General features: G+C 63.6%; 368 protein-coding genes, 3 tRNA genes and 6 pseudogenes (1 of these 377 cut by a window edge). 245 read left to right on the top strand and 132 right to left on the bottom strand.

The features are described from left to right. Positions 1-60 precede the first annotated feature (60 nt). From CXY74_RS17185 to CXY74_RS17145, 9 genes are all read left to right on the top strand, one after another. Entirely contained in the window at positions 61-291 is a 231-nt protein-coding gene (locus tag CXY74_RS17185; protein ID WP_104201524.1) for a hypothetical protein, read from the top strand. Positions 292-648: 357 nt separating this feature from the next. Beyond that, positions 649-1,125 carry an MSMEG_3727 family PQQ-associated protein gene (locus tag CXY74_RS17180; protein WP_104201523.1) on the top strand — a complete coding sequence of 159 codons (477 nt, stop codon included), beginning with the start codon at positions 649-651 and terminating at the stop codon, positions 1,123-1,125. A gap of 16 nt (positions 1,126-1,141) precedes the next feature. After that, positions 1,142-2,827, top strand: a complete 1,686-nt coding sequence (locus CXY74_RS17175) for a PQQ-dependent dehydrogenase, methanol/ethanol family (RefSeq protein WP_104196087.1) — start codon at positions 1,142-1,144, stop codon at positions 2,825-2,827. A gap of 50 nt (positions 2,828-2,877) precedes the next feature. Next, entirely contained in the window at positions 2,878-2,979 is a 102-nt protein-coding gene (gene pqqA / locus CXY74_RS18480) for a pyrroloquinoline quinone precursor peptide PqqA (protein ID WP_104134078.1), read from the top strand. A gap of 72 nt (positions 2,980-3,051) precedes the next feature. Further along, entirely contained in the window at positions 3,052-3,945 is an 894-nt protein-coding gene (gene pqqB, locus CXY74_RS17165; protein WP_104201522.1) for a pyrroloquinoline quinone biosynthesis protein PqqB, read from the top strand. Between the two features lie 9 nt (positions 3,946-3,954). Further along, on the top strand, positions 3,955-4,671 hold the full coding sequence (pqqC, locus tag CXY74_RS17160) for a pyrroloquinoline-quinone synthase PqqC (protein WP_104196085.1): 717 nt from the start codon (positions 3,955-3,957) through the stop codon (positions 4,669-4,671). Further along, positions 4,658-4,957 carry a pyrroloquinoline quinone biosynthesis peptide chaperone PqqD gene (gene pqqD, locus CXY74_RS17155; RefSeq protein WP_104196084.1) on the top strand — a complete coding sequence of 100 codons (300 nt, stop codon included), beginning with the start codon at positions 4,658-4,660 and terminating at the stop codon, positions 4,955-4,957. Before pqqC ends, pqqD begins: the two co-directional genes overlap by 14 nt. Then, positions 4,929-6,113, top strand: a complete 1,185-nt coding sequence (gene pqqE / locus CXY74_RS17150) for a pyrroloquinoline quinone biosynthesis protein PqqE (protein ID WP_104201521.1) — start codon at positions 4,929-4,931, stop codon at positions 6,111-6,113. The genes pqqD and pqqE overlap by 29 nt, the downstream gene beginning before the upstream one ends. Continuing rightward, entirely contained in the window at positions 6,110-6,655 is a 546-nt protein-coding gene (locus CXY74_RS17145; RefSeq protein ID WP_104201520.1) for a manganese efflux pump, read from the top strand. The genes pqqE and CXY74_RS17145 overlap by 4 nt, the downstream gene beginning before the upstream one ends. 238 nt (positions 6,656-6,893) lie before the next feature. Here CXY74_RS17145 and CXY74_RS17135 read toward each other — a convergent pair whose 3' ends face one another. After that, entirely contained in the window at positions 6,894-8,177 is a 1,284-nt protein-coding gene (locus tag CXY74_RS17135; RefSeq protein WP_199183275.1) for a DNA-binding protein, read from the bottom strand. Between the two features lie 452 nt (positions 8,178-8,629). Here CXY74_RS17135 and CXY74_RS17130 point away from each other — a divergent pair, with 452 nt between their 5' ends. Both CXY74_RS17130 and CXY74_RS17125 read left to right on the top strand, forming a co-directional pair. Next, entirely contained in the window at positions 8,630-10,114 is a 1,485-nt protein-coding gene (locus CXY74_RS17130; protein WP_104201517.1) for a glyceraldehyde-3-phosphate dehydrogenase, read from the top strand. 3 nt (positions 10,115-10,117) lie between these two features. Then, positions 10,118-10,354 (top strand): annotated as a pseudogene (locus CXY74_RS17125) (6-phosphofructokinase); the annotation flags it as partial. A gap of 18 nt (positions 10,355-10,372) precedes the next feature. Here the strand turns inward: CXY74_RS17125 and CXY74_RS17120 are convergent. From CXY74_RS17120 to tkt, 4 genes are all read right to left on the bottom strand, one after another. Further along, on the bottom strand, positions 10,373-10,855 hold the full coding sequence (locus CXY74_RS17120) for a ribose-5-phosphate isomerase (protein ID WP_104201516.1): 483 nt from the start codon (positions 10,853-10,855) through the stop codon (positions 10,373-10,375). A gap of 25 nt (positions 10,856-10,880) precedes the next feature. Next, entirely contained in the window at positions 10,881-11,582 is a 702-nt protein-coding gene (rpe, locus tag CXY74_RS17115) for a ribulose-phosphate 3-epimerase (protein WP_104196077.1), read from the bottom strand. 76 nt (positions 11,583-11,658) lie between these two features. Beyond that, positions 11,659-12,789: a transaldolase gene (tal, locus tag CXY74_RS17110; RefSeq protein ID WP_104201515.1), complete on the bottom strand. Its 1,131-nt coding sequence runs from the start codon at positions 12,787-12,789 to the stop codon at positions 11,659-11,661. A gap of 30 nt (positions 12,790-12,819) precedes the next feature. After that, entirely contained in the window at positions 12,820-14,967 is a 2,148-nt protein-coding gene (tkt, locus tag CXY74_RS17105) for a transketolase (protein ID WP_199183274.1), read from the bottom strand. 166 nt (positions 14,968-15,133) lie between these two features. Between tkt and CXY74_RS17100 the strand changes: the two genes are divergently transcribed. Next, a complete protein-coding gene (locus CXY74_RS17100; RefSeq protein WP_104201581.1) occupies positions 15,134-16,432 on the top strand; it encodes a LuxR C-terminal-related transcriptional regulator in 1,299 nt (432 codons plus the stop codon). 23 nt (positions 16,433-16,455) lie between these two features. On the opposite strand, the gene CXY74_RS17095 is transcribed toward CXY74_RS17100, so the two are convergent. The 4 genes from CXY74_RS17095 to CXY74_RS17080 form a co-directional block, all read right to left on the bottom strand. Then, complete coding sequence (locus CXY74_RS17095; protein ID WP_104201514.1) at positions 16,456-16,671, bottom strand: hypothetical protein; 216 nt, start codon at positions 16,669-16,671, stop codon at positions 16,456-16,458. A 148-nt stretch (positions 16,672-16,819) separates the two neighbouring features. Next, complete coding sequence (gene hxlA / locus CXY74_RS17090) at positions 16,820-17,443, bottom strand: 3-hexulose-6-phosphate synthase (protein WP_104201513.1); 624 nt, start codon at positions 17,441-17,443, stop codon at positions 16,820-16,822. Positions 17,444-17,498: 55 nt separating this feature from the next. Continuing rightward, entirely contained in the window at positions 17,499-17,795 is a 297-nt protein-coding gene (locus CXY74_RS17085) for a hypothetical protein (protein WP_233193583.1), read from the bottom strand. Positions 17,796-18,594: 799 nt separating this feature from the next. Then, a complete protein-coding gene (locus CXY74_RS17080; RefSeq protein WP_104201512.1) occupies positions 18,595-19,308 on the bottom strand; it encodes a hypothetical protein in 714 nt (237 codons plus the stop codon). Positions 19,309-19,416: 108 nt separating this feature from the next. On the opposite strand from CXY74_RS17080, the gene CXY74_RS17075 reads away from it, so the two are divergent. Continuing rightward, positions 19,417-20,280, top strand: coding sequence for a DUF3387 domain-containing protein (locus CXY74_RS17075; protein ID WP_104201511.1), 864 nt, complete (start codon positions 19,417-19,419; stop codon positions 20,278-20,280). A 1,059-nt stretch (positions 20,281-21,339) separates the two neighbouring features. Here the strand turns inward: CXY74_RS17075 and CXY74_RS17070 are convergent. After that, a complete protein-coding gene (locus tag CXY74_RS17070; RefSeq protein WP_233193579.1) occupies positions 21,340-22,230 on the bottom strand; it encodes an IclR family transcriptional regulator in 891 nt (296 codons plus the stop codon). A 159-nt stretch (positions 22,231-22,389) separates the two neighbouring features. On the opposite strand from CXY74_RS17070, the gene CXY74_RS17065 reads away from it, so the two are divergent. The 13 genes from CXY74_RS17065 (at position 22,390) to CXY74_RS18135 (ending at position 34,076) form a co-directional block, all read left to right on the top strand. Then, the gene (locus CXY74_RS17065) at positions 22,390-23,031 is read left to right on the top strand and encodes an ABC transporter permease (protein ID WP_233193652.1); all 642 of its coding nucleotides are present in this window, start codon (positions 22,390-22,392) and stop codon (positions 23,029-23,031) included. After that, positions 23,024-24,064, top strand: coding sequence for an ABC transporter ATP-binding protein (locus CXY74_RS17060; RefSeq protein WP_370446171.1), 1,041 nt, complete (start codon positions 23,024-23,026; stop codon positions 24,062-24,064). Before CXY74_RS17065 ends, CXY74_RS17060 begins: the two co-directional genes overlap by 8 nt. A gap of 2 nt (positions 24,065-24,066) precedes the next feature. Beyond that, positions 24,067-24,855 (top strand): ABC transporter permease, encoded by a 789-nt coding sequence (locus CXY74_RS17055; RefSeq protein ID WP_104201510.1) that lies wholly within the window; start codon positions 24,067-24,069, stop codon positions 24,853-24,855. A gap of 84 nt (positions 24,856-24,939) precedes the next feature. Next, positions 24,940-25,878 (top strand): glycine betaine ABC transporter substrate-binding protein, encoded by a 939-nt coding sequence (locus CXY74_RS17050; protein ID WP_104201509.1) that lies wholly within the window; start codon positions 24,940-24,942, stop codon positions 25,876-25,878. Next, positions 25,878-26,456: a formaldehyde-activating enzyme gene (gene fae / locus CXY74_RS17045; protein WP_104201508.1), complete on the top strand. Its 579-nt coding sequence runs from the start codon at positions 25,878-25,880 to the stop codon at positions 26,454-26,456. The genes CXY74_RS17050 and fae overlap by 1 nt, the downstream gene beginning before the upstream one ends. Further along, positions 26,453-27,556, top strand: coding sequence for a mandelate racemase/muconate lactonizing enzyme family protein (locus CXY74_RS17040; protein WP_104201507.1), 1,104 nt, complete (start codon positions 26,453-26,455; stop codon positions 27,554-27,556). The genes fae and CXY74_RS17040 overlap by 4 nt, the downstream gene beginning before the upstream one ends. After that, positions 27,553-29,076 carry an aldehyde dehydrogenase gene (locus tag CXY74_RS17035; RefSeq protein WP_104201506.1) on the top strand — a complete coding sequence of 508 codons (1,524 nt, stop codon included), beginning with the start codon at positions 27,553-27,555 and terminating at the stop codon, positions 29,074-29,076. Before CXY74_RS17040 ends, CXY74_RS17035 begins: the two co-directional genes overlap by 4 nt. Positions 29,077-29,110: 34 nt before the next feature. Further along, positions 29,111-30,184, top strand: coding sequence for an NAD(P)-dependent oxidoreductase (locus CXY74_RS17030; RefSeq protein ID WP_104201505.1), 1,074 nt, complete (start codon positions 29,111-29,113; stop codon positions 30,182-30,184). After that, positions 30,181-31,410 (top strand): iron-containing alcohol dehydrogenase family protein, encoded by a 1,230-nt coding sequence (locus CXY74_RS17025; protein ID WP_233193578.1) that lies wholly within the window; start codon positions 30,181-30,183, stop codon positions 31,408-31,410. Before CXY74_RS17030 ends, CXY74_RS17025 begins: the two co-directional genes overlap by 4 nt. A 35-nt stretch (positions 31,411-31,445) precedes the next feature. Beyond that, positions 31,446-32,954, top strand: coding sequence for an NAD-dependent succinate-semialdehyde dehydrogenase (locus CXY74_RS17020; RefSeq protein WP_104201576.1), 1,509 nt, complete (start codon positions 31,446-31,448; stop codon positions 32,952-32,954). A 90-nt stretch (positions 32,955-33,044) separates the two neighbouring features. Beyond that, positions 33,045-33,290 (top strand): hypothetical protein, encoded by a 246-nt coding sequence (locus CXY74_RS17015; RefSeq protein ID WP_158252389.1) that lies wholly within the window; start codon positions 33,045-33,047, stop codon positions 33,288-33,290. A gap of 63 nt (positions 33,291-33,353) precedes the next feature. Continuing rightward, positions 33,354-33,632: a cupin domain-containing protein gene (locus CXY74_RS17010; RefSeq protein WP_104201503.1), complete on the top strand. Its 279-nt coding sequence runs from the start codon at positions 33,354-33,356 to the stop codon at positions 33,630-33,632. Positions 33,633-33,761: 129 nt separating this feature from the next. Beyond that, entirely contained in the window at positions 33,762-34,076 is a 315-nt protein-coding gene (locus CXY74_RS18135; RefSeq protein WP_233193576.1) for a hypothetical protein, read from the top strand. Positions 34,077-34,132: 56 nt separating this feature from the next. Here CXY74_RS18135 and CXY74_RS17000 read toward each other — a convergent pair whose 3' ends face one another. Beyond that, positions 34,133-35,881, bottom strand: a complete 1,749-nt coding sequence (locus CXY74_RS17000) for a PucR family transcriptional regulator (protein WP_233193647.1) — start codon at positions 35,879-35,881, stop codon at positions 34,133-34,135. On the opposite strand from CXY74_RS17000, the gene CXY74_RS16995 reads away from it, so the two are divergent. From CXY74_RS16995 to CXY74_RS16975, 5 genes are all read left to right on the top strand, one after another. Further along, complete coding sequence (locus tag CXY74_RS16995) at positions 35,762-36,436, top strand: LamB/YcsF family protein (RefSeq protein WP_233193640.1); 675 nt, start codon at positions 35,762-35,764, stop codon at positions 36,434-36,436. The two genes, CXY74_RS17000 and CXY74_RS16995, sit on opposite strands and share 120 nt — an antisense overlap. Before the next feature lie 76 nt (positions 36,437-36,512). Beyond that, entirely contained in the window at positions 36,513-36,749 is a 237-nt protein-coding gene (locus CXY74_RS16990; RefSeq protein WP_104201500.1) for an acetyl-CoA carboxylase, read from the top strand. Between the two features lie 68 nt (positions 36,750-36,817). Further along, the gene (locus CXY74_RS16985; protein ID WP_104201499.1) at positions 36,818-38,173 is read left to right on the top strand and encodes an acetyl/propionyl/methylcrotonyl-CoA carboxylase subunit alpha; all 1,356 of its coding nucleotides are present in this window, start codon (positions 36,818-36,820) and stop codon (positions 38,171-38,173) included. Beyond that, on the top strand, positions 38,170-39,063 hold the full coding sequence (locus tag CXY74_RS16980) for an allophanate hydrolase subunit 1 (protein ID WP_370446170.1): 894 nt from the start codon (positions 38,170-38,172) through the stop codon (positions 39,061-39,063). Before CXY74_RS16985 ends, CXY74_RS16980 begins: the two co-directional genes overlap by 4 nt. Next, entirely contained in the window at positions 39,053-40,018 is a 966-nt protein-coding gene (locus tag CXY74_RS16975) for a biotin-dependent carboxyltransferase family protein (RefSeq protein ID WP_104201498.1), read from the top strand. Before CXY74_RS16980 ends, CXY74_RS16975 begins: the two co-directional genes overlap by 11 nt. A 79-nt stretch (positions 40,019-40,097) precedes the next feature. Here the strand turns inward: CXY74_RS16975 and CXY74_RS16965 are convergent, their stop codons facing one another. Together CXY74_RS16965 and CXY74_RS16960 are read right to left on the bottom strand one after the other, a co-directional pair. Next, positions 40,098-41,411: a tyrosine-type recombinase/integrase gene (locus CXY74_RS16965; RefSeq protein WP_233193574.1), complete on the bottom strand. Its 1,314-nt coding sequence runs from the start codon at positions 41,409-41,411 to the stop codon at positions 40,098-40,100. A 6-nt stretch (positions 41,412-41,417) separates the two neighbouring features. Further along, on the bottom strand, positions 41,418-41,657 hold the full coding sequence (locus tag CXY74_RS16960; protein WP_233193567.1) for a helix-turn-helix domain-containing protein: 240 nt from the start codon (positions 41,655-41,657) through the stop codon (positions 41,418-41,420). Positions 41,658-42,223: 566 nt separating this feature from the next. Between CXY74_RS16960 and CXY74_RS16955 the strand changes: the two genes are divergently transcribed. Continuing rightward, positions 42,224-44,125, top strand: a complete 1,902-nt coding sequence (locus tag CXY74_RS16955) for an ABC transporter ATP-binding protein (protein WP_104201496.1) — start codon at positions 42,224-42,226, stop codon at positions 44,123-44,125. A gap of 110 nt (positions 44,126-44,235) precedes the next feature. On the opposite strand, the gene CXY74_RS16950 is transcribed toward CXY74_RS16955, so the two are convergent. From CXY74_RS16950 to CXY74_RS16895, 13 genes are all read right to left on the bottom strand, one after another. Continuing rightward, complete coding sequence (locus tag CXY74_RS16950) at positions 44,236-44,703, bottom strand: SRPBCC family protein (protein ID WP_104201495.1); 468 nt, start codon at positions 44,701-44,703, stop codon at positions 44,236-44,238. Between the two features lie 100 nt (positions 44,704-44,803). Continuing rightward, entirely contained in the window at positions 44,804-45,328 is a 525-nt protein-coding gene (locus CXY74_RS16945; protein ID WP_104201494.1) for a hypothetical protein, read from the bottom strand. Between the two features lie 350 nt (positions 45,329-45,678). Then, on the bottom strand, positions 45,679-46,689 hold the full coding sequence (locus CXY74_RS16940; protein WP_146070184.1) for a hypothetical protein: 1,011 nt from the start codon (positions 46,687-46,689) through the stop codon (positions 45,679-45,681). 138 nt (positions 46,690-46,827) lie between these two features. Next, entirely contained in the window at positions 46,828-46,986 is a 159-nt protein-coding gene (locus tag CXY74_RS17395) for a helix-turn-helix domain-containing protein (protein ID WP_158252388.1), read from the bottom strand. A gap of 624 nt (positions 46,987-47,610) precedes the next feature. Then, entirely contained in the window at positions 47,611-48,261 is a 651-nt protein-coding gene (locus CXY74_RS16935; protein WP_104201492.1) for a DUF5134 domain-containing protein, read from the bottom strand. A gap of 208 nt (positions 48,262-48,469) precedes the next feature. After that, complete coding sequence (locus CXY74_RS16930) at positions 48,470-50,410, bottom strand: primary-amine oxidase (protein WP_104201491.1); 1,941 nt, start codon at positions 50,408-50,410, stop codon at positions 48,470-48,472. A 62-nt stretch (positions 50,411-50,472) separates the two neighbouring features. Beyond that, positions 50,473-51,474: a DUF3445 domain-containing protein gene (locus CXY74_RS16925; RefSeq protein ID WP_199183273.1), complete on the bottom strand. Its 1,002-nt coding sequence runs from the start codon at positions 51,472-51,474 to the stop codon at positions 50,473-50,475. Continuing rightward, positions 51,471-52,448 (bottom strand): PDR/VanB family oxidoreductase, encoded by a 978-nt coding sequence (locus tag CXY74_RS18325; protein ID WP_104201490.1) that lies wholly within the window; start codon positions 52,446-52,448, stop codon positions 51,471-51,473. Before CXY74_RS18325 ends, CXY74_RS16925 begins: the two co-directional genes overlap by 4 nt. After that, positions 52,445-52,813 carry a dimethylamine monooxygenase subunit DmmA family protein gene (locus CXY74_RS16915; RefSeq protein WP_233193564.1) on the bottom strand — a complete coding sequence of 123 codons (369 nt, stop codon included), beginning with the start codon at positions 52,811-52,813 and terminating at the stop codon, positions 52,445-52,447. Before CXY74_RS16915 ends, CXY74_RS18325 begins: the two co-directional genes overlap by 4 nt. Positions 52,814-52,937: 124 nt before the next feature. Further along, positions 52,938-53,315, bottom strand: a complete 378-nt coding sequence (locus tag CXY74_RS16910; protein WP_104201480.1) for a cupin domain-containing protein — start codon at positions 53,313-53,315, stop codon at positions 52,938-52,940. Between the two features lie 376 nt (positions 53,316-53,691). Beyond that, entirely contained in the window at positions 53,692-55,188 is a 1,497-nt protein-coding gene (locus CXY74_RS16905; protein WP_104201487.1) for an APC family permease, read from the bottom strand. 457 nt (positions 55,189-55,645) lie between these two features. Further along, entirely contained in the window at positions 55,646-56,359 is a 714-nt protein-coding gene (locus CXY74_RS16900) for a cache domain-containing protein (RefSeq protein WP_104201486.1), read from the bottom strand. Beyond that, on the bottom strand, positions 56,343-57,110 hold the full coding sequence (locus CXY74_RS16895) for a FadR/GntR family transcriptional regulator (protein ID WP_233193552.1): 768 nt from the start codon (positions 57,108-57,110) through the stop codon (positions 56,343-56,345). Before CXY74_RS16895 ends, CXY74_RS16900 begins: the two co-directional genes overlap by 17 nt. A gap of 287 nt (positions 57,111-57,397) precedes the next feature. Between CXY74_RS16895 and hxlB the strand changes: the two genes are divergently transcribed. From hxlB to CXY74_RS16875, 4 genes and pseudogenes are all read left to right on the top strand, one after another. Beyond that, positions 57,398-57,997 (top strand): 6-phospho-3-hexuloisomerase, encoded by a 600-nt coding sequence (gene hxlB, locus CXY74_RS16890; RefSeq protein ID WP_104201484.1) that lies wholly within the window; start codon positions 57,398-57,400, stop codon positions 57,995-57,997. 57 nt (positions 57,998-58,054) lie between these two features. After that, positions 58,055-58,699: a 3-hexulose-6-phosphate synthase gene (gene hxlA / locus CXY74_RS16885; protein WP_104201483.1), complete on the top strand. Its 645-nt coding sequence runs from the start codon at positions 58,055-58,057 to the stop codon at positions 58,697-58,699. Positions 58,700-58,930: 231 nt separating this feature from the next. Then, positions 58,931-59,140 carry a hypothetical protein gene (locus CXY74_RS16880; RefSeq protein ID WP_104201482.1) on the top strand — a complete coding sequence of 70 codons (210 nt, stop codon included), beginning with the start codon at positions 58,931-58,933 and terminating at the stop codon, positions 59,138-59,140. Positions 59,141-59,185: 45 nt separating this feature from the next. Next, positions 59,186-60,316, top strand: a pseudogene (locus CXY74_RS16875) (glucose-6-phosphate dehydrogenase); the annotation flags it as partial. 182 nt (positions 60,317-60,498) lie between these two features. Here the strand turns inward: CXY74_RS16875 and CXY74_RS16865 are convergent. The 3 genes from CXY74_RS16865 to CXY74_RS16855 all read right to left on the bottom strand — a co-directional run bounded on the left by CXY74_RS16865 (position 60,499) and on the right by CXY74_RS16855 (position 63,483). Then, positions 60,499-61,899, bottom strand: a complete 1,401-nt coding sequence (locus CXY74_RS16865) for an NAD(P)-binding domain-containing protein (RefSeq protein WP_104201481.1) — start codon at positions 61,897-61,899, stop codon at positions 60,499-60,501. Positions 61,900-62,221: 322 nt separating this feature from the next. Then, positions 62,222-62,599 (bottom strand): cupin domain-containing protein, encoded by a 378-nt coding sequence (locus CXY74_RS16860; protein WP_104201480.1) that lies wholly within the window; start codon positions 62,597-62,599, stop codon positions 62,222-62,224. A gap of 296 nt (positions 62,600-62,895) precedes the next feature. Continuing rightward, on the bottom strand, positions 62,896-63,483 hold the full coding sequence (locus CXY74_RS16855; RefSeq protein ID WP_104201479.1) for a TetR/AcrR family transcriptional regulator: 588 nt from the start codon (positions 63,481-63,483) through the stop codon (positions 62,896-62,898). 265 nt (positions 63,484-63,748) lie between these two features. Between CXY74_RS16855 and CXY74_RS16850 the strand changes: the two genes are divergently transcribed. The 3 genes and pseudogenes from CXY74_RS16850 to CXY74_RS16840 all read left to right on the top strand — a co-directional run. Further along, the gene (locus tag CXY74_RS16850) at positions 63,749-64,123 is read left to right on the top strand and encodes a cupin domain-containing protein (RefSeq protein ID WP_233193545.1); all 375 of its coding nucleotides are present in this window, start codon (positions 63,749-63,751) and stop codon (positions 64,121-64,123) included. A 133-nt stretch (positions 64,124-64,256) separates the two neighbouring features. Then, complete coding sequence (locus tag CXY74_RS16845) at positions 64,257-65,744, top strand: APC family permease (protein ID WP_104201478.1); 1,488 nt, start codon at positions 64,257-64,259, stop codon at positions 65,742-65,744. 176 nt (positions 65,745-65,920) lie between these two features. After that, a pseudogene (locus tag CXY74_RS16840) lies at positions 65,921-66,352 on the top strand (hypothetical protein); the annotation flags it as partial. Here the strand turns inward: CXY74_RS16840 and CXY74_RS16835 are convergent. Then, positions 66,306-67,490, bottom strand: a pseudogene (locus CXY74_RS16835) (IS3 family transposase). The pseudogenes CXY74_RS16840 and CXY74_RS16835 overlap by 47 nt on opposite strands. A 131-nt stretch (positions 67,491-67,621) precedes the next feature. Between CXY74_RS16835 and CXY74_RS17390 the strand changes: the two are divergent. After that, on the top strand, positions 67,622-67,900 hold the full coding sequence (locus CXY74_RS17390; RefSeq protein ID WP_146070182.1) for a hypothetical protein: 279 nt from the start codon (positions 67,622-67,624) through the stop codon (positions 67,898-67,900). A 341-nt stretch (positions 67,901-68,241) separates the two neighbouring features. Here the strand turns inward: CXY74_RS17390 and CXY74_RS16825 are convergent, their stop codons facing one another. Beyond that, positions 68,242-69,144, bottom strand: a complete 903-nt coding sequence (locus CXY74_RS16825; protein ID WP_104201476.1) for a LysR family transcriptional regulator — start codon at positions 69,142-69,144, stop codon at positions 68,242-68,244. Positions 69,145-69,377: 233 nt separating this feature from the next. On the opposite strand from CXY74_RS16825, the gene CXY74_RS16820 reads away from it, so the two are divergent. Both CXY74_RS16820 and CXY74_RS16815 read left to right on the top strand, forming a co-directional pair. Continuing rightward, positions 69,378-70,778: a M20 family metallopeptidase gene (locus CXY74_RS16820; RefSeq protein WP_104201475.1), complete on the top strand. Its 1,401-nt coding sequence runs from the start codon at positions 69,378-69,380 to the stop codon at positions 70,776-70,778. Positions 70,779-70,821: 43 nt separating this feature from the next. Continuing rightward, the gene (locus tag CXY74_RS16815) at positions 70,822-72,114 is read left to right on the top strand and encodes an MFS transporter (protein ID WP_104201474.1); all 1,293 of its coding nucleotides are present in this window, start codon (positions 70,822-70,824) and stop codon (positions 72,112-72,114) included. Between the two features lie 1,082 nt (positions 72,115-73,196). Here CXY74_RS16815 and CXY74_RS18475 read toward each other — a convergent pair. From CXY74_RS18475 to CXY74_RS16795, 4 genes and pseudogenes are all read right to left on the bottom strand, one after another. Next, a pseudogene (locus tag CXY74_RS18475) lies at positions 73,197-73,592 on the bottom strand (transposase); the annotation flags it as partial. A gap of 174 nt (positions 73,593-73,766) precedes the next feature. Continuing rightward, complete coding sequence (locus tag CXY74_RS16805; protein WP_104201472.1) at positions 73,767-75,050, bottom strand: ArgE/DapE family deacylase; 1,284 nt, start codon at positions 75,048-75,050, stop codon at positions 73,767-73,769. After that, positions 75,047-76,351: a M20 family metallo-hydrolase gene (locus CXY74_RS16800; RefSeq protein WP_104201471.1), complete on the bottom strand. Its 1,305-nt coding sequence runs from the start codon at positions 76,349-76,351 to the stop codon at positions 75,047-75,049. Before CXY74_RS16800 ends, CXY74_RS16805 begins: the two co-directional genes overlap by 4 nt. 134 nt (positions 76,352-76,485) lie before the next feature. Next, positions 76,486-77,664 (bottom strand): CdaR family transcriptional regulator, encoded by a 1,179-nt coding sequence (locus tag CXY74_RS16795; RefSeq protein WP_104201470.1) that lies wholly within the window; start codon positions 77,662-77,664, stop codon positions 76,486-76,488. Between the two features lie 99 nt (positions 77,665-77,763). On the opposite strand from CXY74_RS16795, the gene CXY74_RS16790 reads away from it, so the two are divergent. Both CXY74_RS16790 and CXY74_RS16785 read left to right on the top strand, forming a co-directional pair. After that, entirely contained in the window at positions 77,764-79,422 is a 1,659-nt protein-coding gene (locus CXY74_RS16790; RefSeq protein WP_233193543.1) for an amidohydrolase, read from the top strand. An 82-nt stretch (positions 79,423-79,504) separates the two neighbouring features. Further along, positions 79,505-80,839, top strand: a complete 1,335-nt coding sequence (locus tag CXY74_RS16785; RefSeq protein ID WP_104201469.1) for an MFS transporter — start codon at positions 79,505-79,507, stop codon at positions 80,837-80,839. Positions 80,840-81,536: 697 nt separating this feature from the next. On the opposite strand, the gene CXY74_RS16780 is transcribed toward CXY74_RS16785, so the two are convergent. Further along, complete coding sequence (locus CXY74_RS16780) at positions 81,537-82,907, bottom strand: NAD(P)H-dependent oxidoreductase (RefSeq protein ID WP_104201468.1); 1,371 nt, start codon at positions 82,905-82,907, stop codon at positions 81,537-81,539. A 200-nt stretch (positions 82,908-83,107) separates the two neighbouring features. On the opposite strand from CXY74_RS16780, the gene CXY74_RS16775 reads away from it, so the two are divergent. The 4 genes from CXY74_RS16775 (at position 83,108) to CXY74_RS16760 (ending at position 86,390) form a co-directional block, all read left to right on the top strand. Next, entirely contained in the window at positions 83,108-83,515 is a 408-nt protein-coding gene (locus CXY74_RS16775; protein WP_104201467.1) for an NIPSNAP family protein, read from the top strand. Positions 83,516-83,697: 182 nt separating this feature from the next. Continuing rightward, entirely contained in the window at positions 83,698-84,780 is a 1,083-nt protein-coding gene (locus CXY74_RS16770; RefSeq protein ID WP_104201466.1) for a 2-keto-3-deoxygluconate permease, read from the top strand. 17 nt (positions 84,781-84,797) lie between these two features. After that, positions 84,798-85,577, top strand: a complete 780-nt coding sequence (locus CXY74_RS16765; protein WP_104201465.1) for an HpcH/HpaI aldolase/citrate lyase family protein — start codon at positions 84,798-84,800, stop codon at positions 85,575-85,577. A gap of 60 nt (positions 85,578-85,637) precedes the next feature. Next, a complete protein-coding gene (locus CXY74_RS16760; RefSeq protein ID WP_104201464.1) occupies positions 85,638-86,390 on the top strand; it encodes a FadR/GntR family transcriptional regulator in 753 nt (250 codons plus the stop codon). 399 nt (positions 86,391-86,789) lie between these two features. Here CXY74_RS16760 and CXY74_RS16755 read toward each other — a convergent pair whose 3' ends face one another. Both CXY74_RS16755 and CXY74_RS16750 read right to left on the bottom strand, forming a co-directional pair. Next, on the bottom strand, positions 86,790-87,356 hold the full coding sequence (locus CXY74_RS16755) for a hypothetical protein (protein WP_104201463.1): 567 nt from the start codon (positions 87,354-87,356) through the stop codon (positions 86,790-86,792). 8 nt (positions 87,357-87,364) lie between these two features. Next, positions 87,365-87,823: a single-stranded DNA-binding protein gene (locus tag CXY74_RS16750; RefSeq protein WP_104201462.1), complete on the bottom strand. Its 459-nt coding sequence runs from the start codon at positions 87,821-87,823 to the stop codon at positions 87,365-87,367. A 220-nt stretch (positions 87,824-88,043) separates the two neighbouring features. Between CXY74_RS16750 and CXY74_RS16745 the strand changes: the two genes are divergently transcribed. Beyond that, on the top strand, positions 88,044-88,778 hold the full coding sequence (locus CXY74_RS16745) for a VOC family protein (RefSeq protein WP_104201461.1): 735 nt from the start codon (positions 88,044-88,046) through the stop codon (positions 88,776-88,778). Between the two features lie 94 nt (positions 88,779-88,872). On the opposite strand, the gene CXY74_RS16740 is transcribed toward CXY74_RS16745, so the two are convergent. The 7 genes and pseudogenes from CXY74_RS16740 to CXY74_RS16710 all read right to left on the bottom strand — a co-directional run bounded on the left by CXY74_RS16740 (position 88,873) and on the right by CXY74_RS16710 (position 95,804). Continuing rightward, entirely contained in the window at positions 88,873-90,678 is a 1,806-nt protein-coding gene (locus CXY74_RS16740) for a type IV secretory system conjugative DNA transfer family protein (RefSeq protein ID WP_104201460.1), read from the bottom strand. A gap of 4 nt (positions 90,679-90,682) precedes the next feature. Beyond that, positions 90,683-91,642 (bottom strand): DNA-processing protein DprA, encoded by a 960-nt coding sequence (gene dprA / locus CXY74_RS16735; RefSeq protein ID WP_233193541.1) that lies wholly within the window; start codon positions 91,640-91,642, stop codon positions 90,683-90,685. 60 nt (positions 91,643-91,702) lie between these two features. Then, positions 91,703-93,166: an ATP-binding protein gene (locus tag CXY74_RS16730; RefSeq protein ID WP_104201571.1), complete on the bottom strand. Its 1,464-nt coding sequence runs from the start codon at positions 93,164-93,166 to the stop codon at positions 91,703-91,705. A gap of 23 nt (positions 93,167-93,189) precedes the next feature. After that, positions 93,190-93,621: a hypothetical protein gene (locus tag CXY74_RS16725; RefSeq protein WP_146070181.1), complete on the bottom strand. Its 432-nt coding sequence runs from the start codon at positions 93,619-93,621 to the stop codon at positions 93,190-93,192. A gap of 43 nt (positions 93,622-93,664) precedes the next feature. Further along, positions 93,665-94,881 (bottom strand): annotated as a pseudogene (locus tag CXY74_RS16720) (SCO6880 family protein). Positions 94,882-95,307: 426 nt separating this feature from the next. Beyond that, positions 95,308-95,499: a helix-turn-helix domain-containing protein gene (locus tag CXY74_RS16715; protein ID WP_104201457.1), complete on the bottom strand. Its 192-nt coding sequence runs from the start codon at positions 95,497-95,499 to the stop codon at positions 95,308-95,310. Positions 95,500-95,727: 228 nt separating this feature from the next. Further along, positions 95,728-95,804, bottom strand: a tRNA-Pro gene (locus CXY74_RS16710). 145 nt (positions 95,805-95,949) lie between these two features. Here CXY74_RS16710 and CXY74_RS18120 point away from each other — a divergent pair. Continuing rightward, the gene (locus tag CXY74_RS18120; RefSeq protein ID WP_233193532.1) at positions 95,950-96,384 is read left to right on the top strand and encodes a DUF6328 family protein; all 435 of its coding nucleotides are present in this window, start codon (positions 95,950-95,952) and stop codon (positions 96,382-96,384) included. Here the strand turns inward: CXY74_RS18120 and CXY74_RS18115 are convergent. Both CXY74_RS18115 and CXY74_RS16700 read right to left on the bottom strand, forming a co-directional pair. Then, positions 96,281-96,901 carry a class F sortase gene (locus CXY74_RS18115; protein WP_255409555.1) on the bottom strand — a complete coding sequence of 207 codons (621 nt, stop codon included), beginning with the start codon at positions 96,899-96,901 and terminating at the stop codon, positions 96,281-96,283. The two genes, CXY74_RS18120 and CXY74_RS18115, sit on opposite strands and share 104 nt — an antisense overlap. A 61-nt stretch (positions 96,902-96,962) precedes the next feature. After that, positions 96,963-97,895 (bottom strand): hypothetical protein, encoded by a 933-nt coding sequence (locus CXY74_RS16700; protein WP_104201455.1) that lies wholly within the window; start codon positions 97,893-97,895, stop codon positions 96,963-96,965. A 381-nt stretch (positions 97,896-98,276) separates the two neighbouring features. On the opposite strand from CXY74_RS16700, the gene CXY74_RS16695 reads away from it, so the two are divergent. Next, a complete protein-coding gene (locus CXY74_RS16695; RefSeq protein ID WP_104201454.1) occupies positions 98,277-99,005 on the top strand; it encodes a hypothetical protein in 729 nt (242 codons plus the stop codon). Positions 99,006-99,012: 7 nt separating this feature from the next. Here CXY74_RS16695 and CXY74_RS16690 read toward each other — a convergent pair whose 3' ends face one another. Further along, entirely contained in the window at positions 99,013-100,020 is a 1,008-nt protein-coding gene (locus CXY74_RS16690; protein ID WP_104201453.1) for an NYN domain-containing protein, read from the bottom strand. Between the two features lie 199 nt (positions 100,021-100,219). Between CXY74_RS16690 and CXY74_RS16685 the strand changes: the two genes are divergently transcribed. Together CXY74_RS16685 and CXY74_RS16680 are read left to right on the top strand one after the other, a co-directional pair. Continuing rightward, on the top strand, positions 100,220-100,918 hold the full coding sequence (locus CXY74_RS16685; protein WP_104201452.1) for a bifunctional 2-polyprenyl-6-hydroxyphenol methylase/3-demethylubiquinol 3-O-methyltransferase UbiG: 699 nt from the start codon (positions 100,220-100,222) through the stop codon (positions 100,916-100,918). A gap of 119 nt (positions 100,919-101,037) precedes the next feature. Beyond that, the gene (locus CXY74_RS16680) at positions 101,038-101,799 is read left to right on the top strand and encodes an MOSC domain-containing protein (RefSeq protein ID WP_104201570.1); all 762 of its coding nucleotides are present in this window, start codon (positions 101,038-101,040) and stop codon (positions 101,797-101,799) included. Between the two features lie 62 nt (positions 101,800-101,861). On the opposite strand, the gene CXY74_RS16675 is transcribed toward CXY74_RS16680, so the two are convergent. Beyond that, the gene (locus CXY74_RS16675; protein WP_233193512.1) at positions 101,862-102,587 is read right to left on the bottom strand and encodes an SDR family oxidoreductase; all 726 of its coding nucleotides are present in this window, start codon (positions 102,585-102,587) and stop codon (positions 101,862-101,864) included. Between the two features lie 269 nt (positions 102,588-102,856). On the opposite strand from CXY74_RS16675, the gene CXY74_RS16670 reads away from it, so the two are divergent. Further along, the gene (locus CXY74_RS16670; protein ID WP_104201450.1) at positions 102,857-103,735 is read left to right on the top strand and encodes a helix-turn-helix transcriptional regulator; all 879 of its coding nucleotides are present in this window, start codon (positions 102,857-102,859) and stop codon (positions 103,733-103,735) included. A gap of 4 nt (positions 103,736-103,739) precedes the next feature. Here CXY74_RS16670 and CXY74_RS16665 read toward each other — a convergent pair whose 3' ends face one another. After that, positions 103,740-104,717 carry an aldo/keto reductase gene (locus CXY74_RS16665; protein WP_104201449.1) on the bottom strand — a complete coding sequence of 326 codons (978 nt, stop codon included), beginning with the start codon at positions 104,715-104,717 and terminating at the stop codon, positions 103,740-103,742. 112 nt (positions 104,718-104,829) lie between these two features. Further along, positions 104,830-105,897 carry an NAD(P)-dependent alcohol dehydrogenase gene (locus CXY74_RS16660; RefSeq protein WP_104201448.1) on the bottom strand — a complete coding sequence of 356 codons (1,068 nt, stop codon included), beginning with the start codon at positions 105,895-105,897 and terminating at the stop codon, positions 104,830-104,832. Positions 105,898-106,177: 280 nt separating this feature from the next. Here CXY74_RS16660 and CXY74_RS16655 point away from each other — a divergent pair, with 280 nt between their 5' ends. The 6 genes from CXY74_RS16655 (at position 106,178) to arfB (ending at position 111,735) form a co-directional block, all read left to right on the top strand. Continuing rightward, on the top strand, positions 106,178-107,866 hold the full coding sequence (locus CXY74_RS16655; RefSeq protein WP_104201447.1) for a long-chain-fatty-acid--CoA ligase: 1,689 nt from the start codon (positions 106,178-106,180) through the stop codon (positions 107,864-107,866). Between the two features lie 70 nt (positions 107,867-107,936). Then, the gene (locus CXY74_RS16650; protein WP_104201446.1) at positions 107,937-108,602 is read left to right on the top strand and encodes an SDR family NAD(P)-dependent oxidoreductase; all 666 of its coding nucleotides are present in this window, start codon (positions 107,937-107,939) and stop codon (positions 108,600-108,602) included. A gap of 308 nt (positions 108,603-108,910) precedes the next feature. Further along, positions 108,911-109,738 carry a pseudouridine synthase gene (locus CXY74_RS16645; protein WP_233193510.1) on the top strand — a complete coding sequence of 276 codons (828 nt, stop codon included), beginning with the start codon at positions 108,911-108,913 and terminating at the stop codon, positions 109,736-109,738. Between the two features lie 132 nt (positions 109,739-109,870). After that, a complete protein-coding gene (locus CXY74_RS16640; protein ID WP_104201444.1) occupies positions 109,871-110,410 on the top strand; it encodes a DUF3090 domain-containing protein in 540 nt (179 codons plus the stop codon). Next, positions 110,410-111,177: an SCO1664 family protein gene (locus tag CXY74_RS16635; protein ID WP_104201443.1), complete on the top strand. Its 768-nt coding sequence runs from the start codon at positions 110,410-110,412 to the stop codon at positions 111,175-111,177. The genes CXY74_RS16640 and CXY74_RS16635 overlap by 1 nt, the downstream gene beginning before the upstream one ends. A 135-nt stretch (positions 111,178-111,312) precedes the next feature. Continuing rightward, positions 111,313-111,735 carry an alternative ribosome rescue aminoacyl-tRNA hydrolase ArfB gene (arfB, locus tag CXY74_RS16630; protein ID WP_104201442.1) on the top strand — a complete coding sequence of 141 codons (423 nt, stop codon included), beginning with the start codon at positions 111,313-111,315 and terminating at the stop codon, positions 111,733-111,735. A 33-nt stretch (positions 111,736-111,768) separates the two neighbouring features. On the opposite strand, the gene CXY74_RS16625 is transcribed toward arfB, so the two are convergent. Continuing rightward, complete coding sequence (locus CXY74_RS16625; protein ID WP_104201441.1) at positions 111,769-113,640, bottom strand: FAD-binding monooxygenase; 1,872 nt, start codon at positions 113,638-113,640, stop codon at positions 111,769-111,771. A gap of 238 nt (positions 113,641-113,878) precedes the next feature. Next, positions 113,879-114,766, bottom strand: coding sequence for a 1,4-dihydroxy-2-naphthoyl-CoA synthase (locus tag CXY74_RS16620; protein ID WP_104201440.1), 888 nt, complete (start codon positions 114,764-114,766; stop codon positions 113,879-113,881). A gap of 93 nt (positions 114,767-114,859) precedes the next feature. Between CXY74_RS16620 and CXY74_RS16615 the strand changes: the two genes are divergently transcribed. Beyond that, positions 114,860-115,840: an NAD(P)-dependent alcohol dehydrogenase gene (locus CXY74_RS16615; protein ID WP_104201569.1), complete on the top strand. Its 981-nt coding sequence runs from the start codon at positions 114,860-114,862 to the stop codon at positions 115,838-115,840. Here CXY74_RS16615 and CXY74_RS16610 read toward each other — a convergent pair. After that, on the bottom strand, positions 115,806-116,390 hold the full coding sequence (locus CXY74_RS16610; RefSeq protein ID WP_104201439.1) for a CGNR zinc finger domain-containing protein: 585 nt from the start codon (positions 116,388-116,390) through the stop codon (positions 115,806-115,808). The genes CXY74_RS16615 and CXY74_RS16610 overlap by 35 nt on opposite strands. An 84-nt stretch (positions 116,391-116,474) precedes the next feature. Here CXY74_RS16610 and CXY74_RS16605 point away from each other — a divergent pair, with 84 nt between their 5' ends. Beyond that, positions 116,475-117,671 carry a DMT family transporter gene (locus CXY74_RS16605; protein WP_199183272.1) on the top strand — a complete coding sequence of 399 codons (1,197 nt, stop codon included), beginning with the start codon at positions 116,475-116,477 and terminating at the stop codon, positions 117,669-117,671. Here CXY74_RS16605 and CXY74_RS16600 read toward each other — a convergent pair. Then, the gene (locus CXY74_RS16600; protein WP_146070180.1) at positions 117,575-118,009 is read right to left on the bottom strand and encodes a hypothetical protein; all 435 of its coding nucleotides are present in this window, start codon (positions 118,007-118,009) and stop codon (positions 117,575-117,577) included. The genes CXY74_RS16605 and CXY74_RS16600 overlap by 97 nt on opposite strands. Between CXY74_RS16600 and CXY74_RS16595 the strand changes: the two genes are divergently transcribed. Together CXY74_RS16595 and CXY74_RS16590 are read left to right on the top strand one after the other, a co-directional pair. After that, positions 118,008-118,640 (top strand): DUF1992 domain-containing protein, encoded by a 633-nt coding sequence (locus CXY74_RS16595; RefSeq protein ID WP_104201437.1) that lies wholly within the window; start codon positions 118,008-118,010, stop codon positions 118,638-118,640. The genes CXY74_RS16600 and CXY74_RS16595 overlap by 2 nt on opposite strands. A gap of 379 nt (positions 118,641-119,019) precedes the next feature. Then, positions 119,020-120,051 (top strand): NADPH:quinone reductase, encoded by a 1,032-nt coding sequence (locus CXY74_RS16590; RefSeq protein WP_104201436.1) that lies wholly within the window; start codon positions 119,020-119,022, stop codon positions 120,049-120,051. Between the two features lie 531 nt (positions 120,052-120,582). On the opposite strand, the gene CXY74_RS16585 is transcribed toward CXY74_RS16590, so the two are convergent. Further along, on the bottom strand, positions 120,583-122,475 hold the full coding sequence (locus tag CXY74_RS16585; protein ID WP_104201435.1) for a DEAD/DEAH box helicase: 1,893 nt from the start codon (positions 122,473-122,475) through the stop codon (positions 120,583-120,585). A gap of 271 nt (positions 122,476-122,746) precedes the next feature. Then, the gene (locus CXY74_RS16575; RefSeq protein ID WP_104201434.1) at positions 122,747-123,523 is read right to left on the bottom strand and encodes an alpha/beta fold hydrolase; all 777 of its coding nucleotides are present in this window, start codon (positions 123,521-123,523) and stop codon (positions 122,747-122,749) included. A 160-nt stretch (positions 123,524-123,683) separates the two neighbouring features. Here CXY74_RS16575 and CXY74_RS18275 point away from each other — a divergent pair, with 160 nt between their 5' ends. The 3 genes from CXY74_RS18275 to CXY74_RS16560 all read left to right on the top strand — a co-directional run bounded on the left by CXY74_RS18275 (position 123,684) and on the right by CXY74_RS16560 (position 125,572). Continuing rightward, a complete protein-coding gene (locus CXY74_RS18275) occupies positions 123,684-123,815 on the top strand; it encodes a hypothetical protein (protein ID WP_255409553.1) in 132 nt (43 codons plus the stop codon). Between the two features lie 140 nt (positions 123,816-123,955). Next, the gene (locus CXY74_RS16565; RefSeq protein ID WP_233193502.1) at positions 123,956-124,951 is read left to right on the top strand and encodes a hypothetical protein; all 996 of its coding nucleotides are present in this window, start codon (positions 123,956-123,958) and stop codon (positions 124,949-124,951) included. 207 nt (positions 124,952-125,158) lie between these two features. Further along, the gene (locus CXY74_RS16560) at positions 125,159-125,572 is read left to right on the top strand and encodes an ankyrin repeat domain-containing protein (RefSeq protein ID WP_199183271.1); all 414 of its coding nucleotides are present in this window, start codon (positions 125,159-125,161) and stop codon (positions 125,570-125,572) included. Positions 125,573-125,626: 54 nt separating this feature from the next. Here CXY74_RS16560 and CXY74_RS16555 read toward each other — a convergent pair whose 3' ends face one another. From CXY74_RS16555 to CXY74_RS16545, 3 genes are all read right to left on the bottom strand, one after another. Continuing rightward, a complete protein-coding gene (locus tag CXY74_RS16555) occupies positions 125,627-126,184 on the bottom strand; it encodes a hypothetical protein (RefSeq protein ID WP_104201433.1) in 558 nt (185 codons plus the stop codon). A gap of 244 nt (positions 126,185-126,428) precedes the next feature. Beyond that, on the bottom strand, positions 126,429-127,289 hold the full coding sequence (locus tag CXY74_RS16550) for a 3-methyladenine DNA glycosylase (protein WP_233193495.1): 861 nt from the start codon (positions 127,287-127,289) through the stop codon (positions 126,429-126,431). A gap of 66 nt (positions 127,290-127,355) precedes the next feature. Beyond that, positions 127,356-127,550, bottom strand: coding sequence for a hypothetical protein (locus CXY74_RS16545; RefSeq protein WP_104201432.1), 195 nt, complete (start codon positions 127,548-127,550; stop codon positions 127,356-127,358). A 287-nt stretch (positions 127,551-127,837) separates the two neighbouring features. On the opposite strand from CXY74_RS16545, the gene CXY74_RS16540 reads away from it, so the two are divergent. The 3 genes from CXY74_RS16540 to CXY74_RS16530 all read left to right on the top strand — a co-directional run bounded on the left by CXY74_RS16540 (position 127,838) and on the right by CXY74_RS16530 (position 129,781). Beyond that, positions 127,838-128,308, top strand: coding sequence for an isoprenylcysteine carboxylmethyltransferase family protein (locus CXY74_RS16540; RefSeq protein WP_158252387.1), 471 nt, complete (start codon positions 127,838-127,840; stop codon positions 128,306-128,308). A 101-nt stretch (positions 128,309-128,409) separates the two neighbouring features. After that, positions 128,410-129,408 (top strand): LLM class flavin-dependent oxidoreductase, encoded by a 999-nt coding sequence (locus CXY74_RS16535; protein WP_104201430.1) that lies wholly within the window; start codon positions 128,410-128,412, stop codon positions 129,406-129,408. A 22-nt stretch (positions 129,409-129,430) separates the two neighbouring features. Beyond that, on the top strand, positions 129,431-129,781 hold the full coding sequence (locus tag CXY74_RS16530; RefSeq protein WP_104201429.1) for an MmcQ/YjbR family DNA-binding protein: 351 nt from the start codon (positions 129,431-129,433) through the stop codon (positions 129,779-129,781). 65 nt (positions 129,782-129,846) lie between these two features. On the opposite strand, the gene CXY74_RS16525 is transcribed toward CXY74_RS16530, so the two are convergent. Both CXY74_RS16525 and CXY74_RS16520 read right to left on the bottom strand, forming a co-directional pair. Continuing rightward, positions 129,847-130,509 carry a histidine phosphatase family protein gene (locus CXY74_RS16525; RefSeq protein ID WP_104201428.1) on the bottom strand — a complete coding sequence of 221 codons (663 nt, stop codon included), beginning with the start codon at positions 130,507-130,509 and terminating at the stop codon, positions 129,847-129,849. A 95-nt stretch (positions 130,510-130,604) separates the two neighbouring features. Continuing rightward, positions 130,605-130,898, bottom strand: a complete 294-nt coding sequence (locus tag CXY74_RS16520) for a putative quinol monooxygenase (protein WP_104201427.1) — start codon at positions 130,896-130,898, stop codon at positions 130,605-130,607. A gap of 253 nt (positions 130,899-131,151) precedes the next feature. Between CXY74_RS16520 and CXY74_RS16515 the strand changes: the two genes are divergently transcribed. Further along, on the top strand, positions 131,152-131,478 hold the full coding sequence (locus tag CXY74_RS16515; protein WP_104201426.1) for an antibiotic biosynthesis monooxygenase: 327 nt from the start codon (positions 131,152-131,154) through the stop codon (positions 131,476-131,478). Positions 131,479-131,504: 26 nt separating this feature from the next. On the opposite strand, the gene CXY74_RS16510 is transcribed toward CXY74_RS16515, so the two are convergent. The 4 genes from CXY74_RS16510 to CXY74_RS16495 all read right to left on the bottom strand — a co-directional run bounded on the left by CXY74_RS16510 (position 131,505) and on the right by CXY74_RS16495 (position 134,316). Then, positions 131,505-132,281 carry an oxygenase MpaB family protein gene (locus CXY74_RS16510; protein WP_158252386.1) on the bottom strand — a complete coding sequence of 259 codons (777 nt, stop codon included), beginning with the start codon at positions 132,279-132,281 and terminating at the stop codon, positions 131,505-131,507. Between the two features lie 67 nt (positions 132,282-132,348). Then, positions 132,349-132,843, bottom strand: coding sequence for a hypothetical protein (locus CXY74_RS16505; protein ID WP_233193493.1), 495 nt, complete (start codon positions 132,841-132,843; stop codon positions 132,349-132,351). Continuing rightward, a complete protein-coding gene (locus CXY74_RS16500; protein ID WP_104201424.1) occupies positions 132,836-133,855 on the bottom strand; it encodes a DUF6545 domain-containing protein in 1,020 nt (339 codons plus the stop codon). Before CXY74_RS16500 ends, CXY74_RS16505 begins: the two co-directional genes overlap by 8 nt. Beyond that, positions 133,855-134,316, bottom strand: coding sequence for a hypothetical protein (locus CXY74_RS16495; protein ID WP_104201423.1), 462 nt, complete (start codon positions 134,314-134,316; stop codon positions 133,855-133,857). The genes CXY74_RS16500 and CXY74_RS16495 overlap by 1 nt, the downstream gene beginning before the upstream one ends. Before the next feature lie 351 nt (positions 134,317-134,667). Here CXY74_RS16495 and CXY74_RS16490 point away from each other — a divergent pair, with 351 nt between their 5' ends. Both CXY74_RS16490 and metH read left to right on the top strand, forming a co-directional pair. After that, positions 134,668-135,117: a hypothetical protein gene (locus tag CXY74_RS16490; protein ID WP_104201422.1), complete on the top strand. Its 450-nt coding sequence runs from the start codon at positions 134,668-134,670 to the stop codon at positions 135,115-135,117. Between the two features lie 90 nt (positions 135,118-135,207). After that, entirely contained in the window at positions 135,208-138,843 is a 3,636-nt protein-coding gene (gene metH / locus CXY74_RS16485; RefSeq protein WP_233193487.1) for a methionine synthase, read from the top strand. A 160-nt stretch (positions 138,844-139,003) separates the two neighbouring features. Here the strand turns inward: metH and CXY74_RS16480 are convergent, their stop codons facing one another. The 8 genes from CXY74_RS16480 to CXY74_RS16445 form a co-directional block, all read right to left on the bottom strand. Then, entirely contained in the window at positions 139,004-141,868 is a 2,865-nt protein-coding gene (locus CXY74_RS16480) for an FtsX-like permease family protein (protein ID WP_104201420.1), read from the bottom strand. A gap of 65 nt (positions 141,869-141,933) precedes the next feature. Beyond that, entirely contained in the window at positions 141,934-142,659 is a 726-nt protein-coding gene (locus tag CXY74_RS16475) for an ABC transporter ATP-binding protein (protein ID WP_104201564.1), read from the bottom strand. A gap of 35 nt (positions 142,660-142,694) precedes the next feature. After that, positions 142,695-143,324: a PadR family transcriptional regulator gene (locus tag CXY74_RS16470; RefSeq protein WP_104201419.1), complete on the bottom strand. Its 630-nt coding sequence runs from the start codon at positions 143,322-143,324 to the stop codon at positions 142,695-142,697. Between the two features lie 266 nt (positions 143,325-143,590). Then, positions 143,591-144,478: an ECF transporter S component gene (locus CXY74_RS16465; protein WP_104201418.1), complete on the bottom strand. Its 888-nt coding sequence runs from the start codon at positions 144,476-144,478 to the stop codon at positions 143,591-143,593. Then, positions 144,475-146,562 (bottom strand): ATP-binding cassette domain-containing protein, encoded by a 2,088-nt coding sequence (locus CXY74_RS16460; protein ID WP_104201417.1) that lies wholly within the window; start codon positions 146,560-146,562, stop codon positions 144,475-144,477. The genes CXY74_RS16465 and CXY74_RS16460 overlap by 4 nt, the downstream gene beginning before the upstream one ends. Beyond that, positions 146,562-147,125, bottom strand: coding sequence for a hypothetical protein (locus tag CXY74_RS16455; RefSeq protein WP_104201416.1), 564 nt, complete (start codon positions 147,123-147,125; stop codon positions 146,562-146,564). The genes CXY74_RS16460 and CXY74_RS16455 overlap by 1 nt, the downstream gene beginning before the upstream one ends. A 20-nt stretch (positions 147,126-147,145) precedes the next feature. Then, on the bottom strand, positions 147,146-148,510 hold the full coding sequence (locus tag CXY74_RS16450) for an O-acetylhomoserine aminocarboxypropyltransferase/cysteine synthase family protein (RefSeq protein ID WP_104201415.1): 1,365 nt from the start codon (positions 148,508-148,510) through the stop codon (positions 147,146-147,148). A gap of 50 nt (positions 148,511-148,560) precedes the next feature. Beyond that, entirely contained in the window at positions 148,561-149,757 is a 1,197-nt protein-coding gene (locus CXY74_RS16445) for a MalY/PatB family protein (protein ID WP_104201563.1), read from the bottom strand. 188 nt (positions 149,758-149,945) lie between these two features. Here CXY74_RS16445 and CXY74_RS16440 point away from each other — a divergent pair, with 188 nt between their 5' ends. The 8 genes from CXY74_RS16440 (at position 149,946) to CXY74_RS16405 (ending at position 162,605) form a co-directional block, all read left to right on the top strand. Further along, the gene (locus CXY74_RS16440) at positions 149,946-152,171 is read left to right on the top strand and encodes a UvrD-helicase domain-containing protein (RefSeq protein ID WP_199183270.1); all 2,226 of its coding nucleotides are present in this window, start codon (positions 149,946-149,948) and stop codon (positions 152,169-152,171) included. 205 nt (positions 152,172-152,376) lie between these two features. Continuing rightward, the gene (locus CXY74_RS16435; protein ID WP_104201413.1) at positions 152,377-153,483 is read left to right on the top strand and encodes a DUF222 domain-containing protein; all 1,107 of its coding nucleotides are present in this window, start codon (positions 152,377-152,379) and stop codon (positions 153,481-153,483) included. After that, complete coding sequence (locus tag CXY74_RS16430) at positions 153,456-153,983, top strand: HNH endonuclease signature motif containing protein (protein WP_146070178.1); 528 nt, start codon at positions 153,456-153,458, stop codon at positions 153,981-153,983. The genes CXY74_RS16435 and CXY74_RS16430 overlap by 28 nt, the downstream gene beginning before the upstream one ends. Before the next feature lie 56 nt (positions 153,984-154,039). Beyond that, positions 154,040-156,214 carry a prolyl oligopeptidase family serine peptidase gene (locus CXY74_RS16425; RefSeq protein ID WP_104201411.1) on the top strand — a complete coding sequence of 725 codons (2,175 nt, stop codon included), beginning with the start codon at positions 154,040-154,042 and terminating at the stop codon, positions 156,212-156,214. Between the two features lie 59 nt (positions 156,215-156,273). Further along, on the top strand, positions 156,274-157,821 hold the full coding sequence (locus tag CXY74_RS16420) for a DUF3375 family protein (RefSeq protein WP_158252385.1): 1,548 nt from the start codon (positions 156,274-156,276) through the stop codon (positions 157,819-157,821). Then, the gene (locus CXY74_RS16415) at positions 157,814-158,497 is read left to right on the top strand and encodes a DUF4194 domain-containing protein (RefSeq protein WP_104201409.1); all 684 of its coding nucleotides are present in this window, start codon (positions 157,814-157,816) and stop codon (positions 158,495-158,497) included. Before CXY74_RS16420 ends, CXY74_RS16415 begins: the two co-directional genes overlap by 8 nt. Next, a complete protein-coding gene (locus CXY74_RS16410; RefSeq protein ID WP_104201408.1) occupies positions 158,494-161,865 on the top strand; it encodes an ATP-binding protein in 3,372 nt (1,123 codons plus the stop codon). The genes CXY74_RS16415 and CXY74_RS16410 overlap by 4 nt, the downstream gene beginning before the upstream one ends. A gap of 200 nt (positions 161,866-162,065) precedes the next feature. Further along, a complete protein-coding gene (locus CXY74_RS16405; RefSeq protein WP_104201407.1) occupies positions 162,066-162,605 on the top strand; it encodes a hypothetical protein in 540 nt (179 codons plus the stop codon). Positions 162,606-162,632: 27 nt separating this feature from the next. Here CXY74_RS16405 and CXY74_RS16400 read toward each other — a convergent pair whose 3' ends face one another. From CXY74_RS16400 to CXY74_RS17780, 3 genes are all read right to left on the bottom strand, one after another. Further along, the gene (locus tag CXY74_RS16400; RefSeq protein ID WP_104201406.1) at positions 162,633-163,166 is read right to left on the bottom strand and encodes a GNAT family N-acetyltransferase; all 534 of its coding nucleotides are present in this window, start codon (positions 163,164-163,166) and stop codon (positions 162,633-162,635) included. Between the two features lie 34 nt (positions 163,167-163,200). Beyond that, positions 163,201-163,686 carry a hypothetical protein gene (locus tag CXY74_RS16395; protein WP_104201405.1) on the bottom strand — a complete coding sequence of 162 codons (486 nt, stop codon included), beginning with the start codon at positions 163,684-163,686 and terminating at the stop codon, positions 163,201-163,203. 133 nt (positions 163,687-163,819) lie between these two features. Beyond that, positions 163,820-163,984, bottom strand: coding sequence for a hypothetical protein (locus CXY74_RS17780; protein ID WP_199183269.1), 165 nt, complete (start codon positions 163,982-163,984; stop codon positions 163,820-163,822). Between the two features lie 158 nt (positions 163,985-164,142). On the opposite strand from CXY74_RS17780, the gene CXY74_RS16390 reads away from it, so the two are divergent. Continuing rightward, the gene (locus tag CXY74_RS16390) at positions 164,143-166,434 is read left to right on the top strand and encodes an FdhF/YdeP family oxidoreductase (protein ID WP_104201404.1); all 2,292 of its coding nucleotides are present in this window, start codon (positions 164,143-164,145) and stop codon (positions 166,432-166,434) included. A gap of 9 nt (positions 166,435-166,443) precedes the next feature. On the opposite strand, the gene CXY74_RS16385 is transcribed toward CXY74_RS16390, so the two are convergent. Together CXY74_RS16385 and CXY74_RS16380 are read right to left on the bottom strand one after the other, a co-directional pair. Next, positions 166,444-166,761, bottom strand: a complete 318-nt coding sequence (locus CXY74_RS16385) for a DUF6457 domain-containing protein (RefSeq protein ID WP_104201403.1) — start codon at positions 166,759-166,761, stop codon at positions 166,444-166,446. A gap of 98 nt (positions 166,762-166,859) precedes the next feature. Continuing rightward, a complete protein-coding gene (locus CXY74_RS16380) occupies positions 166,860-167,348 on the bottom strand; it encodes a DUF427 domain-containing protein (protein WP_104201402.1) in 489 nt (162 codons plus the stop codon). 338 nt (positions 167,349-167,686) lie between these two features. Between CXY74_RS16380 and CXY74_RS16375 the strand changes: the two genes are divergently transcribed. After that, positions 167,687-168,520: an aldo/keto reductase gene (locus CXY74_RS16375; protein WP_104201401.1), complete on the top strand. Its 834-nt coding sequence runs from the start codon at positions 167,687-167,689 to the stop codon at positions 168,518-168,520. Between the two features lie 198 nt (positions 168,521-168,718). On the opposite strand, the gene CXY74_RS16370 is transcribed toward CXY74_RS16375, so the two are convergent. Together CXY74_RS16370 and CXY74_RS16365 are read right to left on the bottom strand one after the other, a co-directional pair. Continuing rightward, complete coding sequence (locus CXY74_RS16370) at positions 168,719-169,720, bottom strand: glutathione S-transferase family protein (protein WP_104201400.1); 1,002 nt, start codon at positions 169,718-169,720, stop codon at positions 168,719-168,721. 42 nt (positions 169,721-169,762) lie between these two features. Next, a complete protein-coding gene (locus tag CXY74_RS16365; protein WP_146070177.1) occupies positions 169,763-170,077 on the bottom strand; it encodes a hypothetical protein in 315 nt (104 codons plus the stop codon). Between the two features lie 187 nt (positions 170,078-170,264). On the opposite strand from CXY74_RS16365, the gene CXY74_RS16360 reads away from it, so the two are divergent. Both CXY74_RS16360 and CXY74_RS16355 read left to right on the top strand, forming a co-directional pair. Then, positions 170,265-170,492, top strand: a complete 228-nt coding sequence (locus CXY74_RS16360) for a hypothetical protein (RefSeq protein WP_370446169.1) — start codon at positions 170,265-170,267, stop codon at positions 170,490-170,492. Positions 170,493-170,638: 146 nt separating this feature from the next. Continuing rightward, positions 170,639-171,442 (top strand): DUF1206 domain-containing protein, encoded by an 804-nt coding sequence (locus tag CXY74_RS16355; RefSeq protein WP_104201398.1) that lies wholly within the window; start codon positions 170,639-170,641, stop codon positions 171,440-171,442. Here CXY74_RS16355 and CXY74_RS16350 read toward each other — a convergent pair. The 3 genes from CXY74_RS16350 to CXY74_RS16340 are packed head-to-tail and all read right to left on the bottom strand — an operon-like array spanning position 171,374 to position 175,426. Continuing rightward, complete coding sequence (locus tag CXY74_RS16350) at positions 171,374-172,162, bottom strand: phosphatase PAP2 family protein (RefSeq protein ID WP_104201397.1); 789 nt, start codon at positions 172,160-172,162, stop codon at positions 171,374-171,376. The two genes, CXY74_RS16355 and CXY74_RS16350, sit on opposite strands and share 69 nt — an antisense overlap. 50 nt (positions 172,163-172,212) lie before the next feature. Then, positions 172,213-172,908 carry a phosphatase PAP2 family protein gene (locus CXY74_RS16345; RefSeq protein WP_233193479.1) on the bottom strand — a complete coding sequence of 232 codons (696 nt, stop codon included), beginning with the start codon at positions 172,906-172,908 and terminating at the stop codon, positions 172,213-172,215. 25 nt (positions 172,909-172,933) lie between these two features. After that, a complete protein-coding gene (locus CXY74_RS16340) occupies positions 172,934-175,426 on the bottom strand; it encodes an ATP-dependent DNA ligase (RefSeq protein WP_104201396.1) in 2,493 nt (830 codons plus the stop codon). 71 nt (positions 175,427-175,497) lie between these two features. Here CXY74_RS16340 and CXY74_RS16335 point away from each other — a divergent pair, with 71 nt between their 5' ends. Next, on the top strand, positions 175,498-176,337 hold the full coding sequence (locus tag CXY74_RS16335; protein ID WP_104201395.1) for a Ku protein: 840 nt from the start codon (positions 175,498-175,500) through the stop codon (positions 176,335-176,337). Between the two features lie 99 nt (positions 176,338-176,436). Here CXY74_RS16335 and CXY74_RS16330 read toward each other — a convergent pair whose 3' ends face one another. Both CXY74_RS16330 and CXY74_RS16320 read right to left on the bottom strand, forming a co-directional pair. Next, positions 176,437-177,978: an aminoglycoside phosphotransferase gene (locus tag CXY74_RS16330; RefSeq protein ID WP_104201394.1), complete on the bottom strand. Its 1,542-nt coding sequence runs from the start codon at positions 177,976-177,978 to the stop codon at positions 176,437-176,439. 719 nt (positions 177,979-178,697) lie between these two features. Next, positions 178,698-179,198, bottom strand: a complete 501-nt coding sequence (locus CXY74_RS16320; RefSeq protein ID WP_104201392.1) for a GNAT family N-acetyltransferase — start codon at positions 179,196-179,198, stop codon at positions 178,698-178,700. A 234-nt stretch (positions 179,199-179,432) separates the two neighbouring features. Here CXY74_RS16320 and CXY74_RS16315 point away from each other — a divergent pair, with 234 nt between their 5' ends. Continuing rightward, a complete protein-coding gene (locus CXY74_RS16315) occupies positions 179,433-181,136 on the top strand; it encodes an AMP-binding protein (protein ID WP_104201391.1) in 1,704 nt (567 codons plus the stop codon). A gap of 104 nt (positions 181,137-181,240) precedes the next feature. Here CXY74_RS16315 and CXY74_RS16310 read toward each other — a convergent pair whose 3' ends face one another. After that, complete coding sequence (locus CXY74_RS16310; RefSeq protein ID WP_233193477.1) at positions 181,241-182,095, bottom strand: TIGR00645 family protein; 855 nt, start codon at positions 182,093-182,095, stop codon at positions 181,241-181,243. A gap of 206 nt (positions 182,096-182,301) precedes the next feature. On the opposite strand from CXY74_RS16310, the gene CXY74_RS16305 reads away from it, so the two are divergent. Both CXY74_RS16305 and CXY74_RS16300 read left to right on the top strand, forming a co-directional pair. Next, positions 182,302-183,888: a flotillin family protein gene (locus tag CXY74_RS16305; RefSeq protein WP_104201389.1), complete on the top strand. Its 1,587-nt coding sequence runs from the start codon at positions 182,302-182,304 to the stop codon at positions 183,886-183,888. Positions 183,889-184,108: 220 nt separating this feature from the next. Continuing rightward, positions 184,109-186,475: a transglycosylase domain-containing protein gene (locus CXY74_RS16300; RefSeq protein ID WP_104201388.1), complete on the top strand. Its 2,367-nt coding sequence runs from the start codon at positions 184,109-184,111 to the stop codon at positions 186,473-186,475. A 62-nt stretch (positions 186,476-186,537) separates the two neighbouring features. On the opposite strand, the gene dnaE (CXY74_RS16295) is transcribed toward CXY74_RS16300, so the two are convergent. After that, on the bottom strand, positions 186,538-189,969 hold the full coding sequence (dnaE, locus tag CXY74_RS16295; RefSeq protein WP_104201387.1) for a DNA polymerase III subunit alpha: 3,432 nt from the start codon (positions 189,967-189,969) through the stop codon (positions 186,538-186,540). Then, positions 189,966-190,238, bottom strand: a complete 273-nt coding sequence (locus CXY74_RS16290) for a hypothetical protein (RefSeq protein ID WP_104128500.1) — start codon at positions 190,236-190,238, stop codon at positions 189,966-189,968. Before CXY74_RS16290 ends, dnaE (CXY74_RS16295) begins: the two co-directional genes overlap by 4 nt. A 208-nt stretch (positions 190,239-190,446) precedes the next feature. Between CXY74_RS16290 and CXY74_RS16285 the strand changes: the two genes are divergently transcribed. The 7 genes from CXY74_RS16285 to fdhD all read left to right on the top strand — a co-directional run bounded on the left by CXY74_RS16285 (position 190,447) and on the right by fdhD (position 200,079). Continuing rightward, positions 190,447-191,634, top strand: coding sequence for a sugar diacid recognition domain-containing protein (locus CXY74_RS16285; RefSeq protein ID WP_158252384.1), 1,188 nt, complete (start codon positions 190,447-190,449; stop codon positions 191,632-191,634). 75 nt (positions 191,635-191,709) lie between these two features. Next, positions 191,710-192,882: a glycerate kinase gene (locus CXY74_RS16280; protein WP_104201385.1), complete on the top strand. Its 1,173-nt coding sequence runs from the start codon at positions 191,710-191,712 to the stop codon at positions 192,880-192,882. A gap of 35 nt (positions 192,883-192,917) precedes the next feature. Continuing rightward, positions 192,918-194,276: a GntP family permease gene (locus CXY74_RS16275; protein ID WP_104201384.1), complete on the top strand. Its 1,359-nt coding sequence runs from the start codon at positions 192,918-192,920 to the stop codon at positions 194,274-194,276. A 149-nt stretch (positions 194,277-194,425) separates the two neighbouring features. Continuing rightward, complete coding sequence (locus tag CXY74_RS16270; RefSeq protein ID WP_104201383.1) at positions 194,426-196,531, top strand: PhoX family phosphatase; 2,106 nt, start codon at positions 194,426-194,428, stop codon at positions 196,529-196,531. Positions 196,532-196,712: 181 nt separating this feature from the next. Continuing rightward, on the top strand, positions 196,713-197,930 hold the full coding sequence (fdhA, locus tag CXY74_RS16265) for a formaldehyde dehydrogenase, glutathione-independent (RefSeq protein WP_104201382.1): 1,218 nt from the start codon (positions 196,713-196,715) through the stop codon (positions 197,928-197,930). Between the two features lie 232 nt (positions 197,931-198,162). After that, complete coding sequence (gene moaA / locus CXY74_RS16260) at positions 198,163-199,179, top strand: GTP 3',8-cyclase MoaA (protein ID WP_233193637.1); 1,017 nt, start codon at positions 198,163-198,165, stop codon at positions 199,177-199,179. 48 nt (positions 199,180-199,227) lie between these two features. After that, on the top strand, positions 199,228-200,079 hold the full coding sequence (gene fdhD, locus CXY74_RS16255) for a formate dehydrogenase accessory sulfurtransferase FdhD (protein ID WP_104201380.1): 852 nt from the start codon (positions 199,228-199,230) through the stop codon (positions 200,077-200,079). Positions 200,080-200,210: 131 nt separating this feature from the next. On the opposite strand, the gene CXY74_RS16250 is transcribed toward fdhD, so the two are convergent. Then, positions 200,211-202,511 (bottom strand): FdhF/YdeP family oxidoreductase, encoded by a 2,301-nt coding sequence (locus CXY74_RS16250; protein ID WP_104201379.1) that lies wholly within the window; start codon positions 202,509-202,511, stop codon positions 200,211-200,213. A 208-nt stretch (positions 202,512-202,719) separates the two neighbouring features. Here CXY74_RS16250 and CXY74_RS16245 point away from each other — a divergent pair, with 208 nt between their 5' ends. The 3 genes from CXY74_RS16245 (at position 202,720) to CXY74_RS16235 (ending at position 208,197) form a co-directional block, all read left to right on the top strand. Then, positions 202,720-204,114: an OFA family MFS transporter gene (locus CXY74_RS16245; RefSeq protein ID WP_104201561.1), complete on the top strand. Its 1,395-nt coding sequence runs from the start codon at positions 202,720-202,722 to the stop codon at positions 204,112-204,114. Between the two features lie 400 nt (positions 204,115-204,514). Next, positions 204,515-206,863, top strand: a complete 2,349-nt coding sequence (locus CXY74_RS16240) for a glycosyltransferase (protein WP_104201378.1) — start codon at positions 204,515-204,517, stop codon at positions 206,861-206,863. Beyond that, positions 206,860-208,197 (top strand): nucleotide disphospho-sugar-binding domain-containing protein, encoded by a 1,338-nt coding sequence (locus CXY74_RS16235; protein WP_104201377.1) that lies wholly within the window; start codon positions 206,860-206,862, stop codon positions 208,195-208,197. The genes CXY74_RS16240 and CXY74_RS16235 overlap by 4 nt, the downstream gene beginning before the upstream one ends. Before the next feature lie 12 nt (positions 208,198-208,209). Here the strand turns inward: CXY74_RS16235 and CXY74_RS16230 are convergent, their stop codons facing one another. The 4 genes from CXY74_RS16230 to CXY74_RS16215 form a co-directional block, all read right to left on the bottom strand. Beyond that, the gene (locus CXY74_RS16230) at positions 208,210-208,878 is read right to left on the bottom strand and encodes an NTP transferase domain-containing protein (protein WP_104201560.1); all 669 of its coding nucleotides are present in this window, start codon (positions 208,876-208,878) and stop codon (positions 208,210-208,212) included. 48 nt (positions 208,879-208,926) lie between these two features. Beyond that, a complete protein-coding gene (locus CXY74_RS16225; protein ID WP_104201376.1) occupies positions 208,927-210,339 on the bottom strand; it encodes an amidohydrolase family protein in 1,413 nt (470 codons plus the stop codon). A gap of 101 nt (positions 210,340-210,440) precedes the next feature. Next, positions 210,441-213,257: a molybdopterin cofactor-binding domain-containing protein gene (locus tag CXY74_RS16220; protein ID WP_104201559.1), complete on the bottom strand. Its 2,817-nt coding sequence runs from the start codon at positions 213,255-213,257 to the stop codon at positions 210,441-210,443. Between the two features lie 35 nt (positions 213,258-213,292). Continuing rightward, complete coding sequence (locus CXY74_RS16215; RefSeq protein ID WP_104201375.1) at positions 213,293-214,114, bottom strand: FAD binding domain-containing protein; 822 nt, start codon at positions 214,112-214,114, stop codon at positions 213,293-213,295. A gap of 264 nt (positions 214,115-214,378) precedes the next feature. Here CXY74_RS16215 and CXY74_RS16210 point away from each other — a divergent pair, with 264 nt between their 5' ends. Then, on the top strand, positions 214,379-215,872 hold the full coding sequence (locus tag CXY74_RS16210) for an NAD(P)/FAD-dependent oxidoreductase (RefSeq protein WP_233193475.1): 1,494 nt from the start codon (positions 214,379-214,381) through the stop codon (positions 215,870-215,872). Here CXY74_RS16210 and CXY74_RS16205 read toward each other — a convergent pair. Together CXY74_RS16205 and clpS are read right to left on the bottom strand one after the other, a co-directional pair. Beyond that, positions 215,854-216,390: a DUF2017 family protein gene (locus CXY74_RS16205; protein WP_104201374.1), complete on the bottom strand. Its 537-nt coding sequence runs from the start codon at positions 216,388-216,390 to the stop codon at positions 215,854-215,856. The two genes, CXY74_RS16210 and CXY74_RS16205, sit on opposite strands and share 19 nt — an antisense overlap. After that, positions 216,387-216,644 (bottom strand): ATP-dependent Clp protease adapter ClpS, encoded by a 258-nt coding sequence (gene clpS / locus CXY74_RS16200; protein WP_370446172.1) that lies wholly within the window; start codon positions 216,642-216,644, stop codon positions 216,387-216,389. The genes CXY74_RS16205 and clpS overlap by 4 nt, the downstream gene beginning before the upstream one ends. Before the next feature lie 123 nt (positions 216,645-216,767). Here clpS and CXY74_RS16195 point away from each other — a divergent pair, with 123 nt between their 5' ends. Then, positions 216,768-218,108 carry an aminotransferase class V-fold PLP-dependent enzyme gene (locus CXY74_RS16195; RefSeq protein ID WP_104201373.1) on the top strand — a complete coding sequence of 447 codons (1,341 nt, stop codon included), beginning with the start codon at positions 216,768-216,770 and terminating at the stop codon, positions 218,106-218,108. Further along, entirely contained in the window at positions 218,105-218,584 is a 480-nt protein-coding gene (gene sufU / locus CXY74_RS16190) for a Fe-S cluster assembly sulfur transfer protein SufU (protein ID WP_104201372.1), read from the top strand. Before CXY74_RS16195 ends, sufU begins: the two co-directional genes overlap by 4 nt. Positions 218,585-218,639: 55 nt before the next feature. Here sufU and CXY74_RS16185 read toward each other — a convergent pair whose 3' ends face one another. From CXY74_RS16185 to CXY74_RS16170, 4 genes are read right to left on the bottom strand one after another with little or no spacing between them, the layout of a single operon-like run. Further along, positions 218,640-219,083, bottom strand: a complete 444-nt coding sequence (locus CXY74_RS16185; protein ID WP_104201371.1) for a flagellar assembly protein FliW — start codon at positions 219,081-219,083, stop codon at positions 218,640-218,642. Next, positions 219,080-219,976, bottom strand: a complete 897-nt coding sequence (gene flgL, locus CXY74_RS16180; protein ID WP_104201370.1) for a flagellar hook-associated protein FlgL — start codon at positions 219,974-219,976, stop codon at positions 219,080-219,082. Before flgL ends, CXY74_RS16185 begins: the two co-directional genes overlap by 4 nt. 3 nt (positions 219,977-219,979) lie before the next feature. Continuing rightward, positions 219,980-221,422, bottom strand: coding sequence for a flagellar hook-associated protein FlgK (gene flgK / locus CXY74_RS16175; protein ID WP_104201369.1), 1,443 nt, complete (start codon positions 221,420-221,422; stop codon positions 219,980-219,982). A 10-nt stretch (positions 221,423-221,432) separates the two neighbouring features. Beyond that, on the bottom strand, positions 221,433-221,918 hold the full coding sequence (locus tag CXY74_RS16170) for a flagellar protein FlgN (RefSeq protein WP_104201368.1): 486 nt from the start codon (positions 221,916-221,918) through the stop codon (positions 221,433-221,435). 353 nt (positions 221,919-222,271) lie between these two features. Between CXY74_RS16170 and CXY74_RS16165 the strand changes: the two genes are divergently transcribed. From CXY74_RS16165 to csrA, 34 genes are all read left to right on the top strand, one after another. Continuing rightward, positions 222,272-223,108: a sigma-70 family RNA polymerase sigma factor gene (locus CXY74_RS16165; RefSeq protein ID WP_104201367.1), complete on the top strand. Its 837-nt coding sequence runs from the start codon at positions 222,272-222,274 to the stop codon at positions 223,106-223,108. An 86-nt stretch (positions 223,109-223,194) separates the two neighbouring features. Further along, positions 223,195-223,536 carry a flagellin gene (locus CXY74_RS16160; protein WP_104201366.1) on the top strand — a complete coding sequence of 114 codons (342 nt, stop codon included), beginning with the start codon at positions 223,195-223,197 and terminating at the stop codon, positions 223,534-223,536. A gap of 245 nt (positions 223,537-223,781) precedes the next feature. Beyond that, positions 223,782-224,954 carry a flagellin gene (locus tag CXY74_RS16155; protein WP_104201365.1) on the top strand — a complete coding sequence of 391 codons (1,173 nt, stop codon included), beginning with the start codon at positions 223,782-223,784 and terminating at the stop codon, positions 224,952-224,954. 973 nt (positions 224,955-225,927) lie between these two features. Next, positions 225,928-226,407 (top strand): nucleotidyltransferase domain-containing protein, encoded by a 480-nt coding sequence (locus CXY74_RS16150; protein ID WP_158252383.1) that lies wholly within the window; start codon positions 225,928-225,930, stop codon positions 226,405-226,407. A gap of 3 nt (positions 226,408-226,410) precedes the next feature. Next, a complete protein-coding gene (locus CXY74_RS16145) occupies positions 226,411-226,821 on the top strand; it encodes a hypothetical protein (RefSeq protein ID WP_104201363.1) in 411 nt (136 codons plus the stop codon). Positions 226,822-226,941: 120 nt separating this feature from the next. Then, positions 226,942-227,256: a GIY-YIG nuclease family protein gene (locus tag CXY74_RS16140; protein ID WP_104201362.1), complete on the top strand. Its 315-nt coding sequence runs from the start codon at positions 226,942-226,944 to the stop codon at positions 227,254-227,256. 604 nt (positions 227,257-227,860) lie between these two features. Next, positions 227,861-229,216, top strand: a complete 1,356-nt coding sequence (fliD, locus tag CXY74_RS16135) for a flagellar filament capping protein FliD (RefSeq protein WP_104201361.1) — start codon at positions 227,861-227,863, stop codon at positions 229,214-229,216. 5 nt (positions 229,217-229,221) lie between these two features. Then, positions 229,222-229,656, top strand: a complete 435-nt coding sequence (gene fliS, locus CXY74_RS16130) for a flagellar export chaperone FliS (RefSeq protein ID WP_370446168.1) — start codon at positions 229,222-229,224, stop codon at positions 229,654-229,656. Next, the gene (locus CXY74_RS17385; RefSeq protein ID WP_146070176.1) at positions 229,649-230,026 is read left to right on the top strand and encodes a hypothetical protein; all 378 of its coding nucleotides are present in this window, start codon (positions 229,649-229,651) and stop codon (positions 230,024-230,026) included. Before fliS ends, CXY74_RS17385 begins: the two co-directional genes overlap by 8 nt. Before the next feature lie 290 nt (positions 230,027-230,316). After that, the gene (flgB, locus tag CXY74_RS16125) at positions 230,317-230,661 is read left to right on the top strand and encodes a flagellar basal body rod protein FlgB (protein ID WP_104201359.1); all 345 of its coding nucleotides are present in this window, start codon (positions 230,317-230,319) and stop codon (positions 230,659-230,661) included. Further along, complete coding sequence (locus tag CXY74_RS16120) at positions 230,658-231,047, top strand: flagellar basal body rod protein FlgC (protein WP_104201358.1); 390 nt, start codon at positions 230,658-230,660, stop codon at positions 231,045-231,047. Before flgB ends, CXY74_RS16120 begins: the two co-directional genes overlap by 4 nt. Beyond that, on the top strand, positions 231,047-231,361 hold the full coding sequence (locus CXY74_RS16115; protein ID WP_104201357.1) for a flagellar hook-basal body complex protein FliE: 315 nt from the start codon (positions 231,047-231,049) through the stop codon (positions 231,359-231,361). The genes CXY74_RS16120 and CXY74_RS16115 overlap by 1 nt, the downstream gene beginning before the upstream one ends. Further along, on the top strand, positions 231,361-233,010 hold the full coding sequence (gene fliF / locus CXY74_RS16110) for a flagellar basal-body MS-ring/collar protein FliF (protein ID WP_104201356.1): 1,650 nt from the start codon (positions 231,361-231,363) through the stop codon (positions 233,008-233,010). Before CXY74_RS16115 ends, fliF begins: the two co-directional genes overlap by 1 nt. After that, entirely contained in the window at positions 233,007-234,050 is a 1,044-nt protein-coding gene (gene fliG, locus CXY74_RS16105; RefSeq protein WP_104201355.1) for a flagellar motor switch protein FliG, read from the top strand. The genes fliF and fliG overlap by 4 nt, the downstream gene beginning before the upstream one ends. Further along, positions 234,040-234,666, top strand: a complete 627-nt coding sequence (locus CXY74_RS16100; protein WP_158252382.1) for a FliH/SctL family protein — start codon at positions 234,040-234,042, stop codon at positions 234,664-234,666. The genes fliG and CXY74_RS16100 overlap by 11 nt, the downstream gene beginning before the upstream one ends. Continuing rightward, on the top strand, positions 234,663-235,994 hold the full coding sequence (locus CXY74_RS16095; RefSeq protein ID WP_104201353.1) for a FliI/YscN family ATPase: 1,332 nt from the start codon (positions 234,663-234,665) through the stop codon (positions 235,992-235,994). Before CXY74_RS16100 ends, CXY74_RS16095 begins: the two co-directional genes overlap by 4 nt. Beyond that, complete coding sequence (locus CXY74_RS16090; protein WP_104201352.1) at positions 235,991-236,449, top strand: flagellar export protein FliJ; 459 nt, start codon at positions 235,991-235,993, stop codon at positions 236,447-236,449. The genes CXY74_RS16095 and CXY74_RS16090 overlap by 4 nt, the downstream gene beginning before the upstream one ends. Further along, the gene (locus tag CXY74_RS16085) at positions 236,446-237,144 is read left to right on the top strand and encodes a C40 family peptidase (protein WP_104201351.1); all 699 of its coding nucleotides are present in this window, start codon (positions 236,446-236,448) and stop codon (positions 237,142-237,144) included. Before CXY74_RS16090 ends, CXY74_RS16085 begins: the two co-directional genes overlap by 4 nt. Further along, complete coding sequence (locus tag CXY74_RS18270; protein ID WP_104201350.1) at positions 237,141-238,679, top strand: flagellar hook-length control protein FliK; 1,539 nt, start codon at positions 237,141-237,143, stop codon at positions 238,677-238,679. Before CXY74_RS16085 ends, CXY74_RS18270 begins: the two co-directional genes overlap by 4 nt. Positions 238,680-238,694: 15 nt before the next feature. Then, positions 238,695-239,120 (top strand): flagellar hook assembly protein FlgD, encoded by a 426-nt coding sequence (locus CXY74_RS16075; RefSeq protein WP_104201349.1) that lies wholly within the window; start codon positions 238,695-238,697, stop codon positions 239,118-239,120. Between the two features lie 66 nt (positions 239,121-239,186). After that, positions 239,187-240,383: a flagellar hook protein FlgE gene (locus tag CXY74_RS16070; RefSeq protein WP_104201348.1), complete on the top strand. Its 1,197-nt coding sequence runs from the start codon at positions 239,187-239,189 to the stop codon at positions 240,381-240,383. Between the two features lie 389 nt (positions 240,384-240,772). Beyond that, positions 240,773-241,006 carry a flagellar FlbD family protein gene (locus CXY74_RS16065; RefSeq protein ID WP_104201347.1) on the top strand — a complete coding sequence of 78 codons (234 nt, stop codon included), beginning with the start codon at positions 240,773-240,775 and terminating at the stop codon, positions 241,004-241,006. Next, positions 241,006-241,878 carry a motility protein A gene (locus CXY74_RS16060; protein ID WP_104201346.1) on the top strand — a complete coding sequence of 291 codons (873 nt, stop codon included), beginning with the start codon at positions 241,006-241,008 and terminating at the stop codon, positions 241,876-241,878. Before CXY74_RS16065 ends, CXY74_RS16060 begins: the two co-directional genes overlap by 1 nt. Next, complete coding sequence (locus CXY74_RS16055) at positions 241,875-242,711, top strand: flagellar motor protein MotB (protein WP_104201345.1); 837 nt, start codon at positions 241,875-241,877, stop codon at positions 242,709-242,711. The genes CXY74_RS16060 and CXY74_RS16055 overlap by 4 nt, the downstream gene beginning before the upstream one ends. Positions 242,712-242,769: 58 nt before the next feature. Beyond that, on the top strand, positions 242,770-243,681 hold the full coding sequence (locus CXY74_RS16050; RefSeq protein ID WP_255409551.1) for a flagellar motor switch protein FliM: 912 nt from the start codon (positions 242,770-242,772) through the stop codon (positions 243,679-243,681). After that, positions 243,678-244,382 carry a flagellar motor switch protein FliN gene (fliN, locus tag CXY74_RS16045; RefSeq protein WP_104201344.1) on the top strand — a complete coding sequence of 235 codons (705 nt, stop codon included), beginning with the start codon at positions 243,678-243,680 and terminating at the stop codon, positions 244,380-244,382. The genes CXY74_RS16050 and fliN overlap by 4 nt, the downstream gene beginning before the upstream one ends. Before the next feature lie 3 nt (positions 244,383-244,385). Beyond that, positions 244,386-244,895: a flagellar biosynthetic protein FliO gene (locus CXY74_RS16040; RefSeq protein ID WP_104201343.1), complete on the top strand. Its 510-nt coding sequence runs from the start codon at positions 244,386-244,388 to the stop codon at positions 244,893-244,895. Positions 244,896-244,948: 53 nt separating this feature from the next. After that, positions 244,949-245,764, top strand: coding sequence for a flagellar type III secretion system pore protein FliP (gene fliP / locus CXY74_RS16035; RefSeq protein WP_104201555.1), 816 nt, complete (start codon positions 244,949-244,951; stop codon positions 245,762-245,764). After that, the gene (gene fliQ, locus CXY74_RS16030; RefSeq protein ID WP_104201342.1) at positions 245,761-246,036 is read left to right on the top strand and encodes a flagellar biosynthesis protein FliQ; all 276 of its coding nucleotides are present in this window, start codon (positions 245,761-245,763) and stop codon (positions 246,034-246,036) included. Before fliP ends, fliQ begins: the two co-directional genes overlap by 4 nt. Further along, a complete protein-coding gene (locus CXY74_RS16025) occupies positions 246,037-246,804 on the top strand; it encodes a flagellar biosynthetic protein FliR (protein WP_370446167.1) in 768 nt (255 codons plus the stop codon). Continuing rightward, positions 246,797-247,954 carry a flagellar biosynthesis protein FlhB gene (locus tag CXY74_RS16020; protein WP_104201341.1) on the top strand — a complete coding sequence of 386 codons (1,158 nt, stop codon included), beginning with the start codon at positions 246,797-246,799 and terminating at the stop codon, positions 247,952-247,954. Before CXY74_RS16025 ends, CXY74_RS16020 begins: the two co-directional genes overlap by 8 nt. A 1-nt stretch (position 247,955) precedes the next feature. Beyond that, positions 247,956-250,007, top strand: a complete 2,052-nt coding sequence (locus CXY74_RS16015) for a flagellar biosynthesis protein FlhA (RefSeq protein WP_104201340.1) — start codon at positions 247,956-247,958, stop codon at positions 250,005-250,007. A gap of 10 nt (positions 250,008-250,017) precedes the next feature. Beyond that, positions 250,018-250,935, top strand: coding sequence for a hypothetical protein (locus CXY74_RS16010; RefSeq protein ID WP_104201339.1), 918 nt, complete (start codon positions 250,018-250,020; stop codon positions 250,933-250,935). 22 nt (positions 250,936-250,957) lie between these two features. Then, positions 250,958-251,311, top strand: coding sequence for a carbon storage regulator CsrA (csrA, locus tag CXY74_RS18470; protein WP_104201338.1), 354 nt, complete (start codon positions 250,958-250,960; stop codon positions 251,309-251,311). A 23-nt stretch (positions 251,312-251,334) separates the two neighbouring features. Here csrA and CXY74_RS16000 read toward each other — a convergent pair whose 3' ends face one another. Genes CXY74_RS16000 through idi form a run of 8 tightly spaced genes read right to left on the bottom strand, consistent with a single transcriptional unit; the run spans position 251,335 to position 257,380 of the window. Then, positions 251,335-251,712, bottom strand: a complete 378-nt coding sequence (locus CXY74_RS16000) for an RNA-binding S4 domain-containing protein (protein WP_104201337.1) — start codon at positions 251,710-251,712, stop codon at positions 251,335-251,337. Positions 251,713-251,748: 36 nt separating this feature from the next. Further along, a complete protein-coding gene (locus CXY74_RS15995; protein ID WP_233193463.1) occupies positions 251,749-252,648 on the bottom strand; it encodes a prenyltransferase in 900 nt (299 codons plus the stop codon). Beyond that, positions 252,641-252,961 (bottom strand): lycopene cyclase domain-containing protein, encoded by a 321-nt coding sequence (locus tag CXY74_RS15990; RefSeq protein ID WP_104201336.1) that lies wholly within the window; start codon positions 252,959-252,961, stop codon positions 252,641-252,643. Before CXY74_RS15990 ends, CXY74_RS15995 begins: the two co-directional genes overlap by 8 nt. Beyond that, positions 252,958-253,281 carry a lycopene cyclase domain-containing protein gene (locus CXY74_RS15985; RefSeq protein ID WP_104201335.1) on the bottom strand — a complete coding sequence of 108 codons (324 nt, stop codon included), beginning with the start codon at positions 253,279-253,281 and terminating at the stop codon, positions 252,958-252,960. Before CXY74_RS15985 ends, CXY74_RS15990 begins: the two co-directional genes overlap by 4 nt. Further along, entirely contained in the window at positions 253,278-254,885 is a 1,608-nt protein-coding gene (crtI, locus tag CXY74_RS15980) for a phytoene desaturase family protein (protein ID WP_104201334.1), read from the bottom strand. The genes CXY74_RS15985 and crtI overlap by 4 nt, the downstream gene beginning before the upstream one ends. Further along, complete coding sequence (locus tag CXY74_RS15975; protein ID WP_233193462.1) at positions 254,882-255,802, bottom strand: squalene/phytoene synthase family protein; 921 nt, start codon at positions 255,800-255,802, stop codon at positions 254,882-254,884. Before CXY74_RS15975 ends, crtI begins: the two co-directional genes overlap by 4 nt. Then, positions 255,802-256,848: a polyprenyl synthetase family protein gene (locus tag CXY74_RS15970; RefSeq protein WP_158252381.1), complete on the bottom strand. Its 1,047-nt coding sequence runs from the start codon at positions 256,846-256,848 to the stop codon at positions 255,802-255,804. Before CXY74_RS15970 ends, CXY74_RS15975 begins: the two co-directional genes overlap by 1 nt. After that, a complete protein-coding gene (gene idi, locus CXY74_RS15965; protein ID WP_233193461.1) occupies positions 256,841-257,380 on the bottom strand; it encodes an isopentenyl-diphosphate Delta-isomerase in 540 nt (179 codons plus the stop codon). Before idi ends, CXY74_RS15970 begins: the two co-directional genes overlap by 8 nt. 117 nt (positions 257,381-257,497) lie before the next feature. Between idi and CXY74_RS15960 the strand changes: the two genes are divergently transcribed. From CXY74_RS15960 to CXY74_RS15930, 7 genes are all read left to right on the top strand, one after another. Beyond that, positions 257,498-258,004, top strand: coding sequence for a MarR family winged helix-turn-helix transcriptional regulator (locus CXY74_RS15960; protein ID WP_104201331.1), 507 nt, complete (start codon positions 257,498-257,500; stop codon positions 258,002-258,004). 43 nt (positions 258,005-258,047) lie between these two features. After that, positions 258,048-258,602 (top strand): adenine phosphoribosyltransferase, encoded by a 555-nt coding sequence (locus CXY74_RS15955; RefSeq protein WP_104201330.1) that lies wholly within the window; start codon positions 258,048-258,050, stop codon positions 258,600-258,602. Positions 258,603-258,657: 55 nt separating this feature from the next. Beyond that, positions 258,658-259,173 carry an NUDIX domain-containing protein gene (locus CXY74_RS15950; RefSeq protein WP_104201329.1) on the top strand — a complete coding sequence of 172 codons (516 nt, stop codon included), beginning with the start codon at positions 258,658-258,660 and terminating at the stop codon, positions 259,171-259,173. Positions 259,174-259,200: 27 nt separating this feature from the next. Further along, positions 259,201-259,818 carry a CDP-alcohol phosphatidyltransferase family protein gene (locus CXY74_RS15945; protein WP_233193460.1) on the top strand — a complete coding sequence of 206 codons (618 nt, stop codon included), beginning with the start codon at positions 259,201-259,203 and terminating at the stop codon, positions 259,816-259,818. Positions 259,819-260,008: 190 nt separating this feature from the next. Beyond that, on the top strand, positions 260,009-260,443 hold the full coding sequence (locus CXY74_RS15940) for an FHA domain-containing protein (RefSeq protein WP_104201550.1): 435 nt from the start codon (positions 260,009-260,011) through the stop codon (positions 260,441-260,443). Positions 260,444-260,478: 35 nt separating this feature from the next. Next, on the top strand, positions 260,479-261,177 hold the full coding sequence (locus CXY74_RS15935) for a MerR family transcriptional regulator (protein ID WP_104201549.1): 699 nt from the start codon (positions 260,479-260,481) through the stop codon (positions 261,175-261,177). Positions 261,178-261,478: 301 nt separating this feature from the next. Beyond that, complete coding sequence (locus tag CXY74_RS15930; RefSeq protein WP_104201328.1) at positions 261,479-262,030, top strand: MerR family transcriptional regulator; 552 nt, start codon at positions 261,479-261,481, stop codon at positions 262,028-262,030. A 290-nt stretch (positions 262,031-262,320) separates the two neighbouring features. Here CXY74_RS15930 and CXY74_RS15925 read toward each other — a convergent pair whose 3' ends face one another. Then, the gene (locus tag CXY74_RS15925) at positions 262,321-263,133 is read right to left on the bottom strand and encodes a ParA family protein (protein ID WP_104201327.1); all 813 of its coding nucleotides are present in this window, start codon (positions 263,131-263,133) and stop codon (positions 262,321-262,323) included. Positions 263,134-263,211: 78 nt separating this feature from the next. Here CXY74_RS15925 and CXY74_RS15920 point away from each other — a divergent pair, with 78 nt between their 5' ends. From CXY74_RS15920 to def (CXY74_RS15910), 3 genes are read left to right on the top strand one after another with little or no spacing between them, the layout of a single operon-like run. After that, positions 263,212-266,616 carry a pyruvate carboxylase gene (locus tag CXY74_RS15920; RefSeq protein WP_104201326.1) on the top strand — a complete coding sequence of 1,135 codons (3,405 nt, stop codon included), beginning with the start codon at positions 263,212-263,214 and terminating at the stop codon, positions 266,614-266,616. A 35-nt stretch (positions 266,617-266,651) separates the two neighbouring features. Continuing rightward, positions 266,652-268,013 (top strand): MinD/ParA family protein, encoded by a 1,362-nt coding sequence (locus tag CXY74_RS15915; RefSeq protein WP_233193459.1) that lies wholly within the window; start codon positions 266,652-266,654, stop codon positions 268,011-268,013. Between the two features lie 53 nt (positions 268,014-268,066). After that, positions 268,067-268,558 (top strand): peptide deformylase, encoded by a 492-nt coding sequence (def, locus tag CXY74_RS15910; RefSeq protein ID WP_104201325.1) that lies wholly within the window; start codon positions 268,067-268,069, stop codon positions 268,556-268,558. 77 nt (positions 268,559-268,635) lie between these two features. Here def (CXY74_RS15910) and CXY74_RS15905 read toward each other — a convergent pair whose 3' ends face one another. After that, entirely contained in the window at positions 268,636-270,468 is a 1,833-nt protein-coding gene (locus tag CXY74_RS15905; protein WP_104201324.1) for a long-chain fatty acid--CoA ligase, read from the bottom strand. Between the two features lie 175 nt (positions 270,469-270,643). Between CXY74_RS15905 and CXY74_RS15900 the strand changes: the two genes are divergently transcribed. The 3 genes from CXY74_RS15900 (at position 270,644) to CXY74_RS15890 (ending at position 273,835) form a co-directional block, all read left to right on the top strand. Further along, positions 270,644-271,588, top strand: coding sequence for an ROK family glucokinase (locus CXY74_RS15900; RefSeq protein WP_104201323.1), 945 nt, complete (start codon positions 270,644-270,646; stop codon positions 271,586-271,588). Between the two features lie 86 nt (positions 271,589-271,674). Beyond that, positions 271,675-272,364: a 1-acyl-sn-glycerol-3-phosphate acyltransferase gene (locus CXY74_RS15895; protein ID WP_104196186.1), complete on the top strand. Its 690-nt coding sequence runs from the start codon at positions 271,675-271,677 to the stop codon at positions 272,362-272,364. Positions 272,365-272,464: 100 nt separating this feature from the next. Continuing rightward, positions 272,465-273,835 carry a class II 3-deoxy-7-phosphoheptulonate synthase gene (locus CXY74_RS15890; RefSeq protein WP_233193458.1) on the top strand — a complete coding sequence of 457 codons (1,371 nt, stop codon included), beginning with the start codon at positions 272,465-272,467 and terminating at the stop codon, positions 273,833-273,835. A gap of 80 nt (positions 273,836-273,915) precedes the next feature. Here the strand turns inward: CXY74_RS15890 and pknB are convergent, their stop codons facing one another. Together pknB and CXY74_RS15880 are read right to left on the bottom strand one after the other, a co-directional pair. After that, positions 273,916-275,898, bottom strand: coding sequence for a Stk1 family PASTA domain-containing Ser/Thr kinase (pknB, locus tag CXY74_RS15885; protein WP_104201322.1), 1,983 nt, complete (start codon positions 275,896-275,898; stop codon positions 273,916-273,918). Positions 275,899-275,989: 91 nt separating this feature from the next. Next, complete coding sequence (locus CXY74_RS15880) at positions 275,990-277,324, bottom strand: LysM peptidoglycan-binding domain-containing protein (RefSeq protein ID WP_233193457.1); 1,335 nt, start codon at positions 277,322-277,324, stop codon at positions 275,990-275,992. Positions 277,325-277,528: 204 nt separating this feature from the next. Here CXY74_RS15880 and CXY74_RS17775 point away from each other — a divergent pair, with 204 nt between their 5' ends. Beyond that, complete coding sequence (locus tag CXY74_RS17775; RefSeq protein ID WP_369827365.1) at positions 277,529-277,861, top strand: Rv2175c family DNA-binding protein; 333 nt, start codon at positions 277,529-277,531, stop codon at positions 277,859-277,861. A 36-nt stretch (positions 277,862-277,897) separates the two neighbouring features. On the opposite strand, the gene CXY74_RS15870 is transcribed toward CXY74_RS17775, so the two are convergent. After that, positions 277,898-278,971, bottom strand: a complete 1,074-nt coding sequence (locus tag CXY74_RS15870) for a polyprenyl synthetase family protein (protein ID WP_233193624.1) — start codon at positions 278,969-278,971, stop codon at positions 277,898-277,900. A gap of 162 nt (positions 278,972-279,133) precedes the next feature. Here CXY74_RS15870 and CXY74_RS15865 point away from each other — a divergent pair, with 162 nt between their 5' ends. The 22 genes from CXY74_RS15865 to CXY74_RS15755 all read left to right on the top strand — a co-directional run bounded on the left by CXY74_RS15865 (position 279,134) and on the right by CXY74_RS15755 (position 304,210). Then, the gene (locus CXY74_RS15865) at positions 279,134-279,511 is read left to right on the top strand and encodes a DUF3040 domain-containing protein (protein ID WP_104201318.1); all 378 of its coding nucleotides are present in this window, start codon (positions 279,134-279,136) and stop codon (positions 279,509-279,511) included. A gap of 278 nt (positions 279,512-279,789) precedes the next feature. Then, positions 279,790-280,221, top strand: coding sequence for a division/cell wall cluster transcriptional repressor MraZ (mraZ, locus tag CXY74_RS15860; RefSeq protein WP_092110083.1), 432 nt, complete (start codon positions 279,790-279,792; stop codon positions 280,219-280,221). A 99-nt stretch (positions 280,222-280,320) separates the two neighbouring features. Continuing rightward, positions 280,321-281,277 carry a 16S rRNA (cytosine(1402)-N(4))-methyltransferase RsmH gene (gene rsmH, locus CXY74_RS15855; RefSeq protein WP_104201317.1) on the top strand — a complete coding sequence of 319 codons (957 nt, stop codon included), beginning with the start codon at positions 280,321-280,323 and terminating at the stop codon, positions 281,275-281,277. Then, a complete protein-coding gene (locus CXY74_RS15850) occupies positions 281,274-281,834 on the top strand; it encodes a hypothetical protein (protein ID WP_104201316.1) in 561 nt (186 codons plus the stop codon). Before rsmH ends, CXY74_RS15850 begins: the two co-directional genes overlap by 4 nt. A gap of 27 nt (positions 281,835-281,861) precedes the next feature. Continuing rightward, on the top strand, positions 281,862-283,685 hold the full coding sequence (locus CXY74_RS15845; protein ID WP_104201315.1) for a penicillin-binding protein 2: 1,824 nt from the start codon (positions 281,862-281,864) through the stop codon (positions 283,683-283,685). 15 nt (positions 283,686-283,700) lie between these two features. Then, entirely contained in the window at positions 283,701-285,245 is a 1,545-nt protein-coding gene (locus tag CXY74_RS15840; protein ID WP_104201314.1) for a Mur ligase family protein, read from the top strand. Beyond that, positions 285,246-286,655, top strand: coding sequence for a UDP-N-acetylmuramoyl-tripeptide--D-alanyl-D-alanine ligase (gene murF, locus CXY74_RS15835; protein ID WP_104201313.1), 1,410 nt, complete (start codon positions 285,246-285,248; stop codon positions 286,653-286,655). Further along, the gene (gene mraY, locus CXY74_RS15830) at positions 286,652-287,743 is read left to right on the top strand and encodes a phospho-N-acetylmuramoyl-pentapeptide-transferase (protein WP_104201312.1); all 1,092 of its coding nucleotides are present in this window, start codon (positions 286,652-286,654) and stop codon (positions 287,741-287,743) included. The genes murF and mraY overlap by 4 nt, the downstream gene beginning before the upstream one ends. After that, positions 287,743-289,257 carry a UDP-N-acetylmuramoyl-L-alanine--D-glutamate ligase gene (murD, locus tag CXY74_RS15825; protein ID WP_104201311.1) on the top strand — a complete coding sequence of 505 codons (1,515 nt, stop codon included), beginning with the start codon at positions 287,743-287,745 and terminating at the stop codon, positions 289,255-289,257. The genes mraY and murD overlap by 1 nt, the downstream gene beginning before the upstream one ends. A 5-nt stretch (positions 289,258-289,262) precedes the next feature. Next, positions 289,263-290,585, top strand: a complete 1,323-nt coding sequence (gene ftsW / locus CXY74_RS15820) for a putative lipid II flippase FtsW (protein WP_104201310.1) — start codon at positions 289,263-289,265, stop codon at positions 290,583-290,585. Continuing rightward, positions 290,582-291,655: a glycosyltransferase gene (locus CXY74_RS15815; RefSeq protein ID WP_104201309.1), complete on the top strand. Its 1,074-nt coding sequence runs from the start codon at positions 290,582-290,584 to the stop codon at positions 291,653-291,655. Before ftsW ends, CXY74_RS15815 begins: the two co-directional genes overlap by 4 nt. Positions 291,656-291,729: 74 nt before the next feature. Further along, complete coding sequence (gene murC / locus CXY74_RS15810) at positions 291,730-293,151, top strand: UDP-N-acetylmuramate--L-alanine ligase (RefSeq protein WP_104201308.1); 1,422 nt, start codon at positions 291,730-291,732, stop codon at positions 293,149-293,151. Positions 293,152-293,293: 142 nt separating this feature from the next. Then, positions 293,294-294,328 (top strand): FtsQ-type POTRA domain-containing protein, encoded by a 1,035-nt coding sequence (locus tag CXY74_RS15800; protein ID WP_146070173.1) that lies wholly within the window; start codon positions 293,294-293,296, stop codon positions 294,326-294,328. Between the two features lie 150 nt (positions 294,329-294,478). After that, positions 294,479-295,690: a cell division protein FtsZ gene (gene ftsZ / locus CXY74_RS15795; protein ID WP_104201305.1), complete on the top strand. Its 1,212-nt coding sequence runs from the start codon at positions 294,479-294,481 to the stop codon at positions 295,688-295,690. Between the two features lie 111 nt (positions 295,691-295,801). After that, positions 295,802-296,530, top strand: coding sequence for a YggS family pyridoxal phosphate-dependent enzyme (locus tag CXY74_RS15790; RefSeq protein ID WP_104201304.1), 729 nt, complete (start codon positions 295,802-295,804; stop codon positions 296,528-296,530). A gap of 32 nt (positions 296,531-296,562) precedes the next feature. Then, positions 296,563-297,096 carry a cell division protein SepF gene (locus CXY74_RS15785; protein WP_104201303.1) on the top strand — a complete coding sequence of 178 codons (534 nt, stop codon included), beginning with the start codon at positions 296,563-296,565 and terminating at the stop codon, positions 297,094-297,096. 8 nt (positions 297,097-297,104) lie between these two features. After that, the gene (locus tag CXY74_RS15780) at positions 297,105-297,407 is read left to right on the top strand and encodes a YggT family protein (RefSeq protein ID WP_233193456.1); all 303 of its coding nucleotides are present in this window, start codon (positions 297,105-297,107) and stop codon (positions 297,405-297,407) included. Between the two features lie 148 nt (positions 297,408-297,555). After that, entirely contained in the window at positions 297,556-298,194 is a 639-nt protein-coding gene (locus tag CXY74_RS15775; RefSeq protein WP_104201302.1) for a DivIVA domain-containing protein, read from the top strand. Further along, entirely contained in the window at positions 298,184-298,831 is a 648-nt protein-coding gene (gene lspA, locus CXY74_RS15770; RefSeq protein ID WP_104201301.1) for a signal peptidase II, read from the top strand. Before CXY74_RS15775 ends, lspA begins: the two co-directional genes overlap by 11 nt. Then, a complete protein-coding gene (locus CXY74_RS15765) occupies positions 298,828-299,778 on the top strand; it encodes an RluA family pseudouridine synthase (protein ID WP_104201300.1) in 951 nt (316 codons plus the stop codon). Before lspA ends, CXY74_RS15765 begins: the two co-directional genes overlap by 4 nt. 109 nt (positions 299,779-299,887) lie before the next feature. Further along, the gene (gene dnaE, locus CXY74_RS15760; RefSeq protein WP_104201546.1) at positions 299,888-303,355 is read left to right on the top strand and encodes a DNA polymerase III subunit alpha; all 3,468 of its coding nucleotides are present in this window, start codon (positions 299,888-299,890) and stop codon (positions 303,353-303,355) included. Positions 303,356-303,409: 54 nt separating this feature from the next. After that, positions 303,410-304,210, top strand: a complete 801-nt coding sequence (locus CXY74_RS15755; RefSeq protein ID WP_104201299.1) for a 1-acyl-sn-glycerol-3-phosphate acyltransferase — start codon at positions 303,410-303,412, stop codon at positions 304,208-304,210. Here the strand turns inward: CXY74_RS15755 and CXY74_RS15750 are convergent. Then, positions 304,207-304,758, bottom strand: a complete 552-nt coding sequence (locus CXY74_RS15750; RefSeq protein ID WP_104201298.1) for a flavin reductase family protein — start codon at positions 304,756-304,758, stop codon at positions 304,207-304,209. The genes CXY74_RS15755 and CXY74_RS15750 overlap by 4 nt on opposite strands. A gap of 81 nt (positions 304,759-304,839) precedes the next feature. Here CXY74_RS15750 and hisD point away from each other — a divergent pair, with 81 nt between their 5' ends. From hisD to CXY74_RS15715, 7 genes are all read left to right on the top strand, one after another. Further along, positions 304,840-306,153, top strand: coding sequence for a histidinol dehydrogenase (hisD, locus tag CXY74_RS15745; protein ID WP_104201297.1), 1,314 nt, complete (start codon positions 304,840-304,842; stop codon positions 306,151-306,153). A 12-nt stretch (positions 306,154-306,165) separates the two neighbouring features. Next, on the top strand, positions 306,166-306,687 hold the full coding sequence (gene nrdR / locus CXY74_RS15740; RefSeq protein WP_104201296.1) for a transcriptional regulator NrdR: 522 nt from the start codon (positions 306,166-306,168) through the stop codon (positions 306,685-306,687). Between the two features lie 6 nt (positions 306,688-306,693). Continuing rightward, positions 306,694-307,734, top strand: a complete 1,041-nt coding sequence (locus CXY74_RS15735; RefSeq protein WP_104201295.1) for a quinone-dependent dihydroorotate dehydrogenase — start codon at positions 306,694-306,696, stop codon at positions 307,732-307,734. 225 nt (positions 307,735-307,959) lie between these two features. After that, positions 307,960-309,045: an ABC transporter substrate-binding protein gene (locus CXY74_RS15730; RefSeq protein ID WP_104201294.1), complete on the top strand. Its 1,086-nt coding sequence runs from the start codon at positions 307,960-307,962 to the stop codon at positions 309,043-309,045. A 119-nt stretch (positions 309,046-309,164) separates the two neighbouring features. Then, entirely contained in the window at positions 309,165-310,010 is an 846-nt protein-coding gene (locus tag CXY74_RS15725; protein WP_370446166.1) for an ABC transporter ATP-binding protein, read from the top strand. Beyond that, the gene (locus CXY74_RS15720; protein ID WP_233193455.1) at positions 310,007-310,819 is read left to right on the top strand and encodes an ABC transporter permease; all 813 of its coding nucleotides are present in this window, start codon (positions 310,007-310,009) and stop codon (positions 310,817-310,819) included. Before CXY74_RS15725 ends, CXY74_RS15720 begins: the two co-directional genes overlap by 4 nt. Further along, positions 310,816-311,610: an ABC transporter permease gene (locus CXY74_RS15715; protein ID WP_104201293.1), complete on the top strand. Its 795-nt coding sequence runs from the start codon at positions 310,816-310,818 to the stop codon at positions 311,608-311,610. The genes CXY74_RS15720 and CXY74_RS15715 overlap by 4 nt, the downstream gene beginning before the upstream one ends. 54 nt (positions 311,611-311,664) lie before the next feature. Here CXY74_RS15715 and CXY74_RS15710 read toward each other — a convergent pair whose 3' ends face one another. After that, entirely contained in the window at positions 311,665-312,687 is a 1,023-nt protein-coding gene (locus CXY74_RS15710) for an App1 family protein (protein WP_104201543.1), read from the bottom strand. 148 nt (positions 312,688-312,835) lie between these two features. On the opposite strand from CXY74_RS15710, the gene CXY74_RS15705 reads away from it, so the two are divergent. The 5 genes from CXY74_RS15705 (at position 312,836) to CXY74_RS15685 (ending at position 316,968) form a co-directional block, all read left to right on the top strand. Next, positions 312,836-313,513, top strand: coding sequence for a TetR/AcrR family transcriptional regulator (locus tag CXY74_RS15705; RefSeq protein WP_104201292.1), 678 nt, complete (start codon positions 312,836-312,838; stop codon positions 313,511-313,513). Positions 313,514-313,692: 179 nt separating this feature from the next. Continuing rightward, complete coding sequence (locus tag CXY74_RS15700; RefSeq protein ID WP_104201291.1) at positions 313,693-314,625, top strand: ABC transporter ATP-binding protein; 933 nt, start codon at positions 313,693-313,695, stop codon at positions 314,623-314,625. Next, complete coding sequence (locus CXY74_RS15695; RefSeq protein ID WP_104201290.1) at positions 314,622-315,308, top strand: ABC transporter permease; 687 nt, start codon at positions 314,622-314,624, stop codon at positions 315,306-315,308. The genes CXY74_RS15700 and CXY74_RS15695 overlap by 4 nt, the downstream gene beginning before the upstream one ends. Then, positions 315,305-316,012, top strand: a complete 708-nt coding sequence (locus CXY74_RS15690; RefSeq protein WP_104201289.1) for an ABC transporter permease — start codon at positions 315,305-315,307, stop codon at positions 316,010-316,012. The genes CXY74_RS15695 and CXY74_RS15690 overlap by 4 nt, the downstream gene beginning before the upstream one ends. A 29-nt stretch (positions 316,013-316,041) precedes the next feature. Beyond that, complete coding sequence (locus CXY74_RS15685; RefSeq protein WP_104201542.1) at positions 316,042-316,968, top strand: ABC transporter substrate-binding protein; 927 nt, start codon at positions 316,042-316,044, stop codon at positions 316,966-316,968. A 64-nt stretch (positions 316,969-317,032) separates the two neighbouring features. On the opposite strand, the gene CXY74_RS15680 is transcribed toward CXY74_RS15685, so the two are convergent. After that, positions 317,033-317,983: a M56 family metallopeptidase gene (locus tag CXY74_RS15680; RefSeq protein WP_233193454.1), complete on the bottom strand. Its 951-nt coding sequence runs from the start codon at positions 317,981-317,983 to the stop codon at positions 317,033-317,035. A gap of 27 nt (positions 317,984-318,010) precedes the next feature. Further along, a complete protein-coding gene (locus tag CXY74_RS15675; protein ID WP_104201540.1) occupies positions 318,011-318,397 on the bottom strand; it encodes a BlaI/MecI/CopY family transcriptional regulator in 387 nt (128 codons plus the stop codon). 144 nt (positions 318,398-318,541) lie between these two features. Between CXY74_RS15675 and CXY74_RS15670 the strand changes: the two genes are divergently transcribed. The 4 genes from CXY74_RS15670 to cydC are packed head-to-tail and all read left to right on the top strand — an operon-like array spanning position 318,542 to position 324,353. Continuing rightward, a complete protein-coding gene (locus CXY74_RS15670) occupies positions 318,542-319,954 on the top strand; it encodes a cytochrome ubiquinol oxidase subunit I (protein WP_104201288.1) in 1,413 nt (470 codons plus the stop codon). Positions 319,955-319,977: 23 nt separating this feature from the next. After that, positions 319,978-320,982 (top strand): cytochrome d ubiquinol oxidase subunit II, encoded by a 1,005-nt coding sequence (gene cydB / locus CXY74_RS15665; RefSeq protein WP_104201287.1) that lies wholly within the window; start codon positions 319,978-319,980, stop codon positions 320,980-320,982. A 4-nt stretch (positions 320,983-320,986) separates the two neighbouring features. Beyond that, a complete protein-coding gene (gene cydD, locus CXY74_RS15660; protein WP_233193453.1) occupies positions 320,987-322,642 on the top strand; it encodes a thiol reductant ABC exporter subunit CydD in 1,656 nt (551 codons plus the stop codon). Then, positions 322,635-324,353 (top strand): thiol reductant ABC exporter subunit CydC, encoded by a 1,719-nt coding sequence (cydC, locus tag CXY74_RS15655; protein WP_104201285.1) that lies wholly within the window; start codon positions 322,635-322,637, stop codon positions 324,351-324,353. The genes cydD and cydC overlap by 8 nt, the downstream gene beginning before the upstream one ends. 2 nt (positions 324,354-324,355) lie before the next feature. Here cydC and CXY74_RS15650 read toward each other — a convergent pair whose 3' ends face one another. Further along, positions 324,356-324,991: a DedA family protein gene (locus tag CXY74_RS15650; protein ID WP_104201284.1), complete on the bottom strand. Its 636-nt coding sequence runs from the start codon at positions 324,989-324,991 to the stop codon at positions 324,356-324,358. A gap of 78 nt (positions 324,992-325,069) precedes the next feature. Here CXY74_RS15650 and CXY74_RS15645 point away from each other — a divergent pair, with 78 nt between their 5' ends. From CXY74_RS15645 to holA, 5 genes are all read left to right on the top strand, one after another. Next, positions 325,070-326,512, top strand: coding sequence for an anthranilate synthase component I family protein (locus tag CXY74_RS15645; RefSeq protein WP_104201539.1), 1,443 nt, complete (start codon positions 325,070-325,072; stop codon positions 326,510-326,512). Positions 326,513-326,666: 154 nt separating this feature from the next. Next, complete coding sequence (gene leuS, locus CXY74_RS15640) at positions 326,667-329,195, top strand: leucine--tRNA ligase (protein ID WP_233193620.1); 2,529 nt, start codon at positions 326,667-326,669, stop codon at positions 329,193-329,195. A 137-nt stretch (positions 329,196-329,332) separates the two neighbouring features. After that, entirely contained in the window at positions 329,333-330,076 is a 744-nt protein-coding gene (locus tag CXY74_RS15635; protein ID WP_104201282.1) for a helix-hairpin-helix domain-containing protein, read from the top strand. Next, complete coding sequence (locus CXY74_RS15630) at positions 330,073-332,571, top strand: ComEC/Rec2 family competence protein (protein ID WP_104201281.1); 2,499 nt, start codon at positions 330,073-330,075, stop codon at positions 332,569-332,571. Before CXY74_RS15635 ends, CXY74_RS15630 begins: the two co-directional genes overlap by 4 nt. A gap of 38 nt (positions 332,572-332,609) precedes the next feature. Then, positions 332,610-333,665: a DNA polymerase III subunit delta gene (gene holA, locus CXY74_RS15625; protein ID WP_104201280.1), complete on the top strand. Its 1,056-nt coding sequence runs from the start codon at positions 332,610-332,612 to the stop codon at positions 333,663-333,665. A 29-nt stretch (positions 333,666-333,694) separates the two neighbouring features. On the opposite strand, the gene CXY74_RS15620 is transcribed toward holA, so the two are convergent. The 3 genes from CXY74_RS15620 to CXY74_RS15610 all read right to left on the bottom strand — a co-directional run bounded on the left by CXY74_RS15620 (position 333,695) and on the right by CXY74_RS15610 (position 335,736). Next, entirely contained in the window at positions 333,695-334,321 is a 627-nt protein-coding gene (locus tag CXY74_RS15620) for a hypothetical protein (protein ID WP_104201279.1), read from the bottom strand. Positions 334,322-334,490: 169 nt separating this feature from the next. Further along, positions 334,491-334,754: a 30S ribosomal protein S20 gene (gene rpsT / locus CXY74_RS15615; RefSeq protein ID WP_092339797.1), complete on the bottom strand. Its 264-nt coding sequence runs from the start codon at positions 334,752-334,754 to the stop codon at positions 334,491-334,493. A 244-nt stretch (positions 334,755-334,998) separates the two neighbouring features. Further along, entirely contained in the window at positions 334,999-335,736 is a 738-nt protein-coding gene (locus CXY74_RS15610) for an alpha/beta fold hydrolase (protein WP_104201278.1), read from the bottom strand. Positions 335,737-335,971: 235 nt separating this feature from the next. On the opposite strand from CXY74_RS15610, the gene lepA reads away from it, so the two are divergent. Genes lepA through hemW form a run of 3 tightly spaced genes read left to right on the top strand, consistent with a single transcriptional unit; the run spans position 335,972 to position 339,738 of the window. Further along, on the top strand, positions 335,972-337,822 hold the full coding sequence (gene lepA / locus CXY74_RS15605) for a translation elongation factor 4 (RefSeq protein ID WP_104201277.1): 1,851 nt from the start codon (positions 335,972-335,974) through the stop codon (positions 337,820-337,822). 5 nt (positions 337,823-337,827) lie between these two features. After that, positions 337,828-338,478 (top strand): DUF1990 family protein, encoded by a 651-nt coding sequence (locus CXY74_RS15600; protein ID WP_104201276.1) that lies wholly within the window; start codon positions 337,828-337,830, stop codon positions 338,476-338,478. A gap of 36 nt (positions 338,479-338,514) precedes the next feature. After that, on the top strand, positions 338,515-339,738 hold the full coding sequence (hemW, locus tag CXY74_RS15595; protein ID WP_104201275.1) for a radical SAM family heme chaperone HemW: 1,224 nt from the start codon (positions 338,515-338,517) through the stop codon (positions 339,736-339,738). Here the strand turns inward: hemW and CXY74_RS15590 are convergent. Then, positions 339,735-340,142 carry a DUF4870 domain-containing protein gene (locus CXY74_RS15590; RefSeq protein WP_233193452.1) on the bottom strand — a complete coding sequence of 136 codons (408 nt, stop codon included), beginning with the start codon at positions 340,140-340,142 and terminating at the stop codon, positions 339,735-339,737. The two genes, hemW and CXY74_RS15590, sit on opposite strands and share 4 nt — an antisense overlap. A gap of 463 nt (positions 340,143-340,605) precedes the next feature. On the opposite strand from CXY74_RS15590, the gene hrcA reads away from it, so the two are divergent. The 9 genes from hrcA to CXY74_RS15545 all read left to right on the top strand — a co-directional run bounded on the left by hrcA (position 340,606) and on the right by CXY74_RS15545 (position 349,063). Continuing rightward, positions 340,606-341,625, top strand: a complete 1,020-nt coding sequence (gene hrcA, locus CXY74_RS15585; RefSeq protein WP_104201274.1) for a heat-inducible transcriptional repressor HrcA — start codon at positions 340,606-340,608, stop codon at positions 341,623-341,625. A 79-nt stretch (positions 341,626-341,704) separates the two neighbouring features. Beyond that, complete coding sequence (gene dnaJ, locus CXY74_RS15580) at positions 341,705-342,811, top strand: molecular chaperone DnaJ (RefSeq protein WP_104201273.1); 1,107 nt, start codon at positions 341,705-341,707, stop codon at positions 342,809-342,811. A 1-nt stretch (position 342,812) separates the two neighbouring features. Next, the gene (locus CXY74_RS15575; protein ID WP_104201272.1) at positions 342,813-343,553 is read left to right on the top strand and encodes a 16S rRNA (uracil(1498)-N(3))-methyltransferase; all 741 of its coding nucleotides are present in this window, start codon (positions 342,813-342,815) and stop codon (positions 343,551-343,553) included. A gap of 19 nt (positions 343,554-343,572) precedes the next feature. After that, a complete protein-coding gene (locus CXY74_RS15570; protein WP_104201271.1) occupies positions 343,573-343,950 on the top strand; it encodes an HIT domain-containing protein in 378 nt (125 codons plus the stop codon). Positions 343,951-344,026: 76 nt separating this feature from the next. Continuing rightward, on the top strand, positions 344,027-345,040 hold the full coding sequence (locus CXY74_RS15565) for a PhoH family protein (RefSeq protein WP_104201537.1): 1,014 nt from the start codon (positions 344,027-344,029) through the stop codon (positions 345,038-345,040). Continuing rightward, positions 345,037-345,501 carry an rRNA maturation RNase YbeY gene (ybeY, locus tag CXY74_RS15560; protein ID WP_104201270.1) on the top strand — a complete coding sequence of 155 codons (465 nt, stop codon included), beginning with the start codon at positions 345,037-345,039 and terminating at the stop codon, positions 345,499-345,501. Before CXY74_RS15565 ends, ybeY begins: the two co-directional genes overlap by 4 nt. Beyond that, the gene (locus tag CXY74_RS15555) at positions 345,501-346,832 is read left to right on the top strand and encodes a hemolysin family protein (RefSeq protein ID WP_199183266.1); all 1,332 of its coding nucleotides are present in this window, start codon (positions 345,501-345,503) and stop codon (positions 346,830-346,832) included. Before ybeY ends, CXY74_RS15555 begins: the two co-directional genes overlap by 1 nt. Next, on the top strand, positions 346,829-347,746 hold the full coding sequence (gene era, locus CXY74_RS15550) for a GTPase Era (protein WP_104201268.1): 918 nt from the start codon (positions 346,829-346,831) through the stop codon (positions 347,744-347,746). Before CXY74_RS15555 ends, era begins: the two co-directional genes overlap by 4 nt. Positions 347,747-348,172: 426 nt before the next feature. Further along, on the top strand, positions 348,173-349,063 hold the full coding sequence (locus CXY74_RS15545; protein ID WP_104201267.1) for a universal stress protein: 891 nt from the start codon (positions 348,173-348,175) through the stop codon (positions 349,061-349,063). A gap of 34 nt (positions 349,064-349,097) precedes the next feature. On the opposite strand, the gene CXY74_RS15540 is transcribed toward CXY74_RS15545, so the two are convergent. Together CXY74_RS15540 and CXY74_RS15535 are read right to left on the bottom strand one after the other, a co-directional pair. Further along, entirely contained in the window at positions 349,098-350,138 is a 1,041-nt protein-coding gene (locus CXY74_RS15540; RefSeq protein ID WP_104201266.1) for a hemolysin family protein, read from the bottom strand. Beyond that, entirely contained in the window at positions 350,131-351,498 is a 1,368-nt protein-coding gene (locus tag CXY74_RS15535) for a hemolysin family protein (protein WP_104201536.1), read from the bottom strand. Before CXY74_RS15535 ends, CXY74_RS15540 begins: the two co-directional genes overlap by 8 nt. Positions 351,499-352,574: 1,076 nt before the next feature. Here CXY74_RS15535 and CXY74_RS15530 point away from each other — a divergent pair. From CXY74_RS15530 to CXY74_RS15520, 3 genes are all read left to right on the top strand, one after another. Next, positions 352,575-353,321, top strand: a complete 747-nt coding sequence (locus CXY74_RS15530; protein WP_146070172.1) for a hypothetical protein — start codon at positions 352,575-352,577, stop codon at positions 353,319-353,321. Next, entirely contained in the window at positions 353,318-353,716 is a 399-nt protein-coding gene (locus tag CXY74_RS15525; protein WP_104201264.1) for a GntR family transcriptional regulator, read from the top strand. Before CXY74_RS15530 ends, CXY74_RS15525 begins: the two co-directional genes overlap by 4 nt. 176 nt (positions 353,717-353,892) lie before the next feature. After that, positions 353,893-355,113, top strand: coding sequence for a calcium:proton antiporter (locus CXY74_RS15520; protein WP_104201263.1), 1,221 nt, complete (start codon positions 353,893-353,895; stop codon positions 355,111-355,113). 183 nt (positions 355,114-355,296) lie between these two features. Here the strand turns inward: CXY74_RS15520 and CXY74_RS15515 are convergent, their stop codons facing one another. After that, positions 355,297-355,794 carry a hypothetical protein gene (locus tag CXY74_RS15515; RefSeq protein ID WP_104201262.1) on the bottom strand — a complete coding sequence of 166 codons (498 nt, stop codon included), beginning with the start codon at positions 355,792-355,794 and terminating at the stop codon, positions 355,297-355,299. Positions 355,795-356,000: 206 nt separating this feature from the next. On the opposite strand from CXY74_RS15515, the gene CXY74_RS15510 reads away from it, so the two are divergent. From CXY74_RS15510 to leuA, 3 genes are all read left to right on the top strand, one after another. Beyond that, complete coding sequence (locus CXY74_RS15510) at positions 356,001-356,660, top strand: esterase family protein (RefSeq protein ID WP_104201261.1); 660 nt, start codon at positions 356,001-356,003, stop codon at positions 356,658-356,660. Beyond that, positions 356,657-359,206, top strand: a complete 2,550-nt coding sequence (locus tag CXY74_RS15505; protein WP_233193451.1) for a DUF2156 domain-containing protein — start codon at positions 356,657-356,659, stop codon at positions 359,204-359,206. Before CXY74_RS15510 ends, CXY74_RS15505 begins: the two co-directional genes overlap by 4 nt. 173 nt (positions 359,207-359,379) lie before the next feature. Next, complete coding sequence (gene leuA, locus CXY74_RS15500; protein WP_104201260.1) at positions 359,380-361,146, top strand: 2-isopropylmalate synthase; 1,767 nt, start codon at positions 359,380-359,382, stop codon at positions 361,144-361,146. Positions 361,147-361,254: 108 nt separating this feature from the next. On the opposite strand, the gene CXY74_RS15495 is transcribed toward leuA, so the two are convergent. Beyond that, positions 361,255-361,932 (bottom strand): hypothetical protein, encoded by a 678-nt coding sequence (locus CXY74_RS15495; RefSeq protein WP_199183265.1) that lies wholly within the window; start codon positions 361,930-361,932, stop codon positions 361,255-361,257. A gap of 520 nt (positions 361,933-362,452) precedes the next feature. Between CXY74_RS15495 and CXY74_RS15490 the strand changes: the two genes are divergently transcribed. Genes CXY74_RS15490 through CXY74_RS15480 form a run of 3 tightly spaced genes read left to right on the top strand, consistent with a single transcriptional unit; the run spans position 362,453 to position 367,537 of the window. Further along, positions 362,453-363,430, top strand: a complete 978-nt coding sequence (locus tag CXY74_RS15490; protein ID WP_104201259.1) for a beta-1,6-N-acetylglucosaminyltransferase — start codon at positions 362,453-362,455, stop codon at positions 363,428-363,430. Then, positions 363,427-366,363, top strand: coding sequence for an oligosaccharide flippase family protein (locus CXY74_RS15485; protein ID WP_104201258.1), 2,937 nt, complete (start codon positions 363,427-363,429; stop codon positions 366,361-366,363). The genes CXY74_RS15490 and CXY74_RS15485 overlap by 4 nt, the downstream gene beginning before the upstream one ends. 1 nt (position 366,364) lies before the next feature. Next, positions 366,365-367,537, top strand: a complete 1,173-nt coding sequence (locus tag CXY74_RS15480; protein ID WP_104201257.1) for a glycosyltransferase family 4 protein — start codon at positions 366,365-366,367, stop codon at positions 367,535-367,537. A gap of 1 nt (position 367,538) precedes the next feature. Here the strand turns inward: CXY74_RS15480 and CXY74_RS15475 are convergent, their stop codons facing one another. Beyond that, entirely contained in the window at positions 367,539-368,630 is a 1,092-nt protein-coding gene (locus CXY74_RS15475; protein WP_158252380.1) for a glycoside hydrolase family 16 protein, read from the bottom strand. Positions 368,631-368,977: 347 nt separating this feature from the next. Between CXY74_RS15475 and CXY74_RS15470 the strand changes: the two genes are divergently transcribed. The 18 genes from CXY74_RS15470 (at position 368,978) to CXY74_RS15390 (ending at position 390,002) form a co-directional block, all read left to right on the top strand. Continuing rightward, positions 368,978-371,266: a hypothetical protein gene (locus CXY74_RS15470; protein WP_104201255.1), complete on the top strand. Its 2,289-nt coding sequence runs from the start codon at positions 368,978-368,980 to the stop codon at positions 371,264-371,266. Positions 371,267-371,704: 438 nt separating this feature from the next. After that, entirely contained in the window at positions 371,705-372,556 is an 852-nt protein-coding gene (locus CXY74_RS15465) for a glycosyltransferase family 2 protein (RefSeq protein ID WP_104201254.1), read from the top strand. Then, on the top strand, positions 372,553-373,599 hold the full coding sequence (locus CXY74_RS15460) for a glycosyltransferase family 2 protein (protein ID WP_104201253.1): 1,047 nt from the start codon (positions 372,553-372,555) through the stop codon (positions 373,597-373,599). Before CXY74_RS15465 ends, CXY74_RS15460 begins: the two co-directional genes overlap by 4 nt. Further along, positions 373,596-374,915: a glycosyltransferase family 2 protein gene (locus CXY74_RS15455; RefSeq protein ID WP_104201252.1), complete on the top strand. Its 1,320-nt coding sequence runs from the start codon at positions 373,596-373,598 to the stop codon at positions 374,913-374,915. The genes CXY74_RS15460 and CXY74_RS15455 overlap by 4 nt, the downstream gene beginning before the upstream one ends. 6 nt (positions 374,916-374,921) lie before the next feature. Next, positions 374,922-375,662 carry a DNA repair protein RecO gene (gene recO / locus CXY74_RS15450; protein ID WP_104201533.1) on the top strand — a complete coding sequence of 247 codons (741 nt, stop codon included), beginning with the start codon at positions 374,922-374,924 and terminating at the stop codon, positions 375,660-375,662. Continuing rightward, positions 375,659-376,492, top strand: a complete 834-nt coding sequence (locus CXY74_RS15445; protein ID WP_233193450.1) for an isoprenyl transferase — start codon at positions 375,659-375,661, stop codon at positions 376,490-376,492. The genes recO and CXY74_RS15445 overlap by 4 nt, the downstream gene beginning before the upstream one ends. A gap of 76 nt (positions 376,493-376,568) precedes the next feature. Further along, the gene (locus CXY74_RS15440; protein ID WP_104201251.1) at positions 376,569-377,267 is read left to right on the top strand and encodes a DsbA family protein; all 699 of its coding nucleotides are present in this window, start codon (positions 376,569-376,571) and stop codon (positions 377,265-377,267) included. Continuing rightward, positions 377,264-377,404, top strand: a complete 141-nt coding sequence (locus CXY74_RS17620) for a hypothetical protein (RefSeq protein WP_158252379.1) — start codon at positions 377,264-377,266, stop codon at positions 377,402-377,404. The genes CXY74_RS15440 and CXY74_RS17620 overlap by 4 nt, the downstream gene beginning before the upstream one ends. A gap of 132 nt (positions 377,405-377,536) precedes the next feature. Beyond that, complete coding sequence (gene dusB / locus CXY74_RS15435) at positions 377,537-378,715, top strand: tRNA dihydrouridine synthase DusB (RefSeq protein ID WP_104201250.1); 1,179 nt, start codon at positions 377,537-377,539, stop codon at positions 378,713-378,715. Beyond that, positions 378,708-379,958: a deoxyguanosinetriphosphate triphosphohydrolase gene (locus CXY74_RS15430; RefSeq protein ID WP_104201249.1), complete on the top strand. Its 1,251-nt coding sequence runs from the start codon at positions 378,708-378,710 to the stop codon at positions 379,956-379,958. The genes dusB and CXY74_RS15430 overlap by 8 nt, the downstream gene beginning before the upstream one ends. Positions 379,959-380,113: 155 nt before the next feature. Continuing rightward, positions 380,114-381,979 (top strand): DNA primase, encoded by a 1,866-nt coding sequence (dnaG, locus tag CXY74_RS15425; protein WP_104201248.1) that lies wholly within the window; start codon positions 380,114-380,116, stop codon positions 381,977-381,979. A 220-nt stretch (positions 381,980-382,199) separates the two neighbouring features. Next, positions 382,200-383,828 carry an ABC transporter substrate-binding protein gene (locus tag CXY74_RS15420; protein ID WP_104201247.1) on the top strand — a complete coding sequence of 543 codons (1,629 nt, stop codon included), beginning with the start codon at positions 382,200-382,202 and terminating at the stop codon, positions 383,826-383,828. Positions 383,829-383,924: 96 nt separating this feature from the next. Beyond that, the gene (locus CXY74_RS15415; protein ID WP_104201246.1) at positions 383,925-385,016 is read left to right on the top strand and encodes an ABC transporter permease; all 1,092 of its coding nucleotides are present in this window, start codon (positions 383,925-383,927) and stop codon (positions 385,014-385,016) included. A gap of 2 nt (positions 385,017-385,018) precedes the next feature. Then, the gene (locus tag CXY74_RS15410) at positions 385,019-386,095 is read left to right on the top strand and encodes an ABC transporter permease (RefSeq protein ID WP_104201245.1); all 1,077 of its coding nucleotides are present in this window, start codon (positions 385,019-385,021) and stop codon (positions 386,093-386,095) included. Further along, a complete protein-coding gene (locus tag CXY74_RS15405) occupies positions 386,095-387,792 on the top strand; it encodes an ABC transporter ATP-binding protein (protein ID WP_199183264.1) in 1,698 nt (565 codons plus the stop codon). Before CXY74_RS15410 ends, CXY74_RS15405 begins: the two co-directional genes overlap by 1 nt. A 5-nt stretch (positions 387,793-387,797) precedes the next feature. Continuing rightward, positions 387,798-388,700, top strand: coding sequence for an ATP-binding cassette domain-containing protein (locus CXY74_RS15400; RefSeq protein ID WP_104201244.1), 903 nt, complete (start codon positions 387,798-387,800; stop codon positions 388,698-388,700). A gap of 230 nt (positions 388,701-388,930) precedes the next feature. Continuing rightward, a tRNA-Asn gene (locus CXY74_RS15395) sits at positions 388,931-389,003 on the top strand. Positions 389,004-389,126: 123 nt separating this feature from the next. Then, complete coding sequence (locus tag CXY74_RS15390) at positions 389,127-390,002, top strand: sensor histidine kinase (protein ID WP_104201243.1); 876 nt, start codon at positions 389,127-389,129, stop codon at positions 390,000-390,002. A gap of 41 nt (positions 390,003-390,043) precedes the next feature. On the opposite strand, the gene def (CXY74_RS15385) is transcribed toward CXY74_RS15390, so the two are convergent. Continuing rightward, positions 390,044-390,616 (bottom strand): peptide deformylase, encoded by a 573-nt coding sequence (def, locus tag CXY74_RS15385; protein ID WP_104201242.1) that lies wholly within the window; start codon positions 390,614-390,616, stop codon positions 390,044-390,046. Positions 390,617-390,656: 40 nt separating this feature from the next. On the opposite strand from def (CXY74_RS15385), the gene CXY74_RS15380 reads away from it, so the two are divergent. The 8 genes from CXY74_RS15380 to CXY74_RS17375 all read left to right on the top strand — a co-directional run bounded on the left by CXY74_RS15380 (position 390,657) and on the right by CXY74_RS17375 (position 397,734). Beyond that, positions 390,657-391,571, top strand: coding sequence for a DMT family transporter (locus CXY74_RS15380; protein ID WP_104201241.1), 915 nt, complete (start codon positions 390,657-390,659; stop codon positions 391,569-391,571). 155 nt (positions 391,572-391,726) lie between these two features. Beyond that, the gene (locus CXY74_RS15375; protein ID WP_370446165.1) at positions 391,727-393,007 is read left to right on the top strand and encodes a glycosyltransferase; all 1,281 of its coding nucleotides are present in this window, start codon (positions 391,727-391,729) and stop codon (positions 393,005-393,007) included. Positions 393,008-393,046: 39 nt separating this feature from the next. After that, a tRNA-Ile gene (locus CXY74_RS15370) sits at positions 393,047-393,120 on the top strand. A 171-nt stretch (positions 393,121-393,291) separates the two neighbouring features. Further along, entirely contained in the window at positions 393,292-393,528 is a 237-nt protein-coding gene (locus tag CXY74_RS15365; protein ID WP_104201240.1) for an AlpA family transcriptional regulator, read from the top strand. Further along, the gene (locus CXY74_RS15360) at positions 393,528-394,715 is read left to right on the top strand and encodes a site-specific integrase (protein ID WP_104201239.1); all 1,188 of its coding nucleotides are present in this window, start codon (positions 393,528-393,530) and stop codon (positions 394,713-394,715) included. The genes CXY74_RS15365 and CXY74_RS15360 overlap by 1 nt, the downstream gene beginning before the upstream one ends. 364 nt (positions 394,716-395,079) lie before the next feature. Further along, complete coding sequence (locus tag CXY74_RS15355; RefSeq protein ID WP_104201238.1) at positions 395,080-395,907, top strand: GIY-YIG nuclease family protein; 828 nt, start codon at positions 395,080-395,082, stop codon at positions 395,905-395,907. A gap of 418 nt (positions 395,908-396,325) precedes the next feature. Then, complete coding sequence (locus CXY74_RS15350) at positions 396,326-397,393, top strand: PD-(D/E)XK nuclease family protein (protein ID WP_146070171.1); 1,068 nt, start codon at positions 396,326-396,328, stop codon at positions 397,391-397,393. Then, on the top strand, positions 397,351-397,734 hold the full coding sequence (locus CXY74_RS17375; protein WP_146070170.1) for a hypothetical protein: 384 nt from the start codon (positions 397,351-397,353) through the stop codon (positions 397,732-397,734). The genes CXY74_RS15350 and CXY74_RS17375 overlap by 43 nt, the downstream gene beginning before the upstream one ends. Before the next feature lie 175 nt (positions 397,735-397,909). Here the strand turns inward: CXY74_RS17375 and CXY74_RS15340 are convergent, their stop codons facing one another. Together CXY74_RS15340 and CXY74_RS15335 are read right to left on the bottom strand one after the other, a co-directional pair. Beyond that, positions 397,910-398,110 carry a hypothetical protein gene (locus CXY74_RS15340; protein WP_104201235.1) on the bottom strand — a complete coding sequence of 67 codons (201 nt, stop codon included), beginning with the start codon at positions 398,108-398,110 and terminating at the stop codon, positions 397,910-397,912. Between the two features lie 360 nt (positions 398,111-398,470). Next, on the bottom strand, positions 398,471-399,112 hold the full coding sequence (locus CXY74_RS15335) for a hypothetical protein (RefSeq protein WP_146070169.1): 642 nt from the start codon (positions 399,110-399,112) through the stop codon (positions 398,471-398,473). 652 nt (positions 399,113-399,764) lie between these two features. Here CXY74_RS15335 and CXY74_RS15330 point away from each other — a divergent pair. Continuing rightward, a complete protein-coding gene (locus tag CXY74_RS15330; RefSeq protein WP_104201233.1) occupies positions 399,765-400,226 on the top strand; it encodes a hypothetical protein in 462 nt (153 codons plus the stop codon). Between the two features lie 495 nt (positions 400,227-400,721). Here the strand turns inward: CXY74_RS15330 and CXY74_RS15325 are convergent, their stop codons facing one another. After that, positions 400,722-401,528 carry a hypothetical protein gene (locus CXY74_RS15325; protein ID WP_104201232.1) on the bottom strand — a complete coding sequence of 269 codons (807 nt, stop codon included), beginning with the start codon at positions 401,526-401,528 and terminating at the stop codon, positions 400,722-400,724. A 295-nt stretch (positions 401,529-401,823) separates the two neighbouring features. On the opposite strand from CXY74_RS15325, the gene CXY74_RS15320 reads away from it, so the two are divergent. Then, entirely contained in the window at positions 401,824-402,339 is a 516-nt protein-coding gene (locus CXY74_RS15320; RefSeq protein ID WP_104201231.1) for a hypothetical protein, read from the top strand. A gap of 1,117 nt (positions 402,340-403,456) precedes the next feature. On the opposite strand, the gene CXY74_RS15310 is transcribed toward CXY74_RS15320, so the two are convergent. Further along, a complete protein-coding gene (locus tag CXY74_RS15310; protein ID WP_104201529.1) occupies positions 403,457-403,981 on the bottom strand; it encodes a GNAT family N-acetyltransferase in 525 nt (174 codons plus the stop codon). Between the two features lie 211 nt (positions 403,982-404,192). Here CXY74_RS15310 and CXY74_RS15305 point away from each other — a divergent pair, with 211 nt between their 5' ends. From CXY74_RS15305 to CXY74_RS15295, 3 genes are all read left to right on the top strand, one after another. Further along, positions 404,193-405,164, top strand: a complete 972-nt coding sequence (locus CXY74_RS15305) for a DMT family transporter (RefSeq protein WP_104201229.1) — start codon at positions 404,193-404,195, stop codon at positions 405,162-405,164. A gap of 172 nt (positions 405,165-405,336) precedes the next feature. Continuing rightward, complete coding sequence (locus CXY74_RS15300) at positions 405,337-405,921, top strand: recombinase family protein (protein ID WP_104201228.1); 585 nt, start codon at positions 405,337-405,339, stop codon at positions 405,919-405,921. 295 nt (positions 405,922-406,216) lie between these two features. Next, positions 406,217-406,641 carry the 5' end (the start) of a hypothetical protein gene (locus tag CXY74_RS15295; protein ID WP_146070168.1) on the top strand. Its footprint extends 742 nt past the window's final position, so 425 of the gene's 1,167 nt are visible here — the first part of the coding sequence; it begins with the start codon at positions 406,217-406,219; its stop codon lies beyond the right edge, outside the window.

Raw genomic sequence — 406,641 nt, 5'->3', positions numbered from 1 at the left:
TACGGTTATCAACAGCCAGCATTGGCAGCGTAGAAGAAACCACTAATTCCGCTGTCCGAAATGCCCGCGGCAGGTCAGACCCAGTACACGGCGACCCAGTACACGCTGATTCGGTACACGCCGACCCAGTACACGCCGATTCGGTTCACCGAGTCGGCGGCCCTGGAAAGACTCGTGGCCTTGATCGTGAGCATCAGTGATGCTTACGTCAATGCCGTTGCGGAGGCCGTGATGGGCGCCTACCTAGACGAGTCGGTCGCGAAGAACTCACCCTGCGCGGGGGCCCGCTGAGGACTCTGGCTGACGTCGATGCTCTCGCCTTTGACGGGGCCGATTGGTGCCACAAGGCGCGTCACGGCGTTTGTGGGCACGTCCCGCCCGAGGGATACGAGATGAAACTACCCGCTTCGAGACGAAGCCGTTGACAAAACGGCGGCATGCAAACTGGGACAGTTTTTGACGAGCGGCACGTTGAGGCGGCTGAGCGGCATGGTGTGTCGGTCCGGCGGTTGTCTCTGTTAGTCGCGGTTCGGGTGGGCATACGGTTACGTGTCAACTGGCTCGGACGAGCGAGCGGACTCTGAATGTGCCTGCTGGGCAAGGAGTCCGGTAAACGCGAATGTGATTTCAATGAAGAGGTGATGTCCCGTGACGATTGTTGAAGAACCTGTAACTGAAGAACGCTCTGCTCTACTGGCCAGGCTTGGCCTGGACGGTCAGAATAAGGCGTCCATGGGTCGAGTGTTGGCGACCGGCTCCATCGCTGAGGCGACCGAGCGTGCTGACGGCACAATGGAAGCTACTATCCGCATCTCAGAGGACGAGATTTGCTGGGAACCAGCCATCCTGGTTCTGCCTCACGGTGGTGTTCTTGAACTGACCGTCATTAACGATGACAAGAACACACACGCCTGCCTCCTACCGAGCAATGGCGACCAGAAATTTCTCTGGTTGGTCAATCACTCCAAAGGACGGGCGACGATCAATCTGGATGGCCCGGGTTACTACTGGTACAGCTCGCCCGGAGGTAACGACGAGGGACGCGGTCTGACCGCCGCAATCGTTGTCCAGGGTGAAGTGCCCCCAGAAGCCCGACTTGATCGACCCGAACAACCCCGACCATAGATAAGGGATTGAACTGATGACAATAGAATATGTGGACGCTGGCGAGGCCATCAACCACTCTGCGCTGAGCGCCATGCCGGGAATCGCCCCTGCGGTGACCGACAACATCGATTATGAGCGGCTCTTGAAAGCGCGTTCGGAATCGCAGAACTGGCTCACCTACTACGGTGCCTATGACGGACAGCGGTACAGCCTGCTGGACCAGATCAACTCGGAGAACGTGAGCAAGATCGCTCCCGCCTGGATTTTCCAGGCTGGCCAAGCCGGTCAGATCGCGGGTGCGTCGACCTACGCATTCGAGACCTGCCCCTTGATCGTGGACGGCGTCATGTTCGTGACTGGCTGGGACGGCTGGTTCTGGGCCCTCGACGCGGCGTCGGGCCGGGAACTCTGGCGCTACAAGCATGCCGTGCCCTTCGATGTTTCGCTCTGTTGCGGCAACGTCAACCGGGGTTGCGCAGTGGCCAACGGCAAAGTCTACTTCGTGACTCCCAACGCCCAGCTGGTTGCACTGGATGCAACTAACGGTGACGTGGTGTGGCAGAAGACCATCGGCGACGTGCGCGCTGGTGAGAGCGCCTCGATCGCTCCGACGGTTATCAAGGACCTGCTCATCACGGGCAGTGCTGGCGGCGAGTTCGGGGTACGGGGTCACATCGACGCCTGGGACCTGGAGACCGGCGAGCAGCGCTGGCGCACGTACACCGTGCCGAAGCCGGGCGAACCGGGCTCCGAGACCTGGCCCGCTGACGGTGAGGCTTGGCAGCGCGGTGGCGGAAACCACTGGGTCACTGGTTCGTATGACCCGGAGACAAACCTGTACTACGCGGGCACCGGCAACCCGGCACCCGACTTCGACGGCGAGGTTCGCGAGGGCGACAACCTCTACACCGACAGCCTTGTCGCGCTGGACGTCGACACAGGTGAGATCAAGTGGCACTACCAGTTCACTCCGCACGACCTGTGGGACTACGACTCCACAATGGAAATGACGCTGTTCGAGCGGGATGGCAAGAAGTTGCTGGGCCACTTTGATAAGAACGGCTACTTCTTCGTGCTGGACCGCACCAACGGTGAGTTGCAACACGTGACTCCCTTCGTGGATCGGATCGACTGGGGTGTCATTACCCGAGACGGTAAGGTCACTCCCCGGAAGTACCCGGAGAAAGAGGGCGAACCGGTGCACTTCTACCCCGGCCCGGCTGGTGCGAAAGAATGGACGCACGCGGCGTACAGCCCGAAGACCGAGATGTTCTACGTGCCTGTGGCCGACGTTGGTGCGACCGCCACCCGCCGGCGGCGCGAGTTCAAGGAGAGCATGCCCTACTGGGGCGCTGGTGTCGCTGTGGACATTGACGACATGGCCGGGTCGGTCAGTGCGTTCGACACTCATGGTGAAGAGAAGTGGCGCTGGCGTCTCGATTACCCCATGGCCGCATCCGTGCTTGCCACGGCCGGCGATCTGGTGTTCGCTGGCACCCCGACCGGTGAGTTCGTCGCACTGGACGCCCGAACCGGTGAGAAGTTGTGGGAGTTCCAGTGTGGCAGCGGCCATCACGGTAGCTCCTCGACCTATAGCGTCGACGGCAAGCAGTACGTCGTCGTCCCAGTGGGTTGGGGTGGATGGCTTGAAGGCATCATTCCCGGAATGCTCGGCGCGGGCCACGGCAGCGCGTTGATCGCCTTCGCCCTGCCTGGGTGATTGCCATCCCAATACCCAACCCATCCGGAGACTGAAAGGAGAAAACGAACATGATCGTAGACAACAATCTGCCGAAGTGGGAATCGCCCACGCTCGCAGAAATCCGCGTGTCAGCTGAGGTAACCGCTTACGCGGGCACCCTGGATATGTAAGCCATCCGGTGTGGTGCCGGGCCGAGTTGGCCCGGCACCCCACCGGATTCACAACGAAAGGATGCGGCGGGGATGTGGGCACGCGTGCTGGGATCGGCAGCCGGGGGAGGGTTCCCGCAGTGGAACTGTGCATGCCCTCAGTGCCGCGCGGTACGAAGCGGCTCGCGACCCTGCGTTCCACGCTCCCAGTCGTCCATTGCGGTCAGCGCTGACCGGCAGCAATGGTTTCTGTTCAACGCCTCACCGGACATCCAGTCACACATAGAATCCTTTCCCGCCCTGCACACCGACGACGGTAGAGTGACGCGGCTACAAGCTGTTCTGCTCACCGACGCTGAACTCGACCACACGCTCGGCCTGCTTCTGATACGGGAGGGCCGCGGACTCGAGGTGCACGCGACGGAGTCGGTGTACGAGACCCTCAGTACCGGAACCGGGATACTGCGAACGCTCAAAGAGTATTGTCCGGTCACGTGGCGACCGGTGGTCCCCGGCACCGAGGTGCTTCTAGGCGGAGGGCTGTCGTACCGCGCTTTCGACGTCCCCACCACGAAGCGGATGCGCTTCGTCGGGGCCGCGGAGAAAGGCAGGGTCGTGGGTTACCGCATCACTGACACCACCAGCCGTCAGAGTCTGGTCTACCTCCCGTGCGTGCAGCAGCTCACGCGCGACATTCTGGAGGAGTTGACGGACTGCTCCACCTTGCTGATCGATGGCACCTGCTGGAGTGATGACGAGATGCCCAGCCTCGGCCTGGCTAGCAAGACCTCGCGTGACATGGGACATGTTCCAATTGATGGGCCGAGCGGCAGCCTTGAGCTGCTGTCACCGCTGCTCATCGATCGCAAGATCTACATCCATATCAACAATACCAATCCGATATTGCTCGACGATTCGCCAGAACGGCTGCTTCTTGCCCGGCATGGCATGGAAGTCGCCGTGGACGGGCTTGAACTTGAGATCTAAGGAGCAACGATGACGTTACTACTCACATCCGAAGAAACGGTACTACTCACACCCGACGAACTAGAAGCGACGCTCCGCGCGCACGCTAAGCAGTACCACAGCGAGCATCCGTTCCATCGCCGTATGAACGAAGGACAGTCCAGCCCCGAGGAAATCCGCGGGTGGGTGGCCAATCGCTTCTACTACCAGTTGAACATTCCCCGGAAGGATGGGGCGATCCTCAGCAACTGCCCAGACCGTGAGGTACGACGCCGCTGGGTGCATCGGATCACTGACCACGACGGCACCACGGAGGGAACCGGCGGCATCGAGTCGTGGCTGCGTCTCAGCGAGGCCGTTGGCCTGACTCGTGAAGAGGTAGAGAACTCACAGCACCTGCTACCCAGTGTGCGATTCGCCGTCGACGCCTATGTCACCTTCACGCGAACCCGTCCATGGGTGGAGGCGGTGGCATCGTCGCTCACCGAGCTGTTCGCACCCGACCTGATGGCAAAGCGACTCGCGGCATTCGAACGCCACTACACCTGGATCGACCCAGAGGGTCTCGCCTACTTCAGGACTCGGATTACCCAAGCGCCCCTCGACTCAGAGCACGGTCTCGCGATCGTGAGGGAGCACTGCGTCACTCCAGAGACGCAGGCAGCCGCTGTGGCGGCGCTGTCGTTCAAGTGCGATGTGCTGTGGAGCATGCTCGATGCGATTGACCAAGGCTATGGAACTCACTGACGAGGACGCCCGGCCGCGGTTGGCGCCGCACGTGCGGCTGACCTACAGCGCCGCGCGCAAGGAATATGCGCTGCTCTCACCGGAGACGATTTGGGTCATTAACGCCACCGGAGCCGCGATCGTGGAGCTGTGCGACGCCCAGCGAACTATCGCGGAGATCAGTGCCGAACTGCGCGACCGATACGACCAGGTCGCTGAAAGCGACGTCCGAAGCTTCGTGGCTAATCTCGTCACCAAGCATGGCATGGAGGTAAATCATGGAAAAGCCCTACGGACTGCTCGCTGAGCTCACATACGCCTGTCCGCTGCAATGCGCCTACTGCTCTAATCCGCTCGAGCTCGACGCCTATCGCGATGAGCTGAGTACCGAGGACTGGCAACGAGTATTTGCCGAGGCGGCGGAACTGGGTGTACTTCAGCTGCACCTCTCGGGCGGCGAGCCATTGCAGCGCCACGACATCGTCGAATTGGTGCAGTGCGCTACCGACCTGGGCTTGTACACCAACCTGATCACCAGCGGGCTCGGTCTGTCCACTCGTCGCGCCGAGCAACTCCTCGCCGCAGGCCTCGACCACATACAGCTCAGTATCCAGGCCGATGAGGCGGCCCTGAACGACCAGATCGCGGGGACTACTTCGTTCGAGCGTAAGCAGGTGGCCGCACAGCTCGTCAAGCAGCTGGGCTGGCCACTTACCCTCAACGTTGTGCTGCACCGGCAGAACATCGACCGGATCGGCGGAATTCTCGATATGGCGGTGGCGATGGACGCGGACCGTGTAGAGCTGGCAAACACACAGTACGCCGGCTGGGCAGGGCATAACCGCGATGAGTTGCTGCCGACCCGGGACCAGCTGGAGCGCGCTGAGGCGGTGGTGCGGGCGGCACGAGAGCGGCTCGGCGACACAATGGAGATCATCTACGTCATCCCTGACTACTACAGCAAGTACCCCAAGCCCTGCATGGATGGTTGGGCCAGTCGCCAGTTCACGGTTGTACCCAACGGCGAGGCGCTGCCGTGTCCGGCGGCCCATGAGTTGGGCCGCGCCCTTGACCTACCCCCGGCCAACGTGCGCGAGCATTCCCTGGAGTGGATCTGGGAGTCGGCGCCACTGTTCCAGCAGTACCGCGGCGACGCGTGGATGCCAGACCCCTGCCGCAGCTGTGACCGCAAGGAAATAGACTTCGGCGGCTGTCGTTGTCAGGCCTTTGCACTCACCGGCGACGCTGCCCGAACTGACCCGGTCTGTCATCTCTCGCCCGACCACGGGATCGTTGAGGATGCCGTGGCGGCAGCTAATGACCCGCTGCGTCCGCAGGAGAGCTCGCTGACTCCCCGCTCGAAACTGATCCGCACCAAGAAACGGACGACCGCCAGTACGCGGGGGATGTCCGCGACAACGCTCGTCCAGTTCTCCGAAACCATATTGAAAGGCAGGCAATGATAGGCGTAATAGCGCTCGGATTCGTCCTCGGTATGGACAACTTTCGCACATCGATCGTGCTCGGACTACTCAAACCAACCTGGCGCGAGTCACTGAAAACGTCCCTATACTTCGGCGTCTGGGATGGCGTGGCACCGCTCGTCGGGATGCTTGTCGGCGTATTCATGAGCACCAAGATCTCTGACACGGCCGAGATGATCGGTGCGGCGGTCCTGGCCGGGTACGGCCTCTATCTCGTTATTAAATCGATCCGGTCACCCGAGCGTGTGGACCCGGACATGAAGGTCGCTCGACGCTGGCTGCCCGTGCCGTTGAGCCTCGACAATGTGGCCGGGGGCGCGGCCCTCGGCCTCGTAGGCGGAACGATATGGATCGCGCCTTTGCTGTTCGGAGTCACCACCGCGATCCTGTCGTTCGCCGGACACGCGATCGGTAAAACGGCCGTCAACCTCGTTCCCTTCAGCGTTCGTCCAGACCTGCTGACCGGAATCGGCGTTCTGCTGATGTCGGGCCTGATGTTCACGGGCGTAGGCGACTTCTGATGTCGAACATCGACGCGCGTAACAGGGGAGAAGCCAGTGCGCGGCCGCTGTGCTATCACTGCCTAGAGTCCTATGCGTCGGCGGAAGCTGACCGGCACACGGTGCCAGTCAGCTGCGAGGCTGTCTGTCCGCGCTGCAAGATGATGCCGGCGTGCTATACGTGTCGAAACATGTATTGCGCCTGCGAAGTGCACCAACACTGAGGGGCTCGGCGTGACGATTGAACTGGCGTGCGTCCCTAAATGTTCAGTGCACGGCGTACCGCGCTCACGTTTCGCCGGGACACCGGCACCCTGGTGTTCTCGCGATTGTCCATGACCAGGACCAATTCGCCCTTGTCTCTGCGTTCCACCTCCCGAATTCGGCTGAGATTGACAAGGTACTGACGGTGCACTCGCAAGAAAACGCCAGTATCGGCTAGATCGTTGTCGAGTTTGTCCAAGCCGGACAGAGCAGCGCGCAGCTTGCCTTCATTCGTGAGAAGCCACACGTCGCTGCCGTCTGATTCGGCCACGGCAACCTCTGACGTCCCGAGCAGCACCATGCGATTCTCCTCGCGAAGGGCCACTATTCGACGGGACTGTCCCAGCAAGATCCCGCCTGTTTGTGCCTGTCGAAACTGCTCTCCAGCGAAGCCACCGAACGAGATCAGGTGTCCAATCACAGTGCGGTGCAGGAAGACGGGGCGAATTCCGATCGATAACAATTCGTCTGCCCGAGTGGTGAGGATCTGCGTCGAGCCGGTCCATCCCGGGTCTGCGCTCGCCCGCTTAGTGGCATAGCGGGCAGCGTGGATAAATGACGGGAGCTGCGGAGTCCAGCGCACAGCAGGGTTGACCGCGGGGGTGTTGCCGGGTACGCCGAGAATGATGCTCGCCGCATCGTCGGCGATCACCACCCCACCTGCCGTGTCGACGGCGACGAGTGACTCGTTCGGCCGTCCCCCGGCGTGGGAGAAAGCGGCGAGCATCTCACTGCCGCTGTCGTGGGCGCGCTTGCGCAAACTGTTCTGGGCATGGGTGGCAGCGGTCTCCAGCCATCTGCGCGAGGATGGTGGCAGTTCAGTGCGCCAACACGAGATGTTCAGGACGGCGAGTGGCTCCCCGCCCACCACGTCCCGCACCGCGATACCTCCGCAGGACCATTCGTGGAAGGCCTGGGCCCAATGCTCCGATTGCCTGATCAGAACCGCGTGCTTGGTTTCGAGTGCTGTACCCATGCTATTCGTGCCCACCGCGCCCTCTGACCAGCAAAACCATGGCGCGAGGCCACCCTCAGTGGCGATTGAGCGGGTGTTCTTGTCGCCCCAGGCGGCGAGAATTCTGCCGCTGGCGTCGGCAACGGTGATAACGCCTCCGGTGTCGGCTAGCTCGTTTGCCATGGCAGCGGCACGAAAACCCAGCTCTGCAAAGACGACATCTTGATCGAGGGAGTGCGTGACCTGTGAGACCGCGTTAGGGGCCTCGGACAGAAACGGGTCGATGTGGTACTTATCCCTGGATCGCTGCCACGAGATCGCCACTTCTGGCCTCACGCCGTAGACATCGTCCTCTCCCTGAACAAATCGTTGCCACGCGCCATGGATGTCGGTCGCGGTCGAGTCGCGGGATGTCGGCTGGGGTCGCTGGTCATTTGAAATAGTGCACTGCCTTAGGGCTACTCATCAAATCGCACGGTCTACCACGAGGTCCAAAACACCAACCTCGAGCGGGCATCGCGGGTACGGACTGCTCCTGGCCCGATTTATGAGCCAGCCAGTGCAGTGAGTGCTCCCACGGTGCATCCACCGAACGCGATTCGCTCCACTATTACATTCGCTGGTGTAATAGGAAACCATAAGGCGCGGCAGCCCTATTCGCAAATCCCAGATTTACCTACCTAAACAGGTGGTTCGAACCGTCTGAATGAGCGTTTCCCCTACCCGCAATTGATAGAAGGATGGGATGATCGCTTCTTCTCCGGAAAGGCAGTCCGATGCGACAAACTTCAGCTTCTTGTCTCGATGCGTGGATGGGCCGGGAGGCCTTCGCCGAGGCCATGATCCCGGTGATAGGCCGCCTGTACCGCGAAAACAACGTGCTCATCAGTATTCACGGCCGGAGTTTGATCAACAACTCCACAATGGACATCCTCAAGGCGCACCGCTTCTCGCGCCGGGTCGGCAAAAACGAATTGCTCCTGGAGGAGACTTTTCCGTTACTGAACACTCTGGCGAAATTGCAGCTCGGTTCGGCCGCGATCGACATTGCCAGCCTGAACCAGAAGTTCACAGAAGATGGCAGCGGTGCCACCTTGGAGGAGTTCCTTCGCGCCGAGCTCGCCGGGATCGTGGGCAAGTACGGTGACGAGTACGGTACCAGCACCGACGTCGTGCTCTACGGCTTCGGCCGGATCGGCCGACTCTTGGCCCGCTTGCTGATTGAAAAGGTGGGTGGCGGTCATGGCCTTCGCCTGCGTGCCATTGTCGTGCGCCGCGGGGCTGACAACGACCTTTCCAAGCGTGCCAGCCTGCTGCGCCGTGACTCGGTTCACGGTCCCTTTGACGGCACCATTCGGATCGACGAGGATGCCAACACGATAACGGCCAATGGGGTGCAGGTGCAGGTCATCTACTCGAACAACCCTGCCACCGTTGACTACGCAGCCTACGGCATCACGAACGCCCTGGTGGTGGACAACACCGGTCGTTGGCGTGGCGCCACAGGGCTGTCCCAGCACCTGCAGAGCACGGGTGTTGCACGGGTACTGCTAACCGCTCCGGGGGACGGTTCGCTGAAGGACATCGTCCACGGCATCAATCACGACACCATCACTGATGCTGACCGGATCGTGTCGGCGGCGTCCTGCACTACGAACGCCATCACTCCGGTGCTCAAGGCCATAAATGACAGGTTCGGGGTAATCCACGGCCACGTGGAAACCGTCCACTCGTTTACCAATGACCAGAACTTGGTCGACAACTTTCACGAAGGTGCCCGGCGCGGCCGTTCCGCTGCACTGAACATGGTGATCACCGAGACGGGGGCCGCGAAGGCAGTGGCCAAGGCGCTGCCCGAACTGCTGGACAAGCTCACGGGCAGCGCCATCCGGGTCCCCACGCCGAACGTCTCCCTCGCCATCTTGAACCTCAGCCTCGAGACCGCAACGACCAGGGACGAGGTGAATGATTACCTTCGTGAGATGTCGCTGCATTCTGACCTGCGCGAGCAGATCGACTACAGTGACTCACCCGAGGTAGTCTCCACCGACTTCGTCGGTTCCCGTCGTACCGGCATTGTGGACGGATTCGCCACCGTCTCAACGGACAAGACCCTAATTCTCTACGTCTGGTACGACAACGAGTTCGGTTACAGCTGCCAGGTGATCCGCGTCATGGACGAGATGGCTGGCGTGCACCGCCCCTTCTTCCCCGCGACTGATGTCGTTCGGGAGGCCTTGTCCGTGCTTTCCGCCGTGTGAGCCGTGACACGAAAATTGGAATTTTCACCGGCGGTGGCGATTGGCGGGGCGGGAACCCGTGCTGCGGCCGAGCGGCTCACGGACGCAGAACTAAAAATCGTGGATGTTCCGCAGGCTGTGGACAACGACCATGATGCGACCGACTACAGCTTCGGTTTCGATACCGCCGTGCCCATCGCGACGGAAGCCTTCGACAGGCAAAGGAATACCGCAAAATCCCATCACCGGTGCATGATCGCACGTCGTTCCGCAGGAGCGCTACGACGAGGCCGCGGTCTTGTTCGGCTGAGCCTCGTACGCGGTGATCTGGCCGATGCGTCGCACGTGGCGCTCGGCATTGCGGAAGGGCTCGGCCAAGAAGGCCTCGATCAGTTCGGTGGCCTCCTCAACGGTGTGCTGGCGACCCCCTACGGCCACCACGTTCGCATCATTGTGTTCGCGAGCCAATTTTGCCGTCTCGATGTTCCAGGCCAGGGCCGCGCGCACGCCTATGACCTTGTTTGCAGAGATCTGCTCACCGTTGCCCGAGCCGCCCAACACTATCCCGAGAGCGTCCACGCCCGCGGCTTGGTCGGCCACGACGGCGGACGCGGCAGTGATGCAGAATGCCGGATAGTCGTCCTCGGCGTCATAAGCCGTGGGGCCGTGGTCCACCATCTCGTAGCCTTTGGCTGTCAGTGCCGTGATTAGGTGGGAACTGAGCTCCATGCCGGCATGGTCGGTTGCGATGTGAACGCGCATGAGTGCTCCTTCAGACTCGTCGGGGTTACGTGTGGCTGGAGTGGAGTGCTGCTGTGAAGGCACGCTGGCCTGCGTCGCGCAGTGACGCAATGGCATCCGCAGGCGAGGACTTGCCGTAGACGGCCGATCCGGCGACGAAGACGTTGGCTCCCGCTTCCGCGGCCCGCGTGATGGTTTCTTCGGTAATGCCGCCGTCGACCTGAATGGCTACGTCAACCCCTGAACCCTCGATAGCTTCCCGGGCACGGCGGATCTTGGGTAGCACAACATCTAGGAACGACTGCCCGCCAAAACCGGGCTCCACCGTCATGATCAGCAACATGTCCAGCTCTGAGAGCATGTGCAGATACGGTTCAACGCTCGTGGCCGGGCGAAGCGCCATGCCTGCCTTGGCTCCCCTGGCACGCAGCTCGCGGGCCAGTTTGATGGGTGCGTCCGACGCCTCCACATGGAAGGTCACCGAGGCCACCCCGGCATCGGCGTAGGACGGCGCCCAGCGGTCGACATCGGAAATCATCAGGTGCACGTCCAACGGCACTGGGCTGACCTTCTGCAGCCGTTCCACCACCGGCAATCCAATGGTGAGGTTCGGCACGAAGTGGTTATCCATGACGTCGACGTGAACGGCGTCGGCGTTGCCGATGCGGGCCAATTCGGCTTCGAGATTGACGAAGTCGGCCGAAAGGATGCTGGGGTTGATGCAGCACTGCAAGGGTGAAATGGACATGGTGTCTGCCTTTCGGTAGCGGTTTAGAGCGTGCGGATCGGGCCCGGATTAGGCCGGCAGCGTCGTAGCTGAGAGATCAGCGGATCAGGGCGCGTTCCCGGGCCGTGACGAGGGCGCCTTCCACGTCGGCCAGAAGTTCCTTCCAACTGGCTACGAACTTGTCCAGTCCTTCGGATTCCAGGAGGGCGACGACCTCGGTGTAGGAGATGCCGAGGCCTTCGAGGTCCGTGAGCACGCCGGCTGCTTCCTCGTAGGTGCCGGTGATGGTGTCACCGGTGACTACGCCGTGGTCGAAGGTCGCGTCGAGTGTCTTTTCCGGCATGGTGTTCACGACGCCGGCAGCAGCCAGGCCGATGACATACAGGGTGTCGGGGTAGGCGGGGTCTTTGACGCCGGTGGAGGCCCACAGGGGACGCTGAGGCAGTGCGCCGGTCTCGGCCAGGACTGCCCATCGCTTAGTGGAGAACAGCTCTTCGTAGACCTGATAGGCAAGACGGGCATTGGCCACACCTGCCTTGCCCTTGAGCGCTTTGGCCTCGTCGGTGCCGATGGCATCGAGGCGCTTGTCAATCTCGGTGTCCACTCGAGAGACGAAAAACGATGCCACCGAGTGGACCTTGGAGAGGTCATGGCCGTTTTCCATGGCCAATTTCAGACCGGACTGGAATGCCTCGATAACCGCGCGGTAGCGCTCCAGGGAAAAGATCAGAGTGACGTTGACGCTGATGCCTTCGGCCAGGGTAGCCGTGATGGCCGGAAGGCCTTCGAGTGTCGCTGGAATTTTGATGAGGACGTTGTCCTTACCGACCTTCTTGTAGAGCTGCTTGGCCTCGGCGATCGTCCCGTTGGTATCCCAGGCGAGGCGGGGATCGACTTCGATCGAGACACGGCCGTCGACGCCCTTGGTAGCGGCGGCAACCGGGGCGAAGAGATCGCAAGCGTCGGCGACGTCGGTGGTGGTGATCTCGAAGATCGTCTCATCGAGGCTGCTGCCCCTGGCCGCAAGCTCGGCGATCTTGGCGTCATAGTCCGTGCCGGACGTTATCGCTGCCTGGAAAATGGACGGGTTAGTGGTGACGCCCACGACGTTTTTTTCGTCGATAAGCTTCTGCAGGCTGCCGCTGGAGAGCCGTTCGCGGGAGAGATCGTCTAACCAGATGGACACGCCGGCGTCGGAAAGCTGTGCGGTGGGAGTTGACTGTGTCATGACTCGATCTTCTTTCTTCGAAAACAGTGGTTAGTTGAGTGCCGCGGCGCGGGAAGCCTTGGCGGCGGCGACGACTGCCGGCACCGTAATGCCGAACTCCTGGAATAGGCGCTGATAGTCGGCCGAGGCACCGAAGTGCTCAAGGCTGACGGAACGGCCGGCATCGCCGACGAATTCCTTCCAGCCCAAAGCTAGACCCGCCTCAACGGATACGCGGGCCGTGACGGCGGCTGGCAGGACGGACTCGCGGTAGGCGGCGTCCTGTTTGTTGAACCACTCGACGCACGGCATGGAGACCACGCGGGCGGCGATACCCTCGGTGGCGAGTGCTTCGCGGGCTTCAACGGCGAGTTGGAGCTCCGAACCGGTCGCGATCAAGATGACCTGAGCGGTGGTGATGGAGCCGACAGCGACGGCTTCAGCCAGCACGTAGCCGCCCTTGGCCACTCCGTCGGCTGAACCAAATTCAGTGGAGGTGGCTACGCCCGTGCCCCGGGCGTAGGTGGGAATGTTCTGACGGGTGAGCACAATACCGGCAGGGTTCTCCGTGGTTTCCAGGATCTTCTTCCAGGACGCGGAAACCTCGTTCGCATCGCCGGGGCGAACCACGTCCAGTCCCGGGATGGCGCGCAGGGTAGCGAGCTGCTCCACCGGCTGGTGGGTGGGGCCGTCCTCGCCGAGGCCGATCGAGTCGTGCGACCATACGTAAATAGACGGGATCCCCATCAACGCGCTCAGGCGTATGGCAGGGCGCTGGTAGTCGCTGAAAATCAAGAAAGTACCCGAGAAAGCCCTGGTCGGACCGCCCAGGTGAATGCCGTTGACGATGGAGGCGGCTGCGTGTTCGCGAATCCCAAAGTGTAGTACCCGGCCATAGGGGTTGCCGGACCACGTGTCGGTCTGCTTGGATGCCGGCACGAAAGACCCATATCCCTCGATGGTCGTGTTGTTGGAGCCGGCAAGGTCGCACGAGCCGCCCCAGAGTTCGGGAAGCACCGCGCCGATGCCGTTGAGGACTTTACCGGACGCTGCGCGGGTGGAGATGTCCTTGCCAGGTTCAAAGGTAGGAAGGTTTGCTTCCCAGCCGGCCGGAAGCTCTTTCTTTTCGATGCGCTCGAGCAGGGCAGCGTTTTTCGGGTTGACGGACTTCCACGCGTTGAAATCGGTGGTCCATTTGGCATGGGCTTCCGCTCCGCGGTCGATGACCTTGCGGGCGTGGGCCAGGATTGCCGGGTCGACGTCAAAGTTTTTATCCACGTCGAATCCGAGTTCAGCCTTCAGTGCTGCCACTTCGGGGGCACCCAGAGCGGACCCGTGGATGGCACCCGTGTTCTGCTTCTTGGGCGAGGGGTAGCCGATGATAGTGCGCAGGGAGATGATGGACGGTTTGGAGGTCTCGGCCTTCGCGGCCAGCAGTGCTGAGTGGAGGGCTTCTACGTCTTCAACGTACTCGCCCGTCTCGGTCCAATCCACGCGCTGGGTGTGCCAGCCGTAGGACTCGTAGCGTTTGAGAACGTCTTCGGTGAAGGCGACGTCGGTGTCGTCCTCGATGGAGATATGGTTTTCGTCATAGATGACCACGAGGTTGCCCAGTTCCTGATGCCCGGCCAGGGACGACGCCTCGGACGTGACACCTTCCTGCATGTCGCCGTCGGAAGCAATAACCCAGATGGTGTGGTCGAACGGGCTGGTGCCGGGGGCAGCATCGGGATCCATGAGCCCGCGCATCCGGCGCTGCGAGTAGGCGAAACCCACTGACGAGGCCAAGCCCTGGCCGAGTGGGCCGGTGGTGATTTCCACACCCTTGGTGTGCTTATATTCCGGGTGTCCGGGCGTCAGGGAACCCCAGGTGCGCAAGGCTTCCAGGTCGCCGAGCTCCAGGCCGCAGCCCGACAGGAACAGCTGGATGTACAGAGTCAGTGAGCTATGCCCAGGGGATAGGATGAAACGGTCGCGACCTATCCAGTCGAGGTCCTTCGGGTCGTGTCGCATCAGCTTCTGGAAAAGAAGGTAGGCGGCCGGGGCAAGACTCATGGCGGTGCCGGGGTGGCCGTTGCCGACCTTCTCAACGGCGTCCGCGGCCAAAACCCGGATTGTGTCCACGGCGCGCCGGTCCTCGGACGTCCAGGTCAGTATCTCTGAATCTGTTGTGCTGGAATAGGTAGCTCTCGGATTCACGATTAATCCCCTTTGATTCGATCATCGGCCTGTAGCGGTCGAACGGATGCTTCTGCGTGATATCCACGATCTCTAAACAAACGCGTAGGGGTAATACTGTTTTCTGACGGTTCTAACTACACTTTGGGATAGGTTGGGAGTCTTTTCAACCCGGTAGTGTATGCACATGAACGCCTCCGCCGATCAGCGCCGCAAGGTAGTCCCCGTGCCTCTTTCGGAACTGCCGTGGCCACTTTTGCAAGCTGTGGCGGAACTGGCCGACGCCCCCTTGACCCAGATAGCAAAAGGACTGCGTGACGCCATACTTCCCTACCTGGGAAGCAGTGCGCTGATCATTTTCACCGAAGACTGCACGGGGCGGCCGCAGAAGAAGGCGGGCGATGAAGACATCATCTCAAAGGTCTCTATCGTCGAACTTGGCGCGCTTCGCGCTGCCCTTCCCGATGAGGCTCCCTGGTTCGGAGAAGCTGAGCTCGCCGGGCGACACCGCCCCGTACTCGCCCTGAAACACGCCTCCAGCAATGCGCTCCTCGTCCTGACGGACCCGCAGTCGAACGATCCGCAGCACGCCGACGAGGACGATTTGGTGATGTATCTGTGGCGCATTGCTGCCCGGCGGATTCGTGAGAAAGTGACCGATGCGCCGCCGTCGTACCTGCTGGAATCCCGGGCGGCCTCGGCTGAACGTATTCGCGTGACGGCGGAACTCACGGATCTGCACTCCACAACCCTGGAGATCCTCCTGGCAGCGCTGCGCTCGGATGATACGTCAGCCCACTCGGCCGTCATTGACCTCACCGCCAAAGCTCTGGTGGAGCTGCGCACCCTCAGCGACCGCACGAATGACCTGGTCAAAGAACCCGTCGCCACAGCCTTCGAGCGCCTTCGGCAGGACCTGCGACCGCTCACACGCTTCGGTGGCCTTGAGGTCGAGTTCATCGAGCCACCGCTCAATGGAAGGGACTTGCCCGGTGAAGTCGCGCACGCGGCGCGGGCCATCGTTCGCGGACTCCTTCTGGTCATGATGGAACAACCCGACGTCAGCAGGGTCCGGACGCAGTGGGACTGCGATGGGGAGAACTTGCTCATCAACGTAAGAGACAACGGCCGCGGTGCGCTCGCCGCGGATGCGCCAAGCATCATTCGCCTGGACCGTCGGGTGCAGGCACTCAACGGAAATTTGCAGATCGACGTCATGTCGGGATGGGGTGCAGATATCTTCGTGACGCTCCCTCTGGACCCGCCCGCCCGCCCGGCCAGGGATATCACTGCCTGGAACCTCGCGCCCCGGGAGCTTGAAGTTCTCCAGCACCTCGTTGCCGGAGAACGCAACCGCACCATCGCTTCGACATTGGCCATCAGTGAGAATACAGTCAAATTCCATGTGCGGAACCTCTTCAAGAAGCTCGACGTTGCCTCCCGCACCGAGGCCATCGCCCTGGCGCACAGCACCGGACTCCGCTGAGGATGCACGGCAGCCTGCCGAAATCAGGAGAGTGTCTGCTCCCAAGTCTCCCCAAAAGGAACCGTGTTGCTGAGTTCAAGAGTGTAACGGCCTGCATTGTGGCGGGTCGCCAGGATGCCGGCGCACCGTTGGGCCATCGCTGTTTGCCGAAGCTCGGCCTCTGCATCGTTGAGAATTTCGTGAAGTCGACCAGGCTCGGTGACGAGGACTTCCAAACGCTCGGTGGCGTGGCTGCGCATAATAGGAGCTACTTTCCAGGAAATCCATATGGGATGGCCTATGGCGCCAGAGGTAAAAAATCCCGGGAATGCGGGCCAGGAAATACTGGTACCGCACCCCGGGGGTGGCGTCCCGCAGCTTTGTGAGACGCCTCCATTAATGGACGGGCTAGCGGATGGCGTCGCGGAGATTCTTCGCTGCCAGGGCGGGGTCGGCTGCGCCGTAGATGGCACCACCGGCGACGGCGACATCGGCACCGGCGCGCTGGACCGCCTCGATCGTGGAGAGGTTCACGCCGCCCGCCACGGAGAATGGAACGCGGGCTTCTTCTCCGGAGCGAAGCAGCCCGCTCAGGTCATAACCGGGCTTGGCCTGCTCGTCCAGGCCTGCGTGCATTTCGACGAACTTCGCACCCAGCGCGCGGACTTCCCTGGCGCGGGTGACCTTGTCTGCCACGCCGATGAGGTCGACGACGATTCCCTTGTTGTGAGCCTTGGCTGCCTTGACGGCGCCGGCAATGGTCGAGTCGTCGGCGGCTCCGAGGATGGTGACCAGGTCAGCGCCGGCCTTGAAGGCGATATCGGCCTCAAGTTCTCCGGCGTCCATGGTCTTCATGTCAGCGAAGACGATCTTGTCCGGGTGCGCCGCCTTGACGGCAGTAACAGCGGAGAGACCAGCGGCCTTGATCAGGGGGGTACCCAGCTCAATGATGTCGACGTATTCGGCGACCTTGCCGGCGAGTTCGAGGGCATCTTCGACCGTGAGGAGGTCCATAGCTACTTGGAGTTTCATGATGTTGCTTCTTTCTGTAGGGGAACACGGTGAATGCGGAAAGTGGAGGCCTCGGTTATTTGAGGTTGGCGTGCCTGAGCCAGAGTTGTTCGGTCGGTTCATCGGTGCTGTGCACGGTCAGGCTCAGGTGCATCAGCCTCATGGCGGCCATTCGCAAGACAAGGCCGCTCCGCCCCGCTCCGGCGACGAACAACCGGCCTGTCTGGCCAAGGTGGGCCGCCAGGGTGGCGACCTCCTGTTCGTCAATTTTGGCCGCAGTGTTCGCGATCTCGTCCCTGACGAGGGACAGATTACGAGCAATGTCAACTGCGGTACCGTGCACGGTACGAATCGCAGGTGCTGTCGGATTCACGATTTGTACCCCTTCGATTCAGTCATCGGCCTGTAATGGACGAACGGATGCTTTCCGCTTGATGATCATCCTCGCGAAGCAAACGAGCAGGGGTAATACTGTTTTCTGACGGTTCTCACTACCCTTTCGGATAGGGTGCCCGTTCTCCTCGGTGGACTCTCCGGATGAGGGCAGCATCGGGGTCTCACCTCGGCGGTCGCGGTCAGCCACTCCGAGTTGGCGGAGTGGTTCCCTGACGAGCGTCGGAGTAGTTCGTGTCGAACCATTCGAGGAAGTTGATCACGCACCCACCCGTATCATCCGGCAGATGGATCATTACCGACCGAAGCGGTCAAGATTCATGACCGTGTGCCACGCGGATGCGAAGGCGCTTATGAACTTCTTTATAGCGTGCTGGCTCGCATAGACCTCCGACAGCGCACGCAGCTCGCAGTTGGTCGGAAATATCAGGTCAGTGCGACGAGCTCAAGAGGGTGCACGCCTCGATGCCGGCCCACCAACACCAGATCGGCGTCGTCGAGGAAACACGCGGTCCAGGTCTGCCTGCGTCAACGTCACCGCGTACCGGCCGAAGGTCGCGACCTCGTCATCTGTCAGGAACTTTACCGACATTGGAACAGCCAATGGCGGTAGATGGACGCAACCCATCCGCTTAACGCCACTGACCGTTCCGTTGTTGCTCACGCCCCGAAACCGGATCAGAAATCAAACCAGCGTGTTCATCATCTGCAGTCCCGAAGCCCGGAGGCCCTCACCTTTCACGAGCCCGAACTGTCACCAATGTCCTTGCCGAGTACAACTACCCCTTCGAAGAGGCGAAAAAGTTGACGCAGTCACCCTGATTCTTGAAGACGGGACTCGTGCTAGTTTCCCACCCGCCGTTTTTGCAGTTGTCCTTGCCCGCGAGCACAGTCTGAGTTCCGAACGTGTATTCAGTGCCAGCGAAGTTGATCGCGTTGAGGACGCCCTCGCCTTTGACTCCCGAACCGAGGGAGAAGCCGAACGCGGTGACGACAGCGTTTGGAAAGGCGGTCCGCCACTGGTCGAGGGTGCCGTGGTTGTCGCTGCCGAATCCGCCGCTGTGGGACGGTGCTCCGTCCTTGACGAACAGGTCTGCGGAGTTACTCAACCACCAGTCGTCGCCATAGGTGGCAGGCTCTCCGATGAGGATCCCATCGGCAGTGCCGTCAGCATCGAAGTCGACGATGAGCTGGGCGCCGGGGATACCCCCGGCTGTGTTCGTGTACTCAAGGGTTGGTTCGCCGGCTGCGGCGAGCAGGGTGTTCGTGTCGACGTACTCAGCGACCTTGTCTGTGCTGGTGGTCGAGTCGGTATACATGCGGAGACCGGTAGCGACCACTTCGTAGTGCCCTGTCGCCCTCGTGTCAGAAAGTGCGGAGTTGAAGCTGTCCGGTACGTAGAGGACGCTACTGGCGGCGTTCGCGGGTACTGCAATGGCGAGACTGACGGCTGCGGCGACGATGCCGACCAAGCCGAGCGAGATTTTTCTCATGCGGGGATTCCGTTCTTCCACCACGGCGAACCATGAGCGCGGGAGTGCGTCACAGCTGTGAGGATTATGCACACACTGTACAGGGGGACCGCTCACGAGACGGAATAAATAACACGGCGAGAATGGACGGCTCGAACTCGCCGCCTGAACTCCCACTGGCCTCATGACTGGAAAGCTAGGTTAAACCAGGGCGGGGCGAAGGCGTATCTGAATGCGGTGACCGGCGCCGTGAACTATCTGCGTGCACCGGGCACGCCCGGCAACCAGATCGTCGAGGGTGAAGAGACACTCGGGGTGAAGTACCGCCGGTATTCCGGGCAGTTGTCGCGTGCCTGGGCGCTCTGTTCGGGATCGGACAATCTTGCAGAGTTGCGCCCCGAGGTGAAGTTCTACGAAGAAGTTCGCGTGTGGATGGCCAAGTGGGATGCCAATGACCGGCAGTCCCGCGGCGAACCGATCCCCGAGGAGATTCAGCGTCTGCTGAGGGAGCTGATCGCGTCCGCCACGTCGTCGGGTGATGTGCTAGACATCTACGAAGCGGCCGGAATGCCGAAGCCGTCGCTGAGTGATCTGACTCCGGAGTTCGTGGCGAAGACGCAGCAGGCGCGCAACCCGCATTTGGCAATTGAAGCGTTGCGCAAGCTGCTGACCGAGGAGGCTGTTGCATCCACTCGCAACAACATGGTGCGGCAGCGGGCGTTCTATGACGCGGTGGCGCAGAACGAGTCTGCCGTGGATCTGCAGGGCGAGGGCAAACTGGCCGACATCGCGCGCGGGCTGGTGCAGGTGATGCGCCGTGACGTGCGCACCGACTGGACCGTGCGCGACGACGTGCGCGCAAAACTGCGCTCGTCGATCAAGCGGCTGCTCGTGGTGAACGGCTACCCGCCCGACCAGCAGCCCGACGCGATCAAATTGGTGATGGAGCAAATGGAGTCGATGGCGCTGCGCTTTGCGGAAGATCGCGCGTAATCGGCCTTCACCAGTCACAGGAAGTCGGTCACGGTTTCGGCCAGGCGACGTGCCTCTAGTGCTGGATGACGAGGTCTGGACCGAGGCCGTAACCAACGCATTCGGCACCTGGCTTAATCGACTGATTTACGCAAAAGAGGCCAGCCCCGCGAAGTACGGAACTGGCCTCTGACCTGCGCTTTTTCTTGGTGGGCTGTTTACGAAAGCCAGCACGGCGCGGATCTAGCGCGATTGCGTGCTCCAATTTCCTCCGCTGGTCACCCATTTTTCCTCTAGTTCCTCCAGTCGCTCGCTACGGCCGGTGCCAGAGAACGAAATTAGGCGCGATAAACATGCACAACTTCGAGAGGTGTCGATGTGCACTGCGACCGGGATCCGCGAGGCAAACAATCCGCAGAAGCATATTGTGAATTAACGTACGTAGCCATCCTGGCGGCGAACGTCTCGAAACTACCGTTGCACGCATAGCTGGCCGATCGATTCAAGAGGCGACGAATCTCGGAACGGAAAGCCATGAAATCGCGAATTATTGGCCCAAAAGTTTCGATGAACCAATGCTCATTTGGACTCTATAGATTTGGCGAGCTGACGGGATTTTAAACTGCGACCCCCTGAAAGCTCGGGCCAAATCTGGTCCTCGCCAGATGGCTCGGGACTCGCGGGTTTCCTTGCAGGGAGCCGGGCCGTTCGCTGTCAACGACAGTACGCGGCAGCGGTAGTGTCGCGGGATAACGGAGCGGGTCGGTCTCGCCGGGCGCCGCGGGGGTCGTCCGCGCAGAAACTCGCCGCCGCCCGTGCTCATTCAGCATTTGGGAAAGCGCAACGGCTGGTCGGCAACAACACCTACGATGCGTCCAGACCTGTCGTCATACTTGGACCAACGCGGCAACTAGCCAGACCATGAGCTACGTCTCGAAATGATCAGTCGAGGCGGACGCCTACTGTCGGTTTGGCAGAGGCGTCCCTGGATGGTGATCTCGGTGACGCCTTCCAACCAACTCCGATTCGGCAACTTGGACAAGAAGTTCCGGGACCTCCTTGTAGCAGTCGTTCCCCTGTCTACGTGTGGGCCGGCGCCCCGAGCTGAATTGAGAGCTCCGCAGCGACTCGCGCCGCCAGCAGGCCTGCTTCGTTGAGATGGGTTCCCAACCTGGTCTTGGGCGCGCTGACGTTAATGGCCGCAATGATGTTGCGTCGAAAATCAAAGACCGGAGCGGAGACCCCCACGACGCCCTTCTCGAATTCCTCGTCGACCGTGGCGTAGCCACGCTGACGGATGTGCGCGACTTCGCGCATCAGGCTCTCAAAGTCGGTGACGAGGGGTACCCCCTGTGAGTCGCGCGAGGTCGCGTCGGCCGTGTCGCTGCGTATGAGAAGCGGAGTAAGCGGACCCAGCACGGGCTCGTCATGACCGTGGGCCTCGTACCAGCGCCTGAGATCGTCCTCGGCCCAGTCGCTGACGAGCACCCGCCCTGATGATGTGCGCCATGCGGCGGTGCTGACACCCTCCCAACCGAGCCCGCGGAAGGCATACTCACTCAATTCGCTCGCGAGCGTCAGCACGCTTCCTCCGCGCAAGACGCAGAGGTGTGTGGTCTCGTGAGTGGCCGTGACCATTCGTCGAAGGTACGGCACGGATGCTCGCACCAGACGTGATTCCAGCGTGCGCGCTGCAAGGGCGTAGAGCTGGTACCCCAAGCGATAGTTTTGTGTGGCGTCGTCGCGGGAGACTAGACCGACCTCGGCAAGTGTCGCCAAGGTGCGTGATACGAGCCCCTTATCGCGTCTGGCCAGTTGCGCCACGCGCAAGACACCAAGCCCACCAGCGGAGTCAGCTTCGGGCGATCCGAGTATCTCTAGAAGCTCTAGATCCCGGCGTAGGCCAGCGGAGTTTCGCCGTGGCGCGGCTTTGGCCGCTCCGGTATCCGAGCCGCTGAGCGAGGTCATCATGAATGAAGAATACTTCAGAGTTGCCATATACACAACTGCGGTTGTGCAAAAAGACACGATCTCGTAGTCTCGCTGTATTCCACCGCTGATTGATCTGAATCGCGGTTCACGCAGAGTTGAGTGAAGGAGGGCGCGCCCGTGACCTTAGACCTGAACGGACTGTTGGCGTTCTGGGCCCGCCGATGGGACGACATCCTGGAACTGCTCGGCGAGCACCTCACCGTTGTAGTCGTCGCGCTGGCGATCGCAATGGTTATCGGTGTCGGAGTGGGGATGTTGGTGTGGGACAAGCCCCTTCCTCGGTCCGCCGTCATCGCCGCTGCGGGCGTGGCACTCACCATCCCGTCGCTCGCGCTGCTCGCCCTGCTGATTCCTGCAGTCGGCCTGGGGTGGACGCCCACCGTGATCGCCCTGGTGATGTACTCGCTGCTGCCGATCGTGCGTAACACCATCGTGGGCCTTCGCGAGGTTTCTCCAGCAATCATGGAATCCGCCCTCGGCATGGGCATGACGCCGCTGACGGTGCTGCTCCGCGTTCAGCTTCCGATGGCGTGGCCGATCATCCTCACCGGGGTGCGCGTGGCCGCCCAACTCACGATCGGCGTCGCTGCCATCGCAGCCTACGTCGCCGGCCCGGGCCTGGGCCAGTTCATCTTTCAGGGCCTCAGCTCGCTCGGTTCTAAGAACGCCCTCAACTTCGCACTCACCGGAACGCTCGGTGTCGTGCTTCTCGCTCTCGTCGTCGACGCCGCCTTCGTGGGCGTCACCCGTTCAACCACCTCAAGGGGACTCCGTGCCTAAGCAACTGAACACCGCCCTGCTGCAGATTGCCGGCAAGACCAGTGGTGCGCTCATCGAGCTCAACAACGTCACCAAGCAGTACCCGAACCAGCCTGTCGCCGCGGTGCAGAACTTCTCGATGACCGTGCAGCCCGGCGAGCTGATCATGTTTGTTGGGCCGAGCGGCTGCGGTAAAACCACCACCATGAAGATGATCAACCGCATCATCGAACCCACGAGCGGATCGATCTCGATCGACGGGCGCGACGTACTCTCCCTCGACCCGAGTGAATTGCGTCGCCACATCGGCTACGTCATCCAGCAGATTGGGCTGTTCCCGCACATGACCATTGCTGAGAACATCGGTGTGGTGCCTAAACTCCTGAACTGGAGTAAGGATAAGACCGCCGACCGGGTGCACGAACTGCTCACCACGGTGGGCCTCGAACCCGGTGACTTCGCGCACCGCTACCCCAAGCAGCTCTCCGGCGGACAGCAGCAGCGAGTGGGCGTGGCACGTGCCTTGGCCGCAGACCCACCCGTGATGCTTATGGACGAACCATTCGGCGCCACGGACCCGATCACCCGCGAGAAGCTTCAGGCCGAGTTTCTGCGCTTGCAAGCCTCGATCGGCAAGACCATCATCTTCGTCACCCACGACTTCGACGAGGCCGTGCGGCTGGGCGACCGAATCGCCGTGCTCAGTAATCGTAGCCAGATCGAGCAATTCGACACCCCTGCGAACATTCTCGCTAACCCCGCCAACGACTATGTCTCGTCTTTCATCGGTTTGGGCACTGCCATCAAACGCCTCGTCCTCATTCCCGTGACCGCGGCTCGACTCGGCCCCGCGAGCGCCGCGTCGAAGGGAGGAACCACCGTCCGCACCACCGATTCCCTGCGAGACGCACTTGATTCTCTCGTGCTTACCGGACTCCCGGCGCTGGCCGTTGTTGATGAGTTGAACAAGGCAGTTGGGTCGATCAGCGTTGATCAGATCTCCGCCGTGCTCGGTGCCGAGGTGCCCATTCTCACCCCCACTGCGGAGGCGTGACCATGGTCTTCCCGACCGCAACCAGCGCGACCCCGGTAGTGCGGAGCCGCACCGCCCGGCGCAGCGACGAAATTTGGTCAATCAAGCGGTTCATGACCCCCGCCGTGGTGCTGCTCGTACTCGTCGCCCTCTTTGTTGGGCTCTCGAACATGACGCTCGACTCCATCGAATCCCGCACCCTCAACGCGGACTACATCATCGCCCGCGTGCGCGAACACCTCGGACTCACGGTGGTCGCGTCGGCGCTCGTGGCCGTGCTCGCGATCCCGACCGGAATTTTGCTCAGCCGCACCCGATCCCGCACGCTCAAGGCAATCGTGCTCGGCATCGCCAACGTGGGCCAGGCTACACCGGCGGTCGGCGTCATCATTTTGCTGGCCATCCTCTGGCAGACCGGCTACTTCACCGCACTCGTCGGGCTCGTCGTGTACTCGTTCCTGCCGGTGCTGCGCAACACCATGATCGGCCTGCAGCAAGTCGACGAAAATGTGCGCGAATCAGCATTTGGCATGGGCATGACCCAGAACCAGGTGCTTTTTCGCATCGAGCTACCCCTCGCCGTACCGGTGATCCTCGCCGGGCTGCGCACTTCGCTGGTCTTCTGCGTGGGAGTGGCGACAATCGCCACCTTCATCAACGCCGGCGGCCTCGGCGACATGATCGTGAACGGCCTCAAACTGCAGCGCTACCCGGTGCTCGTGACCGGCGCCGTGCTCGTGGCGTGCATTGCGCTTCTCATCGACTGGGTCGCCGCCACCGCCGAAGACGTGATGCGCCCTCGCGGCACCTAAATTCTCGAATTTTCCCCTTCACAGTCACCACACGCATCCACGATCCCATCCCGCATCCCCACGCACCCCACAAGAGGAGTCACCATGAAGAAACCCACCGTCCTGTCGATCCTGGCCATCACAGCAGTCGGCGCCCTCGCACTCACCGGCTGTTCCTCGGGAGGAGTGACCGAAGCCGGCGGACAAGGTGACGAAGTCGCCGGACTCACCGGTTCCGTGGGAGCCAAGGACTTCTCGGAGCAGTACATCCTCGCCCACCTCACGAGTGCGCTGCTCAACGCTCACGGCGCCGACACGGAAGCCAACACGCAGGTCGTTGGCTCTGCCAACGTTCGCGCCGCCCTCGAAAGCGACGACTTCATGGGCTATTGGGAGTACACCGGCACCTCCTGGATCACCTACAACAACAACACCACCCCGGTGAAGGGCGAGGAAGCCCAGTTCGACGCCACCAAAGAGGCCGACGCGGCCAACGGAATCGCGTGGCTCGACCCGGCACCGCTCAACAACACGTACGCTCTCGCCATTCGCGCCGACAAAGCCGACGAACTTGGGGTCAAGACCCTCAGCGACATCGCCGACCTGCCCGCGGATGAGCAGACCTTCTGCATCGAAAGCGAATTCTCTACCCGCGACGACGGCTGGCCCGGTCTTAAGAGCGCATACGGTCTCGAAGTGCCCGACGCCAATGTGGCTCTGCTCGACACCGGCGTCATCTACACGGCCACCGAAAAAGGCGACGACTGCAACTTCGGCGAGGTGTTCCAGACCGACGGCCGCATCACCGCCCTCGATCTGGTGGTTCTCGAAGACGACCTCGAATTCTTCCCAGTCTACCAAGGAGCATTCACCCTCAAGCAGAGCACCCTCGACGAGTATCCCGGCATCGCCCCGGTCATGGCCTTGATGAGCGACAAGCTCACCACCGAAGAGATGCAGAAACTCAATGCGCTGGCCGACGTTGACGGCGAGGACCCCGAAGACATCGCCAACGACTGGCTGACCGAGCAAGGGCTGATCTAATGACACAGGCCCTGCAGATCGGCGAGAGCTTCATCGGCGACGGCGTGAACGCCGCCCACGTCAATACGGTTTTCGGGCACCGTGACGGTCCGGCAGGAGTCGCCTGGGCGACAGCCCTTGCCACCCCGAGCGCGGGGCACGTTCCTTTCGTCACCGTGCTGCGCCCCTCGCTGCCGGTGAAACCACTCACCCTCTTCGTAACCAAGGCCGCTCCAGCAACGGATGCCCACGGCTTGCTCATCTGGGGACCGGCACAGGCCGGCATCGCGGCCGGAGTCGCCGAAGCGCTGGCTGACGGCACCATCTCGCGGGAACAGGCCGACAGTCATGTCATCATCGCCGCTGTGTGGGTCAATCCCGGAGCGGATGACGCCGAAGCCGTCTACGCCCACAACCGGCTGTCTGTGCACACCGCCCTCGTCAACGGGGCGATGTCGCTGCCGAGCACCGACGCCGTGATCGCGGCCCGCGACAGCCCGTCCAACCCGTTCTTCACCTCGGTGAGCACACCCACAAACATGTCGGCGAGTAGCTCATCGTCCGCCTCGTCCCGCGTCTCATTCGGAGTGTCCACATGAAGATCACGGCGATCCGTCTCATCCGCTTGAACCTGCCGCTCGACACACCGTTTTCGGCGGCCTGGGACCCTGTTCCCCGCCGCAACTTTCCGGCCACCCTGGTGCGCGTCGAAACGGATGCCGGCCTCGTCGGAGTTGGTTCCGGCGACACGATGGACGGTTTCGAAGCTTACGAAGACCTCTTCCTCGGCACCGATCCGCTGCAGATCCTCAATCAGGTGCGCCGTATCGAGACGATCAACTTTCACGGCGGCCGGTACTGGCCGCTCGAAGCGGCGCTCTGGGACATCATCGGGCAGGTCGCCGGCCTGCCGGTCAGCGTGCTCTTCGGCGGCGCGCGCGACCGCCTCACCGCCTACGCCTCCTGCGGTGAGCTAAAACCGGCCCCCATTCGGGCCGAGTCGGCCCTCGCGGCCCGGGAACGCGGTTTCAAGGCCATGAAGATCCGCATCGCCCGCGACCAGATCGACCAGGGCATCGCGGCCGTGCGCGCCACCCGCGAAGCGGTCGGCGCCGACTTCGACATCATGGTCGACCTCAACCAGATGTGGCGCATGAGTGGAGACATCGAGGCAGCCCTGCCGCTGGCACGGGTGCGCCGTGTCGCCGCGGAGCTGCAAGAGCTCGGTGTGCTCTGGCTCGAGGAACCCCTGCCGCAGGCCGATGTTGTCGGCGCCCAACGCATCCGCTCGGAGACCGGTATTCAAGTCGCCGCGGGCGAAATGGTACGCAGCATGGGCGAAATGAGCGCCCTCATCGAAGCGGATGCCTACGACATCTACCAGCCCGACGTCGCCCTCTCGGTGGGCATGTACCGCGCCCGCCAGGTCGCGGAATCAGCGAACCTACGGCACCGGCTCTTCACTCCGCACACCTGGAGCAACGGGCTCGGACTGCTCGCCAACCTGCACGTTGCCGCGGGGGTGGACGCCGGGCCGTATCTCGAGTTTCCCTACGATCCACCCGGCTGGACACCCGAACGCCGTGACTTCTTTCTCACCCCGCTCGACATCAACGCATCCGGTGAACTGGTTGTGCCTTCCCTGCCCGGGCTCGGCGCGCAGATCGACTGGACCGCAGTGAAGAGGTACACCGTATGAGCACTGTGCTCGACACACCCGACTGGATAGCTCGGGCCGACACTCTCGCCCCCGAAACCCGGCTCTTCATCGACGGAACATTTCGACCGGCCCGTGACGGCGCCACCTTCGATAGTTTCTCGCCGCGTGACGGCCACCTGCTCTGCACGGTCAGCGCTGCCGGAGAAACAGATGTCGACGACGCCGTTCGCGCCGCGGTCCGTGCTTTTGAGCACGGGCTCTGGTCCCGTACCGACCGCCGGGAACGTGCTCGGGTGCTCACCCGGCTCAGCGACCTAATGCTTGAGAACCTCGATGAACTCGCCCTACTGGAATCGATCGACTCTGGGCATCCAATCGGTGATGCCCGTCGGGTTGACGTGCCGCAGGCCGCCCGCACCGTGCGCTGGTACGCGGAGGCCATCGACAAGATCTACGACGAGGTGGCGCCCACGCCCCAATCGGCGCTCGCCCTCATCACTCGCGAACCACTCGGCGTGGTCGGCGCGGTGGTACCGTGGAACTACCCGCTCATCATCACCGCGTGGAAGATCGCCCCAGCGCTCGCAGCGGGCAACTCCGTCGTGCTGAAACCGGCCGAACTCACGAGCCTGTCGGCGCTGAAGCTTGCCGAGTTGGCGGCCGAAGCCGGAATCCCCGCAGGGGTCTTCAATGTAGTTCCCGGACTCGGGCCAGTGGCCGGGCAGGCACTGGGGCGGCATCCGCTCGTGGACAAGATCACCTTCACCGGTTCACCCGCTGTGGGGCGGGGCTTCCTGACCTACTCGGGCGAGTCCAACGGCAAACAGGTCGCCCTCGAACTCGGCGGCAAGTCCGCGCAGGTCGTGCTTGCCGATACCGAAGACCTCGCCGCGTGCGCGGAATCCGTGGCCTGGGGGATTTTCTACAACGCCGGGCAGACCTGTCACGGCGGCAGCCGCCTCATCGTCGACGAGCGCGTACACGACGAACTCGTCGACCGAGTGCTTGCTGTGGGGCGGTCGCTCGTGCTCGGGGATCCCCTTGCCGAGGCCACCCAGATCGGAACCATCGCGAGCGAGAAGCAGCTCGACCGGGTGCTTGGGTACACCGACATCGCACGCGCCGAGGGCATAAACGTTCACGGTGGTGGTCGGGTGCGCCCCGAGGGGCTCACCGACGGCTACTACGTCGAGCCCACGGTTTACGATGGCGTCAACAACATGGGGAGAATCGGGCAGGAAGAAATATTCGGCCCGGCACTTGCCGTAACCACTGTACGCGGCGCAGCCGAGGCCGTACGCGTGGCCAACGACAGTCCCTACGGCCTCGCTGCGAGTGTCTGGACCAGCAACATCACTACCGCCCACGCCGCTGCCCGGGAACTTCGCGCCGGCACCGTATGGGTCAACACCTTCGACGCCTCCGACATCATCACCCCCTTCGGCGGCTTCAAGAACTCGGGCAGCGGCCGCGACCGGTCGCTGCACGCCTTTGACGCCTATACCGCGCTGAAAACCACCTGGATCAACCTGGGTGCTTCCAACCTTCCCACCGACTAAGTCGACCACCACAGACTGAATTGAGAGAACTGCTATGACCGCTACTCCGTCGACGCGAGTCGGCTTTATTGGCCTCGGCAACATGGGCTCCGGCATGACCCGCAACCTGCAGAAGGCCGGCTACGCGCTGGTGGTGAACGACATCCGTCGTGAATCGGCCGCCGCACTCCTCGCCAACGGCGCCGTCTGGGCCGACACCCCGGCCGACGTCGCAGCGCAGACCGACGTCGTCATCACAATGCTGCCCACGCCGCGGCACGTCGACACCGTTATCAACGGCAAGCACGGAATTCTCGCCGGAATAGCGGATGGCGGCTGCTGGATTGACATGTCCACCTCCGTTCCCGACGTGGCCAACGGAGTGCGATTCGAACACGCCAACCGCGGACTGCGCATTTTAGACGCCCCAGTCAGCGGTATGTCGGTCGGCGCAGCCTCGGGCATGCTGCAGATCTTCGTTGGAGGCTCTTCTGACGACTTCGACGAGCTGCGACCAATCTTCGAGGCGATGGGAGACCCGGAGCGAATTTTGCACGTCGGTGCCGCCGGAACCGGCTACGCCGTGAAACTCATGATCAACCAGCTGTGGTTCTCGCACCTCGTCGCCACGGCAGAGGTGCTGAGCATCGGAGTGAAGGCCGGAGTCGACCTCAGCGTATTGCGGGCCTCGCTCATTGCGAGCCCCGCCAACAGCAACTTCGTGCAGCACGACGTGCTGTCGATTCTCGGCGAGGGCGACTACGACGAGGGTTTCTCCATCGCCCTCGCCTGCAAAGACCTTGGGCTGTCCATTGACCTGGCCCGGACGGTGGGAGTCCCCGCCGAACTCAGCGGCCTGGTAGAACAAATCTACCGCCGCGCCCGCGCCCAATACGGTGACGGCGCCGGTGAGATGAGCCCGGTGCGCCTCTACGAAGATCTCAGCGGCATCAACCTGCGCCTGAACGATTCCACGCCGACAAGCCCCGCTGATGTCGTCGCGGCCGTCGCCGCGGCCGAAGAAGCCGCCGAAGTCTCCACTGCGGCGTCCATCGCGGCGTCCGTCGCGGCGTCCGCCGCGGCCGTGGCCGTGGCATCGTCTGTCAACGCCGACCTGGCCTCCGTATGAGTGCGATCGAAACCGCGCACGCCGCGCCACAAACTACGGCGACCGGGCTCGCGCCGCTGCCCCGGCCGCTCAGCGAGATGGCGCTCGTGCTCGACCCAAAACCGGTCGCGCACTTCGGTCGCGGCACCGTCACTGAGGTTGGCAGGATCACTGCGGCGAGCGGTGTCACGCACGCGTTGGTAGTGACCGATCCGTTCCTCGCCACGAGCCCGGTTGTCGCCGCTGTACGAGAGGCCCTCGAAGGCGAAGGGCTCGCCGTGACCATCTTCGGCGGGGTCACCCCAAACCCCACGACCACATGCGTTGACGAAGGCAGCGATCTCGCGGCATCGGTCGGCGCGGATGGCATTGTTGCCGTGGGCGGCGGGTCGTCAATGGATGCTGCGAAAGGCATCGCCCTCGGCTCCGTGAACCCGCAGCGCGGCATCGACCTCGACTATCGCAGCACTTTCGAACACCCGGCGCTGCCGATCGTGACCGTACCCACGACTGCGGGCACCGGCGCGGAGGTGAACGCCTTCGGCGTGATCACCGATGTCGTCAGTCACCGAAAGTTCTACGTGGGTCATGACAGCGCGCTCGCCCGGGCGGCGGTGCTCGACCCCGACCTCACCGTCGGCCTGCCGGCCGGAGCGACCGCGGCCACCGGCATGGACGCCCTCACTCACGCACTCGAGTCCTATCTATCGGTGCGAGCGAACCCGTATAGCGACGGCATCGCCCTGCAAGTCATCGCGACCGTCGCCGAGTTTCTGCCGCGCGCGGTCGACAACGGCGCGGACATCGAGGCCCGGTCCGAACTGTTGCTCGCAAGCCACGTGGCCGGAGTCGGTTTCTCACACACCGGACTTGGCCTCGTGCACGGCATCGCGCATCCACTCGGGGGCCAGTTCAATATTCCGCACGGACTCGCGCTGTGCATCGTGATCGAGGGTGTGCTCCGGTTCAACCTCGCCGCCCGCGCGGCCCGCATCGCCCGGGTGGCCTTCGCCCTCGGCGTCGGGCGTACCGACCTGCCGGAGTCCGAGAACGCGCAGCGCGCCATCGAGGCCATCGCCGCGCTTGCCGTAAGGGTCGGTATGACCGGCCCACTCTCGAACTTCGGCGTGACCGAGGGTGACTTGGCGTCGCTCGCCGCCGACACGCTCGCCGATACCGTCACCGTCAACAATCCGATCCAGCCCACCGTCGACGACGTGGTGCGCATTCTGAAGGAGTCCCTGTGACTATCACCCCCGCGACCGACCTGCCCGCGACGAACATGACCGAAGCACGCCAGCCTGCAGGCGTCACCCGCGCCGACGAACTGGCTCTACTCGCGAGCTTGCCCACGGGCCTGTTCATCGGGGGTGAGTGGCGAGCTGCGAGCGATGGAGGAATTTTCGACGTCTGCGACCCCTCGACCGGAAACGTTCTGATTCAGGTAGCGGATGCGACGCCGCAAGACGGCCTGGCGGCGCTGGCGGCGGCATCCGCTGCCCAAGAGCAATGGGCGAAGACCCCGCCGCGAGTGCGCGCCGAAATCTTGCGGGCGGCGTTCGAAGCAGTCACTGCGCGCACCGACGACTTCGCGCTGCTGATGACTCTCGAAATGGGCAAGCCGCTCGCCGAGGCCCGCGGCGAGGTAGCCTACGGCGCCGAATTTTTGCGCTGGTTCTCGGAGGAGGCCGCCCGTATCTCGGGACGGTTTGCGGTCGCGCCCGACGGCCGAAGCCGCCTGATGGTGACCAGGCGCGCGGTCGGGCCGTGCCTGTTCATCACGCCGTGGAATTTTCCGCTCGCGATGGCCACGCGCAAAATCGCCCCGGCCATCGCAGCGGGCTGCACAATGGTGCTGAAGCCCGCGGCGCTCACCCCGCTCAGCGCGCTGCTCTTTGCCCAGGTGCTGCAAGAATGCGGACTGCCAGCCGGAGTACTCAACGTGGTGCAGACCACGAGCGCCGGCGCCGTAACGGGACCGCTGATCACGGACCCCCGGCTTCGTAAGCTGTCATTCACCGGATCGACCCCGGTGGGCATCAACCTGTTGAAAAGTGCGGCGGATCAAGTGCTTCGGGTGTCCATGGAGCTCGGCGGCAACGCTCCGCTCATTGTTTTCGAAGATGCCGATCTTGACGCGGCCGTCGATGGTGCCATGGTCGCGAAGCTGCGCAACGGCGGCGAGGCCTGCACCGCGGCAAATCGCCTGCTGGTGCACGAATCCATCGCGGGGGAGTTCACCAAACGTTTGGTAAAGCGCATGCGCGCCCACACCGTCGGCCGCGGCACCGAGCCCGGATCGTTGCTCGGCCCGCTCGTCGATGAAGCCACCCGGGCCAAGGTGCACGAGCTCGTGACCGACGCACAGACGGCGGGCGCGCACCTCGCCCTCGGCGGGGCGTACATCGACGGCGCGGGATACTTTTACGAGCCGACCGTGCTGACGGATGTCCCCGCCTCCGCCCGCATCATGCACGAAGAAGTCTTCGGTCCCGTCGCGCCGATCATCACCTTCGTGACCGAAGAGGAAGCGATCGCGTTGGCTAATGACACCGAATTCGGTCTCGTTGGGTACGTCTTTACCCTCGATCTCAACCGTGCGCTGCGACTGTCCGAGGAGCTCGAGGTGGGCATGCTCGGAGTGAATACGGGCATCGTCTCGAACCCGGCAGCACCGTTTGGTGGAGTCAAGCAGTCTGGGCTTGGCCGGGAGGGCGGCTTCGAGGGCATCGACGAATACGTGGAGACACGCTATGTGGGCATCGCCGACCCCTTTGCCGCCGTGAACTAGACCTCCGGACGCGTCGACCACCTTGACGTGCCCCCGGGCCATGCCTTGCAGCCCGCCCACCAACTCGAGCAGAAATGACGGCCGTCACTCGTGGCGATGCCGGCCTGCACCCACGCCACCGTGACGGTCGCGGCAAACCGACGGGTAGGCTGCTCGCTATTCGGCAGTCTCGTTGGGGTCTTCATCCAGCCGGCTCTCGGTCGCGCTGCCGACCTGCAGGGCTTCGGCGCCTCCCTCGTGATCGGCGCTGCCGTCGAACTCATCGGGTACCCAGTCTGGAAGCACCCCGGCGACAGCAGCACCATGCCAGTGGATGTCGCTGCTCCCGCCGCATAGACCGAATCGCTCTCATCCCGCCCTGAGTAAGCTCGCTACTATCTCCAACGAGCAAGGGAACTCATGGCCACCGGTGAGACGCAGATCGACAATGGTATTTTTCGCGTGACCAAGTGGACGATTGAACCGGGAGGTGCCATTCCGATGCATGTTCATAAATTCGAGTATGCGGTCGTGCCCCTCGTCAACGAAACCATGCACGTGATCAACTCCGACGGCTCAGAGATCGTCGCGGAAATTCGTACTGGCCAGAGCTACACCCGGCCGTCTGGAGCCGAACACACCGTCGAGAATCGTGGGTCGCGAGCGATCGAATTCGTGGAAGTTGAAAAACTCGTCTGACGACTCACCTACTGGGCCTGGTATTCACTCTGGTCCTGCAAGGCCAGCACCTGGCTCACCCAGCAGCCCGAATCCGGACTCGCCGTCGTCACAAGTGGCCCGGGGTGGCTCGCCACATTCGCTGCGTACATGGGCGTGTGGATCATGATGATGTTCACCATGGACTACGCCGCACTCGGAAAGCGCAAGGACACCAAATTCCACCAGCGGTGGAGCTTTGGCTGGGTGTTCTACATTCTCGCTTACGGTTTCAGCGCCTCAGTGGGCATCTTCCTCACCTTCACCATCCCGGGACCCGACGCTTCTGAAACTGGCCTCGCCGGTGTGGGCGCGACCTGGGGCCCCAATCTCGCCGCTGTCGTCGCCTCCGCCGTTAACGGTGGGCTGTGGAAGACCACTGCGGGTAGCACGGCTCTGGTCACGGCGCTTGCCGGTACCAAGTAACAGGATTGCCCTGTTGCTGCGGCGTGGGAGTGCCTTCGGGCATTCCCACGCCGTTGCTATTTGTCGTCAAGGTCGACCAGACGCAATGCAAACAGGCAAGTGGCCTGACCTTCCACGGAGCTGAGGTTCAAGCGCAACAGCGATTCGATCTTGCGCAGTCGATAATTGAGCGAGTTGCGATGAATGAACAACGCGCTGCAGGTCTTCGACGGCTGTGCGTCATTGCGCAGGTACGCGCGCAGCGTCTCCACCAATGGGCCGGTGCGCTTCGAGTCGTGTTCCCAGAGCGGGGCCAGAAATTTGCGTGCTGACTCCTTTGACCCCCGTCCGGCGGTGGCCGTGACGACGGCGCTGAGTCCGAAGTCCGGGGCAAGCTGGGGCCGATCGATCCTTTGCACCATTTGAAGAGCGTGCACCACCGACAATCGAAGCTCGAACAGGCTGAGCGTGGGACGTTTCAGAACTAGTGGCTGCCAATCATGGATGTGCAGCAGGCGCTCGACGACGATATCGAAGTCAACGCGAGGGTTTTGCGCCAGCGCGACCATGCGGTCGCCGAACTCGGCAACCCGAACAGTCTGAAACTTCTCGTGCAGGGCAACCCGCAATTGCCAGGATGTCGAGGCGAACTCGCCGCTCATATCCGCGACCAGAACGGTCGTCTCCTCACTCGTATCCAGGCCGATGTCCTGAAAGGTCCGCCTCACGTCGAGATGCGTCGCTTCCTCCCAAGACTGGCAGGCGATCACAAAATTCTTGATCTCGTGCTGACGGCTGGCATCAACAATCACCGATCGGTTGAGTTGCAGCGCAATGATGGACGCGACCGGTCCCAGCAGGGAGGCGAGTGGGCTGTCACTGTCCTTGTCTCGGATGGCCAGGCGGCAGGGATTATTGAGTCCCATCGGCAGGGGAATATTCAACACTCCCACCTCCGGCTTTGTTCTGATTCCCTCCGTCCACGACGCGATTGCCGGGTATTGCGCAATCACCGTGCCATAGGCGTCGTAAACGGCCAGGGGAGACTGGATCGTGTTGAAGATGGTGGCAAGCAGGGTCACCACCTCGGCATCCTGGTTGGCAAGCCGAGCGCATTCATCGGCAAGCGTCCAGCCCTGGTTGACCACAGCCAGCCGTTCGGCGTGCATAACGCTTTCAATGAAGCGATTCACCTGCAATGGGGGAACCGCTGCAGGCACTTCCAACAGGGGGATATCCCGCTTAGTGCAGGCGGCGACCAAGCCGGGAGGAAGGACGCGATGGGCCATCCCCGTCGCGAAGACTATGGCGCAGACGGGTACCTCGGCGAGGCGCTCAACGAAAGCGTCCCAGGTACGCTCATCGGAGAAATTCATTCCGATACCGCTGGTGAGTAGCAACGCATGCGGATCAAGAAACGGCGTGGGATCCATCAGTTCGGTGGGAGCGCATCCGCTGAGTTCGGTCGCCAGACGCGCCTCCGATGAGGGCGTTTGCAGCAACAACTGCAGGGACCGTTCCAGAATCAGGTCGACAACGCGCATCGGAACGTCCAGTCTAAACGGCAGTTTGCACAAAGTTTTCCGCAAGCTTAGTGCAGATGCCCACTGGGCCGTGCCGCCTGCGCACCGTAGCGTGGGGGGATGGTAGATGTGAACAGCAGGTCGAACATCAGCGTGAACTCCGATATGGGGGAAGCCCTCGGCATTCACAGTTTCGGAAATGACGAAGCCCTTATGAAACTGGTCGACGTGGCGAACGTTGCCTGCGGCTTTCATTCCGGAGATCCCGATGCAATGGACACCACCGTTGCGCTCGCTCGACAGCACGGGGTGCTCGTCGGAGCGCATCCGGGGCTGCCCGACTTGGTCGGGTTCGGTCGCCGCGAAATGAAGCTGATGCCCTCCGAGGTGGAATCGATTATTCGGTACCAGGTGGGCGCACTCGTTGCATTTCTGCACAAGTACGACATGCCACTCAACCACATCAAGCCGCACGGTTCCCTGTTTGGAATGCTGTCCCGTGATGAGTCGCTCATGCAGGCGGCAGCGAAGGTTGCCAAGTCGTATGGTGTGCCGATTTTCGGTCTAGCCGGCACCGCGCACGAGACGGTTACCGAGCGCGAAGGCGTGGAATTCGTGTCGGAACTCTACGTGGACTTGAACTACAACGCTGAGGGTGGCCTGATAATTCTCCGTCGCCCGGAGAACACTGACCCGGCTCAGGCTGCGACCCGGGTGCGCCGGGCACTCGCGGACGGTACGGTGCTGGCCAACGACGGTACCGAACTCCAGATCCCCTTCGGCAGCGTGTGCGTGCACTCTGACACCTCGAACTCTCCAGCCGTCGCCGTTGCCGTGCGTGAGGCGCTCGGCCGATGATTCACCACGCCCGATGGGTGCCCCGAGCGGCTTCCGCGTGCGTTTCCACTCCCAACCGCTCGATGAAAGTGAACTTATGAGCCGCCAGATCATCTCCCCGCTTCCCGGAATTTTCTATCGCAAGCCCGGCCCGGGCAAAGACCCCTACATCAACGAGGGCGATACCGTCTCGGCAGGGCAGACCATCGGCCTCGTGGAGATTATGAAGCAATTCAGCGAAGTGCGCGCCGAATTCGACGGTGTGCTCGAAAAATTTGAGGTCGACGACTTCGGCGTCGTCAACCCCGGTGACGTGATCGCCCTCACCTCCTGAACGTCGTCTGCAGAGATCAGCGCTGCCCCGCCATCGATCACGTTTCACTCGACTCACTGGAAGACTCAATGAAAAAACTCCTCGTAGCCAATCGCGGCGAAATCGCCGTTCGAATCATCCGTACCGCTCGCGAAATGGGGCTCGTGACCGTCGCGGTCGCGAGCGAAGCCGACAAAGCCTCTCTCGCCGCAGACCTGGCCGATGAGGTCATCGTGGTGGGGCCGGCCCCGGCGGGGCTCAGTTATCTCAACCACGATGCCGTGTTGAAGGCCGCCCTCGACAGCGGCGTGGATGCCGTTCATCCCGGTTACGGTTTTCTGTCCGAGAATGCCGAGTTCGCTCGCAAAGTACTTGCCGCCGGTCTTATCTGGGTGGGGCCCTCCCCGGAGTCGATCGAACTCATGGGAGACAAGTCCCGTGCTCGACGGGCGGCGCTTGACGCCGGTGTTCCGACTCTCCCCGGTACCGAAACGGCAGTGCAGGACGACGATGATCTCGAAGCCATTGCGGCACGCATCGGATACCCCCTGGTGGTCAAGGCTTCTGCAGGGGGTGGGGGGCGCGGCATCCGTCTGGTGGAGGACCCGGCACAGTTGCGCGCGACGGTCGAGATAGCGCAGGCGGAAGCCCTCGGTGCCTTCAACTCTTCCGATGTGTACTTCGAGAAGTTCGTGACGCAGGCCCGCCACGTTGAGGTGCAGATTCTGGGAGACGGTGAGACGTACGTGCACCTCGGGGACCGAGACTGCTCCATGCAGCGCCGGCAGCAGAAAATTCTGGAGGAAGCCCCGGCGCCCAGCCTGCCGGACGCCGTACGGGAACGGATGCGCGACTCATCGGTGGAGCTGGCGCGCAAGGCGAACTATGTCGGCGTGGGTACCATCGAGTTTCTCTACGATCCGGCCAGCCATGAGGTCGCTTTCATTGAAATGAACACGCGTATTCAGGTAGAACACACCATCACCGAGGCCATCACCGGAATGGACCTGGTGCGTGAGCAGTTGCGGATCGCCGCCGGTCAGAAGCTCGACATCACGCAGAATGACGTTCACTTCGTCGGCCACGCGCTGGAATTTCGCATCAATGCGGAAGATCCCGACAACAACTTCATGCCGAGCCCCGGCCTGATCAAGGCCATGACCCTGCCCGGAGGCGCGGGCGTGCGTTCGGATTTCGGTTTCACCGCGGGCAAAACCGTGGCCCCGTTTTACGATTCGCTGCTCGGCAAGATCATCGTCTGGGCACCGACACGGGAGCTGGCCATCGCCCGGTCGCAACGGGCCCTTGACGAAGCGCACATCGACGGAGTCAAAACCACCATCGGGCTGCTCCGCTCACTGGTTGCCCTGGATGACTTCGCCGAGGTCAACCACCACACCAAATACATCGAGACCGTCTTGAGCCCGTTGGGAGACGCCGCATGATGCAGCAGACCATGGCCCGATACACCTGGGGTGGCGACGAATTTCTCTTTGTCGAAATCACTGAAGGCATGTCACTCGAAGCCAACTTCATCTCCAACAGCATCGCGAATGCCTTGGAATTGCAGCAACTCGCGGGCATCGTGGATATCTGCCCGGCCAACGCGTCACTCCTGGTGCGGTTCGACCCGGACATCCTGGACTGGCAACAACTCGAACGAGCAGTGCGCCGACTGGAGCAGGAGGTGCGAGCGGCCACCGACAAGGTTCTCCGAACGCGCATCATCGAGATCCCCGTTTGGTATAACGACCCGTACACGAACGAAACCGGTGCCCGGTTTCGTGAGGGCTACCATCAGCGGCCCGAAGGCAACGACCTGGACTACGCCGCGGAGGTGAATGGGCTGGCCGATGCCGAGGAATTCATCAAACGGCACCATGAAACTCCGTGGCTGGTTTCCATGGTGGGCTTTGTGGCCGGTCTGCCCTTTCTCTACCAGCTGGTCGAGCGTGAGCAGCAACTCCAGGTTCCCAAGTACCTGAGCCCCCGCACGGATACCCCGGCGCTGACGGTCGGCTACGGAGGCTGCTTCAGCTGCATCTACTCGGTGCGCGGTGCCGGTGGGTATCAGATGTTCGGCGTGGCGGCCGCCCCGATCTTCGATCCGGCCCAGCGACTGGACGACTTCTCGGACTTCATGATTTTCTTCAAGCCGGGTGACATTGTGAAGTTCAAGCCGATTGACGAGGCAGAATATCGGCGCATCCAGACAGAGGTCGATGCCGGAACCTTTCGGTACCGACAAACACCCATTGATTTCGATTTGAGTGCGGCCCTGGCCGACCCCAATAAGTACACCTTGTCGCTTCTGGAGGCACTCAATGGCATTTGACGTTCTCGAGCCCGGCTTGTCCACAACAGCGCAAGACCAGGGACGTATCGGTTACTACAAATTTGGCCTTCCGCAGGGCGGATCGATGGACCAGTATTCGGCCACTCTCGCCAACCGTCTAGTCGGTAACACGGTGTCTGATGCGGTGCTGGAGTGCACCTATATCGGTCCCAAACTCGTGTCCACAACCAACGCGGTCATTGCCGTAACGGGAGCTCCGGTCGATGTGTTCGTCAACGGCCAGCTCGTACCCGAATACGAACGGATCGAGCTTTTGGCTGGAGACGAGCTGAAATTCGGTGTGATCAAGGGCGGCACCAAGTACTTTATCGCCGTGCACGGTGGAATCGATGTACCGGAGGTTCTCGGTTCGCGCTCGACCTATCCCATCGGAGCCATCGGGGGAGTGGACGGGCGTGCGCTCGTTGCCGGAGACGTTGTTCCGGTTGGTGTCGGCTCAGATAACGGCCTCCCGGTGGTCACGTCCATCGCCGTTGACGATCGTCCCGTCTTTTCCAAGGAGGTGAAGGTGCGCGTCATGCTCGGGCTGTACGATCACAATCTTTCTGCCAAAGGATTAGACAGCCTGTTGAACAGCGAATGGACGCTAACTCCTGTCGCTGACCGGATGGGACTACGGTACAGCGGACCCGGAGTTGAGTGGAAAGACCGCGAGCAGCCCTTCGGAGCCGGGCAGGATCCTTCGAATATCGTCGACGCCGGATACGCTGTCGGTTCCATTCAGATTCCCGGCGGTACCCAGCCCATCATCCTGCACCGCGACGCTGTCTCCGGCGGTGGGTACGCTATGGTCGCCACGGTCATCTCCGCGGATATGGACCTGGTCGCGCGTTGCGCGCCGGGTACGAAGACCCGATTCGTCGCTGTGAACATGGAGGAAGCGCTGGCTGCGCGCCAGGAAAACAACGCACGAGCCGCCCGAATCTGGTCTTAATCGGGCGTCGGTCGCTCGCGATTAGTCCGGCTGTCTGAGCAACACCGACCGCGATCCTAACGAAACGCTGAGTTAGTCGTCACAGAGCGCCGCGGTCGGGAACAAATCGTGCACGGGAGCCCCGAAACGATTCGCAAGGCCTCAGTGCTGCTGCTGCATTCCGAAGAACTCTGGCGGTCTCGCGCCCAGCGCTCAGTTCTTGTCTCTCGCAAATGCCTTGTCGAGAAGCTTCGCCGTTGCCGGGTTCACTACTGCTAACAACTACCTCGCTGCGCCGGATGTAGTGCTGCACGGTGGTCTTCGTGTCCGTGTGACCGAGCAGTTCCGCGGCCAGCTCGACGTTGGCGTTTTCGTTGACCGCGGTGGCCACCGTGCGGCGGAGCAGGTGCGGCGTCACCCCGGCGATTCCGGCATTACCAAGAACGCTGCGTAATTGTCGGCGCACGTTCGCGGTGGTCAGCGGGGTCCCATCCCGTGATTGGAAGAGCAGGGCATCCGGGTCGCGGTCGCGGGACATTGCGAGACGTCGACGCATCGCGTCGGATGTGAAGGTTGGCAGCGCCACCACGCGCCTCGATTTAGCTGTCTTGGGATGATCCTGCCGAAGGGTCAGCTCGCCCTTGCGGCTCACGATCGTGCCGGCCAGGCGAATGGACGGGACGGCGCTGGTGACGTCGACGTCCAGGCGGCGGATTGCCAGCACTTCTCCGATGCGTGCTGAGGTGCCGAGCATCACCTCGACGATTGAGCTGAGCTGCCCGTCTGTCCGGGGACCGGAGACGTATCCGACGCCCGCCTCCCAGGCGGCGATCGCGGAGCGGATCTTGTTCACCTCGACCGCGGTGAGCGCGTCGGGGATGTGCGGCTCGCGGTGCAGACGGGCCACGTGGTCCATGGGATTGGTCGGGACGATCTCGTGCCGCACCGCCAGCTCGAGTGCCAGGCGCAGCACGACCCGCGATTGTTTGGCGCGAATGTAGGGGAGCTTGGCCATCTGCTTGATGAACTGGTCGCAGCGAACCACGCCGATCTCGCGCAGCGCGAGATATTGAAACACCCGCAGTACGAGCGTGCGCATGTTGCGCTCATACAGATTGCGGGTGGTCTTGGAGATTCGATTCTCCGCGTCGATGTCGTCCAGCCAGTACTTCACCAGGTCAGGGAACGGGCTGTCTGGAGGCAGATAGCCGTTCGTCGGCTGCAGCTGGTTTCGGTCGGCGAGATTGCCCTTCAATGCGCGCTCGGCGGCCTTGGCCGTGGCGCCAGTCGCCTGCACTTGGCGGGACTGGCCGTCCCAGTCGCGATACATGGCGCGAGCCATGAACTGGCCCGACGGCATGATCCGCACGGTGATGTCACCGAACGTGCCGATTGTTAGGCGCGGCCGCGACATCTCAGTTCACCGCCGGTCGGGCGGCCCAGACGGTTCGCGCTGCTGTGCCATCCAGGAGCGCACGTCGGAGATCGTGAATTTCAGATGCTTGCCGAACCGGTACGCAACAGGGCCTTTGCCATGCACGCGCCAGTCGTAGACGGTCGAGACCGGGATGCCGAGGTAGGTCGCCAGCTCGGTGACGTCCATCAGGGGCTCCAACGCCTCGGGGGAGACGGTGGCTGGAGATGCTTCGTTTGTGTTCATATTCCGTAGGTGCGACCGGCGTACCTAAGCAATGAAAGACGACCGAGTATGACGTGGTCGCCTCGCACTGCTGAGTCGCCAGAAGGCGTTCTCGGAGGGGTTTTTGATGGGGTGATCAATTGTCTAACCTAAAAAGTCCCGGAAACCCTTGAGTTTCCGGGACTTTTGGTCGGGCTGACAGGATTCAAACCTGCGACCCCTTGTAGGTTTTTGCCTACATTATGTCGTTACCGAATGTCTCCGAAAACCCGCGGATTCCCTTGTTTTTACAGGGAACCGGGCGGTTCGCTGCCTCCAATCGTACGTCATCGATTTGGGTCATTTGGCGATGAATGTGATGGGTAAATGATGACCATTTGGCCCGCTTTTCGCGGGCGTATGTCATTGCCGACGCTGACCGGCGCACCGCGCGTCACCTCGGCAGCCGCGTTGCAAACACCGCCCACAGGTTCGTTGCCGGGCGAGCCGTTTCATGAAAAAACCCCGGCTCGTTGCCGCTGGGGAGAACCCCGAGCTCGGGCAACTCGCCATCTAAACTTGGTCTGGTACCCACGGAAGGAACCATCATGAGCATGGAAGGCGCGGCCTGGAGCTCGCTGAACAAGATCTCGAGCGCTAGGGACAGCAAGCACGGCTTCTCCCGTGAGTCCGTGCGGCGGATCATGACGTTCGCGGTGCCCTACCGGTCCAAGCTGCTGATCTTCATCACCCTCTCCACCGTGGGAGCTTTCCTCGCGGTCGCGACGCCGGTACTCGCCGGCCAGGTGGTCGACGTCATCGTCGCCCAGGGCGCGGTCACCACAATCGTGTGGCTCGCCGTCGTCATCGCCCTCGTGGCTGTGGCCGACGCCGCCGTGTCACTCGTGACGCGCTGGTATTCGGCGCGGATCGGCGAAGGCGTGATCCTCGACCTCCGTACCGCCGTCTTCAACCACGTGCAGAAGATGCCGATCGCGTTCTTCACCCGCACACGGACGGGCGCCCTCGTGAGCCGCCTCAACAACGATGTGATCGGCGCTCAGCAGGCCTTCAGCGGCACGCTGTCCGGCGTGGTCACGAACCTGGTGGCGCTGATCCTCACCCTGATCGTCATGCTCAGCACGTCCTGGCTCGTGACGGTTCTCGCCGTGATCATGCTCCCCATCTTCCTGATACCCGCCCGCCGCATGGGCAGCCGCCTCGCTGCGCTGCGCCGCGAGGCCGCCGATCACAATTCCGCCATGAGCACGCAGATGACCGAGCGCTTCTCGGCGCCCGGCGCCACCCTCGTGAAGCTGTTCGGCCGGCCCGACGAAGAGGCTGAAGAGTTCCGCGTCCGCGCCGCCCGTGTCCGCGACATCGGGGTGCGCACCGCGATGCTGCAGTTCGTCTTCTTCACCGCCCTGATGCTCGTCTCCGCTCTCGCCCTCGCGCTCGTGTACGGGCTCGGCGGCGCCCTCGCACTAGCCGACCAGCTGAATACCGGCGACGTGGTCACCCTGGCGCTTCTCCTCACCCGCCTCTACGCGCCGCTCACCAGCCTGGCAAACGCACGGGTGGAGATCATGAGCGCGGTGGTCAGCTTCGAGCGCGTCTTCGAGGTGCTCGACCTTGACCCGCTCATCAAGGAGAAGCCCGACGCCGTCGCCGTTCCCGAAGGCCCGGTGGCCGTCGAGTTCGACAACGTGCGCTTCGCCTACCCGTCCGCAGACAAGGTGTCCCTCGCCTCTCTCGAGGAGGTTGCCACGCTCGACACCCGCGGCGGCGAGGAGGTGCTGCACGGTGTGTCCTTCAGGATCGAGCCGGGGCAGACCGTTGCCCTCGTTGGTTCGTCCGGTGCCGGCAAATCCACGATTGCGCAGCTCCTCTCGCGCCTGTACGACGTCGACAGCGGCGCCGTGCGCCTCGCGGGGGCGGATGTCCGCGATGTCACGTTCGCCTCCATGCGGCACAGCCTGGGCATGGTAACGCAAGACGGCCACCTGTTCCACGAGACCATCCTCTCCAATCTGCGCCTCGCGAGGCCGGAGGCGTCCGACGACGAGGTGTGGGACGCCGTCCGCCGTGCGCGGCTCGAGCCGCTCATCCGGTCCCTGCCCGACCAGCTGGACACCATGGTGGGCGAACGTGGCTACCGATTGTCCGGGGGTGAGCGCCAGCGGATGACCATCGCGAGGCTCCTGCTCGCCCAGCCGCGCGTCGTCATCCTCGACGAGGCGACGGCGGCGCTGGACTCGACGTCTGAGGCCGCCGTGCAGGCGGCGCTCAGCGAGGCGCTCAAGGGACGGACAGCGATGGTGATCGCACACCGCCTCTCCACCATCCGCAGCGCGGACCTGATCCTCGTGGTTGAGGACGGCTCGATCGTGGAGCGCGGTACGCACGAGGAACTGCTGGCTGTGGGTGGGCGGTACGAGGAATTGCACCGGACCCAGTTCGCCGTGCAGAAAAATGTTGCGGCGGATGCGGAAGCGCTAAGCGGGATCTAGTCACTGAGCACTTCGCCACCATGCGGTCCGGCGCCTGAGCCGGACGACCGACGAGTCGGTGGCGCTGGTCATCACGGCCGCGTAACCGACTCCGGCCCGGTGGCCTCACGTCAAGCGCGGGCGGAGCGCGACGTGAGTTGGCGAAGGGTGGCTTCGATGCCGGCGGCGTTCTGCCGAGGAAAGCCGAGCAGCTCGTAGACCTTTCCCTGAACGGCTGGGACGGTGCTGTAGTCAAACGTCTCAGTAACGCGCGTAGACGTGGGCGTGAGCGGCGTGAGTTCCCAGCGCCACCGGTGTCCCGCGGGGTGACGCCATTCTACAAGCCGACCGTCTTCGATGCGCGTCACCGTGCTGGTGATGCGATACGGGATGCCGAACTGCTTCATCGCTACCGAGAATTTTGCGCCCTGGGTGAGCCGCCGCGGCCCCGACACCGTACCGCCGACGGTGCCCGAGCCGTCCAGCTCACCGTGACGGTGCGGATCAGCCACCAACGCGAAGACGTCTTCGGCCGAAGCCGGCACCTCAACAGTGCGCGCGACTTGGCGAGGCCCTTGCTCAACCTGTTCGACCGTCATACTGCTCAGCTTAGGTGGGGGCTGTCTCTTAGACGGTGTTTCCGGCCTGACGCGCTGCACGTGGGTCTTTCGGGAGCGGCGTCGATGCAACGAATTGCCGCTACGCGGGGTCGACAAAGGCGCCGTCATCCTCGTCGCCCCAAGACTCAACAAGCGTGATTCGCCCGCGCGAATCGCGAATCGAAAGCACGAGCGCAATGATCGCGGTCGCGATTCCGATAACGCCCAGGGGGTTCGCGATACCAATAGCGATATCCAACGCAGGCTGTGTGGGTCCGCTGATGATTGTCTGCAAACCGCGAGGTGTTGAATCTGGAAGCGTGAGTCCCAACAAGAGTCCGCTAACGCCTGATGCAAGGAAAAACGCGTATGTTATCGCGCGAGTTTCGAACCCTCGACGTGCCGTGCGTCGTACCGCGAGCCCCGTGAACACCAGCAAGGCGGCAAAAATCACACCCAGCGTCGCCGCGTAGATGATGGTGAGGTCGCCACCGATCCCGAAGAGGTGGCGACCGAAAGAGACCCACGCGGCCACCGCGATACCAGCAACCACGACCACGCCACCCATGTGCCCTGAGCGCGAGGCACCAGGCGTCGCGCGAACTCGAATTACGCTGTACGTCATCACGCGCTCTCAATCACTGTGCTCGTTACAACCGTAGCCATGGAAGTGCTTGCGCGTGCGCACCTCCACAGATGGACAAGCCCGCGAACCGCGAAAAACGCGACACTATCCGACAACTCACCCCTACGCCACTTGGGACTGCGGCCAATTCGATCGACTCATCTAGCCATATTGTTCGCCGGATGATGTCTCCCGCGACGGGGAATGCGGTCAGCAGCAAGCTGGCCGTGTGGCCGCCGACGACACGGACATCCTCGAGGTGCTCGGTGATACGGGACACGTCTTCCAACGCCCGGTAGGCGGCGTGTCGGCATTGGAGGTCGCAACCGTCTCCACCGAGCGTCGAACCATCAAGATCCTCCTCGTGCAAGCACCAAATGACGGATCCGTTGAACAGCCTCATCCGCGTCCGGACCACCCGTCCGCCTGACATCCCACGCCGCGATGACCGGATCGACGGTCGGCGTGGTGGTTCGTTGCGAACACGAGGCTGCGGTTGCCCAAATCGTTTGGTCGGCCGGAACAGTACACGTGAGCGTGGCAGGCGCATCAGTGGTCTGCGCGAAGCCAAGCTTGCTCAGGGCGATCCCCGACGTGGCGTAGATGACCGCACGCGCAGGCACCCGCCACGGCGCCAACTGGTCAGCTGCGGAATCTCCAGAGACCAAAACCTGAACTCCAGCGGATGCGCCGGCGGCCACAACCGCATTCGACTGGTCAGTGACAGCATCCAGCCCGTACCAGTGTGTTGTGATCCCGCCCGGGCCCGCGTACTCAGCCATGAACATCTCCCAGAGCGCTAAGCGATCTGTCGCCCTCCAACCAGAAGCTGATCTGACAATAAGGCCGCCGAGCGCGCTGTTTGACTTGGACACCGCAGACTGCGTCACGCCGGTTTCCTTCGCCAGCTCGACTTGGGATCGAGGCTCCCCGTCGAGGAGGTACGCACGCATGATTGCCCAGCGACCCCACGGGTTGCGTCGACGGCCAGGCACAGCCTCTGACGTATGCGCCGCCACGATCGCGTCTGGCGAGTGAATCTCCTCGCAGTCCCAGACAAGGAGTCGATCCCTGAGCGATACAACGCCCAACCGCCGATCGTGCTTCGCGGCGTCGATGAGGCCGCGGCTTGCGACGGGCATGACGACTAAGACACGCTCGTGGGCATTCTCAAGCAGATGCAGGGCGTCCCATTCGTAGATCGTCTTTTGCCGCACCTTCACTTGCACTGCAGCGGTTTCGCCGTCGCGGCTCACAAGAAGGCCAACGCCCCGACGCTGGTCGGAACGCACGGACACGTCGAAACCGGCCGCGATGAGCACGTCAACTGCGTCAGATTCAGAAATCGCCGAAGCCGGCACTGTGATCCTTATATTCCTTTTAGCGAAATATTTCACTATAACTAGTAGCGGTCATTTTCTTTAGACGGAATCTATCAGGATGCCGCGCGCCTGACTTTTGATCCTTTCTACGGTCGCGGTGGAGGTGGGAGACGTAGTTCATTGGGTTGCGGGGGAGCACCTCGTGCCGCACCGCCAGTCGTAGACCGTGGAGATGGGGATGCCCAGGTAGGCCGCCAGCTCGGCAACATCCATCAGAGGCTCGAGCCCCCAACCGTCGGTGGGAGTCGAGGTTGGCTCGTCGTCGTGGATACTCATGCCCAAGAGGTGTGCACGACGATCCCGGACGATCGGGAGGTACCGAAACCGACGTCGGTGCCTCGGACGACAGGGCCGAATCACCGGCTCTGGAACGCTGAAAGTGATGACGCATTGATGGCTTAATCAACTGTTTAACCTAAAAAGTCCCGGAAACTCGTGAGTTTCCGGGACTTTTGGTCGGGCTGACAGGATTCGAACCTGCGACCCCTTGCAGAATCGGGGTGATTCTAGTTGGGACCGAATGTCACGGGAATTCGCGGATTCCCTTGATCTTGCGGGGAACCGGGCGGTTCACTGCTTCCGAGTGTACGCGATCCCGTTCGGACGTTCACGGTTGATTCAGGTGGGTAGTTGATGGGTGTCGGCAGGTACGCAAATTCGAAACGAGACGAGGGGGCCTCTCGTCGCAGATGTCGCTTCGACCCCGAACCCATTGGGACATTTCAATCTGCAAGGGAAAATGTGGACTTCTAGGAAGTCACAGTCGGGTCGGCAGGATGATGGAGGAGTGCAAAAGAGTCGGTGCAAAGTGTGGCACGACTGCGGAACCGAAATTTACTAAGAGCGACGCCGCCCACTACGTGAAAAAACCCAAGCCACCGTTTTAACTTATTTACGCGGCTATGACATGGAGGCAAGCATCAAAGTCATGACAGCCGCGCCAAGAGCTTCCACCCCGTGTTCTGCACGGGCAGCGCTTCTCAAAGCCGTCGAGCGGGGAATGGCCTTCGCTACCTGGAAACGCAGCAGAAGGACAAGAAAGACTACCGCTGCAACGCCGAAGAATGGGGTCAGGAAAATTGCCAGATCGGGTGAGGGCCCGAGCGTCGCTGCGGCTGCGGTCGGGACTGGCATCGCGTGGTGAGATATTGCCACAGCGCCAGCAGGAAGGGGGCTTTGGCCAGCGGTATCATGACCCATCATCATTGCGACCATGATCGCAGCGCCGACCATGGTGAAGCTGTGGTAGATGCATTTAATACGGCCCTGGCGATCAGTGCAGAGTGCTTTGAGCTCTGGTCGGGCGACCGCCTGAAGAAAAAACCAGAGTGCCGCGCCGGTGAGGACAACGATCTGCGCCAATATTGTCGAGGCCCCGAGACTCCAGAGCATGGACGCCATCAGTATGTTCATGAGGGCATGAAGGCTATTGTTGACCCGGTCCGTGAGTTGATGAGACCTTGTTGCCTGCACGAGGTAATAACTGCCACTTAGCAGCAGTACGGTAGTGAGGGTCCAGGTAACTGCGGGGAGATCGAACACGCGGATCACGCTTTCTATTTGTCTGGGCTGGGTACGGAGCCGGTCCCCGGTGCGGCTGCAACCGCACCGGGGACCGGCTGTTTAGTGCTGTTCCTTCTCCAAGCCCAGGGCATCACCCAGATCCAGATCAAGCTTTCGTACCCTAATGAGTTCGAAGAGAAATTGGCGGCACTGTGACTGCGGTGACCTTTGATTTTCTCCAGGAAAATTGGTCGGTTTAGTGATCGGTTCCGTTGCAGCACTGTTTGGCGGCGGCGGCGGCGACCGTGTCCGACTCGGGCAGGTTGAGGGTGGGATTTTCGTCGAAGAAGCCGTGGGGTTCGAGCATGAAGCCGATGTTCTGGCGGGGCATGACGGGCCAGTCTTCGAGGCGCACAACGTGGTGCATCCCGAAGGTGTACCAGACCACGAGATCCTGATCGACGATGTTCCGGTCCGCGAGGGTCCACGCGGGCAGGCCATCGCCACCGGTGCTCTGATTCGGAAACTCGCCAGCCGGAAAACGCTCGGCCCGGTCGTAGGCGGTGACCCACAGGTTGTTCCGAGCAAACTGTGCGCGCTGACTCACGTTCGACCGTTCGTCGGCTGCCAAGGTAATGGCATTTGTGGGGATCAGACGGTAGGCCACCGGCTCGTCCACCAGGTTCTTGCTGTCGCGGTTGGCGACCTTCCAGAAGCGGTGCTTCGAACTGTCGGCCTTGCGGATGGCCGCCTGCTCGGTTTCCAGCAGGCGATCAACCGCCCGGAAGGCGGTGTAGGTGGGGTTGTCGGCTGGAATCTCGGTGTCAACCTCGAAGACGGAGTTCAGTGGGCCGTCGATCTCAAAGTCCATCCGCACGTTGAAGAGGTGCTGGTGGATGGGGCCGTAGAGTCCGTCGTTGTTTAGCGCCTGACCATACGTGGTCTTCTCGCCCGGGTTCTGGGCGGCCGTGGACAGAATGCCGGTGGCTTTGACCAGGAACTCGATGCTGCCGTCAAGAAAGAGGTGCCAGTAGAACGCGTACTCGTAATTGGCGACAGTGGCGATGAAGGAGATTACGAGCTTGCGGCTGCGTCGCACTTCGGCGGTGCCCTCGCGGAAGTCGAAGTGCTTCCACATGATGCTGTCGTCTTCTTCGTGCATGCAGATGGCGTTCTCGATGGTCATCGGGTTGCCGTGGCTGTCGGTGGTGATGCCATCGAAGTACTTGATCTCACCCAGGCAGTCGCAGCCGAGCTTGAGCGAGTTGGCCATGTTGCCGATGTTGTATTCGCCGGAATCGAAGGCGTTCTTCTTGGCCTGTACGGGAGCGGGGTCACCGTAGGGAACGACCATCTCCGCCAGTGACGCTCGGTTGATGACGGATCGGTTGGTGCCCTTGTTGCGGAATTTGAGCTGGTGGAGCACTAGGCCTTCGCGGGGCGTGAAACCGACGCGGAAGGACCAGTCGGCCCACTGCACGTGGTTACCCGTCACCTCGAAGGACGCACCTTCGGGCTGGGTGATCGAAATGGGCTTGAGGTCGGTGCGGGCCGGCCCGACGTACTTGGGCAGGTAATTGCCCCCGGCTGACGGGACTGGGATGGCCTCGGCGTCCTCAACCTTGGCGACTGTGCCGGAGCTGAGGTCGTAGATGACGACGAAGTTCTCGATCGGGTGCGCATAGGGGCTGTCGTCCGGATCCTGCCGAACGAAGACGAGCGCGCGCATTAGGCGTCGTCCCTGAGCGTCTTCTCCGAACCAGCCAACTGACCACGGCTCAAAGCAGACGAGGTCCAGATTGGTCAGGCCGCGGGCAGCAAGTGCCTCCACGACGCGCGGGTCTTTCTTACAGTTGATCTCGCACTCGGCGAACTCGTCCAGCATGAAGGGCGGCTGCACGCCGGAAGCCAACTGCGTCCACGTCGAGACGATGCCGGCATCAAGGTTGACAACGGCTTCGTACGCATTTCCGGTGCCACGGTCGATGAGTACCGAGTCGGCTTCGCGCTCCGTTTCAGTGCCGGCTCGGAGGGCGTGCTTGGACGGTTCGCGCAGCTCAACGCTGATGAAGCGGAACGTCTCGGCCGCCGCTTGCCCGTTCTTGAGGATTGCGACCGCCCGGGAAATCTCGGCGCGGGAAAGCGGGTCGAGCGGGTGTGCCCCGACAACGGTCTGAGTTTCGATGCTGATCGTCATGCTTTTCTCCTTGGTTTGTTCTTCAGGTTCGGGAAGGCAGTAAAAAAAGGGGGGAGGGGGGACTAGTTGGCCAGCAACCAATCGGACGCCGCCTTGGCATAATGGATGATGCCCTTGTATTCGGCCATATCGTCGGGGAGTTCGGCCAGCACGCGGCCCATATTCTCTCGCCAGACCGGTACCCGGGCAATGTCACTGAGCGGCAACAGATAGCTCCGGACCATGAACAGCACGGCCCCGGAGTGTGGGAGACGAATCATGTGCTGAACTTCTACCCGCAGGTGGAGCCGGTCCGGCAGGGCCGGATCGTCGGCAATGGTTATGCGGTCATGGGCCCAGTCCGGGTAGGTTTCGGTGGAGGTGTCCAGACGCCGGTCGATGGTCAGGGTCCAGTTGGTTCGGCGGTACTGTTCCCCCGGCTGGAGCCGCATCAAGAACTGCTCGGCCCGGCTAGCGATCTTCTCTTCCTTCACCCGGGGAACGGGGTGATGGACTTCCATGAATTTCATGCCGACGTCGAATCCGACGGACCAGTCGGCGGCGAAGGTGACCACGCCTGCATCGAGCCACAACGCATCCTGGCGGTGGTCGAGAAAGACCAGGTCGTCCTGGATCTGGCTGCCCAGAAAACGCAAGGGACCCATCGGAAGCGAAGTGTCGTCGCCGATCGTGAACTCCACGTCGAGGTCTTGCAGGGAGTTCCGCCAGCGGCAGCTGTTTCCTTCACGGGCGAAGGATAAGGTGTCCGGGTATTCCTCGACCAGGGCGGGCAGCAGGGTGGAGATGGCATCCCACACGGCGGGTCGCATGTGGGGGAGCACCTGGAGCCGGGAGGGATCCCGCTCCAGCACCTCGTCACGATCCTTGAGCTCTGCCAGATAGTGTTCGTCGATGTGGACCAGCCGGCCGCCCCAGGCGCCGGCTTCAGTCGTGATTATTTTGCGGGACGGTTCGACATTGGCGCTGTAGCGGTAGATGTCACCGGAGAACGGAAAGGGAAAGTGCTTGATCCGTTCGGGAAGCACGTCGGTGTCACGGACGGTGTCATTGAGGACGGTATTCACAGGTCCAGCTCCAATTCTGGGTCCAGGCTGCGTGACACGCAGCACATCATCGTGGTGTTGTCAGCTTTTTCCTGGTCGGTCAGGTAGAGATCCCGATGCTGCGGTACCCCACGAAGCACGGGCACGGCACATTCGCCACAGATGCCTTTGCGGCACATATTCGGAATGCTCAGTCCGGCATTTTCGAGGGTTTCCAACAACGAAACACCGGCCGGAACTTCCACCGTGATCCCGCTGCGAGCCAGGTTCACCGCGAACGGTTGGCCATCGTCCAGCGCCGCCGCGGAGAACGCTTCGGAATGCAGCAGACCCTTGGGCCAGCCGAGATCCCGGGCCTGCTCGAGCACACTGTCCATGAAGTCAGCCGGCCCGCAGACGTAGAGGTGGGTTCCGAGTCTCTGGGTCGTGAGCTTTCTGGTGAGAACCTCCTGAAAACTGCCGCGATCTGTACATTCCGTCAGGCCAGATCCCAACAGATCCCGCGCATCCTGGACGTGTGCCCCCGTCCCAGGACGGTGCACGTAGATCAGCGAAGCGGATGCGCCCCATTCGGCAGCGTACCGAGCGTGCGACAGCACCGGCGTGATGCCGATTCCCGCCGCGATGAGCAGATGATGCTTCGCTGTTGCCGCCGGAGCGAAGGCGCTGCGGGGACGCGAAACCTGAACCCGGTCGCCCACGGAGAGCGCGTGCATGGCCAGAGATCCGCCGGCACCGTCTTCAACGCGCAGAACGGAAATGGCGTATTCCCTGGGGGCGTTACCTGCACCGGTGAGCGAATAGGCATTGGCACCAGTTCCGTACTGCACGACGAGGTGGCTCCCCGGGACATAACTCGGCAGCAGTTCCCCAAGCGGATCACCAAACGTGATGCTCGTGATCGAATCCGTCTGAGCGCTGACGTTTGTCACCTCCAGCTGGAGGGTTCCTTCCAGGACCGGGTGGAATTTGGTCTGGAGAGCAGTGGCGGTCATGCTGCCTCCTCGGCATGGGCTGAGAATCCCAGGTACCCGCCAACACGGCGGGAGAAGTGGTCAGTGAACGTCAGGGTGGTGGCACATCCTCGACAGTCCACATCGGTGCCGATCGGGTGATCGGTTGTGGTCGACGCATGGCAGTGTCCGCAGAAAATTACCCGGGGTCCGACCTCGTCGCACAGGAGGGTGATCTCCTCGTCCACCAAGCCACATTCCGCGACCGCGGATGCTGCTGCATGCACGTCGGCCGGTGGGCCGGCGAGTACAAGACGGACCCCGACGCACGAACGCTCGAGCACAGACCTCAGGTTTGCGAGGGCTTCCGGGTTTGCGGAAGCGAAGCGGAAATCCTGCCGGGGCATGCCACCGGCGTCGTGATCCGCGAGAGTATTTGCTGCGCCGAATGACACACAGATGACCCCGCGGAAACCTGGTTCGCAGCCGGTGACTGTCGCCGGTGACTGAGATGCGGCACGCATGGTGGGTTTAGGGTGCGAAGGTGCGGTCGCCGGCGAAGAAGCCGAGGGCGTAGTCGGGGGTTTCGAACTTGACGGTGGTGCCCTTGGGGAAGAAGAGTACGTCGCGCTCGGTGGCTCGGGTCACTTCGCCGGTGGTCTGGTCGGTGAGGATGAATTCGCCTTTAATGACCACCTTCATTTCGTCGTAGGTGTAGGTGTAGACCAGGGGTTCGGAGGCCTTGAGCTCGAAGAAGCCGGCACTCATGACCGATCCTTCGGGGTTGGAGAGGGAGTCGCCGATGGCGGCGTCGGTGCCGGGTTCGTTCATCGTCGGCAGGTCGAGGTAACCGCCTTCGACCTTGTAGATCGCGCCGGCCTTGCTGAGGGTGCCCAATACGGTTTCCATGATCTCTCCTATGAGTTGTGAAAGGTGTGTCAGATCTGTTCAACTGTGTGACTTTGCGAGTGCGATTCTTTGATTTTCAGACGGCTAACCGGAACACTGCTCCGAGCCTCATTGGTGAAAATGCACGTCATGCGTTCGCCTGGTTGATAAGCTACGGCACATAATTCATATAGTCCAGCTATTTTTATAAATATCCATAAGGATAATAAAGTTTTCATTACGCGCCAAGAATCGATTGGGAAATATCCAGAAAACGCAATTCGGGACCGCATGCTGTCACGGCTCGAAGAACCAGGGAAACCGCAGCCAGGCGCTCCGCAGTCCGGTGAATACTGGTGAGGGGCAGGCCGTGACTGAGCCGGCCTGCCCGTCAGCCTTAGGTGGTTACTTCCACAGAGGGGGTAAGACGACCGTCATCGTCGGCATCGAGATCTGAGGAATGAGCACCGGCTGCCTTGGTCTTTGAGCGCCGCGACTCATGTTGAGAATAGAACCAGATCGGTATGTATAGCGCCAAGACGATGAAGCCGACCCAGGTGGAGGCCCAGCCGATTTCCAGGCTGTTCAGATACACCACGCCCACCAGGCCCAGGGGCACATTGAACAGGCCAAAGAGCATGGCAACAGTTTTCCAGTTCTTCGGGGCTTTGAAAGGTCGTTCCAGATCGGCGAAGCTCGGGTGTGTCCTGGCTTTGACATAGGCGAACAGGCTGATGCCGTTGGCCAGGGTATAGCCGATCGCCGAGGCCGCGAGGATTGCTGCAGCGTTACCCATAGAAATCAGTACCAGGTTGAAGATGCCGATGACCAACATGGCCACAAACGGGGTTCCGTGGCGATTGGTTTTGCCGAGGACCTTGGGAAGGTTGCCTTCCGTCGCCATGGAGTGCATGGCGCGGGACGACCCCAGATACGCCGTTTGAATGATCAGGATCATAGCGAAAATCAACATGATGATGGTGATCAGTGCACCGGCTTCGCCGAAGACAGCCTGGGCGACGGGAATAAGGGGCGAGACCGGCTCGGCCAACACTCCGTCAACGCCCAGCACACCGATCACGGCAGTTTGCACCAGTACATAAGAGAGGAAGCAGATCAGGCCAACGGCCAGTAATGCCTTGGGGACGTCCTTGGACGGGTTCTTGTACTCCGGGCCATAAATTGCGGCCGTCTCCCAAGCACAGGCACTCCATTGCGCGATCGCGAAGATGCCGAGGAGAATCAAGATGTGGTGCAGATCCCAGGCCCAGTCGGCCGGCAACCAGTTACCGGTGATGTTAGCCAGGTCAACGTGTCCGGTAGCAAAGGGCGCCACGGTTAGGATAACCAGCGGGATCAGGGCAAGAGCCGCCAGGATGTAGCCCAGGATGGCGCCGTCCTTGAGGCCGAACCAGTTCACCACGAACACTCCGGTGAAAATCACCAGGCCCGAGATCAACGCGAGCTGATACTCGGTGAAAATCTCGCCCAGCACCGGAAATAGCCCGTGCAGGTAGCCGCCAACCAGAATGGCGAAGATCGCCAGGATCGGGCTCCAACCAAACCAGTAGCTCCACGCGGTGAAGCCGCCGACCAGTTTTCCCTTGTCGTATTTGCCTTTGTAGTTTTCGGTGCGGAAGATGTGCTGTGCAAAACCTGGCAGACCCGAAGCCTTAGGAAAAGTGGTGGCCATTTCGGCGTAGGCGGCGTTCTGCATAAAGCCCTGAATGACCGACAACCCCCAGATCACGATTGCCGCGGCAGACATGTACAGCGGAAGATAGCCCAGGGAGGGCAGAATCAGCAAGGGCACCCCCAGGGCGATGGCCATCCCCTGCTTCCAGTCGATCGACCTTTTCAGATGACCGACTTCTTCCAAACGATTTTCACTCATTACAATCTCCCTTAACTGCACTGTTGAAGGTTCATGGGTCGTCCTGATTGGCGTACCCCAAGGGGAGACGCCTTAATCAGGCGGTAGAAATGTGGTGCCTGTTGAGTACTCAGTTCTGTTTAGGAATACGCTGATCGGTTTGAACTAGCGGGCACGGAATGGGACGACGGGGTGTGTCGCATCGGCGAAGTGCTCCTTCAAAATCGAGGGTGATGAAGAACTTTCGACCATTTCGGGATATTCGGTAAAACAGATCATTGCAGAGGCTACATGCTTAAAGATAAATTCTGGTAGTTTTTATTTTTTTCTGCTGGTCTCGGTGCCAGGAAGAACTGCGCACGGGCATCGAAGAATTCTCTGGCACGCTGACCGGGTCTCGTCGATCACAGTGCCTCTGACGCACCAGATCACCGAGCGGCAGCAGAGTCCTCGGTGATCGATTTCCTGCTTCCAAACCCTATGGCTGGGTGGTGAAGATCAGTGAGAGCCCCAGGTGGGGAACGTCCAGGGCCAGTCGATGTTGGCGTGGAGATTCGGACTTGATTCGCTCGCCAACCAGGTACATGCCTGAGTTGCCGAGAATGACGCGGTCGCTGGCGTTGATGAGGGCGGCGTTGGTTCGGATGAGACGCAGGTGGGGCATGATAAGCGGTTCCAGATCCCTGTGTCGGATGTCGCATCCCGCCACGCCCATGAAGTTTCCGCGGAGGGAAAACGGCGCAGTGAAGGTCAGAACGTACTCCTCGGCGCCGAGATAGTCGATATATGGCCCCCAGACGGTCTGCTCTCCTGTGGAAGCGGCGGTCGAAAAGAACGGAAGCTTCTGATAGTCGTAATAACGATCACTGCCTGGGGTCAGGTCGAATTTGAGTCTGCCGATGGCACCGGATGAATTGCGGGACCACCATTCCAGAGGCCGGCCGCCCTCCTCAACTGAATCCGCGGCGAAGAACGTGCCGGCGCCGACAGCAAAAGAGTTCTTCGTCAGGAACTCCCGCGAGAGTTCGTCCAATCCGACCATGGCAGCCGTGTTGACCTTGGACTTGCCGACGAGACTGCGTTCCAGGAGTGCTGCAACGTTTTTGGAGAGTTCCCTGATCTCCGTGGCGACGCCATTGAACCACGGGGTGAGCGCATTTGCGGCCTGGACGATTTCATTCTCGGGGTTCATTGGCATCCTGCTTTGATCGGGCGTAACCGAGGGTGAGCTTCGTATCAATCAGGTGAAAGATGTTTCGCCTGATGTGTTCAAGAACCAGGTGTCCGGCCTTGGCTGGCTGGTCCTGGGCAACAGCCCGAACGAGCTCCAAGTGTTCAGCAGTTGCCGGCTCAGGGTCGAATACTATGGCGAGGGGGGTCCACAGCTGCTGGACAGTTTCTTCCTGAAGCCGTATTTCGGCATTGGCCAGCCTCGGTGATTGCGCGGATACTGCCAACTCAATGTGGAATCGGCTGTCAGCCACAGCACGCACTTCGGGGCTCGTGGCCAGGACCAACGCCCGCGCCAGTTCGTGAAGGCGTTCGATATCGTGTGCTTCCGCACGCTCACAGGCCAGACGGATGATCGCGGCGGCTACGGCGGCATGTTCGTCTCCGATGTCGCGTATCTCCGAAATGGAGGTCGAGAGAAACCAGTCTCGGATGGTGTCGGTCTGGTGCCGAGGTTGAGTGACCACGAAAGTTCCCCCGCTCCGGCCGCGGCGGGTCTCGACAACGCCCTGCTCGCGTAGTTCCGCCAGGGCTTCGCGCAGGGTCGCGCCGCCGACCCCGAACATTTCGGAGAGGGCAGCTTCGGGGGGCAGGCGTTCCCCTACTTTCAGGAGTCCGAGGGTGATGGCCTTGGTGATTCTGTCGACTATCGCATCGGCCCTCTCGATTTCCGGCAGGGACCGATAGATCTGCGACTGGAAGGGGGTCGACATGGCTAGAGGTCTGCGCTTTCGAAATGGCATACGGATGGGGTGTATCACGCAGTCCAACCAGGACGGGCGGACTGTGATCCTTAGTCAGAGTCTATGCAATAAAACATTCAGAATCATGGCTTTGCAGCGCACCCGCCGCCGCATTGTAAACGGCCCCATCCGAAGGTGTAGGTAGAACCGTCAGAAAACAGTATTACTCCCGCTCTCTTGCTTGGCAAGTATGAGTGACAACACGAGGGCAAGTGCGGCGGCTCCCGGCCGAGTGACCGAATCGAAGGGGACAAATCGTGAATCCGACGGCAAATTCAACAGGAGCCGGATGCAGCACCGCAGGTGACATTAAGCGCAACCTGACTCTTGTCAGGGACGAGATTGCTGACACAGCGGCGAAGATCGACGAACAGCAGGTGGCCGACCTGGCCAGCCTCCTCAGCCAGCCGGGTCGCATCTTCGTCGCCGGTGCGGGGCGAAGCGGCCTGGTCTTGCGCATGGCCGCCATGAGACTGATGCACCTGGGCCTGACCGTCCACATCGCCGGTGACACCACCACGCCGGCCATCGGCTCCGGCGACCTGCTTTTGGTCGCGTCCGGATCCGGAACGACCTCGGGAGTGGTCAAGGCGGCAGAAACAGCGGCGAAGGCTGGAGCGCAAATTGCCGCGTTCACTACCAATGAGGACTCACCGCTCGCTGCACTAGCTGATGCCCTGGTGATTATTCCCGCCGCGCAGAAGACCGATCACGGCTCCAATGTTTCTCGCCAGTACTCCGGGTCGCTGTTCGAACAGGTGCTTTTCCTCGCTACGGAGGCTGTCTTCCAGTCCCTGTGGGACCACGCTGATGAGCCGGCCGAACAGCTCTGGCTTAGGCACGCCAACCTCGAATAATCGAGACCTCAAATTTTTCCACCCCACCGCAATTTTCAACGGAAAGTAGACATCATCATGAAGCTCCAAGTTGCAATGGACTTGCTCACCATCGAAGACGCCCTCAAGCTGGCCGACCAGGTCGCCGAGTACGTCGACATCATTGAGCTTGGCACCCCGCTAATCAAGGCGGCCGGTCTTGCCGTCGTTACGGCCGTCAAGAACGCTCATCCGGACAAGCTGGTCTTCGCTGACATGAAGACTATGGACGCTGGAGAGCTCGAGGCCGACATCGCCTTCAAGGCCGGCGCTGACCTCGTTTCCGTGCTCGGAACCGCCGATGACTCCACCATCGCCGGCGCCGTCAAGGCCGCCAAGGCTCACAACAAGGGCATCGTCGTCGACCTCATCGGTGTGGAAGACAAGGTCACCCGCGCCAAAGAAGCGCGCACACTCGGCGCGAAGTTCGTCGAGATGCACGCTGGCCTCGACGAGCAGGCCAAGCCCGGCTACGACCTGACCGGTTTGCTCCGCGCCGGCGAGGAAGCCCGCGTTCCGTTCTCCGTTGCTGGCGGCGTGAACCTCCGCACCATTGGGGCCGTCCAGCGTGCCGGCGCCGAAGTTGCCGTCGTAGGCGGCTCCATCTACAGCGCAGCCGACCCGGCCGAAGCCGCCAAGGACCTCCGCGACGCCATCGTCGGCTCCCTCACAGCCATCGGCTAGTCATCCGATACGGGTGGCGACCCGGAGCCCCACGGCAACGGGACACCACCGGGTGCAGCCCCCGCAATTCCGGGGCCAGCAGACGTACACATTCTCTACCCGTACTGCCCGCGGAGAAACCAACCGTGGGCAGTACAAAAATTACGGGAACAATCCAAGACACAGCACGCCCTCAAGGATGAGGGGTTGACCTATTAGAGTCCCTCGTCGCAGGGAAGGAAGCTGTTCATCATGCAAGGTCAGACCACCGAGAATTTGGAAGTCTTCGTTACTGCCCCCGGCCAACTGGACGAGATGCTCGACCGTGCAGAGGCCGTGCTCCGTCAGATACCGCAACGGTGTGCTGGCATCTTGGTTACCCGCCACGACTTTTTTCGGTACACGCTCGCGCTCAGCGATACCGTGCCCTTCGGGGAGACCCGCGAGCAGATACTTTCGTGACCGTCGGTCGCGACCATACTGTCATGTTGAAAGTTTGAAACTACGATGTCTGCTACTCCCGTTGAAACGCCTGTGAGGTCTGGATCTAATCCGCTCCGGGAGCCACGCGACCGCCGTCTGTCCCGGGTGGCGGCCCTTCATGTCTGGTGCTCTTCGGTGGCACCGGGGACTTGTCCCGCAAGAAGCTGATGCCCGCCATGTACGACTTGGCGAACCGTAGGACTCCTGCCGCCGAGTTTCGTGTTGGTGGGTTTCGACCGCCGGGAGTGGAGCCACACGGATTTTGTCGCCGAGGTCAAGGACACCGACACCGTTAAGGTCTACGCCCGCACGCCGTTCGATGAGACGGTGTGGAATCAGTTCGCCGCGGGTATCCGCTTTGTGGAGGGCGAGTTCGACGATGACGAGGCGTTCCAGCGGCTGGGTGAAACCATCGATGGACTTGATGAGTTGCGGGGAACGCGAGGCAATCACGCGTTCTACCTGTCCATCCCGCCGGAGGTCTTTGAGCAGGTCTGCCGTCAGCTGTCCAGGCACGGTTTGGCGCAGGCCGAAGGGGATCAATAGCGGCGTATGGCGATCAAGAAGCCGTTCGGGCATAACCTGGAGTCAGCTCGGCGGCTCAACGACATTGTAGAGTCCATCTTCCCGCCGAATGCGGTATTCCGGATCGACCACTACCTCGGTAAGGAAACGGTGCAGAACATCCTGGCGCTCCGCTTTGCAAACCAGTTATTTGAACCGCTGTGGAACGCCAACTATGCGGACCATGTGCAGATCACCATGGCCGTGGACATCGGCACGGTCGGCCGCGCTGGGTACTACGACGGCGTGGGCGCGGCACGGGATGTCATCCAGAACTACCTGTTGCAACTGCTGGCCCTGACCGCTACGGAGGAACCCATCTCGTTCAACGCCGATGACCTGCGCGCGGAGAAAGAAAAGGTCCTTGCAGCGTTGAAACTTCCGGAGGACCTGTCCACCCACTCGGCGCGCGGGCAGTTCGCCGGCGGCTGGGACGCCGTCTAACCGAAATCGCGGTCGTTTTCAAGCGCGCCCCCCAACCTGTTGTTCCGCGATTACGGTGAGGACGGCTTCTGCCAGAACGCCGCGGTGATCCGGGTGCAGCCCGATGAGGGTGCAACGATCCGGTTCGGTTCGAAAGTTCCCGGAACGCCTTCAAGACGCTGCCGACCGCCACGGTGGTGCGCACAGGCCACGGCGACACGATCACCATCGGGGCCGAAAACGACACGTTCGCGAAGATTTCCCAGTCGGGTATCGGCGGCACAGTCAGCCACGGCGGAGAGCGTGCTCGTGGTATTGGTATTGGTATTCGTATGGGGGAGTGCTGAAGGTTACCTCGCGGCCAGGATGTCGTCAACAGCGTCCGCCGCGCTGGTGTCCACTTCCTGGGACGGGCCGTTCAAGTACCGCTCCATGGAGTCATCCATAGCGTTGAGCCAGCGAGTGTGGTGCTTGGTGGCCATGGTACCGGTGACGACAGATCGGTGCAGCATGTCCCGGTATCCCAGGATGTCCGTTTTCTTGTGGTGCATCCAGTCCTTGAACAGCTGGGACACAGCGTCCAGGTCGAAGGGCGGGTAGTCCGTGGCGGCGATGAGCTCCCGCAGGTAGTCCGTTTGAAAGTCGGCCTCAGCATTGTGATCCGGCAGCGCGGCCAGGCGCTCAATCCAGAGCTGGATATTCGCCCGACGCTCCGCCAAGGGCGGCAGGGCGATCGTTCCCGTCATGACGTCGCGGGCGTACCACGCCTGCGCGTCAAACATGTTGAAGGTGTAATACTGATCCTGTGCGCCCAGATAGAACAGGTTGGTGTTCTGTTGCCACACCACTCCTTTATATAAGTTGGCCGGGTACAGCACGTTGGCCGACTTGAGCGAAAGCTCGCTGGGCAGGTACGGGTACTTGTGCTGGTATCCGGTGCACAGCACGACGGCGTCGAAGTCACCCTGGGTGCCGTCGCTGAAGTATGCGGTACGGCCATCGAAGTGGGTGACGAGTGGGCGCTCCAGACAGTTTTCCGGCCACTCGTAGCCCATCGGCGTCGTGCGGTAGCTGAACGTGATGGACGCGGCGCCCATCTTGTGGGCCTGCATGCCGATATCCTCAGCGGAATAGCTGCTGCCGATCATGAGCAGGTTCTTGCCGTAGAACCGTTCGGCTCCGCGAAAGTCGTGGGCGTGCAACACTTCGCCGGGGAAGGACTTGATGCCCTTGAACTCGGGAACGGTCGGTACGGAGAAGTGGCCGGTGGCGACCACGAGCTTGTCGAAGACGTGGGTCTCGGTGAAGTTGGTCTTGAGGTTCTCGACCGTCAGGGTGAATTCCTGGGTGTCCTCGTTGTAGCTGGTGTGGCGGGCAACGGTGTTGAACCGCACGTACTTGCGCACGTCGGACTTTTCGACGCGGCCCTTGATGTAGTCGAACAGCACCTCGCGGGACGGGAAGGATGAAATGGCACGGCCGAAGTGCTCGTCAAAGGAATAGTCCGAGAATTCGAGGCATTCCTTGGGCCCGTTCGACCATAGGTGGCGATACATGCTTGAGTGCACCGGCTCGCCATGACCATCCAGGCCGATCCGCCAGCTGCTGTTCCACTGCCCGCCCCAGTCGTCCTGCTTCTCAAAGCACATGATCTCGGGAATCGCGGCGCCCTTCTGGCGGGCTGATTCAAATGCTCGTAGTTGCGCCATCCCGCTGGGGCCCGCACCAATGATTCCAACTCGAAGTGTCATGCTGTTCTCCTAATCCGGTGGATAGCTGGGTCGCTGGTGTGCGACGCCTGAGTGACGCTACGTCTGACGCAAACGACCAATCGGGATGTCGCACGGCGGCAGCGGGGGGTGCTGTGCGTACGTATACATACATGTCGCTTGTTCGACCCGTGCCCGGTGCAGAAAATGGGTCAGCGTCTGGCCGGGCAGCAGTGCCCGGCCAGAAAAGCGGATGCGCCGAAAGCCCGGCTGCGTCTTTGTGACGCAACGGGGTCAAAAAACCTGATCCAGTGCGGGGCGCATCCTGGTCGATGACGGCCTGAATGCGCCCCGCATGGTGGGTTTAGGGTGCGAAGGTGCGGTCGCCGGCGAAGAAGCCGAGGGCGTAGTCGGGGGTTTCGAACTTGACGGTGGTGCCCTTGGGGAAGAAGAGTACGTCGCGCTCGGTGGCTCGGGTCACTTCGCCGGTGGTCTGGTCGGTGAGGATGAATTCGCCTTTAATGACGACCTTCATTTCGTCGTAGGTGTAGGTGTAGACCAGGGGTTCGGAGGCCTTGAGCTCGAAGAAGCCGGCACTCATGACCGATCCTTCGGGGTTGGAGAGGGAGTCGCCGATGGCGGCGTCGGTGCCGGGTTCGTTCATCGTCGGCAGGTCGAGGTAACCGCCTTCGACCTTGTAGATCGCGCCGGCCTTGCTGAGGGTGCCCAAAACTGTTTCCATGGTGTCTCCTGTGACTAGTGTTCTGAAGATGGGTCAGATTTGGCCATCTTTTTGGGACTATGACACTGCGCTCGAGATCGAGTCCGAAACCCCGGCTGGAAGCGCCGGGAGGAACAGCTGGCAACCTGACATTCCCTAATCTCTGGGGGTCCGGTAGAGCTCTGCTCCGAGCTCTACCGGTGAAGTGAGCGTCGCCAATCTTCGCTGCACAAACTTTCACATGAACAACTGTTCAAGTCAATGGTTCAAGTTGAAATTGCACAAAAATGAACGCATGGTCCGCAGAACGCCAGGGGCTAGAGACCGGCTTTGATCAACAGAGCGTCCACCATCATGAAAAATAGGCTGCGATGATCGGTGGACTTGGGATCGGTCAGGTATTGCAGCACCGCTCCGTCGTAGATCATGAGAAAACACCTGACCAGGGCGGGGATGCTCATGAGGCACTGATCATCGCTGCTTTCGGTTACCGACTCCAGCACGTCTCCCAGCTCGACTTCGTAGGCAGGATAGATTTTCGCGGCCAGCGGGCTGGACTCGGCATTGCGGGTTGCCCACATGATGAGTTCGATCTCAGCGACCAAGCTGGCTGGTTCTTCTTCGAGTGAGCGCCAGTAGCCTTCTGCAATTTGTTCCACTGCCTTGCGAAGGCCCAAATGCACCGGAACATCGCTGGAAAAACGATTCAAGTTCTTCAACCAGGCCTCGGCGGCCGCGTCCATGAGCTCGTCCTTATTGCTGAAGCAATAGTGCGCGGCGGCCAGAGGAGCATTGGCCTCCCTGGCAATGGCGCGCATCGTCACCGATTGAACACCTTCACGTCGCATGAGTTCCACGGTCGCTGCAATGAGCTGAATTTTTCGTTCTTCTGCGGGTATCCGCACGGGCACGCTCCAGCTTCTACCGACCTCAATTCGAGAGAGACGGTGGGGAAAGACTATTCGTTTGGACACTCGAAATGAGCTACTTCTACATCTTGGACCATTGACTTGAACATCTGTCCATGACAATGTCTTGACAACAAAGTGGCCCGCGACGCGATGCGGCCATGCTGCGCAGATGCCCTACAGCATGCTCCACGCAGATTTTCACTGACGAAAAGGGTTACAGACAATGGCGCCAACTACCCCTCGGCCCCCGACGCTTTCGATGCTGGACGTAATCGACTACTGGCCGACGAAGCTCATGAAGCCGATGAAAGACGAATGGCCCCGCCTGCGTTGCCGGTTCATCAATGCCGACCCGGTGGGCGCCTGGGACGACGTCATCCTCTCGGAGTGGGAGCTGGACGCCTGCGGATGGGAAGACTTTCACCCGCACACCGAGACGAACTTTCTCATGGAGGGCGAACTCCACATCGAGACCGATGGCAAGACGGTCATCCTGAAGCCCGGTGACTCAGCACGCGTCAATCCCGGACGAACCGGTCGATACTGGGCACCGGTCTACGCCCGCATGTTCACCATTTACGGCCCCAACCCCAAGGGTCTGGAGTCCCACTCGTTCAGGTACTTCGAACTCTGAGTTCGCTTCACCACGTCCACCGCTCGGCTGACCACTGGCCAGAGCGCTGCATTTTCACTGCCATTTTTAGATATTCCAGAAGTACCTACGTCGCTAAAAAACAGGGACCTACAGATATTTAAGGGAGATTGTCATGAGTGAACATCGTACGGATGAAGTCGATCGTCTCAAAAGATCGATCGACTGGAAGCAGGGGATGGCCATCGCCCTGGGGGTGCCCCTGTTGATTCTGCCGTCCCTGGGTTACCTGCCGCTGTGGACATCCGCTGCCGCAATCGTTATCTGGGGGCTCTCGGTCATCCAGGGTTTCATGCAGAACGCCGCCTACGCCGAAATGGCCACCACCTTTCCCAAGGCCTCCGGTCTTCCCGGTTTTGCGCAGCATATCTTTCGCACCGAGAACTTCACCGGCAAGTACGACAAGGGAAAGCTGATCGGCGGTTTCAGCGCCTGGAGCTACTGGTTCGCCTGGAACCCGGTGCTGGCGATCTTCGCCATTTTGATCGGCGGCTACCTGCACGGACTGTTTCCGATCCTGGGCGAGACTTTCACTGAGTATCAGCTTTCGTTGCTGTCCGGCCTGGTGATCTTCACCGGATTGTCCGTGGTGAACTGGTTCGGCCTCAAGGACGGCGCCATTCTGGGGTACATCCTGGGGGTCCTGTCCCTGATCCCGCTGATCGTTCTGACCGTGGCGCCATTCGCTACCGGCCACGTGGATCTGGCCAACATCACCGGCAATTGGTTGCCGGCTGACTGGACCTGGGACATGAACCACATCCTGATCCTGCTCGGCATCTTTGCCATCGCGCAGTGGAGCGCGTGCGGCTGGGAGACGGCCGCCATCTACGGCCCGGAATACAAGAACCCGTCCAAGGATGTTCCGAAGGCTCTGCTGGCCGTCGGCCTGATCTGCTTCCTCTCGTATGTGCTGGTGCAGGCTGCCGTGATCGGTGTGCTCGGTGTTGACGGTGTCATTGCCGAGCCGGTGTCGCCACTGATTCCCGTCGCCCAGGCGATCTTCGGTGAATCCGGTTCCCTGCTCACCATCATCATGTTGATCGTCGCCATGATCCTGATCATTCAGACGGCTTACCTGGGTTCGTCCCGCGCCATGCACTCCATGGCGACGGAAGGCAACCTTCCTAAGTTCTTCGGCAAGACCAATCGCCACGGAACCCCGTTTGTTGCGTTGCTCGTCACCGCGGCGTTCAACATGGTGCTGATTTCCGTCGGATCCATGGCGGCCATCCTGGCGGCTGCTGCCATCGGGTACACCTTTGCCAACGGAATCAGTCTGTTCGCCTACGTCAAGGCGAAGAAGCACCCGTCTTTTGCCAACCTGGAACGCCCCTTCAAGGCACCCAAGGGCTGGAAACATGTTGCCATGCTCTTCGGCCTGTTCAACCTGCCCCTGTGCCTGGTGGGTGTGGTCTACCTGAACAGCTTGGAAATCGGCTGGGGTGCAACCTGGGTCGGCTTCATCGTGTTGTCGCTCTACATTCCCATCTGGTACTACTCCCAGCACGAATCGAGTAAACACCACAAGGCAGCAGACGACGCTCACGCTTTAGATCTCGATGAATCAGACCCGGAGTTGGTTCCGGACCCGATTCGGTGATCGAGTCGTTAGCTCGAAGGGAGTGTCTGGGAAGAACTTTTTCCGAGGCACTCCTTTCGTGGTTTCACTTTGATGCTCCGGCAGGCGGCATCCGTTATCGGAGACCGTGGCTGTGTGCCAGGGCGACGGAATTTGACGCTCCTATAGTTGTCAACCTGCAATAGCTGGGATGACATCGAGCCAGTATTGCAACGGCTCTCGTTGTGCGGCCCAAGTTGATCGTCGCTGACGAACCTGTCTCGGCTCTCGATGTTTCGGTGCAGGCCCAAATCCTCGAGCTGTTTGCGGAGGTGCGCCACACCACATCGGTGTCGGTGCTCTTCATCTCCCACGATCTCGGGGTGGTGCGCGAAGTCAGCGACCGCGTTGCCGTCATGCGTCACGGACGCATTGTCGAGACGGGACCCATCGATCAGGTATTCGACCACCCCATCCACGGCTACACCGCGGCACTGCTTTCCGCGATCCCACCACCCGATCCGCGGCTGCCATTCCACCCAATCAGCTCCACCGACTGTGACCTGCCGCGGGCATTTCGGACAGCGGAATTAGTGGATTCTTCTACGCTGCCAATGTTGGCTGTTGATAACCATAATGGACTTCATTAGGCCGGCGATAACCGAGTGCGGAGTGCCGGCGTCGACTGTTGTAAAAGCCTTCGATATAGCGAATGACATCGCTGCGAGCTTGTGATTTGGTGGCGTATGCGGTGCGGTAAACGCGTTCGTTCTTGAGCATCGAGAAGAAACTTTCGGCCATGCTGTTTGTCCCAACACACGCCGGTGCGGCCCATCGAGGAACGCATCCCCAGGCCGGTCACCAGCGCCCGAAACTCGGCCGACGTATAAACGCTGCCGCGGTCGGAGTGCCAAATCGCGTCAGGCTCCACAAGCGTCGTCGCCGCCGCGTTGCGGAGAGCGTCGGCGACGAGTTCGGTGCGCATGTGGTCGGCGATGGACCAGCCGACAACCTTCTTCGAATAGCAGTCGATGACGGTAGCCAGGTAGATGAAGCCTTGCCAGGTATGGATGTAGGTAATGTCGCCGACGAACTTCACTCCGGGGCGCTCGGCAGTGAAGTCGCGTTTGACGAGGTCGGGCATGCTCGCGGCTGCCGCGGCATCGGCTTCGGTCGTGATGCGAAAGGGCCGCGGTTGGCAGGCTACGAGGCCGATCTGGCGCATGAGTTGCCGCACCAGCTCGGGCGAGCACTCGGTCTGCTCGGCGCCCAGGTCGGCGTGGATTCGGCGGTATCCGTAGGTGCCGTCGGACTCTTCAAAGAAGTGCTGAATCCGGGCGATCAGTGCCTCTCGGCGGGCCGAGGTCGCGGACTGTGGCCGGATTGTCCAGTGGTAGAAACCGGACGTGGAGACGGCCAGCCAGAGGCACATCTTCACCACCGAATCCCGGTTGGTGGGGTCAGATTTTTGGGAGTCGATGTATTCGTACTTGCTCACTACCGCTGCTCCCGCGCGAAGTAAGCGCTGGCTTTTTTCAAGAACGCGGTCTCCGCCCGCAGCTCGTGAACTTCCCGCTCAAGTTCCTTCAGACGGGCCCGTTCCGACACGGTCAGGTCGGCTTCGGTTCCGCCGTTGGCCTCGCGGTATTTGCCCAACCATTTGCGGAGCGTCTCGGGGCCGACACCGTATGCGGTGGCGACGTCCTTGATCGGTTTGGAGGTGTTGATCACCTCGCGGCACAACTCGTCTTTGAACTCCTGGGTGAAACGCCTACGTGCTGCGGTCATGCTGATCTCTACTCTCAGTGAACCCTCATTTTAAGAGGGCCCACCGTCCGACATATCCGCGGCAGGTCACTGATAGGTCATTGAGTACGAGGAGCGTGGGTCAGTAGCAGTTATCCGCGTTGGTTTAGCCTTTGACCATTACTTTTAGTGTTGGGGGTGGCATCCCTCGGGTAGGGGTCTTGCTCCTGAGGCTGCGATATCCGGAGGGGTGGAATCTCTGGCGCAAGACCGATCCGGCGTGGGCGATGTGTGGCATCCCCGACATCCAGCTCGTCGACCACGGGTCCGACTTCACCAACCACCACCTCGAACGCACCGCGATTCTGCGATCCGCAGACGTTCCTCTTGGCCCCAGTCGCGCCCCGAAGACGCAACGGCCGGAACACGTATTCGCCCGCCAGCGGCTGTGATCCACCGATATCCCTGTCTGCGATTCACTCCCAAAGATTGGCACGCGGCTGCCACCGACATCCCTCTGTTAACGCCGACTGAAAATAGGGCCATAAACGCGGTGGGTTCTCGGTATTCGCCGCCGTCGCGGAGCATGGTCCAGAGGACGTTGTTGCGGCGACGAGCCAGCGCCGGGACTGTTTCTTAAACGGTGTGTCCGGCCTAACGCGCTGGACTTAGGTCTGGCGAGGACGGTGCCGTGATGACGACAGTTGATGCTGCGGGGAAACAATAATGGCCAAGGCCGTAGTGGGCACAGGCGTGCACGTGTTGGCCCTCTTTTAAGAAAATTTCCGCTTGTCTAGACCATAGTGGTTGCAAGGGCGGCACTAAGGAAACTGACAAAATTTGCGAGTGCCACAGGAAGTTCCCTTCCCGCTTTTGTTTGTATTTGCAGATTGCGTTGGCGGAGCTCCTTTTCTTTAAGTGGAATCGCTACCACGTCGCCGTTCGCGATATCCCGGGAAATCGTAATCTGACCGAGTAGCGTAACGGCGTTGCTTGCTCTGAGGAAGCTTAGTAAAGCGTCGGGGTTGTCGCACACGAAGACAGGCTCAACGGCGCGATACCCAGTAGCGCTGACAAGGTCAAACAAATGTCGGTTTGTCGTGTTGGGAGCTAAAAGAGCAAGCGGATAGGAGTGCAGGTCCTGCACAGAAACGATCGGTACAGCTACCAATGGGTGTCCGTTGCGCACAACAGCCACAAGTGGTGCAGGACGCGAGTTGATGATCTTGATCCCGGGATCAATCGCGAGATTGAAAGTCATGGCGAGGTCGACTACACCATCACGAACCATCTGAGTTGCGGTTGCCGGTTCGGTCAGGTTGAGCACAAACCGAGTGCCCGTATGTATTGTCCGATACTCGGCAGTTATCCGAGGGATGAAGTTATGGCCGACGCCGTTCGACGCCGCGATGGATATCAGCGAATCCGCGTCGTGACGTTCATGGATCTCATCGACGACATGCCCCGCGTCCTGAATCGCGCGCCGGGCGAAGCCAGCGAACGAGTTGGCCGCTTGGGTCGCTACTACTCCGGACGGCAATCGTTCGAACAGAGGAACGCCGATTTCCTTCTCCAACCGGCTAATCTGCCGGCTCACGGCAGACCCAGCTATAAACAGTTGCCGAGCAGCTGCGTTAATGGACCCGGTTTCAAAAACTGCAAGGAAGTAGCGCAACGCGGGATCGTAGAGAGACATCTGCCCAACATATAGGTGCGTTGCCGTCTCGGCAATGATAGTGCAAACAAAATGCTGCTAGCAGATGGGCTACAGCTCTTGAACGCAGTGCACGTTACATGTCACTATGACGAGGATTCGTCCCAAGGGAATCAAATCAGTTGGCCCTCCGCCAATCGGATGGAACAACAAAGAATAAATCACTTACCCCGACTCTTCACTTCGTACTTTTTTCATTTTCCGGAGGTTTCCTAATGAGTCGCAGTTCTGCGATCAATTTTGCATCTGACCACTTCGACTCGGGGAAGTTTAAAGCCGAGCTTGAGCGGAGGGTCGCTTATCGAACAGAAAGCCAAGATCCTCGAAGCGGACCCATCATGGGTGCCTACCTTACCGAGGAGATTATTCCGCAACTCGAACGGCTAGGTTTTACCGCCCGGGTGGTGGACAATCCCGTTTCCAGCCGTCACCCATTCTTGGTCGCCCGTCGAAATGAGGATTCGGCGTACCCAACCGTGCTTACTTACGGGCATGGCGATGTTCAACTCGCTCATGCCGACGATTGGCGCTCAGGTTTGAATCCATGGGAGATCGTCGTAGAGGGCGATCGTTGGTACGGACGTGGCACCGCGGATAACAAAGGCCAGCACACCGTAAATCTCGCAGCACTCGAACAGGTAATACGCGCGCGCGGGGGCCATTTAGGATTCAACACAGTGTTCTTGCTGGACATGGGCGAGGAGTTTGGATCCCCTGGCCTCAATGAAATTTGTGATCAGTTGCGGGACGAGCTGTCTGCAGATCTTTTAATCGCTTCTGACGGACCCCGGCTTTCAGCAGAACAACCCACAATTTTCTTGGGAGCAAGGGGTGCTGTCAATTTTACGCTTACCGTGAATGCGCGCGAGGAAAGCCATCACTCCGGCAATTGGGGCGGAGTCCTCAGCAACCCCGCCACCATGCTGGTGAACGCCTTATCAAGTTTGATCGATGGGCAGGGGAAACTGCTGGTTCCGGGGTTAGCGCCTCCTCCGATACCCGCTTCAATCCGTGCAGCGCTGGCCAACATCTCTGTGGATACATCGCCTGGAAGCCCTTCCATAGATGAAAATTGGGGAGAACCAGGTTTGTCGCCGAGCGAACGCCTCTTCGGCTGGAACGCTTTAGAAATTCTTGCAATGACGGCGGGAAACCCCGACGGAGCAGTCAACGCTATCCCCGCCAACGCTCGTGCACATTGCCAGTTGCGCTTCGTCGTGGGAACAGATTGGGAGGCAACAGCGGCAATACTGCGGGACCACCTCGACCAACATGGCTTTTCAATGGTCAACGTGAAAGTGGAATTCGGCATGGCCGCTACGAGGCTCGATCCGGCGAACAAGTGGGTGCGTTGGGCGCTCGATTCGTTGGAAAAAACCACAGGGAAGAAACCTGCCTTACTTCCCAACCTGGGCGGATCACTACCGAACGGTGCCTTTGCAGACGTCCTTGGCCTCCCAACTATCTGGCTTCCACATTCCTACCCCGGTTGCGCCCAGCATGCACCGAATGAACATCTCCTATCTCCATTAATGAGAGAGGCACTGCAAATCATGGCGGGCCTTTTTTGGGATCTGGGCGAGGTGACCCCGGAATGGTTAGTCGACGCAGACTAACCGTGGCTATCCGAAATGCGCAAATCTTGCGAAGGAGCACGTCATGACGAGCAGTACTACGGGCAAATTGACCGCGGCCAGAAAGCCAGCGAGTCCTTTTCGAATCATCGCCGCAGCTTGTGTCGGCAATGCCTTGGAATGGTACGACATCGCGATATATAGCTTTTTTGCGGTCTACATCGCGCGGGTATTTTTCCCTACGCAGGACCCTGCCCTGTCACTCATCCTCGCGTTGGGCACCTTTGCGGTATCTTTCCTGATCCGTCCACTCGGTGCGCTTGTGTTGGGATCGTACGCCGATCGTGCTGGACGAAAACCGGCATTGACGCTCTCACTTGGCCTGATGGTGGTCGGCACATTACTCATTTGCATCATGCCCTCATACGCTGCCATTGGGGTCCTAGCCCCGATTGGCATTTTGGTAGCCAGGCTTGTTCAAGGGTTTGCGGCCGGCGGCGAATTTGGCAGCGCGACGGCCATGATGGTCGAACACCTCCCCGGACGCCGCGGGTTTGCTGCCAGTTGGCAGTTTACGAGTCAAGCCATGGCCTCCTTATTGGCCGCATCAATCGGGACGTTGCTGACCACGACGTTGAGCCCCGAACAGATTGAGTCATGGGCATTCCGTATCCCATTCCTATTCGGTCTCCTCGTCGGGCCGGCAGGAATCTTTATCCGACGACACGTACCTGAAACGCCGGAAGCGGAAGCACGGTTGAAAAGCAACATCCCCAACACGCCAGTACGAACCATCATGCGCAAACAAAAGATGCTCGTGCTGTTGACGATCGGTTTGCTGGCGGTCACCACATGCCTGAACTATATGATCACGTACATCCCCACCTATGCGATACAGACGCTCAAACTCCCCGATTCAAGCGGATTCATAGCGACGCTGGTGGGGGGCCTCGTGTTACTTCTTGTCACACCGTTTGCTGGGCACTTCTCCGATAAGGTCGGACAGTTAAGAATTATGATTCCCGCCGCCGGTCTCATTCTGGTTCTTATCTATCCAATGTTCGCAGTTATGGTCACGTTTCCTACCCTCGGCGTACTGCTGCTTGTAGTGTTTTTCATGGCCCTGTTCAAAGCCTGCTACTACGGCCCAATGGGTGCGGCTATGGCTGCGGTTTTTCCGGCAGAAACACGAGCTACGGGAATGGCGGTAGGTTACAACATCGGTGTAACCATCTTTGGAGGCTTCACGCCTCTGATCGCCACCGTGCTAATTAACAGCACAGGAAATGACATGGCTCCCAGCTTTTGGGTCATATTTGCCGCCCTCGTCAGCATGGTCTCCATGATTGTGGTCTGGAAAAGGCTTGGCCTCCGCTAAACCGAAGTTACGGGATCGGCACGGCGGATTCAACTGGTCGTCGCATGCCTCGATTTTTGTGAGGTGTTGTACGTGTGGCGTCGTTCAACGCTCTGAGACGACGGTAGGTGAGCGTGAGGGCGGCGTGATGGACGGGATTATCTATCGTGACGGGGTGGTGGTGCATTACGCGGCACTGGATCCCTGATATTCAGGTGTTGGGACGTGACCGGCGTGCCAAGCGCAATGAGGCAAGACGTGCGGCTTCACGACGGTACCCCGGCCGGCGACCGTTCGTCTATCATTCATGACGATCGTTTCGGGTACCGGCACGCGCCGCGTCTCGCAACCGTAATTTTCTGGCGAAGGGCAGCAGCCAGGCGATTCAGCGTGTCAGCTTTCGGATCGGCGACGACGAGGTGACGCTCAGTATTACGTCACTCCCGAGGAAATGGGCAAGTCAACCGGCAAATCAAATGGGCACGCCAAAGTCCCGGTAAATCTTGCGATCTACCGGGACTTTTTCGTTAGGTCGGGCTGACAGGATTCGAACCTGCGACCCCTTGCAGAATCAGGGTGATTCTGGACGTGACCGAATGTCGCGGGAAACTCGCGGATTCCTTTGATTTTGCAGGGAACCGGGTGGTTCACTGCATCCGAGTGTACGCGTCCAGCGTGGGTCGGTCACGGTTGATTGAGGTGAGTAAATGGTGGGACCCACTCACTCGGCCCAGCGAGGAATGCTGCCTCCATACTCCCGAAAGGGTCTCACTTACCGGCAGAGGCCTTAAGTTGCGGGGCGGCGAACGCCAACGGGAAGTCAACGTTACTAAGTTCCGGCCGGGAGCACGCACGCCGCTTGACGCTTCGTCGGCTGCGGCCGGAACGAGACTCGCACATAGGCGATAAGTTTCGCCTCGGTATACAAAATGTCGCATGAGTGAAATTCTGCGGCCTAGGTTGAGTGCTGCATCTCGAAGTTTACGGGTGTGACTTGCCCGGTCGAGGAGTGGCGGCGGTTGTAGCGGTCCTCGATCCACACCGCTGCGTCTCGGATCGCTCGGGCCCCGGTGGGCCAGGTCCTGCGGTAGTAGTACTCTTTTTCAAGGTCGCGAAGAAGCTCTCAGCCATGGCGTTGATGCCTCTATGTTGTCAATTCGGGCTGTGCCTGGTTTTTGTGTTGGTCGGGAAGTGCTTTCAGGCAGGATGGTGCAGATTTCGCGTGCGAGGTACCGTTTGAGGCAGCGGACGACGTCTCGATTGCTTGTTCCTTTATCGGTGCGGTTCTGTAGGTAATTCTGGGTGGTTTCATCCCACCAAAGTCGTGTCAGTAGGTTTCGACACAGGGCCGCGTTGGCTTGACGGTTCCCACCTCGATTGGGGCGCCGCTTCGTCGTTTGCCCTGACGAGAACTCGACCGGACTGACGCCGCAGAGCACTGCGAAGGCGGCTTCGTTCTTCATTCTTACGGGATTGTCAGCAATGGCGATGAGTCGCGCCGCGGAATCAGGGTCGGTTCAGACTCAGAGGGCAGACACCTCATCGCCGGGAATAGATGAACCCACTCCGGCTCCCCGCGACTTCTGTTCCCCAAGTAATCTAGTAACCGGTACAAAGTCCGAGTAAGGGAGTGTGCTGGGCACAAACTATTTTCTCGTGGAGCAGCGGGCGAATTAGACAGGCTCAACCCCACACCACGCGGCGATGAACAGGGCGATAGCCGTGGTCACCTGCCGCACCGATTCGACATACACCCGCTCGTCAAAGGCATGGATGTTTTCCGAGATCGGTCCATAGACAAGTGCTGGAATGCCGCCATAGAGGGAAAACACGCGGCCGTCGAGGTAGCCGGGAGTTACAAAGGACTTCAGCTCTGACCCGAAGGCTTGTTCGTGGGCCGTGGCGAGGGTGGCTTCGGCAGAGCTGCCCTCCGCGAGCACGTACCCCTCGGCGAAGAAGCCGGTGCGCTGCACGAGGTACGTTACGCCGCGGCGCGACGCTTCGCTCTGCTGCAGACACTGCTGCAGTTCGGTCCACGCATCCTCTGCCGAGATTCCGGGGTAGAAGCCTGCGCGCACCTGTACCTCACACCACGAGGGTACGCTCGAGGGCCAGTCGCCGCCGTGAATCTGCCCGAAATTGAAGTTGATCGGGTTGTGCACGCCTTCAAAGTAGGGATGCTCGCCCTGCTTCGCGTTCCATTCACCCTCCAGTACCCGGAGGTTGGACATCAGTGCGGTGACCTCGTCGATTGCGTTGACGCCGGTGTCCATCTCGCGTGGATGTCCCGGGCGCCCTTCCACGCGCACCTGAAACCAGATCACACCGACGTTGGCGCGCACGAGCATGTTCTCTTCGGGCTCTGGAATGATGACGGCGTCGGCGGTGTAGCCGCGCAGCAATGCCGACAGTGAGCCGTTGCCCGTGCACTCCTCCTCGACGACGGACTGTAAGTAAATCGGCGCTGTTGGGGCGAACCCCGCGGCTCGGATCGCGTCGAAAGCGAACAAGTTGGCTACCAGGCCGGCCTTCATGTCGCCGCTACCGCGGCCGTACATCCAGCCGTCTATGATCTGGGCATCCCAGGGGGAGCGCGCCCAGTTGTCCTCCGGGCCGGTCGGGACGACGTCGACGTGTCCGTTCAGGATGAGTGACTGTCCGGTGTGTGTCGCCGGCTCGTACGTTCCCACCACGTTCGTGACGTCGTCGTAGCTGATCGCGATTGGGCTGCCGCCCTTGTGGCTGTCGATCTGGGCCGGGTCGATCTGCCAGCGGTCCATCGAGAGGCCGCGCTCGCCCATCGCTGTGTAGAGCAGGTCCTGGGCGCTCTGTTCTTTGGCGCGCACTGAGGGCTGCGCCACTAGATCGGCGGTAAATTGCAGCTGTTGGTCGAACCCCGCGTTCACTGCGGCGACGATTCGAGCTGCGACGGCTGGGTCGAGTGTTCTAGCGGTCATCGCTGGGCGACCTGCGCCGGAGCGGCGTGCTGCAGGACCGCGTCTTGTAGTGCGCCCTGGCACATCCGGGCGAGCACTTCGGTGAGCATGTCGACCCCGGCGCGGGCGTCATCGTCGTGGGTCAGCTCGCCCTCGTTGTGCGAGATACCGTCTACGCTCGGCACGAACAGCATAACCGTGGGCACGACGTCCTTGAGGTTGGTGGAGTCGTGACCGGCGAGGGTCATCATGGTCTGCGACGACAGGCCGAGCTCTCCCGCGACCGCGCGCGCGAGGTCGATGCCTTCCGGCTGGTAGCTCTGCACCCCCCAGAAGTGCGCCTGGGTTAGCTCGATGTGCACGCCGTCACGCTTTTCAATGACGGCGACGTGCTCGTGCAGGCGGGCATCCGCTTCGGCGAGCACCTCAGCGTCGGCTGAGCGCAGGTCGAGAACCATGCGCACCTCGGAGGCGACGACCACGGGGGAGTTCGGTAAGGCAAAGAGCTGGCCGACGGATGTGTGCAGGGCGGAGTCCGCAAACGTGTCGGCAAGGTCCCGCAGCGCGACTACGAGGCGGGAGGCCCCGACGAGGGCATCCCGTCGGTCGGCCATGACGGTGGACCCGGTGTGGGACTGCTCGCCACGCACCACGGCCGAGTACTTGTGGGCAGCCCAGGTCGCATCGACGAGGCCGATGCTCACGCCGTCTTTCTCGAGGTGCCGACCCTGCTCAATGTGGATCTCGGCGTACGCGGCGGTTTCGGGCGCCGCATCCGTGCCTCGGTAGCCGAGGGCGGTGAGGGCCTGCTCCACCGATACCCCGTCGGGGTCTGTGATCGCGAGCACGTGTTCGGCGCTGAGCTTGCCGGTGAACACGGAACTGCCCATCATGCTGGGCTGGAAGCGGGCGCCTTCCTCGTTGAACCAGTTGACGACGGCGAGGTTGAAGGGTGGCGTTTGCCCCGTGGCCGTGACGTTCCGGCGCACCCGAACGGCCGCGTGCGCTGCGGCCAGTACGCCGTAGGCGCCGTCGAAACGGCCGGCCATCGGCTGACTGTCGAGGTGTGACCCCACGAGCACGTACGGTGCGTTCGGCGTCCACTCGATGAGGCCGAACATGTTGCCCACAGCATCGATGGTGACGGTGAAATCACGCGACTCCAGCCAGTTGCGAAGCCAGGCTCGCAGCTGGCCATCTTCGACGGTGCCTGCCAACCGGTGCACGCCGCCGCCGGGGGTCGCACCGATGCGGGAGAGTGAGGTGAAGTCGGCGATGAAGTCTTCGCCGGCTCGGTCTGTGTTGATGGTGGGGTCGATCATGACGGCGAAGGCCTCCGGCTCTGTCTCGCGGGCGAGAATGCCCGTACTTTCAGGCTCACAGTGCTGAAATCACAATGCAATGACGATTCGCTACCACTTTGACGCTCGTGAGGGGGCAAATGCACAATTCGCCGCTAGTCGGCATCGCCGAGCGCCTCATGGTGCAAGGCCGTCATGATCACGGCGGCGTGAACCGGGCGGGTGGGGTCAAGCTCGGTGAGCGCTTTGAATCGGGTCAGCCGATTGAGTACCGTGTTGCGGTGGCAGAACAGTTCGCGCACCGTGGCCGACACCGAACCGCTCTCGAAGTAGGCGTTGACGGTTTCGATCAGGCGCGCGCGTTCGTGTTCCGAGATGCCAGCGAGCCCGCTCAGTACGGAATCGGCGAGCACATCACCGAACTCCCCAAGCCGGCGTGCTGCCACGCCGCCCCAGTCCCGACGCACCGTGGCCATTCCGGTGGCATCGGCGCGTCGCGCCGCGATGAGGTCTTCGGCGATGCGCACCATGCGCGGCACCTCGGCCAGGCTGGCGGCGACCGGGGCGACCGCGCCGGGCAGTTCGGCGAGCCAGTCGGGCACGAGTCCAAGCGTGTGCGGCTGTTGCTCGAGAAGCAGTACGAGAGCCCCATCACGTTCGTGTAGGGACTTCTTGGCGCGGTTCAGGGCAGCCGCCCGGTGGAATTCCTTGTGGGCGTCCTTGGCGGCCAGGGCTACTAAAAACGGGCTGGCAGGCTCGACGCCGAGGGCCCGGGCTGTCTGTGCGATGAGCGGGGCATCCGTGCCGTCGGATGCGAGTAGCCGCCCGAGCAGGATCGCCTGCTGTTGCTCATGCTCGTGCGCAAGCGACGCGAGCTCGGCGAGGTAGCCCGCGTGCACCCGAATGGTGTGGAACTCCACGGCCTCCCACACCGCGATCGCCCCGCGGGTGAACGCCGGCAGCTGTTCCGCAGGCACGCGGGGCAGCATGGCCGACCACAGCAGCCGAAAGTCGAGGCGCACGGCTTGCAGCAACGACTCGAGGGCGACGCCCTGGCGAGCACGGCGATGCCCGAGTTCCTCCGACAGATTGAGTAGTCGGTCGGTGAGGGGCAAATTGCCGATCAGGCGCAAGAGCAGTTCCATGGACGCCACGGCGGTGTCGCGCAGATCTTCCCGGGGTACAGCGGATGCCGCATACCCCTCCACCTTGGCCAAGCCCACGAGGTAGGTCTCCACGATCTCGTCGATGTCGACCATGCAGGCGCGCACGACGTCGCCGATGACCTCGTCCACCAGAGGAGACTCGGCGCCGGATCCGACTGAATTGTGCATCTGCCCAGACTAAGTCCTCAGACGGGTGTGGTTGCCCATTGCGGCACCGCGCGACTTGGCCAAAGATTGGGGGAACCCGGCGTCTCCCCATCAACGCCAATGATCGGGGACACCGTGCTCGACCTGAAACTGACCAACGCGCGCATCGCGACTCTTGATGAGAGCCATCCAACAGCCCACACCCTCGGCGTGCTGCATGGGCGGATCGTGGGGCTCGACGATGACGTCGCGCACCTGGAGGCCCGCGCCACACTGGACTGCGGCGGGCGGGTCGTCGTACCGGGGTTCGGTGACGCGCACAATCACATGGCGTGGTTCGGGCAGACCTTCTCCGAGCTCGATTTGAGCACCTGCACAACGGTGCAGGAGGTCTACGCGGCCGTCACCCGCCACGCGGAGGGGCTCGCTCCATCCGCGTGGGTCGTTGCCTCCGGCTACGATGACACCGTGATGGGCGAACACCCGCATCGCCTCGGGCTGGATGCCGCCGCCGGCGAGCACCCGGTGTGGCTCAAACACCGGTCGGGCCACATGTGTGTCGTCAACACCTGGGTGCTCGAGCACGCCGGGATTTTGGACGGGACGGCGCAGGTGCCCGCCGGTGGCATGATCGTTCTCGACGCTGGCGGATGCCCTACCGGCCTGCTTCAAGAGCAGGCGCAGACACTGGTGAGTGCACTTCTGCTTCCCTACTCAATCGATGACCTCGCCGAGGCGATCGCCCAGGCCAGTGCCGTCTACGCTGCGGAAGGCTTGACACATGTCACCGAGGCCGGCATCGGCGCCGGGTGGATCGGCCGCAGTCCGGTGGAACTTGCCGCGTATGTCGCCGCGAAGCAGGCTGGCATGCTAAAGACGCGAGTGCAGTTGATGGTGTCGAGCGATGCACTGCATCCGCTGGCCGCTCACACCGACGATCATGCGACGTTCGGTCTCGACCTTGGTCTCGTGACCGGATTCGGTGACGACCACATCCGACTCGGAGCCATGAAAATATTCATCGACGGGTCACTGATTGGTCGAACCGCCGCAGTGACACAGCCGTTCTGTGACCACGGCCACACGACGGGCAGTTACCAGCTGTCGGTATCGGAACTCACCGCGCGAATAAGAGATGCACACGCCGCTGGCTGGACCGTAGCCGCCCACGCAATCGGCGATGAGGCGATCGATGTGGCCCTTGACGCCTTCGAGAGCGCGCAGCGCGAGCATCCGCGACCGCGCGTGCGGCATCGCATTGAACACGCCGGAATCGTGCGGCCCGACCAGGTGGCGCGGTTCGCGCACCTCGGCGTGACCCCGGTGCCGCAACCACGATTTCTCTTCGAGGTCGGCGACACGATCGTAAATGCTGTGGGTCCAGACCGCATGGACTGGGTTTACCGTCATCGAACCTTTCTTGAGAGCGGCGTGCGTGTACCGGGAAGCTCGGACCGCCCGATCGCTGCCGGATCACCGCTCGCCGGGATGCAGTCAATGGTGCAGCGGCGCACCTCGAACGGGACTGTTCTGGGGCCGCACGAAACGGTCACCGCGGCGCAGGCATTGCGCGCTTACACGGTCGATGCCGCGTGGGTGGCCGGCGACGACGACCATCGCGGGAGCCTGGCCCCCGGTAAGCTCGCGGACTTTGTTTTCTTGTCCGACCATCCCGGGGAAGTCATGACCGACGACATCGGCGACATCGCGGTTTTGGCCACATTTGTGCACGGACGCTGTGTGCATGGCGCCGACCTCATCGCGACTCTAGGGCTGTAATCGGTCCCTTGCCTGCTCAGCCGTGCACGACTCGAGACGACTCGGCACGGTCACCATTTACCAACAGTTGGGAAGAATGATCATGACCACCACAGCAGACACCGCGGCATCCGTCGCTGGACCCGGCGATCCGCCCACCGTCAGCGGCAAAGACGCCGGCCGCATCGCACGCGCCGCTTTTGTTGGTACCGCGCTGGAATGGTACGACTACTTCTTGTTCGGCACGGCGGCCGCGCTCGTGTTCAACCGGTTGTATTTCACCACCCTGGATCCGACCGCGGCTACGCTCGCAGCACTCGCCACGTTTGGGGTGGGCTTTGCCGCACGCCCTATCGGGGCCATCCTCTTCGGCTATATCGGTGACCGGGTGGGTCGCAAGCCGGCCCTACTGATCACGATCGTGATGATCGGCCTGGCCACCGGCACAATAGGCCTGCTTCCGGACTTTGGATCGATCGGCCTGGCCGCACCGGTGATGCTCGCCGTCCTGCGCCTCGTGCAGGGTCTCGCTGTTGGCGGCGAATGGGGCGGCGCCATGACGCTCGCCGTGGAGCACGCGCCAATCCAGAAGCGCGGACGTTTCGCGGCCCTCGTGCAGGTCGGCTCGCCGGTCGGCACACTCATGTCTGCCGGTGCTTTCGCCCTGGTGCTGCTGCTGCCGTCGGAAGAATTCGACGCCTGGGGATGGCGGTTGCCGTTCCTCGCAGCGTTCCCGTTACTGATTATTGCCGTAATTATTCGTTTGAAGGTGGAAGAGTCGCCCATTTTCAAGGAGCTTGTGAAGCTCGAAGAGCGCGCCAAAATTCCGGCAGTCGACGTGTTCAAGCTGGCGTGGGGTCGGCTTCTTGTGGCCATCGCGGCCGCGTTCCTCGGCGTAGGCGGTTTCTACATGATGACGACCTTCGTGATCAGCTACGGTACCGGCACATTGAACCTCGACCGTGGGCTGATGGTCAATGCGACCCTCGTCGCGGCCGTCGTGCAAATCGGTGTGGTTCTGCTGATGGGCCGGATTGCCGAGCGGTTCGGACCGGGACGCGTCACGGTCTGGGGCGGTGTGGCTACCGCAGTCGGTGCCTTCCCGATCTTCTGGCTCATAAATACCGGCAACGCCGCAGCGGTGATCTTCGCGGTCACACTCGGAATTGCCCTCATCTCCACCGCCTACGCCGTGTCCGGCGCGTTGCTCACCGAGCTGTTCCCGCCGCACCTGCGATACAGCGGCGTGGCACTTGGATACAACATCGCTGGCGCCCTGAGCGGGTTCCTTCCGTTCCTAGCCCTGTGGCTCCTCGGGATCACCGGTGGAGCGTTCTGGCCGGCAGCGGTCATCCTTGCCGGGGTTGCCCTGATTACTGCTGTGGGTGGCCATTACGGTGCGCGGTTGCGGGTGCAGGACAAGGCAATCGTCGAGTAGGTCATTCGGATCACGCATATGACGGATGCCTCGGCCTGAGGCATCCGTCACATGGGGTCAGAGCAGGTCGACGGGGCACAAGGCTTGAAGTCCCAGTACATCAGCGCGCTCTCACCACGACTCGAAACCAGCATGACGATCAGCGGTAGCGCGCCACCAGAGGCGGGCAAGATTCCGTTGACCTGTGAACGCGGCCGGTGCGCGTACCGGACCTGGAACCTCGGTGGAGCATCCAGCCTTCGTTCAAGCTGCCACTCGTGGGGGCAACAGAGGATTGCTCCCTGACGGAGCCGGCTTAAATCCCGGCGCCAGATTAAAGTCCAAGACCGCCATATGCGTCCCTGAGTCCCTGGGCCGCATACGCGTCAGAACTCGACCCGGTCGCGGCTCGCTGATACTTCGGCAGCAGGTCCGACTTCAACGCCAGATCAACAGTCCCTTGCAAGATGCCGACGTGTCGGCCGATCTCTCGTTTTGAGTCCTGGCCCGTTGAACCGACCTCGCCTGTATTCGCTCAATCATCCAAATTGATCACCCTCCATAGTGGCTGGTGCCCCTGTTTTCCGTCGGCGGGCGGTTTCTAAGTGTCGGCGTCAACACAGGCGATGCCGTGCTGCCGTGAGCAAGTCTCGTCACATTTAAGGCAGGCGACGCCGTGCATGGGTGGCTCTTCTCGAAGATCTGACGATCAATTACCTCAGGCATGGACAGCGGTGGTGTCGTGTTCTTTGCGGAATTCTGTTTCAAGTTCTCGTCGGATCTGGACGGCGAGCGATGTCTCGTCGACTTCAACGTCGTCCCAGGAGACCGTGTGGTCCTTTGGTACATTGCGGATAACTCGCGCCTTGTGCGCGAGGCCCAGCGGTAGCGCTCGGCGCTCGAGCGAAAGGTGCGCTGGTGCCAGCTTCCCAAAGACGGTGAAGCCGCCTTCGCCGTCAAGAGTGTCTCCGACCCGCAGATCCTTCTTCGCTGTCGTAACGACATCGCCTCGGAACCCTGTCGGCGCCCCAGTTGCCTCGTTCCTAATCATGGCTGATGCGATACTGACTCCGAGCTCGAGACCGATCATGTGGTACGGGCGATAGAGGGAACCGTAGCGGCCGGTCTCATCTGTGCGCATGCCGTATTCGGCAAAACATTGAGCGGCGTAGTCAGTTTTCGCCTCAAAAGTGACGAAGACACCCCAGCGCAGGTTTTGAGGGACTTCGGTGCCATCCCTGTACAGGCTCGAGGCGATTTCTACGGTTCCGCGGCGAGTAAGACTTCCCCCCTTCAACGTGTTCTCACGGAAGATCGTTGGTAGGTCATCTGTGCTCGCGGCGGGAAACAAAAGACCCTCTTCCTGAGGTATGAGACCTGTGCCATTCGCAACGGCCGCCATCTCGATTGCAGATTTTGTTCCATCGAGGAAAGAGTTGAACATCTTGGGATTGAAGTCCCCGGTAGCCAACTGTTGTTCCGTGAAGCCGTAATAGTTCCAGACTGTGTCGGGAGTCGAATAGTTGTACTCGGGAAGGTACTTGGTGCCCTTGCCCGCGGAAACGACATCGAACCCGACTGTTCGGCACCAGTCAACCATTTCGCAGATGAGGGCGGGCTGGTCGCCATAGGCCATGGCATAAATCACTCCGGCCGCTTCTGCCTTACGCTGCAAAATCGGACCGACCATGCAATCAGCCTCGACGTTGACCATGATGATGTGCTTACCATTTTCGATAGATTTCACCGCATGGTACGTGCCAATAAGGGGATTGCCAGTGATCTCAAGGATCACCTCAATCTGGGAATTCTCGATCAACTGATCGGCACTTTCGAGTACGCAGGTTCCCCCGCTGAGCAGCGCTGCATCGAGAGTTTCGGCGGCGTAACGCTCAGCTGGCCAACCCGTCCGGGCGAGGGCCGCCTTGGCTTTGGGGAGATCAATGTCGGCGACGCCGACGACGTGCATATCCGCGGAATTTAGGGCCTGCGTGAAGAACATGGACGCGAACTTGCCCGCGCCAATAACACCAACGCGAATGGGCCCGACGGCCGCAGTGCGCTTCTGTAATAGCGAAAATAGATTCATTCTGGCACTACTCCTTTGTAGATATACGGTCGCGAAGCCTTGTTTGAATGGGTGATGTCCCAGTACCCGTCAACCTAAAGTCATGCGGATCTGGGCTCGTTCACTGACACTACAGCAAACATCGACCGGTTGACCTTTTGGACTTTTCATTTTAGGCTCACCATGGCGCAGGTCAACGGCCTCGCTGTCTAAAGACATTAATGAGCAGTTGGAGGTACAAGATTCTTGTCGAGCAGAGGACTTACAACATCAAGCCGGGCATCCCAATGAAAGATTTCTTGGACAATTACAGTTCGCTGGGGTTGCCGGTGCAGAAACGACTTCTTGAGGGTTTTCTCGGGTACTTTACGAGCGAGTTCGGACTTCAGAACCAGGTCGTACACCTTTGGGCATTCACCGATCTCGAGGATCGTCGCAGACGTCGTCAACTGCTGGCCGAGGATGCAGATTGGCAAGCGTGTATCGCGATTGTGCGACCCATGCTTGATTCTCAAGAGAGCAAGATTCTGTACCCGACCGCGTTCTCTCCTATCGGGTCTCTGCCCGTCGCCTCCGACGACCCGCTTACGGCATTCAATTTTTCCCCAGCGACGGCGAGTGCCGGGTAGGCATTTAAGAATTCAAGAACCCCTCGGAACGCGTTGATAAATTCGGGCATCGCCGTCGCCAATGGCCAATTTGCGTCGCTGTCCGAACTTCACCGACGCTGGGCTGCAGATCGATCCGGCGTGCACCAAAACACGGTCCACTATTCCCAAGAGAAAAACGCGTTCAAAGGAGAACTCGGATTATGAAGACAAATCGCTTCATCGCACCATTTCAGCGGGCCGGCTCACTGCTTGGGAAAATCCCCGGCGCTCTCATGATCATCCCGCTTTTCATCGGTGCAACTATCAACACGTTCTTCCCCGAGGTACTCGATGTCGGAAGTTTTTCGACGGCGCTATTCCGGGATGGAACGGGCGCGCTACTGGGCTTGTTCTTCTTTTGTATGGGCGCACAAATCGACTTGCGATCGACCGCACCAACCATCCAGAAGGGCATGGCAATCCTTATCGGCAAAGTTGGAATCGGCGTGCTCGTTGGGCTGTCTGTAGCCTTTTTCGTGCCTGGCGGAACGCTTTTCGGCCTCCTCCCCCTTGCGATCATCGCCGCAATGACCAATTCCAACTCAACTCTCTATGTCGCTCTGACCAAGCAATTCGGTAACGCAACTGATCGCGGTGCCGTTGCCGTCATCTCAGTCAACGATGGCCCCTTCTTTACGATGATCGCCTTGGGAGCGGCCGGGCTCGCAGCTTTTCCACTGCAGATGTTGGTCGGTATCTTGCTACCGCTCGCGATCGGTTTTCTACTGGGCAACCTGAATAGGACAGTGCGCGAATTTCTCATGCCCGGCGAGTCACTCCTCATTCCCTTTCTCGGCTTCGTTGTTGGACGCGGGATCGACTTCGGCACGCTCGGCCAGGCGGGTATGCAAGGACTCCTCCTCGGCCTCATGACGCTTGTGCTATCGGGCGGTGCCGCCATCGGGACGCTGCATTTGTTCCACGTGCTCAGTCGGAGGCCCAAACCCGCTCGCAATATGATATCGGCCGCCGCCGAGTCGACCACCGCTGGCAACGCAATTGCCACCCCCGCCGCAATCGCACTGGTGGACCCCGCATATCAAGCAATTCAGGCCCTTGCGACCGCACAAGTTGCGGCAGCAACGGTGACTACTGCCATCCTCGCGCCCCTCCTCGTAATGCTTGTATCGCGATGGCAGCTACAACGCGGCATCACTCCGGAAGCGGAAACCAAGTGGATTGAACAATCCAAAAAATCTAAGCGCGCGGTCGAATCGTCGCCCGCCGAACTCGCAGTGCAGTAACGACAAAAGGAAACCTGATGAACGAGAAACTACGAGAGAAATTTCGGAATAAAGAGACGGCGTTTGGACTCTGGGTCACGTCTGAATCGTCGGCGGTGACGGAAGTCGCGGGGATGCTGGGGATCGATTGGATCTGCATCGATATGGAACACGGATATATAGACTACAAAGCCATTTCCGGTCATCTCACCGCAGCTCGGGGCACCGACCTGACAGTCCTCGTGCGTCCGCCGAGCCATGATCTCGAGCCCATTAAACGTGCGCTTGATCTTGGTGCCCACGGAGTGATCTTGCCCCTGGTTGATACAGCGAGTGAAGTTCAGGCTGCTTACGATCATTTTTACTATCCACCCATTGGCCGCCGAGGAATCGGAGGGGAGCGAAGCGTTAAATGGGGCCTTGGGCTGGAGGAGTACGTTCGCTCGGCCAATGACGAACTTCTATTCATTCCCATGATTGAAACCAAGAACTCATATGCAAATTTAGATCAAATACTGGACGTACCGGGTATCGAGGCCGTTTTTCTCGGCCCCGGGGACATGTCAGCTAGCATGGGCTACGTTGGCCAATGGGAGGGCCCCGGGGTTGCCGAGGTAAACCTCGATATCCTCTCCCGTGCCGGTGTCAGAGGCATAGCAGGTGGCATCGTGGCTCGCAGCACCGAAGAAGCGATCCTGCGCCGAGAGCAGGGATTCTCGATGGTGTCCCTAGGCTCCGACATGGGACTTATGATCCGTCAAATCAAGGACATGGCCGCGGCTCTCGGGCAGGAAACCGTCGGCCACCGCTGGTTCTAACCGTAGGGCAGAAAAAAGGGGGCGAGCCTATGCTCGCTCCCACAGGGACAAGGAGTTTTCATGGCATCGACTCACATTAGGGATGAGGAGCGCCGTTTTCGGATAGACCCAGCAGATCCCCGTAGCTCAGTCAGCGACATTGTGCAGAGCCTTGTGCAGGCCATTGCCGAATCAGGTCTCGCCCCAGGAGAAAAGCTCCCGCCCGAACGCCGCCTTTCGGACATGCTGGTGGTTGGTCGATCGCTGCTTCGAGAAGCGCTCAAGAGCCTCCACGTGCTCGGTCTAATTGAAATTCGACAAGGCGACGGCACGTACCTCGCATCTCGGCCCACCAACCTCCTCCCGCAGGTCATCGGTTGGGGTGTCCTGCTGCAAACCACGGAAGCCCAACAACTGATTGAAGCGCGCCTATTTATCGAGTCTTCTCTCGTGCGACTAGCGGCGGCACGGAGCACCGCTGAAGACCGCGCGGCGATGTGGTCGCAGATCACCGTAATGGAGCGTGCCGTCGATCCAGCTGCCTTTGCGGATGCTGACTCAAAATTCCACTTTCTGATAGCCAAAGCCGCCCGCAACGCAGTTCTCTTCTCGGTTTTGGAGAACACAAAGTCCCTGCTCCACGCATGGATGGCTCGAGTAATCGATGACGTCGACGACCGGAGCGAACTTATCCGGCAGCACACGGCGATCGCGGCGGCCCTGGAAGCACACGACGGAGAGGCCGCCGCTAGGGCGATGGAGGGCCACATCTCGGCAGTGACTCACCTCCTGCAGAATACGCTGCCGGCTGGTCCTAGTCTGCAGCTTGAGTAGGCATTTCTTAGGTTTAGTCCGTCATCGACACTTTTATGGCCCACTTACCGTCGTCTTCGGGAAATGCGCCACTGGCTCGATGGGAAAACTTAGATAACCCAAATACGTCGTTGGTTCGACTAATTCTGCATTAGATGCATTACTACTCGACGCAATCCGCAAAGTCGGCCGTGCATTGTTACCGGTTATTGACGATATGACTCGCTGGGCCGAATGCAGACGTCACAGATAGGTATCGTCCGTGAATCAGCCGGAATTTTGGCTCGAATTTCGGCGTCTGGCCGACGAATCGTTCCCGGCGGATATTGGTTGGACCTGTCCGGAATGATCGTGATATCGCGCGCACAGCATTCGGGAGATATGCACGCGCTGGTCTGAGCCGCATGCCGACGCGTGGGGTCAGACGGGGTCGACGCGTGCATAAAACGCCGCCTCGGCCTCGCGACGCCGGTCGACATCGTCGACGACGAACTGCACAAAATCCTCGTCGCGATCGCTGATGATGTTGTCTTCGACGGCGCTGGCGGGCGGTTCGCCTGGCCATGAAGTCTGCCGAGTCGGTCGGTCCCGTTCCAGCCGTGTCCCCGAAATCGCAACCCAGTCGCGGAGCCGCTGACGGGCATCCGCAAAATCGCGATGCCAGCCGAACGGGGCAGAGCCGTGCTGGTCGGGGTCGTAGGCACCGAGCCAGTGCAGGTGCAGCGCGGAGAATTCCCAGACGAGCTCTGGGTGCCGATGCCAGAACGGCGGCACGACGGATGCGGGCAGCCCATAGGTGAGCCGCAGCCAGTTCACCCAGCGGTTGAGTTCGATCCATTCGGCCTCGGCGTCGTCAGCGCTGAGCAAGTTCCAGTTGATCGGATGCGGCGGCTCCGAAGTGAGCGGCCCGTCGAGGTCGTCCAACGATCTCTCTTGGAACGCGTCGTCGTGATCGCCGGACGCCCACTCGACTAGGGACTCTGCCATGACCGTCGTCACATCCCAAGAACGGATGCGCTGGCGCGCGCGGGCGCCGCCTCCTGCGACATCGCATTCTGCGCAGCCGGGCTGTCATGCTCGGCACCCATAACTGAGTGGCGGGTCCGGTCGACCTCGTAGTTCGTACGGGCGAGGTCGTGGCCGATCTTCTTAGCGACGAACTGTTCCCGCTCGAGGGTCTCGCCGTTGTGCTCGACTTGGTAGGTGCGCACATAGCCCTCAGCCACGAAGCTGTCGCCTTTGGCGAACAGCGTGAGAGCTCGGTCGGCCGTGGCCCGGTAAGCGACGAGGTCGTGAAAGGTCGGTTCGAGCACGGTGAAGCTGCCCGTGGCTTCGTGACGGAAGTGCGGTTGGCCGACGCGCACGTAGAAGCAGGTGTCGCCGTTCTCGGTGACTGATTGTTGCGGTTCCGAGGCGATGAAACCGGACAGCGATTGCTGGGTGTGGAGTGTCATGGGACTGTACCTCCTGTGATGTGGCCGGACCGTCGTGATCCGCGCTCACTGAGAGGTGCGCCGCACGAGCCTTGCCGGTCGTGCGGCCAAGTGGTCCTTGTGCCAGCGCCACAAAGACTGGATTCGGCGTGCCCTGCGCATCCAGTTCGAGGTCGGAAGCGGAAGGGTCTACGCCGGCGGCATCTAGTGTCGGGTCTTTTCCCCGCATAGGCTCGGCGCCATGGCGCTTCGACTGGTTCAGGTGAATTTCAAATCTTGGGATGACTCGGCGCTCGGCCGCTTCTGGGCGGACGCGCTCGATTGGGGCGTGTCCAGCGAGGGACCGGGTGTGACGAACGTCGAACCTGCGGGATTGGTCCTGCCAGACCCTACCGCCGTCTGCGTTGATGTCGTCACCGTGCCAGATCCCGAAACCGTGAAGTACCGCGCACATCTGGATCTCGCCACGTCTTCCTTGGCTCATCAGATGGAATTGGTGGCGCGGTTGAAGGAGTTGGGCGCAACATCCGCTGATATTGGCCAGGGCGACGTGCCGTGGACGGTTCTGGTCGACCCCGAGGGCAACGTGTTCTGCGTGCTGGACCCTCGTGCGATCTACGCGGACACCGGGCCGATCGCCGCGGTGGTCGTCAGCTGTGCGGATCCACGGGCGATGGCACGGTTCTGGAACGAGGCGATGGACTGGACCGTGCACGAGGTGACCGACGATTTGGCGAGGCTGCGGTCGGCCGCGGGTGTCGGTCCGTATCTCGAGTTCATTCGTGTGCCGGACATCACCGTCTGGACCCGTATCCATCTCGATCTGCGGCCGTATCTCCGTTGCGACCAGGTGGCCGAGGTTGCCCGGTTGCGGTCTCTGGGCGCGGTCGATGCTGACATTGGGCAGGGGGACGTGCCGTGGGTGGTGCTCATCGACCCCGAGGGCAACGAGTTCTGCGTCCTCACGCCGGGCTGACGCATCGGCTTGGGTGGGGCGGCGCTGCCAGAGCAGATGTCTGCAGCCCGGTAACGATAGCGCCGGATGTTGAGCCGGATCGTTGGGATTGCCGTCACTCCGGTTCTTTGACCGGCGCGGGCGCGGGCGCGTCCCGCTCTGGCGTCCGCATCAAACCCTCGATCTCGGCCCGGTTGGCGCGCAGCTCCTTGGCATCAGACCGGGCGGTCCACATCTGCAGGCTCGCGATGATCGGTGGGGCTGCGCGGAGCATGATCAGTCCAGTGCCGAACGGGAGAGTGCGGATCGTGTCGGGCGGCATGATTGGCACGCGGCGGATGGAGCGCTGCGACGACCGTGAGCCTCGGTCGCCGATCGTGGTCGAATCAGTCGCCTCATCGCGGTCGCCGATCAGGGTCGAGAGATCGTGTAGGTCCCGAGAGTTGGACCCTCCGCCGAGCACGATCTTGACGATTGATGAGTCCCAGATGGTACTGGCCGCGTTGTCGCTCCACTTTGTCCGTGCTTGCGCGAGCGACTGGAGCACGGGCATGGTGGTAATGCCGGTGCCGCCGCCCTCCGCCATGAGAGTCGGGAGCGAGGGGAGTGGCGCGAGGTTGCCGATCTCGTCGAGCGCGAGTAGCAGGGGCGGGTCGAGCCTGGCACCCGCGCTTCGGGCCGCGATACGGCGGGCAGTCTCGACGAGGTCCTCGACAAACGCCGACACGAGTGCGGCGGAGTTGTTCGAGCCCGCGCCTGTGGCGAGCAGATACAGGGTACCGTTGCTGCGCAGGAACGCTTCGGGGTCAAACTCCTCGCCCTCTGGCGGGGAGACGGCATCCAAAACGCGAGGGTCTGCCAGGGCACCGAGTGACAGGGAGACCCCCTGCCAGATGGAGTCGCGCGTTCGTGGGTCGGCCTCGAGCGTGGCCCGCAGGGAGTCGCCCCACCCGGTGGCCGCGGCGGGGGTGCTGAGCAGGATGGATACTGCGTCGTGGGCGGCGGCCGGGTCGAGGGTCCATCGAAAGAGCTCGGCGGGCGGGCAGTGGTCGAGCGCTGCCGCGTGTAGCAGCGGCTGAAGGGCCGTGCGGGTTTTGGCTTCCCAGAATCCGCCGCCGTCGACGCCGCCCGCGGCCAGTCCTGTTCCTGCGGCGAGCCCCGCCGCGCGGATCATGGCCGTGAGCGGGTCTTCGCAGCCGCGAATGGGCGACCACCGCAGTCCCACCGGCACGCCTGCGGCCAGTTGCTGCGGATCGAAGACCGCCACGGGCCCCAGCCGCTGACGTGCACGCAGCGTGGTCGTGAGGTTATCGGGTCGCGTCGAGGTGGTCACGACGGGTCCGGGCGCATCGAGGATGGCATTGATCACGATGTGCGCCCCTTTGCCGGAGCGCGGCGGCCCGATGACCAGAATGGAGTCTTCGACGCTCGCCCAGACCTCAGTATTACGCGATCGCCCTATTCGATATCCAACATCGCTGGGGCCAGCGTTCGAAAGGGACGGCCGAAGATGCGCCGCCCGCTTCATGATGGCCGAATGCGACGCGGCACGAAAAACCTCAGCACGGGTTGCGATACCAGCAATGCGGTGCAGGTCCACCTTGGGTGCAAAGCCTCGAAACATGCGCCACAACCAGAATGCAGCAGCGGATGACAGACCCACCAGCAGAATCGCCGTCACCCAATACGCAAAAGGGTTCAAACCCGGTGCCTGCAGCACCATCGACGGGTTTCCTGGATCGAGAAGCACGGCGAGCCCGGTCTCCGGTCCGCCGGCTGGTTGCGCAATCCCGGTCGCCCAGGCCGCGACAGCGCCTGCAGCGCGAAGCAGCAGGGCCAATACAGCCGCACACATCAGAAGCCCACTGCCAAAATTGGACAGATCGTCACCGAGGGCTGCCTGCGGTCGTTGGGTGCTCATCCGCTTAGAACTTTAGGTCCGGACCGGTGCGGCTGAACCGTCTCGTGAGCGAGTACGCGAACGTTCGATCTCCGGAGAATCCAGCCGTGGAATCCAGGAGGTCGGTCACGTCCTGCGCATCTGCGACGAGGTTTGCGATCCCCTCCTGAATGAGGCGATGGCAGCCCGCGCTCGCCGGGCTCGTGACCGGTCCGGGTACGGCGCCGACCGGTCGACCCAAGGCGTGAGCCTGCCCGGCCACGTTCAGGGAGCCGGATCGATGGCCCGCCTCGACCACGACCGTCGCGCCGGACAGGGCAGCCAGCATCCGGTTGCGTTGAAGGAAGCGCCACCGCGTGGGAGCAGAGCCGGGCGGGAGTTCGCTTATGATCAGGCCGCCGCTCTGTTCGATGCGTTCGAAGAGTTGCTCGTGGCCGGTCGGGTAGAGCCGGTCGAGTCCGGTGGCGAGTACGGCGATCGTCGTACCGGGAAAAGACACGGTGGCTGCTCGGTGCGCGGATCCGTCGATGCCATAGGCGCCTCCGGAGATGATCGTGCGGCCCTGCGAGGCGAGTTCTGAGGCGAGCTCGGTCGCCACCTGGCTGCCATACGCTGTTGCGGCGCGGGCGCCCACGATGGTGACGCGACCGGGGAGCGGAATGGACAGTTGGCTCGGGTCACCCTTGAGCCAGAGGGCAATCGGTGCGCTCGTGCCGAGTTGCTGCAGTTCGCCGGGCCAATCGATGTCATCTGGTGTCAGCATCCGCAGGTCGTGACGCTCCATGTCCGCCACGATCCGGTCGATCTGACCGGGGTTGATACGCGGGGCCAGGCGGCGCCGCCACAGCTCGCCTTCGGCGGGGTCGATGCCGTTGGGAAGGCGATCGCCCGAGGTGATGAGCTGCACGGTCTCCGCTGCGCCGAGCCGGGCGAGCAAATTACCCGTGATGGTGTCGCCGGGCTCGGACAGTGCCGCAAGCATCATCCTCGCTCTTCGCTCTTCATCCATTGCAGTGCCTCCTCGAACTGAATACCAGGTGCGCAGCTATTGCCCGGACGTCATCCGCGCCGTCGTATCAAAGGCCGCGAGCTCGTCGGGGTGCAGCTGGTGCTGCACAACAAAGCTGCGATCCTTGATGCGCCAGAGCCCTTGACCGGTGCCGAGTGCGGGCAGGAGCTTTTGTTCGGTTCGGCTGAGGCCGAGGGCACTCGCGGTGGATCCGAGCTGGTCCGCCTCCTGCCGGTAGACGATGCGCGTTTCCGCGTTCGCTAGCAGTGACGATGCGAGAGCGCGCATGGCGGACCCGGAGTCGCCGACGTTGTCGAGGTCGCTGAGCTTGTGGAAAATGAGCATGTTCGCAATGCCGAAGTGTCGGGCCAGCCGCCAGTGGGCATCCATTCGGCGCAGCAGCGCCGGATACGCCATGAGCCGCCAGGCCTCGTCGTAGATGACCCAGCGTTGGCCGCCCGCCGGATCGGCGAGGGCGGATTCCATCCAGGCCGACGAGCACGTCATCAGCACCGAGATGAGCGTCGAGTTCTCGGCCACCCGCGACAGATCGAGCGACACCATCGGCAGCGACGGGTCAAACCGCACGGTAGACGGTCCGTCGAAGAGTCCGGCGAGGTCGCCGGCTACCAGTCGTCGTAGCGCATGGCCGACGAGACGGCCGTCTTCGGCGAGGCGGCCCTCGTCGTCCTCGGGATTGGGGGAGAGGATGCGATCCACCACCATGGGCAGAATAGGCACCTCCGCGCTGCGCACGGCATCAGCAAGCGCGAGGTCGATTGCCGTGTGCTCGAGCGGACTGAGAACTCGGTCGAGCACGGTCTCCGCCAGGGCGCCGATTAGGTCGCGCCGCCGGGCGGCCAGTTGCGCGGACCATTCGACGTCCGAAACGGATGCCGCCCGGTGCCCTTCGTCGAGCGGGTTGAGCCGGTTGCGCAGTCCATGGCCGAGGATGATCGCCTTGCCGCCGACGGCCTCGGCGACGGCGGTGTGCTCGCCCTTCGGATCGCCCGGCACGTAGACCCGCCGGCCGAAGGGGAGCGAGCGGGTGTAGAGCGACTTCGCCAACGAGGACTTGCCGGAGCCGACGATGCCGGCCAGCACGATGTTCGGTGCGGTGATCAGGCCACGGTGGTAGAGCACCCATGGGTCGTAGACGAAGGAGCCGCCCGAGTAGAGGTCCTGACCGACGAAGACGCCGGCCGAGCCCAGTCCGGCCTCGGCGAGAAACGGGTAGTGCCCGGACAGCGTCGCGGTGGTGTCCTGGTGCTTGGGGATTTTCAGTAGTCCGGGGGTGCGTAGTTGGGCGGGTCCCGTCTCGCCGGCTTTCGGCAGGTAGGCGCCTGATCGTGTTTCGTCCCGCTCGGCCTGCCAGCGGGTGCGCGCCGCGAGGGTCTTGGCCTTCTGCGCATCCGCTTCGATTTTCGCGGCCTCTCGCCGGCGTGCACGACGGTCGCGGCGCAGCTCGCCGCGCGGCTCGACCAGCGCGGCCGTGTGCATCCGCTCGGTCACATCGATGTCTTTCACAGGGAGACCGTGTGCCCGGCCAGATGAGGCGCGCGGTTCTCTGGCTTGGCCCAGATATCGGCGTCATGACGCGCTCGAATCGCGGCTTTGGGTGACGGCGCTGGCGCGGGCTCCCATTCAGATGCGACCGGATACCGTCGCAGGAGAGAGACGTACTGGAACTGTGTGCTGTAGGTCAGGGCGTACGGCGAGGCGGCGTCTTCGATGGTTCGGTCGGTCGTTCCGGACGGAATGTGTTCGTAGACGTACCCATTCGTGAGCGCGGCCTCGGTGGTCTCCTCGCCGTAGTCCCACTGCCGTAGGAACTGACGTGCCACCGTGGGGCCGCTGCGGTCGATCATGCCGAGCACTTCCTCGGCCTGGTCGCCCTGCAGGAAGATGACGCTGATCCATCGGCAATCTGGTGTTGTCGGGCTTTCGGTGAACATGTCGGCTCCAATCGGGGTGCTCTGCACAACAGGTGTGCAGGGCTCACACGCTCCGGCACAACGGCAGCGCCGCAGCCGTAAATGCCTGCGCCTGCTGACCAACGAGCCGGCGCGTCTCACAGGACGCCTGAATTGCGGCCTGCTCGATCGACGCCACTGCGGCGTCGAGCTCGTCAACGGTGGGCGCGGTCACGCAGACGAGTCCGGTGGTGCGGAGCACGCCGTGCCCGGCGGTGAGGTCGGCCTCCTGGTGCAGGAGGTCGTCGTACTCGGCGGTGGCGCCGGCATCCTCTATTTGGCCGATGCGAGTGCGTTGGTGGGCATCGCTGATCAGCTCGGTCTTCTTCTTGCGCAGGTCGCGCGCGGCCTGATCAGCGCGCACGGGCAGGTAGTGCAGCGAAACCGTGCGCAGGATGCCGTTCGTGAAGACCAGCGGCGATAGAAAACCGGGAAACACCTGCGACCGCGGCCATTCGCTGATCCACAGCACCGCGTGAAACGCACTGTCGGTGCGGAGGCGATCCCAGGTCTCGGCGACCGCGACCGGTCCTGCTGTGGCGAGTGACCGCCCTACCAACGGATGCCGCTCCAGGTCGATGCCGACAGCCGGGTCGTACGCCGTGCGCAGGATTACCGCGAGCTCGTCGGCGGTGAGCCAGCCGCCGACGGTGAGGTCCGCTGCGCGCAGTGCTCCAGCTAAGGTAGTCATTTCCTGGCGTAGCACCGTCGCCGCGCCGCGCATTCCACCGCCTTGAGTGCGCACCTGGCGCGAGGCCGCGCTCAAATCGAGGGAAAGAGCAATCGTCGTGGCATGGTGTTCACCGGCGGGTCCGGCCCGCTCGATCAGATCGCGCAAGGTGGTGGCGGCCCAGCTGTCATCGTTGATGCCGTGCCGCTCCACCACTCGGTCAATCCGGTACCGGAATCGGGCAGCGTGCGCTCCGATACTTGCAGGCGCGCGATTCGGCCCGATCGGCAGGCCCCGGCCAGCACTCGCCCCCACCCGACCACGCGCCGATGTTGCTCATCGGGGTCGAGCAGTGCGAATGCGGGGTGCGACACCGTCACGACCGCGGTCAAGGTTTGCGCGTGCGGGTCGTGAATCATGACCGCCCCCGACTCAGGGTCGTTCCACTCGCGCAGAGCGGCCGCATCGCCCGGCAGCGACAGGGTTCCCACCGGGCGCGGGCGGATGATGCGGCGCCGATAGGTCAGCTGCTCATGGCCTGACCGCCACGCCCGCCGGGTGACGACTGGCATCTACTCGACGATCTTGCGTCCGCCGATCGGGATGCCTGCGATCACGGCCGAGGTGCCCCAGAGTGGGCTCGTCCACGCGACGCCGTGCACGCGTGCAGTAATGCCGCTTGTACCTCAACCAAGAAAGGGGGGTGACGAGTAACTGAGCGGAACTCGCCACATCGCGGTCCGAAAAGCATTGAGGCGTCCCGCCTGACAGCGTAAGACGCGCCCTTCGCGGCCCGAACTCGCTTTGGCCTTGACTGGGTTTCGGAACACCGAGAGACCCCGCGGTGACCCTAACCTTGGGAACGGCTGGTAGTGCCCGCGAATTTCACGAAAGTTAGTAGATACGGTTCGACTCCACAAGCCGTGCGAGTTCGTCCATGCGGGTGAGCATCTCCAGGTGATCCCCGTTGTCGTTGTCATACTCCAAGAGCGTGATGCTCACCGCCGATCGGTGGCACTCGGCAGTACAGAAGGCTCGCGCTGCTGGGCCATCCAGGCCTGCACGTCGGAGATGGCGAACTTGAGGTGTTTGCCGAACCGGTATGCAGCGGGCCCTTTGCCGTGCACGCGCCAGTCGTAGACGGTGGAGATAGGGATGCCGAGGTAGTTCGCCAGTTCGGCGACATCCATCAGGGGCTCCAACGCCACGGGTGAGACAGAGACTGCTTCGTTTGTGTTCATATTCCGTAGGTGCGACCGGCGTACCTAGGTAATCAAAGACGACTAATACTGACCTGCGCACCTCGTACGGCAGGGCCGGTAAAAGGCGTCCAGAGAGGGGTAAAACGTAGGTTTTCGGTAGGGTGATCAATTGTTTAACCTAAAAAGTCCCGGAAACTCGTGAGTTTCCGGGACTTTTGGTCGGGCTGACAGGATTCGAACCTGCGACCCCTTGACCCCCAGTCAAGTGCGCTACCAAGCTGCGCCACAGCCCGCCACTTCCGCAAAGCGATTTCAACATTCGAAACCTGCAGAAGACAACTGTAAGAGCTTACCGCCTTATGTGAGGCTCCATGAACACATCGTCGGAACCCGTTCACTCACCAGCACTGGCATCTGCTCACACCTGAGACATCGGGTGTGGATGCCAGGATCGGTCGAGACGAATCGACTGTTGAGCGCCTAGACCGTAATCAAGGCGACACCCTTCAAGAGGTCCGAGTTACGCAAACTTGTACCCAAATAATCACTGGCTTTTTCCTGCCGCTGACTTTCCAGACCAGACTCACCGACCTTCATCACGATCTAATCATCATCTACCTCAACTTCTACCTCGGACTCGGGCTCTCGGTCGCCGGCATCGTGCAGCGGCTAGCTTTATCGCGGGCGGCGCAACAGGCCTTGCCATCCTCTCGTTCTGGGTCATTCTCCCGAGAGCCGACGACCCGACCGGTAATCGGGTCGACAGTAGTTAGCAGCCGGATGTGGTTTGTGCCTGATCCAATTGCATCACAACGACGATGTTCTGCACGGTGGCCGCGTCCGGGTTGTAGTCGGAAGGGCGATAGCAACTGACGAGCACCAGGCGGTTGGGGATGGCGTCGGTGAGTTCGTCGTTGTACTTGTACTCCGACTTGTTCAGTTGAAGCGCTTTTTGCTCGACGTAACACAGCCGGCCATTCGCCGTGTCAACGCTCGCCACGGCCCCGGAAGGCACATCTTTGAGGCTGTTGAATACTGCTGATTCGACTGCGGAGTGCCCATATAGGTACACCGTGTTGGTCGAGTCCGTGCCTGCCGTTCCGCCGGAAATAGTTGTGTCCCAGGAAATCGTGGTGAGTTCGGACGGGTCAAATCCACCCCGTTCTTCGATCATGGCCTGGGTATATTCGGATATGGCTCCGTCGAGCCCGATGGAGGGTACCCGGAGACGCAGCGGCGCTGAAGCTGCAATCGTTACTTCTTTGGACGACGCTGCCGTGGGTGGGGCCGGCGTCGCCGGAACCGCCCGGTGAATTTTTGGTGACTCCGTGGCCGTGGCCGTGGCTGTGGCCGTGGCCGTTGGCGTTGGCGCAGAGTCGGTCGGTGGCATAAGAAACCATCCGACCGACATCACACAGAGGAGGGCGGATGCGCCGATGAGCGCTGCCCGTTTAGTGCCGAGCACTGATTCGGCGCGCGCCAATTGCGGCGGCGACTAGCGCGGCCAGAAGCAGTGCGCCAATTCCGAGAAACAGGGGAGCGCCCGCGTCATCGCTAGGGGCGGGATTGAAACCGTCGGTCTTGGAATCGTGCAGAGTATTTTTCGCGATCGGCGTCGGAGTCGGCGTCGGAGTCGGCGTCGCCGTTGGCGCCGGCGCGGCGGCGAGGGTGATATTGGTCAACGAGGCGGCGCAGGTGACAACGGATCCGCCGCCGTTGGCCGTGCCGTTGCACTGGTTGATCGACACCGGGAGCAGAGCGCTGGTCGTTGACGGGGTCACCGTGCAGGTGACTCGGTCGGAAGCGCCGCCGCCGTTGACTGATCCGTTGCACTGCGTGATCGTTGCGCCAGTGGTGCTGGCGGGGAACGGGTCGCAGTTCAAGGTCGGCTCGGGGCCTTCCGCACCGGATCCGTTGCACTGGTTGACCGTTGCAGACGTGACATCAGTGGATGCCGCCCCGGTCACATTGTTGGTGACGGTCACGTTGCAGATCACGCTGGACCCTCCGCCATTGGCGGCATCGTTGCATTGGTTCACCGATGTGGTGAGCGCGTCATACGACGTTGTCGCGGTTGTGCAGGTGGGTGCAGTGTTTGCAGCCGCGTGACATTCCTTGACGGTCACCGTTGAACTGGCCACTCCGGTGCTGGCGTCGAGATTATTGACAACGGTGACATCACAGTTCAGACCCAAACCGCCAGTGTTCGCAACATTGTTGCACTGGGCGATCGTTTGCGCGGCTGATGCGGACGAACCGGAGGGAGCGAACGTCAAGCCAAAAACGGCAAGGAGTACCACCGCCGCGAGCACGAAAACTCTCGTGAACGACTTACCGGGACGGGTTGCGTTGGCGAGACCGGGAATAAAAATAGCTGTGTGCACAGCGCTCCTCACATAGGGTCAGAGAATAACACGCCATGTGATGGAGTGAAACTAATTGTGGGCGCAGCGCTCATCGCGTTCGGTTCTCCGGAAGCGACCGCCAAGAGATTTTGGCGGGACCCACACTTCAGATGCCGAAAAACTCATGGTGCACCGGAAATCTGTATCACTTACTGACTCCTCGGCGCATGCGGGAGCAGTCTCAGATCAGTTGGGCTCGTGCACAGCCACGCGTTTCGCCATGCTGACGTCAATCATGCGAATTCGAGATATCAGGTGGTTGACGGGCCCGGCTGGCTTTCGAATCCGAGGTGACGGTCGATGCCCGCCGCTTGCGCGCAAATTGCCCGCCAGCTCGCACCATGTTGCTACTCTGGGCGCATGGCAGCCATCGCGAGCACCGATAACCACATGCAGACACATCGTGCCCGTCGTGTTTCGGCCCAATGGTCGCTCGTTGCAGCGGGGCTGTTTTTCGCAGCGGCCGCGCTGCAGCTTGTCGCCTCGCTGGAACGGTGGGTCGTGCTCAGCGCTTCCCGGACAAGCACCGACATCTCGATTGAAGACCACCGATTCGACTACTCCTACCCCGCGGACCCGTGGCAAGACGTCGGCACGACCGCGCAATTCTTCGGCGTGGGTCTTCTGCTGCTGGCGCTGGGCATCACGGCCGTGGCGCGATCAGTTGCGCATCGCGACGGCGGCCTTGAGCGGATGCTCACCGTCGCGACCGCGGCATCCTTCGGCATCACCGGCGTGCACGCCCTCGTTTCGGGCCTGATCGGTGTTCCGTCTCCGCTGCAATTTCTGCCGGTGCAGCTGTTCCTGAGCTTGGTCGGGTTCGCCGGTTTGATCGCCTTGAGCGTGCGCTGGCTGCTCGTGTCGTGGGCGTCATCCGTCGCGTGCCTGTTGCTGCTCGCCGTCACCTTGCCCGGCACTATCGTCGTCACCTTTCAGATCGCGCCGGCTATCGTGGGCTATCAGTCGCACGACACGACCCCCTTCACCGAGACGATCGTCGCTGTGTCGACGGCCGCGGCGGGCGTGGCGATGCTCGTGGCGGCAGGGATGGCAGCGCTCTCTCGTCGCCGATCCGCTGCGCAGAGTTAACGCCTCTTTAGCGTCTGCTTTCCGCCTCGGGGCGCAGCCGGATGAGCCGCTGCGGGCCATCCTCTTTCAGCTCGGCCAGCTCGCTGCGCGAGGAGAGGAAGTCGGTGAAGGACCGAAAGCCGAGCGGCTTCTCGTTGAACGAGGGGTCCATGCGGCGCATCTGGTTCTTGATCGTGCCCGTGTTGAGCCACTCGTCGGCGTCACCCTTGGCGTGACCGATCTGCAGCGCGCGCACCAGGAGCTCGGTGGCGAGCGTCTGTGGGTCGATGTCGTCGCCGGCCTCAGGCTCGTCGAGCTGCGCGTCCTCGGTGTGCGAGAACATGGGATTTGTGGCGAACAGGCGGGCCTGGATGGGCGCCGGGTCGGGTGCAATTTCGGCAGCCTCTGGGGCCTTCCTGCTTGCCTTGGGCCTCTCCGTGACGGTCGTGACGGTCGCTTTGACAATTCCGGGCAGCGAGTCGTAGTCCTCGAACTCGTCGCACGCAGCGGCGAGCGAGGTGCTCGTTGAGCCCGCGACGCCGATGCCGACCACGAAGCGACCGAGCCGCTTCGACTTCTGGGCCAGGGCGATGTAGTCAGAGTCGCCGGCGATGATGATCACGTGGGTCAGGTCGGGCAGTCGAAAGAGGTCTTCGACCACGTCGACGGCCAAACGGATGTCGGCACCGTTCTTGGTTCCGCGGGTGGTCGTGGTGAACAGCTGGGTCAGGTCCACCGCTCGAGACATGAGCTGGCGCTGGTAACTCGCATTGACCGGCACCGACCAGTCGGCGTAGGCACGATTGACGACCAAGGTGCCAAAAGATGCGGCAAAGTCGATGATGGCGTTGAAGTCCACCGTGGCGGAGGCGAGTCGCGCGGCGACCTCGGGGTCGGCACCCGCACTCGACTTATTAAAATCGCGGATGCCGTCGCGCTGGAAAGCATTGCGCCCGTGCAACTGCTGATAACGCGAGATGACGATGTTGTCGAAGTCGATATAGAGACCGACGCGCGCATCGTTCGGTTCAGTCATAGTGAGCTCCTTAGCCACGGGCGGAAGACTCAGTTGCGATCCGGTACCTCCAGTCTGCGCCGAGCGGCGGGGCGAGGGCAACTCGGCTTCCCACGTGCACCAGCAATCGACTGCAGTGGGCGTCAGGTGTACCTGGTCATGACCGCTCCGTGGGACATTAGAATTTGTCGGGCACCCGGGAAAGTCGGATGCTTGAACCATGGAGCACACGAACGAGATTTCACCCGACCACGCCGAGACCGACCACGACAACGCGGAGGCGGCAAGGGCTGTTCACGCCCCTCGCGATCCCGGCGCGGTCGAGGAATTCTGGGACGCGCGCTACGCCGACATGGCACAGCTCTGGAGCGGGCATCCGAACGGGACACTCCTGACCGAGATGCAGGATTTACCGGCCGGGCGCGCTCTGGATGTCGGCTGCGGCGAGGGAGCGGATGCCCTCTATCTGGCGGAGCACGGGTGGCGCGTCACCGCGCTGGACGTGTCGCAGGTGGCGATCAACCGGGCAGTAGCCCAGGCCGCCGTTCGCAAAGTGACGGTGAACTGGCTACACGCCGGCCTGGTCGACGCGGCGCTGCCGCGGGCGTCCTTTGATCTCGTCTCTGCGCAGTACCCCGCGCTGCTGCGCACCGACGAGAATGTTGCCGAGCACGCACTGCTCGCGGCGGTCGCTCCCAATGGTGTGCTGCTCTTTGTGCATCACCCCGCCCCGACGAAGGAGGAGGCCGCGGCCCACGGTTTTCATGTCGACGACTATGTGGGCCCCGCCCAGGTCGCTGCACTGTTGGACGACAGCTGGCAGGTCGAGGTCGACGAGACCCGGCCGCGCCATGTCGCAACCGGCGCCGGGTCGCATCACACCCACGACGTTGTCCTGCGGGCTCGACGACTGCGCTGATCGGCCGCTGCGTGGGCGTTGAGGTCTGCAGGACCTTTGGAAGTGCCCCGGGCAGCGCCCGCGGTATGCCCCGACTGCTCGCGGCCCGGAAGCAGTTTGCCGTTAGGGTGATCACTATTATGCAGATTCGCGACATTGGCCTGTCAGCGCTCAAGGGCGGCCGGCACACGACGCGCGACAACGTGCTGCTCGAAGCATACGGTCCGGCGGGGGACCGACTATTCGCGGTCGTTGACCTTGCGAACGGCCAGGTGTTGAAAACCGTTGAGCATCCGTTATTGCCCACGTGCCAAGCCCGGTGGGATGACGGAGTACTGTCGGTCGACATCGGCGGGCAGCTGGTTGCAGCGAAGCCCGAGTCGAACGGTCAAACTGTCACCCTCGACTATTGGGGTCGCGCCGTTGGCATGCACGTGGTCGACGGGCCGTGGGCCCGGGTATTTTCTCGTTTGCTCGGCAAGGATGTCGCTGTGGCGCAGGTCAACGGCCCGGGCGGCGTGGTCTACGCCGACTCCGTCACCATCGTGACGACGAGTTCGCTGCGCCGCCTCGCCGCTGAGGCGGCCACGACCGTTGACGCTCGCCGGTTTCGGGCGACGTTCACAATCGACACGGGCGACGCGGCTGCACACGTGGAAGATTCCTGGGCCGGTCGTGAACTCGACCTGGGGAGCGCACGCCTGCTCGTGGGCGCCGGCATCCCGCGCTGCGCGGTCATCGATGTGGAGCCCGAAACGGGCGCCCGCGGCACGAACCTGCTGAAGACCCTCGCCCGCTACCGACTGAGCGGGAGTGACATTCCATTCGGCGTCTACGCGCAGGTCATTCGCCCGGGAAGCGTTGGCCGCGGTGACCCGGTGCGACTACTCCCGAGTAGTTGACGGGAGGCCGGACTTACATCGACTCTGTCTGGTATCGGTGCCGGCCGCCAAGCGGCAGCAGGTCACGGAGCGATCTGCTTGACCGGGCGCATGAGAATCTCCTGGATGAGCACATTGGCCGGCTGCGCAAAAGCAAAGACGAGGGCCTGGGCTACGTCTTCGGACTGCATCGCCTCCAGCTGGGTGCGGCGGGTCAGCAGCGCATCGCTGACGTTCTCGCCGAACTCGGTCCAGACGGCGCCCGGTTCAAGGACCGACACGCGAATTCCCTCCTCGCCCAGTTCCTTGCGCAGGGCATCGTGAAAACCGACGACGGCATACTTCGTCGCGCTGTAGACCGACCAGGTGGCTGCGCCGTAGCGGCCACCAACGCTCGAAACGGAGCAGATCATGGCACCGGCCCGACCGCGCAGAAGGGGGATGGCCGCCTGGGTGCAGTTCAGCACGCCATACAGGTTTGCATCGATCATTGACTTCCAGTCATTGGGGTCGCTGCTCTCAAATGGCGAATTGATGCCCAGGCCGGCGTTGTTGAAGAGCAGATCCACCCCACCGAAACGGCTCTTGATGGTGGCGAACATCGATGTGACGGCGGCGGCATCCGCGACATCGAGCTGCATGACCGTCGCGGAGTCTCCGAGTTCGGCGGCGAGCTCCTGCAACCGTTCCACACGCCGGGCGACGAGGATGACATGCGCACCCTCCTCGACGAGAAGGCGCGCAGCGGCTGCTCCAATTCCGCTCGAGGCTCCCGTGATAACAGCAATTTTTGCGGTCAGATCCTGCATTTTCATGTGTGTGGCTCTCTTGCTCGGGAGTAGGCAAGAAAGGCGACCCGGCGCTGATCCATCAGATGGTGGAAACAGAAGACACGGTGCAGCTGTACACCCGACAGACGCTGGAGAACCCAGACTTGCGCGAATACCTAATCGTACAGTTGATGACACCAGCGAACAGCAGTGCAATCGCGAGAGTGCACAGGCGCTGAGGTCTTGGTCGACAACGGGCGGGCCGCCCCTTCCCACTTCGACGTGCGTTGGTTTGAGATACTGGAGGGATGGACGACAAAGATACCCTCGCTGATTTTCTGCGTTCGGCCCGGGCCCGACTCAGCCCAGCCGACGTCGGCGTGTCGGTCAACCCCCACGCGCCCGCCCGGCGAGTTCCCGGACTGCGCCGTGACGAAGTAGCGGGGCTGGCCGGCGTGAGCGTTGACTACTACGCGCGCATGGAACAGGGCCGGGTGACGCAGGCATCCGATGCCGTTGTCAACGCGCTAGCGGGGGTGCTGCACCTGAATGAGGCGGAGCGCAGCTACCTGTTCTCGCTGTTATCCGCCTCGACCGGCGGTCGCATCCAACAGCGGCGGCGCACCCACGCAGTGCGAACGTCGGTGCGCACCATCATGGATTCCTTCACCACGCAGCCGGCATTCGTGCTCGGCGTTGGCATGGACGTGCTGGCCATGAACGACCTCGCCAAGCTGCTGCTCAAGGACTTCACAAAGGCCTCGGGGCTCGGGCGCAGCATGGCCCGATGGACATTCCTCGACCCGTCGGCGCGCACGCTGTACCTGGACTGGGAGATTGTGGCGTGCGATGTGGCGGCTATGCTCCGTCACGATGCGCGGTCCCACCCCAACGACCGGGCCCTCAACGAGCTGATCGGTGAGTTGACCGTCAAGAGCGACGAATTTCGCGCCTGGTGGAGTCAACACCGGGTGTGGGAGTGCACGTTCGGCGTGAAGCGCTTCGAGCACCCGATCGTGGGCCGGGTGGATGTGGACTACGAGACCTTCCCGGTTCCGGGCGAACCAGACCAGCAACTCTTCGTCTACAGCACCCAGCCGGCATCCGCCTCAAACGACGCGCTGCGCATCCTGGCCTCCTGGCGCACAGATCAGACGGATGCCCCCGCGCTCGAGTCCAGCCGCTGACGCTTTAGAACCCTTCGGGCAGACGCGGAACGTACGATGCTCCAAGGCGCGCGCGCTCGTCGGCGCTGAGTTCGAGGTCGAGCGAGGCGATGGCATCGTCGAGGTGCTGCGGCTTCGTGGCGCCAACGATCGGCGCTGTCACGGCGGGGTTACCCGACACCCAGGCCAGGGCTACCTGAGCCCGCGGCACTCCGCGTTCAGCAGCAATGTCAGCGACGACGGAAGCAACAGCGCGATCGCCGACCTCTGCCTGGGCGTACAAGGCCTGGCTGATCAGGTCCGTTTCGGTGCGGATGGTCGTCTGGTCCCAGTCTCGGGTCAGCTTTCCACGCGCGAGCGGGCTCCACGGGGTGAGACCGATGCCAGCGTCGGCGGCGAGGGGGAACATTTCGCGCTCCTCTTCCCGGCTGATCAGGTTGTACTGGCTCTGCATTGACACGAACGGCGTCCAGCCGTTCACGTGCTGCAGGCGCAGGGCTTTCGCAAACTGCCAGGCAAACATCGAGGAGGCGCCCAGGTAGCGCGCTTTACCCGAGCGCACCACGTCGTGCAGGGCTTCAAGCGTCTCCTCGAGGGGAGTGAAGGGGTCGAAGCGGTGCACGATATAGAGGTCCACGTAGTCGAGGTCGAGGCGACGCAGGCTGTTGTCGATCTCCTGCAGCACCGCCTTGCGGGACAGGCCGCGCTGGTTGGGACCTTCACCGACCGGCGAATAGACCTTGGTGGCCACAACGATCTCGTCGCGGCTGGCATACTCCGCGAGGGCGCGGCCAAGGATTTCCTCGCTCGACCCGGCCGAGTAAGCATTTGCGGTGTCGAAGAAGTTGATGCCCGCTTCAACGGCTTGCCGAATGAAGGGCCGACTGGTCGCCTCGGTCAGCGTCCAGGAGTGGTTTCCGCGCTCCGGCTCGCCATAGCTCATGCAGCCGAGGGCGAGCGCTGAGACATCCAGACCGGTGGTTCCGAGCTTCACATACTTCATGGGACTCCTTAAATGACGGATGCCCCGGGCCGCGTTGAATCTGCGACCCGGGGCAGTTCGTGCCTGGGTTTTTTACCGACCGGTGTGGCTGATGCCGCGCCGGTCAGGGCGTCTACGCGTCGACGCGGGTCTCGTTCGCAAACGTGGCCACGTCGATAACGAAACGGTAGCGCACGTCGCTGCGGATAACACGCTCGTATGCTTCGTTCACCTGATCGACCGAGATGATCTCAATGTCGGCGCCGATTCCGTGGGCGGCGCAGAAGTCGAGCATTTCCTGGGTCTGGCGGATGCCACCGATCTTGGAGGCGGCGATGGAGCGACGCTGGGCGGCGAGCCAGAACATCTTCACGCTGTCAGGCTCGGTGGGGATTCCAACGTGCACGAGCGTGCCGTTGAGGGCGAGCAGCTTGAGGTAGCCCTCCAGTTCGAGGTTCGCGGCCACGGTGTTCACGATGAGGTCGAAGTGGTTCTCGAGCTCGGTGAAGGTGCTCGGGTCGCTGGTGGCGTAGTAGTGGTCTGCGCCGAAACGCAGGCCGTCTTCCTTCTTGCTGAGGGTCTGGCTGAGAACGGTGACCTCGGCGCCGAGCGCGTGGGCGATCTTCACACCCATGTGACCGAGGCCGCCCATGCCGAGGATGGCAACCTTCTTGCCGGGGCTGGCTTCCCAGTTCACGAGGGGAGAATAGAGCGTGATGCCGGCGCAGAGCAGGGGAGCGGCCTCGGAGAGCTCGATGCCATCGGGGATGCCGAGCACGTAGTTCTCGTCGACAACGATCGCGGTGCTGTAGCCGCCGTTGGTGGGGGTGCCGTCGTGGTTGCGGGCGTTGTAGGTACCGACCTCGCCCTTCAGGCAGTACTGCTCCTCGCCGGCGAGGCAGTTGGCGCACTCGCGGCAGGAGTCCACGAAGCAGCCGACGCCGACGCGGTCGCCCACCTGGTAGCGGGTGACGTCGCTGCCGACGGCGGAGACGATGCCGGCAATTTCGTGGCCGGGAACCATCGGGAACAGCCCAACGCCCCACTCGTCGCGAGCCTGGTGAATGTCGGAGTGGCAAATTCCGGCGAACTTGATGTCGATCGCCACGTCGTGGGCGCCGGGGGTGCGCAACTCGATCGTGGTGCGAACGAGGGGCTGGTTGGCCGCGGGGGCGGCGAGTGCGGGAACGGTGGTCGTCATAAAAAAAGTCTTTCAGTGCCGATGATGAGATGCGAGGAAATCCCGTGCCGTGGCACGTGTCGACGGTGACATCCGCTCGCACAACGTTACGTGATTCCACCGACATGATCGAGACTGGAACGTGGCACTGTCTGACCCACCCAAGGAATGTCTGCGTGTCAACGAGCGGGGGCGTGCAGGTGCTCCGCAGGCAGCGGATGCCCGGGTCGTTGCGCTCGCGGTGTCACGGCATCCGCTCGTCACGCGCAGGATTCAGCGTCAAATCGGGGAGGATGGTGTCATGGCAAACACTGAGCACGAGCCGTGGGTCAAGAACTATCAACCGGGCGTTCCCGCCGAGATCGAACTTCCCACGGAGTCCCTCGTGGCCATGCTCGAGCGTGCAGTGGCCGAAGCCGGCACCCACCCCGCGCTGGAGTTTTTCGGGCGTCGAACGACCTACACCGAACTCGGCGATCAGATCGACCGGGCCGCGGAGGGATTGCGTCGCCTCGGGGTGAAAGCTGGCGATCGAGTGGCCCTGATCTTGCCGAACTGCCCCCAGCACGTCATCGCTTTCTACGCGGTGCTGCGCCTCGGCGCGGTGGTGGTGGAACACAATCCGCTCTACACGTCCAGGGAATTGCGCCACCAGTTTGAAGATCATCAGGCCCGCATTGTTATCGCCTGGGACAAGGCGACGGCCGTCGTGCGTGAGTTCCCGGCCGACATCGAGATCGACCACGTCGTCTCGGTCAATCTCCTCACGGCGTTTCCCACCCTGAAGCGCCTCGCCCTGCACCTGCCGGTGAAGGGGCTGCGCGAATCACGCGCGGCGCTGACGGGTCCGGCACCGGGCACGATGTCCTGGAAGGACCTGCTCGCTTTCGGCGTGATCGATTTTGAGCATCCGCGCCCCTCGGTCGATGACCTGGCCGCCATTCAATACACCTCGGGCACCACGGGAACCCCCAAGGGGGCCATGCTCACCCACTTCAACCTGTATTCCAATGCCCTGCAGGGTGAGGCGTGGATGCACGGAGCGCAGTACCGCAAAGAAATCTTCTACGCGATCCTGCCGATGTTCCACGCGTTCGGGATGACCCTCTACCTGACCTACGGCGTCCGCAAGCAGGGCCTGCTCGTGCTGTTCCCCAAGTTTGAGCCCGCCCTGATTCTCGACGCCATGAAGAAGTCGCCCGCCACGGTCTACTGCGCGGTGCCGCCGATCTACGAGCGCACGGCGCTCGCCGCACAGGAAAAAGGGATCTCGCTGCGCTCGTGCAAATACTGCATTTCGGGCGCCATGAATCTGCCCGATCATGTCGTGGAACTCTGGGAATCGGTATCGGGCGGACTTCTCGTTGAGGGCTACGGCATGACCGAATCGTCTCCGGTCGCCCTGGGTAATCCGTTTCATGCCAGCCGACGCACGGGCACGATCGGTGTGCCGTTCCCGTCGACCCTGATGAAAGTGGTCGATCTGGATGATCCGAACGTTGAGGTGCCGCGGGGGCAGCCGGGGGAGTTGTTGTTGAAGGGCCCGCAGGTTTTTCAGGGTTATTGGAACAACCCGGAGGAGACCGCGAAGACGCTCTTACCCAACGGTTGGCTGCGCACCGGCGATATCGTGACCGTCGATGAGGATGGCTTCACCACGATCGTAGACCGCGCCAAGGAGCTGATCATTACTGGCGGTTTCAACGTGTCACCCTCCGAGGTAGAGGCCGTCTTGCGGCTGCACCCGAGCGTCAGTGACGCCGCAGTGATCGGCCGACCGCTCGAACGCGGCGGAGAGATGGTCGTCGCCGCGGTCGAACTCAAGGCCGGTGCCACCCTCGATGAGGATGTATTGCGGGCGCACTGCCGGGAACACCTCGCGGCCTACAAAATTCCGCGGCGGATCGTGCAGATCGAGAACACACCGCGCTCAATGCTCGGCAAGGTGTTGCGCAAGCAGGTTCGTGAGCAGGTTCTGCCGCTGCTCTGATGCCGGGCCAACGGTGTCGCCGGATCGATCATGAGGGAATATTTCCGCAGAGACGGGTCTTGCAACCGATATGACTACTCTCGCAATTATCGGTGCAGGCAAGGGACTCGGCGCAGCAGTAGCGCGTCGTTTCGGAGCAGAAGGATTTTCCATTGCGTTGATCTCCCGCAATCAAGGGCGCGTGGACGCCCTGGCCGAGGAACTGGGCACAGAAGGAATCACGGCGAAGGGTTTCGTCGCCGACGTGCGGAACCCGGCGTCGATTAGCCGGGTGCTGGAGCAGGTTACGGAGACCCTCGGCGCGATCGAGGTCTTGCAGTACAGCCCCCTGCCGCAGAAGGACTTCATGCGTCCCGTGCTGGAAACCACGCCCGCTGATCTGGTTGGGCCGATCGAATTCTCCGTCTACGGCCCCGTCGCAGCCGTGCACCAGGTCGTTCCCGGCATGCGTTTTCTGGGAAAGAACCGAGGCACCATCCTCTTCGTCAACGGCGGCACGGCCGTGACGCCGGTGCGGAGCCTGGCGGGTACATCCATCGCCTTTGCCGGACAGGCCGCCTACGCGCAGCTACTGAATGAGGTTCTCGGCGAAGAGGGGATCCAGGTCTCCCAGCTCATCATCGGCGGTAGGATCATCGCTGGCCACCCCGAAAAAGACCCGGCGAAGCTGGCCGAGCACCTCTGGAACCTCCACATCCAGCGTGACCGGTTCCGCCTGCAGATCAGCGCCGACTGATCTTCGTCACTTAAGCGACCGCGAACACCGCGCGGCACGCGTATAGAAAGCCCGCCCGTGTTCACACGGGCGGGCTTTCTCGTTAACGGGCGCAACGAGGCCAGGAAGTAGTATCTGCCGGTGCTGTCAACGAAGAATCACGCAGGCATATCTGCCCAGTTTCGATCGGCGCCCGCACACCCGCAGTGAAGGGCTAAGCCACGTACGATCAGTGGATGCCCCCGCGTTCTCCGCTCCCGCAACGGCACGGGCTCGATGCCGCGTGGGTGTGCACGCCGGAACGGTCGCAGCATCCGCTCTGGGAGACCATGGGGGCCTGGCTCGACGAGCGGTTGCCGGAGTTCGTGGACGTGGCCGGATTTCTGGCCCAGGAGCGTTTTGTCTATGGCACCGGCGCCGCAGTGGGAGGCCGCGACCCCTACCAGCCGAACACTTTTGTGTGGTTCCACCGCGATCTGGCCGAGGAATCCGTTGTTCCGGGGCTCATTCATATGATCTATCGCGACGATCGGATCGTGGTGATCGACAAGCCCGCTTTTCTCTCGTCCATTCCCCGCGGGCGCCATGTCGTGCAAAGCGTGGTGGTGCGCCTGCGCGCAGAACTGCAGCTTCCGGAGCTCTCCCCGCTGCATCGGCTCGACCGGGGGACGTCGGGGCTGCTGATTCTGGCGACCGAGCGACGATGGCGCGGGGCGTATCAGTCGATGTTTCAACGCCGCGAGGTCGCGAAGACCTACCGTGCGCTGGCTCCGCTGCACACGGGCCTCGAACTGCCCGTGACGGTGCGCAATCACCTCACCACGCGTCCTGGTCGCTGGCAAGCCGAGGTGCTGCCGGGCGCGCCGGTCAACGCTGAATCGTTGATTGAACTCGAATCGGTGATCGATGGCCTGGGCAGTTACCGGCTGACGCCCCGCACCGGTCGCACGCACCAATTGCGCCTGCATATGCTGGGCTTGGGAATTCCGATCAGTGACGACCCGCTCTATCCCGTTGTGCAGGATGTCGCGCTGGACGATTTCACCCGCCCCCTGCAGTTGCTGGCGAACGAGGTGCGCTTCACCGACCCCATCGACGGGGGAGCGCGGCAATTCGTCAGCGTGCGCACGCTCCCCTTGCGCAGCGAAGTCAACTGAGCGGCGTCACTGATGCCTGCGCCGGTTATTATCGGCGATTCGATAGCCGCAAGGCATCCTTTCGGCTGACGTTCTCATCGGTGGCGGGTCGAGCCGCAGACGTCACGCAGCTCTCGCGTCTAAAATGTTCACATGCCTCAAATCGTTCATGAGTTCGTCTGGCCTGACCGGGTTGTCATCGGCACCGTCGGCTTGCCCGGGGAGCGCACGTTCTATCTGCAGGTGCGCAGCGGCGCGCGAATCATCAGCATCGCGTTAGAGAAACAGCAGTCGGCGCTGCTCGCCGAGAAGATCGACGAGATTCTCGACCAGCTGATCACCTTCGAGGGCAACCCGTTCAGCATCCCGACCACGACCCCTATCGAGCTCGTCGATAACGACCCGCTCGAGCAACCGGTCGCTGAGGAATTTCGCACCGGCTCGATGAGCCTGGGCTGGGACCCATCAACGGTTCAAGTGGTGATCGAGGCCTACCCGATTGTCGACGAAGACGAGGAATCGCTCGAACCGCTCGAAGCGGCCAATGCGTTGCTCGTGCGCATACCCGTTGGTACCGCTCGCGCGTTCGCGAAGCGCACTCGTGAGATCGTGGGCGCCGGGCGGCCGATGTGCTCCCTCTGCGGTTACCCCATCGACGCCGACGGTCACACCTGCACCGTTCCCGGGGACTGATGCCGACTCCCGACCTGGTCGACGGCGAGTTGACACTCACGGGCCGAATTGCGACGGCCTCGAATGCAACCTTCTTGGGCAGCATCGATGGCGCGATGGTCGTCTACAAACCGGTGGCGGGGGAGCATCCGCTGTGGGATTTTCCCGACGGAAACCTCGCCAATCGTGAAGTGGCGGCCTATCTGGTCTCGCAAGCCTTCGGCTGGAACGTCGTACCGCGCACCTGGCTGCGCGAGGGTCCGATGGGCGAAGGCATGGTGCAGCTCTGGCAGGAGAGTGACCCGGCCCAAAACCCCGTCGACCTGGTGGCAGCGGACGCCGTTCCGGAAACCGGGTGGCGACACGTTCTCGACGGGCGAGACGAGCACGAACGGATGGTCACCCTCATTCACGAAGACAGCGCCCCGCTTCGGCGGATGGCCGTATTCGACGTGGTCGTGAACAACGCCGATCGCAAGGGCGACCACATTCTGGCGATGACCGATGGGCACCGACACGGAGTCGATCACGGGCTCACCTTTCACGTCGAACACAAGCTGCGCACCGTACTGTGGGGCTGGCTGGGCGACGCTCTCACCACCGACGAGCTCGACGGTATCGACCGGGTCACAGCCGGCCTGTCCGGCGAGCTCGGCAACACCCTCGCTGGCCTGGTCAGCGCCGAAGAACTCACGGCGTTCGCCGCGCGCTGCGACCAATTGCGCCAAGAAGCACGGTTCCCGGCCCCGAGCGGCGACATGCCCGCCGTGCCCTGGCCACTGTTCTGAGCTGGCCACTGTTCTGAGCTGGCCACTGTTCTGAGCTGGCCACTGTTCTGAGCTGGCCACTGTTCAAAGGTCAGTTGCGCAGGGTTTGTGATGCTTGCCGTGCGCGGGGATCGTGGGGTGTGCAACGCTAGGGGCATGGATCTAGAGGTGTCGGCGGCGCTGACCATTCCCGAGCGCGAACTCGGCTGGCGGTTCTCGCGGTCGTCCGGTCCCGGCGGCCAGCACGTCAACACCTCCGACAGCCGGGTCGAGTTGTCTTGGAACGTCGCCGGCTCCGCGGCACTGTCCGACGACGAGCGGATGCTGCTGCTCACCCGCCTGAATCACCGTCTCGTTTCCGGAGTGGTCACCATCGCCGCCAGCGAGCAGCGCTCCCAGCTGCGCAATCGCGAGATTGCCCTGCGAAAGCTCGCCGACCTGGTGACTGCGGGTTTGGCCGCGGAACCGGCAGCGCGGCGCGCGACCAAGCCCACCCGAGGTTCCGCGCGGCGGCACCTCGCGGTCAAACAGCAGCGCTCGGCCACGAAGCAAAACCGGCAACGTCCCGCGGCCGAGTAGGTGGGCGGCCCACCGGCATCCGCTCGCTCTGCCCTACCGAACAAGCAACATCTGCCGAAAGTACGTCGCCAGCTCATTGGTGGCCGTCAGGGGAAGCACATGGGCGACGTACTGGTCGGGACGCACGATCACCACGACGCCGCCGCGGTTAATGCCGCGTTGCTCGAAGATGTCGTGATCCGGGTCGGTGGCGTACACCTTCTCGTAGTCGATCAGCCCGAACGGGCCGGTTTTGGGCAAAAACGCCACGTCAACCTGGCCCAGGTCAACCTCGGCGTGTGCCTGCTGGTAGACCACCTTCAGGTCGAAGACGCTGTCGATGTCACTGTCGGCCGGGGTGTGCGCGAGCAGCGGCGAATCGGGGGCGGTACCCATCCACTCGGCCCATGAGGCCAGTATTTCAGCGGATGCGTCAGCAAACGCGTACACGCGCCAGCGGCCGTCGGCGCGGTGGTGGTGGCCCAGGTGCACCGGGTTGGCGTCGCCGACGCGCACGACCGGGGCGGACTTGAATCGCTTACCGATGGGGAATCCAGTGGCGAGCGCCTGGTGGGTCGCTTCGCCGATGAGCATCGACGGCGGGTATTGGGTCATGAAGCCCGATGGGAATTCGGCTGTCTGGGTGTAGAAATCCTCGAGCGGAACTGTGAGGTCTTCCGGCTTCGCCGCCATCAGGCTCGACCACTCCTTGTCAAAATCGATCAGGTTCTTGGCAATGACCTGGCGCTCGGCCGAATAGGTACTGAGCAGGCTGTCGGGGCTACGCCCGTCGAGCACATAGGCGAGCTTCCAGCCGAGGTTGAAGCCGTCCTGCATCGAAACGTTCATGCCCTGGCCGGCCTTGGCGCTGTGGGTGTGACAGGCGTCGCCGGTGATGAAGACCCGCGGGGAGCGGATGCCGATCTCCTTGGGCAGAAGGTCGTCGAATCGGTCGGTGAGACGGTGGGCGACCTCGTAGACGCTGTGCCAGGCCACGTTTTTCACATCGAGTGTGTACGGATGCAGAATCTCGTTGGCCTTCACGATGATCTGGTCGATCGTCGTCGAGCGCACGGCGCCATTGTCGTCGGCAGCCACTTCGCCGAGATCGACGTACATGCGAAACAGGTAGCCGCCCTCGCGCGGAATGTGCAGGATGCTGCCGCCGGATCCGGACTGGATCGCGCACTTGGTGCGAATGTCGGGAAAATCGGTGACGGCCAGCACGTCCATGACGCCCCAGGCGTGGAAGGCCGCGTCACCGGCGAGTGTGCAGCCGATGGAATCGCGTACGGCGCTGTGGGCACCGTCGGCGCCGACCACATACTGAGCGTGCACTTTGCGCTCCTGGCCGGTCAGCTTTCCGCTGGTGTGCCGGAGCGTCACGGTGACGGGGTAGTCGCCCTCATTGGTGTTGGTCAGGCTGAGCATTTCATAGCCGAAATCCGGGGTCATGCGGGTGGGCGAATTGGCCATCACCTCGGCGAAGTAGTCCAACACGCGTGCCTGGTTGACGATGAGGTGCGGAAACTCGCTGATGCCGGTGGGGTCATCGATGGCGCGGGTGGTGCGGATGATGTTGGCCGGGTTGGTGGGGTCGGGCTTCCAGAACGCCATCTCGGTGATGCGGTAGGCCTCGGCGATGATGCGCTCGGCGAACCCGAACGCCTGAAAGGTCTCGACACTGCGGGCCTGGATTCCGTCGGCCTGCCCGATTGCGAGACGTTCGCCGCGGCGCTCGACGATGCGCGTGGTGATACCGGGAAACTGGGAGAGCTGGGCGGCGGTGATCATGCCGGCCGGGCCCGTTCCCACGATCAGAACGTCGACGTTGTCGGGGAGTTCGACGGGGCGATCGATGCCCACTCCGGCCGCATCCTGCCGGCGCGGATCGGTGGACACGTATCCGTGGTGGTGAAATTGCACGGTTTCCTCACTTCTGTGTGTGGACTCTCGATGTGGTCTTTCAGCGTGGTTTTTCGGTGCGACGATGCGAACGCCAGCATTCGTCAGTGTTCGATAATGGAACGTAGTGTTCTATTATCGTTTTCTGAATCATATATGGCCGGGCCAGATCCGCAACGGGTGCGGCGCCCTCTGGATGGATGCGGTGGCCGCCGAAAAAGGTGTACGGGTATGTGGTGGTGAGAGTTCGTGCTGCCCGCTAGAACTGCCAGGGAAAGGGCGACCAGTCGGGTTCGCGGTGTTCCAGGAACGCGTCCTTGCCCTCGACGGCCTCGTCGGTGCCGTAGGCCAGGCGGGTGGCTTCGCCGGCGAAGATCTGCTGGCCGACCATTCCGTCGTCGACGGCGTTGAACGAGAATTTCAGCATGCGGATCGCGGTCGGCGATTTTGTCAGGATAGTGTTGGCCCAGTCCAGCGCGGTCGTCTCCAACTCTGCATGGGGCACCACGGCATTCACGGCGCCCATTTCGTAGGCGCGCTTTGCGTCGTAGGGACGCGCGAGAAAGAAGACCTCCCGGGCGAATTTCTGCCCGACGTGCTGGGCGAAATAGGCGCTGCCGTAGCCGCCGTCGAACGAGCCGACGTCAGCATCCGTTTGCTTGAACATGCCGTGTTCCTGGCTGGCGATCGAGAGGTCACAGACAACGTGCAGGGAATGGCCGCCGCCGGCCGCCCAGCCGGGAATGACGGCAATGACGACTTTCGGCATGAACCGGATGAGTCGCTGCACCTCGAGAATGTGCAGCCGCCCCGTGCTCGCGACCCCGTCACGGTACTGGTAGCCGTCGCGCCCGCGGATACGCTGGTCACCACCGGAGCAGAATGCCCAGCCCCCGTCCTTGGGGCTCGGCCCGTTACCCGTGAGGAGCACCACGCCGATTCGCGTGTTCTGCCTGGCGTCATCAAGCACCCGGTAGAGCTCATCGACAGACTGCGGGCGGAACGCATTGCGCACCTCCGGCCGGTTGAAGGCCACGCGGGCGACCCGCCCGGCGTTGTCGTGGTGGTACGTGATGTCTTGCAGAGCGGAGAAGCCGTCGACGGGCTTCCAGAGTGAAGGGTCAAAAATTTCGGAAACCTGGGTCATGGTTTCAGCTTAGGTGTGCTGACAATACTGGCCAGCGCCGAGCTCCCGAGGCCACCCGGTCGCGACGGGGCGTTCGAGGGTACGCTGAGCCGCATGAAAGCTGCCGTGTACCGTCGCTACGGACCACCAAGCTTCGTGCGAGTCGAGAATACGCCGCAGCCGCTACCGCAGCGCGACGAACTGCTCGTGCGGGTCTTCGCCAGCACGGTCAACCGCACCGACTGCGGCTTTCTCAGCGGCAAGCCACTCGTGGTGCGGCTATTCAGCGGACTGCGGAAGCCTCGGGCGACGATTCTTGGCTGCGAGTTCGCCGGCGAGGTCGCCGGTGTCGGCGCCGACGTCAGTGCGTTTACGGTCGGTCAGCGGGTGTTCGGCTACAGCGGCGTGAAATTTGGTGGTCACGCTGGCTATCTGACCGTCGCCGCGACAGGAATGGTCGCTGAGATACCGGGAGACGTTTCCTATCTTGAGGCATCACCGATTCTGGAGGGCGCCCACTACGCGCTCAACATGCTGCGCGCGGCACGGGTCACCGCCGGACAGAATGTATTGGTCAACGGCGGTACGGGAGGAATCGGATCAGCTGCGGTGCAATTGCTCGTGAATCTCGGCGCTCGTGTCACAGCGGTCTGCGCCACCCCGCATTTATCCATGATGGAATCACTTGGAGCTGAACGGGTGGTGGACTACACGCTCGAGGACTTCACCGCGCTTGACGATGAGTTTGATGTGGTGCTCGACGCGGTTGGTAAAAGTTCTTTCGGACGCTGCCGCCGGGTGCTCGCTCCCGACGGAATCTACGTCTCGTCCGAACTTGGTACGCTCTGGCACAATCTGGTCCTGGCGCTCACCACGCCGGTACTGAGGGGGAGGCGCGTATTGTTTCCGATTCCCAAGGACACCCGCGACGATGCACTGTTCCTGCAGGGCTTGGTCGCATCGGGCGAGTTTCGGCCGATAATCGACCGGACCTACCCGCTCGAAGAGATTCGCGCTGCCTACGAATATGTCGCGACAGGGCAGAAGATCGGCAATGTCGTTATTCGTGTGCGCGACGAGGCGGCGACGGAGTAGAGCCGGTGGGCTGGCGCTCGCGGAAGGCGATCATGTTCATGCGGTTGCCGCAGCGCACGCTGCAGAAACGCTTGGACCCGTTACGGGAGAGGTCAAGAACCAGCCCGGTGCAGGCATCCGCTTCGCAGATGCGCAGGCGACCCATTTCGTCGCTGCGAATCACGTCGATCAACGCCAGCGCTGCCTCGACGCGCATGCGTTCCCCGAGGGGAGCCTCGGGCACGGTCGCGTGCAGGTGCCAGTCCGAGACATCATGGCGGGCCAACTGGGGGAGCGCCCTGGCCTCGCGCAGCATGCGGTTGATCTCCGTGACGGCGTCGTCGCGGCCGAGAGTCCAGACCCGGCGCAGCAGGGCGCGGGTCTGTCGCACGTCGAGCAGTTCGGCGTCATCTCCGTCGATGCGGCCGGTGAACAAAATGGGGGCGAGCAGTGCAGCGAGGTCGGCGAGCGTGTTGAGTTCGTCGCGGCCGCTTCGGGAGGCCCCGGGGTCAGTGGAGCCGAGCAGCACCACGAATTCGAGTGCTTCCTCGGTGTCAGGGGCAAAATGCAAGTTGACTCCTTGGCAATAGGGTTCTACTGTCAGTGGTGAACTGAGTTTAGACCATGACAGGCCCACGTCGCCTGAAGGAGGAGCATGAAGATCTCGTCCCTGCCGGGAGGCGTGATCGTTGCCGCCATTGCTGCCATTTCGTTTGGAACCTCCGGCGCGCTGGTCAAGCCGATGCTCGAGGCTGGCTGGTCACCGACGGCCGCCGTGACCGCCCGTGCGTGGACCGCCGGGCTCGTATTGCTGCCATTCGCGCTGTATTCGTTGCGCGGACGTTGGGCAGCCCTGTGGCGGGGCCGCTGGCGGGTGCTCGGAATGGGCATCGTCGGTGTCGCGGGTACCCAACTGGCCTATTTTGCCGCACTGCAGACCATTCCAGTCTCGACCGCACTGCTGATTGAATTTCTCGCCCCGCTGATTCTGGTCGGGTTCGTTTGGGTGACGACACAACGGATGCCCCGCCGCACGGTGCTGCTCGGATCGGCTCTCGCCGTTGGCGGGCTGCTGCTCGTGATCGGGCCCGGTGCCATTCGTGCCGTGGACCCGATGGGGGTGCTGTTCGCTTTCGGCGCGGCCATCTCCTGCGCGGTGTTCTTCGTGGTGGCCGCGCGCCCGGCCGAAGGCTTGCCCCCGATCGCACTGGCGGCCACCGGATTGCTGGTCGGGGGGACAGCACTCGGCCTGCTCGGCCTGACCGGTCTGCTCCCCTTCACCGCATCGGTTCTTGACCTGTCCCTGCTCGGCACGGTTGTGCCGTGGTGGGCCCCGCTGCTCGCGCTCGCCATTGTCAGCACCGCGCTCGCGTATGTGGCGGGCATCACGGCGGCGGGAATTCTCGGGTCGAGGCTCGCCTCGTTCGTCGGCCTGCTCGAGGTCATCTTCGCGTCGTTGTTCGCCTGGCTGCTGCTGGGCGAAGTGCTGACGCCGCTGCAGCTGCTCGGCGGGCTTCTGATTCTGGGCGGCATCGCAGCTGTGGGGGAGGAACGCGTCGAGCTGGCCGCCGAGGCGCTGCCGCCGGACGAGCCGGGACTGCCGCACGCACACGGCGACGCTCATGGCGAGGCGCATGGCGACGCTCATGGCGAGGCACATGGCGAGGCACATGGCGACGAGGACGACGAGGACGACGAGGACGACGAGGACGACGAGGCCGCCCGCGCCGATGAGGCGACGGCCGGCGCATCCGCTCAGGAGATCAGCACCGGTGCGGGATCGTCGATGGTCGGCGGGTTCAGCACGACCTCGAGAACGTCAGAACGGCCGAGCGAACCGGGAAAGTTGTAGCGGGCAAAGCGCCCGCCGGGGTCATTGGGCGTCGAAGGCACGACGATCGACGAACGGCGAATGATCTCGGCAACGACGTCGGTCACCGCGGCGGGGAGTGTCTGTCCGGTGCGACCGCGCAGACGAACGGATGCCCGCGGCCCGCCCTCTGCGCCGAACCGCAGCGTGAGCATGCGCGTGTGGGCGCGCTGACGGTCGAACATGTCGAGGCGAGCCCAAATGATGTCAGCCAGAGGCACGGCCCGCCGCCCGGCCCGCAGTTCGTCCGTGTCGAAGTGCCCTCCCGTGCAGCGTTCCAAGTCGACTCGGCCACCACGTCGATCTAGGCTGGCAGCCATGACCGGCAATAAGGACCGCAGCGACGCGCAACCCAGCGACGCCCGACTCAACGTGGCCCGCTACCAACTCAAGCGCATGCTGCCGCCCGACCAGGAAGACTCCGCTGCGCCAGAAGTAAACGACCCCGAGCAAAACACGGCCGGGCAATCCATGATGGAAGCTCGAGCCCAGTATGTGGAAATGGCCATTCAGCAGGCCATTCGTCGTGGCGAGTTCGACAACCTGCCCGGCGCCGGCAAGCCGCTGGCGAACCTCGAGCGTGGGTATGACCCCGACTGGTGGATTCGCCAGAAGATCGAAAGCGAGAAGATCACCGGGCTCGGTCCGCCGGCCCTCACCCTGCGCACCGAGAACGCCGCGCTCGATGCCCGGCTGGACAGCGTGCAATCTGAGGCTGCGGTGACCGAGATCCTCAGAGATTTCAACAGCCGAGTGGTGGCGGCACGCCGGCAGCTGCAGGGCGGCCCGCCCGTGGTCACCCCCACCCGGGATGTGGCCAAACAGCTCGCCCTCTGGCGGGAACGCCGCGCCGCGCAGAGCGAAGCCGCCAGGCAGCAGCGCGAGAGTGAGGCCGCGGTGCTCGCGGCCATGACCTGGCGGGAACGCCGCCGCCGCGCCCGCTCCCGCTGACCGTCGCCCTGCACCGCGACGCGGTGGATGCCGCTCGTTCTGCTCGAAAGGCAGAGGGGTGGCGGGCGATGTGACCAACACGCCGATGGAGGTGACGAAGACCACGCTAGGACTGTATGAAAAGAACAGAATTTGCCTATTTTTTCCCCGTGCAGTGAGCCGAGGGAACCTGGCCGATCGAGGGAGACGCGACCGCCGAGCTTCAGCCCAGACCGGCTGAATCGCTCTCATGGACCGTCATGCTCGCGAACAAATCCGAGATCGACATCGACTTGGCGCTCACCGAGACCGTGAGCACCATTCAAACCAATCTGTCCGCCACGATCGCAGGTACGGCGCCCCCGGGAAACATTCCGCCGTCCCCGGCGTTAGCTCTTATATGAAGACCATTGTGTATAGCGAAACCGGTAACCCGTCCGTGCTTCACCTCGTCGATCGGCCGGTGACGGAACCCAGTTCCGGCGATGTGCGCGTGCGCATCGTGGTGGGCGGGGTGAACCCGACCGACTGGAAATCGCGCCGAGGCACCAGCCCGGGGGAGGCTCTTCCCTTCGCCGACGTCGTGCCGAACCAAGACGGCGCTGGCGTCGTCGATGCCGTCGGCCCCGGTGTGTCGAACGTAGCGGTCGGCGATCGCGTCTGGCTCGCCCTCGCCGCCTATCAGCGCGCGAACAGCGGAACTGCCCAGGAATACGCGGTGCTCCCGGCCGAACGCGTCTTCCTACTGCCCTCTCCGGCCACTTTCGACCAGGGAGCCAGCCTCGGCGTGCCGGCCATCACCGCCTACCGGGCCCTCACTGTGGCCGAAGATGGGCCTACGCGCCTGCATCCGGGGGCGCTTGACGGCAAGATCGTGCTCGTCGCAGGAGGCGCCGGCGCCGTCGGCCACGCCGCCATCCAGCTCGCCCGCTGGGCCGGCGCGACCGTGATCACGACCGTGAGTGGGTCGGCCAAGGCGGCCCTCGCGACAGCTGCCGGGGCACACCACGTGCTCACCTACACGGACTCCGACGTTGCCACCGAAATCCGAAGCATTGCGCCCGATGGCGTCGACCTCATCGTCGAGGTAGCTCCCGCCCAGAACTCCGAACTCGACCTCGCGGTCATTCGCAATCGCGGATCCATCGCGGTCTACGCCAACAACGGCGGCGACCAGATGACCCTCGATGTGCGCAAGCACTTCAGCCTGAATGTGCGGTACCAGTTCGTGTTGTTGTACACCGTCGGCATTGAGGTCGTGCAGCAGGCGGCTGCTGCCATCAATGAGGCACTCCTTGACGGCGCATTGCCCGTCGGAGCGGATGCGGGCCTGCCGCTGCACCGCTTCGACCTGGCCCACACAGCAGATGCCCATGCCCTCGTCGAAAGCGGTGTCACCGGCAAGGTGCTCGTCGACGTCTCCGCGGCCTAACGAGCGGCCTAACGAGCGGCCTGACCCGCGGCCTGACCCGCGGTCTGATCCGCGGTGGCTAAATCAGGACATCCCGCCGGTGTGGGCCGTGGCCTGCCCAGGATCGGGCGGTACGGGCCGGAGCGGCGGCCGATTCTTCTGAATTGGCCACCGATGGTCGGCTTTCGAAGCGGGCCCGGCGCATAACTCCTGCAATTTGCGGGGCGTGAGTGGAACCCCCTTGTGTTTCTGCGGATGTTGCGGGGGCCCGGTACGAATTGCAGGAGTTATGCGCGCCGGGAGGCCCTGCTCGGTGGCCGGAGGCGAGGCCTTGCTCGGTGGCCGAAGGCGAGGCCCTGATCGGTGGCCGGACGCGAGGCCCTGCTCGGTGGCCGGTACAGAAAAACCCGCGGGGTAGCGAATGAGTTCCGCGCGGTCACGGACGCCGAGGGTAAGCAGTGTGTTTTTTTGAATTAGCCCCGGCAGCGGTCTGCGAGTGATGCAGAAAGCCCCCTCATCGCAAACGACGAGGGGGCTTGACTGCATCAGACTTTAGTACTCGCGGCGCGGAGCGCGCGGCGGGCGATCGCCCTGCTCGGCGGAACGCGAGGCGCCGCCCTTGTCGGCGCGCAGCTCAATGAGCTTGCCGCTGATGCGGGTGTTCTCCAGCTTGGAGAACACGTCGTTCGACAGGTCAGCGGGCAGCTCGACCAGCGAGAACTCCGGCAGGATCTTGATGTGCCCGAAGTCGTCGCGGCTGAGCCCACCCTCGTTGGCGAGGGCGCCGACGATCTGACGCGGCTCTACCTTGTGACGCTTGCCGACCTCGATGCGGAACTGGGCCATCGGCTTACCGCTCGAACGTACCGGGCGTTCGCTGCGCACCGGCCGGTCGTCGCGGGCGCCGTAGCTGCCGCGGTCGTCCCGGCTGCCTCGGTCGTCGCGGCTGCCACGGTCGTCCCGGCTGCCACGGTCATCCCGGTTGAAGCGGTCCGAACGACCGCCGCGCTCGGGGCGGTCGCCGCGCTGCTCGGAACGTTCGACCCGCTCGTCGCGCTCGAGGCGCTGCTGCGCGCGAACATCCTCGGCCGAAAGCAGCAGCGGAGTTTCTCCCTGCCCGACCACGGCAAGAGCCGCGGCCACATCAACCTCGGGCACATCGTGGTGGGACACGTAATGCGCGATGATGTCGCGGAACTTGCTGATGCGGTCGGTCTCGTCGAGTGCCGCCGTGATGGCGTCGTCGAAGCGAGTGAGGCGTGTCACATTGACGTCCTCAACGCTCGGTAACTGCATCTGGGTGAGCGGCTGGCGGGTCGCCTTTTCGATGGCGGAGAGTAAACGACGTTCCCGTGGCGTGACGAAGCTGATGGCTGCGCCCGAGCGACCGGCGCGGCCGGTGCGGCCGATGCGGTGCACATACGACTCGGTGTCGATCGGAATGTCGTAGTTGACGACGTGGCTGATGCGTTCCACGTCGAGGCCGCGAGCGGCGACATCCGTTGCGACCAGAATGTCGAGCTTGCCGCTCTTGAGCTGATTGATCGTGCGTTCGCGCTGCACCTGCTGCACGTCACCGTTGATCGCCATGGCCGAATAACCGCGCGCACGCAGCTTTTCGGCGAGCAGTTCGGTCTCGTTCTTGGTGCGGGCGAAGATGATCATGCCCTCGAAGTTCTCGACCTCGAGGATGCGGGTGAGCGCGTCGAGCTTCTGCGGGTACGACACCATCAGGTAGCGCTGGGTCGTGTTCACGCTGGTCGTGGTCTTGCTCTTGACCGTGATCTCTTCCGGGTCGTGCAGGTACTTTTTGGAGATACGGCGAATCTGCGCCGGCATGGTGGCTGAGAACAGAGCCACCTGCTTGTCGTCGGGGGTGTCGGCGAGGATGGTCTCGATGTCCTCGACGAAGCCCATGTTCAGCATCTCATCGGCCTCATCGAGCACCAGGAACTTCAGCTCCGAGAGGTCGAGGGTGCCCTTCGCGAGGTGGTCCATGATTCGACCGGGAGTACCCACGACGATGTGCACTCCGCGACGCAGGGCCGACAGCTGCTGGCCGTAGCCCTGTCCGCCGTATACGGGCAGCACGTGCACGCCACGCATGTGGGCGGCGTACTTCTCGAACGCCTCGCACACCTGCAGCGCGAGCTCGCGGGTGGGCGCGAGCACGAGCGCCTGCGGGTTCTTCTGCGACAGGTCGAGTCGGTTCAGAATAGGCAGCGCGAACGCAGCCGTCTTGCCGGTACCGGTCTGGGCGAGTCCGACAACGTCGCGACCCTCCAACAGCGGGGGAATAGTGGCGGCCTGAATGGCCGAGGGGGTCTCGTAGCCGACAACTTTGAGCGCCTTGAGCATGGCGTCATTGAGTCCAAGGTCGGCAAATGTCTTCGTTATGGAGGCGGAATCTGCCTCGTTCTGCGTTGTAGTGTCTGGGGCGGTCATAGTACAACGGTAGTCGAAGAGTTCGCCCCCGGTGTTAAGGCTCGTCTGGCAACTTGCAAAGCGGATGCCCGCGGCCGCAGTATCCGCTTTCAGTCGTGCGTAGCGCCGGGTGCGCAAGCGGCGTTTCCCCGCTTCTCAAACGGGTGAATCCAGTGTCGGCGCTTTCGGCGGTATCTTTCACGGGCACGTCGCTGACCCGAACGGCGTTATCTGGGCTCACAACCCCGGTGGGCACGTCAACGACGCCGAAACGGTGTCGCGTGGCTGAGGCCTAGGCTTTCAAGAACCCGATGGCCGCCTCGCGGAACGGCCGCGATGTGGGCGCATTGAAGTGGTTGCGGCCGGGAATCTCGAAAAAGCCACCGTTTGGCGTGGCGTCGGCCAACACCCGGGAGGCGTCGAGAATGGTGTCCTCACTGCCGGTGGCAAACAGCACCGGCTGAGTGGGTGCGTTTGCGGCGCCGGGCTGCGGGCCGCCGCGCATGCCTTCAACCAGGGCGACGAGCGCGGCGAGGTCGTTACCGGGCAGGGTCTTCGCCATGGCGAGATAGACGCCGGTGAGGCGATCGCTGACCTCGCGGCCGTGTTCGAGATGGGCGCGGGCATCCGCTACTTGAAAACTTTTGAGCGGATCACCGTCGGGAATCCCGCCGAGCACCGCCCGGGTGATGCGGCCGCCGAGGTTGCGGGCAGCCTGCCAGCCCACCCGGGCACCGAGCGAGTAGCCCACGTAGCACACCTCGGTGAGCAGGTAGGCGTCGAGCACCGCCTCGACGTCGGCGACGAGTAATTCCATCGTGTACGCGTCGGGGGAGTGTGGTTTGTCGCTGGCGCCGTGGCCGCGCTGGTCGATGCCGATCACGTGAAAACCGGCCCGGGTCAGATCTCGGGTCCAGCCGGTGGCGTGCCAGTTAGCGATGACGCTCGAAGCGAAGCCGTGCACCACGACCACGGTCGGGTGCTCCGGGTCGCCGAGCTCATAGGTGGCCAACTGCACACCGTCGTGGGACGGGACAAAACTGTGCGCGGGGGTGTTTCGGTGCAACATTCCCCTATTCCACCACGGCTGCCGCGTGGGGGAGTGCCGGTCGCTTTCGAGGTGGCGCGGGCGCCGGGCGCCCCGATGGACGTGATCGTGGCGCGCAAACTCGGGTGCCCCGTGTGAACTTAGGGTGGCCACGGGTGCCATCGGGGAGGGGGGAGCGCGGGTGCTCAGCGACGATGTGATGGTGCAGCCAGGCGAGGGTGAGAGGCAGCGTGAAGTGGTTGAGGACCGTGAGCGGGCACTGACGATCGACGACCAGGTCGTTGCCCTCGTCGGCTCCGAGGGGCTGAGCTGACCGGGTTACGGATACTTTCCTCGCCGATACGGGGGATCAGGACGATGACGGCTGTGCCGGCGACCGACGCAGTAAAAGTGAGGAAAGGTTCAGGAAAGCCGTGCAGACTGGTCTTTTCGCCCGCGGACGCCGCGGGTGGAGTGTCGAACCAGAACCGCCCGCGCGACAGCCAGCGATTCGTTTTTCTGAAAGCTAGGCCTATCTCTTCTTCAACCACGCCCACCACCCCTGTCAAGACTGACGCGAGCCGCATTCAGACTGCGCGTCGCCGCCGGAGCCGGAAGCGGACCGGCTTCCTGGCAGCCGGCGCCATCACTGCTATCGCCGCAGTCGTCGGCACCGGCTTCGCGGTGCAATCCAGCGTCGCAGACGAAAACGCGCGCACAGCCGTCATGACAGCGCTTGCCTCCAGCGGCGCTGGACACGACGAGCAATTGGAACTCAATGCGGAGCGCTTGCGAGCGCGTGCCGAACAGGCCTCTGAGAGTGCCGTGTCTGGTGCCAGCGTCGTCATCGCCGCAGCGCACGGTAAGACGGATGCCACGGACCTGTCGGCGTCCGTTGCCTCGCTCTCCCACGTCACCCTGCTTGCTCCGGAGCGCATTTTCGAGCTCGTCGACGTCACGACAACCGAAACCGCGAACGTGCATGCCTCCACGACGGAGGTCGATCGCCTTGCCGCCGAGCAGGCAGCCGTTGCCCAGGCTAGTGCTGAGGCTGCTGCTGCTGCTGCTGCTGAGGCGGCTGCTGCTGAGGCGGCGGCTGCTGCTGAGGCCGAAGCTGCCGATGCCGTCCCGGCGGCACCGGCCCGCCCGTCCGCTCCAGCAGACCCCAACGCTGCGCAGCAAATCGCCCGTCAGCTCATGGCGAACCAGTACGGCTGGGGTGACGATCAGTTTGGTTGCCTGGTGAGCCTGTGGGACAAAGAATCAGGCTGGAACGTGAACGCCTACAACGCCTCCAGCGGTGCCACCGGCATCCCGCAGGCATTGCCCGGCAACAAGATGGCCTCGGCCGGAGCCGACTGGCAGACCAACCCTGCGACCCAGATCTCGTGGGGCCTGGGTTATATCGCGAGTCGGTACAGCACACCCTGTGATGCCTGGGACAAGTCGGAAGCATCGGGCTGGTACTAGCGCGCGGTAGCGGTACGTCGTAGCCAGGCGGTTCCCGATGCGTCACGGTCTCGTCAGGTAGAGACTAGGCGATCCACGTCGGCGCGCTCCGAGTGCGGCATCCCATCCATCGCGCCGCCAGTTCCAGGAACCCAAACTGTGACCTGCACCTCGCGCGACGGGCCGATACGGATACGCTGGGTACACGATTGTCGAGCGGGAGTATCAGTGAACGAGAACACGCAAGTACCCGGCGGAGCTATCAGCCCGCAGGTCATCGAGGGCGTTTTCGACCTCGCCCGCGACGGCCTGACCGGCCCGCTGGGCGAGATGATCGACGCCGGAGTTCCCCTCGACGTGGTCAACCCTCGTGGAGACACGCTGCTGATCGTGGCGGCGTACCAGCAGCACGCCGATACTGTCGCTGAGCTGCTACGGCGCGGCGCGGACTCATCCGCTATCAACGCGATGGGCCAGACCGCCATTTCCTGCGCGGTTTTTCGAAACAACGAGGTGATTCTGCGGTTGCTGCTCGAAGCGGATGCCGACCCCCGCCTCGGCACGCACAGTGGCGTGGCCATCGCCGACCAGTTCGGCCTGCCGCGCATGCGCGAGGTCATCGAGTCGTACCAGCGCGGCTGAAACACGAAAAGGGCGCCCCCGCGTGGGAGACGCCCTTACTTCTAGTCGAACGCGTTAGCGTCCGAGGCCGAGTCCGAGGTCGCCGAGAACATCGTTGACGATCGAATCGACCGAACCGTCGATGTTTTCAACGTCGACGCCACCGACGTCGGTGCCAACGTCGGTGCCGTTACCGGCGTCAACCGGGGCGGTGACGGGAGCTTCGATCGGTGCGACAACGTCGTTGCCGCTGCCGATTGACGCGTCGTTGCCGACCTCATTGCCCGACGCGACATCACCGATGTCACTGTTGAGCGAGTCATCGACCAGCGGACCGTTGACGACGCCGCCGTTCAGGATTCCGCCGTTGCCGACGCCCCCGACGGAGGTGTCGTTGCCGAGCACGCCGTTGCCGGTCGAGTCGTTGCCAGAGAGGTTGAACAGGTCGCCGATAACGTCAAGGCGGTCCTGCTCGGACGAGCTGTCGGTGCTCGTGGTCGTGCTGGTGCTGTCGCCGTCAAACGCCTGGGCGGGGGCGACAAAGCCTCCAATGATGAGAGCGGATGCTGCCGCGCCGGTGATTCCCAGCGCGGTGATCTTGCGAACGTTCGTGTGCTTCGTGATCATATTCATGAGAGCTCCTGTTCGTTGTTCTGTTCCGACCCGAAGTTCACTCGGGCCGCACGAATGGTCCGGAGCCCTGCTCCGTCCGGTTTGGTCGACGCACCCCAAACGGGTGTCATGCATCGTTTTTGGCGGGGACAATGCTCGCCGTGACGTGGGTCGATCGCCGCCACGAGGGGCGTCCGCGGGTGGCGATGGCAAAGCCTGAGAAGAGTCTGGCAACCCCTTCTCGATGGCAAGCGGGGGAGTTTCTCTAAGCGAGCAGGCCCACGACGCGGTCACGCAAGACGTTGCTGCGCTCGGTGAAACCGCGCTGGCGGCGCACATACTCCGCCTTACCGGCGGCAGTCTCGACCGCGACCGGCGCGTAGCCCCAATCGGCGAGGTCGTAGGGCGAGGCCTCCATGTCGAGCTGGCGAATGTCGCGGGCGAGTTCGAAGGAGTCGAGCAAAACCTCGCCGGGAACGAGTGGGCCGAGCTTGATCACCCACTTGTAGATGTCCATTCCGGCGTGCAGGCACCCCGGCTGCTCCAGAACTGGTTGGTTCTCCCTCGTCGGTTGCAGTTGGTTCCGACCAATAGCGGCGGGGGTGAAGAACCGAAACGCGTCGAAATGGCTGCAGGCCACGCGGTTGCCGTCGACGACGGCGTCGGTGTCGCTCTGGCCAAGCCGCAGCGGCGCAACATGCCGGTGCTCGCCCTGGCGGTAGACCATCGCCCACTCGTGCAGTCCGAAACAGCCGAACTGGGCGGGGCGTTGCCGAGTCGCACTGAGCAGTGAACCGATGAAGCGCATGACGCGCTCGTTCTTCTCGAAGAAGGCGGTGGCGTCCACCTGGCTGTCGCTACCTTCGCGACGGTACCACTTCCAGTTCGCGCGAGGCTCGGCGGCAGCGCCCTGCAGCAGCACGCCGGCTCCTGGATGCCAGCGGCGCAACAAGCCGGGACGAAACGGGTAGTAGGTGAACAGAAAATCCTCGACCGGATGCGTCTGGCCGGTTGCCGCGCGCTCGCGGCGGCCACGGGTAAACGCGTCGGCGCGTTCTTCGTGGGCCTGCTCGAGGCCGCGCCACGCGGTGGTCCCGAGTATTCGGGTCTGGTCGGTTGAATGCACCTGTCGAGGATACCCGCGGAACGTAGCAGCTGGCAGCCGGCCGAGCGGCGACAAGCAGTCGGCTATCTACGCGGCGAGGGGAACGGCGCCGGTCAGCCAGCGGATGGCGCGCATGCCGGCCCTGGTACCGTGTGGTTCGTCACCGTGGCCGCGCAGGCGTCGGCACTCAACGAGGTCCTCGGCGGGTGTGATGTGCGGATCGCGGCACGAGCTGTCATAGCCGGTGTAGTCGATTTCAAGCAGGAGTTCGTCGTCGGTCATGGTGGTTCCACTTCAGCGGGGCACCTCGTCAGAGGTGCCGGGCGAATGCACCTGCCAGAGCAGGCGCGTGGCCCGAGTCGATCGTGCGCGATAAGTCGACACGCGATCGGAATCGAAGCCCGATGTCACTCTCCGGCGGCGTCGGCGGAGCAGGTCTATTCGCACGAGGTTAACTTGTCGTCGTGTGTTTGTCTGCCGAAAAGCGAAAATGTTTCATTTCATTACATGGCGGTGATCTGCCGGTGACCTGCATGAGTGCTCGTTGCACCCGGGCGTATCCTCGCACTATGAAACGTGCACTCGCACTCGGCCTGGTGACCGGGCAATTCCTCCTGCTGGCAGCCCTGGCCTTCCTACCGCACGGCACACTCTGGGCGACGAACGTCGGGGTGATCGTGGCAGCGATCGCGTTGGGTCTGGTCGGCGCCGTGCTCGTGGTTCTTGGCCTCATCGGACTGGGCTCGGCGTTGACCGCGAGTCCGATTCCACGCGCGGAGGCCCAACTGGTCACCACGGGGGTATACGGGCTCCTCCGCAGCCCGATCTACGCGGGACTCATGACCGGCGGTGTCGCGCTGGTGCTGGTGGGGGCATCCGTTTGGCACGTGGTGGCGTGGATCGCGCTGGTCGGGCTGCTCTCGATGAAGACACGGTGGGAAGAGCGGATGCTCGTGGCCGAGCACTCCGATTACCGCAGCTACGGTGCGCGGGTCGGGCGATTCGTGCCCGGTGTCGGCCGGTTTGGATCAGGCGAGTGATGCCGCGGATGATTGGCGCCCCGTGATTGACCTGACCAAGCGAATCCGGGAACCTTTCGGGAGCCGGGTAACGATTTCCGTGCGACGGTGTTGCCCCCAGTATGACTATCGCGCTCTCCATCCTTGACCTTGCTCCGATCACCCCCGGCCAAACCGTTCGGGAGAGCTTCGCGGGGAGTGTTGCGCTTGCCCAGACGGCCGAAAAACACGGGTATGAGCGGGTCTGGTATGCCGAGCACCACAACATGCCGACCATCGGATCATCGGCGACGAGCATTCTGATCGGGCACGTGGCTGGGCAGACCACCACGATTCGGCTCGGATCCGGCGGCGTCATGCTGCCCAATCACTCCCCACTCGTGATTGCCGAACAGTACGGAACCCTCGCCGAGCTCTATCCTGACCGCATCGACCTGGGTCTGGGTCGCGCGCCCGGCAGCGACCAGAACACCGCTCGGGCGATGCGCCGCGACCCGCGCGCTTCTGACCAGTTTCCGCAGGACGTCATAGAACTTCAGGCCTACCTGCGCGGCCAGTCGATCGTGCCCGGCGTGCAGGCCGTGCCCGGGGCCGGTACCAATGTGCCGCTGTACATTCTCGGATCGTCGCTGTTCGGTGCCGGGCTCGCCGCAGCGCTCGGCCTGCCCTACGCTTTCGCCTCGCATTTCGCGCCCGACGCGCTGCACGAAGCGATCGCGCTCTACCGCCGTGATTTCACGCCGTCAGAGCAGCTGGCAGCGCCGCACCTCATCGTTGCGGCCAACGTGATCGCCGCCGACGACACAGCGGATGCAGTGGCACAATTTGAGTCGACCCGCCGCACCCGGGTACGCGGCATGCTCTCTCGCGGGCCGGCAACCCCCGAATACGATGACGACCAGATCGACATGTTTCTGACCACGCCGGAGGGCCGCAATATCGCCGACATGATGCGCTATTCGGCGGTTGGTACCGCCGATGAGGTGCGCGCCTACCTCGAGGAGTTCGCCGAAGGAACCGGGGCCGATGAGCTCATTCTCGCCCACCAGTCTCCGTCGATCGAGGACCGCCTGCGCTCGGTCGAGCTTACGGCCGATGCGATGAACCTCGTCACTGTCTAGCTCGAGGGGCTAGGTTGGCAGCGTGACCCCGGACGCGCTCGTCGACCTCTGTCTGGGCCTGCCCCAGGCGGTAGAAACATTTCCATTCGGCGACGAGACGAGCGTGTTCAAGACCAGTGGCAACGGCAAAATCTTTGCCCTCGCAGCCCTGGCGGGCGAGCCGTTCACGGTGTCGCTTAAGTGTGATCCGGAAGAGGGCCGCGCTCTGCGGGAAGAATTTTCGCCGTGGATCACGCCGGGCTACCACCTGAACAAGAAGCACTGGATCACGATCGTGCTCGATGGCCATGTGCCTGTCGAGCTGGTTGAACAGCTGCTGCGCGACAGCCACGCTCTGGTGCGGCCCCGGGTTCCCCGCGCCGGGCCGAAATAGCGGGGCTGGTGTTTCAGGTCGGAGAACGGATACCCTGACCCACGCCCCGACTCACATCCCCCGACTCACACCCCGGGGAGCGGATCGCTCAGGGGGTCGGCAGCACCCAGGTCGGCAAGGGCCATCCCGCCCACCGGCAGGCCGGCCCAGGACAGCAGGGTCCAGCCCTCCTCGGGCGAGCCCATGAATTCCACAACACCGGTGTTGTCGAGCTCGTGCTCTCCCGCAAAGCTCGCCGGTACGTTCTGCGCGCGGGCCGCGGTCCAGACACGAATAGCGGCGCCGTGGCTGAAGACCGCGGCGACCTCAGAGTCCGCGGCTGCAAGCGCGATGTCGGCGTCGAAGCGCCGGAAAAAGCCGTGGCCGTCGTCAGCTCCCGGCATTCTCTTATCCAGGTTGCCGGTGCCCCACGCCAGCACGGTCTCCAGATAGGTGCGAACGGAGGCCCGATCGCGTAGCCCCTCAATCGAGCCGGCTTCGATCTCGTGCAACCCGGTCGCGACCCGTAACTCAAGACCGCGATCGGCGGCGAGCGGCTGCGCGGTCAGGTGGGTGCGTAGCAGCGTCGACACGAAGATGGCGTCAATTGGTTCGGAGCGCAGCGCATTGGGGATCGCCGCTGCCTGGCGCAGACCGAGATCGGTCAGGCCAGGACCGGGATGCGCGGTGTCAAGCCGCCCGAGAACGTTGCCGGGAGTCTGGCCATGGCGGATCAGGAGAAGTCGCATATGCCCTCCAGCATAGGCAACGAGACCGAGCAAGAGAAGACGGGTGCGCCGACGGCCCCAGCGTTGAGGGTTTGGAGTGGCACCTGGCGGTTGCGTCAGATGTCCGTGGCGATCTCGAACTTGGTGAGCACGGGCGTGCCGGACAAGATCGGTCCCAGAGAAGATTTACCCGGTCCAGCACGATATGCGCGATAGGCGTCATCGTGCTCCAGCGAGACCCACTGTTCTACAAGGACAAAGTGCGTGGGGTCTTCGGTGTCGACGAGCACATCGACACCGAGGCATCCATCAAAAGCGCGGGTGGTCAGCAGAGTGTCGTGTAACAACTCGGGAGCCTCGGTGAGGGACTCGGGCTTGACATGGATATCGAGAAAAGCGGTGATCGGCATAGTAGCTCCAAACAGGGTTGAGGTTACGGGAAAAATTCGGTTACACGTGGTCTATCACGTTGCGCTCCGGCACGCCCGGACCGATCAGGAGAAAGGTCGCGTAGTTCGAGCATAGGGAACCCGGTGTGCCACGGGATTCAGATGCGCCGACCGCACGGCTGTGCCTGGTCGCGGTAGCACCGCCGCGGCCTGCCAGCCGAGAGTGGCAGCATGGAGCAAATACACTTCGCGCGTTCGAACAGAAAGCAATTTCATGACGATCATCAAAATTAACGCCATCACCGTGCCGAGCGACGGCGGCGACGAGCTTGCCCGCCGATTTGCTGCCCGTGCTGGCGCCGTCGACGACCGGCCCGGCTTCGAAGGCTTCGAGCTGCTGAAGCCGACCGATGACCGCCTCACCTGGCTTGTCCTGACTCGCTGGGCCGACGAAGAATCGTTCCAGGCCTGGTTGAGCTCTCCGTCGTTCGCCCACGGGCACCGCAGCGAGACGCCGAAAGAGGGCGAACCGGCCGCGCGCCCGGTCGGTGTCAGCAGCGAGCTGTGGTCGTACGCCATCGCCGGCGGTACCGGGCACTGACCCTGGGCGACGGACGATCCGATGTACTAACGGCGCGACTCCGGCGGGCCGACTTCGGAAAGCATGTAACCGGTCGGGTAGATCGTCGTCGCCGCGCCAGAAGCAAAGACTGGCAGTTCTGAAGGTGCCGAATGTGCGGTACGCACGTTCCGCGCCGTGAGAAGTGCACGCACTGCGGCGGTTAAACCGCGGCCCGGCGATGGTAGGCCGAGGGCTGTGCTCACCCGCACGTCGCCGATGAGTGCGCCAAGGATTTCTCGGTCCCAACGGCGCACCAGGTGTGGGAGCTTATTGGTGAATGCGGGTAGGGCTGAGATCATGAGAGCAATTCCTGCAGCGGATGCCGCCACGTGTGACGCTTCGTAATCGTCGAAGAACACCGCTGCTTCGTTGTAGCTGCTGGGAATTACCTCGAGCCCGATGCGCTGCCCGAGCTCAAAGAAGAAGCGGTGTGCCGCTGCGCGTTCCGTTGGCTCCACGGCTCGCCATCCGTGGCTATCAAGCCACCGTAGCGGCGCGATAAGCAGGCTAATCAGTACGTAGAGAAAATCATCATCGGTACCGGGAACGCCCGCATGCACGCGGCGCAGCAGGCTCACCATGCTGCGCCCCCGCTCGCTGTCAAAACCGTGCGTAATGATTTCATACACAACAATTCCGGTATCCGTCGACCGTTTGCCCGGTCTCTGCGTGATTTCGCCGGACGCAAGAAGTGCCTTTGATATTTGCGGAACGGCGAAGCTCCTGAAATACGCCAAGACGAAACCTATGTTGACGTCGTTACCGAAGTCATACAGTGCCATTTGACGGAAGGTCGCCTCCCAATCATCGGCAGCCACGTGACGCGCGGCGTTCGCTTGAGCTTGTTGTTTAGACCTCATGACGACGCCGGGTCTTCGACCCGGGGGCATCGAAGTCAGGCGCCTCTGCTTCGAGGAGCTCTGTAATGGAACGCAAGGTCTCGGGAGACACATCCCCGAGCATTCGCGCAGCGAAACTCACGACCCTCCGCACGCGGAGGCTTTTCACAAACGTGAGTTGGGCGTCTACGCGGTAAGGCAGTTCGCCATCGGAGTGGAGCAGATATTCCGGAGGGATGCGGAAGAATTCACCGATTCCGGTGAGGAGGGCGGCGTCAGTGACGAGCGGGCCCTCGCCCGTGATCATGTACGCCCAGCGTGCTCGGGACAAGGCGACACCCTTGTTCTTGAGCCCGTGCTCGATCTGCTTGTAGGTATATGGAGTGTTGCCTTCGGCCACAACCACGTCAAGCAGCAGATTGAGTTTTCGGGCCAGCTCCACCTGGGGGCTGATGGTCGGACGAGGGCTTGGAGTGGGGGACTCGTGCTCCGGGAGATTAGACAACAGTATTGATCCCATCGCGTCGGATCGGTCCGGGCAGAACCTGGGTTTGCCGTTCGACCCGATCGATGATCGATCGTTCGGCCGACGACATGGCCTGCGTCGGATCAAGAAGCAGGCTATCGCGAATTTCAACGTACCGACGGTACAAGTGCAGGCCAGGCCGCCGAACGACGAGCAGACCAAAACGAGTCAGTTTTCGGTCAATGCTGAGGTCTGGCGCAGTCAAAAGCAGGCGGTGCCACAAAGGTGTAATGCGCCACAACAACACCCGATCGAGGTAGCTCTTTCGACTGGAGATGAGCCCGTCGACGGTAGCAGTAAGTCCGAGACCGACTGCCAGACTTAGAGGCGCGATGAGGAGGGCAAGAACGTACGCGACACGCGGCCACCCTCGGAAGATAAAACCCGGAGTCAAGTTGGATTGCACGGAACTTGTCAGGCTTATGAGGGCATAAATTAGAACGCCGACGCATCCAAGCGTAACAAATCCGAGGGACAGCCTGATGACCATTCTGGGTTGGTGGCGAATGTCAGATAAACACGCGTAGGCCACGGACACGGCAAAAATTGCCATGGCGATCCACGTTGTCGAGGCATATGCGGTGTAATCCCACCGGGCAACGAAAGACTGAGAGATATTGTCCGTAATGCGCCAGTCACTGGAGAAGAACAAAATTGCCTGCGCTGTGATGATCAGGCCGGCGATAAGCGCCGTCACACGTCGACGTTTCTTGGTGACTTTACCGGTGGATACTGCCTCCTGAACGATCATGTCGAGCAACGCCACGGCTACGATCGCAAGGGCGTGGAACAGAAAGTACGTGGCATTGATCCCGCCCAGAAACGAGTCCACAACCTCATAGACCGGTTTGGGCTGCAGGCTCATGGTCAACGCGAACATGATCAAGAACCACAGGAGCGGACGGCGTGTTCCCCGAATAGCGGAGGGTACGCACAGGAACGCGGCGATCCAGAGGACGGCAGGAACAAAGATGAGCACAGTGGTCTGCATTACAACACCTGACCGAAACCGGTCCGGAGACCCAGTGCAATTTCGGGCCCATCGCTCAGAATGATCAGGGCTAGCCGATCGCCGATGGCCTCGGCCAGGGCTTCCTGTTCGTCGGTGAACCGGCTTCGCGCCAGCGCGTGTGCGATAGCGTCAAGGGGAATGAGCGGTGCGAGCAGAGCGATTTGCTCAGGCGACAGCAACTCCTGTTCCTGATTGAGGATCATGTGGCCGAATTCGTGATTGATGAACTGCTGGCGGTGCACCAATGAGGTGGTCGGTGCGTGGTGGATCCGCTCAAAACTCTCTCCAGTCACGGCAATCCATAACCCGCAGAGCCCGGCCGCAAGCATTCGCGGCGGCGCACTGTGAACCACGATCTTCTTGCCCCGCACCGTTTCCATGTGTCGATGCAGCAGTTCGGCCGTGAGCGGCCGGGGCAGACCGAGTTCAGCCACCATCATGTACGCCCGTTTCTGACGTGACTCGTAGCTCAATCCCGTACCCCCGTGTTGACACTCTGAGCCTACCCCCTTGCAGGGACGGGTAGACGGGACTGTCGGTACACGGCCGGTGGAAGCTCTACGATAGACATGTCTAACGTTGGCCTAGGGGGAGGAACAGCTATGGCTTGGCTCGTAACTGGCGGTAATGCGGGGGCTCTGATGCCGGTGTCTGACACTGGTTATGGCCGTCCAGCACTCGGGCACAGGCTGCGCTTCACGTGGAATTTGCGTACTTGGCGCCTCCGAGTCGGGGGCGCCAAGCGGCAAAACGGTCGATCGGTCTTTCGGGGCGCGACCGACGGCGCCACGATGCCTCATGACACGGCATCTCACAGTGGTACGAGCGTTGACGTTCTCGCGCTGAGGTGGTTGCGGGGGCTCGTGCCCGCCGAAATCGATCAGCGGGTCACCCTGAGCTTTGATAGCTGGTACAACGCGCAGACGAAGACGGAGGTCGTCACTGGCGTGGACGGTGCCACGACCGTGTCGAATCTGCTGGCCGTTCGTGCAGCCTGGCGCATCGTTCAGTCCGGTCACAGCGTCGTGGTTCAGGTCTGGTCTATGCCAAAACGTCCGAGTGCATCTGGCGCCACAATCAGGGTGTGGGTGTGCAATGGAGACAGCGCCCGTGCGATTGAGGCCAAGATTTTGGAGCACAATCTGCAGCTCGAGGGGGGCGAGTCGGCGCAGACTACGAAGACTCGCTTTGCGACCGGCTGGATCGTAACCGGGGAACCGGGTGGCGCTCGCCTCTCGTAGCGACGCTTGCCGCGCCGCTCATAATCCCGAACGCTAAGAAACGTTACCTCGGGGCCGCAGTCGATTCGGACCCTCCGTTAAACTGTGCGGATGAGCACTATGCAAATTCCTGAGCCCGAGACACCCGTCGATGCGGCGCGTCCGGCCCGATCCCAGGCACTGCTGGATGCCGTCACCAACTCTGTCGTTATCGCCGACGGCGCTATGGGTACCATGCTGCAGGACCACAACCCCACCCTCGACGACTACCAACAGCTCGAGGGCTGCAACGAGATTCTCAACGTGAGCCGCCCCGACATCATCGCGGCCATTCACGACGTCTACCTTGAAACCGGCATCGACGCCATCGAGACCAACACCTTCGGTGCGAACTGGTCGAACCTCTCGGACTACGGGATCGAAGATCGCATCGAGGAACTCGCTCGACTCGGCGCCGAGATCGCCCGCGCCAGCGCCGAAAAATTCGAAGTCCGCGACGGCCGCGTGCGCTGGGTGCTCGGCTCGATGGGACCCGGCACCAAGCTGCCGAGCCTCGGCCACACCACATACGCCAACCTCAAGGCCACGTTTGCCGAGCAGGCGCTCGGGTTGATCCGTGGAGGCGCAGACGCCTTCCTCATCGAGACCTCCCAAGACCTGCTGCAGACCAAGAGCGCGGTGAACGGATGCAAGCAGGCCATTAGCGAGACCGGCATCCGCCTGCCGATTTTCGTCGAGGTGACGGTGGAGACCACCGGAACCATGCTGATGGGCAGCGAGATCGGCGCCGCGCTGACCGCGCTGGAGCCACTCGGTATCGACGCGATCGGCTTGAACTGTGCGACCGGACCGACCGAGATGAGCGAGCACCTGCGTCACCTGTCGAAGTTCTCCCGGGTGCCCGTCATCTGTATGCCCAACGCCGGCCTGCCGCAGCTGACCAAGACCGGCGCGAGCTATCCGCTGACCCCCGACCAGCTGGCCACGGCCCACGAACAGTTCGTGAAGGAATTCGGGCTGGGGCTCGTGGGCGGATGCTGCGGCACGACTCCCGCACACATGACCGCCGTGGTCGAACGGTTGCGTGGTGTGACCGCGAAACCGCGCACCCTCGAAGCGGACGCCGGTGTCGCGAGTCTGTACCAGCACGTCAGTTTCGACCAGGACAGCGCCTTTCTGGCCATCGGGGAACGCACCAACGCCAACGGTTCGCGAGCATTTCGGGACGCGATGCTCGCTGAGAACTGGGACGACTGCGTCGACATCGCCCGCAGCCAGGTGCGTGACGGCGCCCACCTGCTCGACGTCTGCATCGACTACGTCGGTCGCGATGGCGTCGCCGACATGAAGCAGGTCGTTTCCCGACTGGCCAGCGCCTCGACCCTGCCACTCGTCGTCGACTCCACCGAGCCGGCCGTACTGCAGGCCGGTATGGAACTCATCGGTGGCCGGCCGGTCGTGAACTCGGTCAACTTCGAAGACGGCGAGGGGCCCACATCGCGGTTTGGCCGCATCATGCCGCTCGTCAAGGAGCACGGCGCGGCCGTGATCGCACTGACCATCGACGAGGAAGGCCAGGCCCGCACCGCCGAACACAAGGTACGCATCGCCACCCGTCTGGTGGACACCCTCGTGAACACGTGGGGCATGCGGGTCGAGGACATCATCGTCGACGCGTTGACCTTTCCCATCGCGACCGGCCAGGAAGAAACCCGCCGGGACGGCATCGAGACCATTGAGGCGATTCGCCAGATCAAGGCGAAGTACCCCGGCATCCACACCACCCTCGGGGTCTCGAATGTGTCGTTCGGGCTCAACCCCGCTGCGCGCTCGGTGCTCAACTCGGTCTTTCTGCACGAGGCGACGGAGGCCGGCCTCGACTCGGCCATCGTGAACTCGGCCAAGATCGTGCCGCTCGCCTCGGTGGCCGACGACCGCCGCAAGGTGGCGCTCGACCTGGTCTGGGACCGCCGCGAATACGACGCCGAGGGCACCCTCACCTACGACCCGCTGGTGGCCCTGCTCGACCTGTTCGCCGGCGTCGATTCCGCCGCCCTGAAAGACGAGCGCGCCGCCGAACTTGCCGCCCTACCGGTGGGCGAACGCCTCGAACGCCGCATCATCGACGGCGAGGCCAAGGGCCTCGAGGCTGACCTTGACCTTGCCCGAGCCGGGGGATTGAGCGCGCTCGATATCGTCAACGTGCACCTGCTCGTCGGCATGCAGGTCGTCGGCGCCCGCTTCGGCAGCGGCGAGATGCAGTTGCCCTTTGTGCTGCAATCAGCCGAGGTGATGAAAGCCGCCGTGGCCCTGCTCGAGCCGCACATGGAGAAATCCGAAGCGGCCGGCAAGGGCACGATCGTGCTCGGCACCGTGCGCGGTGACGTGCACGACATCGGCAAGAACCTCGTCGACATCATTCTCACCAATAACGGCTACGACGTGATCAACATCGGTATCAAACAGCCAATAGCCGAGTTCATTCGGGTCGCCGAGGAGAACAACGCCGACGTCATCGGCATGAGCGGGCTGCTCGTGAAATCCACCGTGGTGATGAAAGAGAACCTGCTCGAGCTTGAGTCGCGCGGCTTCGCCGACAAATGGCCGATTCTTCTCGGCGGCGCGGCCCTCACCCGTTCCTACGTCGAGGACGACCTCGACAGTGTCTTCGCCGGGCAGGTGCGCTATGCCCGCGATGCCTTCGAGGGCCTCGCCCTGATGGAACCGCTTGTGGCCATCGCCCGCGGCGCCGACCCTCTGTCGGTGGGCTTGCCACCGCTGAAGAAACGCATTCACAAGAAGAGTCTGCTCACCTTGACCGAACCCGAAGAGATGCCCGCTCGGTCCGCGGTCGCGAGCGACAACCCGATTCCGGTGCCGCCGTTCTGGGGCACCCGCATCGTCAAGGGTGTTGCCCTCGCCGATTTTTCGGCTTTTCTCGACGAACGGGCCACCTTCATGGGGCAGTGGGGGCTCAAGCCTAGCCGCGCCGAAGACGGCGCGAGCTACCAGGAACTGGTCGACACCGTCGGTCGGCCGCGCCTGCGCTACTGGCTCGACCGCATCCTGGGCGAGGGCATGCTCGATGCCTCCGTCGCATACGGCTACTTTCCCGTGGTTGCCGACGGCGATGACATGGTCGTTCTGCACCACGGTGATGACCCGACCGGGCGCCTCGGCCAGGCCGGACTGCTCGCGCCCGACGGCGGTTCCGAAGGCGAGCTCGGCACGGACCGACTGCGCTTCAACTTTCCCCGGCAGCGCCGTGACAAACACCTGTGCCTGGCCGACTTCGTGCGGGGTCGCGAAACCGGTTCGTCAGGAGAACGCGGGCAGACGGATGTCGTCGCCCTCCAGCTGGTCACCGCCGGCTCGCACGTCGACGAGGTCACCGCGAAGATGTTCGCCGAGAACAAGTACCGCGACTACATGGAACTCAACGGGCTCACCATGCAGCTCACTGAGGCGCTCGCCGAGTACTGGCACTCTCGCATCCGTTCGGAATTCGGTGTCGGCGACGAGGACCCGAGCGATGTGGCCGGCATGTTCAAGCTTGAGTATCGGGGAGCCCGGTTCTCCCTGGGCTACCCGGCCTGCCCCGAGATGGAGGACCGTCGGAAGGTGGTCGAGCTGCTGAAACCCGAGCGGATGGGCGTGGTGTTGTCGGAGGAGCTGCAGCTGCACCCCGAGCAGTCGACCGACGCGTTCGTGTTTCACCACCCGGAGGCAAAGTACTTCTCGGTGTAGTGGAACGGCGGTGTAGTGGAACGGCGGTGTAGTGGAACGGCGCGAGTCGAACGGCGCGGCAGCTGGTGCCCTCGATCGCTTGACGCCGTGGGTATTCTGGAATGGTGCCGCCTTAGGTCGTTAGTTCAGGTTGCTTCCCCGGGCGAGTCGGAAGATCCACTCACTCGATTACGGCTCGGTACACCGGAGCCTTTCGACCGGGGAAGAGCCAGCTTACGCAGGCGATGGCAAACGGCAACAGGATGGCAATGGTGATGATGAGCAGCCAGGGCGCGGCGAAGGAGGTTCCGGACCCCGTAAGTGTCAACGCAATCGGTGGGACAAGCCCGATGGCGGCACCCAGGACAGCACCGGTTCCGGCAATCATCACGGCTTGCCAGAATCCGAATCCGCGCTGCACGCGCGGACTGCTCCCGATAGCCGCCAGCGTTGCCTGGTCACGACGACCGTCGAAGCGTGCGAGCCCGATCGCCACGGCAGCCGCGCCAACGGCAATCAGTGCGCAGAGCGCCAGAAGCCCCCAGGACAGGGCGTTTGATGCGGTCGCCGGCCCGCGCTCCACCTCGGCCCAGTAGTGACCGGGTTGTTGGATCAGCGTGTCGATCGCCGCGTTGAGCTCATCCGTTTGATCATCTGTCGGCAGTGCGGTGGTGGAGGCGAGAACTGTTGAATCGGTGTAGTCGAGCCCGAGCGTCTGAGCGGTCTGCTCGGAGATGAAGATGCCGAAGTTAATCGGATGAGCGGCCTCGTTGACCACCGCGTTGATGCTCACGCTCTTTTCTGCCTCGCCCATTCCCTCGCCGAAACGACTTGCTGCGTAGAAGGACTCCTGCCAGGACGCGGCCGTCCACCAGGAAATGGTCACCTGATCGTCGGTCAGATACTCCGGATAGAGCGAGACCGCTCCGCCACTCGCCAGCGCATCCTTGGCCGCTTGGGTCGGTTCAGCATCCAGGATGAGCGCAAGATCGGCGTCATTGCCGACCATGATGTGGTCTCGGCCGCCAGTGACATGGGTGCCGCTCGTGACGAAGGAGTGCTGACAGCGCCAGTCGCTTTCCATCTCTTTCACGGCTTGCCGCGCGGCCTGATTTGTTATCGGGTGATCCCACGCAGATATGGCGGCGCATCGGTTGGCGGGAGGCACGATCAGAGTAGGCCATAGTTGCGTCGCCTGAGTGTCGGAGAGTTGAATGTCCGGCGATGCCGGTCCGCTGGCCTCAGCAACGCTCTGGAGAGTGCGCACAGTGTCGACCTGCACGGAGGCGCGTGCCGCAGCCACGAATTCGTCTGGCTTGGTGTACGTCGCCTCCATCCGAGTCTCCTGATCCCGATAGTTGAGCGTCAGCCGCACCTGGCCGGGCATGGTCGAATACTCATAGTTGGCGCGGTTGGTTGTTTCGCTGCTGGTCATCATCGTCATGGCGAAGACGGCGGCGAATACCGTGGTCATGATCACCGCCAAGGCAGGAACGCTTCGACCAGGATTGCGTGAAGCATCGCGGGAGGCCAGTCGGGCAGCTACGCCTCTTTTCGAGAGCAGTCGCGCGAGGAATCGGAGCACGAGTCCACTGCACAGGAGCAGACCGATCTGAGCGACGATCGGCCCCGAGAGCAACATGACGAACAGTGCCCCGTAAAGTATGCCTCTGGAGTCGAGGAAGCCCTGATCGGCAAGAACGATGTTCAGGATGCCGCCCAGGAGCGTGAGAGAAATTCCCCCGAGCACGGCGATGATGCCAATGATCGGTCGTCGCTTGCTCGGAATGGAGCGACGTCTGGCACCGCGCAAAGCAGCGATCACGTCGAGTTTCGAAGCGCGGATTGCAGGAACGACGGCGCCGGCCCATCCGATGACGATGGCGAAGATGGCGACGCCGATCATGGCGGGCCACCAGAGGTGGTACCCGAAATACATGGTCGCGCTGCCGTCGTCGGTGAGCAGCATGAACACCGAACCGGCTCCAATGCCGACCCCTACCCCCGCAATGCCGCCGAGCGCGCCGAGGACAACGCCGTTTGCCGCGATGATCGAGAAGATGGTCGAACGGTTCGAGCCGACGCTGGCCACCGTCGCGAGCGAACGCACCTGGGATCGGGCACCGACCGCGAATGCGGCACCCGCCAGGAGCATCACTTCGAGGAGACCGAATCCCACGATCAACCCGGCGACCATGATCCAGGTACCGACGGCATTACCGTCGTTCACTGCGGGATATGTGCCCGCCAGAGGCGGATTCTCGAAGACGTCCCGCGAGAGCGCGACAATGCCGTGCTCGTTCAACTTCTGAACCTGTGCCCAGTCAACAATCGTGTCGGGAAGGTAGGTGTACACCTCCGGATTGTTTTCGGCGTTTGTGTCTCCGCCGAAGGTTCCGGCAAATCCGAACAGGGTCTGACCGCTGGAGGGCTGGGTGCGATCGTCGAGTTCGCCAACCACCGTGACCGTCTGCTTCACCGGTGCCAGCAGCTCGGCCTCATCGCCGAGGCTGAGACCCAACCGGTCGAGCATCGCGGCGGATGCCATCACCTCATTCGTGTTTTGCGGAGTCTGGCCGGCCGTGACGTCATAGTGGCCCGCCAGCGAGGGGTCCCAGGTTTCGCCCTCGACGGCATCGAGCACTGCTACACCGGAACGGGTTTTCGCCGTCACTGATGTGTCGAAAACGGGGATCATCCGGGTGCCGGCTGGAAACAGTGCGCGCAGTTCAACCGGCTCGGTCTCTTCGCCGGTTGGGGCACTGGACATCATAGAGAACGGGTTTTGTTGGATGCTGCTGCCCGGCATGGAGAGCTGAATCTGAGCTTGAGTGTGCCCGAGGGTGACGGCCAAACGTTCTGCAGTTGTTGCCACCGTGCTCGGGATAATCAGGGTGATGGCCGCCATTCCGGCGACCGGAAGTGCGACCAGCGCGATGATCAGGGCGCTGCGACCCGGCGATCGGACGCTCGACCGGCGGGCGATTCGTAGGGCGACCCTCGCCCGGCGGAGGGCGGCGAGGAGGTGGGGCGGAGTGCTTGCCATTCCCGGGGACCGGGGCGGTCCTGCCTGGGCGGCGTGAGCGGATGCGCGGCGAGGCCCAGGGTGTTTCATATGGTGCGCCGTCCGGCGAGGAGTGATTCGGGATGATCGCGTACGTTCTCGTCCACGATCCGGCCGTCTCGGAGAAACACGATGCGATCAGCCCAGGCTGCGTGGCGTGCATCGTGGGTGACCAGGATACCGCCGGCACCGGCATCCACTCGGTCGCGGAGCATCCGCAGGACGCCCTCACCGGTAGCGGAGTCGAGGGCGCCGGTGGGTTCGTCGGCGAGGATCAGGCGTCTGGTGCCGACGATGGCGCGGGCGATCGCGACCCGCTGCTGCTGGCCACCGGACAGGTCATCGGGGAAACGGTGCGCGCGGTCCTTCAGCTCGACCGCCGCGAGTGCGTCAAGCCCAGCCGCGCGCGTCTTCCGGCGAGGCCATCCGTCCAGTTCGAGCGGCAGGGTGACGTTTTCCAGGGCGGTGAGCGTCGGGATCAGATTGAAGTCCTGAAAAACGAAGCCGAGCGTTCGGCGACGTAGGATGGCAATTTGCGCGGAGGGCAGGTCGGCGAGCCATTGGCCCTCGATGACGACTTCACCGCTCGTCGGCTGGGTCAGCCCACCGGCAATTGTCAACAGGGTCGATTTACCCGAACCAGATGCCCCCATGATCGCGACGAGCTCGCCGCGGGATACCGTGAGGTCAATGCCGGAAAGGGCCGAGACAGAGGTCTCGCCCGTGCCGTAGTGCATGGCGACCCCGTCGAGGCGCAGGATTTCATCGGGCATTGTGGGGCGCGTCGAACCAGCGGCGAAATGCGTGCTCATCGTGAACCAGCGACCTGTGCGTCGGTATCCGCAGCCGCCCTGACCGGCCGGCCGCGCTTGGGCGGTTCCAGCTTGAGCTGTATCGGCGCCATCAGACCGGCGGCGGAGGCCCGTGCCAGCCTGGCCTCCGAATGGTCCAGCCAACGCACCTCGGCTTCTGCGGCGAAGATGAGCGAGTCGACGACGAGCTGCCAGGCGAGGTCGCCGGCGGATTCCGGCTCAGCGCTCGCGTTCTTGGTCTTCGTCAGATCCTGCAGGGTGCGCAGGCTCCCGCGTCGCTGCACCTGGATCACTGCCGCGATGTCGACACCGGGCAGGGTGACCGCGATGGCCAGCTTGATCGCGAGCTCGTCACGCGCTGCAGCTGAGCGCACCACGGGAGAGCTGAGCCAGCTCGCGACTTCGTCGTGACCGGCATCCGTGATCTGGTAATAAACGTGGCCTTGCTCGTCGGTGTCGCCCTTGGCGACGAGTCCATCGCGCTCGAGCCGGTCGAGAGTGTTGTAGATCTGGCCGACATTCAGCGGCCAGATCGACCCGGTGCGGCGGTCGAACTCCGTTCGCAGCTGGTAGCCGTAGCACGGTCCCTGATCAAGGATGGCGAGAAGGCTTTGGCGAACGGACATGGGTGCTCCCTGAAGTGGCGTGTTGTGGTCGCGTATGAATCGTGCAGCCTGAGTAATGCAAACTTAGTATCTAGTTACATAGTATTGATATACCGAGAATGCACAGAATCGGCCAGGACACGCGGGGAGGCGACATAGACGAGGCCGTATTCACAAGTTGCACTGTATGAGCCGCGATCAACGCACGCACGTGCCGGTAGCTAGCGGTGAGAATTCCCGTTGGGGGTTCCCCTCCAGGCCCGGCGCGCTCAGGGCCGGCATCCCGGTCAACGGCGGGGAGATATCTTCGTTCGCCGCAGGGCCGCGAGCACGGCCGGGCCGACCAAGGTGATACCGACCACGGTCGTGATGGCGCGTACCGTATCCCAAGTGAGGGTCGACGTCACGAGTGAGTAGAGCAGGAACGAGGCGAGGTTCTCGCCGGGGTCGGCGGTGGCTTCGTAGGAGATTCCGGTGCCGCTGCCGACCGCAAAAGGCCAGAACCAGAGGTTCATAAGCAGGCCGAACAGGTAGGACGCGACCACGCCATAGGCGGCGAGCAGGGCGATTTCGAGGGTGGCGCGCATGCGCTGGCCGGAAGAATTTCGCCCAGTAGCGTTCTGCCAGCGGGGGAGCAGCCCGGCACCGGCGCCGACCCAGCCGCAGGCGAACATCTGGAACGGGGTCCACGGGCCAAAGCCGCCCCAGAGCACCGACGACACCGCGATGGTGAGCAGACCGAGCAGAAAACCGAACCGGGCGCCATAGACCCGCCCGGCCAGGATAAGCAGCACGAACACCGCCTCGACTCCGCCGACTCCGGCGCCGGCGATGCGCACGGCGGCACCGACGGCCGAGAGCACTCCGAGCAGCGCGACGGTTTTCGCCGTGTACATCTCGCGGTCGAGGGTGAGCGCGAGGGCCACGATGAGTGCGGGGATGAGCGCGAACGCCACGATCGGAACCGCGACCTGCGCGTCTGCCGGCACGGCTCCGACGAAAAGCGGCCAGGCGAACGCGGCGACGGCAAGCAGGCTGCCGCCAGCGAGAATCCCCTCCGTCCAGCGGATGCTGCGGCGCGGCCGCGCCTGACCCGCGCGCTCGCGAGGGCGGTCGCTGACTGCGATCTTGGCGGCGGCCGCGTTCCCGCGGACCGTGGCCGATTCGTCGGTCATGAGCGCACCTCGATCGGCGCGGCGAGCCGTCCGGCCTGCATGCGCAGGGTGCGCGTGGCCAGGTCCTGCGCGAAGTCGTCGTCGTGGGTGGCGAAGACGACCGCTGAGGCCGCGCCGGCGGCCGTGAGCAACGCCGCACTGACGAGCGCACGCGCCGTCTGGTCGAGGCCGCGGGTGGGTTCGTCGACGAGGAGCAGGGCAGGCCGGGCGGCGAGCTGAATGGCCATGACGAGGCAGAGGCGTTCGCCGGCCGAGAGGTCGCGCGGGTGGCGCTGCAACAGGGGCGCGGCATCCGTTGGGGCATGGAAGCCGAGTAAATGGGCAAAAAGGGCTGCGGTGCTGCGTTCGGTGTGAGTGACGGCGCGAAGACCGCGCCTAAAATTCGGTTCGCGCAGCGTTCGATCAGCGCGGCGACATTCCTCGGCCACGGTGATCGCAAACAGCAGGTCGTCGAAGTTCTCGGGCACGAGCGTCACGGACTGCCGGCGCGTTCGCCGCTTGCGGGATCGAACATCGTGCCCGCCGACGATGACGATGTCGGCAGCGGTCGGCAGCGCGATCGCCCGCAGCAGGCTGGTCTTGCCGGCGCCGTTGCTACCGCGCAGGGCCACGAGCTCGCCCGCCTGCACGTCGAAGGACACGTCGTCGACGACCAGATCGGCTTTCTGCCGAACACTGAGTCGACGGATGCTCGCGAGCGGCATCGCAGGCACAGAGCCGATCTCCAGCGTCGCGCTCTGCGCCGCCGCTGCCATGCCCGCACCGCTCCCGAATGATGGCCGTGCGGTATCCCACGAAACGGCGAGTGAATCGGCGGGGCGTCGGCCATTCAAGTCTGCGTCACTGCCCGTTGTAATCGTCGTGCCGATTTCGGGGGAGAGGTGGTGTACTCGGCTGCCTCGAATCTGGAGCCAGGCATCCGCTGTCGATGAGAACTCGCGCGTGTTGTGTTCGGCGATGACGACGCAGACCCCGGCCTCGTGGGCGAGCTGGTCGAGCACGGTGCAGACCCGGTCGCGGGCGGCTGTGTCGAGGTCGGCGAGCGGCTCATCGACCAGCAACAGGATGGGGTGATTCACGAGGGCCGCTGCGATCGCGACGAGGCTGGCTTCGCCGGCAGAGAGCTGCTCGATGGGCCGGTCGACCAGGTGTTCGATTTTGAGCCGGGCGGCCACCTCGAGAACGCGGGCATGCACGATGGATGCGGCGACATCCCGCACGGCCAAGGCGAAGCCGATCTCGTCGTGGACCGTTTCGGACGCGAAACCGAGCCGCACGTTCTGCGCGACGAGTCCGACGAAACCGGCGGTGTCGCGTGGGGGAGTCGACGCCCGGTCGGCGCCGGCAATGTCGATGCGACCGTGCTGGGTGCCGTCGTAGAAGTGCTGGAACAGGCCGCTCATGCTGTGGAGGAGGCTGGTCTTGCCCGATCCGGTTGCGCCGACGATGACCGTCAGGGTGCCGGGTCGCAGTGTGACGTTGAGCTCGTCGAGGTGCCAGTCTGCGCCGAAATCTAAACCGGCATCTGTCAGTACCACGGGTGCCTCGCAGACGCCAGGGACGACGCGGGTGGCTGCAAATCCGCGGGTCTCCATCGATGCGGCGAGCGCGAGAGCGCGCTCGATCGTCTGCTCGAAGATAGGCACGAGCAGCGATGCGATCGACCGTTCACCACGTAGCGCGCGAGCGACCCGCACGCGGCGCACGGATTCCAGCAGCGCCGGAAAGGTGGCCCAGGCGATCACGAGCGAACGGGAGATTGCGCGTAGCGGCCCGCGACCGGCACCGCGGGCAAACAGGGCCTGCACGTTGATGACAGCGTTGAGCACGCCGAAGAAGACGATGACGGCGGCGATCGGAAGTGCGCTGAGCGCGGCGTTGCCGAGCCCGAGCAGGGTGATCGGGCCCAGCAGTGTGATGTGGCTGAACGGTCCGTCGAGCCGCAGCAGGGGAAGATCCAGCAGCAGCGGGCCCGCGCCCGCGCCTGCGCCGCCGAAGACCACCCGGTAGACGACCCGCAGCAGCACGAAGCCGACCGCGAGTACGACTGCCGCGCGGAGCGGGGCCAGGCGCAGGCGAAACACTAGCTGCCGGGCGTCGGCGTTTCGGTACCCGTGGTGTAGACGAGCCCGACGGACTGGCCGGGCTCGACCTGGAGCGTGCCGAGGCCCTCCTGGGCGTAGGCCCAGTCGGCGTCGGGGGTGGCCTTCACCCAGAGCGCCCAGTACGCGTACGCGGGCGGCATCGAGGCGCAGCTCTCGGTGAACGATTCCTGGCCCTCGACCACGACGGTTTCATCGGCGGACGGACGGTCGTTGACGCGGCAGACAATCTGGTCGCCGTATTCCACGCTGCCCGCGGTCGTGACGCCGGTTGTGGCCAGGGCCGCACTCGCGGCCGTCGCCGCGGTCGCGTCGACGCATCCGCTGACCGAGTCGGCGTCGAGGGTGCCGAAGTCGACGATCACATTGACGCCGGTGCAGTTCTCAGTTGAGCCGTCTGCTTCAGCGGTAGCGGATGTCGTCGAGCCAGCGCCAGCGCCGGAATCAGCGGTGGCGCATCCACTCAGTGCAGCGAGCAGAACGAGCGCTCCCAGGGTGGCAAACGTGCGAGTGGGCGCAGAAGAAAATGGCGCGTTAAAGAGCATGACCTTAGAATACCTAGCGTTTAGAGGATGCCGGTGACTCGGTCGAGCCCCCCGCGGAGGTCGAGCAAAAGGTCGTCAAGCGATTCGATGCCCACCGACAGGCGCAGCATGCCAGCCTGAATGCCGAGGCGTGCGTTCAGATCGGGGGCAAAGGACGCGTGGGTGGTGGTGAGCGGATGCAGCACCATCGAGCGGGTGTCGCCGATACCGGTCATGCGGCTGAACACCCGCAGACCGTTCGTGAACGCTCGGGCACCCTCGGTCCCGCCCTTGACGGTGACGGCGAACACCGAGCCGGTACGATCGTTGTAGTACTTCTGCGCGATCTCGTGCAGCGGGCTACTCGGCAGGCCGGCATAGTCGACGACCTCGACCTCGGGCTGCTCCTCGAGCCAGTGCGCGATGGCGATCGCGTTGTCGACGTGACGTTCCATACGCAGCGACAGGGTTTCGATGCCCTGGTGCAGCAGAAAACCGTTGAACGGCGACAGCGACGGGCCAACGTCATTGACGACGGCCTCGCGCACGTACTGGGCGTAAGCGGCAGGGCCGAACCGGTCGAGCAGCGACGGCAGTCCGGGGCGCAACGAGTCGGTCAGGAGCGGGTAGCGGCGGGAGCTCGCCGCCCAATCGAAGGTGCCGCCGTCGACGATGGCGCCCGATACCCCGGCGCCGTGGCCGCTGAGAAACTTGGTGGTCGAGTGCACGACGATGTCGGCGCCGTGCTCGAACGGGCGAATGAGGTACGGCGTGGCGACGGTGTTGTCGACGACGAGCGGAATGCCATGGCGGCGGGCGACGGCGGCGATGCGGGCAATGTCGACGACGTCGTTGCGCGGGTTCGGAATGGTTTCAGTGAAGATCGCTTTGGTCTCCGGCCGGATCACCGCGTCCCAGGCGGCATCGGAGTCGGTGTCCCAGACGTAGTCCACCTCGATGCCCATGCGTCGAAAGCTCCGGCCGAGCAGAATGCGGGTGCCGCCGTAGATGCTCGCGGTCGAAACGATGTGCTCACCCGATTCGGCCAGCGCAAACAGGGCGGCGCTGATCGCGGCCTGTCCACTCGACACGGCAACGCAGGCCGTGCCGCCCTCCAGTGAGGCGAGCCGCTGTTCGGCGACCGCGTTGGTGGGGTTGCCCTGCCGGGAGTAGATGGGTTCGCGGGAACCGCCGTTGAACCGGGCAGCTCCGTCGTCGAAGGAGTCGAAGACGTAGCCGGCGCTCAGGGTGAGCGGCGGAATGCGCGCGCCGCGGTTCTCGTCGGCGTACTCGCCCACGTGCACCTGGCGGGTGTCGAAACTGAAGGCGTCCCAATCGGTGATCGGCGCGACCACCTCGGTGGCGTCAGAATTGCGTGAAGTTGCTGTTGGTACTGGCGTGGCCATGAAACTTCCTGTTGCGTCGGTGTCGGGCTGAAGCGGGGCATCCGTGGTCGTCATGAGACGACTACCGGCGTCGGCAAAGCAGCAGACGCGGCCTGAACTCGTGCCACGAGCGCCGCGATACGGGCGATGGCTTCGCGCAGGGTGTCGGGCGAGCAGGCCAGGTTGAGCCGGGCGAAGCCCTGGCCGCCGAGGCCGAAGCACTCACCGTTGTTGAGGGCGACGCGGGCCTCGTCGAGAATGCGCTGGTACGGGCTCTCGCCGAGGCCAAGGTGACGCAGGTCCAGCCAGGCGAGGTAGCTGGCGCGCGGCCGGTGGTAGATCACAGTGGGCAGATGTTCACGCAGTAGTTCAGCAAGAAGGGAATCGTTGTCGACAATTTGATCGATGGCATTGTCGAGCCAGTCGGTACAGGAGAAGGCGGTGATGTTGGCGTGCAGGCCGAGGATGCTGGTGCGACAGGCCACCTCTTCGGGCAGCCGGTTCAGCAGGTCATTGGTGGCGTCATCGGCGGCGATGACGAGCGCGCACTTGAGCCCGGCCACATTCCAGCCTTTGCTCGCCGAGGTCACGGTGACCGCACGGGCCCCGGCGGCCAGGGCCAGCGGGGCGAACGGAGTGAAGGTGACGCCCGGGTAGGTGAGCGGTGCGTGGATCTCATCGGAAATGACGAACACGTCGTACTGCGCGGCCAGTCGGGCCAGCGTTTCGAGCGTCTCACGCTGCCACACAATGCCGTGCGGGTTGTGCGGGTTGCAGAGCAGAAAAGCGTCGATGCCGCCGGCGAAGCTGGTTTCGAGTGCCGTGAGGTCGAGCGCCCAACTGTCGCCCTGCTCGAGCAGGGGCGTTTCGATAACGGATGCCGCGGCCTCTTCGACGAGTTCGTAGAACGGCGGGTAGACCGGCGGGGTGATCGCAACTCGGCCGCCGGCCGGCACGGCCAGGCGGAGGGCCTCGACGATGCCGACGCTGACGTCGGTTGCCAGGTGCACGTGGCTGGGGTCAACGGTCCAGCCCCAACGGTTCAGGGCAAATGCGGCGAAGGCCGGAGCGAGCGGGCCGGGGCCGTCGAGGTAACCGGTGTCGGAAGCCTGAACCCGCTCCACGAGGGTGGCGACAATGGCCGGGGCGAGGGGGTAGTCCATCTCGGCAACAAACAAGGGAAGTACGTCGGCGGGAAACCGAGTCCACTTGATGCTGCTGCGCTCGCGCCGGATATGCTCCAGCGGTGCGACCTTGATGACTGACATGACCACAGCTTGTTCCAGCCGTCGAGAATAAGCGAACAGGCACGTAAACATTCGACACATGAGCGGATGCCGACGCCGCGCTGGCGAACCGGGTAACCGTTCGCGGGCAGCTCAATCTGACGCGCATACGTGCAGCGTCGCCCACGCTGGCCGCGACTAAACTAGGGGCTTGGGTTTAAGGGGTGTTCGTGATTGACCAGGAGCTTGTTCGAGAGCAGGACTATGTTCGGGCGCTGTATGAGCGGCTCGACGCGCTGCAGGAAGAGGCTGAAGGCCAGCTCAAAGCGGTGCGCCGCCTGGACGTAGGCGGTAACCACCAATCCCGCAGCGAACGCGACACCTTCGCTCGCCTCTACGAGGACCGCATCGTGCAACTGCGCGAGGTCGATGACCGACTAGCCTTTGGCCGGCTCGAAACCATGCCAGACGACTCCGGCGACTCGGTCTACCGCTATATCGGCCGGGTGGGCCTGCGTGACGAAGATCACAAGCCGTTGCTGCTCGACTGGCGTGTGCCGCAGGCAAGCGCTTTCTACCAGGCCACCGCCGCCACGCCGCTCGGCGCCAGGGCCCGCCGCCACCTGCTCTCCAAGGGGCGCACTATCATCCGCATCGAAGACGAAATTCTCGATGCCGCCCTGCTCGCCGACCCTGATGCCAGCACACACCAGGGCGAGGGCGCCCTGCTCGCGGCGCTCACCGCGCAGCGCACCGGACACATGTCCGACATCGTCTCGACCATTCAGGCGGAGCAGGACCGCATCATCCGCTCGGAACTGGCCGGTGTTCTGGTCGTGCAGGGTGGCCCCGGCACCGGAAAGACCGCCGTGGCGCTGCACCGTGCCGCCTACCTGCTGTACACGCACCGGGATCGCCTGCGCGACAGTGGCGTACTCATCATCGGCCCGTCGCGTTCGTTCCTGCAGTACATCGAGGCCGTGCTGCCCTCTCTCGGTGAAACTGGTGTCGTGCTGGCCTCGGTCGGGCAGCTCTTTCCCGGCGTTGAAGCGACCAAGGAGGATGCCCCGGCCGTCGCGGCGCTGAAGGGCCAGTTCTTCATGGCCGACCTCATTGCGCGGGCAGTGCATTCTCGGCAGCGCACCCCGTCTGCCCCGCAACAGCTGGTCGTGAACGGCGACCGCATCGTTTTGCAGCCCGAGCTCGTCGCCAATGCGATCGCGCGCGCTCGCGGCACCGGTAAGACCCACAACGAGGCACGAGTGACCTTTGTAAAGACCGCTATCAACGCGCTCTCCCGGGTCTGGCTCGAGCAACTGCAGCAGCAGGGCCGCTCAATGGACGACACCGATCTGCCCATGCTGCGCGAAGACCTACGTCTGGCCGACGATGTGCGGATCGCGCTCAATACCGCCTGGCTGCCGCTCACGCCGCAAAAACTGGTGCAAGATCTTTATGCGCGGCCGCAGTGGCTGGAGGAGCTGACTCCGCGCTGGCGTTTCGCGCAGCGCAAGCTGCTGGCGCGCCCGCGCACGGCGGAGTTCACGATCGCCGACATTCCGCTGCTCGATGAGGCCGCCGAGCTGCTCGGAGAATACAACGCGGTCGACCAGGCGAAGAAGCGCGCGCTCAAGGAACAGCGCAAGCGCGACGTAGAGAATGCCGAAACGGCCATTGAGAACATGCAGGTGAAGGGCCTCGTCAACGCGAAGGACCTCGCCGCCAGTTTCGCCGAACTCGATGAACGCGCAACCACCAGCGAGCGTGCCGCTCGGGATCGCAGTTGGACCTACGGCCACGTTGTCATTGACGAGGCCCAGGAACTCTCCCCGATGCAGTGGCGGCTGGTGTTGCGGCGTGGTCCGCGCCGGTCGTTCACGATCGTCGGTGACATCGCGCAGGCAGCTAGCGCTGCGGCATCCGCCAGCTGGAAAGAGGCGTTGCAGCCGGTGCTCGACGGCTCGCCCGAAGCGGACCGCTGGCGGCTCGAAGAATTGACCGTGAATTATCGCACGCCGAGCCAGATCGCTACGGCGGCCGAGACGGTCGCGATGTCACATCGGTTGCCGATCACGCGCTCCCGCACGGTGCGGTCCAGCGAGTGGCCGGTCGAAACGGTAGCGGATGCCGCGGTCGCGGTACGCCGCGACTTGGCGCTTGGAACCGGTGGCACCCTCGCCGTGATCGTCGTCGACTCCGCTCTCGACGACCTTGAATCTACCCTGCGCGCTGAATTCGGCGATCTGCTCGGCGTTGGTGCGCTCGGCCTCAGCCGCGAGATCGCGCTGCTCACGCCGCAGGATGCCAAGGGGCTGGAATTCGACGCGGTCATCGTCGTCGACCCGGCTGCCATTCTCGCCGCCTCCGAGCGTGGAGCCGGCGCGCTCTACGTAGCGATGACCCGGGCCACACAGCGGCTCTACCTGGTTGGGGATGCGCCGCTCGGTCGCGCATAATTCTGGCGTCGCTGACCTGAATACGCGGTCAGGGAAGCGACATCGAAGACGAAGCAGGGCACCAAATCGTTGAGTCGTCGTGCCGAGCAGCCCTCGGTGATCAGCATAGTATTTAACTCGCAAAAAACCTTCGCTATTTGGTGAGATTTCCTCGCCTTAAGGAGCGATTCGGGCTATACTTGTGGGTGAAGGAGGCGCTGACGCCATGACCCTCACCGCTTCGCCTGCTGCAACCGGCTCTGTGCCGGAACCTGCGGGTTCTCGGGTTTGGGTCATCGGTCAGGCTGGTGCATTGCTGGGCTCTGTTCTGGATGGAACACGGTTTGGTCACCTGGATGATGCTGAAGCCCTCGCGGTCATGGCAGCGTTAGAAGAACTTGGTCGCAAGGTTGATGGTGCGAGGCTACGAGCTACCACCGACATCGGCGTGCGCGCTGAGACTGACCGTGGCAACGGGTCCCTCGCCTTCCAGAACGGATGCCGTAACCGGGTTGAATTCATCACCCAACTCGCCGGTATCTCCAGCCGCGAAGCTCAACGTCGTCTGAAGCTGGGCGAAACCGTCGTGGAACGCACGCCGATGGGCCTGCCCGTACCCGCGCGGTACCCCGTCATCGCCGCAGCACTGGTCCGCGGCAACCTCGGCCTGGAAGCGGCAGAGATCATCGCTGGCACCCTCACCGCCCTTCATGGAAAAGTTCTGCAGGATGACCTTGACCATGTGGAACGTGCCCTGGTCGCCTCCGCGACCGGCGCGATCACCCCGGAAACTGCCGGACTGCCCGGGGCCGGCATCCGCTTCGCGCCTGACCTGTTGCGGGCGCAGGCCTTGGAGTGGCAGGGCCGGCTCGATCCCGACGGTACCGCCCCCAACGACGACACCGTCGAAGCAAAGAGCACGTTGACGTTCGGGCTGCTGCACCACGGCCTCTACCCGCTGCGCGCCGACGTCACTCCCGAACTGCGCGGCATCATGGACACCCTCTTCGACACCTACCTGTCAGCCCGGTCTCGCACGCCCCGATTCGAACCCACCACACCCCTCGACTCCCGCTACGACGGCGACTGCCGCACCGCCGGTGAGAAACGCGCCGACATCCTCCGCTGTGTGTTCGAAGCGGCCGCGCGCGATCCGAAGACCCCCACCATGGGCGGCGCCGCCCCCACCGTCATGATCCACATCAACGCCACCGACCTTCAACACGGTCGCGGCGTCGGCTGGATANCGCCGACATCCTCCGCTGTGTGTTCGAAGCGGCCGCGCGCGATCCGAAGACCCCCACCATGGGCGGCGCCGCCCCCACCGTCATGATCCACATCAACGCCACCGACCTTCAAAGCGGTCGCGGCGTCGGCTGGATAGACGGCGTCGACGCCCCCATCTCGTTTCGCCGGGTGAACGAAGCCATCTGCGCCGGCGGCGCCCAACACGTCATCTTCGGCACCACCGGCACCACCGGCAACATCCTCTACCTCGGCGACACCGTCCGCTGCTTCACCGCCAAACAACGCGCCGCGATCGCCGCCCGCGACGAAGGCTGCATCATCCCCGGCTGCACCACCCCCGCCCGCTGGAGCGAAATCCACCACGTCATCCCCTGGCACCAACACGGCCCCACCAACATCGACAACGGCGTCCTCCTCTGCTGGTTCCACCACCACACCATCAACACCAGCGGATGGACAATCCGCATGATCAACGGCCAACCCCAAATACGCGGCCCACTGCTCTGGGACCCCACCCAAACCTGGCGCCCCGCCCGAAGCCACCGCGCCAACACCCCCAGCCCCGAACCACCCTGGCGCAACTAAGCCGAACCCTGCCACTCATGCTGAGCACGAGGCTGCGCATCCGCTAGCCTGCAACCATGACACCGGAGTCCCAGAGAACGCCATTTTCCAGCCTCGACGACTACATCGCGTTGCCCCGCGTGGAAGGTCTCACCCTCTCGCCCGACGGGGTGCGCGTCGTGCTGACCGTCGCCACACTCACCCGTGATCGCACGACCTACGAGCGGGCACTCTGGTCGGTTTGCTCCGACGGCACCGGTGTTCCGACCCGCCTGACCCGGTCGGCCAAGGGAGAATCCGGGGCGGCTTTCACCGCCGCGGGCGATGTACTGTTCGTCTCCAGCCGGCCCGATGCTGCTGCCGAAAAAGACACCGAGGTCGCCCAGCTCTGGCTGCTGCCCGCCGCCGGCGGCGAAGCCCGCGCCATCACCCGCCTTGCCGGGGGAGTATCCGGCATCGCCGCGGTCGCCGCTGCCGCCCACTCGTTCGTGATCGCCGCCGACCTGCTGCCGAGCGCCGCCGACCTCGAATCGGATGGCGTCGCACGTAAGGAGCGCGCCGACAAGAAGGTCGCGGCCATTCTGCACGAGAGCTACCCGGTGCGTTACTGGGACCACGACCTCGGCCCCGCAGAGCCGCACCTGCTCGCCCTCGATCTCGCCGACCTACATGACATCGTCACACCTCCCGACAGTGACCGTGCCAGTGACGGTGACGGTGACGGTGACGGTGCCAGTGACAGTGACAGTGACGGTGCCAGCGTCAGCGAAACGGATGCCCCCGCTCCCTACCCGGCCGATCTGCCACGTCCCCGAGACCTCACCCCTACCCCCGGCCGCACCATGGACACCGCCGGCCAGGCCCTGACCCCCGACGGATCAACGCTCATCGTGGCGCGGCGGGTGGCCGAGCAGCGCTCCGGACGGTACGTTCTGGTCTCGATCGACGTTTCGACCGGCACCCAGACCACGCTGTTCAACGAACCGAAGGTCGACTTCGAGTCACCGGCCGTTAGTCTCGACGGACGACTGATCGCTTTCGTGCGGTCCGCTGTCAGTACCCCGCAGGGTCCGGCTGACCAGGAAGTCTGGGTCGCCGACCTCGACGGCGGCCACCCCCGCCGCCTCGCCGCCGAGTGGGATCGCTGGCCGACCAGCCTGGTCTTCGACGCACCGCACGGCGGCGCTCCGGGCGAATCCGCCCCGGGCCTCTTCGTCACCGCCGACCACGACGGCCGCGGACCCATCTTCCGGGTACCGCTCGACGGCGGGGCCCCGGAACAGCTCACCACCGATGACTTCACCTACACCAATGTGTGCGTCGATGTCCAGACCGGTGACCTCGTGGCGTTGCGCTCCTCCTGGATCGCACCGGCGCATCCGGTGCGCATCAGCCGTTCCGGCACCGTCACCACGCTGGCCACACCGGCCGCGCTGCCCGACGTTCCCGGCACGATCACCGAGGTCGAGACTCTCGCCGAGGATGGAGCGCGGGTACGCGCCTGGCTGCTGCTGCCTGACGGAGCCTCGGCGCAGCATCCGGCCCCGCTGTTGCTCTGGATCCACGGCGGCCCGCTGAACAGCTGGAACGCCTGGAGCTGGCGCTGGAGCCCGCTGCTCGCCGTGGCCCGCGGCTACGCGGTACTCCTGCCCGATCCTGCGCTGTCAACGGGTTACGGCCTCGAGTTCATCGCGCGCGGCTGGAACGCCTGGGGCGCTAAGCCGTACACCGACCTGCTCGCGATCACCGACGCCGCCGAGGCCCGCCCCGAGATTGACGCGACACTGACCGCGGCGATGGGCGGATCGTTCGGCGGCTACATGGCCAACTGGGTCGCCGGGCACACCGACCGGTTTCGCGCCATCGTCAGCCACGCGAGTCTCTGGTCGCTCGACCAGTTCAGTGGCACGACCGACAACTCCGAGTATTGGCAGAGCATCTTTTCCCCGCAGGGCATGGTCGACAATTCACCGCACCAGGCCGTGCGCGACATTGTCACGCCCATGCTCGTGATTCACGGCGATCACGACTACCGGGTGCCGATCGGCGAAAGCCTGCGACTGTGGTCGGAGCTCGCCGAACACCACGCCACTGCCGACGGCGCGACCCAGCACAAGTTCCTCTACTTTCCCGATGAGAACCACTGGGTGTTGAAACCGCAACACGCTGTTCTCTGGTATCAGACCGTGTTCGCCTTTCTCGACCAGCACGTGCACGGCGCCGACTGGAAGAGGCCGCGCCTGCTCGGCTGAGCGGGTCAGGGGCAACCCACCCAGTCGGTTAAAGTGGAGAGCTGGAGAGGAACCAGCTGTTGAGTGATATTGCGAGCGAATTGGCGCGGGTACGCGGAGCCTTCGACAAACCCACTCTGCGCCTGCTCGACCGCAAATGGGCGCCGTTCGTGCTCGCGGTGTTCAAGAGCTCGTTCAGCCGGGACCGCCGCAGCGTGGCGTGCGAGCTGCTGCATACCCAAGTGGATGCCTACCTCGCCGACCTCCGCAGCACCGGTGTCGACGCCCCCGAGAAGACCGGCCGTGCCCTGTGCGTGCAGTGGATGAACGACCTCTGGCTATACCGCGAAGTGCGCGATCTGGGCGATGGAAATGGCGGCGGAAATGGCGGCGGCAACGATGAAAAGAACGTGGAGCACTACTCACTCACCAGCCACGCCCTTGAAGCCCTGCTTCTCGTCGACGGCCTCGCGCGCGATCGGGCGTTGATCAGCGAGTCCAGACTCTCGACGATCGTCGACACCGTGCGCCACCGGGCCACGGAGGCCAACCCCGATCGCGAAGAGCGGGTTCGCCGCCTCGACCAGCAGATCGATGAACTGACCAGCGAGCGCGATCGTCTCGCTCGCGGCGGCGTTGTCGAAGCGGCCTCGAACGAGCAGATGCATGAGGGCTACGCAAACCTCATCGACCTCATCCAGCAACTTCCGAGCGACTTCAAACGGGTCGAGGAATCGGTCGCGGCCATGCACCGGCAGATCGTCAACGACTTTCGCGGCGAGGACCGACCCATCAGCGAGGTTCTCGACGACTACCTGGCCAAAACGGATGCCCTCATGTCCTCGACGGCTGAGGGTCGCGCCTTCGAGGGTGCGTTCACCCTGCTGCGCAACGACACTCTCATGCAGGGGCTCAAGGCAGATCTGGAGTCGATCCTGCTGCATCCGTTCGCCCTCGAACTGAGCCTGACCGAACGTCGCAGCTTCATGAGCACGGTGACGCTGCTGCGCAAGGGCATCGATGACGTTCTGACCCAGCGCACAGGGCTCACGACCACCCTGCGCGAGCACATCGTCAACCACGACGTGGTGAAAGACCGCGAGCTCGAGCTCGTGCTGCGTGACATCAACCGCGAACTCGCCGTCTGGATGCAGACCGCCGGCCCCCGCTCCACTGTCACCACCGAGCTCATGCCCGGCACTCTCGAGGTGGAACACCTGCGCGAACGGTTCTACGATCCGGTTGCCCACCTCGGGCCGCCCGCGCTGGCCGATGTGTCGGACGCTGCGCCTGCAGCACCGAGCCTGGGCGACCTGCGCCTGCAGGGCGGGCCACTGCTGGAAGATCTGCGCGACGCCCTCGTGGCCGCTGTTGCGGCGGGGGAGGCGGCATCCGTTGGCAGCGCATTCAACGGGTTCGGCGCGAGCCTGCGCCGCCCGGTCGAGATTCTCGGCCTGCTCCAACTGGCGGCGCAGCTGGGCACGTCGGCCGGCCCGGTAAGCCTGGAGAGTTTTGAAGCGATACGACCGGATGGCTCGGTGCGGGTCTTCGACGTGCCGCGACGCATCTTGACCGACGACGACACGGCGGCCCTGGCCGCCCAGAATTTGGGTTCCCAGCATGATTGACGACTTTTCGGCTGAGGGCACCGCCATCGACAGCGACCCCCAGACCCTGTCCCTGTTCGAGGGCGACGAGGGCGGGCTGAGCGTAGAGCAGCGTCGCACCCTCGTGCTGCTGCTGAAACACCGCTATATCTCGGCGGCCCTGCAACCCGCCGAATGGCAGACCCTGTTGGAGTCGCAGAGCCTGCTCAAGTCCCGCCTCAACGACGTCTTCCTCGACCTGCATGTCGACCACCACTACGAGGTCGCCTTCAAGCGGCAGGCCCTCGCGGAGGGCGGCGAGCGGTTTCCCACGCTGCTGCACGACGTGGCCTACACCCGCGAGGAAACAATTCTGCTCGTGCTGCTGCGCCAGCGTTTTCGCAGTGAACGGGCCAGTGGCCAGGAGATCGTACTCGTCGACCGGGACAACCTGGTCGAGAACGTTGCGCACTTTCGCCCCGAATTCGCCACCGATCTTTCCGGTGACGCCCGAAAGGCCGCTGCCGCGGTCGACAGCCTCGCCAAGGCGAGGGTGCTGCTGAAGACCAGCGACCCAGACCGGTTTCGCATCTCGGCCGTGATCGAAGTGCTGTTGTCGGTGGAGCGCCTCGGTGAACTGCTCGACTGGCTGCGTCAGGAAAACCGTGCTGACGACACCGAACCGCTCGCCGCCTCGCCCCTGGAGCCCCTCGCATGAACGATTCCCCGCTGTTCTACATCGACGGCGCCACCGAGGGCACTACCCAGTGGCGGGCCGAATCCATGCAACTGGTCAACTGGGGCGGATTTCACGGTCACCACACGATCGACTTCAGTGCCGCGGCCACGCTCGTTTCCGGTGCCTCAGGCACCGGCAAGAGCAGCCTGCTCGACGCCTACCTGGCGCTGATGATGCCCTCGGACACCCCGTTCAACGGTGCCTCGAACGATGCCGGCTCGGGCCGTGCCCGCAGCCACGACCAGCGCAACCTGATGACCTACCTGCGCGGCAAGACCGACGCCAACCGGGAAGCGGCAACAGGCGAGCTGACCGACCAGGTGCTGCGCGGCGCGCACGAGGCCACCTGGGGCGCGATCGCCCTGACCTTCATCGACGACAACGAGCGCCGGTTCACCGTGCTGCGGGCCTACTTCGTACCGCGTGGCGCCCATAAATTCGCCGACGTCGCCATGAAAATGGCCACGACCGACGGATGCCTTGACCTGCGCGACCTCGCCTCCTGCGCTGAAAACCGGTTCGACAAGCGCGCCCTCAAGGCCCGCTTCGAGGGCCTCGACGTGTTCGATACCTACGCTTCGTTCTCCCAAACCCTGTACACCCGGCTCGGTATCGGCGCTAACGGCGAGGGCGGCAAGGCCCTGCGCCTGCTCGCCCGCATCCAGGCTGGCCAGCAGGTGAAAACGGTCGACGGACTCTACAAGTCGATGGTGCTCGAAGAGCCTGCGACCTTCGCTGCCGCCGACAAAGCGGTCGATCACTTCGAAGACCTGGAACGTTCTTACGGCGCCATGGTCACCGAAGCGCAGAAGGCCCAGGTGCTCGAACGCCTGCCCGAACTGCACCAGGCTTACCAGGTCGCAACCGCCAAGGCCGACCTGGTTGACACCTTCGGGGTGCACCGGGCTGGGGACACTCCGTTTGTGCTGTGGCAGCTGCTCACCGAGCACACCCTGCTCGAGCATGCCGCCGACACCAACCGGGCAGCCCGCCGCGACAACCAGACCGCCCTCGTAGAGGCCCGCGACGCCGAGACCGCGTTGAAAATCCGGGTTGTCGAGTTGCAACAGCAGGAGCGCGACAACGGCGGCGATGTACTCGAACGGCTGCAAACCGAGCTCGTGCACCTCAGCGACCAACGCGACACTGTGGCTCGAGAGCACAAGAATTTCGGTCAAAGGGTGCACATTCTGGCGGCATCGATCGATTCCGCTGCTACCTTCGCCGCCGCCCAGCAGGAGGCCAACCGTTTCACCACCGGGTTCGCCGCCGCCGAGGCTGCCCTGGAGGCGACCCGCTCGGCACTGCAGCGGGAGGCGTACCCCGTGGAGGAGGGCATTCGTTCCCTCAAAAAAGAGCGAATATTTCTGACCGGGCGCGAAAGCCTGGTGCCACAGCCCCTGCACCAGGCCCGGCTGCTGATCGCCGAAGCGTCGGGAATTCCGGCCCAGGAACTCCCCTTCGTGGCCGAACTCATCGACATCACCGCCGGTGAGGAACAGTGGCGGCAGGCCGCCGAGGTGACCCTGTCGTCGGTCGTGCGGGTTCTGCTCGTCGACGAGACTCGCCTCGCACACCTGAGCGCGGCGATCGACCCACTGCAGCTGCCTCTGCGCATCCACTTCGAGGGTGTGGCACTGAAGCAGCACCAGGCCGTGACCGGCGACGCCCGCTATGTGTCTGGCAAGCTCGACCTGAAGGACTCGCCGTTCAGCAGCTGGGTGCAGGCGCGTCTCCGGTCGTCGAGCCTCGACGCGCTCTGCGTGGCCAACCCGTCCGAGCTGGTTGGTGAGGGTGCACGGGTGACGCCGAGCGGGCAGACGCGCAACGGTTCCCGCGGCGCCCATGGCTGGAACACCGGCCAGAAGTCGATCATCGGTTTTTCGAGCCGGGCCCGGCTCGATGACATTGCCGTAGAGCTGGCCGCACAGGGGCTGGCGGCTGACGCGATCGCGGGGCGGGCATCCGCTGTTACCGAGCAACTCGGTGAACTGCGCGACCGACAGGCCGCTCACCAGTACATTCTCGACACCGACTGGCTGACCATTGACGTCGCGACTGCAGCCGAACGCATCCAGGGCAAGAAATCGGAACAAGAGCGGATGCTGGCCAGCAGCGATATTTTGCGCGCTCTGAGTGACGAAGGGGCCCGGCTCGCCCTCGAGCTGGACGCTGCCCAGAAAATCAAGCACAGCACCGAGCAGGCCGGGGCCGTGCTCAATGACGAGCAGGGCAGCATCGTCGACGCACAGGACGCGGTGAATGATCGACTCGAACAGATCGAACACAGCGACGCGCTGTCCCTGTCGCCGGAACATTCTCTGCACCTCGATGAGCAGTTCGCGCGCGTCACCGACCAGAATGACCTCGCCACTTTCCCCGGCGGCCTCAAACGCCTGCGTGAGCGGTTGATCAATCAGTCGGCGCAGGATCGTGACGGTGCCGCGCGCGACCGTGCCACCATGATCGGCATCTTCGAGACGTACCAGGCTCGCTGGCCCGACCCGAATATCGGTGTCGCGCTCGAATCGGTCACGAGTTACACCGATATTCTCGACGCCATCCGCACCCTCGGTCTCTCCGAGCGTCGCCAAGAATGGAAACGGCGGCTCTCCGCGTGGAGCGGGCAGGACCTCGTGCCGCTCACCGGTGCGTTCAACACGGCCATCGAAGAGATCGAAGACCGGTTGCGGCCAATCAATGAGATCCTCGCGACCCTGCCTTTCGGCGCAACCCGCGACCGCCTACAGATTTCGCTGCGCCGACTGCACCGAGACGACGCGACCGCGTTCCGCAAGGAGCTTAAAGCGCTCTCCTCCGGCGCGACGGAACAATTCACCGACGATCAAACCGAGGATCGGTTCACCCGGCTGCAGCAGTTCATGGCTGTGATTCGTCGTTCTGACGGCACCATCAACTCCCAGCGCGATGTGTTGCTCGATGTGCGCCGGCACGTCGAGATCACGGCTGTTCGCGTGACGCAGGACGGTACCCGCGTCAGCACCTACTCGTCCCTCGGCGGAAAGAGCGGTGGCGAGTCGCAGGAGCTTGTAGCTTTCGTGGTCGGCGCAGCCCTGCGCTTTCAGCTCGGCGATGAAAGCCGCACCCGGCCGCGCTTCGCGCCGGTGTTTCTCGACGAGGGTTTCGTCAAATCCGACGCTGAGTTCGCCGGCCGAGCCGTCGCCGCGTGGAAAGGCCTTGGCTTTCAACTCATCGTCGGCGCTCCGCTTGACAAGGTGACCGCGCTCGAACCATCCATGCAGCTCGTGCTGTCGATCACCAAGAACACGGCCACCGGTTACTCCTACATCACTCCCTTGGCGTCCCCGGAGGTACTTTCGGCCTAAGCGTCGGCCGCGTAGTCCGGGCTGCACTGGCTTGGGCGTAGCATGTCTGCATGCCGGTCCGAGATTCTTCTCAATGACTTGGGCTGCACTCACCGACCAGTACCTTGGACTGGAGTAGAAACGTGACCAGAATGCGGCGACTCCATCGCAATCCCAGCTTCCGAAACCCCACATTTTTCTCCACTTGGTTGCTGTGGAGCGTGGGATTTCTCGCGTTCCCGATTGCGGGTTTCGCCGGCACGGCAGTCGGGGGGCGCATCAGTAACCCCGTATCGGCCCTTATCGGTGGCGCGGTCTGTGGGGTCGTCATCGGCTTCGGTCAGGTGCTGGTCAGTCGGCGTCGTCTCAATCCGCTGAACTGGGTTCCGCTGACCGGGATTGGTTTGGGTTTGGGTCTGCTTTTGGGCTCGACGGTGGTCGACTATCGCACGACGCTGCCGGAGTTGGCCCTGATGGGAGCGATCACCGGGCTCGTGCTCGGTGCCGCGCAGGCCATGGGGTTACCGCCGCGCACGCGTCAACGCTGGCTGTGGGTCTTGGGCATGGCCACGCTGTGGGCGCTCGGATGGACCGTGACGACGTTGGCCGGGGTCAACGTTGAGGCACAGTTCACGAATTTCGGCGCCATCGGAGCGGTGACCGTCACGGTGCTGTCCGGACTCCTCCTGCATTTCCTGCTGCCGTTTCATCCCCCGTCGGGCATGTGGTTGCGCTCACGCCCCACCAGTACCGCGCCCTGATGCTCGCGCCCCGAAGAGGCGGGGTGTTTAGCCGTGCTGCAGAATTTTTTCGAGCACCTCGAGATATAAGTCGTCGCGCCGGGGTACTCCGAAGCGTGTGTCGAAGTCAAAGGGTTTCTGCACGCCGGTTCGTCGGTAGCCTCGCCGCTCGTAGAACGCGATGAGGGAGTCTCGCACATCGATGACCGTCATCGTCATCATGGTTGAATCCCATTCCGAGACAGCCAGGCGTTCAGCTTCGGCCAGAATACGTTTGCCGTCGCCCTGGCTCTGGCCGGTCGGGCGCACGGCGAACATGCCGAAATAGGCCGTATCGCCCACATCCTTCGCGATATGCGCGCACCCGACCAGATCGCCGCCGCGTTCACCGAGAAGAACGAGGCTGTCAGCGCGGCTGAGGTCTCCACGAAGTACATCCGCGTCGAGGCGCTGCCCGTCGATGAGGTCGGCCTCACAGGTCCAGCCCTGCCGGCTCGCATCGCCTCGATAGGCGCTTGTCACCAAGACCAGTAAGGCCGGAACGTCATCGGTCGTCGCGCGACGAAAGGTTAACGGGTCCATTTGACCAACACTATCGATGGCGTGCACACCGCCGCTATCGGTGTGACTGAGGCCGGGCCGCAACCCGGCTGCGCCGGGCTCGCCACGCTCGCCACGCTCGCCAGGCATCGGTAGCCCAGAGCGCCCACAGCACGAGCAGCGGCTGAAAGGCGAGGCGGATGCCCCGCGACAGATCCGAATTCAGTCCGAAGGAGTCGGTCGCCGTGACGAACTGTGAGACGTTGCCGGGAAAGATGGCCACGAAGAACGCGGCGACAACCCAGCCGACGAGTACTCGCCACCGGTGCAGCGTAAGCAACGCGGTTCCCAGTATTATTTCGGCTATTCCGGAGAGTACGACGACCAAGTCGGCGTCCAGCAGAACCCACGCCGGAACCTGAGCCTGGAATGCCTCCCGGTTGAACGTGAGGTGGCTGATTCCAGCCAAAAGCAGCGCGGCGCCGAGGGCCAGCCGGCCGAGCAGCCGTGGCAGCGAACGGCGCGAGCGCGATGCGGCATTGCCAGTTTCCGGAAGAGTCATGTGCCTCGAGTGTAAGTGTTCGGTCGAGCGTTTGACCAGGACGCTCCCAATCATGGTGCGCACATCGAATCGAGGGTGAGGCGACCGAGTCGCTGGGCGTCGCTTTGAACCCCGGGCCTCCTGGGCGCCGCGGCTACCGGCCGAGCAGGCGCGCGAAGAAACCGCTGGTGGATTTCTCCTGCACATGGCCCTCGCATCGCTGGGCGCGTGGAACACCCTTCATAACCTGATCGACGTGCTGGCCGCACCCGGCCCAGGTGGTCTTCTGACAGGTCTTGCAGGTGACGGCTCTGCACATGATGGGTGCCTTTCGTTCGGAATTATCTCCATGCTATACCCATGGGGGTATTAAGGGCATAATCACGGCACTACCGGATGCTTCCAACCCCGTGGGTGTATCGTGCCAGCGTCGACCGTATGGGCGGCGAAGCGATAACGCAACGAGAGCGGTGCAGCATGAGCAGTGAACCCCCGATCAACGACGTCACCGACATCGACATCGAGGTCACCCACGCCAAATCCTGGGCCGCCGGCATACCGGGCGTGCTGCACTCCATGCAGCCGGCGATCACGCAGATGGGCGCTACGCGGGGAATGCGCGCCCTCCTGGCGATGAACCAGAAAGACGGATTCGACTGCATGAGCTGCGCCTGGCCCGACCCCGGGCACCGCAAGGCCTTTGAGTTCTGCGAGAACGGCGCCAAAGCTGTCACCTGGGAGGCCACCCCGATCACCATCCCGACAACTTTCTGGGCCGAGCATTCCTTGCACGACCTGTACGAGAAGAGTGAATACTGGCTCGGCATGCAGGGTCGGCTGGTCGAACCCGTCTACAAGCCAGCCGGCAGCGATCACTACCGCCCGGTCAGCTGGCCCGAGGCGTTTCGCATGATCGCCGCCAAACTCAACGGTCTTGACTCGCCCGACCAAGCCGCCTTCTACACGAGTGGCCGCGCCTCCAACGAGGCCGCATTCGCCTACCAGCTGTTCGCGCGTGCGTACGGCACCAACAACCTGCCGGACTGCTCCAATATGTGCCATGAATCCACTGGCTGGGCTATGGGCATGACCGTCGGTATTGGCAAGAGCACGGTCAGCTACGACGACTTTGCGAAATCCGACCTCATCATCATCATCGGCCAAAACCCCGGTACCAACCATCCGCGTATGCTCACCGCGCTCGAAGAAGCTAAAGATGCTGGCGCGCAAATCGTGGCGATCAACCCGCTGCCCGAGGCCGGTCTGCGCCGCTACAAGAACCCGCAGCGGGTGCGTGGAGTGATTGGCCATGGCACCGAGATAGCAGACCAGTTTCTGCAAATCCGCCTCGGCGGCGACATGGCGTTGCTGCAGGCCGTCTCGAAGCGGGTGCTCGACGCCGAGGACGCCGCCCCAGGAACCGTCCTCGATCAGGCTTTCCTTGACGAACATTGCCACGGGTTGACCGAGCTGCGGCAGCATCTCTCCCAACTTGACGAGCAAATGGTGTTGGCTGCGACCGGCTTGCGCGCGGCACAAATCGACGAATTGGCCAAACGCTACCTGGCCGCTGATCGGGTGATCATCACCTGGGCGATGGGGGTGACGCAACAGAAAAAAGGCGTAGATACCGTCAAGGAAATCATCAACCTGCTGCTGCTGCGCGGCAACATCGGCAAGCCCGGTGCCGGTGCCTCACCGATTCGCGGCCACAGCAACGTGCAGGGTGACCGCACCATGGGCATCTGGGAGCAGATGCCGCCGGCTTTCCTCAACGCCCTGCAAGGTGAGTTCGGTTTCAACCCGCCACGCGAGCACGGCGTTGATGCCGTCTACGGAGTGCGCGCGATGCGCGACGGAAAGTTGAAGGTGTGGGTAGGGCTTGGCGGCAACTTCGTCGCAGCCATGTCCGACACCGGCATTGCCGAAGCCGCCATGCAACGCACCGAAATGAGCGTGCAGATCTCCACCAAACTGAATCGCTCGCACGCTGTAACCGGCGAGGAGGCGCTGATACTACCGACCCTGGGGCGCACCGAAATCGACGAGCAGGCCGGCGGGGTGCAGTTTGTCTCCGTGGAGGACACGGTTTGCGCGGTGCATCCGTCGTGGGGAAAGCTCAAGCCGGTCGCACCAAACCTGCTTTCGGAGGTCGCGATTATTTCACGCCTGGCCAGCGCTGTGCTCGCCGACTCGGTCGCGGTCGACTGGGCCGGATTCGAGGCCGACTACGACCGTATCCGTGACCACATCGCCCACGTGGTCGAGGGATTTGAGAACTATAACGAACGCATCCGGCAGGAGGGCGGATTCATGTTGCCGAACGGGCCCCGGGACTCGCGCACCTTCAACACCCCGATCGGCAAGGCCATGCTGACCACGAACACCCTGGAGTATCTTGAAGTACCGCCCGGGCGTCTGGTGCTGCAGACGCTGCGCAGTCACGACCAGTTCAACACCACCATCTACGGCCTGGATGACCGCTATCGCGGCATTAAGAAGGGTCGCCATGTTGTCTTCATCAACAAGAAAGATCTGCTCACTCTAGGTTTCGTCGATGGCGATCTGGTCGACGTGCACAGTGAGTTCAGTGACAACGTCGACCGGGTGTTACGCGGCTATCGGCTGGTTGCCTACCCGACACCACGCGGTTGTGCCGCCGCCTACTATCCGGAGGCGAACGTGCTCGTGCCGCTCGATAGTGTCGCCGACGGCAGCAACACACCGGTGTCGAAGGCTGTCATCATTCGATTGGAGCGTGCTGCTTGACTCGTGACGCTACTGCGCGGTGTTCACCCAGCCGGTGGCGTCGGGGTGTTCCTTCTCGGGCTGCTGGCAGACGGCGGTGACCACATCCACAGCCCGGGCAACGGCTGTGCGTGAGGTCATCGCCGGGTTGGCTGCGGCAAGACCGGCGGCATAGCCGACCATGAACGTCGTGATCGGGGCGGCCATTGGATTCACCGCGTGGGCGGCTTCATCGGCGACGGTGAGCACGAGGTCGTTGTCTACCTCGAGGTCCACAATCTGCAGTGCTTGACTGAGGCGACGGATCCACTGCTTGAGAATCTCTTCGTCTACGGCGTTGTGGGTCACAGCAACTCCTTCAGTTTCGAATACTTCGGATGCCAGGCTGGTCCGAGGCTACCCCAAGCTGAGAAATTCCGCGCAATGAAATGGTGTCGAACTGTGGGCTACCAGCCCATGGTGCCCGCCGCACCCTTGAACGGCCCGACGATTTTTTCGGTTATCCAGCCGCCGTAAAAGTCGCCGTCTTGTGCGCGCACCGTTTCACCGTCGACCGTGCACCGGTCCATCGCTCCCGGATAAACAGCGACGCGGTCGGTTAGAGACTCAAAACCCTCACTCGGTGTGGGATAAAACCAGGCGGACCGGGCGCGGGAGCCGACCGAGAGGTATCCGGCAGCGCCCTTGAACTCGCAATGGGTATGACCGGCACCCGGTTGAAGCACGCCCGACGTGAAGGCATCCCTCGGCAGGTAATACACCGGTGGATGGCTGGTCTCGAGCACCCGCACGGCATCTCTCGTGTCGGCGATGGTCACACCGTCGAGTTCGATGGTGATGTGTTCCCCGGTATGTTCGACGCGGGGTGGGCGGGGGTAGTCCCAGACGGATTCCTGGCCGGGGCGGATGGGGTCGCGTTGCACTCGCTCAATCATGATCCGATGCTAGGACGGCAACCTGCGAAGAACGCGCACCAGTTCGATGCATTGTAGCCGACCGTCGGCGAGGTGTCCCGCGTGATTCACGACGACATCGTGCGCCCGTGCACCAATATTGTGTGCGGGCTGGGAGTGTGACCGGCCATTAGGCATGCGGAATATCTCCGTCGGTAGGCTGGTTTTGATGAACGTGCACGCCGTTAGGCACGTTCACCGTGACACTGCTGACGTCCCTAATGTGACCGAGCAAGCTTTCTCCGTGGGTAACACCAGCGGCAAAGCGGTCGGCAAGACAGATAGCGGCGCACTCAAATATCGAACGAGGAGATACATCCATGACCGTAGTCCCCACCGTCACCCTCAATAACGGCACAACGATTCCGCAGCTCGGATTCGGCACCTTCCAGGTCACGCCGGAGACGACCAAGGCGGCGACTCTTACCGCTCTTGCGGCCGGCTACCGACACATTGACACGGCCGAGATGTACGGCAATGAGAAAGAGGTCGGTGAAGCCGTCGCTGAGTCGGGGCTGAACCGGTCCGAGATCTACGTTACGAGCAAGCTCAACAACGGGTTCCATGACCGTGCCGACGCTCTGGCCGCCTTCGATCGAACCATGGACGCCCTCGGCTTCGATTACCTTGACCTGTTCCTCATCCACTGGCCGCTCCCGGCTGTCGGAGACTTCGTCGAGACCTGGAAGGCAATGGAGGAAATGCAGCTCTCGGGTCGCGTGCGCACCATTGGAGTGAGCAACTTTCAGCGAGAGCACCTGCAGCGTCTGTTCGACGAGACCGAAACCGTGCCGGCCGTCAACCAGATCGAGGTCCACCCGTACCTCACGCAGGATGCGCTGCGGGCGTTCAACACCGAGCACGGCATCGCGACCGAGGCCTGGTCGCCGCTCGCGCAGGGCGCAGTTCTCTCCGACTCGGTGATTACAGGGATCGCCGACCGTCTCGGTAAGTCTGCCGCTCAGGTCACCCTGCGCTGGCACCTGCAGCGGGGCGACATCGTTTTCCCGAAGTCGGTTACCCGCAGCCGAGTCGACGAGAACTTCGCCCTGTTCGACTTCGTCCTCACCGAAGCGGATATCGCCGCGATCACTGACCTGAACCGCAATGAGCGCACGGGCCCGAACCCCGACGAGTTCAACTACATCCCTTAGTCCCTGGTAAACGACAGCCGAAGGCTGACGCTTCCAACTAGGAATTATCAGACGCGACCTCGCCCACCACGTCATCGTGGTGGGCGAGGCGTTTATCCGGGACAACGGTGCCCGTGCGCTGTCACTGCAACGGTTCAGCGCGCACCAGGGCCGGGCGCGGAATCCACACGAACCAGGGCGCTACGGTCCGACGGTCATTCAACGCACGATTCGCTCAGCGGCCAGTGGTGCCTCGGGCGGGGTGCCGGCGCCGAACGGACGGCCGCCGAGATCAGCGCGAGAATGCGGAGCCAGCCAAGCAGCAGCATCCGGCCCCTTTGGCACGATGCCACTGGGGTTGATATCGACGTGGGTCACGTAGTAGTGCTTCTTGATCTGCTCGAAATCGATCGTGTCCCCAAAGCCGGGTGTCTGAAACAGGTCGCGGGCATAGGCCCACAGCACGGGCATCTCGCTGAGCTTGTTGCGATTGCATTTGAAATGCCCGTGATATACCGCGTCGAAGCGAGCGAGGGTGGTAAACAAGCGGATGTCCGCCTCGGTGATCGTGTCGCCCACAAGATACCGCTGCCCCGCCAGGCGCTGTTCGAGCCAATCCAGCCGGGCGAAGAGGGCGTCGTAAGCCCGCTCGTACGATTCTTGGCTGCCAGCGAAGCCGCACTTGTAGACGCCGTTATTCACGTCGTGAAAGATCAGGTTGGCAACCTCGTCGATTTCGGCCCGTAACGCTTCCGGGTAGAGGTCAGGGGCGCCGGCCCGGTGGTGGTCTGTCCATTCGAGCTCCAAATCAAGGGTGATCTGGGGATAATTATTGGTGACGACCTTTCCGCTTGGCACATCGACGATCGCCGGCACGGTGATGCCGCGCGGGTAGTCGGCAAAACGGGTGAAGAACGCCTGCTGCAGACGTTCGATGCCGAGCACCGGGTCGACCCCACCCGGGTCGAGGTCGAAGGTCCAGCTGTTTTTGTCATGGGTAGGGCCGGGCAGGCCGAGAGAAATGACGCCTTCGAGGCCCAGAAGGCGGCGCACGATCGTAGTGCGGTTCGCCCACGGGCAGGCGCGGGCCGCAACGAGTCGGTAGCGGCCCGGTTCAACCGGCCAGCCGTCGCGGCCATCCCGGGTGATGCGGTCCTCGATGTAATTGGTGTCGCGGTTGAAGTCCAGGCCGGGCTTGATGTAGCTGGGGTTGAGGCTCATGCATCCACGCTACGCGACTGGCGTCGAACTGGCCGGGCCAATTTAGACTTCCCCGCGCAACTCCGCTGTGATTTCGGCGTCGGTGCGCGCATCGATGATGCCCCACATCATGTGGGTGGGACCGCTGCCGTCGTTCGGTTCGACCCGTGGTCGGCTGGCCCAGCCGTGCGCGACGGAAGCGGCGCCGAGTTGCGCAAGCGAGGCGCTGACAAGCACCTTGCGAATCTTGCCAGCCAACACGGTGCCATCGGGTGCCTGACGCCAGCCGCGCTTGTGGGCGAGTACCCGCCCGATTTCTTCGTCGGTCAGCCAGCGCGAAAAACTGCGGGTGGGCGGGTCGATGGCGATCAGCTTCATGCCCATACTGTACCCGCCCGCACCTCCCTGCCATCCACCCTGCGCCGCTCAACGGCTACGCCCCCGGCTCTGGGCTCGTGGTGCTCTGGGCTCGTGGTGCTCAGGGCTCGTGCGAATGCCTGATTTAGGCAGTGATCACAGAACCACCGTCGGCAAGCATTCAGTAGACCGGCGAGGAGAATCAACCATGAGCAGTCGTCTCAACCCGTACCTCGGATTTCGCGACAACGCCCGCGAAGCGATGGACTTCTACCAGAGCGTGTTCGGGGGCGACGTCGCCCGCACCACCTATGGGGAGTACAACGCGGGCGAAAATCCGGCCGAGAAGGACAAAATCATGCACTCGGAGCTGACGAGCACGAGGCCCAACTCACCGGGTACTGGGAGAAGCTGGTCGACGGCGGGTCCGACATGATGCCATTCAAGAAGCCGCCCTAGTGCGACAGCTTCGGTTTGGTGACGGACAAGTCTGGTACAGCCTGGGTGGTCACTATCAGTGGGACGCCCACCTAAAGAAAATTCTGAGCGCGACGGTGTGTATCCACCTATGCTGAGGCCGTGATGAAAGCATCGGCGATACACATCGCCCGCGACGCGCACAACAGTTCCATACTGCAACTGCTGGCACGGGTAGGGTTCGCCGTCAACGGGCTGCTGCACATCCTCATCGGATTCATCGCCATCACCGTAGCGTTCGGTGCGGGCACCGGCTCCGCCGACCAGAGCGGGGCACTGGCGCAGCTCGCATCGAGCCCGGGCGGAGTGTTTGTGCTCTGGACCGTTGTCGTTGGAATGTTCGCCCTCGGGCTGTGGTTGGTCGTCTCGGCATTCGTCATGCAGGGCGACCCCAAACGCAAATGGTCTCGGCGGTTAGCGAATATCGCCAAGGCCATCGTCTACTTTGCCCTCGGCGCCACCGCGCTCACCTTCGCCCGGGGCGGGTCGGCGAGTTCGGCCAGCAGTATCCAGAACGCCAGCTCGTCGCTGCTGGCATCGCCTGGCGGTGCCATCGTTCTGTTTGTGGCCGGAGTAGCTGTGCTCGGGATCGCCGGCTACTTCATCTACAAGGGTGCAGCGCAGAAATTCCGGTCCGACCTGACCGTTCCGAGCGGAACGGCCGGCCGCACGGTCGTCGCCCTTGGTGTCGTCGGTTACATCGCCAAGGGCGTTGCGCTCGGCGTATTGGCGATCCTTGTCGGCGTCGCTGCTCTGACTCGCGACGCTAGTAAATCCACCGGGCTCGACGGGGCGCTCAAGGCACTCGCCGCCCTGCCGTACGGAACGATCGCCCTGACCCTAATCGGTTTCGGCCTGCTCGTTTATGGTGTCTACTGTTTTGTTCGGGCCCGGCGCGCCCGCCTGTAGTCCGCGCGCCGTATGACGGGTGTCCCCGGCGATCACACCGCCGAGCACCACGAGCGAGATCGACAGTGAGGCCAGGGCATCCGTCGCCCAGTGATAGCCGAGATAGAGGCGGCTCACCGCGGCGAGCCCAATGCAGGCCAAGGCGATGCTGAATCCGACGATGACCGCGCGTCGGCTGTACCGCCGGGACACGATCAGATAGGTCAGCACCAGAACAAAATCGGCCGCGCCGAGAACGTGCCCCGACGGAAACGAGAAGGAGTGGTCGGCGCCAAACAGCATCAGATCGAGCGGTGGCCGGCTGCGGGCGATGAGCGGGACCAGGATCTGACCCAGAATGACCCCGGTGAGCATGGCTAGGGCGAGCAGGAGCGGTCGCCAGGCGTGTTTGCCCGCGACACCCCAGACCACGGTCACCACCAGCACGATGATCGGCAGTGCCACCGGACCGAAGATGATGGCCAGTACGATCATGATCGCCGTCAGGGTTGGCGACCGGCCGTCCACTAGCCACAGGCGCACCGGAGAATCATAGAACGATGCCCGGTCGGGTTGTAGCACGTCGATGAGCACGCCAACAAAAAGCACGATACCAACGCTCACGAGTGCAATCGCGATCAGGCGCAATCGCCGACGGTCTGCCTCGGAGAGTGGCCGGGCATCGGCGACATATTTCTCATAGCGGATGCGCCACACCGTTGTGGGCCGGGTATCGCTCATGTCGCGTCCTGTCGAAAGTAATGATGTTCCGGAGAAGAAATGATTTGCGGTCAGTGCTGGCCGCGCGGCAGCCGTCGTTCGCCGTCGAGTTTTGCCGCCAGCGGCGTCCAGACGAGAACAGCAATGCCCGAGCCGAGAAGCAGGGCTCCGATCGTGTCGCTCAACCAGTGCGCTTCCAGATAGGTTCGACTGAGCATCATGGCCAGTGTGTAGGCGGCACCGAGCGCCCATACCCAGAATCTTGGAAAAAGTAGTGCGAAAATCATCGCCATCACGGCCGCATTCGCCACGTGTCCCGACGGAAACGACCCGAAATCGACAGTCACCAGAATGTCCTGGGGCCGCGTGCGCTCGAACAGCTGCTTGAGTGCCTGCACGGCAGCGCCGGTGAGCACCGTCGCCGCAAAAAAGTAGCCGGCCGCCCAATATCGCCGGGCCACAAGCAGCGCGCCCACGATCAGCGCCGGGATCAGAAGCGATGCGGTCAGTCCGGCACCGAGATAATTCAGCACTAGCGCCGGCATATCCAGGATCGGTCCGCGAAACTGGTCGATCCAGATCAGCCAGGCTCGGTCGATGGCAAGCGACCCGGCGCCAGCGGATCCAGCGCCGCCGCGCAGCATCACCAGATAGCCGAGGAGGACGGTGAGTACGAGCGCAGCGAGACCGCTGATCAGCGGCCACCGACGCGTGACGCGTGTGGCGTGTGGTGTCGCAGCGCTTTTCGGATGTCGATCACTGACCATGGAGTAATGCTAGGTCGCGCCAGAACTATTCGATCGTGATGTCGCCGGGGGTCTTGTCGGGGCGCCACCCCCGCCAGGATGGCTGGCGCAGCCGACCGGTCGCGGTCCACTCGGCGAATTCCACCTCAGCGACGAGCGTGGGGCGCACCCAGACCGCGCCTTGGGCATCCGTTGGCGTAATGTCACTGAACGGTGTGGTCTTACGAACGAGTCCGGTCAGTCGGGAACGGATATCGGTCAGGTCGCGTTCCCCGAACCCCGTGCCGACCCGGCCCACGTAGCGCAGCCCGGTGTCGGTTGGTACCCCGAGCAGCAGCGAGCCGATCGCGCCGGACCGGTTGCCGCGGCCGGGTCGCCAGCCGCCCACCACCACTTCCTGGTTGCGATAATGTTTGATCTTCACCCAGTCGTGGGACCGGCGACCCATCGCGTAGCGCCCGTCGAGCCGTTTGGCCATGACCCCCTCCAGTCCCAGTTGGCGGCTGGTGTGGAATGCCTCGGAAAAGTCACCCTCAAACCGCGGCGGCACCTGGGTCGAGCCGGTTGCCGTGACCGCGGACTCGAGCCGGTCACGTCTCGCGCTGTAGGTCAGGTCGGTGAGTGGGTCCCCGTTCTCTTCGAGCAGATCAAACAGCAGGAACTGCACGGGCGCTGTCGCGGCCGCCGACGCGATATCCCGAGCCTCGGTAAATTTCATCCGCGTCTGCAGGAGTCCGAAATCGGGCCGCCCGCGTTTATTGACGGCCACGATCTCACCGTCAAGCACCGCGGAATCCGTTTCTGACCGTGCGGCTACCGCGGCAAGGAGGTCGGCCACAAGATCTGGATACGACGCGGTCACATCGTGCCCGTTGCGGGTGACCAGGCGAACAGCCTGATCACGCAGCGACACGTAGGCGAGGGCCCGCATTCCATCCCACTTCATTTCGAAGGCCCACCCCTCGTCGCCGAAGTCGGCTTCGGAACCAGCAGTGGCGAGCATGGGGGAGTAGGCGTTCTTCGGTGGCGCGGGCGTCAGGGTCGCCGCAGGCCTGCTGCGCGGCCGGGCATTCGTGCGCGAGCCGCCCGAGGCCGAAATGTTCGGCTTCATGCGGTGAATCAGCCAGTTGTTCGTTGCTTTGCTGGTGTGGCGGTCGCTCGTTCGAATGAGGGCGAACCGGGCGGTGCCGCCGAGCCCGGCGTCTGGTTCGCCGTGCAGGGTCACGATCACCTCGTCATCGCGCCACTTTTCGAGTTCGTACTCGCCGTGGTCCCAGATCGACACGTCGCCGGCACCGTATTCTCCGACCGGAATATTTCCCTCGAAGCCGCCGTATTCGAGGGGATGATCCTCGACGTGGACCGCGAGCCGGTTCTGTGCGGGTGTTACCGGCACACCGCGGGGCAGCGCCCACGATACGAGCACCCCGTCGTGTTCGAGCCGAAAGTCCCAGTGCAGGCTGCGGGCGCGGTGTTCCTGAATTACGAACGACGTGCCAGCGGATGCCGCAACTGACACGGCCGGAACCGGTTCGGGTGTCTTCGCGGCGTCCCGCTTGCCGCGGTACGCCGTCAGCCGGTCCGGCGTGACGAGCGCCGGGGCCGAGCCTTTGCTCGCGGCGCTGGCGTCACTCACCGGGTGCTCGAAAGACCCGGCTGTGAGCTGCGCGAGCGGATCTTCCCGTCGTTTCAGGCGCGCAAGTACCTGCTTGTAGTCGAGCTGCTCGAGGTCGGCCGAGGTGAGCTCCTTCCAGGTACGCGGGGTTGCGACCATGGGGTGGCTGAGCCCTCGCAGCGAGTATGGCGTGATGGTGGTCTTCGCGGCGTTGTTCTGGCTCCAGTCCACCAGGACTTTGCCGGATCGGAGGCTTTTCTTCATGTCGCTGACCACGAGGTCACGGTGGTCGGCCTCAAGGGCGCGCGCCAATTCATGCGCCACCGCCGAGACCTGGTCGGAGCTGTATGACAGGTCGAGCGCCGCGTAGAGGTGGATGCCCTTGCTCCCGCTGGTCACCGGCATCGGTTCCAGCCCCATATCGTGCAAAATCGCGCGGGCCAGCCGCGCAACCTCGGCGCACTCGAGCAGTCCAACCCCCGGCCCCGGGTCGAGGTCGAGCACGAGCCGGTCGGGATGGCGCGGGGTACCGGTGCGGCCGAACTGCCACTGCGGCACGTGAATTTCGAGGGTGCTCATCTGCCCGAGCCAGGTAAGGGTGGCGAGGTCGTTCACGAGTGGATAGGTGTTGACATGGTCTTTGTGCTGGATCTCGCACCGTTTCACCCAGCTCGGCGTCGATGGGTCCAGATTCTTCTGAAAAAACATCGCGCCCGGGTTCTCGCTCGTGCCGATGCCGTGCACCCAGCGTTTGCGGGTGGCCGGGCGGTTCGCGGCATGACCGATGAGCACGTCGGCGCTCGCCGCGTAATAGGCCAGGACGTCGGCCTTTGTGGTTCCGGTCTTCGGGTATAAGACCTTGTCGAGATGGGTGAGCGTAATGCGGTGCCCCTCGATGGAGACCACCTGGCTACTGGCGTTCATGCGTCAACTGTGCCGCGGAAACTCTGGGTCTACTAGACGACGAATGTCTCATTCGGGTGTGTACTGGGCGTATGAGAAGCATCTGGACCGGTGCGATCACCTTCGGGCTCGTCAATGTGCCCGTCAAGGTGTACAGCGCCACCGAAGATCACGACGTTGCACTTCATCAGGTTCACGATGCGGATGGAGGGCGTATCCGGTATCAACGTTGCTGCGAGATCTGCGCCAAGATTATTCCCTACGACCACATAGACAAGGCCTACGACGACGGTGAGCAGACGGTTGTGCTCAGTTCCGGGGACTTCGCCTCACTGCCTTCCGAGCACAGCAAAGAGATCGACGTGGTCGAATTCGTACCGAGCGACCAGGTCGACCCGATCATGCTCGACAAAAGCTACTTTCTCGAACCCGACGGTAAATCGTCGAAGGCTTACGTGTTGCTGCGGCGCACGCTGGAAGCGACCGATCGCACGGCTATTGTGCATTTTGCGCTGCGGCAGAAAACGCGCCTCGGCGCGCTGCGCGTACACGGTGATGTGCTGATGCTGCAATCCCTGCTCTGGGACGACGAGGTGCGAGAGGCCAAATTCGCATCCCTCGATGAGCGGGTGAACATCAGCGCGAAGGAGCTGGACATGTCAGCGGCGCTGGTCGAGTCCTTCGCGGCTGATTTCGCGCCGGATGCCTTCAACGACGATTATCAGGATGAGCTACAAGCGCTGATCGAGGCCAAGTTGAAGAGCGGCGATGCCGTGTCGACCGAGGCGACCCTCGGCGAAACAGTGCAGGAGAGTGAGGGCGGCGAGGTGCTCGACCTCATGGAGGCTTTGCGACGCAGCGTCGAGGCTAGCCGTGCGCGAGCCAAGCCGACGCCCAAACGCACGGCGAAGCAGTCCCGGTCGGCCTCCTAAATCGGCCTCTTGAATCGGTCTGCGCATCGACCGTGACCAGGTCTGGTTTCAGGCCCAACGGATGGTGTCACCGCACCTCGGCATTTTCCACAACGGCGGTTAGTTCGACCCGCCGACCAGCCGCTCGATCGCGGCGAGAGGGATCGGCAGCCAGGTCGGGCGGTTACGTATCTCGTAGACGGCTTCATAGAGTGCCTTGTCGAGTTCGAACGCATCGAGCAAGGTCCTTTGCTCGGCAAGTTTCACGCCGGAGCGTTCCGCATAACCGTTGAGAAAGGCATTGCGGCAGGCCATGGCCCACTGGAAAATAGTGGATCCGGCAGCCGTTGATTCTCCGGCGACTGGTTCGCCCGGCGCCTCCGCCCTGGTCGAGTCGTCCGTCGCTGCCGTCATAGCACCCGCAACGTAGGAGAACGATCGCAGCATCCCGGCGACATCGCGCAGCGGGATATCGGGCCGAGTCCGTTCCCGCAGGGTGCGCAGAGGTTCCCCCTCAAAGTCCAGCAATACCCAGCCACGACCGCGCACGTCGAGCACCTGGCCGAGGTGGAAATCACCGTGAATGCGCTGCAATCGCGGCCAGGTCGCTGTCTCCGCACGAGCGAAGACCGCCTCGATGGCAGCGCCGTATTGGGTCAGGATCGGTACTTCGTGCAGGGCCTGGCGGCAACGCTGCCGCATCTTGGCCATTTCGTCGGCGATGACCGCGGGGGTCACATCCAGCGTCGGCAAAGTGCGGGCGAGGTCCTGGTGTACATCGGCGGTAGCCTGACCCAGTCGAAAAGCCGGACCCGTGAAGTCGCTGCCGGAAGCCGCAGCGACCAGGGCTGTACGCCACGCATCTGGGGCATCGGGCAGAAATTCCTGGGCAAAGGCCAGATGGCCGACGGCCCGACTGTCAGGTTCGGCGGGGTCATCCCATTGGCCAAGAATGTCCCCGAAAGGGAGCGGGATCCGCTCTGATCCGGCGCTGGACAGTGCGGCCTGCACCACTACATCAGGATTTTCACCGGCATGAATGATGCGGAAAATCTTGCAGATGATCGGCGTTGTCGGCGTACCGGTTGCGTCCGTGCGCTGCACGACGATCGAGGTGTTGGATTGCTCACCGTCGAGGACGCGGCTGGAGACCACAGCGGCCTCCCGAGGGGAGGCGGAATCCGGTCTCAAATCTTCGCCGTGCGCGCTGGCGGCGGTATGGTCATGTGCCGGAGCACCGGTCGAACTCGTCACGCCCTGCAGTTCCATGAAGCTGAGCACTGCAGAGGCGAAGATCGGGTCATAGGCGGCGTCATAAATGAAGCGTGCTCGGTCGGAGCCGGTTTTGCGCTCGGTGATCAGGGCATTGGCTGAGCCGGCAAGTTCATAAGCCCGCTCCGTGGTCGGCAGTTGGTAGAGGGTGAGGCCCAGGCTCGCCGTGTCCAACATGAGGTCGATGCGAATGGTGATGTCCGGGTCGATCGAGTCTAGAGAGAAATGGCCAATGCTGCGAAGAACCGGCATCTGCCCCTTGTTGCCGAACCACCGCTGCGTCGATACCCACGCGTTGACATAATCGGGCATCGGAATGCCCCGATGGGCCGGTGCGAGGTCGGGATTAGCGGCGGGGTCTGCATTCGGGGCGCTGTCTCCATCGATCATGCCGTCAGCGTATCCTCCCCGCCCGGGTTAAGCCGCGTGTTCGGGCATGCCGTCAATAATGTTTCGCGCAACGGGTGCCAGCGACAGCGCCGCTGGAAGCGATGCCGAGATGGGCTGTCACGAATACCTTGAGGCGCTCGGCAACAGCCACAGACTCGCACGACTCGCCCCACGTGCACCGCTGACCGGTCGGACTGAGGGTCAACGGCACTCATGGGTGGCAAAGCAGGGCGGCAGAGCAGGGGGCCGAGCAGGAGGCAGGACGTCGCGGGCGCGCAGTTAAGCGGAGGCGAGGGCGTGCGGCAGGCGCACGGGTTCAACACGGATGCTGGTGCGCTCGCAACCCGTGCATTTGAGAACGTAGAGGGGGAGCGAGAGCCGAAGGGCTTGCGCGGGGTTCGGTTTCAGGTCGGCCTGTGACTTGCAAAACGGGCAGGTAATTCGCATCGAGGGTGGTCCCTTGGCTTGGTTCTGCGCAAGCGGTAACTCGCGTCCACTAGACCATAGGGGGCAATTACCTGTTGCCGCACCCCCTTGAACTTTCAGCTGATCTATGTATACAGAGCAGTATGTCTGCCTCCGTTTCCGCGGACGCAAAGCCGTACCTTCAACGACTGGTCAGATGAATGGATTCAGCGACTTTCGACTGTGTATACAGAAAATTGACCCGAATATCGACACGACGAACGACTAGCCACCATCAGTGACAGCGGTCTTCCCTAAACGGACGCCGCGAGCAGGCTCACGACGACGGTGTCGCCCTTGGTTGACAGCTGGCCAACCGGGGCGAAGCCGAGGCGGTCGTGAAAAGCGAGCGAGCCCGGGTTCGGCGGCTCCAGGTTGACCTCGCAGAACACCTCGGTGAGGTTCAGACGGCGGGCAGCCCCAAAGATGGCGTCGTAGAGCACCTGGCCGAGGCCCTGCCCGCGATACCCGTCGGCCACGACGATGCGGTCGACGTAGAGAAAATCGGTGGACCGGCTGGAGAACCAGCGGTAGTTCTCACTCGCGTATTCGGCCCCGGCGATGAACAGAATTGCGAAGCCGATGGCGATGTCGGACGTAGCGTCGTCAACGACAGCAACGGCAAGATTGCTGTGCTCGACGAGCGCGGCCAGCGCGTCGGCATCCAACTCGTTGACCGCGGGAACCGCAGCATTGTTGAGCGCGAGTACGAGCGGCAGATCGGCGGGAATCAGGGAACGAATCGAGTAGGTCACCCATTAACGATAGGCCAGTGCACGATAAGGCTGCTGTTCATGGCCCCGACCGACACATCCCGCAGGGACACGTGGTCATCAGTCTGCCCACCCTCCTCGGCTCGGGCAAGCTCGCGGGCATCCGATTCGTGCGAGCTGCTATCGGCCAGGCCCGGTATGGGCCGAGCCACAGCCCTGAGAGAATGTACTGTCGCCGTTTCGCTCGTGGCGGCTCGTTCAAGGAGACAACGGCGTATGACACACCAGGTGAGCACGAGTAACTACCGTGCCGCACGCGACCAGCTTTTGGCCCTGCGCGACGATCACGCTCGCGCCGCCCAGGAATTTCGCTGGCCAGATGTGGGAGAACACTTCAACTGGGCCACCGACTGGTTCGACGTGCTCGCCCGCGGCAATGACAAAATCGCGCTGTGGATCGTCGAAGAAGACGGCAGCGAGCAAAAACTCACCTTTGATGAGATGGCCCATCGATCCGACCAGGTCGCCACCTGGCTCAGCCACCACGGCGTCGGGCGTGGCGACCACGTCATGCTCATGCTTGGCAACCAGCGGGAGATCTGGGAGGCGATGCTCGCCATTATGAAGGTCGGCGCCGTCATCATGCCCACGAGCGCCGTGCTCGCCTCGCACGACCTGGCGGATCGCGTGCAGCGCGGCGGCGTCGCCCACGTGATCGCCAACTCGGCCGACGCGGTCAAATTCGACGACGTTCCCGGCGACTACACCCGCATCGCTGTCGGCGCGGCCCTCCCTGGGTGGTCCGACTTCGCGGATGCCTACCAGGTGACCCCGGAACCCATCACCACGGTCGTGGAATCCGCCGATCCCTCGTTGATCTACTTCACCTCCGGCACGACAAGCAAGCCCAAGATGGTGCTGCACTCGCAGACCTCCTACCCGGTCGGCCACCTCTCCACCATGTACTGGCTGGGCCTGCGTCCCGGCGACGTGCATCTCGCCATCAGCTCGCCCGGTTGGGGCAAGCACGCCTGGAGCTGCTTCTTCGCCCCGTGGATCGCCGAGGCGACCGTGTTCGTCTACAACTATTCCAAGTTCGACCCCGCCGCCCTGATTGCGCAGCTGCACCGCGCCGAGGTCAACACGTTCTGCGCACCGCCGACAGTCTGGCGCATGCTCATTCAAGCGGATGTCGGCGCCCGCCCGGCTAGCCTCCGCGAGTTGCTCTCGGCTGGAGAACCGCTCAACCCCGAGGTGATCCGGCAGATCGACAACGGCTGGAAGCTCACCATTCGCGACGGGTTCGGCCAAACCGAGACCACCGCAATCGTCGGAAACGGTCCCGGATCCGTGCTGAAGGCCGGGTCGATGGGCCTGCCCTTGCCCGGCGTCGCGATCAAGCTGCTCGACCCGATCACCGAGTTGCCCGCCGACGAGGGCGAAATCTGCCTCGACCTCTCGCAGAGCCCAGTCAACCTCATGAGCGGCTACCACGGCGAACCCGACCTCACCGCGCACGCCATTCGCGGCGGATTTTTTCACACCGGCGATGTCGCCACGGTGGATTCCGATGGCTACCTCACCTTCATCGGCCGCACCGACGACGTCTTCAAGTCGAGCGACTACAAGGTATCGCCGTTCGAGGTGGAGAGCGTTCTGCTCGAACATCCCGCGGTCGCCGAGGCCGCTGTCGTTCCCGCTCCCGACGCAACCAGGCTGAACATTCCCAAGGCCTACATTCATCTCGCGCCGGGCTGGGAACCGACGGCGGAGACCGCAGAAGCCGTGCTGCGACACGCCCGCACCGGGCTGCCGGCCTATATGAGGGTGCGGCGGGTGGAGTTTTTCGACCTGCCCAAGACCATCTCGGGCAAGATTCGCCGGGTCGAGCTGCGCGAGCGTGAAGACGACGCGGCCGGTTCGGACATCCGACTGCCGGACGAGTGGCGCGACGACCAGTTTCCGGGACTCAAGCGCTAACAGCATCCGCTGCAAGGACGGGGCTCACGGCCCGCGACGCGGCCCGGCGGCTCCGATACCGAGCAGGTACGCGTTCTGAAAGAACTCATTCAGAGGGTCGCGTCTTAGTAGCGGGCGAGCAGCTCCGTCTTTTTCGCGACGAACTCGGCGTCCGTGACGACGCCTGCGTCACGCAGTTGACCCAGTTGGGTCAAGTGCAGGGCGATACCGGTGGATGCCGTTGGCGCGAGTTCGCGACGGATGGGCGCGGCACTCAGGGCCGTGACCGGCTCCGGGGCGATGGCCGGTCCATGCACGACCGCGGGTGATGGTGTGGGCGGCGCTGCGTGCCCGGCCTGGGACATGCGGTCGATCCATGCCAGCGCGATCGCCGAGAGGATGAACACCATGTGGATGATGACCTGCCAGAGCACGCCGTCCCAGGTGTAGACGTTGCCGGTGATGGTCTCTCTCGGGCCGGAGTCGATCGAGGTGCCGCGCGCGGCCAGATCGCCGACCTCGATAAAGGTTTTGAGCAGGTGAATTGACGAGATTCCCACGATGGCCATGGCGAGTTTGACCTTGAGCACGTTCGCGTTGACGTGGCTGAGCCACTCCGGCTGGTCGGGGTGGCCATCTAAACGGATACGCGAGACGAACGTCTCATAGCCGCCGATGATGACCATGATCAGCAGATTCGCAATCATCACGACGTCGATCAGGCCGAGCACGGAGAGCATGATCGCTGCTTCTTCAACGTGGATGCCACCGTCGTCGCCGGGCACGGTCAATGACGTCCAGACGTCGCCACCGAGGTTGATGAGCTCCACCATGAACACGATCACGTAGATGATCTGCGCGATGATGAGCCCGATATAGAGGGGTGCCTGCAGCCAGCGGCTGAAGAAGATCATGAGCCCGACGCTGCGTACCCAGCGGGACTGAGGGCGGAAAGGGCGGGGGAGGGCTGCTTCAGTCACCGCTTGATCATAAATGGAGCCCGAGTGTGAACCCCCTGTGAGCGGAGGGCTCGGTTGCCCGAGGTGGCAGCGCCCGAGTAGGTGCTGTCGCGACACCCTTCGCATCCGGCGCAGTGGCCTGCGAGACTGAACTCACAGCTCGGCGACACGGGAGACAGACCGGATCACCGAAACGACGTACGCGCCACGCGCCTCGAAAGGACTCCATGCTCGATTTTCTGTTCAGCCCGATCCCCGGGATCATTTTCACAATCGTTGTGGTTTTGCTCATCGGCCTGATTTACGCCAAGACGATCTACAAGAACGCGGGGCCCGATGAGGCCCTCATCATCACCGGCAAGAAGAGCCGCAAAACCATCGTCGATGGGGCCACGCTCGAGGAGTCCGGCCAGCGCGTCGTGCACGGACAGGGTGTCTTCATCACGCCCTTCTTTCAGAAGGCGTTCAAGATCAGCCTGCGCAGCCGGGCGATCGAGATCACTGCAGTCGCGCAGGACCGCAACGGCATCACGCTCTCCGTCGACGCCGTGGCCATCGTCAAGGTCGGGGACGCACCGCAGTCGATTCGTGCCGCAGCCCAGCGGTTTCTCGGCCAGGACAAGAACATCGACGGCTTCGCACAGGAAGTACTGAGCGGCTCGTTGCGTTCGTCGATCGGCGCGACCGACGTGATGACCGTCATTCAAAAGCGAGATGAGCTCGGCACCTCGGTGCTCGCCACCGCTCGGGAGTCGCTCGCTAACCAGGGCCTCGACGTTGACTCATTCGAGATCAAGGGCATCACCGACGAGAACGACTACATCCGCGATATCGGCCGTGCCGAGCAGGCCAAGGTGCGTCGTCAGGCGGAGGTGGCTGAGCACGTGGCGAACCGCGAGTCACAGGAAGCTTTGATCACCGCCGAGCAGGCCATTGCCGAAGCACAGAACACTCTCGCCCTGCGTAAAGCTGCGTTGCAGCTCGACACCGACAAGGCCTCTGCCGAGGCCGCCGCGTCAAAGCCCCTCGCCGAGGCGAAGGCGCAGCAGGCCATCGTGCAGGAGCAGGAACTCACCGCCCAGCGCCGCGCCAGCCTGCGCAAGGCCGAGCTGGAATCCGAAGTCAACGCGATCGCCGACGCCGACGCCTACCGCATCCGGGTGACCGCCATCGCTGCCGCCGAGGCATCCGTCGCCAAGGCCACCGCTGATCGCGACAGTCGTGTCGCCAACGCCGACGCCACCCGCGCCGAGGGTCAGGCCGAGGCCGATGCCATTCTCGCCCGTGGTACCGCCGAGGCCACGGCCACCCGTCTTTCCGCCGAGGCCGTTGCCCAGCAGTCCGAGGCGCTCATTCAGCTGCGCCTGGTGGAAATGCTTCCGCAGATTGCGCACGAGCTCGCCGCCCCGATGGGCAACATCGACCAGCTCACCGTCATTTCAACGGATGGCGCCAGCCAACTCTCCAAGAACGTCGCGTCGGGCTTCAGCGAGGTTGACGCCGTGCTCGGCTCCACCATGGGAATCGGCATCAAGGACCTTCTCGGCGGGTTGCTCGGTGGAACAGCCGGAGCCGCCCTGCGGAACGCCGCGGCCACGCACGCCGGTGCATCCGTTTCACCCACTGTCGCGTCGACGCGTTCGACTGCGACCGGCGCTGCCGGTTATGACACGACGCCAGCCCCGACATCGACCGCCACCGCACCGGCAGCAGCGGTTCCGGCGGTTGCTCCGTCGTCAGTGTCTTCATCGGCGGCGATGGACGCCGCTGCGGCGCAGCTCTCCAAAAAGGAAGGCGACCACCTGCTGCCGTAGCGAATACGGCCAGGCAGGGCACAAAGATCGCCAAACTGCACCCCGCGCTGAAGATCCCAGCGCGCTCAGTCGTGCGTGGTCAGCGCCTGCCCGAGCATGACGGCACGGGTAGAGCCTGAGAAAACGGTATCAAGCCGATACCTTCTCCGATCGGCCAGCTGGCCCCATGAGCACCCACATATGACTAACATGACTTTTAGTCACGTACCGAAGTGCAGGCGTGGGCTTTCGTATCGGGTGGATTCGCTGGGGGGTAAACGTGGTTCAGGTGACCGAGGTTCCGGCTGGCGTGGCCCAATCATGGCGGCGTTCTCTTCATGGCGTTCTGGGCGGCCTGCTCGGGTTCGTCGCCATGAGCGCGGCAGCGGGCATTCTGGTCGCCGTGTCGGTGACCCCGGTCGTGGCGCTCTCGGGCATAGCTGCGACCAACACGATCTCGGTGTTCGAGAATCTGCCGGGTTACGTCAACATCGAGCCTCTGTCGCAGAAGAGTGACATCTTCGCCACTCGCAGCGACGGAACGGCCGAACTACTCGCCTCGTTCTACGATCAAAACCGCATCGAGGTGAGTTGGGATGCGATCAGCCAGTTTGCGAAGGATGCCGCGGTGTCGGGAGAAGACCCTCGCTTCTACGAGCATGGCGGGGTGGATTTGCAGGGCACGTTGCGGGCCACGGCCACGACGGTGGCCGGGGGAAACACGCAGGGTGGGTCGTCTATCACGCAGCAGTATGTGAAGAATGTGCTCGTGCAGAAGTGCGAGCTGCTCACCGAGAAGCGGGCGCACGACGCGTGCTACAGCGCGGCGACCGAGACCACGCCTGATCGCAAACTCAAGGAAATGCGGCTCGCCATCGGAGTCGAGAAAGAGTACAGCAAGCACGACATACTGCAGCAATACTTCAATATCACCGGCTTCGGGGGCACGGTCTACGGCATCGAGGCCGCAGCCAATTACTACTTCAATACCACCGCGGCCAACCTCACTGTGACGCAGGCGGCGAGCCTGGTCGCGATCGTGAACAACCCGGTGAAGTTTCAGCTTGACAAACCCGCGAGCGAGACCAACGGAGCCGCAAACGGTTACGCGGCCAACAAACAACGCCGCGACTACATTCTGCGCGAGATGCTGCGTTATAAGAAAATCACGAATTCCGACTATGACGCCGCCGTGGCGTTACCGGTCGAACCCGTGATCACCGAACCGAGCACGGGCTGCCAGACCGCCGCGGCCAACGCGTTCTTCTGCGACTATGTGACCAAGATTCTGCAGAACGATCCCACCTTCGGCACCGATGCTGCCGCTCGTATGCTCAACTTCCGCCGGGGCGGCTACGACGTATACACAACCCTTGATCTCGACGTGCAGAACGCGGCCGTCACCACCATGAACCAGCAGGTTCCCAAGGTCTACGCTGGCGGCGATGTCGGCGCGGTGATCACGAGTGTGCAGGTCGGTACTGGTCGAGTACTCGCCATGACCCAGAACAAGGACTACAGCCAGGACCCCATAGTGCAGGCGACCGGAGCCAACTACACCGGTATCAATTACGCCACCGACTTCGCCGAGGGCGGCTCGCTCGGATTCCAACCCGGATCGACCTACAAGGTTTTCACCCTGGCCGAGTGGCTCAAGGAGGGCCACTCGCTCAACGAACGTGTCGATTCCCGGCGCAAGGCGAAATGGGGCACCTTCCAGGACAGCTGCCTGGGGCCTCAGAATTATGACAAGGATAAACGGCCCTTCAACCCGCGCAACGATGCCAACGAATCCGGCGCCAATTACAGCGCGCTGCAGGCCACTGTAGGTTCGATCAATACCGGCTTCATCGGCATGGCGAAGCGGCTCGACCTGTGCGGCATCCGCAAAACTGCGGAGGCGTTCGGGGTGCACCGGGCCGATGGCAACCCGCTCTCGCAGTCCGCAGCAACCGTGATCGGAACCAATGAGGTTGCGCCGCTAACCATGGCCGTCGCCTTCGCCGGCATCGCCAACAAGGGCGTCACCTGTTCGCCGATTGCCATCGACCGCATCGTCAGTCCGGGTGGGGTGGAGATTCCGGTGCCGCCGTCGGTGTGCACGCAATCAGTCGATTCGACGGTCGCGGCTGGCATGGCCTACGCCATGCATCGGGTGATGACGAGCGGCACCGGGCGGCAATCCAACGCCAAAGCACTGCCTGCGGTGCCGATGATCGGCAAGACCGGAACGACGGATAGTGCCAAAGACACCTGGATGAGCGGCGCCAGCACCAAGGTGGCCACGGTGGTCGCCGTGGTGAGCGTGACCGGAGCGCTCAGCCAGCGGCGGCAGTTCTTTGGACGTGACCAGATCGCGACGGCCCGGCATCGCATGTGGCCGGTCGTGATGTCGGTCGTCAACGCCAAGTACGGCGGAGATGCCTTCGACGAACTCGCCCCCAAGTACATTCCACCGCCCGTGGTCGTGGCGCCACCGGTCGCTCCGCCGGTTGTGGCGCCGCCGGTCGCTCCGCCGGCAGCTCCGCCGGTCGCTCCGCCGGTCGCTCCGCCGGCAGCTCCGCCGGTCGCTCCGCCGGATGCCGCTCCCATCACCCCTGACCAGTAGCGCCGCTCAGGAATGGTGTGCCCGTAGCACCGCCTAAATAGTGGTGGGCCGTTAGCGCCGTCTCACGCGCTCTGCGCCGCATTGAGATGGTGCAGGGTGCCGCCGGGGCGTGATGACAGCTGAGCCGGCTGCGCGGCGAGTTCGGCCGCGTAGGCCGCTGCGCTGGCCGCTTCCTCGGCAGCCACCCGTTCAACGGCGTGCCGCTCCTTCACTTGGCGGGCCACATCGAACAGGTCCCACAGATTCTCCCCGGTCACCGAGACGCCGCGCGCACCGGAGCGCCGGGTACGACCGCGCACGAGCATGTAATTGGTCTGGAACACGTGCCCGCCGACCCGCTCCTGCGCGTCGTGAAAGAACACGACGTTGGAGACCGGGCCGGTGCCATCGTCGAGGCTGATGAACACCACGCGGCGGCCGCCGCGCATCGGAGGCGTGTTCGTGGCTCGCCGAACTCCGGCAAGCAGCACCTCGGTGCCACCGGGCAGGTTACCGAGCTCGCTCGCCGGGGTCACCCCCAACTCCCTGAACAGGGCGTGAAAGCGTTTCATCTGGTGTGATCCGACGGCCAGGTTCAGGTCCTGCAGCTCCAGATCGGTCTGGGTGCGGCCGCGCAGTTCGAGTGAGGTGATGGCGCCGGCGCGATCGCCCGAGTACTGCGGCACCGGCAGCTCCACCTCGAACGCTAGCTGGTCGGCGCGAATGACCACGGCGGTGCCGCGCAGCGATTGAATGTGCGCGAGCAGTTCGTGCCGTCGGGCCCGGTCGTAGCCGATGAACGTGTCGAGGGCGCCCACTCGGGCGAGCGCCTCGAAGGTGCGCCGCCTAGGGTGCACCCGGTCCCGAAAGTCCTGCAGCGACCCGAACGGTTGATGCTGCGCAATGCGCTCCCGCTCCGTCTCCGTGCTACCGACCAGTTCGGGCAGCGCCAGACGGATGCCCTGGCTTCCGTCGGCGAGATCCTCCACCCGGTAGTCCAGCGCACTCGACTGCACGTCGAGGGGGAGTACCGGCACCCCGAGCACCCGGGCCTCGGCGACGATGAGGTCTTTGGGCCACATGCCGGGGTCGTGGGTGAGTAGCCCGGCCAGAAAAGCGGCCGGGTGATGGGTTTTCAGCCAAGCGGACTGGTAGGTGGGCAAGGCGAAGGCTGCGCCGTGCGCTTTGGCGAAGCCGAAGCTGCCGAACCCGGCGAGCACCGTCCAGACCTGGTCGATGACGGCAACGCTGAACCCGCGCGCCAGTGCCCGTTCGCGCACGTACTCTTCGATCTCGGGGAGTCGCTCGGGTTTACCCAGGTGCCGGCGAAAGACATCCGCTTTGCCCAGGCCGCAGCCGGTGAGCTCGTCGAACAGCCGCATGACCTGTTCGTGAAAGATGACGACGCCGTTGGTTTCGCGCAAAATCGGCTCGAACCGGGGGTGAATGTAGTCGGGGGAGACCTCACCGTGCCGGGCCTGCAGATATTTGAGCGGCATGTTGTTTTTCATCGGGCCGGGCCGAAACAGCGAGATCTCCACGGTGAGGTCGTTGAACACCTCCGGTTGCAGCTTGCCGACCAGCTCCATCTGGCCGGGCGATTCGATCTGAAAAATGCCGAGCGTGCGCGTGGACCGAATGAGCTCGAAGGTTTTCGGGTCGTCGAGCGGCACCCGGTCAAGGTCGATACTCTCGCCGGTGAGTCGGTGATGCTCTTCAACGGCGTGCGCCATCGCCGACTGCATGCGCACGCCGAGAATGTCGAGTTTGATCAGCCCCATCGGGTCCATGTCGTGTTTGTCGTACTGCGACATCGGCAGGCCCATGCCGCTCGCCTGCACCGGGGTGCGGTCGAGCAGGCTCGCGTCGGAGAGAATCACGCCGCAGGGGTGCACCGAGATGTGTCGGGGGAGCCGGTCGAGTTTCGCGGTGAGGTCGACGAGCAGGTCGAGCTGTTGCGACTCACGTACCTCGGCGGCGAGGGCTTCGAGTTCGGGCTTCTCTTCGAGGGCGCGGCGAAAGTCGCGAGCGTTGAATCGCCACATCTGCTTGGCGATCACGTTGATCTGGGCATCGGGCAGGCCGAGGGCGAGACCGGCGTCGCGCACGGCGCCGCGGCCGCGGTAGGCGTTGGTCATCGACATGAGCGAGACCCGGTCGCTGCCGAAGGCACGAAACACTTCGCGGTAGATGTCGTGGCGCCTGGCCGACTCGACGTCGATGTCGATATCGGGCAGCGTCTGGCGTTCGGGGGAGAGAAAACGTTCCCAGAGCAGCCCGTTGCCGATGGGCTCGACCGAGGAGGTGCGCAGCGCGTAGTTGAGCACCGACCCGACCCCCGAGCCGCGCGCCTGAATGCGGATACCCATCCCGCGAATAATGTCGGCCACCCGTGACACGGTCAGAAAGTAGCTGGCAAAGCCTAAGTGTTCGACCGTTTTCATCTCGTGGGCGAGCTGGGCGTGGGCCGCTTCGACCGCGCGGGAGCCGCTCGCCGAGTACAGGTCGGCGATGCCGCTTGTGGCGCGCCGCCAGAGTTCGGTGACCGGGTCGCCGGTGACGCCGATGATGCGCGCCTCCGGCATGCGCGGGCGCCCCAGCCCGATATCGAGAACCGGGTCGAGGCTGCACCGGTCGGCGAGCTGCTCGGTGTCACGCAGTAGCCGTTCGAGCGCCCCGTCATCGTGTAGGCCGGCATCAACGACCATGCGGGCCACCTGGCGCATCGCTCCGGCCGGCTTGAGCCAGGCCTGGCCGTTGGTTTGGGGGGTTTCGAGTTCGGCAAGCGGCAGCAGAAAGCGTGCGGCATCGGCGAGATCGGCGGTGACTGCCTCGTCGGGCGTGCCGTATCGCACGGCATTGCTGAGCACAGCGGGGAGCCCGGCGTTCTCGGCGAGGGCGAGCATGCGCGTGGCCGGCGTCACGCTGCCGACGGTGCCGCTTTCGGCCAGGTGACAGACGATTTCGAGTACGACGGCCTGGGCGGGCAGGGCACGCTGCCAGTGGGCAAGCCGCGCCGCGGCATCCGCATTGTCGCGGCGGGCGATGGCGAGACCGACGTCGGAGTCGGGGCCGAGCAGCACGGTGAGCGAGGCGAGGCCGGCCAGGTCGGCCAGGCGATCGCGCGAAATGCTCGGTCCGGTGCTGCCGGGCGTGAGCGCGGAGCGTTGACCGGCACCACCGTCGTGGGCGGAGCTGACCGCCCGGCAGAGCGCGGCGTACCCGCGACCGTTGGTGTGGCCGTGGGCGAGCACGACCACTCGACCGAGCGGGCGATACTCCTCGTCGTGCACGGCAAGTTCGGCGCCGAGCCCGGGGCGGATAGCCACGGCCACGCAGGCTCGCACGTGTTTGACGGCGCCGTAGAGTCCGTCACGGTCGGTGACGGCCAGAAAATTCGCGCCCTGCGCGGCCGCCTGCTCGGCCAGGGCTTCGGGAAGCGTAACCCCATAGTGGGTCGAGTAGGCGCTTGCGACGTGTAGGTGCGCGAAGCTCGTCGCCAGTGCGTTGCTCATCCCCAGTCCAATGCTAAAGTCCAGGACCCGTCAATGCCGCGGCGCAGGTCGTAGCGGTGCTGTTCTTCGCCGCCGCGGCTGGCATCGAGCCGCCACAGCTCGGTGTCGATGCGGGTAGGGGTTCCCTCGTCTTCCCACCACCGGGTACGTTTGAACACCGCCTGCGGTTGCCCGATGACGGTGTGTTCGAACCGATTCCAGATGAATGCGCGCGGGTCGCCGTCGGGGGACAACTCAACGTCGACCGGTGCATCAATAATTTGGGGCAAGGTGGGCTCCCTGGGCTCGTGACGGGTGATAATGGTAAAAACCTGATGAGCGATGGTTAAAAAAACCTGCAATGAGTTCGAACAAAATCTCGTTGAAACCAATCACTATCGAATATCTCTTCTAGGTAAAAGTGTATGTCACCCCACCGACATGCGCCATGGGCGATCGCCTGCGGCCCAGCTGACGCTCGCGATCTACGATGGCCAGATGATCGAAGTAACACCGAACGGCACTGCACCGACCGGCACTGCACCGACCGGCACTGCACCGACCGGCAGCTCACCCAGCACAGCGCAGATCACCAGGGAGCTCGCCCAGCGTCTGGTCGAACAACTTGCGCCGAGCCTCGTGCACAACGTGAACATCATGGATGCGACCGGCATGATTATTGGCTCGATGGACGCCGCCCGCATCGGTATCCGGCACGATGGAGCCCGGGAGGCGGCGTTCCGCGGCGAAGCGGTACACATCGCCCCCGGTGACGAACACCAAGGCACCCGGCCGGGCGTGAACATTCCGCTGATCCTCGATGGCTACGTCGTCGCGGTCGTGGGGGTCACCGGAACCCCAGCAGAGGTTCTACCGGTCGCGCAGGTGCTGGTGCTGACCGTTCACATGCTGCTCACCCAGGAACGACTGCGCGACAACGCGTCGTGGCGAGAATCGGCGACCCGGGACATCCTCTCGACTTTGTCGCTGGGCAAACTCACCGAAACCCGCCTGATATCGGGGTTGCGGGGCATCGATGTGCCCCTGCAGCCGCCGTGGAACCTGACCGGAGTTTTCAACACAGCGCCCGGCGCGAACTCGTCGGTGTCGCTGCTGCGCCAGCTGCGCGAGCTCTCCGGGGTGGTGGCCGCCGATATCAACGGCGCCGTCTGGGTGCTGAGCGGATCGTCGACGGCGATCGGCCTGTCCTTGCTCCGGCAACGCCTGCAACAGTCCCGCGCGCAGCCCCTGTGGTTTCTGACCGGGCGGGTCGGCGCGACGATGCCGCAACTCACCGGTGACGCGGAGCGCCTCGGCACGCTGCTGGCCCGGCCCGGACTGCTCGTCCCATTCAGCACGCGGGCCAGCCCCGAGATTCGGCTCGACTCACTGGGGCTCGAACTTGCGATCGCCGGCCTGCCCGACGCCATGATCGACGACCTCGCCGCGTCGGTACTCGCCCCGCTCAGTGACACCCTGCGCGAAACCGCCCGGGTGTTTCTCGGCAAAGAACTGTCGATCGCCGGCGCTGCGCGAGCGCTCGGCGTGCACCGCAATACCGTCGTGCAGCGACTCGACCGCATCGAAGTGCTCACGACCCTCAACATGCGGCATTTCAGTTCCGCCGTCTCGATGCGGGTCGCACTGGCGGCCGACGACGCCCTCTATGTGTGCGGTGCACAGTAATCGTCTCGAAACTCAGCGAAAAATATGGGTTCACTCGACCTGAATATGTGCACGATTGTGACCTAGCCTGAACGAATGAACGGTCGCCCGGCATTGAAGCCGCTCACAATAGTCATCGCGCCGGATTCGTTCAAGGGAAGCCTCAGCGCCTCCGCCACCGCCGCTGCCATGGCCGACGGTGCCCGCGACGCCGCCATCGCCCTCGGTCTGCCGCAGGCCCAGATCACGCTCTGTCCGATGGCGGACGGCGGTGAGGGGACCCTCGATGCCATCGCCGCTGTCTGGGGCGTCGAACCCCGCACCATGCCCACCGTCGATGCGCTTGGCCGCAGCCGACTGGCCCGCTATGCTCGGTCAGCTAATGGCCGGGTCGGCCTGATCGAGGCAGCCGAGTCCAATGGTTTGCCACTGGTAGCGGATACCGCGCCCCAGCCCCAGCGTGCCGACACCTTCGGTGTCGGTCTGCTCGCCTGGGAATTACTCGACCAAAATGTCGAGGAGATTCTGCTCTGTATCGGCGGCTCGGCCAGCACCGACGGTGGAACCGGCCTGCTCGCCGCGCTCGGCGCACGCTTCCTCGATGCGGCCGGCGAAATCGTCGCTCCCGGCGGGGCCGGACTGGCGCAGATCGAGTCGATCGACCTCGCCGGACTACACCCGCACGCCCGCGCCGTGCGCTGGCGTGTCGCCGTCGACGTGAACAATCCGCTCTGCGGCTCGACCGGCGCCGCCGCGGTGTTCGGCCCGCAAAAGGGTGCCGCGCCGAGTGACATTGCCGAGCTCGACGCCGGTCTGGCCCACCTCGCCGCCATCGTTCTGGGCGAAACCGGCGAGGACATGACCGACCGGCCCGGTGCGGGAGCGGCCGGCGGTATGCCGGCCACTCTGGTGCCGTTGCTTCGCGCCGAGCTGGTTCCCGGCTCCACCCTGGTAGCGGATGCCGTCGGCCTCGCCGACAAAATCGCCGACGCCGACCTCGTGCTCACCGGTGAAGGCAGCTTCGACTCCCAATCCCTCGGCGGCAAGGTAGCCGTGGCTGTCGCTCGTCTGGCCCCGGCAGGATGCCCGGTCGTCGTCATCGCGGGACGGGTGTCACTGCCTGCGGCCGACACCGCAGCATCCGGGGTCACCGCCGCCTTCTCGATCGCCGGCGGACCGGCGACCCTCGACGACCTGCAGCACCACGCGGCCGAACGTGTGCGCGACACGACGGCGCAGGCCGTCGCCCTCTTTCTTCAGTCCCACTAGTTGCCGCTCCACCCAGAAATAGAAAGATCGTCTCAATGCTGAGCATTGCCATCCTGCTGACTCTCGTCGCCGCCATCGTCTTCGCCACCGCCAAGCTGAAGATCAATCCCTTTCTCGCCTTGCTCGCCGCCGCCTTAATCGGTGGTTTCGCATTCGGGTTGCCGGTCGACACGATCGCCTCGACCATCACGACGGCCTTCGGCGCCACTCTGGGCAACATCGGTCTGATCATTCTGTTCGGCACCATCATCGGGGTGATCCTCGAGCGCACCGGCGCCGCCATCGCCATGGCCGAAGCCCTCATTCGGGTGCTGGGCACCCGGTTCCCGACCCTCACCATGAGCGTCATCGGCTTCATCGTGTCGATCCCGGTGTTCTGTGACTCCGGCTTCGTGATTCTAAATTCGCTCAAGAAATCGCTCGCCGCCCGAGCCAAGGTGTCGCTGGTGGCGATGACGATCGCGCTGATGACCGGCCTGTACGCCACCCACGTGTTCGTGCCGCCGACCCCCGGACCGCTCGCCGCCGCCGGCAATCTCAACGTCATCGACCAGCTCGGACTGATCATCGGATTCGGCCTGATCGCCGCTGCGGTTTCTGCGGTGGCCGGGCTGCTCTGGGCGAACCGGTTCCTGAAGAAGAACATCGAGCTCATGCCGGAAGTGGCCGGTGAAGAAGATGAGCAGGACTACGACAAGATTCGCGCCTCCTATGGCAAACTGCCTCACGCGTTCATGGCCTTTTTGCCGATTCTCGCGCCGATCCTGTTGATCTGCATCGCCTCGATCGCCAAGCTTCCCAGCCTGCCGTTCGGCGAGTCCGGCCTGTACATAGCCGTCGTCTTTCTCGGCACCCCGGTCATCGCCCTGGCCGTCGGCTTGCTCGCCTCCCTGTTTCTACTGCGGGGCAAGGGCAAGCTCGACATGTTCGGTGAACGCGTCACAGAGGGCATCCGCATCTCGGCACCTATCCTGCTGATCACGGCCTCCGGTGCTGCCTTCGGAGCCGTTCTCGCCGCCTCCGACCTCACCGACTTTCTCGGCAGTTCCCTGTCGACCCTCGGGCTCGGGCTCGCTGTGCCGTTCCTGATCTCGGCCGCGCTCAAGACTGCCCAGGGCTCATCTACGGTAGCGATGGTGACGACCTCGGTGTTGCTGTTGCCCCTGCTGCCGGCACTCGGCCTTGATTCTGACTTGGGCAAGGTGCTTTCAGTGCTCGCGATCGGCGCCGGCGCCATGGTGGTCTCGCACGCCAACGACAGCTTCTTCTGGGTGGTGTCGCAGCTCAGCCGTATTCCCGTAGCGACCGCGTACCGCACGCTCACCCCGGCCACGGCAATTCAGGGTGTCGCCGGTTTCGCCGCCGTCTGGGTGATCGGCCTCATCGTTCTGTAGGCCCGTGTAACTGTAGGCCCGTGTAACTGCAAATCTGTGTGCCCGGCGACACCGAGCGTTCATGTTCGGTTAACCCTCGAGACACCGCGCGGCGGGAGAGTAGACTCGCCCCCAGTTCGGGGCAGAACCTAACCATGAGGAGCGCTCGCATGTTGAATCGTGAATCCACCGGCCCCCGTCAGCACACGACCGATCGTGTTCGGCCGTTGCTGCCGCTGCTGCCCATGGAGGGGCACACGCTCGGCAAGCGCAGCGCGGTCACCTGCCACCTCAAGTGCGCTGACGCCTGCTTCCACCCGGTGCCCAACGAGAGCAAGAACGACTACTTTCGTGACATCGTCGGCGCTGCACTGAGCCGCCGTTCCCTGCTCGTGGGCGTGGGCGTCGGTGCTGCGGCGATCGTACTCGGGTCGGGCCAGTCGGTACCCGCGCTGGCGGCACCCGGCGGTCCGGTCAGCCGTGGCCTCGCATTCACGCCGATCGCGCCCGTTCCGGCCGCCGTCGACGCCTTCTCGGTGCCCGCCGGCTATTCCTGGAACCCCATCATCCGCTGGGGGGACCCGCTATTCGCCGCCACTGACCGGTTCGACCCAGAACACCAGACGGCCGCCTTGCAGGCGCTCCAGTTCGGCTACAACAACGACTACCTCGACATCCTCGAGGGTCCGGGGCGCAAAGGGCGGGACGGCATCCTCGTCACCAACCACGAATACACCAACGAGAACATCATGTTCGCCCCCGCCACGACACCGGCCGAGGCCGATGAGCAGCGTCGCATTGCCATGATGGCCCACGGCATGTCCGTGGTCGCCCTCGAACGAAAGCGCGCCGGGCAGCCCTGGACCTACCGGGTGGGTGACCGCCTCAACCGGCGCATCACCGCGAGCACGCCGTTCACCGTCACTGGTCCGGCCGCCGGCAGTGATCTGCTGAAGACGAAGGGCGACCCCACCGGCCGTACCGTGCTCGGCACCCTCGGCAACTGCGCCGGTGGCACCACCCCCTGGGGCACGGTGCTCTCCGGCGAGGAGAATTTCAACGGATACTTTCGCACGAACGGCACCAGCACAGCTGATGCCCGTTACGGCCTGGCCAACCGCCCCACCGGTCGGCTCTGGGAGCAGATCGACGACCGCTTCGATGCCACCGTCGCCGGAAACGAGAACGAGCCCAACCGATTCGGCTGGATCGTGGAGATCGACCCGGAAGCACCGAACGAGCCCCCGGTCAAGCACACTGCGCTCGGACGGTTCAAGCACGAGGGCGCCAACGTGATCGTCGGAAAGACCGGCCATGTCGCCGCCTACATGGGCGACGACGAACGCTTCGACTACCTCTACAAGTTCGTCTCCCACGACCGCTTCGACAAGAAGAAGAGCCCGAAGGCGCGCACCCACAACAAGTCCCTGCTCACCAGGGGGTCCCTGTACGTGGCCCGGTTTACGGGCAACTCGCCAGCCGGCGAGATCACCGGCACCGGCCAGCTGCCCGCCGACGGGCAATTCGACGGCACCGGCCAGTGGCTGGCGCTCGTCATCGACGGCGTCTGCCAGGTTCCCGGCTTCACCACGGATGATGCGCTCGTGAACACCCGCCTGGTCGCGGATGCCGTCGGCGCCACCAAAATGGACCGCTGCGAAGACGTCGAGCCGAGCCCGGTGACCGGCAAGATCTATGTCGCCTGCACCAACAACAGCGATCGTGGCCGGCCTGGCAAGGAGGGTGCCACCGAGGCCAACCCGCGGACGATCAACCGCGACGGTCACATCGTGGAAATCACTGAAACCGGATCCGACGCCACCTCGGTGACCTTCGACTGGAACCTGCTGCTCGTCTGCGGCGACCCGAAGACCAACACCAGCACCTACTTCGCTGGTTTCCCGAGCGACAAGGTGTCGCCAATATCCTGCCCAGACAACGTGGCCTTCGACACCGAGGGCAACCTGTGGATCTCCACCGACGGCGCACCGAGCACGATCGGATTCTGCGACGGACTGTTCAAGGTTCCGCTCGCCGGACCCGAGCGCGGGCGGGTGCAACAGTTCCTCGCGGTGCCGCGGCAGGCGGAGACCTGCGGACCGGTTATCCGCTCGGAGCAGTCGATGGTCTATGTCGCCGTGCAGCATCCGGGGGAGGACGGCAGCTGGGCCGCCCAGGCCAGCCGATTCCCGGACTATGTTGCGCTGGGGGCGACCGCTCCGGCTGGCGCGTGGGCCGGGCCGCGGCCATCCGTCGTGCAGGTCTGGAAGCCCTGAGTCGTTCCCCGTTCTGGTCGTTCCTGTGGCCAGAACGGGGGCCACGAACTGGGAGTTTGCTGATTGTAATTTCTGAGATTCGTGGTGAAGTAAAGGGGCTGCTGTCAGAAATGGCAGCGCTCACCCAATGTGGAGAAGGTCGTCTGGTCTGCTCCGCGAAGAAAAACGAGGAAGGTAATTCATGACGGGGAACAGAGCAGTTGCCTACAAAAGTGCTGGAGTCGTCGAGGTCATTGACATCGACTACCCCACGTTCGAACTCAAAGATGGACCGGGTGTCAACCCGGCCAACATCGGCCGGAAGGTGCCGCACGGCGTCATTCTCAGAACAGTAACCACCAATATTTGCGGCTCCGATCAGCACATGGTGCGTGGCCGCACGACCGCACCGGCGAACCTGGTGCTGGGTCACGAAATCACCGGCGAAGTGGTCGAAACTGGTCCCGACGTCGAATTCATCAAGGTCGGCGACATCGTGTCGGTACCGTTCAACATCAGCTGCGGTCGCTGTCGCAACTGCAAGGAACGCAAGACCGGCATCTGCCTCAACGTCAACCCGGACCGTCCGGGTAGTGCATACGGCTACGTCGACATGGGCGGTTGGGTGGGAGGCCAGGCCGAGTACGTGCTGGTACCCTACGCCGACTGGAACCTGCTGAAGTTTCCCGACCGGGACCAGGCGCTCGAGAAGATCATGGACCTCACCATGCTGTCCGACATCTTCCCGACCGGATTCCACGGCGCCTACACTGCCGGTGCCAGTATCGGATCGACCGTCTACGTCGCCGGTGCCGGCCCGGTGGGCCTCGCGGCCGCCGTCTCGGCGCAGCTGCTGGGCGCGGCCGTCGTCATCGTCGGTGACATGAACGCGGAGCGACTCGCGCAGGCCCGCAGCTTCGGCTGCGAGACCATCGACCTCAGCAAAGGCGAGCCGGGGGAGCAGATCGAACAGATCCTCGGCGTGCCAGAGGTTGACGCCGGCGTCGACGCGGTGGGCTTTGAAGCGCGCGGCCACGGTAAGGACGCCGACCACGAGGCTCCGGCCACCGTGCTCAACTCACTCATGACGGTTACAGCGGCCGGCGGTGCCCTCGGCATTCCAGGCCTCTACGTCACGGGTGACCCGGGGGCCAAGGAAAAGGCCGCCCAGGTGGGCTCGCTGTCGATTCGTTTGGGACTCGGCTGGGCCAAATCGCTGTCGTTCACCACCGGCCAGTGCCCGGTGATGAAGTACAACCGCCAGCTGATGATGGCGATTCTGTACGACAAGGTACACATCGCCAAGGCCGTCAATGCCCAGGCGATCAGCCTCGAAGATGCTCCGCGTGGCTATGCCGAATTCGACGCCGGTGCGGCGACGAAGTACGTGCTGAACCCCAATGGTTACGTCAAGGGCTAACAGCAGTTAAGCGGATGGCCCGCCCGGGGATTCTCCCGGGCGGGCCATCCTTGTATCGAAATTGATCAGCATCCGCTTAGAACCCATGTTCTGGGCATCCCCGTGCGGGGCGCGGGGTTAGGCTGGAACCATGACCGGCGCCGACTTTGCACAATCAGCTCCGCGCTTCTATCGAGAGCGCGCGGACATTCCGTTGAACCTCGAAACGCCCACAGGGACCGTGACCGACCGGATGAACCGGCCGTTGCATGACCTGCGCCTGAGCGTCACCGACCGCTGCAACTTTCGTTGTGTGTACTGCATGCCCAAAGAGATTTTTGGTCGCGACTTCGCGTTCATGGAGCACGACGAGCTCCTCAGCTTCGAGGAACTGACCCGGCTCGGGCGCATAGCCGTCGCCCATGGCGTCGAGAAGATCCGGCTGACCGGCGGTGAACCGCTGCTTCGCAAGGGGCTTGAAGATCTCATCTCCCAACTGGCCGAGCTGCGCACTCCCGACGGCCGTGAGATTGACATCGCGCTCACCACGAACGGGTCGGCGCTGGCTGTCAAGGCGCAGGCGCTCAAGGATGCCGGACTGAAGCGAGTCACCGTGTCCCTCGACTCGCTCGACGACACCACTTTTCGCACCATGAACGATGTGAAATTTCCCGTTGCGAAGGTACTGCACGGCATCGACGTGGCCGAAGCGGTCGGGCTCGGCCCGATCAAGGTCAACATGGTGGTGCAGCGCGGCAAGAACGACCAGGACATCGTGGCCATGGCCCGCCACTTCAAGGACACCCCGTATATCTTGCGGTTTATCGAATTCATGGACGTCGGCACCAGCAACGGCTGGGAGATGGGCGCGGTTGTGCCGTCGAAGGACGTCATCGCGCGCATCCATGCCGAGTTGCCGCTCGAAGAGATCGCCCCGAACTACAGCGGTGAAACCTCAAGGCGCTGGCGCTACCGGGACGGCGGCGGCGAGATCGGCGTTATCTCGAGCGTGACCCAGTCGTTCTGCCAGTCCTGCTCCCGCGCCCGCGTCTCCACCGACGGCAAACTGTTCACCTGCCTGTTTGCCACCGAGGGCCACGATCTGCGGGCACTCATGCGCGGCGGCTGCTCCGACGCCGAACTGTCCACCGTCATGGCACACCTTTGGCGGGAGCGCACCGACCGCTATTCGCAGCTGCGGAGCGCGAAGACCAGTGAGTTGCGGGCATCCGGTGCCAAAAAAATCGAAATGTCCTATATCGGCGGTTAATCAACAGCCTGGAGCGCGGTAACGGCACCAGCGTGGGAGACTTTAAGAATGAACAGAATTACCGCGCGACGCAAAATCACCCGAATCACCGTTGGTGCCCAGCCTCTGGCTGGCGAGGACCTGCTGGCGGTTGAAGAACCCCTGGAAATTCGAGTGAACGGCCGCCGCCTCGCCGTCACGATGCGCACCCCGGGCAACGACATCGACCTTGCAGCTGGGTTTCTGGTCTCGGAGGGCGTCATCACACGGGGTGACGACTTCAATTCGGCCCGCTACTGCGCCGGGGCGATCGACGGAGTCAACACCTATAACGTGCTCGACGTCACCCTCGGTGCCGGCGTCGCGCCGCCGGCACCGAGCCTGGAGCGCTCCCTCATCACCAACAGCTCCTGTGGCCTGTGCGGCAAAGAGAGCATCGATGCCGTGCGCACCAAATCAGTCTTCACGATAGCGGATGACGCGGTGCACGTGACTGCCGAATCGCTCACGACTTTTCCTGACAAGCTGCGCGCCGGGCAGAACGTGTTCGAGAAGACTGGCGGCATCCACGCTGCCGGACTGTTCGATGCCGCCACCGGCGAACTCCTCGTGCTGCGCGAAGATGTCGGCCGGCACAACGCCGTCGACAAGGTCATCGGCTGGGCGGTCAAAGAGAACAGGCTGCCGTTGACCGGCACGGTTCTCATGGTGTCGAGCCGGGCAAGTTTCGAACTCACCCAGAAAGCCCTGATGGCGGGCATTCCGGTGCTCGCGGCGGTCTCGGCGCCGTCGTCACTCGCCGCGGAGTTCGCCGCCGAGGTTGGTATGACCCTGGTCGGTTTTCTCCGCGGCAACTCCATGGTCGTCTACGCCGGCGGCGACCGGATCATCGACGCACAGCATGACGAGCAGGCCGCCTGACTCAGGCTACGCGCCGGCGGCGACCGGATCGTCGACGCACAGCGTGATAAGCAGGCCGCCGGGCCCCGGCTAGGCGCCGGCGGCGACCGGATCATCGACGCACAGCGTGATGATCAGGTCGCCGGGTACAGCTAGGCGGCGGCGCCGGCGGGAACGAAGCGCACGGTCATGGCCTTGTAGCCGGGGGTGTTCGACTCCCGGGCCACGAGCTCGCGGTGCATGAGCGCGTTCGCCTCCGGGAAGTACGCCGCCGCGCAGCCGCGCGGTGTCGGGTAGACCACGAGGCGGAACGTGTCGGCTCGGCGCTCAACGCCCTGGAACGTGCTGATCACGTCGACCATATCGCGGTCGACGAAGCCCAGCTCGGTGACGTCGTCTTCGTGGATGAGGATGACGCGACGACCGTTCTTGATGCCGCGGTAGCGGTCGTCAAGCCCGTAGAACGTGGTGTTGTACTGATCGTGGCTGCGGATGGTCTGCAAGATCAAGTGGCCCTCTGGCGCCGACAAATACTCGATCGGGCTCACTGTGAACCGGGCCAGACCAATGTCGGTGGCAAAGCTACGTGTATCGCGCGGGGGGTTGGGCAGTACGAAGCCGTTCTTGGTCTTGAGCCGAACGTTGAAATCGGCGAAGCCGGGCACGACGCGGGAGATGTGGTCACGAACGATGTCGTAGTCATCCGCCATCGCCTTCCAATCGACCGCGTGGTCGTCGCCGAGCGTGGCGTGGGCCATGCGGGCGATGATCACCGGTTCGGCAAGCAGGTGCTCCGACACCGGCTCGAGGCGTCCCTGAGTGGTGCGAACGACCGACATCGAGTCTTCCACCGAGAGCACCTGACGGCCAGACGGATGCTTGTCATCGGTATCCGTACGGCCGAGGGTCGGCAGAATGAGCGAGGTCAAACCGTGCATGACGTGCGAGCGATTGGGCTTGGTGGAGACGTGCACGGTGAGACCGACGCGCTGCATGGCCTTCTCCAGCAAATCGGTATCGGAGCAGGCCAGGGCGAAGTTGCCACCCATGGAGACGAACACGTCGACGCGGTCGTGCACGAAAGCATCCACCGTATCGACGGAGTCGAGGCCGTGCTCGCGCGGGGATACGATGCCGAACTCGGCGTCGAGAGCGGCGAGCATGGGCTCCTTCGGCTTCTCCCACACACCCATGGTGCGGTCGCCCTGCACGTTGGAGTGGCCGCGCACCGGGCACGCGCCGGCGCCAGGCTTGCCGAAGTTGCCCTGCAGGAGCAGCAGGTTGATGATTTCCTTGAGGGTGTTCACCGAGTGTGGCTGCTGGGTCAGTCCGAGCGCCCAGCAGATGATGGTGGCTTTGCTCGCGATGAGCAGCTGCGCCACGGTCTCGATTGCGGCACGGTCCAGGCCGGTGGCCTTCTTCGTCTCGGTCCAGTCGATCACCGATCGCGCTGCCCGATAAGCCTCGATGCCGTCGGTGTTCGCGGCGACGAACTCATGGTCGATGACTGACCCTGGCACGCGCGCTTCTTCTTCGAGCAGCAGGTGGCCGAGCGCCTGGAACAGGGCCAGGTCGCCCCCGACCTTGATCTGCAGAAATTCATCGGCCAGGTTGGTGCCCTTGCCGACGACGCCCTTCGGGGTCTGCGGGTCCATGAAGTTGAACAGTCCGGCTTCGGGCAGAGGGTTGACGGCCACAATCTTGCCGCCGTTGTCCTTGCATTCGGCCAAAGCCGACAGCATGCGCGGGTGGTTGGTGCCCGGGTTCTGGCCAACCACCAAAATGAGTTCAGCCCGGTGGATGTCTTCGAGCGAGACCGTACCCTTGCCGATGCCGATCGTGGGATTCAGCGCTGAGCCCGACGACTCGTGGCACATATTGGAGCAGTCCGGCAGGTTATTGGTGCCGATGGACCGTGCGAACAGTTGGTACATGAACGCCGACTCATTGGCGGTGCGGCCGGACGTGTAGAAGACGGTGCGGTCGGGCACGGTGGCGCGAATCTGCTCACCGATGAGCTCGAAAGCATCATCCCAGGAGATCTGCGAGTAGTGCGTGTCGCCCGGGCGAATGACGACGGGATGCGTAATGCGCCCCTGGTTTCCGAGCCAATACTCGGTTTTCGTAGCAAGCTCGGCGATGGAATGCTCTGCCCAGAACTCGGGCGTCACCGTGCGCAGCGTGCTCTCTTCAGCGACGGCCTTTGCGCCGTTTTCGCAGAACTCCGCGGTCTTGCGATGTCCCTGAGATTCCGGCCACGCGCAGCCGGGGCAGTCGGTGCCGTCGCGCTGATTAAGGCGCAGCAGTGACCGCGCGGTACGCATCACACCAGCCTGGGCGATACCTCGATCGAGCGCCACCACTACGGCTCCGACACCCGCCGCGTGGGTCTTGGGGGCGGTTACAACGAGATTATCTTCGTTGATGTCTTCGATGGGAGCTGAACGTGTCATATACCTATCCTGCCTTGCCGCAAGAGGGAATTCCCCCGAAATATGAAATGGGTATAAATTTGGGGACGAAATTTGCGCGGTGAATCGTCTAGTATTGCCTCCGCAGACTATTCCACCTATCCGTTTGCGGAGTACGTCCACGGCCATCGTGGACAGCCGAAACGCACAGCAGAGTCGCTATCGCCTTACCGGCAGCAAGGACATCTCCATGAGCTGGCTCGACCGAGACCGCACCATCGCCCCACCTGGATTCAACCGCTGGCTGATTCCGCCCGCTGCACTGGCCGTGCATCTCTGTATCGGCCAGGCCTACGCCACGAGTGTGTACAAGACGGCGCTCGTGGCGCACTTCGACGCCAGCCTGGTGCAGATCGGGGTGATCTTCTCGATCGCCATCGTGATGCTCGGCCTGTCGGCGGCCATCATGGGTACCTGGGTCGACACCAACGGGCCGCGCAAGGCCATGTTCGTCGCGGCTCTGTTCTGGTCGGGCGGGTTCCTCATCGGTTCGCTCGGAATCTTTACGAACCAGCTGTGGCTGGTCTACGTCGGCTACGGCTTCATCGGCGGTATCGGGCTCGGCATCGGCTACATATCGCCCGTTTCGACGCTTATCAAGTGGTTTCCGGACCGCCCGGGCCTCGCCACCGGCATGGCCATCATGGGCTTTGGAGGCGGCGCCCTCATCGCCAGCCCGGTGTCGACGGCGCTACTCGGCTTCTATGACCCCAACTCCGGGGCAGCGAACTGGGTGGCCAGCGGCGATTCCGTGGGCAAGCTCTTTCTCACCCTTGCCGTGATCTATCTCGCGTACATGATGTTCGGCGCTTTCACGATCAAGGTTCCGGCTGCTGATTGGGTGCCGGCCGGATTCGATGCGTCCAAGGTGCGGGTCAAGGCCCTCGTCACGAGCAACCACGTTTCAGCCAAGAATGCCATTCGCACGCGTCAGTTCTGGCTGCTCTGGGTCGTCTTGTTCTGCAACGTCACGGCCGGTATCGGCATTCTCGAGCAGGCTGCACCGATGATCCAGGACTTCTTCCGGCAGAGTGACGGCAACTCGTTGGTCTCGGCGGCCGTTGCCGGAGGCTTTGTGGGCCTGTTGTCGCTCGCTAACATGGGTGGACGATTCGCCTGGTCGGCCACGTCGGACAAGACCGGACGCAAGAACATCTACATGGTCTACCTCGGCGTTGGCACGGTGTTGTACGTGCTGCTGGCCATCGTCGGGTCGAGCACGACGGCGCTCTACGTTGTTCTGGCCTTCATTATCATTTCTTTTTACGGTGGCGGTTTCGCTACGGCTCCGGCCTACCTGCGTGACCTGTTCGGAACCTTTCAGGTGGGGGCCATTCACGGCCGCCTGCTGACGGCCTGGTCGGCGGCCGGTATTGCCGGTCCGCTCATTGTCAACTCGTTCCTGGATGCTCAGGGCGCTCCGGGTGCGTTGACGGCAGCGGCCTATCAGCCGGCCCTGCTCACCATGGTGGGGCTGCTCGTTGTTGGCTTTGTGGCGAACCTGTTCGTGCGACCAGTTCACACCGACTATCACGAACCCGAAAAGCCGCTCGTCGGTGCACAAGCAAGGAAGGCACACGCATGAAGGTTTTAAAAGTCATCGTGGCTTGGGCGCTGGTGGGTATCCCGCTGGCCTTCGGCATTTCTCAGACACTCGCGAAGGTAACGGCCCTGTTCGGCTAAACCCGACGTTTGCAGACATAAACACATAGAGCCACGCCCCACTCACTGGGGCGTGGCTCTATTTTGCGTATTGCGCGCTCGGCGCTGATTAGGGCACTATGTCAGCCCGGGTGCTCTCATTCATGCAATGATGGCGAGTGGGGAAGTTGCTAGCCTAGCTAGCTATGCCTGATTCGTGCGCTTTCGTGTACGGGATCCTCAACGTTTCTCGAACCGGAAGTACCGAAATTCACCCATGTTCTCTCGTGGCAACCCCGAATCGCCACGATTGAACCGCGGAGTTTCACGAAAAGGAGCAGCCGATGGCTACCCACACCGCACTCGACGATCAACGATCCGCGGCAACGCTGCTCGAGGGAATTCGACGCGCCGACGACCTCACCGTCGCAGCCAGCCGCGATGGGGGCGCCCGCGCCGTGCGACTGCTCGCCCAAGCCGCGACCGATTTGAGCGACCAGCTCACCGCCATCGCCGCCGTTCACGCCCTCGCCCAGGTCTTCGACGACTCTGCCGATGAGGTGCTGGTGGCCCTGCTCTACCACGACTCCGCCTTTCTGCGTGAGCATGCCGCCTGGGCCTTTGGCGCCCGGCTGCCGCGCTACGACGCGATCGCCGGCCTGGTCACCCTGGTGCGGCAGGGTGGCTTTTCCGGCATGCTCGCTCAGCGCACCCTGGAACAGTGGGGCTCTTCGGCTGCGGACCAGGTGGCCCTGCTGCTGGAGGGATCGCTGCTCGGCATCTCCGAAATGGATGCCCGCGCCCGCCTCATCGAGACCATCGGCCTGATTCCCGGCCGCGTTCCCGAACGCCTGCTGCGTCGGGTGGCCACCGACAGCGCCGAGAGCCTGGACGCTCGTACCGCCGCAATTGCCGGCCTCGGCGATCGATCCCCGAGCGAAGCCGTGCTCGGTTTGCTCAGCGCTCTCACGCAAGACAGCGCAGCTGGCGGCGACGAGATCGAACTCGCAGCCGTAGCCCGGCTGGCACTGTTCGATCTCACGGTGACGAACGTGCCGCGGCCGAAATGGAACCGGGGCACCACGATCGCGCAGCTGTTCCTCCACGCCGACATCGACGGTGAACTCTCCACGGTGGGCGTCGGCGACAACGGCGGCATCGCGACCCTGCTGGTCCGGCTCGGTGACGCCCTCGTTGCTCGGCCGGCCGGCCGGCCGGCCGGCGGAACGCAGAGCGCCGCAGCATCCGCTCTTCGTGCGCCTTTCGCCGGCAGCCGTTTCACCGCTGGCCGCGCGAAAGAAACGGAATCGGTAGAGCGGGTCATCACCATGTCGCGTGGCACGCACGAGTCGGCGCTGAGCGGCCTGGCCAGTATCGGGAAGACCCGGCGTGGGCACTCATTCGCGGCGATTCCATTCGTTGGTGGCGCGGTCCCCTCGATCGATGCGTGGCCTCGGCGGGTTGCCGCGCAGCGCGGCATTCGGCGCATCCTCCGCTCGGCCGGTGTGGTGGATGCGATTCACCTGCGCATGGCCGACGTCGGCAGCCTCGCCGCTGCAACGGTGGCGCGGGACCTGGACATTCCGGTCGTCTTCACCGTCGCGCCAGACCCGCACGGAGTGATCGACTCCCTCGACGCGAGTGGCGCGCTCACCCGGGCCAACTTCGGCACCGTCGATGCCGTCGAGCACTTCTGGTTTCGCGCCCGCCTCGTGCAGCGGCTCGCTGCGGATGCCGCTCACACCGTGCTGTTTCCGCGACCGCGACTGCAGCAAGATATGGAACGTTTGACGGGAATCGACATTGACGCGCACCCGGAACGGCACTCGGTCATTCCCGAGGGAATCGATCTCGCCGTGATCGACCGCTCCCGCACGGATGCGCTCGGGTCTCTCGGACTCACCGGCGGAAGTCTGCTGGTTTCTGCCGAGGCGCATACCCGGGAAGCGGCGGAACCCGCAGCGGTGGCCTTCACCCAGCTCGACAACCTGCTCGGCACGCTCCCGACCGCTCGGCGAGGCCTGCCAGTGCTGATCAGCGTCGGTCGGCTGCACCGCGTGAAGGGTATGGCCAGCCTGGTCGAGGCGTGGAACGCTGACTCCGAACTGCGAGCTCGCTGCAATCTGCTGATTGTGGGAGGCGACCTGGAGCATCCGTCGTGTGATGAAGGGATCGAGTTGCAGCGCATGACCCACATCGTGCCCGGCGGCACCCTGGCCGGCGGCGCCCTGGCCGATCTGGCTGCCCGGGGCCTGCTGTTGGCTGGTCATCGCCCCAATGACACCGTCGCTCGGTGGCTGGCCGCCGTGCGCTACGGCCGCCCAGGCCTGGCGGCACCGTTCGGGGTGTACGTCTGCGCGAGTATGAAAGAAGAATTCGGAATCGCTCTGCTCGAGGCGATGGCCACCGGACTTACGGTGGTCGCGCCGAATGGGGGCGGACCGGCCACGTACATCGAGCACGGAGTGACGGGCATTCTCGTCGATACCGGTGACGGTGCCGCTCTCGCTCGCTCCATTGCGAAGGCCCTGGACCTCGCTGGCGGCGCGCAGGGTGGCGCCAATGCGGCACGAGCCCGCAGCATGGTCGCGAACAAGTTCACGATCGAAGCGATGGCGTCGGCACTCGGTGAGGTCTACCGCGGCGTCGCAGTGGCGACCGAGCCGGTCGCCTGGGAACTGAGCGTTTCGTGACCCTGCTGATCATCAGCCCGGACTACGCCTCGCACCTCTACCCACTCGCAACGCTCGGCGTTGCTTGGGCAGAGGCCGGCGAACGCGTCGTGGTCGCGAGCGGGCCGGCCACGGCCGACATCGTGACCGCGTTCGGGTTCGAACGGGAGCTTCTTCAACTGGGCCGCGGCTCCAACCCCGGCACGATCCGGGCCGAGCAGCAGCCCGCTGGCGAAGACGACGCCCTGCGGGGATTTTTCGATGCGACCCGCCGTGGAATGGTCGACACTTTGCAATTTCAGGCCGAGGCGCGCAGCAGCGATCTGCTCTACAACCCGGTCGTCATCGCTCGCGAGGTGCAGCGCATCGTCGCCCGGGTGCAGCCAGACCAGGTCATCGTCGACCACCTGGCCTTCAGCGCACGGCTGGGCTTGCTCAGTGCCGGCGTCGCGCACGCGGATGTCGTATTGGGGCATCCGTCTGCACTGCCCGTGGCCGCCGAGGTCTACGGTTACCCGCCGGCCTGGCCCGCCGTGTTCTCGCCCGCCGCCTCGGAACTGGCCCTGCTCCACGGGCAGTGCGCGGCCGTGCGCGACACCTTCACGGCCCAGTGGAACAATGCCCTGCGCGAGCTCGACCCGCATGCCGAGCCAAGCCGGGACGCCTTTCAGGAATCGGGCGACGTGCTCTTGCTCAACTACCCGGGCGAATTGCACGCGCCGGCGCGAACGAGGCTGCTGCCGCCCCACGTGTTTCTCGGATCTGCCGTGCGCTCCGAGGCCGTCGACCCCGAGGTCGAGGCGTGGCTGGCAGCCGATTCGCTGCCCGTTGTCTACGTCAGTTTCGGAAGTTTTCTCTCGGTGCGTGGCGACGTGCTCGCCCGCGTCGTCGCCGCCCTCGACGGCCTTCCGGTGCGGGTCGCCATCGCCGCCGGGGCGACCGATCCCACCGAGTTGGGGGCCTTGCCCGCCGCCTGGCTGGTGCGCGCGTTCCTGCCGCAGGTGCGCCTGCTGCAACAGGCCGTGCTCGCCGTCACCCACGGCGGCAACAACTCGGTCACCGAGGCGATGACGGCCGGAGTTCCGCTCGTTGTGCTGCCGTTCTCGACCGACCAGTTCGCCGGCGCGGCCGCTCTCGATGAGGCGGGCTTCGGCATCTCGTTGCCGCCCAATACCGCTACGGTTCTCGACCTGCGGGCCGCCTGTGAGCGGATGCTGCGCCTCAGCGCTGACTCGAGTGCCGACCCGAGTGGCGCCCCGCGCGCCCGCCTCGACGCGCTCGCGCTGTCGTTGACCAGGCGATCCGGGGCCGAGCGGGCCTACGCAGCTCTCACCCGGGTGCCCGCCCGGAGTTAGGCGAGGAACCGGTCAGTTCGGCCGGTCGACGTCGACACCCGTTCCCAGGTCACCGCACTCGATCTGCTCGACCGGGTGCGCGCGCAGGTACGGGCGGGCACCGGTGTCACCAACGAGGGTATCAAGGAGGGGCGTCCAGTGCTCCCGGCCGATCACGACGGGATGCCCCGGTCGGCTGGAAAACCGGGCCTGGCGCAGAGTGCTGGCCGAGAGAACGGTCGTACCCGGTGCAGCCGTGGTGCCGAAATTCGTGCCAACCATTCGCGCGACCGTGGCAGCGTTCAGATCGGGCACATCCACCGGAATGACCACGATGGCCGTGAGATCGGGCTGTTCAATGGCGCAGCGCAGGCCGGCGCGCAGGGACGCGGAGAGCCCCTCGGGCCAGTCGTTGGCCTGCACGATGCAAACGGATGCCGATGGCCGGTCCCTGCCCCAAACAGGCGCACTGGTGGGGTCATCATCACCAGCGTCGATCAGGGCCGCCGCCTCGGCCCCGCGGGCGCCGAGCACGACGATAACGGGGGAGCATCCGGCCCCGGCCAGTACGTCGACGGCGCGTTGCAGCCAGGAGCGCCCGGCGCTGTCGCGCACGAGGGCCTTGGGCATGCCGTAGCGCGAACCGGCACCGGCGGCAAGCACCAGCCCGGCCACGCGGCTGGGCGACGGCGGAAGAAACATGACTGTCATCGTAGAGTTTTTGTGGCGGCCTGCGAAACCCAGGCCGGCCTAATCCACGCTCACGCGGCGGCCCCGTACGTAGACGCCGGTGATCGCGGGCTCGCGCAGGGCCAGCAGCAGTGCGAACAGGGTCTGTTCGGCCGCCAGCGCGGCGTCGTCGGCGCGCACAGCGTTCTCCAGGACGAGTGCGAGGGGTTCCCAGCAGCCCGGGTCGATCAGCAGGAAGTCCGCGTCCTTGCCGAGGTCGAAGTTGCCGAACCGTTCCTCCATGTCGAGGGCACGTGCCCCGGCGAGGGTGCCGGTGAACAACAGCGCGGCCGGGTCGAGTGCCACGCCGGCATCTCCCGGCTCGGACAGGTGTGCTTTGTAGCAGTCGTTGAGCACTCGTGAAACGAGCCATTCGTCGCCGCCACCGACATCCGTTCCGATCGCGACGTTCACTCCGAACTGGGTAGTGCGGCGCCACGGCATGGTGCCCGACCCGAGGAACGCCTGCGAGGTGGGGCAGTGCGCGATCGACGTGCCGGTGTCGGCAAGACGGGCCAGCTCACTGTCCTGGCAGTGCACGGCGTGGGCGAGAATACTGCGGGGACCGAGCAGGCTGGAGCCGCCGCGAAGTGAGCCCGGCAGGAAGTATCCGTCATAGGTGTCGAGGTAGGTCTTCGTGTTGAACACCGAGCGCACGACGTCGATCTCCCCGGAGCCTGGCCGGTCGTTCTCGTTGAGATGGCTGTGAAAGTACACCCCGCGGCCGCGCACCGAGTCGTAGAGCTCACCGAGCCCGGCCAGGGTCGTCGGCGTCACCGACAGGCTAAATCGCGGCACGATCGCGACCTGCAGCAGCGCGGTGCGGGCGTCACCGGTATCAACAGCGTGCCAGCGGTCTATCTCGGCCAGGCTGAGCTCGATCGCCGCCTGCTCGCTTGTGATGAGCGAGCGAGCGGAGTCGGTGCCCACGGTCTGGATGCCGCGTCCGCTCACCAGCCGCAGGCCGGCCGCTTGCGTTTGTTCGAACAGGGCGTCCTGCGCGGGCGCAAACGCCGACCCGAACACGAGGGCGCTCGTCGTACCGACGGATGCCCGCCGCCGCGTGAAATCGCGTGCCACCTGGCGCGCAAACCCCGGGTCTTCCAGCCGCGACTCGGCCGGAAACACGCACTCATCGAGCCATTCGAGCAGCTGGCCGCCGCCGTAGGCATCCGTCGTGTAGGTCTGCGGAAAATGGATATGGGTGTCGACAAACCCCGGCAGGATGAACCCGGTTCGGGTCACCGGCAGCTGGGCGAACGCGGCCGGCAGCTGGGCACACGAGCCGACCCAGACAATGCTTCCATCTTCATCCGTGACGAGGGCGCCGTCGGGAATTGAGACGAGGTGTTGGCGAGCCTCACCGACAGTCGGAGCGCCAGCAATGTGAAAGATATGACCGCGAAAGACTGCGTGACCCGCTGATTCGTACATATCTACGTATAATATCCTCATTCACGAGATACAGCGGACAACGTACTCTGTTTCGGCGACACTCTCCACACCAACGCTGCCGGCCGACGCGCGGCGTCTGCTCAGCCGTGCAACAGCCGCCAGATGCGGTCGCGTGACATCGGCAGCTCGGTCGGGCGGATACCGATGGCATCGCGAACCGCATTGGCCAGCGCCGGCGCGACCGGGTTGTAGGTCGATTCGCTCATCGATTTGGCACCGTAGGGCCCGAGCACGTCGTGGCTTTGCGCAAAATAGACCTCCGTAACCGGCAGATCCGCGAGCTGGGGCACGTGGTAATTACGCAGCACCCGAGTCGTCACGGCCCCGGCGCCATCGAGGACAACCTCCTCGAACAGGGCGGTGCCGAGCGCCTGGGCCACCCCGCCCTCGATCTGTCCGCGACACTGCTCGGGATTCATGACGAAGCCGGCATCCGCGGCCTGGATCGACTGCAGAATGCGCACCTCACCGGTGTCGGTGTTCACCGCCACCCGAAACGCGTGCACGTTGAAGGCCAGGGATCGCAGCGCACCGTTTTCTCGCCGCGTGGCGGTCAGGTTTACGTCGTTGGCGGCGGCCCAGAGCGCCAGGTCGTCAAGCGAGAGAAGCTCGGAGCCTGACTCCACGGCTCGGAGCCCGTCGCGCTCCAGCTGCCAGGCCACCGCTGAGCCAACCCCGGTGCATGACGCCGCGGCCTCGCCGAGCGATTCGGCCAGCGCCGATGCCGCGGCCAGAACGGCCTTGCCGGCAACGACGACACCGGCCGAGCCGAACGCACCCGAGTCGTACCCGGCGGCGTCTGTATCGGAGTGCACCAGATCGATTCGATCGATCGTCGTGCACAGCGCCGTCGCGGCGATTTGCGCGTGTACGGTCGTGGTGCCGTTGCCGAATTCGGTCGTACCGACCCGCACCAGGTAACGGCCACCGGGCATCAGCGAAACGGATGCCTGCGAGCGGTGGCCGCGCGGCGGTGTCGTGGCGATCATCGACGACGCCATGCCGCGACCGAACCGCCACTGTGGCCCGACCGGTGGGACGACCCCATTGCCGCGCTTCAGGGCCGCTTCAGCGAGGTCGAGACACTGGTCGAGGCCATAGCTGCCGAAGACGAGATCTGGGCCTTCCTGGTGGGTGACGACGAGCGGATCTCCGGGTTGCACCGAGTTGAGCCGCCGCAGTTCGAACGGGTCCACAGCCAGTTCGCGGGCCAGCTCGTCGAGGGCGCATTCGATTGCGAAGGTGATCTGGCCGAGGCCGTAGCCGCGGAAGGCACCCGACGGAGGATTATTCGTGTAGACGCTCTGGGCATCCACTCTCTTGTTGGGCACGTTGTAGAGCGCGACGGATTCGCTCGTACCGTGAAAAATCACGCCAGGTGCGTGGTTGCCGTAGGCGCCCGTATCGGCGAGCACTCCCAGCTTCAACGCGGTGAGACGGCCGTCTTGCCCTGCTCCGAGAGTGACGTCGATCGTCATCGGATGTCGTACCGGGGCGATGGTGAACTCGTCGGTGCGGGTGAATGAGTACTGCACCGGGCGGCCGGTTGCGAGCACGGCGAGGGTGACGAGGTCTTCCGTGAGAAGCTCCTGCTTGCCCCCGAAGCCGCCGCCGACTCGCGCGGTGAAGACGCGTACCCCGGCCGGGTCGAGGCTGAACAGGCGGCAGATCTCCTTCTGCACCAAAAATGGAACCTGCGAGCTCGTGCGCAAGACCAGTCGGCCGTGGTCGAGCCAGCCGATCGTGGCGTGGGTCTCAAAGTGGGTGTGCGCGATGCGCTGGGTCTGCCAGCTGCCCGAGACGACGGTAGTGGCCTCGGCCAGACCGGCTTCGACGGAGCCGTATTCGCCGTGCAGCTCAGCGACGAGGTTGCGTCCGGGATCGGCCAGGCGCGAGATGACCGGATCTTTGTCACCGTGCACCAGGGGAGCCCCCGGTAGTCGGGCCAGCTTCGGATCGAACACGGCGTCTTGGAGGTCGTACTCGACCTCGATCAACCGACAGGCCGCCTCGGCGATTGCCACCGAATCGGCCACGACTGCCGCCACCCGCTGGCCGCGAAAGCGCAGGGTCTGGTCGAAGACCCGGGTGTCGTCGGGGTCGTCGAACCTGCTCTCGTGCCGCGCGGTCGAAAACAGGGTGGTGGGGGAATCGGCATGGGTGAGCACACGGTGCACGCCCGGCAGCGCGGCAGCTGTGGCCACATTCAGAAATCGGATGCGTGCGTGGGCGTGCGGACTGCCGAGCACGGCCAGGTGCAGCAGGCCGGGGACGGCCACATCGAGGGTGTACGGCTCCAGGCCGCTCACCACGCGCTCCCCGGCGATCGCGCCGGGGGAGGTGCCGACCAGGCCGACGGCCCGCGCACCCCCAGTGCGCCCGGTCGCCCGCACTGGTCCGAGGCTTGACGTCTCGGTGTGCTCGCGCCTCGACGCGGTGTGGCAGGACCCGTCCAGCGGGGTGTGCTCGCCGACGATCGAATCGGAAATCGAGCGGTAGCCGGTGCACCGGCAGAGATTTCCCTTCAAGAGACGGGGCAGGTCGTCGACGCTCAGATCGGTATCCGCTTCGATGGCGGTGGCGGTGACGATCATGCCCGGGGTGCAGAAGCCGCACTGAAAGCCAGCGGAGTCGACAAAACGTTGTTGCAGGGGCGAGAGGGTGCCCGGCTGGCCGAGGCCGGCCGCCGTCGTGATCTGCTTTCCCGCGGCTCGGTACGCGGGAAAGATGCAGGAGTGCACGGGCGTGCCGTCGACCTGCACCGTGCAGGCACCGCAGTCGCCGGTATCACAGCCCGTCTTCACGTCGAAGTGTTCGTGCTCGCGCAGGAGCGTGCGCAGGCACTGACCGGGAGACGGCGTCGCCTCGACCATGGTGCCGTTGACCTCAAGGGTCATGGCGCCGACATCCTCGATTTTCGCCTGTTCCAGCGTCATTGGCGGCCTCCGGCCATTTCGAGTTCGACGCGAATCTCTTCGCCGAGCAGCAGACCCATCGCGCGTCGCCAGTCGGCGGCGCCGTGGGCATCCGTGAACCAGCAGTCGATCGCGGTGATATCGCGGGCGAGAACGTGGGCGGTGGGTACCGCCGGGTAGCGCAGCTGCACCGGGCGCAGCGTCGCCGCTGTCACCGAGAGCACGAAAGCACCGAGCACGTCGAGCCGGCCGGCGAGCACAGCGCCCGAGCGGCCGAGCGGTGACAGGGCAATCTTGCGGTACGCCGTCTGCGCCTGCAGCGAGGCGAGCGGCACATGAATGGACCGCAACACATCGCCGTCGGCGAGCGTATTGGTCATGTTGCCGGTCACGAACGAATGGGCGGGCACGATGGCGTCGCTACCGTCAGCCCGCCAGACCAGCAGTTCGGCGTCGAGGGCGACCGCGAGGGTGATCATGGGGCCGGCCGGTAGTGAGGTGGCCAGGTTGCCGCCGATCGTCGCGACGTTCCACACCTTGAAGGAGGCGAACAGGGCCGTGCAGCACTGGTAGAACAGCGGATGCGCCGCCCAGCCCGCCCGCATCGGCAGTTGGGAAAGCTCGGCGAAGGTGCATGTTGCGGCAATCTCGAGACCATCCCCGGTGATCGTGAGCGCTGGCCACCCCAGGGTCAGCAGATCGACGAGTGCCGTGAGGTGGGCGCGCGGGTCGGCGAACAGCTCGGATCCGCCGGCCAGCGGTACGACGGTCGGCCCGAGCGCGATAAGGTCGGTGCGCTGCCGTGCTGCGGTGATCTGGGTCAGGGTGCTGAGGTCCATATGTCTTTCGTCGCATGTCGTGAAGCTAACGTGATCGGCGGTGGCGCGTCCGCGCAAGCGCCCCTGGCACACGGTATGAGGGCCCGGGGCGATCGAGCCGCGGTAACAGGTGCCCCATCTGGTCGCGATCAGACTACCTGTGGAGGCTCGGGATTAGCAGAGAAGGGAGTACCCCCCAACAGGGGCGTTTCGGCTGCTCGGGCGCAGGTTGATTCCCAGCCGACACTGTCAGTATTTCGTCGATTACGACGGTGGGAGACCGAGATGACCGCTGCCCCAACCCCTGAACACACGATGCCCTTCGAACAGCAGGATGCTGATGTGAGCCGGCTCGTTCCTGATCATTTCGATGTGGTCGTGATCGGTGCCGGCCCGGCTGGAACCGCTGCAGCCCTGCGTGCGGCGGAACTGGGCGCATCCGTTGCCGTCTGCGAATCTGACCGCCTGGGTGGCACATGCGTGAACACCGGATGCGTACCCACCCGAGTGCTGGCGAAAACGGCTCGGCTCATGCGGGAGATTCGCACCGCCAACGCGTACGGAATCTCCGTGTCTGAGCGCCCCCTGGACTGGCCCGCCACCGTCGCCCGCGTTCAGCAAACAGTCGACCGGGTGCGTGTGATGAAAAATGAGGCAACGCGGTTCGCTGACGCCGGTGTGGAACTCATTCTTGAGGGACGCGCCAGGTTTCTGGATGCCTACACGCTCAGACTGGAGTCTGGGCGCCGGGTGACGGCCGGGGCCGTGCTGGTGTGCGTCGGTGGTCACTCCCGGCGGCTGCCCGTTGTAGGAGCCGAGCTCGCAACGGTACCAGAGCACGTGCTCGACCTCCCGAATGTTCCCGCTCGCCTGGCCGTGATCGGTGGCGGAAACACCGGTGCACAGCTGGTCACCGTGTTCAGCTCCTTCGGCTCCAACGTCACCTTGCTCGACGTAGCTGACCGGGTGCTCGCCACATCCGATCAGTCCGTCTCGCAGGCCGTCGCCGAAGCGTTTGTCGAGCAGGGAATCGCGCTTCGCCTCGGCATTAAGGGAATCGACGGGCTCGAACGCGCCTCCGATGGCTCGATCACCCTGACCTGGCGAGAGGATGGCCACACCGTAGCGGGCAGCTTCGACGCGGTGATCATGGCAACCGGCTGGCCGGCGGATATCGGTGACCTCGGACTGGAAAATACCGGTGTGGTCACGACGAGGTCGTCCATTCCCGTCGATGCAAATTTTCGAAGTTCGGTACCGCACATTTTTGCCGTTGGTGACGCCAACGGCCAAGACATGCTCGTGCAGGCCGCACAATTCGAAGGAGAGGCCGCAGCCGAGAACGCCGTGTTGGATGCCAACCGACGAACCCCGCACCACCTGCTTCCTGCGGGTGGGTTCACCGATCCGGACTACGCGGGCGTCGGCCTGACCGAGGTTGACGCCCGCAGCCGCGACGAGCTGTGCGTCGTCACGGTGGTGCCCTATTCGTTGCTGGATCGGGCGGTGATCGACGATCGGCAGCGGGGATTTCTCAAGCTCATCGCCGACCGCCGCCGGGAGCACATTCTCGGCGCCCACGCGGTCGGCGAGAACGCCGTCGAGGTCATCCAGTCTGTCACGACGGCGATGGCCGCCGGGATCGACGTGGCCACGCTGGCAAACGTGCGATTCGCCTACCCCACCTACAGCGCCGTGATCGGGCTCGCTGCCCGAGCCCTGCTGGCCGAGCAGGCCGATAGCGCGGTCACGCTGGATGGTCAGACGTCGATCGCGTAGACCAGTTCTTCCTGCAGCATGCCCAGCCATTCATAGAGTTCGCGCAGAAACGGAGTGTCCTCGGTGGCGAGGTGAACAACACCGTCTGGCGAAATCTGCAACCGATCGGCGAGGGTCAGGCGCAGGTCGGTGAGGCTGCGCAGCCAGGCCTGCACGGCGTCGGGGTCGATACTGACCATGACCGGCTGGCGATCCTCGCTGTCGGGCGTGGCGGTATCCGGTTCACTGGCACCCAACGAGTCCAACACGATCTGGGCATTCTGCGATTTGCGTTCGAGCAGGCCGGTCGCCGTAAAGCGGCGAAACTCGGCCGCCGCTTCGTCGTCATCTCGGTAGGCGTCGGGCAGCAGCCGGCCGAAGACTGCGTCGCTCGCGGCGAGCTGCGGGTCGGTGGCGCCCGAGTCGAACATTTCGAGAAGCTGGGTGGTGGCCAGGCGCAGAAGGTCTGCTTCGATCGGTTCGAAGCGGCCGAGCAACCTGCCGTCCTGCTGCGGCGTGAAGCGCCGGGAGATGCTCATTCGTCGGCCTTCGCGAGTGTCGCCCAGAGACCGTAACCGTGCATGGCCTCGACGTGGCGTTCCATGGATTCGCGATTGCCGGTAGCCACGACGGCCCGGCCGGTGTTGTGCACCTGCAGCATGAGTCGTTCGGCTTGCTTGGGAGTGACACCGAAATAGCTGCGAAAAACGTAGGCGACATACGACATGAGGTTGACCGGGTCGTCCCAGACCAGGGTCACCCACGGTCGGTCGAGTGACACCTCCTCGCGCAGCTCGGTACGTTCGGCAGTCTGGGTCACCCCTCAAGCCTCACACGCTACCGCCGGGTTTTCCACCGCTGTGTCATACTGCGCTTTGCGGTGCCCACGTTCCGGGCGAGGGAATATCCTTGGGGTATGACGTCTTTTGCCCCATCGTCCGCCATTTCCCCAGCCCATGCCGCCCAGCACCCACAATTGGCTCCGCTGATTAACATTGACGTTGAACGCATTCGCAACGACTTTCCGGTGCTGCACCAGACGGTGAATGGGCATCCGCTCGTCTATCTCGACTCGGGAGCGACCTCGCAGAACCCGATCAGCGTGATGGAAGCCGAGCAGGAATACTATGAGCAGCGAAACGCCGCAGTGCACCGCGGAGCGCACACGCTCGCCGTCGAGGCGACGGAGGGGTTCGAAGCCGCCCGCGACAAAGTAGCCGCTTTCGTCGGCGCAAAGACCGACGAGATCGTCTGGACCTCCAACGCCACCGAGGCCATCAACCTACTCGCCTACAGCTTCTCCAACGCCTCGCTCGGCCTCGGCGGCCCGGCCGCGCGCCGGTTCAGCCTGGGCACCGGCGACGAGATCGTGGTCACCGAGATGGAACACCACGCCAACCTCATTCCCTGGCAGCAACTGGCGCAGCGCACCGGGGCCACCCTGCGTTTCATTCCCGTGTTCGACGACGGCAGCCTCGATCTGCTGGCCGCAGCGGCTATCGTCGGTCAACACACGAAGCTCCTCGCCTTCACCCACGGCTCGAACGTCACTGGAACCATCAACCCGGTCGCCGAACTTGTGGCGCTGGCTCGTAAAGTCGGGGCACTGGTCGTACTCGACGCCTGCCAGACCGTGCCGCACCTGCCGGTCGACGTCAAGGCGCTCGATGTGGACTTCGCCGTCTTCTCCGGCCACAAGATGCTCGGCCCCACCGGCATCGGCGCGCTCTATGGCCGGGCCGAGCTGCTCGCCGACATGCCGCCGTTTCTGACCGGCGGATCAATGATCACCACCGTGGACATGCACACTGCCGAGTTTCTCGCGCCGCCGCAACGCTTCGAAGCCGGTACGCAGCGCATCTCGCAGGCGATCGCGCTGGCGGCGGCCGTTGACTACCTGAGCGAAACCGGCATGGATCGGGTCGCAGCCTGGGAAGCCCAGCTGGGCCAGCGCCTGGTCGCCGGGGTCGCCGAGATCTCCGGCGTGCGCCTCCTTGGCCAAGGGCTCGGCGTGGAACGGCTGGGGCTTGCCGCCGTCGATGTCGCCGGAGTGCACGCCCACGATGTCGGCCAGTTTCTTGACGATGCCGGCATCGCCGTGCGGGTGGGCCACCACTGCGCCCAGCCGCTGCACCGCCGGCTCGGTGTGACCGCATCCACCCGGGCAAGCACCTACCTCTACAACACCACCGACGAGGTCGACCTGTTTCTGGCCACCCTCGCCGAAGTCGCCCCCTTCTTCGGTGTCAAGCCATGAGCGACCTGCAGCAGCTCTACCAGACCATCATTCTCGAGCACGCGAAGGCCCGCCACGGGGCGGTCGAGCTCACGCCGCTGGCCGACGCCATAGCGATCGGCACGGCGAGCGGCCTGCGGGTGGCCGAATCGCACCAGATCAACACGACCTGCGGTGACGAAGTCACCCTACGCGTCTCGCTCGACACCGAGACGGTCACGGACCTGGTCTGGACCGGGGAGGGCTGCTCGATCTCGCAGGCATCCGCTTCGATTCTCACCGACACCCTGCGTGGCCTCAGCACGACCGAGGCCCGCGCCCTCCTCGACAATTTTCGTGAGATGCTGCGCTCCCGCGGCAAGATCGAGCCCGACGAGGAGATTCTCGGTGATGCCGCCGCATTCGGGGGAGTGTCGCGCTACCCGGCCCGGGTCAAGTGCGCCATGCTGCCCTGGGTCGCCTTCGAGGCTGCCCTGATCGACGCCGAGTCGCGCTAACGGCGCAGGATTCCCGACCGCGCCTCACCAGGCGAGGGTGACGAGAACGGAGGAGTCAGGCGGCGAGGGCGCCGAGTTCGGCGCGAAGCGGCCAGTCCTGGCCTTCGAGAATGACCTGCGCGCAGATTCCGGTGATCGCGTTGACCACGATCGGAGCCATGAGGTTCACCGTCGTTGCCTCCTTGCCTGGGTTGACCACGACGAGCACGATCGCATCGACCGGCGCCAGGAGCGCGAGCGCATCGGACTGCTCGCTCGAGATCACCGGGAAGTAATCGGGCAGGTACACGCCGGCATCGAGCACGAACATGCGCGTCGCGGGCTCGGCGGCGGCCTGCAGGGAATACAGCCCCGCCGCGCCTTCGATCTCGCTCAGCCGAAAGTCCGTGTGCGGGTCGAGCCCAGGCGGCGGAGTGACGAAGCTCAGCAGGGGGCTGACCGGTGCAGCGCTCGGAGACACCGTGTTGGACGACACAGGAGGCAGCGGAGAAGTGCTCATCGGAGAAAGTCCATCAGTGTGGGCTGCAGCACCTTGGCGGTGACAGCGAGGGCGGATTGGTAGGAAACCTGTTGCAATTGCAGTTCGAGCACAATCTGGGTGAGGTCGACGTCTTCGAGTCCAACGCGCTGGGTCTCGAGCGCCCCGGTCTTGCTCAGCAAGGTCTCCTGGGCGCGTTCGACCTGCACTTGGCGGGCACCGATCGTGGCCCACTCGCTCGTCATGGTGCGCATCCGGGTGTCTATGTTCCCGAGATGGCTGCTCACGTCTGTGCCGTCGCCGCGCAGGCTCGCGATGACATCGTCGAGTACGGCGAAAACGGATGTTGCTGCGTCCGAACCGAAGACGGCCGCACCATCGCCATCCACTCGTACCGTCGTGTCGGCGCTGATGCGCCGTTCGACGGTTCCGGCGACACCGTTGTAGGTCAGGTTGCCGCTCATGTCGGTGGTAAATGCTGCCCGGGCATCCGAATTGCCCGCAAACACGCTGCGTCCCACATAGGTCGTGTTCGCCTGGGTGAGCAGCTCAGCCTTGAGCCCTTCGAGCTCGACCGCGATGGCTTCCTTGGCGGTGGCGCTGACGGCGCCATTGGCGCCCTGCACCGTGAGGTCGCGCACCCGAATCATGATGTCGCCCGTTGCCGACATGGCGGAGTCGATCGTCGTGAGCCAGTTGTCGCCGTCGTTGGCGTTGCGGCTGTATTGGGCGGTCGCGGCCTGCTCGGCACGCACCGCCAGAGCGGATGCTGCAGCGGTCGGGTCGTCGGACGACCGGTTGATGCCCTTGAGCGTGCTGGCTTGTTCCTGGAGCTTGGACAGCTGTGCCATGTTGTCTTGCAGGTTGCGCTGGGCAGCCCGCATCTGGGTCTGGCCGGTGACACGAGTGATCATGATTTACCTTCCCACCAGTCCGGTGCGGTTGATCAGAGTATCGAGCATCTCATCCACGGCCGTCAATACCCGGGCGGCGCCCTGGTATGCGGTCTGGAACATGAGCAGGTTCACGTTCTCTTCGTCGAGATCGACGGAGGAGTTGGCGAGCTGCTGGCTTGAGGCGTAGGTGGCCGTGGTGCTGGCTAGGTTGGCCTGCTGCAGCTCGGACTGGGTGGCAACGGCAATCATCGAGACGAAGTCGGACCACTTGGTGCTGGGGGAGGCGATGAGGTCTCCATTGACGTCGATAGCCTTGCCGGCACCGAGTTGGGCGATGGCATCCGCTATCGAACCGTCGTAGGCGCCACCGCCTTGAAGGTCTCCAGCGACGATATCTGAACTCTTGGTGGGAACAACATACAGGCCGAGAGCGGCTGGCTTACTCGGGGCGAATAAAAAGAACTCGCTCGACTGCGCACCCGACGAAGACTTCCCGGTCATGTAAATGCTGTTGACCTTTGTCTTTAGGTCCTCAGCGAACGTGTTGTAGGCAGCTGCGGCCGTGGCCAAGTCGCCCTCGGGCGCCAACAACGTCAACGCCCCGGCAATCTCGCCGCCGTCAACGACCACGTCGGACGTGCGCGAATCATCCGCCCACACCAGGGTGACTTTGGTGCCAGCCATCGCGTCGTCGAGTGTCGTTCCACCAGACACCTTGAGCGCACTCGCCGTTCCGCCGCTCACGAGGGCGTTGCCGCCGATCAACACATTGACGGTGCCGTCGCTCTGCGCCACAACGGATGCCCCGGTGAGGGCTGAAATCGTCGTGGTGAGCAGGTCGCGCTGGTCGAGCAGCTCGTTTGCGTTGCCGCCGGTGGCGATGGTCGTGCGAATCTGCACGTTGAGGGCGGCCACTTGGCTGGCCGCGGTGTTGAGCTCGGTGACCATGCTGCCGACGTCGCCGCGCACCGAGGAGTACTCGGTGCTGACGGCCTGGTAGCCCCGGGTGATCATGGTGGTGAGTTCGCCAGCAGTAGAGAGGAGCAACGCGGCGGGGGTAGAGGAGTCCGATCCGTTGGACAGCTCCTGCCAGCCGGCCCAGAACGCGTCGAGCTTGGCCGAGATACCGTTCTCGCCGGGTTCGTTGAGTGAGGTTTCAATGCTGCTCAGGGAGTTGGCGCGCACCGCGGTGTATCCGGCGGCCGCTGCGGAGTTGCGCACGTGGGCATCCAACTGGGCATTGCCGAGGCGGGCTACCCCGGTGACGGAGACACCCTCGCCGACGCGCGCGCCGCCGGTGAGTCGGCCGGTCTCGGCCAGGCTGCCGATGGCCGAGGTGGTCACCCGCTGCCGGTTGTACCCCACCGTATTGGCGTTGGAGATGTTCTGTCCGACAACGTCGAGACCTTTTCTGGCCGCGACAAGACCCGAGTAGGCCGTGTTCAGACCGCTGAAGGTACTCATCGCAACGTCCTCACAGGTTCCGGTCGAAGATGCGGGCGTTCGTCACCGGGGTGCCGGTCGCTCCGCTCGCGTTGTAGGTCTTGGCGCTGACGTTCGCGCTGGCCATGGTCTCCTGGGTCGACCGGGCGGCGTTTCTGATGAAGCGTTCGTTGGAGTCGCGGAGCTCTTTGATCTGCGCGGTGAGATCGCCCATGGCCTTGAGGTGGGCGGCGAAGATTTCGCCCCACGGACCGGTCGGCGCGTTGGCGACGAGCTCGCGCAGGGTCGAATCCTCCTGCGTTCCCCACTGGGTAGCGAGGGCAGCCACTTCGACCGAGCGGCCGAGGCCGGCTTCGCGCACCAGGTTCAAGACTTGTTCGACCTCGCGGGTGGCATGCTGGAGCCAGCGTGACTTGCCGCCCTGCAGCAGGAGCTGCTCCTCTTCGAGCTTGAACACGAGCAGTTCCAGGAGTTCCCGTTCGCGCCAGAGCAACGCTGAGAGTTCATTGGCACCCATGAGTCCTACAACCACCTTTATCGGTTCGGGGTCAATCGGCACCCACCACGTAGATGCATCTATTGATTCACTGCCACTTTCGGCCGATCGCCGACAAGCGTTAGAAAAGAGCCTGCAAATACCGCAAACACTCAGATTGGGGAGGCGAAGTTCAGCCTGAAGACTAAATCAGAGGCATCCTCAGTGGCTATTCCCCCGTTCGCGGGGTCAATTTAGGTTAAATGGGCATGAACGCACTACCCACTTGCCCCAAGTTGGGGTAGATTCGACTTATCAGGCCGCAGGGTCTACCGCGTGTGACGCACGAGCGGGCACGTGTTGAAAGACAGTTGAATATTTTCGGGGGCAGGCTTGTGAACAGAAGTGACCGCAATGCCCTCGTGGTCGAGAACCTGCCGCTCGTCGGCTACCTCGTGTCTGAAGTCTGGGCCAAGGCCCGGCACCTGTCTCGCGACGACCTCGCCTCGGCCGGCTCGGTAGCCCTCATCACCTCAGCGGATGCCTTCAATCCCGATCTCGGCGTACCCTTCGGCGCCTTCGCCCGCCGTCGCATCATCGGCGCCTTCGCCGACGAGATGCGCTCCAACGACTGGGCCACTCGCACCGCGCGGCGCCGCATCAAAGAGACCCTCTCCGTGCAGGAGACCCTGTCGGCGGCCCTCGGCCGCACGCCCAAGGTGGATGAAGTGGCGGCTGCCCTCGGCGTCGACCGGGAGACCGCCGCGGCGGGCCTCTCCGATGCTGCCCGCACGCTGTCCAGCCTCGACAACACCACCGCCGAGTACCTCGTGGCCGACACGGCCATGCCCGAAGCCTCGCTGCTTTCCGAAGAGCGCCTGGTCTACCTGCGGGCGGCCATTGCGGCCCTGCCCGAGAAAATGCGCGAGATTGTCGAGCAGGTCTACTTCGACGACCGATCGGTGAAAGAGATTGCAGCGGAGATGGGAACCACCCACTCGGCCGTGTCTCAGACCCGAGCCGAAGCCATCCGCTTGCTGCGTGACGGCCTGGGCACCCACTACTCCGACGACATCGAGACCGAATATCACCCGGAATCGCGCATTGCGCCGGCCCGTCGCAGCGCATACCTCGCTCGACTGGCCGACCTGGCAGCCGTGGGCATGACCCGCGCGGTGCGAGGCCCCCTTGCCGGGGCTCCGGTACCCGAGGTCGCGCTCGTGGCGTCCTAACCCCCACTAACCAGCTTTACATCCCTCAACAGCATCGGCCCACGGATGGGCCGGCGTGACAATCACCTCTCACGGAAGAAAAACTCATGAGTATTCAGGTCAACACTTCGAACTCCGCCTCCACCGCCCTGCGCAATCTGGCGGCGTCGCAAAACGGTTTGGCTCAGCCCACCGTGGCCCTCTCGGGCGGGGTGCGGGACAATGCCGCCGACACCGTTGAGCTCACCGGCAAGTCCTCTGCACTGGCTGCCGTCGCGACCGAGAACAAGCTCGCCGCCAGCACCCCGCTGCGCGATGCCGAGATGGCCGCGCAGATGAGCCAGCACACGCAGGAGAGCATTATCGCCCAGCCCGGCGTCGCCATGTCGGCCCAGGCCAACCAGTCCAACTCCGACGTGCTGCAGCTGCTCGAGCCCGCCCGCAAGTAGCCGCCGCAGCCGCTCCAGAGGCTTGGCGTATGCACGGCCACTGCCCCGTCGACTTCGGTCGGCGGGGTACTGCTGTATCTGGAGGCTGCTTGCGCCCTGTGCACGCGGATGCTGGCCGCTGAACGTGAATTTTTCTTCAGATGATTGCGGGGCGCTGCTAACGCGTGGGTGGGTGCGGCCGATAGCTCTAGGTGTCAGCCCATGGATGGACTGGCGCACTTTGACCCAATCACGGAGGATTCATCATGGGCATGCAGGTAAACACAAACATTGCGGCGAACAACGCATACCGCAACCTCGCAACTACGCAGAACGACCTGTCCAAGTCGCTGGAGAAGCTTTCCAGCGGCCTGCGCATCAACCGCGCCGCGGATGACGCAGCTGGTCTCGCAATATCCGAAGGCCTGAAGTCGCAGGTCGGTGGCCTCACGGTCGCCGCCCGCAACGCTCAGGACGGCATCTCGGTCATCCAGACCGCTGAAGGTTCGCTCAACGAAGTCACTTCGATCTTGCAGCGCATGCGTGACCTCGCCGTTCAGGCTGGTAACGACTCGAACAGCATTGAGTCGCGAGGTGCAATCACGACTGAAGTTGGCGCGCTCCGGGATGAGTTGTCTCGAATCAGTGAGTCTACAAACTTCAACGGAACATCGTTGCTGAATGGCGCACCCACGACAAGCGGTGTTCTTAATTTCCAGATCGGAGCCAACGGCGACGCGGGCAGCCAGATTCAAGTCGGCTTGACAGGGGCCAACGTTCAGAACGTGGTAGATGCACTGGACTTTGGCAACACCGTCGTAAAAGACACCTCAATTAACGCGACGGGCATTAGCGACATAGAGGCCATTCAATTCGCACAGGGCGGCACGACTGTCAGCGTTGCCGCTTTCGCGGGCCCTGATTCTGATCTCGCCGCGTACTTGAACAACGATGCGAGCTTCAAACAGAACTTCACAGCGTCGAGCACGTCAGTGACGGACGCGTCGAATGTGACAACGACGACACTGAAGGTGACTTCGAATCTAGTTTCTGACGACCCAGTCGTTATGTCGCAACTGAACGGCGCTAATCCCCCGGTCATGACCCCGCTAGCGGCCACCTTTACCGGCACGACCATTTTGGGTTTTGACAGCGCAGCATCTGCTCAGCTGTCCATTAACGCTATTGACCAGCAGATCACGGACATCTCCACAGCACGTGCCGACCTCGGTGCTGTGCAGAACCGGTTCGAGAGCGTCATCAAGAACCTGGCCGTGTCCAAGGAGAACCTCACCGCTGCCGGATCGCGTATTCGCGACACCGACATGGCTGAGGAAATGGTCAAGTACACCCGTGCGAACATTCTGTCGCAGGCCGGTACCGCCATGCTCGCGCAGGCGAACCAGTCCAACTCGGGCGTACTGCAGCTTCTCCAGTAGTACCGGTAGCAACGAACGAACAGGTCGATTCTGATCTGAGCCTGGCCGCAGTCGCGGAGCGAATTGGACGTCGCTCCGTGGTTGCGGCCAGGCTTTTTCGTGTCTGGGGGTGCGGCTCCGCTGGTCGAAATCTCGACAAGCTCGATCCAAGGCTTGCCGAGACCGCCATGCGCACTGCGCGAGCGGTCTCGAAAACGCTTCGCATGGCTGGGTCGTCGAGAGACCTCGCGTTGGTCGATGGTGATCTCGGCAAGCTCGATCAGCGGAATGGGCGGCTTTTCGAGACCGGCTCGCGTTGGTCGATGGAGATCTCGGCAGGCTCGATCAGCGGAAGGGGCGGCTTCTCGAGACTGGCTCGCGTCACCCCGTGGTGATCTCGACAGGCTTGATCAGCGGATGGGCTGGCCTCCCTAGACACGCGCGACTCGGTCTCGGGGCGCCCCTACTCCGCTGGTCGAAATCTCGACAAGCTCGATCCAAGGCTTGCCGAGACCGCCATTCGCACGGCGCGAGCCGGTCTCGGGGACGCCCCCAGTTCCGAGACCAGCGTGAGATTGGCGCTGGCGGCCTCGGGATGCCAGCCATGCTGCATCCGTTGGTCTGCCGTGCTTGCGGGAAACTGTTACGAGCTGGCCGGCAGTGAGCCGAAACGATGAGCGGCAGGCGCGGAAGATGGCTGGACGAGGGCCAGTGTGCGCAGACTGGCCCCTTTCGGACGACCGGCGTCACTTTGATCACTCAAGTGTCCATTCCGACACTAAAGTGTCTATTGTGACACTTTAGTGTCCATTGGGGAGAGAACGGAAGGGCAACGATCGTGAATCTGAGCGAGCCATTGAGCGTAATACTGCCGGGTCTTGACGGGCCGATTCTGCGCACGCTGAGCAGAACCACACTTCCGTTGACCGGATCGCGAATCGCTGAACTCGTCGAAAACTCCAAGACCGGCGTGAGAAAGGCCCTCAATCGTTTCGTGAATCAGGGCACTGTCTTGGTCCGCAAAGCGGGGCCGTCACTGCTCTATCAAGCCAACCGGGAGCATCTCGCCTGGCCAGCCATCGAGGCCGCCGTGCACGCAGCAGATTCGATCTTGGTCGAGCTCGAAGCGCGAATAGTTGCGGAGCTGGGGGCGCACCTCAATCCGGTCGACGCCGTGCGGTGCACTGTCGCCCTATTTGGCTCAGTCGCACGGGGAACCAGCACACTGCACAGTGATATCGATCTGCTTCTTCTCTTTCCCGATTCCGTCAACGCCGACGAAGCGGAACTACTTGTCGACTCGCTTGCACAGCACGTCCCGAAATGGACCGGCAATGCCTGCAACGTTTTGGAGCTTGACCACCTGAGATTGCGGGCAATGAAAAACGCCAATGACCCGATCATAGATTCCTTGCTCTCGGACGCTCGTACCATTTTTGGTCCGAACCTACAACGCATGATGGCGGAGTTGTAACCCGTGGCACGTACCAAGAAGTTGACGCAGACCGACGTTCGGCAACGCGCGGGTACAGCGCGCGAGCACCTGCAGGTTGCTCTTGAACGGAAGGAATACATTGACGGGCAGATCGGGCCGTCGGCAGAAGCGCAAGTGTGTGCGTCGAACGCAATTTCAGCTGGTATCGCAGCAGCGGACGCCATCTGTGGCGCTGTATTGGGAGAACGTGCCAACGACCAGGACCATACCGCAGCAGCGGATTTGCTGGCGGCAGTCCGGCCCGACGGCCCGGCTCTCGCGAAACTTCTGCGCCGCCTGCTGACGGATAAATCCCAGTTGCAATACGGCGGCTACTGCACTGCAGCTGTTGCCAGAAAGATGACAAGTCATGCTGAGGTATTGGTAGGCGCGATGAAGGGGGTTGGTATTTGAAGTTAACGCCACCTATGCCTGGGGTAGATACGCCAATATTGACGCTGGCTATCTCGCATCCGCTACCCGGCCTGTGAGCAACTTTTACTGGCTGGCACGCACGGTGCCACTGTTGCGCCCATGCCCTATACGTACATGGTGAAGTGCTTCGACGGGAGCTTCTACATCGGCAGCACGTGGAACTTGGAGCGTCGAATCTGGCAGCACAACCACGGCAAAGACGAGGGTGGTGCCAGCTACACGGACGCTCGGCGCCCGGTCGTGCTCGTCTACTTCGAAGAATACGAGCGCATGACCGACGCCTACGGCCGTGAGAAACAGCTGCAGAATTGGGGCCGCAAGAAGCGGGTCACGCTCATGGAGGGGCGGATCGCCGATCTGGTGAAGGGGATGCCGCCCGATAGCCCGGAAGTATCCGGCGACCCGGTTTCCTGAGGCGGCTCGCGTCGGTCGACGGCGATCTCGGCAAGCTCGATCAGCGGATGGCTGCGAATGCGGGTTAGGTTGCGTGGGGTGATGGTGATCTCGGCAAGCCTTGGATCGAGCTTGTCGAGATTTCGATCAGCGGAATGGGCGGCTCGCTGAGGCAAGCGTGAGCCGGTCTCGGGCCCTGCTTCAGCCGGGCCGGGCGCCCAGTTTGCCCGGTATCACGCCGCAGATATCTGCCTGGTTTTCTAACCGGCGGGCCCGCGCGGTCGATAGCTTATGATGCTGGCCCATGGATGGGCCGGTGCAGCAGCAGTTGTTCATGGAGGAATCATCATTAGCGCGCACAGAGACACAAACAGTGCTTGCCGCCAGGGCGCACGGCATTCGCCGAACCGTGGCCGCGATGAAACCCTGATCAAAGCGGATGCCGCCTGCGCGTTCACCACGCCGCACCCGACTCAGTCGGCTCACCACCCTCAGCCCGGTAATCTCCACGGCTGACCCCCATTCTTGTATGGCGGCAGCGAACCGGCGATCTGGACCTCGCCCAACACCGCCGCCATACAGACCCCGTATTCACTAATCGAACGAGCACCAGGAGAGGCACCCCATGTCGATGGCAGTCGATGGGCTCATCAGCGGTTTGGACACGACGTCACTCATCAACTCCCTGATGACCCTCGAGGCCGGGCCGCAGAACCAGCTGAAGGCCAAGGTCACGAGCACAAACACGCTCATGACGGCGCTGCAGGGGCTGAACACCTCGATTGCGTCGCTGGCGACCCTGGCCGGCAAGGCGACGGCGACCGACGCGCTTGACCTGTACTCAGCCACGAGCAACTCGGCCGGCGTGAGCGTCACGGCCGGGGCATCCGCTACCGCCGGCTCGATCGACGTCGTTGTCGACCGGCTGGCCAAGGCGCAGGTCTCGGTCTCCGACGCGGTCACCGCGTGGCCCGGATCAAACTTCTCCATCACCAACACGACTTCAGGCAAAGCGACGGTCATTTCGGCCGGATCCTCTAACCTCGACGATGTCGTCACCGCGGTGAACGCCTCGGATTCCGGGGTGAAAGCCGTCAAGGTTGCCGCTGGCACCGACAGCAGCGGTAATGCCCTGTATCGGTTGCAGTTCACCGCTTCGTCCACCGGCGCAGCCAGCGCTTTCTCGTTCTCCTTCGATCCGTCTGACCCGACGACCGACCCGGCCATGACGAAGATCACGGCGGCACAGGATGCCCAGGTCACGCTCTGGGCGGGAACCACCGCCGCGCAGGCCATCACCAGCGCAACCAACACCTTCAGCGATCTGCTTCCGGGGGTGTCGGTGACGGCACTCGCTGTTTCAGACGTGCCGGTGACCGTGAGCGTGTCGCGCAACGATGCCGCGGTGAGCACGATTGCCTCCGAGCTGGTGAGCGCCCTCAACGGGGTGTTCGCGCTCATCTCCACCAAGAGCGCCGTGGTGAACAGCACCGACTCGAGCGGCAAGGCGGTGCTGTCGGCCGGCGTGTTCAGCGGCGACAGCACGGTGCGCGACGTGAAGCAGCAGCTGCTGAGCGCTGCGAGCCAGCCGATTGACGGCCACTCGCCGTCGGAGATCGGTATCAGCATCACCAAGAGCGGCACGATGGAATTCGACTCTTCGAAGTTCGCTACGGCCATGGCCGCCGACCCCGAGTATGTGAAGGGCGTGCTCGCCACTATCGCCTCCCGGGTCGAGGCTGCCGCCGAGAACGCGTCGGATAAGTACGACGGCATGATCACCTCGCGCATCACCGGGCAGGAGTCGCTCGTGAAGAGCCTCGGTACCCAGATTGAGAGCTGGGACGTGCGGCTGGCCTCCCGCCGCTCGACGCTCGAACGCACGTATTCGGCCATGGAAGTACAGCTCAGCAACATGAACGCACAATCCGCGTGGCTCACCGCCCAGGTTGAGGGCCTCAGCAGCTCGAACGGAAAATGATGACTATGACAATGGCACCCGGCACCCAGGCCCAGCGTTCCCGCTACAACCGCGACGCGGTGCTCTCGGCGACGCCGGTGCGCCTGCTCACCATGCTCTACGACCGTCTGCTGCTCGACCTGAACCGCGCCGAAGCGGCGCAGCTACGCCAGGACTGGCAGATCGCGTCGGACAACCTGCTGCACGCGCAGGCCATTGTGTCGGAGCTGAGCACGTCGCTCAACGTCGATGCCTGGGACGGCGGCGAGGGACTGTTCTCTTTATATACGTACGCGTCGACGGCCATGATGAGCGCCAACACGAGCCGCAATTCGGAGCGCACCCGGGAGTGCATCCAACTGCTCGAGCCGCTGCGGCAGACCTGGCACGAAGCCGCCGGCATGCTGCCGGCCGCACCCGCCTCGACTCCGCGGGCTGGGGGAGTGCTTGGCATTGGGTAATCTCGCCGCCTGGGAGGCGGTGCTGGAGGATCTCGAGATGCGAGCGGATGCCGCCGCGCGGTCTATGGCGGGTGTCGGGGCGGGTGCTCGGGTTGGGCGGGCGGGTCACGTTCCCGGAATGGCGAACTCGACAAGCTCGACCAGCGGAGGGGGCGCGGATGTCTCGACTCCCGATGAATGGGCAGCGCCTTTGGGGCTGGGGGCTATTCCGGTGGAGCTGGCGGAGCGGGTGGCAGACCTGCTGCACAATCAGCAGAAGCTCATTGGGGAGCTCGAGGCGGCGCGAAACCTCACCGCGAAACACCTCGCCGCGGTGCGCGCGGTGCCACGCGATGCGCGGGCATCCGTTTATCTCGACGTGGCCGGTTAGGCCGCTCGCCCGCTGTACGTAACGCCGGTAAATTTGCGACACGCCGGCAGTTTTTCAGCGGATGCCGCGGCGTGTCGCATATTTACGGGCATAGCGTGCGGCACCGGCTGAATACCGGAACTTAGGCCGCCCGCACCGGGCATGAATCGCACGCAAGATCTAATTTTGAGAAGTTTCTGTGTAACTGCTTACGAAATGCTTATCCCCGCCGATAGCAACTACTGAGCATGGATTGCTCGAACCGGGCCACGGATTGGCCGTTTATGTCTTTATCGACGAAACGGGGAGTCGTGCTTGATTCCGTGACCAGTGTGGCGCTCACCAGCGCACTCGATGGCCTTGCTTTGCGCCAGCGCACCATCGCGAGCAACATCGCCAATATCAATACGCCGAACTACCACGCCAAGGTCGTCTCGTTCGAGAACGCCCTGGCCCAGTCGGTCGAGGCCGGCGAGGGCAGCGTGACCGCGGCCACCACAACGCGGTCGCTCGAGGCCACCAATCTCAACGGCAACAACGTGAATCTCGATACCGAGACCCTCGCCAACATCGACGCCCTGCTGCGCTACCAGTTCGCGGCGAAGGCCGTCGAAGGCCCGGCGACCGCCATGCGCACCGCATTGCGTACCAACTGATGACCGACGCGATCAGCATCTCGGGCAGCGGAATGACGATGCACCGCAAGTGGCTCGACGCCATCGCCGACAACCTCGCCAACGCCAACACGGTCACCGCGACCGCCGGCCCCGCCTTTCAGGAGCGCTTCATCGTGGCGCAGGAAGGGCAGGGCACCTCCGGTGTCGCCGCCTCCGCCGCTTTCGGAGACGCCGCCGGAACGCTCATCTACGAGCCGACGCATCCGCTTGCCGATGAGGCCGGCTACGTACGGTACCCCGACATTGACATGGCCGAGCAGATGGCCCACCTGATCATGGCCCAGCGCGGATACCAGGCCAACGCGGCCGTGGTCGACCGGGCCAAAACCGCCTACGAAGCAGCACTGCAGATCGGACGTGGCTGATGCCCATCGGCGCAATCGGCTTTCCCCCCGCCATTGTCGGAGCCAGCACCACCGGCGGCGTCATGGGCGCCTCGAGCGCCACCGCAACCGGCGGGGCCGGCTTCGGCACCGCGCTGTCCGGCGCCGTCGACAACCTGCAAGGCCTGCAATCCACCTCGAACGAACTCTCCATTCAGGCCGTCAACGGCAGCCTCGATGACATTCACACCGCCACCCTGGCCAGCACCCGCGCTCAGCTCACCATGGAACTCGTCGCTGCCGTTCGCAACAAGGGCGTCGACGCCTTCAACGAGATCATGAGGATGCAGGCCTAATGCCCCGCCAGGTCAGTTCTGTCTTTCGCCGCTTCGGCAACGCCGTACGCGAATTCACCATCGCTCAGCGCACGGTGGCCATCATCGGCGTCGCCGTGCTCGTGCTCGGCGCCTCCGCACTCGGCATGTGGGTCACCAAGCCCGCGTACACGCCCCTGTTCACCGGCCTCAGCGGAGCGGATGCGAGCAGCATCGTCGACCAGCTCACCGCCGACGGCGTCAGCTACGAACTCGCCGACGGCGGCGCCAGCATCATGGTTCCCGAATCCAATGTTTACAGCCAGCGCATCAAGGCGGCCGCGGCCGGCCTGCCCTCCTCCAGCACCGGCGGCTACTCCCTGCTCGACACCATGGGCGTCACCTCCTCCGAGTTTCAGCAGTCGGTCACCTACAAGCGGGCCCTCGAGGGCGAACTCGCCCAGACCATCGGCGCGATGGACGGCGTGCAGACCGCGTCGGTGCAGCTCGCCATTCCCGAAGACAGCGTGTTCGTGTCGGAGAAAAACGCGCCGACGGCATCCGTTTTCGTGCAGGCACGCAACGGCGTGACCATGTCCAGTGACCAGGTGCAGGCCATCGTGCACCTGACCAGCGCATCGATCGACGGCATGAAGGCCTCCGACGTGGCCGTGATCGACTCCACCGGAACGGTGCTCTCGGCCGTCGGCATCGGCGCCACCGGCTCCTCCGACCAGCAGGCCACCGACTACGAGGCCCGCGTGCGGGGCTCGGTGCAGGCGATGCTCGACCAGGTGGTCGGTATCGGCAATGCCACGGTGGTCGTGGCCGCCGATCTGAGCACCGAATCGGCCTCCCGGGTTGAAGAATCGTTCACGTCGCCCACCGAAGCGCTCACGCTGAGCGACTCGGTCGACACCGAAACCTACAGCGGAACCGGGGGAGCGGCGGCCGGTGTGCTTGGCACCGACACGGCGGCGACCACCGACGGCACCGCCACCGACGGCACGTTCACCTCCGAATCCACCACCCGCAACAACGCCATCAACAAGGTCACCGAGAACCGCACCATTCCGGCCGGTTCGATCACCCGGCAGACGGTGTCGGTGGCGATCAACGCCGATGCCGCAGACGGTATCAACGTGGCCGACGTCACCTCGCTGGTAACCTCGGCGGCCGGCATCGACGCCGTGCGCGGCGACGCCGTCACGGTTGAAGTGATGGCCTTCAGCACCGCCGACGCCACCGCCGCGGCCGCAGCGCTGCAGGCCTCGACGGATGCCGCCGCCGCAGCTGCCACGGCGGAGATCATTCGCGTGGCCGTCATAACGCTCGGCATTGTCGCCACGATCATCGTCAGCCTCGTGCTCTACGCCCGGCGGTCGCGTCGGCAGAGCCGCGAGTCGGTTGAGATCGGCGAACTCAGCGAGTCGCAGGGCATGCTCGGCGGCCTCGGCGGTGTCGGTGCACTCACCGGCCCCGGCGCCAACCCCGCGAACTCGCAGATCGCCGGACCCGGCTCGTTGTTCTTCAACCCGACCGACCTGCCGACCCAGGTCATTCGCACGGTGCATTTTGAACCGACGGAAGCAGACATCCGTCGTGGAGAAATCGACGCGCTGGCCCAGAACGACCCCCGCGGCATGGCTGAGCAGCTGCGCGGCCTGATGGACGACCGGCAGAGCGTATGAGCGAGACCGTAGCGATCCCCACGGTCGCCCGAGCGGATGTTCCCCTCACCGGCACCCAAAAGGTCGCCGTCGTGCTCATGAACATGGATCGCCAGCGCGCGACCGAGGTCATGAAGCAGTTCACCGAGGTCGAGGCCGAAGATATCGTCTCCGAGATCGTGCAGCTGCGCAAGGTCGACTCCACCATCGCCGAGGCGATCCTGAGCGAGTTCCACGAGATGACCCAGCGCGGCGGACGACACGCCCGCGGCGGCCACGACTTCGCCATGGGCCTGCTCGAAGCCTCCTTCGGCGCCGAACGCTCGGCCGGTATGATGACCCGCGTGGCTACCTCGATGGCCAGCAAGGCCTTCGAATTTCTGGACTCCTCCGAACCCGCCGACGTGCTCAACCTGCTCGACGGCGAAATGCCCCAGACCATCGCCCTCGTGCTCGCGCACCTGCGTCGTGACCAGGCTTCCGGCGTGCTCACCGGCATGGACCCGGCCCTGCGCACCGACGTCGCCCGCTGCATCGCCACGATGGGCAGCGCCACCCCCGAAGCCATCCGCGTCGTCACCGAATCGATCAAGCAGCGGGCCGGTTCCCTCGCCTCCCGTGAGGTCATCGAGGTCGTCGGCGGCATCCAGCCGCTCGTCGACATTCTCAACCAGGCGGATGCCGCCACCGAGCGCGCCCTGCTCGAAGGCCTCGAAGAGAGCGACCCGGCGCTGGCCGAGGAAGTGCGTTCGCGCATGCTGACCTTCAACGACATCGTCAAGCTCGAAAGCCGCGACGTGCAGCAGGTTCTGCGCGGAATCGACACGACCGTGCTCGCCATGGCCATGAAGAGCACCTCGAGCGCGGTCTCCGAGGTCATTCGTGCCAACCTCTCCGAGCGCAACCGCGAAGCGCTCGACGACGAGATCCGCAGCCTCGGCCCGGTGCGCATCAGCCAGGTAGAGGATGCCCGCGCGAGCGTCGTGCGCGCCATTCGCGACATGGAAGCCCAGGGAATCATCACCGTGCAGCGCGGATCGGACGAGGAATATGTCAGCTGACACTGGTTTCGGTCGAATCACCTTTCCCCGCCTGCACGACGACGAACGCACCAAATCCGACGAAACGGCGCGCGCCCAGGGGCACGCCGCCGGCTACGCTGAAGGCCTGCGTGCGGCATCCGTCGATATGACGCGTTTGCGCCTCGACCTCGAAGCCGAGCGCGGGCAGGCCGAGGTAGTGGCACGCGCCAAAATGGACCGTGGTGTGCGGGTGCTGAGCGCGGCCGCCGATGCCCTCAACCGGCGCAGCCTGCCGGTGCTCGTCGACGCCGAACAGGCCCTGATCACCTGCGCCCTGCAACTCGCCGAGGCCATCATCGGCGCCGAACTCAGCCGCACCGAGCCGTCGGCCCGGCGCGCGCTCGACCGCGCCATGCCGGCATCCGCTGTCGGCGAATCGAACGCGTCCCACTGCATTCGCATGAACCCCGACGACCTGGCCATTCTGACCGACCGCACCGCGGCCGTGACCGGCGTGACCTTCATTGCCGACCCCGCGATCAAGCGCGGCGACGCCATCGCCGAAGTCAACGACGGAATTCTCGACGCCCGCATCGAGACCGCGCTGGCCCGCGCCACCGCCATTCTGCTGGCCTCTGTAATGGTGCCCGAATGACGTGGCGCCCGCGCGCCCAGACCTTCGCCACCGCGCTGCAGATTGCCCGGCCGGAACGCGTCGGCGTCGTGTCGTCGATCGTCGGCCTTGGTGTCGAGGTACGCGGACTGCCTTCCGCGATCGGCGACCTCGTTGTGCTCGGCGGCGAAACGGATGCCCCCGGCGTCGACGCCGAAGTGGTTGCGACCACCCGGGACAGCATCCGCTGCATGCCGCTGGGCCGCATGACCGGCCTGCGCGCTGGCGCTCGTGCGAGTGCCGCGCATAGTCCGCTGCTGGTTCCCACCGGCGCCGGACTGTTCGGCCGCGTCATCGACGGCCTCGGCCGCCCGATCGACGGCAAGGGCCCGCTGCTCTCGGACGGTGCCGTGTCGCTCGAAAACGACAGCCCCTCCGCCATGCACCGCGCGCGCATCACCGCGCCGCTGCACCTCGGCGTGCGTGTGCTCGACACTTTGACCACGGTGGGTCGCGGCCAGCGCATGGGCCTGTTCGCCGGCAGCGGCGTCGGCAAGTCGTCGCTACTGTCGATGATCGCCCGCGGAACGGATGCCGAAGTGTCGGTCATCGCACTCGTGGGGGAGCGCGGCCGTGAGGTGCGCGAATTTCTCGAAGACGACCTCGGAGCCGAGGGCCTGGCCCGCTCCATCGTCGTCGTCTCGACCTCCGACGAACCTGCCATGATGCGGTTGCGCGCGGCCTTCACCGCTACCCGCATCGCCGAATCCTTCCGCTCGCGCGGCGCCGGCGTCATACTCATGATGGACTCACTCACCCGCGTCGCCATGGCCCAGCGTGAAATCGGCCTCTCGGTCGGCGAACCGCCGGCCACCCGCGGCTACCCACCCTCGACCTTCTCCGTGCTGGCCCGCCTGCTTGAACGCGCCGGCACCGACGAGGTCGGCTCGATCACGGGCCTGTACACCGTGCTCGTCGACGGTGACGACCACAACGAACCCATCGCCGACGCTGCCCGGTCCATTCTCGACGGCCACGTCGTGCTCGACCGCAAACTCGCTATTACTGGCCATTTTCCTTCCGTCGACGTGCTCGGCTCGATCTCCCGCGTTGCCTCCCGGGTGAACTCGCCGGAACGAAACGCGATCGCCACGACCCTGCGCAAGGTGCTCGCCGCGCGCGCCGCTGCCCAGGACCTGCTCGACGTCGGCGCCTACCGCACCGGCACGAACCCGCTGGTGGACGCCGCCGTCGTGCATGACGCTGCCATCAAGTTCTTTCTGCAACAGCGGATGGATGACCAGACTCCCTCAGACGCGGCCTGGCAGCAGCTCGCCGGGCTCACCCGCAAGTTGGGGGGCGTGCAATGAGCCGGCTCTTTTCGCTGGCCGGACTGCTGCGCCTGCGCCACCTGCAGCAGGACCAGGCGGCGAGCGACCTGGCCGAAGCGAACGCGCGAGTGGCGGCGAACGAAGCGCACCGCGGCCGGGCTCGATCGGCCCTCAGCGCCACATCGATCACGCCGGACACCGTCGCGGCGATGAACGCCATGGCCGCCGCCCGGTCATCGTCGCGGAGCATGCTCGCCGACCTGGATGCCCTGGGCCGCAGCAACGCGTCCACCCTGAGCGAGGCGCAGGCCGCCTTCGACGCGGCCCGCGCCGAAGCGATCGCCCTCGAAAAGCTCGAGGTACGCCACCACGAAACCATCCGGGCCGAAGACCTTCGCGCCGAACAGATCGTGCTTGATGAAATCGCTTCGATGCGCTGGTATCGCGACCGTACCGACACTCCGACCACACCCCAGAATGGTGACTCACAATGACCATGATCGCCGCTATGGGACGCATCGAGCAGATCCAGTCGATGATGCAGCAGCTCGCCGCCGGGCCGCGCGCGACGACGACGACCGCCGCGGCCGCGGCCACGGCGACCACGGCGACGGCTTCGGCCGACAGCTTCGCCGCCTCCATGGCCTCGGCGCTGGGAACCGCCGGCGCTGGCGGGGCATCCGCTGCCGGAACATCCGCTGCCGGAACATCCGCTGTCGGAGCGACGGGCGGGGTGACCGGAACCAACGTCGTCGACGCCGCCAAGAAGTACCTCGGCGTTCCCTACGTCTTTGGCGGTGAGGACGCGAGCGGAATGGACTGCTCCGGCCTCGTGCAGAAGGTATATTCCGATGTCGGAATAGACATGCCGCGCCTGGTTTCTAGCCAGATGAAGATGGGCACGGAGGTGGCATCGCTGGCCGAAGCCCAGCCGGGCGACCTCATCGTCACCGGCGGCGGCGACCACATTCTCATCTACGCCGGCGACAACAAGATCATTCACGCACCGTACCCGGGGCGCACCGTGTGCCTGCGGGACGTCTATATGTCAGATTCGGAGATCACGACCATCCGTCGCATCATTCCCTCCGGCACGGCGGGAAACACGGGCACAGCCAGTACCACTGTGCCCACTACAGAAATGTTGAGCGCCGCCTTCGCGGCCTTCGCCAAGGGCGGCGCAGCATGAGCCTCGCGCTGAACCACCTCCGTTCCGGCGGAGCAGCCGGCCTGACCGGCGCCCCGCGTTCCGGCGCTGCCGCCGGCACCCCTTCGGCCGGAGCCCACGGTTTCGCCTCGGCCATGGCCGATTCCGTCGCCGACCTCGCGACCGCTCGCCGTTCAGCCGCAGCGGATGCCGACCGCTCCCGTTCTGCCCAGCAGGTTCGCGCCGCCGACCATGCCACCGGCCGTGGGAGCGACTCGTCCTCCGCCTATTCGAGCGCGTCGTCGACCACGTCCTCTGCCACAGTCTCCGCGGTTGCTGATCGCGCCGCCGCCCGAAACGAGAACGACGCGCAGTCGCCGGCCGAGCGTGATTCCACGCCTTCGACCGATCCCGCGGTCGCTCCTAAGTCGGTCGAGCCTGCGTCTGCCGCCGGTGCAACCCCGACCCTGCTCGATGTGGCCAGTTTGGGCCTCGCAACATTCCCGCCTGTCGCCGGTGTGCTCAGCCAGGCCCTGACGGCCAGCGTCTCGGCGTCGGTCGCCAGCGCGGATATCGCAGCGGCTTCCCCTGCAGTTTCCAGTACGGGTTCCGCCGCGGTCGCCGAACTTCTTGACGCTGGGACCACCGTTACGAGCGCAACGAGCGCGTCCACCCGGTCCGCCGCGGGACTCGCGGCATCGAGCCGGGCCGGCGCGCTGGCCGCACCGGTGGCCCCCGCCGGCACAACCGGGTCCGCTGGATCCACCGGCCGCTCGGGCGCAAACGCCGCAGCGGCGACGGCCGCCGCAATTGCTTCAGCGGGCGCGACGCTCACCGTCGCCGACGCGGCCACCGGCGCCGTCCCCACCGCAGCGTCCACCGCAGCGATCACCGCAGCGTCGTCGGCCGCTACTTCGGCCGCTACTTCGGCCGCTGCCCCAGCCGCTGCCCCCCCCGCCGCCGCGGCGTCCACGTTCCTCACCGCGGTGGCCGACGGAGCCGACCGCAGCCCGAAACTCGGTGCCGTGCGCATCGTGACAACGGATGCCGCAGCCCCGGCCCCGACGCCCGGCCTGGTCGCACCGACGACCGTGCCCGCGGCCAACCTGACGCCGGTCGCGGCACCTGTGCCCGTCGCATCCGCTGTGCCGGTGCCTTTGACGACGCAGATCGCCAAGCCGCTGTTCTCGCTCGCCACCGTGGCACCCGGCGAACACAAGCTGACCATCACGGTGAACCCCGACAACCTCGGCCCGGTCACCGTGCGGGCCCACGTATCGATCGACAATATTCGGGTCGAGCTGTTCGCCCCCACCGATCTTGCCCGCGAAGCGCTGCGCGCCATTCTGCCCGACTTGCGCCGCGACCTGGCTGGCGGGGGACTGAGCGCGCAACTCGACCTGTCGTCGCAGAACCGGGCGGGGGATCTGGCCGGCGACTCGCCAGGAGCCAAACAGCCTCGGCCGGAGCAGGCACCCAGAAACCTGCTGGGGCGCGAGCCCGACATTCCTAACGGCGAGCAACCGCCGCGCTCCTTCATATTCGGATCCGCGTCGACCATCGACGTAATGGCTTAGAAAGAGAGACCAATCATGCCAGTAGACGCAGTAGCTGCCGCCGGGGCCGCCGGGTTGTACTCCGGCGCGACCACCCGCACGCCGAGCCAGTCGATGGACTCGGAGGTGTTCATGTCGCTGCTGGTCACCCAGCTGCAGAACCAGGACCCCTCCTCGCCGATGGACACCAATCAGATGATCGCCCAGACCACCCAGCTCGCGATGATGGAGAAGATCACGGAGATGGCCACGGCCAGCCAGGAGAGCTTTTCGCTGCAGATGCGCTCCTCGGCCGCCGCTCTCGTGGGCCAAACCGTAACCTACTCACTGGATGACGGCACCGAGGCTACGGGAATCGCTTCCTCGGTCTCGTTCAAGGACGCAGTTCCGCAGGTCACGATCGGTGGCAGGTCCATCGCTCTCGACGCTGTCTCCGGGGTCACGACCGCCTCCGCTGCCTAACCCGGCTCCGTCCCCAAAGTTTTCCCATTTTCTTCATTCAATCGCTTTCTTGAAAGGCAGATTCTCATGCTTCGTTCTCTCTACTCCGGCATCTCCGGTCTTCGCTCGCACCAGGCCATGCTCGACGTCACCGGCAACAACATCGCCAACGTCAACACCACCGGCTTCAAGGCCTCCGCCGCCCAGTTTCAGGACACGCTCTCGCAGCTGACCGCCGGCGCCGGCGCCCCCCAGGGCGAGGTCGGTGGCACCAACCCGGCCCAGATCGGCCTCGGCGTGCAGGTCGCCGGCATCTCCACCAACTTCTCGCAGGGCTCCTCGCAAGCCACCGGCAAGTCCACCGACCTGCTGATCTCCGGCGACGGCTTGTTCATCACCAAGATGAGCGGTGAAACCCTGTACACCCGCGCTGGCGCGTTCGACTTCGACTCCGCCGGCCGTCTGGTCACGCCCGACGGCGCCATTGTGCAGGGCTGGGGCGCGGACAACGGCGTCGTCTCCGACGGCGGTCCGACCGGCAACATCACACTGCCGGTGGGCGCCATCATCGGGGCCACCCCGACGGCCAACGCAGCGTTCGGCGGTAACCTGCCGTCCGATGCCGCCGACGGCACGGAGCTGAAGCGCGACTTTGAGATCTTCGACGACCTCGGAGCTTCCAGCACCGTGACGCTCACCTTCACGCGCTCACTCGATGCCAATGCTACTCGGCCGGCTGACGGATGGATCGTCAGCAATGCCGACAACACTGCTGAGACCGTTTCTCTGTCCGCCAATGGAACAGGAGGATTTACCGCGTCGGGACCGCTGACGGTCAATGACACCGTTACCATCGACCTGTCCGAGCTCAGGGGCTTCGCCGACCTCACCACCGTCTCCGGATCCGCGACCGACGGCAAGGCCGCCGGAACGCTGAACTCCTACACGCTCAGCGCCGATGGCACCCTGGTCGGACTGTTCAGCAACGGGGAGCAGCTCGCGATCGGCCGTATCGCCCTCGCCAACTTCGTCAACCCGGGCGGACTTGAGAAGGCCGGCAGCTCGGCCTACCGCGCCACGTTCAACTCGGGCGCACCGACCGTGGGAACCGCCGGCACCTCCGGCCTCGGCTCGCTCTCCAGCGGCGCCCTCGAGATGTCGAACGTCGACCTGTCGCAGGAGTTCACCAACCTCATCGTCGCGCAGCGAGGCTTCCAAGCCAACGCCCGCATCATCACCACCTCCGACGAGGTTCTGCAGGAACTCACCAATCTGAAGCGCTAACCCAACAGCATTGCCACCACCTGAGTAGACCACTTTGTGGGGTCTAGGGCCGTCCGGACCCCACAAATTAGTCGACTGAGCCCCTGGGCTGTACATAACATCTGCGGGCCGGGGTCGGATGCGTCATCCTCGTCCAATGACCGAACGCCAGGACCTCCCGTCGCACCTTCTCGCACGTCCTTTTGCGGTGGCGCGCGGCGTTGCCGCCGGAATTTCCACCGGTCGCATGCTGGCCAGCGACCTGGCCCGCCCCTTCTGGGGTGTGCGCGCCTGCGCCCCCGTTTACCCGCCAAAGTTGTCCAGTGCGCGGATGCCTAACGCCAGCAGCAGAATGACCGACAGTAGAGGTTGGTACCCCATCTGGGGTGTCAGAAACCAGGGAAGAGCTCATGATCGTAGTCACGCGGCTGAATGAGAGCCACTTTGCGATCAATCCCGACCTGATCGAACGAATCCACGCCAACCCGGACACGACTCTCGTCATGGTCGACGGCGCCAACTTCATCGTGACCGAGTCCATGGACGAGGTCATCGAAAAAATCGCGAGGTACCGGGCCCACGTCATTGCCCTCGCCTATGACCCGACGGCCAGTGACCTGCCGCGGGGCCCACGGGCCATCTAGTGGATCCGGCAACACTGATCGGCATCCTGCTCGCTTTCGGCGCGCTGGTTGCCATGATCACCCTCGAGCACTCGTCGGTGATGAGCATTCTTCTTCCCGCTCCGATGATCCTCGTGTTCGGTGCGACCGTTGCCGTGGGTATCGCCGGCGGAACAGTGCGCGACACCATCAGCGCGTTCAAGGCGCTCCCCGGAGCATTCCGGGGCAAGATCACGCCGCCGGTGCAGATCATCGACCAGGTCGTCGGCATCGCCGAGACCGCCCGCAAATCGGGCCTGCTCGCACTCGAGCAGGAGGCCGACAACGTGTCGGACCCGTTCCTGCGTGGCGCCCTGCAGAACATCGCGGACGGTACAGACGGTGACGAACTGCGCATGCTGCTCGAAGACGAAATCGCCACCAAGGCCAAATCGGGGCGCAGCGCCTCGAAGTTCTTCATGAGCCTCGGCGGCTACGCACCGACCGTCGGCATCGTCGGCACCGTCGTCTCGCTGACCCACGTGCTGGAAAACCTGTCGACCCCCGAGACGCTCGGGCCGATGATCGCGACCGCGTTCGTCGCCACCCTGTGGGGGCTGCTCTCAGCCAACTTTCTCTGGCTGCCCATCGGTGCGCGCCTGCGCCGCCTGTCCGACATTGAAATTGACCGGCTCACCCTCCTCATGGAGGGCGTGCTCGCTGTGCAATCGGGCAGCCAGCCGCGCCTGCTCCGCGAACGCCTGCGCGCCATGGTGCCGCTCGAAGACCTGCCCAAGGCGCAGGCGAAAGCCAAAGCGGCCGGTGCCGCAGCGGACGATGCACCCGCCGGCAAGGTGAAAACGAAGTCCAAGGGTAAGAAGTCCATGGTTGAAGACAACGCCGAAGCAGCATGAGCGCGCGCGGACGTAGGCGCAAAGGCCACGACGACGAGCCGGAGCACCCCAACGAGCGATGGATGGCGTCCTACATGGACATGGTCACCGTGCTGATGTGTATGTTTATCGTGCTGTTTGCCATGTCGACGGTGGATCAGAGCAAATTCGAGAAGCTCGCCAATTCCCTCGCTACCGGGTTCGGTGCCGTCGAGGTCGGCCGCATCGACACCGCTGAAGGCGTCGTCGTACCCTCCGACATGGTCGAGGACCAGGCCGAGGGGTTCATCGACGTGACCCTCACCGATGCCGAAACGGCGGTGGCCGAAGTAGCCAAGTTGTACACGATTGAAGACAGTGTCAACGCCAACCTTGCAGCCGCCGGCGTGGCGGACCGGGTGGACTTTTCGATCGACGAGCGTGGACTCACCCTGGGGCTGGTCGGCACTGAATCCTTCTTCGCTCCCGACAGCACGGCGCTCAGCCCCACGGCCATCTCGGTGTTGGAGGCTGCCGCTCCGGTCATGGTGACCTCGGGACTGCAGGTATCTGTCGAAGGCCACGCCGACAAGCACGGCCAGTCGGCGACCTTCGCGACCGACTGGGAACTGTCATCCGGTCGAGCAACCCAGGTACTGCGGCGCTTGGTGGAGCAGGGCGGCGTCGATCCGACCCTGATCGGCGCGGTCGGCTACGGTTCGGCCAGACCCTCGTCGGAAGGCACGAGCCTGGCGGACATGGCGCAGAACCGTCGCGTCGACATTGTGCTGCTGTCTGCCCAGTCCGAGAGCGTGCGCGCACTCATTCCGCAGGCGCTCGACCTGACCAGCACGTTGCCCGCCAGCGCGCCCTAGCACACGGTCTCTGCGCAAAACTGCTAACGAAGCGCACCAGGCGACCGACAGTGTCAACGTGACGGTCCAGGAACAAAATCAAATAATTGCGCCCATTAAAGCGCCAAAGTCGGTGGAGTTATATGACTTCCGCCGACCGACGACATTGGCGCGGGATCATGCCCGCGTCCTTGAACTCGCCTTCGAGACTTTCGCCCGCCAGTGGGGCACTCAAATCACCGCGCGGGTTCGTGCGCTCTGCACGATCACCTGCGATCAGGTGCTCATGCTGACCTACGACGAGTACGCCGCATCGCTGCCATCCAAGACGGCCATGGTGCTCTGCACGATCGCAGCGCTCGACGCCAAGTCGGTGATCCAACTGCCGACGGTGACCGGACTGACCTGGGTGAACCACATGCTCGGCGGCAACGGATCCCAGCTGATTCCGTCCGAACGCAACTTCACCCCGATCGAACTCGCGCTCATGCGCCAGATGATGACCGAGGCGCTCGAGGATCTGCGCTACTCGTTCGGTCCGCTCCTGGTGAACGACTTCGCCGTCGATGGGATCCAGTACAACTCGCAGTTCGCCCAGGCCGCCGCCCCGGCCGACCTGATGATCGTAGCGACCTTCTCGATTCGTATCGAACGCAACACCACCACTTCGACGCTCGCCATTCCCGCCGCGGCACTCATGCCGCAGCTCGGGGAAGCCAACCCGATGCGCATCACCACGAACTCGGCCGAATACCTGCAGGCCCAGCTCGCTGCCGTGCCGGTCGATGTCGCCCTGCGCCTCACCCCGGCCCGCGTTCTGCCCAGCCGCATCCTGTCGCTCATGGTCGGCGACGTGCTCCCCATTCCGCATCCCAAGCATCGTCCGCTTGACCTCGCCGTCGGAGGCCAGTCCCTGGCCCGGGCGGCCGTCGGAGCCAACGGCTCCCGCCTCGCCTGCATCGTCATCGACACCGAAGAAAGTACTTCATGATCTCCACCCAGTCTGTCTCCGAAGCCGCCGTCGACGCGCTCCTGCGGGTTCTGCCCACCGCCGTGCCCCTGCACGCGACCGCGCACAGTGGCAGCGCGGAACTTTCCGCTCGGTTCGGTTCCAGCGTGGTGGCGTCGTTCGTCGGGTCCAGCTCCGCCGATCTGGCCGTGGTACTCATGGATGCGTCCTCGCTCGACGCGGCGTCCGGCGCCGCCCCCGCCCTGGTTTCCAGCCAGGATGTGCTCCGCCCGGCCCTGGAGAGCGCGGCGAGCGTGCTCGGCATCGGCGTGCTCGGCGACTCGCGGGTCGAAGACGCCTCCACCCTGTTTCTGGCCGACGATACCCAGGTGTTCGAGCTCAGCGCCGTCGGCGTCGTGACCGGATGGTTCGCGATCCGTCTCCGCTCCAACGGCACCATCGGCGGGGGAGCGGCCACCATCAACAAGGCCGTGCTTGGCAACCTCGGCCGCATCAACAACGTCGAGATGACGCTGACCGTCGAGATCGGCCGCACCCGCATGGCCGTTCGCGATGTGCTCTCCCTCGAGCCCGGCGCCGTCATCGAACTGGACCGGTCCGCCGGCGCCCCCGCCGACATTCTGCTCAACGGCCGCCTCATCGCCCACGGCGAGATCGTCGTCGTCGACCAGGACTACGCCGTACGCATCACCCAGATTCTCGACGTCGCCGAGGGCCTGTAATACGTGGATACGGTCATCGTCGCCTTGCGGGTCCTCCTCTCGCTGGGGGTGGTGTTCGGGCTACTCTGGTACCTGCAGCGCCGCCTGGTCAAGGGCGGGCGCGCCAAGCTCGCCGCGAACCTCGTCACCGTCGTCGGCCGCGCGAATGTCGGCCAGAAGGCATCCGTCGTCGTCGTGGACGTTGACGGCCAGCGGCTGGTCCTCGGCGTCACCGAGCACGCCGTGAGCGTGCTGCACGGCAGCACCGGCCCCGTCGACGACTCCATACAAACGGATGCCCTTGGCATCGCCCCGGTTCCGGTCAACGACACCGCCGAGGCCTCCGCGACCGTGTTCGCCCGGTCCCTCAACTCGGCCACGTCCAACTCTACCCTCGCCCCCACGCTCGAATTCCGCCCGCGCCGCAAAGGTACGTCAGCGCCCAAGGCCGCCCCGACCTCCCGTCTGGCCGGTTCGATCCTGTCGCCGGCCACCTGGACGCAAACCGCCGCCGCCCTTCGGAACGGCCGGTGAACGCGACCGCTGCTGCGCGGCCGATCAACCGCGTCGGCTTCGCGCGTGTCGGCATCTTGATTCTCTTTGTCATCGTGTTCACCGCGGTGTTCCTGTGGCTCGGCGCTCACGCCTCCCATGCCGTGACGGTCGACCCCACGACACCGACCGACCCGACCGAGCCCACCGACCCGACCAACCCCGACGACAGCGGGGGCGGCGGCCTCAGCGTCGACATTAACGGCCCGAACGGCGCGCCGTCCTCGGCGATCGTCACCCTGCTCGGAATCACGCTGCTCTCTGTCGCCCCGGCGCTGCTGCTCATGATGACGAGTTTCACCAAGATCTTCGTGGTGCTCGCGATGACCCGAAATGCCCTGGCCCTGCCGTCGATCCCGCCAAACCAGGTGCTCGCCGGGCTGGCCCTGTTCCTGTCGCTGTTCATCATGGCGCCCGTGCTAACCGACATCAACAGCGTCGCCCTGCAGCCCTACCTCGACGGCATCATGACCTTCACCGACGCCCTCAACCTCGGTTCCGAACCGCTGCGGCAGTTCATGCTGGCCAACACCCGGGGCGAAGACCTCGCCCTGATGACCCGCGCGGCCGACCAGCCGAACCCCGACAACCCCGACGACGTGACGCTGTTGACGCTCATTCCCGCGTTCATGATCTCCGAACTTCGCGCCGCGTTCATCATCGGCTTCGTCATCTTCATCCCGTTCCTGGTCATCGACATCGTGGTCTCGGCAGCACTCATGTCCATGGGCATGATGATGCTCCCGCCCGTCATGATCTCGCTGCCCTTCAAAATTTTGCTGTTCATTCTCGTCGACGGCTGGGGACTCATAATCACCTCGCTCATCGGCAGTTACCAGATGGTCACATGAATACCAACGCTGTTCTCGACATCGGCCTGCAGGCCCTCATCCTCGCCGCCAAGCTCTCGGCGCCGATGCTCATCACGGCCCTCGTCGTCGGCTTCGCCATCTCCCTGCTTCAGTCGATCACCCAGATTCAGGAAGTCACGCTCTCTTTCGTGCCCAAGGCCATCGCGGTCTCGTTCGCCCTGCTGATCTGCGGCCACTGGATGATCGCCGAATCGGTGGCCTTCACTAACCAGATGTTCGAAAAGATCCCCTCGCTCCTCGGCGGTGGCTGAGTGGAATTCGTCTTCAACTACGCCTGGATCGAGGCTGTCATGCTCTCCGGCGTGCGCATGGTGGCGTTCATCGTCATCGCCCCGCCGTTCTCCTACAACGCCATTCCGTTGCGTATCAAGGGCATGCTCGCGGTCGGCTTCGCCCTGGCCATGTCGCCGCGCACGACGATCGGCTACGTCGCCCAAGACACCGCTGGCTTCATAGGCGCCCTCGTGCTCGAAATCCTCGTCGGGGCGGTGCTCGGCTTCCTCGTCTTCGTCATCTTCGCCGCGGTGCAGTCCGCCGGTGGCCTCATCGACATGTTCAGCGGATTCCAGATGGCGCAGGGCTTCGACCCGCAGTCCATGGTCAACGGCGCCCAGTTCACCCGCCTGTTCCAGATGACCGCTCTCGCCCTCATGTTCGCCTCCGGCGCCTACCAGCTCATCATCGGTGGCCTGGCCCGCAGCTTCACTGCACTCCCGCTCGGCGGCGGCATCGTTCTCGCCAACCCCGCCCAGGCGCTCGTCGCCGCGGTATCCCAAATGTTCCTCGCCGCCGTGCAGATCGCCGGCCCGCTCCTCGTCGTGCTCTTTTTAGCGGATGCCGGCCTCGGCTTGCTCACGCGCGTCGCGCCGGCGCTCAACGCCTTCGCGCTCGGGTTCCCCCTTAAGATCCTCATCACGCTCGTCCTCGCGGCGACCGTGTTTGTCGCCCTCCCGCAGATTGTCTCGTCCCTCACCGGGCAGGCCCTCGACGCGCTCATGGGGGTGGAACAAAATGGCTGAAGATTCCGGCGAAAAGACCGAACTAGCCACCCCGAAACGCATGAAGGAGGTGCGTGAAAAGGGACAGCTCTCCAAGTCGCAGGACATCACCGCCTGGATCGGCGTCGGCGCGGCAGGCCTCATGCTGCCCATCACGATTGAGCGTGGCGCAGCAGCGGGGACCGACCAGATGTTCATGATCAACACCCTCGCCGCCACTCCCGATCCCGCTGTCGCCCTGCAGGCCATGGAAAACGGCCTGATGTCGATGGTGGATGTGCTGACCCCGTTTTTCGTCGTGGTCGTCGTCGTCGTGTTGGCTGGAGCGGCGCTGCAGGGCGGCATTCACTTTAAGAAGTTCACCGGAAAATACGAGCAGTTCAACCCTGTCACCGGCCTGAAGCGGGTGTTCGGCGGCCAAGCATTGTGGGAGGGGGTCAAGGTTCTGGCCAAGACCGCGGCCGTCGGCATCGTGCTGTATATGATCATTCAGGGCCTGATGCCCGTGCTCATGACAGCGGGCGGACTCCCAGTGTCGGAGCTGATGGTCGCGGCGACGGACGGGGCTGCTTCCCTGCTGCAGGCCGCCGTCGTGGCCGGCCTCGTGCTCGCCGCCGCCGACGTGTTCGTGGTCATGCGGCGCAACCGCAAGAAAACCCGCATGTCCAAGAAAGAAGTCAAGGATGAGAACAAGGCCGCCGAGGGCGACCCGCTGATCAAATCCCAACGCCGGTCTCGTCAGATCATGATGAGCCGCAATCGCATGATTTCTGCGGTAGCGGATGCCGACGTCGTGCTGGTCAACCCGACTCACGTTGCCGTGGCCCTCAAATACGAACCCGGCCGCTCAGCACCACGGGTCGTCGCGAAGGGACTCGGTCACGTCGCCCTGCGCATTCGTGAGCAGGCCGACACCGACCGGGTGCCGATCGTGCAGGACATTCCCCTGGCTCGCGCCCTGCACGCCGCCTGTGAGATCGGCGAGGAGATCCCGGCCGACTTGTTCAACGCGGTGGCCCGGGTGCTCGCCTTTGTGATGGCGCTGAAGGCCCGTGGCAGCACCAGGACGGGCGTGCACACGATGGCAGCCCAACCATTCGGCACCGCACGACCGATGCCCGCAAGTCAGACCCACACCCCAACCCAGACCCAGACAGCCGGAGGCCGTTGACGTGAATAAGAACCTCGCAAAGCTCGCCATTCCGGTCGGCGTGGTCGGCATCATCCTGTTGCTGGTCGTGCCCATCCCGGCGATCCTGCTCGACATGCTCATCATCGTCAACATCATGCTCGGCCTGGTCACCCTGCTCACGACCATGTTCGTCAAGAAGCCGTTGGAATTCTCGGTCTTCCCGTCGCTGCTGCTCGTCGCGACCCTGTTTCGACTCGGTCTCAACGTCGCGTCCACTCGCCTGGTCCTCGGCGAAGGTTATGCCGGGCAGGTCATCGAGGCCTTCGGCCACGTCGCCGTCGGCGGCTCGATCATCATCGGCTCGGTCATCTTCCTCATCCTTGTGGTCATCCAGTTCGTCGTCGTCACCAAGGGTGCCGAGCGGGTGGCCGAGGTCGGGGCGCGGTTCACCCTCGACGCCATGCCCGGCAAGCAGATGGCTATCGACGCCGACCTGAGCGCCGGCCTGATCACCGACGCCGAGGCCAAGGCCCGCCGCGCCGAGGTCTCCGCCGAAGCCGACTTCTACGGCGCCATGGACGGTGCTTCCAAGTTCGTCAAGGGTGACGCCATCGCCGGCCTCATCATCATCATCATCAACCTGGTCGGCGGCATCGCCATCGGCATGCTGCAGCGCGGCATGGATATCGGCGACGCGCTCAACACCTACGCGCTGCTCACCATCGGCGACGGCCTGGTCACCCAGATCCCCGCGCTGCTGATGGCCGTCTCCACCGGAATGATCGTCACCCGGTCCAACGCGGAGACCGACATCGGGTCGACGGCATCCGCTCAGCTGACGCAGTCGCGGGTGGCCCTCGTCATCGCCGGCGGAGCGGCCATTCTGATGGCGCTCATTCCCGGGATGCCGGTGCTGCCGTTCCTCATCGTCGGCGGCATCCTCATCGTGATCGCGCAACGGCTGAAGGTGCGCGAGGCGAGCACCGTCGCCACGGCGGCCGCAAGCGAAGCAGCCGAGAAGAACGTCACGAAGACCGACACGACCGAAGACCTGATCGAGCAGATGCGCGTGCACGCCCTCGAGATCATGCTCGCTCCCGACCTGGTCGATATCGTCTCGGGTGCCTCCGACGATTTGCTGGCCCGGGTGCGCGGCCTGCGGCGCAAGATCGCCATGGATCTCGGCGTCGTGGTGCCCCCGGTGCGCACTCGTGACAGCGTCGACCTGCCCTCGTCGACCTATGTCATTCGCATCGCCGGCGTCGAATACGGCCGCGGAATCGCCCCGGCCGGCAAGGTTCTCGCGCTCGGTGACTTTCTCGAGACCCTGCCCGGAGTCGAAACCGTGGAGCCCGTGTTCGGCCTCGCCGGAAAATGGGTGCCGAGCGAAATGCGGCACAGCGCCGAAATGACCGGCGCCACCGTGATCGACCGGGTCTCCGTCGTGGTGACCCACCTGTCGTCGATCATCACGACCAACGCGGCTCGGCTGCTGACCCGGGAAGACGTGCGGGTGCTCACCGACGGGGTCAAACAGGTCAACCCCTCTTCGGTCGACGACCTGATCCCCGGCTTGCTGTCCCTCGCCGAGGTGCAGCGGGTGTTGCAGGGACTGTTAATCGAGCAGATTCCGATCAACGACCTGCCCCGCATCTACGAGGCCTTGTCCCTGCGCGCGAAAACGTCGCATGACCCGGAAGGCCTGATCGAGGCGGCCCGGATGGCCCTCGGACCGGCGCTGACGGCGCAATACCTCGACGGCTCGGTGCTGCGCGTGATCATGATCGACCCCGCCCTGGAGCAGAGCATGCTCGAGGGCATGCGCCCCTCCGACCAGGGAACTCAGATTCTGATGGATCCGGCCCGCATCGAAGTGGTGCTCTCCTCCGTGCGGACCTCCGTGGCCACGGCCGAAGCGAGCGGGCTGTCGGCCGTGCTGGTCTGCGCTCCGGCGCTGCGCCCGGCCATTCGTCGGCTGGTCTCGGCCCAGACCGGCGGACTGCCGGTGCTGTCCTACCAGGAAGTCACCTCCGCGAACGTCACCATTGAGACGGTAGGTGTGGTTCGTGGGACCGACTCGATTTCTGCTTGAGGGATCAACCATGCGCGAGATCCAGGAGCGCGTCCTGGTCGTGCACGGTAAGCATGCGGTGATCATCGCCGCCGAACGGGTTACCGTCGGCGGTATCCGCGGCTTTTTCGCTCGCCAACACTATGAGGTCACGGTGGAGGTGCCCGCGCCGGACACGCACCGACGGTCGGCTTATTCCGGGCTCGACCTGAACAAGCGCCTCGGGATCGCGGCCTTGCTCGACGACGCCGACGATGCCGAGTACGAGATCGCCCGCACTGGCCCGCAGCTGTCGACGGCGTCCGACGGGTTCGCCGCGCTCATGGATGAGCTGACCTTCGCGACCACGCGTCCGTCGACGCTGCCGGGCGGCGACCCCTTCGGCCCCCCCGATGAGGGCGGCTCGACCATGGCAGCACCCCAGCGCACCCCGGTCAGCACCCTGGTGGTTCCCGCACCGCTCACTCGGCCGGGCGACCTCGTACTGATTCTCGGTTTAAGCGAAGACCCGCTCAGTATCGCGCGCCTCATGCAACGCCTCGCCGGGGGTGGTGACGTGTACGCCGGCGGCGCTGTCGACGGGCACGACCGGGTGGAGGATCGGCGCAGCGCCCGCTCAGCCCGTGCCCGCGGGGTGGGGACGGGCTACAGCGCCTTCATCGCTTTCGGCGTCGACCCGGCCTCCGACAGGGTGGCCCGCGCCGCCGCGCTCGAGGCGATCGGCGCGGACCAGGTCTGGGTCGTCGTGGATGCCGGACGCAAGAGCGAGGACAGCACGCGTTGGGTGAACATGGTCAATGAGGCCGTTCCGATCGATGCCGTCGCTGCGATCGGACGACACTTCACGACCTCGCCCGCCACCGTGGAGTCGTTCGGGCTTCCCGTGGAATGGATGGACGGTCGCGTGGCCGCACCGCCGAGCGGCCGACGGGCGGCACGTCCGGGGTAGGCCTAAAGGATAGGCTTGAACAATGCTGGTCCTGACACGCAAACCCGGGGAAAAAATCCTCATCGGTGACGACATCGTCGTCACCGTGCTTGACGCGCGCGGAGACAGCGTGCGCATCGGAATCGACGCCCCGCGCGGGGTGAAGATTCAGCGCGACGAAGTGCTGCGTGCGGTCATCGAGGCCAACATGGCGGCGAGCCACGTCGACGAGAACGCCGAGGACCGCATCAAACGATCCCTCGGCATGCTCGCGGCCTTGCAGGCGGCGCAATCGCATCAGTCCCAGGCCGAGGCGCGGCTCAAACCGTCGCAGCCGGAGGTCGTGCCGGCAGGACCGGTAGCTGCCCCCCTGCCGGTTTCGCAGCCCCCAGCATAGCCGTAGCCGCGTCGCGGTCAGCGTCACTCGTTGACGTGCCCGCGCAGCTCATCAATCTCCCGGCGTTCACGTTTGGTCGGCCGCCCGGCGCCGCGATCGCGCATAGGTACCAGAGCTAACTCTTCGCGTGGCGGTCGCGGGGGAGTCTTATCCACGTAGCATTCGGCGGCCACAACGGCTCCTACCCGTTTCACCACGAGGCGTGACACGATCAGAACCCGGTCGAAACCATCAAAGCGCACTCGCACCTCATCGCCGATATGCAGGGCCTGGGCGGCCTTGGCCTTGTCGCCGTTCACCCGCACATGTCCGGCGCGGCAGGCGGTCGTGGCCATCGAGCGGGTTTTGTACAGGCGCACTCCCCAGCTCCAACTGTCGACGCGGGCAGACGTTAGCTCCATCTGTTCACTGTAATAGAAAGAGGTCGAATCAAACGCTCAGGCGCCCTGCCGCGTCCAAATGATCAGCAGCAGCGTCGAGAGAAAACCGGTGAAGAAATTGAGCCACAGAAAACGTTTCCAGCCCCGGTTCGCAAGCTCCGACTCTGCGTCACTGACCGACCAAAACGGCAGCACTGCCAGAATGTAGGGAGCGGATAGCACCGCCGCGAGCGGCCCCGGCCAGGGTGTAGCGAGCATGAACAGGCCGGCCACGGCCCAGAACGTGATCGCGAGCCGCACGGTCGGCGAGGCGCCGAGCGCGGTGGCGATCGACGCAATCCCGGCCTGGCGGTCGGGCTCGATGTCCTGCACCGCGCCGAAGGCGTGGCTGGCCATTCCCCATAGAAAGAATGCCGCGAGCAGGGCGATCAGGCCGAAGTTGACGGTGGCGCCGGCCACCGCGAGCCCATACACGGCGGGGCTGACAAAGTGGGTGCTGGAGGTAATCGAATCCAGAACGGGCCGTTCCTTGAACCGCAGCCCGGACACTGAGTAGGCCACGACGGCGAACAGGCTGACGGTGATCACGACCCAGGAAAGCGGATGCGCCGCCCCCGCCAACACGACCATCGCCCCGCCCACAATCACCGACGAAACGACCCCCGCAGCGATGACTGTTCGGTGCAGCGCAGGGTGCAGCAGTGCGCCCTCAGCCCCGCCTTTTCGTGGATTGCGCAAATCCGACTCGTAGTCGAAGACATCGTTGATGCCGTACATGAGCAGGTTGTAGGGAATGAGAAAGAACAGCGTGCCCACGATCAGCATCGCGTCGATGCGCCCGGTGGTCACCACGTACGCGGCGGCAAACGGGAATGCCGTGTTGACCCAGCTGAGAGGCCGCGACGACAGCACGACCTGCCGGGTCTTCCCTCGTGCCATGCTGACCTGCTCAGTCATCCGTTCGTCCTAACCTGGTACCGCCCGAAATCACCCACAGAGCCGGAAGCAGAATCGCCGCGGCCAGTGGGTAGGCAAAATCTTCGATCGGGGCGAGACCGATCAACACCCCCGAAATATGCTCCGGGTCGTAGCTGAACAGCCCAGCTCCAATCATCAGGTTATCGAACACGGCCGTCAGCAGCAGGGTGAGCGTGAGCGCAGCAGCCACGGCTGAGACGAAACGGACCGAGATGAGCCGGCGCTTCACTGCCACGACGGCTACCAGCGCCGCAACGATGAGAAAGGCCGCATTCAACACAAGATACGTCATTGCGCTGCCCGCCGCGCCAGTACGAGTCGGGTAGCCTGCACGAGATTCATGGTGAGATAGCAAAGAAAGGTCAGAAAGAAGAATTCCTCGAGCGGCAATTCCGGCGCCAGCTGCACGCCGGTCATCAGCGTGGTCTCACCCCGGTAGAAGATGCCGAGGCCGATACCGGCGAGGTCCCAGAGCAGAAAGAACAGCACTCCGGTGCCGAGCACGAGGGTGGCCCGGAGGGGCGAGCACCAGAAGAAGAGGCGGAAGCGCCAATCCAGCACTGTCATGCCTCCGAGCGAAACAAGCAGTACCAGCAGGTATAGAACGCTCACGACCGCCTGTGCGCGGACTCCGCTGGGGCCGCGTCGGGGCCAAGGCGGCGCGCCGGCAGCGGTTCGGCGAGCGGTTCCGTCGTTGTGTCATGTCGAATCCGCTTGAGTAAGATTTCTGCGCTGATCAGGCACATCGGCAGGCCGATACCGGGGATGGTGGTGCCACCGGCGTAGTACAGGCCGGCAATCTTCCTAGACATGTTCGTTCCGCGCAGGAAGGCACTTTGCCGCAGGGTGTGCGCTGGGCCCAGGGCGCCGCCCTTCCAGCTGTTCAGGTCGTCGGCGAAATCGGCCGGGCCGACTGTGCGTCGCACCGTGACGCGTTCGGCGAGGTCGGGTATGCCGGCCCACTGGGCGACCTGCGCGATGGCGGCATCCGCTATGAGCTCGATCGTGGCTGAACCGGCGCCGTTGATTCCTCCAGCACCGAGCGTCACATCGGCCGGTACGGGTACCAGTATGAACAGGTTGCTGTCGCCGGCAGGTGCGACCGAGGGGTCGGTCGCACTCGGCATGCAGACGTACAGCGATGCCGGGGACGGTACGGAGGTCTTCTTGCCGAAGATCTGCCCGAAGTTCGTGCCCCAGTCGGTCGTGAAAAACAAGGAGTGGTGCTGCAGCTGGGGCAGTGCGCCGTTCACGCCGAGCATGACCAGCACGGCGCCGGGACCCGACATACGTTTGTCCCACCAACGCTCCGGATAGGTCTGCAGCTCGGAGGGAACCAGCTCGGTCTCGGTATGGTGCAGGTCAGCAGACGACACCACGATGTCGGCGTCGAGGTCGTGCGGTTGTCCGGCGCCATCGATGTAACTGACCCCGTGCACCGCCTTGTCGGCGCTGACCCGAATGGCGCTCACTCGCGCTTCGGTGATAATTCGTACCCCTTCGGCACGGGCGATCGCGGCGATGCTCTCGATCAGCGTGCTGAAGCCGCCCTGCGGGTAGAGCACCCCGTCGGCGAGGTCCAGATGGCTCATCAAGTGATACATCGACGGTGTCAGGTTCGGTGCGGACCCCAGGAAAACGGCCGGGTACCCGAGAATCTGCCGCAGTCGCGGATCCCGCACATACCCGGCGATGAACTTGTCGAGTGGCTGCAGCAGCAGTCGAGCCAATCGCACCAAGCGCCGCAGCACGTCGGGTACCAGAAAAGGTTGGAACGACTCGAAGCTCGAGTACAGAAACCGTTTCACGGCCATGTCGTAGGTTTCGGCGGCTGAGTCGAGGTAGCGATCGAGCGCCTGGCCGGCCCCCGGTTGCACCGACTCGAACAAGCGGATGTTCAAGGCGCGGTCGCTGCGAATATCAACCGGCTGGGCATCGCCCTCAAAGAGCACCCGGTAGCCGGGATCCAGTTTCACGAGGTCGAGCTGCTCCGCCGCGCTCGTGCCGAACAGGCGGTAGAAGTGCTCGAAAACCTCGGGCATCAAGTACCACGACGGGCCGGTGTCGAAACGGAATCCCTCCGTTTCCCACAGTCCGGCGCGCCCGCCGAGTTCTGCCTGGGATTCCAGCAGCGTGACGTCGTGGCCTTCGCGGGCCAGCAGGGCGGCGCTGGCCAGACCGGCGATACCGCCGCCGATCACAATGGTGCGTGTCATCGCTTCCACGCGCCGGGGCCGATGCTCGAAGTCAGTGCGATCATAAGTTTCTCTCCATCCGGCACCCGAACGCGGGAGCGCAATAACTGATCGGCCGGGGTCGACCGCAACCGTTTGGACAATCGAGTGAAGAGCCCCTGCGCCGCGGCCACGGCCCGCCGGCAACCGGGCGGCAGCAACGGCAGAACGGCGCTGGCAATGGCCAAATCGGCGTCGATGTCGTCGAGGATCACGGTCTTCTGCTCGTCGTTGAGGTTCAGCGGATCGATCCCCGGAAAGTAGTTGCGGCCGAGCGTCTCGCGATCACACGACAGGTCACGCAGAAAGTTGATCTTCTGAAAGGCAGCGCCGAGGTGGCGTGCGCCATCTTCAAGCACGGCGAGTTCGGTGGCCTTACGGGGGCACCAGTGCACGAAACAGCGCAGGCACATGAGCCCGATCACTTCCGCGGAGCCGTAAATGTATTCGGCGACGCCTTCCGCGCTAAACGGGGTCGGATCAAGATCGCGGCGCATCGATGCGAAAAAGGGCGCGATCAGGGTGGAGTCGATGCCGCATTGCCGGGCCGTCGCTGCGAAAGCGTGCACCACGAGATTGGTGCTGTAGCCGCGCACGATCGCGCGCTCGGTCTCGAGTTCGAGCTCGTCGAGCAGCTGTCGCTGTTCAGCAACCGAGACGCCGGCCTCGGCGGCAGCTCCGTCGACGATCTCGTCGGCAATGCGTACCAGGGCATAGATCGTGCGTACCGGTGTGCGCACCTCGGCCGTCAACAGCCGAGCGGCGAGTCCGAATGACGTGGAGTAATGTCCGATCACCGTCGTCGAGCTGGCCTGCGCCGTCTGCGCGTACTTGTTCAGATTCGTGTCAGAGCGCGTTCGCGGGGGCACGGCTGGCTGGTGGCTGATGCGCTGGCTCACTAGCGGGCCCGATTCACGGCGGCCTCGGCCAGCTCGATCAGGGTCGCTCGCAGGTTTGCCGGAATGACTGCCGGGCTAAGCGTTTCGACCGCCAGGCGGGAATGGTCGTAGGCAAGCCCCTCAGCGGCAGCTTTCGCACCGCACGCACGCAGGTGCTCCCGCGCCCGTTCGGCCTCCTCTTCGCTGAGATCGACTTTGCCGAGATAGGGCGCGATCAGCGACCAGCTTTCGGTACCGCCGGCATGGGCGATCAGAGCGGTCTGTTTGCCTTCGCGCAGGTCGGCGGTGACACTCTTGCCGGTCTTGACGGGGTCGCCGAACACCCCGAGCAGATCGTCGGTGAGCTGAAACGCCACCCCGACGAGGCGTCCGTATTGTCCGAGCAGGCGAATCGCCTCGGCCGACGCGCCGGCCAGCACGGCCCCCGCCTGCAATGGTGCTTCAAAGGAGTACACCGCGGTCTTGTTCTCCAGCGTGGCGATGACCTCGGCCATGGTGAGCGGATGCCCCGCAGAGCTGTTGGTGACGTCGGCCAACTCCCCGGCGGCCGAGACGAAGACCGCTCGGTCGAGCAGGTCAACCAGCCGCAGCCGGGTGGGCACGTCGAGCGGCAGTTTTGCCAGCGCGCGATGCGCTTCACTCAACGCGAGGTCGCCGGCGAGGATGGCCGCAGCGGCCGCCCAGACGCCGGCTTGGTCAACGGAGGCTCCGTGCGCCAGAGCGCGGTCCGTGAACCGTCCGGCGATGTTGGCGACTCCGCGCCGGGCCAGGTCGTGGTCGATCACGTCGTCATGAATCAGAAACGCCGTGTGCAGCAGTTCAAAGCTCACCGCGACCGGTGACACGAGGGCCTGATCGCGCCCACCGAAACCGGCATAGGCCGCGAGCACCAGGGCTGGCCGTACCCGTTTGCCGCCGCTACTGGCCTGCTCCAGAGAATCCCACAGAGCAACATAGTGTTCGCCGTAGTCACTCGCACGTAGCCGTGCCGCCGCGAAAAAACGGGCTAGTTCGGTTTCGACGCCCGCCGCAACGGTGTCAAGCACGAAAATTGTCCAGCTGCTGCATTTGGAGCACCATCCACGGACTGAACGCCCAGGGGGCATCCGTAACCGCACGGGACAGGTCCGCCGGTCGAGTCCAGGCGTATTCGGCGACCTCGTCCGGGTTCGGCGTTGGTTCCTGCAGGGTTGTGGCGAGGTAAACCGGGCAGATTTCGTTTTCGACAATGCCGCCACTATCGGTGGCACGGTACCGGAACAGGGGGAGGGCGAGGTGGATATTGTCGAGCTCGAGCCCGAGTTCATAGTCGGCCCGGCGGGTGACAGCGTGCGTCGGCGGCTCAGTGGGCAGCGGATGCCCACAGACCGAGTTGGTCCACACTCCCGGCCACGCCTTCTTCGTCAGCGCACGGCGGGTGACCAGCACCTCACCGAGCGGGTTGAGGACGTAGCAGGAGAAGGCCAGGTGAAGCGCGGTGTCAAACCCGTGCACGCTGTACTTCGGCGCGGTGCCGATGTGACGCCCCTTCTCATCGAGAAGGATAACGTGTTCATCAAGAGCGTTTGCGGTCTCCACGCTGGCTCCCCTTCCCGGTTCAACCTGGCCATGATTAGAATAACTAACCAGGTTAGCGACTCCCCACGTTACCATGGGTATATGTTCCAGAAAGAGAGTATCCCTCCAGAACCAGAGATGTACTGGTACGACCCGAAGAATGCTGGAGTTTCTTCGGCAATGGACGTTTTACGTGCCGTGCGCCGGTTCCGAGTTGCTGACGCCGCGCTGCGTCGTCATGCCCAGAATGACATGCGCATCAACGAAACCGACCTGATGGCCATTCGTCATCTCATCGCCTGCGAACGCCAGAGCCGGGTTGCCAGCCCGAAGCATTTGAGCGAATTCTTGAATATCTCAACTGCCGCCACGGCAAAACTCCTCTCCAGGCTCACGGCCTCCGGCCACATTCGCCGCGAGGTGAATCCAAACGACGGTCGTGCCCAGCGGCTGTACGCCACGCAGGCATCGCACATCCAGATGCGACGCGCGCTGTCGGGCACCCACAAGCAGCTGATGAAGATCGCGCTCGATCTCACGGCCGACCAACAGGCAGCCGTGGTGCATTTTCTCGAAGCAATGAGCGCCATCGCCGTCATGCCACGTTCCGAAGCGACCACCATCGAGCAGTCTGTCGAGTCCTGACGGCCGGTCTGCCACTGACACCAGTGCCGCTTAAGATGAATCAGTGACTCATCTCTCTGCACCCAACGCTTCGCCGTCATCGGCCGCCGCCCACGTCGAGGCTTTACTGGCCTCCTATCCTGACTTTCCGCAGCCGAACATTCTGTTCCGCGACCTCAACCCGGTCTTTGCCGATGCCGTCGCTTTTCGTGCGATCATCGATGACCTCGCTGATCAGCACCGCGGGCAGTTCGACGCTGTAGCCGGCATCGAAGCACGCGGCTTCCTCCTGGCCGCCGCCGTCGGCTACGCGGCCAATGCGGCCGTTCTGGCCGTGCGCAAGGGCGGCAAATTGCCTGGCACTGTCTTGATCGAAGAATACGACCTGGAGTACGGCTCGGCTCGGCTCGAACTCGAAGTCGGGCAGCTTTCGGCCGGTACCCGCGTGCTCATCCTTGACGATGTGCTCGCCACCGGCGGCACCATTGCAGCCACGAGCCGCCTCATCGAGCGGGCCGGCTACACCCTCGCCGGAGTCGGTGTCGTGCTCGAGCTCACCGACCTGCACGGCCGTGAACGGCTCGGCACTGCGCCGGTGCACGCAATCATGTCGATCTAGAACACCGGACGATGTTTCGCATGCATCTGGGGCACGTGTGGGGCATGCTTGGTGCATGACTGACAGTTCGGGTGTCGATGCAAGCAGCGTGCACGGGGCTGCGATCCCCCCAACCAGCCCCAACCGGGACAGCGGTGATGCGTGGGTGCACGCTCCAGACGGCCGCAAATTCTGGGGCCGATTCGGTGCCGCCGGACTACTCGTGCACCACCCCCGCTTGGGTGTGTTGCTGCAGCACCGCGCGCTGTGGAGCCATTTCGGCGACACCTGGGGGCTGCCCGGTGGTGCCCGCCACGAAAACGAAACCGCGATCAACGCCGCCCTGCGCGAAGCCAGGGAGGAAGCCGGCGTGCCAGCCCACTTGGTGGAGGTTAAATTCACATCTCTGCTCGACCTGGGATTCTGGTCGTACACCACTGTTGTCGTGGAGGCGACTGAGGAATTTGTACCCGTCATCAGCGATCAGGAGAGCATCGCCTTGCGCTGGGTGTCGGCCGATACCGTCGACCTCCTCACCCTCCATCCTGGTTTTGCCGCCAGCTGGCCCGCCCTGCGGGGGCGGCTCGGCTGAATCTAGCCCATTCGATAGACTCGAACCGTGACCGGGGCAGCGAACGAGGTGGTGAGCGACCGGGTGCTGACCTTACCCAATGTGCTGAGCTTTCTGCGGCTGGTGCTGGTGCCGGTTTTTCTCGTGCTCCTTGTTCAGGGAGAAGATGCTTGGGCCTTGGTCGTGCTCAGCATCTCCAGTGTCACCGACTGGCTCGACGGTTTTCTTGCGCGGCGCTGGAACCAGATCACTCGTCTCGGGCAGCTGCTGGATCCGGCCGCCGATCGCCTCTATATCTTTGCCGCTCTGATCGGGCTTGCCTGGCGTGATCTGGTTCCGTGGTGGATTGTGCTGGTCGTAGTTGGACGCGACATCTTTCTACTGGCTTTGGGGGTCATCCTCGCCAGTTTTGGGTTTGGCCCGCTGCCAGTGCACCACCTGGGCAAGGTTGCTACCTTCTGCCTGTTCTACGCACTGCCGATGATCATGCTCGGGCAGGCCTTTCCGCAACTGGAATGGTGGTCGCAGCCGGTGGGGTGGGCGTTTGGCCTGTGGGGCGCTTTTCTGTACTGGTGGGCCGGCATCGTCTACGCCAGTGAAACGATGCGGGTGATTCGATTGCCGAGGGTCGCCCCGGGTGTATCTTCCGATACGCTGGATCGATAGGAGGTGCATGATGGTCGATCTATCCGGAAAAACTAATTCCCAGGAGCAGAACGAGCCCGTGCCCGCAGATCAGTCCGAAAACCCGACGACAGGCGAAATAATGCCCAGCAAGGCACAGTCCACCCCAGCATCCTCCACTTCTGGCGCGGCCCGGGACGAGACGAACGGCGAAGCGACGACGGTTCACGACATGCTCAGCACCGACACCACCATGAACTTCAGCCAAGAGTTCGCCACCCAGATCGCGTTCATCGATTCCAACGTGACCGTGGAAGAGCAGGAGTCCATCGCGGCTTTGCCCTCGGGGTCGGCGCTCATGGTCGTGCGCCGCGGGCCCAATGCCGGTGCCCGCTTTCTGCTCGACGCCGACCTCACGAGCGTTGGGCGCCACCCCAACGCTGACATTTTTCTCGACGATGTCACGGTGTCGCGTCGACACGCCGAGTTTTTGCGCAACGGCACATCGTTCACGGTCAAAGACCTCGGCTCGCTCAACGGCACCTACTTCGACGGGGAACGGATCGAAACGGCAGCTCTGACCGACGGCGCCGAGGTGCAGGTTGGTAAGTTTCGCCTCACCTTCTACGCTTCGCGCCTCGACCTCGTGCGCGCGACGAGCGAGTAGTGGCGGCAAACTCCGCCCAGGCTCGTTCCGTGCCTGTGTCTTCGTCAGCAGCTCACGGGCAAGCTGCGGGATCAGCGCCGCTGCTGAGTATCGGACAGGTGCTCGCCCGACTCACCCCGGAATTCACCGATCTGACCCCGTCGAAACTGCGCTTCCTCGAGGAACAGGGCCTCGTCGCGCCGGCTCGCACGGAATCCGGTTATCGTAAATTTTGCGCCAGCGATGTCGATCGCCTGAGACTGATCCTGTCGATGCAGCGAGATCATTATCTGCCGTTGAAAGTCATCCGCTCCTATCTTTCTGATCTGGATGCCGGGCTGGCGCCAGTGCTGCCGGGCGGAACCACTCCCGGGCCGTCAATGCTGGGCACGCTGCGACGTTTGACCCGCGACGACTTGCTGCGCGAGGCCGGAGCCTCTGCCACTTTGCTGCACGACGCTGTATCCGCATCAATCATTCTGCCCGCCGAATACTACGGCGACGGCGTGCTGCACGTGTTGCGCGCCCTCGTCGAACTGCAACGCAGCGGGATCGAGCCACGGCATCTTCGGGGCTTTCGCGGGGCTGCTGAACGCGAACTCGGCCTCATTGAAAGCGCGCTCGTACCGCTCTCCCGCCGCAAAGATGCCTCCAGCCGGGCGAAGGCGGCTGAAATGGCCGTCGAGATTGCCGGGCAGCTCGAGATTATTCGCGGCAGCCTGATTCGGTCAGCACTGGGCCGACTGACCCAGTAGGTCGTAGACTGGCGCAGGCGCACGGCTGGGCTGCCGCCCGTATGGTGCAATCGCTCGTCTGCGCGTCTGCGCGTCTGCCTGTACTCGATCGACACGCCAAAACCATTACGCGAATGTCAGCGCGCACGGTCTTTGCCTCGGTAGCGTAGAGAGAGCGAAGCACAGCAAATTGTTTTCGCATCACCAGCTGAACCGCATGAGTCACTTCAGCACCACAGTCACTTCAGCACCACAGTGATCCAGGCTTGCTTCACTGCAGCTAGCAGTCACGGCACCACGTAACCTCCGAAAGGCAACCCCCATGAGTGAGCTCAAGCCTGACGCTGACGCTTCGCGTTACTCGTTGGGACTGCTGTTCACCGATGGCATGCCCGAGCTTGATGAGAACTGCGGCTACCGCGGTGCTGTCGCTGCGCGCGCGGCCGGCATCAGCTACCGTCAGCTCGACTACTGGGCCCGTACGGGCCTGGTGGAGCCCACAGTGCGCGGGGCGGCTGGTTCCGGCTCACAGCGCCTCTACGGCTTCCGTGACATCCTCGTACTCAAGCTCGTCAAGCGGCTGCTCGACACGGGCATCTCCCTTCAGCAGATTCGCACGGCGGTCAACCAACTGCGCGAATCGGGCGTCAGTGACCTCGCGCAGACCACGCTGATGAGCGATGGCGCGAGTGTCTACCTGTGCACCTCGAACGACGAGGTCATCGACCTCGTCAGCCGTGGCCAGGGCGTCTTCGGCATTGCCGTGGGCAAAGTGCTCCGCGAGGTAGAAACGAGCCTGGTCGAACTCGACGTGCAGGCCGTTGACTCCGCCGACGAGCTCGCCACCCGCCGGAGCACCCGCAAAATCTCCTAGCGCCACCGCCCTCGCTTGGGCGCAGCACGGCGCGCGACTGCAACCTGTCATTCGCTCCCCAACTCAGCGCTCGGCGCCCCGCGTTCATCAGCGCGCGTTCATCACGCCGCGTTCGCGCCTTCAGGCAACGGTTCCTGTGCTCCGTTGGCAAACGCTGTTGTGCCAGGCCGCGAGGCGGCCGTGCAAGCGTCATGGGACGCGAAGACAACATGCCCACGGTGAATTGCCCCCAAAACCCGCACAGGCCGAGGCCCGACTCATCGACCCCGCAGGGCCGAAGGAGAAATCCTTTAGACCGCTGGAGCCTCGGCGTACTCACCGATGCGCGCTGTACGCAGCACCCGGTCGAGCAGCTGGTCGAAGTAGCCGGCCATTTCGAGCGCACTGTCACCCGGCCAGATGTGCAGGGGCTTTGCGGCGCCCTGCGCCTGCTGCAAAGACGTGCGCTCCGGCAGCTGCGGGCTCAGCACGAGCGGCCCGAACATGTCGCGCAATTCTTTGATGCGGAACTGGTGTTCGAGCGAAGCCGAACGGGACCGATTCACGATGATGCCGAGCGGCTGAAGGCGAGGGCTCAGACCACGACGAATCTCTTCGATAGCACGCAGCGCACGGTCGGCAGCAGCGACCGAGAACAGGCCGGGCTCGGTGACGACGGCGACACGGTCGCTCGCGGCCCAGGCGGTGCGCGTGAGGGCATTCAGGGAGGGAGCACAGTCGATGAGCACGAGCTCATAGTCTTTCTCGATCGTTGAGAGCGCTTCTTCGAGTTTCCAGATATCGCGAATGCTCGGGTGTGGCCCGTCAAAATTGATCGCCGACGGGCTGCCGATCATGACGTCGATGGTGCCTGGGCGGTTGCGGGTCCATCCGCTCGGGGCGATCGCCGCGCGAACCGTCTTTTCTTTGGGCGAACCGAGGACATCGGCAACATTCAAATGACCGGCCACCTGGATATCCATGCCGGTGGACACATCGGATTGCGGATCGAGATCCACGACGAGTGTTCGCACGCCACGGGCGAAGGCAGCGGAAGCCAGACCAAGGGTCACAGTGGTCTTGCCGACACCACCCTTAAGGGAACTTACGCTGAGTACGTGCATGAGTAACAACGTTACCTTCACTAGTGTTAGAGAACCTAACCGTTAGCTGTGCGCCACGTACGCCCTCGAAAGGCTTGCATGTTTGAAAAAATCCTTGTTGCCAACCGCGGCGAGATCGCGATCCGTGCCATGCGCGCGGCTTACGAGCTCGGAGCAAAGACCGTGGCGGTGTTTCCGTTCGAGGATCGCAATTCATTGCACCGCCTGAAGGCGGATGAGGCCTACCAGATTGGTGAGGTGGGGCATCCGGTTCGGGCCTATCTCGACGTGAGTGAAATCATCCGGGTTGCCCAGGAATGCGGCGCCGACGCCATCTACCCCGGCTACGGATTTCTGTCGGAGAACCCGGAACTCGCCGATGCAGCCGCCGCTGCCGGCATCACGTTCATCGGCCCGGGCGCTGACGTACTCGAAATGGCCGGTAACAAGGTCACCGCAAAGGAACACGCCATCGCGGCCGGCGTACCGGTATTGAAGTCGACGCAGCCGTCGACCGATGTCGAACTCTTGATCAGCCAGGCCGATGAGATCGGCTTTCCCATTTTTGCCAAGGCCGTCGCCGGCGGTGGCGGCCGTGGCATGCGCCGGGTTGCGAAGAAAAGCGAGTTGCGGGGAGCGCTTGAAGAGGCCATGCGTGAGGCCACCAGTGCCTTCGGTGACCCGACGATGTTCCTGGAGGCTGCGGTGCTGCGGCCCCGTCACATCGAGGTGCAGATTCTGGCGGACGCCTCCGGCGAGACCGTGCACCTGTTCGAGCGTGACTGTTCGGTGCAGCGTCGGCACCAGAAAGTGATCGAAATCGCTCCGGCGCCGAACCTGAGCGATGAAATTCGGGTTCAGCTCTACGCTGACGCCATCAAGTTCGCCCGGTCGATCGGCTACGTCAACGCCGGGACCGTCGAGTTTCTGCTCGACACCGTCGGGGAACGCGCCGGGCAGCACGTCTTCATCGAAATGAACCCGCGCATTCAAGTTGAGCACACCGTGACCGAGGAGGTCACCGATGTCGACCTCGTGCAGGCACAAATGCGCATCGCGGCGGGGGAGACCCTCGAACAGATCGGTCTGACCCAGGGGGAGATCCGCCTGCGCGGCGCGGCCCTGCAGTGCCGCATCACAACCGAAGACCCCGCGGCCGGGTTCCGCCCCGACACCGGTAAAATCACCACCTATCGTTCACCCGGCGGCGCCGGCATCCGCCTGGATGGTGGAACGATCAACACGGGCGCGCAGATCAGCCCGCACTTCGACTCGATGCTCGCCAAACTCACCTGCCGAGGCCGCGACTATGCGGCCGCCGTCGTGCGGTCCAAGCGCGCGCTGGCCGAGTTCCGCATCCGCGGCGTCTCCACCAATATTTCGTTCCTGCAGGCCGTGCTCGACGATGCGGACTTCGCGGCCGGCGACCTCAGTACCTCGTTCATCGACGAGCGCCCGGAGCTGCTGCGCGGCCGCGAGTCCAAGGACCGTGGCACCAAGATTCTCACCTGGCTGGCTGAGGTCACCGTCAACCAGCCCAACGGCGCGCCGCCGACCACGGTGCACCCGCGAGACAAGCTGCCAGAGCTTGACATCACCCAGCCAGCCCCCGACGGTTCCCGACAGAAGCTGCAACTGCTCGGTCCGACCCGTTTCGCCGCCTCTTTGCGCGCGCAGACTGCGCTGGCCGTGACCGACACCACCTTCCGGGACGCGCACCAGTCGCTGCTGGCGACACGGGTACGCACCAAGGACCTCGTGGCCGTGGCGCCCTATGTCGCCCGGCTGACGCCGCAGCTGCTCTCGGTCGAAGCCTGGGGCGGCGCCACCTACGACGTGGCGCTGCGGTTTCTTGGCGAAGACCCCTGGGAGCGCCTTGCGAGCCTGCGCGAGGCCCTGCCGAACATCAACCTGCAGATGCTGCTGCGCGGCCGCAACACTGTGGGCTACACCCCGTACCCGACCGAGGTCACCGACGCGTTTGTGCGCGAGGCGACCGCCACGGGTGTAGACATCTTCCGCATCTTCGATGCCCTGAACGACGTGTCGCAGATGCGGCCGGCTATCGACGCCGTGCTTGCTACCGGCACAGCGCTGGCCGAGGTGGCCGTCTGCTACACCGGCGATTTGCTCGACCCGGCCGAAAAGCTCTACACCCTGGACTACTACCTGCGCCTGGCCGATCAGATCGTCGAAAGCGGCGCCCACGTGATCGGCATCAAGGACATGGCCGGGTTGCTCCGGCCGAGCGCCGCCGAGAAGCTCGTGGCGGCGTTCCGGGAACGCTTCGACCTGCCCGTGCACGTGCACACCCACGACACTCCGGGTGGCCAGCTCGCGACGCTGCTGGCCGCAGCCCGGGCCGGCGCCGACGCTGTCGACGTGGCATCCGCTCCCATGGCCGGCACGACCAGCCAGCCGTCGGCATCCTCCCTCGTAGCCGCTCTCGCCCACACCGAACGCGACACGGGTATTTCGCTCCGGGCCACGACTGACCTCGAGCCCTACTGGGAAGCTGTGCGCACCCTCTACGCCCCGTTCGAATCGGGTCTGTCGGCACCGACCGGCCGGGTGTACTCGCACGAGATTCCAGGCGGCCAGCTGTCGAACCTGCGCACCCAGGCCGTCGCGCTCGGGCTCGCCGACCACTTCGAACTCATCGAAGACATGTATACCGCCGCGAACAGCATCCTCGGCCGGGTGCCCAAGGTCACTCCCTCGTCGAAGGTGGTCGGTGACCTCGCCCTGTACCTGGCCGCTGTGAAGGCCGATCCGGCCGATTTCGAGCAAAACCCGGGCAACTACGATGTCCCCGACTCGGTCATCGGCTTTATGGCGGGCGAGCTCGGGGACCTGCCCGGTGGCTGGCCCGAGCCGTTTCGCACCAAGGTACTCGCGGGACGTGAAGTGCGCGTCGGCGTCACCGAGATCACCGCGGGGGAGCGCGCCGCGCTCGGCGCCTCGAGCCTCGAACGTCGCGCGATGCTCAACCAGTTGTTGTTCCCCGCGCCGACCCGCCAGTTCCAACAAGTCAGGGAGAGCTACGGCGACCTCTCGGTTGTCGATACCGTCGACTACCTCTACGGCCTTCAGCAGGGCCAGGAGCACGCCGTCGAAATCGCCAAGGGCGTGCGGCTCTACGTGGGCCTCGAAGCGATCGGTGAAGCCGACGACAAGGGCATGCGTACCGTTATGACCATTCTCAACGGTCAGCTGCGCCCGGTGTTCGTGCGTGACACCAGCATCACCGTGCAGACCAAGGCCGCCGAGAAAGCTGATGCCAACCAGCCCGGCCAGATCGCCGCACCCTTCTCCGGCGTGGTCACCCTGCAAGTCGAGGAGGGCGCGCACGTCGAAGCTGGCCAAAGCGTCGCTTCGATCGAAGCCATGAAGATGGAAGCGGCGATCACCTCGCCCATCGCCGGGACCATCGAACGCGTCGCCATCCCGCTCACCCAGCAGGTCGATGCGGGCGATCTGCTCTTGACGGTGCGTCCACGCTAAGATTAATGCCGATATCGACCAGTTGAGGATGTACCGTGCCAGACAAACGTACTGACGACCAGAGCGCTCCTGCCCGCCCGGTGTCTGCCGCAAAGCGAACCCGCGACGAGCGCGATAGTTTCGACACGCAGGGTGACGACTACCACAGTGAGCTACCGCCGCACACGATCGACAACCTCGCCGCGTCATTGCCCGAGAGCCTGAGCGTTCCGATCGAGGTGACGTTCGGGCCTCGCCGCTCGGTGGCTGCAGCCGTTCGGCCGTCTTTGGTAGCGGGCAACGGAACCGAGACAACGCGCATCGTGTCGGCCCCGTCCACGCACACCGTCGAAATCTCAACGCCAGCGCCGACCCGAGCAGGCGGCGCCAGTTTTGCCATCGAATCACTTTCACGAGCGGATGCTGCCTCCTCTGTCCGGCGCGAACGCATCCGCACCGAAAACAGCACAGCCCCCGAGTCCGCGTCCATGCTCACGTCTGATCGCCTGCTCGCGGTCAACCGCAAGACCCGCAAAGCGCCGCAGGGCGTCTGGCCTGAATTTGTCTATGCGCTGACGCTGCACCTGGTCAACCTCGGTGACTCCGCCAAGGTGCGGGCGTATAAAGAAATGGATGAGCGTATTCGTCGCCAGTTTGACGGCGGTACGCGATTCGTGCCGATCCTCACCCGCAAGGGTGGCGTGGGCAAGACCACCGTCACGACCCTGCTCGGTATGGCCTTGGCCGACGCCCGCGACGACCGCATTATTGCCATCGACGCCAACCCCGACCGCGGCACACTGTCCGAACGCGTCAGCAAGCAGACACGCTCGACCGTTCGCGACGTCGTCTCGAAGGCCGCGTCGATCGGCAATTTCACCGACTTCTCCTCTCTGGTCTCCCGCGACGAGACCCGCCTCGACATTCTCGCCTCCGACACCGACCCGTTGCTCTCGGAAGCATTCGATGAGAACGACTACAACGTCGTCGCCGATCTGGCCGCCCGGTACTACTCGATCGCGCTCACCGACTGCGGCACCGGCATCGTGCATTCGGTCATGCGAGCTACGCTGCAGCGCGCCGACTCCATCGTGATCGTCTCCGGCGGCAGCGTCGACGAGGCACGTTTGGCCTCTGAGACGCTCACCTGGCTTGAAGCAAACGGATACGGTGAGCTGGTGCGCAACGCGATCGTCGCGATCAACACTGCCACCCAGGGCACCAATCTGGTTCGGCTTGAAGAAATCGAGGCGCACTTTCGCTCCCGCGTGCGCGAAATCGTGCGGATTCCCTACGACCCGCAACTCGCCGCCGGCAGCGTCGTGTCGTACAAGGACCTGAAGCCGATCACCCGGCTGGCCGCACGCACCCTTGCCGAACTCGTCGTTGAGGGCCTCCCCGCCGACCGCAACCTCTAACCGGCCGCCGACTCACTCGCCGTTCACCAGCCGCCCTACCGAGGAGTTTCCCCGTGCCCGAACGCCAGATCCGTCTCTTCGGAGATCCGGTGCTGAAGACCGTCTCCGATCCCATCAACGGGATCGACGACCGGGTACGCGGTCTCGTACAGGACTTGATCGACAGCGTGCGACTGCCCGGTCGGGCCGGCGTTGCCGCGTCGCAGATCGGAATCAACCTGCGCGCCTTCAGCTACAACGTCGACGGCGTCATCGGCTACATTCTCAACCCCACGGTCGTCGAACTCTCCGGCGAGCCTGAACTCGTCGACGAGGGCTGCCTCTCCGTTCCCGGCCTCTGGTACCCCACCAAGCGCTACCCGTTCGCCCGAGTCACCGGCATCGACCTCGACAACAATCCGGTCGAACTCTCCGGTACCGGCATCATGGCGCAGGCCCTCCAACACGAAACCGATCACCTCGACGGCTTTCTCTACATCGACCGCCTCGACAAAATCAACCGCAAGGCCGCGATGAAGGAAATCCGGGAGTCCACCTGGTTTTAGCCCTGCAACCACAGGTTGACCGGGCGAAGTCTTGAGTGCCTGTGAAATGAGCGCGCGGGCGGAGCCCAGCGGCCACGTTACTCGCGCAGCGAGATGCCCTCGGTCACCGGCGCCCCCGAATACATGGCGTCGATCTCGCCGGCGAAATCTCGCAGAATAATGTTGCGCTTGATGCTCATTTTCGGCGTCAGGTGCCCGCTGTCCTCGGTGAGCTCAAGAGCGAGCACCGTGAATTTGCGAATCGACTCCGCCCGCGACACTGCCTCGTTGGCATGGTCGACCGCTCGCTGGACTTCGGCGAGCACGGCTTTGTTGACGGATGCCTGCGCGAGCGACATGCCGGCATCCTCGTGGTTGTTGTTGAGCCAGACCGGCAGCATGTCGGGGTCGAGGGTGATGAGCGCGCCGATGAACGGCTTTTGGTCGCCCACAACGATGACCTGGCTGATGAGCGGATTTGCGCGAATGGGGTCTTCCAGGGCGGCCGGTGCCACGTTTTTGCCACCGGCTGTGACGATGATCTCTTTCTTACGCCCGGTGATGGTGAGATAGCCGTCGGAATCAAAGTCGCCGATGTCGCCGGTCCTCAACCAGCCGTCGTGAAAGGTGTCTGCGGTGGACTGTGGGTTATTCCAGTACTCCTTGAAAACGTTGACGCCCTTGACCTCGATCTCGCCGTCGTCCATGACGCGCACCGAGACGCCGGGCAGTGGGGGTCCGACGGTGCCGATCTTGGCCCGCGTAGCCAGGCCCACATTGGCGGGGGCAGTCGTTTCGGTCAGGCCGTAGCCCTCCAGAATGACGATGCCGAGGCTCTTGAAGAAGTGACCGAGGTGCGCGCCGAGCGGGGCAGAGCCGGAGACTGCCCAGACGACCTTGCCGCCCATGGCGGCACGCAATTTGCTGTAAACCAGCTTGTCGAACAGCGCGAATTTGATCTTCATCCCGAGCGGAATCGATGTTCCCGCCTGCACCAACTGGGAATGCTCGACCGCCACATGCGCGGCGGCATCGAAGATTTTGCCCTTGCCGCCGGCGATGGCCTTCTGCTGGGCCGAGTTGTAGACCTTTTCGAAGACCCGAGGTACCGCGAGCAGAAAGGTCGGTTGAAAGCTGCCCAGCGCGGCCAGGAGCGTCTTGGTGTCGCCCTGGTGGCCGACCCGCACCCCCGCGTGCACGCACAAGACCGAGATGAAACGCGCGAAGACGTGGGCGGTGGTGATGAACAAGAGGGTCGAGGCGCCTTCGGGGTGAACCAGTACCTCCTTGAGCGCGACCGCGGCATTGCGGCTGGTCTCGAGAAAGTTCGCGTGGGTGAGCACGCAGCCCTTGGGCTTGCCGGTCGAACCGGAAGTGTAGATGAGGGTCGCCATATCATCGCCCACGGCGAGATTACGGCGGCGTTCGATTTCCGCATCCGTCACGACGACGCCCCCGGCGACGAGCTTGTCGAGGTCGCCCAGATCGATCTGCCAGACCGAGCGGATGTCGGGCAGCTCCGGATGCACCTCATCGAAGCGGGCGAAGTGATCGGCGGTTTCGACGATGACCGCCATGGCGCCGGAGTCGCTCAGGTTCCACTGCACCTGTTTGGGTGAGCTGGTCTCGTAGACGGGCACCAGAATTGCCCCGGCGAACCATACCGCGAAGTCGATCAGGGTCCACTCGTAGCGGGTCTTGCAGATAAGCCCGATCTTGTCGCCGGGCTCAATGCCGGCGGCAGTAAAGCCCTTGGCCAGCGCCACGACCTGCGCATGAAATTCCCGAGTGGTGACGGGAAGCCACTGGCCGTCACGTGGCAGCGAAAACAGTGCCAGATCGGGAGTCGCGGTCAGACGATCCATCAGAAGATCAGTGATGTTGGCGCCAGGATCGGCGGGAACGACGGCGGGCATATCAAACTGTTTCACGGCAACTCCTTTGGTACCGGCTGAACGTGCCCACTGCGCAGTCGCGAGAGAATCCTTCGGTGAGCGGGTGTTTCGTCCAGCGGCAAACTGGTTTAGTACACTCTAGACGGTGTCCTGCGTGGCGGTCCGGCAGACGGACGCAGCTTTTTCTCAGGCCGAGAAAGAAAGGTGGCCCGTGCACGCCATAGGTATCGATATCGGGGGCACCAAGATTGCCGGAGCGCTGGTCGACGAGGCGGGGACCATCATCCGGTCTGACCGGCAGCCGACGACGCCGGGTCACCCGGATGAGATCGAAGATGCTGTCGTGGCGATGGTGCTGGCGCTGTCCGAGGGCGAAGACGTCGTCGCTGCCGGGGTCGCTGCCGCCGGTTTCATCGACTCCGCCCAGTCGACCGTGTACTACGCACCGAATATCAGCTGGCGCAATGAGCCGTTCCGCGACAAGCTCGAGGCTCGACTCGATCTGCCCATCATCATCGAAAACGATGCCAACGCGGCCGGCTGGGCGGAGTTTCGCTTCGGTGCCGGTCGCGCGTACACCGACATGGTCACCCTGACTGTCGGTACAGGCGTGGGCGGCGCGATCGTGACGGGCAACGCCTTGTTCCGCGGAGGCTTCGGCGCGGGCGCCGAACTGGGGCACCTCCGGGTCGTTCCGGACGGGCTTCCCTGTGGCTGCGGAGCCCATGGCTGCCTGGAGCAGTACGGCTCAGGTCGGGCGCTGCTGCGGATCGCCAACGAATTCGCCGATGCCGGCGGTATCGGCTTGGGCCTGGCCGGTGCCCGTGAGCGACGCGGCAAACTCACCGGCAAAGAGGTAGGGCGGCTGATTCAAGACGGCGACGGCGGTGCTCTCGCGGCCCTGCGTCAGTTGGGCGGTGCCCTCGGGCAAGCCTGCGCCAGCCTGGGCGCCGTGCTCGATCCGCAGGTGTTCGTGTTCGGCGGGGGAGTGGCCGCGGCTGGCGACCTGTTGCTCGAGCCGATTCGCGCGGCCTACCTCGATTTTCTCCCCGCCCGCGGCTACCATCCGGAAGCGGAGTTCGCCATTGCCCAGCTCGTCAATGACGCCGGTGTGGTCGGCGCGGCCGACCTCGCCCGAATACACGCGGTGCGCTGAGCGGATGCCGTGGGCGGGGCTGGGCGCGGCATCCGCTTTGCTGTGGCAGGCGGACTAAGCTTTCGAGGTCGGATGAAGGAGTGCGAATGTTCTATTGGGTCATGAAGAACATCGTCATCGGCCCGTTGTTGCTCTCGCTGTTTCGCCCGTGGATCATCGGCCTGGAGAACATTCCGAGAACCGGTCCGGTGATTTTAGCCAGCAACCACCTGTCGTTCATCGACTCGGTGTTTCTGCCGCTTGTCGTACCGCGTCGTGTGGCATTTCTCGCCAAGAGCGACTATTTCACCGGCACGGGTCTCAAGGGCTGGGCCACGCGGCAGTTTCTCACCGCGGCGGGGCAGCTCCCCATCGATCGCTCCGGCGGTAAGGCCTCGGAGGACTCGCTGAACACCGGCCTGCGAGTGCTCGGCGAGGGCCGCATCCTCGGCATCTATCCCGAGGGCACCCGCAGCCCCGACGCCCGCCTCTATCGCGGACGTACCGGTGTGGCCCGCATGGTGTTGGAATCGGGCGTGACGGTCATTCCGGTGGCCATGATCGATACCGAGAAGGCCATGCCGACCGGCACGCGCGTTCCCCGGGTGCGTCGCATCGGGATCGTGATCGGCAAACCGCTCGACTTCACCCGGTTCGCGGGCATGGCGGGGGACCGGTTCGTCCTACGCAGCGTCACCGATGAGCTCATGTATGAGTTGCAGCGACTGAGCACGCAGGAGTACGTCGACGTCTACGCTTCCTCGGTCAAGGAAAAGCGGGCCAGCCTTTCGCGATAAGCTGCCTGAAGTGCTGTCCGCGATTATGGCGGTGCAGCACCTCATCCATTTCGGGTCGGTACACGTTGTACGGCCCAGCAGAGAAAACAGGAACCATCCCGTGGTAGACCCCACCGAGCCCATCGTTGCCGCAGAAGCCTCTGTCATCACGGGACTCGACCACTGGCGCACGCTGCCGATCAAGCAGCAGCCGACCTGGCCCGACGCGGCCAAGGTGGCGGCGGCATCCGCCGAGCTGGCGACCCAGCCGCCGCTGGTTTTCGCCGGTGAGGTCGACATTCTGCGCGACCGGCTCGCTCAGGCCGCCGGCGGGCAGGGTTTTCTGCTGCAGGGCGGCGACTGCGCCGAGACCTTCAACGGCGCCACGGCCGATCAGATCCGCAATCGCGTGAAAACCGTGCTGCAGATGGCCGTCGTGCTCACCTATGGTGCCTCGATGCCGGTGATCAAGATGGGGCGCATGGCCGGACAGTTCGCTAAGCCCCGCTCGAGCGACTTTGAGACGCGCGGCGACGTGACGCTTCCGGCTTACCGCGGCGATATCGTCAACGGGTACCCGTTCACGCCCGAGTCGCGCGAGGCCGACCCAGACCGGCTGGTCAAGGCGTACCACACGTCAGCTTCGACCCTCAATCTCATTCGCGCGTTCACGCAGGGTGGCTTTGCTGACCTGCGCCAGGTGCATAGCTGGAATCAGGGTTTTGCCGCTAACCCGGCCAACCAGCAGTACGAAAAAGTTGCCAAGGAGATCGACCGCGCGATCAAGTTCATGATCGCCTGTGGCGCTGACTTCGAGGCCATGCGGCGCACCGAGTTCTACACCAGCCATGAGGGCCTGCTGATGGACTACGAGCGGCCGATGACCCGTATCGACTCGCGCACCGGAACGCCATACAACACCTCGGCCCACTTCATCTGGATCGGCGAACGCACCCGCGACCTCGACGGCGCACACGTGGACTTTTTGTCGCGCGTACGCAACCCGATTGGCGTCAAGCTTGGCCCGACCACCTCGACGGACGACATGTTGCGACTCGTTGACAAGCTCGACCCGAACCGCGAACCCGGTCGCCTGACTTTCATCACCCGCATGGGCGCCGGCAAGGTACGCGACGCCCTGCCGCCGCTGCTCGAGGCCATCAAGGCCAGCGAAGCAACGCCGCTGTGGGTCAGCGACCCGATGCATGGCAACGGTGTCACCACGCCGACCGGTTACAAGACGCGTCGTTTCGACGACGTCGTCGACGAGGTCAAGGGCTTCTTCGAGGCACACCGTGCCGTTGGAACTCACCCCGGTGGAATCCATGTCGAGCTCACTGGCGACGACGTCACCGAGTGCCTCGGTGGTTCCGAGCACATCGACGAGGCCGCTCTGGCGACCCGGTACGAGTCGCTCTGCGACCCGCGCCTCAACCACATGCAGTCCCTCGAGCTGGCCTTCCTGGTGGCCGAGGAGCTCGCCGCCCGCTAGCCCCTTTTCGGACGGGGCCCGGGCCCCGTCCGTGGGCCCAGTTTATAAACTGGGCCCACGGACGTAAGGTGGGCCCGGGATCAGCCGAACGGGTTCGTCGGCTTGAGCGATATCGTGCTGCCCTTCGGCAATGACGTACCAGCTGCTGGATCCGTCGACGCTACTTGAATGAGCGAGGAGTAGATCGGTGCATCCGCGCCCGGGTTGTAGGTCAGTTTAAAGCCGAGCGCGGTCAGGGCGTTCTTGCCGTCGGTCCAGGACATGCCGACGACATTGGGTACTGTGACCGGCTCTGGACCGCGGGAGATGACCAGGGTGAGGGTAGCGCCCGCGCGGATGGTGCCCTCGGGCACCTGCGCGGCAATGACGTCGCCCTCCGCGATCGTGTCGCTGTACGTCTGCTCACCCGAGACCACGAGCAGGTTCTTGCCGACCAGAATGTCGGTGGCCTCGGCCACGGTCTTGCCGTCGACGTTGGGAATGGACCCGAGCGACACGACGAGATTCACGGTCAGGCCTTCGAAGTACTCGCCGCCGGCCGATAGGTCGGCGCCATCAGATTCCTTGCTCGCCGAAATGAGTGATCCCTCGGCCTCATCGCCGCTGAAGACCGGATCGACGCTGCCCACCACGGCGTTCAGATCGGTGATGGCAGCTGATGCCGCCTCCTGCGTCAAACCGGCCAGGGTGGGCAGCGTGATGGGCTGCAGGCCCTGGGAGACGATGATCGTGACGGTGCTGTCTTGCGGAACCCGGCTGCCGGTATCCGGATCGGTGCCGATGACGAGTCCCTCGGCGATCGTGGCGCTAAATGCGCCGCCGAGCTTTGGGATGAGACCGAGTTCGGTCAACTGCGTCGACGCGGCCTCGGGGGAGTCCGACGCGAAGTTCGGGACGGACACGTCTGACCCGGGCCCCGAGCCGAAATACCAACCGGTACCGCCGAGGGCAGCGGCGATGAGAATAACGAGGGCGAAAAGCCAGAACCCGCGGCGCTTGCGCTTATGTGCTTTCTGGGTCAGCAGGTCGCCGCTGTCGGGCGGATCGACCGGACCGGTGCCGACCGGGTGAAGACCGAGCAAGGTCGCGGCGGGAGGTCTTGTGGAAGCGAGCTTGGCGTCGAGAACCTGCGTTTCGGCATCCGCGACCGCGTTCGCGCCGGTGCGCAGGCTGGCGGGCAGCACCATGGTCGACTGCAAAGCCAATTCCTGAGTACCGTCGCGTACCAGCACGCTCACGTCATGCAGTTGATCGAGCATGACCCTGGCGTCTCGGGGACGATCTTCTGGGTCGCGCGCAGTAGCCCAGAGCACGAGTTCGTCGAGTTCGCGGGGAACGGAGGCGACCTTGCTGCTCGGCATCGGCACGGTGTCGTTGGCGTGCTGGTAGGCAATCTGCATCGGTGCCTCGCCCACATAGGGTTGCTCACCGGTGAGCATTTCGAAGGTCATGATGCCGAGGGCATAGATGTCGCTGCGTGCATCCGCGATACCGCGGGTGACGAGCTCGGGAGAAAGATAGGCGATGGTTCCGAGCAGGGCCTGGCCGGCCGCAGTGTTGTTGTTGACCGCGCGCGCCAGGCCGAAATCGCTGATCTTGATGCGGCCGTCATCGGCGAGCAGCACGTTCTCGGGCTTGACGTCGCGGTGCACGATGCCCGCCTTGTGGGCGGCCGCCAGCCCGCTGAGCACGGCTTCGAGAATATCGAGCGTCTGCTCGGGGGTGAGGTGACCGTAATCCTTCAGCAGGTCCCGAAGGGTGATTCCGGGAAGATACTCCATCACGAGATAGGCCATGTCCGCGTCCTGACCCTGGTCGAAAACGTTCACGACGTTGGGGTGGGCGAGGCGGGCGGCCGACCTGGCCTCCTGAATGAACCGGACCTTGAACGCGCTGTCGTCAGCGAGATGGCCATGCATGATCTTGATCGCGACCCGGCGTTCGAGGCGCAGATCGGTGGCCAGATAGACCGTGGCCATGCCGCCGCGCGCAATGCGCGAGCGCACTTGATACCGGCCGTCAATAAGACGGCCTATCATCGGGTCGGTCGCAGGAACGCTCACTCCTAGATTCTACGGAACTCGGCGGCGGCCAAGACGCGCGGCGCGCAGAAGGGCGCCAGCCAAGTCGGGGGCCACAGGGTCAACTGCCAAGCTAGCCGATTTGGGACAGCCATGCCTGCGCTGACGTTTCCCACTTGGCGTAATAGTCCGGGAAGGCCGATACCTGCACGGCCTGGGCAGCTTGGGTCACAGTCATCGACTCCCAACCCGCGATATCGAGCAGACCGCGGGTCACGTTCGGGTTGGGGTTGCTTGCGCCGCCGAAAAAGGCGAGGCTGGCCCGCACGGGATCCATCACCTGCTCCGGCGTACCCCAGCCGGCACTCGGACGCTGTTGGAACAGGCCGAGGGAATCCCGATCGCCATAGTCCACATTCCGCAGCCCGGATTCCTGGGCGGCCGCAGCCAGCGCGACGACGAGACCGGCATCGCTCACACCGGCTCCCCGCCCAACGGCCACGATCGTCTGCGCGTTCTGCCGCATTTCCTCTGTCATCGGAGTCACCAGACCCGCCGTCGCCACGGGAATCAGTGCAGCTACCGAAACGGATGCCGGTGTCGGCGTGACCGGCAGAGTCAAGACCTGTCCCGGGTAGATGATGCTCGACCAGCCCAAGCCATTAGCGTCGAGCACCGCCTGCACGCTCACCCCGGCCGCGTTAGCCACGGCAGTGATGGTTTCGCCCATGGCGATGGTCCGGGTGGTCGCTGCGGCGATCTCGGTGCCCGGCACGACATACGCCGCCGACTCCAGCGCTGGAGACGCCGCGAGGAGGATGACCTGTCCGGGGTAGATGACGCTGCGCCCGTTCAGTCCGTTGGCACTCAGAATGTCCGCGGTCTTCAGTGAGTGGGCGGCAGCGATGCCGCTGATGGTGTCGCCGCTTTGCACCGAGTACGAGGCGGATGCTGCCGGCGCGGCCACGACGGTGGCTGGCACCGCCGCCGAGGCCAGGGTTAAAACCTGGCCCGGAAAGATCAGGGCCCGGGAATCGAGACCGTTCAGTGCCAGCACGACCGCCGTCGACAGGCCGAACCGGGCGGCGATGCCGCTCACGGTATCGCCATCCAGGACCGAGTACCGGTCAGGGGCAACCTGCACGGTGGCGGTCACCGCGGGCACCATTCCTACGGGGCTGGTTTCGGCGAGCTTGGACTTGAGCGGCTTCTTGGCCAAGGCCTGTGCCTGGGCTGGAGCAGCCAGGTTGAGGCTGATCGCGAGGGTACTGACCAGCACGATTGGCACGGTCAACGCTGCCGAAAGGGAACGCAGGTCACTGGGCTTCTTCGCACGCCGCTTTGCTGCGGCGTCGCTACCGAAGAAACTACGACCGGAGAGGGCGACGCTGCCTGCTTCGTCAACGGTCGCATTTCGAGCGGCGGATGCCGCGGCGTCCGCCATAGTCGTATTCACCTTGGTCGACATGGTGCTCCGTTCATTGTGCGCACGCGCGTAATCCAGACAGCAAGTACAGCATCGGGTCGAATGCAGCATTCCCCACAGCGAGGTTTTCACAATTATGAGAGGGAGTCAATTGATCAAGCGACCGGAGAGGGCGGTTCACGACTCAATAGTGCCGCGAAGTTTTGCCGCGGCCCCAAATCATGGGAAGCTACACGAGTGAATGACGTGTCTTCAGAGCCCGAGTGGCTTACTATTCCTGCCCTTGTCAACCTGCTCGGAATGAGCCAGAGCCGCGTGCGGCACCTGATCGACGACAAATACCTCCTGGCCATCCGGCGCGACAACGTCGTGTCGGTTCCGTCGTTGTTCTTGCGAGACGGCGCTCCCGTACCCGAACTTCGCGGCACGCTGTTCGTTCTGGCCGACGACGGATTCACGGACATGCAGGCCATGACCTGGCTACTCGAGGTCGATGACAGCCTGGGGGTGCCGCCGATCGAAGCTCTCCGGGCCGGCCGCAAGGCCGAAGTGCGTCGGGTCGCCCAAGCCCTGGCTTAGACAGGGGTTCGACTCAGCGGGCCGGCGTACTGCCGATCAAAACGCTCGACGCGTCACCCGATCGGTCAGGTCCAGCAACTTCTGCCGTGCACGGGCACCGATGGGCGCGCTGCTCAGAGCAGCCAGGGCCTCGGTAACCTGGGATTCGATGAGCGCCTCGACTCGGTCGACGGCGCCACTGGCTGTGATGAGCTGCTGCAGGGAACGAATCTGTGCGGCATCGAGCGTTGGATCACCGAGCTGTGAATCGAGCGATGCTCGGTCGGTGGTAGTCAGGCGTTCCCGTGCCAGCGCGATCAACACCGTGCGCTTGCCCTCTGTTAGGTCGTCGCCGCTTGGCTTGCCGGTCACGGCGGCGTCGCCGAACACACCGAGCAGGTCGTCGCGCAGCTGGTACGCCATGCCCAGCGGCAGGCCGAATGCACGCAGCGAGTTCAACTGGGCGGCCGAGGCGCCCGCTAGCGCTGCGCCGATCACGAGCGGGGCCTGAACGCTGTACTTCGCCGACTTGTAGACGATCACGCGCAGGGCCCGATCGAGGAGTTCCGCCTCCGGCTGGGCCAGCCAGGCGCGTTCCTCGAGAATGTCGAGGTATTGGCCGGCCGTGACCTCGGTGCGCATGAAGTTGAATTCAAGCCTGGCACGCCGGGCGGAGGCCCGATCTTCGAGCTCTTCAAGCCCCTCGTCGAGCAGTTCATCGCTCCAGCCCAGCAGCAGGTCGCCGAGCAGAATGGCCGACGCCCGGCCATAGGAGGCAGGGTCACCGGCCCAGCCCTCATGTTCGTGCAACTGTTCGAATAATTTGTGGGCGCTCGGCGCACCTCGACGGGTATCGGAATTGTCGATGATGTCGTCGTGCACGAGCGCCGCCGCGTGAAAAATTTCGAGGGCACTGGCGGCTGACACAATTGCGCCCAACCCGGCTGGGGCTGTCAAGCCCGTCGTTGGCCGGACCTGTTCCGGGCCGGAATCAGGCGGTAAAACGCTCTGCGCTCCCCAATAACAGAACTGCGCTCGGAACCGTTTTCCACCGCTGAGAAACTGCCGTGAGTAGTCAACGAGTGCAGTCAAATCGGAGCTGATCAGAGTCACAATTGGTTCGCGGGACATGAGGTACGCGTCGATGCGAGATTGAACCAAGTCGATCAGGCGTTTGCTTTCAGGCACACGTGTAGCCTAGCCATCCTGGCGGGGCTAGAATTAGGCTAGTCGAGCTTGCCCGGTGCGAATTTGTCAAATCACCCGCTCGATCCCGTAACTGGAGGGAATGAGATGCCGCTTTCGGAACAGGAGCAGCGACTCCTTGAAGAGATGGAGCGCAGCCTTTATCACAACGATGCCGACTTTGTCGCCAGCGTCGGAGTGTCCAGGCTTCGCCCGAACTACCGTTCTATCGCGCTCGGTGTGCTGCTCGCCGTAGCCGGCATCGTCGCCCTCATCGCCGGTGTCGCCATTGCGCAGCTGTGGCTCGGCATTGTCGGCTTCGTCATCATGTTCGGCGGCGTTCTCATTGCCGTGACTCCCGGCCGGGCCATTCGTTCGGTACCCGGACCGTCGTCACCCGGTCGTCGCCCAGCCCAAGCCAAGTCCAACCAGGGCTTCATGGACCGCCTGAATGACCGTTGGGACCGACGGCAAGACGGTCAGTAATCTCAATCCACTCCAAGCCTCCACCGGGCTTCGACAGTTAAAAAACTTCCAGTTCACAAGGGCCGATCATCTGATCGGCCCTTTTTTTGTGCCCAAAAACGCGCTGTCTGCAAGCGTTCTTGACGATGCTGCTCCATTTTCCTCCACCGCTACTCTTCAATGATTTGCGGTGTATATGGCGCTTTTTTTGAGAAAATACGTCAAAAAACTTAGGTGGGTGGTTGGAGGTGGAGTAAAGTGGAGCCACACCTGAATCTGGCCGGAAGAAAGGGGTGCGCGTGTTCCTTGGCACCTACGCCCCCCGGCTCGACGAAAAAGGTCGCATCATTCTTCCCGCGAAGTTTCGGGATGAACTCTCCACCGGTGTGGTGATGACACGGGGACAGGAACACTGCATCTACGTGTTCAGCACCCGCGAATTCGAAACGCTGCACGACAAAATCCGCCAGGCACCCGTCACGAGCAAGCAAGCTCGGGACTACCTCCGGGTGTTTTTGTCGGGTGCGAGCTCGGAAACACCGGATAAACAAAACCGCGTCACCATCCCCGGCAACCTCCGCAGTTATGCGGGGCTCGACCGGGAATTGACCGTCATCGGTGCTGGCAGCCGAGTCGAGATTTGGGACAGCGAAGCGTGGGCCACGTACCTCGCCGAGCAGGAAACCTCGTACGCCAACACGACGGAGGAGGTGATTCCGGGACTCTTCTAGCCCCTGGTGCCTGACTCCCCGCCGTTTTTGCCCTGACACACTTCCCCCGTGCCAGGTCGAAATGGAGGGGAATCAGGCCTCACGGCCTAGCCCGGTGTTATGACCAGCAACGAAATCCACACCCCGGTACTGCTCGAACGCTGCGTCGCGCTGCTCGCCCCGGCGCTCACAAAACCCGGCGCCGTTCTCGTCGACGCGACACTGGGCATGGGGGGCCACGCCGAGGCGATCCTGGCGCGTTTCCCGGAACTGACCCTGGTCGGACTAGACCGCGACACCGAAGCCCTCGCCATCGCCGAGGAACGCCTCAAGGCCTTCGCCGGCCGGGTGCACCTGGTGCACACCGTTTATGACGGCATCGGCGAAGCCCTCGATAGCCTCGGCATCAGTGAGGTTGCAGGCGTGCTCTTCGACCTTGGTGTCTCCAGCTTGCAGATCGATCGCGTCGAACGTGGTTTCTCCTATTCAAAAGATGCCCCGCTCGACATGCGCATGGACGGCACCGCTGGCCTGACCGCTGAGAGCATCCTCGCCGATTACAGCGAACGTGACCTCAAACGTATCTTCCAGGACTACGGCGAAGAGAAACTTTCCGCCCGCTACGCCAAGGCCATCGTCGAAGCCCGCGAAACGACTCCCTTCGTTCGGTCAGCGCAACTGGTCGACGTCATCACCAAGGCCACCCCGGTCGCCGTCCAGCGCCTCGGTCACCCCGCCAAGCGCGTGTTCCAGGCGCTGCGCATCGAGGTCAACTCGGAACTGGCCGCACTGGAACGGGCCATTCCGGCCGCGCTCGACCGCGTGCAAGTCGGCGGCCGCATCGTTGTCATGGCCTACCAGTCGCTCGAGGACCGCATCGTCAAGCGGGCCTTCGCCGCGGCATCCGGCTCGACAGCGCCCGCTGGCCTTCCAGTGGAACTTCCCGAACACAAACCACTCTTCACCCTTTTGCTGCGTGGCGCTGAACTGGCCTCCGACGAAGAAAAAGCACTCAACCCCCGCGCGACGCCGGTTCGACTGCGCGCCGCTGTTCGACTGAGAAGGGCCGCCGAATGAGCGACAACCTGGCACGCGTGTCATTTTCCAGCGAACGCGAACCCTACGAGGCGCCGGCACGGCGTGGGTTTCGTCTTGTCTCAGCGGCTCCGAACCGCCGCACGCGCCCGCGCATCTTCTACGCTCTCACCGCGGTGGCCGGCATGGCAGCCATCATCGTCGCCCAGCTGTTGCTCAGCGTGGGCATCTCCCAGGGTGCCTATGAAATCTCCAGCCTGCAGTCGAGCCAGTCCGAACTCGGCCGCACGGCCGCCAGTGTGAGTGAAGACCTCGTACGGGTATCCTCCCCGCAGAGCCTCGCCGCCAATGCCGAGGGCCTGGGTATGGTCAGCAATTCCAACCCCGTCTACCTCCGTCTGTCCGATGGCGCCGTTTTGGGCGCTCCAGCCTCAGCGTCGGGCTCGCAGGCCGGAGCGGCCAGCCTTGTTCCTAACTCCCTGTTGGCTGGCAGTACCCCGCTCTCTGCGCTTCCGAAGGCGACGGGGACGGGCGAAACCCTGGCGATCACGAGCGCACCGGTAGTTCCGGCGGGACTCGCGGCGCCCACTACCCGATAGTTTCCCCGAGTCGACAATGATGGGCAGATGAGCGTGCGCAACAGCAGTGCCCGACAGACCGGAGCCCGAACCAACCCGACCAATTCCCGGTCCAGCCGTCGACGCACTTTTTTCACCATCGTCGTGCTGTTCGCCGTGATCGGCGTGTTCCTGGTGCGGCTCGTTGATATCCAGGTGGTGCAGGCTGATTCGCTCACGGCGGACTCCGTGGGAAACCGCTCGGTTGGCCAGGTCGTCTATGGCTCGCGGGGTGAGATCGTCGACGCCAACGGCGTCGTGCTGGCGGGGACGGTCATGCGCTACAACATCACCATGTCCCCGGTGAACGCAACGCCTTTCAAACGCACGGTCGACGGCAAGAAGGTCGTAATCTCAGTGGCTGAGGCCGCCGCCGAAATCGGCGCGGCAACCGGTCAAACCGGTGACGCCATCCTGCTGACCATTGGGGCCGCCCTCGAGGCCAACGCCAAGGCGAATTTCGCCTATATCGCCCAGAAAGTCGATGTCGACGTGCTGCGCGCCGTGCAGGAACTGCACATTCCCTGGACCTATTCGGAGAACAGCCCGAGCCGGGTGTACCCGAACGGGGCCGTCGCCGGCAACATGCTCGGTTACCTGTCGGGGGAGGGCGTGCCGCAGGCCGGCCTCGAATCCGGACAGAACGCCTGCCTGGCCTCGACCAACGGCTCAGAAACCTACGAGAAGGGTGCCGACGGCGTGCGCATCCCCGGCAGCAGCGTCACGAGTACCGAGGCTGTCGATGGCGGCGACGTCATCACCACCATCGACTCCGATCTCAATTGGTTCGTGCAGCAGACCCTCGCCGCGCGGGCGCAGGAGACCGGGGCAGCGTGGGCGACCGCGGTCGTGCAGGACGTCAAGACCGGCAAGCTCCTTGCCGTGGCCGACTATCCCTCGGTCGACCCGAACAACGTCGGCGGCACCAAGAACCCGGAAGATCGCGGCTCCCGTGCCTTCACCCAGTCCTTCGAACCGGGCTCGACCTTCAAGGCGCTCACCATGGCATCCGTTCTCGACGCCGGGGCGGCCACCCTCGAGACCGGGATCGTCGCGCCCTACCGGTACCTGCCGGCCAACGGTGCCAACATCAACGACAGCCACGCGCACCCGGATCAGCGCATGACCCTCGCCGGCGTGCTGATTGACTCAAGCAACACCGGCATGTCCAAGTTCGGTGAGAAACTCACCGACCAGCAACGGTACGACCACATGAAAGCGTTCGGCGTTGGCACGCCCACTGAGACCGGCTTTCCCCGAGAAGATGGCGGCATTCTGCATCCGGTCGACGAGTGGGACAACCAGACCAGCTATGCAACGATGTTCGGGCAGGGTCTCACGACGACCGCGCTGCAGGTCGCGAGCATCTATCAGACCATTGCCAACGACGGCGTGCGCATGCCGGTGCAGCTGGTCGAGGGCTGCAGGCAGACCGACGGCACCATGGCCAACGTGCCAGACCAGGTCGGCACGCGGGTGCTGTCGGAGAAGGCAGCCCACGACACCAGCGACGTGCTCGAAATGGTGTATCAGAAAAGTTGGGTGCAGAGTAAATGGAACATTCCCGGCTATCGGGTCGCCGCCAAGACCGGAACCGCGCAGATGCCGGACGGCCAAGGTGGGTACTCCAACGGGTATCTGGTATCGGTGTCGGGCTACGCTCCGGCCGACGATCCGCAGTATGTCGTCTCGGTCAGCATCGCCGACCCTGTTAAACTGAATACGTCTGCCGCACCGGCTCCGGTCTTCCAGGAGATCATGAGTCAGGTGTTGAAAAAGTACCGGGCGGTTCCCTCAGGCGCGACTGCGCCTGACCTCCCTTCCACCTGGTAAGAAAGCGAGCCCTGCGTGTCTGAACTGGCGCCGTCGGCTCTCCGTCCCGAGCATCCCGTTCCGCGGTCGTTGTCGGGATTGGTTGCCGAATTTGATCTAGAACTGCGTGGAGACATCGACGGTCTCGAAGTCACCGGAGTGAGCTTGAGCTCGAGCTCGGTGCAACCCGGCGACCTCTATGTCGGCGTTCCCGGCGCGCACCTGCACGGCGCGACCTTCGCTGCTGCGGCCGCCGAGGCCGGGGCGGTGGCCATTTTGACCGACGAGGCCGGAGGGCTGCTCGCTGCAGCCAGCGGTCTGCCGGTTTTGGTCACACCGGATGCCCGCGCCGCGCTGGGCGCCGTCGCGGCCTGGATTTATCGCACCGATGACAATCCGGCGACCCTGTTCGCGGTCACCGGCACCAACGGCAAGACCAGCGTCGTCTACCTGTTGTTCGGCATTCTGAACCAACTCGGCGTCGTCTCCGGGCTCACCTCGACTGCTGAACGCCGCATCGGTGATCTAGCCGTCACGAGTTCCCTGACCACGCCCGAGGCCAGCGAACTGCACGCCTTGTTGGCCCGTATGAACGAGGCCGAGGTACGCGCCGTCGGCATTGAGGTTTCGGCGCAAGCCCTCAGTCGCTACCGGGTAGACGGCCTCGTCTTCGATATCGCGGCGTTCACCAACCTCAGCCACGACCACCTCGACGACTACCCGGCGATGGATGACTACTTCCAGGCGAAGCTGGAGCTGTTCCAGCCCGACCGGTCGCACCGAGGCGTCGTCACCGTCGACACCGAGTGGGGCCGTCGCCTCGCCGACGAATGCCGCATCCCTGTGACAACCATCAGCAACCTGGCCGACGTCGACGCCGACTGGCACATGAGCGTTATGGGGGAGTCCGCCACGCACACCGACTTCGTGCTCGAGGGCCGGGACGGCCGTCGCCTGCACACCCGGGTGCCGCTGCTCGGCTGGTACATGGCCGCCAACGCCGCGCTGGCCATCGTCATGCTCGTGGAAAGCGGCTTCGACCTCGGCGCCATCCAGCACACGCTGAACCGCGACGGTGGCATCGTCGCGTTCATCCCCGGCCGCGCGGAGCGCATCTCCGGTGATCGCGGTCCGCTGGTCTACATCGATTACGGGCACAGCCCCGATGCCTTCCTCAATACGCTCGCGGCCCTGCGTAAATTCACGCCGGGTAAACTCATCATGCTGTTCGGCGCCGACGGCGACCGCGACACCACCAAACGCGCCGATATGGGCCGGATCGCCGCCGAGGGCAGCGATATCGTGGTTGTGACCGACTTTCATCCGCGGTTTGAAGATGCCGCGAGCATCCGTGCTGTTTTGCTGAAAGCAGCGCGCCAAGCAGTGCCAGACGGCGAGTTCTATGAGGTTGCCAACCCACGTGCGGCATTCCGCACGGCGTTGTCACTCGCACACGAAGGAGACACCATTCTGTACGCCGGCCCAGGCCACGAGGACTACCACGAGGTACAAGGCGTGAAGCTGCCGTATTCGGCCAGGGATGATTCCCGCCAGGCGCTGCGCGACGCGGGGTGGCTGTAAATGATCGCCCTCTCCCTGGTCGATATCAGCCAGGTCGTCGACGGTGCGCTGCACCTCGCCGGCGCGTCCGCGCAAGCGGATCGGGTCAACGGATCGGTGCAGACCGATTCTCGCCTGGTCGAACCCGGCTCCATCTTCATCGCCAAGCCCGGAGCGGTCACCGACGGGCACCTGTTCGCGCCCGCCGCCGCAGCCTCGGGGGCCGCGCTGCTTATCGTGGAACGATTGCTCGACCTGCCGGTCACTCAGATCGTCGTGGCCGACGCCGTTGCAGCGCTCGGCGCCCTGGCCTCCTTCGTTGTCGCCAGGGTGCGCTCCGCCGGGACGCTCAAGATCGTTGCCGTCACCGGTTCCAATGGCAAAACCACGACCAAGAATTTGCTGCGCAGCATGTTCGAGCGGGTCGGGCCCACCGTCGCCCCGCACGGCTCTTTCAACAACCAGGTCGGGGCACCGATGACGATGCTCGAGGTCACCGACGACACCCGTTTTCTGGTGATCGAGATGGGCGCTAGCAGCGAGGGCGCCATCGCGAACCTCGTGCGCCTGGTGCGACCCGATGTCGGCATCGTGCTCACCATCGGCCTCGCCCATGCCGGTGAATTCGGCGATCTTGACGCCACCGTGCGGGCCAAGTCCGCGATGGTCACCGACCTACTTCCAACGGATGTCGCGGTGCTGAACGCCGACGACCCGCGTGTCGCGCAGATGGCCGCGATCACCCCGGCGCGCATTGTGCGGTTCGGCGAGTATGGCCAGGTGGACGTGCGCGCAAGCGACCTGCACTCCGGTCGCACGGGAACGACGTTCACCCTGCACCTCGCCGACGGGCAGAGCGCCCCGGTCGTGTTTCCGGTGCTCGGTGAGCATCACGTCATGAATGCCCTCGCTGCAGCGGCCGCCGCCGAGGTGCTCGGGGTGTCGCTGGGCGATATCGTCTCCGCGCTGCAAGCCACCACACGGGCCGAACGCTGGCGCATGGAGGTGCTGGGCGGTAAGGACAACGTCACGATCATCAATGACGCCTACAATGCGAGCCCCGACTCGATGAGCGCAGCGCTCAAGACGCTCGCTCAGATCGGCACTCCCGGCTGCCGAACCATCGCGGTTCTCGGCGAGATGGCCGAACTCGGCGAACTGGCCGGTGAAGAGCACGATCGCATCGGGCTACTCGCTGTGCGGCTGAACATCTCCCAGATGATAGTGGTGGGCCAGCGCGCCCGCCGTATGCACATCAGCACGATCAACGAGGGTTCGTGGGACGGCGAGTCGGTTTATGTCGACACGCCGGACGAAGCCTTCGAACTGGTGCGCAGCAGCGTGAATCCGGGGGACACCGTGCTCGTGAAGTCATCTAACTCAGCGGGTCTGCGATTTCTCGGCGATCGACTGGGGGACTTGTTCTCGTGAGAGTTCTTCTGCTGTCCGGAGCGTTTTCCCTTGCGTTCACCCTGTTTCTGACGCCGCTGTTCATTCGATTGTTCAAGAAGCTCGGCTGGGGCCAGTTCATTCGGGACGACGGCCCCAAGAGTCACCACGCCAAGCGCGGTACCGCCACCATGGGTGGAATCATCATCATTCTGGGCGTGCTGATCAGCTATTTCGCGGCCATGCTGATCGAGCAACGACCGTTCACCCCGTCACCGTTGCTCGTCTTGTTTATGATGGTAGGCCTCGGGCTCGTTGGTTTTCTCGACGACTTTTTGAAGACCCGCCACCAGCGCAGCCTGGGGCTCGGTGGCTGGTCCAAGGTTCTCGGGCAGGTCATCGTCGCTGGGGCTTTCGGTGTTCTGTCGTTGCAATTCGTCGACCGCAACGGCCAGACACCCGCTTCGACGAGCATTTCATTCATTCGTGACCTACCCCTCGACTTCATGAAACTGGGCACGTTCTTCGGCATCGCCGTGTTCCTGCTCTGGATCTGCTTGATCGTGGCCGCGACCTCGAACGGCGTCAACGTCGCTGACGGCCTCGATGGCCTCGCTACGGGGGCATCCACTTTTGCCATTGGGTCTTTTGTGGTGATCGGCTTCTGGCAGTCCAACCAGAGCTGCTTCGGGGGATCGGATGCCGCCGACCAATACAAGTGCTACCTCGGTCCCGATTCCTTTGACCTGGCCATCGTCGCGGCGACTATCGTCGGTGGCCTGATCGGTTTTCTCTGGTGGAATACCTCGCCGGCCAAAATCTTTCTGGGCGATACCGGTTCACTCGCCCTCGGAGGGGCGCTGGCTGCCCTTGCGATTCTCAGCCGCACCGAATTGCTCCTCGTTCTCATCGGCGGCCTGTTCGTGATGGAAGCCGGATCGGTGATCGTGCAGCGTGCGTACTTCAAAATCACCCACGGTAAACGCATCTTCCTGATGAGTCCGATCCATCACCACTTCGAGCTCAAGGGTTGGGCCGAAGTCACGGTCGTCGTGCGGTTCTGGATCATCGGTGGCCTGCTCGTCGCGGCCGGTGTCGGCTCGTTCTACCTCGAGTGGCTGTCGCGCTAATGGGTGATGCCAATATGTTTATAAACAACCGACTCGACAAACTCACCAGTTGGCACGCTGACTGGAACGGGCTGCGCGTGGCCGTGCTCGGACTCGGCGTGACCGGTTTCGCCGCCGCTGACACCCTCGCTGAACTCGGCGCGGACGTGCTCGTGCTGGCGTCAACCGGGCCCGACGAACGATTCGACCTGCTCACGGTGCTTGGAGTGCCGTTCGTGCAGGCTGACCTGCGGGAGGTGCCTGCAGAACTGGTAGCACAGAGGCCGGACGTGATCATCGTGTCGCCCGGCTTCCATCCCGATCACCCGCTGCTCACCTGGGCGGCGGAGAACCAGGTTCCCGTCTGGGGTGACATCGAACTCGCCTGGCGGCTGCGCGACAAGGTCGGCGTCCCCGCCGAGTGGATACTCGTCACCGGCACCAACGGCAAGACCACCACCGTGCAGCTCACCGCCACCATGCTCGCCGCCCACGGCAGCCGCGTCGCCCCCTGCGGCAACATCGGTGTGCCCGTGCTCGATGCCATTCGTGATCCCGCCGGCTGGGATGTGCTCGTCGTTGAACTGTCGAGCTACCAGCTGCACCACCTGCCGCAGAGCGGTCCGGGTGCCCTGGCACCTTGGGCAAGCCTCTGCCTCAATGTCGCTGACGACCACCTGGACTGGCATGGTTCGGCCGCCGCATACCGTGCGGCAAAAGCCAAGGTATACCTGAACACCGCGGTTGCCTGCGTTTACAACACAGCAGATGTCGCCACCCGGGAAATGGTTCAGGAAGCCGATGTGCAAGACGGTGCCCGGGCGATCGGTTTCGGCCTGGGCGTGCCAGGGCCGAGCGAATTGGGCATCGTCGACGGCATCGTCTGCGACCGGGCCTTCCTTCCGGACCGGTTCGAACGCGCCCTCGAACTGACCACTGTTCCCGACCTCGTCGCGGCCGGCCTCGGCGCCCCGCACGTGATCATGGACGTGCTCGCCGCGAGCGCGCTGGCCCGGTCGTACGGCGTGCTGCCGGCCACCATCCACACGGCACTGGAGACCTTCCATCTCGACGCGCACCGCATCGAGACCGTGGCCATCGGGGACGGCGTGGAATGGGTCGACGATTCCAAGGCGACTAATCCGCATGCCGCCGATGCCTCCCTGGCCGCCTATGAGTCGGTCGTCTGGCTCGTCGGCGGGCTGCTCAAGGGGATCGACATCGATCAGCTCGTGCACAAGCACGTGGGGCGCCTGCGCGGCGCGATCATCATCGGCGTCGATCGCCTGGCATTACGCCAGGCATTCGCGCGACACGCCCCCGACCTGACCGTGTTCGAGATCGACCCGGACGACACTGTATCGAACGGGAGCGAACAGGTGATGACGGTGGCAGTGCGGCTCGCTGCCGGAATCGCCAGGGCCGGGGATACGGTGCTGCTTGCACCGGCTGCCGCGTCGATGGACCAGTTCGAGAGTTATGTCGAACGCGGCCGGCTTTTCAATCAGGCAGTACACGATCTTCTAGGCAGGTGACGCGGATGGTACAGGTGCCGCGCAACCCCGCATCCCGCACCACGTCACGCCCCACCACCCGTACAGTGCCAGCTTTCGGGCGCCCGACGCTGGCATCCGCCCAGCCGACAAAGCCGGAAACGCCGGGCGGACCCCAGGTTCGCATCAACCTCGGTCGGGTGTTCAAAGCTGAGGGTGGCAACTACTTTCTACTGCTGGGCACCACCCTGTTTCTGGTCATCTTCGGCCTCATCATGGTGCTGTCGTCGTCGTCGGTCGACTCCTTTCTGGCTGACATGGGTTTCTTCGGCGGGCTGCTCCGTCAGGGGATGTTCGCACTGATCGGCATTCCACTCATGCTCGTCGTCAGCCGGCTGCCGCTCGCGTTCTGGCGGCGCGTGGCCTGGCCGTCGCTGTTGATCACCTGTTTCTTTCAATTTCTGGTGGTGGCCACCGGACTCGGCCGCGGCACCGGAGGCAACACCAACTGGCTGAACATCTTCGGCATCCAGTTCCAGCCATCCGAGGGCATCAAGGTGGCACTGGTCATCTGGCTCGGCATGATCCTGTCGAAAAAACAACACCAGCTCGACGACTGGAAGCACGTGTTCATTCCCGTGTTCGGGGTCGGTGGCGGGGCGGTGTTGCTCGTCATGATGGGCGGTGACCTCGGAACGGCCATGATCATGGCCGGCATACTTTTCGGTGCACTGTTCTTCGCTGGCGTCAAACTGCGGCTGCTCGCCGTGCCGCTTTTGATCGGTGTCGGTGGCGCTATCGTGTTGGCCATTGTGAGCCCCAACCGCATGACCCGCATCACGAGCTTTCTCAACGAGAGCTGTACGCAGCTGATCGGGGAGATCTCCAGCAGCTGCTGGCAGCCTCTGCACGGCACCTGGGCGCTGGCCAACGGTGGAATCCTCGGCGTGGGCCTCGGCAACTCCAAGGCCAAATGGTCGTGGCTGCCGGCGGCCGACAACGACTATATCTTCGCCATCATCGGCGAGGAGCTCGGCCTGATCGGCTGCATCGTCGTGCTGGGCATGTTCATTCTGTTGGCCTTCGCCTTCCTCCGCATCATGCGTTCGGTCAGGACCGTGCAGGCCAAGGTCTCCACCGCCGCCGCCATGGTCTGGATTATCGGCCAGGCCTTCGTCAATATCGGCGTGGTGCTGGGAGTATTCCCCGTGTTGGGCGTACCGCTGCCGCTCATCTCGGCCGGTGGCACAGCCCTGCTCACGACCCTCGTGGCGATCGGCATCGTGCTCTCTTTCGCGCGTGGCGACCGCTCGAGCGAAGCACAGAACGATTTCCACGACATCGACTCCAACGAGGCTTACCGGGCATGACCACGTACCTTCTGGCGGGCGGCGGAACCGCCGGCCACGTCAACCCCCTACTCGCCGTCGCCGACCGCATCCGCGCCAGTGAAGCGGATGCCACGGTGCTGGTCCTCGGCACCGCTGAAGGCCTCGAATCCCGCCTGGTTCCGGCCCGCGGCTACGAACTCATCGTCGTTCCCCGGGTGCCGTTTCCACGCCGCCCGAATCGGGCCGCCATGCGTTTCCTGCCGCGATTCAACGCGGCCGTGCGAACGGTGACCGACGTGATCCGTTCGCGCCGGGTCGACGTGGTTGTCGGCTTCGGGGGTTACGTTTCGACACCGGCATACCTCGCTGCCCGGCGTGCCGGCGTGCCGATCGTTATTCACGAGGCCAACGCCAGGCCGGGACTGGCCAACAAGCTGGGGGCGCGCCTGACCCGGCACGTCGGCGTCGCGTTCGCCGGCACCCCGATTCGGCATGCCCGGTTCGTGGGCATGCCGCTGAGACCGGAGATTGAACGACTCGACCGGACGAAGGCCCGCCCCGACGCTCTTGCGTTCTTCGGTCTCGTACAAGAACGCCCCGTGCTGCTCGTCACCGGCGGGTCACTCGGTGCCCGCAAGCTCAACGCCACCATGGTCGCTGCGGCGCGGGACCTCGTCGCAGCGGGCTGGCAAGTACTGCACATTACCGGGTCGAAGGCCGAGGTCACCGACCCACAGCTGCCGAACTACCACTTGGTCGGGTACTGCGACCGCATGGATCTCGCCCTTGCGGCGGCTGATTTCGCGGTAACCCGGGCGGGAGCTGCCACCGTGAGCGAATTGTGTGCGCTCGGGATCCCGGCCGTGTACGTGCCTTACCCAGTTGGCAATGGCGAACAGCGGTTCAACGCTGAGCCGGTGCTGGCGGCCGGTGGGGGCATTGTGATCGATGATAAGGACTTCGTGCCGGCTTTTGTTCAGGCTGAGCTGGTGACCCTGTTGGGCGACCGGGCGCGGCTGGCGGCGATGGCGCGCGGGGCGGCATCCGTGGGCGCGCTCGACGGAACGATCCAGATGCTCGACCTGATTCACGAAGCGCTCACGACCTGAACGTCGGTGGGCACGCGTAACGTAGTGCCCGCACAAACTGTTTTTTTAGCTTCAATCGAGAAGAGCGCACCACGGTGATCAAACCAGACCTCAACCTGACTATTCCCGACACGCTCGGAAGTGTGCACTTTGTGGGCATCGGTGGATCCGGCATGAGTGGCATCGCTCGGCTGTTTCTGGATCGGGGCTATACGGTCACCGGGTCGGACGCGAAGGATTCATCGAACATGCAGGCCCTGCGTGAACTCGGTGCAACCGTGTACATCGGGCATGATGCCGCCAACGTCGGAACCGCCGATTCCCTCGTCGTCACCGGCGCCCTCTGGCAAGACAACCCCGAATACGTGCTCGCAAATGAACGCGGCCTGCCGGTGCTGCACCGCGCCCAGGCCCTGGCCTGGCTCATCCGCCAGCACCGCCTGGTATCGGTCGCCGGCGCACACGGCAAGACCACCTCCACCGGCATGATCGTCACCGGCCTGCTCGGCCTCGGCCAGGACCCCAGCTTCGTCAACGGGGGCGTGATCGAATCGCTCGGGGTGAGCTCCGCGAGCGGCGCCGATGACCTGTTCGTGGTCGAAGCCGACGAATCCGACGGTTCTTTTCTGCTTTACCACACGGCGGTCGCCCTGATTACGAACGTCGACCCAGACCACCTCGACCACTACGGCTCGCTCGAAGCTTTTGAGGCCGCCTTCGTCGAATTCAGCCGCGCTGCCAGCGAACTGGTCGTCATCTCCTCCGATGACGTCGGTGCGGTGAGGGTCACCGCGGCGGTCACGGCCGGCCTGAATAAAGCGGATGCCGCCGCTCGTGTCGTCACGTTCGGCGAGCACCGCGATTCCACAGTGCGCGTGCATTCCATTACTACTGTCGGGCCGGTTAGTTTCAGTGTCGCCTGGGAGGGAGCGGATTACAGCGCCACCCTGCGCATCCCGGGCAAACACAACGCCATCAATGCCGCCGGCGCCTTCGCCGTGCTGGTCGGCCTCGGTTTCGACCCCGCCGCCAGCCTCGACGCGATCGCCGGCTTCGGCGGCACCCAGCGCCGGTTCGAACTGCACGGCACGGTCGGCGGCGTCAGCGTCTACGACGACTATGCCCACCACCCGACCGAGGTCGCCGCCGCTCTCGCCGCGGCCCGTACGGTGGTCGGTGAAGGCCGCATCATCGCGGTGCACCAGCCGCACCTGTACAGCCGCACCCGCTTGTTCGCGCAGGAATTCGCCGAGACCCTCGAGACCTTCGCCGACCAGACCATCGTGCTTGGCGTCTACGGCGCCCGCGAAGATCCAGAACCCGGTGTCACCGGCGCGCTCGTCTCTGACCGGTTCCGCGACCCGTCGCACGTCGCGTACGTGCCCGACTGGCAGGATGCTGCCGACTACCTCGCCGGTATCGCCCGCGACGGTGACTTCGTCGTGACCCTCGGCTGCGGAGACGTCAACCGCATCGTGCCCCAGCTGCTCGCCGCGCTCGAAAAAGTACGCGGATGAGGCGGCGGTGAGGCGACCGGCCAGCTTCGATCGGGCGGGCGAGCAGACTCCCGAGTCGGCTCGCCCGACCGCTCCTGCCTCGAAGCGGCGTGCGGACTCGCCCCGGGCGAAACCAACGCCCACGCCGCCCGCAGACACTCACGTGGCTTCAGCGCCGTCACGGGTGCCCAGGAAGCAACCTCCCTCGTCGACAGCGCACAAGGGTGCGCGCGCCGCGAGTGGCGCTGCACACAAGAGCGCACCAAAACCGTTCACTGCGTCCGACACGACGACGGAACCGATCGTTCTCGCCGGGGGACGGGCATCCGCTTCGCTGAGCACAGCCGCGCCCGTGTCGGTTCGGACGCCGACTGCGCCGGCGGCTTCGGTCAAGGCAGAGGGGGTCCAGGAGCCCTCCGGCGATACTGCGGGTGCCCGCGCGGCCCGGTCGTTGCTGCGGGCGGCCCAGCGCGCCCGCAAACGGTTCGAACGGGCCGAAGTGCGGCGGTTCACCGGGCGCACGCGTCGTCGACGCACTGCGTGGATTCTCGGTGTCGGTTCGGTTCTTCTTGCCTTCACGCTCATCATCGGTGCCGCCTACTCACCCCTGATGGCTCTGCGCACGATAGAGGTCGTCGGGACGAGCCGCATTCCGGCAGGGGAGGTGTCGGCAGCGCTTTCCGAGGAGATCGGAACCCCGCTGCCCCTGATCGACAGCAACCTGATCAAGCGTGAGTTGTCACAGTTCGCCTTGATTCAGAGCTACGTCACCGAGAGTCGCCCGCCGGGCACCCTCGTGGTGCGCATCGTCGAACGGGTACCGGTGGGTGTGCTCGCCGGTCCGACCGGATTCGACCTGGTCGACGCCGCCGGGGTGGTCATTGACACGACGCCGGAGCGCACGGCAGGCTACCCGCTCATTGACGCGCCGGACGGAATCACCAGCGCCGGATTCAAGGCCGCCGCCGCGGTTCTCGCAGCCCTGCCCGAAAGCATCCGTACCCAGTTGGACGCGGTGACTGCCGTGAGCACCGACGATGTCACCTTGAGCCTTCTCGGTGGTGAGCGGGTGGTCTGGGGCAGCCCGGAAAAATCCGAGTATAAAGCCATCGTGCTCGCCGCCCTGCTGATCGGCCACCCCGCCGGCACGGCCAATGAGTACGACGTGTCGTCGCCCGACAGTGCGGTGTTGCGCTAGATCGCAACGGATTCTGCCCGTTCTTCGCGACACGCGGGCGAGCCTCCCCAGTGACGCGTCGCGCGCGCATACTTTCGTAAACAGGAATTGCATACTCAGCATAACTTTAAACTTCGACTAGAGGTTTAGGGTTCCACCCGGAGGCCGGACGTGTCAAACAATCAAAATTATCTAGCCGTCATCAAGGTTGTCGGTATCGGCGGTGGCGGTGTCAACGCCGTCAACCGCATGATCGAATTGGGCCTCCGCGGTGTCGAGTTCATCGCCATCAATACGGATGCCCAGGCTCTGCTCATGAGCGATGCCGACGTCAAGCTCGACGTCGGTCGCGATCTCACCCGCGGGCTCGGTGCCGGCGCTGACCCTGAGGTGGGTCGCCGCGCCGCCGAGGATCACGCCGAGGAGATCGAGGAAGCCCTCGCCGGGGCCGACATGGTCTTCGTCACCGCTGGAGAGGGTGGCGGCACCGGAACCGGTGGTGCCCCCGTCGTGGCTCGTATCGCCAAGTCCATCGGCGCCCTCACCATCGGTGTCGTCACCAAGCCGTTCGGCTTCGAGGGCAAGCGCCGCCAGGCCCAGGCCGAGACCGGTGTTGCCTCGCTCAAGAACGAGGTCGACACCCTCATCGTCGTGCCCAACGATCGCCTGCTCGAAATCAGCGACCGCGGCATCAGCATGCTCGAGGCCTTCGCGACCGCTGACCAGGTGCTCCTGGCTGGCGTGCAGGGAATCACCGACCTGATCACCACCCCCGGGCTGATCAACCTCGACTTCGCCGACGTCAAGTCGGTCATGCAGGGTGCCGGCTCGGCCCTCATGGGCATCGGCTCGGCTCGCGGAGCCGACCGTGCGATCAAGGCGGCCGAACTCGCCGTCGCGTCGCCCCTGCTCGAAGCCTCGATCGACGGCGCTCACGGCGTACTCCTGTCGATCCAGGGCGGATCCAACCTGGGAATCTTCGAGATCAACGATGCGGCCCGCCTCGTGCAAGAAGCCGTGCACCCCGAAGCCAACATCATCTTCGGTGCCGTCATCGATGACACCCTGGGCGACGAGGTGCGGGTCACCGTCATTGCTGCCGGCTTCGACGGTGGCGAGCCCGGCGCCAAAGCGGTCGAGGTTCGGCGTGCCGACCTGGTGGCCGCTGGAATTGCGGCCGGTGCCGGGTCAGCAACGATCGGTGCGGCAGCATCCGCTGGCAGCGCCACGAAAGTCCCGGCAGCCGACTCCGGCAGCTACAGTGATGGCGAGCTCGCGGCCTCCGTCTGGGGCGGCTCTGACGCTGGTAACGGCGTGACCGTTGCCGACCCGGCCTTTGAAGAAGAGGCCGACGACCTGGATATACCCGACTTCCTCAAATAGGTCGATGACAGGCAATCCCGGAGCCGATCAGGTCGCATCGGCTTCGGGATGTACCCTGATCACCACACGAATCGGCCACACGAATCGGCCACACGCAACGGACAGAGCACTATGAGCCTGGAATTTCCTAACGGGGTATCCTCCGAACCGGCAGCTAACACGTCGGCACCGAGCGAATTGGCAACCCGTCTGGAAACCGTGCGCGTCGGTGTCGCTGATGCGGTCCGAACAGCGGGCCGCGATCCGGCCGACATCACCACGATCGTCGTGACCAAGTTTCACCCCATTTCACTGATCGAAGAGCTCTACGCCCTCGGTGTGCGCAACATGGGTGAGAACCGGCACCAGGAGGCGCAGTCCAAGGCCGCGTCGCTGGCCGATCTCGACCTCGTCTGGCATTTTGTCGGGCAGGTGCAGGGCAAGAAGGCGCGCCAGGTGCGGGCCTATGCCAACGTTATCCACTCGGTTGATCGGGAGTCTCTCGTGACCGCACTGGCCTCAGAAGAATCAACGATCGACTGCTTCATCCAGGTGAATTTAACGGATGACGCGGCGCGCGGAGGCGTGGATCCCGCACATCTGTCGGCCCTGGTCGACAGCGCTCTCATCGTTCCCGGCGTGCGTCTGCTCGGGCTCATGGCCGTCGCTCCCTTGGGGCAGGAGCCGCGCCGTGCTTTCGCCTACGTTCGCGAACTCAGCGAACAGATTCGTCAGCAGGTGCCCACGGCCACCGCGCTGTCCATGGGCATGAGCCAGGACTACGCGGCTGCCGTGCTCGAAGGGGCGACACACCTAAGAATTGGCACGGCAATCACCGGCAATCGCCCGGTGCTCAGTTAATCTCGAAGTAGCAAACCAACACGGAGGTCGACATGTCCAACCCGCTCAAGAAAACCATGGTCTACCTGGGTCTGGCAGACGAAGAGCTGGAGTACCAGGCGCCCGCCAGCGCTCAGAGTGCTGCCGCCTCCAACCACGTGAGTGCCGTGCCTGCACGCGGGCACGACAACGCGCCGCACGGTAATGCCGCACCCTCCAACACAGCCCAGAACTCAGCCGGTCGTGCACCGGTCACCCCGCTGCACAAGACTTCGACCCCCCAGAATGTGGCTGCGTCTGACATGAATGAAATTCTCACGGTTCACCCCCGCGCCTACAAAGACGCCCAGGTCATCGCCGAATCCTTCCGCGAAGGCATTCCCGTCATCATCAATCTGTCGCAGATGAGCGACGGTGATGCTCGCCGCCTGATCGACTTCGCCAGTGGCTTGTCGCAGGGCCTCTACGGCAAGATCGAGCGCGTCACGGCCAAGGTCTTTCTGCTCTCGCCGTCCCACGTCGTCGTCTCCGGCGACAGCACCACCGAAGAGGGCGCTGAGGACAGCTCCTTCTTCGCGCAAGGCTAGACTTCAGTGTGACTGGTCTATCAATTCTGGGAAATCTTCTCTACTTCCTGTTCTTCATGTACTTCCTCGTACTCTGGGGTCGGTTCATCATTGACCTCGTGCGCGGTGTCAACCGGGCTTGGCGTCCACAAGGCTTCCTGCTCGTGCTCGTCGAATTCGTCTACACGTTGACGGACCCGCCGGTACGCTTTTTCCGTCGTCTGGTCCCGCCGCTTCGCATTGGGCCGATCGCACTGGATTTCGGCTTCACGCTGACGATGCTTTGCTGCATCGTCGGTATGACCGTGGCAGGAATAATACAACGCGCCTAATGGGGCATGTATCCTTATCGGATGACTGGTTCGCCCTGAGCCTGCACTCGCTCGTCGGTAGCCCGTAGTCAATCCAACACTTGAGGCACTCATCGCCTCAAGTCAGTCAAATGTTCACAATTAACACAAGTTTTGAGGGTGGAAAGCCATGGCGCTAACTCCGGAAGATGTAGTCAACAAAAGGTTTCAGTCGACCAAGTTCCGTGAGGGATACGACCAAGACGAGGTCGATGACTTTCTCGACGAGGTTGTCGTCGAACTGCGTCGTCTGACCAAGGAAAACGAGGAACTGCGCGGTCAGGTCGGAGGGGACGCTGCCCCTGTGGCTGAGTCCGCTCCGCTCGCTGCGGCGTCGCCCGAACCCGCTGTTGTCACACCCGCTGTCGTCGAACCCGTCGCCGCTCCGGTTGCCGCTGTCGCCGCGACGCCGATCGACGAGACCGCCGGCACAACTAACCTGCTGCAGCTGGCTCGCCGCCTGCACGAGGAGCACGTCAAGGAGGGCGCTGAAAAGCGCGACGCCCTGATAGCTGAAGGCCACGCCACTGCGGCGCGTGTCATCGCCGAGGCAGAGACCCAGCAGCGCGTTCAGCTGCAGAAGCTCGACCAGGAGCGTTCGACGCTCGAAGGCAAAATCGACGAGCTGCGCACGTTCGAGCGCGAGTACCGTTTGAAGCTCAAGAACTACATCGAGGGTCAGTTGCACGACCTCGACGCGAGCTCGGTTGGCTCTGCGGCTGACGCTGGAAACGCGTCGAAGCCCAGCTTCCAGGGCTTTGGAGCCTAGCGCCAGAACGAAGAAGCGTTCGCGAGCGCTCATCGTTCTAGCTCTCGTCGCGCTCGGCGTTTACGCGCTCGATCAATCCAGTAAGTATCTCGTCGTCACTTCGATGACCGAGGGTTCCGTGATCCGGGTTCTGAATGATGCGCTGCAAATGCATTTCGTTCGGAACCCGGGGGCGGCATTCTCCCTCGCGAGCGGGTCCACCTGGATCTTCTCCATCATCGCTGGCGCCGTCGTGGTGTTCATCGTGTGGTTCGCCCGGCGTATCCGCTCATTCGCCTGGGGTCTCGTATTCGGGCTGCTCCTCGGTGGAGTGCTCGGCAACCTGACCGACCGGCTGCTGCGCGAACCCGGCTTCGGAGTTGGGCACGTCGTCGATTTCATCTCGACACCGTGGTTGTTGCCGGCGATCTACAACGTCGCCGACATGGCCATCGTGAGCAGCATGGTCATCTTCATGATTCTGACCATTCGCGGTATCGGCCTCGACGGCGATAAGGTCGTGGCCGTCAGCAAGACCGCCACCCCAACACTGAAACAAACGGATGCTGTGACCCCCGATCTCATGACCCGCGAATCAGTTGATCCCGATTCGACGAACAGTGACCGGCCGAACCCCGGGGCCGAGGCCCGGCCATGACCGATTCCCACGACCTGTCCAGCCCTCCGGAGCGGCGATCGCTGCCCCTGCCGGACGGGCTGGAGGGCGTACGCGTTGACGCCGGTCTGGCCAAGCTATTCGGGTTCTCCCGCAACTTCGCCGCTGAGGTGTCCGAGGCGGGTGGTGTCGTGCTCGACGGCGCCGTCGTCGGCAAATCGGATCGCCTCCGGGCGGGCAGCTGGATCGAAGTCACCTGGCAGCCCAAGCAGCCGGTGCGCATCATCCCCATCGCCGTTCCCGACCTCACGGTCGTGCACGACGATGAGAGCATCGTCGTCATCAACAAGCCGGCCGGCGTCGCCGCCCATCCGAGCGTCGGCTGGACTGGCCCAACCGTTCCGGGCGCCCTGGCGGCGGCGGGGTATCGCATCGCGACGTCCGGCGCTGCCGAACGTGCAGGCATCGTGCACCGCCTCGACGTCGGTACCAGCGGGCTTATGGTCGTTGCCAAGTCGGAGACGGCCTATGTCGCCCTCAAAAAGGCGTTCCACGACCGCGAGGTGGACAAGATCTACCACGCGGTTGTCCAGGGCCACCCCGACCCGCTCGCCGGCACCATCGACGCGCCCATCGGCCGCCACCCGCGATCGGACTGGAAGTTCGCGGTAATGGCTGACGGTAAGTCCTCGATCACCCACTACGAGACCCTCGAAGCCTTCCCTTCGGCCTCCCTGCTGGAGGTACACCTGGAGACCGGGCGCACCCACCAGATTCGCGTGCACATGACGGCCCAGCGGCATCCGTGTGTCGGCGACGCCATGTACGGCGCTGATCCGTCGATCACCGCCCGACTCGGACTCAAGCGCCAGTGGCTGCACGCGAAACAGCTGGCTTTCACCCATCCGGACAGTCACGAGTGGGTCACCTACAACGCCGATTACCCGGCTGACCTCTCGCACGCCCTCGCGGTGCTGCGCGGAGACTGACCGGCCGACTCGTCCCTAACCGTTTCATCAACTCGTCGGAGTCTTTGTGAGTAACCCGGTCAGTGCCACCGAAAATTTTGTACATCTGCACGTGCACAGCGAATACTCAATGCTCGATGGTGCAGCGCGAGTAAAACCCCTGATCAAGGCCGCTGTTGAGCAGGGGATGCCTGCGGTGGCGATCACCGATCACGGTAACGTGTTCGGCGCGTTCGACTTCTGGAAGAGCGCGACCGACGCCGGTATCAAGCCGATCATCGGTACCGAGGCGTACATCACCCCTGGCACCGACCGCCGTGACAAGACCCGGGTGCGCTGGGGAACGAGTGGCCAAAACCGCGACGACGTCGGTGGCGCCGGCTCGTACACCCACATGACGCTGCTCTCCGAGAACACTGCGGGAATGCACAACCTGTTTCGGCTCTCTTCGAAAGCCAGCCTCGAGGGGTACTATTTCAAACCGCGCATGGATCGCGAGCTGCTGAGCCAGTACTCCACGGGACTGATCGGAACCACCGGCTGTGTCGGTGGGGAGGTACAGACCCGCCTCCGGCTCGGCCAGTACGCCGAGGCCAAGAAGGCAGCCGGAGATTTTCAGGACATCTTCGGCAAGGAGAACTTCTTCTGCGAGATCATGGATCACGGCATCGATATCGAGCGCCGCACCATGACCGACCTGCTCAAGCTCGCCAAGGAGCTGGACCTGCCCCTGCTGGCCAGCAACGACCTGCATTACACCCACGCTCACGACGCTACCGCCCACGCCGCGCTGCTCTGCGTGCAGTCGGCATCAACCCTCGACGACCCCAATCGGTTCAAGTTCGACTCCAGCGAGTTCTACCTCAAAACCGCCGCTCAAATGCGGCACCTGTTTCGTGACCACCCCGAAGCCTGCGACAACACACTGCTCATCGCCGAGCGCTGTGAGGTGGAATTCAACACCAAAGCCAACTACATGCCCCGCTTTCCCTGCCCGGAGGGTGAGAACGAGGAAAGCTGGTTCATTAAAGAGAACGAGATCGGGCTGGCCAAACGCTACCCGAAGGGCATCCCGGCAGACGTGCGCAAGCGCGCCGACTACGAAGTCGGCATCATCGTGCAGATGGGGTTCCCCGGTTACTTTCTCGTCGTCGCCGACTTCATCATGTGGTCCAAGCAGCAGGGCATCCGCGTCGGCCCCGGTCGTGGTTCCGGCGCCGGCTCGATGGTCGCCTATGCGATGGGCATCACCGACCTCGACCCGCTCGTGCACGGGCTCATCTTTGAACGGTTTTTGAACCCCGACCGCGTCTCCATGCCCGACTTCGATGTCGACTTCGACGAGCGTCGTCGCGGCGAGGTCATCAAGTACGTCACCGAGAAATACGGCGAGGAACGCGTTGCCCAGATCGTCACCTATGGCACGATCAAGGCCAAACAAGCCCTGAAAGATGCCTCCCGCGTACTCGGCTTTCCGTTCGGCATGGGCGACAAACTCACCAAAGCCATGCCGCCGGCCATCATGGGCAAGGACGTGCCCCTCACCGGAATGTTCGATAAGGACCACCCGCGCTACCGGGAAGCGGCGGACTTTCGTGCGGTGATCGAAAGCGACCCCGAAGCCCGTACCGTCTTCGACACCGCCCTCGGCCTCGAGAACCTGAAGCGTCAGTGGGGCGTGCACGCCGCCGGCGTGATCATGTCGAGCGACCCCCTGATCGACATTATTCCGATCATGAAGCGTGAAGCGGATGGTCAGGTCGTCACGCAATTCGACTACCCCGCTTCCGAAGCCCTCGGACTGATCAAGATGGACTTTCTGGGGCTGCGCAACCTCACCATCATCGATGACACCCTCGACAACATCGCGGTGAACCGCGGCCACCGGCCCGTACTCGAAGACCTCGGGCTTGAAGACCCCGCCGCTTACGAACTGCTCGCCCGCGGAGACACCCTCGGTGTCTTCCAGCTCGACGGCGGCCCCATGCGAGCGCTGCTGCGGCTCATGAAGCCCGACAACTTCGAAGACATCTCGGCGGTCATCGCCCTGTATCGCCCGGGGCCCATGGGCGCCAACTCGCACACCAACTATGCGCTGCGCAAGACCGGTGTGCAGGAGATCATTCCCATCCACAAGGAGCTCGAAGAGCCCCTCCAAGAGGTCATCGGCACCACCTACGGCCTGATCGTGTACCAGGAGCAGGTTATGTCCATCGCGCAGGTGCTCGCCGGCTTCACGCTCGGTGAAGCCGACCTGCTGCGCCGCGCCATGGGTAAGAAGAAGAAGTCTGAGCTGGACAAGCAGTTCGAGGGCTTCTCGAAGGGCATGCAGGACCGTGGCTACTCCATGGATGCTGTGACCACGGTCTGGAACATCCTGCTGCCCTTTTCCGACTACGCCTTCAACAAGGCGCACTCCGCTGCGTACGGGGTGCTCTCCTACTGGACCGCGTATCTCAAAGCCGTCTACCCGGCCGAGTACATGGCGGCGCTGCTCACGAGCGTTGGCGACTCCCGCGACAAGCTCGCGCTCTACCTCAACGAGTGCCGCCGCATGGGAATCCAGGTGTTGGCGCCCGACGTGAACGAGTCGATCGGGTTCTTCGCGGCCGTGGGTACGGACATCCGTTTCGGCCTGGGTGCTGTGCGCAACGTCGGTTTCAACGTGGTCGAGGCTATTCGCAGCGCCCGCGAGGAAAAGGGCCGCTTCGAGTCGTTCCACGACTTTCTGCGCAAGGTGCCGCTGCCCGTCGCTAACAAGCGCACGATCGAATCGCTGGTCAAGGCTGGGGCATTCGATTCGCTCGGCGCGACTCGGCGCGGCATGGTCGAGATTCACGAATCGGCCGTGGAGTCCGCCGTCAAGATCAAGCGGGAAGAGAGCAACGGCAATATCGGGTTCGACTTCGACAGCCTCTTCGACGAACCGCAGGACACCGAGCAGGTGCCTGACCGGCCGGAGTGGAGCAAGAAAGAGAAGCTCGCCTACGAACGCGACATGCTGGGGCTGTACGTGTCTGACCATCCGCTCGCCGGGCTGGAAATTCCGCTCGCCAAACACGCCAGCACGACCATCGCCGACCTGATCGCGTCAGAATCGACCGAAGACGGCGACACCGTGACCGTGGCCGGCCTGATCACGAGCGTGCAGCACCGTATCGCCAAGAAATCGGGCAACCAGTACGGCATGATCCAGGTCGAAGACTTCGGCGGTGAAATCACCGCGATGTTCATGGGCAAGGCCTACCTCGAATTCGCACCCGAGTTGGTCAGCGACGCGGTCGTCGTGGTGCGCGGCCGCGTGAGCCTGCGCGATGACGGCATGAACCTGCACGCGTTCAGTGTTTTCCAGCCGGAGCTCGGCCAGGGCTCAGACCAGAGCCTGGTCTCAATCACGGTAGGGGAGGCCCGCGCGACCACCGACACTGTCGGTGCGCTCGGCGAGATCCTCCAGCGGCACAGTGGAGACGCCGAGGTGCGGTTGAAACTGGTCAAGGGCGACGTGGCTCGGGTGTTCGAACTGCCGCACCGCGTGAAGGTGAGCGCGGACCTGTTCGGCGAGCTGAAGAGCATCCTCGGCCCGAACTGCCTGACCTGATGAGCGGCGCACGCGCTGCAGAAGACTGACAGCGTGCCAGCCTAGGCTGGATATATGCACAATCGAGAGCCGATCTATTCGACCGCCATCGGCGCCGGACGCGCCCTGTTCGGCCTGCTCCGGGTGCGCCCGACCGTGACCGGCCTGGAACATCTGCCGGCCACCGGCGGCGCGGTACTCGCGATCACCCACTTCGGTTACCTCGACTTCGCCCTGGTCGAGTGGATCACTTGGCGGCACAATCGTCGCCACATTCGTTTTATGGCCAAGAAGGGCGCCTTCGACCAGCCGCTGGTAGGTGCGCTGTTGCGGGGGATGAAGCACATCTCGGTCGACATGGACAGCGGCAGGGAGGCCTACGCTCGGGCCGTCGACGCTCTACACGACGGCGAACTGCTGGGTGTTTTTCCCGAGGGCGGCGTGAATGCCTCGTTCACGGTGCGGGAGCTCAAAACCGGAGCGGTGCGCATGGCGCAGGCCGCGAACGTGCCGATCATCCCGGTCGCCGTGTGGGGTGGGCATCGGTTGATGACTAAGAACCACCGGTCGACACTTCGGGAGCGGGTCGACGTGCCGGTCAGCATCCGCTTCGGCCAGCCGATTCCGCCGGATGCGGCAGGCCCGACCGACCGCAACGTCGCGGTGCACACGGTGCGGCTGCATGACACCCTGCAGTCTCTCGTCGACGCCGTGCAGGCGAAATACCCGGTGCCGGGCGCCGGGGCATGGTGGCAGCCCGCACACCTGGGCGGGACCGCGCCGACACCGGCCGAAGCTGCGGTCGTCGAGGCTGAACGGCGCCGTCGAAGGGCCTCGGAGAAGTTGGCCGCCGCGAAGGCGAAGCCCCGGTCCTAGACGGCGGCGCCCGGTACTCGGTAGGTGCGCTCGTGGTACAGCAGTGCCTCAGCGTCGGGGCCCATGCCACCGCCCTCGATCTGCACGACGACGACGGCATTGTTGTGCACCGACACCCGTTCGACGATGCGGCCGATCATCCAGCTGGTCACGCCCTCCAGCACCGGAAGTCCGTAGGGGCCGGGCTGCCAGTGCTCACCGATAAAGCGTTCGGCGTGCGGCCCGGCGAGTTTCTCCGCGACGCTTCGGTTATGCGCGCCGAGCATGTGGATGACCACGCGGTCGGCGGCGGCGATCGACGGCCACGAGCTCGCCGATCGGGCCATGTTGAACGTGGCGAGCGGCGGAACTGCGGAGAGCGACGCGAGGGAGGTAGCCGTGAAGCCGACCGGGCTGCCGTCTTGGGCCAGGGTCGTTATCGCGGCGACCCCGGCGGCGTGACGGCGAAACGCGTGCTTGAACGCGGCGAGGTCGTCGGGGGCATGGGGATCAGCGGCGAGCGGCGGGGCGACCGGCAGGGTCAGTGGGGGTTCGACATTACTTTTCATACACAACCAACAATCTGTTTCACCCTCAGCCTATTCCCGTGCGCTGCTTGTTCCGGCTCGCGCCGGATAGGCTGGGACACGATGATTCAGACTATTGACCTTCGCGGGACCGAGCCGACCCCGGCCTCCCTCCTGGCTGCTGTACCGCGCGCCCTCACGAGCGTCGCCGTCGCCGCCGACATCGCCGCCGACCTCATCGCTGACGTGCGCGAGCGCGGCGAGGCGGCTTTGCTCGATCAGGCCGAACGCCTCGACCGAGTGCGTCCGGACCAGGTGCGGGTTCCCGCCAGCCACATCACTGACGCGATCGCCGGACTCGACCCGGCCGTTCGCACGGCCATCACCGAGACAATCCGCCGCGTGCGCCTCGCCAGCGCCGCGCAGGTACCCCCACACGTGACGACCACGATCGAGGCCGGGGCCACCGTCACCCAACGCTGGCAGCCGGTGAACCGGGTCGGTCTCTACGTGCCGGGCGGCAAGGCCGTCTACCCCTCGAGCGTTGTGATGAACGTCGTGCCCGCGCAGGTATCCGGCGTGAGGTCCATCGCCCTGGCCTCGCCGGCGCAGAGCCACTTCGACGGCCGGGTACACCCGACCATCCTCGCCGTCGCCGGACTGCTCGGTGTCGACGAGATCTACGCCATGGGCGGCGCCGGCGCCATCGGTGCTCTCGCCTACGGGGTCGCTGACATCGGCCTCGAGCCCGTGCAGATCGTCACCGGCCCCGGCAACGTCTACGTCGCCGCCGCCAAGCGGCTCATTCGTGGGCAGGCCGGCATCGACTCCGAGGCCGGCCCCACCGACATCCTCGTGATAGCGGATGCCGCCGCCGACCCGCTGCTCGTCGCCGCCGACCTGGTCAGCCAGGCCGAACACGATGAACTCGCAGCTGCCGTGCTCGTGACCGATTCGGCCGAACTCGCCGACGCGGTGGCGGCGCGCCTGACCGAGCTGGCAGCATCCACAACCCACAGCGCGCGGGTGAGCGCAGCGCTCGGTGGGCGCCAGTCGGCGATCGTGCTGGTGGACAACCTGCAGGTTGCCGCAGGGTTCAGCAACGCCTTCGGACCGGAGCACCTCGAGATTCAGACGAGCGACCCCGATGCGGTGCTGGCCGACATTGAGAACGCCGGCGCAATTTTTCTCGGCGCGTACTCACCGGTGAGCCTCGGAGACTACGTCGCGGGTTCCAATCACGTGTTACCCACCGGGGGACAAGCCCGGTTCTCGTCGGGACTCGGCGCGTATACCTTCTTACGGCCGCAGCAGATCGTTCGGTACAGCCGCGAGGCTCTCGAAGCCGTCGCCGATCACATTGCGGCATTGTCTGGCGCCGAAGCCCTGCCCGCACACGGCGATGCAGTGGCTGCCCGTTTTGCGGCCGACCACTAGGCTGGCAGCACCATGTTCTGCCCGTTTTGTCGCCACCCCGATTCCCGAGTCGTCGACTCGCGCACGAGCGACGACGGACTGTCGATTCGTCGCCGTCGGCAGTGCCCGGAATGCGGCCGCCGGTTCAGCACCAGCGAAACGGCGAGCCTGAATATCATCAAGCGCAGCGGCGTGGTCGAACCGTTCAGCCGAGAAAAGATCGTCTCCGGCGTGCGCAAAGCCTGCCAGGGGCGGCCCGTCACGGACTCCGACCTCGCCATGCTGGCTCAGAAGGTCGAGGAGACCATCCGCCAGACCGGTGCCTCCCAGGTCGACGCCAACGACATCGGCCTGGCTATTCTCCCGCCGCTGCGTGACCTCGACGAGGTCGCCTACCTGCGATTCGCGAGCGTCTACCAGGGGTTCGACTCCCTCGACGACTTCGAAGCCGCCATCGCCACGCTGCGCACCGAGCACTCACACGACTCGAAAAAGCCGAGCGCAGTGTCAACCGCGGGCGCACCCGTGGTCGACGCTGCTGCCACCAAACGGTAGGGACCGATGTATCCGCTGTTCTTCAAGCTCGTGCTCACCCGGATGGACCCCGAGCGCGCTCATCACCTCGCTTTCACCGTCATTCGGCTGCTGCCGGCGTTGGGCATCGGCCATCTCGTACACCGCTTCACGCGCCCGCGCACCGACCTCGGCGTGAACACCCTCGGCCTGCACTTTGCGTCACCGTTCGGCGTCGCGGCTGGCTTCGACAAGGATGGCGAAGCCGTGCTCGGGCTCGGCCAGCTCGGCTTCGGCCACGTCGAGGTCGGAACTCTGACCGCTGTCGCCCAGCCCGGAAACCCGAAGCCGCGCCTGTTTCGCCTCGTGGCCGACCGCGCGGTCATCAACCGCATGGGCTTCAATAACCACGGTGCCGCCGCAGCCGTCGCCCGGCTCACCCGGGTGCGTGCCGTGGCCGGCCGTCCGGTGCTCGGCATCAACATTGGCAAGAGCCGGGTCACCGCCGTCGAGAACGCCACGGCTGACTACCTGCAGAGCGCCCACACGCTCGCCGCCCTCGCCGACTACCTCGTGGTCAACGTGAGTTCACCGAACACCCCGGGCCTGCGCGGACTGCAGGAACTGGACCAGCTCGCCCCGCTGTTGACCGCGGTCAAGAAGGCCGCCGGCGTCACCCCGTTGCTCGTCAAGATCGCACCCGACCTGTCGGACGCCGAGGTCGCGCGCATTGCCGCCCTCGCCGTCGAACTCGGCCTTGACGGTATCATCGCCACCAACACCACGATCTCCCGCACGGGCTTGCGAACGGGTGCCGCCACCATCGCCGCCGCCGGAGCCGGCGGCCTGTCCGGCGCCCCGCTGCACGCCCGGTCGCTCGCGATCCTGCGGCAGATTCGTGCCGTCGTGCCGCCCGGGTTCTGCGTCATCTCAGTCGGCGGGGTGGACACGGCCGCTCAGGTGGCGGAACGCCTCGCCGCCGGCGCCACCCTCGTGCAGGGCTATACGGCGTTCCTCTACCGCGGTCCCCTCTGGGCCCGGCAGATCAACCGCGGACTCGACCGCATCCTGGCGCCTGCCGCCTGGTAACCCTAGGGTTTCGGCTGACCGAGCGTCGAGCCGGTCTAGCGGAGGGTTTCCTCGCTTTGTCGACATCTGTTCGAAACAAAGTCGAACTGGGATCGTTACATGACACGCTTACACTGCCTTTTCCGGGGTATTTTCGCGGCTCGACAGCGCCCGAAAACGAGCGTCCCGAAAACCACAGCAGCTGTATCTCCACAGCGCCCTTGCATCCTCGAAAGGAAACCCGCAATGACACCGTCCAGAGGCTCGTTCAATCATCGATCGGCAACCCGGGTGGTACGCGGCGTCGCGGTCGCCGCCGTCCTGGCACTCTCCCTGGCCGCGTGCTCGGGCAGCGATGAAGAAGTGGCCGGGGCGGACGGCGCGGCGGCATCGTTCGGGGACGCGAGCATTCAGTTCAGCTGGATCAAAAACGCCGAATTCATGGGGGAGTACCTCGCCGACGCGAACGGATACTTCAGCGCAGCGGGCTTCGACTCCGTCGACATGATCGAGGGGCCGGCTTCGATCGAAGCAGCCGTCATCTCGGGCAACGTCGACATGGGCATCGGCAACGCGATCTCGACCGGCACCATCATCGCCAATGAGGGTGCGCCGCTGAAGATCATTGGCGCCACCTACCAGAAGAACCCCTTCACCATTCTTTCCCTGGCCGATAAGGGCAACATCGCAAGCCTCGCCGATTTGACAGGCAAGACCATCGGCGTTCAGGCCAGCAACCTGAGCCTCTGGGAAGCCTTCCTCGAGATCAACGACATCGACGAGAACTCGCTGACCACCCTCCCCGTGCAGTACGACCCGACGCCGTTGTTCAACGGCGAGGTCGACGGCTGGTTCTCCTACCTCACCAACGAATCCATCGACGCCGAACTGCTCGGACTCGACCCGGTGAACCTGCCGTTGGCCGACTTCGGCCTCCCCTTCGTGGCGGAGACCCTCACGGTCACCGACGACGCCATCAAGAACGACCGGGAGAAGCTCAAAGCCCTGCTCGTGGCCGAGATTCGCGGCTGGACTGACGCGATCAACGACCCGGAGGCCGCCGCAAAGCTCACCCTTGAGACCTACGGGCCGACCTTCGACCTCACAATCGAGAAAGAGACCCGGCAGGCCGAAATTCAGTCCGTTGACCTCGTGGTGAGCGCCGACACCCTCGCCAATGGCCTGTTCACGATCAGCGACCAGTTGCAGAAGCAGAGCATTGACACCCTCGCGGCTACCGGCCTGACGATCACGGCCAGCCAGTTGTTCGACCTGTCCCTGCTCGACGAGGTCTACACCGAGAACCCCGACCTGGTGGCTTACAGCAAATAGCAGCGGGGGGAGCGATGGGCATCCGTCGGAACGAGACGGTGGATGCCTATGCGGAACGTAAAATGAATACCGGACCCCGGGGAATCACCCCGCTTTGCCATCGCCAAGGAGCGAATCACGTGAGTAGTACTGATGCCGGAGTTCGTGACTCGGTCACGAACACGACTGCCGGGAGCGAGGCTGCGGGCACCGGCCTGCACATCTCCCAGCTGCACAAGGTCTTCACTGTCGGGCGCACCGACGTCGTCGCCCTGGATAACGCCAACCTGCACACCGACAAGGGCAGCTTTCTCTCACTGCTCGGACCGTCCGGATGCGGAAAATCAACCATCCTGCGCATTCTGGCCGGACTGGAACAGCCCACGAGCGGTACCACCCGGGTCGACGGCAAGAGCCCGCAGCAACTCCGGCAGGGGCATCAGCTCGGCATTGCCTTCCAGGATTCGGCCCTGCTGCCCTGGCGCAGCGTGCGCTCCAACATTCGCCTGCCGTTCGAGGTCGCTCGCCTCCCCGTCGACGACTCCTATATCGACGAACTGATCGCCCTCGTCGGCCTGCAGGGCTTCGAGAAAGCCAAGCCGGCGCAGCTCTCCGGTGGCATGAAGCAGCGCGTATCGATTGCACGGTCGCTCGTGCTCAAGCCCTCGGTGCTGCTGCTCGACGAACCCTTCGGAGCCCTCGACGACATGACCAGGCAGCGGCTCAACCTGGAGCTGCTGCGCATCTGGACCCAGAAGCCGGCCACGACGCTCATGGTCACCCACGGCATCGCGGAAGCCATCTTCCTCTCCGACCACGTGGCGGTCATGAGCGCCCGCCCCGGTCGGGTCAAAGAAATCATCGACGTCGACCTCCCCAGGCCTCGGCTGCCCGAGATGATGCGTACGCCCGAGTTCCACGCCCTGCACGACCGCGCCTCCGACCTGCTGTTCAGTGATGCGGTCGTGGCGGGCGACGACCGGTGATCCGCAGCTCGCTGCGCGCCCTGCCCGCCTGGGCGACCGGTCTGATCGGAGCCGCGCTCGTCATTGGCCTGTGGTGGATCGGAGCCATCTCCGTCTTCGCCGAGGTCGGGTCGATGCCCGGCGGCGCAGTGCCCACCCCACTCGATGTGTTCGTGCAACTCGTCAGCGATGGGCCAGCTTTCTACCTGCCCCACGTCAGCGTCACCGTGCTCGAAGCGCTCATCGGCTTCGCCTGGGGCACTGGGCTCGCCCTGGCCCTCGCGGCGCTCGTGCTCCTGTTGCCGCGCATCGAGAAGATCGCGATGCAGGTCGCCGTGATCACCTATTGCATACCGATCGTAGCCATCGGCCCGATCGCGTACATCGTGATCGGGGCGCCGAGCGCGGGCGACCCGGCAGGAACGGCAGTGTTTCTCGCTGCCATGTCGGTGTTCTTCACCACGGTCATCGGGTCGCTTGTCGGCCTCAAGGCAGCGGATGCCGCCAGCCTCGACCTCATCAGCGTCTATGGCGGCAGCAAGTTCACCCAGCTGCGCAAGGTGCGCCTGATCGCCGGGCTTCCCAGTGTGCTGACCGCGCTGCAAGTCGCAGCACCGGCCGCCTTCATCGGGGCCATCCTGGGGGAATATCTCGGCGGGGTCAGTCGGGGGCTGGGTATCGCTATGCTCGTAGCCGGTTCAACGGCCAATGTCGACCGGGTTTGGAGCCTCGCGCTCGTCGCCGGGGTCGCCGCGGGTCTCGGTTACGCGATCTTCGCCGTCATCCTGCGTTTAGCGACGCCGTGGACGACCGGACGGAGCAGCCGATGAGCTTTGCACGGGTAGCGCTGGCGACCGTAGCGCGCGGTCTGCTCACCGGGCTCATCACCCTGGTCCTGGTTGTGATCGTCTGGCAGGGACTGCTCCTGGTGCTGGACATTTCGCCGTTCCTGGCTAAGGGGCCCCTCGACGTCTGGACCTGGCTCGTGACCGCACCGGATGCCGCGGACAATCGCGCCCTCGTCCTCGGCAACCTCATGGTGACCCTCGGTGACGCCTTTCTCGGGTTCGTAGCCGGGCTCACCTGCGCCCTGCTCCTTGCCGTGCTGTTCACGTTGTCGCGGGGGGTTGAGCATGCCCTCATGCCCATTGCCCTGCTGCTGCGGTCGGTGCCCCTCGTGGCGCTCGTGCCGATCATCAGCCTCATCACCGGGCGCGGGCTCACGACCGCCGTGGTGATGGGGGCCATCGTCGTGCTGTTTCCGGCACTCGTGAACATCGCGTTCGGCCTGCGTTCCACCTCGCCGCAGATCAGCGATGTGATCACCGTGTACGGCGGCAGCGCCTTCACGACCCTGCGCAAGGTGGCGCTGCCGAGTTCGCTGCCGTCTTTCTTCGCCGCGGTGAAGATCTCGGTGCCCGGGGCGATCACCGGCGCGCTGCTGGCCGAATGGCTTACGACCGGTCAGGGACTGGGCAATTCGATTGTCGCCGCCGTTGCCAAGGTGCAGAACTCCGAGGTGTGGGCATCGGTCGTGGTGATCACCATTGTGTCCCTCGTTCTCTACGGCCTGGCCCAGCTCGTCGAGAACCTGGTACTGCGTCGTATGAGCATGGGGTAGAGCGCCGTAAACTGACGCGCTGACCTACAGTACGGTCGACGATTCTGAGCGAGGCTAGAGCAGCCCGTGTTCGGCGAGTTGATTGGCGAGGCTGGAGCCGTCCGGGCCGTAGACCCAGGGGGCCTCAGGGCCGCCCTCGATGAGCACGGCATCACGCGAGCGACCGCCGGCGAGGACCGCTTCGCTTGGGGAGAGTTGACGAATGGCCACGGCCGCTACGCTGCCCGGATAGTCGCGTTGAAAGTCGCTGTAGATGGCTTCGTCGTGTTGACCGTCGTCGCCGATCAAAATCCAGCGCATCTGCGGAAACTGCTCGGCGAGTCGGCGGAGGTTGTCGCGTTTATGAGCGCTGCCACTGCGGAACCAGCGGTCGTGTGTTGGCCCCCAGTCGGTCAACAACAACGCCCCGGCGGGATACAGGTTGCGGGAGAGAAAACGTGACAGGGTGGGGGCCACATTCCAGGCGCCGGTCGAGAGATAGATGACCGGGGCGCCGGGGGTGAACGACGCCAGACGCTCCAGGAACACGGCCATGCCAGGGGTCGGCACCCGGGCGTGCTCGTCGAGCACAAACGTGTTCCAAGCGGCCAGCAGGGGGCGGGGGAGGGTGGTGACCATCACGGTGTCATCGACGTCGGAGACGATGCCGTAGCCGACCGTGGACGCCACGATGAAGATCGGGGCGTCCACCACGTTCGAGAATTCGGTGTGCAGTCGGGCAACGTGCCAACCGGCGGGCAGCGATACCGGCACCACGGTATCGACGACCCCGCCGCGATCCGCCTGAACAAGGTGCGTCTGCCCGTCGATCTCAATCGTGACGGTGACATCGTTGACGGGCACACTCGTGAAGCTCCGCCAGCCCCGAATGCCGGCGTCACGGCCATCCGCCCGGGGGCGTTTTTGACGTTTCGTGGGCTTTTCCGGCTTGGCCAAGAGTACGCGGCACAGGATGCGTACCCAGGCGGTCGAACCGTAACCGGTATAAGGGATGACGGTGGGCTGGTAGCCGCGGCGCCGGGCGGAATGCTCGCGACGTTCGTGGAGCCAGTCTTCGATGCGGGCCGCACGGTGCATGATTCGCTCGGGACTGGGCGCACGCGGAGTGGCGTCTGGAAACTCTGGCACGCCTTCATTCTGCCATGTTTGCTGTGCATCCCCCGATCAGGACTGTAGAAAAAGGGTTTTACCCCGTAGTATGGTGACTTATCTTCAAGGGGGATAAATGTCGCTTGGTGGCCTATTAGGTGAAGGGACCGGTGCAGCACTACAACAGGTGCGCACCGAGCCGATTCAGCAGCGCAGTGCTGCACGTCTGTCCGGTCTGCTCGATGCAGCCGCCGCCGTGGTGGACGAGGTCGGTTTCGACCGCATCACGACCGCCATGGTCGCCGAACGCGCCGGTGCCTCCATCGGCACCGTGTACCGCTATTACCCCGACAGGGTCGCTGTTCTGCACGCCCTGCACGAGCGTGCCGTAGCGCGCTTTCGGCAGCGTGTCGTTGACGAACTCAGTGCCAGCACCCTCACCTCCTGGTGGGACGCCGTGGACTGCGTCGTCACCGCCTTTGTCGGCCTGTACCGCACCGAACCGGGCTTTCGTATCGTGAACTTCGACGACCGCGACGGCGCTCCCGCCGCCGACGCCGTTGCGGACGCCGACTTCTTCGCCCGCCGCCTCGCCGACGTTCTCGTGAACGAGTTCGATCTGCCCAGCGGCGACGATTTGATCTTTCGACTCGGAGTCGCCGTCGAGATGGCCGACGCGCTGCTCGCCCGCGCCTTCCACAGCGATCCGATCGGTGACGAGCGCTTTATCACCGAGTGCCGCCTGGTCATGCGCGACTACCTCGACCGCTTCTACAGCCCACAGGCGCTGGATCTTCTCGCCACTCTGCCGTAATCCCCGCTGACAGCCGGGCCCCCAACTGGGGGCCCGGCTTTTTTGTGCCCGGAAAGCCGCGCCTGTTCGCTCAGAGATAAAACTTTATTGCCGATGGGTTTTGTCTGTCGCGCAAAATAGTGATTGGGTTAGCATCTGGTTTGTGTTGACCCACAAGATGCGAGGAGCGAGCCGCCAGGATGATTGAATTCCACTCGGTGACCAAACGGTTCCCCGACGGCACGCTCGCCGTCGAAGATTTCAGCCTGGTGCTGCCTTCCCGCAAAACGACCGTCTTCGTCGGAACGTCGGGGTCAGGGAAAACAACACTGCTGCGCATGATCAACCGGATGGTCGATCCGACCAGTGGGTCCATCGACATTGACGGAGCCGATATCGGTACCCTCGCGCCGGTCAAGCTGCGGCGCGGCATCGGCTACGTCATGCAGAACTCAGGTCTCCTTCCGCACCGCAGGGTCATCGACAACGTAGCCACCGTGCCAATGCTGCAGGGAACACCGAAGAAGAAGGCCCGCGAAGACGCGCTCCAATTACTCGACACGGTCGGACTTGACCGTTCGCTTGCCAACCGGTATCCCAGCCAGCTCTCCGGCGGCCAGCAGCAGCGCGTCGGTGTGGCACGTGGGCTCGCCGTCAATCCCAATATTCTGCTCATGGACGAGCCGTTCGGCGCGGTAGATCCTATCGTGCGCGCCGAACTGCAGCAGGAACTGCTTCGTTTGCAGCGAGAACTGGGCAAGACCGTGGTCTTCGTCACCCACGACATCGATGAAGCCTTCCTGCTCGGCGACCAAGTGGTGATTTTGCGTACCGGCGGGCTGATCGCCCAGGTGGGGTCCCCGGCGGAGATCCTGGCCAATCCGGCAGACGATTTTGTGGCAGCCTTTGTCGGAGCAGACCGCGGCAAACGCGTGCTGCACCTCGAGTCCCACTCGGACGGCGACGTGCTTGTCGACGCCGATGGACGGCTCGCCGGCGTACTTGCGGGTGGAACGTCCCCGAGTGCCGCCGCCGGAGCACAGACCGCGACCGAAGAAACGGCCGCCCCCGAAGTAAAGGCCGGTCCGTTCGCGGAATCGGGTGCCCCGGCGCAGGGTGGGGATCCCCGGTGACCTGGATATGGTCAAACCTGGACTTCATTTGGGATCGCACTCTCGATCACGTCGTGCTGAGCGTTCCGCCCATCATCCTCAGTTTTCTCCTAGCTGTTCCCCTCGGTTGGCTGGCATACCGCTTCCGCGTTAGCCGCGGCATCATTCTCTCGGGCGTAGGCCTGCTGTACGCCGTACCCTCGCTCCCACTCTTCATTGTGCTTCCTTTCATCGTGGGAACGACCGTTCGTTCGCCGCTCAATCTCATCATCGCCCTGACGCTCTACGGTGTGGCGCTCATGGTGCGAGTGGTGGCCGATGGTCTCGCCTCCGTCGACCGGAACGTTCGACAGTCCGCGACGGCGGTGGGCTTCTCCGAGTGGACCCAATTCTGGCGGGTGGAGTTTCCACTCGCGGGGCCGGTCCTGCTGGCCGGGTTGCGGGTCGTCGCCGTGAGCACGGTCAGTCTTGCCACGGTGGGCGCTGTCATTGGTGCCCAGAGCCTGGGCAGTCTGTTCACCGACGGTTTTCAGCGCGGCATCCAGGCGGAAATTATTGCCGGGATTATCGCCACGGTCGGACTCGCCCTGGCACTGGATGGGGCTCTCGTTCTTCTCGGTCGCCTTCTCATGCCGTGGACGAGATCTGCGCCATCGACGGCGGCGCGCGCGCCGATGCGCTCTGACAAGGAGGCGGTGGCATGAACTACTTTGCAGATGCAGTCGCGTGGCTGTTTGATCCGACCAACTATGTGGGATCGAATGCCATCGGCAACCGGGTATTGGAACACCTGGGCTTCACTCTGCTCACACTTGTCTTTGCGTCCGTCATCGCCATACCCCTGGGCTTCTTCATTGGACACACTGGACGCGGGCGTGGCTTGGCCGTCGGAACCGCAGGCGCTTTCCGTTCCATTCCGACCCTGGGGTTGCTCACGCTTGTCGCTCTGTCAGTGGGAATCGGTCTGACCGCACCCTACGCGGCCCTCACGGTGCTCGCGATCCCACCCATTCTCGCGGGGGCATATACCGGCTTCGAAGCGATTGATCGCGCGACCATCGATGCCGCCAGGGCCGTGGGGATGTCGGCGGGGCAGATTGTGCGCAAAGTGGAGCTTCCGCTCAGCCTTCCCCTCTTGATGGGTGGGTTGCGCTCGGCCACGCTGCAAATCGTGGCCACCGCCACACTCGCTGCCTACGTGGCCGACATCGGACTGGGTCGCTTCCTGTTCACGGGGTTGAAAAATCTCGATTATGCGCAGATGCTGGGCGGGTCCATTCTCGTTATTCTGCTCGCGCTGCTGCTTGAGGGCATCTTTACGGTGCTTCAGAAATTGGTTGTTCCCCGCGGAGTTGCGGCCGGACGCCCCACAGACATCTGGGCCGGTTTCACCAAGCTGGCCCGGTGATGGAATTCGCCATCATGAAAGGAAAACGCATGTTCACAGCAAAAAAAGGCCGACTCGCGCTCATCAGTGTGGTCGCGGTTGGGGCCGCAGTAGCCCTCGCAGGGTGCGCGTCCGGTGATCCCTTGGGCAGTGGAAGTGGTGCCGTAAGCGCTGCCGACACGCTCGTTGTGGGTTCCCAGGACTACTACTCCAACGAGATCATCGCCGAGATCTACTCGCAAGCATTAGAGGCCAACGGTTTCACCGTCGACCGCACGTTCCGGATAGGCCAGCGTGAGGTGTACCTACCCGAGCTGGAAGCAGGCGGCGTCGATGTGTTCCCCGAATACACCGGTAGCCTGCTGCAGGCACTCGAACCGAATGCTGTCGGTGGCACGAGCGACGCGATCTACACCGAGCTCCAAGCGGCGCTTCCCGCCACCCTGCGCGTGCTGGACAAAGCGGCGGCTTCAGACCAGAATTCCTGGACCGTAACCCAAGCCTTCGCGGAGAAATACAACCTAACGGACATTGCGTCACTGAAGAATGTCACCGAACCGCTCATGGTTGGTGGCACCTCTGTGCTGGAGACACGTCCGTATGGGCCGGCCGCTCTCAAGGCGAAGTACGGCATCGAAACCGCCGGTTTCACCCCGATTGAGGATGGTGGTGGCCCGCTGACCGTTAAGGCTCTTGTTGACAACGCTATTCAGTTGACCAACATTTATACGGCAAGCCCCAACATCAAGTCAGACAAGCTCGTGGCGCTGAGCGACCCAGATAATCTCTTCTTCGCGGACAACGTCGTGCCTTTGGTTTCCGAAAAGGTCACCGACAAGGCCGCGTCGGTCCTGAACAAGATCAGTGCTGCCCTCAGCACTGAGGACCTGGTGAGCCTCAACTCCGAGAGCGTCAACGACCAGAAGTCCGCTGAAGCCATCGCGGCGGCCTGGCTCGAAAAGGCAAACCTCTTCTAGCAGTATCGTTTCCCCAAAACCCTCACAACGACCCCGTCTTGGGCGGTGTGAGGGTTTTGTGCGTCTATGCCCGCAACAGCACGATGGCTGGAGCGAGGGCGAGCGCGATCGCGGTCACGAAGACGGCCATGGTGGCGAGGCGGGACAGGGGAAGAGCCTGGTTTATGAGCCGGTACACCCGCGGAGCGACGAGCGCGCGCTCCGCCGACGAGATCCACGGCTCGTCCGACTCGCCATCCGACGCTGTGGCGAGGACCTCCGGTTGTTGCCCCAGCCCCACGAGCGCGATAGCGGTAGCAAGTGTTCGGTCGTCCACGTCGCGGCGTGCGCGATCGTCCGCGATCATTTCGACCAAGAGCGCCACGGCATTTTCGGCGCGATTGGCGATGGGAAACCAGGGTAGGGCGCTGTGCCAACTCTTGAAGGCCAGTAACACCAGGTGATGCTGCTGAACCAGATGGGCTCGTTCGTGGGCAATCACCGCACGCACCTGGTCGGCGTCGAGCAGGCGGAGCAATCCTTTAGACAGCACCGTCGCGGAATGACCAGCACCGGGAAGGCAATAGGCGACCGGGGCAGGATGGTCGATGACGCGCATTCCCGGTTGGCCGTTCAGAGGATCGCTGAGCAGAGCGATGAGAGTGTAGTGGCGGCGTCGCTGTCGCTCGGCGCGCACGAAAGTGGCGAACAAATTCAACAGCAGGTGAGCGCTGAGCAAAATAGCTGCCCCGAGCGCGAGCACGTGGGTGAACCGCGTATCGGCCGGAAGAGTGCCGGACCGTAGGCTGTGGCCGAGGGCGATGACGCTCTGTGGCAGAGCGTTACCGAACGGAACAAGACCGTAGAGCAGCAGTGAGCCGATCATCGACATGCCACCGGACAGGGCGATGGCCTGCCAGAGCACGAGGGCGACGTCCGGGGAGCGCGCGGGCCAATCCGAGCGGGCCAGCACCAACGGAAAAGGCCAGGCGAGAGTCACGGCAATGACGCCAAGCATGGCGGCGCTAATGATCACGGGTATCGCAGTTAAGGTCTGGCGGAGTTAGACGTTGTCGGTCGTCGCAACGCCGAGGAGCTGGCGCAGTGTGTCTGCCTCCTGCGGTGTGACGCCTCCAATGAACCGCACGAGGGCAGCTTGGCGGTCAGGCATCTGCCCGAGTACCTCATGCATGAGCCCGGCCGTGTGGGTCGCACGGGTCATAACAGCGGTGTAGGCATGTGGGCGCACGCTGCGGTCGCGGGTGACGAACCCCTTTGTCTCAAGTCGAGACAACACCGTCAGAACGGTTGTGGTCGCCAGTGGCTTCGTGGGCCCGGTCGCAAGACCCGGGCTCATCAAAGAGTCCTTGAGATCGTTAGCGGTCAACGGTGTGGGGGAGTCCCACAGGACATCCATCAGAAGCCGCTCAAGCACGCCCAAATTTGCCATACAGAGCATCTTACGCTGTCGAACTGTAATTTCTACGTGTCGTAGAAAATCACTGTCGTACACAGGTTTCTACACAGCGTAGAAGGGTAATCTTCTACACAGCGTAGAAAAGTGTGCGCGGGTAACAATAATGCTGGAGGGCATATGAACGAGTGGTTGGACCCTTTACTCCTCTCACGGTGGCAGTTCGGTCTCACGACCATGTATCACTTCATTTTCGTCCCACTCACGATCGGTATGGCGCTCACGGTCGCGATCTTCCAATCTGCGTGGGTGCGCACGGATAAAGCGAAGTACCTGCAGCTCACGCACTTCTTCGGCAAGATCTTTCTGATCAACGTCGCCATGGGCGTGGTGACCGGAATCGTTCAGGAATTTCAGTTCGGTATGAACTGGTCGGACTACTCGCGTTTCGTCGGTGACGTCTTCGGCGCTCCGCTCGCCTTCGAGGGCATCGTCGCATTCTTTCTTGAGGCGACGTTCATCGGATTGTGGATCTTCGGCTGGGACAAACTGCCCAAAAAGATTCACCTGGGCACGATCTGGATGACCGTGGTCGGCTCGATCGCCTCGGCCTATTTCATTCTTGCGGCGAACGCGTTCATGCAAAACCCGATCGCGTACACGATCAACGAGGAGAAGGGACGTGCCGAACTCACGAGCATCTGGGAACTGCTCACGAACCCCATTGCCATCGCTGCGTTCCCGCACACGATTTTTGCCTGCTTTATGGTGTCTGCCGGACTCATCATCTCGGTAGCCGCTTGGCACCTCTATCGCAACCAGCACCTCGAGACGATGCGTCCAGCACTCAAGTTCGGTCTCTGGATGATGGTCATTGCCGGAGTGCTCACCACGCTCGCCGGTGATCAGCTCGGTCTGGCTATGGTTGATGCCCAGCCGATGAAGATGGCGGCGGCCGAGGCGCTTTATCACACCGCGACCGGTGCCAATGCAAGCTTCTCAGTGTTCACTCTGGGCACTCCGGACGGCGTACACGAGTTGTTCTCCGTGCGTATTCCGTACCTGCTCTCCTTTCTGTCGACCCATACTTTTGACGGCACGGTCGAGGGCATCAACAACTTGCAGGCCCAGTACGTCACCCTCTACGGTCCTGGCGACTACACCCCGACGATCTGGATCACCTACTGGGCATTCCGGTGGATGATCGGACTCGGCCTGGCGCACATGCTCGTCGCCGTCGTCGGCCTGTGGCTGACCCGTGGGGGGCGCAGCCCGAAGCGCACCTGGGTATGGAAGGTCGCCATCTTGAGCTTCCCGATGTCGCTGCTGGCGATGAGCGTTGGTTGGGTCTTCACGGAGATGGGTCGCCAGCCCTGGCTCGTGTTCGGACTCATGCGCACCGCGGACGGTATCTCGCCCGGCGTGACCGGTGTGGAGATTTTGATCTCGTTGATCGTCTTCTCTGTTCTATACGGAATCCTTGCCGTGGTCGAGTTCAAGCTCATCCTGAAGGCCGTCCAGAAGGGCCCGGACGATGCGCCGGTTCAAGACGCCGAATCCGGCGCACACCAGCACGCTGTCACGGTCTACTAGGACGGGGTTACGGAAAATACACAATGGATCTCACAATTCTTTGGTTTTGGATCATCGCTTTCATGTTCATCGGGTACTTCGTACTCGATGGCTTCGACTTCGGGGTCGGTATGTCCTTGCCCTTTCTCGGTAAAGACGACACCGATCGCCGCGTTCTCATCAACACCATCGGTCCGGTCTGGGACCTCAACGAAACCTGGGTCATTGTGGCCGGGGCGTCGCTCTTCGCGGCGTTCCCGGAGTGGTACGCAACAATGTTCAGCGGCTTCTACCTGCCCCTACTGCTCATTCTGGTGGCCCTGATCCTGCGTGGTGTGTCATTCGAATATCGGCACCAGCGCCCGGAATCATCGTGGAAGAAATGGTTCGACGGCCTGATCATCGTCGGTTCGGCCGTTCCGGCGTTTCTCTGGGGTGTGGCCTTTGCCAACATCGTGCGCGGCGTGAAGCTCAATGCCAACCACGACTACATCGGTACCCTCTTCGACCTGCTCAACCCCTATGCCCTGCTCGGCGGCATCACGACGCTGCTTCTGTTCTTCGTGCACGGGGTGGTGTTCGTGTCGCTCAAAACCGAGGGCGACATTCGACTGCGGGCCCGCAAACTGGCGACGAAGGCTGGAATCGTGGCGATTCTCGCCGCGGCCACTTTCTTGACCTGGACGACGCTCGCCTACGGCACCGTGGCATCCGCTCTGCTTGCCGCCCTGGCCGCTGCCCTCCTGATCGCATCGTTCCTGGCCAACCTGCGCGGCGCTGAACGGCTCGCGTTCGCCCTGATGGCCGGCACGATCGGTCTTGTCGTGCTGACCCTGTTCTCGTCATTGTTTCCCGAGGTCATGCCGGCCAGCAACAACCCGGCCAACAGCCTGACGATCGCGAACGCATCCTCGTCGACCTACACGCTCGGTGTGATCAGCTGGACCGCCCTGATTGCTATGCCCGTCATTTTGCTCTATCAGGGCTGGACCTACTGGGTGTTCCGCAAGCGCATCGGCCGGGCGCATGTTGACCTCGCCGTACACTAAAACGGTGCGCCCTCTGGATCCTCGTCTCCTTCGCTACGCCCATGCAGCACGTCGGTTTCTTCTGGTCGGCGCGCTGCTGGGCCTGGCGCAAACGCTCGTCGTCATCGCGTTCGCGTGGCTGCTGACCCGAGCGATCACGTTCACCGTCGCGGGGGAGCCCCTCCGCACTATCGCGCCGACCCTCGTCGCCCTCGCCGGAGTCGTCGTGCTGCGCTCGGTGCTCATCTGGCTGCTCGAAGTCGCGGCCAACCGCGGCGCCGCTAAGGTCAAGAGCCAGCTGCGCGCCAAAGTCATTGCCCGGCTCGCCGAGCGCGGCCCCGACTGGGTCGCATCCCGGCAGAGCGCGCGACTCTCGACGGTTGTGACGACCGGACTGGACGCGCTCGACAACTATTTCGCCCGATACCTGCCCCAACTGTTGCTGACCATGATCGCCACCCCCATCCTGATCATTGTCATCCTCTCGCAAGACCTCATCAGCGGGCTCATCGTCATTGTCGTGATTCCGCTGATTCCGCTTTTCATGATTCTCATCGGCCGGGTCACCCAGTCGGTGCAGCAGGAGCAGTGGCAGGCCTTGCAGCGGTTGTCGACCGGGTTTCTCGACGTGGTCGGGGGCCTCGGAACCCTGAAGATTTACGGCCGCGAACGACGCCAGTTCGATCGAATCAGGTCGATCACCGAGGAATACCGCACCCGCACCATGAAGGTGTTGCGCGTCTCCTTCCTCAGCGGTTTCGTGCTCGAACTCGCCGCGAGCCTCTCAGTCGCGATCATCGCCGTGTCGATCGGCCTGCGGCTTATCGACGGTGCCCTGCTGCTCGGCGTCGGCCTGTTCGTTCTGCTGCTCGCCCCGGAGGTTTTTCTACCGGTGCGCCAGGTCGGAGCGCAATTCCATGCCGCAGCAGACGGGCTCGCGGCTGCCGAAGAATTGTTCGCCATTCTCGACGACGAGACGACGCCGGAAATATCGCAAGCGGATGCCGTCGCCCACACGGTGCAGCTCGGCGTGGGCGCCCTGCTGCTAAACGGAGTCTCCGTTCGGCGTGGCGACACCCTCGTGATCGATCACCTGCATGCGGAATTTGCTCCCGGACAGCTCAGCGTGCTGCGCGGAGTAAGCGGAGTCGGCAAGTCGACCCTCGTCGCAGCCCTGCTTGGTTTCGTCCCTTTCACCGGTACTCTCACCCTCGATGGTGTGACAGTGCCGGCCGGCGCGACGCGCGGCTGGCTGGCCTGGGCCGGCCAACGCCCGGGCCTGTTCCGGGGGACAGTGGCCGAAAATGTGGCGCTCGGGGCAGCATCCGTTGATTCCACCGGCCCCGACCACAGGCTGGTCGTGCAGTCACTACGCTGGGCCGGCGCCGCGGAGGTGTCACCGGCTACGGTCCTCGGGGTCAACGGTGAGGGTCTCTCGGGCGGTCAGGCCCAACGTGTCGCCGCAGCGCGAGCCATCTACCGGGCCCTCGCGACCGATTGCCACGTGCTGATCCTGGACGAACCGAGTTCGGCGCTCGATTCCGACGCCGAGGCCGGTCTGCTCGTCGGACTCCGACACCTGGCCGACCAGGGGCGCGTGGTGATCGTTGTCAGTCACCGCGCGGCTGTCGCCGCCGCCGCCGACAACGTGATCGAACTGCAGGAGTTGGCTCATGTCTGAGGCCACGTTGCACCCGCATACCCGCGACGTGTTGCGCCTCGCCCAGCCTCGCCCACGCTGGTTCGTTCCCGGCCTGCTGGCCGGCATCGGCAGCGCCGTCATGGCGGTGGCGCTTGTGGCCTGCTCCGCCTGGCTGATCACCGTCGCGGCCGAAATGCCGTCCCTCGCGGTTCTGGGATTGGCCGTGGTCGGGGTTCGCGCCTTCGCTATTTTTCGCTCCGTGTTTCGCTATCTGGAACGGGTGTCCAGCCACGATGCCGCCTTCCGGCAGCTCGCCGAACTGCGCCTCGGCATGTTTCGACGCATCGTGCCCATCGCTCCGGCCGGGCTTGCCAGCACCGGACGTGGTGATCTGCTCACCCGCCTCGTGCGGGATGTCGATGATCTTCAGGACCTGCCGTTGCGCGTCGTGCAACCGCTACTGGTGGCAGGAATAACCGCCCTGCTCAGTGTGGTCGGTATCTGGCTGATCGTTCCGGCTGCCGGACTCACGCTGCTGGTCTGCCTGCTGCTGGCCGGAATACTCGGAACCCTCTTCTCCGGCACACTGTCCGCACGTGCCGATCGTGAACTCGCGCCCCTGCGCGGGGCCCTCGCCGACGAGGTGCTCGAGATCATCGAAAACCTCGACGTCCTCACCGCCTTCGACGCTCTCACCCCGCGTCTCGAGCATCTGGCGCGTACCGACGCGCGCCTCCGACAGGCCACCCTGCGCCGATCGGTCGGGATCGGCGTTCAGTCGGCGGTTGTAGCGCTGTTCGCCGGCGCGGCAACGCTCGGGGCTCTCTATTTTGGTGTCCCAGCCCTCGACAGCGGTGGTGGCCTGCTCAGCCCCGTGCTGCTCGGCCCGACCGTCATCGTGGCCGTGCTCGTACCGATGGCCGTGTTCGAGGTATTCGGCATGATTCCCCTCGCAGGCTCGGCCTGGCGGCAGGTGCGGGTGAGTGCCACCCGGGTCGCCGACATCGTTCCGGCGGTGGTACCGGGGGAGATTCCCGTCGATGTGGTCGACCCGTTGACGCTTTTTGCCCCCGATCGGGCCATCGGCCCGGTCGTTCTGGAACTGACCGACCTCGGTGCGCGCTGGCCCGGGCAGCACGAACCCGGCGTGGCCGGCGTCACCCTGCGGTTAGCGCCGGGCGATCGCGTGCACCTGGCCGGGCCGAGCGGCGCCGGCAAGACCACCCTCGCCCAAACCCTCGTGCGCTTTCTCGACTACACCGGTTCGTATCGATTGAACGGGGTTGAGGCGCGGCTGCTCGCCCAGTCCGAGGTGAGACGCGTGGTCGGACTGTGCGAGCAGCGCCCATGGCTGTTTGACGACAGCATCCGCCAGAATTTGCTGTTCGCCCGCGATACCGCTACCGATGCCGAGCTCGAGGCGGTGCTGGCCCGCGTCGGACTAATCGAGTGGTCCCGCGCGCGCGGCGGCCTCGACGCCCCGGTGGGCGAGCGTGGTGCGCTGGTCTCTGGCGGTCAGGCGCAGCGCATCGCCCTGGCGCGGGCCCTGCTCGCCGATTTTCCGGTGCTGATCGTCGACGAGCCCACCGCCAATGTCGACAGTGCCGGGGCGGATGCCCTCGTGCGCGACATCCTGACGGCCGCGGCCGATGCGCACCGCGCAGTGCTGCTCATCTCGCACACCCCGGTGCCCGACGAGCTCGTGACCGCCAGGGTAACGCTGCCGGCCCGTGCCGAAGGGGCCACCTGAGGTCAGTCCATATGGCGCAGTTCGCGGCGGTGCAGCCATTTCTTGATGAAGAAGACCGCGAGCACGAACAGGGCGATCACGCCGACGAACAGGTAGCCGGCAAAGTGCAGGCGTCCACTCAGCTCGCGGTAGCCTTCCGCCGCAGCCGATCCGACGCTCACGTAGGCGAGGGACCAGATGATGCAGGCGGGAACGGTCCAGGCCATGAAGGTGCCGTACCGCATACGGCTCATTCCCACGGTGAGCGGGATCAGCGAGTGCAATACCGGCAGAAACCGAGAGATGAAAACGGCCAACCCTCCGCGCCGGTCGAGGTAGGTCTCAGCGCGAGCCCAGTTGTGCTCGCCGATGCGCCGTCCCAGCCTGCTGGTCCTGATGAACGGGCCGAAATGGTGCCCGAGGGCAAAACCGATGCTCTCCCCGGCCAATGCTCCAACGATCACAGCCAGAACCAGGCTGACGAATTCCACCGGGCTGGCTACCCCAGTGCTGGCAACGATCACGATGGTGTCGCCCGGTACGACCAGCCCCACCAGTACCGAGGTCTCCAACAACATGCCCACGCCGGCCAGGAGCGTTCGAATGACCGGGTCGACGCCGGAGACGGTGTCGAGAATCCACGTGAGGATGTCATTCATTGTGCCCAGCCTACGTGCCGCGCGCGATTCAACAAGGTCGTCTCGGACCACACCGCGTCAAAAAGCTAGGCTGGTGTGGTGACCGGCACCGTGCAAAGCAAGCTCCTGGCCGGTTGGTTCGACCCTGCCGCGGTTTTTACGGCGCTTTATGCTTCCGACCGGTATTCTTTCTGGCTCGATGCCGGACCGGGGGCGCGCACCGGCGTCAGCTATCTCGGGGCGGCGTCGCCCCGGTCCCGTTTCGTCACGGCATCGGTGATGGAGGGAACGGTCACCAGCACATACGTTTATCCACAGGATGCCCCGCCGCCGGTGAGCACACACGAGACCGTCTTCGAGTTTCTGCGTCGCGACCTCACCGGCGATAGCCCCCCTGCAGGCGCTGCCTCGCGTCAGGATGGGTTTGAGCTTGGTTGGGTCGGCTGGCTCGGCTACGAACTGGGCGCGAACACCGTTGGTACGCCCACGCACGAGTCACGGTACCCCGATGCCGCACTGCTCGAAATAGATCGCATGATCCGGTTCGACCACGGTGACCGTACGGTGACGCTCGTGGCACGAGCGAGTGCAACCGAGACAGGAGCGTCCGTCGCCGACTGGTTCGACCAGGTCATCGCGGCGCTACCGGCGACCCAGACGGTGAACCGCGTCACACCCGCGCCGACCCGCGCTCCCTCGCCGCGGGCATCCGCTGCCCCAAAGTGGCGTCACAGCCCCACCGACTATGACGCCCTGATCGAGACCTGCCTGGCTTTCATCGGCAACGGCGACGCGTACCAACTGTGCCTGACCAATGAGATTCGGGTGCCGGGCGAGTGGCACCCGGTCGAAACCTACGGCCGGCTGCGAGCTGGCAGCCCCAGCCACCACGGCGGTTTGCTGCGCTTTGGCGACGTGGCGCTGCTGAGCGCAAGCCCAGAGCAGTTTCTGCACGTGAGCCGGGATCGACGCATCCGGACCAAACCGATCAAGGGCACCCGGCCACGCTCGAGCGAGGCGGCCGAAGACGAACGGCTGAAAGTGGAACTCGCCCGCAGCGACAAAGAGCGCGCCGAAAACCTGATGATCGTCGATCTCATGCGCAACGACCTCGGACGAATCGCCGAGCTCGGCACCGTAGCAGTCTCCAGCCTGCTGGCGGTGGAGAGCTACCCGCACGTGCACCAGCTGGTCAGCACCATTGAGGCGCTTCTGTCACCGGGTATTACGGTGGTCGACGCCATCGAGTCGTGTTTTCCGGCCGGTTCCATGACGGGTGCCCCGAAGCAGAGCGCGATGACCATTCTCGACGCGCTCGAACGGGGGCCGCGGGGCGTCTATTCCGGGGCATTCGGCTATATCGGGCACGGCGGCGTGGCCGACCTGGCCATCGTCATCCGCAGCATCGTGCTCGATTTCGAGGGAGCCAGTATCGGAACGGGTGGCGGAATCACCGCCCTCTCGATCGCCGCCGAAGAGATCGAAGAGACCCGGATCAAGGCGGACGCACTGCTGGCGAGCCTCGGCATCGCCGCGCCCTAGTAATCTAGACCCTGCACACGTGCGCTTCATCGCGCGTGCGCCCGAGCGAATGCTCCCGCATCGATCATGTACAACCCCTGCAATGAATGAGAGTCACGTGGCACACGAGCATGACAGCGTCCGCATTGACGCGCGCGACGAGAGCGACGAAGAAATGTACGACTTCGCGGCGATCCAGGCGAAGTGGCAACCCATCTGGGAGGAACTCGCCCCGTTCAAGACGAGCGCCGAGGGCGATACCCGCCCGCGCAAGTACGTGCTTGACATGTTCCCCTACCCCTCCGGCGACCTGCACATGGGTCACGCCGAGGTGTACGCGCTCGGTGATGTCGTCGCCCGCTACTGGCGCCACCAGGGTTTCAACGTGCTGCACCCAATCGGCTGGGACTCCTTCGGGCTGCCGGCCGAGAACGCCGCCATCAAGCGGGGCATCGACCCGCGCGGCTGGACCTACGACAACATCGCCCAGCAGAAGAAGAGCATGAAGCTCTACGCGACCAGCTTTGACTGGGACCGCGAACTGCACACGAGCGACCCCGAATATTACAAGTGGACCCAGTGGCTGTTCCTGCAGCTCCACAAGAAGGGGCTCGCCTACCGTAAGGACAGCTGGGTCAACTGGGACCCGATCGACCAGACCGTGCTGGCCAACGAACAGGTACTGGCCGACGGCACGAGCGACCGCAGCGGCGCCGTCGTCGTGAAGAAGAAGCTCACCCAGTGGTACTTCAGGATCACTGACTACGCCGACCGCCTCCTGGATGATTTGAACCAGCTCGAGGGTACCTGGCCGGCCAAGGTGCTCAACATGCAGCGCAACTGGATCGGACGCTCTATCGGAGCGGATGTCGACTTCGCTATTGAGGGCCGCACGGAGCGCGTCACCGTGTTCACGACCCGCCCCGACACGCTTTTCGGCGCCACCTTCATGGTCGTGGCGCCAGATTCTGACCTCGCCGCCGAACTCGTCGCCGAGGCCACCCTTGACGTGCAGGAGGCGTTCCAGGACTACCTCCTGCAGGTGCAGCGCAGCACGGAGATCGAGCGTCAGGCCACCGATCGACCCAAGACCGGCGTGTTCCTCGGTCGCTACGCGATCAACCCGGTCAACGGCGAACGCCTGCCCGTCTGGGCCGCCGACTATGTGCTCGCCGACTACGGCACCGGCGCGATCATGGCCGTGCCGGCCCACGATCAGCGCGACCTCGACTTCGCCCGCGCCTTCAACCTGCCCGTGCGGGTCGTCGTCGACACCAACTCTCCGGCCACCGGCATGATCCCGGTGATCACCCAGGGCATGCTCGACGGCACCGAAGAGCTGCCAGAGCTCGACCCGCTCAGCACCGGCATCGCCCTGGCTGGCGAGGGGCGCCTGATCAATTCGGGCCCCCTCAACGGCCTGAGCAAGATCACCGCTATCAAGCGCATCATCGAGCAACTGACCAACGACGGGCTCGGCCGCTCCGCGAAGAACTATCGCCTGCGCGACTGGCTCGTCTCACGCCAGCGTTACTGGGGCGCTCCAATCCCGATCATCCACGGCGCCGACGGCACCGAGATTCCAGTGCCTGAAGATCAGCTGCCGGTGTTGCTGCCGCCCGCAGAGGGGCTCGATCTGAAGCCGCGGGGAACTTCGCCCCTGGGCGGAGCGACCGACTGGGTCAATGTGCCGAACCCGATCGACGGCACTCCGGCGACACGCGACGCCGACACCCTGGACACCTTCGTCGACAGCTCCTGGTACTTTCTGCGGTTTTTGAACCCGAGTGATGACACCAAAGCCTTCGACCCGAAGGAGGCCGAGAAATGGGCGCCCGTCGACCAGTACGTCGGCGGTGTCGAGCACGCCATCCTGCACCTGCTCTACGCGCGCTTCATCACGAAGTTCCTTTTCGACGAAGGCTATGTGAGCTTCACCGAGCCGTTCACCGCGCTGCTCAATCAAGGCATGGTCATTCTCGACGGTGCCAAGATGAGCAAAAGCCGCGGCAACCTCGTCTACTTCACCGAGGAAGTCGAACGCCACGGTGTCGATGCCGTACGCCTCACAATGGCCTTCGCCGGCCCGCCCGAAGACGACATCGACTGGGCTGACGTGTCCCCGGTCGGCTCGGCCAAGTTCCTCGCCCGCGCCTGGCGCGTCGCACGCGACGTAACCAGCGCACCCGACGTGGAGTGGAAGACCGGTGACGTCACCCTGCGCCGCGTCACGCACCGGTTCCTCGCGGATGCGCCCGGCCTGGTGGAGTCGTTCAAGTTCAATGTCGTCGTGGCACGCCTGATGGAGCTCGTCAACGCCACCCGCAAGGTCATCGACACCGGTGCCGGGTCAGGGGATGCCGCAGTGCGTGAAGCCGCCGAGGCCACCGCCATGGCGCTGAACCTTTTCGCCCCCTACGCGGCTGAAGACATGTGGCAGCACCTCGGCTACGAGCCGTGCATCGCTCTCGTGCCGTGGCGCAAGGCCGAGCAGACCCTGCTCGTGCAGGAGTCCGTGACGGCGGTCGTGCAGGTCGACGGAAAGATGCGTACCCTGCTCGAAGTTTCGCCGAAAATCTCCAGCGAAGACCTCGAAAAAATGGCGCGGGACGCTGCTGCGGTCATCCGTTCGATCGGTGATCGCGAGATCATCAAGGTGATCGTTCGCGTGCCCAAGCTCGTCTCGTTCGTCACACGCCCGTAGCGCTGCACGAATGAGCAGTCCCGGTCGATCGCGCGCGATCGGCCGGGGCCTTCTCCACAGGTCTGCTCCTGCTGGAGGCATCCACAGATAGGGCAGTGTGCGGCTGGCGGATGCTGTGCCCGGCCTAGCGTGCGAGCATGCAGCCCGATCGTTCCCCGCTCGATCTCGACCGCCTTGCTCCGGCTTCTCGGGGTCGTCCCCGACTGCGGGTGGGCGTCGGAGCGGCCGTCGTGCTGCTGCTGCTCGCCCTCGTTGTGGCCGTCATCGTGTCCGCCGTCGGCCAGCAAGCCGGGCAGCGCACGGTCGGGTCCGAAGCGTCGATCGCCTCGGGCAGCAGCGCGACATTAGAACCGTTCGACGCAGGGGCGGGTGTGAGCGCCGCGCCCGGCCAGGCGATTGCGACCGACGCCGATGTCACCATCTTTGTGCACGTTCTCGGTGCTATCGCACGGCCCGGGCTGTTTCAACTATCTGACGGCGATCGGGTCATGGACGCGATTGCTGCTGCCGGTGGTTTGACGGCGGAGGCCGATCCTGCAGGGGTGAATCTGGCGCGCCTCCTCAGTGATGGCGAGCAGTTCTATGTACCCCGGCAGGGCGAAGTGCCACCGGAGCTCCCCGCGGCGGTCGGCGGATCGGCAGTCGGCGGCACTGGGGTCGGCGGTCCTGGGGGAGCCAACGCGAAAGCGCCCAAGGTCAACCTCAATACGGCCACCGTGGCCGACCTGGACTCCCTGCCTCGGATCGGCCCGACCATGGCCCAGCGCATCACGGACTATCGCACGAAGAACGGCCGGTTCACGAGCATCGACGCGCTGCGTGACGTCGCCGGGATCGGCGACAAAACCTTCGAGGCGCTCAAAGACTTCATCACGGTATGAGCCTCGATCTGCGGCTTGCGTTGCCGGCACTGGCTGTGTGGCTGACCGCCGGCCTGCTGATCGGCGCGCCCGACGGGGCCGGCGCCGTCGCTGTGACGCTGTGGCTGGTAGCCGGCGGCTGTATCGGCATACTGATGATCGGCCGAATGGCGCGGCGCATCGAGTGGCCGACAGCGCCGAGATCCAGGCGCTGGCAGACAGCGTGCGCCAGCGTGCTGCTCTGCTGCGCCGGCGCGGCGCTCGTGGCCACCGCCGTCGCCGCGTGGGCGCCGGTTCGGCTGCCGCCCGAGGTGCGCGACGCCGCCGGGTCGCACGCGCCGGTCACCGCGACACTCACTACCTGGTCGGTTCCAGTTGCGACCAAAGCCTTCATCGGCAGCGGAACGTCGGGACGGGTACGGTACAAGGCCACCCTGACCCAGATCGACAGCCGCGGCGAGACCGCGCACGTGTCGAGCCCGGTCGTGGTGTTCGCCGAAGCAGCCAGGGACGGAACCGAACCAGAGATCGGGTCAATCCTCCAAGTGCGCGGCACGCTGCGCATGACTGAACCCGGTGATGCCACGGTCGCCCTGTTATTCACGACCGAAACGGCGCGTGGTGTTGCGGCGCCCCCGTGGTGGTTGCAGTGGGCCAACGAGCTGCGAGCCAAGTTCGCTACGGCCGCGACGAGCCTCGCCGGCGACGGGGGTGACCTGCTGCCCGGACTGGCCATCGGTGATACGAGCGCGGTCAGCCCCACGCTTGATGCCGCGATGAAGACCAGTTCTCTCAGCCACCTGACCGCGGTATCCGGAGCCAATTGCGCGATCGTCATCGCCTCCATCATGCTGCTCGGCGGCTATCTCCGGCTTCGCCGATCCTGGCGCATCGTGCTCTCGCTCCTGACGTTGCTCGGCTTCACCATTTTGGTCACCCCGGAGCCGAGCGTGCTGCGCTCGGCAGTCATGGCCACGGTGACCCTCGCCTCGATCGGGGCGGGACGACCGGGCCGGGGGGTGCCAACCCTGCTGTTCGTTGTGATCGGCCTGCTGGTGAGCGATCCGTGGCTGGCGCGCAACTATGGGTTTGCGCTCTCGGTGCTCGCGACCGCCGGACTACTCGTGATCGCCGGTCCGCTGTGTCGGGTACTCAGTCAGTGGATGCCAGCCGTCCTCGCCGCCCTCATCGCCATTCCGCTCGCGGCCCAGCTGGCTTGCCAGCCGGTATTGATTCTGCTGAGTCCAAGCCTGCCGCTCTATGGGGTTCCGGCAAATATTCTGGCTGGACCGGCCGCGCCCGTGGCGACAGTGGTCGGGCTGATCGCTTGCCTGGCCTTGCCGGTGCTGCCCGGGGTGGCGTCCGGGCTGCTCGCGCTGGCCTGGATTCCTGCGGCGTGGATCGCCGCCGTCGCACAGGCGGTTTCGACCCTGCCGGGTAACCGGCTGCCCTGGCCGGGCGGCGCTTGGGGGGTGCTGCTGCTCGCCGTTGGGACCGTGCTCACCCTCGTCGTCGTGCTGCGCGGGCCGGGCGCCCGACCCGCGCGCTGGCCGGCGGCAGTGCTCGCCGTGCTCGTGGTCGGCCTGGGTGGCTACGCGGGGTCGCTGATCGGCACCGGAATCGGCCGAGCGGTCTCGTTTCCACCGAACTGGCAGATTGCGGCGTGTGACATCGGCCAGGGCGACGCCGTGGTCGTGCGCGACGGCGACGCCTACGGTCTCGTTGACGTTGGGCCAGACCCCAAACTGTTGAGTACCTGCCTCGCCACTCTGGGCATCACCCGCATCAACCTACTCGTGCTCACCCATTACGACCTCGACCATATCGGCGGGGTCGATGCCGTCATCGGCCGGGTCGACACCGCCCTCGTCGGTGTGCCCGAGAATGCGCAGGATGAGAGCCTGCACGCGCGCCTCACCGCGGGCGGGGCTACCGTCCGGCAGGCCGCGCGCGGCGATTCCGGCACCCTGGGCGGCCTGCACTGGAACATCCTCTGGCCCATTCGTGGAGCGACGACCATGCAGGTTGGCAACCCGGGAAGTATCACGATCACGTTCGACGGGCGGGACATCCGTTCCATCTTCCTCGGCGACCTGGGGCAAGAGGCACAGGACGCCCTCCGACGCGTGTCACCGCCAGGACGGGTCGACGTCGTCAAGGTGGCCCATCACGGTTCGGCCGACCAGAGCCCGGAGCTGTACGCAGAACTTCGTGCCCGCGTCGGACTGATCTCGGTCGGGGTGAAGAACACCTACGGTCACCCCACGAACAAACTGCTCACTATTCTCGCGTCGGTCGGCACCCTATCGGCGTGCACTGATCAGGAGGGGATGTCGGTCGTCGCGCCGGGAGCCAACGGCACTCTCGTACTCTGGACGGAGAAGGTCGCCGCCCGAGGTCCGCCCGGGTCACCGCCCGGCACGCCGGCCGCCGTTTCGGTCTCTCCGTCTGCCACGGCCGCATCGGTCGGAGCTGCTCCCCACGCGGCTGCTCCGGGCGTCAGTGGTGCGGGTTAGGCTGGTTTTACACCCGCACCAAACCCAAGGAGATCGCTTTGGCCGTACGACCCGCCACGACCGGCTCCCGCACCGGCAAGGCAGCGCCCGCGCGACCGAATAAAGGTACCGTCATTCCCCAGCTCGGCTGGCATGAGGTGCGTCCGGCCCCGATCGTGCTCGTCTCCGGCACCGAAACGTTCCTCGCCGAGAGAGCCATCCGCCAACTGCGGGAATTTCTCAAACGTGAAGACCCGAGCCTTGAAATCAGCGACGTGCAGGCCGACAGCTACGCGCCGGGTGAGCTGCTCACCCTCGCAAGCCCGTCGCTGTTCGGCGAGCCGCGGCTGATTCGGGTCAGCAATGTCGAAAAATGCAGCGACATTTTTCTCACCGAGGCGCTGGACTACCTGGAGAACCCGGCCGAGGATACCTACGTCGTGCTGCGGCACGGCGGGGGAGTGCGTGGCAAGAAACTACTCGACACCATCCGCGGCGGTCGTGGCGGCGCGATCGAAGTCGTCTGCAGCGAACTCAAGAAAGACACCGAGAAATACGAGTTTGCGTCGAACGAGTTCAAGGCGGCCGGCAAACGCGTCACGGTCAGTGCGCTCCGCCAGCTCGTCGCAGCGTTTTCTGACGACCTGGCCGAACTCTCCGCCGCCTGCCAGCAGCTCATCTCTGACGCGACGAGCGAGGTGACCGAAACTACGGTCGATCGTTATTACGGCGGTCGGGTCGAAACGAACGCGTTCAAAGTAGCCGACTGGGCCATCGCCGGCCGCAACGGTGAGGCCCTGGTGACTCTGCGCCACGCTCTGTCTTCGGGGGCCGATCCGGTGCCCATCGTCGCGGCGTTCGCCATGAAGATTCGCACCATGGCCAAGGTGTTTGGTGCCCGCGGCGGGTCAGCGCAGCTCGGCGCACAATTCGGCCTGGCCCCGTGGCAGGTGGAACGCGCGCAAAAAGACCTGCGCGGCTGGAGCGACGAGGGCCTTGCCCGCTGTATCCTCGCGCTGGCCGAAACGGATGCCGCGGTGAAGGGTGCCGGGCGCGACCCGGTGTTCGCGCTGGAACGCCTGATCGGCGTGATCGCTCGTCGCGGCGAGCACTAGCGGTTGCCGGTGCATCGTGGCACCAGACTTCAGCGGTCGCCGGCGTCGGCAACCGTGATGCTCGCGCGGTTCAGGTAGAGCCACACTCCCTGTTGAAAACTCGGATTGCCGCACACCCGGCTGGCCACCCAGACCGGCAGCAGGGTCGACGAACTGGCCATGTCGGTCGACTTGGCCAAGGCCTCGAACGATGACGGCAGGCCCGGGCAGTATTCGAGTTGCACTCGCCCGCTGATCTCGGTGAACTGCACCGACACCGGCCGTTCGGCGGGCGGCGCCAGAATGCGTACTGCTCCGAGCACGGCAACGGCCAGCAGGGCGGCGACGGCGAACACCGCACCGAGCCTCGAGAGCGAGCGGACGCGGCGGGCAATGCGCGCCTGCCGCCCGGGTTTGAGACCTTCGGGGTCGTGCTGTCCGGTCACGGCCGCACTGAGGTAGAACGAGATTCCAATGATTAGAAGCACGATCGAAACCAGCGAGATCAGCAGCTGGTTGCGCATACTGCCGAACACTGCATCGTTCGTGTTGACAGCCAGCCACACCGCGACGGCGAAGGCTACGGCGCTGAGCAACGCGGCGACAAAACGAGCGTGCGCCCGGTGATGCGGGGCGTTGTCGGCGGTGCTGAAACTGGCCGGTGGGGTGCTCGTCACCGCGTCAGTCTAGTGGGGTTGCTGGCCCCGCTACGCGGACCAGCGAGTTATGCCGGGCCCCACGTCACGAACAAAAACCCCCCGCCGGTGAGACGGGGGGTTTCTGTGCGACGAGGGGCGTCATCCGCTCGCTGGGAGCCGAGACAGTTTCCTCACGTGCGGGTGTCGATTAGACGAGTGCGGAAACGGCCTTCGCGATGGCCGACTTCTTGTTCGCAGCCTGGTTCTGGTGGATGACACCCTTGCTGACGGCCTTGTCGAGCTTCTTGGAAGCAAAGGCGAGACCGACGACGGCCTTGTCCTTGTCGCCGGCGGCAATCGCGGTACGAGTCGCGCGAATCGCGGACTTGAACTCACTCTTGACGGCCTTGTTGCGCTCCTGGGCCTTCTTGTTGGTGCCAATTCGCTTGATCTGCGACTTGATATTTGCCACGTTGTTTACGCTTTCGTTAGGTTCTAGTATGGACAGCCGCTGAGCGGGTAGAGGGCGCTCAAGCGGCGAAAATCGTGCGGGGTGGGACCCGACACGCAAGCCAACCACTAACAGTACCAGTAATCGCCTGCGCTCCCAAACGCGCCTCAGTCTGCTGAAGGATGACCGCGCTCGATAAGGGCGGGCGCTACGCCGGTGACCGCAGCGGCTAGTCGTATCGGGGACGCACACGGATGCTGCGACTTCAGACCGGGCGCGGCCGCGCCGACACCTGACCGGCAACCCGCAACAGGATCGTCGTGAAACGCTCGGGCTGGGCCAGGCTTGCCAGATGTGTCGCCCCGTGCACCACGACGACCTTCCCGTTGCGGCAGGCGGCGAGGAAGCGCCGCTCGTTCAACCGAAAATGATCGAGCGCGCCATTGACCAACCAGATCGGCCCCGGATACGCGGCCAGGCTGGCCAGCGGGGTCAGCGTCGAGGTCGCGCGCAGCCCGGAATCCATCACGTCGAGAGCGGCGCCGCCCGCGAGTACGTCGTGTGCCCCGGCGGAAGGCAGCATGAGGTGCACCATAGCCTCGTGCAGCCATAAGCCCCGATCGGGCAGGCGATGAATCCAACGGGCCAGGAGTCGATACCCCTCGAGCAACATTCCCTTCGGCACGGCGCTACAGCCCGCAGCCACCAGCCCGGCCACGCGATCAGGGTGCGCTCCGGCGTAGGCCACGGCGTAGTAGCCGCCGAGCGAGAGCCCGACCAGCAGCACCCGGCCGCCGAGGTCCGCCACTCCGTCGTCGATGGCGGCGAGCGCGGCCGGCACCGTGAACGGCTCGCTCATCCGCTGTCCGTGTCCCGGCAGATCGATCGCGAGCACGGGATACCCGGCCGTACGCAATCGCTCCTCTTGAAAACGCCACATCGTGGCCGAGGTGCGGATGCCGTGCACGAGCAGAACCGGCACGGGGGCCTTGGGAGTCGCCATGCCCGTGAGCCTAGCCAGCCGCGGGGCCAGTCAGCTGGGCGTCTGCCCCGGGCTGCGCCAAACCTGTTTGATTCGCCCGAAAGGTTGCCCCAGCCGGCAGCACGCTGGCGACCCTCACGGGGGCGTAGTCCACGCCTGGCGGGGCGAGCATACTGGTGCAAAGTTGCCCTCCCGTTCGACGCCACCAGTCGCGTCGAACGTCAACGTGCACCGAGCGTGGAAGAATGGGTGCACTATGTCACCTCGAGCCCTTCACGCGCTGGAACCGGCCGCCACGGCCCCCGAGTTCATCCGCAACTTTTGCATCATCGCCCACATCGACCATGGCAAGTCGACGCTCGCCGACCGGATGCTGCAGATCACCGGCGTCGTCGACGAGCGTTCCATGCGGGCCCAGTACCTGGACCGCATGGATATCGAGCGTGAACGCGGCATCACCATCAAGAGCCAGGCCGTGCGCATGCCGTGGGAGCTGGACGGCGTCACCTACGCGCTGAACATGATCGACACCCCCGGCCACGTCGACTTCACCTACGAGGTTTCACGCAGCCTCGCCGCCTGCGAGGGCGCTATTCTGCTCGTCGACGCGGCCCAGGGCATCGAAGCCCAGACCCTCGCCAACCTCTACCTCGCCCTCGAGAACGATCTCACGATCATCCCGGTGCTCAACAAGATCGATCTGCCGGCCGCCGACCCCGACAAGTACGCCCGTGAACTGGCGAGCCTCATCGGGGGCCGGCCCGAAGACGTGCTGCGCGTGTCCGGCAAGACCGGCGCCGGGGTGCAGGAACTGCTTGACCTCGCCACCACGATGATTCCGGCCCCGAAGGGCAACCCGGATGCTGCCGCCCGCGCCATGATCTTCGACTCGGTCTATGACAGCTACCGCGGCGTCGTCACCTACGTGCGCATGATCGACGGGCACCTGAAGGCGCACGAAAAAATCCAGATGATGTCGACCAGGGCGACCCACGAGATCCTCGAGATCGGCGTCATCTCGCCCGAACCGATCGAGAGTAAGGGACTCAAAGTCGGCGAGGTCGGCTACCTGATCACCGGCGTGAAGGACGTTCGACAGTCCAAGGTCGGCGACACCATCACGACCGCCCTGCGCCCGGCGACCGACGCACTGCCCGGCTACAACGAACCGCAGCCCATGGTGTTCTCCGGGCTGTACCCCATCGATGGCAGCGATTACCCGGCGCTGCGCGAGGCCCTCGACAAGCTCAAGCTCTCCGACGCGAGTCTCGGCTACGAGCCGGAGACCTCCGTCGCCCTCGGTTTCGGGTTTCGCTGTGGCTTCCTCGGCCTTCTTCACCTCGAGATCATCACCGAACGCCTCGAGCGTGAATTCAACATCGACCTGATCACGACGGCGCCCAGCGTGCCATACGAGGTCACCACCGACGACAAACGCACCGTCACGGTCACCAACCCGAGCGAATACCCCACCGGAAAGATCGCCAAGGTGCTCGAACCCATGGTCAAGGCCGCCATCCTCGCGCCGAAAGACTACGTCGGCGTCATTATGGAGCTGTGCCAGAGCCGCCGCGGCACGCTTCTCGGTATGGAATACCTCGGCGAAGACCGCGTCGAGATTCGCTACACGATGCCGCTGGGGGAGATCGTGTTCGACTTCTTTGACATGCTCAAGGGCCGCACCGCCGGCTACGCCTCACTCGACTACGAGCCCTCCGGCGAGCAGGAAGCCGACCTCGTCAAGGTCGACATCCTGCTGCAGGGCGAGCAGGTTGACGCGTTTTCTGCCATTGTTCACCGGGACAAGGCCTATGCCTACGGCGCTCTCATGACCGGGCGCCTGCGCAAACTCATTCCGCGCCAGCAGTTCGAGGTGCCCATCCAGGCCGCGATCGGCGCCCACATCATCGCCCGCGAGAGCATTTCGGCGATGCGTAAAGACGTGCTCGCCAAGTGCTATGGCGGTGATATCTCGCGCAAGCGCAAACTGCTGGAGAAGCAGAAAGAGGGCAAGAAGCGCATGAAGATGGTCGGCCGGGTCGAAGTTCCCCAGGAAGCGTTCATCGCGGCACTGTCGGGGGACATTGAGACGAAAGACAAGAAGTAAAACAGATGCGCAGGGCTACTTTCACCGACGCCGCCGTCAGCTACGCTGCCATCGGCGGCACGTTGGCGCCCGACCTGATGAGCTATCCGCCCAAGGGTTACCGCCCTATGGAACAGAGCGTGAAGCTGGGCAGTTCCCACGAACGGTTCGAAGCCGCGACCAAGTTGCTGATGACGTGGGGAATCCAGCGCGGCAGCGGCATGGAGGTGACCGATCTTGAGAACGGTACCGGCGTGCAGTACACCCCGGTCACCTTTCAAGCCGACGGCACCCCTGCAGTCGGGCAGCAGCATCCGGTCAATGAAGCGACTTTCGCAGACGACGGCACGCCATATATCGCCAACGGTATGACCGCGGCGTTGAAAATGAAGGTCTGGCTCTTCGCCGTGACCGCGCCGGTGCGCGTGGTCTACGTTATCGACGAGGCCGCCCGCATCGGGTTCGCGTACGGAACTCTGACCGGTCACCCCGAGAGCGGCGAAGAATCCTTCATCGTCGAACACCGGGACGACGACTCGGTCTGGCTGACCATCCGCTCCTTCTCGCGGGCCAGCACCTGGTACTACCGCCTGGCTTGGCCGGTGCTGCGCTTTCAGCAGGCGAAATTCACCAAGCTATACCTGCGGGCCCTGCATCCCGTCGGCGCGATCAAATAACGCGCATCACATAACGAACGTACTGGAGCTTTACCCATGGCCGGACCCCACCCCGTCGGCGACCCAGCACCCGCCGACGGACTCCTTCCCGCGTCGGCGGCCGTCAGTGCGGCCGAACGCGATTTCGGTGTGTACCTGCACGTGCCGTTCTGCCGGGTGCGCTGCGGCTATTGCGACTTCAATACCTACACGGCGACCGAACTACGCGGCGTCAAACAAAGCGACTATGCCAGCCAGGCCGTGCTCGAGGTCGAGGCAGCCGCGCGTATCCTCACCGCGTCGGACGTGCCGGCACGCGAAGTCACCACGGTCTTCTTCGGGGGAGGCACGCCGACGCTACTGCCGGTGACCGACCTGACCCGCATGCTCGCTGCGGTGCGCGCGCAGTGGGGTTTACAGGACGGCGCCGAGGTGACCACCGAGGCGAATCCCGACTCGGTCGACGCCGCCTACCTCGGTGCCCTCGCCGATGCCGGCTTCACGCGCGTGTCGTTCGGCATGCAGTCTGCCGTGCCGCACGTGCTCGCCACGCTGGAGCGCACCCACGACCCCGAGCGGGTGCCGCTCGTCGTGGAGTGGGCCCGCGCCGCCGGGCTCGACGTGAGCCTCGACCTGATCTACGGCACGCCGGGGGAGTCCCTCGCGAACTGGCGCACGAGTCTCGAACAGGCGCTCAGTTTGCATCCCGACCACCTGAGCGCCTATTCGCTCATTGTCGAAGACGGTACCAAGCTCGCCCGGCAGATTCGCCGCGGCGAGATCGCTCCGACCGACGACGATCAGCAGGCTGACTTTTACGAGCTGGCCGACGAACTTCTCGCCGCCGCCGGGTACGACTGGTACGAGGTCAGCAACTGGGCGACGAGCGACGCCCACAGATCCCGGCACAACCTCGCCTACTGGACCGGCCAGGACTGGTGGGGCGTCGGCCCCGGCGCCCACAGCCACGTCGGCGGCGTGCGCTGGTGGAACGTCAAGCATCCGGCCGCCTATTCCGAACGGATGCGGGACGGCCTGTCGCCGGCCGCTGGTCGCGAGACGCTCGACGCGCCCACCCGTGAGCTCGAACGCATCCTCTTGCAGAGCCGGATCCGCTCCGGGATCCCGGTCGCGTCGCTGTCGGCGACCGGGCGTGTCGAGGTTGCCGGTCTGATCGCCGACGAACTCATCAACGCCAAAGCCGCCCTTGCCGGAACAGTAGAACTGACCCTACGCGGGCGACTCCTGGCCGACGCTGTGGTGCGGCGTCTCAGCGATTAGCTGAAGAATTTGATCGTGAGCGGGTAGGCGTAGCCCTGGCCGCGATTGGCTGCCAGCGCGGCCAGGATCGAGAAAATGATGCCGAGGGCGAAGGCGACCGGCAGAATCAGGTATCCGATCAGGATGCTCGTCAACGCGCTTCCCACCACATAGACGATCGTCAGGGTGATCTGAAAATTCAGCGCCGTTGCGCTGTGGGCGCGAATGAACGGACCACGATCGCGCAGCATGAGGTAACCGATGAGGCCGGGTAGAAAAACGAGCAGAATGCCGCCGACGTGAATCAAAGTCGCCCACATCTTCTCGTCTGCCGGGCTCATCGGCTGGCGAGGGATATTTTGCGAGTAGGGATTTTGCGGCGGGGTGGATTCATAGGGGTTCGTGCGCGGATCGTTCTCGGACATGTGGTCTCCTGTTCGAGTAAGTTGGTCTGGTCGCAGCAGTTCCGGCGCTTGGTCACCGGAGCCACTCATACAGTCGTGCAGTGGCCACGCCTGCCGCCTCCAGACTAACCGTGCCCGTGGTGAACTGACCGGAATCGACCACGGATATCGGTCGTTCCGGCCGTCCCATGGCTTTTTCGACGTTCGGTTCACGATTGTGTGGGTCGTTCAAAGATTGTGACTATGGATCGCTCGTGATCGTCCCCTTCACTGAACGTGCTGGGTGCTATACGCGTAATTAAACCCTCGCTTCGAACGGCTGGCAATGGGTCTGCTCAGGCAGTCGCGATATGATTAGCAGTCAATGGATGCGAGTGCCAGCGATGTGCTGGCAAACGTACCTTCCCGTGTGACCCTTAGAGCGCGCGGTAAGCGGCATCCGCAGAACTCAAGCTGGACCTCACGAATCAGGAAGGTGGGCGCAATGGTTTCCGACCGTGGCCTCGATGTGTTGCGCGTCATCGTGCAGGACTACGTTGCCTCTCGTGAACCCGTCGGCTCCAAATCCATCGTTGATCGGCACGCCTTCGGCGTCTCCGCTGCCACCATTCGTAACGACATGGCCCTCCTCGAAGAAGAAGACCTGATCGCAGCGCCGCACACCTCGTCGGGGCGCATCCCCACCGATAAGGGCTACCGAGTTTTCGTCGACCACCTCGCTGATCTGCGGCCACTGACGCCGGCGCAACGTCAAGCCATTGAAACCTTTCTGGGTCACTCCGCCGACCTTGACGAGGTACTCGTGCGCAGTGTGCGACTGCTCTCCCAGCTCACTCATCAGGTCGCGCTCGTGCAATATCCCTCTGTGTCTCGCGCCAAGGTGCGGCACATCGAGTTCGTGCCGCTGACCGAGACGCGTATCCTGTCGGTGCTGATCACTGATTCCGGCGGGGTGGAACAACGCGTGATCGATCTGCCGCGGGCGCTCGATGAGCAGACCCTCGTCGAAGTACGCACCCGACTCAATGTCGCTGTCGTTGGACTCGGCATGGTCGAGGCCAGAGCCGCCCTCGCCGCGAGCGTCTGGCCGGGCGCGCCGATGCTGCAACCGCTCATCGACCTCATCACGAACACCCTCGCCGACCAAATCGGCGCCAACCGCCAGGATAAACTCGTCATGGCGGGAGCAGCGAACCTTGTGCGCACCGAGGAAGATTTCTCCGGCAGCATCTACCCGGTACTCGAAGCCATCGAAGAGCAGGTGGTGTTGCTGCGACTGTTCGGCGAAATGGAGACCGACCAGCACGGAGTTTCGGTGAGCATCGGCCGGGAGAACGCGGCGTTCGGCCTTCCCGAAGCAAGCGTGTTGACCAGCGGCTACACCGCGAACGGTAACCTCGCCCGCCTGGGCGTGCTTGGTCCCACGCGCATGGATTACTCCAATAACATGGCGGCGGTGCGCGCCGTCGCTCGCTACCTCTCCCGCCTGCTCGGCGAGACCTAAAGCTGTTGTCGCCTCGGCGGCAGAGACCACATCACCAGAACCAGAACCATATTCATAAAAAACTCAAGGAGAGCCACCTTTGGCTGACCACTACGAAGCTCTCGGCGTTGACCGCGACGCAACCACCGACCAAATCAAAAAGGCCTATCGCCGCCTTGCCCGTGAACTGCACCCCGACGTGAACCCCGGCGCTGAAGCGTCGGAACGGTTTAAAAGCATCACCCATGCCTATGACGTGCTGAGCGATGCGAAACAGCGTCAGAAATACGACCAGGGCGGCGGTCAGAACGGCGGGTTCGACGGCCAGAACTTCGGCAACTTCGGCGACATCTTCGAGACCTTCTTCGGCGGAGGAGGCGGCAGCAGCCGCGGTCCACGGTCGCGCCGCGAACGCGGCCAGGACGCCCTCATCCGGGTTGAACTCGACCTCGATGAGGTCATCTTCGGCACGCATCGCGACCTCGAGGTCGACACCGCGATCGTTTGTGACACCTGCAAGGGCTCCTGCTGCGCCCCCGGCACATCACCGATCACCTGCGACATCTGCCACGGTACCGGCAGTATTCAGCGCGCCGTTCGGTCTCTGCTCGGCAACGTGATGACGTCGAGCCCGTGCGGCTCCTGCCGCGGTTTCGGCACTATCATCGCGACGCCGTGCATGACCTGCTCCGGGCAGGGCCGCGTGCGCGCCCGGCGCACGGTTCCGGTGGACATTCCGGCCGGAGTCGACACCGGCCTGCGCCTGCAGATGCCCGGCAGCGGAGAAGCCGGTCCCGCCGCCGGCCCGAATGGTGACCTCTACCTCGAGATGAAGGTGCGCCACCACGACGTGTTCAGTCGCGACGGCGACGACCTCATGTGCTCGCTCGACGTGTCGATGACGAGCGCAATTCTTGGCACCAACGTCACCGTGAAAGCCCTCGACGGTGATATCGAAGTGGAGATTCGCGCTGGTTCGCAAAGCTCAGAAGTGCTCACGATCAAGGACCGTGGCATCACCAAGCTGCGAGGCAACGGGCGAGGCGACCTAAAGATCGGCATCCACGTGCTTACACCGACCAAGCTCGACCACAAGGAACGCGACCTGATCGAGCAGTTCGCTGCCCGTTATGCAGCGCCTGCGCCCACCCTGAGCCAGTACCAGCAGGGTTTGTTCGCGAAGCTGCGCGACCGGTTCCTCGGCTGACGTGGCACATTTTTATCTGCAGGAGACGCTCCGGGCGGCACAGTGTCGCCCGGGGGACGTCGTTTCTGTTGATGGCGCCGAGGCGCGGCACGCGGTCACGGTCAGCCGGGTTCGTCCCGGAGACCGGCTGCGCTTAGGCAATGGAGCCGGGTTGCTGCTGCAGGGTACGGTGCTGACGGCGGAAGCCACGGTGTTGACCCTGCGCGTGGATGACGCGAGCGAGACCGCGGCGGCGTCGCCGCGCATCCGTTTGGTGCAGGCCCTCGCCAAGGGTGATCGCGACGAGCTTGCCGTACAAGCCGCCACCGAACTCGGTGTCGACGGCGTCATTCCCTGGGCCGCATCCCGTTCCATCACCAAATGGGAGGGCCCGAAGTTAGCCAAAGGCCACGAACGCTGGATCAGCATTGTGCGCGAGGCCAGCAAGCAGTCCATTCGGGCCTGGCTGCCGGGCGTCGCGCCGCTCGCCAGCACCAAACAACTGGCCGTGCTCGCTGCCACCACGCGGATGCTGCTGCTCGAGCCGTCCGCGAGCGGTCGCCTCACCGAGGTGGCCGCGCCCACCGACGACCGCGACATTCTGCTCGTCGTCGGGCCCGAGGGCGGAATCTCCCCGGCCGAGCTGCTCCTGCTGGAACAAGCCGGCGCGACCCAGGTGCGCCTCGGTGACACCGTGCTTCGCACGTCGACCGCCGGTCCCGCTGCCCTCGCAATCCTCAATGCGACCTTCGGCCGCTGGTAGCGCCGCTTAAGATAGAGGCATGTCTTCTTCCGGTTTTGAACCGACCATTTTCAGCCGCATTATCGCGCGTGAGATTCCAGCGACGATCGTCGCCGAGACCGAACACATCATCGCGTTCCTCGACATTGCCCCGAAAGCTCCGGTGCACGTCGTCATCACCACCAAAGACCCGCAGTATCAGAACGTCGTCGAACTGGCCGCAGGCAACCCGGCCCTTCTGGCCGAACTCGTCTCGGTAGCCGAGCGCATCGCTGCCGAACGAACCAACGGGCAGTTCCGCCTCGTCTTCAACACCGGGGCGACCGCCGGCCAGACCGTGTTCCACGTGCACGCCCACGTGCTGGGCAGTCAGGAACCGACCGAATCTCTGGGGGAGGACTCGCTTGGCGCCCTCTGAGCCCCACAACGCGAAATCCGGCAACTCCGCCGCCAGCGGCAACACCGAGTTGCGCTTCACCGTCGACGGCGTTGCCATGGTGCGCCTGCTCGGGCCCGAAGATCGCTACCTGAGTACCATCGAGGCTGCCCACCCCCGGGTGGACGTGCACGTGCGCGGCAACGAGGTCACCCTGAGCGGCACGGCTGGCGAGGTGGCGGCAGTGCGTCGGCTGATCGAGGAACTGCAACTGGCACTGCGCACTGGCCATGATCTCGGCGAGACCGAGGTCGCCACGTCAGCGCGGATGCTCGCTGCCGACAGTTCCGTGAGTCCATCCGCCCAACTGGGCGCCCCCATCCTCACGGCACGGAACAAGAGCATTCGGGCCAAGTCGATTGGGCAGAAGGATTATGTCGACGCGATCGACGACAACACGATCGTATTCGGCATCGGCCCGGCCGGAACCGGCAAGACCTATCTGGCCATGGCCAAAGCGGTACGGGCGCTGCAGAACAAAGAGGTCGAGCGCATCATCCTGACTCGCCCGGCCGTGGAGGCTGGGGAACGATTGGGTTTTCTGCCCGGCACCCTCACCGACAAGATCGACCCGTACCTGCGCCCGCTCTACGATGCGCTCGGCGAAATGCTCGACCCCGAGCTCATTCCCAAATTACTCGCTGCTGGCACGATCGAGGTGGCGCCGCTGGCCTACATGCGCGGGCGCACCCTCAACGCGAGCTTCGTCGTGCTCGACGAAGCCCAGAACACCACGCCGGAGCAGATGAAGATGTTCCTGACCCGCCTGGGGTTCGGCTCGAAGATGGTCATCACCGGAGACGTCACCCAGATCGACCTGCCAGCCGGCACGAGCGGCCTGAAACTGGTCACGCGCGTGCTCGACGGGGTCGACGACATCCACTTTGCATATTTGACCAGCGCCGATGTCGTGAGGCACTCGCTTGTTGGGCGCATCGTCGATGCCTACACCGAGTACGACGCGCAGAAGCAGGCCCTTCGCCAAGAGACGGCTGAAGCCCGAGAATTTGCCACCCGTGGCCCCCAGCGCACGAGCGCTTCGGGCCGCACGCCGAAACGGAGTTCCAGTTGAGCATCGAAGTTAACAACGAGTCGGCTATCCCGGTCGATGAAGCCGCAATTTTACGCCTCGCTGCCTTCGCGCTCGACACCATGCACGTGCACGCCGATGCCGAGCTTGCCATCGTGCTCGTCGATGAGGGTGCCATGGAACAGCTGCACGTGCAGTGGATGGATGAACCCGGCCCCACCGACGTGCTGAGCTTCCCGATGGACGAACTGCGCCCCGGTACCGAGGAGGAGGAAACCCCGCCGGGTCTGCTCGGTGACATTGTGCTCTGTCCGCAAGTCGCCAAGGAGCAGGCGGAAACCGCCGGCCACAGTACTCTCGATGAATTGCTGCTGCTCACCACCCACGGCGTGCTGCACCTGCTCGGCTTTGATCACGCGGAACCGGCTGAGGAGAAGGAGATGTTCGGTATTCAGCGCGATATCCTCATCGGTTTCGCCATGCAGGAACGACAACGCCACTGATGCACATCGTCTGGTTCATTTACCCGGCCGTGGTCCTGGTCGTTTTTGCCGGACTGATGGCCGCCGTTGACGCCGCGATCATGACTCAGTCCCGGGCGGACATCGCGAGCATGGTGGCGCATCATCGCGCCAAACGGTCATTACAGGCCATCGCCGACGATGCCGGCGCGCACCTGAACGCGATCAATTTCATACGGATCACCGCCGAGACCACGGCCGCCGTCCTGGTCACCCTGGTCTTCGCGACCACGATCGAGGCCGTGTGGCTCGCTTTGCTGCTGTCGGCGCTCATCATGACCTCGGTGTCGTTTGTGCTCGTCGGTGCCAGCCCGCGCAGCGTCGGACGGGCCCACCCGGTCGGCTTGCTGGCCGCGACTGCGTTGCTCGTGCACGTCGGACGCGTTCTGCTTGGACCCATCGCGAATGCCCTCGTCGCCCTCGGTAACCGGGTCACGCCCGGGCGCACCAAGCTCGCGACATTCACCTCCGAAGACCAGCTGCTCAGCATGGTGGACGAGGCCACCGAGCTGGATGTGATCGAAGAAGACGACCGCGAACTCATCCACTCCATCTTCGAGTTCAGTGAGACGGTCGTGCGTGAGGTGATGATTCCGCGCACCGACATGATCACCATCGACGCTGACGTCAGTATCGATGCGGCGATGGGTCTGTTCCTCAGCAGCGGCACGTCGCGCCTGCCCGTGTTGGATGGTGAGGTCGACGACGTCGCCGGCATTCTCTATCTGCGTGATGTGGCCCGACTGGTCTTCGAGCGGCCGATCAACGCGCTTCAGCTCACCGTGGCCGACCTGGCTCGGCCGGCCGTGTTCGTGCCGGAGTCGAAGAAGGCCGACGACATGCTGCGGCAGATGCAGTTGGAGTCCAACCACCTGGCCATGGTCGTCGACGAGTACGGTGGAATCGCCGGACTGCTCACCCTCGAAGACCTGATCGAGGAGCTCGTCGGCGACATTTCCGACGAGTACGACCGTGACGTAGTCGAGGTCGAAGACCTCGGTGACGGGCATTTTCGGGTGAGTGCTCGACTGCCGGTCGACGAACTGGGGGAGCTGTTCGATCTCGAACTCGACGATGACGACGTCGACTCGGTGGGTGGTCTGCTGGCCAAGGCCCTCGGGCGACTTCCCGTTGCCGGGTCGGTCGCTTCGGTCAGTGGGCTCAACCTCACCGCCGAGCGCACCGAAGGCCGCCGCAAGCGCATCAGCACCGTGCTGGTGGAGCGAGACCAGGCCTTGATCAATGCGCAAACAGCATTCCTCACGGTAACGAACAACAGCACAGTGTTTGATGATGAAGGAGAACGGTCATGACCGGAGCAACCGAGCCCCACCCGAGCGGGTACCGAGCAGGATTCGTCTCGTTCGTGGGACGTCCCAACGTGGGCAAGTCCACCCTGACGAACGCGCTGGTGGGCGAGAAAGTTGCGATCACCTCATCGAAGCCGCAAACCACCCGCCGCGCCATTCGCGGCATCGTGCACCAGAAAAATGGCCAGCTCATCCTGGTCGACACCCCCGGTATCCACCGTCCGCGCACCCTTCTCGGTGAACGACTCAACAGCCTCGTCACCGCGACCCTGGCCGGCGTCGACGTGATCGGTCTCTGCATCCCGGCCAACGAGCCGATCGGTCCGGGGGACAAATTCATCAACGAGCAACTGGATGACTTCCCCCGTGCAAAAAAGGTCGCCATCGTCACCAAGATTGATGCGTCCTCCAAAACCAACGTCGCCAACCAGTTGCTCGCTGTTTCGCAGCTGCGGGACTGGGAGGCGATCGTTCCGATTTCCTCCACCAGCCGCATCCAGCTGGACATTCTCGCAACCGAACTGCTGCGCCTGCTGCCGTACGCGGATGCCCCGCTATACCCAGCCGACGCCGTCACGGACGAGACCCTTGAGTCGCGCATCTCGGAGTTCATTCGTGAGGCCGCCCTCGAGGGAGTCACCGACGAGCTGCCGCACTCGATCGCCGTGACCATCGACGACATCATCGAGCGCGACGACCAGGAACTGGTCGAAATCTACGCCAACCTGTTTGTGGAACGGGACAGCCAGAAGGGCATCATCATCGGCAAGTCGGGCAGCCGACTGAAGGATGTCGGTACCCGCGCGCGCAAGCAGATCGAGCCCCTTGTCGGTAAGCGCGTCTTTCTCTCGCTGCGTGTGAAAATCGCCAAGGAATGGCAGCGCGACCCGAAGCAGCTCGGGCGCCTCGGTTTCTAACGCGCAGGGTGGTCACTTTGGGCGCTGCCCGCAATCGTCATCTCGTCCGAACGGTCTGACCAACCTGGCCACGACGTTCAAAAGCCGTGGTGAGGGGCACCCGGTCTCGGATCGTCACCGTAAGGCTCGTTGCGAGTGCTATCGAGTGACGCGCGGCCGTCAGGGTTGCCCGTTCGCGGCCTCTGTTCTGAAAAGCCGTGTCCGGTTCAGCGGAGGCCTGTCCAGGCAGGTTGTTTGTCAGGCCGTCGGCGACAGACCCTGACACCGCATGTTCACGCAGCGAAAGCACCGTTAGTGGATTGATGTGTGACGCCGCAGATGGGGTTACACGTATTTATCGTTTTTTTTCGGTAACTATGTTTTAGTGAGAACGTGACGTGATAGCCCGGGCACCAATTCTCCCTGAGATCGAGGAGAGCAAACGATATGGCCGAGACAATTGTTCTTGCACTGAATGGCGGCACGGGAAGTCCCGCTGCGCTCGACTGGGTGATCGAGCGTGCCCGCACTTCTCACCTATCCCTGGAACTCACCACCGTTATTGATCTGGCCAGATTGCCGACGACCATTACGAAGGACTGGGTTCTTCCCGCTTACGAGCAGATGTTGATGGATGCCGCGAATCGGGTGAAACGCGACGCGCCCGCCGTGCAGGTGATGACGTCGGTACGACGAGGCGCGCCGCGCCACGAGCTGTTGATTTCCGCCGCGGATGCCGATCTGATGGTTATCGGTACGCGTGAGGCCGCAGGCTCCCTCTATGGAACATTGCGCCACCAGATCGCAGCGGGTGTGACCTGCCCCCTCGTTACCGTGCCCACAGACTGGACGCCTTGTAACGGTGCCATCGTCGTCGGCGTGGATGACGACGAAACTTCTCACCTTGCGGTGGACTTCGCCGCTCGGGAAGCTGAGCGGCTCGGCCGTGAACTGTCGGTCGTGCATGCGTGGCGCATCCCCACCCTGCTCGCTCTCGGATGGTTGAGCGCTGGTGCTAGCCCTTATGACGAGATACGGATGGCGCACGCTGAAGTTTTGGCGGGAGTGGTTGAACGGGTTCGTGCCGAGCATCCGACCGTGATGGTGCGAGACACCCTCGAACACGGATCTGCTGCTGTGGTCCTCACCAACGCGGCCGAGTACGCTGAACTGGTCGTGGTGGGAACCCACGGACGAGGGATGATGACGGGACTATTACTCGGCTCGGTCGCTCACGACCTCTTGATCAGTATGCCGTGCCCGGTCGTGGTCGTGCCGCACCCAGCCGCCCGGGACCAGGTCCGGAGTGAGAGACGCATAACAGGAACCGGTTCCTAGTTCGCGTTTCACTGGTTCGGAGACCCTCCCGTGGCTATACGGTCGTGGCGTCTTCGACTTCGCCGATGAGTTCCTCGATGATGTCCTCGAGGAATAAAACTCCGGTGGCGACGCCGTCCGCGTCGAAGGACGTGGCCACGTGCGCTCCCAGCCGGCGCATGGCTGCCAGGGCATCCTCTAATTCGCTGTCCCGGAAGACGGACGCCAGGCGGCGGATGCGTTTGGCGGGAACGGGCCGGGTGAACGTGTTTCCGTCGGTGAGATCCATCACATCCTTGAGGTGCAGGTATCCGGTGGGTTGCCCGTCTTCGTCGGTGAGGATATAGCGGGAGTATCCGTGCTGGGCGACAGCTTGTTGAATGTCGGACGGCGACGCCAAGGCCGGTAGGTGAACCATCGAGGACAGGGGTACCTCTACGTCGGAGACGCGTTTTGAGGTGAACTCGAACGCAGCCGAGAGGGTGCCCGAGGCATCCCGCAATAATCCTTCGCGTGTGGACTCTTCCACGATGCCGGCAACCTCGTCGAGGGTGAATGCGCTGGTCGCCTCATTCTTGGGCTGCACTTTGAACAGGCGCAGCACCCCGTTCGCCAACCAGTTCAAGCTGCCGATCACGGGTGTGAAGATGCGGGCGACGAGCACGAGCGGTGGCGCCAGGATGAGCGCGGCACGGTCGGGAACGGAGAAGGAAATGTTTTTGGGAATCATCTCGCCGAAGACGACGTGCAGGAAGGTCACCAGCGCCAAAGCGATACCAAAAGCGATCACACTGATCGCGGCGTCGGAGAGTCCGGTCACGGCGAGTGGGTACTCCAACAGGCCGTGAATGGCCGGTTCGGACACGTTCAGGATCAGCAACGAGCACACGGTGATGCCGAGTTGGCTGGTCGCCAGCATTAGAGTTGCGTGTTCCATCGCCCACAGGGTGGTCTTCGCGGCCTTACTGCCGCGTTCGGCGAGCGGTTCAATCTGCGAGCGCCGGGCCGAGATCACGGCGAACTCGGCACCGACGAAGAATGCGTTGACGATCAACAGCACGACGAGCCAGATCAGGCCCGGCCAGTACTCACTCATGGGTTAGGTCCTTCTGGATCTGGTTGACGATTCGGTCGTGTCTGGTGGCCAGACTGGGGTCGTGCTCCGGGTCGGACGGGGTGTAGCGCACGCGTTGAACCTGCACGCCATCCACCCGGTCGATCCGCAGGAGCCCTCCATCGATAGGGACCTCGTCGCCCACCTCGGGAATCCGGTCGAGTTGGTCGGCGATGAACCCGGCAACGGTTTCGTAGTCGCCGTCGTCGGGAACGGTGACACCGGCACGGTCGAACAGTTCGTCCGGCCGCCAGCTGGCGTCGAACACCACGGACCGCCCCGAGCGGATGACGCCAGCTTTCGCCCGATCATGCTCGTCTTCCAGCTCGCCCACGAGTTCTTCGACGAGGTCTTCCAACGTGACGATGCCCGCCGTTCCGCCGTATTCATCAGCGACGACAGCGATCTGGAAGCCCTGCTTACGCAGCAGAGCGAGGAGGGTGTCCACGGCCATCGACTCGGGCACACGCAGCGCGTCCATCTTGAGTTCGTCGGCAGTGATCTGATCGCGGCGGTCGAGCTCGACCGCGAAGGCCTGCTTGACGTGCAGGATACCGACGATGTCGTCGGAGTTTTTATCGATGACCGGAAAACGCGAGTAGCCGGTGGCCGTAGAGAGCCGCACGATACTGTCGGCCGTATCAGCGACCTGGACGGAGGCCATCCGCACCCGAGGTGTCATGACGTCGGCGACCGTGTGATCGGCGAACCGGAGCGTGCGGTGCAGCATCGCCGCGTGATCGGTGTCGAGCACGCCCTCCAGAGCCGACCGCCGCACCAGGAAGCTGAGCTCTTCCGCGGTGCGCGCCCCAGATAGTTCTTCCTTGGGCTCGATGCCCACCAGACGGATCAGGGCATTGGCGGTGTTGTTGAATAGCAAGATGATGGGTTTGAACACTGCAGTGAACAGTGCTTGCGGGGGCACGACGATTTTGGCCGTGGCCAACGGTACGGCCAAAGCAAAGTTTTTCGGCACAAGCTCGCCGATCACCATGGAGAACAGTGTCGCCACCGAAATCGCGATGATGGAGCCGAGCACGGGGATCAGGCCGTCGGGTATACCGACTCCTGCCAAGGGCTCCGTCAGCAATGATGTGATTGCGGGCTCGAACGTGAACCCAGTCAGCAGTGTGGTCAGGGTGATGCCCAATTGCGCGCTGGACAGGTGCGTCGACGTGATCTTCAGCGCCTTGATAGTCGGTCCGAGGCGCTTTTCGCCGCGTTCCTGACGGGCCTCAAGATCGTTGCGGTTCAACGTGACAAGAGAAAACTCGGCCGCAACGAATATACCCGTACCCACGGTCAGGAGCAGGCCCACCCCCACCATCGCCCACTCAAACAGCATGTGGCCCCCTCAAATTTGGGGACATTGTGCGAAGAAGCGATGGAAGGGGCGAGGGTTTATCAGGGTCCATTGTGTCACCAGAGTACCAAAGGCACTCGGAGCAGGCTGAGAAAAGTACCGCAACCATCCGTCGGGCGCCGCTTCGACACCCTGGCGGCCCCTCGCACGCCCGGGCCCACAAACACCCGCGAACGGAACCCTTGGCGCTCAGCCATTGAATGGCACAACCGTGCGCTGACTTCCACTGCAATGGGAACATCCGGTCGCTGCAAGGCTTGTGCGAACGCCGTGCCGAGCTGTTCGAGGGTGCGCCCAGCGGGAAGTTCCACGATTCCGATCGTGATCCCGGAGGCGTCCGGTGTGACGCTGCCCATGCCCACGTGCGCGGCAGGCACAAGCCCTGGGGTGGTCACTGCGAAGAGCCCCGACCACACACGAATTACCCAGTGCCCAGCGGCAGGCGAGCGACTCCGCTGGCCATCACAATGACGTGCGTTTGCTGGGACGGCGACCCGGACACCTTCGAATCATCATTGTCTACATTGTTCCCTCGGGTTGTTCCCTCGGGTGCCGAGAGGGCAATGATTCCGTAAGGCTCGCCCGAGAAAATGCCCGGTGAAGGAGGAGCGGATTCTGAGAGTCAACGCAACAAGAATGTTTTTGTGCGCCCTATCCCTGGGCATTTTGCGGCTATCACGAATTCACCTCAGACGCCTCAGATGACTCGGCGGTTTTGAGATATTGCTTATCTCTGGGGATGTGAGACTCACGGATGCCCAGCGGCTCGTGAGCGTCGTGCGGTGCTTCTTTGGCGAGTGAGGTTCAAGGGGGTGTTGGCAGCGTATCAATTGAGTGATACATAAGTGTATCGTTTGAGTGATACAAGTCGAGGGGTGGTAGAGATGGTTTGGTTGTTCTTCATGGTGCTGGGCCCTGTGGCAGCGGGCATTGTTCTCGCGTCGGTGTGGTGGCTGGTTTGGGGGTGCAAGAGGGAGCAGCCTGGCGGCAGCCCGAGCGCGTTTTCTCTGGCGGCGGGGCTGACTCTTTTGCTTGGTGGGGTCGCGGCGCGGCTAATGGATGGGCTACTGCCGCTAGTGCTCGAGGTTCCGAGTGGGGTCTGGGAGTGGTACTCCGACTACCGGTTCGCGATCCCGCTATGGCTCGGCATCCTCGGCTTGGTGCTCGTCGCTTTCCCCGTTCGGGCACGACGCGGGCGGGGCGCTGCGGACCTCACGCCCCGGACGGCGCTTAGTTTCGCGCGCGGGTGGTGGTTCGTCACTCCTACCGTGGTCCTCGCGCTCATCCTCGTTGCCACCTTCACGGCTGGTGCCGTCTCGGAGCCGGATGAGGTGACAGGCCGATACACGATGTACACCGTGGACCTCGGTGGGGAACGGATTATGGGTACCAGCATCTATGGATGGTTCTACTCCGTACCCTGTCTGATCCTCATCGGACTCATGATCGCGATCGTCGTACTCGACCTGGTCCTTATCTCCCGACCAGCACTTGACCATGACCAAGCGCGTGATGTGCATATCCGGTCCGTCCGCGCACGTAACGTCCTCTTGGTCGGAACAGGTGCGCTCCTCGTGCACCTCGGGCTTATCTTCGGCTCGCTCGCCGGGACTGCCTCGATACGGTCGTGGTTCCCGACCTCGGAGGGAGGCGTGACGTTCTGGACGACGTTCGCCGCGCTACAGCCGGCGCTCACCGGCGCGTCCAGTGTCGCCGCTGCACTCGGGCTTACCCTCTGGGCCGCGGTCGCCCTGTCCGCGATCCCGTCTACGCGGCGTGCTTCAGCCACCGTCAGATCATGATCATCACCTTGTCAGGCTTCGCGCCGCCCACGGAGCAGATCCGCGATCAAATCCGCGGGCTGATCGCTTCGGGGCGGCTTGCAGCCGCCGAGCGCCTTCCCTCGGTTCGTCAGCTGGCGAAGGACCTCGACGTAGCCCCTGGCACCGTCGCAAAGGCATACAAGGCGCTCGAAACCGAGGGCTATCTCACCGCCCGCACCGGCGGGGGAACCCGTGTCAGCCGAAGCGCGGCGAGGACACCGCGACCGGTTTTGGAAGCCGCCCGCCAACTCGTCACTATCAGCACCCACGCCGGCACTGGCCTGGACGACACCATCCGTATCCTCCGTGCAATCTGGCCCGAACAGCACGCCGAAGCCGCAACACCGGAAGTATCGTCTTCGCAATCGTCATGAGTTCTCGGAGTGCCTCATTGTTAGACACTTCGGTGTAGGTCTAAACCCGGTGATCTCCGGTGAAAACCATGCTTCTGGTATCATCTCTGTGGTGAATGCATGCTGTGTTCATGCGTCACGGGACGACCTCGGATGCCGCGGTTTGTAGGGGGACGGCCTCCGATTAAGGCAGGCTCATGCCCATCAAGCGCCACGTTGATTCTCACACCCCGACCGAGGTCCGCTCGAACGATGGTTGGCGGGCTCTGCTGAGCCGATCAACGACGATGACCCTCGCGATTGCATGGCTGGTCTCGATCGGCGTGCTGACAGTCGGCCATGATCTTGTCGCCCACCCGCCGAGTGTGGCAGTCGCGGTGGGCGTGTTCCTGATCGTCCTCGCGGCGATCATGGTCGCCGCGTTCGGAGTCGTCCACCAGGCCGAGAAGCTGGCCCACAAGCTGGGAGAACCATTCGGTACGTTGGTTCTGACGTTGACCGTCGTCATCATTGAAGTCGTCCTCATTTCCTCGGTCATGCTTGGGCCGTCGGGATCGTCGACGATCGCACGCGACTCGGTGTTCGCCGTCATGATGATCATCATCAACGGAGTCATGGGTGTGTCCCTCCTCCTCGGCGGCATGAAGCACGGCCCGCAGCGCTACAACATGGAAGGCGCGTCGGTCTACGTTGCGATGATCGCCGTGTTGTCGCTGTGTACGCTCGTGCTGCCAAACTTTATAGTGTCCACTTCCAACGGGAGTCTCGTGCCCGCGCAGGCCATCGCCGTCTCGGTACTGGCGGCGGCACTCTACGGGTTCTTCATCTACCTGCAGACGGGGAAGAACCGGGCGTTGTTCACGCAGCCCAGCCACGCCCAGGCGATCTTTGGAAGCGTCACGACCGCCGAGATTCCAAAAACCCGCCCCGACTCTCGTGCGGCCGCTGTCGTCGGCATGGGCAGGGGCGAGCTGGTTCGGCGGGTCCTCCTGCTGGTCGGTACCGTCCTGCCGATCGTGCTGCTCGCCCACGACCTTGGGATCCTGGTCGACGCCGGTATCACGGCCACGGGCGCTCCAGTCGCGTTGGGCGGGGTGATCATCGCGATCATCGTCTTCACGCCAGAGGCGATGACCGCAGTTCGGGCGGCACTGGCTGACGAGGGCCAACGCACCCTCAACCTCGGACTCGGGGCGTTCGTGTCTACGGTCGGGCTCACCATCCCGACAGTACTGATCATCGGTCTAGCGACAGGCCAAGAAGTCATTCTTGGGGAATCGAGCGCAAATATGGTGCTCATCGCAGTGACACTGGCAGCGAGCATCATCACCTATTTCTCGCCGCGCACCACTGCCCTCCACGGAGCTGTCCACCTGGTGCTGTTTGGCATGTTCGCCGTACTGCTCTTTGCCCCATAACTCTATTTGCCCCATAACTCCGCGACCTTAGTCGAGCGAAAGTCCCGATGCGATCGGGATGGCAGCCGGGCGCCCCTGTGCGTGGGCTGTCACTCGGCTATGACTTGGCCGGGCGCCGGCTGGTAACTCAGCGATGCCCGTCCACGAAGCGTGCGGGTGGTATCACAGTGATTCCGGAGGCTCTCAATGAACTCGTCGTTTTCGGCTTTCAGCCCGCTCGATATCAGTCTTATCGACGCGCCCGTACTGGGAACGCTCTACGCGGTCACCGGACTCGCGCTGCTGCTCGTGCTGCTCGGCCCCACCGGCGTGCGTCGCGCCGTGATCACCGTCATTGGCGCCGTCGTCGGTGCGTGCGGCGGTTGGGCCCTGGCCTGGGTTATCACCGACGTCTGGGACCCGTGGGGTGTCTCGTTCTCGACCGGAACCGGTCTGTGGACCGCTGCCCTGGGGGCGAGCCTTAGCGTGGTCGTGCTGAATCTCAGCGGCCAGGTGCGGTGGCGCCGCGGCGTCGCCGTTGGCGCCATCGGACTCTGTCTGCTCAGCGCTGCGGCGGGAATCAACGCCGATGTCGGTGAATTTCCCACCCTGCGTGTCGCCCTCGGGCTCGCAAGCTATCCGCCCGTTGACGCGGGCCTCGCAACCGCACAGGCCCACGCTGCCCAGACTCCAGCCGTGCATCCCGACCCAGCGAATGCGGCCAGCAGCACAGCATCCATCGACTCCGGGGTCGTCGGTACGGTCACCATTCCGGCTACCAGCTCGGGTTTCGTCTCCCGCGACGCGTTGGTCTATCTGCCGCCGGCGGTGCGTCGCGCGAACCCGCCGGCCCTGCCGGTGGTCGAGATGCTCTCCGGGCAGCCGGGCAGCCGGGCAGCCCGAGCGACGTGTTCACGTCCGACCGGTTGGCGGGCATTCTCGATACGTACGCGCGAGCGCATTACGGTCTCGCCCCCATCGTTGTCGTTCCCGATCAACTCGGCGCGCCGAGCCACAATCCGATGTGTGTCGACTCAGCGCTCGGCAATTCGGCCAGCTATCTCACCGTCGACGTTCCGGTTTGGATCAGGTCGCACTTGCACGTCACCGCCCAACCTTCCGGGTGGACCATCGCCGGTTTCTCCCAGGGCGGCACGTGCTCCATTCAACTCGGCGCTGCGCACCCGGAGCTGTACGCTACCATCTTGGACATCGCGGGAGAGCTCGTTCCCAGAAACGGAAGTGAGGCGCACACCGTGCAATCCGGTTTTGGTGGCAGCGCTTCCCTCTACGCCGCGGCTGCGCCCTCCGCTATTCTCGCCGCCCGCCAACCCTGCGCCGAGCTCGGTGCCATTTTTGTGGTCGGCGACGACGATATACGCTTTCTGCCGGGGGTGCACGCGGTAGCGGATGCCGCCCAGCGCGCCGGCGTCGTTACCCACTTGTTCGAGTCACCCGGTACGGCCCACGACTGGCGAACGGTTGATTATGCCTGGACCACGGCCCTGCCGATCATCGCCGCACGTACCGCATTGCTCGCGCCGGCCGTGATTGCGACGACGAGGTGACCACCAACGACATCACGAGCGACGCAACCGCCCTCGGACCGCCCGGGAGCGAACCCGCGAGAGGCTCCGCCCTGCGATCGCTTTACCGATGGTCCAGCCAGCGACCCTTCGCCGTCTTCTATGCCGTGGCACTGCTCGCGGTGGGCCTCGCTACGGGAGCAGTCGCCGGACCGGCCCGCGGTATCCGTCTGCTATTCGGCACCGGCTACGAGTCGGTCATCGAACGCGGGCATTGGTGGTCTCCGCTCACCTCGGTGTTCTTTGTCGATAATGGCGTCGAATTATTGTTGGCGCTGGCCGGCGCAGTGGTTCTGCTGGGTTTCGCCGAACGGCTGATGGGAACCCGCCGCACCGTCATCGTCTTTCTGGTGACGTCGATTCTCGGTGCCGCAATCGGCCTCGGCGCCCAGTACCTCGGTGTCGCCGGGGGCGAAATGTGGTCGCGCGGCGTGCGCGAGTTGTGGGCCATCGACCCCTTCACGCCCATGTTCGGCAGCGCCCTGGCCGCCAGCTACTTCGTCGGCCCGCTCTGGCGGCGTCGCATCCGCGTGCTCGGGCTGTCGACGGTGCTCGTACTCGTGCTCTATTCCGGCCAGCCCTCCGACCTCTACCGCCTGCTGGCCGCGGTTGTCGGGCTTGGTGTGGGGTGGCTCTGGCGCCCGTCACTCCGGGTGGCGTCGTGGCGGCGCAGTTCCGACCACGAAACCCGCACGCTGCTGGCCGCCATCGTCGGTATGGTTGCCGTCGGTCCGGTCGTCACCATCTTTTCCGGCGCCCGTTTTGGGCTGCTCGCACCGCTTGGACTGCTGCTCACCCAGGACGCACCGAGCGCTGGGGCGGTCATCGACCGCTGCCGGCTGGGCGATATCACCCGGCAGTGTGTGCAGGAACTCAGCCTCGAACGTATCGGCGGGGCCGGCCCCGTGCTGGTCAGCTTGCTGCCCCTGCTCACCCTCGTTGTGGCAGCTTTCGGGCTGGCTCGCGGACGGCGATTCGCCGCGTGGCTGGCCATCACGATCAACGTTGGATTGGCGATACTCGCCGCCTGGTACTTCGGGCTGCTGCCGATCTTCGGGCAGGCCTACGTGTGGCAGTGGCAATCCGGCCGGTACTTCGAAGTCACGCTTATCCTCGCGGTGTCGGTGCTCGTGCCGCTCGCCGTGGCCGTCGTCATCCTCGGCAATCTGCGCCACTTTCCGGTGGCCTCTCGCACGGGCGTGCGTCGCCGATTTCTGCTCGTCACGGCTGGAAGTCTCGCCGCACTCGCCACGTTCTATCTCGGGGTCGGATGGCTGCTCCGCGATCACTTTCGGCCTGCGGTGACTCTGCTCGACCTGCTCGCGGATGTGCCTGAGCGGTTCATTCCGGTCGGTTTCCTGCGCCTGGAGCGAGTGTCTTTTCTTCCGGCCGACCCTCTCTCCACAGCCTTGTATGACGGTGTCGGCGCTGCATTCTGGATCGTCGTCTTCGTGGGGGCGATCGTCTGCCTGCGGAGCGCCTCCGTCGGCCAGACCGCCGATGCACCAAGTCGACTGCGCTCGCTCCTCTGTGAGCATGGCGGCGGATCGCTCGGCTGCATGACCACCTGGACCGGCAATTCGCTGTGGTTCACCTCCAGCGGACGCACGGCCATCGCCTACCGGGTGGTCAACGGCATCGCCATCACGACCTCCGAGCCGGTCGGACCACGCTCCGAGGCCGTTGCCGCCGTCGCTTTCTTCGCTCGCATGTGTGACGACAACGGCTGGGTTCCGGTTTTCTACAGCGTGCACGAGAACTGGCAGGGAGTTTTCGCCTCATTGGGCTGGCCGAGTGTGCAGGTGGGGGAGGAGACGTTGTTGCGGCCGAACAGATGGAGCACGACGGGGAAGAAATGGCAGGATATCCGCTCGTCGATCAATCGCGCCGACCGCGCTGGGGTGCGGGCTGAGTGGACCAGCTACCGGTCGCTCTCGTTCGCGGCAGCTGCCCAAATCGCCGAAATCTCTGAGCAGTGGGTTCAAGAGAAGGAACTCCCCGAACTGGGGTTCACCCTTGGTGGCCTTGACGAGTTGCGTGACCCGGTGGTGCGCCTCATGATCGCCGTCGACGCTGAAGACCGCGTGCACGCCGTGACGAGTTGGCTGCCGACCTACCGGGACGGTGAAATCGTGGGCTGGACCCTCGACTTTATGCGGCGCCGTCCCGACAGTATCAACGGCGTCATGGAATTTCTGATCGCTCAAACTGCTGAGCGCATGCGGGAACGCCCGGAGATTGAGTTTCTCAGCCTGTCAGTGGCGCCGCTCGCTCCCTCATCGGGCCCTCGGCAGGGCGGTATTGCCACTGGTCTGCTCGAGTACCTTGGTCGCACGCTCGAGCCGGTGTACGGGTTTCGATCATTACTGGCGTTCAAAAGCAAGTTCCAGCCCGAGTATGCGCCGGTCTTCATGGCGTTCCCCGACTCGGTCGCGCTGCCGGAGATCGGGCTCGCCCTCGCCAAAGCCTATCTGCCCAGTCTGTCGATGCGGCAAGTGGTCACTCTGGTGCGCGGACTCGGCCAGTAGCATCCGCTCGCCGGGGCCTTCATCCATGTGGTCGCAACCGTGCCAAACGGTGCTAGCCTGAAAATGTGTTGAACGGTACGCTCCTCCTTAGCTGCCGCGACGAGTCCTAATCTAAAGGCCTCCCTCGTCGCGGCGTTTGTCGTTGGCTGTACGACACCACGAGGAACAGGATCATGAAGAACAATCAGACCGCATCCACCCTGCCGATCCACCGCTACCGCCCGTACCACGAGCAGTTCGCCGTGGAACTGACCGACCGTACCTGGCCGAGCAATCACATCACCAGTGCCCCGCGCTGGTGCGCGGTCGACCTGCGGGACGGCAACCAGTCGCTCATCGATCCGATGAGCCCCGAGCGCAAGCGCATCATGTTCGACCTGCTCGTGCGCATGGGCTATAAGGAGATCGAAGTAGGCTTTCCGTCGGCAAGCCAGACCGATTTCGACTTCGTACGCAGCCTCATCGACGAGAACGCCATTCCCGACGACGTCACCATCCAGGTGCTCACCCAGGCGCGAGAGCACTTGATCAAGCGCACGTATGAGTCCATCACGGGCGCCAAGCAAGCTATCGTGCACTTCTATAATTCCACGAGTATCCTGCAGCGCGAGGTCGTTTTTCGCGAAGACAAGCAGGGCATCATCGACCTGGCCCTGTTCGGGGCGCGTCTCTGCAAGCAGATGGAAGCGACCATTCCCGGCACGACCATCTACTACGAGTACTCCCCGGAAAGCTTCACCGGCACTGAGCTGGACTTCGCCGTGGACATCACTAATCAGGTCGTCGAGATCCTCGCGCCCACCCCGGAACGCAAAGTGATCGTCAATCTGCCGGCCACCGTCGAGATGGCCACCCCAAACGTGTACGCCGACTCCATTGAGTGGATGAGCCGTCACCTGACCCAGCGCGAGAACATCCTCATCTCGCTGCACCCGCACAATGACCGCGGCACCGCCATCGCCGCCGCCGAACTCGGCTACCTGGCCGGCGCCGACCGCATCGAAGGCTGCCTCTTCGGTAACGGAGAGCGAACCGGAAACGTCGACCTCGTCGCCCTTGGCGTCAACTTGTTCACCCAGGGCATCGACCCGCAGATCGACTTCAGCAACATCGACGAGATCAAGCGCACTGCCGAGTACTGCAACCAGCTGCCGGTTCCGGAGCGCAACCCCTGGGCTGGTGATCTGGTCTTCACAGCCTTCAGTGGATCGCACCAGGACGCCATCAAAAAAGGCTTCGAAGCCATGGACGCCGACGCGGCCAAACAGGGCTGCACCGTCAACGACCTGGTCTGGGCCGTTCCCTACCTGCCGATCGACCCGAAGGACCTCGGCCGTAGCTACGAAGCAGTGATCCGGGTCAACTCGCAGTCTGGCAAGGGCGGCGTCGCCTATCTGCTCAAGACCGACCACGCCCTCGACCTGCCCCGTAAATTGCAGATCGAATTCTCTGGCGTCGTTCAGGCCAAAACCGACGCCGAGGGCGGCGAGGTGACGAGCAAGCAGATCTGGGACATCTTCAACGACGAGTACCTGCCGGCCACGATCAAGAACCCTGAAGCCAAGTGGGGCAGGTTCGAACTGCACTCCACTCGCACATCGAGCGACCTGTCGGGCACGGTCGACCTGGCGGTCGAACTGCGCGACGGCGACACCGTGGCGCCGGCCACCGGTTCCGGCAACGGCCCGATCAACGCGTTTCTTGGCGTGATGGCCGAGCGTGGTATCGCGATCACACTGTACGACTATGTGGAGCATGCCCTCTCGGCCGGCGGCGACGCGCAAGCGGCCGCCTACGTCGAGCTCGACGTGAACGGCAAGCGCTACTGGGGCGTCGGCATCGACGCGGACATCTCCACCGCGTCGCTCAAGTCGGTCGTCTCCGCCGTCAACCGCGGCATCCGCGCGGAGGTCGGTGACCTGGAACTGGCCGCCGTCTAACGCCACAGCATCCGTTTTTTCGCACACACAAAAGCCCAGTCCCGTAAGTACAGGGCTGGGCTTTCGTTGCACCATCCGGGTGCGGCCGGTGAGCCAGCGAACCGGTGATCAAGCCAGCGCGGGTAGATGCACCGTTCGGTCCGCGCGCTTTGTTCCCAGCAGCACGGTGCAATCGTTGATCGCGTGTTCGAGCAGGGTATACAGCCGGGCGTCCGGGTCGCCGATGCAGGCCTCTCCGATACCCTGCACGGCAACGCGAATGATTGTGTCGGCGGTACGCGCCGTGAATTTGGTGCGCGACCATGCATGCACACTGCCGATGAAGCCGCGTGCCCAGCGCTCGGCATCGGTCGCTTCATCGAGGGCGGCCCGAACGAGGGGGCGCATCTGCTCGGCCAGCGCCGGATCAAGAACGGATGCGGTGCGCTCGCAGGTGAGCACACCCACCGCGAGCGCGCGCTGGCGTTCCAAGCTGGCCACCGGAAGCGCTTCGCAGCCAGCCCGCAGCGCAATCACGACTTCGACCCGCTTGTCGGAACCGGTGAGGCCGATAACCGACGGAATCAGCAGTGCCAGCCGCGATCTGGCGTTGTCTGAACTGCAGTCGTTGACCATGCGTGCCAGCGAGGCGAGCTCCGGGTGGGTGCATGCCGGGTGGTCGCTCCAGGACTCGCCAGCGAGGTAGGAGGCGAATTCCATGAAGCACGCTCCGCTTTTAGGAGTGCGATGTTTGCCACGCGAAAGCACGGGCATAATGTCGGGCAGGCTGCCCTGGACTGGTTTCATGAAAACCTCCATACCGCGGGAACTATGTGCCCTCAAGTCTCCCCCCGTCCGGCCTGAAACACCAGACCCGAACCGACTCCGCCAGCAAATTATGAGCATTTATTATGTCATGCCTGCCCACTCCCCGTATGGGGGCTGCCGGTTCGGTCACCGACGCGTCAAGATCGTGCGTAAACCGACCCTTACCTCGTGCGGCGCTCACCCGAAACGCTGCATTCTTTGCCCCCAGGGCCCGAAGACCTGACAGGATTCCATGCTCCGCGCCACCCCTAGCCGTCTGGCCAGCGCATGACGACGACCGCTGTTTTTGTGTGCGCCGTCGCTAGGGGCGGTCCCGGGCGCACCCGTGAGAATCGGCTTGGCCGAGATCGAAGCGTGGACACCCGGATAGGGCGACTGCGTCGCGGACCGAGTCCGCTAGCATCGCTAGCCGCCCACCAGGACCCCCACGTACCAAACCGTCAGCGTTGCCGGTAACGCAGTACAGCCCCGTGATACCCGCACACCCCGACAGGATCCCATGCACCGCGTTCCCCCCGTTTCAGCTGACATTCCGGCACTCGTCACCCCGGGCTCGGGGTCAGGCGACCTTCCGGAGGCTTCAGCGTTGCTCGCCTGTGTGATCCTGGCGCACACCGATCCCGTGCACGTGCGGCGGCTGATCGACGCGCTTGATCCGTTTCCTGTTTTTCTGCACTGCGATTCTCGGGCGAGCCCACGCGTCTTTGCTGCCATGACTACCGACCTTCCGAAGCGCTGCACGGTGCTACCGCGAATGAAGACGGGCTGGGCGCGGTGGGAAAATGTTGCCGCCGAGCTCGCGGGGTTCCGCGCGGCACTGGAATCGACATTCGCGACGCACGTCGCTTTGCTCACCGGAGCCGACTACCCGTTGGCCTCGGCCGAGGAGTTCACCGACACGCTTACTGCCTGTGCCGGTCAATCGATCACCTATATCAACCCGCTGCCCTACGACGGTTGGGGAGCCAATGGGGGACTTGATCGGTTGAAATTCCGCCACTGGGCCGTGCGAAAGCACATGATCCGAATCCCAATTCCCCGCCGGCTTCCGCCCGACGTCGTCTTGTCCGGAGGTTCGCAACTCAAGATTTTGTCTCGCGCCCACGCGCAGACCGTGGTCGATATCGCGGATCGTCGACCCGACCTGGTTCGATTCTGGCGCCGCAGCTGGGTGGCCGACGAGACCTTCATACCCTCGCTGCTCGGCACGTCTGGGTATTTTCCGAACTGGTCCAACGAACATATTCGTGCCACGCCCTGGTGGATCGGGTGGGATGGGACTCGCCGCAAGAGCCCACCGTGGCTCGGCAACGAACAGACCGATTCCGTGCTGTCCCGGCGGAACTTCGCCCAACAAGAGCTCCCGTGCCTATTTGCGCGAAAATTTTCGACTGGTCTGAGTGATCAAATCCTGGATGCAATAGATGCCAGCCGGTCACACTCGGCCCCGGCCGCAGTGGCGAGCGGGGCGTCGTGACCACGATTGATCCCGGTGCAGCGGGCAGTGCCGGGCCGGTGGCACCTCACGCTGACCCAGCACCGGCTGCTTCCTCGCACCTCTTCGGCCGGGGCCTGCTGTACGTCATGGTGTGGTCTCTGCAGCTCGTTGCCGGCACTATCGTGTCGCCGATTCTGGCCCACGTGATGGGACCGGCTGAATTCGGCGCCCTCGCTTCCGCGATTGCACTCCACCAGGTGTTGAGCGTTCTGGCGCTCATCGGGCTCGACCAGGCACTCGTGCTGCAGCGGGGCGAAGACGGTCATACCGATCGGGCTCGTGGCATCATGGCGGTGGGCATCGTAATTGCGCTCGTCGTCGCACTGATCGCCGGTGGTACGGCGCCACTCTGGCGGGATGCTCTCGGTTTTGGCGACTATCCGGCGCTGGTCTTCGCCGTGGTCCTGTGGACCCTCCCCGCGGCGACGGTGCAGATTGTTCTTGCCCTTCTGCTCGCAGAAGACCGGTTAGGTTCGTTTGCGCTGGTCAGCGTTCTGGCCGCCGTTGGCGGTTTGGTCGTCGGTGTTGTCCTGCTCCTCACGGTACGAAACGACGCGGCCACGTATGCGATCGGCGGGGTCGTGAGTCAGACCGTCGCGATGATCATCGGGCTCATCGTAACGAGACCGGTGCTACGGGGACTGCTGGACTGGCCGGTGGCCTGGCGGGCGATCAAACTCGGCGTTCCGCTCGCGCTCGGCGGTTTGGCGATTTTCGTTCTCAACGCGGGGGACCGCATTGTGATTCAACGCATTCTCGGTCCCGAGGAGGTCGGGCGTTACCAGATCGCCTACGTGGTGGGTTCGGTGGTTATCCTCCTGCTCACCTTCACGAGCTCGGCGTGGACGCCTCGCTTTGCGGCCCTGCGCGATGAAAGCCAGCGCTGGCTCCTCGCGGTGCAGTCTCGCAATGAGCTCTACCGACTGCTCATGCCGATGGTTGCAGGTGTGACCCTGGCCGCTCCTTTACTGCTCCGAATCGTGGCACCGCCCAGTTTTCGTCCGGAATCACTCACCCTCATCGTCTTCCTCGTGGCGATTTCGGCGTTTCCCGTTGCCGCTGGCGGCGCCACCGGCCGACTCCTCATCACTCTGCGACGCGGAAAGACGATCGGTCTCATCGCCAGCGTCGCGGCGGCGGGAAATATTGGACTCAACATCTTGCTGGTGCCGATCTACGGCCTTTTGGGGTCAGCCCTGGCTACCCTCCTCGCGTTCTGTGCGCTCGCCGCTCTCCAGCGCTTAGCGCTGCCGGATCGTCCCGCTTTTGCCAGACCGCCCACCCGGCTGATGTGCGCGGTCGCCGTCACGCTCCTCATCGCAGGCGGGTCAGTTCTGCTTCCGCAAACCCTGGGCTGGAACGTCGCCAGGCTTGTCGTCGCCGTGCTGTGCCTGCCGTGGTTTGTCGGAGCACTGCGACGCGCTCGGGCTATTCCTCCCGACGGCACGAGCGAGCCAAATCTCACTTCACGCAGTCACGACGTCCGATCCAACTCCAAGGAGCCGTTCTTGCCACACTCCGTTCATACCTCCCGCATCCCGGCCAGTCCTGCCGACCTCGTGGAACTTCCGGACAACGCTCCCGGCCCGTGCCGCATCGTCGCGATCGACTTGGATCAGCCCTGTCCCGAGTTGGTCATCGAACCGCACTATGACAACGCTCTGATCGTTGGTTGGCGCGCCGGGTGCCCCGTCGGAACGGTATACGTTGAGCTCGGTAGCGCGTGCACTCCGGTGATCGATCAGGTTCAAGCACTGATTGGGGCTACGGTCAATCCTGCGGGCGAAGTAGTTGTTGCCGACATCGATCTGCCGAGCATTTCCGTAGTGGTATCCACCGTTGTCGGGCGCGTGTCCGATCTGCGTCGCCTTCTGGATTCCCTCGAACTCGTGGACTACCCCGCAGTGGAATTTATTATTGTGGACAATCGTCGAACGGTAGGCCCTGACGATCCACTCCCGGAACTGCTGCAGGGACGCGCGGGTATGCGTTCGGTGCGAGCTGTCCAACCGGGCATCTCGGCGGGGCGCAATGCCGGTATCGCCGCCGCTACAGGTGACGTCGTCGCCTATACAGATGACGATGTTCAGGTGGATTCGCAGTGGTTGCGAGCTCTGGGGCGGCGTTTCGCCTTGCAGCCCGAAGTCGATGCCGTGACCGGGTTGATTCTGCCAGCCGAGCTGGAGACGCCTGCGCAGGTGTGGTTCGAACGTTACAGCGGAGGATTCGGTGGCGAGCGAACCTTCACGGCCCTCACCTTGAGCGCCGACTCCGGCCCAGTGCGAGCGATTCGCGGTTCTCGCATTTCCGTGCGAAATGCCGCCGGGACTACAACGCGTCGATTAGCCTTATACGGCGTCGGGGCCTACGGCGCTGGTGCAAATATGGCCTTTCGGCGCAACGTTCTGGAACGACTGGGCGGCTTCGACACTGCGCTGGGCACTGGCACCCCCGCACGCGGAGGCGAGGACCTCGCGATGCTGATCAACGTGCTCTGGGCCGGGGGACAACTGGCTTATGAACCGACCTCCGTCGTTCATCATCGGCATCGTCGGGACTATGCCGGGCTCGTGAACCAAATCCGGGGCAACGGTATCGGTTTCACAGCTATGTTGGTGTCGCTGATCCAGCATGATCGTCGCCACTTGCTCTCCGTGGCCTGGCAGCTACCGCTGGCTGTGGTGCGCATTCTTCAGCAGGGATCGATTCGCATACGAGGCGGTCGGGTCGCTGGCGGAGGATTGAGTGCTTTGGCCCCCGTCCAAGCACGCACCAGCGGGTACCCGAGATCGCTGATTTTAACCGAATTGGGCAACTACTGGCGCGGTCCGGCAGCCTACCGGCGAAGTCAACGAGCAGATCAATCATGGTTGGCCGCTCAGGCGACCCCGCTCGTCGAGAGCCGGGTGTGACATGGACGGCAATTTGAATATCCTGACGGCGACTACCGTGTTGGCAGCTGTAGGGGGCGTCGAAATGTGCGTGTATCAGGATTCGACGGCATTACTACAGCGTGGGCATTGCGTGCAGGTGCTGTATGAACGCGATGGAAAACAACGTGCCGTGCTCGAGGACGCGGGCGCACGCGTCGACGGCCCCTTCCGGTTCGGCTTCGATCCCAGACATGCCCTGCGTGACCTGGGTCGATTCTGGCCTGTCGCCAAACTGGTTCGTAAATCGCGCGCCAACGTGTTGTGGCTCAACCGTCCTGAACATATTATTTGGGCTCAGGTCGTGGCCAGATTTGCGGGAATTCCGATTGTTTGTCACCTGCACCACGCTCCGAATTTCCGTTTGACCCGTCTCTTGAACGTAGGGGTTTCCCATTTCATCGCCGTCTCCCGATTTGAACGAAAGCAGTGGATCGACCGGGGCATTCAGCAGGAACGAATTACCGTGTTACATAATGCGATTTTGCCGACGGACTATCCCGTGGGTGATCGCGAGGAACAGCAGAACGCACGTCAAGGGCTGGGCATTGACCGAGATCTGCGCGTGGCGCTGTTCTGTGGGCGGATCACCGCGGGCAAGGGGGTTTTGACGTTGATCGAAGCCTGGCGACGCCTCGACTATGCGCCAGGACGGGCGCTCCTCGTGCTGGCCGGTCCGTTGGATACAACGGATGCTCCAGCTGTGGAGCATGCTCTCGCCGGGCTGACTCCTGGCAGCTACCGCCTGTTCCCCGCGCAATCACAGGTTCTGCCGTTCCTGCATGCCTCCGATATCATCGTGGTCCCTTCGCTGGACGCCGAGCCCTTTGGCCGCGTCGTTATCGAAGGGATGGCAACCGGTCGACCGGTCATCGCTTCCCGCAACGGCGGCATCCCAGAGATCCTGTTCGGAACCATGGAACGGTTCCTGGTCACGCCAGGCGCCGTTACAGAGTTCGTGGCGCAGATTGATGCGCTCCTCGATTGGCGCCGCACCGAGCCGCGGCTCGGTGCGGCCTGCCATGCGTGGGTCGAAGCGAACTTTCCCTATGCCGAGCACGTGAACAGCCTCGAGCAACTGCTTCAGCGATACCGGCGGGTAAGAAAACCCGGCCGTCTCACTGGCAGTCGTCGTACGTCGAAACTGGTGGTTTGACCTATGGAATGTAGTTGTAGATCGTGGCCCAGTCGATCAGTAGGTGGCCGCTCGTCGATTCCGCCGGCGTCACGCCGGTCGTGGCGACCTGCATCACCCAATGCATTGGCTTGGTGGGAATGTTTGTTGTCGTCGAACCGACGACGGTGCCATCGATGATGAAGCTGAGCTGCTGCGGTGTCCAATCGATGGTGTACGTGTGCCAGTCGGAGTATTTTGCCGAAGTGTTGACGACTAGGCAGTTATTAGACGGGCTGCCGAGACAGTGATTGTAACCCTTCACGACGTCCGTGAGTCCGCTCTCCGGAAAGTCGATCTCACCATCGTTCCAGTTGTTGCTGTCAGGCCAGAGCAGAAAGCCCGTGCCATAACCAGCGGCCGGGTCGGCCTTCATCCGCACGCTGAAGCGCCCATAAACTTGGCCGCCCCACTGACCGTTCACGAGGGGGACCGGGGCCGCGCCGAGGGGACGACCGTTTTTCGTGTGCAGGAACAGATCCAAGTTACCGTTCTGAGCCGAAATGATTCGCTGGTCGTAGTCGCCCATTTTCGAGGTATCGGTGAATCCGGTGTAACTGAGCCATTTCGATCCATACGATCCGGGGAACGAACCTCGTGCCAGCGGTGCCGTGAAATCTTCGGTGAAGGTCTGCTTCCAACCGGTGAGATCCCCGACCGGCATGGCGACGCCGCTCGGGTTTGTGATCGTGGGCACCGGAGCTGGATTCGTGTTCGCCGCTGCCACGGTGAAGTATCGGACCGGGCCAATGTCGGTCCAGCTGCCGCCCACGTTCACGCAGGGCCAGTAGCTGTAGGTACCCGCAGCGAATGTGGCAGTTTTGGCGAAGGAAGTACCCGTGCTGGTAATGCGCACATTGGACTTCGGCGGAAAGTCGACGTTTACCTTCGACGCACTGCGAGCACAGATTCCAAGTTGTGTGGCGGTGACGGACTGGCTACTGGCCATTCGTGCGGTCGCACGCACGGAGGTTCCGGTTACGGTTGCCGTCACGTTCGTAGCCGTGTAGCTCGTGGCCGCGGCGGCCGGACTTGTCGCGGTCAGGCTCAATGCGAGCAGAATGCCCGCGGTCAATGCGGCGGTCAGCGTGCGGGCATGCCGAATCGTGCCTTGATATCTGGATATGGTGATGCTCCTCGCTTGGTCATGACTACTAGAGACCAAGCCCATGGCCGACAATCGGCCCGCCGTCGGAACCTCGGATGGTTCCCTGTCTCCAACGCGCTTTGCTCGAATTTTCTCCGCAAAAGAGACGCGTTTTCTTTCGTGAAAATGAACCTAACACGGTCTCGAGCGTCGTGGGTAGAAATTTTTTACGGATTCTCGGTACTCCGTTTCCTTTCCCGTTCTCACCGTTTTCCTGCCGACCGTCGAGCTTCACCTGCTGGTCGATACGCCGGACGCTATGAAGGAGTCTGTCCATGAAATCACCCCAACTCACCGCGCCGCCGGTTGACGGTATCGCTGGTGAGATTTCGTCGCCTCGCACTATGCGTCAGGCAAGCTCGCTGCGTGCGCCGACCGGCCTCGGCCTACGGGACGGTGGTCAGGTACTCCTGACCGCCCGTGCGCGGCTCTGGATCGCCGCCACGGTGCTGATGACCCTACTGATTGCTGCGGTAGCGACCGTTTTTGACCTTGGTCCACTGCGTACCGTGACGGTGAGCCTGTTCCTGCTGGTCGAACTGGGCATTGCCCCGATTCTCCTAATCGGTCGGATATCCGTTCTCTGGTTCGCATTGTTGTCGGTCGTGACGAGTCTGGCCACGACTACCAGTATCGGTTTCGTGATGTCGGTGACCCACCTGTGGTACCCAGTTGAAGCGCTCGGGATCGTGATTACCGCGACAATTCTGTTGCTCGCGCTGTCGTTCCGGCGAGATCTTGTCCTGGCGCGTGGTGCGGGTCGGGAAACTCATCCAGCCGCACGCACTCCCAGTGGACCGGTGTTCCCGGTCTCGTTCCTGACTCCGGCTCGGTTGATCGCAGCCGGGACCGCCGTAGGGTTGATCCTGGTCATCGTCGCAGCGGCCAGCGCTCCTGGGAACCCATCGCCCGGAGGCCTGTTCAGATTACTCGGCCCTGCCTGGTACCTGGGACTGGGCGTCATCGTTCTCTGCGTGGTCGTCGCCTATCGACTGCGGACGAATCCGGTCGTTCCCATCGTCACGTTGTCCGCGGTCGTTGTGCTGTCCCAGGCTATTACGTATGGCACGCCTGCCGTAATGTCGGCAGCCAGGCACATCGGCATCGTCTCCTACATTCGTGTCAATCAGGGCGCACAACCGGAGTTGGATATCTATCAGGCGTGGTCGGGACTGTTCGCCGGTATTGCGTGGCTGTGTGACGCCGCGGGCATCGCAGATCCGATCGGCGTGGCGACCTGGTGGCCCGTATTGCTCAGCCCGGCGCTCACGCTCGGTGTTGCAGCACTCGCGAGTCGCTGGCTGTCTGGTCCCTTTCGCATCTGGTTTGCAGCCGTGGTGTTCACGCTCACCAGCACCCTCAACATCATCTATTTTTCCCCGCAATCGGTCGGCCTGCTGTTTTCGCTCACGATATTCGCTCTCGCAGTCGTACCGCGCCGGATTGGAAAACGCGGGTCATTCGGGCAAATGCGACCACTCGGATATGGGCGGCTGGGCCTCATCTTCCTACTCTCCTGCGCGATGGCGGTGTCACACCAGATTTCGCCCTATCTCACGGTGGCGGGGCTTGTGGTGCTGGCTCTCTTTGGCTACGTACGACCCTGGTGGACTTCACTGCTGGTGCTTGCCCCGGCACTGGGCTGGGCCGCCCTCAACTGGGGAGTTCTGGGCCGATTCATCTTCCTGGGCGCCATCGGTCGGTTTTGGGAGAACCTTCAACCGCCGGAGCATACTTTCACGCAACTTCCGATACCCCTCGTAACGAAACTCACTTTCTACGGCCCCGCCCTGTTCCTCGTTATTATCGGGGTGCTCGCAATAATCTGCGTCGTGCGGGTGCGTACTCGGTACGTCTTCGCGCTACTGGCCGCAGCGGCCAGTTCGGTCAGCTTGTTTGCCGTCACAAACTACGGTCAGGAGGGTGTCTTTCGGGTCTCGTTGTTCGCCGCACCCTGGCTTGCCATACTCGTGGCTGGCCTGGCATGGCGTGGTCGAGGGGTGGCCAATCGTCACCGTGGGAACCGCTGGTGGCCACTCTGGTCCGCTCGAACGTGGACTACGGCAGGACTGTCGGTGACGCTCGTTGCGCTGCTGGGCATGAACGTTTATGGACAGACAGCCCTGGACTGGAATCGAGTGATGGCCCGCGATACCGTCGAAGCGCTCAATGTCTACGAAGCGACGGCCCCTGACGGCGCAATGATGATGCTGACCGGAACGGGCAATGCCACCCCACAGGGCGGCAGTTCACGCTATCTGAGCCTCGGCTATCTATCCCGCGAAGCACTCGGCGGATACCCGTCGGGATCCGCCGACTATGACGCGGATGCCGACGTCGTGCTGCTCACGAAAAGTCTCGTGGCGGACTGGCCGGCAACGCGGCATTACGCCCTGATATCGGAATCGATCGGCGCGTACGACGAACGCTATGGGTTTCAGAGTTATGCGCACTATCAGGATTTGTCGGCGGCAATGGCAGCATCCGGACTCTGGGTACCAATCTTTACCGGAGAGACAACAACGCTCTACCAACTGCGCACATCGGAGGCGCCAATCAGCTAGCCCCGTCGGCGAGCACGCTTAGTCGTGGCCGCTGTGAACCGGGTGCATTCGCCTGGTTTGCAGCGGCTGCAGTCCGTGCCGCGCCGGTAGTGTTCGTGGGCGTCACGTTCGTGACCGCAGGTGCACAGCGTGTCCAATGGCGTGCCACTGGCGCCGGCGCTGGCGCTGTTCCTGCTCTCAGCTGCTTCAGTCATGTGAGGCTCTCTTTCCGGGTTCTCCAACGAGCCACTTTACGAACCAACACCTGCGCAGGCGTGACCCTTGCACAGTTGGGGATATAAATGAACCCCCAGTTGGGTGGCTTGTCACGTATTACTACAGCGATATCCTGAGACTGATCGGTGAGTAATGCTCACCGAGTAGTCCGGGGCGCATCGTTGCCGATGCTGCTGGGCCTTTTCCTGAATACCGCAACCCGAAAGCTGACAGGACACACTTATGAAGGATAACTCCGCAGCACCCACGCACCATAACCCGCGCATTTCCATCGTCATTCCTGCTCGAAACGAAGCGCGAAATCTTGAAGTGATCTTGCCCATGCTCCCTCTCGTACACCAGGTGATTCTGGTCGACGGCGCATCCGTCGACGGCACAGCCGATGTCGCTCGTCGGGTGCTTCCCAAAATCGAGGTCATTCATCAGACGCGGCGGGGCAAGGGCAACGCGCTCGCCTGCGGTTTTGCCGCAGCGACCGGGGACATTATCGTCATGTTCGATGCGGATGGTTCGGCGGACAGTGCCGAGATTCCGGCATTTATTGCGGCGCTGACCGCTGGCGCCGACGTGGCCAAAGGGAGTCGGTTTCGTCCAGGAGGAGGAAGCCACGACATTACCCGATTCCGTGGCCTGGGCAATCACTGTCTCAATCTCCTGACGAATATTCTGCTGCGCACCCGCTATACCGACCTGTGTTACGGCTACAACGCTTTCTGGCGGGACATTCTTCCCTATCTCGACCTTCCCGACGTCACCCTCAAGCAGCGCTCAGACGGTCGCATGATTTGGGGTGATGGGTTCGAAATCGAGACCATTCTCACCTGCCGAATGGCGGCTGCCGGCCTGATCGTCACCGAAGTGGCCAGCTTCGAAAAACTGCGCATTCACGGCGTGAGTAACCTCAACGCTGTCAGTGATGGACTGCGCGTGCTCAAGACGATTCTGGACGAACATCGACGAGCGCGCCGCGCCGGCCCGGCCCGGTCGATTGAACGCACCCGCGTCCCCGCGATCCGCTCCGTGCCTGCCGTTCACCTGACCCTGGTGTCGAACCCCGCTGAGGAAGCTGCATGAGCGCTACACCACGTGACGTCAGCATCATCATTTGCGCGTACACCCAACTACGTTGGAATGACATCGTTGCCTCGGTCACGTCAGCGATCGATCAACCAGAAGCGGCCGAAGTCATTCTGGTGGTCGACCACGAAGAGACACTCCTTAAACAAGCCCAGATGCGCTGGCCAGAACTCTGCGTTATCCCCAATACCGAGCGTCAGGGACTGTCGGGAGCGCGCAATACCGGGGTTGCCGCGGCGCGGGGCCGAATCGTGGCGTTCCTCGACGACGATGCCGCTGCCGCTGACGACTGGCTGAGCTGGTTGGCGCGGCCGTTCACTGATCCCAACGTCGCCGCAGTCGGTGGCCGAGCCGATCCCGTCTGGCCAGACGCATACGCGCTACGAATCCTCCCACCGGAACTGTTCTGGATCGTCGGCTGCAGTTATCGGGGCCTGCCCACCACGCAGTCGGATGTCCGCAACATTATTGGCTGTTCAATGGCCTTCCGGCGCGAAATCCTGATCAACCTCGGTGGTTTCAACGTCGACACCGGCCGGGTCGGTCGGGTTCCGCTCGGCTGTGAGGAAACTGAACTGTGTATTCGGGTTCATCAAGCGGATGCGACGGCGCGTGTCGTTTACGAACCGCGCGCCATGGTGCGTCATCAGGTGAGTACGGACCGCACCGGCTGGTCGTACCTGATTCAGCGGAGCTTCTTCGAAGGCATCTCCAAGGCCGTACTGAGCCGGCACCTCGGTTCGGGTGATGCCCTCGCATCGGAGGCGTCGTACACGATACGAGTTCTCCCACGGGGAATCGTTCGGGAACTCGGCAGTGTCGGCCGGGGTGGCGCTGCCCGCGCAGCGGCCATCGTCCTATCCCTCATGGCGGCCGGTACCGGATATCTCCGGGGCACCCTGGGCCATCACAGCGGGACGGTGCTCGCACCGACACCTGCTCGTCCAGCCCCGAGCGCCCGGGTCGTTGGGACACCTTCGGTCATCACCCCCAACAGCCCTGAAGCGGCACGTATTCGGTCGCGCGAGACTGCGCGATGAACCGGCAGGTACTCCAGCCGGCCATGGCAAGCGAGCAGGGTCCGGACTGGCCGGGGGCCGTCTGGGTCGGAGAGATCGACGCGGCGACGATTGCGGCGGGCGACGCGGCGGCATCCGTTCTGCTGGCCTGTTCTGCGGGATACTCCCGGGCGCGTTTGCTCGTGCGTGACGGCGCCCGAATTCGTGGCTTTATCGACGTGCCGATAGAACAGGGGAAGGTGGGCTGCGACGTCATGCGCGACCGTATCGCCGATCTTGCGCCGGCGCCCGACGTCTGGACTCCCCACGCGCTTCCGACCTTCACGGTGGTGGTGTGCACCCGGGATCGCCCAGCGATGCTGCGCGAGGCGCTCCGCTCCATCGTGAAATTGGACTATCCGTATTTCTCCGTCATCGTGGTCGACAACGCATCGGCCACCAGCGCAACCCAGGATCTGGTCGCCCACGAATTTCAGTCGGGTCTCGTCACTGTTGTGGTCGAGCCGGTGCCGGGCCTGTCGCGTGCGCGCAATGCCGGACTCCGACACGCCACCGGGGAATTTGTGGCCTATACCGACGACGATGTAGTGGTGGATCGGAACTGGCTGCGTGGACTCGCGGCCGGCTTCGCACGCGGCGATGACGTCGATTGTGTCTGTGGGCTGGTTCCAAGTGGCGAGCTGCGCACCGAGGTGCAGTTCTACTTCGATGGCAAGGTCACCTGGTCGCGCAACCTGTGCCCGCGAAAGTTCAGCCTCGCGAGCCCACCGATCGACCTCCCGACCTTTCCGTTTTCGGTCGGAGAGTTTGGCACCGGGGCGAATTTTGCGCTGCGCCGCGTCCGCGGCCTGGCCCTCGGTGGATTCGACACGGCCTTTGGCGTGGGAACCCGCACCGGCGGCGGCGAAGACCTCGACCTATTCACCCGGGTGTTGTTTTCCGGGCGCAGCCTGGTGGTGGAACCGGCGGCGATTGTCTGGCACCGCCACCGCGACGACCTCGCCGCCCTGCGCATCCAGGCACGCGGCTACGGAATCGGCCTCGGCGCGTGGTTGACGAAGGTAGCACTGAACTCACGAACGGCCGTTCTGGCGGTGGCCCGATGCCGATCGGCCTTTTCCGTTCTTTACGCGAAAGCTCCCCAACGGATACCCGACCCCGGTGTGCAGACCCTCGCGGGAGTCGGCTGGTACGAGATCATCTGCATCGCGCAGGGTCCGTGGCAGTACTTTCGGCAACGCTGGGCCGGTGAAGGCGTGCTGCCGGTCGCGCTGCGATGCTCGGCGCACGACACCGAGCTCGCGATGCGCGGGGAAGGAGTCCCAACAGTGGGATAATTGGATGTGCCTGTCTACCGAGATGAAGCCGTCGTGCTGCGCACCCACAAGCTGGGTGAAGCCGACCGCATCGTCACCATGCTCACTCGGCAACACGGCAAGGTGCGCGCCGTCGCCAAGGGAGTGCGGCGCACCGGCTCCAAATTCGGGGCCAGGCTCGAGCCCTTCATGGTCGCCGACGTGCAGCTTTATGAGGGCCGCAGCCTCGATATCATCACCCAGGCGGAGTCACTCGGCTCGTATGGCGCCCTGATCACCGCCGATTACGGCAGCTACACCGCCGCGAGCGTGATGGTCGAGACCGCCGACAAACTCACCGAATCCGAGGGGTCGCTCCAGCAATACCTGCTGCTCGTCGGCGCGCTGCGATCGCTGTCCCGACAGGAACACGGTTCCCACCTCACCCTCAACTCCTACCTGCTGCGTGCCGTGTCGATGGCTGGCTGGGCACCGAGCTTTCAGGACTGCGCCCGGTGCGGCGCGCTCGGCGAGCTCAGCGCGGGAGGTCAACACAGCGCCATGGTCGTGCAGATGGGCGGCATCGTCTGCGACGAATGTGCCGCACCCGGATCGCCCCGGCTTGATGGGGAGACCATCGACCTGCTGAGTGCATTGCTGACCGGCGATTGGGAGCACGCCGCCGAGTCACCCGAACGCGCCCAGAGCCAGGCGGCCGGCGTCGTCGCCGCCTACACCCAGTGGCACCTGGGCCGCGGGCTGCGCTCGCTGGAACACGTCGCTCGATGATGGCGAGCCTGTTCGGTCTCAAAGGTTCAGCGCACGCCCCGCTCACCCACCGCGACGCTGTCGCGTTCAAACCGCTCGACTGGACCGGCCTGTACCCGCCCGAGCTGCCCCGCAAGGTCGTGCCGGAGCACATCGCTGTCGTCATGGACGGCAACGGCCGCTGGGCCAACGGGCAGGGCCTCACCCGCATTGAGGGTCACAAGGCCGGCGAGGCCGCCCTGCTGGACGTCGTCGCCGGGGCCATCCAGATCGGCGTCAAACATCTCAGCGTGTATGCCTTCTCCACCGAGAATTGGAAGCGTTCGCCCGCGGAAGTACGTTTTCTCATGGGCTTCAACCGTGACGTGCTGCACCGCCGCCGCGATCAACTCAACGAGTGGGGCGTGCGTATCAGGTGGGCCGGGCGCAAACCGAAGCTGTGGGCATCCGTTATCAACGAACTGCAGTTCGCCGAGCGGCTCACCGCCGGCAACGATGTGCTCACCCTCACCATGTGCGTGAACTACGGCGGTCGCACCGAAATAGCGGATGCCGTGCGCGCTCTGGCCGAGGACGTCGCCGCCGGCAGACTGAAGCCGTCCGGTATCACCGAGAAGGCCATCGCCCGGCAGTTGTACGTGCCGGAACTGCCCGACGTCGACCTGTTCGTGCGCAGCTCGGGGGAGCAGCGCACGAGCAACTTTCTGCTCTGGCAAAGCGCCTACGCAGAGATGGTCTTTCTCGACACGTTATGGCCGGATTTCACTCGGGTCGACCTTTGGCACGCTATTGAGCTCTACGCTTCGCGCAACCGCCGCTATGGCGGCGCAGTCGACACTCCCATGGCCTGAACGCCGCCGGCAATAGTGTGCACCGGGGAATACGCAGACACGAGCCCCCGTTGTGCTCACAGTGACTGACACGAATATGAGCGCTGCGACCGCATCCACGACAAGCCCACTAACCGGCGTCGACCCCATCAAGGTCGACATCTGGTCGGATGTGCAGTGCCCCTGGTGCTACATCGGTAAACGCAAGTTCGAGGAGGGCGCAGCCCAATTCGACGGCACCGTTGAGGTGGAATATCACAGCTTCGAGCTTTCGCCCGACACCCCGGTTGACTACGCCGGCACACCGTCTGAGTACCTGAGCGAGGCAAAAGGCATGTCTGCCGGCCAGGTCGCCGAGATGCTCGAGCGTGTCACCGGCATTGCGAAGAGCGTGGGCCTGCACTACGACTACGACTCGGTGCACCAGACCAATACGGTCATCTCCCACGAATTGTTGCATTACGCCAAGGCACACGGTCGCCAAATCGACATGAAAGAGCGTCTGCTGAAGGCATACTTCGTCGATGGGCGTCATATTGGCCGAATCGAGGATCTGGCCGATCTGGCCGCGGAAATCGGCCTTGGTCGCGCGGACGTCGTGCGGGCGCTGACCGCGCACGACTTCCTGGCCGACGTGAAAGCGGATGTCGCGCTGGCTACTGAGTACGGCATCCAGGGAGTTCCGTTCTTCGTCATCGATGGCAAGTACGGCATCTCCGGCGCGCAGGATCCTGCTACTTTTACCCAGGCTCTCAACCAGATACTCACCGAAAGATCAGAGGAAAAAATCGCATGAGCGACACCAACACCGCCATCGTCCCGCCGGCGGACACCGAACCAGCCGGTCGACCCACCATCCAACTCCTCGGACAAACCGAAGCGAATACCGACGAGGCTGCCGGTTCGTGCTGCGGCGGCGGCTGCTGCAGCTGATCTAGACCCGGCGCGCACAGGCGCAGCTGTCGCACGGTCCATTTCCTGCGGCAGCTGCGCTTTTGTATGCCGTGTGGCCTGCCGCCGCGGCCGATTCGCGGATCCTCTGCTATCTGGGAGAATTGACCCAACATGACTTCACGCACCCCCGCAATCGGTGAGCCGGCGCCATCAGCGGTCGAACCGCTGAGAATAGGCCCACTCACGCTCGACGTGCCTGTGGTGCTCGCGCCGATGGCCGGTATCACCAACACGGCGTTCCGCCGGCTGTGCCGCGAATACGGTGCCGGACTGTTCGTCAGCGAGATGATCACCTCTCGCGCACTCGTGGAGCGCAACGCCGAGACGATGCGGCTGATCACCCACCACGAGAGTGAAACGACCCGTTCCATCCAGCTGTACGGCGTCGACCCGAAAACCGTGTCCGAGGCCGTGACCATGCTCGTCGCGGAGGACCGCGCCGATCACATCGACCTCAATTTCGGCTGTCCGGTACCCAAGGTCACCCGCAAGGGCGGGGGAGCGGCCCTGCCCTGGAAGATCGGTCTGTTTCGTCAGATCGTCGAAGCTGCCGTCACCGCGGCCGGCCCGATTCCCCTGACCGTGAAGATGCGTAAGGGCATCGACGCCGACCATCTGACCTATATCGAGGCCGGCAAGGCCGCTGCCGGGGCCGGCGTATCATCCATCGCCCTGCACGGGCGCACGGCAGCCGAGTTCTACTCCGGCCACGCCGACTGGTCGGCCATCGAAAAGCTCAAGAATGCCATCAGCGACGTGCCGGTACTCGGCAACGGCGACATCTGGTCAGCCGACGACGCCCTGCGTATGGTTCGTGAGACCGGATGCGACGGCGTCGTTGTCGGGCGCGGATGCCTGGGCCGTCCGTGGCTGTTCGGCGACCTCGCTGCGGCATTTCGCGGCCAGCAACTCAAAGCCGAACCCGGCCTCGGCCAGGTCATCAACGCCTTCCGCCGCCACGCTGAACTGCTCACCGAATACTTCGATAGCGAAGACCGCGCCTGCCGCGACATCCGCAAGCATGTTGCCTGGTACTTCAAGGGTTACCCGGTGGGCGGCGACCTGCGCGCGAGCCTCGCCATGGTGCAATCCCTGGCGCAGCTCGACGACCTGCTCGGTACCCTCGACGCCTCGTTGCCCTACCCGGGCGCCGATGTCGAGGGGCCGCGTGGTCGCGCGGGAACACCGAAGAAACCGTCGCTGCCCGAGCATTGGCTCGAGTCGCAGGATCTTGTCGGTGCGCAACGACTGAATCTGACCGAGGGCGAAGGGGATACCAGCGGTGGCTAACAAAACCGGATACAGCGAGACCGACGAGGCGCGTTGGCTTCCTGAGGAGCATTATTCGCGGCGCAGCGACTTCGCCCGCGACCGGGCACGCCTGCTGCACTCGAGCGCCCTGCGCCGCCTCGCGGCCAAGACGCAGGTGCTCAGTCCAACGGCGGGGCTCGACTTCGCCCGAAATCGGCTCACCCACTCGCTCGAGGTCGCTCAGGTCGGGCGAGAGATTGCGTCCCGCCTCAACGTCGACCCCGACATCGTCGATACCGCCTGTCTTGCACACGACATCGGGCATCCGCCCTTTGGACACAACGGTGAGAAGGCACTCAGCCTGTGGTCCGAAGACATCGGCGGTTTCGAGGGTAACGCCCAGACCCTGCGTCTGTTGACCCGGCTGGAACCCAAGGTGTTCGGGCCCGATGGTCACAGCTACGGCCTCAACCTCACCCGAGCCAGTCTCGATGCGAGTTGCAAATATCCCTGGCCCGAGAGCTCCTCGGTCTACGACCCGAGCGGGCGCGCCAAGTTCGGGTTCTACCAGGATGACATTGCCGCGTTCGAGTGGCTGCGCGCCGGAGCGCCCGACCGCCGGCTCTGCATCGAAGCCGAGGTGATGGATCTCTCCGACGATATCGCATACAGCGTGCACGACTTTGAAGACGCGATCGTCAACGGCTACGTCGACGTGGCGGCCCTGAGCAGCCGCACCGACCATGACGAACTCTTGGCCACCATGTCAGAGTGGATCGGCGACGCCACCAGCGCCGACGACCTCGCGACCGCATTCAACCGTCTCGACTCTCTCGATGGCTGGATGGAGTCCTGGACCGCCGGACGCCGCGACCAGGGTCGGCTCAAGAACCTGACGAGCCAGCTCATCGGTCGTTTCAGCGGTGCAGCCGTGCACGCCACTAAGGAGGCGCACCCCGGCGCGAATATGCTGCGCTTCGGGGCTAACGTGGTCGTGCCGCGCGAGATCCAGGCCGAAATCGCGGTTCTCAAAGGTATCGTGGCGGCATTTGTGATGACCCGCAACACCCGCAAGCCCATCTACGTGCAGCAGCGGCAGGTGCTCACCATGCTGGCTGAAACCCTGCACCAGTCTGGCGACGAGCACCTTGACCCGGGCTTTCGCGAAGACTGGCATGCTGCCGCCGATGATGCCGCCCGGAAGCGCGTCATCGTCGACCAGGTCGCCAGCCTCACCGACCAGTCAGCACTGGCCTGGTACGAACGCCTGGTGCAGGGCTAAAAACTCCCCCTTCTGACACCCCCCTCCCGACACCCCTCTGTGGACGGGGCCCGGGCCCGGGCCGTGGGCCCAGTCTATAAACTGGGCCCACGGTCCGAACATGGGCCCGGGAACGGGCGACGAAGCCCGTCGCCCCGGGACGATAGAATTTAGGCATGGCTGGACTGATTCGACAAAGTGATATCGAAGAGGTCAAGGCCCGCACCAATATCGCCGACATCGTCGGTGATTACGTCACCCTGAAGTCCGCGGGTGTCGGCTCGATGAAGGGTCTCTGCCCCTTTCACGACGAACGCAGCCCGAGCTTTCACGTACGTCCCCAGGTGGGTTTCTACCACTGCTTCGGCTGTGGTGAGAGCGGTGATGTTTACTCCTTCCTGCAGAAAATGGACCACGTCAGCTTCAGTGAGGCCGTCGAACGCCTGGCCGGTCGGGTCGGCCTCGACCTGCACTACGAAGACGGTTCCGGCGCAGCTCCCGACCACGGTAATCGTGCGCGACTGCTCGCTGCCAATCAGGCAGCATCCGATTTCTTCATTGAACAGCTCGGCAGTACGGGTGCCGAGGTCGGCCGCGCCTTCCTGGGCCAACGCGGATTCGACGCCAACGCCGCAACTCGATTCGGGGTTGGGTTCGCCCCGAAAAGTTGGGACGAACTGACCAACCACCTGCGTGGTCGCGGGTTTACCACCGAAGAACTCACCCTGTCCGGCTTGGTCTCCAGTGGCGACCGCGGCATCTACGACCGCTTCCGTGGTCGCCTGGTGTGGCCGATTCGAGACATCACTGGGCAGACCATCGGCTTCGGCGCCCGCAAGTTGCTCGAGGACGACAAGGGCCCCAAGTACCTCAATACGCCCGAGTCTCCCGTGTACCACAAGGCCCAGGTGCTCTATGGCCTCGACCTGGCCAAGCGTGATATCTCGCGCAGCCACCAGGTCGTGGTCGTCGAAGGCTACACCGACGTCATGGCCTGCCACCTGGCCGGAATCACCACGGCCGTCGCTACCTGCGGCACCTCATTCGGTGTCGACCACATCAAGGTGCTGCGCCGTGTGCTCGGTGATGATTCGGGCGTTGGCGAGGTCGTCTTCACATTCGACCCGGATGCCGCCGGCCAGAAGGCCGCGATGCGCGCCTTCAGCGAAGAGCAGCGGTTCTCCGCGCAGACTTATGTGGCCGTCGGCCCGGAAGGACTCGACCCCTGCGACCTGCGGCTGCAACGCGGTGACGACGCCGTACGGCGGCTGGTCGACTCGAAGAAGCCGATGTTCGAGTTCATGATTCGGCAGATTCTCTCTCAGTACAATCTCGACACCGTCGAGGGCCGGACGGCGGCCCTGCGTGCCGCGGCCCCCGTGGTCGGCGATATTCGCGACCCCGTGCTGCGCCCCGGCTATACCCGCGAACTCTCCCGCATGCTGGGAGTCGACATGGGCGAAGTGGCCAAGGCGGTGACGAATGCCCAGTCCGGGGCACGCGCCGCAGCGAGCGGCGCACCGAACGCGCCGCGCCACGCCGGCACGATCGAAGTCCTGCCTGAGCGCCCGTTCTCGCTGCTCGAATTGCCCGGCGACCCGGTCACCCGGCTCGAGCGCGATGGCCTCATGGCGATGCTTCAGCGACCGACACTGATCGGCAGAGACATCCTTGACAGCGCGGTGCAGACATCCTTTGCGAATACGTCGCTCGCGGTCGTGCGCGATGCCATCGCCGCGAGTCTCGCTCATTTCGATGCGCCAGACTGGCTCGAGCGGGTGGTCTCCGAGGTGCCTGACACCTTCAAGAACCTCGTGCAGGAGCTCGCCATGGCGAATCTTCCCGAGCGCACCGAGAAAGATGTCGCCCGGTACGTACGCGACATCACGATCGTGCTCATTGACAAAGACCTGCTCAGGCTCAAGGCAGAATTGCTCGGGCGCCTCCAGCGAGCGGATGCCGCCGACACCGAGATGTACCGCGCTCTTCAGCGCGAACTCGTGCGGGTCGAGGCCGAGCGCCGCGCTCTTCGCGAAGAATGACTGTGCAACCGGAATGTTTGGTATACCCGCCAGCAAAGCGCAGCAAGGAACTTCAACCTGCAACACTTGAGACTGAGTTTGTTGCAGATATGTAAAGAAGCTGCGACAGATCGTTGCTATTTGCGACTTCTATGCTAACTCTTGGCTAACAGCAAGGAACAGCTGCGCTCTGTTCGAGCGTTTCTGATCTAAGAACTTCTAGAGGAAGAGGACGACGGATATGACATCCGCATTCACTAACGGCAAGCGCGCTCTCGCTGCCACAGCCGGACTGACCGCCGCGGCGCTCGTTCTGGCCGGCTGCGCTTCGGGCGGTTCTACCCCCAACGCCGGGGGCACTATCATCCTCGGTACGACCGACAAGGTCACCACCCTCGACCCCGCTGGTTCTTATGATGCTGGATCGTTCAATGTTCAGCTGCAGGTGTTCCCCTTTCTCATGAACACGCCATACGGCAGCTCCGAAGTCGAACCCGACATCGCCACCAAGGCGGAGTTCACCTCGCCGACGGAATATACCGTCACCCTCAAGCCCGACCTCACCTGGGCCAACGGCAATGCCCTCACCTCATCGGACGTGAAATTCAGCTTTGATCGCCAGCTCGCGATCGCTGCCGATAACGGCCCGTCATCGCTTCTCTACAACCTTGCGAGCACCGCGGCCGTGGACGACACCACGGTTGTCTTCACCCTCAAGGCTGCCAACGATCAGATCTTCCCCCAGATCCTGTCGAGCCCGGCCGGTCCCATCGTCGATGAAGAATCTTTCTCGGCCACGGAACTGACCGCCGACGACGACATCGTCGCCGCCAAGGCCTTCGCCGGACAGTATGAAATTGCGAGCTACGACTTCAATAACATCATCTCGTACAAGAAATTCGAAGGATACCAAGGGCTCTGGGGCGCCGCGAAGAACGACGGCGTCAACGTGAAGTACTTCACCGACTCGTCAAACCTCAAGCTTGAGGTTCAGGAGGGCAGCGTGGACGTCGCTCTGCGCAGCCTGTCAGCTACCGACATTGACGACCTCCGCGGCAACGACAATGTGTCTGTTCTGGACGGCCCCGGTGGCGAGATCCGGTACATCACCTTCAACTTCAACACGCAGCCGTACGGAGCGACGACCGCCGAGGCCGACCCGGCCAAAGCACTAGCCGTGCGTCAGGCAGTGGCAGATATCGTCGACCGCGACGAGCTCGCCGACCAGGTCTACAAGGGCACCTACACCCCGCTGTATTCCTATGTTCCCAATGGCTTGACCGGTGCGAACGAGTCCCTCAAGGGCCTCTACGGCGACGGATCGGGTGCGCCTGACCTCGACAAGGCTAAAGCGACCCTGGAGGCCGCCGGAGTGAGCGTTCCAGTCGATTTCAGCCTGCAGTACAACACCGACCACTACGGTCCCGGATCAAGCGACGAGTACGCGCTGATCAAGGATCAGCTCGATTCGTCCGGCCTGTTCAACGTCTCCCTGCAGTCGACCGAATACGTGCAGTACGTCAAGGACCGTACCACTGACGTGTATCCCGCGTACCAGCTCGGCTGGTTCCCGGACTACACCGACGCCGACAATTACCTGACACCGTTCTTCCTGACCAACAACTTCATCAAGAACCACTACAGCGACCCGGAAGTCAACGACCTGATCCTGAAGCAGGCCGTCACGGTTGACCCGGCAGAGCGCACCGCTCTCATCGGTGAGATCCAGGACAAAGTCGCGGCCCAGCTGTCGACTCTCCCGCTGCTGCAGGGTTCACAGGTCGCGGTGACCGGTACGGATATCACCGGCACCAAGGACACGCTCGACGATTCCTTCAAATTCCGCTACGGAGCGCTCTCCAAGGGATAATCGGCACGTCGACTAAAGTTTTCTAGTCAGATCACCGGGGGTGTTCAGCGCGAATTCGCTGGATGCCCCCGATTCTTTTGCAATCGTGAGGTAGTTATGTCCACTGTGGCCTTGAAGCCATCCGCGCCGACCGGGGGACGTGCTTCGAAGAAGAAGCCCAGTCAGGAGGGCGGAATCGGTCGATATCTGCTGATTCGGTTTCTTCTCATCATTCCCACGATTTTCATCCTGGTCACCATGGTGTTCTGGCTCATGCGCGCAACGGGCGACCCCATCACGGCAGCTCTTGGTGGCCGTCTTGCGCCTGAGCAGCTGGCCGAACGCATCCACGAGGCTGGCTACGACCGCCCTATCCTGGTGCAATATTTCGAGTACCTCGGCCACATCTTCACCGGCAATTTCGGCACCACGATCAGCACCAACCGGCCAGTCTCCGAGGTTCTCCTCACCTACGGGGCGGCGACTGCTGAGCTGGTCTTTTATTCCCTTCTGGTGGCACTCATCGTCGGAATCCCGCTCGGTATGGTCGCGGCTTACTGGCGCGACAAGGCACCGGATGCCGTCCTGCGCGTGTTCGCCATCCTCTGCTACGCCACACCGGTATTCTTCGCCGGACTCCTGCTCAAGCTGGTCTTCGCCGTGTGGCTCAAGGTGCTCCCCGTAGCAGGGAGAGCCACGACCGGCTCCGAACTGGAAATGGGGTTCCTGCCCAATAAGACCGGCGTCTACACGATCGACGCTCTGCAAACCGGTGACCCCGCGGTCTTCGGGGATGTTCTGGCCCACGCTGTGCTCCCCGCACTGGCCCTCGGGCTACTGACGGCTGGCGTCTTCCTACGGCTCGTGCGCACCAACGTCATCGGCACTCTGGGCACCGACTATGTGGATGCCGCCCGCTCGCGTGGTGTCAATGAATATCGGCTGGTGAGCAAGCACGCCTACCGACCAGCGCTCATCCCCATCATCACCGTCATCGGCCTGCAGATCGCACTACTGCTCGGTGGCGCAGTACTGACCGAAACCACCTTCGAGTGGAAGGGACTGGGATTCATCCTGATTGAATTCATCAAAGCCCGCGACTTCGTGGCCGTGCAGGGCATCGTCGCACTGCTCGCCGTCATCGTTGCCCTGTCCAACTTCATCGTGGACATCATCGCCGCGCTCATCGACCCGAGAGTGCGGTATTGATCATGACAACGCTCACTGAAACCACTCTCTCACCCCGGGCTCCGCTGTGGACCCGCCTGCCCGTCGTGCATCAACTCCGCCAGAGCGTCGGCCTGCAACGCGGCATGCTCGTGGCCGGCCTCGTCATCACCGGCGTCTTCATTCTGACCGCAATCTTCGCGCCACTGCTCGCGCCGTACGGCTACAGCCAGCTGCGCGATGACAGCGGCTCCTTCGGCGCCCAGCAGACACCCGGCGGCTCACATCTGCTCGGTACTACCGTCGGAGGCTACGACGTGCTTTCCCGTGTTATCTGGGGCTCGCAGACCGCGATCACCGTGATGGTCATCGCCGTCGTACTGTCTATCTTTGCCGGCGTAGCCCTCGGCCTCGTCTCGGGGTACTTCGGCGGATGGCTCGACCGGGTGCTCGTCGTTATCTGCGACGCCGTTTACGCCTTTCCGGCGCTGCTGCTGGCGATCGTTATGGGCATCGTCATCTCTGGCGGCCGCTCCGGCCTGTGGGGCGGAATATTCGCTGCCGCGATCTCGATCACCGTTGTCTTCATTCCGCAGTACTTTCGAGTGATTCGCGCTGAAACCGTACGCATCAAAGCTGAGGCCTACGTGGAGTCGGCCCGGGTGCTCGGTGCGAGCAACGGACGCATCATGTTTCGCCATGTTTTGCGGAACGCCACGCGAACCCTGCCCCTTATCTTTACGCTGAACGCTTCCGAGGCGCTGTTGACACTGGCTGGCCTAGGCTTCATCGGCTTTGGCATTGAGCCATCCTCAGCCGCCGAGTGGGGCTACGACCTGAACAAATCACTGTCCGACGTCTCAAGCGGTATCTGGTGGACGAGCCTGTTCCCGGGGCTTGCCATCGTGCTTGTCGTTCTCGGCATCACCCTGGTCGGCGAGAGCCTGAACGACCTCGCCGACCCACGACTGCGCAGTCGACGTGCTCCAGGCAAAACCGCCGCCACCAGCGTCGTGCCCGGCGGAACCCTGAATGCCGGACCTGGCGGTATCGACGGGCTTGAGGCCAGCTCGCCGGCTTCCGACCAACACTCGAACGACGACCCATTCGAGGCCAAATAATGAGATCCCTGCCCGACGTCGTCCGCATCGACAACCTCAATGTGACCTTTGCCACCGATGGCGGGGCGGTCACGGCCGTCGACGGGGTATCGCTGCGCGTCGCTCCCGGTGAGATTCTCGCCATCGTGGGGGAGAGCGGCAGCGGCAAGACCGTTACCGCCAAGACCATTCTGGGCCTGCTCCCGGATACGGCGATCGCCCATGGTGCCGTGATTCTGAGCAGCAAGGATGGCTCCAACTCGAACGACGTTCTCGCCGTGAGCAAGCAGAAGCTGCGCCAGCTGCGGGGAGCGGACGTTTCGATGGTGTTCCAGGAGCCGTCTACAGCGCTGAACCCCGTGTACACCGTCGGCTGGCAGATCGCGGAGGGCATTCGCGCCCATGGTGAGTTCAGCCGCAAAGAAGCCCGCGCCAAGGCGATTGAGATTCTCGGCCGGGTCGGAATCCCCGACCCCGAGAGCCGCGTCGACTACTACCCACACCAGTTCTCGGGCGGGCAGAAACAGCGCGTGGTCATCGCTATGGCCCTCGTGCTCGACCCCGGGCTGATCGTCGCCGATGAACCGACCACCGCCCTCGACGTGACAGTGCAGGCCGAGATTCTCGACCTGCTGCGACGCTGCCGCGACGAATTCGGCAGTGCGATTGTGCTGATCACCCACAACATGGGCGTGGTCGCCGACCTCGCCGACCGCGTGGTCGTCATGTACGAGGGCAAAATCGTCGAAGAGGCCCCCGCTCAGGAGCTGTTCTCGAACCCGCAGCACGACTACACCAAACGACTGCTCGGCTCGGTGCCGCACGTCGGTCAGGGCACGACGCGGGCCACCGCAAGGCTTGAGGCTCGCGAGGCTCACTGGGCAGCAGCTAAGCCGGTCGTTGTCGCCGACAACCTGAAAATTCAGTACCCAGGTCGGCTCGGCAAACCTGGTTTCACCGCCGTCGATGGAGTGAGCTTCACCATTCGTCCGGGCGAGGTACTCGGCCTGGTCGGTGAGAGCGGATCGGGCAAGACCACGATCGGGCGGGCCATGGGCGGGCTGACCCGGGTGACTGGTGGATCCCTCACCGTGCTCGGCCATGAGATGAACGGATTCAAGGAACGCGCCTTCAAGAAGGTGCGCAGTGACATCGGTTTCGTCTTTCAGGACCCGGCATCGAGCTTCAATCCGCTACTCACGATCGCTGAGTGCGTGGCCGAACCGCTCGTCGTACACGGACGTGCGGCCAACCCCCGTGCCGCCCGTAGGCGCGTCAACGAGCTGCTTGAGGCGGTCCAGCTGCCGCGCGCATTCGGTGACCGCTACCCGCATGAGCTCAGCGGTGGACAGCGTCAGCGCGCGAGCCTAGCTCGCGGACTCGCGCTGGAGCCGAGCCTGCTCATCGCGGACGAGCCGACCAGCGCGCTCGACGTGTCGGTGCAGTCGAAGGTGCTCGAGCTCTTCGCTGAGCTGCAGAAAGAGTTTGGCTTCGCTGCGCTGTTCATCAGCCACGACCTTGCCGTCGTCGATATTCTCGCCGACCGCATTGCCGTGCTCTACCAGGGAAAACTGGTCGAGGAAGGAACCGGCGCCGAAGTACTCGGTGCCCCGAAGGACGCCTACACCCAGCGGCTGCTGGCCTCGCTTCCGGTTCCTGATCCGGTGGCACAGGCTCTGCGGAGGGACGAACTCCGCATCCTGCGTGCGGCAGGATAGATCGAATGAGGCATGGCGCGGCATCCGTTCCGCCGATTCAAACGAGCGATCTGACCATCGAATACCCGCCGCACGGGGCGAGCCCGGCGTTCGTCGCGGTGCACGGGTTCACCCTGCGCATCGCGACGGGGGAAGTCGTGGGTCTGCTCGGTGAGAGCGGCTCGGGTAAAAGCACCCTCGCCCGGGTGCTCTCCGGTGACGCATTCGTGAACGATGCCGCCGGCATCCGTCCGCAGATCACCGGGGGAGAGGCGACCGTGCTCGGGTTCGAGCTGCGCCGTATCAGCAAGCGCAAGCTGACCCGGCTCACCTTCGGAGTGGGGCTGCTGGCCCAGGATGCCGCCGATACCCTGCCGTCGACCATGACGGTGGCCGAGATTGTCGCCGAACCGGTACTCGAGCGGGATCGACGCTACAACCGTCGTGCGCTCGGTGCCCAGGTGGCCACCATGATCGATGCGGTGCGCCTTCCGCTGGCTCTTCTCGGTCAGTATCCCTATGAGCTCTCGAGTGGTCAACGACAGCGGGTAGCGTTGGCCCGGGCGCTCGTATTCGGTCCGGCCCTGTTGATCGCTGACGAGCCCACAGCGGGCGTTGATGTACTGGTACGGGACGCCGTGATTGACCTGATCAGCGAATTGCAGCAGGAGCGATCCTTCTCCGCGTTAGTGATCAGCTCCGACCTGGCCGTGCTGCAGCGCGTCACCAGTCGCATCGGTGTCATGCACCAGGGCGTGCTGGTCGGTCTCGGCACCATCGACGACGTCTTTCGAGACCCCTGGCACCCGTATGTCCGTGGACTCGCCGCAGCCTTGCAGCCTCCCACAGACACTGCCGTCGTCGATGATGTGGGCAGCGTCGAGGTTGGCGACATCAGCGGTGAAACCGGTGGCGTGGCCGGGAACTGATCTGGGTCGCGACCGATCGCATCCGCTGTGAAGCGTGATCGATCGCGACCGGTCCGACACGCCCGACCGGCTTTTGGCGCACCAGACTGCTCAACTGTTGCCCGTGGCCCATTTTTCGTGGCCTGCAAAGGCTTTTCGGTGGTCAAAATGAGAAGTTAGAGCCCATCGGCAGTCGTCGTGGTTTTGGCGCAACAAGAAATCTTGGTAAAGTAGCAACGCTGTTCCAGTATTCCTCGATAGCTCAATTGGCAGAGCAGCGCACTGTTAATGCGCAGGTTCTTGGTTCGAGTCCAAGTCGGGGAGCGAAAGGCCACTCAGGGCTCCACCCCGGGTGGCCTTTTTTGTCGGTACGTTTTTGTTTCGACAGAAGGTTTTTTCACCTCTAATAATGCGTCATGGTTTCGGCACAAGAAACGGCGGTCAGCAGTGGATTTCTCGCAACTTCTGGTACCGGCACTCGGTGTACTATCCGGGGCGCTGCTCGTGTTGTGGACCATTTCAGTGCTGCGCTCACGTCGGGTCTTCTTCGATCGCAATGCCGCTGAACGTGTGCGCATTGAACTGGAACTCTCCCTCGCCGAGCAACAGGGGCGCCTGGCCATCATTCGGGAGTTGCAGGATGGCGCAGTGCTCACCATTGCCCGCCTCGTCACGCGGGCCGAGGGCGCCCGCTACATGGCGGAGAGCGATCCTTCAACGGCCGTGCGCGCCGCCACGGCGCTCGTTGATGATGGTCGGGTGGCCCTCGCTGACATGCGTCGCGTGCTCACAATCGTGCGCGAGGGCGAAACGGTCGGGGCCTTACAGCCAGGCCCGCAGTCAACCCGCGACCTGTTTCGCGTGATGCGCGACGCTGGTCTGGTGGTCGGTTTCATCGAATCGGGCGAACGATTCGCGCTCAAGGCTGGTGCCGAGCTGGCCATCTTCCGAATTTTGCAGAGCGCCCTCTCAAACGCGCTCAAGCACGGCGGCGTTGGAACCGAAGCGCGCGTGTCGTTCACCTGGACCAGGGACGGCTTGCAGCTGCTCGTCGACGATGACGGTATCCGCGCCGCAGCCCGCCGGGACGGCAAGGAAGCCGGCGAACAGGCCGCACGCACCCCGTACACGATCGAGGACGACCTCAAGGCCCTCAGCGAGAGCATCGCCGGCCCCGGCATCACGCAGATGCGGGAGCGCGCGCAGCTCTTCGGCGGTGTCTTCAACGCCGGAACGGTACCCGGGCTGGGTTTCTCGGTATCGGCCGTGTTCCCATCCCTGCGCTTTCACAACGGCGTGCACGGTGTAGACCTCGGCCGGTGACCTCGGTACCGCTCGCAGTGCCTGATACTCGGGCTGGGGCGTTACCCCTCGAGGTTGTCGATCCCCGGGGTCCAGCTCAGGCCGGGCACGCCCCAACTCTTCTTACGTTCGATCTTGGCCGCCGCCTTCGCGTAGACGTGCTCGAGGCGGTCAACATACAGGGTGCCGTCGAGGTGGTCGTACTCGTGCTGAAAAATACGGGCGAGCCAGCCGTCCGCTCGAATCTCAAATGGTTGTTGCTCGGCATCGACAGCGCGCAGAATGGCCGACTCTGCCCGTTTCAGTGGAAAACGTTCACCCGGAAATGACAGGCAGCCTTCGTCTTCGTCGACATCTTCGTCGTCCACGGGCTCGGCCGACACCGGTGTGATCCAGAGTTCAGGGTTGATGGCGACGCCCCGCCAGGACAGGTCATCGTCGTCCTGGTAGCTGTACGTGAAGATGCGCAGCCCGACTCCCACCTGCGTGGCGGCGAGACCGACCCCCGGCGCAGCATCCATCGTGTCAAACATGTCTTTCACCAACGCGCGCAAATCGTCGTCGAAATCGACGACGGGAGCAGCGGGGGAGTGGAGAACGGGGTCACCTGAAATTACTATCGCGCGTACGGCCATTTCTCCAGAATATCGTCAAGCTTGTCGATAGGGTCGTCAAGTGACTCCTGACCTAACCGATCTGGCGACAGAAATCGCCATTGATCCGCGGCAGGCCATCGGAATTCCGCTGGCCTTGGTCGGCGCCGTCTTTCTCTCCCTCGGCGCTCAATTTCAGCATCGCGGCGTGAATAAGGTTGAAGCGCGCACCAAAGCGGTCACCGGCGGTCTCAGCGTGCGCCAGCTCACCCTGCTGCTGGCCCGCCCGTCCTGGGTGTTTGGATCTCTTATGCTCGGTCTGGCTGTTGTGTTCCAACTGACGAGCCTTGCCTTCGCGCCTATCATCGTCGTGCAGCCGCTCGGGGCGGTCGCCCTCGTTATCACCGCTGTCTTGAACGCCCGAGTCAGCAAGGTCAAGCTCAATCGGGCGAGTATTATCGCCATCTCTATGTGCGTGGGCGGGGTAGGCCTGTTCGTGACCGTGGCCGCGTTCACTGCCGTCGACAAGCCGGTCACCGACCAAAACCTGGTGACAATTCTCACCGTTCTCGCGGTCGTTCTGCTGGTCTTTGCGCTTGCCTTCGGGTTTCTCCGCCGCCGGTCACAGGCAATTTTCTACATACTCGGTGCCGGCGTGCTCTACGGATTCGTAGCGACGTTGGCCAAGGTCGTCATCAATCGCACCCAGAACGGAAACTTTGAGTGGCTGACGTTGACTTGCGTGCTCGGCCTACTGCTCGCCGCTGTACTGGGGGCGTACTTCGTGCAGAACGCCTACGCGTCGGGACCACCGGATCTCGTGATTGCAGGGCTCACTGTTGTCGACCCGCTCGTCGCTGTCGGCATTGGAATCATCGTGCTGGGCGAAGCCAGCCAGGCACCGCCCGCGGCTGCCGTCGCCTTCGTCGTGGCTGGAGCAATTGCCATTTGGGGGGTTTTTCTGCTCGCGCGCTACCACCCCCAACTCGACCGCTGATTCGCGAGAAATTTTGGGGCGCTGCGGTGCGGGACACCGCTGGGCGGGCACGGTTTAGAATAGTGTTCGAGTGCACCGCGTCATTTCTAGTGAGTGCACTTGAGATTTCCTGCCGGATGATGATCTCCGGCCCAACAACGTAGGGACCACTCCACTTGTCAGATTCGACCGACTTGCTGAGCAGCCCAACCCCGGGCAATGCGCCCGAGCGCGCCGCGAGTGTGCCGTCTGAAAAGCCGCGGATTCGTGTTCTCATCGCCGCCGATACTTTTGCACCCGATGTGAACGGTGCTGCTCGATTTGCCGAGCGACTGGCCGCCGGTCTGGTGGCACGAGGCCACGAAGTTCAGATCATGGCTCCCGCGCCGTCGCGCAAGCACGGCAGTTGGACCGAAATGCACGAGGGACAGTCGATGGTGGTGCATCGCCTGCACAGCTGGCGCTGGTACCCGCACGACTGGTTACGCTTCGCCTTGCCCTGGCTGATTCGTGGTGAAAGCCGGCGTATTCTCGACTCGTTCCATCCCGACGTCGTGCACTTTCAGTCCCATATCAACGTCGGCCGCGGTGTTTCGATCGAGGCGGCCAAGCGCAACATCCGCCTGGTCGGCACGAATCACTTCATGCCCGAAAATATGGTGAAGTTCTCCCTTGTGCCGGTCGGCTTACAAGATCGCGTCATCAAGGCCGCCTGGCGTGCTGCCCGGCGCACGTTCGGCCGCGCCGCAGCCGTCACGACCCCGACCATACGGGCCGCACAGTTTTTGGAGAAATACACCGGTCTCACCGGTGTCCATGCCATATCCTGTGGAATCGACGCTGACAACTACGCACCGAACTTCGAGCCGCGCACAAAGAACCGAATCCTATTCGTCGGTCGCGTCACCGGAGAGAAGCAGATCGACGTACTCCTGCAGGCGGCAGCGCTGCTGTCACCCGACCTCGACACCCGGATCGAGATTGTCGGCGGGGGCGACCAGAAACGCAACCTGGAGCACCTGGCCGACACCCTCGGCATCCGCTCCCGTGTCACGTTCACCGGTTATGTGACGGATAACGAGCTGCGCGCGGCGTACTCACGGGCTACGGTCTTCGCCATGCCGTCCATTGCCGAGCTGCAGAGTATCGCCACGATGGAGGCCATGGCGTCGGGACTGCCAATTGTGGCCGCCGATGCAATGGCGCTTCCACATCTCGTTCATGACCAGGCCAACGGGTACCTGTTCAAGCCGCGCGATGCGCGGGATCTGGCGGACAAACTGACCCTGGTGCTGACGGCTACCCCGGAACGCCTGGAGGCACTCAAGCGGGAGTCACTCAAGCTCATTGCCGCGCATGACATCAAGCGCACTTTGAACACGTTCGAATGCCTGTATCGTGGTGAGTCGGTGAGCGATCTGGTCACCAACGGGGTTTCGTCGCAGACGCCGGGATAGTCACGTATTTGTGGGTACGACCGTTTGGTTGTTCTCTTTGGGGCGGTAGCTCAGCTGGTTAGAGCAGCGGACTCATAATCCGTCGGTCCCGGGTTCAAGTCCCGGCCGCCCTACTGTAATTTTGATCTGATCAGGGTTTCTTGTCTGTACCGAAAGGGCAAGACTTGACTCACCCATTGTTTATCCATTGTTTATTCCAAAATTTCCGTCCTTCTGGGGTACCCACAGAGAAGGTGCACGACCCGGTTCGAGTCATCTGGGATGACCTAGAACACCTACGGGTTATGGACACTGAAAAACTCTTGGGGCTCGGTCTCGAGCCCGTTTTGACGACAAGCGAGCTGGCCGAATATGTCGGCGTGCAGGTGCAGGCGATTTATGACCTGCGCACCGACGGTCGCGGACCCTCCGGCATCCGCGTCGGACGAGAGATCCGCTATCGGGTCTCAGATATTCGCCGGTGGCTGGACGGTTTGCATGAACCGGAAGCGGTCTTGGACAGCCAAGGGGTTGATCGTTGATGTCGGGGCGACCGCGCCTGCCGATTAGTACGTTCGGTTCGATCACGACGGTCAAACTCGGCCCCGGGCGGTTTCGTGCCACGACCGTGTTCCGAGACTGGGACGGACAGTCCAGACAAGTCGGCGCCACGCGGGAGAGCCGAAACGCGGCGCAGGCGGCCCTCAAGACCGAACTGGCCGCGCGAATGCGCGTCGGTGGCGTCGGGGAGTCCCTGACGGCCAGCTCGCCTTTTCCGTTGCTCGCGGCGGCCTGGATGGAGGACGTGCTGCTCGATGTCGACCGTGTCCAGGGCACGAAGGACACGTATCAACGCGCGTTGCGTGTGCTCGTCTTGCCCTACTTCGAGAACTTCACGATTCGCGAGGTGACCGTCGGTCGTATCGAGCTCTTCCTGAGGGAGCAGCGAGTGCAGTCCTATACGCGAGCAAAGCACTCTCGAACAATCTTGGGCATGATTCTCGCGTTCGCAACGCGGAGGGAGATCATTCCGCGAAATCCGATGAAGGAGACCTCGCGCATGAAGAGCCCTCCGCACACACCGAAGGCGCTCACGATCGACCAGATTGCCGCTATCCGCCTTGCGGCCCGCGAATGGCGCACGGAAGAGGGCAGAATGGGGCCGCGGTCCGACGGCCAGGTGCGGGACATCATCGAGGTGATGCTGGGCACCGCCACGCGCATCGGAGAAGTGCTCGCCATTCGGCAGTGCGACGTCGATCTGGACGCCGACCCGCCGCGGGTGAACATCAGCGGCACGCTCGTCGTGCACAACAAGTCCGGCGTGCACCGTCAGGAGCATCCCAAGACGCACGAGTCGAACCGGGTCATCGGCATGCCGCCCTTCGCGGCCGAGGTTATCCGCCAGCGTTTGGCACTGCTCGATCCGGAGGATGCGGAGCACCTGATCTTCTACTCCCGAGTTGGCACTCCACTCGCGCCATATAACGTCAGGCGCACGTTTCGGGAGATACTCCGAAATGCTGGACTCGAGGGCTTGAACATCACTCCGCACTCCTTTCGCCGCACCGGGGCGACGCTCCTCGCCAATGAGCTTGGCATGCAGGCGGCGGCCGACATGCTCGGGCACACCTCGACGTCGACGACGAAGGCGCACTATGCGGAGCCGGACCGCACGGTAAAGTCGGCGCCGGCGGAGGTGATGCAGCGGTTGGCTCCGCCACGTTAGGGGTTTTAGAAGAGAAACCCCCGACGGGAACCACCAACGAGATGGGTCGAAGATTGTGGCTACGACCAAATCCACGAGCTATCCATCCGCTCGCTTGTCGACGCTAAAGCGAGCAGGCGCTGCGACTACTTCGGGGCCCAAAGATGCTCACCGTGCAGAAGCATTCTTCCCGGCGCAATACTGCTGCGCCCGAGTTTCCCGCCTTGTCGCGTGACCGCGTGATGGCCGCTTGAGAGTACCTTCACGCGACAACCATGGCACCCGCATCAGCCTGCAGCAAGAAGGTTTTGGCGCAGGGCGGGCTGGCCGTTAATCGAAGGCCAGCCTCATGTGCCCATGCGCCTGGCAGCATTAGCCTTTTATTATGGATCCGATCTTGCTCGCAACGCTGCTACCGCCAGACTTCGATCCGATCCAGTGCAAGCTTCACTGCGCGGTTTACAACGGTGAGGCATTTCCGATCGACGTCCTCGGTAACGACTCTGATGAATGGCAACGGTGGAACTCGTGGCGCAATGTCAACGACGACTTCAATCGACACTTCATTTTCTCGCTCGCGCAGGACAGACATGACCCGACGCTTTGGCTGTTTGGTGGGATCTGGGAAGTCGTGGGGCGCCGTCCCGATCCGCGGCAACATTCGTACGACGTCGTCCTTCGAGAGGACCTCATGGGTCCGTTCATCAAGAGGCTTTATGTACGCTTGGCACTCGCGGGTCGCAACCGACGCCGGAACATGGAGGCGTGTCTAAACGACATGACCGTTTCGATGATTACTGAGGAGGCATTCGACGGTGATCCGTTCCCGGGGCACGACCGCATCAATCACTCGCTAGCCGAGATCCAGGCGATAGTGAAGCAAGGGCGACCTGACTGGCGGATCGCCTTAGAGCAGATGAAGGGCGTCTACGTCATCCACGACGAGGCAACGGGCGAGCCCTACGTTGGCTCGGCGTATGGCGACACAGGGATCTGGCAACGCTGGTCCCACTACGCCCGCACGCTCCATGGTGACAACGTCGGGTTGAAGGTCCACCTCGCCGCGAAGGGCGAAGACTACTTCCGAAAGACGATGCGGTTCGCTCTGCTGGAGTTTTGGTCGATGCGAACTGACGACCAGCACGTAATCGACCGCGAGACCTATTGGAAGGGAGTCCTGATCTCTAGGTCGCTAGGCCACAACAGGAACTAGGATTTTCCCGACTTTGAGTCGACGCCAGGATCGCGACGTAATCGACGCATTGCAATCGATGCTGCACAACTATCACTTCATGCGAGTGTCCTCCCGGATCGTCATAGGGCCGAGCCGTGTTGGCACCATGGCGGAGTGACTGTCAGGCCAATACGGAGGTCAGCGTGCAGCCACGGAAATGAATCAACTTCTTGCGGAAGGCAAGGCGTAGACGGTGCGTCTGTCAGTCGTTGAATGCCGACGGTACTTTCCCGACGTAACCAGTGTGTGACCGCACGGAGGCCTGTGCGCTTGCGGACGTCTGATGATGGCTCGCCTACCGAGCTGACCGTATTCCCGGGCGAACGCCTCCCGACGACGTCCCGCACGGTCTCGTTGCAGGTAGCGGGAGGCGTCGCGCCACTGCTAGGTTGCGTTCGTGCAAGCACCTGACTCGATCCCCGCAGTCGCCGAGCCCACGGTGATCTACGTGATCAACCGGGAATGGTCCCCCGAGGCAAACGCGAGAGCGACGTACGATGCGACCCGCATGTACTGGCGCGTGGGCGCGGACACTCGGCAACGTGCGGTCTACGCGCTCGGTGTCGCCGGCGGTGTTGTCCGAGGCGCATATCGAATCCAATCCTGGCATTCCGGTGACGAAGAAGGGCGGTGGGGCTTTGATGGAGTGCCGGCGCCAGAACTCGGCGCCGTAGGGACGAGCGTCGAACGGCTTGCACCGCCCAGGGGCGCGGCGAACCCTGTGCGTCGTTACCTCGACGGCATTCCAACGAGCGATGAGAAGCCGGTGAAGGCGATCGCCCGGGAACTGAACGTGGAGCCGCTCGCGCGGATCATGTACGGCCAACGCGAGTTGTTCCACAGCAACTTCCTCGCGTGGTTCTTCGACGCTCTGCCAAAGCTGGCCGATGCTGTATTCCGCGATCTCACGACCGACGACGCCACAAGCCTAACCACAGTGCGGCGCGTTGAACGAGAACGAGAGAACCTCGACCTCGTGCTCCATTGGCCGGACGCGGCGCCGTTGGTCATCGAGAACAAGGTGTTCTCGCTTCCCGAGCGAGTGCAGCTCGACGAATATCGCGGCAAGACTGCGCGGTGGAAGGGTTCGCCCGCGCAGCACATCCTGCTGAGCATGTCCCCACCGCATGAGCCGGTCGAGGGCTGGACCTACCTGAGCTATCAGGAACTCGCTGAACGCATCGATCTCGCCCTCCCTGACAATGACGACAGCAGCTACGAGGTCGAAACGGTCAGACGGTACTCGCGAGTCGTGAGGCTCCTGAGCGCCCTACTCGACACCACTGTCGTGCACTCCATGGAGGAGTCTGCGTGGCTGGACAGTTCGCAACTCGCAGAGATTGACTCGACCCAAACCCGAACCGCGCTCCGAAAGCTCCGCGCGCGGCGGGTGCAGGCCGTAATCGCGGCGGAAGGCCGGCGGTGGGATGGACGGAGTCCGCCATCAGCCACGGCCAGCCTCTAGTCGGCTGGCGACGTCAAGCTCGGGTTGGTGGCGTTGAAATCGAAGCGGGGTGGCAGTACCAGGAAGGACAGTTTCGGTTGTGTGTCGTGTTGCCACACCTCGAGGGTCGCACCGGAGAGGACAGAGACGCCCGCGAGGAATTCGCCACGTTGCACCCCGAGCTGTTCGATTTCGCGCCGCTCTACGACGTCCTCGCATCACCGGATGGGCAAGTCATGCCGCGCGACGGCTTCGGGCACTTCGCTCCGTCGTTTGTGTACCGCTACGTGAAGGCGCCGGACCTGACCGTCAAGCAGCTCGTCGCGGCGACCCACGCAATCAATGCCGCGCTTGAGGCGTGACGAGCGGCCCGCCGATTCTGTCCGCATGCCGAACCCCCTGCGGGACGTCGCGTCCTCAGTGCCCGACGGAGAGGTTTCCTAGTTCGCGGGCCGATCAGGGGTCAAACGACGGCCGTGAAGCCCTGGCGAATCGAACATGCTCGTTTTCGTCCGCAGCACCCGCCAAGAGTCGTAGCTACAGCGTCGTGAAGATCAGAAAAAGAGTGAAGATGAAGTTCGCAATCATGAGGACACCGGCAGCGCAAAATGCCAGTCCGACGGGGCCCAGGGGAGTGCCGATGTGTCGAGGATGGTCCTTCAAGTACTTGAAGCCTCGATTTACGACGAGAAGGGAAACGGCGAGGCTAACGAGCAAATAGTAGACCCAAGGATGCACGGCGAATCCATTCCAGTCCGAGAACGATGCAGGAAGCAGAACGACCGCCCGACGAAACGAAAAAGTATGGGTTTAGGAGGAAACTTCCCAGACCCTCTACTGGGGGTAGGCGCGTGAATCACGACAGTGATGGGGCTCTGGCTTTAAACGTACGCGTTGACCCGCTCGGCGACACCAGCCGTAGGACCGATCCCCGTGGAACGTCCGTACGCGCGCGCTGCGCGCGCCTATGTCCAACGAAGACCGCGACTTTCGCGAACCATGAACTACGGACGAACTCTGTCCAGTTCTGTTTCAGGAACCCCCTGCGCGACGGATCCGCGGCCAATCGGGCCGATTGCCGAGCGCCCAGATTCTGGGTCAGTGGGGGGACCGTAGCTGGTCGCCCGGCTGGAGCGCCGTGCCGGCTACGCACCCGAGCTCTCCGGGCTGAAGCAGAATCGTGGGCACCTGCAACACCTGCACGCCGTCGACGTCTCGTTTCACGAGCAGGCAGTCGTCCCCATCGCCCATCGCGAAGCCGATGTCGCCGTCGACTGCCGTCGCCTCGGGATCGAACGCGATCTCACGCTCACCGGTCGGCTGCGGCATTCGCTTGACGATTTCGGCGACTATGTCGTCAGCGGATGCTGCGGACGGCGCGTTTGTCAGCACCTCGACGACGAGAGCCTCCGCTCCGTCGGGAACAACGTCAACCAAGCGGGTGTCGACCGGAGGGGGGATGCGCTGTGCGTCCGGCGGGCAAGCGATGTCGTGGGCGACCGCTGTGTCGTCGCTCCATTCGCCGGGCTCCTCGGTCGCGACGCCCCAGAAATCGAACTGCGACTCAAAGCAAGCGACGTGCGGCCCTTCGTTCGGGGTGGGCTGTATCGTCGCACGAAACTGCAGCGCTCCAACTGGTTCTCCGTGGATCGCGCCAGGATATGGTTCGTAGCCGATCAACTCGACTACGGTCGATTTCTCGGTGTCGGTGTCAGCCCAGCGGGCATAGTCATCGATCACGTCCGTCGCCTCACGGTAGAGACCCCGAGAGACGTCAGCGACTGCCTTGCGCGCCGACACTTGTGACACCGCGTCCGACGCCGGGACTGCTCCCGCGCAACCAGTGAGCGTGCCGCACACCGCGAGGGACAACCATGCGAAGGGGCTCGGACGGTGTCGGTTCGAAACGGAATGGCGCACGGTGTTGATCAAACCACAAGTCGGCCGGATGTTGTTGCGTGGGGGATGGCCCACATCAGCACGGCGTCAACGCCGAAGGCGAAGTAAAGTGGTGGTAATCATGTCATCGACGGTACCGCGGCCCCCCGCCCGCAAGGCGACCCTCTTGCGAGACGCCAGGGGCCGGGCTTGTCCAGGTGTGGAGTCGAGCGCGCAGTGGCGGCGCCGTTGCCTCATAAAGGAAACCGGCAACGACCGCACGCGCATCGACTAGCCAAGCGATTTGTTGACACATACCCGATTCACTGCGAGGTTGTAAGAAGTTCGTTCACCCCGAGTGAGTGCTCGTCATCCGGGAGCAGGATCGTGCACTGCCGCAACGATGGGGGAAAGTAAAATGTCAACAGCAGCATCGTCAAGCTCGGACGTCAGACCACGGCTCAAGTATGGGACGCTACGAGGGCCAACCTTCGCACTCGCTCTTGCCGCCATCGTGACCCTTCTCACTGGGTGCAGCAGCGCGGCGGTCGGTGACACCAGTTCGCCAGGAAAGCCTCTAGAGCTGCGGCTCCTGATCTCCTCCGTTGACGGTCCATGCACCGCGCCGGCCCTGACCTCAGACGACGCAGGCACGGCCTGCGATCGGGAGGGAACCACCACATACGAGTTAGCGAAGGTGCTGGGCGAGGTCACACCGGACTCCGTAGCGCTCTCCGAGGATCAAGGATCGGCGAATTCCGTGACCCTCGGTCTCAGTGACGCAGATACCGGTACTCTCGGAGATGTTTCCCGCGAGGCGCTCAACAAGAATCTTGCGATTGTCCTCGAGGGCCGGGTCCTCTCCGCCCCGCTCGTGAAGGATGCCCTTATTGCAAGTATGCTGACGCTGATGTTCGAGACCGCATCGGAGGCCAAGCAGGTCGCCGCAGACTTGGGGGCTCCTGCAACTCCCTGATGTCAACGGGCTCACCTACGACCGGCGCTCTGGGGACCCCTATAAGGGACGGCAGGAGTGCTGGACCCATTGGTCACGTGCGAGCTGATTCAACATTCAAGAGTCGCGACGGGATCGCGGACGTTCGACGCCAGAAGCCCCGGCCGCCGAGCCCAAATGTCTGGTCAATCCGTCGCCTGCGGAATCCATTGCACAAGGTGGTCGCTACTCATTCTTCAGACGCGGCCGGAAGGACGAGTGTGTCAGAGTCAATTTCGACCGGCGCGTCACTCACTTGCGGCGTCGAGGTTCCAGATGCTGTATCACCAGCATTTGGAGCCGAGACTGCGCATCCAGTCAGCGCGAAAATGGCTACGACTACGGTCAGGCTCCTAGCACAGGACAGCAAATGCCCAATTTTCCCCCTATCTCCGCCGTATCGTCGTCGCGATATCGACGTGGCTCGACGCACTAAACCCTTGGACGTTGCCTCGCACGGGGACCCGTTCGATATCGTTATTCGCCCGCGTAGATCACGATCTCCTGGTTCGCTTTGTCGTAGACGAACTGCAGGGCGGTCGGTCCCGGGAACGCCGACTGCAGTTCGCCGGGAAGGTCTTCGTCGTCCGCCATCAACTGGGTCATCGCCGGAAACGGCCCCGCTGCACAACCGCCCCTGACCCGCCCCGAGAATGAATTTGAGTCGGAGTTCTCGCCGTCCGCGGCCAAGAAGACGCTCAGGCACTCGTCCTCTGCGCCGCTACCGAACCAGCCGCCGGCCGCGACGACTGCACGGAGCCCGTAGAACTCGTGGAAGGCCTGCGCAGCATCGCCTTCAGCTGCGATGTGCTGGAAAATGCCGGGGACCTGATAGCTGGGATCGATTGATAGTCGGGCGACCTGGTCGGCTCCGGTCTGGAGAGGATCGGGCTGGACCCGCTCGACAAGAATGAGGGCGGCCGCGATGACGCTCGCGATGACGGCGAGACCGAGCGCAATCAACACGGTCGAGCGACGGACACGGGCGAGTCGATCCCCAACGGCAAGAGCGAGGCGAGCAAAACGTCTCAAGAATTCGTGAGTCGGGCGTTCCTGCTCGTCATCGACGAGATGGGACTCTTCTTCGCTGCCGGACACGTCGATCGGATCGACGGTAGGCTCCGGGGGCATAACCGCATCGAGAAGTTGCGGCGCTAGTTGCCGTCTCGCGTCCTCGAGTTCCTGAAGCCGCACTTGTGCTGGAAAGTCTTGATGGATGTCGGCCTTTCGACCGTAGGCCCGTGCTTGCAGGCCACGCAGTTCATCGTCCTCAGTCGCCCCCATACAGAAGATCCTCTCACCAACCACTCTGACGCGTAGACCGCCCCGGGATACCGACAGCACGTCTCTTAAGGGGAACCCCCTACGGGACGATTAGCCGCCAGTCTCGGGAAGGCGGTTATCCGTTTCCATGTCAATTGCGGATCATGAAGTCGCAAAGCAGAGCGCCCGACCAGCAACTCGTGTGGACCTGGGCGGAATGAGGATGGCGCGGGCCTTGTACTCTGGTCGTGGCCAGGCTCACTGACAGAACCGGCCTAATACTTCATGCACGAAGCATCGTTAGGTTCCAAGTCACATGAGCTACAAGCACGGCACTCTTTCCAAAAGTCTCACGGTTGTGGCTGCGACGGTTTTCGCTTTAGCCATCGCCGGTTGCGCATCCGCTGTTGCAGAGCCGGAGGAGCAGACAGCAGAAGTTGCCCTGCCCACCAGCGCATCAACCCCGCCGGCGGCCCCGCGGGCAGGTGAATCTGCCATAAGCACGGACCATGTTTGCGGACAGGTCACGGCAATCGCCACGATGGAGGGCAACACTGCGGCCGGTTTTGCGGCTGGAGTCCTGACCGTAGATCAGCTCGTTGCTCAGATGGACATGGTCGCCACCGGGTATGAGCATGTGTTGGTGAACGATTCTGAGGTCGGAGACCTAGTCACGGCTTCCGTGATCTTCCTGAAAACAGCCGAGGCTTCACTCAGTGGTGCACGCTTTGACCATGAGTCGGCTGAGTGGCAGGGTGCCACTTCTGCCATCGCCGCGGCATGTCACGCGGCTGGATCCTCCATCTCGATGCTCGCTGACTTCGGCGGTTAAGCTGCCACGGAGCGCGACTCCGAATGATCAGCCGCATCCTCCTCATGCCGATTCGGATAACCACGACGTCCCCAGTCACTACCCTTAAACCGAGTCGTCATTCCGTGCGAATCTTCTGCATTTGATGTGATGTGCCCGGATTACCGCTCTAGCACAGGCGCAATTTACCGCACACAGTGACGTCAACGTATCTCACCGTGGTTTCAATGAAACTGACTAAAACTTCGTCCGACTTGAGGACTTCATCCAGAGGGACAAGCCCTATCGGAGGTTCGTCAGTGACGACCGTGTTGGACAGTGGGCTAGGCGGCGTTTGCGCCAGCGTTCTAATGATCGTGTTGTCGGCTCGGCCCAGTGTCACCATCACTTGCTCACCGCTACAGTCGTACCCGCCTTCAACAGGCGGCGCTGCGCTGCCTGTTCTGAGCGCTTCCAAAGCGGGTTGCCTATCCACTGACGTCAGAGGCCATAACGCCACGCACGATCGTGCTGCAAATTCTTGGTCGAGGAGCAACGCGGCTGCTGAGGCCTCCAACGCCGGTGCGAAGGTGACAAGCGTGACCCGGTAGAGAGAGCACGAATAGCGTCGGGGCGCGTCCGGGTTGCTGATCGAGCCGAGTGGCTCGACGCTGCACGCATCTAAGTTGCGGGTCGCGGCTGGAAACATGCCGACGGTATTGTCGGCGAGGCTCGTCGCAGTTATAGCTGCGGCTGCGGCCGTGGGCCGGCTTTCATTTCCTAACTCTGGCCCCGCCTTTACCGAGGTATCGGCGCACCCAGTCAATATCGCCGTCGAAAGAATTATTAAGGCCGCAGCGAGGCGGCTAGTAGATATGGCCATGACATACCCGTTCCTGTGCCGGTTGTGGTGTCGGGCTGGCGTGCCCTCGTACCTGGTGACGGACCGCTTCATCGACCGCGACAGTCTCGACCGAACAAACGTTGCCGTGCCCAATGAGCCTAGAGGGACGGGTGCACAGGGTCTCGCCGGTTGCCTTCCTGCGGCGAGTAGGTCACGAAGAGCTTGGGGATCAAGCGGTCAACGCGTTCCGCTCCGTTCCGACACAGGAACGTCTTGCGGTACTGGGTTTGGAACGGCGTGGGCGAAGTTGCCCGTTCAATGGGAATCGGTGAGCAGCTGATACATGAGATGGTCCTGCCACTGGCCCGCAATTTTCAGGTATTTGGGTGCAGTTCCGTAGCGCACGAAGCCCACGCGTTCGAGGACTCGTTGGGAGCGCGCGTTGGGGATCAGCGTCTCGGCCTGGATTCTGTGCAGATTTAATTCTTTGAATGCCAGCGCGGTCATTGCTCGAACTGCGTCGGTGGCATAGCCACGTCCATTGCTTTCTTGAGCGACCCAGTAGCCCATGTTGCAGGACTGAAAGGCTCCGTAGGTGATCCCACTGAATGTGATCCGACCTACGACCTGCGAATCCTCGTCGAGAATTACGTGTGGCAAGGCTTCGCCTCGGCTGTGTCGAGCGAGCGCGTTTTCAACTTCCGCCTGCTGACCTGCCACCGTGAAGTAGGGGTCCGCGCGGATTGGGTCCCATGGAGCCAAGAAAAGCCGACTGGATAGTTGAAGGTCGGCGAGGCGCCCCACATCGTTGACGGATATGAGTCGAGTAGTAGCAGGCATTAGAGAATGCTGCCACATGCGACTCAAATCATCCGCGCCCGCAAGGGGAACCTCCTACGGGACGACACCCTGGGTCGGCGGGTGGCTCGTAAGGCGCACGAGAATGGCCCTTCCTGGTGCGCGGGTCCAGCGGGTGCTCGGTCTGCTGCTCATGATCGAACTGAAATCATGGGTGTCAGTGCGGCTGGAGGCTCGGAAATAGACTGCGAGCATGGTCAAAACCGCACTCCATCGACGCCTTCCTCTTGTGGCCGTCGGAATCGCCGTGGTGCTGTGGTCGACGAGCTTTGGAATCAGCAGCGAGGTATTGAAAACGGCGTCACCCGCCGTGCTCTCGGTCGGCCGGTTCGCGATCGGCCTGATCGTCCTCGTGCCCCTCGCCGCACGTCGGCCAGTCTTCGCGCGTACCCTCCGCGATCCGCGAACGATTCTGCTCGGGCTCCTGGGGGTTGCGATATATTACTCGCTGACCAACATCGGTCTTGAGTTCACCACTCCCGGCACGGCCGCTCTCAGCAATGCGGCGCTCCCGACGCTGACTGCCCTGCTCGGTCTGTTCGTCCTCAAGGAGCGCCTACCTCCCCGCACGATCGTCGGACTCGTGCTCGCGACCGCCGGCGTCGTCATCGTGGCGGGTGCGGGCCACACTTTGGATATCGGCGTGCTGCTCTGCCTCATTGGCTTGGCCAGCTACGCACTCTATACAGTGCTTCTCCGTAAGGGTGTACTCGCCGAGTCCCGACAACGGGCGACCGGGACCGTTGATCCGCTCGTGCTGGCGACGGCGACCGCCGTGTGGGGTACGGCGATTATGCTGCCTTGGCTCGTCGCAGAGATGGCAGTCGGCGCGGCCGATATCCCGAGCGGTTGGGGAGGTCTCGGGGGGCTGCTGGTCCTCGGTGTCGTAATCACCGCGCCGACTCTCGTGCTATTTAAATACGGCGCGGAACGTCTTCCCGCCGCAGCCACCGGCGTGCTCACCGCAGCAATTCCGGCACTCGGGTACCTCTTCGCCCTGGTACTTGGCGAACCATTCGACGCGATCACCGCACTCGGCGGCGCAGTCGCGCTTGTCGGCGTCGCCATCGCCTCGGTCACAGTTCCCTCGACCGACTCGAGTCCGGCTGGTTCGGGCTTACTCCCACATAAGGACGTGGCCGCCGGCACTTCTGCAGTCGACTGATCAGAGAGCAGGGCACCTGACAGGAGCGCAGTGCGGCACCGAGCAGTCACCAACGCCGCCACAAGGCGATCAACTCCACATGCCAAACCAGGCGCGCACCCGCATGCCCGTAAGGGGGACCCCGACTGCGACGATTGTTGACTCCCTTTGAGCCGAGCGAGATGGTTTCGCCATGGATGGATTACTGATCGGATACGCACGCGTGTCCACCGAAGAACAAGATCTCACCGCCCAACACAATGCCCTGGAACGTCTGGGCGTTAGATCATCACTGATCTACACCGATCATGGTCTGACCGGAACGAACCAGGCCCGACCGGGGCTTCGCGAAGCGCTGGCCGCCTGCCGTGCTGGAGACACCCTGGTCGTGGCGAAACTCGACAGACTCGCACGATCACTCAGGGATGCGAAAGACATCATCGACGAGCTCACGGCCAAAGACGTCAAGCTCAGTATCGGCGGAGCACTACACGATCCGAACGACCCGGTCGGGCGTCTCCTCTTCAATGTTCTGGCTATGGTCGCCGAGTTTGAATCGGATCTGATTCGCGCCAGAACCCGGGAAGGAATGCAGGTGGCCAAAGCTAAGGGTCATCTTCGCGGTAAGCAGCCCAAGCTGTCGGTGCCGCAGCAGAAGCACTTGGTCGAAGTCCACAACGCCGGCCTTCATTCCAGCGCGGAACTGGCGGAGCTTTTCAACGTCGCGCGGTCGACCGTCTACCGAACTATCCAACGTCAATCCAATTCGAACCGCTGAGAGACCGTCAATTAGGATCTCGTTTCCGGAACAGCTCGTCCGGCAACGGGAACCCGCGACGGGCGGGATCAGCTAACCACGAGATTCCCTCCCACGTTAACTGTGTGGGCCTCAGCGGAGAGTGACGAGGAATCGGCATTGTCGCGCCCAAGGTGACAGCCAGCTCCCGGTCGGTGCTCCTAATAGACTGATCGGCGTGCCTCGATCCCAGCGGATTCAAACGCTGGTTGGAGCATCTGACTGAAATGGGGGCCGTACTTTGGCAACGGGCTATGAGCGTTACAGCAAGCACCCGGTGTGGGAGACTCTTCAGCTCAAGAGAGAGTCGCTAAACGCGGCTAGGTTCGATGAGGCGGAGTCGGAGCAGGCGCGTAAGGACATCATTGAGTGGCTCGACGAGTCGCTCAAGACGCGGGTAGCTCGGCAGCCAGCGCTCTATCTAAGTGCCCTCGACCAGCTCAGCGCCGCGCTCAATCAGCTTCCCGTAGACACAGCGTCTTTTCGGCAGTTCCTCGCATACCGTAACCAGAACGGTCAGGCTTACCAGCTGCTCGAGAATTCACTTAGGGCCTTGCCGTTGCCTCCTCCCAAGGATTTGAAAGCTGCTTACGTCGATCTCCTAGATAAGGAGGTCGACGCACGCAGCGAGCGGCTCGGTGAGCTTGACCAACGTGTCTCCGAGACCGAGAAAGCGCTGCGCGACCGACTGGACGAACTGAC

The sequence above is a fragment of the Cryobacterium sp. Y29 genome (genome assembly GCF_002929825.1).
Taxonomy (GTDB): Bacteria; Actinomycetota; Actinomycetes; order Actinomycetales; family Microbacteriaceae; genus Cryobacterium.
Note: the sequence above shows the minus strand (reverse complement) of the source record. Positions and strands in the feature narration are given on the sequence as shown.

What these genes read in the sequence shown, in the direction of transcription:
- pqqC (WP_104196085.1), top strand. Translation starts at nt 3,955, where the DNA reads ATGACGTTACTACTCACATCCGAAGAAACGGTACTACTCACACCCGAC.
- csrA (WP_104201338.1), top strand. Translation starts at nt 250,958, where the DNA reads ATGCTGGTCCTGACACGCAAACCCGGGGAAAAAATCCTCATCGGTGAC.
- CXY74_RS15750 (WP_104201298.1), bottom strand. Translation starts at nt 304,758, where the DNA reads ATGAAAAGTAATGTCGAACCCCCACTGACCCTGCCGGTCGCCCCGCCG.
- CXY74_RS15610 (WP_104201278.1), bottom strand. Translation starts at nt 335,736, where the DNA reads ATGGCGACTCCCAAGGCCCCCGTGCCGGTTCTGCTCGTGCACGGCATC.
- CXY74_RS15320 (WP_104201231.1), top strand. Translation starts at nt 401,824, where the DNA reads ATGAGCTACAAGCACGGCACTCTTTCCAAAAGTCTCACGGTTGTGGCT.
- CXY74_RS16640 (WP_104201444.1), top strand. Translation starts at nt 109,871, where the DNA reads ATGCCTCAAATCGTTCATGAGTTCGTCTGGCCTGACCGGGTTGTCATC.
- CXY74_RS16785 (WP_104201469.1), top strand. Translation starts at nt 79,505, where the DNA reads ATGACCACCACAGCAGACACCGCGGCATCCGTCGCTGGACCCGGCGAT.
- CXY74_RS16900 (WP_104201486.1), bottom strand. Translation starts at nt 56,359, where the DNA reads ATGAACCCCGAGAATGAAATCGTCCAGGCCGCAAATGCGCTCACCCCG.
- CXY74_RS16535 (WP_104201430.1), top strand. Translation starts at nt 128,410, where the DNA reads ATGACTATCGCGCTCTCCATCCTTGACCTTGCTCCGATCACCCCCGGC.
- CXY74_RS16500 (WP_104201424.1), bottom strand. Translation starts at nt 133,855, where the DNA reads ATGCAGACCACTGTGCTCATCTTTGTTCCTGCCGTCCTCTGGATCGCC.
- CXY74_RS16865 (WP_104201481.1), bottom strand. Translation starts at nt 61,899, where the DNA reads ATGACACTTCGAGTTGGAATCATTGGTGCGGGCCCCAGCGGGATGGCG.
- CXY74_RS16355 (WP_104201398.1), top strand. Translation starts at nt 170,639, where the DNA reads ATGAAAGCATCGGCGATACACATCGCCCGCGACGCGCACAACAGTTCC.
- CXY74_RS15410 (WP_104201245.1), top strand. Translation starts at nt 385,019, where the DNA reads ATGACAACGCTCACTGAAACCACTCTCTCACCCCGGGCTCCGCTGTGG.
- CXY74_RS17035 (WP_104201506.1), top strand. Translation starts at nt 27,553, where the DNA reads ATGAGCACTGTGCTCGACACACCCGACTGGATAGCTCGGGCCGACACT.
- CXY74_RS15355 (WP_104201238.1), top strand. Translation starts at nt 395,080, where the DNA reads ATGGATCCGATCTTGCTCGCAACGCTGCTACCGCCAGACTTCGATCCG.
- CXY74_RS16650 (WP_104201446.1), top strand. Translation starts at nt 107,937, where the DNA reads ATGACTACTCTCGCAATTATCGGTGCAGGCAAGGGACTCGGCGCAGCA.
- CXY74_RS16725 (WP_146070181.1), bottom strand. Translation starts at nt 93,621, where the DNA reads ATGTTCACCGAAAGCCCGACAACACCAGATTGCCGATGGATCAGCGTC.
- CXY74_RS16365 (WP_146070177.1), bottom strand. Translation starts at nt 170,077, where the DNA reads ATGAAGCTGATCGCCATCGACCCGCCCACCCGCAGTTTTTCGCGCTGG.
- CXY74_RS16675 (WP_233193512.1), bottom strand. Translation starts at nt 102,587, where the DNA reads ATGCAGGATCTGACCGCAAAAATTGCTGTTATCACGGGAGCCTCGAGC.
- fdhD (WP_104201380.1), top strand. Translation starts at nt 199,228, where the DNA reads ATGAACAGAATTACCGCGCGACGCAAAATCACCCGAATCACCGTTGGT.
- CXY74_RS15710 (WP_104201543.1), bottom strand. Translation starts at nt 312,687, where the DNA reads ATGCACCGTGCGGCCCGCATCGAAGACTGGCTCCACGAACGTCGCGAG.
- CXY74_RS16965 (WP_233193574.1), bottom strand. Translation starts at nt 41,411, where the DNA reads ATGTCGCGGCCGCGCCTAACAATCGGCACGTTCGGTGACATCACCGTG.
- CXY74_RS16980 (WP_370446170.1), top strand. Translation starts at nt 38,170, where the DNA reads ATGATGCAGCAGACCATGGCCCGATACACCTGGGGTGGCGACGAATTT.
- CXY74_RS15700 (WP_104201291.1), top strand. Translation starts at nt 313,693, where the DNA reads ATGATTGAATTCCACTCGGTGACCAAACGGTTCCCCGACGGCACGCTC.
- CXY74_RS16795 (WP_104201470.1), bottom strand. Translation starts at nt 77,664, where the DNA reads ATGCACAATTCAGTCGGATCCGGCGCCGAGTCTCCTCTGGTGGACGAG.
- dprA (WP_233193541.1), bottom strand. Translation starts at nt 91,642, where the DNA reads ATGATGCTTGCGGCACTGTCCGAGCCCGGCGACACCATCACGGGTAAT.
- CXY74_RS16695 (WP_104201454.1), top strand. Translation starts at nt 98,277, where the DNA reads ATGGCAGCCATCGCGAGCACCGATAACCACATGCAGACACATCGTGCC.
- CXY74_RS15685 (WP_104201542.1), top strand. Translation starts at nt 316,042, where the DNA reads ATGTTCACAGCAAAAAAAGGCCGACTCGCGCTCATCAGTGTGGTCGCG.
- CXY74_RS15570 (WP_104201271.1), top strand. Translation starts at nt 343,573, where the DNA reads ATGTCTTCTTCCGGTTTTGAACCGACCATTTTCAGCCGCATTATCGCG.
- rsmH (WP_104201317.1), top strand. Translation starts at nt 280,321, where the DNA reads ATGACCAGCAACGAAATCCACACCCCGGTACTGCTCGAACGCTGCGTC.
- CXY74_RS15545 (WP_104201267.1), top strand. Translation starts at nt 348,173, where the DNA reads ATGGCCGAGACAATTGTTCTTGCACTGAATGGCGGCACGGGAAGTCCC.
- CXY74_RS16910 (WP_104201480.1), bottom strand. Translation starts at nt 53,315, where the DNA reads ATGGAAACCGTATTGGGCACCCTCAGCAAGGCCGGCGCGATCTACAAG.
- hxlA (WP_104201513.1), bottom strand. Translation starts at nt 17,443, where the DNA reads ATGAAACTCCAAGTAGCTATGGACCTCCTCACGGTCGAAGATGCCCTC.
- CXY74_RS15405 (WP_199183264.1), top strand. Translation starts at nt 386,095, where the DNA reads ATGAGATCCCTGCCCGACGTCGTCCGCATCGACAACCTCAATGTGACC.
- flgK (WP_104201369.1), bottom strand. Translation starts at nt 221,422, where the DNA reads ATGAGTACCTTCAGCGGTCTGAACACGGCCTACTCGGGTCTTGTCGCG.
- CXY74_RS16195 (WP_104201373.1), top strand. Translation starts at nt 216,768, where the DNA reads ATGACGTCTTTTGCCCCATCGTCCGCCATTTCCCCAGCCCATGCCGCC.
- CXY74_RS16745 (WP_104201461.1), top strand. Translation starts at nt 88,044, where the DNA reads ATGGCGCTTCGACTGGTTCAGGTGAATTTCAAATCTTGGGATGACTCG.
- CXY74_RS16370 (WP_104201400.1), bottom strand. Translation starts at nt 169,720, where the DNA reads ATGAGCCTCAACCCCAGCTACATCAAGCCCGGCCTGGACTTCAACCGC.
- CXY74_RS15540 (WP_104201266.1), bottom strand. Translation starts at nt 350,138, where the DNA reads ATGAGTGAGTACTGGCCGGGCCTGATCTGGCTCGTCGTGCTGTTGATC.
- CXY74_RS16520 (WP_104201427.1), bottom strand. Translation starts at nt 130,898, where the DNA reads ATGCCGATCACCGCTTTTCTCGATATCCATGTCAAGCCCGAGTCCCTC.
- CXY74_RS17780 (WP_199183269.1), bottom strand. Translation starts at nt 163,984, where the DNA reads ATGTGCAGAGCCGTCACCTGCAAGACCTGTCAGAAGACCACCTGGGCC.
- CXY74_RS16525 (WP_104201428.1), bottom strand. Translation starts at nt 130,509, where the DNA reads ATGCGACTTCTCCTGATCCGCCATGGCCAGACTCCCGGCAACGTTCTC.
- pqqA (WP_104134078.1), top strand. Translation starts at nt 2,878, where the DNA reads ATGATCGTAGACAACAATCTGCCGAAGTGGGAATCGCCCACGCTCGCA.
- CXY74_RS16950 (WP_104201495.1), bottom strand. Translation starts at nt 44,703, where the DNA reads ATGACGGTCGAACAGGTTGAGCAAGGGCCTCGCCAAGTCGCGCGCACT.
- CXY74_RS15995 (WP_233193463.1), bottom strand. Translation starts at nt 252,648, where the DNA reads ATGACTGAGCAGGTCAGCATGGCACGAGGGAAGACCCGGCAGGTCGTG.
- CXY74_RS16490 (WP_104201422.1), top strand. Translation starts at nt 134,668, where the DNA reads ATGCCTCATGACACGGCATCTCACAGTGGTACGAGCGTTGACGTTCTC.
- CXY74_RS16410 (WP_104201408.1), top strand. Translation starts at nt 158,494, where the DNA reads ATGAACGATTCCCCGCTGTTCTACATCGACGGCGCCACCGAGGGCACT.
- CXY74_RS16475 (WP_104201564.1), bottom strand. Translation starts at nt 142,659, where the DNA reads ATGCCCGATGAAATCCTGCGCCTCGACGGGGTCGCCATGCACTACGGC.
- CXY74_RS16915 (WP_233193564.1), bottom strand. Translation starts at nt 52,813, where the DNA reads ATGCCCCGGCAGGATTTCCGCTTCGCTTCCGCAAACCCGGAAGCCCTC.
- CXY74_RS17145 (WP_104201520.1), top strand. Translation starts at nt 6,110, where the DNA reads ATGATAGGCGTAATAGCGCTCGGATTCGTCCTCGGTATGGACAACTTT.
- CXY74_RS15555 (WP_199183266.1), top strand. Translation starts at nt 345,501, where the DNA reads ATGCACATCGTCTGGTTCATTTACCCGGCCGTGGTCCTGGTCGTTTTT.
- CXY74_RS15590 (WP_233193452.1), bottom strand. Translation starts at nt 340,142, where the DNA reads ATGTCCGAGAACGATCCGCGCACGAACCCCTATGAATCCACCCCGCCG.
- CXY74_RS16315 (WP_104201391.1), top strand. Translation starts at nt 179,433, where the DNA reads ATGACACACCAGGTGAGCACGAGTAACTACCGTGCCGCACGCGACCAG.
- CXY74_RS15690 (WP_104201289.1), top strand. Translation starts at nt 315,305, where the DNA reads ATGAACTACTTTGCAGATGCAGTCGCGTGGCTGTTTGATCCGACCAAC.
- CXY74_RS16670 (WP_104201450.1), top strand. Translation starts at nt 102,857, where the DNA reads ATGGACGACAAAGATACCCTCGCTGATTTTCTGCGTTCGGCCCGGGCC.
- pqqE (WP_104201521.1), top strand. Translation starts at nt 4,929, where the DNA reads ATGGAAAAGCCCTACGGACTGCTCGCTGAGCTCACATACGCCTGTCCG.
- murD (WP_104201311.1), top strand. Translation starts at nt 287,743, where the DNA reads ATGGGTGATGCCAATATGTTTATAAACAACCGACTCGACAAACTCACC.
- CXY74_RS16335 (WP_104201395.1), top strand. Translation starts at nt 175,498, where the DNA reads ATGAGAAGCATCTGGACCGGTGCGATCACCTTCGGGCTCGTCAATGTG.
- CXY74_RS16665 (WP_104201449.1), bottom strand. Translation starts at nt 104,717, where the DNA reads ATGAAGTATGTGAAGCTCGGAACCACCGGTCTGGATGTCTCAGCGCTC.
- CXY74_RS17010 (WP_104201503.1), top strand. Translation starts at nt 33,354, where the DNA reads ATGGCCACCGGTGAGACGCAGATCGACAATGGTATTTTTCGCGTGACC.
- CXY74_RS15415 (WP_104201246.1), top strand. Translation starts at nt 383,925, where the DNA reads ATGTCCACTGTGGCCTTGAAGCCATCCGCGCCGACCGGGGGACGTGCT.
- rpe (WP_104196077.1), bottom strand. Translation starts at nt 11,582, where the DNA reads ATGTCCATTTCACCCTTGCAGTGCTGCATCAACCCCAGCATCCTTTCG.
- CXY74_RS16390 (WP_104201404.1), top strand. Translation starts at nt 164,143, where the DNA reads ATGAGCAGTGAACCCCCGATCAACGACGTCACCGACATCGACATCGAG.
- CXY74_RS16010 (WP_104201339.1), top strand. Translation starts at nt 250,018, where the DNA reads ATGCGCGAGATCCAGGAGCGCGTCCTGGTCGTGCACGGTAAGCATGCG.
- CXY74_RS16205 (WP_104201374.1), bottom strand. Translation starts at nt 216,390, where the DNA reads ATGAGCATCTCCCGGCGCTTCACGCCGCAGCAGGACGGCAGGTTGCTC.
- CXY74_RS15365 (WP_104201240.1), top strand. Translation starts at nt 393,292, where the DNA reads ATGGACACTGAAAAACTCTTGGGGCTCGGTCTCGAGCCCGTTTTGACG.
- CXY74_RS16330 (WP_104201394.1), bottom strand. Translation starts at nt 177,978, where the DNA reads ATGATCGATGGAGACAGCGCCCCGAATGCAGACCCCGCCGCTAATCCC.
- CXY74_RS17025 (WP_233193578.1), top strand. Translation starts at nt 30,181, where the DNA reads ATGAGTGCGATCGAAACCGCGCACGCCGCGCCACAAACTACGGCGACC.
- cydB (WP_104201287.1), top strand. Translation starts at nt 319,978, where the DNA reads ATGGATCTCACAATTCTTTGGTTTTGGATCATCGCTTTCATGTTCATC.
- CXY74_RS16555 (WP_104201433.1), bottom strand. Translation starts at nt 126,184, where the DNA reads ATGAATATGATCACGAAGCACACGAACGTTCGCAAGATCACCGCGCTG.
- CXY74_RS15470 (WP_104201255.1), top strand. Translation starts at nt 368,978, where the DNA reads ATGAAATCACCCCAACTCACCGCGCCGCCGGTTGACGGTATCGCTGGT.
- CXY74_RS16590 (WP_104201436.1), top strand. Translation starts at nt 119,020, where the DNA reads ATGAAGACCATTGTGTATAGCGAAACCGGTAACCCGTCCGTGCTTCAC.
- CXY74_RS16510 (WP_158252386.1), bottom strand. Translation starts at nt 132,281, where the DNA reads ATGGCACTGTATGACTTCGGTAACGACGTCAACATAGGTTTCGTCTTG.
- CXY74_RS16240 (WP_104201378.1), top strand. Translation starts at nt 204,515, where the DNA reads ATGGCTACCCACACCGCACTCGACGATCAACGATCCGCGGCAACGCTG.
- pqqB (WP_104201522.1), top strand. Translation starts at nt 3,052, where the DNA reads ATGTGGGCACGCGTGCTGGGATCGGCAGCCGGGGGAGGGTTCCCGCAG.
- CXY74_RS16455 (WP_104201416.1), bottom strand. Translation starts at nt 147,125, where the DNA reads ATGCTCTTTAACGCGCCATTTTCTTCTGCGCCCACTCGCACGTTTGCC.
- CXY74_RS16860 (WP_104201480.1), bottom strand. Translation starts at nt 62,599, where the DNA reads ATGGAAACAGTTTTGGGCACCCTCAGCAAGGCCGGCGCGATCTACAAG.
- fliF (WP_104201356.1), top strand. Translation starts at nt 231,361, where the DNA reads ATGCCCCGCCAGGTCAGTTCTGTCTTTCGCCGCTTCGGCAACGCCGTA.
- tal (WP_104201515.1), bottom strand. Translation starts at nt 12,789, where the DNA reads ATGACACAGTCAACTCCCACCGCACAGCTTTCCGACGCCGGCGTGTCC.
- CXY74_RS15735 (WP_104201295.1), top strand. Translation starts at nt 306,694, where the DNA reads ATGTATCCGCTGTTCTTCAAGCTCGTGCTCACCCGGATGGACCCCGAG.
- hemW (WP_104201275.1), top strand. Translation starts at nt 338,515, where the DNA reads ATGGCCGGACCCCACCCCGTCGGCGACCCAGCACCCGCCGACGGACTC.
- CXY74_RS17070 (WP_233193579.1), bottom strand. Translation starts at nt 22,230, where the DNA reads ATGATGACCTCGCTCAGCGGCTCGGATACCGGAGCGGCCAAAGCCGCG.
- CXY74_RS15790 (WP_104201304.1), top strand. Translation starts at nt 295,802, where the DNA reads ATGAGCCTGGAATTTCCTAACGGGGTATCCTCCGAACCGGCAGCTAAC.
- CXY74_RS16585 (WP_104201435.1), bottom strand. Translation starts at nt 122,475, where the DNA reads ATGACCGCCCCAGACACTACAACGCAGAACGAGGCAGATTCCGCCTCC.
- CXY74_RS16395 (WP_104201405.1), bottom strand. Translation starts at nt 163,686, where the DNA reads ATGACTCTTCCGGAAACTGGCAATGCCGCATCGCGCTCGCGCCGTTCG.
- CXY74_RS16780 (WP_104201468.1), bottom strand. Translation starts at nt 82,907, where the DNA reads ATGAATCTATTTTCGCTATTACAGAAGCGCACTGCGGCCGTCGGGCCC.
- CXY74_RS16825 (WP_104201476.1), bottom strand. Translation starts at nt 69,144, where the DNA reads ATGTCTCTCTACGATCCCGCGTTGCGCTACTTCCTTGCAGTTTTTGAA.
- CXY74_RS16990 (WP_104201500.1), top strand. Translation starts at nt 36,513, where the DNA reads ATGAGCCGCCAGATCATCTCCCCGCTTCCCGGAATTTTCTATCGCAAG.
- CXY74_RS16465 (WP_104201418.1), bottom strand. Translation starts at nt 144,478, where the DNA reads ATGACCGACGAATCGGCCACGGTCCGCGGGAACGCGGCCGCCGCCAAG.
- CXY74_RS15460 (WP_104201253.1), top strand. Translation starts at nt 372,553, where the DNA reads ATGAGCGCTACACCACGTGACGTCAGCATCATCATTTGCGCGTACACC.
- CXY74_RS16470 (WP_104201419.1), bottom strand. Translation starts at nt 143,324, where the DNA reads ATGTCCGTTCGCCAAAGCCTTCTCGCCATCCTTGATCAGGGACCGTGC.
- CXY74_RS16305 (WP_104201389.1), top strand. Translation starts at nt 182,302, where the DNA reads ATGCTCGATTTTCTGTTCAGCCCGATCCCCGGGATCATTTTCACAATC.
- CXY74_RS16280 (WP_104201385.1), top strand. Translation starts at nt 191,710, where the DNA reads ATGAACGGTCGCCCGGCATTGAAGCCGCTCACAATAGTCATCGCGCCG.
- CXY74_RS16450 (WP_104201415.1), bottom strand. Translation starts at nt 148,510, where the DNA reads ATGGCCACGCCAGTACCAACAGCAACTTCACGCAATTCTGACGCCACC.
- CXY74_RS16065 (WP_104201347.1), top strand. Translation starts at nt 240,773, where the DNA reads ATGATCGTAGTCACGCGGCTGAATGAGAGCCACTTTGCGATCAATCCC.
- arfB (WP_104201442.1), top strand. Translation starts at nt 111,313, where the DNA reads ATGGATCTAGAGGTGTCGGCGGCGCTGACCATTCCCGAGCGCGAACTC.
- CXY74_RS16895 (WP_233193552.1), bottom strand. Translation starts at nt 57,110, where the DNA reads ATGTCGACCCCCTTCCAGTCGCAGATCTATCGGTCCCTGCCGGAAATC.
- CXY74_RS15950 (WP_104201329.1), top strand. Translation starts at nt 258,658, where the DNA reads ATGACTGACAGTTCGGGTGTCGATGCAAGCAGCGTGCACGGGGCTGCG.
- CXY74_RS15490 (WP_104201259.1), top strand. Translation starts at nt 362,453, where the DNA reads ATGCACCGCGTTCCCCCCGTTTCAGCTGACATTCCGGCACTCGTCACC.
- CXY74_RS16480 (WP_104201420.1), bottom strand. Translation starts at nt 141,868, where the DNA reads ATGGCAAGCACTCCGCCCCACCTCCTCGCCGCCCTCCGCCGGGCGAGG.
- crtI (WP_104201334.1), bottom strand. Translation starts at nt 254,885, where the DNA reads ATGACACGCACCATTGTGATCGGCGGCGGTATCGCCGGTCTGGCCAGC.
- hisD (WP_104201297.1), top strand. Translation starts at nt 304,840, where the DNA reads ATGATTCAGACTATTGACCTTCGCGGGACCGAGCCGACCCCGGCCTCC.
- CXY74_RS16815 (WP_104201474.1), top strand. Translation starts at nt 70,822, where the DNA reads ATGACGAGCAGTACTACGGGCAAATTGACCGCGGCCAGAAAGCCAGCG.
- CXY74_RS16595 (WP_104201437.1), top strand. Translation starts at nt 118,008, where the DNA reads ATGACCGGCAATAAGGACCGCAGCGACGCGCAACCCAGCGACGCCCGA.
- CXY74_RS16375 (WP_104201401.1), top strand. Translation starts at nt 167,687, where the DNA reads ATGACCGTAGTCCCCACCGTCACCCTCAATAACGGCACAACGATTCCG.
- CXY74_RS16775 (WP_104201467.1), top strand. Translation starts at nt 83,108, where the DNA reads ATGAGCAGTTGGAGGTACAAGATTCTTGTCGAGCAGAGGACTTACAAC.
- CXY74_RS17050 (WP_104201509.1), top strand. Translation starts at nt 24,940, where the DNA reads ATGAAGAAACCCACCGTCCTGTCGATCCTGGCCATCACAGCAGTCGGC.
- CXY74_RS16905 (WP_104201487.1), bottom strand. Translation starts at nt 55,188, where the DNA reads ATGAGTGAAAATCGTTTGGAAGAAGTCGGTCATCTGAAAAGGTCGATC.
- CXY74_RS16770 (WP_104201466.1), top strand. Translation starts at nt 83,698, where the DNA reads ATGAAGACAAATCGCTTCATCGCACCATTTCAGCGGGCCGGCTCACTG.
- CXY74_RS16645 (WP_233193510.1), top strand. Translation starts at nt 108,911, where the DNA reads ATGGGGGCCTGGCTCGACGAGCGGTTGCCGGAGTTCGTGGACGTGGCC.
- CXY74_RS15880 (WP_233193457.1), bottom strand. Translation starts at nt 277,324, where the DNA reads ATGTCGACCAAGGTGAATACGACTATGGCGGACGCCGCGGCATCCGCC.
- CXY74_RS16100 (WP_158252382.1), top strand. Translation starts at nt 234,040, where the DNA reads ATGTCAGCTGACACTGGTTTCGGTCGAATCACCTTTCCCCGCCTGCAC.
- CXY74_RS16000 (WP_104201337.1), bottom strand. Translation starts at nt 251,712, where the DNA reads ATGGAGCTAACGTCTGCCCGCGTCGACAGTTGGAGCTGGGGAGTGCGC.
- CXY74_RS18115 (WP_255409555.1), bottom strand. Translation starts at nt 96,901, where the DNA reads ATGCCACCGACCGACTCTGCGCCAACGCCAACGGCCACGGCCACAGCC.
- pqqD (WP_104196084.1), top strand. Translation starts at nt 4,658, where the DNA reads ATGGAACTCACTGACGAGGACGCCCGGCCGCGGTTGGCGCCGCACGTG.
- CXY74_RS16750 (WP_104201462.1), bottom strand. Translation starts at nt 87,823, where the DNA reads ATGACACTCCACACCCAGCAATCGCTGTCCGGTTTCATCGCCTCGGAA.
- CXY74_RS15765 (WP_104201300.1), top strand. Translation starts at nt 298,828, where the DNA reads ATGACCGATTCCCACGACCTGTCCAGCCCTCCGGAGCGGCGATCGCTG.
- CXY74_RS15420 (WP_104201247.1), top strand. Translation starts at nt 382,200, where the DNA reads ATGACATCCGCATTCACTAACGGCAAGCGCGCTCTCGCTGCCACAGCC.
- CXY74_RS17185 (WP_104201524.1), top strand. Translation starts at nt 61, where the DNA reads ATGCCCGCGGCAGGTCAGACCCAGTACACGGCGACCCAGTACACGCTG.
- CXY74_RS17095 (WP_104201514.1), bottom strand. Translation starts at nt 16,671, where the DNA reads ATGCGCAGCCACGCCACCGAGCGTTTGGAAGTCCTCGTCACCGAGCCT.
- CXY74_RS15635 (WP_104201282.1), top strand. Translation starts at nt 329,333, where the DNA reads ATGCAGCCCGATCGTTCCCCGCTCGATCTCGACCGCCTTGCTCCGGCT.
- CXY74_RS16760 (WP_104201464.1), top strand. Translation starts at nt 85,638, where the DNA reads ATGGCATCGACTCACATTAGGGATGAGGAGCGCCGTTTTCGGATAGAC.
- CXY74_RS16090 (WP_104201352.1), top strand. Translation starts at nt 235,991, where the DNA reads ATGAGCCGGCTCTTTTCGCTGGCCGGACTGCTGCGCCTGCGCCACCTG.
- CXY74_RS16085 (WP_104201351.1), top strand. Translation starts at nt 236,446, where the DNA reads ATGACCATGATCGCCGCTATGGGACGCATCGAGCAGATCCAGTCGATG.
- CXY74_RS16250 (WP_104201379.1), bottom strand. Translation starts at nt 202,511, where the DNA reads ATGACACGTTCAGCTCCCATCGAAGACATCAACGAAGATAATCTCGTT.
- CXY74_RS16340 (WP_104201396.1), bottom strand. Translation starts at nt 175,426, where the DNA reads ATGAACGCCAGTAGCCAGGTGGTCTCCATCGAGGGGCACCGCATTACG.
- lepA (WP_104201277.1), top strand. Translation starts at nt 335,972, where the DNA reads ATGTCACCTCGAGCCCTTCACGCGCTGGAACCGGCCGCCACGGCCCCC.
- CXY74_RS16380 (WP_104201402.1), bottom strand. Translation starts at nt 167,348, where the DNA reads ATGATTGAGCGAGTGCAACGCGACCCCATCCGCCCCGGCCAGGAATCC.
- CXY74_RS16160 (WP_104201366.1), top strand. Translation starts at nt 223,195, where the DNA reads ATGAGTATTCAGGTCAACACTTCGAACTCCGCCTCCACCGCCCTGCGC.
- CXY74_RS15400 (WP_104201244.1), top strand. Translation starts at nt 387,798, where the DNA reads ATGAGGCATGGCGCGGCATCCGTTCCGCCGATTCAAACGAGCGATCTG.
- CXY74_RS15565 (WP_104201537.1), top strand. Translation starts at nt 344,027, where the DNA reads ATGGTGCGCCTGCTCGGGCCCGAAGATCGCTACCTGAGTACCATCGAG.
- CXY74_RS17175 (WP_104196087.1), top strand. Translation starts at nt 1,142, where the DNA reads ATGACAATAGAATATGTGGACGCTGGCGAGGCCATCAACCACTCTGCG.
- CXY74_RS16635 (WP_104201443.1), top strand. Translation starts at nt 110,410, where the DNA reads ATGCCGACTCCCGACCTGGTCGACGGCGAGTTGACACTCACGGGCCGA.
- CXY74_RS15300 (WP_104201228.1), top strand. Translation starts at nt 405,337, where the DNA reads ATGGATGGATTACTGATCGGATACGCACGCGTGTCCACCGAAGAACAA.
- CXY74_RS17040 (WP_104201507.1), top strand. Translation starts at nt 26,453, where the DNA reads ATGAAGATCACGGCGATCCGTCTCATCCGCTTGAACCTGCCGCTCGAC.
- CXY74_RS15520 (WP_104201263.1), top strand. Translation starts at nt 353,893, where the DNA reads ATGCCCATCAAGCGCCACGTTGATTCTCACACCCCGACCGAGGTCCGC.
- CXY74_RS15715 (WP_104201293.1), top strand. Translation starts at nt 310,816, where the DNA reads ATGAGCTTTGCACGGGTAGCGCTGGCGACCGTAGCGCGCGGTCTGCTC.
- flgL (WP_104201370.1), bottom strand. Translation starts at nt 219,976, where the DNA reads ATGATCACTCGTGTCACCGGCCAGACCCAGATGCGGGCTGCCCAGCGC.
- CXY74_RS16115 (WP_104201357.1), top strand. Translation starts at nt 231,047, where the DNA reads ATGCCCATCGGCGCAATCGGCTTTCCCCCCGCCATTGTCGGAGCCAGC.
- CXY74_RS15930 (WP_104201328.1), top strand. Translation starts at nt 261,479, where the DNA reads ATGAGTGAGCTCAAGCCTGACGCTGACGCTTCGCGTTACTCGTTGGGA.
- CXY74_RS15675 (WP_104201540.1), bottom strand. Translation starts at nt 318,397, where the DNA reads ATGGCAAATTTGGGCGTGCTTGAGCGGCTTCTGATGGATGTCCTGTGG.
- nrdR (WP_104201296.1), top strand. Translation starts at nt 306,166, where the DNA reads ATGTTCTGCCCGTTTTGTCGCCACCCCGATTCCCGAGTCGTCGACTCG.
- CXY74_RS15630 (WP_104201281.1), top strand. Translation starts at nt 330,073, where the DNA reads ATGAGCCTCGATCTGCGGCTTGCGTTGCCGGCACTGGCTGTGTGGCTG.
- CXY74_RS16800 (WP_104201471.1), bottom strand. Translation starts at nt 76,351, where the DNA reads ATGATCGACCCCACCATCAACACAGACCGAGCCGGCGAAGACTTCATC.
- fliN (WP_104201344.1), top strand. Translation starts at nt 243,678, where the DNA reads ATGATCTCCACCCAGTCTGTCTCCGAAGCCGCCGTCGACGCGCTCCTG.
- CXY74_RS15440 (WP_104201251.1), top strand. Translation starts at nt 376,569, where the DNA reads ATGAGCGCTGCGACCGCATCCACGACAAGCCCACTAACCGGCGTCGAC.
- CXY74_RS15920 (WP_104201326.1), top strand. Translation starts at nt 263,212, where the DNA reads ATGTTTGAAAAAATCCTTGTTGCCAACCGCGGCGAGATCGCGATCCGT.
- CXY74_RS15525 (WP_104201264.1), top strand. Translation starts at nt 353,318, where the DNA reads ATGATCATCACCTTGTCAGGCTTCGCGCCGCCCACGGAGCAGATCCGC.
- CXY74_RS16680 (WP_104201570.1), top strand. Translation starts at nt 101,038, where the DNA reads ATGCAGATTCGCGACATTGGCCTGTCAGCGCTCAAGGGCGGCCGGCAC.
- fliQ (WP_104201342.1), top strand. Translation starts at nt 245,761, where the DNA reads ATGAATACCAACGCTGTTCTCGACATCGGCCTGCAGGCCCTCATCCTC.
- CXY74_RS16655 (WP_104201447.1), top strand. Translation starts at nt 106,178, where the DNA reads ATGGCAAACACTGAGCACGAGCCGTGGGTCAAGAACTATCAACCGGGC.
- CXY74_RS16930 (WP_104201491.1), bottom strand. Translation starts at nt 50,410, where the DNA reads ATGACGATCAGCATCGAAACTCAGACCGTTGTCGGGGCACACCCGCTC.
- CXY74_RS15865 (WP_104201318.1), top strand. Translation starts at nt 279,134, where the DNA reads ATGCCGCTTTCGGAACAGGAGCAGCGACTCCTTGAAGAGATGGAGCGC.
- CXY74_RS16715 (WP_104201457.1), bottom strand. Translation starts at nt 95,499, where the DNA reads ATGGATGTCGCCGAACTGGCGAACTACCTCGGCATCCCTATCTCCACC.
- CXY74_RS16210 (WP_233193475.1), top strand. Translation starts at nt 214,379, where the DNA reads ATGACCGCTGCCCCAACCCCTGAACACACGATGCCCTTCGAACAGCAG.
- CXY74_RS18135 (WP_233193576.1), top strand. Translation starts at nt 33,762, where the DNA reads ATGGGCGTGTGGATCATGATGATGTTCACCATGGACTACGCCGCACTC.
- CXY74_RS16740 (WP_104201460.1), bottom strand. Translation starts at nt 90,678, where the DNA reads ATGAGCACCCAACGACCGCAGGCAGCCCTCGGTGACGATCTGTCCAAT.
- CXY74_RS16755 (WP_104201463.1), bottom strand. Translation starts at nt 87,356, where the DNA reads ATGGCAGAGTCCCTAGTCGAGTGGGCGTCCGGCGATCACGACGACGCG.
- CXY74_RS16605 (WP_199183272.1), top strand. Translation starts at nt 116,475, where the DNA reads ATGAAGATCTCGTCCCTGCCGGGAGGCGTGATCGTTGCCGCCATTGCT.
- CXY74_RS16620 (WP_104201440.1), bottom strand. Translation starts at nt 114,766, where the DNA reads ATGACCCAGGTTTCCGAAATTTTTGACCCTTCACTCTGGAAGCCCGTC.
- CXY74_RS17395 (WP_158252388.1), bottom strand. Translation starts at nt 46,986, where the DNA reads ATGAGTATCCACGACGACGAGCCAACCTCGACTCCCACCGACGGTTGG.
- sufU (WP_104201372.1), top strand. Translation starts at nt 218,105, where the DNA reads ATGAGCGACCTGCAGCAGCTCTACCAGACCATCATTCTCGAGCACGCG.
- metH (WP_233193487.1), top strand. Translation starts at nt 135,208, where the DNA reads ATGAGCACTATGCAAATTCCTGAGCCCGAGACACCCGTCGATGCGGCG.
- CXY74_RS16070 (WP_104201348.1), top strand. Translation starts at nt 239,187, where the DNA reads ATGCTTCGTTCTCTCTACTCCGGCATCTCCGGTCTTCGCTCGCACCAG.
- CXY74_RS15495 (WP_199183265.1), bottom strand. Translation starts at nt 361,932, where the DNA reads ATGAAACCAGTCCAGGGCAGCCTGCCCGACATTATGCCCGTGCTTTCG.
- CXY74_RS15530 (WP_146070172.1), top strand. Translation starts at nt 352,575, where the DNA reads ATGGATGGGCTACTGCCGCTAGTGCTCGAGGTTCCGAGTGGGGTCTGG.
- CXY74_RS16425 (WP_104201411.1), top strand. Translation starts at nt 154,040, where the DNA reads ATGACACCGGAGTCCCAGAGAACGCCATTTTCCAGCCTCGACGACTAC.
- CXY74_RS18325 (WP_104201490.1), bottom strand. Translation starts at nt 52,448, where the DNA reads ATGACCGCCACTGCTCTCCAGACCAAATTCCACCCGGTCCTGGAAGGA.
- CXY74_RS15960 (WP_104201331.1), top strand. Translation starts at nt 257,498, where the DNA reads ATGTACTGGTACGACCCGAAGAATGCTGGAGTTTCTTCGGCAATGGAC.
- CXY74_RS16615 (WP_104201569.1), top strand. Translation starts at nt 114,860, where the DNA reads ATGAAAGCTGCCGTGTACCGTCGCTACGGACCACCAAGCTTCGTGCGA.
- CXY74_RS16975 (WP_104201498.1), top strand. Translation starts at nt 39,053, where the DNA reads ATGGCATTTGACGTTCTCGAGCCCGGCTTGTCCACAACAGCGCAAGAC.
- CXY74_RS16515 (WP_104201426.1), top strand. Translation starts at nt 131,152, where the DNA reads ATGACGATCATCAAAATTAACGCCATCACCGTGCCGAGCGACGGCGGC.
- CXY74_RS16845 (WP_104201478.1), top strand. Translation starts at nt 64,257, where the DNA reads ATGAGTGAACATCGTACGGATGAAGTCGATCGTCTCAAAAGATCGATC.
- CXY74_RS16765 (WP_104201465.1), top strand. Translation starts at nt 84,798, where the DNA reads ATGAACGAGAAACTACGAGAGAAATTTCGGAATAAAGAGACGGCGTTT.
- leuS (WP_233193620.1), top strand. Translation starts at nt 326,667, where the DNA reads ATGTACGACTTCGCGGCGATCCAGGCGAAGTGGCAACCCATCTGGGAG.
- CXY74_RS16285 (WP_158252384.1), top strand. Translation starts at nt 190,447, where the DNA reads ATGATCGAAGTAACACCGAACGGCACTGCACCGACCGGCACTGCACCG.
- CXY74_RS16690 (WP_104201453.1), bottom strand. Translation starts at nt 100,020, where the DNA reads ATGACTGAACCGAACGATGCGCGCGTCGGTCTCTATATCGACTTCGAC.
- CXY74_RS16660 (WP_104201448.1), bottom strand. Translation starts at nt 105,897, where the DNA reads ATGACGACCACCGTTCCCGCACTCGCCGCCCCCGCGGCCAACCAGCCC.
- CXY74_RS15895 (WP_104196186.1), top strand. Translation starts at nt 271,675, where the DNA reads ATGTTCTATTGGGTCATGAAGAACATCGTCATCGGCCCGTTGTTGCTC.
- CXY74_RS16575 (WP_104201434.1), bottom strand. Translation starts at nt 123,523, where the DNA reads ATGTTGCACCGAAACACCCCCGCGCACAGTTTTGTCCCGTCCCACGAC.
- CXY74_RS15445 (WP_233193450.1), top strand. Translation starts at nt 375,659, where the DNA reads ATGATGGCGAGCCTGTTCGGTCTCAAAGGTTCAGCGCACGCCCCGCTC.
- CXY74_RS15515 (WP_104201262.1), bottom strand. Translation starts at nt 355,794, where the DNA reads ATGCACGGCTGGAGTCTGGGCAGCGTGGGCCTGTGCGGTTGCGAGGCC.
- CXY74_RS16955 (WP_104201496.1), top strand. Translation starts at nt 42,224, where the DNA reads ATGAGCATGGAAGGCGCGGCCTGGAGCTCGCTGAACAAGATCTCGAGC.
- CXY74_RS15775 (WP_104201302.1), top strand. Translation starts at nt 297,556, where the DNA reads ATGGCGCTAACTCCGGAAGATGTAGTCAACAAAAGGTTTCAGTCGACC.
- CXY74_RS16805 (WP_104201472.1), bottom strand. Translation starts at nt 75,050, where the DNA reads ATGACCGCTAGAACACTCGACCCAGCCGTCGCAGCTCGAATCGTCGCC.
- CXY74_RS16850 (WP_233193545.1), top strand. Translation starts at nt 63,749, where the DNA reads ATGCTGGACGTAATCGACTACTGGCCGACGAAGCTCATGAAGCCGATG.
- murF (WP_104201313.1), top strand. Translation starts at nt 285,246, where the DNA reads ATGATCGCCCTCTCCCTGGTCGATATCAGCCAGGTCGTCGACGGTGCG.
- CXY74_RS15785 (WP_104201303.1), top strand. Translation starts at nt 296,563, where the DNA reads ATGTCCAACCCGCTCAAGAAAACCATGGTCTACCTGGGTCTGGCAGAC.
- CXY74_RS16445 (WP_104201563.1), bottom strand. Translation starts at nt 149,757, where the DNA reads ATGTCAGTCATCAAGGTCGCACCGCTGGAGCATATCCGGCGCGAGCGC.
- CXY74_RS15755 (WP_104201299.1), top strand. Translation starts at nt 303,410, where the DNA reads ATGCACAATCGAGAGCCGATCTATTCGACCGCCATCGGCGCCGGACGC.
- cydC (WP_104201285.1), top strand. Translation starts at nt 322,635, where the DNA reads ATGTCTGAGGCCACGTTGCACCCGCATACCCGCGACGTGTTGCGCCTC.
- CXY74_RS16140 (WP_104201362.1), top strand. Translation starts at nt 226,942, where the DNA reads ATGCCCTATACGTACATGGTGAAGTGCTTCGACGGGAGCTTCTACATC.
- CXY74_RS16170 (WP_104201368.1), bottom strand. Translation starts at nt 221,918, where the DNA reads ATGGGTGCCAATGAACTCTCAGCGTTGCTCTGGCGCGAACGGGAACTC.
- CXY74_RS16095 (WP_104201353.1), top strand. Translation starts at nt 234,663, where the DNA reads ATGACGTGGCGCCCGCGCGCCCAGACCTTCGCCACCGCGCTGCAGATT.
- hxlA (WP_104201483.1), top strand. Translation starts at nt 58,055, where the DNA reads ATGAAGCTCCAAGTTGCAATGGACTTGCTCACCATCGAAGACGCCCTC.
- CXY74_RS16945 (WP_104201494.1), bottom strand. Translation starts at nt 45,328, where the DNA reads ATGACGTACAGCGTAATTCGAGTTCGCGCGACGCCTGGTGCCTCGCGC.
- CXY74_RS17080 (WP_104201512.1), bottom strand. Translation starts at nt 19,308, where the DNA reads ATGAGAAAAATCTCGCTCGGCTTGGTCGGCATCGTCGCCGCAGCCGTC.
- CXY74_RS16275 (WP_104201384.1), top strand. Translation starts at nt 192,918, where the DNA reads ATGCTGAGCATTGCCATCCTGCTGACTCTCGTCGCCGCCATCGTCTTC.
- CXY74_RS16820 (WP_104201475.1), top strand. Translation starts at nt 69,378, where the DNA reads ATGAGTCGCAGTTCTGCGATCAATTTTGCATCTGACCACTTCGACTCG.
- CXY74_RS16600 (WP_146070180.1), bottom strand. Translation starts at nt 118,009, where the DNA reads ATGGCTGCCAGCCTAGATCGACGTGGTGGCCGAGTCGACTTGGAACGC.
- CXY74_RS16155 (WP_104201365.1), top strand. Translation starts at nt 223,782, where the DNA reads ATGGGCATGCAGGTAAACACAAACATTGCGGCGAACAACGCATACCGC.
- CXY74_RS15480 (WP_104201257.1), top strand. Translation starts at nt 366,365, where the DNA reads ATGGACGGCAATTTGAATATCCTGACGGCGACTACCGTGTTGGCAGCT.
- dnaE (WP_104201387.1), bottom strand. Translation starts at nt 189,969, where the DNA reads ATGAGCAACGCACTGGCGACGAGCTTCGCGCACCTACACGTCGCAAGC.
- CXY74_RS16790 (WP_233193543.1), top strand. Translation starts at nt 77,764, where the DNA reads ATGATCGGGGACACCGTGCTCGACCTGAAACTGACCAACGCGCGCATC.
- fdhA (WP_104201382.1), top strand. Translation starts at nt 196,713, where the DNA reads ATGACGGGGAACAGAGCAGTTGCCTACAAAAGTGCTGGAGTCGTCGAG.
- fliS (WP_370446168.1), top strand. Translation starts at nt 229,222, where the DNA reads ATGACAATGGCACCCGGCACCCAGGCCCAGCGTTCCCGCTACAACCGC.
- def (WP_104201242.1), bottom strand. Translation starts at nt 390,616, where the DNA reads ATGGCCGTACGCGCGATAGTAATTTCAGGTGACCCCGTTCTCCACTCC.
- CXY74_RS15455 (WP_104201252.1), top strand. Translation starts at nt 373,596, where the DNA reads ATGAACCGGCAGGTACTCCAGCCGGCCATGGCAAGCGAGCAGGGTCCG.
- CXY74_RS17020 (WP_104201576.1), top strand. Translation starts at nt 31,446, where the DNA reads ATGACCGAAGCACGCCAGCCTGCAGGCGTCACCCGCGCCGACGAACTG.
- CXY74_RS16270 (WP_104201383.1), top strand. Translation starts at nt 194,426, where the DNA reads ATGTTGAATCGTGAATCCACCGGCCCCCGTCAGCACACGACCGATCGT.
- CXY74_RS15305 (WP_104201229.1), top strand. Translation starts at nt 404,193, where the DNA reads ATGGTCAAAACCGCACTCCATCGACGCCTTCCTCTTGTGGCCGTCGGA.
- CXY74_RS15360 (WP_104201239.1), top strand. Translation starts at nt 393,528, where the DNA reads ATGTCGGGGCGACCGCGCCTGCCGATTAGTACGTTCGGTTCGATCACG.
- CXY74_RS15670 (WP_104201288.1), top strand. Translation starts at nt 318,542, where the DNA reads ATGAACGAGTGGTTGGACCCTTTACTCCTCTCACGGTGGCAGTTCGGT.
- CXY74_RS16215 (WP_104201375.1), bottom strand. Translation starts at nt 214,114, where the DNA reads ATGGACCTCAGCACCCTGACCCAGATCACCGCAGCACGGCAGCGCACC.
- CXY74_RS16360 (WP_370446169.1), top strand. Translation starts at nt 170,265, where the DNA reads ATGAGCAGTCGTCTCAACCCGTACCTCGGATTTCGCGACAACGCCCGC.
- CXY74_RS16350 (WP_104201397.1), bottom strand. Translation starts at nt 172,162, where the DNA reads ATGAGCGATACCCGGCCCACAACGGTGTGGCGCATCCGCTATGAGAAA.
- CXY74_RS17055 (WP_104201510.1), top strand. Translation starts at nt 24,067, where the DNA reads ATGGTCTTCCCGACCGCAACCAGCGCGACCCCGGTAGTGCGGAGCCGC.
- CXY74_RS16540 (WP_158252387.1), top strand. Translation starts at nt 127,838, where the DNA reads ATGAAACGTGCACTCGCACTCGGCCTGGTGACCGGGCAATTCCTCCTG.
- CXY74_RS15325 (WP_104201232.1), bottom strand. Translation starts at nt 401,528, where the DNA reads ATGGGGGCGACTGAGGACGATGAACTGCGTGGCCTGCAAGCACGGGCC.
- CXY74_RS15850 (WP_104201316.1), top strand. Translation starts at nt 281,274, where the DNA reads ATGAGCGACAACCTGGCACGCGTGTCATTTTCCAGCGAACGCGAACCC.
- era (WP_104201268.1), top strand. Translation starts at nt 346,829, where the DNA reads ATGACCGGAGCAACCGAGCCCCACCCGAGCGGGTACCGAGCAGGATTC.
- CXY74_RS16415 (WP_104201409.1), top strand. Translation starts at nt 157,814, where the DNA reads ATGATTGACGACTTTTCGGCTGAGGGCACCGCCATCGACAGCGACCCC.
- ftsW (WP_104201310.1), top strand. Translation starts at nt 289,263, where the DNA reads ATGGTACAGGTGCCGCGCAACCCCGCATCCCGCACCACGTCACGCCCC.
- CXY74_RS15705 (WP_104201292.1), top strand. Translation starts at nt 312,836, where the DNA reads ATGTCGCTTGGTGGCCTATTAGGTGAAGGGACCGGTGCAGCACTACAA.
- CXY74_RS16055 (WP_104201345.1), top strand. Translation starts at nt 241,875, where the DNA reads ATGAGCGCGCGCGGACGTAGGCGCAAAGGCCACGACGACGAGCCGGAG.
- fliG (WP_104201355.1), top strand. Translation starts at nt 233,007, where the DNA reads ATGAGCGAGACCGTAGCGATCCCCACGGTCGCCCGAGCGGATGTTCCC.
- CXY74_RS17120 (WP_104201516.1), bottom strand. Translation starts at nt 10,855, where the DNA reads ATGCGCGTTCACATCGCAACCGACCATGCCGGCATGGAGCTCAGTTCC.
- CXY74_RS17130 (WP_104201517.1), top strand. Translation starts at nt 8,630, where the DNA reads ATGCGACAAACTTCAGCTTCTTGTCTCGATGCGTGGATGGGCCGGGAG.
- CXY74_RS16225 (WP_104201376.1), bottom strand. Translation starts at nt 210,339, where the DNA reads ATGTACGAATCAGCGGGTCACGCAGTCTTTCGCGGTCATATCTTTCAC.
- CXY74_RS16185 (WP_104201371.1), bottom strand. Translation starts at nt 219,083, where the DNA reads ATGAGCACTTCTCCGCTGCCTCCTGTGTCGTCCAACACGGTGTCTCCG.
- CXY74_RS15730 (WP_104201294.1), top strand. Translation starts at nt 307,960, where the DNA reads ATGACACCGTCCAGAGGCTCGTTCAATCATCGATCGGCAACCCGGGTG.
- CXY74_RS16880 (WP_104201482.1), top strand. Translation starts at nt 58,931, where the DNA reads ATGCAAGGTCAGACCACCGAGAATTTGGAAGTCTTCGTTACTGCCCCC.
- CXY74_RS16400 (WP_104201406.1), bottom strand. Translation starts at nt 163,166, where the DNA reads ATGGACCCGTTAACCTTTCGTCGCGCGACGACCGATGACGTTCCGGCC.
- fae (WP_104201508.1), top strand. Translation starts at nt 25,878, where the DNA reads ATGACACAGGCCCTGCAGATCGGCGAGAGCTTCATCGGCGACGGCGTG.
- CXY74_RS15815 (WP_104201309.1), top strand. Translation starts at nt 290,582, where the DNA reads ATGACCACGTACCTTCTGGCGGGCGGCGGAACCGCCGGCCACGTCAAC.
- CXY74_RS17030 (WP_104201505.1), top strand. Translation starts at nt 29,111, where the DNA reads ATGACCGCTACTCCGTCGACGCGAGTCGGCTTTATTGGCCTCGGCAAC.
- CXY74_RS15925 (WP_104201327.1), bottom strand. Translation starts at nt 263,133, where the DNA reads ATGCACGTACTCAGCGTAAGTTCCCTTAAGGGTGGTGTCGGCAAGACC.
- CXY74_RS15870 (WP_233193624.1), bottom strand. Translation starts at nt 278,971, where the DNA reads ATGTCCCGCGAACCAATTGTGACTCTGATCAGCTCCGATTTGACTGCA.
- CXY74_RS17620 (WP_158252379.1), top strand. Translation starts at nt 377,264, where the DNA reads ATGAGCGACACCAACACCGCCATCGTCCCGCCGGCGGACACCGAACCA.
- hrcA (WP_104201274.1), top strand. Translation starts at nt 340,606, where the DNA reads ATGGTTTCCGACCGTGGCCTCGATGTGTTGCGCGTCATCGTGCAGGAC.
- CXY74_RS16495 (WP_104201423.1), bottom strand. Translation starts at nt 134,316, where the DNA reads ATGATGGTGGCTGAACTCGGTCTGCCCCGGCCGCTCACGGCCGAACTG.
- CXY74_RS16245 (WP_104201561.1), top strand. Translation starts at nt 202,720, where the DNA reads ATGAGCTGGCTCGACCGAGACCGCACCATCGCCCCACCTGGATTCAAC.
- CXY74_RS16075 (WP_104201349.1), top strand. Translation starts at nt 238,695, where the DNA reads ATGCCAGTAGACGCAGTAGCTGCCGCCGGGGCCGCCGGGTTGTACTCC.
- CXY74_RS16685 (WP_104201452.1), top strand. Translation starts at nt 100,220, where the DNA reads ATGGAGCACACGAACGAGATTTCACCCGACCACGCCGAGACCGACCAC.
- CXY74_RS15940 (WP_104201550.1), top strand. Translation starts at nt 260,009, where the DNA reads ATGCTCAGCACCGACACCACCATGAACTTCAGCCAAGAGTTCGCCACC.
- leuA (WP_104201260.1), top strand. Translation starts at nt 359,380, where the DNA reads ATGAAGAACAATCAGACCGCATCCACCCTGCCGATCCACCGCTACCGC.
- dusB (WP_104201250.1), top strand. Translation starts at nt 377,537, where the DNA reads ATGACTTCACGCACCCCCGCAATCGGTGAGCCGGCGCCATCAGCGGTC.
- CXY74_RS18270 (WP_104201350.1), top strand. Translation starts at nt 237,141, where the DNA reads ATGAGCCTCGCGCTGAACCACCTCCGTTCCGGCGGAGCAGCCGGCCTG.
- CXY74_RS15310 (WP_104201529.1), bottom strand. Translation starts at nt 403,981, where the DNA reads ATGCCTGCTACTACTCGACTCATATCCGTCAACGATGTGGGGCGCCTC.
- CXY74_RS16430 (WP_146070178.1), top strand. Translation starts at nt 153,456, where the DNA reads ATGGGCGGCGCCGCCCCCACCGTCATGATCCACATCAACGCCACCGAC.
- CXY74_RS16985 (WP_104201499.1), top strand. Translation starts at nt 36,818, where the DNA reads ATGAAAAAACTCCTCGTAGCCAATCGCGGCGAAATCGCCGTTCGAATC.
- CXY74_RS16230 (WP_104201560.1), bottom strand. Translation starts at nt 208,878, where the DNA reads ATGTTTCTTCCGCCGTCGCCCAGCCGCGTGGCCGGGCTGGTGCTTGCC.
- CXY74_RS15465 (WP_104201254.1), top strand. Translation starts at nt 371,705, where the DNA reads ATGAAGGATAACTCCGCAGCACCCACGCACCATAACCCGCGCATTTCC.
- CXY74_RS16730 (WP_104201571.1), bottom strand. Translation starts at nt 93,166, where the DNA reads ATGCACACGGCCGCGCTGGTCGAGCCGCGCGGCGAGCTGCGCCGCGAC.
- CXY74_RS16960 (WP_233193567.1), bottom strand. Translation starts at nt 41,657, where the DNA reads ATGAACACAAACGAAGCATCTCCAGCCACCGTCTCCCCCGAGGCGTTG.
- CXY74_RS16345 (WP_233193479.1), bottom strand. Translation starts at nt 172,908, where the DNA reads ATGGTCAGTGATCGACATCCGAAAAGCGCTGCGACACCACACGCCACA.
- CXY74_RS15650 (WP_104201284.1), bottom strand. Translation starts at nt 324,991, where the DNA reads ATGAATGACATCCTCACGTGGATTCTCGACACCGTCTCCGGCGTCGAC.
- dnaE (WP_104201546.1), top strand. Translation starts at nt 299,888, where the DNA reads ATGCTCGATGGTGCAGCGCGAGTAAAACCCCTGATCAAGGCCGCTGTT.
- fliD (WP_104201361.1), top strand. Translation starts at nt 227,861, where the DNA reads ATGTCGATGGCAGTCGATGGGCTCATCAGCGGTTTGGACACGACGTCA.
- CXY74_RS16220 (WP_104201559.1), bottom strand. Translation starts at nt 213,257, where the DNA reads ATGACCCTTGAGGTCAACGGCACCATGGTCGAGGCGACGCCGTCTCCC.
- moaA (WP_233193637.1), top strand. Translation starts at nt 198,163, where the DNA reads ATGAACCGGCCGTTGCATGACCTGCGCCTGAGCGTCACCGACCGCTGC.
- CXY74_RS15845 (WP_104201315.1), top strand. Translation starts at nt 281,862, where the DNA reads ATGAGCGTGCGCAACAGCAGTGCCCGACAGACCGGAGCCCGAACCAAC.
- CXY74_RS15990 (WP_104201336.1), bottom strand. Translation starts at nt 252,961, where the DNA reads ATGACGTATCTTGTGTTGAATGCGGCCTTTCTCATCGTTGCGGCGCTG.
- CXY74_RS16545 (WP_104201432.1), bottom strand. Translation starts at nt 127,550, where the DNA reads ATGACCGACGACGAACTCCTGCTTGAAATCGACTACACCGGCTATGAC.
- CXY74_RS16020 (WP_104201341.1), top strand. Translation starts at nt 246,797, where the DNA reads ATGGCTGAAGATTCCGGCGAAAAGACCGAACTAGCCACCCCGAAACGC.
- CXY74_RS15600 (WP_104201276.1), top strand. Translation starts at nt 337,828, where the DNA reads ATGCGCAGGGCTACTTTCACCGACGCCGCCGTCAGCTACGCTGCCATC.
- dnaG (WP_104201248.1), top strand. Translation starts at nt 380,114, where the DNA reads ATGGCTGGACTGATTCGACAAAGTGATATCGAAGAGGTCAAGGCCCGC.
- CXY74_RS17100 (WP_104201581.1), top strand. Translation starts at nt 15,134, where the DNA reads ATGAACGCCTCCGCCGATCAGCGCCGCAAGGTAGTCCCCGTGCCTCTT.